This is a genomic window from Amycolatopsis camponoti, assembly GCF_902497555.1.
Taxonomy (GTDB): domain Bacteria; phylum Actinomycetota; class Actinomycetes; order Mycobacteriales; family Pseudonocardiaceae; genus Amycolatopsis; species Amycolatopsis camponoti.
In genome coordinates, this window is the sequence record NZ_CABVGP010000002.1 from 2325684 (window position 1) to 2782350 (window position 456667).

424 protein-coding genes, 1 tRNA gene and 4 pseudogenes (2 of these 429 only partly in view) are annotated in these 456667 nt (G+C 70.2%); 233 read left to right on the forward strand and 196 right to left on the reverse strand.

All coding sequences use genetic code 11. From position 1 onward, the window contains the following. Nucleotides 1-301, reverse strand: partial view of a hypothetical protein gene (locus AA23TX_RS31275; protein ID WP_155546353.1) — the 5' portion only. It extends 164 nt beyond the left edge of the window; the window shows 301 of its 465 coding nt (coding positions 1-301); its start codon is at nt 299-301; its stop codon lies beyond the left edge, outside the window. Nucleotides 302-402: 101 nt separating this feature from the next. Between AA23TX_RS31275 and AA23TX_RS31280 the strand changes: the two genes are divergently transcribed. The 3 genes from AA23TX_RS31280 (at nt 403) to AA23TX_RS31290 (ending at nt 2880) form a co-directional block, all read left to right on the forward strand. Next, nucleotides 403-1092, forward strand: coding sequence for a response regulator transcription factor (locus tag AA23TX_RS31280; protein ID WP_155546354.1), 690 nt, complete (start codon nt 403-405; stop codon nt 1090-1092). Then, on the forward strand, nt 1089-2423 hold the full coding sequence (locus AA23TX_RS31285; RefSeq protein ID WP_155546355.1) for a sensor histidine kinase: 1335 nt from the start codon (nt 1089-1091) through the stop codon (nt 2421-2423). The genes AA23TX_RS31280 and AA23TX_RS31285 overlap by 4 nt, the downstream gene beginning before the upstream one ends. A gap of 73 nt (nt 2424-2496) precedes the next feature. After that, nucleotides 2497-2880 carry a hypothetical protein gene (locus tag AA23TX_RS31290; RefSeq protein WP_155546356.1) on the forward strand — a complete coding sequence of 128 codons (384 nt, stop codon included), beginning with the start codon at nt 2497-2499 and terminating at the stop codon, nt 2878-2880. A gap of 182 nt (nt 2881-3062) precedes the next feature. On the opposite strand, the gene AA23TX_RS31295 is transcribed toward AA23TX_RS31290, so the two are convergent. Together AA23TX_RS31295 and AA23TX_RS31300 are read right to left on the reverse strand one after the other, a co-directional pair. After that, nucleotides 3063-3620: a DinB family protein gene (locus AA23TX_RS31295; RefSeq protein ID WP_155546357.1), complete on the reverse strand. Its 558-nt coding sequence runs from the start codon at nt 3618-3620 to the stop codon at nt 3063-3065. Between the two features lie 18 nt (nt 3621-3638). Continuing rightward, nucleotides 3639-6908 carry a glucodextranase DOMON-like domain-containing protein gene (locus AA23TX_RS31300; protein ID WP_155546358.1) on the reverse strand — a complete coding sequence of 1090 codons (3270 nt, stop codon included), beginning with the start codon at nt 6906-6908 and terminating at the stop codon, nt 3639-3641. A 122-nt stretch (nt 6909-7030) separates the two neighbouring features. Between AA23TX_RS31300 and AA23TX_RS31305 the strand changes: the two genes are divergently transcribed. After that, entirely contained in the window at nt 7031-7441 is a 411-nt protein-coding gene (locus AA23TX_RS31305; RefSeq protein ID WP_155546359.1) for an ATP-binding protein, read from the forward strand. Between the two features lie 3 nt (nt 7442-7444). Here AA23TX_RS31305 and AA23TX_RS31310 read toward each other — a convergent pair whose 3' ends face one another. The 6 genes from AA23TX_RS31310 to AA23TX_RS31335 all read right to left on the reverse strand — a co-directional run bounded on the left by AA23TX_RS31310 (nt 7445) and on the right by AA23TX_RS31335 (nt 15197). Continuing rightward, nucleotides 7445-8167 carry a GAF and ANTAR domain-containing protein gene (locus tag AA23TX_RS31310; RefSeq protein WP_155546360.1) on the reverse strand — a complete coding sequence of 241 codons (723 nt, stop codon included), beginning with the start codon at nt 8165-8167 and terminating at the stop codon, nt 7445-7447. 206 nt (nt 8168-8373) lie between these two features. Next, nucleotides 8374-8676 carry an STAS domain-containing protein gene (locus AA23TX_RS31315; RefSeq protein ID WP_155546361.1) on the reverse strand — a complete coding sequence of 101 codons (303 nt, stop codon included), beginning with the start codon at nt 8674-8676 and terminating at the stop codon, nt 8374-8376. After that, entirely contained in the window at nt 8673-12749 is a 4077-nt protein-coding gene (locus AA23TX_RS31320) for a SpoIIE family protein phosphatase (RefSeq protein ID WP_155546362.1), read from the reverse strand. Before AA23TX_RS31320 ends, AA23TX_RS31315 begins: the two co-directional genes overlap by 4 nt. A gap of 77 nt (nt 12750-12826) precedes the next feature. Next, nucleotides 12827-13246, reverse strand: a complete 420-nt coding sequence (locus AA23TX_RS31325) for an ATP-binding protein (protein WP_155546363.1) — start codon at nt 13244-13246, stop codon at nt 12827-12829. Continuing rightward, entirely contained in the window at nt 13243-14817 is a 1575-nt protein-coding gene (locus tag AA23TX_RS31330; protein WP_155546364.1) for a PP2C family protein-serine/threonine phosphatase, read from the reverse strand. Before AA23TX_RS31330 ends, AA23TX_RS31325 begins: the two co-directional genes overlap by 4 nt. After that, nucleotides 14814-15197, reverse strand: a complete 384-nt coding sequence (locus AA23TX_RS31335) for an STAS domain-containing protein (RefSeq protein WP_155546365.1) — start codon at nt 15195-15197, stop codon at nt 14814-14816. Before AA23TX_RS31335 ends, AA23TX_RS31330 begins: the two co-directional genes overlap by 4 nt. 167 nt (nt 15198-15364) lie before the next feature. On the opposite strand from AA23TX_RS31335, the gene AA23TX_RS31340 reads away from it, so the two are divergent. Beyond that, a complete protein-coding gene (locus AA23TX_RS31340; protein WP_155546366.1) occupies nt 15365-15748 on the forward strand; it encodes an STAS domain-containing protein in 384 nt (127 codons plus the stop codon). Nucleotides 15749-15769: 21 nt separating this feature from the next. Here AA23TX_RS31340 and AA23TX_RS31345 read toward each other — a convergent pair whose 3' ends face one another. Then, on the reverse strand, nt 15770-16993 hold the full coding sequence (locus tag AA23TX_RS31345; protein ID WP_155546367.1) for a PP2C family protein-serine/threonine phosphatase: 1224 nt from the start codon (nt 16991-16993) through the stop codon (nt 15770-15772). A gap of 82 nt (nt 16994-17075) precedes the next feature. Here AA23TX_RS31345 and AA23TX_RS31350 point away from each other — a divergent pair, with 82 nt between their 5' ends. Together AA23TX_RS31350 and AA23TX_RS31355 are read left to right on the forward strand one after the other, a co-directional pair. Beyond that, a complete protein-coding gene (locus AA23TX_RS31350; RefSeq protein WP_155546368.1) occupies nt 17076-17795 on the forward strand; it encodes a histidine phosphatase family protein in 720 nt (239 codons plus the stop codon). 25 nt (nt 17796-17820) lie between these two features. Continuing rightward, entirely contained in the window at nt 17821-18642 is an 822-nt protein-coding gene (locus AA23TX_RS31355) for an NAD(P)H-hydrate dehydratase (RefSeq protein WP_230862777.1), read from the forward strand. 4 nt (nt 18643-18646) lie between these two features. On the opposite strand, the gene AA23TX_RS31360 is transcribed toward AA23TX_RS31355, so the two are convergent. From AA23TX_RS31360 to AA23TX_RS31375, 4 genes are read right to left on the reverse strand one after another with little or no spacing between them, the layout of a single operon-like run. Continuing rightward, nucleotides 18647-19366: an SDR family oxidoreductase gene (locus AA23TX_RS31360; RefSeq protein ID WP_155546370.1), complete on the reverse strand. Its 720-nt coding sequence runs from the start codon at nt 19364-19366 to the stop codon at nt 18647-18649. Beyond that, nucleotides 19363-20208 (reverse strand): oxidoreductase, encoded by an 846-nt coding sequence (locus tag AA23TX_RS31365; protein ID WP_155546371.1) that lies wholly within the window; start codon nt 20206-20208, stop codon nt 19363-19365. The genes AA23TX_RS31360 and AA23TX_RS31365 overlap by 4 nt, the downstream gene beginning before the upstream one ends. 46 nt (nt 20209-20254) lie before the next feature. Continuing rightward, a complete protein-coding gene (locus AA23TX_RS31370; RefSeq protein WP_155546372.1) occupies nt 20255-21127 on the reverse strand; it encodes a helix-turn-helix transcriptional regulator in 873 nt (290 codons plus the stop codon). 60 nt (nt 21128-21187) lie between these two features. After that, entirely contained in the window at nt 21188-22750 is a 1563-nt protein-coding gene (locus AA23TX_RS31375; protein WP_155546373.1) for an alkaline phosphatase D family protein, read from the reverse strand. 136 nt (nt 22751-22886) lie between these two features. Here AA23TX_RS31375 and AA23TX_RS50815 point away from each other — a divergent pair, with 136 nt between their 5' ends. Then, the gene (locus AA23TX_RS50815) at nt 22887-25139 is read left to right on the forward strand and encodes an extracellular catalytic domain type 1 short-chain-length polyhydroxyalkanoate depolymerase (RefSeq protein ID WP_155546374.1); all 2253 of its coding nucleotides are present in this window, start codon (nt 22887-22889) and stop codon (nt 25137-25139) included. Here the strand turns inward: AA23TX_RS50815 and AA23TX_RS31385 are convergent. Together AA23TX_RS31385 and AA23TX_RS31390 are read right to left on the reverse strand one after the other, a co-directional pair. Then, a complete protein-coding gene (locus tag AA23TX_RS31385; RefSeq protein ID WP_155546375.1) occupies nt 25136-25630 on the reverse strand; it encodes a methylated-DNA--[protein]-cysteine S-methyltransferase in 495 nt (164 codons plus the stop codon). The two genes, AA23TX_RS50815 and AA23TX_RS31385, sit on opposite strands and share 4 nt — an antisense overlap. Before the next feature lie 17 nt (nt 25631-25647). Beyond that, a complete protein-coding gene (locus tag AA23TX_RS31390) occupies nt 25648-26544 on the reverse strand; it encodes a glycoside hydrolase family 16 protein (RefSeq protein ID WP_155546376.1) in 897 nt (298 codons plus the stop codon). A 324-nt stretch (nt 26545-26868) separates the two neighbouring features. Between AA23TX_RS31390 and AA23TX_RS31395 the strand changes: the two genes are divergently transcribed. Together AA23TX_RS31395 and AA23TX_RS31400 are read left to right on the forward strand one after the other, a co-directional pair. Next, nucleotides 26869-28038 carry a beta-1,3-glucanase family protein gene (locus AA23TX_RS31395; RefSeq protein WP_155546377.1) on the forward strand — a complete coding sequence of 390 codons (1170 nt, stop codon included), beginning with the start codon at nt 26869-26871 and terminating at the stop codon, nt 28036-28038. A gap of 59 nt (nt 28039-28097) precedes the next feature. Then, entirely contained in the window at nt 28098-28310 is a 213-nt protein-coding gene (locus AA23TX_RS31400; RefSeq protein WP_155546378.1) for a hypothetical protein, read from the forward strand. A gap of 597 nt (nt 28311-28907) precedes the next feature. Here AA23TX_RS31400 and AA23TX_RS31405 read toward each other — a convergent pair. Further along, the gene (locus AA23TX_RS31405) at nt 28908-29429 is read right to left on the reverse strand and encodes an ATP-binding protein (protein ID WP_230862778.1); all 522 of its coding nucleotides are present in this window, start codon (nt 29427-29429) and stop codon (nt 28908-28910) included. A 253-nt stretch (nt 29430-29682) separates the two neighbouring features. Between AA23TX_RS31405 and rho the strand changes: the two genes are divergently transcribed. Further along, a complete protein-coding gene (gene rho / locus AA23TX_RS31410; protein ID WP_155546379.1) occupies nt 29683-30744 on the forward strand; it encodes a transcription termination factor Rho in 1062 nt (353 codons plus the stop codon). A 1-nt stretch (nt 30745) separates the two neighbouring features. On the opposite strand, the gene AA23TX_RS31415 is transcribed toward rho, so the two are convergent. From AA23TX_RS31415 to AA23TX_RS31430, 4 genes are all read right to left on the reverse strand, one after another. Continuing rightward, the gene (locus AA23TX_RS31415) at nt 30746-30940 is read right to left on the reverse strand and encodes a hypothetical protein (RefSeq protein ID WP_230862960.1); all 195 of its coding nucleotides are present in this window, start codon (nt 30938-30940) and stop codon (nt 30746-30748) included. Nucleotides 30941-30971: 31 nt separating this feature from the next. Continuing rightward, nucleotides 30972-31172 (reverse strand): DUF3072 domain-containing protein, encoded by a 201-nt coding sequence (locus AA23TX_RS31420; RefSeq protein ID WP_155546381.1) that lies wholly within the window; start codon nt 31170-31172, stop codon nt 30972-30974. 67 nt (nt 31173-31239) lie between these two features. After that, nucleotides 31240-31662: a hypothetical protein gene (locus tag AA23TX_RS31425; protein ID WP_155546382.1), complete on the reverse strand. Its 423-nt coding sequence runs from the start codon at nt 31660-31662 to the stop codon at nt 31240-31242. Nucleotides 31663-31731: 69 nt separating this feature from the next. After that, nucleotides 31732-32784 (reverse strand): C40 family peptidase, encoded by a 1053-nt coding sequence (locus AA23TX_RS31430; RefSeq protein WP_155546383.1) that lies wholly within the window; start codon nt 32782-32784, stop codon nt 31732-31734. A 614-nt stretch (nt 32785-33398) separates the two neighbouring features. Here AA23TX_RS31430 and AA23TX_RS31435 point away from each other — a divergent pair. Together AA23TX_RS31435 and AA23TX_RS31440 are read left to right on the forward strand one after the other, a co-directional pair. Next, nucleotides 33399-34229, forward strand: a complete 831-nt coding sequence (locus AA23TX_RS31435; protein ID WP_155546384.1) for a peptidoglycan-binding protein — start codon at nt 33399-33401, stop codon at nt 34227-34229. Between the two features lie 111 nt (nt 34230-34340). Then, nucleotides 34341-35159 (forward strand): LLM class flavin-dependent oxidoreductase, encoded by an 819-nt coding sequence (locus AA23TX_RS31440; protein WP_155546385.1) that lies wholly within the window; start codon nt 34341-34343, stop codon nt 35157-35159. Here the strand turns inward: AA23TX_RS31440 and AA23TX_RS31445 are convergent. Beyond that, nucleotides 35113-36057 carry a threonine/serine dehydratase gene (locus AA23TX_RS31445; protein ID WP_155546386.1) on the reverse strand — a complete coding sequence of 315 codons (945 nt, stop codon included), beginning with the start codon at nt 36055-36057 and terminating at the stop codon, nt 35113-35115. The genes AA23TX_RS31440 and AA23TX_RS31445 overlap by 47 nt on opposite strands. Nucleotides 36058-36141: 84 nt before the next feature. On the opposite strand from AA23TX_RS31445, the gene AA23TX_RS31450 reads away from it, so the two are divergent. Next, nucleotides 36142-37032: a LysR family transcriptional regulator gene (locus AA23TX_RS31450; protein WP_155546387.1), complete on the forward strand. Its 891-nt coding sequence runs from the start codon at nt 36142-36144 to the stop codon at nt 37030-37032. Here the strand turns inward: AA23TX_RS31450 and AA23TX_RS31455 are convergent. Continuing rightward, a complete protein-coding gene (locus AA23TX_RS31455) occupies nt 37016-37942 on the reverse strand; it encodes a LysR family transcriptional regulator (protein WP_155546388.1) in 927 nt (308 codons plus the stop codon). The two genes, AA23TX_RS31450 and AA23TX_RS31455, sit on opposite strands and share 17 nt — an antisense overlap. Nucleotides 37943-38015: 73 nt before the next feature. Here AA23TX_RS31455 and AA23TX_RS31460 point away from each other — a divergent pair, with 73 nt between their 5' ends. The 3 genes from AA23TX_RS31460 to AA23TX_RS31470 are packed head-to-tail and all read left to right on the forward strand — an operon-like array spanning nt 38016 to nt 40448. Further along, nucleotides 38016-38930: a DMT family transporter gene (locus AA23TX_RS31460; protein WP_155546389.1), complete on the forward strand. Its 915-nt coding sequence runs from the start codon at nt 38016-38018 to the stop codon at nt 38928-38930. A gap of 37 nt (nt 38931-38967) precedes the next feature. Next, nucleotides 38968-39864 carry an NAD(P)H-binding protein gene (locus tag AA23TX_RS31465; protein WP_155546390.1) on the forward strand — a complete coding sequence of 299 codons (897 nt, stop codon included), beginning with the start codon at nt 38968-38970 and terminating at the stop codon, nt 39862-39864. Next, nucleotides 39861-40448: a CPBP family intramembrane glutamic endopeptidase gene (locus AA23TX_RS31470; protein ID WP_155546391.1), complete on the forward strand. Its 588-nt coding sequence runs from the start codon at nt 39861-39863 to the stop codon at nt 40446-40448. Before AA23TX_RS31465 ends, AA23TX_RS31470 begins: the two co-directional genes overlap by 4 nt. Here the strand turns inward: AA23TX_RS31470 and AA23TX_RS31475 are convergent. Beyond that, a complete protein-coding gene (locus AA23TX_RS31475) occupies nt 40433-41476 on the reverse strand; it encodes a serine hydrolase domain-containing protein (RefSeq protein WP_155546392.1) in 1044 nt (347 codons plus the stop codon). The two genes, AA23TX_RS31470 and AA23TX_RS31475, sit on opposite strands and share 16 nt — an antisense overlap. Nucleotides 41477-41629: 153 nt before the next feature. On the opposite strand from AA23TX_RS31475, the gene AA23TX_RS31480 reads away from it, so the two are divergent. Beyond that, nucleotides 41630-43417, forward strand: a complete 1788-nt coding sequence (locus AA23TX_RS31480; RefSeq protein WP_155546393.1) for a glycoside hydrolase family 76 protein — start codon at nt 41630-41632, stop codon at nt 43415-43417. Between the two features lie 172 nt (nt 43418-43589). Here the strand turns inward: AA23TX_RS31480 and AA23TX_RS31485 are convergent, their stop codons facing one another. Next, nucleotides 43590-44072: a MarR family winged helix-turn-helix transcriptional regulator gene (locus AA23TX_RS31485; RefSeq protein ID WP_155546394.1), complete on the reverse strand. Its 483-nt coding sequence runs from the start codon at nt 44070-44072 to the stop codon at nt 43590-43592. A gap of 82 nt (nt 44073-44154) precedes the next feature. On the opposite strand from AA23TX_RS31485, the gene AA23TX_RS31490 reads away from it, so the two are divergent. The 4 genes from AA23TX_RS31490 (at nt 44155) to AA23TX_RS31505 (ending at nt 47118) form a co-directional block, all read left to right on the forward strand. Continuing rightward, a complete protein-coding gene (locus AA23TX_RS31490) occupies nt 44155-44796 on the forward strand; it encodes an FMN-dependent NADH-azoreductase (protein ID WP_155546395.1) in 642 nt (213 codons plus the stop codon). Between the two features lie 151 nt (nt 44797-44947). Then, nucleotides 44948-45457, forward strand: coding sequence for an ATP-binding protein (locus tag AA23TX_RS31495; RefSeq protein WP_155546396.1), 510 nt, complete (start codon nt 44948-44950; stop codon nt 45455-45457). 1 nt (nt 45458) lies between these two features. After that, a complete protein-coding gene (locus tag AA23TX_RS31500) occupies nt 45459-46424 on the forward strand; it encodes a GlxA family transcriptional regulator (protein WP_230862779.1) in 966 nt (321 codons plus the stop codon). Nucleotides 46425-46491: 67 nt separating this feature from the next. Next, a complete protein-coding gene (locus tag AA23TX_RS31505) occupies nt 46492-47118 on the forward strand; it encodes a response regulator (protein ID WP_155546397.1) in 627 nt (208 codons plus the stop codon). Here the strand turns inward: AA23TX_RS31505 and AA23TX_RS31510 are convergent. Continuing rightward, a complete protein-coding gene (locus tag AA23TX_RS31510) occupies nt 47099-50491 on the reverse strand; it encodes an indolepyruvate ferredoxin oxidoreductase family protein (RefSeq protein WP_230862961.1) in 3393 nt (1130 codons plus the stop codon). The genes AA23TX_RS31505 and AA23TX_RS31510 overlap by 20 nt on opposite strands. 177 nt (nt 50492-50668) lie before the next feature. Here AA23TX_RS31510 and AA23TX_RS31515 point away from each other — a divergent pair, with 177 nt between their 5' ends. From AA23TX_RS31515 to AA23TX_RS31525, 3 genes are read left to right on the forward strand one after another with little or no spacing between them, the layout of a single operon-like run. Further along, nucleotides 50669-51115, forward strand: a complete 447-nt coding sequence (locus AA23TX_RS31515; protein WP_155546399.1) for an Lrp/AsnC family transcriptional regulator — start codon at nt 50669-50671, stop codon at nt 51113-51115. Nucleotides 51116-51122: 7 nt separating this feature from the next. Then, nucleotides 51123-51866, forward strand: a complete 744-nt coding sequence (locus tag AA23TX_RS31520) for a GNAT family N-acetyltransferase (RefSeq protein WP_230862780.1) — start codon at nt 51123-51125, stop codon at nt 51864-51866. 34 nt (nt 51867-51900) lie between these two features. Further along, nucleotides 51901-53130: an HNH endonuclease signature motif containing protein gene (locus AA23TX_RS31525; RefSeq protein WP_196425731.1), complete on the forward strand. Its 1230-nt coding sequence runs from the start codon at nt 51901-51903 to the stop codon at nt 53128-53130. Nucleotides 53131-53242: 112 nt separating this feature from the next. Here the strand turns inward: AA23TX_RS31525 and AA23TX_RS31530 are convergent, their stop codons facing one another. The 3 genes from AA23TX_RS31530 to AA23TX_RS31540 form a co-directional block, all read right to left on the reverse strand. Further along, nucleotides 53243-54241, reverse strand: coding sequence for a hypothetical protein (locus AA23TX_RS31530; protein ID WP_155546402.1), 999 nt, complete (start codon nt 54239-54241; stop codon nt 53243-53245). A gap of 114 nt (nt 54242-54355) precedes the next feature. Beyond that, the gene (locus AA23TX_RS31535; protein WP_155546403.1) at nt 54356-55975 is read right to left on the reverse strand and encodes a thiamine pyrophosphate-binding protein; all 1620 of its coding nucleotides are present in this window, start codon (nt 55973-55975) and stop codon (nt 54356-54358) included. Continuing rightward, nucleotides 55972-56745 (reverse strand): cyclase family protein, encoded by a 774-nt coding sequence (locus AA23TX_RS31540; RefSeq protein ID WP_155546404.1) that lies wholly within the window; start codon nt 56743-56745, stop codon nt 55972-55974. The genes AA23TX_RS31535 and AA23TX_RS31540 overlap by 4 nt, the downstream gene beginning before the upstream one ends. A 119-nt stretch (nt 56746-56864) precedes the next feature. On the opposite strand from AA23TX_RS31540, the gene AA23TX_RS31545 reads away from it, so the two are divergent. The 11 genes from AA23TX_RS31545 to AA23TX_RS50820 all read left to right on the forward strand — a co-directional run bounded on the left by AA23TX_RS31545 (nt 56865) and on the right by AA23TX_RS50820 (nt 70359). Continuing rightward, nucleotides 56865-57260, forward strand: coding sequence for a GntR family transcriptional regulator (locus AA23TX_RS31545; RefSeq protein ID WP_155546405.1), 396 nt, complete (start codon nt 56865-56867; stop codon nt 57258-57260). An 11-nt stretch (nt 57261-57271) separates the two neighbouring features. Next, nucleotides 57272-58156: an ABC transporter ATP-binding protein gene (locus AA23TX_RS31550; protein ID WP_155546406.1), complete on the forward strand. Its 885-nt coding sequence runs from the start codon at nt 57272-57274 to the stop codon at nt 58154-58156. Then, the gene (locus tag AA23TX_RS31555; RefSeq protein WP_155546407.1) at nt 58153-59124 is read left to right on the forward strand and encodes an ABC-2 membrane transporter-related protein; all 972 of its coding nucleotides are present in this window, start codon (nt 58153-58155) and stop codon (nt 59122-59124) included. Before AA23TX_RS31550 ends, AA23TX_RS31555 begins: the two co-directional genes overlap by 4 nt. 204 nt (nt 59125-59328) lie before the next feature. Further along, nucleotides 59329-60825, forward strand: coding sequence for a trypsin-like peptidase domain-containing protein (locus AA23TX_RS31560; RefSeq protein ID WP_155546408.1), 1497 nt, complete (start codon nt 59329-59331; stop codon nt 60823-60825). Between the two features lie 124 nt (nt 60826-60949). After that, nucleotides 60950-63145: a serine/threonine-protein kinase gene (locus AA23TX_RS31565; protein WP_155546409.1), complete on the forward strand. Its 2196-nt coding sequence runs from the start codon at nt 60950-60952 to the stop codon at nt 63143-63145. 4 nt (nt 63146-63149) lie between these two features. Next, nucleotides 63150-64559 (forward strand): vWA domain-containing protein, encoded by a 1410-nt coding sequence (locus AA23TX_RS31570; RefSeq protein ID WP_155546410.1) that lies wholly within the window; start codon nt 63150-63152, stop codon nt 64557-64559. Next, nucleotides 64556-65671 carry a GlnX family signal transduction membrane protein gene (locus tag AA23TX_RS31575; RefSeq protein ID WP_155546411.1) on the forward strand — a complete coding sequence of 372 codons (1116 nt, stop codon included), beginning with the start codon at nt 64556-64558 and terminating at the stop codon, nt 65669-65671. The genes AA23TX_RS31570 and AA23TX_RS31575 overlap by 4 nt, the downstream gene beginning before the upstream one ends. Next, a complete protein-coding gene (locus AA23TX_RS31580) occupies nt 65668-66957 on the forward strand; it encodes an ABC transporter substrate-binding protein (protein WP_155546412.1) in 1290 nt (429 codons plus the stop codon). Before AA23TX_RS31575 ends, AA23TX_RS31580 begins: the two co-directional genes overlap by 4 nt. A gap of 24 nt (nt 66958-66981) precedes the next feature. Then, complete coding sequence (locus tag AA23TX_RS31585) at nt 66982-67371, forward strand: CU044_2847 family protein (RefSeq protein ID WP_155546413.1); 390 nt, start codon at nt 66982-66984, stop codon at nt 67369-67371. A gap of 139 nt (nt 67372-67510) precedes the next feature. Next, nucleotides 67511-68851 (forward strand): beta-L-arabinofuranosidase domain-containing protein, encoded by a 1341-nt coding sequence (locus tag AA23TX_RS50335; protein WP_230862781.1) that lies wholly within the window; start codon nt 67511-67513, stop codon nt 68849-68851. Further along, nucleotides 68800-70359 carry an RICIN domain-containing protein gene (locus tag AA23TX_RS50820; RefSeq protein ID WP_338422540.1) on the forward strand — a complete coding sequence of 520 codons (1560 nt, stop codon included), beginning with the start codon at nt 68800-68802 and terminating at the stop codon, nt 70357-70359. The genes AA23TX_RS50335 and AA23TX_RS50820 overlap by 52 nt, the downstream gene beginning before the upstream one ends. Nucleotides 70360-70368: 9 nt before the next feature. Here the strand turns inward: AA23TX_RS50820 and AA23TX_RS31595 are convergent, their stop codons facing one another. Beyond that, nucleotides 70369-71214, reverse strand: coding sequence for an SAM-dependent methyltransferase (locus AA23TX_RS31595; RefSeq protein ID WP_155547428.1), 846 nt, complete (start codon nt 71212-71214; stop codon nt 70369-70371). Nucleotides 71215-71291: 77 nt separating this feature from the next. Next, nucleotides 71292-71486: a hypothetical protein gene (locus AA23TX_RS31600; RefSeq protein WP_155546414.1), complete on the reverse strand. Its 195-nt coding sequence runs from the start codon at nt 71484-71486 to the stop codon at nt 71292-71294. A 200-nt stretch (nt 71487-71686) separates the two neighbouring features. Here AA23TX_RS31600 and AA23TX_RS31605 point away from each other — a divergent pair, with 200 nt between their 5' ends. Beyond that, a complete protein-coding gene (locus tag AA23TX_RS31605) occupies nt 71687-72415 on the forward strand; it encodes a sugar phosphate isomerase/epimerase family protein (protein ID WP_155546415.1) in 729 nt (242 codons plus the stop codon). After that, nucleotides 72412-73512, forward strand: coding sequence for a Gfo/Idh/MocA family protein (locus AA23TX_RS31610; protein WP_155546416.1), 1101 nt, complete (start codon nt 72412-72414; stop codon nt 73510-73512). The genes AA23TX_RS31605 and AA23TX_RS31610 overlap by 4 nt, the downstream gene beginning before the upstream one ends. On the opposite strand, the gene AA23TX_RS31615 is transcribed toward AA23TX_RS31610, so the two are convergent. Continuing rightward, entirely contained in the window at nt 73509-74096 is a 588-nt protein-coding gene (locus tag AA23TX_RS31615) for a TetR/AcrR family transcriptional regulator (RefSeq protein ID WP_155546417.1), read from the reverse strand. The two genes, AA23TX_RS31610 and AA23TX_RS31615, sit on opposite strands and share 4 nt — an antisense overlap. A 123-nt stretch (nt 74097-74219) precedes the next feature. Here AA23TX_RS31615 and AA23TX_RS31620 point away from each other — a divergent pair, with 123 nt between their 5' ends. Beyond that, nucleotides 74220-74996, forward strand: coding sequence for a DeoR/GlpR family DNA-binding transcription regulator (locus AA23TX_RS31620; RefSeq protein WP_196425605.1), 777 nt, complete (start codon nt 74220-74222; stop codon nt 74994-74996). Continuing rightward, on the forward strand, nt 74993-76189 hold the full coding sequence (locus tag AA23TX_RS31625; protein WP_155546418.1) for an MFS transporter: 1197 nt from the start codon (nt 74993-74995) through the stop codon (nt 76187-76189). Before AA23TX_RS31620 ends, AA23TX_RS31625 begins: the two co-directional genes overlap by 4 nt. Nucleotides 76190-76201: 12 nt before the next feature. On the opposite strand, the gene AA23TX_RS31630 is transcribed toward AA23TX_RS31625, so the two are convergent. Next, the gene (locus tag AA23TX_RS31630; protein ID WP_155546419.1) at nt 76202-77128 is read right to left on the reverse strand and encodes a cation diffusion facilitator family transporter; all 927 of its coding nucleotides are present in this window, start codon (nt 77126-77128) and stop codon (nt 76202-76204) included. Between the two features lie 54 nt (nt 77129-77182). On the opposite strand from AA23TX_RS31630, the gene AA23TX_RS31635 reads away from it, so the two are divergent. After that, on the forward strand, nt 77183-77533 hold the full coding sequence (locus tag AA23TX_RS31635; RefSeq protein ID WP_155546420.1) for an ArsR/SmtB family transcription factor: 351 nt from the start codon (nt 77183-77185) through the stop codon (nt 77531-77533). Here the strand turns inward: AA23TX_RS31635 and AA23TX_RS31640 are convergent. Further along, on the reverse strand, nt 77530-78333 hold the full coding sequence (locus AA23TX_RS31640) for a MerR family transcriptional regulator (protein WP_155546421.1): 804 nt from the start codon (nt 78331-78333) through the stop codon (nt 77530-77532). The genes AA23TX_RS31635 and AA23TX_RS31640 overlap by 4 nt on opposite strands. Before the next feature lie 8 nt (nt 78334-78341). Next, nucleotides 78342-79601, reverse strand: a complete 1260-nt coding sequence (locus tag AA23TX_RS31645; protein WP_155546422.1) for an amidase family protein — start codon at nt 79599-79601, stop codon at nt 78342-78344. A 100-nt stretch (nt 79602-79701) separates the two neighbouring features. Here AA23TX_RS31645 and AA23TX_RS31650 point away from each other — a divergent pair, with 100 nt between their 5' ends. Genes AA23TX_RS31650 through AA23TX_RS31660 form a run of 3 tightly spaced genes read left to right on the forward strand, consistent with a single transcriptional unit; the run spans nt 79702 to nt 81037 of the window. Then, the gene (locus AA23TX_RS31650; RefSeq protein ID WP_155546423.1) at nt 79702-80316 is read left to right on the forward strand and encodes a TIGR03086 family metal-binding protein; all 615 of its coding nucleotides are present in this window, start codon (nt 79702-79704) and stop codon (nt 80314-80316) included. Nucleotides 80317-80358: 42 nt separating this feature from the next. After that, complete coding sequence (locus AA23TX_RS31655) at nt 80359-80538, forward strand: hypothetical protein (protein ID WP_155546424.1); 180 nt, start codon at nt 80359-80361, stop codon at nt 80536-80538. Nucleotides 80539-80590: 52 nt separating this feature from the next. Beyond that, nucleotides 80591-81037 carry a nitroreductase/quinone reductase family protein gene (locus tag AA23TX_RS31660; protein ID WP_230862782.1) on the forward strand — a complete coding sequence of 149 codons (447 nt, stop codon included), beginning with the start codon at nt 80591-80593 and terminating at the stop codon, nt 81035-81037. A 37-nt stretch (nt 81038-81074) separates the two neighbouring features. On the opposite strand, the gene AA23TX_RS31665 is transcribed toward AA23TX_RS31660, so the two are convergent. Together AA23TX_RS31665 and AA23TX_RS31670 are read right to left on the reverse strand one after the other, a co-directional pair. Continuing rightward, entirely contained in the window at nt 81075-81704 is a 630-nt protein-coding gene (locus tag AA23TX_RS31665; RefSeq protein ID WP_155546425.1) for a maleylpyruvate isomerase family mycothiol-dependent enzyme, read from the reverse strand. A gap of 68 nt (nt 81705-81772) precedes the next feature. Continuing rightward, on the reverse strand, nt 81773-82570 hold the full coding sequence (locus tag AA23TX_RS31670; RefSeq protein WP_230862783.1) for an ANTAR domain-containing protein: 798 nt from the start codon (nt 82568-82570) through the stop codon (nt 81773-81775). 181 nt (nt 82571-82751) lie between these two features. Here AA23TX_RS31670 and AA23TX_RS31675 point away from each other — a divergent pair, with 181 nt between their 5' ends. Together AA23TX_RS31675 and AA23TX_RS49710 are read left to right on the forward strand one after the other, a co-directional pair. After that, nucleotides 82752-83360, forward strand: a complete 609-nt coding sequence (locus tag AA23TX_RS31675) for an HSP18 transcriptional regulator (protein WP_155546426.1) — start codon at nt 82752-82754, stop codon at nt 83358-83360. 110 nt (nt 83361-83470) lie between these two features. Then, nucleotides 83471-83644, forward strand: a complete 174-nt coding sequence (locus AA23TX_RS49710; protein ID WP_196425606.1) for a hypothetical protein — start codon at nt 83471-83473, stop codon at nt 83642-83644. Here AA23TX_RS49710 and AA23TX_RS31680 read toward each other — a convergent pair whose 3' ends face one another. The 3 genes from AA23TX_RS31680 to mdlC are packed head-to-tail and all read right to left on the reverse strand — an operon-like array spanning nt 83645 to nt 87867. Beyond that, on the reverse strand, nt 83645-84850 hold the full coding sequence (locus AA23TX_RS31680; RefSeq protein WP_155546427.1) for an MFS transporter: 1206 nt from the start codon (nt 84848-84850) through the stop codon (nt 83645-83647). 12 nt (nt 84851-84862) lie between these two features. Next, nucleotides 84863-86290 carry a benzaldehyde dehydrogenase gene (locus AA23TX_RS31685; RefSeq protein WP_230862784.1) on the reverse strand — a complete coding sequence of 476 codons (1428 nt, stop codon included), beginning with the start codon at nt 86288-86290 and terminating at the stop codon, nt 84863-84865. A gap of 2 nt (nt 86291-86292) precedes the next feature. Beyond that, nucleotides 86293-87867, reverse strand: coding sequence for a benzoylformate decarboxylase (gene mdlC, locus AA23TX_RS31690; RefSeq protein WP_155546429.1), 1575 nt, complete (start codon nt 87865-87867; stop codon nt 86293-86295). Nucleotides 87868-87966: 99 nt separating this feature from the next. Here mdlC and AA23TX_RS31695 point away from each other — a divergent pair, with 99 nt between their 5' ends. The 3 genes from AA23TX_RS31695 to AA23TX_RS31700 all read left to right on the forward strand — a co-directional run bounded on the left by AA23TX_RS31695 (nt 87967) and on the right by AA23TX_RS31700 (nt 90183). Further along, nucleotides 87967-88857: a LysR family transcriptional regulator gene (locus AA23TX_RS31695; protein ID WP_155547432.1), complete on the forward strand. Its 891-nt coding sequence runs from the start codon at nt 87967-87969 to the stop codon at nt 88855-88857. Nucleotides 88858-88991: 134 nt separating this feature from the next. Continuing rightward, a complete protein-coding gene (locus AA23TX_RS51030) occupies nt 88992-89069 on the forward strand; it encodes a tryptorubin family RiPP precursor (RefSeq protein WP_225440239.1) in 78 nt (25 codons plus the stop codon). Between the two features lie 61 nt (nt 89070-89130). Next, on the forward strand, nt 89131-90183 hold the full coding sequence (locus AA23TX_RS31700; protein WP_155546430.1) for a cytochrome P450: 1053 nt from the start codon (nt 89131-89133) through the stop codon (nt 90181-90183). Here AA23TX_RS31700 and AA23TX_RS31705 read toward each other — a convergent pair. Further along, nucleotides 90155-90544 carry a cellulose-binding domain-containing protein gene (locus AA23TX_RS31705; protein WP_230862785.1) on the reverse strand — a complete coding sequence of 130 codons (390 nt, stop codon included), beginning with the start codon at nt 90542-90544 and terminating at the stop codon, nt 90155-90157. The two genes, AA23TX_RS31700 and AA23TX_RS31705, sit on opposite strands and share 29 nt — an antisense overlap. A gap of 636 nt (nt 90545-91180) precedes the next feature. On the opposite strand from AA23TX_RS31705, the gene AA23TX_RS31710 reads away from it, so the two are divergent. Continuing rightward, nucleotides 91181-91264, forward strand: a tRNA-Leu gene (locus AA23TX_RS31710). On the opposite strand, the gene AA23TX_RS31715 is transcribed toward AA23TX_RS31710, so the two are convergent. Then, nucleotides 91229-93232, reverse strand: coding sequence for a recombinase family protein (locus AA23TX_RS31715; RefSeq protein WP_230862786.1), 2004 nt, complete (start codon nt 93230-93232; stop codon nt 91229-91231). The two genes, AA23TX_RS31710 and AA23TX_RS31715, sit on opposite strands and share 36 nt — an antisense overlap. A 573-nt stretch (nt 93233-93805) precedes the next feature. Here AA23TX_RS31715 and AA23TX_RS50345 point away from each other — a divergent pair. Then, nucleotides 93806-97822, forward strand: coding sequence for an adenine nucleotide alpha hydrolase family protein (locus AA23TX_RS50345; RefSeq protein WP_230862787.1), 4017 nt, complete (start codon nt 93806-93808; stop codon nt 97820-97822). Here AA23TX_RS50345 and AA23TX_RS31725 read toward each other — a convergent pair. Together AA23TX_RS31725 and AA23TX_RS31730 are read right to left on the reverse strand one after the other, a co-directional pair. Then, a complete protein-coding gene (locus AA23TX_RS31725) occupies nt 97803-97952 on the reverse strand; it encodes a hypothetical protein (protein ID WP_155546431.1) in 150 nt (49 codons plus the stop codon). The genes AA23TX_RS50345 and AA23TX_RS31725 overlap by 20 nt on opposite strands. A gap of 162 nt (nt 97953-98114) precedes the next feature. Next, the gene (locus tag AA23TX_RS31730) at nt 98115-99467 is read right to left on the reverse strand and encodes a hypothetical protein (RefSeq protein ID WP_155546432.1); all 1353 of its coding nucleotides are present in this window, start codon (nt 99465-99467) and stop codon (nt 98115-98117) included. 945 nt (nt 99468-100412) lie between these two features. Between AA23TX_RS31730 and AA23TX_RS31735 the strand changes: the two genes are divergently transcribed. Continuing rightward, the gene (locus tag AA23TX_RS31735) at nt 100413-100916 is read left to right on the forward strand and encodes a hypothetical protein (protein ID WP_155546433.1); all 504 of its coding nucleotides are present in this window, start codon (nt 100413-100415) and stop codon (nt 100914-100916) included. Then, entirely contained in the window at nt 100916-103171 is a 2256-nt protein-coding gene (locus AA23TX_RS31740; RefSeq protein ID WP_155546434.1) for a tetratricopeptide repeat protein, read from the forward strand. The genes AA23TX_RS31735 and AA23TX_RS31740 overlap by 1 nt, the downstream gene beginning before the upstream one ends. 214 nt (nt 103172-103385) lie before the next feature. Here the strand turns inward: AA23TX_RS31740 and AA23TX_RS31745 are convergent, their stop codons facing one another. The 5 genes and pseudogenes from AA23TX_RS31745 to AA23TX_RS31760 all read right to left on the reverse strand — a co-directional run bounded on the left by AA23TX_RS31745 (nt 103386) and on the right by AA23TX_RS31760 (nt 109145). After that, nucleotides 103386-103607 carry a DUF4209 domain-containing protein gene (locus AA23TX_RS31745; protein ID WP_196425607.1) on the reverse strand — a complete coding sequence of 74 codons (222 nt, stop codon included), beginning with the start codon at nt 103605-103607 and terminating at the stop codon, nt 103386-103388. Between the two features lie 44 nt (nt 103608-103651). Further along, nucleotides 103652-104629 carry a hypothetical protein gene (locus tag AA23TX_RS31750; protein WP_155546436.1) on the reverse strand — a complete coding sequence of 326 codons (978 nt, stop codon included), beginning with the start codon at nt 104627-104629 and terminating at the stop codon, nt 103652-103654. 45 nt (nt 104630-104674) lie between these two features. Beyond that, nucleotides 104675-104815: pseudogene (locus AA23TX_RS51245) on the reverse strand (hypothetical protein); the annotation flags it as partial. After that, a complete protein-coding gene (locus AA23TX_RS31755; protein ID WP_155546437.1) occupies nt 104772-105107 on the reverse strand; it encodes a hypothetical protein in 336 nt (111 codons plus the stop codon). The gene AA23TX_RS31755 and the pseudogene AA23TX_RS51245, both read right to left, overlap by 44 nt. 303 nt (nt 105108-105410) lie before the next feature. Next, entirely contained in the window at nt 105411-109145 is a 3735-nt protein-coding gene (locus AA23TX_RS31760; protein ID WP_155546438.1) for a DUF4365 domain-containing protein, read from the reverse strand. 335 nt (nt 109146-109480) lie between these two features. Here AA23TX_RS31760 and AA23TX_RS31765 point away from each other — a divergent pair, with 335 nt between their 5' ends. Beyond that, nucleotides 109481-110626 (forward strand): IS630 family transposase, encoded by a 1146-nt coding sequence (locus AA23TX_RS31765; protein ID WP_155546439.1) that lies wholly within the window; start codon nt 109481-109483, stop codon nt 110624-110626. A 112-nt stretch (nt 110627-110738) separates the two neighbouring features. Here AA23TX_RS31765 and AA23TX_RS31770 read toward each other — a convergent pair whose 3' ends face one another. Then, entirely contained in the window at nt 110739-111002 is a 264-nt protein-coding gene (locus AA23TX_RS31770; RefSeq protein WP_155546440.1) for a DUF1883 domain-containing protein, read from the reverse strand. 160 nt (nt 111003-111162) lie between these two features. Between AA23TX_RS31770 and imuA' the strand changes: the two genes are divergently transcribed. Beyond that, complete coding sequence (gene imuA', locus AA23TX_RS31775) at nt 111163-111873, forward strand: DnaE2-dependent mutagenesis accessory factor ImuA' (RefSeq protein ID WP_196425608.1); 711 nt, start codon at nt 111163-111165, stop codon at nt 111871-111873. A gap of 671 nt (nt 111874-112544) precedes the next feature. Here the strand turns inward: imuA' and AA23TX_RS31780 are convergent. The 5 genes from AA23TX_RS31780 to AA23TX_RS31800 are packed head-to-tail and all read right to left on the reverse strand — an operon-like array spanning nt 112545 to nt 115536. Then, entirely contained in the window at nt 112545-113036 is a 492-nt protein-coding gene (locus AA23TX_RS31780) for an NUDIX hydrolase (RefSeq protein ID WP_230862788.1), read from the reverse strand. Continuing rightward, a complete protein-coding gene (locus tag AA23TX_RS31785) occupies nt 113033-113926 on the reverse strand; it encodes a phosphotransferase family protein (protein ID WP_155546442.1) in 894 nt (297 codons plus the stop codon). The genes AA23TX_RS31780 and AA23TX_RS31785 overlap by 4 nt, the downstream gene beginning before the upstream one ends. A gap of 13 nt (nt 113927-113939) precedes the next feature. After that, the gene (locus AA23TX_RS31790) at nt 113940-114398 is read right to left on the reverse strand and encodes a glycine-rich domain-containing protein (RefSeq protein ID WP_155546443.1); all 459 of its coding nucleotides are present in this window, start codon (nt 114396-114398) and stop codon (nt 113940-113942) included. A 14-nt stretch (nt 114399-114412) separates the two neighbouring features. Next, nucleotides 114413-114739 (reverse strand): hypothetical protein, encoded by a 327-nt coding sequence (locus AA23TX_RS31795; RefSeq protein ID WP_155546444.1) that lies wholly within the window; start codon nt 114737-114739, stop codon nt 114413-114415. Beyond that, nucleotides 114736-115536, reverse strand: a complete 801-nt coding sequence (locus AA23TX_RS31800; protein WP_155546445.1) for a TauD/TfdA family dioxygenase — start codon at nt 115534-115536, stop codon at nt 114736-114738. Before AA23TX_RS31800 ends, AA23TX_RS31795 begins: the two co-directional genes overlap by 4 nt. A 120-nt stretch (nt 115537-115656) precedes the next feature. On the opposite strand from AA23TX_RS31800, the gene AA23TX_RS31805 reads away from it, so the two are divergent. Next, the gene (locus tag AA23TX_RS31805; RefSeq protein WP_196425609.1) at nt 115657-116073 is read left to right on the forward strand and encodes an NUDIX hydrolase; all 417 of its coding nucleotides are present in this window, start codon (nt 115657-115659) and stop codon (nt 116071-116073) included. Nucleotides 116074-116153: 80 nt separating this feature from the next. Further along, a complete protein-coding gene (locus AA23TX_RS31810; protein ID WP_230862789.1) occupies nt 116154-117326 on the forward strand; it encodes a helix-turn-helix transcriptional regulator in 1173 nt (390 codons plus the stop codon). Here the strand turns inward: AA23TX_RS31810 and AA23TX_RS31815 are convergent, their stop codons facing one another. Genes AA23TX_RS31815 through AA23TX_RS31825 form a run of 3 tightly spaced genes read right to left on the reverse strand, consistent with a single transcriptional unit; the run spans nt 117327 to nt 118836 of the window. After that, nucleotides 117327-117587 (reverse strand): hypothetical protein, encoded by a 261-nt coding sequence (locus tag AA23TX_RS31815; RefSeq protein ID WP_230862790.1) that lies wholly within the window; start codon nt 117585-117587, stop codon nt 117327-117329. It abuts the gene before it with no gap. Continuing rightward, nucleotides 117584-118384 carry a Scr1 family TA system antitoxin-like transcriptional regulator gene (locus AA23TX_RS31820; protein ID WP_155546447.1) on the reverse strand — a complete coding sequence of 267 codons (801 nt, stop codon included), beginning with the start codon at nt 118382-118384 and terminating at the stop codon, nt 117584-117586. Before AA23TX_RS31820 ends, AA23TX_RS31815 begins: the two co-directional genes overlap by 4 nt. Continuing rightward, nucleotides 118381-118836 carry a hypothetical protein gene (locus tag AA23TX_RS31825; protein WP_155546448.1) on the reverse strand — a complete coding sequence of 152 codons (456 nt, stop codon included), beginning with the start codon at nt 118834-118836 and terminating at the stop codon, nt 118381-118383. The genes AA23TX_RS31820 and AA23TX_RS31825 overlap by 4 nt, the downstream gene beginning before the upstream one ends. Before the next feature lie 403 nt (nt 118837-119239). Here AA23TX_RS31825 and AA23TX_RS49715 point away from each other — a divergent pair, with 403 nt between their 5' ends. Beyond that, nucleotides 119240-120265, forward strand: coding sequence for an XRE family transcriptional regulator (locus AA23TX_RS49715; protein WP_196425610.1), 1026 nt, complete (start codon nt 119240-119242; stop codon nt 120263-120265). Beyond that, complete coding sequence (locus AA23TX_RS31830; RefSeq protein WP_196425611.1) at nt 120258-121139, forward strand: phosphotransferase enzyme family protein; 882 nt, start codon at nt 120258-120260, stop codon at nt 121137-121139. The genes AA23TX_RS49715 and AA23TX_RS31830 overlap by 8 nt, the downstream gene beginning before the upstream one ends. Nucleotides 121140-121176: 37 nt before the next feature. Here AA23TX_RS31830 and AA23TX_RS31835 read toward each other — a convergent pair whose 3' ends face one another. The 5 genes from AA23TX_RS31835 to AA23TX_RS31855 form a co-directional block, all read right to left on the reverse strand. Then, entirely contained in the window at nt 121177-122355 is a 1179-nt protein-coding gene (locus AA23TX_RS31835; RefSeq protein ID WP_155546450.1) for an amidohydrolase family protein, read from the reverse strand. 9 nt (nt 122356-122364) lie between these two features. Beyond that, nucleotides 122365-122811: a PNPOx family protein gene (locus tag AA23TX_RS31840; RefSeq protein WP_155546451.1), complete on the reverse strand. Its 447-nt coding sequence runs from the start codon at nt 122809-122811 to the stop codon at nt 122365-122367. Next, entirely contained in the window at nt 122808-123932 is a 1125-nt protein-coding gene (locus AA23TX_RS31845) for an MAB_1171c family putative transporter (protein WP_155546452.1), read from the reverse strand. The genes AA23TX_RS31840 and AA23TX_RS31845 overlap by 4 nt, the downstream gene beginning before the upstream one ends. Then, nucleotides 123929-124480: a hypothetical protein gene (locus tag AA23TX_RS31850; RefSeq protein ID WP_230862791.1), complete on the reverse strand. Its 552-nt coding sequence runs from the start codon at nt 124478-124480 to the stop codon at nt 123929-123931. Before AA23TX_RS31850 ends, AA23TX_RS31845 begins: the two co-directional genes overlap by 4 nt. 81 nt (nt 124481-124561) lie before the next feature. Then, the gene (locus AA23TX_RS31855; RefSeq protein WP_196425612.1) at nt 124562-124981 is read right to left on the reverse strand and encodes a helix-turn-helix domain-containing protein; all 420 of its coding nucleotides are present in this window, start codon (nt 124979-124981) and stop codon (nt 124562-124564) included. Between the two features lie 98 nt (nt 124982-125079). Here AA23TX_RS31855 and AA23TX_RS31860 point away from each other — a divergent pair, with 98 nt between their 5' ends. Continuing rightward, nucleotides 125080-127500, forward strand: a complete 2421-nt coding sequence (locus AA23TX_RS31860; RefSeq protein ID WP_230862792.1) for a tetratricopeptide repeat protein — start codon at nt 125080-125082, stop codon at nt 127498-127500. Between the two features lie 8 nt (nt 127501-127508). On the opposite strand, the gene AA23TX_RS51035 is transcribed toward AA23TX_RS31860, so the two are convergent. Both AA23TX_RS51035 and AA23TX_RS31870 read right to left on the reverse strand, forming a co-directional pair. After that, entirely contained in the window at nt 127509-127994 is a 486-nt protein-coding gene (locus AA23TX_RS51035; RefSeq protein ID WP_155546454.1) for a DUF4231 domain-containing protein, read from the reverse strand. Nucleotides 127995-128370: 376 nt separating this feature from the next. Further along, a complete protein-coding gene (locus AA23TX_RS31870) occupies nt 128371-128544 on the reverse strand; it encodes a hypothetical protein (protein WP_155546455.1) in 174 nt (57 codons plus the stop codon). A 374-nt stretch (nt 128545-128918) separates the two neighbouring features. Between AA23TX_RS31870 and AA23TX_RS31875 the strand changes: the two genes are divergently transcribed. Beyond that, nucleotides 128919-129185 carry a DUF6355 family natural product biosynthesis protein gene (locus AA23TX_RS31875; protein ID WP_155546456.1) on the forward strand — a complete coding sequence of 89 codons (267 nt, stop codon included), beginning with the start codon at nt 128919-128921 and terminating at the stop codon, nt 129183-129185. Between the two features lie 94 nt (nt 129186-129279). On the opposite strand, the gene AA23TX_RS31880 is transcribed toward AA23TX_RS31875, so the two are convergent. Continuing rightward, complete coding sequence (locus AA23TX_RS31880) at nt 129280-129903, reverse strand: prepilin peptidase (RefSeq protein WP_155546457.1); 624 nt, start codon at nt 129901-129903, stop codon at nt 129280-129282. 162 nt (nt 129904-130065) lie between these two features. On the opposite strand from AA23TX_RS31880, the gene AA23TX_RS31885 reads away from it, so the two are divergent. The 18 genes from AA23TX_RS31885 to AA23TX_RS31970 all read left to right on the forward strand — a co-directional run bounded on the left by AA23TX_RS31885 (nt 130066) and on the right by AA23TX_RS31970 (nt 146966). Continuing rightward, entirely contained in the window at nt 130066-130614 is a 549-nt protein-coding gene (locus AA23TX_RS31885; RefSeq protein ID WP_230862793.1) for a hypothetical protein, read from the forward strand. Between the two features lie 332 nt (nt 130615-130946). Beyond that, nucleotides 130947-131573, forward strand: a complete 627-nt coding sequence (locus AA23TX_RS50350; protein WP_230862794.1) for a hypothetical protein — start codon at nt 130947-130949, stop codon at nt 131571-131573. A gap of 93 nt (nt 131574-131666) precedes the next feature. Then, complete coding sequence (locus tag AA23TX_RS31895; protein WP_230862795.1) at nt 131667-132365, forward strand: SAF domain-containing protein; 699 nt, start codon at nt 131667-131669, stop codon at nt 132363-132365. Continuing rightward, the gene (locus AA23TX_RS31900; RefSeq protein ID WP_155546459.1) at nt 132365-133219 is read left to right on the forward strand and encodes a CpaE-like family protein; all 855 of its coding nucleotides are present in this window, start codon (nt 132365-132367) and stop codon (nt 133217-133219) included. The genes AA23TX_RS31895 and AA23TX_RS31900 overlap by 1 nt, the downstream gene beginning before the upstream one ends. Continuing rightward, nucleotides 133216-134571 (forward strand): TadA family conjugal transfer-associated ATPase, encoded by a 1356-nt coding sequence (locus AA23TX_RS31905; RefSeq protein WP_155546460.1) that lies wholly within the window; start codon nt 133216-133218, stop codon nt 134569-134571. Before AA23TX_RS31900 ends, AA23TX_RS31905 begins: the two co-directional genes overlap by 4 nt. Continuing rightward, a complete protein-coding gene (locus AA23TX_RS31910; RefSeq protein ID WP_155546461.1) occupies nt 134568-135464 on the forward strand; it encodes a type II secretion system F family protein in 897 nt (298 codons plus the stop codon). The genes AA23TX_RS31905 and AA23TX_RS31910 overlap by 4 nt, the downstream gene beginning before the upstream one ends. 2 nt (nt 135465-135466) lie before the next feature. Continuing rightward, nucleotides 135467-136342 (forward strand): type II secretion system F family protein, encoded by an 876-nt coding sequence (locus AA23TX_RS31915; protein ID WP_155546462.1) that lies wholly within the window; start codon nt 135467-135469, stop codon nt 136340-136342. An 18-nt stretch (nt 136343-136360) separates the two neighbouring features. Continuing rightward, nucleotides 136361-136561 carry a hypothetical protein gene (locus tag AA23TX_RS31920; protein ID WP_155546463.1) on the forward strand — a complete coding sequence of 67 codons (201 nt, stop codon included), beginning with the start codon at nt 136361-136363 and terminating at the stop codon, nt 136559-136561. A 1-nt stretch (nt 136562) separates the two neighbouring features. Then, nucleotides 136563-136961 (forward strand): TadE/TadG family type IV pilus assembly protein, encoded by a 399-nt coding sequence (locus AA23TX_RS31925; protein WP_230862963.1) that lies wholly within the window; start codon nt 136563-136565, stop codon nt 136959-136961. Nucleotides 136962-136978: 17 nt separating this feature from the next. Then, nucleotides 136979-137854, forward strand: a complete 876-nt coding sequence (locus tag AA23TX_RS31930) for a hypothetical protein (protein ID WP_155546465.1) — start codon at nt 136979-136981, stop codon at nt 137852-137854. Continuing rightward, nucleotides 137851-138309 (forward strand): TadE/TadG family type IV pilus assembly protein, encoded by a 459-nt coding sequence (locus AA23TX_RS31935; protein ID WP_155546466.1) that lies wholly within the window; start codon nt 137851-137853, stop codon nt 138307-138309. Before AA23TX_RS31930 ends, AA23TX_RS31935 begins: the two co-directional genes overlap by 4 nt. Further along, on the forward strand, nt 138309-138743 hold the full coding sequence (locus tag AA23TX_RS31940) for a pilus assembly protein TadG-related protein (protein ID WP_155546467.1): 435 nt from the start codon (nt 138309-138311) through the stop codon (nt 138741-138743). Before AA23TX_RS31935 ends, AA23TX_RS31940 begins: the two co-directional genes overlap by 1 nt. 12 nt (nt 138744-138755) lie before the next feature. Beyond that, entirely contained in the window at nt 138756-139163 is a 408-nt protein-coding gene (locus tag AA23TX_RS31945) for a hypothetical protein (protein WP_155546468.1), read from the forward strand. Nucleotides 139164-139264: 101 nt separating this feature from the next. Beyond that, nucleotides 139265-141712 carry an AfsR/SARP family transcriptional regulator gene (locus AA23TX_RS31950; protein ID WP_230862796.1) on the forward strand — a complete coding sequence of 816 codons (2448 nt, stop codon included), beginning with the start codon at nt 139265-139267 and terminating at the stop codon, nt 141710-141712. Nucleotides 141713-142497: 785 nt separating this feature from the next. Next, on the forward strand, nt 142498-143733 hold the full coding sequence (locus tag AA23TX_RS31955; protein WP_155547442.1) for an AAA family ATPase: 1236 nt from the start codon (nt 142498-142500) through the stop codon (nt 143731-143733). 40 nt (nt 143734-143773) lie between these two features. Next, nucleotides 143774-145552: a vWA domain-containing protein gene (locus AA23TX_RS31960; protein ID WP_155546469.1), complete on the forward strand. Its 1779-nt coding sequence runs from the start codon at nt 143774-143776 to the stop codon at nt 145550-145552. A 78-nt stretch (nt 145553-145630) separates the two neighbouring features. Continuing rightward, complete coding sequence (locus AA23TX_RS31965; protein WP_155546470.1) at nt 145631-146311, forward strand: hypothetical protein; 681 nt, start codon at nt 145631-145633, stop codon at nt 146309-146311. A gap of 58 nt (nt 146312-146369) precedes the next feature. After that, nucleotides 146370-146966 (forward strand): hypothetical protein, encoded by a 597-nt coding sequence (locus AA23TX_RS31970; RefSeq protein WP_155546471.1) that lies wholly within the window; start codon nt 146370-146372, stop codon nt 146964-146966. Between the two features lie 77 nt (nt 146967-147043). On the opposite strand, the gene AA23TX_RS31975 is transcribed toward AA23TX_RS31970, so the two are convergent. The 9 genes from AA23TX_RS31975 to AA23TX_RS32015 all read right to left on the reverse strand — a co-directional run bounded on the left by AA23TX_RS31975 (nt 147044) and on the right by AA23TX_RS32015 (nt 158676). Further along, on the reverse strand, nt 147044-147673 hold the full coding sequence (locus tag AA23TX_RS31975; RefSeq protein ID WP_155546472.1) for a winged helix DNA-binding protein: 630 nt from the start codon (nt 147671-147673) through the stop codon (nt 147044-147046). A 176-nt stretch (nt 147674-147849) separates the two neighbouring features. Continuing rightward, nucleotides 147850-148812: a C40 family peptidase gene (locus tag AA23TX_RS31980; protein WP_155546473.1), complete on the reverse strand. Its 963-nt coding sequence runs from the start codon at nt 148810-148812 to the stop codon at nt 147850-147852. 19 nt (nt 148813-148831) lie between these two features. Beyond that, the gene (locus tag AA23TX_RS31985; RefSeq protein WP_155546474.1) at nt 148832-149905 is read right to left on the reverse strand and encodes a replication-relaxation family protein; all 1074 of its coding nucleotides are present in this window, start codon (nt 149903-149905) and stop codon (nt 148832-148834) included. Further along, nucleotides 149902-152412, reverse strand: coding sequence for a type IV secretory system conjugative DNA transfer family protein (locus tag AA23TX_RS31990; RefSeq protein WP_155546475.1), 2511 nt, complete (start codon nt 152410-152412; stop codon nt 149902-149904). The genes AA23TX_RS31985 and AA23TX_RS31990 overlap by 4 nt, the downstream gene beginning before the upstream one ends. Continuing rightward, the gene (locus tag AA23TX_RS31995) at nt 152409-154223 is read right to left on the reverse strand and encodes a VirB4 family type IV secretion system protein (RefSeq protein ID WP_230862797.1); all 1815 of its coding nucleotides are present in this window, start codon (nt 154221-154223) and stop codon (nt 152409-152411) included. The genes AA23TX_RS31990 and AA23TX_RS31995 overlap by 4 nt, the downstream gene beginning before the upstream one ends. Before the next feature lie 5 nt (nt 154224-154228). Next, nucleotides 154229-155275: a PrgI family protein gene (locus tag AA23TX_RS32000; protein WP_155546476.1), complete on the reverse strand. Its 1047-nt coding sequence runs from the start codon at nt 155273-155275 to the stop codon at nt 154229-154231. 12 nt (nt 155276-155287) lie between these two features. Further along, nucleotides 155288-157471 (reverse strand): TrbL/VirB6 family protein, encoded by a 2184-nt coding sequence (locus AA23TX_RS32005; protein WP_230862798.1) that lies wholly within the window; start codon nt 157469-157471, stop codon nt 155288-155290. A 3-nt stretch (nt 157472-157474) separates the two neighbouring features. Beyond that, nucleotides 157475-157846: a pilin gene (locus AA23TX_RS32010; RefSeq protein ID WP_230862799.1), complete on the reverse strand. Its 372-nt coding sequence runs from the start codon at nt 157844-157846 to the stop codon at nt 157475-157477. 113 nt (nt 157847-157959) lie between these two features. Then, nucleotides 157960-158676 (reverse strand): sigma-70 family RNA polymerase sigma factor, encoded by a 717-nt coding sequence (locus AA23TX_RS32015; RefSeq protein WP_230862800.1) that lies wholly within the window; start codon nt 158674-158676, stop codon nt 157960-157962. 717 nt (nt 158677-159393) lie between these two features. Here AA23TX_RS32015 and AA23TX_RS32020 point away from each other — a divergent pair. The 6 genes from AA23TX_RS32020 to AA23TX_RS32045 all read left to right on the forward strand — a co-directional run bounded on the left by AA23TX_RS32020 (nt 159394) and on the right by AA23TX_RS32045 (nt 165210). Continuing rightward, complete coding sequence (locus AA23TX_RS32020; protein WP_155546477.1) at nt 159394-160158, forward strand: hypothetical protein; 765 nt, start codon at nt 159394-159396, stop codon at nt 160156-160158. A 29-nt stretch (nt 160159-160187) separates the two neighbouring features. Then, entirely contained in the window at nt 160188-161240 is a 1053-nt protein-coding gene (locus AA23TX_RS32025) for a TRM11 family SAM-dependent methyltransferase (protein ID WP_230862801.1), read from the forward strand. A 22-nt stretch (nt 161241-161262) separates the two neighbouring features. Further along, on the forward strand, nt 161263-161676 hold the full coding sequence (locus AA23TX_RS32030; protein WP_155546479.1) for a hypothetical protein: 414 nt from the start codon (nt 161263-161265) through the stop codon (nt 161674-161676). Nucleotides 161677-161758: 82 nt separating this feature from the next. Beyond that, complete coding sequence (locus AA23TX_RS32035; protein WP_155546480.1) at nt 161759-162484, forward strand: DUF1889 family protein; 726 nt, start codon at nt 161759-161761, stop codon at nt 162482-162484. Between the two features lie 58 nt (nt 162485-162542). Then, nucleotides 162543-163691 (forward strand): immunoglobulin domain-containing protein, encoded by a 1149-nt coding sequence (locus AA23TX_RS32040; RefSeq protein WP_230862802.1) that lies wholly within the window; start codon nt 162543-162545, stop codon nt 163689-163691. A 202-nt stretch (nt 163692-163893) separates the two neighbouring features. Next, nucleotides 163894-165210 carry a tetratricopeptide repeat protein gene (locus AA23TX_RS32045; RefSeq protein ID WP_155546481.1) on the forward strand — a complete coding sequence of 439 codons (1317 nt, stop codon included), beginning with the start codon at nt 163894-163896 and terminating at the stop codon, nt 165208-165210. 76 nt (nt 165211-165286) lie between these two features. On the opposite strand, the gene AA23TX_RS32050 is transcribed toward AA23TX_RS32045, so the two are convergent. The 4 genes from AA23TX_RS32050 to AA23TX_RS32065 form a co-directional block, all read right to left on the reverse strand. Beyond that, entirely contained in the window at nt 165287-165637 is a 351-nt protein-coding gene (locus tag AA23TX_RS32050; RefSeq protein ID WP_230862803.1) for an aldehyde dehydrogenase family protein, read from the reverse strand. A gap of 568 nt (nt 165638-166205) precedes the next feature. Then, nucleotides 166206-166613 carry a (R)-mandelonitrile lyase gene (locus AA23TX_RS32055; protein ID WP_155546482.1) on the reverse strand — a complete coding sequence of 136 codons (408 nt, stop codon included), beginning with the start codon at nt 166611-166613 and terminating at the stop codon, nt 166206-166208. An 18-nt stretch (nt 166614-166631) separates the two neighbouring features. After that, nucleotides 166632-166961, reverse strand: coding sequence for a carboxymuconolactone decarboxylase family protein (locus AA23TX_RS32060; RefSeq protein WP_155546483.1), 330 nt, complete (start codon nt 166959-166961; stop codon nt 166632-166634). Nucleotides 166962-166976: 15 nt separating this feature from the next. Continuing rightward, complete coding sequence (locus AA23TX_RS32065) at nt 166977-168344, reverse strand: MFS transporter (RefSeq protein WP_155546484.1); 1368 nt, start codon at nt 168342-168344, stop codon at nt 166977-166979. A 101-nt stretch (nt 168345-168445) separates the two neighbouring features. Here AA23TX_RS32065 and AA23TX_RS32070 point away from each other — a divergent pair, with 101 nt between their 5' ends. Beyond that, nucleotides 168446-169345 carry an MmyB family transcriptional regulator gene (locus tag AA23TX_RS32070; protein WP_155546485.1) on the forward strand — a complete coding sequence of 300 codons (900 nt, stop codon included), beginning with the start codon at nt 168446-168448 and terminating at the stop codon, nt 169343-169345. Here the strand turns inward: AA23TX_RS32070 and AA23TX_RS32075 are convergent. The 5 genes from AA23TX_RS32075 to AA23TX_RS32095 form a co-directional block, all read right to left on the reverse strand. Further along, nucleotides 169323-171518, reverse strand: coding sequence for a xanthine dehydrogenase family protein molybdopterin-binding subunit (locus tag AA23TX_RS32075; RefSeq protein WP_155546486.1), 2196 nt, complete (start codon nt 171516-171518; stop codon nt 169323-169325). The genes AA23TX_RS32070 and AA23TX_RS32075 overlap by 23 nt on opposite strands. Beyond that, complete coding sequence (locus AA23TX_RS32080) at nt 171515-172495, reverse strand: FAD binding domain-containing protein (RefSeq protein WP_155546487.1); 981 nt, start codon at nt 172493-172495, stop codon at nt 171515-171517. Before AA23TX_RS32080 ends, AA23TX_RS32075 begins: the two co-directional genes overlap by 4 nt. Nucleotides 172496-172500: 5 nt before the next feature. Beyond that, the gene (locus AA23TX_RS32085) at nt 172501-173130 is read right to left on the reverse strand and encodes a (2Fe-2S)-binding protein (RefSeq protein ID WP_155546488.1); all 630 of its coding nucleotides are present in this window, start codon (nt 173128-173130) and stop codon (nt 172501-172503) included. Between the two features lie 110 nt (nt 173131-173240). Continuing rightward, nucleotides 173241-174476 (reverse strand): MFS transporter, encoded by a 1236-nt coding sequence (locus AA23TX_RS32090; protein ID WP_196425614.1) that lies wholly within the window; start codon nt 174474-174476, stop codon nt 173241-173243. 91 nt (nt 174477-174567) lie between these two features. Then, nucleotides 174568-175584 (reverse strand): zinc-dependent alcohol dehydrogenase family protein, encoded by a 1017-nt coding sequence (locus AA23TX_RS32095; protein ID WP_155546489.1) that lies wholly within the window; start codon nt 175582-175584, stop codon nt 174568-174570. Nucleotides 175585-175726: 142 nt separating this feature from the next. Here AA23TX_RS32095 and AA23TX_RS32100 point away from each other — a divergent pair, with 142 nt between their 5' ends. Further along, complete coding sequence (locus tag AA23TX_RS32100; protein ID WP_155546490.1) at nt 175727-176593, forward strand: helix-turn-helix transcriptional regulator; 867 nt, start codon at nt 175727-175729, stop codon at nt 176591-176593. Here AA23TX_RS32100 and AA23TX_RS32105 read toward each other — a convergent pair. Continuing rightward, nucleotides 176506-177459 carry a helix-turn-helix domain-containing protein gene (locus tag AA23TX_RS32105; RefSeq protein WP_155546491.1) on the reverse strand — a complete coding sequence of 318 codons (954 nt, stop codon included), beginning with the start codon at nt 177457-177459 and terminating at the stop codon, nt 176506-176508. The two genes, AA23TX_RS32100 and AA23TX_RS32105, sit on opposite strands and share 88 nt — an antisense overlap. Nucleotides 177460-177613: 154 nt before the next feature. Between AA23TX_RS32105 and AA23TX_RS32110 the strand changes: the two genes are divergently transcribed. The 4 genes from AA23TX_RS32110 to AA23TX_RS32125 all read left to right on the forward strand — a co-directional run bounded on the left by AA23TX_RS32110 (nt 177614) and on the right by AA23TX_RS32125 (nt 179955). Continuing rightward, complete coding sequence (locus AA23TX_RS32110; RefSeq protein WP_155546492.1) at nt 177614-178381, forward strand: SDR family NAD(P)-dependent oxidoreductase; 768 nt, start codon at nt 177614-177616, stop codon at nt 178379-178381. Between the two features lie 115 nt (nt 178382-178496). Continuing rightward, nucleotides 178497-179417, forward strand: coding sequence for a nuclear transport factor 2 family protein (locus AA23TX_RS32115; RefSeq protein ID WP_155546493.1), 921 nt, complete (start codon nt 178497-178499; stop codon nt 179415-179417). Nucleotides 179418-179460: 43 nt separating this feature from the next. Continuing rightward, nucleotides 179461-179646 carry a hypothetical protein gene (locus AA23TX_RS32120; protein WP_155546494.1) on the forward strand — a complete coding sequence of 62 codons (186 nt, stop codon included), beginning with the start codon at nt 179461-179463 and terminating at the stop codon, nt 179644-179646. Between the two features lie 63 nt (nt 179647-179709). Next, the gene (locus AA23TX_RS32125; protein WP_155546495.1) at nt 179710-179955 is read left to right on the forward strand and encodes a hypothetical protein; all 246 of its coding nucleotides are present in this window, start codon (nt 179710-179712) and stop codon (nt 179953-179955) included. A gap of 66 nt (nt 179956-180021) precedes the next feature. On the opposite strand, the gene AA23TX_RS32130 is transcribed toward AA23TX_RS32125, so the two are convergent. Both AA23TX_RS32130 and AA23TX_RS32135 read right to left on the reverse strand, forming a co-directional pair. Beyond that, nucleotides 180022-180795 carry a glucose 1-dehydrogenase gene (locus AA23TX_RS32130; RefSeq protein ID WP_155546496.1) on the reverse strand — a complete coding sequence of 258 codons (774 nt, stop codon included), beginning with the start codon at nt 180793-180795 and terminating at the stop codon, nt 180022-180024. 33 nt (nt 180796-180828) lie between these two features. Continuing rightward, nucleotides 180829-182268 (reverse strand): sugar porter family MFS transporter, encoded by a 1440-nt coding sequence (locus AA23TX_RS32135; RefSeq protein ID WP_155546497.1) that lies wholly within the window; start codon nt 182266-182268, stop codon nt 180829-180831. A gap of 427 nt (nt 182269-182695) precedes the next feature. Between AA23TX_RS32135 and AA23TX_RS32140 the strand changes: the two genes are divergently transcribed. Both AA23TX_RS32140 and AA23TX_RS32145 read left to right on the forward strand, forming a co-directional pair. Continuing rightward, on the forward strand, nt 182696-183361 hold the full coding sequence (locus AA23TX_RS32140) for an SDR family NAD(P)-dependent oxidoreductase (protein WP_155546498.1): 666 nt from the start codon (nt 182696-182698) through the stop codon (nt 183359-183361). Next, nucleotides 183358-183894: a cyclophilin-like fold protein gene (locus AA23TX_RS32145; RefSeq protein WP_155546499.1), complete on the forward strand. Its 537-nt coding sequence runs from the start codon at nt 183358-183360 to the stop codon at nt 183892-183894. Before AA23TX_RS32140 ends, AA23TX_RS32145 begins: the two co-directional genes overlap by 4 nt. Before the next feature lie 52 nt (nt 183895-183946). On the opposite strand, the gene AA23TX_RS32150 is transcribed toward AA23TX_RS32145, so the two are convergent. From AA23TX_RS32150 to AA23TX_RS50360, 3 genes are read right to left on the reverse strand one after another with little or no spacing between them, the layout of a single operon-like run. Next, nucleotides 183947-185035, reverse strand: coding sequence for a tartrate dehydrogenase (locus AA23TX_RS32150; protein WP_155546500.1), 1089 nt, complete (start codon nt 185033-185035; stop codon nt 183947-183949). Continuing rightward, a complete protein-coding gene (locus AA23TX_RS50355; RefSeq protein WP_230862804.1) occupies nt 185032-185691 on the reverse strand; it encodes an MFS transporter in 660 nt (219 codons plus the stop codon). Before AA23TX_RS50355 ends, AA23TX_RS32150 begins: the two co-directional genes overlap by 4 nt. Next, nucleotides 185643-186416, reverse strand: a complete 774-nt coding sequence (locus tag AA23TX_RS50360; protein WP_230862805.1) for an MFS transporter — start codon at nt 186414-186416, stop codon at nt 185643-185645. The genes AA23TX_RS50355 and AA23TX_RS50360 overlap by 49 nt, the downstream gene beginning before the upstream one ends. Before the next feature lie 304 nt (nt 186417-186720). On the opposite strand from AA23TX_RS50360, the gene AA23TX_RS32160 reads away from it, so the two are divergent. The 8 genes from AA23TX_RS32160 (at nt 186721) to AA23TX_RS32195 (ending at nt 195392) form a co-directional block, all read left to right on the forward strand. After that, nucleotides 186721-187749: a zinc-dependent alcohol dehydrogenase family protein gene (locus AA23TX_RS32160; protein WP_196425615.1), complete on the forward strand. Its 1029-nt coding sequence runs from the start codon at nt 186721-186723 to the stop codon at nt 187747-187749. A gap of 25 nt (nt 187750-187774) precedes the next feature. Further along, nucleotides 187775-189274: an aldehyde dehydrogenase family protein gene (locus AA23TX_RS32165; RefSeq protein ID WP_155546501.1), complete on the forward strand. Its 1500-nt coding sequence runs from the start codon at nt 187775-187777 to the stop codon at nt 189272-189274. Between the two features lie 64 nt (nt 189275-189338). After that, the gene (locus AA23TX_RS32170; protein WP_230862806.1) at nt 189339-190223 is read left to right on the forward strand and encodes an ABC transporter permease; all 885 of its coding nucleotides are present in this window, start codon (nt 189339-189341) and stop codon (nt 190221-190223) included. A gap of 59 nt (nt 190224-190282) precedes the next feature. Continuing rightward, nucleotides 190283-191299 (forward strand): ABC transporter substrate-binding protein, encoded by a 1017-nt coding sequence (locus tag AA23TX_RS32175; protein ID WP_155546502.1) that lies wholly within the window; start codon nt 190283-190285, stop codon nt 191297-191299. Between the two features lie 32 nt (nt 191300-191331). After that, nucleotides 191332-192165, forward strand: a complete 834-nt coding sequence (locus AA23TX_RS32180) for an ABC transporter ATP-binding protein (protein ID WP_230862807.1) — start codon at nt 191332-191334, stop codon at nt 192163-192165. Between the two features lie 47 nt (nt 192166-192212). Beyond that, nucleotides 192213-193694 (forward strand): aldehyde dehydrogenase, encoded by a 1482-nt coding sequence (locus tag AA23TX_RS32185; protein ID WP_155547450.1) that lies wholly within the window; start codon nt 192213-192215, stop codon nt 193692-193694. A gap of 69 nt (nt 193695-193763) precedes the next feature. Then, the gene (locus AA23TX_RS32190) at nt 193764-194522 is read left to right on the forward strand and encodes an SDR family NAD(P)-dependent oxidoreductase (protein ID WP_155546503.1); all 759 of its coding nucleotides are present in this window, start codon (nt 193764-193766) and stop codon (nt 194520-194522) included. Between the two features lie 84 nt (nt 194523-194606). Beyond that, nucleotides 194607-195392 carry an IclR family transcriptional regulator gene (locus AA23TX_RS32195; protein WP_155546504.1) on the forward strand — a complete coding sequence of 262 codons (786 nt, stop codon included), beginning with the start codon at nt 194607-194609 and terminating at the stop codon, nt 195390-195392. Nucleotides 195393-195425: 33 nt separating this feature from the next. Here the strand turns inward: AA23TX_RS32195 and AA23TX_RS32200 are convergent, their stop codons facing one another. The 7 genes from AA23TX_RS32200 to AA23TX_RS32230 form a co-directional block, all read right to left on the reverse strand. Continuing rightward, on the reverse strand, nt 195426-196280 hold the full coding sequence (locus AA23TX_RS32200) for a class II fructose-bisphosphate aldolase (RefSeq protein ID WP_155546505.1): 855 nt from the start codon (nt 196278-196280) through the stop codon (nt 195426-195428). Further along, on the reverse strand, nt 196277-197533 hold the full coding sequence (locus AA23TX_RS32205) for a four-carbon acid sugar kinase family protein (protein ID WP_155546506.1): 1257 nt from the start codon (nt 197531-197533) through the stop codon (nt 196277-196279). The genes AA23TX_RS32200 and AA23TX_RS32205 overlap by 4 nt, the downstream gene beginning before the upstream one ends. A 40-nt stretch (nt 197534-197573) precedes the next feature. Continuing rightward, nucleotides 197574-198251 carry an aspartate/glutamate racemase family protein gene (locus AA23TX_RS32210; RefSeq protein WP_155546507.1) on the reverse strand — a complete coding sequence of 226 codons (678 nt, stop codon included), beginning with the start codon at nt 198249-198251 and terminating at the stop codon, nt 197574-197576. 78 nt (nt 198252-198329) lie between these two features. Beyond that, nucleotides 198330-199316 (reverse strand): ketopantoate reductase family protein, encoded by a 987-nt coding sequence (locus AA23TX_RS32215; RefSeq protein ID WP_155546508.1) that lies wholly within the window; start codon nt 199314-199316, stop codon nt 198330-198332. A gap of 27 nt (nt 199317-199343) precedes the next feature. Continuing rightward, entirely contained in the window at nt 199344-200135 is a 792-nt protein-coding gene (locus AA23TX_RS32220) for an HpcH/HpaI aldolase family protein (protein ID WP_155546509.1), read from the reverse strand. 33 nt (nt 200136-200168) lie between these two features. Continuing rightward, nucleotides 200169-201620, reverse strand: coding sequence for an aldehyde dehydrogenase family protein (locus AA23TX_RS32225; RefSeq protein WP_155546510.1), 1452 nt, complete (start codon nt 201618-201620; stop codon nt 200169-200171). 33 nt (nt 201621-201653) lie between these two features. Further along, complete coding sequence (locus AA23TX_RS32230; RefSeq protein WP_155546511.1) at nt 201654-202475, reverse strand: SDR family NAD(P)-dependent oxidoreductase; 822 nt, start codon at nt 202473-202475, stop codon at nt 201654-201656. A gap of 240 nt (nt 202476-202715) precedes the next feature. Between AA23TX_RS32230 and AA23TX_RS32235 the strand changes: the two genes are divergently transcribed. The 6 genes from AA23TX_RS32235 to AA23TX_RS32260 all read left to right on the forward strand — a co-directional run bounded on the left by AA23TX_RS32235 (nt 202716) and on the right by AA23TX_RS32260 (nt 208727). Then, nucleotides 202716-203570 (forward strand): hypothetical protein, encoded by an 855-nt coding sequence (locus AA23TX_RS32235; protein WP_230862808.1) that lies wholly within the window; start codon nt 202716-202718, stop codon nt 203568-203570. A gap of 86 nt (nt 203571-203656) precedes the next feature. Beyond that, nucleotides 203657-205060 carry an MmgE/PrpD family protein gene (locus tag AA23TX_RS32240; RefSeq protein ID WP_155546512.1) on the forward strand — a complete coding sequence of 468 codons (1404 nt, stop codon included), beginning with the start codon at nt 203657-203659 and terminating at the stop codon, nt 205058-205060. A gap of 411 nt (nt 205061-205471) precedes the next feature. After that, complete coding sequence (locus AA23TX_RS32245; protein ID WP_155546513.1) at nt 205472-205924, forward strand: tyrosine-type recombinase/integrase; 453 nt, start codon at nt 205472-205474, stop codon at nt 205922-205924. A 511-nt stretch (nt 205925-206435) separates the two neighbouring features. Further along, entirely contained in the window at nt 206436-206876 is a 441-nt protein-coding gene (locus AA23TX_RS32250; RefSeq protein WP_155546514.1) for an ImmA/IrrE family metallo-endopeptidase, read from the forward strand. Between the two features lie 233 nt (nt 206877-207109). After that, nucleotides 207110-207703, forward strand: coding sequence for a hypothetical protein (locus AA23TX_RS32255; RefSeq protein ID WP_155546515.1), 594 nt, complete (start codon nt 207110-207112; stop codon nt 207701-207703). 160 nt (nt 207704-207863) lie between these two features. Continuing rightward, nucleotides 207864-208727, forward strand: a complete 864-nt coding sequence (locus AA23TX_RS32260) for a hypothetical protein (RefSeq protein WP_155546516.1) — start codon at nt 207864-207866, stop codon at nt 208725-208727. A gap of 112 nt (nt 208728-208839) precedes the next feature. Here AA23TX_RS32260 and AA23TX_RS32265 read toward each other — a convergent pair whose 3' ends face one another. Genes AA23TX_RS32265 through AA23TX_RS32280 form a run of 4 tightly spaced genes read right to left on the reverse strand, consistent with a single transcriptional unit; the run spans nt 208840 to nt 216956 of the window. After that, nucleotides 208840-210123, reverse strand: coding sequence for a Wadjet anti-phage system protein JetD domain-containing protein (locus AA23TX_RS32265; protein ID WP_155546517.1), 1284 nt, complete (start codon nt 210121-210123; stop codon nt 208840-208842). Nucleotides 210124-210142: 19 nt separating this feature from the next. Continuing rightward, nucleotides 210143-214249 (reverse strand): TIGR02680 family protein, encoded by a 4107-nt coding sequence (locus AA23TX_RS32270; RefSeq protein ID WP_155546518.1) that lies wholly within the window; start codon nt 214247-214249, stop codon nt 210143-210145. Next, nucleotides 214246-215442 (reverse strand): TIGR02678 family protein, encoded by a 1197-nt coding sequence (locus tag AA23TX_RS32275; protein ID WP_155546519.1) that lies wholly within the window; start codon nt 215440-215442, stop codon nt 214246-214248. Before AA23TX_RS32275 ends, AA23TX_RS32270 begins: the two co-directional genes overlap by 4 nt. After that, complete coding sequence (locus AA23TX_RS32280) at nt 215439-216956, reverse strand: TIGR02677 family protein (protein WP_196425617.1); 1518 nt, start codon at nt 216954-216956, stop codon at nt 215439-215441. Before AA23TX_RS32280 ends, AA23TX_RS32275 begins: the two co-directional genes overlap by 4 nt. Before the next feature lie 251 nt (nt 216957-217207). Between AA23TX_RS32280 and AA23TX_RS32285 the strand changes: the two genes are divergently transcribed. Further along, nucleotides 217208-218173, forward strand: a complete 966-nt coding sequence (locus tag AA23TX_RS32285; RefSeq protein ID WP_155546521.1) for a PIN-like domain-containing protein — start codon at nt 217208-217210, stop codon at nt 218171-218173. Between the two features lie 364 nt (nt 218174-218537). Here the strand turns inward: AA23TX_RS32285 and AA23TX_RS32290 are convergent, their stop codons facing one another. From AA23TX_RS32290 to AA23TX_RS32310, 5 genes are all read right to left on the reverse strand, one after another. Beyond that, nucleotides 218538-219491, reverse strand: coding sequence for a nucleotidyltransferase domain-containing protein (locus AA23TX_RS32290; protein ID WP_155546522.1), 954 nt, complete (start codon nt 219489-219491; stop codon nt 218538-218540). Next, nucleotides 219488-220030 carry a Cap15 family cyclic dinucleotide receptor domain-containing protein gene (locus AA23TX_RS32295; protein ID WP_155546523.1) on the reverse strand — a complete coding sequence of 181 codons (543 nt, stop codon included), beginning with the start codon at nt 220028-220030 and terminating at the stop codon, nt 219488-219490. The genes AA23TX_RS32290 and AA23TX_RS32295 overlap by 4 nt, the downstream gene beginning before the upstream one ends. 60 nt (nt 220031-220090) lie before the next feature. Then, a complete protein-coding gene (locus tag AA23TX_RS32300; protein ID WP_155546524.1) occupies nt 220091-222376 on the reverse strand; it encodes a ThiF family adenylyltransferase in 2286 nt (761 codons plus the stop codon). After that, a complete protein-coding gene (locus AA23TX_RS32305; protein WP_155546525.1) occupies nt 222373-223884 on the reverse strand; it encodes a hypothetical protein in 1512 nt (503 codons plus the stop codon). Before AA23TX_RS32305 ends, AA23TX_RS32300 begins: the two co-directional genes overlap by 4 nt. 577 nt (nt 223885-224461) lie before the next feature. Next, entirely contained in the window at nt 224462-226177 is a 1716-nt protein-coding gene (locus AA23TX_RS32310) for a caspase, EACC1-associated type (RefSeq protein ID WP_338422524.1), read from the reverse strand. A gap of 150 nt (nt 226178-226327) precedes the next feature. Between AA23TX_RS32310 and AA23TX_RS32315 the strand changes: the two genes are divergently transcribed. Beyond that, the gene (locus AA23TX_RS32315; RefSeq protein WP_155546527.1) at nt 226328-226702 is read left to right on the forward strand and encodes an effector-associated constant component EACC1; all 375 of its coding nucleotides are present in this window, start codon (nt 226328-226330) and stop codon (nt 226700-226702) included. A gap of 384 nt (nt 226703-227086) precedes the next feature. Here the strand turns inward: AA23TX_RS32315 and AA23TX_RS51290 are convergent. Beyond that, a pseudogene (locus AA23TX_RS51290) lies at nt 227087-227812 on the reverse strand (DNA-processing protein DprA). A gap of 143 nt (nt 227813-227955) precedes the next feature. Between AA23TX_RS51290 and AA23TX_RS32325 the strand changes: the two are divergent. Beyond that, complete coding sequence (locus tag AA23TX_RS32325) at nt 227956-228855, forward strand: abortive infection family protein (protein ID WP_155546528.1); 900 nt, start codon at nt 227956-227958, stop codon at nt 228853-228855. 407 nt (nt 228856-229262) lie between these two features. Here the strand turns inward: AA23TX_RS32325 and AA23TX_RS32330 are convergent, their stop codons facing one another. Beyond that, on the reverse strand, nt 229263-230159 hold the full coding sequence (locus AA23TX_RS32330) for a recombinase family protein (RefSeq protein WP_230862810.1): 897 nt from the start codon (nt 230157-230159) through the stop codon (nt 229263-229265). Between the two features lie 23 nt (nt 230160-230182). Further along, on the reverse strand, nt 230183-230710 hold the full coding sequence (locus AA23TX_RS50370) for a hypothetical protein (RefSeq protein ID WP_230862811.1): 528 nt from the start codon (nt 230708-230710) through the stop codon (nt 230183-230185). Between the two features lie 414 nt (nt 230711-231124). Here AA23TX_RS50370 and AA23TX_RS50375 point away from each other — a divergent pair, with 414 nt between their 5' ends. The 6 genes from AA23TX_RS50375 (at nt 231125) to AA23TX_RS32365 (ending at nt 240095) form a co-directional block, all read left to right on the forward strand. Beyond that, the gene (locus AA23TX_RS50375) at nt 231125-231886 is read left to right on the forward strand and encodes an Ltp family lipoprotein (protein WP_230862812.1); all 762 of its coding nucleotides are present in this window, start codon (nt 231125-231127) and stop codon (nt 231884-231886) included. Nucleotides 231887-232049: 163 nt separating this feature from the next. Beyond that, nucleotides 232050-232211 carry a P-loop NTPase family protein gene (locus tag AA23TX_RS50380; RefSeq protein ID WP_230862813.1) on the forward strand — a complete coding sequence of 54 codons (162 nt, stop codon included), beginning with the start codon at nt 232050-232052 and terminating at the stop codon, nt 232209-232211. Between the two features lie 313 nt (nt 232212-232524). Next, on the forward strand, nt 232525-233967 hold the full coding sequence (locus AA23TX_RS32350; protein ID WP_155546529.1) for a hypothetical protein: 1443 nt from the start codon (nt 232525-232527) through the stop codon (nt 233965-233967). Beyond that, nucleotides 233954-234694, forward strand: coding sequence for a hypothetical protein (locus tag AA23TX_RS32355; RefSeq protein ID WP_155546530.1), 741 nt, complete (start codon nt 233954-233956; stop codon nt 234692-234694). Before AA23TX_RS32350 ends, AA23TX_RS32355 begins: the two co-directional genes overlap by 14 nt. Next, complete coding sequence (locus AA23TX_RS32360; RefSeq protein ID WP_155546531.1) at nt 234691-239070, forward strand: hypothetical protein; 4380 nt, start codon at nt 234691-234693, stop codon at nt 239068-239070. The genes AA23TX_RS32355 and AA23TX_RS32360 overlap by 4 nt, the downstream gene beginning before the upstream one ends. Then, nucleotides 239067-240095 (forward strand): hypothetical protein, encoded by a 1029-nt coding sequence (locus AA23TX_RS32365; protein ID WP_155546532.1) that lies wholly within the window; start codon nt 239067-239069, stop codon nt 240093-240095. The genes AA23TX_RS32360 and AA23TX_RS32365 overlap by 4 nt, the downstream gene beginning before the upstream one ends. A 647-nt stretch (nt 240096-240742) precedes the next feature. Here AA23TX_RS32365 and AA23TX_RS32375 read toward each other — a convergent pair. Further along, entirely contained in the window at nt 240743-242566 is a 1824-nt protein-coding gene (locus tag AA23TX_RS32375; protein WP_155546534.1) for a DUF2075 domain-containing protein, read from the reverse strand. A 594-nt stretch (nt 242567-243160) separates the two neighbouring features. After that, the gene (locus tag AA23TX_RS32380; protein WP_155546535.1) at nt 243161-244486 is read right to left on the reverse strand and encodes a recombinase family protein; all 1326 of its coding nucleotides are present in this window, start codon (nt 244484-244486) and stop codon (nt 243161-243163) included. Between the two features lie 293 nt (nt 244487-244779). Here AA23TX_RS32380 and AA23TX_RS32385 point away from each other — a divergent pair, with 293 nt between their 5' ends. Together AA23TX_RS32385 and AA23TX_RS32390 are read left to right on the forward strand one after the other, a co-directional pair. Next, entirely contained in the window at nt 244780-244956 is a 177-nt protein-coding gene (locus AA23TX_RS32385; protein WP_155546536.1) for a hypothetical protein, read from the forward strand. Between the two features lie 585 nt (nt 244957-245541). Then, entirely contained in the window at nt 245542-245811 is a 270-nt protein-coding gene (locus tag AA23TX_RS32390) for a DUF4242 domain-containing protein (protein WP_155546537.1), read from the forward strand. A gap of 6 nt (nt 245812-245817) precedes the next feature. On the opposite strand, the gene AA23TX_RS32395 is transcribed toward AA23TX_RS32390, so the two are convergent. After that, the gene (locus AA23TX_RS32395) at nt 245818-248721 is read right to left on the reverse strand and encodes an ATP-binding protein (RefSeq protein ID WP_155546538.1); all 2904 of its coding nucleotides are present in this window, start codon (nt 248719-248721) and stop codon (nt 245818-245820) included. Nucleotides 248722-249183: 462 nt separating this feature from the next. Between AA23TX_RS32395 and AA23TX_RS32400 the strand changes: the two genes are divergently transcribed. The 4 genes from AA23TX_RS32400 to AA23TX_RS32415 all read left to right on the forward strand — a co-directional run bounded on the left by AA23TX_RS32400 (nt 249184) and on the right by AA23TX_RS32415 (nt 252868). Next, nucleotides 249184-249627: a hypothetical protein gene (locus AA23TX_RS32400; RefSeq protein WP_155546539.1), complete on the forward strand. Its 444-nt coding sequence runs from the start codon at nt 249184-249186 to the stop codon at nt 249625-249627. 180 nt (nt 249628-249807) lie between these two features. Next, on the forward strand, nt 249808-250863 hold the full coding sequence (locus AA23TX_RS32405; RefSeq protein WP_155546540.1) for a hypothetical protein: 1056 nt from the start codon (nt 249808-249810) through the stop codon (nt 250861-250863). A 214-nt stretch (nt 250864-251077) separates the two neighbouring features. Continuing rightward, nucleotides 251078-252697, forward strand: a complete 1620-nt coding sequence (locus tag AA23TX_RS32410) for a glycosyl hydrolase family 28-related protein (RefSeq protein WP_155546541.1) — start codon at nt 251078-251080, stop codon at nt 252695-252697. Nucleotides 252698-252727: 30 nt separating this feature from the next. Next, nucleotides 252728-252868: a hypothetical protein gene (locus tag AA23TX_RS32415; protein WP_155546542.1), complete on the forward strand. Its 141-nt coding sequence runs from the start codon at nt 252728-252730 to the stop codon at nt 252866-252868. 541 nt (nt 252869-253409) lie between these two features. Here AA23TX_RS32415 and AA23TX_RS32420 read toward each other — a convergent pair. After that, nucleotides 253410-254108 carry an FAD-dependent monooxygenase gene (locus AA23TX_RS32420; protein ID WP_230862814.1) on the reverse strand — a complete coding sequence of 233 codons (699 nt, stop codon included), beginning with the start codon at nt 254106-254108 and terminating at the stop codon, nt 253410-253412. Nucleotides 254109-254469: 361 nt separating this feature from the next. Continuing rightward, nucleotides 254470-255393 carry a LysR family transcriptional regulator gene (locus AA23TX_RS32425; RefSeq protein WP_155546543.1) on the reverse strand — a complete coding sequence of 308 codons (924 nt, stop codon included), beginning with the start codon at nt 255391-255393 and terminating at the stop codon, nt 254470-254472. A gap of 89 nt (nt 255394-255482) precedes the next feature. On the opposite strand from AA23TX_RS32425, the gene AA23TX_RS32430 reads away from it, so the two are divergent. The 5 genes from AA23TX_RS32430 to AA23TX_RS32450 are packed head-to-tail and all read left to right on the forward strand — an operon-like array spanning nt 255483 to nt 260439. Next, nucleotides 255483-256637 (forward strand): acyl-CoA dehydrogenase family protein, encoded by a 1155-nt coding sequence (locus tag AA23TX_RS32430; protein ID WP_155546544.1) that lies wholly within the window; start codon nt 255483-255485, stop codon nt 256635-256637. After that, nucleotides 256634-257431, forward strand: a complete 798-nt coding sequence (locus AA23TX_RS32435; protein ID WP_155546545.1) for an HpcH/HpaI aldolase/citrate lyase family protein — start codon at nt 256634-256636, stop codon at nt 257429-257431. The genes AA23TX_RS32430 and AA23TX_RS32435 overlap by 4 nt, the downstream gene beginning before the upstream one ends. 25 nt (nt 257432-257456) lie before the next feature. Continuing rightward, nucleotides 257457-258614 (forward strand): CaiB/BaiF CoA transferase family protein, encoded by a 1158-nt coding sequence (locus AA23TX_RS32440; protein WP_155546546.1) that lies wholly within the window; start codon nt 257457-257459, stop codon nt 258612-258614. Continuing rightward, nucleotides 258611-259417: an HTD2 family dehydratase gene (locus tag AA23TX_RS32445; RefSeq protein WP_155546547.1), complete on the forward strand. Its 807-nt coding sequence runs from the start codon at nt 258611-258613 to the stop codon at nt 259415-259417. The genes AA23TX_RS32440 and AA23TX_RS32445 overlap by 4 nt, the downstream gene beginning before the upstream one ends. Then, nucleotides 259414-260439: an alcohol dehydrogenase catalytic domain-containing protein gene (locus AA23TX_RS32450; RefSeq protein WP_155546548.1), complete on the forward strand. Its 1026-nt coding sequence runs from the start codon at nt 259414-259416 to the stop codon at nt 260437-260439. Before AA23TX_RS32445 ends, AA23TX_RS32450 begins: the two co-directional genes overlap by 4 nt. Before the next feature lie 3 nt (nt 260440-260442). On the opposite strand, the gene AA23TX_RS32455 is transcribed toward AA23TX_RS32450, so the two are convergent. From AA23TX_RS32455 to AA23TX_RS32470, 4 genes are read right to left on the reverse strand one after another with little or no spacing between them, the layout of a single operon-like run. Next, the gene (locus AA23TX_RS32455; RefSeq protein ID WP_155546549.1) at nt 260443-261732 is read right to left on the reverse strand and encodes an MFS transporter; all 1290 of its coding nucleotides are present in this window, start codon (nt 261730-261732) and stop codon (nt 260443-260445) included. 12 nt (nt 261733-261744) lie between these two features. Next, nucleotides 261745-262887 (reverse strand): M20 family metallopeptidase, encoded by a 1143-nt coding sequence (locus tag AA23TX_RS32460; RefSeq protein ID WP_155546550.1) that lies wholly within the window; start codon nt 262885-262887, stop codon nt 261745-261747. Beyond that, entirely contained in the window at nt 262884-264083 is a 1200-nt protein-coding gene (locus tag AA23TX_RS32465; protein WP_155546551.1) for a dipeptidase, read from the reverse strand. Before AA23TX_RS32465 ends, AA23TX_RS32460 begins: the two co-directional genes overlap by 4 nt. Nucleotides 264084-264112: 29 nt before the next feature. Then, nucleotides 264113-265231 (reverse strand): CapA family protein, encoded by a 1119-nt coding sequence (locus AA23TX_RS32470; protein ID WP_196425621.1) that lies wholly within the window; start codon nt 265229-265231, stop codon nt 264113-264115. Nucleotides 265232-265355: 124 nt separating this feature from the next. Between AA23TX_RS32470 and AA23TX_RS32475 the strand changes: the two genes are divergently transcribed. Next, complete coding sequence (locus tag AA23TX_RS32475) at nt 265356-266159, forward strand: IclR family transcriptional regulator (RefSeq protein WP_155546553.1); 804 nt, start codon at nt 265356-265358, stop codon at nt 266157-266159. Here the strand turns inward: AA23TX_RS32475 and AA23TX_RS32480 are convergent. Continuing rightward, entirely contained in the window at nt 266134-266961 is an 828-nt protein-coding gene (locus AA23TX_RS32480; protein ID WP_155546554.1) for an alpha/beta fold hydrolase, read from the reverse strand. The genes AA23TX_RS32475 and AA23TX_RS32480 overlap by 26 nt on opposite strands. Before the next feature lie 101 nt (nt 266962-267062). Between AA23TX_RS32480 and AA23TX_RS32485 the strand changes: the two genes are divergently transcribed. Beyond that, entirely contained in the window at nt 267063-268178 is a 1116-nt protein-coding gene (locus AA23TX_RS32485; protein ID WP_155546555.1) for an NADH:flavin oxidoreductase/NADH oxidase, read from the forward strand. Between the two features lie 212 nt (nt 268179-268390). On the opposite strand, the gene AA23TX_RS32490 is transcribed toward AA23TX_RS32485, so the two are convergent. The 3 genes from AA23TX_RS32490 to AA23TX_RS32495 all read right to left on the reverse strand — a co-directional run bounded on the left by AA23TX_RS32490 (nt 268391) and on the right by AA23TX_RS32495 (nt 270566). Then, nucleotides 268391-269287 carry a recombinase family protein gene (locus tag AA23TX_RS32490; protein WP_230862815.1) on the reverse strand — a complete coding sequence of 299 codons (897 nt, stop codon included), beginning with the start codon at nt 269285-269287 and terminating at the stop codon, nt 268391-268393. Continuing rightward, nucleotides 269287-269712: a recombinase family protein gene (locus AA23TX_RS50385; protein WP_230862816.1), complete on the reverse strand. Its 426-nt coding sequence runs from the start codon at nt 269710-269712 to the stop codon at nt 269287-269289. Before AA23TX_RS50385 ends, AA23TX_RS32490 begins: the two co-directional genes overlap by 1 nt. Nucleotides 269713-269900: 188 nt before the next feature. After that, nucleotides 269901-270566 carry a hypothetical protein gene (locus AA23TX_RS32495; RefSeq protein ID WP_155546556.1) on the reverse strand — a complete coding sequence of 222 codons (666 nt, stop codon included), beginning with the start codon at nt 270564-270566 and terminating at the stop codon, nt 269901-269903. Nucleotides 270567-270591: 25 nt separating this feature from the next. Here AA23TX_RS32495 and AA23TX_RS32500 point away from each other — a divergent pair, with 25 nt between their 5' ends. Continuing rightward, nucleotides 270592-270711 carry a helix-turn-helix domain-containing protein gene (locus AA23TX_RS32500; RefSeq protein ID WP_241867108.1) on the forward strand — a complete coding sequence of 40 codons (120 nt, stop codon included), beginning with the start codon at nt 270592-270594 and terminating at the stop codon, nt 270709-270711. Nucleotides 270712-271343: 632 nt separating this feature from the next. Here AA23TX_RS32500 and AA23TX_RS50825 read toward each other — a convergent pair. The 5 genes from AA23TX_RS50825 to AA23TX_RS32525 form a co-directional block, all read right to left on the reverse strand. Further along, nucleotides 271344-271907, reverse strand: a complete 564-nt coding sequence (locus AA23TX_RS50825) for a tetratricopeptide repeat protein (protein ID WP_277875434.1) — start codon at nt 271905-271907, stop codon at nt 271344-271346. Continuing rightward, nucleotides 271819-272367: a hypothetical protein gene (locus AA23TX_RS32510; protein WP_155546558.1), complete on the reverse strand. Its 549-nt coding sequence runs from the start codon at nt 272365-272367 to the stop codon at nt 271819-271821. The genes AA23TX_RS50825 and AA23TX_RS32510 overlap by 89 nt, the downstream gene beginning before the upstream one ends. Nucleotides 272368-272468: 101 nt before the next feature. Further along, nucleotides 272469-275156 (reverse strand): ATP-binding protein, encoded by a 2688-nt coding sequence (locus AA23TX_RS32515; protein WP_230862817.1) that lies wholly within the window; start codon nt 275154-275156, stop codon nt 272469-272471. A gap of 237 nt (nt 275157-275393) precedes the next feature. Further along, nucleotides 275394-276791, reverse strand: coding sequence for a recombinase family protein (locus AA23TX_RS32520; RefSeq protein ID WP_230862818.1), 1398 nt, complete (start codon nt 276789-276791; stop codon nt 275394-275396). 911 nt (nt 276792-277702) lie between these two features. Beyond that, nucleotides 277703-278158, reverse strand: a complete 456-nt coding sequence (locus AA23TX_RS32525) for a DUF4145 domain-containing protein (protein ID WP_196425732.1) — start codon at nt 278156-278158, stop codon at nt 277703-277705. Between AA23TX_RS32525 and AA23TX_RS32530 the strand changes: the two genes are divergently transcribed. The 8 genes from AA23TX_RS32530 to AA23TX_RS32565 all read left to right on the forward strand — a co-directional run bounded on the left by AA23TX_RS32530 (nt 278063) and on the right by AA23TX_RS32565 (nt 289769). Further along, entirely contained in the window at nt 278063-279400 is a 1338-nt protein-coding gene (locus tag AA23TX_RS32530; RefSeq protein ID WP_155546562.1) for a DUF2397 family protein, read from the forward strand. The two genes, AA23TX_RS32525 and AA23TX_RS32530, sit on opposite strands and share 96 nt — an antisense overlap. A gap of 41 nt (nt 279401-279441) precedes the next feature. Beyond that, entirely contained in the window at nt 279442-280986 is a 1545-nt protein-coding gene (locus tag AA23TX_RS32535; RefSeq protein WP_155546563.1) for a hypothetical protein, read from the forward strand. Next, nucleotides 280983-281723, forward strand: a complete 741-nt coding sequence (locus tag AA23TX_RS32540; RefSeq protein WP_155546564.1) for a hypothetical protein — start codon at nt 280983-280985, stop codon at nt 281721-281723. The genes AA23TX_RS32535 and AA23TX_RS32540 overlap by 4 nt, the downstream gene beginning before the upstream one ends. Further along, nucleotides 281720-286117 carry a coiled-coil domain-containing protein gene (locus AA23TX_RS32545; RefSeq protein WP_155546565.1) on the forward strand — a complete coding sequence of 1466 codons (4398 nt, stop codon included), beginning with the start codon at nt 281720-281722 and terminating at the stop codon, nt 286115-286117. Before AA23TX_RS32540 ends, AA23TX_RS32545 begins: the two co-directional genes overlap by 4 nt. Beyond that, nucleotides 286114-287163 (forward strand): Wadjet anti-phage system protein JetD domain-containing protein, encoded by a 1050-nt coding sequence (locus AA23TX_RS32550; protein ID WP_155546566.1) that lies wholly within the window; start codon nt 286114-286116, stop codon nt 287161-287163. The genes AA23TX_RS32545 and AA23TX_RS32550 overlap by 4 nt, the downstream gene beginning before the upstream one ends. A 174-nt stretch (nt 287164-287337) precedes the next feature. Further along, nucleotides 287338-287682: a hypothetical protein gene (locus AA23TX_RS49725; protein ID WP_196425623.1), complete on the forward strand. Its 345-nt coding sequence runs from the start codon at nt 287338-287340 to the stop codon at nt 287680-287682. Nucleotides 287683-287761: 79 nt separating this feature from the next. Then, a complete protein-coding gene (locus AA23TX_RS32560) occupies nt 287762-289315 on the forward strand; it encodes a hypothetical protein (protein WP_155546567.1) in 1554 nt (517 codons plus the stop codon). Nucleotides 289316-289457: 142 nt separating this feature from the next. After that, nucleotides 289458-289769 carry a response regulator transcription factor gene (locus AA23TX_RS32565; RefSeq protein WP_230862820.1) on the forward strand — a complete coding sequence of 104 codons (312 nt, stop codon included), beginning with the start codon at nt 289458-289460 and terminating at the stop codon, nt 289767-289769. A 410-nt stretch (nt 289770-290179) separates the two neighbouring features. Here the strand turns inward: AA23TX_RS32565 and AA23TX_RS32570 are convergent, their stop codons facing one another. The 5 genes from AA23TX_RS32570 to AA23TX_RS32590 form a co-directional block, all read right to left on the reverse strand. Beyond that, nucleotides 290180-291235: an alpha/beta fold hydrolase gene (locus AA23TX_RS32570; RefSeq protein ID WP_155546568.1), complete on the reverse strand. Its 1056-nt coding sequence runs from the start codon at nt 291233-291235 to the stop codon at nt 290180-290182. Between the two features lie 11 nt (nt 291236-291246). Beyond that, nucleotides 291247-292506, reverse strand: coding sequence for an esterase/lipase family protein (locus AA23TX_RS32575; RefSeq protein WP_155546569.1), 1260 nt, complete (start codon nt 292504-292506; stop codon nt 291247-291249). A 478-nt stretch (nt 292507-292984) separates the two neighbouring features. Then, complete coding sequence (locus AA23TX_RS50830) at nt 292985-295549, reverse strand: RNaseH domain-containing protein (protein WP_155546570.1); 2565 nt, start codon at nt 295547-295549, stop codon at nt 292985-292987. Further along, nucleotides 295546-298758, reverse strand: coding sequence for an ATP-dependent DNA helicase (locus AA23TX_RS32585; protein WP_155546571.1), 3213 nt, complete (start codon nt 298756-298758; stop codon nt 295546-295548). The genes AA23TX_RS50830 and AA23TX_RS32585 overlap by 4 nt, the downstream gene beginning before the upstream one ends. Beyond that, complete coding sequence (locus tag AA23TX_RS32590; protein WP_230862821.1) at nt 298755-300050, reverse strand: restriction endonuclease-related protein; 1296 nt, start codon at nt 300048-300050, stop codon at nt 298755-298757. The genes AA23TX_RS32585 and AA23TX_RS32590 overlap by 4 nt, the downstream gene beginning before the upstream one ends. A 125-nt stretch (nt 300051-300175) precedes the next feature. Between AA23TX_RS32590 and AA23TX_RS32595 the strand changes: the two genes are divergently transcribed. The 5 genes from AA23TX_RS32595 to AA23TX_RS50980 all read left to right on the forward strand — a co-directional run bounded on the left by AA23TX_RS32595 (nt 300176) and on the right by AA23TX_RS50980 (nt 306321). Next, complete coding sequence (locus AA23TX_RS32595) at nt 300176-301345, forward strand: toll/interleukin-1 receptor domain-containing protein (RefSeq protein WP_155546572.1); 1170 nt, start codon at nt 300176-300178, stop codon at nt 301343-301345. After that, on the forward strand, nt 301342-304470 hold the full coding sequence (locus AA23TX_RS32600; RefSeq protein WP_196425624.1) for a DEAD/DEAH box helicase: 3129 nt from the start codon (nt 301342-301344) through the stop codon (nt 304468-304470). Before AA23TX_RS32595 ends, AA23TX_RS32600 begins: the two co-directional genes overlap by 4 nt. 273 nt (nt 304471-304743) lie before the next feature. Next, nucleotides 304744-305211 (forward strand): AbrB/MazE/SpoVT family DNA-binding domain-containing protein, encoded by a 468-nt coding sequence (locus tag AA23TX_RS32605; protein WP_155546574.1) that lies wholly within the window; start codon nt 304744-304746, stop codon nt 305209-305211. Beyond that, nucleotides 305201-305842, forward strand: coding sequence for a site-specific integrase (locus AA23TX_RS50975; RefSeq protein ID WP_338422525.1), 642 nt, complete (start codon nt 305201-305203; stop codon nt 305840-305842). The genes AA23TX_RS32605 and AA23TX_RS50975 overlap by 11 nt, the downstream gene beginning before the upstream one ends. Continuing rightward, nucleotides 305842-306321, forward strand: a complete 480-nt coding sequence (locus AA23TX_RS50980; protein WP_338422526.1) for a site-specific integrase — start codon at nt 305842-305844, stop codon at nt 306319-306321. The genes AA23TX_RS50975 and AA23TX_RS50980 overlap by 1 nt, the downstream gene beginning before the upstream one ends. Before the next feature lie 77 nt (nt 306322-306398). Here AA23TX_RS50980 and AA23TX_RS50405 read toward each other — a convergent pair whose 3' ends face one another. The 3 genes from AA23TX_RS50405 to AA23TX_RS51250 form a co-directional block, all read right to left on the reverse strand. Then, a complete protein-coding gene (locus AA23TX_RS50405) occupies nt 306399-306755 on the reverse strand; it encodes a hypothetical protein (RefSeq protein ID WP_230862822.1) in 357 nt (118 codons plus the stop codon). Between the two features lie 279 nt (nt 306756-307034). Next, nucleotides 307035-308450 (reverse strand): DEAD/DEAH box helicase, encoded by a 1416-nt coding sequence (locus AA23TX_RS50410; RefSeq protein ID WP_230862823.1) that lies wholly within the window; start codon nt 308448-308450, stop codon nt 307035-307037. Between the two features lie 417 nt (nt 308451-308867). Then, the gene (locus AA23TX_RS51250) at nt 308868-309179 is read right to left on the reverse strand and encodes a hypothetical protein (RefSeq protein WP_155546575.1); all 312 of its coding nucleotides are present in this window, start codon (nt 309177-309179) and stop codon (nt 308868-308870) included. A 446-nt stretch (nt 309180-309625) separates the two neighbouring features. Between AA23TX_RS51250 and AA23TX_RS32625 the strand changes: the two genes are divergently transcribed. The 5 genes from AA23TX_RS32625 (at nt 309626) to nagA (ending at nt 315766) form a co-directional block, all read left to right on the forward strand. Further along, nucleotides 309626-311350, forward strand: coding sequence for a GAF domain-containing protein (locus AA23TX_RS32625; protein WP_196425625.1), 1725 nt, complete (start codon nt 309626-309628; stop codon nt 311348-311350). Between the two features lie 723 nt (nt 311351-312073). Then, nucleotides 312074-312988: a hypothetical protein gene (locus AA23TX_RS32630; RefSeq protein ID WP_155546577.1), complete on the forward strand. Its 915-nt coding sequence runs from the start codon at nt 312074-312076 to the stop codon at nt 312986-312988. A 4-nt stretch (nt 312989-312992) separates the two neighbouring features. Next, entirely contained in the window at nt 312993-313685 is a 693-nt protein-coding gene (locus AA23TX_RS32635) for an SRPBCC family protein (RefSeq protein WP_196425626.1), read from the forward strand. Continuing rightward, complete coding sequence (locus AA23TX_RS32640; RefSeq protein ID WP_155546578.1) at nt 313672-314052, forward strand: hypothetical protein; 381 nt, start codon at nt 313672-313674, stop codon at nt 314050-314052. The genes AA23TX_RS32635 and AA23TX_RS32640 overlap by 14 nt, the downstream gene beginning before the upstream one ends. A gap of 622 nt (nt 314053-314674) precedes the next feature. After that, nucleotides 314675-315766 carry an N-acetylglucosamine-6-phosphate deacetylase gene (gene nagA / locus AA23TX_RS49735; protein WP_196425627.1) on the forward strand — a complete coding sequence of 364 codons (1092 nt, stop codon included), beginning with the start codon at nt 314675-314677 and terminating at the stop codon, nt 315764-315766. A gap of 378 nt (nt 315767-316144) precedes the next feature. On the opposite strand, the gene AA23TX_RS32650 is transcribed toward nagA, so the two are convergent. The 9 genes from AA23TX_RS32650 to AA23TX_RS32690 form a co-directional block, all read right to left on the reverse strand. Beyond that, on the reverse strand, nt 316145-317155 hold the full coding sequence (locus AA23TX_RS32650) for a zinc-dependent alcohol dehydrogenase (RefSeq protein WP_155546580.1): 1011 nt from the start codon (nt 317153-317155) through the stop codon (nt 316145-316147). 464 nt (nt 317156-317619) lie between these two features. Next, nucleotides 317620-317850 carry a hypothetical protein gene (locus AA23TX_RS32655; RefSeq protein WP_155546581.1) on the reverse strand — a complete coding sequence of 77 codons (231 nt, stop codon included), beginning with the start codon at nt 317848-317850 and terminating at the stop codon, nt 317620-317622. A gap of 12 nt (nt 317851-317862) precedes the next feature. Beyond that, nucleotides 317863-318087, reverse strand: coding sequence for a hypothetical protein (locus tag AA23TX_RS32660; protein ID WP_155546582.1), 225 nt, complete (start codon nt 318085-318087; stop codon nt 317863-317865). A 218-nt stretch (nt 318088-318305) separates the two neighbouring features. Then, nucleotides 318306-318830, reverse strand: coding sequence for a DUF2231 domain-containing protein (locus tag AA23TX_RS32665; RefSeq protein ID WP_155546583.1), 525 nt, complete (start codon nt 318828-318830; stop codon nt 318306-318308). A gap of 121 nt (nt 318831-318951) precedes the next feature. Beyond that, nucleotides 318952-319383, reverse strand: coding sequence for an FMN-binding protein (locus tag AA23TX_RS32670; protein ID WP_155546584.1), 432 nt, complete (start codon nt 319381-319383; stop codon nt 318952-318954). A 13-nt stretch (nt 319384-319396) separates the two neighbouring features. Next, complete coding sequence (locus tag AA23TX_RS32675) at nt 319397-319864, reverse strand: hypothetical protein (RefSeq protein ID WP_230862824.1); 468 nt, start codon at nt 319862-319864, stop codon at nt 319397-319399. Further along, a complete protein-coding gene (locus AA23TX_RS32680; RefSeq protein ID WP_155542768.1) occupies nt 319861-320553 on the reverse strand; it encodes a response regulator transcription factor in 693 nt (230 codons plus the stop codon). Before AA23TX_RS32680 ends, AA23TX_RS32675 begins: the two co-directional genes overlap by 4 nt. Before the next feature lie 87 nt (nt 320554-320640). Beyond that, complete coding sequence (locus tag AA23TX_RS32685; RefSeq protein WP_155546585.1) at nt 320641-321078, reverse strand: pyridoxamine 5'-phosphate oxidase family protein; 438 nt, start codon at nt 321076-321078, stop codon at nt 320641-320643. Beyond that, complete coding sequence (locus tag AA23TX_RS32690) at nt 321065-321421, reverse strand: spore germination protein GerW family protein (protein WP_155546586.1); 357 nt, start codon at nt 321419-321421, stop codon at nt 321065-321067. The genes AA23TX_RS32685 and AA23TX_RS32690 overlap by 14 nt, the downstream gene beginning before the upstream one ends. 243 nt (nt 321422-321664) lie before the next feature. Between AA23TX_RS32690 and AA23TX_RS32695 the strand changes: the two genes are divergently transcribed. Both AA23TX_RS32695 and AA23TX_RS32700 read left to right on the forward strand, forming a co-directional pair. Beyond that, nucleotides 321665-322174: a flavodoxin family protein gene (locus AA23TX_RS32695; protein ID WP_155546587.1), complete on the forward strand. Its 510-nt coding sequence runs from the start codon at nt 321665-321667 to the stop codon at nt 322172-322174. Between the two features lie 35 nt (nt 322175-322209). Then, nucleotides 322210-324828, forward strand: coding sequence for a cation-translocating P-type ATPase (locus AA23TX_RS32700; protein ID WP_230862825.1), 2619 nt, complete (start codon nt 322210-322212; stop codon nt 324826-324828). 216 nt (nt 324829-325044) lie between these two features. On the opposite strand, the gene AA23TX_RS32705 is transcribed toward AA23TX_RS32700, so the two are convergent. The 4 genes from AA23TX_RS32705 to AA23TX_RS32720 all read right to left on the reverse strand — a co-directional run bounded on the left by AA23TX_RS32705 (nt 325045) and on the right by AA23TX_RS32720 (nt 328399). After that, nucleotides 325045-325896: a class I SAM-dependent methyltransferase gene (locus tag AA23TX_RS32705; RefSeq protein ID WP_155546588.1), complete on the reverse strand. Its 852-nt coding sequence runs from the start codon at nt 325894-325896 to the stop codon at nt 325045-325047. Nucleotides 325897-326016: 120 nt separating this feature from the next. After that, nucleotides 326017-326997 carry a magnesium transporter CorA family protein gene (locus AA23TX_RS32710; protein WP_196425628.1) on the reverse strand — a complete coding sequence of 327 codons (981 nt, stop codon included), beginning with the start codon at nt 326995-326997 and terminating at the stop codon, nt 326017-326019. Further along, a complete protein-coding gene (locus AA23TX_RS32715; RefSeq protein ID WP_230862826.1) occupies nt 326997-327452 on the reverse strand; it encodes a hypothetical protein in 456 nt (151 codons plus the stop codon). Before AA23TX_RS32715 ends, AA23TX_RS32710 begins: the two co-directional genes overlap by 1 nt. Nucleotides 327453-327592: 140 nt before the next feature. Further along, nucleotides 327593-328399, reverse strand: a complete 807-nt coding sequence (locus AA23TX_RS32720) for a universal stress protein (RefSeq protein ID WP_155546590.1) — start codon at nt 328397-328399, stop codon at nt 327593-327595. Between the two features lie 527 nt (nt 328400-328926). On the opposite strand from AA23TX_RS32720, the gene AA23TX_RS32725 reads away from it, so the two are divergent. Then, nucleotides 328927-329928 carry a zinc-binding alcohol dehydrogenase family protein gene (locus tag AA23TX_RS32725; protein WP_155547456.1) on the forward strand — a complete coding sequence of 334 codons (1002 nt, stop codon included), beginning with the start codon at nt 328927-328929 and terminating at the stop codon, nt 329926-329928. A 14-nt stretch (nt 329929-329942) separates the two neighbouring features. Here the strand turns inward: AA23TX_RS32725 and AA23TX_RS32730 are convergent, their stop codons facing one another. Beyond that, nucleotides 329943-330293: a hypothetical protein gene (locus tag AA23TX_RS32730; RefSeq protein ID WP_230862827.1), complete on the reverse strand. Its 351-nt coding sequence runs from the start codon at nt 330291-330293 to the stop codon at nt 329943-329945. Nucleotides 330294-330442: 149 nt separating this feature from the next. Here AA23TX_RS32730 and AA23TX_RS32735 point away from each other — a divergent pair, with 149 nt between their 5' ends. Together AA23TX_RS32735 and AA23TX_RS32740 are read left to right on the forward strand one after the other, a co-directional pair. Beyond that, on the forward strand, nt 330443-331327 hold the full coding sequence (locus AA23TX_RS32735; protein WP_155546591.1) for a universal stress protein: 885 nt from the start codon (nt 330443-330445) through the stop codon (nt 331325-331327). 2 nt (nt 331328-331329) lie between these two features. Further along, nucleotides 331330-331965, forward strand: a complete 636-nt coding sequence (locus AA23TX_RS32740) for a CBS domain-containing protein (protein ID WP_155546592.1) — start codon at nt 331330-331332, stop codon at nt 331963-331965. A 293-nt stretch (nt 331966-332258) separates the two neighbouring features. On the opposite strand, the gene AA23TX_RS32745 is transcribed toward AA23TX_RS32740, so the two are convergent. Further along, nucleotides 332259-333269, reverse strand: a complete 1011-nt coding sequence (locus AA23TX_RS32745; protein ID WP_155546593.1) for an Acg family FMN-binding oxidoreductase — start codon at nt 333267-333269, stop codon at nt 332259-332261. A 165-nt stretch (nt 333270-333434) separates the two neighbouring features. Here AA23TX_RS32745 and AA23TX_RS32750 point away from each other — a divergent pair, with 165 nt between their 5' ends. The 3 genes from AA23TX_RS32750 (at nt 333435) to AA23TX_RS32760 (ending at nt 336929) form a co-directional block, all read left to right on the forward strand. Beyond that, entirely contained in the window at nt 333435-335741 is a 2307-nt protein-coding gene (locus tag AA23TX_RS32750; RefSeq protein ID WP_230862828.1) for a heavy metal translocating P-type ATPase, read from the forward strand. 168 nt (nt 335742-335909) lie between these two features. After that, nucleotides 335910-336722 carry a polyphosphate kinase 2 gene (gene ppk2, locus AA23TX_RS32755; RefSeq protein WP_155546594.1) on the forward strand — a complete coding sequence of 271 codons (813 nt, stop codon included), beginning with the start codon at nt 335910-335912 and terminating at the stop codon, nt 336720-336722. A gap of 15 nt (nt 336723-336737) precedes the next feature. Next, entirely contained in the window at nt 336738-336929 is a 192-nt protein-coding gene (locus AA23TX_RS32760) for a hypothetical protein (RefSeq protein ID WP_155546595.1), read from the forward strand. Here AA23TX_RS32760 and AA23TX_RS32765 read toward each other — a convergent pair. Next, nucleotides 336920-337537 carry a hypothetical protein gene (locus tag AA23TX_RS32765; protein ID WP_230862829.1) on the reverse strand — a complete coding sequence of 206 codons (618 nt, stop codon included), beginning with the start codon at nt 337535-337537 and terminating at the stop codon, nt 336920-336922. The genes AA23TX_RS32760 and AA23TX_RS32765 overlap by 10 nt on opposite strands. A gap of 137 nt (nt 337538-337674) precedes the next feature. Between AA23TX_RS32765 and AA23TX_RS32770 the strand changes: the two genes are divergently transcribed. From AA23TX_RS32770 to ppdK, 12 genes are all read left to right on the forward strand, one after another. Next, nucleotides 337675-338481, forward strand: coding sequence for a universal stress protein (locus AA23TX_RS32770; RefSeq protein WP_155546596.1), 807 nt, complete (start codon nt 337675-337677; stop codon nt 338479-338481). Nucleotides 338482-338500: 19 nt separating this feature from the next. Further along, nucleotides 338501-339112, forward strand: a complete 612-nt coding sequence (locus tag AA23TX_RS32775) for a CBS domain-containing protein (RefSeq protein ID WP_155546597.1) — start codon at nt 338501-338503, stop codon at nt 339110-339112. A 50-nt stretch (nt 339113-339162) separates the two neighbouring features. Then, entirely contained in the window at nt 339163-339675 is a 513-nt protein-coding gene (locus tag AA23TX_RS32780) for a flavodoxin domain-containing protein (protein ID WP_230862830.1), read from the forward strand. Continuing rightward, the gene (locus AA23TX_RS32785; RefSeq protein ID WP_155546599.1) at nt 339672-341081 is read left to right on the forward strand and encodes a DUF4389 domain-containing protein; all 1410 of its coding nucleotides are present in this window, start codon (nt 339672-339674) and stop codon (nt 341079-341081) included. Before AA23TX_RS32780 ends, AA23TX_RS32785 begins: the two co-directional genes overlap by 4 nt. Nucleotides 341082-341094: 13 nt before the next feature. Further along, nucleotides 341095-341244 (forward strand): hypothetical protein, encoded by a 150-nt coding sequence (locus AA23TX_RS32790; RefSeq protein WP_196425629.1) that lies wholly within the window; start codon nt 341095-341097, stop codon nt 341242-341244. Beyond that, complete coding sequence (locus AA23TX_RS32795) at nt 341228-342139, forward strand: universal stress protein (RefSeq protein ID WP_155546600.1); 912 nt, start codon at nt 341228-341230, stop codon at nt 342137-342139. The genes AA23TX_RS32790 and AA23TX_RS32795 overlap by 17 nt, the downstream gene beginning before the upstream one ends. Further along, nucleotides 342136-342585 (forward strand): hypothetical protein, encoded by a 450-nt coding sequence (locus AA23TX_RS32800; RefSeq protein ID WP_155546601.1) that lies wholly within the window; start codon nt 342136-342138, stop codon nt 342583-342585. The genes AA23TX_RS32795 and AA23TX_RS32800 overlap by 4 nt, the downstream gene beginning before the upstream one ends. 82 nt (nt 342586-342667) lie before the next feature. Continuing rightward, nucleotides 342668-343279 carry a CBS domain-containing protein gene (locus AA23TX_RS32805; protein WP_155546602.1) on the forward strand — a complete coding sequence of 204 codons (612 nt, stop codon included), beginning with the start codon at nt 342668-342670 and terminating at the stop codon, nt 343277-343279. Beyond that, nucleotides 343276-344178 (forward strand): universal stress protein, encoded by a 903-nt coding sequence (locus AA23TX_RS32810; RefSeq protein ID WP_155546603.1) that lies wholly within the window; start codon nt 343276-343278, stop codon nt 344176-344178. The genes AA23TX_RS32805 and AA23TX_RS32810 overlap by 4 nt, the downstream gene beginning before the upstream one ends. A 355-nt stretch (nt 344179-344533) precedes the next feature. Then, nucleotides 344534-345523 carry an Acg family FMN-binding oxidoreductase gene (locus tag AA23TX_RS32815; protein ID WP_196425630.1) on the forward strand — a complete coding sequence of 330 codons (990 nt, stop codon included), beginning with the start codon at nt 344534-344536 and terminating at the stop codon, nt 345521-345523. Between the two features lie 388 nt (nt 345524-345911). After that, nucleotides 345912-346511: an Rv1733c family protein gene (locus AA23TX_RS32820; protein WP_155546605.1), complete on the forward strand. Its 600-nt coding sequence runs from the start codon at nt 345912-345914 to the stop codon at nt 346509-346511. 118 nt (nt 346512-346629) lie between these two features. Continuing rightward, on the forward strand, nt 346630-349389 hold the full coding sequence (gene ppdK / locus AA23TX_RS32825) for a pyruvate, phosphate dikinase (RefSeq protein ID WP_230862831.1): 2760 nt from the start codon (nt 346630-346632) through the stop codon (nt 349387-349389). A gap of 15 nt (nt 349390-349404) precedes the next feature. Here ppdK and AA23TX_RS49740 read toward each other — a convergent pair whose 3' ends face one another. Further along, on the reverse strand, nt 349405-349617 hold the full coding sequence (locus AA23TX_RS49740) for a hypothetical protein (protein WP_196425631.1): 213 nt from the start codon (nt 349615-349617) through the stop codon (nt 349405-349407). Nucleotides 349618-349977: 360 nt separating this feature from the next. Here AA23TX_RS49740 and AA23TX_RS32835 point away from each other — a divergent pair, with 360 nt between their 5' ends. After that, the gene (locus AA23TX_RS32835) at nt 349978-350886 is read left to right on the forward strand and encodes a GAF domain-containing sensor histidine kinase (RefSeq protein WP_196425632.1); all 909 of its coding nucleotides are present in this window, start codon (nt 349978-349980) and stop codon (nt 350884-350886) included. A 108-nt stretch (nt 350887-350994) separates the two neighbouring features. Here the strand turns inward: AA23TX_RS32835 and AA23TX_RS32840 are convergent, their stop codons facing one another. Continuing rightward, complete coding sequence (locus AA23TX_RS32840) at nt 350995-351993, reverse strand: Acg family FMN-binding oxidoreductase (RefSeq protein ID WP_196425633.1); 999 nt, start codon at nt 351991-351993, stop codon at nt 350995-350997. A gap of 121 nt (nt 351994-352114) precedes the next feature. Here AA23TX_RS32840 and AA23TX_RS32845 point away from each other — a divergent pair, with 121 nt between their 5' ends. The 3 genes and pseudogenes from AA23TX_RS32845 (at nt 352115) to AA23TX_RS32855 (ending at nt 354857) form a co-directional block, all read left to right on the forward strand. Next, nucleotides 352115-353863 (forward strand): sensor histidine kinase, encoded by a 1749-nt coding sequence (locus AA23TX_RS32845; RefSeq protein ID WP_155546607.1) that lies wholly within the window; start codon nt 352115-352117, stop codon nt 353861-353863. A gap of 171 nt (nt 353864-354034) precedes the next feature. Beyond that, a pseudogene (locus AA23TX_RS50425) lies at nt 354035-354136 on the forward strand (universal stress protein); the annotation flags it as partial. A gap of 295 nt (nt 354137-354431) precedes the next feature. Further along, nucleotides 354432-354857 carry an STAS domain-containing protein gene (locus AA23TX_RS32855; protein ID WP_277875436.1) on the forward strand — a complete coding sequence of 142 codons (426 nt, stop codon included), beginning with the start codon at nt 354432-354434 and terminating at the stop codon, nt 354855-354857. A 220-nt stretch (nt 354858-355077) separates the two neighbouring features. On the opposite strand, the gene AA23TX_RS32860 is transcribed toward AA23TX_RS32855, so the two are convergent. Together AA23TX_RS32860 and AA23TX_RS32865 are read right to left on the reverse strand one after the other, a co-directional pair. Beyond that, complete coding sequence (locus tag AA23TX_RS32860; protein WP_155546609.1) at nt 355078-356730, reverse strand: SulP family inorganic anion transporter; 1653 nt, start codon at nt 356728-356730, stop codon at nt 355078-355080. Continuing rightward, nucleotides 356727-357137 carry an ArsR/SmtB family transcription factor gene (locus AA23TX_RS32865; RefSeq protein ID WP_155546610.1) on the reverse strand — a complete coding sequence of 137 codons (411 nt, stop codon included), beginning with the start codon at nt 357135-357137 and terminating at the stop codon, nt 356727-356729. The genes AA23TX_RS32860 and AA23TX_RS32865 overlap by 4 nt, the downstream gene beginning before the upstream one ends. A 217-nt stretch (nt 357138-357354) precedes the next feature. Here AA23TX_RS32865 and AA23TX_RS32870 point away from each other — a divergent pair, with 217 nt between their 5' ends. The 3 genes from AA23TX_RS32870 to AA23TX_RS32880 are packed head-to-tail and all read left to right on the forward strand — an operon-like array spanning nt 357355 to nt 361207. Beyond that, entirely contained in the window at nt 357355-357963 is a 609-nt protein-coding gene (locus AA23TX_RS32870; protein WP_155546611.1) for a CBS domain-containing protein, read from the forward strand. Beyond that, the gene (locus AA23TX_RS32875) at nt 357960-358865 is read left to right on the forward strand and encodes a universal stress protein (RefSeq protein WP_155546612.1); all 906 of its coding nucleotides are present in this window, start codon (nt 357960-357962) and stop codon (nt 358863-358865) included. The genes AA23TX_RS32870 and AA23TX_RS32875 overlap by 4 nt, the downstream gene beginning before the upstream one ends. Then, nucleotides 358862-361207 carry a phosphoketolase family protein gene (locus tag AA23TX_RS32880; protein WP_155546613.1) on the forward strand — a complete coding sequence of 782 codons (2346 nt, stop codon included), beginning with the start codon at nt 358862-358864 and terminating at the stop codon, nt 361205-361207. The genes AA23TX_RS32875 and AA23TX_RS32880 overlap by 4 nt, the downstream gene beginning before the upstream one ends. Nucleotides 361208-361702: 495 nt before the next feature. Here the strand turns inward: AA23TX_RS32880 and cydD are convergent, their stop codons facing one another. From cydD to AA23TX_RS32895, 3 genes are read right to left on the reverse strand one after another with little or no spacing between them, the layout of a single operon-like run. Beyond that, a complete protein-coding gene (cydD, locus tag AA23TX_RS32885; RefSeq protein WP_155546614.1) occupies nt 361703-365128 on the reverse strand; it encodes a thiol reductant ABC exporter subunit CydD in 3426 nt (1141 codons plus the stop codon). After that, nucleotides 365125-366144: a cytochrome d ubiquinol oxidase subunit II gene (gene cydB / locus AA23TX_RS32890; protein ID WP_155546615.1), complete on the reverse strand. Its 1020-nt coding sequence runs from the start codon at nt 366142-366144 to the stop codon at nt 365125-365127. The genes cydD and cydB overlap by 4 nt, the downstream gene beginning before the upstream one ends. 15 nt (nt 366145-366159) lie before the next feature. Next, nucleotides 366160-367560, reverse strand: coding sequence for a cytochrome ubiquinol oxidase subunit I (locus tag AA23TX_RS32895; protein ID WP_155546616.1), 1401 nt, complete (start codon nt 367558-367560; stop codon nt 366160-366162). A gap of 164 nt (nt 367561-367724) precedes the next feature. Between AA23TX_RS32895 and AA23TX_RS32900 the strand changes: the two genes are divergently transcribed. Continuing rightward, nucleotides 367725-368363 carry a response regulator transcription factor gene (locus AA23TX_RS32900; protein WP_155546617.1) on the forward strand — a complete coding sequence of 213 codons (639 nt, stop codon included), beginning with the start codon at nt 367725-367727 and terminating at the stop codon, nt 368361-368363. A gap of 31 nt (nt 368364-368394) precedes the next feature. Here AA23TX_RS32900 and AA23TX_RS32905 read toward each other — a convergent pair whose 3' ends face one another. After that, on the reverse strand, nt 368395-369384 hold the full coding sequence (locus AA23TX_RS32905; protein WP_230862832.1) for an Acg family FMN-binding oxidoreductase: 990 nt from the start codon (nt 369382-369384) through the stop codon (nt 368395-368397). A 103-nt stretch (nt 369385-369487) separates the two neighbouring features. Here AA23TX_RS32905 and AA23TX_RS32910 point away from each other — a divergent pair, with 103 nt between their 5' ends. After that, on the forward strand, nt 369488-369691 hold the full coding sequence (locus AA23TX_RS32910) for a hypothetical protein (RefSeq protein WP_230862833.1): 204 nt from the start codon (nt 369488-369490) through the stop codon (nt 369689-369691). A 221-nt stretch (nt 369692-369912) separates the two neighbouring features. On the opposite strand, the gene AA23TX_RS32915 is transcribed toward AA23TX_RS32910, so the two are convergent. Then, the gene (locus AA23TX_RS32915; protein ID WP_230862834.1) at nt 369913-370167 is read right to left on the reverse strand and encodes a dsRBD fold-containing protein; all 255 of its coding nucleotides are present in this window, start codon (nt 370165-370167) and stop codon (nt 369913-369915) included. A gap of 192 nt (nt 370168-370359) precedes the next feature. Between AA23TX_RS32915 and AA23TX_RS32920 the strand changes: the two genes are divergently transcribed. The 7 genes from AA23TX_RS32920 (at nt 370360) to AA23TX_RS32950 (ending at nt 379262) form a co-directional block, all read left to right on the forward strand. Beyond that, the gene (locus AA23TX_RS32920) at nt 370360-370770 is read left to right on the forward strand and encodes an Hsp20/alpha crystallin family protein (RefSeq protein WP_155546618.1); all 411 of its coding nucleotides are present in this window, start codon (nt 370360-370362) and stop codon (nt 370768-370770) included. A 66-nt stretch (nt 370771-370836) separates the two neighbouring features. Next, nucleotides 370837-373464, forward strand: a complete 2628-nt coding sequence (locus AA23TX_RS32925; RefSeq protein WP_155546619.1) for a bifunctional acetate--CoA ligase family protein/GNAT family N-acetyltransferase — start codon at nt 370837-370839, stop codon at nt 373462-373464. A 14-nt stretch (nt 373465-373478) separates the two neighbouring features. Further along, nucleotides 373479-374564, forward strand: a complete 1086-nt coding sequence (locus AA23TX_RS32930; RefSeq protein ID WP_155546620.1) for an acetate/propionate family kinase — start codon at nt 373479-373481, stop codon at nt 374562-374564. Between the two features lie 4 nt (nt 374565-374568). Then, nucleotides 374569-374952, forward strand: a complete 384-nt coding sequence (locus tag AA23TX_RS32935; RefSeq protein ID WP_155546621.1) for a hypothetical protein — start codon at nt 374569-374571, stop codon at nt 374950-374952. Further along, nucleotides 374949-375662, forward strand: a complete 714-nt coding sequence (locus AA23TX_RS32940) for a hypothetical protein (RefSeq protein WP_155546622.1) — start codon at nt 374949-374951, stop codon at nt 375660-375662. The genes AA23TX_RS32935 and AA23TX_RS32940 overlap by 4 nt, the downstream gene beginning before the upstream one ends. 2 nt (nt 375663-375664) lie before the next feature. Further along, nucleotides 375665-378343 (forward strand): cation-translocating P-type ATPase, encoded by a 2679-nt coding sequence (locus tag AA23TX_RS32945; protein WP_155546623.1) that lies wholly within the window; start codon nt 375665-375667, stop codon nt 378341-378343. Between the two features lie 331 nt (nt 378344-378674). After that, nucleotides 378675-379262, forward strand: a complete 588-nt coding sequence (locus AA23TX_RS32950) for a DUF3800 domain-containing protein (RefSeq protein WP_155546624.1) — start codon at nt 378675-378677, stop codon at nt 379260-379262. 28 nt (nt 379263-379290) lie between these two features. Here the strand turns inward: AA23TX_RS32950 and AA23TX_RS32955 are convergent, their stop codons facing one another. Next, on the reverse strand, nt 379291-379755 hold the full coding sequence (locus tag AA23TX_RS32955; protein WP_155546625.1) for a universal stress protein: 465 nt from the start codon (nt 379753-379755) through the stop codon (nt 379291-379293). 172 nt (nt 379756-379927) lie between these two features. Here AA23TX_RS32955 and AA23TX_RS32960 point away from each other — a divergent pair, with 172 nt between their 5' ends. Genes AA23TX_RS32960 through AA23TX_RS32975 form a run of 4 tightly spaced genes read left to right on the forward strand, consistent with a single transcriptional unit; the run spans nt 379928 to nt 384100 of the window. Next, complete coding sequence (locus AA23TX_RS32960) at nt 379928-380161, forward strand: hypothetical protein (RefSeq protein WP_439328783.1); 234 nt, start codon at nt 379928-379930, stop codon at nt 380159-380161. Further along, nucleotides 380158-381060, forward strand: a complete 903-nt coding sequence (locus AA23TX_RS32965; RefSeq protein ID WP_155546626.1) for an ABC transporter ATP-binding protein — start codon at nt 380158-380160, stop codon at nt 381058-381060. The genes AA23TX_RS32960 and AA23TX_RS32965 overlap by 4 nt, the downstream gene beginning before the upstream one ends. After that, nucleotides 381057-382649 carry an ABC transporter permease gene (locus tag AA23TX_RS32970; RefSeq protein WP_155546627.1) on the forward strand — a complete coding sequence of 531 codons (1593 nt, stop codon included), beginning with the start codon at nt 381057-381059 and terminating at the stop codon, nt 382647-382649. Before AA23TX_RS32965 ends, AA23TX_RS32970 begins: the two co-directional genes overlap by 4 nt. Nucleotides 382650-382666: 17 nt before the next feature. Continuing rightward, a complete protein-coding gene (locus tag AA23TX_RS32975) occupies nt 382667-384100 on the forward strand; it encodes an MBL fold metallo-hydrolase RNA specificity domain-containing protein (RefSeq protein WP_155546628.1) in 1434 nt (477 codons plus the stop codon). Between the two features lie 4 nt (nt 384101-384104). Here the strand turns inward: AA23TX_RS32975 and AA23TX_RS32980 are convergent, their stop codons facing one another. Beyond that, a complete protein-coding gene (locus tag AA23TX_RS32980) occupies nt 384105-384617 on the reverse strand; it encodes a DinB family protein (protein ID WP_155546629.1) in 513 nt (170 codons plus the stop codon). 173 nt (nt 384618-384790) lie between these two features. Here AA23TX_RS32980 and AA23TX_RS32985 point away from each other — a divergent pair, with 173 nt between their 5' ends. Next, a complete protein-coding gene (locus AA23TX_RS32985; protein WP_155546630.1) occupies nt 384791-385777 on the forward strand; it encodes an Acg family FMN-binding oxidoreductase in 987 nt (328 codons plus the stop codon). A gap of 3 nt (nt 385778-385780) precedes the next feature. Here AA23TX_RS32985 and AA23TX_RS32990 read toward each other — a convergent pair whose 3' ends face one another. After that, on the reverse strand, nt 385781-386188 hold the full coding sequence (locus AA23TX_RS32990; RefSeq protein ID WP_155546631.1) for a CBS domain-containing protein: 408 nt from the start codon (nt 386186-386188) through the stop codon (nt 385781-385783). Between the two features lie 207 nt (nt 386189-386395). Between AA23TX_RS32990 and AA23TX_RS49745 the strand changes: the two genes are divergently transcribed. The 3 genes from AA23TX_RS49745 to AA23TX_RS33005 are packed head-to-tail and all read left to right on the forward strand — an operon-like array spanning nt 386396 to nt 388234. Next, nucleotides 386396-386995 (forward strand): Rv1733c family protein, encoded by a 600-nt coding sequence (locus tag AA23TX_RS49745; RefSeq protein WP_196425635.1) that lies wholly within the window; start codon nt 386396-386398, stop codon nt 386993-386995. Between the two features lie 22 nt (nt 386996-387017). Further along, nucleotides 387018-387524, forward strand: coding sequence for a universal stress protein (locus AA23TX_RS33000; RefSeq protein ID WP_155546632.1), 507 nt, complete (start codon nt 387018-387020; stop codon nt 387522-387524). Between the two features lie 11 nt (nt 387525-387535). Then, the gene (locus tag AA23TX_RS33005) at nt 387536-388234 is read left to right on the forward strand and encodes a CBS domain-containing protein (protein ID WP_230862835.1); all 699 of its coding nucleotides are present in this window, start codon (nt 387536-387538) and stop codon (nt 388232-388234) included. Between the two features lie 54 nt (nt 388235-388288). Here AA23TX_RS33005 and AA23TX_RS33010 read toward each other — a convergent pair whose 3' ends face one another. Together AA23TX_RS33010 and AA23TX_RS33015 are read right to left on the reverse strand one after the other, a co-directional pair. After that, nucleotides 388289-389326: a zinc-dependent alcohol dehydrogenase family protein gene (locus AA23TX_RS33010; protein WP_155546634.1), complete on the reverse strand. Its 1038-nt coding sequence runs from the start codon at nt 389324-389326 to the stop codon at nt 388289-388291. Nucleotides 389327-389394: 68 nt separating this feature from the next. Continuing rightward, nucleotides 389395-389991 (reverse strand): DoxX family membrane protein, encoded by a 597-nt coding sequence (locus AA23TX_RS33015; protein ID WP_155546635.1) that lies wholly within the window; start codon nt 389989-389991, stop codon nt 389395-389397. Between the two features lie 208 nt (nt 389992-390199). Between AA23TX_RS33015 and AA23TX_RS33020 the strand changes: the two genes are divergently transcribed. Continuing rightward, entirely contained in the window at nt 390200-391036 is an 837-nt protein-coding gene (locus AA23TX_RS33020) for a universal stress protein (RefSeq protein WP_155546636.1), read from the forward strand. Here the strand turns inward: AA23TX_RS33020 and AA23TX_RS33025 are convergent. Then, entirely contained in the window at nt 390991-391227 is a 237-nt protein-coding gene (locus AA23TX_RS33025) for a PLD nuclease N-terminal domain-containing protein (protein ID WP_155546637.1), read from the reverse strand. The two genes, AA23TX_RS33020 and AA23TX_RS33025, sit on opposite strands and share 46 nt — an antisense overlap. A 148-nt stretch (nt 391228-391375) precedes the next feature. Here AA23TX_RS33025 and AA23TX_RS33030 point away from each other — a divergent pair, with 148 nt between their 5' ends. Continuing rightward, nucleotides 391376-391759 (forward strand): CBS domain-containing protein, encoded by a 384-nt coding sequence (locus AA23TX_RS33030; protein ID WP_196425636.1) that lies wholly within the window; start codon nt 391376-391378, stop codon nt 391757-391759. Next, complete coding sequence (locus AA23TX_RS33035; RefSeq protein ID WP_155546639.1) at nt 391732-391896, forward strand: BON domain-containing protein; 165 nt, start codon at nt 391732-391734, stop codon at nt 391894-391896. The genes AA23TX_RS33030 and AA23TX_RS33035 overlap by 28 nt, the downstream gene beginning before the upstream one ends. Before the next feature lie 130 nt (nt 391897-392026). Here the strand turns inward: AA23TX_RS33035 and gap are convergent, their stop codons facing one another. Continuing rightward, the gene (gene gap, locus AA23TX_RS33040; RefSeq protein ID WP_155546640.1) at nt 392027-393037 is read right to left on the reverse strand and encodes a type I glyceraldehyde-3-phosphate dehydrogenase; all 1011 of its coding nucleotides are present in this window, start codon (nt 393035-393037) and stop codon (nt 392027-392029) included. Between the two features lie 284 nt (nt 393038-393321). On the opposite strand from gap, the gene AA23TX_RS33045 reads away from it, so the two are divergent. After that, nucleotides 393322-394794, forward strand: a complete 1473-nt coding sequence (locus tag AA23TX_RS33045; protein WP_196425637.1) for a WS/DGAT domain-containing protein — start codon at nt 393322-393324, stop codon at nt 394792-394794. Here AA23TX_RS33045 and AA23TX_RS33050 read toward each other — a convergent pair whose 3' ends face one another. From AA23TX_RS33050 to AA23TX_RS33065, 4 genes are all read right to left on the reverse strand, one after another. Then, complete coding sequence (locus AA23TX_RS33050) at nt 394795-396159, reverse strand: wax ester/triacylglycerol synthase family O-acyltransferase (protein ID WP_155546642.1); 1365 nt, start codon at nt 396157-396159, stop codon at nt 394795-394797. 170 nt (nt 396160-396329) lie between these two features. Beyond that, nucleotides 396330-396569, reverse strand: coding sequence for an SHOCT domain-containing protein (locus AA23TX_RS33055; protein WP_196425638.1), 240 nt, complete (start codon nt 396567-396569; stop codon nt 396330-396332). A 13-nt stretch (nt 396570-396582) separates the two neighbouring features. After that, the gene (locus AA23TX_RS33060; RefSeq protein ID WP_155546643.1) at nt 396583-397593 is read right to left on the reverse strand and encodes an Acg family FMN-binding oxidoreductase; all 1011 of its coding nucleotides are present in this window, start codon (nt 397591-397593) and stop codon (nt 396583-396585) included. After that, on the reverse strand, nt 397593-399143 hold the full coding sequence (locus tag AA23TX_RS33065) for a bifunctional aminoglycoside phosphotransferase/ATP-binding protein (RefSeq protein WP_155546644.1): 1551 nt from the start codon (nt 399141-399143) through the stop codon (nt 397593-397595). The genes AA23TX_RS33060 and AA23TX_RS33065 overlap by 1 nt, the downstream gene beginning before the upstream one ends. Before the next feature lie 165 nt (nt 399144-399308). Between AA23TX_RS33065 and AA23TX_RS33070 the strand changes: the two genes are divergently transcribed. The 4 genes from AA23TX_RS33070 to AA23TX_RS33085 all read left to right on the forward strand — a co-directional run bounded on the left by AA23TX_RS33070 (nt 399309) and on the right by AA23TX_RS33085 (nt 402685). Beyond that, the gene (locus tag AA23TX_RS33070) at nt 399309-400034 is read left to right on the forward strand and encodes an ABC transporter ATP-binding protein (protein WP_155546645.1); all 726 of its coding nucleotides are present in this window, start codon (nt 399309-399311) and stop codon (nt 400032-400034) included. Then, on the forward strand, nt 400031-400765 hold the full coding sequence (locus AA23TX_RS33075) for an ABC transporter permease (RefSeq protein WP_155546646.1): 735 nt from the start codon (nt 400031-400033) through the stop codon (nt 400763-400765). Before AA23TX_RS33070 ends, AA23TX_RS33075 begins: the two co-directional genes overlap by 4 nt. A 172-nt stretch (nt 400766-400937) precedes the next feature. Next, a complete protein-coding gene (locus tag AA23TX_RS33080) occupies nt 400938-402227 on the forward strand; it encodes an MFS transporter (RefSeq protein WP_196425639.1) in 1290 nt (429 codons plus the stop codon). Continuing rightward, nucleotides 402224-402685: a DUF6292 family protein gene (locus AA23TX_RS33085; protein WP_155546648.1), complete on the forward strand. Its 462-nt coding sequence runs from the start codon at nt 402224-402226 to the stop codon at nt 402683-402685. Before AA23TX_RS33080 ends, AA23TX_RS33085 begins: the two co-directional genes overlap by 4 nt. Before the next feature lie 614 nt (nt 402686-403299). On the opposite strand, the pseudogene AA23TX_RS50435 reads toward AA23TX_RS33085, so the two are convergent. Beyond that, nucleotides 403300-403697: pseudogene (locus tag AA23TX_RS50435) on the reverse strand (DUF4389 domain-containing protein); the annotation flags it as partial. On the opposite strand from AA23TX_RS50435, the gene AA23TX_RS33095 reads away from it, so the two are divergent. Further along, nucleotides 403624-404394, forward strand: coding sequence for a TetR/AcrR family transcriptional regulator (locus AA23TX_RS33095; protein WP_277875437.1), 771 nt, complete (start codon nt 403624-403626; stop codon nt 404392-404394). The pseudogene AA23TX_RS50435 and the gene AA23TX_RS33095 sit on opposite strands and share 74 nt — an antisense overlap. Nucleotides 404395-404406: 12 nt before the next feature. Here AA23TX_RS33095 and AA23TX_RS33100 read toward each other — a convergent pair whose 3' ends face one another. Continuing rightward, nucleotides 404407-405951, reverse strand: a complete 1545-nt coding sequence (locus tag AA23TX_RS33100; protein ID WP_155546650.1) for a B12-binding domain-containing radical SAM protein — start codon at nt 405949-405951, stop codon at nt 404407-404409. Between the two features lie 281 nt (nt 405952-406232). Here AA23TX_RS33100 and AA23TX_RS33105 point away from each other — a divergent pair, with 281 nt between their 5' ends. From AA23TX_RS33105 to AA23TX_RS33130, 6 genes are all read left to right on the forward strand, one after another. Next, nucleotides 406233-406514, forward strand: coding sequence for a hypothetical protein (locus AA23TX_RS33105; RefSeq protein ID WP_155546651.1), 282 nt, complete (start codon nt 406233-406235; stop codon nt 406512-406514). Next, on the forward strand, nt 406511-409204 hold the full coding sequence (locus tag AA23TX_RS33110) for a cation-translocating P-type ATPase (protein WP_155546652.1): 2694 nt from the start codon (nt 406511-406513) through the stop codon (nt 409202-409204). The genes AA23TX_RS33105 and AA23TX_RS33110 overlap by 4 nt, the downstream gene beginning before the upstream one ends. Continuing rightward, nucleotides 409201-410355, forward strand: a complete 1155-nt coding sequence (locus AA23TX_RS33115; RefSeq protein WP_155546653.1) for an acetate/propionate family kinase — start codon at nt 409201-409203, stop codon at nt 410353-410355. Before AA23TX_RS33110 ends, AA23TX_RS33115 begins: the two co-directional genes overlap by 4 nt. A 27-nt stretch (nt 410356-410382) precedes the next feature. Further along, a complete protein-coding gene (locus AA23TX_RS33120; protein ID WP_155546654.1) occupies nt 410383-411003 on the forward strand; it encodes a CBS domain-containing protein in 621 nt (206 codons plus the stop codon). Nucleotides 411004-411040: 37 nt separating this feature from the next. After that, the gene (locus AA23TX_RS33125) at nt 411041-413464 is read left to right on the forward strand and encodes a phosphoketolase family protein (protein WP_155546655.1); all 2424 of its coding nucleotides are present in this window, start codon (nt 411041-411043) and stop codon (nt 413462-413464) included. Nucleotides 413465-413701: 237 nt separating this feature from the next. Further along, the gene (locus tag AA23TX_RS33130) at nt 413702-414166 is read left to right on the forward strand and encodes an STAS domain-containing protein (protein WP_230862837.1); all 465 of its coding nucleotides are present in this window, start codon (nt 413702-413704) and stop codon (nt 414164-414166) included. A gap of 85 nt (nt 414167-414251) precedes the next feature. Here the strand turns inward: AA23TX_RS33130 and AA23TX_RS33135 are convergent, their stop codons facing one another. Together AA23TX_RS33135 and AA23TX_RS33140 are read right to left on the reverse strand one after the other, a co-directional pair. After that, a complete protein-coding gene (locus AA23TX_RS33135) occupies nt 414252-414740 on the reverse strand; it encodes a sigma-70 RNA polymerase sigma factor region 4 domain-containing protein (RefSeq protein WP_155546657.1) in 489 nt (162 codons plus the stop codon). Further along, nucleotides 414737-414907 carry a hypothetical protein gene (locus tag AA23TX_RS33140; RefSeq protein ID WP_155546658.1) on the reverse strand — a complete coding sequence of 57 codons (171 nt, stop codon included), beginning with the start codon at nt 414905-414907 and terminating at the stop codon, nt 414737-414739. Before AA23TX_RS33140 ends, AA23TX_RS33135 begins: the two co-directional genes overlap by 4 nt. Nucleotides 414908-415354: 447 nt before the next feature. Here AA23TX_RS33140 and AA23TX_RS33145 point away from each other — a divergent pair, with 447 nt between their 5' ends. From AA23TX_RS33145 to AA23TX_RS33155, 3 genes are read left to right on the forward strand one after another with little or no spacing between them, the layout of a single operon-like run. Continuing rightward, nucleotides 415355-416074, forward strand: a complete 720-nt coding sequence (locus AA23TX_RS33145; protein ID WP_155546659.1) for a hypothetical protein — start codon at nt 415355-415357, stop codon at nt 416072-416074. Nucleotides 416075-416115: 41 nt separating this feature from the next. After that, the gene (locus AA23TX_RS33150; RefSeq protein WP_230862838.1) at nt 416116-419385 is read left to right on the forward strand and encodes a glycosyltransferase; all 3270 of its coding nucleotides are present in this window, start codon (nt 416116-416118) and stop codon (nt 419383-419385) included. A gap of 49 nt (nt 419386-419434) precedes the next feature. Continuing rightward, a complete protein-coding gene (locus AA23TX_RS33155) occupies nt 419435-420478 on the forward strand; it encodes a fatty acid desaturase family protein (protein ID WP_155546660.1) in 1044 nt (347 codons plus the stop codon). A gap of 55 nt (nt 420479-420533) precedes the next feature. Here AA23TX_RS33155 and AA23TX_RS33160 read toward each other — a convergent pair whose 3' ends face one another. The 6 genes from AA23TX_RS33160 to AA23TX_RS33185 all read right to left on the reverse strand — a co-directional run bounded on the left by AA23TX_RS33160 (nt 420534) and on the right by AA23TX_RS33185 (nt 429318). Beyond that, nucleotides 420534-422243 (reverse strand): hydrogenase maturation protein, encoded by a 1710-nt coding sequence (locus AA23TX_RS33160; protein WP_230862839.1) that lies wholly within the window; start codon nt 422241-422243, stop codon nt 420534-420536. Between the two features lie 380 nt (nt 422244-422623). Further along, nucleotides 422624-423493 carry a hypothetical protein gene (locus AA23TX_RS33165; protein WP_155546661.1) on the reverse strand — a complete coding sequence of 290 codons (870 nt, stop codon included), beginning with the start codon at nt 423491-423493 and terminating at the stop codon, nt 422624-422626. A gap of 605 nt (nt 423494-424098) precedes the next feature. Next, entirely contained in the window at nt 424099-425466 is a 1368-nt protein-coding gene (locus tag AA23TX_RS33170) for an ice-binding family protein (RefSeq protein ID WP_230862840.1), read from the reverse strand. Between the two features lie 227 nt (nt 425467-425693). Then, nucleotides 425694-427178, reverse strand: a complete 1485-nt coding sequence (locus tag AA23TX_RS33175; RefSeq protein ID WP_155546662.1) for a glycoside hydrolase family 130 protein — start codon at nt 427176-427178, stop codon at nt 425694-425696. Beyond that, nucleotides 427175-428194, reverse strand: a complete 1020-nt coding sequence (locus tag AA23TX_RS33180) for a glycosyltransferase (protein ID WP_155546663.1) — start codon at nt 428192-428194, stop codon at nt 427175-427177. Before AA23TX_RS33180 ends, AA23TX_RS33175 begins: the two co-directional genes overlap by 4 nt. After that, nucleotides 428194-429318, reverse strand: coding sequence for a glycosyltransferase (locus AA23TX_RS33185; RefSeq protein WP_155546664.1), 1125 nt, complete (start codon nt 429316-429318; stop codon nt 428194-428196). Before AA23TX_RS33185 ends, AA23TX_RS33180 begins: the two co-directional genes overlap by 1 nt. 337 nt (nt 429319-429655) lie before the next feature. On the opposite strand from AA23TX_RS33185, the gene AA23TX_RS33190 reads away from it, so the two are divergent. From AA23TX_RS33190 to AA23TX_RS33205, 4 genes are all read left to right on the forward strand, one after another. After that, the gene (locus AA23TX_RS33190; protein WP_196425640.1) at nt 429656-429868 is read left to right on the forward strand and encodes an RGCVC family protein; all 213 of its coding nucleotides are present in this window, start codon (nt 429656-429658) and stop codon (nt 429866-429868) included. Further along, nucleotides 429865-430338 carry a DUF5994 family protein gene (locus tag AA23TX_RS33195; RefSeq protein WP_155546665.1) on the forward strand — a complete coding sequence of 158 codons (474 nt, stop codon included), beginning with the start codon at nt 429865-429867 and terminating at the stop codon, nt 430336-430338. Before AA23TX_RS33190 ends, AA23TX_RS33195 begins: the two co-directional genes overlap by 4 nt. 115 nt (nt 430339-430453) lie before the next feature. Beyond that, the gene (locus tag AA23TX_RS33200; RefSeq protein WP_230862841.1) at nt 430454-431440 is read left to right on the forward strand and encodes an Acg family FMN-binding oxidoreductase; all 987 of its coding nucleotides are present in this window, start codon (nt 430454-430456) and stop codon (nt 431438-431440) included. 234 nt (nt 431441-431674) lie between these two features. Continuing rightward, a complete protein-coding gene (locus AA23TX_RS33205; protein ID WP_155546666.1) occupies nt 431675-431842 on the forward strand; it encodes a hypothetical protein in 168 nt (55 codons plus the stop codon). A gap of 51 nt (nt 431843-431893) precedes the next feature. Here AA23TX_RS33205 and AA23TX_RS33210 read toward each other — a convergent pair whose 3' ends face one another. Then, a complete protein-coding gene (locus AA23TX_RS33210; protein ID WP_439328784.1) occupies nt 431894-432076 on the reverse strand; it encodes a hypothetical protein in 183 nt (60 codons plus the stop codon). Nucleotides 432077-432454: 378 nt separating this feature from the next. Here AA23TX_RS33210 and AA23TX_RS33215 point away from each other — a divergent pair, with 378 nt between their 5' ends. Beyond that, nucleotides 432455-432904, forward strand: a complete 450-nt coding sequence (locus tag AA23TX_RS33215) for an STAS domain-containing protein (RefSeq protein ID WP_155546668.1) — start codon at nt 432455-432457, stop codon at nt 432902-432904. A 19-nt stretch (nt 432905-432923) separates the two neighbouring features. Here AA23TX_RS33215 and AA23TX_RS33220 read toward each other — a convergent pair whose 3' ends face one another. The 4 genes from AA23TX_RS33220 to AA23TX_RS33235 form a co-directional block, all read right to left on the reverse strand. Further along, nucleotides 432924-433457: a DUF1003 domain-containing protein gene (locus AA23TX_RS33220; protein WP_230862842.1), complete on the reverse strand. Its 534-nt coding sequence runs from the start codon at nt 433455-433457 to the stop codon at nt 432924-432926. Between the two features lie 32 nt (nt 433458-433489). Continuing rightward, nucleotides 433490-434191: a DUF5994 family protein gene (locus AA23TX_RS33225; protein WP_338422528.1), complete on the reverse strand. Its 702-nt coding sequence runs from the start codon at nt 434189-434191 to the stop codon at nt 433490-433492. Continuing rightward, nucleotides 434130-434477, reverse strand: a complete 348-nt coding sequence (locus AA23TX_RS33230; RefSeq protein ID WP_230862844.1) for a hypothetical protein — start codon at nt 434475-434477, stop codon at nt 434130-434132. The genes AA23TX_RS33225 and AA23TX_RS33230 overlap by 62 nt, the downstream gene beginning before the upstream one ends. Nucleotides 434478-434689: 212 nt before the next feature. Next, nucleotides 434690-435865, reverse strand: coding sequence for a carboxylate-amine ligase (locus tag AA23TX_RS33235; RefSeq protein WP_155546670.1), 1176 nt, complete (start codon nt 435863-435865; stop codon nt 434690-434692). Nucleotides 435866-436001: 136 nt separating this feature from the next. On the opposite strand from AA23TX_RS33235, the gene AA23TX_RS33245 reads away from it, so the two are divergent. The 3 genes from AA23TX_RS33245 to AA23TX_RS33255 all read left to right on the forward strand — a co-directional run bounded on the left by AA23TX_RS33245 (nt 436002) and on the right by AA23TX_RS33255 (nt 438180). Continuing rightward, nucleotides 436002-437210 (forward strand): NsdA family TPR-like regulatory protein, encoded by a 1209-nt coding sequence (locus AA23TX_RS33245; protein WP_500676496.1) that lies wholly within the window; start codon nt 436002-436004, stop codon nt 437208-437210. Nucleotides 437211-437383: 173 nt separating this feature from the next. After that, a complete protein-coding gene (locus AA23TX_RS33250) occupies nt 437384-437737 on the forward strand; it encodes an HPF/RaiA family ribosome-associated protein (protein WP_155546671.1) in 354 nt (117 codons plus the stop codon). Further along, entirely contained in the window at nt 437734-438180 is a 447-nt protein-coding gene (locus tag AA23TX_RS33255; protein ID WP_155546672.1) for an STAS domain-containing protein, read from the forward strand. The genes AA23TX_RS33250 and AA23TX_RS33255 overlap by 4 nt, the downstream gene beginning before the upstream one ends. 37 nt (nt 438181-438217) lie before the next feature. Here AA23TX_RS33255 and AA23TX_RS33260 read toward each other — a convergent pair whose 3' ends face one another. The 3 genes from AA23TX_RS33260 to AA23TX_RS33270 form a co-directional block, all read right to left on the reverse strand. Continuing rightward, entirely contained in the window at nt 438218-438586 is a 369-nt protein-coding gene (locus AA23TX_RS33260; protein WP_155546673.1) for a hypothetical protein, read from the reverse strand. Then, nucleotides 438583-439716, reverse strand: a complete 1134-nt coding sequence (locus AA23TX_RS33265; protein WP_155546674.1) for an AI-2E family transporter — start codon at nt 439714-439716, stop codon at nt 438583-438585. The genes AA23TX_RS33260 and AA23TX_RS33265 overlap by 4 nt, the downstream gene beginning before the upstream one ends. Before the next feature lie 187 nt (nt 439717-439903). After that, complete coding sequence (locus AA23TX_RS33270; protein ID WP_155546675.1) at nt 439904-440356, reverse strand: DUF6292 family protein; 453 nt, start codon at nt 440354-440356, stop codon at nt 439904-439906. Between the two features lie 193 nt (nt 440357-440549). Here AA23TX_RS33270 and AA23TX_RS33275 point away from each other — a divergent pair, with 193 nt between their 5' ends. The 7 genes from AA23TX_RS33275 (at nt 440550) to AA23TX_RS33305 (ending at nt 445784) form a co-directional block, all read left to right on the forward strand. Then, a complete protein-coding gene (locus tag AA23TX_RS33275; RefSeq protein WP_230862845.1) occupies nt 440550-441593 on the forward strand; it encodes an acyl-CoA desaturase in 1044 nt (347 codons plus the stop codon). Further along, nucleotides 441590-442054, forward strand: a complete 465-nt coding sequence (locus AA23TX_RS33280) for a DUF5994 family protein (RefSeq protein ID WP_155546677.1) — start codon at nt 441590-441592, stop codon at nt 442052-442054. The genes AA23TX_RS33275 and AA23TX_RS33280 overlap by 4 nt, the downstream gene beginning before the upstream one ends. Before the next feature lie 103 nt (nt 442055-442157). Then, nucleotides 442158-442760, forward strand: coding sequence for a hypothetical protein (locus tag AA23TX_RS33285; protein ID WP_230862846.1), 603 nt, complete (start codon nt 442158-442160; stop codon nt 442758-442760). Between the two features lie 18 nt (nt 442761-442778). After that, entirely contained in the window at nt 442779-443342 is a 564-nt protein-coding gene (locus AA23TX_RS33290) for a sigma-70 family RNA polymerase sigma factor (protein ID WP_155546679.1), read from the forward strand. Nucleotides 443343-443480: 138 nt separating this feature from the next. Next, nucleotides 443481-444227 carry a GAF domain-containing protein gene (locus AA23TX_RS33295; RefSeq protein WP_155546680.1) on the forward strand — a complete coding sequence of 249 codons (747 nt, stop codon included), beginning with the start codon at nt 443481-443483 and terminating at the stop codon, nt 444225-444227. A 20-nt stretch (nt 444228-444247) separates the two neighbouring features. Further along, on the forward strand, nt 444248-444994 hold the full coding sequence (locus AA23TX_RS33300) for a GAF and ANTAR domain-containing protein (protein WP_155546681.1): 747 nt from the start codon (nt 444248-444250) through the stop codon (nt 444992-444994). A gap of 133 nt (nt 444995-445127) precedes the next feature. Continuing rightward, entirely contained in the window at nt 445128-445784 is a 657-nt protein-coding gene (locus AA23TX_RS33305; RefSeq protein ID WP_155546682.1) for a phosphoribosyltransferase, read from the forward strand. A gap of 21 nt (nt 445785-445805) precedes the next feature. Here AA23TX_RS33305 and AA23TX_RS33310 read toward each other — a convergent pair whose 3' ends face one another. Further along, complete coding sequence (locus AA23TX_RS33310; RefSeq protein ID WP_155546683.1) at nt 445806-446441, reverse strand: hypothetical protein; 636 nt, start codon at nt 446439-446441, stop codon at nt 445806-445808. 17 nt (nt 446442-446458) lie between these two features. Here AA23TX_RS33310 and AA23TX_RS49750 point away from each other — a divergent pair, with 17 nt between their 5' ends. Continuing rightward, nucleotides 446459-446635, forward strand: a complete 177-nt coding sequence (locus tag AA23TX_RS49750) for a hypothetical protein (protein WP_196425641.1) — start codon at nt 446459-446461, stop codon at nt 446633-446635. 7 nt (nt 446636-446642) lie between these two features. Here AA23TX_RS49750 and AA23TX_RS33315 read toward each other — a convergent pair whose 3' ends face one another. From AA23TX_RS33315 to AA23TX_RS33325, 3 genes are all read right to left on the reverse strand, one after another. After that, nucleotides 446643-447140, reverse strand: a complete 498-nt coding sequence (locus AA23TX_RS33315; RefSeq protein WP_155546684.1) for a GNAT family N-acetyltransferase — start codon at nt 447138-447140, stop codon at nt 446643-446645. An 88-nt stretch (nt 447141-447228) separates the two neighbouring features. Further along, complete coding sequence (locus AA23TX_RS33320) at nt 447229-448077, reverse strand: slipin family protein (protein ID WP_155546685.1); 849 nt, start codon at nt 448075-448077, stop codon at nt 447229-447231. Nucleotides 448078-448113: 36 nt separating this feature from the next. Beyond that, on the reverse strand, nt 448114-448788 hold the full coding sequence (locus tag AA23TX_RS33325) for a BON domain-containing protein (RefSeq protein WP_155546686.1): 675 nt from the start codon (nt 448786-448788) through the stop codon (nt 448114-448116). 92 nt (nt 448789-448880) lie between these two features. Between AA23TX_RS33325 and AA23TX_RS33330 the strand changes: the two genes are divergently transcribed. Beyond that, nucleotides 448881-449561: a response regulator gene (locus AA23TX_RS33330; protein WP_155546687.1), complete on the forward strand. Its 681-nt coding sequence runs from the start codon at nt 448881-448883 to the stop codon at nt 449559-449561. On the opposite strand, the gene AA23TX_RS33335 is transcribed toward AA23TX_RS33330, so the two are convergent. Next, nucleotides 449521-450423, reverse strand: a complete 903-nt coding sequence (locus AA23TX_RS33335) for a hypothetical protein (RefSeq protein ID WP_155546688.1) — start codon at nt 450421-450423, stop codon at nt 449521-449523. The genes AA23TX_RS33330 and AA23TX_RS33335 overlap by 41 nt on opposite strands. Before the next feature lie 145 nt (nt 450424-450568). Between AA23TX_RS33335 and AA23TX_RS33340 the strand changes: the two genes are divergently transcribed. The 5 genes from AA23TX_RS33340 to AA23TX_RS51040 all read left to right on the forward strand — a co-directional run bounded on the left by AA23TX_RS33340 (nt 450569) and on the right by AA23TX_RS51040 (nt 455429). Continuing rightward, complete coding sequence (locus AA23TX_RS33340; RefSeq protein WP_155546689.1) at nt 450569-452161, forward strand: GAF domain-containing sensor histidine kinase; 1593 nt, start codon at nt 450569-450571, stop codon at nt 452159-452161. Between the two features lie 399 nt (nt 452162-452560). Further along, nucleotides 452561-452902 carry an RHS repeat-associated core domain-containing protein gene (locus tag AA23TX_RS49755; protein WP_196425642.1) on the forward strand — a complete coding sequence of 114 codons (342 nt, stop codon included), beginning with the start codon at nt 452561-452563 and terminating at the stop codon, nt 452900-452902. 34 nt (nt 452903-452936) lie between these two features. Continuing rightward, complete coding sequence (locus AA23TX_RS33350) at nt 452937-453932, forward strand: polymorphic toxin-type HINT domain-containing protein (RefSeq protein ID WP_155546691.1); 996 nt, start codon at nt 452937-452939, stop codon at nt 453930-453932. 73 nt (nt 453933-454005) lie between these two features. Next, nucleotides 454006-454752, forward strand: coding sequence for a barstar family protein (locus AA23TX_RS49760; RefSeq protein WP_196425643.1), 747 nt, complete (start codon nt 454006-454008; stop codon nt 454750-454752). Between the two features lie 380 nt (nt 454753-455132). Continuing rightward, complete coding sequence (locus tag AA23TX_RS51040; RefSeq protein WP_369334189.1) at nt 455133-455429, forward strand: Imm53 family immunity protein; 297 nt, start codon at nt 455133-455135, stop codon at nt 455427-455429. Between the two features lie 88 nt (nt 455430-455517). Here AA23TX_RS51040 and AA23TX_RS33365 read toward each other — a convergent pair whose 3' ends face one another. Next, entirely contained in the window at nt 455518-455976 is a 459-nt protein-coding gene (locus AA23TX_RS33365) for a hypothetical protein (RefSeq protein WP_155546692.1), read from the reverse strand. 68 nt (nt 455977-456044) lie between these two features. Continuing rightward, nucleotides 456045-456323: an epoxide hydrolase N-terminal domain-containing protein gene (locus AA23TX_RS33370; protein WP_230862847.1), complete on the reverse strand. Its 279-nt coding sequence runs from the start codon at nt 456321-456323 to the stop codon at nt 456045-456047. Between the two features lie 258 nt (nt 456324-456581). On the opposite strand from AA23TX_RS33370, the gene AA23TX_RS33375 reads away from it, so the two are divergent. Further along, nucleotides 456582-456667 carry the 5' end (the start) of a hypothetical protein gene (locus AA23TX_RS33375; RefSeq protein ID WP_230862967.1) on the forward strand. 424 nt of this gene lie beyond the right edge of the window, so only the first 86 of its 510 coding nucleotides appear in the window; the start codon lies at nt 456582-456584; its stop codon lies off the right edge, out of view.

Below are 456667 nucleotides of genomic sequence, written 5' to 3' on the forward strand. Positions count from 1 at the left end.
GATCCGGGCTCCACGACATCAGCGTGACCTGGTCACCCGCGCACTGGGCGACGATCCGGCCGCCGGGGACGGTCAGGCCGCGCGGCGCCGGGGCGCTCGACGTCGTCGGCGCGGGCCGGGCCGGGGTCGTGCTCGGTGGCACGGTTTCGAGCGCGCGGGCCACGTCGTCCTGCGACAGCGGCTGGTTCTGCGGGCCGAGGATGCCGGCGCCGACGACGTCGAGGGCCACCGTGCCGACCCCCGCGGTGACGGCGGCGGCCAGCAGCCAGCCCGCCGCCATCAGCACCCTGCGCCTGTCCATCGGTCCACTGTGCCACCGGGAAGGGTTAAGGCGCGGCTAAGACGCCCTTAGCGTTCGCCAGGAGCCGGGCGAAGCGGCTTCGCGTGTGTAGCCTCCCGAGAATGGCGACCGTGCTGCTCGTCGAGGACGACCCGACCATCCGCGCGGCCGTGCTGCGCGCGCTGGGCGAGCGCGGGCACGCGGTGACCTCCGCGCCGACCGCGATGGCCGGGCTGCAGGCGGCCGTCACCGACCGGCCCGACGTCGTCCTGCTCGACCTGGGGCTGCCCGACCTCGACGGCCGCGAGGTGCTGCGGATGGTGCGGGCGGTGAGCGCGGTGCCGATCATCGTGGTCACCGCCCGCGGCGCGGAGGAGGAGATCGTCCGGCTGCTCGACGCCGGCGCCGACGACTACGTGGTCAAGCCGTTCGGCGGCGCGCAGCTCGACGCGCGGATCCGCGCGGTGCTGCGGCGGGCCGAGCCGGAGGAGACGACGGCCCCGGTGGTCGTCGGCGGCCTGTCGGTCGACGCGCGGACGCGGCAGGCCTCGCTCGACGGCGCGGCGCTGGACCTCACCCCGCGCGAGTTCGACCTCCTGCACTACCTCGCGAGCCGGGCCGGGACCGTGGTGAGCAAGCGCGAACTGCTCGCCGACGTCTGGAAGCTGCCCTACGCCGGCGCGGACAAGACGGTGGACGTGCACCTGTCGTGGCTGCGGCGCAAGCTCGGCGAGACCGCGCAGGAGCCGCGGTACCTGCACACCGTGCGGCGCGTCGGCGTCCGGCTGGCCGAACCGGAGGGCCGGGCGTGAGGAAGCGGCTCGCGGTGCTGGTCGCGGCCGCGATGTGCCTGGTGCTCGTCGCGTTCCTCGTGCCGCTGGCGATCCTGCTGCGGTCGGTCACCGCGGACCGCGCGGTCACCGCCGCGACGGCGAAGGCGCAGTCCCTGACGTCCCTGGTGGCGACGGCCGACGCGGTGACCCTGCGGCCGGCGGTCGACCAGCTCAACACGAGCTGCGACAACCAGGGCTCCGCCCCGGGCCGGGGGCTCCGCCACCCGGAACCCCCGAAAGAATGCGGGGGCCCCCCGGTGACGGTGTTCCTGCCCGACGGCACCGTGCTCGGCGCGGCCACGCCGCGCACGCCGGGGGTCGCGCTGGCCGCGGCGCAGGGAAGCAGCCTGACCGTCGAGGACGCCGGCGGCCGCGAAATCCTCGTCGCGGTCCAGGGCCTGCCGCGCGGGACCGCCGTGGTGCGGGCGTTCGTCGACCACGCCGAGCTGACCCGCGGGCTGGGCGCGGCGTGGCTGGTGCTGGCCGGGCTGGGCGTGGTGCTGCTGGGGCTCGGGGCGTTCGTCGCCGACCGGCTGGCCCGGTCGATCGTGCGGCCGGTCCACGAGCTGGCGGCGGTCTCGCGCCGGCTCGCCGAGGGGGACCTCGACGCACGCGCGCGTCCCGGTGGGCCGGGGGAGGTGCGGTCGGTCGCCGCCGCGCTCAACCTGCTGGCCGCGCGGATCCGGGACCTGGTGCGGCAGGAACGCGAGGCCGTGGCCGACATCTCGCACCGGCTGCGGACGCCGTTGACGGTGCTGCGGCTGGACGCCGAGTCGTTGCGCGACCCGGCCGAGGCGGAGCGGATCACCGCCCACGCCGAGAGCCTGGAACGGCAGGTCACCGCGTTGATCGACCAGGCACGGGCCCGCGACTCGGCGCCCGGCTCGTGCGACGCGGTCGTGGTCGCCCGCGCGCGGGCCGAGTTCTGGTCGGTGCTCGCGCAGGACCAGGACCGCGCGGTGACGGTCTCGCTCGACGACGGCCCGCTGCCGGTCGCGGTCGGCGAGCCGGAGCTGGCCGCGTGCCTGGACGCGTTGCTGGGCAACGTCTTCGCGCACACCCCGGAGGGCACGGCCTACGCGATCCGGCTGACGGCGACGGCGGGCGGGGCACGGCTGGAGGTCGCGGACGAGGGCCCGGGCTTCGACTTCGACGACGTCTCACGCGGCGCGAGCGGAGCCGGGTCGACCGGGCTCGGGCTGGACATCGCCCGCCAGACGGCCCGCGCGTCCGGCGGGGAGTTCAGCGTGACGCGGGGGCCGGGCGCGCGGATCGTGCTCGATCTCGGAAAGCCTTTAGGGATGCCTTAATCCTCGCGCAGCGCGCCGCTATCGCCGGGCGCGTGATGCTTCTTTCGTTGGCGGAGAACGAGAAGGAGCAGACATGCGCAAGATTCTGGTAGTCGCGGCGGCCGGCGCGGTGCTCGCGGTCGGCGGGACCACGGCCGCGCTCGCACAGTCCGGAGCCGACGACGGCTCTCGTGCGCCGGCCACCACGACGAGTGGACCCTCGGCCACCACGGAGACTTCGGATACTTCGCGCAGCAGCGAAGCCACGGTGTCGTCGAGCGCGAGCCGCCCGGCGCCGAGCACGTACCCGACCCGGCCCGCGCCGAGCACGTACCCGACCCGCACCCACGACCTCGGCGACGACCACGGCGGCCGCGGGAACGAGCCGGGCGACGACCACGGCGGCCACGGCGGCGAGCCAGGAGACGACCACGGCGGGCACCACGAGGCCGGGGACGACCGCGGCGGCCGCGGCTGACCGTTCCACAGTGGACGGCACGCGTGCCCGGATGGACGACACGCGTGCCTGGGCGGACGACACGGCGGATGTCGGCGTGTCGTCCGCCCGCGTGTGCGTCACGGCTGGGCCGGGACCGCGCCGACGGTCAGCAGGTGCGCCTCGGCGGAGGCGTCAGCGACCCCGGGTGATCTTGACCGTCGTCACCGGTGAACCGCCGCGGCTCGCTCGATCTCCGCGCACCGCTCCGTCCAGAACTCGCGGTCCCGGGGCGGTGCGCTGGTCGCCCCGTCGAGCTGTTCCCGCAGGATGTCGGCGTGTCCCGCGTGCCGGCTCGCCTCGGTGAGCACGTGCACCAGGACGGTGAACAGCAGCACGTCCGGACGCGGCCACCACGGCACGTACCCGGGCGCGTCGATGGCGAGAACGTCGATCGTCGCGTCGGAGTGCTCCGCGGCGCGGCGGTAGCCGTCCACGATCTCCGTCCGGGTCTCGTCCGCGGTCGCCCAGAAGTCCCGGCCGCGCGCCTCGAGGTCGTCCCAGCGGGGCAGCGGCTCGGGGAACGGCCGGTCGAACACCTCGCCCAGGTACCGGGTTTCCCACAGCGCCAGGTGCTTCACCAGGCCGAGCAGGTTGGTGCCGGTCGCGGTCAGCGGGCGCCGCACGGAGTACTCGTCCAGTCCGTCGAGCTTCGCGAGCACCGCCTCGCGGGCCTCGCGCAGATCGTCGTGCAGGTACCGCTTCGCGAAGTCGTCGATCACGACGGCCAGTCTGCCGGATCAGCCCACGGGCACTCCGCGCACCGCGACCGGCCCCCGCGTCGGGTCCAGTTCGACGGCCTGGTCCACACCGGACGGCGTCAGCACGTCCAGGGCCTTCGGGGCCGTCGCCGGGTCCGCCGCGCAGAGCGGCGCCGTGCCGCCCGCCGCGCACAGGCCGAACGTGTACTGCCCCGCCGTCGGCGTGAACGGCCGCGCCTGGTCGGGGGAGTTGCCGTCCTGACCGGTCAGGACCACCGCGAACGTCCAACCGGCACTCGGTGTCCCGAAGGCCGACTTCGCCACGCTGACCGTGATGTACCGCGTCGCCTGCGAGGCCTGCACGGACGGCGTTGCCAGCGAAGCGCCCGAAGCGTCGACGAGCGCCGGATCGGCGAAGCCCTGGACCTCGAGGCGCCGGCTCCAGGCGTCCGGAGCCGCGATCGAGTACGCCCGGCTCGGGAACGGCGCCGCGGTCGACGTCGCCGTCGCGGCCGGGTCGTGCGCGTAGATCGTCAGCAGCTGCGCGCCCAGCGGCGAGCCGAAGGTCGGGGACAGGTCCCGGATCTGGGCGCGGAACACGAGGTTCGTGCCCGAGTCGATGACCTGGAACCGCTGCAGGTCGAACGCACCCGCGTGGAAGTCGCCCGCCGTCGGGTAGGTGTACGTGCCCGGGCCGTTGTCGTCGCCGTCCGGGTCGGCCGCGTCGAGCAGGACCGTGCCGGTGACGAAGTCCGAGCTGATCGTCTTCTGCGCGTAGCCGGTCCCGGTGCCGGAAGTGGCGGTCGCGGTGACGACGTTCGCGCCCAGCGGCGTCGGCACGGTCGCGCCGAACTTCCCGTCCGCGGCGGCCCGCACCGACAGCACCGAAGTCGTGCCTGTGTCGGTGTTCGAGACGGCCAGGTCGACCTGGCTGCCGGCGGGTGCGGTCCCGGACACGGAAGCGGTCGCGGTCGACACCGACGTCGGAGCGTCGAGGGTGACGGCCAGCGCCGCGGGCGGGACGTGCGTGACGTACCGGGCGCGGACGTCGGCGGGCTGCTCGGGCAGGCGGCCGTCGTCCAGGGCCCGGGCCAGGCGCACCGACTGCGACTGCGCCCAGCTCAGCGGCGCGACCGAGCCGGCGGGCTGCCCGGGCGCGAAGCCGATCGACGCCGTGCGCGGGTCCGAGCCATAGGGCGACGCCGGCACGGCCGGGTTTTCCCACGCCTGCTCGGGAATCAGCCCGGTGCCGCCGGTCTGGGCCCGCATGGCGCGCAGCAGCGCCGCCGCGCCGGCCCGGTCGCCGGTCTGCACCGCCTGCTCGCCGCGTTCACCGGCGAGCACCGGCCAGAGGTGCCCGGACCCGGTGTTCGGCCCCGGCCACGGTGCCCCGGTCGGCGCGCAGTTCGTCGGGTCGGGCTCGTAGCAGTCGCCGTAGCCGTCTTCGCTGCCCGGCGTGGAAGTCCCGTAGCGGTACCAGCCCGGGCCCGTCGGCGTGTCCCGCTTGATCACGCGGTCCACGACGCCGAGCGACGCGGTGACGTCCGGGTCGTTCGCGGGCAGCACGCCGAGGCGCGTCAGCTCGAGGAACCCGGCGTCGACGACCGCGCGCTGGTCGGCGTCGACCGAGCCGTTGCCGAGGTTGTAGATCCACTCGGAGTCCGGGTCGCCGTTCTTGGTCAGCCGCAGGAAGTACCGGCCGCCGTACGGCCCGGTCGACGTGACCGTCCACCCCTTGATGCCGCGCTGGAAGTGGTCCGCGGTGGCCCGGTAGACGCGGGCGCGCGCCGGGTCGCCGTTGCGGTCGGCGATCACGCCGGCCGCGACGAGCCCGGCGATCTCCGCGGCGATCGTCGAGGGCGAGTAGCCACCCTGCTCTTCCCAGCGCTCGGAGCCGAACGACGGCCCGTGCGCGACGACGAAGTCCGCGGCCGCGCGGATGTGGTCGGTGTAGAGCGTGCGGTCCCGGTCGAGCCCGGCCTGCAGCGCCATCAGGATCGGGTACGCGCTCTCGTCGAGCTGGTCGCCGCCGGAGTCGGGCGCCTTCTTGCCGTTGAGCATGGAGTTGCGCGGGAACCGGCCGTCCGGTTGCTGCTGACGGCCGAACAGCCACCGCACGCTCGCCCGGGCCGTCTCGCGGTCACCCGCGGCGAGCAGGCCCGAGAAGCTTTCGTAGAGGTCGCGGGCGAAGATCTCGCGGTAGGACCCGAAGTAGACGGGCTTGCCGCCCGGCGCGTCACCCGCGGAAACCGCCTGGCCCCACGGGCTGCCGAGCGAGGCGACCACCGCACCGGGGAAGGTCTTGTCCTCACTGGCCTTCAGCACGTTGACCGACTGGTAGTAAGCGTCGGAGTCCTTGCCGCGCAAGGGGATCAACCCGTTGTCGTAGTCACGCCAGCCGCGTGCGTAGTCCCGGTAGCTCTGGTCGAACGGCGTGCGCAGGCTGGCGCCGGCGGTCTGGACGGCCGCACGAGCGTCCGGGCCGAAGCCCAGTGCCAGCGTGGCCGGGCGGCGCGGCTGCAGGTCCAGCTGCGCGGTCTGCACGACGTTGCCGTTCACCGCCGACGGTGTCCGGTCGGTGAGCCGGTGGTCGCGGTCGAGCTGGGCCAGCCCGTCGCCGGCGGTGCCGGCGAAGCCGCTGGACGTGCCGAGGAACCGGCGGTCGGCGCGCAGGGCGGCGGCCAGCGGGGTGGCGTAGTCCCGGGCCGGCGCGCTCGACACCGTGTTCGCGTCGGCGCTGACCAGCGCGCTCGTCGCCGCGTCGACGGTCGCGGTGTCCCCGCCGCCGTTCGCCGGGCCGCCACCGCCGTTGCCGTTGATGCTCGCGTCGAACCGCACGTACACCTTGAGGTCCTGGCCGGACCCCCGCAGCGGGTCCAGCCGGGTCCGGATGAGCACGCCGGTCCGCGCCGGGTCGGCCAGGTACTCGGTGACCAGCCGGTACCGGCCGCTGCGCGGGGTCGACGTGATCTCGCACGCCATCCCGCCCGCGCTGGTGCGGACGGTGTAGGTCATGTCCCGCGCCTGCAGGTCGGTGAACGTGCGGCCGTCGGTGACGGCGAACTGCAGCGTCTCGACGTTCGTGTTGTCGATCACCGGCGCGTACACGTCGGACAGCACGCCGCCGGCCACCGTGAACCACGCCTTGCTCGTCGTGTTCCGCGCGGTACCCAGGCAGTCCTTGCGGGCCAGGCCGAAGTGCGAGAGGGCACCCGGCCCCGGATCCGCGGCGGCGACCGCCGCCGGTGCGGGGAGGAGAGCCGCGGCGAGCACCGCGCAGAGCACCACGGACCACGTCGACCGAGTCATCCGCCCATCCGATCACGCCGGTCCGCGGCGCACCAGAGCCGAACGCAGCAGGAAAGTCGTCACCCGTGATTGAGAAATCCGACCGGTGGGTAGCAAACGAACAGTCCCCCGAGGAGGTGAACGTGGAAGAGCACGGAGCGGACGGCTGGCGGTACCGCGGCACGATTTCGCCACGGACGCTGCCGAGTTTGCGGCGGCACCTCGTGTCGTGGCTGCGCAGACGCGCCGGTGACGAGGTCGGCAGGCAGGCCGACGACGTCGTCCTGGCCTGTTGGGAAGCGATGGCGAACGTGCTGGACCACGCCTACCGCGGCCGGCCCGGGCTGATCGACGTCCGGGCGAAGATCGACGAGGACGTCCTGATCGTCACCGTCGCCGACCAGGGGCGCTGGACCACGATCGCGGACCGGTCGGACGGCGGGCGCGGCCTGCGGCTGATCCAGGCCCTGGTCGACGGGCTCGATCTCCGGTCGACCGACGACGGCACGGTGATCACGCTGACCTGGCCGTTCCCGGTTCGCCGGACCGCTTGAGCGTCAGCCGGTCGAGAGGCTTTCGACGAACCGGGTCGCGACGTCCCGGAGCTTCACGTTGGTGTGCTGCGACTCCGCGATCAGGCGCTTCATGGCCTCGTCGGCGGGGATCCCGTGCACGGCCATGAGGATGCCCTTGGCCTGCTCGATCACCGCCCGCGAGCTCATCGCCGTCTCCAGCTCGGCGGCCCGCTGCCGGGCCCGGTGGTAGCGGCGCGTGGTGCGCAGCCCGAACGAGACGATCGTCGTGTAGAGCCGCAGCAGCCGGGAGTCGGTTTCGGCGAAGCCGTGGCCGCCGTAGCCGAAGAGGTTGAGCGCGCCGGCGAGGGAGCCGTCCACGCGTAGCGGCGCGGCGAGGTAGCTGCCGACGCCGAGGCTCAAGGCGTGGCTGGTGAATTCGGGCCACAGCGCGCCGGCCGTGGCGAGCGGCAGCCGGACGATCTCCCCGGTCTCGGCCGCCCGCAGGCACGGGCCCTCGCCCGCCGCGTACTGGACGCGGTCGATCTCGACGGCGCGTTCGTCGGTGGAGGCGGCGGTTTCCGGCTCGCCGTCGCGGATCGCGGTGATGCTGGCCAGGTCGGCCCCGGGGATGGCCCGGACGGCTTCGGCGCAGACGGCGTCGAGGATCTCCTGCTCGGAGGGCTCGGACTCCAGGGCACCCGTGAGGTCCGCCATCGCCGCGGTCAGCTCGTCGAGGTGCTCGGACGGGATCGGGTCCCCGGTCACTGCGCTCACCTCCGTCCTCGGTTCCTGCGCGCACAGTACCCGCGGGCGGCACGGCTCCGGCGATCGAGGAGGGCGGTGACTCCGGACCGGCGCTCGCTGCTGAACGTCATGGGTTGGGCGCCGGGGTCACCTCGCGACGACCGGCGCAACCCACCCGGCGACCGTCACTGAGCTGTGCGTACCCGGGTGCCGCGACAACCAACCCCTCAGCGGATCATCACTTTCGTCACCTGGGCGAGGCCGGAGACGCGCAGGACGCGCTCGAGCAGACGGGGCGCGGCCAGGCGCAGGTCGTGGGTGGCGGTCCGGTCGAACAGGGCCGCGATGCCCGCGCTGTCGATGTAGGTCACCCCGGTCAGGTCGACCGTCAGCGAGACACCGGCAGCGAGCTCGCGGTCCAGGGCCGCGCCGAACTCGGCCACGTTGCTCAGGTCGACCTCACCGGTCACGGTCAGGGTCCGGTTCCCGTCGTCGCCCGCGGAGGCGACCAGCGTGAGTGCCGTCGTCACGAACCGAGTCTCCATTCCAGCATGACGGTGGTGCCGTGTTCGTCGTGGCGGACCGCGACCGCGTCGGCGAGGGCTTCCATCATCGGCATCCCGCGGCCGCGCAGTACCCGGTTGTCCGGCGGCGGCCGCTTCCAGTGGCCGCGGTCGGACACCGTGACGACCAGGCGCGGACCGGCGAAGCGGGCCGAAAGGTGCGCGTTGCCCGCCGCTTCGGGGTAGGCGTGCTCGACGGCGTTCGCGCAGGCTTCGCCGGTGGCGACGAGCACGTCCTGCGCGAGGTCCTCCCCGAGCGAGGCCGTGCCCAGCCACGCGCGCAGCCAGTGGCGCGTCGAGGCGAGGCTGTCCGGGTGCGCCGGGAAGTCCAGCTCCAGCGGCGGCACCGAGCGGCGGTAGAGCAGCAGCGCGACGTCGTCCTCGTAGCCGTCCGCCGGCCGGAGCCGGCCCATCAGCGTGGCCGCCAGGTCGGTGAGGTCGGCGTCCCGCGCGTCGTGGGCGACCGAGGTGGCCCGGTCGATGCCGTCGTCCAGCGACTCGCGGCGGCGCTCGACGAGACCGTCGGTGTAGAGCATCAGCAGCGAGCCGACCGGGACGACCGCCGTGGCCTCCGGGCGCACGGCGGGGATGCGGACCGCGAGCGGCACGCTGCCGCCCGCGTCGAGGAACTCCGCCGTGCCGTCGCGGTGCACCAGCGTGGCCGGTGGGTGCCCGGCGCTGCTGTAGGTCAGCGTGCCGGTGGCGGGGTCGAGGACCCCGCAGAAAACGGTGGTGCACAAGGCACCCGGCAGCCGGTCGGCGAATCGGTCGAGCGTGGTCAGGGTGTGCGCCGGGCCGTTGGCCTCCAGCAGCAGCGCGCGGCACGCACTGCGCAGCTGGCCCATCACCGCGGCCGCGGCGAGCCCCCGGCCGACGCAGTCGCCGACGACGATGCCGATCCGGTCGCCGGCCAGCGGGACGACGTCGTACCAGTCGCCGCCGACTTCCAGCGGCGGGTTCGCCGGTTCGTAGCGCACCGCGAAGCCGTCGGGCAGCAGGGCCGGACCGAGGATCGAGCGCTGCAGCGCGATGGCGACCTCGCGCTGCCGGTCGTCGCGGTGGGCGCGGCGCAGGGCGTGCGCGACCGTCCCGGCCAGCAGCGCCAGCAGCGTCCGGTCCTCGGTGCCGAGCGGGCGGCGGGGGTCCGGTTCGACCCAGAGCGTCAGCCGGCCGCCGGGGTGGTCGAGGCTCGCGCCGACCCCGCTCCCCGCCGCGGTCGCGTGCAACGCCGGGAGCGAGCGCACTTCGTCGAGCTTCGCGCGCAGCGGCGCGGCGAGGCCGGTCCACAGCCGGTCGCCGGGGTCGGTGGACGTCAGCTCCGGCTCGCCGTCGTGCGGCCAGGTCACCGCGAGCACCCGCTCGGCCTGCCACAGCTCGCGCATCAGGTCCAACGCGGTGTGCAGCGCGTCCGGCACCCCGCTGACCCCGGCGAGGCGCTGGTTCATGGCGGCGAGCGCGTTCTCCCGCTGCACGGCGTAGCGCTCCGCGGTGACGTCGCGGATCGTGCCGACGAACCGGCGGCTGCCCTCGTCGTCGTGCAGCTCGTTGTAGGCGACCGCGGCCCACACCCGGTGGCCGTCGCGGTGCCGCAGCGGCAGCACGAAGCTCCCGGCGGGCTCGTCCCGCGCCCGGGCGAAGGCGTCGGCGACCTGCCGGTACGCGTCGGGGTCGGCCTCCCGGCCCGGCCACCACGGGTGCGGCGGCGCGTAGGGGGCTCCGTCGGGCTCGAAGCCGAGCAGCTCGGTGCACGCGGCGTTCAGCTCGACGACCCGCCCGTCGCCATCGCAGACGAAGAAGCCCTCCTGCAGGGAGTCGATCATCGCCGCGCGCCACCGGGCGTGCTGCGTCCGCAGCCGGGCCAGCCGGATGATCGTGCGGACGCGGGCGAGCAGCTCCAGCGCGGAGAACGGCTTCACGAGGTAGTCGTCGGCCCCGGCGGACAGCCCGTCGACGGAAGCCTCCTGGCCGGCGCGGGCGGACAGCAGCACCACGGGTACGGCGGCGGTGCGCGGGTCGCGGCGCAACGCGGCGAGCAGGCCCAGGCCGTCGAGGCGCGGCATCATCACGTCGCTGATGATCAGGTCGGGCGGCTCGGCCGACGCTGCGGCGAGCGCCTCGACGCCGTCGCGCACGGTGGTCACCGTGTAGTCCTCGCGCAGCAGCCGCAGGAGGTAGTCGCGCATGTCGGCGTTGTCGTCGGCGACCAGCACCCGGGCGCCCGTCGCCGACCCGGGGGCGACGTCGGGAGCCGGCTCTCCCTCCGGCAGCCAGCGCAGGGCCTCCTGCACGTACGGCTCGGCGGTCTCCGCGGCGATCCCGGCCGCCGACGGCGCCGGCGCGACGTGTTCGGGCGGCAGGTGGGCGGTGCCGAGCGGCAGCCGGATCCGGAACGTCGTGCCGGCTTCGGGGATGCTCTCGGCGGTGACGGTGCCGCCGTGCATGCCGACGAGCTCGCGCACCAGGGCCAGGCCGATCCCGCTGCCCTCGTTCGAGCGCGCCCGCGCCGACGGGATCCGGTGGAACCGCTCGAACAGCCGGGGCAGCTCGGCGGGCTCGATCCCGATCCCGGTGTCGGACACGGTGACCACGGCGTGCTCGCCGTCCAGGGCGGTGCGGACCCCGATCTCGCCCTCGAAGGTGTACTTGACCGCGTTGGACAGCAGGTTGAGGACGACCTTCTCCCACATCCCGCGGTCGACGTGCACCGGGCGGCCCAGCGGGTGGCAGCCGACCTCGAACCGCAGCCCGGCCCGTTCGACGGCGGCGCGGAACACGCTCGCCAGCTCCGCGGTGAACGCGGCGAGGTCCACCGGTTCGAAGCGGGCCTGCATCCGGCCGGCTTCGATCCGCGAGAAGTCGAGCAGGTTGTTCACCAGCCGGCCCAGCCGCAGCGCGTTGCGGTGGATGACGGCGATCTCCTCGCGGACGCGCTCGTCGGCGTCGCCGAGCGTCTTGTCCAGCTCGGCGACCGGGCCGAGGATCAGCGTCAGCGGCGTCCGGAACTCGTGGCTGATGTTGGCGAAGAAGGTGGTCTTCGCCGCGTCCAGCGCGCTCAGCTCTTCGGCGCGCCGCTGCTGGGCCTGGTACGCGAGCGCGCCGTTGACCAGCGCCGCGGTCTGCTGGGCGACCAGCCCGAGGAACGTCCGGTAGGACTCGTCGAGCGCACGCCCGGCGCTCGCCGCGAGCACGACCACGCCGCTCGCGGCGGTGCCGGGGGCGCCGGGCAGCGGCAGAACCATCGCCTCGGTGGGCGGGGTCGACCACTCGCCCGAGGGCAGCTCGCCGAAGGCCGCCGTCAGGTCGGCCACGGTGCGCGCGGTGCCGTCGGCGAGCACTTCCCGGAGCGGCCAGCCGCCGGCGTGCCCGGCCTCGCCGGGGGTGACGGCCGCGAGGGCGAGCTCACCGTCGTCGCCGCGGACGTGGATCGCGGCGTAGGGGACGTCGGCGCCGGCCCGCCCGAGCACGTCGGCGACCAGCTCGCAGGCTTCGCCGACCGTGCGGGCGATGCCGGCCTGAGCGCCGAGCTCGCGCAGGGTCGCCATCCGGCGTTCGCCGATCACGCGCTCGGTGGTGTCGGTGACCGCGGTGAACACGGCACGCACGGCGCCGTCGTCGTCGTACACCGGGCTGTAGGAGTAGGTCCAGTAGGTCTCTTCCCAGTAGCCGTGCCGGTTCATCGGCAGCAGCAGGTCCTCCGACCAGGTCGCCTCGCCGGTGGTCATCACGCTGTCGAGCATCGGGCCGATGATGTGCCAGATCTCGCCCCAGACCCGCGCGCCCGGCTTGTCCAGCGCCGGGTGCTTGGTGCCGAGCAGCGGCAGGTAGGCGTCGTTGTAGAGGAACCGGAGCTCGGGACCCCACCAGACGATCATCGGGAAGCGCGAGCTGAGGCAGATCCGCACGGCCGTGGTCAGGCTGGCCGGCCAGTCCGCCGGGTTCCCGAGCGGTGACGACGTCCAGTCGAACTCCCGCATCCGGGCGGCCATCTGGCTGGTTCCCGGAAAGGCGGCGCGCTGGCCCGATTCCTCGCCGACGCTCATCACCACTCCCGGTTGACGCGGTCCCGGCGAGCCTACCCGCCCGGAGCCGGAGCCGCCGTGTCGTGAACGGGGGGTGCTCAACCGCCGGAAAGCCAGGTCATCGTGACCGTCGTGCCGTCTTCGCGGTGCACCTGCACGCTGTGGTCGGCGAGGCTGTCGATGAGCAGCAGGCCGCGTCCCCGCAACCCGTTCGTCGCGGTCGGGGCGCGCCAGGCGCCGTAGTCGGTGACCGTCACCGTCAAGCGGCCGTTCAGCGCCTCGGCGTGCACGTCGATCGTGCCCGCGTCCCGGTCGCGGTACGCGTGCTCGGCGGAGTTGGCCATCGCTTCGTAGCCCGCGAGGACGACGTCCTCCTGGCGTTCTTCGCTCAGCCCGAGCGTGCCCAGCCAGTCCGCGAGTGCCCCGCGCAGCTCCGGCAGCCGGTTCGCCACGGCGGCGGTGCGCCGGTGGAACGTCGCCGGGGGCGCGGGCGCTCCCGGGGGGAGAGGGTCCGTCATACTTCGTCCTCTCCGCGGTGGTGCACGTGGATCAGCGCGATGTCGTCGTCGTGCCGGCCGCGGGTCAGCTCCGCGACCAGCTTGTCCCAGGCCGGGCCGAGGTCGGCCGCGCCCAGCACCTCCGGGATGCCCGCCAGGAGCCATTCCACACCCAGGGTGAGGTCGCGCGTGCGGCTTTCGACGAGTCCGTCGGTGTAGAGGACGAGATCGGCCCCCGGCGGGAACCCGGTGCTGCGCTGGGGGAACTCGGTGCCGATGCCCAGCGGTTGCGCCAGCGCCTCGCCGATCTCTTCGGGCGCGGCGCCCGGGCGCACCAGGATCGCCGGCAGGTGACCGGCGTTGGCGAAGGTCAGCGTGGCGTCGTCCGGCCGGTGGACCGCGTAGAAGCAGGTGACGAAGCTTTCGCCGAACAGCCCGCCGGTGAGCGCGGAGACGGCGCGCAGCACCTCCGAAGGCGGCAGCTCGAGCAGCGCGTAACAGCGGATGGCCGTGCGGACCTGGGCCATCACGGTCGCGGCCGTGACGCCGTGGCCGACGACGTCGCCGATCACGAACGCCGTCGCGCCGGACGGGAGCCGGATGACGTCGAACCAGTCGCCGCCCACCTTGCTGCCGGTCGCCGCGGGCAGGTAGCGGGTGAGCACGTCGAGGCCCGGCGCCGAGGGCGCGACCGGCAGCATGCTGCGCGACAGTTCCGAAGCGAGGGTGCGCTCGCGCTCGTACAGGCGGGCGTTGTCGAGCGCGATGGCGGAGTAGGCGGCGATGCCTTCGGCGAGGTACTCGTGGCGCGCGGTGAACCGGTCCGGCCGCGAATGCCCGAAGAAGAACCCGCCCAGTACCTCTTCGCTGGTCGGGCTGATCACCGGCACCGCGAGGTAGCTGCACACGGGCAGGTGCCCGGCCGGCATCCCGTGGTGCGGCGCGTTCTTCCCGAACCGCGGGTCCCGCGTGATGTCGGGGCTGCGGACGGTGCCGTCGCCGTCGAACGTCGGCGCGAACACCGCGGTGTTGCGCGGCATGGGGAACCGGTCGAACGTCTCCCGCGGCACCCCCGAAATCGTGTACAGCGTGTAGGACTCGCCGAGCTCGTCGATCAGGTTGTAGAAGAACGCGCCGAACTCGGCGCCGGTCGCCCGGGTGGCCGCGTCGGTCGCGTCCTGCACCATCCGGTCGATGTCGAGCTGCGCGGTGAGCTCGCGGCCGGTGGAGTGCACCGCGTCGAGCACCGCCGCTTCGTCCCGCAGCTGCCGCACGGTGGCCGCCAGGTGGGCGGTCGCGGCTTCGACGGCTTCGGCCACGGCCGACGGTGTCCCGCCGACCTCGCCGGTGGTGTGGACCAGCACGCCGTGCCCGTCGCCGGTGACGGCGATCGCGGCGGTGACCTCGCGGCCGGGCAGCAGATCCGCCAGGACCACGCGGTCGGTCACGGCGACCGCGACGTGGTCGCCGAGCACCCGGCGCGCTTCGGCCGGGTCGAGGGGCCGGACTTCGGTGGCCGCAGCGGTTCCGGTGCCGTCGACGAACGCCCGGCGCACGGCGTCGAGCAGCTCGGCGAAGTCCGGTGCCGTCATCCGGTGGCCAGCGCCTCGGAGAGCGACGGGTAGATGGCGAGCTCGTCGGTCAGCCGGGTCAGCTCCAGCGGCCGCAAGGTGATCCGGCCGGTGGCCACCACCCGCAGCGAGGTGGACACGGTCCGCCCGCGGTGCGCCCGCACGAGCTCGGCCATACCGGCGGAGGCGAGGAACGTCACCCCGGTCAGGTCGATGACGAGGACCGCGGGCCCGAGGCGGGCGGCGCGTTCGGCGAGCTGCCGGAGCTTGGGGGCCAGCGCGAGGTCGAGGTCCCCGTCGACCCGGAGCACGGCGGTGCCGTCCCGGTCCTCCAGTGCCACCGCGCCCGCCGAGCTCGCGGCGTCGCCGAGGGTGTTCCCGGTCTCGTCGGTGTCGGCCATGACGCTCATCCTGCCTGCTCGTGGGCGGCGTGCAAAACGGAAGTGGTGCTGACACGGCGGTCTCCGGCGAGGACGGGCATGATTGATCCCGGTTGAGCAGACAGCCTTGGCGATCACGCGCGCCCACCGGAGGGTCGCGGGCGCTGCCGAGGGCAAGGAGAAGCACGATGACGGAGCACGTTCACACTGAGGGCTCGGCCACCCCTGTGCCATTCGGCGAGTTCCGGATCGCCCGAATGGAGCAGGGCGACGCACTCGTCCTCGAGGTGGCCGGGGACGTGGACACGACCACCGCGCCGGCCCTCGTCCGGGCGGCCGGAGAGGCACTGGCCGAAAAACCGCCCCTGCTGGTGGTCGACCTGACCGGGGTGGAGTTCCTCGCCTCGCCCGGGTTGACGGCGCTGCTGACCATCCACCGCGACGCCGGCCCCGGCACCGCGGTGCGGATCGTCGCGTCCGGCCGGGCGACGTTGCGCCCGATCCAGCTGACCGGGCTCGAGGAGAGCCTTTCGCTGTTCCCGACCCGGGAAGCGGCGCTGGCCTCGTCCTGACCGGTGTCGTCCCGGCCCGCCTCATTCGCCGGCCGGGACGACCTGGCGCTCGATGACCAGCAGGGCGACGTCGTCCTGCGCGGCCTGATGGCCGATCAGCGAGGCCATGATCTGCGCGCAGGCCCGTTCGGGGTCCCCGGCGCGCAGGGCCTCCGCCAGCTGCAGCATCCCCACGTCCACCGGCCGGTCCCGGCGCTCGACCAGGCCGTCGGTGTAGAACGCCAGCACACTGCCCGGTGTCAGCTCGACCACCGTCGTGCGCCGCCGGGGCTGCCCGATGGTCAAGCCGATCGGGGGGTCCGCGGGCACGTCCAGCAGCCGGCCCGGTCCGCCGGCCGCGGTCTGCACGGGCGGCAGGTGCCCGGCGAGGGACAGGGCCATGGTGTCGCGGCCCGGCTCGACGATCCCGTAGGCGACGGTGGCCATCGCGCCGTGTTCGAAGTGGTTGGCCTTGCGGTCGAGCTTGGCGAGCACCTCGTCCGGGCTTTCGCAGTCGAGGGCGTAGGCACGCAGGGCACTGCGCAGCCGTCCCATGATCACGGCGGCCTCGAGTCCGTGGCCGGAGACGTCGCCCATCACGACGCCGAGCCGGTCGCCCGGCAGCATGAACAGGTCGTACCAATCGCCGCCGAGGCCGGTTTCCGCGCCGGGCACGTACCGGGCGCCGAAAGCGAGGCCGGGCACGTCGGGCAGGCTGCTGGGCAGCAGGCTGCGCTGCAGCGCCATGGTGGCGGAGCGGTTCTCCTCGAGCGACTCGACCTGGATCGCCATCGCCAGGCGATCGGCGAGCAGCTGCATCGTGGCGATCTCGGGCTCGGTGAACTGCCGGGGCGAGACGACGCCGACGTGCAGCACCCCGACGAGCTCGGACCCGGCGAGCATCGGCACGCCGAGCAGGGAACGCAGTCCCCGTTCCCAGAGCAGGGAGTTCACGACGGTGGTTTCGTCGACGCAGTCGAGGACGACGGGCGCGCGCTCGAGCGCCACCCGGCCGGCGAAGCCGCTGCCGACCGGCACCCGCACGCCCTGGTGGACCTCCTCCTCGATGCCGGCCGCCGCGAAGGCCACCAGCTGACGGCCACTGGCCTGGTACCGCAGCACGGTCGCGGTGTCGACGCCCATGACCTCACGCAGGCGCTGCAGCGTCTCGGCGAGCAGCTCGGCCAGCCCGAGGTGCTCGGCGGGCACGCCGATGATCTCTTCCAGCTGCCGGAGCCGGTCCTGGGTGTCGAGACTTCGCGACATGCAAAGACCCTAGCCGGAAGTCCTTGGGGCGCCCAGCCGTGCCGGGTTTCACCGGCGGGTCCCGGCGGGTAACCAGCCCGGCGTGAGCGTCGACTTGGAGTGGGTGGCCGTGCTGCGGCACGGGCAGAGCACCGGGAACGTGGCCAGGGAAGAGGCGGAGTCGGCCGGGGCGGATGTGATCGACGTCGCCGAACGCGACGCCGACGTCCCGCTGACCGACCTGGGCCGGGAACAGGCGAAGGCGGCGGGGGAGCTGTTCGCCGCCCGCCCGCCGGACCTCGTGGTCACCTCGACCTACCGCCGGGCCTGGGACACCGCCCGCCTGGCCGCGCCCGCGGGGGTGCCGATCGTCCCGGACGAGCGGCTGCGCGACCGCGAGCTCGGCGTGCTGGACCTGCTGACGTCGCACGGGGTCCGCGAGCGGTGGCCCGACGAGCTGCGGCGCAAGCGGCGGCTGGGCAAGTTCTACTACCGGCCGCCGGGCGGGGAGTCCTGGGCGGACGTCGTGCTGCGGCTGCGGTCCCTGCTGCGCGAGCTGAGCGCGGACCACCCCGGCCGGCGCGTTCTGCTGGCCGCGCACGAGATGACCGTCTACGCGCTGCGCTACCTCCTCGAAGGGCTGCCGGAACCCGACCTGCTGCGCGTCGCCGGCAGCACCGAAATCCCGAACGGCTCGGTCACCTCCTGGGAGCGCGACCGCGACGGCGGGTTCACCATGGTGCTGGCCCAGGAGGTCGGCCACCTGCGCGCCACCGACACCCCGCCGACGGCGGACGACGATGCCGCCGAGCAGCTCTCCTGACCCGGTCCCGATCAGCCCGGCCCTGTTGCGGGACAGGCTGATCGGCACCGGGGACCGCGGAACGGTGCTCGTGCTCGGCGGCGCCCGGACGGTGCCGGGCGCGCCGGCGCTGTCCGGCACCGCCGCCCTGCGCGCCGGCGCCGGCACGCTGCAGCTCGCGGTCAGCGAACGGCACGCGGTCGCGATCGGCGTCTCGGTCCCCGAGTCCTCGGTGTACGGGCTGCCCGAGACCGAGTCCGGCGCGATCGGTGCCGGCGCCGTCGACCGGCTCGCCGAGGTGCTTCCCGGCGTCGGCACCCTCGTCGTCGGTCCCGGCCTCACCGGCGCCGGGGAAACCGAAGACCTGCTGCGCCGCTTGGTGCCCGCCCTCGCCCCGGACGCCCGGGTGGTGCTCGACGCGTTCGCGCTCGGGGCGCTCAGCCGGGCCCCCGAACTGGCGAAACCCCTGGCGGGCCGGCTCGTGCTGACGCCGAACCGGACCGAAGCCGCGTTCCTCGACGACCGCGCCGAAGAGGACGTCGACGACCTCGAGACCGCGGTCCGGATCGCGGATCGCTACGACGCGGTCGTGCTGCTGATGGGCGTGATCGCCGAGCCGGGCGGGCGCACCTGGCGCGACGGCAGCGGCCACGTCGGGCTGGCGACATCCGGCAGCGGTGACGTCCTGGCCGGGCTGACCGGCGGTTTCCTCGCCCGCGGGGCGGACCTCGGCCAGGCCGCCTGCTGGGCGACGCACGTCCACGCCGTGGCGGGCCAGCGGCTGATCCCGGACACCGGGAGCACCGGCCTGCTCGCGCGCGAGCTGGTCGCCGAGATCCCCCGGGTGATCGCGGAGCTGGAACGCTGAGCCGTCACCGCTGCGCGGTCGGGCGCACGATGACCTCGTTCACGTCGACGCCGTCGGGCTGCCCGATCGCGTACGAGATCGCCCCGGCGATGGTGTCCGGCGGCAGCGTCACCGCGCGGTAGGTGCGCATGGCTTCGCGCGCACCGGGCTCGGTGATGGTGTCGGCCAGCTCCGACTCGACGACGCCCGGCGACACGGTCGTGACGCGGATGCCGGGGTCGGCCTCCAGGCGCAGGCCTTCGGTGATCGCGCGGGCCGCGTACTTCGTGGCGCAGTAGACCGCGGCCGTCGGCACGACCTCGTGCGCGCCGGTGGAGGCGATCGTCACGAAGTGCCCGCCGCCTTGGCGCCGGAAGTGCGGCAGTACCGCGGCGATCCCGTGGAGCAGGCCGCGGACGTTGACGTCGAGCATCCGGTCCCACTCGTCGACGTGCAGGGAGTCCAGGCGGGACAACGGCATCACGCCGGCGTTGGCGACGAACACGTCGAGCCGGCCGTGCGCCGCCACGGCGGCATCGGCGAAGGCGGCGACCTCCGCGCGGTCGGTGACGTCGAGGCGGTGCACGTCGGCGGTGCCCCCGGCGTCGTGGATCTCCTTCGCCAGCGCGGTCAGCCGGTCTTCCCGCCGGGCGCCGAGCACGACGTGGTGGCCTTCGCGGGCCAGCCGCAGCGCCGTGGCGTGCCCGATGCCGCTGCTGGCACCGGTGATGAGAACGATCTTCACGATTTCTCCTTGGCTGGGAAGTCGGCGCCGAGGGTGGTCTCGCGCCAGGTGTCGAAGCCGGCCCGGAGGGTTTCGAGCCGGGCGGTGGCGATGTCGTAGGCGGCCTTGCCGAGGAGCAGCCGCAGGGGCGGTTCCTCGGCGTCGACGGCGGCGAGGACGGCTTCGGCCGCGCGGACCGGGTCGCCCGGCTGGTGGCCGTAGGTCGCGGTGGTCGCGGCCCGCCGGGCACCGGCCGTCTCGGCGTAGTCGTCGATGTGCGTCGCGGACTGGCGCATCGACGGGCCGGACCAGTTCGTGCGGAACGCGGCGGGCTCGACGATGGTCACCTTGATGCCCAGGGGGGCCACTTCGGCGGCCAGCGACTCGGAAAGCCCTTCCACAGCGAACTTCGTGGCGTGGTAGTAGCCGGTGGCCCCGAAGGCGGCGAGCCCGCCGAGCGAGGACACGTTCACGACGTGCCCGCTCCGCCGGGCGCGCATGCCGGGCAGCACCGCCTTCGTGACGTCGGCGAGGCCGAAGACGTTGGCGTCGAAGAGCTTCCGGACTTCGTCGTCCTCGCCTTCCTCGATCGCGGCGAGGTAGCCGTAGCCGGCGTTGTTGACCAGGACGTCGATCCGGCCGAACGCGGTTTCGGCCCGTTTCACCGCGTCGGCGACCTGGGCGTGGTCGGTGACGTCGAGCGGCAGGGCCAGCGCGCGGTCGCCGTGCTTGGCGACGAGGTCGGCGACCCGCGCGGGGTCGCGGGCCGTGACGACGGCCCGCAGGCCGCGGTCGAGCACGGCTTCGGCCAGCGCGCGGCCGAGGCCGGTGGAGCAGCCGGTGATGAACCAGTTTTCGGGCATGACGAAGTACTCCGTCCATGGTGGAAATGACAGAAAGGGGTTGTTCTCAGCCGGCGGCGAGGCTGCCGAGCAGGGCGAGCCCGGCTTCCGACGGGCTGCCGGGCTCGGCCTGGTAGACCACCAGCTGCTGGCCGGGCGCGCTGTTCACGGTCAGCGCCTCGTAGCTCAGGACCAGCTCGCCGACCAGCCGGTGGTGGAACCGCTTGGTCTCGTGGGTCTTCTGGCGGATGTCGTGCCGGGCCCACAGCCGGCGGAAGTCCGCGCTCTTGACCGACAGCTCGCCGACCGTCTCGATGAGCCGGGGATCGTCCGGATCGAGGCCGGCGGCCACGCGCAGGCCGCCGACGGTGTTCACCGCGACGCGCTCCCACTCCGGGTAGAACTCGCGCGCGTCCGGGTCGAGGAACACCAGCCGGACCAGGTCACCGCTGTGGGTGTGACCACCGAACAGCGACTCGCCCAGCGCGTTGTGCGCGAGCACCTCGAGGCAGCGGCCGAGCACGAGCGCGGGCGTGTCCGGCCAGCCGTCCATCAGCCGCAGGAGGTTCGGGCTGACCTGCTCCCGCCGCCGCGCGCGCCGGCGTCTCGGAGCGGGCTGGGCCAGCCGGTGCAGGTGCGCGGTGGCGTCCTCGTCGAGGGCCAGCCCGTGGGCCAGCGCGTCGAGGACCTGCGCTGACGGGTTCCGCTCCCGGCCCTGCTCGAGCCGGACGTAGTAGTCGGTGCTGACGCCGGCCAGCACCGCGACTTCTTCGCGGCGCAGCCCCGCGACCCGCCGCGACCCTCCCGCGGACAGGCCGAGCTCCGTCGGGCCCACCTGTTCGCGGCGGGCCCGGAGGAACTCCCCGAGCGCGTTCTCCGCCGATGCCCCCGCCGCCACCCTCAACGGAGGAGCTCCGCTCCGCGGGTCTTTCTCAGCCATGATCCGAGGCTAACGCCGATCCGGCAGGGAAGGGTGGCCGCGCCGCACCCACCCTCGGGCTCAGGCGAGCTTGATCGGCTCGCCGTCCCGCTCCGGCTGCAGCAGCGTCGCGGTGGCTTCGCGGCCGTCGACGTCGAAGGTCATCACGGCGTTCCCGAAGTGCGGTCCCGAAACGCAGCCCCAGGTCAGCGGCGCGGGCGGGACGCCGACCCGGCGGGCCAGCCCTTCGCTGAGCCGGGTCAGGCTCCGCGCCCAGCCGGCGCGGAACAGGCGGTTCATGTACCAGGGGACGGTGTTGTGCACCGGCGAGCAGGTGAGCTGGTGCACCGGCGCCCCCGGCAGGTCGGCCCGGGCGACGTACGCGTGGTGGACGTCGCCCGAGAGCACGCTCACCGACGCCGGGCCGTCGTCCGCGACGCGGGCGATCAGCCGCGTCAGCCGGTCGAACGAGTCGCGGAACGCCGGCCAGTGCTCGAGGTCGGCCAGCTGCCGGAACCACTCCGACACCCGCCCGACGAGCCCCGGCCGCGCGCAGAGGCGCTCGCTGACCGACTGCGCGGCCGAGAGCGCGGTGGGCATCAGCCACGGCAGCGACGTCCCGATCAGCAGGTGGTCGAACTCGCCTTCGGACTGCTCCTCGATCCAGCGGAACTCGGCGTCGCCGACCATCGAGCGCTCGCCGCCGCCCAGGATGCGGCCCGCCCGCGAGTCGATGACCAGCAGCCGGACCGGGCCGAAGTCGCGCCGGTAGGACCACCGGGTGCCCTTGGCGCCGTCGGCTTCGCGGTCGGCCTGGTCGGCGAACTCGCGCAGCAGCGGCGCGTTGTCCGCCCCCGACGTGCTCACCCGCTGGTAGAGGTCGTCTTCGGCCAGCTCGCGCGGCCCGAGGTTGCCGAGGTGCTGGTAGACCCAGTACGACACGAGCGCGCCGCGGATCCGCTCCGGCCACCACGACGTGCGGGTCATCTCCTCGCGCCAGGCCTGCGAGGTGTTCCAGTCGTCGCGCACGTCGTGGTCGTCGAAGATCATCGACGTCGGCACGGTGGACAGCAGCCACCGCACCGCCGGTTCGCACCAGGCCTCGGAGTAGAGGTGGCAGTACTCCTCGAAGTCCGCGACCTCGGTGCCGGGCGGCACCTTCGTGTCGCGCCGCCCGGCCAGCCACTCCTGCGTCGCGTCGGTGGTCTCGTCGGCGTAGACCTGGTCGCCGAGCAGCAGCAGCGACTCGGGCCACTCGCTTTCGTCGAGCCGGGCCATCCGGTGGGCGTACGCGGCGAGCGCGTCCGGGCCGAGCGCGTCCTCCTCCCGCGGCTTGCGGCACGACCCGAACACCAGCCGGAACCGCGGGTCACCGGGGGTGAGCGTCCGGATCCGGCTGGGCGGCAGGTCGCTGTCGGGCCCGGGCCAGACGAGCTCGCCGTCGAGCCGCACCTCGTACCGCGTGCTGCGGCCGGGTTCCAGCCCGGTGAGCACGACCAGCGCGTAGTGGTGCCCGGCAACTTCGAACGTCCGGGCTTTCGCTTCCGCGACAACGACTTCGCACGGACCGCCGGTCTCGACCCAGATCGTCGCCGAGGTGGCGTCGACGTGCCGGAGCAGCGGTCCCAGGAGGAGCTCGGTCATCCCCGGATCCTTTCAGCAGTACGGCCGATCGGCAGTTCGAACGATCGCGAAACATTCCGAAAATCGTTGACCGGTCCCGGGTCGCGAACCAACGATCGTCACAGCTGCGCCCTGCTCCCGGAAAGGATTGACTCGAGTGCGAAGACTCGTCACCGCCCTCCTCGCCGCCGTGTTGTCGATCGCCGCCGCCATCGTGCTGGTGATCACGGCGCAGCCCGCGTCGGCGGCCACGCTCACCCGCGTGACCGGTTTCGGCACCAACCCCAGCAACCTGAACATGTACGCCTACGTCCCGGACCACGTCGCCGCCAAGCCGGCGCTGCTGGTCGCGCTCCACTACTGCACCGGTTCGGCTTCGGCGGTCTTCAACGGCTACGCCCGCGACTACGTCACCGCGGCCGACCAGTCCGGCTACGTCATCGTCTTTCCGGAAGCGACGCGTAGCGGGCAGTGCTTCGACGTCTCCTCGCCGCAGGCCCTCACCCGCGGCGGCGGCAGCGACCCGGTCGGCATCCTGTCGATGGTCGACTACGCCAAGCAGCACTACAACGTGGATCCCGCCCGGGTCTTCGTCACCGGCTTCTCCTCCGGCGCGATGATGACGAACGTCCTCGCGGCGGAGTACCCGGACGTCTTCGCCGCCGGCTCGGCGTTCATGGGCGTCCCCGCCGGCTGCTTCGCCACCACCGACGGGTCGAGCTGGAACAGCCAGTGCTCGGGCGGCCAGCTCATCAAGACCGCGCAGCAGTGGGGCGACCAGGCCCGCCAGATGAGCGGCGGGCGGACCGGCCCGTACCCGCGCATGCAGCTGTGGCACGGCACCGCCGACGACACCCTGCGCTACCCGAACTTCGGGGAGGAGATCAAGCAGTGGACCAACCTGCGTGGGGTGAGCCAGACGCCGTCGTCGAGTGACGCGCCGCAGTCCGGCTGGACGCGCACGCGCTACGGCAGCACCGGCACGCAGGCGCCGGTCGAAGGGATCAGCGTCCAGGGCGCCGGGCACGCGCTGCCGCAGAACGGGATGGTGGCGTACGCGATCGCGTTCCTCGGCCTGGACAGCGGCGGCTCGTCGACCACCACGACCACGCCGGGATCCTCCGGCGGCACCACGCTGGGCAGTGCGGCGAGCGGGACCGGGCGCTACTTCGGCACGGCGGTCTCGGCGAGCAGGCTCTCGGACAGCGTCTACACCGGCATCCTGAGCCGCGAGTTCTCCATGATCACGCCGGAGAACGAGATGAAGATGGACGCCACCGAGCCTTCGCAGGGCCAGTTCTCCTACGGCAACGCCGACCGGATCGTCGCCCAGGCGGCGAGCCAGGGCGCCCGGATGCGCGGGCACACCCTGGCCTGGTACGCGCAGCAGCCCGGCTGGATGCAGGGCATGGAGGGCTCCGCGCTGCGGTCGGCGATGCTGAACCACGTCACCCAGGTCGCGACCCACTACCAGGGCAAGATCTACGCCTGGGACGTCGTCAACGAGGCCTTCGCCGACGGCGGCTCGGGCGCCCGGCGCGACTCGAACCTGCAGCGCACCGGCGACGACTGGATCGAGGCGGCCTTCCGCGCCGCGCGGGCGGCCGACCCGGGCGCGAAGCTCTGCTACAACGACTACAACACCGACGACTGGAACCAGGCGAAGACCCAGGCCGTGTACCGCATGGTGCAGGACTTCAAGTCCCGCGGCGTGCCGATCGACTGCGTCGGCTTCCAGTCGCACTTCAACAGCAACAGCCCGGTGCCGTCGAACTACCAGACCACGCTGCAGAACTTCACGAACCTCGGCGTGGACGTGCAGATCACCGAGCTGGACATCGAGGGGTCGGGCACCACGCAGGCGAACAACTACCGGACCGTCACCCAGGCCTGCCTGGCGGTGGCGCGCTGCACCGGGATGACGGTGTGGGGCATCCGCGACACGGACTCGTGGCGGGCGTCCGCGACTCCGCTGCTGTTCGACGGCAACGGCCAGAAGAAGGCCGCCTACACCGCGGTGCTCGACGCGCTGAACGGCGGCACGACCCCGACGCCGACCACCACGCCGACGACACCCACGACGCCGACCACACCCACCACACCGACGACCACCACACCGACGACCACCACCCCGACGCCGGGCGGGTGCACCGGGACCTACGCCAAGACGGCGGAGTGGAACGTCGGCTTCAACGGGCAGGTGACCGTCACCGGCTCGAACAGCTGGGTGCTCACGATCACCTTCCACGAACCCCAGAAGGTCATCGGCAGCTGGAACTACACCGGGACCTACGACAGCACCGGGTACGTGCTGACCGCGCGGCCCAACGGGAGCGGCAACGTCATCGGGTTCACCGTGCAGCACGGCGGCAACCTGACGGCGCCGACCGTGACCTGTTCGGTGGGCTAGAACAGCCGGCCGACCTCGTCCGCGGGCGGTTCCTCCAGGCTGAGGAGGAACCGCTTGCGGGTGAGGCCACCGGCGTACCCGGTCAGGCCGCCGCTCGTGCCGACCACGCGGTGGCACGGCACGATGACGCTGATCGGGTTCCAGCCGTTGGCGTTCCCGACCGCCTGCGCGGCCCCGGGGTCGCCCAGCTCGGCGGCCAGCTGCCCGTACGTGCGGGTTGCGCCGTACGGGATCTTGGTCAGCATCGCCCAGACCTGCTTCTCGAACGCCGAGCCGCGCGGCGCGAGCTCGAGGTCGAACTCGCGCCGCGTGCCCGCGAAGTACTCGCCGAGCTGCTGCCGCGCCGCCTCGAAGGCGTCGTCGTCCCGGGGGCCGAGGTCGGTGAGGTGGGGTGTCCGGAGATGGCCGTCGAAGTAGAGCCCGGCCAGCGCCGCGCCGTCGCCGACCAGGGTCAGCGGTCCGATCGGTGACGCGATGACGGCGTGCTTCATGGCGCCCAGCCTACAAGTCAGCCCTGGCTGGTCTTCACCGAGAGCGAGTCGACGCTCATCTCCGCGCCGGGCGTGATGTCCGCACTCGGGGAGGTGCACCCGCAGACCTTGTTGGGGTAGGAGCCCCCGATGGCGACGTCGAAGATGACGAAGAACCCGTGGTCGACGGCGGCCTTCCAGGTCGCGTCGGACACCTGGTTCTGCTTCACCGCGAAGGTCTGGTTCCCGTCCAGGTAGAAGCGCAGCTCTTCGGCCGCGGCGTCACGGCGGTCCACGATCACCGAGTAGGTGTGGTAGCCCTCCTGGCAGCCGGCGCACTCCTGCAGGTCGCTGGTGATGCCGTCGGGGTCGTGGCACTCGCCCTGCCACTGTCCACAGTGGAAGGTGGTGGAGTGCTTGCTCAGCGCGTTGACGTCTTCCATGATGTCGAGCTCGCCGATGCTCGGCCAGTTCGTCGCGCCGACCGGGCGGGCGTCGGCACCCATCGCCCAGAAGGCCGGCCAGTAGCCGAGGCCGCTCGCGGGGGAGGGCTGCTTGAGCGTCGCGCTGATCTCCAGCTGGCCGCCTTCGGGTGCCGCGAAGTCGGTGCGCTGCGTTTCGATCCGGCCGGACGTCCAGTTTCCGGCCGCATCGCGCAGCGGCTTGATCGCCAGGTGGCCGGCGCCGTCGTGGTAGACGTTGTCCGTCGAGTTCGTCGCTGTCTCGAGTTCGCCGGTGCCCCAGTTCGCGGCGCCGCCCTGGTAGCCGGTTCCCGTGTCGTAGAGCCAGTCCTGGGCGTCGAGGCCGGAGCCGGCGGCGCCGTCGAAGTCGTCCTGGAACACGGTGGTCCACCCGGCTTCGGCGTGCGCCGGGGCGGCGGTCAGGACGAAGGACAGCGTGGCGAGCACGGCGGTGAGCCGCTTGGCGGTGCGCATGAGGTCTCGCTTCCGGAGGGGAATGGGGTCGTCCACGACCTGCGAGGCCATCCACTGTCACCGCTGGTCCGCGCCCGAGTCAAGGGATGTGCCCGGAAGTACCCGGCGCCCGGTACCCGTGGGCAGTACCGGGGGAGTCCCGTTTGGAATTCGCCGCGGCGGGGCAGCGCGCGGGCCGGGTGAGTCGGTGGTCTGGACCTTCTTTCGAAGGGTTGCCAGGTAACGAAACCGGAGTCATAGTTTGTTGACGTCCACAACGAATCCTGCGAACCGCCCTCGGAAGTCCTCTTTGGACTCCGCCGTATCCTCAGAGTGGAGGACGCCTTGATCTCCCGTCGCTCGTTCCTCGGCCTCACGGCGGCGACGCTCGCCACCGCCACCGCGCTGCCCCTCGCGCGGTCCGCCTCCGCGGCGACGCCGGACACGTTCGGTCTCGAGCTGGTGAACAATTCCGGCTCCGGCACCGTGTACGCCTACGTCACCGGCACGACGCCGGACGGGCGCCTGGTGCTGCTGCGCGCCGACGGTACGCCGTACTACCCGGACTCGCCGTCGGCGCCGACGACGCCGCTGCCGGAGGACTGCGCCATCCCGATCTCCTCGGGTGCGCAGGTGTCGGTGCCCAAGATGGGCGGCGCGCGCATCTACGTCGTCACCGACGCGAAGCTGGACTTCTTCCTCGACCCGGGGCCGAACCTGGTGCACCCCAGCTTCCTCGACTCCGGTGATGCGAACTTCGGCAAGAACTGGTCGTTCAGCGAGTTCACGTTCAACGACACGCAGCTGTTCGCCAACATCAGCTACGTCGACTTCGTGGGCATCCCGATGGGACTCTCGCTGACGTCCGGGTCCGGCACGTCGTCGGTCAGCGGACTGCCGGCCGGTGCGCTGGACCAGATCGCCTCGTCGCTTTCCGCGCTGGGCGGCGAGTGGGGCGGCCTGGTGCAGACCGGGGGAAGCGGCACCCTGCGCGTGCTGTCGCCGCACCACCACGCGGCGCAGTTCGGCGGGTACCTCGACGCCTACATCGACCAGGTGTGGCAGAAGTACGCGGGCACGGACCTGGTCGTCGACTCGCAGAACCCGGGCGTGGGAACGTTCACGGGCCGCGTCTCGGGCGACCAGCTGGTCTTCGGGGCCGAGTCGTTCGCCAAGCCGGCGACAGCGGACGTGTGGAGCTGCGACAGCGGCCCGTTCGCCCTGGCCGCGGGAGCGAGCGACGCGCGCAAGGCGATCGTCCCCCGCCTGGCGGCAGCGCTGAACCGCACGACGTTGCTGGACAACCCGAACCAGCCCACGGCGGAGGACCCGGCCCGCTTCTACGGCGGCGAAGCGACCAACCACTACGCGCGCATCGTCCACTCGAAACTCCCGGACAACCGCGGATACGCGTTCCCGTACGACGACGTGAGCCCGGGCCCCGACTTCAGCGGCGCGGTCTTCGCGGGCGACCCCCAGGTGCTGACGATCACGATCAACGCGGCGCACGGCTAGAGGCAGTGCGGCCAGAGGCAGTGGAAAAACTGTCGGTGGTGACGGCTAGCCTCATGGGCATGAACACGGACGACGCGACGGTCCCGGCGGACCAGCTGACCAAGGGCCAGTGGTTCTGGCACGAGCCGGCGCCGGGCCTGCCCGCGTGGCAGCTGCAGGTGACCTCGGCGGAGTTGCTGGAGGACTCCGTCGAGATCTTCACCACGGATGAGGAGCGGGAGTTGGTTTCGTATCCGCGGAACCGGTTGGTTCGGTTGGCCGGGGCCGCTTGAGGGTGGGTTTGTGAGGTAGGGCACTTTCTGGCCGGGGGGCCGGGGCCGGAGGGGAGTGCGGGGGCTGGGCCGGGGGCAGAAGGGGAAGTGCGGCGGCCGGGTCGGATCCGGTAGCGCCGGCGGCCGGGTGTGGTCGCTCTGCTGCCGGATGTACGGCGGCTGGGGCAGGATCCTGGAGCGCTAGCGGTGGGGTAGCGACCGCTCTGCCGCCGGGAGTGCGGTAGCTGGGGCAGGTTCCTGGTATGCCAGCGGCCAGTCGCGATCGCGCTGCTACCGGTGTGTGGCGGTTGGGGCAGGACCCGGAGCGCTAGCGGCTGGGTAGCGACTGCTTTACCGCCGGAACTGCGCGCTGCTTGCCGCTCGGCCGGTTCGGGCCGACCCCCACTCCCATGCACGGTTTTCGGCCGGTTCGGGTCGACCGCCACTTCCCTGCGCGGTTTCGCGTGAATTTGCCGCCCTGCGCGACTTCTCTCGGCCCATCCGTCTCGGCCGTACTTCATTCCGTGCCGCCGTGCCGCCGTGCCGCCGTGCCGCCGTGCCGCCGTGCCGCCGTGCCGCCGTGCCGCCGGACCACTGTCCGGATCCGGCGCCAGGTGATCAGCCCGGGTTCTGGTCCCGCAGGGCCGCCGGGCGCCAGGTCATGCGGACCGTCGTCCCGGCTTCACCTGTGTCGATGTCCGTCTGGTCCGTCACCTTCTCGATCAGCACCAGCCCCCGGCCGCCCGAGGTGTGCGCGCTTGCGCGGCGTGGGCGGGTCTGGGGGATGCCGCACCCCGTGTCCGTCACCGTGACCGTCACCGCGTCGCCGGCTCGGGATGCCTGGAGGCGGGCCCAGCCGTGGCCGTCCGGGTAGGCGTGGGCCGCTACGTTCGCCAGCGCCTCGTACGTGGCCAGCGTGATGTCGTGCGTGCTCGCCGGGTCTAGGGGGAGCTCGCCCAGCCAGCGGGTCAGCTTGCGGCGCAGGTCCGCCATCTCGTTCGGGAGCGCGGGCGCCAGCTCTTCGAACGTCGAGGTGGCTACGGCACCGGCGACGGCGCGGGCCGGGGGCGTGGCCCCGGTTTGGCCCGCCTCGGTGTTCTGACCCACATCGACGTCGGGTTCCGAGGTGTGTCGATACACGATCCGCTCCCATCATCAGCCACGGTTTCCCCCGTGCTTCGGGCTTCTCTGGAGAGCTACCCATCGCGATGGGGTCTTACCCGTTGTGCTTTCCGTGACATCGCGCTACCTTGGAGTTGCTCCTCGCGGATGTCGGCCTCTCGGCCGCCCGGAGGAAGCTCCCGGATCAGGCCACTCGGCCCTCTTCCACTCGTTCGAACCACTTCACCGGCTTCGCGGTCCACGCGAGCCGAACCTCATCAGGAGAACACCCATGTCTTTTCACGGAATCCTTGACCTGTCAGGGAAAACCCCGTTCGTCCGCTCCGCCTACCGGCCGGAGCCGGAGGACGTCGCGCTCCCGCTTTCCGTCGTCCGCAAGCACAAGCTGCGTCCCGGCGACGAAATCACCGGCGCGGGCGAAGAAATCGCCAGCGTCAACGGCGCCGATCCGGCCGAACCACGCCCGGACTTCGCCGACCTGGTCCCGCTGCACCCGGATCAGCGCCTGTTGCTCGAAACCACCCCGACGCGCCTGCTGACGCGCGTCATCGACCTCGTCACCCCGCTCGGCAAGGGCCAGCGCGCGCTGGTCGTTTCGCCGCCGAAAGCCGGGAAAACCACGGTGCTGCGGGAGATCGGCCACGGCATCTCGGTCAACCACCCGGAATGCCGGCTGATGGTGCTGCTCGCCGACGAGCGCCCGGAGGAGGTCACCGATCTGCGCCGGACCGTGCGCGGCGAGGTGATCGCGTCCACTTTCGACCGTCCGCCCGCCGAACACGTCGCGGTCGCGGAACTCGCCGTCGAGCGCGCGAAACGCATGGTGGAGCGCGGCCAAGACGTCGTCCTGCTCCTCGACTCGCTCACCCGCCTCGGCCGCGCGTACAACCTCTCGGCCCGCGCCTCCGGCCGCACGCTCTCCGGCGGCGTCGACGCGGCCGCGTTGCAGCCGATGAAGCGCATCCTCGGCGCGGCCCGCAACCTCGAAGGCGGCGGCTCGCTCACGATCGTCGCGTCGGCGCTGGTGGAAACCGGTTCGCTGGCCGACACGGTGTTCTTCGAAGAACTGAAGAGCACCGGCAACGCCGAGCTGAAGCTCGACCGCAAGATGGCGGAACGCCGGGTGTTCCCGGCCGTCGACCTCGCCGCCTCCGGCACCCGCCGCGAAGAACTCCTGGTGACACCGGGCGAATTGGCCGCGATGCGCGAGGTACGCCGCGCGCTGCCGGGCCCGCAGGCGGCCGAGCAGCTGCTCGACCAGCTCCGCAAGACCGGCTCCAACGCGGAGTTCCTTCTCCGCGTCACCGGTGCCGCGCTTCCCGCCGCCGCCTGAGTCAGCGCCGCTCCCGGAGTTCGCCGATCACCTTCTGCCCGACGCCGTGCGCTTCGTCGACGCTCTCGGGCGGATCGCCTTCCCCCGGCTCGTAAAGGTCGTCGTCCGGCCGGCCGGGGTCCGGGGTGCCGGGCCGCGCGATCTCGGGTTGCTCGTTCGGGTGGGACATTTCCGGGTGGTACCCGGCCCTTCCCACGGTCAACCCGCCACCCCGTGCCCGGCCGCCGTCAGTTGCCCCGCCCCGTGGTCTGCTGGAGCTCATCGATCCGCGCCGACGCCTCAGCCTTCGTCAGACCGTCCGGAACCTCTTCACCGGCCTCCTGGGCCAGTGTCGACAGATACGACTTCTGCGGCCCGGTCATCGGCTCGTCCCCGGTCGTCCACTCGCTCGGGTCCTTCTCCGGGTTGGGCTCCACCTGATCAGTCATCACAGCCTCCAATCGAACACGTGTTCGCTCGAATCCGACTCTAGCGCAGGGGTCCGACAATCGCCGGTCACGAGCCGGCGGGCGGGGTGCTCGGCGGCCCCGCCTCGTGGCCCGCCCGGCCGCGGGTCCGGCGCTCGTCCTTCATCCGCTGTTCCGGCACGTGGCGGCGCCCGTCGTTCAAGGACTCCAGCAGCTCGCGGTGGAAGTCGCGGAAAGTCGCGTAGAACCCGTCGTCGTACTCCTCGACGAGCTGGAAAGTCCACCGATCGGGGACGACGTTGAGCCCGATCAGCTCCTCGCCGATCCGCCGCGCCCAGTCCGCGTGACCGGCCTTCTCCAGCGCCTCCACGGCCTCGTCCAGCACGAGGTCCGCGCTGCCCGTCAGCTGGTGGAACGAGTAGAGGTGGCCCCGCGCGCGTTCGATCGTCTCGAACGCTTCGATGACCTTGCCGACCGCCGTGACCGTGGCGGCGTCGTAGTTGTCGACCATGACGGAAAAGTGCCCCGTCCCGGGATTTCTACACCTCCCGGAACGGGGCACCTGCCCGAAGCGCGAAACTCAGGCCGTCGGCCGCGTCGCTCCCGCGTACTCCTTCAGCAGCGGCGAGATCTTGACGACGTCGCCGCTGGTCGGCGCGTGCACCATCTTGCCGTCGCCGATGTACATCCCGATGTGGGACACGGGGGAGTAGTAGGCGACCAGGTCGCCCGGCTGCAGCTGGTCGCGCGGCACCGGCGTGCCGAAGCCCGCCTGTGCCGAGGACGTCCGCGGCAGCGTGATGCCCGCCTGCTTGTAGGCCCACTGCATCAGGCCCGAGCAGTCGAACGTGCTCGGCCCGGTGGCGCCGTAGACGTAGGCGCTGCCGAGCTTGCTCAGCGCCGCGTCGACCGCCTTCTGCGCGGCCGAGGAGGCCGCCTTGACGGTCGGGGCCTTGCCGCCGGTGTCCTTCTGGGCGGTCTTGTCGGCGGTGCTGAGGGTCTTGCCCTGGGCCTCGATCTGGTCGATCTGGGCCTGGAGGTTCTTCTTCTTGCCCTCGATGTCCGACGCCAGCTTCGCCGCGGCGTCCCGGGCGTCGGTCGCCCGCTTCGCCGCGTCGGTCGCCGCCTTCTCGGCTTCGGTGGCCTTCGCGGCCGCGCCGCTGAGGTTGCCCATCGCGGCGTTCTTGTCGGTCGCGATGACCTCGAGGGCCGCCGAGCGGTCCAGGAAGTCCTGCGTCGACGTGCCGGCCAGCAGCGCCGACAGCTTGTTGAGCTGGACGCCGCTGGTGAACGACGCGCCGGCGAACTTGTCGACCTGGCCCTGGTACTTCTGCTTGGCCTCGATGGCCTGCGCACCGGCGTCCTTGGCGGCGGTGACGTCGGCGTTGGCCTTGTCGAGCTCTCCCTGCTTCGCGGTCAGGTCGTCCTTCGCCTTGAGCAGGTCTTCGTTGAGCTTCTCGGCCTGGGCCGAGAGGTCGCGGTACTTGGCCAGGGCGTCGGACCCGGTGGGCGGGGCCTGGAGGACGGGGATGGGGGCGGCGGTGGCCGTCGGTTGGGCCATGGTGACGAGGGTGATCACCGAAGCCGCGGCGAGGGCACCTGACACCACGCGCTTGACGGGATGCGAACGCATTCTCGCGCGGGTCTCCTTTGCTGATCGGCCGCCGTCGGGCACCGGGGCGAGTCGGGGGCCTCGCCGTGTCCGGCGCGTGCTCGACCGCAACAGGAAGAGCACGCGGTGGGGTCCGGTACCCGGCAGGGGGTATCGGCGGCGATCTCGCGTCGCCGTCTCATCGACGACCGGGGGCCGCGAGATCTCGAACAGGTTACGAAAAGAACACGGCACCGTCCAGGGGTCCTCTCTGAGAACTCTCCGTGACGACAAGAAACACGCTTGGACCAGTGGTAACCGGATCGACTGTGGCCTGGATTACATTCCGCGAGGCAGTTAACTACCCTACCTCCCTAGGGTATCCGTGGCCGATGGGAGACACGGCCTGCGCCGTCACCGGCGTGACGTGCGGCCACTGCGCCGCTCGGTCGAAGAGGAAATCTCGGCGGCCTCGGCGGCGTTATCAGAGTCACCGTCGAGCCGGCCCCCGGCGCGGCGAGGGCGCTCAGTTCGGTTTTCGTGGTCACGAACAGCCTGCGCTCGCGCGGCTTCTCGGCCGGGTGACTTTTGTACGGTCCTTGTATCGGCTCGGGTGATGCTGGCCGGGTAGCGAATCCGACCAGTGGAGGACAGGGATGTTCACGAAGGCCGCCGTACTCACGGCACTCACCGCAGCGGCGTTCGCCGTGGCCGCACCGGCGCAGGCCGCGCCCGCGGCCACGACGGCGCTGCCCACGGCGAACATGGAGGCCGTGCTGAAGGCGGCCCAGATCGACCCGCGCCGAGCCGACGACACCCAGACCCCGGGTGCGCACGACAGCGTGCTGCTCGTCGAACAGGCGTTGCAGGCGAAGGGCTTGCTGGCCGCGACCTACGTCGACGGGTACTTCGGGACGACGACGATCACGGCGTACTCGCAGTACCAGAAGTCGTTGGGGTACACCGGGATCGACGCGTCCGGCCTGCCGGGCAAGACGTCGCTGGAGAAGCTGTGCGAGGGCCGGTACACGGTGACCGCCCCGGTGTCCGCGGGCAGCCGGATCGCTTATCGCGGGGTCACGACGAACACCCGCACCAAGGCGATGCTCCTGGCCGCCGAAGGGATCGCGGGCCTCACGGTCAGCCTCACCCAGGGCGGCTACAACCCGGGCGGCGTCGACGCGTCGGCCGGCACCCACGACGGCGGCGGAGCGCTGGACATCTCGGTGTCCGGCATGTCGTCGACGACCCGCACGAAGCTGCTCACGGCACTGCGCAAGGTCGGGTTCGCGGCCTGGTACCGCACTCCGGCGCAGGGCTTCGACTACCACATCCACGCGATGGCGATCTCCGACCCGGATCTCTCTTCGGGCGCCCAGCACCAGACCGGGGACTACTACCTGGGGATGAACGGGCTCGCCGGGCGCGGGGCCGACGACGGTCCCGCGGTCACCAAGGTCACGTGGGAGGAGTACCAGCGCGGCTGATCCCGCGGGGGTGGCTGTGCCGGGGCGCGGGATCGGACGCGCCCCGGCACTGGCACGCCCGGCCCGAGCGGTGGTTTGATCGGAAGCACCAAACGACCAGGGGGTGCTCCGATGGCCGGCAAGGCTTTCCGCTTCGGTGTGGTGGCGGGCGCGACCGAAGGCGGCGCGAAATGGCTGCGGACCGCTCGCCGTGCCGAGGAACTGGGCTACGCCACCCTGCTCTGCCCCGACAACCTCAACCTGCCCACCCCGACCGCGGCTCTCGCGGCGGCCGCGGCCGTGACCACCGACCTCAAGGTCGGTTCCTTCGTCCTCGCCAGCCCGCTGCGGACCGCGCGGGCCGCCGCCTGGGAGTCGCACAGTCTCTCCGTCGTCACCGGCAACCGGTTCGAACTCGGGCTCGGGACCGGCCTGCCCACCATGCGGCAGCAGGCCGAAGAGCTCGGCCTGCCCTACGGCTCGGGCCAGGAACGGCTCGACTCCATCTCCGAGACCATCGACCACGTCCGCCGGCTCGACGGCGACGCCCACACGCCCGTCATGATCGCCGCCGGCGGGCCGAAGGCACGGCGGCTCGCCGGAGCGAAAGCCGACATCGTCACGCTGGCGGGTGGCGTCCTGACCACCCGCGAAGAGATGGCGGGCTACGTCGAAGAAATCCGGGCCGCCGCCGGTGATCGCGACATCGAGCTCGCGCTGAACATCTTCGTCGTCGGCGAGCAGGTGCCGCCGTGGATCCGGGGGTTCATCGGGGTCGACGCCGAGACGCTCATCGAGCACGACTCGCTCACCATGCTCCGCGGCAGCTTCGACGACATGGCCGCCGAGCTGGAACGGCGCCGGGAGGAGCTCGGCGTCTCCTACGTCAGCGTCAACAGCGCCTTCATCGAGGAGTTCGCGCCGCTGGTGGAGCGGTTGTCGGGGAAGTGAGCGTCGCCGGGTCGGTGTTCGCGCCGCACAGCAGGACCGCGACGCGTTCCCCCGGCTCCGGCCGGTAGGCGCCGGCCAGCAGCGCCGCGTAGGCCGTCGCTCCGCCGGGCTCGACCGCCAAGCGGTAGCGGTCCCACAACGCCAGCCGAGCCGACACGATCGCCGCGTCGTCCACCAGCACGGAGCCCACCTCCGCACGGACGGCCACCGCGAACGCGATGTCGCCGAGCCGGGAGGCGCCCAGGGAATCCGCGGCGACGCCGGACACCTCGACGGGGACCGGCTCGCCGGCGGCCAGCGCGGCGTGCAACGTCGGGGCCGTGCGCGGTTCCACGCCGACCACGCGCGCCCGGCCTTCGACCGCCGCCGCGATGCCGGCCATCAGCCCGCCGCCGCCCACCGCGACCAGGATCGTGTCCAGCCCGTCGAGGTCGGCCAGCAGCTCGAGGCCCACCGTGCCCTGGCCCGCGCAGATCTCCGGCTGGTCGTACGCGTGGCAGAACAGCGCGCCGCGGTCCGCCGCGTCCTTCACCGCCGCGTCGTAGGCGTCCGCGTACTTGTCGCCGACCAGCTCGACGGCGGCGCCCAGCTGCCGCAGCTTCGCCACCTTGACCGCCGGCGCGTTCACCGGGACGTACACCCGCGCGGCCACGCCGAACTCCCGGGCGGCGTGGGCGACGGCGAGCCCGGCGTTGCCACCCGACGCGGCCACCACCCCGGCCGCCGAAAGCTCGCCCGCCGCGATGATCCGGTTGAAGGCGCCGCGGGCCTTGAACGACCCGGTGTGCTGCAGGTGCTCGAGCTTGAACCACACGCCGTCGTCGCCGAACACCGGCGTCCGGCGGACGTGGCCCTCGATCCGGGCGGCGGCCCGCTCGACATCCGAAGTGCTGATCATGCGCTCCAGCATGCGCGCGGACCGCCGTAAGCACCAGCGACGTCTCCTATGCTGGCATCAGCGATGCTTACGGCTGGAGGCCCCGTGTTCGACGCCCACCGCCTGGCCCTGCTCGCCGAGGTCGCGCACGCCGGGTCGATCGCCGGGGCGGCCCGGAGACTCGCCTTCACGCCGTCCGCCGTCTCGCAGCAGCTGGGCAAGCTCGAACGCGACGTCGGCGCGCCCCTGCTGCACCGCAACCCCCGCGGGGTCACCCTCACCCCGGTCGGGGAGGCGCTGCTGAGTCACGCGGAGACCATCGTCGGGGAGCTGCGCACCGCCGAGCGGACCGTCCGCGCCCTGCTCGACGAGGAACCGGCGCAGCTGACCGTCGGCACGTTCGCCAGTGCCGGCATGACGCTGGTGCCCGCCGCGCTCGCCGGGTTCCGCCGCGACCACCCCGCGGTCGCACTGCGGCTGCTGGACCTCGAACCGCCGGACGGGTACGGCCTGGTCAGCTCGCGCGACCTCGACCTGCTGATCACCCACCGCTATCCCGGCGCGCCGCTGCCCGACCCGCGCGGGCTGACCCGGTCGCTCCTGCGCTCCGAGCGGTTCCGGCTGATCCTCCCCGAAGGACACCCGAAGGCCCGCGTCCGCCGGCTCACGCTGGGCGCCCTGGCCGGCGAGGCCTGGATCTCCGGCAACCCCGGTGTCCCCAACCGCGTCTGCCTGGATCAGCTCGCCGACGCCGCCGGGATCACGCTCGGCGTGGCCTACGAAACCCGGGACTACCAGGTGACCCTGGCGCTGGTCGAGGCCGGGCTGGGGGTCGCGTTCGTGCCGGAGAGCGTGCTCGCCCGGATGGCGCCCGCCCGGATCGCGGTCCGTGACGCCGCGGACGCCCGGCCGGCGCGGGACATCTTCCTGGTGCACCACCGGCGGCCGGGAAAGCTGGTGACCGAGATGGCCGAGCGGCTCAGCCGTCCACAGTAGACGCCCGGGCGGGGAACCGCGCGGAGGCGGCCTTCAGCGCGTCCAGGCACGCGCGGACCGCGCCGCGATCCTCTTCGCCCGCCCGGCAGATCGCGTAGATCGTCCGCGTCAACGGCGGGCGCGTCGCCAGGATCCGGACGCCCCCGGGCTGCGGCTCCCGGGCCAGCCGCGGCACCAGCGCCGCGCCGAAGCCGGCCGCCACCAGGGCCAGCTGCGTCGGGTAGCCACCGACCGTGCAGCTGATCCGCGGCTCCAGCCGTTGCTTGCGCAGCACCTGCACCAGCCACTCGTAGCAGCCGGACCCCAGGCTCCAGCCGATCCACGGCAGATCGTCCACTTCGGACAGATCGACCGCCTTGCGGTGCGCGAGGCGGTGCCCGGCGGGCAGGGCGAGGTCCGCGACGTCGGAGAACAACGCGATCCGCGTCGTCGACGGCGGGAGCACCGTCGGCCGGTCTTCCCAGCTCTCCAAGACCGCGACGTCGAGGTCGCCGGCCAGCACGCGGGGCATCGTCTGCTCCGCCTCGCCCTCGTGCAGCGTCACCGCCAGCCGCGGGTGCTGCGCGGCGAGCGTGGCCAGCGCGGGCGGCAGCAGCGCGTGCACGGTCGTGGGGATCGCGCCGACCCGCAGCGGCCCGATGACGTCCTCGCGCAGCAGCTCCAGGTCCGCCTTGGCCTCGGCGACCTGCGCCAGGATCAGCTCGGCGTGCCCGGCCAGCACCTGGCCCGCCTTCGTCAGCCGGACGCCCCGGCCGCGCGGCTCCAGCAGCCGTTGCCCGGCCTCGCGTTCCAGCTTCGCCAGCTGCTGCGACACCCCCGACGGCGTGACGTGCAGGGACGCGGCCGCGGCGGCGACCGAGCCCTGGGTGGCGACCGCGTGCAGCGCGCGCATCCGCTCGATTCCGAACACGGTAGAGATCCTACCGAATTCTCCGCAGAAACATTCGCTTGTCCTTGACAGTTGCCGCCCGCACGCTGGACCGGTGACCACGACCGCGCCCCGCCCCACGATCGCCCCCACGCCGCTCACCGAGCGCTTCGACCCGCGTCTGCTCGCGGCGCTCGGCAGCTTCTGCATCTCCCTGTCGTCGGTCTTCATCAAGGTCTCGCACGCCAGCGGCAGCACCAGCGCGTTCTGGCGCTGCCTGCTGGCCCTGCCGGTGCTGGTCGCGCTCGCCCTGCTGGAACGGCGGAAGGCCGGCCCGGCGCCGCGCCGCCGCGTGCTCCTCCCGCTGCTCGCCGGCACCGGGCTCGGCCTCGACTTCGTGCTGTGGGGTGAGGCGATCCCGCGGATCGGCGCCGGCATCGCGACCGTGCTGCTCGCCGTCCAGGTGGTCATCGTGCCGCTGCTGGCGTTCGCCTTCCTGCGGGAACGGCCGGCGAAGCGGTTCCTCCTCGCCGTGCCCGTGCTGCTCGCCGGCGTCGTGCTGGCCGGCGGGTTCGCCGGGAGCGGCTCGTTCGGCCCGGACCCGGTCACCGGCGCCGTGTTCGCGATGCTGGCCGGCGCGGGGTACGCGGTGTACCTCTTCCTGATCCGGCTCAGCGGCGGCGCGGGCGCGCGGGCGCAGTCCCTGGTGCTGGCGACGCTCTCCGCCGGTGTCGTCGCCGTCGTGCTCGGCGTCCCGACCGGCACGCTCGACCTGAGCCCGAGCCCGGCGACGTTCGGCTGGCTGGCCGCGCTCGCCGTCGTGGGTCAGCTGATCGGCTGGATTCTCATCTCCGCCGCGCTGCCCCGGATGTCGGCCACCACCGGCGCGACGCTGATGCTGCTGCAGCCGGTCGGCGCGGTGCTCCTGGGCATCGGCCTGCTCGGGGAGACGCCGAGCGCGCTGCAGCTCGTCGGCTGCGCGGGGGTGGTCGCGGCCGTCTGCTTCGCCGGGCGGACCCGCCGCGGGTGATCTGCGGGCCGGGGCCGTCACGGCTAACGTCCCCGGTATGCGTGTGCTGGTGGCCGGGGCTTCGGGGTTCGTCGGCGGCCGGTTGTGCCCGGCGCTGGAAGAGGCGGGGCACGACGTCCTCGCGATGACGCGCCGTCCCGAGAAGTACGACGGCGCCGGGACACCCGTCCGCGGCGACGTCGCCGACGTCGGTTCCCTGCGGGACGCGCTCAAGGGCGTCGACGCCGCCTACTACCTGGTGCACTCGCTCGACAGCGCGGACTTCAAGCGCCGCGACGCCGACGCCGCGCGCGCGTTCGCCCGGGCGGCCGCGGACGCGGGGGTGGGCCGGATCGTCTACCTCGGCGGCCTCGGGGACGACGACGACACGCTTTCGGAGCACCTGGCCAGCCGGCGCGAGGTCGAGCGGCTGCTGGGGGAGACCGGCGTGCCGGTCACCGTGCTGCGCGCCGGCATCGTCATCGGCCACGGCGGGACGTCTTGGGAGCTGACCCGCCAGCTGGTGGAGCACCTGCCGGCGATGATCACGCCGCGCTGGGTCGGCACGCGCACCCAGCCGATCGCGATCGCCGACGTCGTCCGGTACCTGGCCGGCGTGCTCGACCACCCGGAGGCCGAGGGCCGGACGTTCGACATCGGCGGGCCCGAGGTGCTGGCCTACCGGGACATGCTGCAGCGGGTCGCGGCGATCGAGGGGCGGCCGCTGGTGATCGTGCCGGTGCCGCTGCTCTCGCCGAAGCTCTCGTCGTACTGGCTTTCGCTGGTCACCGACATCGACGTCACCACCGGGCGCGCGCTGATCGACTCGATGACGAACGAGGTCGTTGTCCGCGACGACGCGATCCGCCGGATCGTCGAGTTCGAGCCGATGGGCTACGACGAAGCCGTGCTGCAGGCCCTGGGCGAGCGGGCGAAGAGCCGGCGGCCCGCGTGAGGAAGCGGCTCCTCGCCGGGGTGACGGCCGCCGGGTCCGGCCTGCTCGGCGCGTCCCTGGCCAGCCGGCCGGGTTCGCGCCGGTTCCACGTGCTGACGGCGGCGGTCGCGGCGACCTGGTTCGCCGGCGCGGGGCCGGTGGACCGCGGCCGCCGGGACGTCGTGCAGCCGGTCCTCGCGGGGGCCGGCGCGTTCGGCGTGTTCTACGTCGGCGCGCTGGTGTCCCGCCGCATCCCGTTGCTGCGCCGCGCGATCGCGGGCGTGCTCGACCACGCCCGCCGCGGTTCGACGCCCTCGGTGGTGGCGACGACGCTCGTGACGGGCGCGGCGGAGGAGTTCTTCTTCCGCGGCGCGTTGTACGACGCGTTCGGCCCCCGCGGATCGACGGCGCTGTACATCCTTTCGACGACGGCGACCCGAAACCCCGCGCTGGTATTGGCCTCGACGGTGATGGGCGCGCTCTTCGCCGTGCAGCGCGGCCGGTCCGGCGGGCTGCAAGCACCGGTGCTGACGCACGTGGTGTGGTCGGCGCTGATGCTGGCCTTCATGCCGCGCCTCTTCCCGCCGGATCAGAACGCTTCGTAGGCGGCCATCACCACGCCGAGACCCCGGTCGTACCCGCCGTCCCAGAGGACCTGGTTCATCACGTACGCCACCACCATGCGGTTCTCCGCGTCGACGAGGACCACCGAGCCGCCCCATCCGCCCCACGAGCACGTGCGGCCCTCCAGCCGGTAGCCCAGGCCGTAGCGCATCTGCGCGCCGAGCACGCGGTCTTCGCCGTGGAACTGCTCTTCGAAGACGCGCTCGGCACCGGCCGCCGACAGCAACCCGCCGCCGCCGACGAGTGCCGACTGCGCCGCGGCGACCGAGCGGGCGTTGCCGTACCCGTTGATGGCGGGTACTTCCGCGCGCCGCCAGGCTTCGGAGTACGAGTCCGAGACGCCGACCAGGAAACCCGGCGGCTTGTCGCCCTGGGGGTCGGGGATCAGCGGCGCCACGCGGTGGTCGTGTTCGGCGGCGAGCCCGATGTGGAAGTCGGCGCCCAGCGGGCCGGCCACCTCCTCGGCGAAGAACGTGCCGAGGGTGCGCCCGGTGACGCGGCGGACGACTTCGCCCACCAGGAACCCGAACGTGACCGAGTGGTACCCGCCCGCCGTCCCGGGCTCCCACGCCGGGGTTTGCGCGGCCAGCCGCGCCGTCACGGCCGGCCAGTCGAAGAGGTCCTCGACCGCGATCGGGCCGGTGAAGTCCGGCAGGCCCGCGGTGTGCCCGAGCAGGTGCCGGACGAGCGTGTTTTCCTTGCCCGCGGCGGCGAATTCGGGCCAGTACGCGGCGACCGGCGCGTCGAGGTCCAGCTCGCCGCGGTCGGCGAGGACCAGCGCGCACAACGCGGTCATGGTCTTGGTGGTGGACCAGACGGTGGTGATCGTGTCGCGGTCCCAGGCCTTCGTGCGGCCGGTGTCGACGTATCCACCCCACAGATCGACCACGGGCTCGCCGTCCACGAACACGGCGACCGAAGCGCCCACGTCGTCGGCGTCCAGCGACGCCGCGAGGACGTCCCCCACCTTGCCGAACCGGTCTTCGCACGTTCCCCAGATGTCAGCCACGGCGGCCAGCAAACTCCGTCCGGACGGGTCACACCACTCATTTTCGAGTGGAGAACCTTTGTCCGGAACGAGCCAGAACCGGGCGGAAACCTTCAGAACCGCGCCGGGATTTCCTATCCTGGACCAAACCCCGGTGCGTGGAGAGGGATGTCGATGCGGACATTGCTCGTGCTGCTGCTCGTCCTCGGTTCCTTCACCCCGATGTCCCTGCGACCCGCCGAGGCGGCCACGGCGGTGTGCGTGACGTCGTGCGACACCCTCGACCCGTCGCGGGCCGCGCGGGAGAGCTTTCCCTTGCCCGACAAGGTGATCAACAACCGTGTCGTGCGGCTGCACGCCTCCGACCCGGACGGGATGGCGTGGGCGAGCATCGACGGCGGCGTCGCCGGCGACGCCGTCTGGCTCGACCGCTCCTGGGACGGTGGCGCCACCTGGGAAGGGTTGCTGGGCAAGGCGACCATCCCCGGTGCGTGGACCGGCACCCGCACGCTCATGTACAACCTCACCGACCCGCAGCACCACCGCCGCGGACTGGTCCGGGCCTGCGGGGACGCGCAGGGCGTCGCGTGCACCGCGTGGATCTACCCGGACGTCTGCGACGCCGCGTGCGACCGCACCGCGCCGGGTACGGGGGACAGCCAGCCGGTGGCGCCGACGACGCTCTTCGGCCGCACGATCCGGCTCCACTTCGACGGCCGGGGCCTGGCGTGGGCCGGGATCGAAGCCGGCGGCGCCGGGGACGAGATCTGGCTCGACCGCTCGTGGGACGCCGGCGCGAGCTGGCCGGACGGCTCGTCGCTGGGCCGCACGAGCGTCGCCGCGGGCGCGACCGGTACTCACACCACGGCGTTCGCGACGCGCGATCCCCGCGGCCGGCTCTACGGCGGCGCGGTGCGGGCGTGCGGCCGCGAAGCCACGCACGCGCAGGGGAGCTGCACGGCGTGGGCACGGCCCGCGACGACCCGCGTGGCCGGCGCGCTCGACGCGCTGATGTGGTCCTACGACCCGTACACCGCGTGGTGGCCGTCGAGCTGGTGGAACTCGGCGGTCGCGGTGACGGCGGTGGCCGACGCGGGCGGGTTCGACGCCGCGCTGGCCCGCACCTTCGACGTCAACCGGGCCGCTTTCCCCGCCGGGGCAAGGAGTTCCGATGCGATCGAGGGCGACTTCGTGAGCCGCGCGATCGACGACAGCGGGTGGTGGGGCCTGGCCTGGGTCGCCGCTTACGACCGCACCCACGACGCGCGCTACCTCACCGAGGCGACGACAATCGCGAACTACGTCCACGGGTTCTGGGACACCGGCAGCTGCGGCGGCGGGGTCTGGTGGAACCGCGAGCGGACGTACAAGAACGCCGTCACGGCCGGGTTGTACCTGCGGCTGACCGCGTCGCTGCACAACCGGCTCGCCGGCGACACGGTGTGGGGCCAGCGGGCCCGGACTGCGGGCGACTGGTTCCTCGACAGCGGGCTGATCAACTCCTCGGGCCTGGTGAACGACGGCTTGACGTCGTCGTGCGCGAACAACGGCCAGACCGTCTGGACGTACAACCAGGGCCTCGGCATCGGCGGGCTGCTGGAGCTGTGGCGCGCGACCGGCGTCCAGTCCTATCTGGACGCGGCGAAGCGGCTCGCGGACGCGGCGATGGCGCGGCTCACTTCGGGTGGCGTGCTCGTCGAGTCCTGCGACACCGGCACGGCGTCCTGCGACGACAACCAGAAGCAGTTCAAGGGAATCTTCCTGCGCTACTTCGGCGACCTGGCGGCGGCGACGGGCTCGGCGACCTACCGCGCGTTCGCGCAGAAGCAGGCGGACGCGCTGTGGGCGGGTGATCGCGACCCGCTGAACCGGATCGGCCAGCGCTGGACCGGGACGACGCCGAACGTGACGGACTGGCGGACCCAGGCGTCGGGCCTGGAAGCGATCCTGGCGGCGGGGTAGGTCCGCGCGCCGGAACGGGCGCCGAGCTGCCGCCCGGCTCGGCGACCGAGCGGCAGAGCACCGATCCGGCCACGCAGCAGGCCGCCATCACCGGCGGGGAACGCAGATCACCGGCAGGTTCACGCTGCCCGAAGCGCGGCAGCCGGCCCGCGACATCGCCGGCGGCTGACGCTCAGCAGGGCGGCGGCGGCAGGTCGGCGCCCGTGCAGGCTTCGGTGTCCGTCTTGCTCGTCGCCTGGTGCAGGAGCTCGTAGAGCTGCTCGCGCTGCTCATGGCTGAGCCCGCACAACACCTCGTCCTCGATCGCGGCGAGCGCGAACTCGGCCCGCGCGAGCAGCTTCGCGCCCACGTCGGTGAGCTCCACCACGTGGCGCCGCCGATCGACGGCCGAGCGGCGCCGCTCGATCAGGTTCTCCGTCTCGAGCTCGTTGAGCAGCCCGACCACGTTCGTGCCGTCCATCTGCAGGGTCTTCGCGAGGTCCTGCTGCGAGCTTCCGCCCAGGTCACGCAGCACGGTGAGGGCGATCAGGTGGCGCGGCCGCAGCCCGAGCGGGGTCAGCACCGACTCGCTGCGCAGCCGCATCCGGCGGGAGAGGTGGTCGAGCAGCGCTCCGCACCGGTGGGGCGGCTGGTTGACGACCGGCAGCGAGGTCATGCGCCCAGTATATGGGCAGCTCAATGGTCGGTGTGCTATTAATGGTTTGTCTAACACCAACGATCTATGGGCGGCTAACGACATGGCGCATCTCCTCCACATCGACTCGAGCATCCAGGGCGAGCGCTCGGTGAGCCGCCGGCTCAGCGCGCGGGCCGCGGCCGCGTGGCGGGCCGCGCACCCGGGCGGCACGACCACCTACCGCGACCTCGGCGCGCACCCGCTCCCGCACCTCGACGCCGAGAGCGGGTCGGCCCGCGCGATCCCGCCGGAGCAGCACACGCCGGCCCAGGCCGCGTCGTGGGCGCTGACGCGGGAGCTCGTCGGCGAGATCCAGGCGGCCGACACGGTGCTCCTGGGCCTGCCGGTCTACAACTACGGCGCGCCGAGCAGCGTCAAGGCGTGGGTGGACCACCTCATCGCGCCCGGGCTCTCGGTCGACCACGAGACCATGACCGGCCTGCTCGGCGGCCGCGAGTTCATCGTGCTGGCCTCGCGCGGCGGCGGGTACGGCGAAGGCACGCCCCGCGAAGGCTGGGACCACGCCGAGCAGTGGCTCCCGCACGGCGTCTCGCTGACCGGCCTCGAGCCGCGGTTCGTCACGGCGGAGCTGACCCTCGCGCACGTCAACCCGGCGATGGCGGAGCTGATCCCGCTGGCGGACGCGAGCCTGGCGACGGCGGAGAAGACCATCGACGACCTGTGGGTCCCGGCGCGGGTCTGACGACCGTTCGGCGCGCAGAACCCGGTCTTCGACGACTGCGCCCCGGGCCCCGGCGGTAGCGGTGCGGGCACAGCCGGTACCGTGCCGCCGGAGGCCGGGTGGCAAGATGCGGAAACCCGGACGGTCCGCACCTGGGCGAGGAAGGTCAGGTTTGAGCGCGCACACCTCCCAGATGGACGATATCCGGCTGGTCGCGCAACCGAGCGCGTTGCCGGTCACGGAACTGTTCGTCCGCCTGATTCTCACCGACTGGTCCCTGATGCCCATGCTGGAGCAGGTGACCGCCACCGCGAGACGGCTGGTCGAGACCGTCATCGACGCCGGTGACCCCCGATCGCCCTCCTTCGTCACGCTGCGGCTGCGGCTGCGCGCCGACGTGCTGGTCGTCGAGGTCGACGACGACGTCCCCGGGCTGCCGGAGCCGAAGGTCGCCGGGCCCGGCGAGCGCGTGGGCGTCACGCCCGGCGCCGGCGAGGCCCGCACCACGTGGTGCGAGCTGGAGCTGCCCGGCGGGATGAACGCGAAGCAGGTGCGTCTGCCTCGCCGGCAGGACCGCCGGACCCTGGTCGACGAGCCGGTCTCCGGCGCCCCGGTCGCCGCCGACCCGGAGGTGCTGGAACGCCTGCTCACGCGGCTGAGCGGCTGGTCCGGCCCGAGCTGACGTGCGCAGCCGTCCCATCTTGGTCGTGCTCTACGACGGCGTCCGCTTGCTGGACGTCTCCGGGCCCCTCGAAGTCTTCGCCGAGGCCAACGAGCACGGCGGCCGGTACGAGCTGAAGACGGCCTCGCCCGGCGGTGCCGACGTCCGCGCCAACACCGGGACCCGCCTGGGCGCCGATCTCGACCTCGCGGCGGCCGACCCGCGCGGCGCGACCGTGCTGGTGCCCGGCGGCCCCGAATGGGCCCGCACGATCGCCGACACCGGGCTCGTCGCGCAGATCCGGCGGCTGGCCGGCGGCGCGACCCGCACGGCGTCGGTGTGCGCGGGCGCGTTCGCGCTGGCCGCGGCGGGCGTCCTCGACGGCCGTCGCGCCACCACCCACTGGGACCTGACCGACCAGCTCGCCCGCCGTTTCCCGCGGGTGCGGGTCGACGCGGACGCGATCTTCGTCAAGGACGGCCCGGTGATCACCTCCGCGGGCGTCACGTCCGGCATCGACCTCGCCCTCGCGCTGGTCGAGGAGGACCTCGGCGCCGAGGTGGCCCGGCTGGTGGCCAAGCACCTGGTCGTCTTCCTGCAGCGGCCCGGCGGGCAGTCGCAGTTCAGCGTGCGGCTGGAAACCGGCCGCCCGCGCACCGAGGTGCTGCGGGCCGTGCTCGACGCGGTCGCGGCCGACCCCGCGGCGCCGCACACCCTCGCCGACCTGGCCGCCCGCGCCGGGGTCAGCGCGCGGCACCTGACCCGCTTGTTCCGGGAAGAGCTCGGCCGCACACCCGCCCGGTTCGTCGAGCAGGTGCGGCTGGAATCCGCCCAGCAGCGGCTGGAACGCACGACCGAACCGCTGGACGTCGTCGCGCGGCGGTCGGGCTTCGGATCCGTCGAAACGCTGCGACGCGCCTTCGCGCGCGGCCTCGGCGTGACCCCGAGCGACTACCGGGCCCGGTTCCGGACCACGGGCATCGGCTGAACCGGTTCCGGGCTCCGATCCGTGCATCCAGGCAGGGAGAGGACGTGGAGGCGAGGAGGCAGCCGAGGTGCGCATTGTCATCGCGGAAGAAGACGCCCTGTTGCGGGAGGGGCTGGTCCTGCTCCTGCACAGCGAGGGGTTCGACGTCGCCGCCGCCGTCGACCACCCCGGAGACCTGCTGGCCGCGGTCGTCGCGGAGGAGCCGGACCTGGCCGTCGTCGACGTCCGGATGCCGCCGACGTTCACCGACGAAGGCCTGCGGGCCGCCCTCGAAGCGCGCCGGGTCGCACCCGGGCTGGCGATCCTGGCGCTGTCGGCGTTCGTCGAAGACGGTTACGCCGGCGACCTCCTGGCCGCCGGCGGGGGCGGCGCCGGGTACCTGCTCAAGGAGCGCGTCGGGAAGCCGGACGAGTTCCTCGACGCACTGAAGCGCGTCGCCGCCGGCGGCACGGTGCTGGACCGCGACGTCGTCGCCCTCCAGCTGGCCCGGCCACGCCCCGGCGACCCGGTCGCGACGCTCACCGCGCGCGAACGCGAGGTCGTCGCGCTGCTGGCCGAAGGCCACTCGGTGCCGACGATCGGGCGGCTGCTCGGCATCGGCACCGCCGCGGCCCGGCAGCACGCCGGGGACGTCAGCGCGAAGCTGCGCGTCCCCGACGAAGCCCAGGCGATGCTCAGCTACCTACGAGCGTGAGGACCTCGGCCTGCTTCTCCCGGTACCGGGCGACGTTGGCCAGCTTGACGTCCTCGTAGCCGCGCACCAGGTCCGGCAGCTCGGCCAGCGCCAGGACGCGGGCCCGGTCGGCGTCTTCGGCGCGGAAGGCCCGCAGCACCGTGGCGCGGTAGTCCTCGATCAGCTCGCGCTCGACGCGGCGCACCTCGGCGCGGCCGAACGGGTCGAAGCGGGTGCCGCGCAGCTTGCGCGACGCGTGCAGCAGCCGGAACGCCGGCCGGAACCACGGGCCCAGGCTGATCTTGCGCTTCATGCCGAGCGCCCGCAGGACCGGCGGGTGCAGGCGGTAGGCGTACTTCGTGCCCTCGCCGAACTGCCCGGCGAGATCCGCGGTGAAGGCCGGGTCCAGCGACAGTCGCGCGACCTCGTACTCGTCCTTGTAGGCCATCAGCTTGTACAGGTGCTTCGCGACCGCTTCGGTGATCTCCGTCGGCCCGTCCTCCAGCACCCGCACCTGCTCGACGTACTCCGCGTACGCCCGCGCGTACCGCTCGTCCTGGTAGGCGACCAGATCGGGGATCCGGACGTCGAGCAGCCGCGCCAGCTCCGAGCCCGGCTCCGCGTGCACCAGCTTCCGCGCGGCGGGCTGGGTGACCGCCCGCGTCTCCTTGGGGGCGGCCGTGAGCGCGGCCGGGTCGGCGACCAGCTGACGCCCGCGGCGGAAGGCCTGCAGGTTCGCGGCCACCGCGGTGCCGTTCAGCTCGATCGCGCGCTCGATCACCGCGGCCGGCAGGCCGATCGCGCCGGTCTGGAAGGCCGCGCCGAGCTGCAGCACGTTGGCGAACTGGTCGTCGTCGAACAGCTCCTCGGCCAGCCCGCGCGCGTCCAGGGACACCGTGCGTTGTGCCGCCGCTTCCAGCGGTGCGAGGACACTGTCCGGGGACGGGAAGGACACCGTCGTGTCGACGACCATCCGGCCGGTCGGCACCTCGGTGGTCGAGACGACCGCCGTGGTGCGGGCGGCGTCGGCCACGCCGAGGTTCGCCGCGTCCGCCCCGACCAGCGCGTCGCACGCCAGGTAGAGGTCGCACTCGCCGGCGGCGAGCTTCGGGGCCTGCTCGACCGGCTCCGCCGTCACCTTCAGGTCGGACACCACCGCGCCGCCCTTCTGTGCGAGCCCGGTCTGGTCGAGCGTGCGGACGTGCCGCCCGTCGAGCACCGCGGCGGTGGCGAGGATCTGGGTCACGGTGACCACGCCGGTGCCGCCGATCCCGGTGATCCGGACGGTGAAGTCCGGCGCGCCCGCCGGGGGAGCGGGGACGGCGTCCGCGGCCAGCTCGCCGAGCTTCCGCCGCTGCTTCTTCCCGGTCGGCACCACGGTGACGAACGACGGGCAGTCCCCGGCCAGGCACGAGTAGTCGACGTTGCACGACGACTGGTGGATCGCGGTCTTGCGGCCGAACTCGGTGGCCACCGGCTGCACCGAAAGGCAGTTCGACTTGGTGCCGCAGTCGCCGCAGCCCTCGCAGACGCGCTCGTTGATCACGACCCGGGTCGCGGGCGCGGTCTGCTTGCCGCGACGGCGTTTCCGCCGCTTCTCGGCCGCGCACTCCTGCTCGTGGATCAGCACGGTGACGCCCTTGATGGCGGCCAGTTCCTCTTGCGTGCCAAGAAGTTCCGTGCGGTCGCGGACCTCGACGCCGGCGGGGAGCTTGCGGCGCCGCAGCTTCGCGGGCGCGTCGCTGGTGATCACGACCCGCTTCGCGCCTTCGACGAGCAGCAGCTCGGCGACCTTCTCCACCGGCAGCCCGCCGACGGCGTCCTGGCCGCCGGTCATCGCGACGGCCGAGTTGTAGAGCAGCTTGTAGGTGATGTTCACGCCGGCGGCGACCGCCGCGCGCACGGCGAGGCTGCCGGAGTGGGTGAACGTGCCGTCGCCGATGTTCTGGACGAAGTGCTCGGCCTCCACGAACGGCGCCATGCCGATCCACTGGGTGCCCTCGCCGCCCATCTGCGTCACGCCGAGGACGGTGCCGACCTGGTCGGGCTCCATGAACAGCGCCATGGTGTGGCAGCCGATGCCGCCGCCGACCAGCGTGCCCTCGGGCACCTTCGTCGACGAGTTGTGCGGGCAGCCCGAGCAGAAGTACGGCGTCCGCGCGAGCAGGGGCACGGAGATGCGCTCGCGACGGCGGCGCCCGCGGTACTCGTCCACCGACGCGATGCCCTCCGGCAGCCGCCGGGTCAGTCCGGTCGCGACGGCGTCCGGGTCCAGCTCGCCGAGCTCGGTGAACAGCGTGCGGCCGTCGCAGTCCTTCTTGCCGGTGATGGCGGGCGCGCCGGGCACGCCGTAGAGGACCTCTTTCAGCGCGCTTTCGATGAACGCCCGCTTCTCCTCGATGACGACGATCTCGTCGAGGCCGTCGGCGAACTCGCGCACGACCCCGGGTTCCAGGGGGTGGATCGCGCCGAGCTTGAGCACGCGGATGCCGTGCTCGCGCAGGGCTTTCGCGTCGAGACCCAGTGTGCGCAGCGCCTGCTGGAGGTCCAGGTAGGACTTCCCGGCGGAGACGATGCCGATCCGGTCGGCCGGGCCGCGCGCGGTGATCTTGTTGACGCCGGCCGCGCGCAGGTAGTCGAGCACCAGCGGCAACCGGACGGTGAACAGGCTGCGTTCCAGCTCCGCGAGGCTCGTGCCGAGCAGGCGCGAGGTCGGCGTGTGGCGGTAGGCCTTCTCGATCTCCGGCGCGGTCCACCGCGGACTGACGGTCGCCGTGCCCGAAGCGTCGGCGACGTTGGCGACGACCTTCAGCGACGTCCACACCCCGGCGGCGCGGGACAGCTCGACCGCGTGCATGCCGAGGTCGAGGACGTCCTGGGAGTCGGCCGGGTAGAGGATCGGGATGGCCAGGTCGGCGAGCGCGAGCTCGGACGCGCACGGGACGGTCGAGGACTTGGCGTTCGGGTCGTCGCCGACCAGCGCGACGGCGCCGCCGCGCGGGTCGGTGCCGGCCAGGTTGGCGTGGCGGAGGGCGTCGGAGGCGCGGTCCAGGCCGGGCGCCTTGCCGTACCAGAACCCGGTGACGCCCCGCTGCCCGCCGGCGCCCGCGACGAGCTGGCTGCCCATCACCGAGGTCGCGGCCAGCTCCTCGTTGAGGCCCGGGCGGTGGACGACGTCGTGCTTCTCCAGCAGCTTCGCGCGGCGGCCGAGTTCGAGGTCGTAGCCGGCCAGCGGCGAGCCCTCGTAGCCCGAGACGAACACGGCGGGGTCGCCGCCGCGGGCGCGGTCGTGGCGGACGCGGTCGAACAGCAGCCGGACCAGGGCCTGCACCCCGCTCAGGTGCACGGTTCCGGCCTCTCGCAGGTACCGGTCGTCCAGCGTGAACGTCTCCACGGCGCGGGCCTCCTTCGCGTCGGTTGTGCTCTCGGGCACAGTGCGATCTTCGGGGCACAGTGCGGCGCGGACCACAGCCACGCAACAGCCAAGGCGCGGCCGGGCCTCCACACGCAAAGTTCAGCGTATCCAGTGACGGAGTGGTCCCGATTTTTGCGTCCGTTTACGCTCGGACGCATGACCGACGACCTGCTCGACGCGACCGACCACGAGATCCTCGGCCTGCTGCGCGAAGACGCCCGCCGGACGCTGTCCGACATCGCCGGCCGCGTCACGCTGTCGACGGCCGCGGTCAAGCGCCGCATCGACCGGCTGCGGGAGACCGGCGTGATCACCGGGTTCACCGTGCAGGTCGACCACGCGAAGCTGGGCTGGGGGATCGAGGCGTTCACCGAGCTGCGGTTCGTCGGGAACACGAAGGTCGCGGAGATCCTGCGCACCACGACGCGGATGCCCGAGGCGCAGGCGGTGTTCACGATCGCCGGCGACCCGGACGCGCTGGTGTGGCTGCGGGTGCGCGACATGGCCCACCTGCAGAAGACGATCGACGAGATCCGCCGTCACCACCAGGTCACCGGCACGAAGACGCTGATCGCCCTCGAGTCGTGGTCGAGAGGGAACTGACGTGCTCGTGACGCTGGCCGAGCGCCCGGACCTCGCTTCGGCCACCTACTCGATCCCGTACTCGCCGGACTCGCCGAAGTTCATGACCGGCAGCCTCACGAGCCTGCTGGTCCGCGGCCGCCGGGTCGTGCGGCGCTGGCCGCACCTGGTGGTCGCCCTGCTCGAAGCCGACATCCCGGTGGCGCGCGGGATCATGGTGCCGTTCCGCTCGCGTGCGTCGTTGCCGGCGCGGGGCTGGGACGAGGTCGCCGTGTGGGCCGCCGAGGACGCGCTCGACGACGTCGCTCCCGACACGGCGTGCGCGTTGGAGATCGCCGTGCACCCGGATCACCAGGGGCGCGGCCATTCCCGCGTGGTGCTGGAGGGGATGCGCGCGGCGGCTGCCGGGTTGACGTCGCTGGTGATCCCGGTCCGGCCACCCGACAAGGCCGCGGTCCCGGCGACGCCGATGCGCGAGTACGCCGCCCAGACGCGGGCGGACGGTCTGCCCGCGGATCGCTGGCTGCGGACCCATGTGCGTGCCGGTGGGCGGATCGAGGGCGTCGCGCCTTGTTCGGCGACCGTTCAGGCGTCGCTTGCCGATTGGCGGCGGTGGACCGGGTTGCCGTTCGATCGGGATGGTGCTGTCGTGGTGCCGGGGGCGCTCGCTCCGGTTTTTGTTTCTACTGTGGAGGACTTTGCTGTCTACGTTGAACCCAACGTTTGGGTTTCGCATCGTGTGGGCGGGTTCCAGGGATACCCTTTCGTGTGATGAACGTGCGTTCGACTGCCGGTATTCTTGGTGTGTGGACAGCGAAGCGGTGACTCGAGCGGATGCGGTGGCCTTGGCCGACCGCATCTCCGCCCTGCTCACCATTGTGCGGTCTGCCGAGGCCGAAATCGGTTCCCTGCTGGTGGAAATCGAGTCACGTGGGGTGCTGGAACTCTTCGGCTACCGCTCCGCCGCGCGACTCTTCGAGCACCTCGCCGACGTCCCCAAATCTGCCGCCGAGACCGTGGTCAAACGCGCCCGGGCTCTCGCTGGTGGCCGCAACCTCGACGGCACCCCGATCCCCGCTGTTGCTCCCGCCACCGGCACTGCCGCGTTGGACGGTGGGTTGAGCACGCCGATGATCGACACGATCGTCGGTGCCCTCACCCGGATCCCGCCCGAGCATCGCGAGGAAGCCGAGCAGCACCTGCTCACCTTCGCCGCCGACACCGGCCACAAGCAGGTCACCGCCCTGGGTGCCCGGATCATCGCCCACCTCGACCCTGACGGCACCGAGCCGGAATCCACCGAACCGGCCCAGCCCAGCCGTGAACTGTCGTTGCGCCGCAGGAGAACCGGGGTCTGGGAGCTGCAGGGCCGTTTCGATGACGAGACCGGCGCCCGCGCGGGCGCCCTGCTCGACTCTCTCGCCCAGCGCCGCAGCACCGACGAAGGCCCCGACCTCCGCTCGCAGCAGGAACGCTACGGCGACGCCTTCTCCGACGCGATCGACCTGGCCCTCAACTCCCCGGACCTGCCGATGCAGGCCGGGGAACGAGCACACGTGATGGTCGCTGTCGCCCTGGACGATCTGAAGTCCGGTGTCGGCGCGGCCACCTTGGGCGACACCGGCCGCATCTCCGCGGCCGAGGCGCGGATCCACGCGTGTGACTGCATGCTCATCCCCACGGTCCTGGGCTCCAGGAGCGAGCCTCTCGACCTGGGCCGCCAATACCGCCTGGTCACCGCTGGGCTCCGCCGTGCGTTGTACTTGCGTGATCGGGGGTGTGCGTTCCCGGGCTGTCATCGGCCGCCTCGGCATTGTCAGGGTCACCACGTCCGGCACTGGGCCGACGGGGGTCCGACGGAGCTGAGCAACCTGGTGTTGATGTGCGCCCATCACCACCGGCTCCTGCACCGCTCCGGCTGGCAGGTCCGCATCGCCACCGACGGCCTACCCGAATTCCTACCTCCGGTCTTCCTGGACAAACGCCGAAAACCGAGGCGCAACAACCTGCACCGACCGTTGCCGTTCGCGGCGTGAGCAACCGAATGCCTGGGATGGGCCCGCAGTCACCGGCTGCGGGCCTACACCCACGTCCGGGCGCGATCAATCACTGGGGAAGTTGTTCGACGCCTTGTGTGGACGCGCGACACTAGCCGCGCAGCAGGACTCCGGACGCGCGCTCGCGGTCGAAGAAGAACTCCGGCCACTCGAGGCCGTCCGACGGCGCGTCGATCGCCGTCGCGCGGCGGCGCAGCTCGTTCAGGAAGTCCGTGTCCAGGATCGCCCTCGCCGACAACGGCTCGCGCAGCAGGAGGTCGGCCGGGCCCTGGTACAGGTACGCGTCCACGCCCGGATACCCCTTCGTTCCCGGGGGGTAGTCGCGGTTCGTCGGGAAGTACGTCGTGTCGAGCGTGCCCAGCCAGGAACCCGCGATCGGGGTCAGTGACGGCCACGAGCCCAGCCGCTGTTCGAGGCGCTTGTTGTCCGTCGTGAACCCGTAGTGGTCCGCGACCACGTACGCCGCGCCGGGGTACTCGCGCTCCAGCTGGGCGACCGCGCCGCTGCCGCCGTCGTGGGTCAGGTGGCCGAGGCCGAACAGCATCAGCGCCTTGCGGTGCTTCTGCAGCACCTGCGTCTTCACCACCGACACGATCGACCCGTCCCGGTCGTGGAACGGGTCCAGGTCCGCCGGGCTCGTGATCCGGCTCCAGTCGATCGGCGGGTCGCCCGCCAGCACGCGGATCTTCTTCGCGGCCGGCAGCGTCGTGTTCACCTGCCGCACCAGCGCGAAGAGCTGTTCGTAGAACAACGAAAACCCGCAGCTCGGCTGGGTCGTGTCCCGCCAGACGTGGCTGATGTCCGGGACGTCGCCGCCCGCGATGTAGGCGTCGAGCATCGGCTGGAGGCGGGAGTTCCCGCATTCCACGACGACGTCGTTCACACGGCCCGGGAAGCGCGGGTCGCGGATCAGGTCGAACACGAAGGTCCCGGGATCGGGGCTGGACTTCGCCAGGATCGAATGGGTGCCGAGCGCGGCGAGCAGGGCGCCGGCCGGATCGGACGGTGGCCGGGGCTGGCCCGCGTCGGCGGGCGCGGCCACCAACGCCGCGGCCGCGAGCACGGCCAGGACGGTCTTGAACAAGCGCATGAGGGCTCCCCAGAACGAATACCTGCTGTCTTACGACAGTAGGACAACTCGGCCAGCATCCAGGTCCGCCCAGGGCGCTGTCAAGGCCGGATCAAGGCCGGGTGGGTGCCGAGGTCAGTGCCGGAACGCCTCCGCCAGCCACCACGACCCGCCGTCGTCGGCGATCTTCGCGTCGATGACCAGCGGCGCGTCACGTGGACCCGCCAGCCACTCGCGCACCGCGAAAAGGTCGTCGGGCGACCGGACCGTCACCCCCGCGCAGCCGAAGCCGCGGCCGATGGCGGCGAGGTCGGAGTCGGGGAACCGGACCGTGGTCATGTCGGCGTCGCCGAAGTGGTGGACCTCCGCGCCGTACGCGGCGTCGTTGTAGACGATCACCACCAGCGGCAGGCCGAGCCGGACCGCGGTGTCCAGTTCGGACAGTGCCATGTGGAACCCGCCGTCGCCGGTGCCCAGCACCGGCAGCCGGTCCGGGCGGGCCAGCGCCGCGCCGATGGCGGTGCCCAGGCCCAGCCCGATGCTCTGGAACGCCTGGGTGAAGCAGAATCCCTGCTCGTCGGGCACCGAGAGGTAGGCGCTCGGGTAGCCCATGAAGTTGCCGGAGTCGATCGAGACGATCCGCTCCGCGGGCAGCAGCTCGTCCAGGAGCTTGCTCAGCGTTCGGGGGTCGATCCGGCCGCCCCGGGAGAGGTCTTCGTGCTCGACGTCGTTCCAGCGGCCGGCCGCGATCCGGGCGGCGACCTCCTCGGTGCGGTAGCCCTGCTGCTCCTTCGCCACGGCGAGGACGTCGACGGCGGTGGCCGCGACGTCGCCGACGACCCCGAGGTCGATCGGCCGGTGCGCGCCGAGCGCACTCTGCTCGACGTCGACCTGCGCGAGCTTCGCGTGCGGGCTGAGCAGCTTCCCGTGGCGCGTGGTCCACATGTTCAGCGCGCAGCCCCAGCCGACGACGAGGTCGGCACCCACGATCAGCTCGGCGGTCGAGGGGGACGCGAACCCGCCCGAAATGCCGAGCGCGAACTCGTCGCCGTGGAAGAGCCCGTGCGCGACGGCCGACGTCGCCAGCAGCGCACCACACCGGGAAGCCAGCTCCCGCACCGGTTCCCGGCTGCCGCGGGCACCGCGCCCGGCGACGAACACCGGGCGCTCGGCGGCCGCGAGCAGGTCCGCCAGCTCGGCCACCGCGGCGGCGTCCGGCCGCAGCACCGCCGGTCCCGGGATGTCCGGCAGCGAGGGCGGCGCCGGTGCCGGCTCGGCCTGCACGTCCAGGGGCAGGTTCAGCACGACCGTCCGGCGCTGCTGCCACGCGGTCCGGAAGGCCCGTACGGTGTCGGCGACCGCGCTCGCGGCCGAGTGCACGCGCTCCGGCACCGCGCCGACCGCCGCGGCCAGGCCGTCCTGGTCGACGCGGAAGTTCGACAGCACCGACGCGCTCGCGGAGTCGGCCGTGAGCACGAGCATCGGCGTCCGGCTCTTGGCCGCCTCGGTGATGCCGGTCATCGCGTTGGTCAGCCCGCAGCCCTGGTGCAGCGACAGCACCGAGACCCGGCCGCTCATCCGCGCGTAGGCGTCGGCCATGCTCGCCGCGCCGCCCTCGTGGCGGGCGGCGACGAACCGGACGCCGCCCGCGCGCAGCGCGTTCGTCACCTCGAAGTTGCCGCTGCCCACCACGCCGAACGCCGTGCCGACGCCCAGGCCGGCCAAGGTGCGGCCGACGAGTTCGGCGACGTTCACCGCTCCACCAGGGCCAGCACGCGGGCCGGGCTGCCGGACCCGCCGACGATCGGCAGCGGCGAGACCACCAGCAGCGTCCCGGTCGGCGGCAGCGAAGCGAGGTTCTGCAGCTGCGTCAGGCCGTGCTTCCCGGCGCCCAGCAGGAGTTCGTGGCACGGGAACATCGGCTCGAAGGCGGGCGCCTGGCCCGCGTCGGTGCCGACGGTCTCGACGCCGAGCCCGGTGATCGGCGTTTCTTCGGCGAGCCACCGCGCGCACTCCGGCGAGACGCCGGGGGCGTGCGACCCGGCCTCGTCGGCGTTGAGGAACCGCTCCTGGTCGTCGCTGCGCTCGTCCCAGCCGGTCCGGTAGAGCAGCCAGCCGCCGTCGGGCAGCGGCCCGTGCTCGGCCGTCCAGGCGCGGACGTCGTCGATCGACAGGAGGAAGTCCGGGTCCTCCGCGGCACGCGCCGAGAAGTCCAGCACGACCGCGGGGGCGACCAAGGTCTTCAACGGCACCTGCGAGACGTCGTGGCCGTCCTTTCCGGACACCCAGTGCACGGGCGCGTCGAGGTGGGTGCCGGTGTGCTCGCCGGTGTGGATGTCGTTCCAGTACCACCGCGGGCCGCGGTCGTCGTAGCGGCTGATCTCCTCCAGCCGGAACGGGATGGTGTTGGCGAACGGCTCCGGCAGCCGCAGGATCGGCGTGCTCGCGCTCAGCGGAGCGGTGAGGTCGACGATCTCGATCGTCCCCCCGGCGATCGCCTTGCTCAGCCCGTCCAACAACGACATGCCTGCCTCCCGGTGCCGGTGTGCGTCCCGATCGAGACCCTATGCCCGGCGGACGCTCCTTGACAGCGACGCGTTCTCCGGTGTTGTCTTAATGTCGTAAGACAATAGGAAGGTGTCGGGTGATCGAGTTCGTCCTCGACGGCCGCTCGCGGGTCGCCACGTACATGCAGCTCGTCGTCCAGGTGAAGCAGGCGCTGCGGGTCGGTCTGTTGCGCCCGGGTGACCAGCTGCCGAAGGTGCGGGAAGTGGCCCAGGCGCTGGCGATCAACCCGAACACCGTGCTCAAGGCCTACCGCGAGCTGGTCCTGGAGGGACTCGCGGAAGGCCGGCCGGGGGTGGGCACGTTCGTCACCGGCAGCCTGGCCGGGCCGTCGCTGGGCAGCCAGGGGCAGCTGCGCGACGAGCTGGTGGCCTGGCTGGAGCGCGCCGACGCCGCGGGGATGTCCGCTGACGACATCGCCGCCCTGATCGAGACCACGTTGCGCGGCACCCCGGTGCCCCGCAACCTTGCGTAGGGAGTTCCGAGATGGAGCTGGCCGTGCGGGCCCGGGCGCTGGGCAAGCGCTACGGGCGCACCTGGGCGTTGCAGGACTGTGCGCTGGAGGTGCCCGCCGGGCGCATCGCCGCGCTGGTGGGGCCGAACGGTGCGGGCAAGACGACGTTGCTGCACCTGGCCGTCGGGCTGCTGCGGCCCGACGCGGGGGAGGTGCGCGTGTTCGGCCGCGAGCCGCGGTCCGTGCTGCCCGACATCGGGTTCGTCGCGCAGGACACCCCGCTGTACCGGGACTTCACCGCGGCGGAGCTGGTCACCATGGGCGGCAAGCTGAACCGCCGCCGCTGGGACGCGACGCTGGCCCGCGAACGGCTCGCCATGCTCGGCATCCCGCCGGACAAGCCGGTGGGCAAGCTGTCGGGCGGGCAGCGGGCGCAGGTCGCGCTGGCGCTGGCCCTGGCCAAGCGGCCGCGGCTGCTGCTGCTCGACGAGCCGATCGCGAGCCTGGACCCGTTGGCGCGCCGCGAGTTCATGCAGACGCTGATGGGTGCGGTCGCCGAGAGCGAGACGACCGTCCTGCTGTCTTCGCACCTGCTCGCCGACCTCGAACGCAGCTGCGACTACCTGGTCGTCCTGCAGCAGTCCCGCGTCCGGCTGACCGGGGCGGTCGACGAGCTGCTCGAGACGCACCGCACGCTCGTCGGCCCGCGGGCCGGCAGCGAATCCATCGCCGGCGTGGCCGAGGTCGTCCGCGCGAGCCACACCGAACGGCAGTCGACGCTGCTCGTCCGCCGCGGCGACGGACCGATCGATCCTTTGTGGACGGAGCATGAGGTGACCCTGGAGGACTTGGTGCTGGCCCACCTCGCCGAAGCGGAGAACCGCGTCACCGCGACCGCGTGGGGGGTGCCGGCATGATCTGGCTGACCTGGCGCCAGCACCGCAAGCAGGCGCTGTTCACCCTCGGCGCCCTGATCGCGCTCGCCGCGATCATGGTGCCGACGGGCCTGGCGATGCACGCGAAGTACGACAGCCTCGGCCTGCCCGCCTGCCGGGCCGCGCTCGGCACGGCGTCGATGATCACGCAGACCGAGGCGACGTCGAACTGCGAGGGCCTGGGCCACCAGTTCCAGCAGCAGTTCAGCGGCATGGTGTTCGTGGCCGTCCTGTTCGTGGTGCTCCCGGTGCTGGTCGGCGTGTTCTTCGGCGCGCCGCTGGTCGCCCGCGAGGTCGAGCAGGGCACCCACCGTCTCGTGTGGACGCAGGGCGTCAGCCGCCTGCACTGGGCGCTGGTGAAGTTCGGCCTGGTCGGCGCGATCACGGTGGTGCTGGCGGTCGGGTACGCGCTGGGCGTGTCGTGGTGGTTCCAGCCGCTGGTCTCCGCTTCGACGGGCCGGCTGACGTACTTGTCGTTCGACGTCCAGGGGATCGTCCCGGTCGCGTACACGCTGTTCGCGCTCGCGCTGGGCGTCTTCGCGGGGACGTACGGGCGGAAGGTGTTGCCGGCCATGGGGATCGCGCTGGTGGGGTTCGCGGTCGTCCGCGTGGCGGTCGAGGTCCTGGCCCGGCCGCGGTACCTCCCGGCGCGGACGTTGTCGTTCGCGACGTCGGGCGGCCGGACGCCGAACCCGGGCTCGGGAGACTGGGTGATGTCGGAGGGTGTCCGCAACGCGGCGGGGGAGATGGTGCTGCCGGACGCCCGGATCGGTCCGTGTCCGCCCGCCGGTTGCGGCGGCGGCGCCGCGGGGCCGGGGGCGTACAACTGGATGGAGTACCAGCCGGGCGACCGCTTCTGGACGTTCCAGGGCATCGAGACGGGCATCTTCGCGCTCCTGACGGCGGCACTGGTGTACTTCGCACTCCGCCGGCTGCGCACGATCGCCTGACCGTGGCCGTTTCCCACCGGACACCGCGGCCGGCGGTGAGTTGCTCACGGTGACTCCCCGCCCTGCGGCCGATCGGGTGGTCTGGCGGGGGAAGCGGCCCAACCCGGCCCGGGCGGCCGGTGCGCCGCCGTAAGGTCGCTCACGGTGAGGGAGCACGTCGGAGCTAGTTCCGCTGGGCGCGCGGGGGATTCGGAACCGTGGCGGGTGTGCTTGCTGGACTCGTCGGGCCGGGCACTGGGTGCCGGCATGCTGCTGGGCGAGTCCACGGTCCTGACCTGCGCGCACGTCGTGCAGGCCGCCGGGGAGGAAGCACTTTCGCCCGACGGCCCGGCCGCCCAGCTCGTGGTCCGCTTCGTCGGCCTCCCCGGGACACCGGAGGCGTACGCCGGCGTCCGGCCGGGGTGCTGGGTGCCGCCGCTGCCCGACGGCCGCGGGGACGTCGCGCTGCTGGAGCTGAGCGAGGCTTTCCCCGGCGTGCCAGGTGCGCCGTTGGTGCGCCTGGGTGTCGTCCGCGACCGGGTGGTCCACACCTACGGTTTCCCGGCGCCGCACCAGCACGGCGTGTGGGTGAACGACGCCGAGCTGGCCGGCCCGGCCGGGGCGGGCAGCGAGTGGATCCAGCTGAACTCGAAGCCGCCGGGGGAACGCGTCCGCCGCGGGTTCAGCGGCGCCGGGGTGATCGACAAGGCCACCGACGCGGTGCTCGGCATGGTGGTCACCGAATACACCGACGAACGGCTCGGGCTCGCCTACTTGATCCCCGTCGAGACGATCGTCCGGCACGTCCCGGAGGTCGCCCGGTGGGTGGGCGAGCCGCCGCGGCCCGCGTGCGGCCCGCTGGTCGTGGTCATCGGCGACCGCGACTCGGCGGTGGTCCGGGACTTCCTGACCCAGGTCCGGCGCGAGCGCCGCGGGTCTCCGCCCGGCCGCGGCGAGCGGCTCGCCGCGATCGTCGACGCCACCGGCAAGACCGCCGACGAGGTGGCCGAGAAGGTCAGCGCCGGCATCAGCACCGAGGAGGTCACGACGGTGCTCGCGACCAACCCGGAGGACGTCGCGGTGGCGGTGGCCGGCGTCGACGCCGCCCGCGCGCCGGAAGAGGTCCTGACCGGTGCGGTGAAACCGCTGATGGACAAGGGTGCCACCGTGCTCGTCCAGTTCAGCGGGCCGGACTCGCCCGGCGTGCACCTGGCCCGCCGCTGGGAGAGCGAACGGAACGCGCGGAGGCTGGACCGGCTGGCGCTGCTGGTCGAAATGGTGGAGCACGAAGAGGAGCGCACGCGGGAGCGGGCCGCCCAGGTCGGCACGCGCACGCACCCGGCGGCGGAGGTGCCCGGCCCCGCCGCGGACCTGCGCCTGCGACTGGCCGCCCTCAGCTCGGCGGGCGAGCACATCGACCCGGGCCGCGTCCGGCGCGCCCTGACGGTGACCGAACGCGACGCCGAGACGGCCCGCCGGGAGCTAGTCCGGTTGCACGCCGACCTCGACGCGCACGCGGCCCGCCACGACGAGCTGCTCGGACGGCTGCGCGCGTACAACGCGAAGGCCACCGACGCGGGCCTGATGGAGGACGAGGAGCTGGCGGAGCGGTACCGCCCGGCGATGACGGCGCTCAACGCGCTCCCCGCCGATCTCGTGGCCGCGGCGGAGCTGGTCGAGGGTTACATCCGCGCGGTGCGGCACCGATTGGAGGGCGTGTGAAGGCCGGGGACGGTTCGGGGATGTGGTTTCGCGGGTTGGGTGGCGGGCGCACGGTTGCCGGGGGCGGCTCGCGGGTGTGGCACCGCCGATACCCGGCCAAGCAGTGGCACCGGTTGGCTGCCGCATGACCGCCGGGCCGGTGTGGTGCCACGGGAAGCCCGTCGGGCCGACGGGTTTCTGCGAAGTGTGCGGCCACCGCCGGGTGCCCGTCGAGGCTCCGGCCGCCGCGCTGAGCACGCCCGCGCCGGAAAGCACCCGGCGCAGCGTCGAGCTGTGGGGCGGCGAGGCCGACTTCCAGTCGCTGCCCGCGGTCGAGGTGCCCGATCCCGCGAAGCTCGTCCTCGCCGATCCGGACTACCCCGAGCAGCACCGGTTCTGTGGCCGCTGCGGGGAACCCGTCGGTCGCGCGTACGCCGGCGAACCCGGGTTCGCCGAAGGGTTCTGCGAGGGTGAGAACTGCGGCGAGCCGTTCTCCTTCCTGCCCAAGCTCTCCCGCCAAGAGCGCGTCGGCGACCGCTACGAGGTTCTCGGCTGCTTCGCCCGTGGCGGCCTCGGCTGGGTGTACCTCGCCGCCGACACCGCGCTCGGCGGCCAGCACGTCGTGCTCAAGGGGGTGATCAACAGCGAAAGCGCGATGCTGCGCGCGCTGGCGCGGGTCGAACGGGACGTCCTGATCCGCCTCGACCACCCGAACATCGTGCGGATCAACGACTTCGTCGAGCACACCCCGCCCGCCGGCGGCGAGCCCGACACCTACCTGGTGATGGAGTACGTCGGCGGCCGGTCGCTGCGCGACCTCCTCGTGAAGGGGCCGCCGCCGCGCGTCGAGCACGTCATCGTCTACGGCCGGGCCATCCTCGCCGCGCTGGACTACCTCCACGGCGAGGGCCTGCTGTACTGCGACATGAAGCCGGAGAACGTGATCCACGGCGACAAGCGCGTCAAGGTCATCGACCTCGGCGCCGCCCGCGCGATCGACGACTCGGCGAACCCGAGCGTCGGGACCGAGGGGTTCCAGGTTCCGGCGCACGAGCTCACCCGGCACGGCCTGACCGTCCGGTCCGACCTGCACACCGTCGGCCGGACGCTGCAGGTGCTGCTCGACGCCGCGAGCGAGGACGCCGACCCGGACCGCGTCGCCGGCGGCCTCGACTCCCTGCGCTCGGTCCTCGAGCGCGCGGTCGCGCCGTTCGAGCGCCGGTTCGCCACCGCGTCCGAGATGGCCGAGCAGCTGGACGGCGTGCGCCGGGAAATCCTTTCGCTGCGCGACGAACGGCCGCGCCCGGTGCCGTCGGCGCTGTTCGAGGACACCGCCGAGCTGCTCGACGAGGGCCTCGGCGCGGTCCCCGGCCTCGACCGCTGGGTCACCGCCGCATCCCGCGGCGGAGCACTGGACCCGGGGCTGCCGAGCGCCGCCGACGGGGCAGGCCGGCTGCCGATCCCGCGGGTCGCGCCGGACGACCCGGCGGTGGAGTTCATCGCCGCCGCGGGTGCGCCCGGGCCGCACCGCTGGCTGGACAAGCTCGCCATGTTCGGCGAACGCTCGGTCGAGATCGAGCTCGCCCGGACGCGGGCGCTCATCGCGCTGGGCGACTCCGGCCGCGCGGCCGCCGCCTTGTCCGCGGCCGAAGAGCTGCTCGGCGCCGAGGCCGCGCGCGACTGGCGGGCGGCCTGGCACCACGGGCTGCTGGCGCTCGTCCGCGGCGACGCCGAGCCGGCCGCGGCCGCGTTCGACCGGGTGCACCGCGCCTGGCCGGGCGAAATCGCGCCGAAGCTCGCGCTCGGGTTCTGCGCCGAACTGCGCGGGGACACCGGGCAGGCCGAGCGCTGCTACCGCTCGGTGTGGCACCGCGACCACAGCCAGGTCAGCGCGGCCTTCGGCCTGGCCCGCGGCCACCTGCGGGATCGGGGCCGCGACGCCGCGGTCACCCTGCTCGACGCCGTCCCGCCGATCTCCCGCCACTACGACGCCGCGCGGATCGCCGCGGTGCGGATCCGGGCGGGCCGCCTGCCGTCCGGGCCGCCGGGCCGGACCGACCTCGCCGACGCGGCGCGGCGGCTGCCCGAGCTGTACCTCGACGGCGAGTCCCAGGACCGGCTGGAGACGCTCGTCCGCGAAGCCGCGCTGGCCGCCCTCGACGACGGCGCCGAGCCGGGCTGGGACGGCGGTGCCCTGCTCGGCGAGCGCGTCACCGACCGCGGCTTGCGCACGCTCCTGGAGCGGTCCCTGCGCCGGCTCGCCGAGCGGGCGCGCGACCGCGACGAACACGGCGTGCTCGTCGACCTCGCCAACTCCGTCCGCCCGAAGACGAGAAGGTGATCGGATGCCCGAGACCCCGTCGTTCACCCTCCGGCTGAGCCAGAACAAGTACCTGGCGCCGTCGGACGACCGGATGGACGCCGTCCTCACCGTGCGGGTGGGCGACGCCGGGGCGCCGGTCGCGGACGGCGCGCCGCAGAGCGCCGAACTGCTGCTGGTGGACTGTTCCAGCTCGATGGACTGGCCGCCCACGAAGATCGAGGCGGCGCGGCACGCCTGCCGCGTCGCCGTCGACTCCCTCCGCGACGGCGTGCTCTTCGGGGTCGTGCAATGCACCGCCCACGCGGAGCTGGTCTACCCCGCCACGCCGCAGCTGGCCATCGCCGGCGCGCGGACCCGGCAGGAGGCGAAGGCGGCGGTCTCCGGGCTCATCGCCGGCGGCGGCACCGCGATGAGCCAGTGGCTGGAGCTGGCCCGGGAGCTCTTCGACCGTTGTCCGGTCGAGATCCGGCACGCCGTGCTGCTCACCGACGGAAAGAACGAGTCCGACCGCAGCGGCGCGCTGGAGGCCGCACTCGACCGCTGCCAGGGCGCGTTCGCCTGCGACGCCAGGGGAATCGGCGACGACTGGGATCCGCGGGACCTTCGGCGCATCGCCTCCGTCCTGCGCGGCAGCGCCGACGCGGTGCTGGAGGACGCCGAGCTGGCCGGGGACTTCCGGCGGCTGGTCGAGCAGGCGATGGGCCGGACGGTGCCCGACCTGCGGCTGCGCCTGACCACGATGCCCTACACCAGGCTGTGGTTCGTCAAGCAGGTCTTCCCGACCGAGGTGGACCTCACCGCGCAGTGCCGCGCGCTCGAGCTGCCCACCGGCGCGTGGGGCGACGAGCAGCGCGAGTACCACCTCTGCCTCGAAGTCGACGCCGCGGAGCTGACCCGCTACGAAGACCGGCTGCTGGGCACGGTCACCCTGCTCGAGGGCGCGGACACCGCGGTGAGCGACCGGCTCCCGGTGGTCGGCTACCTGACCGACGACCTGGCGCTCTCGAGCGTGCCGGACGAGAACGTCGCCCGCATCACCGGGCAGTCCGAGCTGGGCCGGGCGCTGCGCGCGGGCTGGGACGCCTTCGAGCGCGGAGACCGGGCGGAGGCGGCGCGCGAGTGGAGCACCGCGCACCGGCTGGCCACCGGCCTCGGCAACGCGGAGATCCTCAAGCGCCTGGGCCGCCTGGTCGACGTCCACGACGGGACGGTGGCCATCAAGGACGGTATCCGTCCCCGTGACGGGTTCTCGATCGTGATCGGGTCGGCCATCTCCGCCCTGCCTCCCGCCGAACCCGTCGTCACGCGGGCCCCGCTCGCGGAGGGTGGTCCGCCGCGCGAGTGCGTCCTCTGTGGACACAAAGCCCGGCCGACGGCGACGCGCTGCGGGCGGTGCGGCGAGCCGTTCGGCCCGGCGGGAGCGCCGTCGTGACGGCGACGAGCACCACGCGAAAGACCCTCTGGTGGCTGCGGCTCGGGCTGGTGGCCGGCAGCGCCCTGGTCCTGATGAGCGCGCTGGCGACGTTCATCGGGGTGCGGGCCAGCATCGCGGAGGTGCGCGAGCGGACCGCGCCCGCGGTGCTCGAGGTGTCACTGGCCAAGGAGGCGCTCGTGGCCGCCCACGACGCCGCGGTGACCGCCTTCGACCGCCGCCAGGTGCGCCTCACCGGACCCAGCGAGCAGTACGAGGACGAGATCGCGCTGGCCAGCCAGCAGCTCGCCCAGGTCGCCGAGCACAACGCGGCCGGCGAAGAGGGCAGCCAGACGCTCCGGCTCATCGAAGGGCTGCTGCCCGCGTACAACGGCTTCATCGGGCAAGCCGACGCGCACTTCCGGCAGGACAACGGCGGCCCGCTCGCCGCGAGCAACCTGCAGTCCGCGTCCGACCTGCTGACCGCGAAGGAGAACGGCATCCTCGCGCGGCTCGACACCCTGGCCGCCGCCCAGCGCGCCGCGCTGGAGAAGCAGCTCGGCACCGACTGGCTGGACCCCGCGATCACCCTGCTGTGGGCACTGCCGCTGCTGCTCACGCTCGCGTTGCTGGTGTGGGCCCAGCGTTTCCTCGCCCGCCGCTTCCGGCGGACGGTGAACTCCGCCCTGTTCGCCGCGACGGCGGCCCTGGTGCTGCTGGGCATCGGGACGGCGCTGCTGCTCGGGATCCAGTCCGGCGCGCGGGACAGCGGTGCCGCGCTGGGACACACGGTGGACGCGCGGTCCGCCGCGACGACGGCGACCGCCGGGCACGCCCAGTGGACGCTCGCGCAGGTGCTGGTCGCGTCCTGCGGTCCCGGGGGAGTGGCCGCGTGCGGGTACACGGTGGCCGCGGCCGCCGCGGCGACCCCCGCGCCGCCCGCCGTCCCGCCCGCGGCCCCGGCCGACGTCGACGAGTCGGCCCTGCTCGGCCCGGGACTCACCGAGCCGGGCTGGAACGGCTTGCTCGGCTACGGGATTCCCGTGCTGGCCGCGGGAATCGGGATGCTGGTCGTCGGCGGCCTGCAACCCCGGCTGGACGAATACCGGTTCCGGGGGGCGAGAAGCCGATGAGGAGACGCCTCGCCGTCGTCGTGCTGGCCGCCGCGGTGGCGGCCGGGGTGCCCGGCTGCTCGGGCGGGTCCGGCGCGGAGGTCGTGACCGTGCTCGGCTCGTGGACCGGTGACGAGCAGGCCGCGTTCCAGCGCGTGCTCGACGGCTTCACCCGCGAGACCGGGATCCCGACGCGGTACCAGGGCACCCGCGCGCAGAACCAGGTGCTGCGCGGTGACCTGCAGCAAGGCACCCCGCCCGATGTCGCGGTGCTGTCCAACCCGGCCGAGCTCGCCGGGTACGCGAAGTCGGGCGACCTGAAGCCGCTCGACGACGTCCTCGGTGCGGAAGCGGCCCAGGCGTACAGCTCGCAGTGGCTGAAGCTGCAGCAGCTCGGGCGCGGCGCGCTGTACGCGGTCGTGGTCAAGGCCGACCTCAAGAGCATCGTCTGGTACTCGCCGTCGACGTTCACCGGGCCGGAACCGGCGACGTGGGAAGCGCTCCTGACGACGTCGCGACAGCTCGCCGCGAGCGGGCAGCCGCCCTGGTGCCTCGGCATGGGTGCCCCGCCGAACTCCGGGTTCCCCGGCACCGACTGGATCGAGGACATCCTGCTGCACCGGGCCGGCCCGCGGGTCTACAACGCTTGGGCGGCGGGCACCCTGCCGTGGACCGACCAGGCGGTGCGGGAGGCGTGGCAGAGCTGGGGCGAGCTGGTCCTGGCGCCGGGCGCGGTCCGCGGCGGCAGCACAGCGGCGTTGCTGACGTCCTTCGCCGACGCCGGCCGGGCGATGTTCACCCCGCCCCCGGGGTGTGTCTGGGAGCACCTGGGCTCGTTCGCGATCGGCGGGTACGGCGCGTTCCCGGGACCGCCCGTGCCCGACCGCGACTTCCGGTTCTTCCCGTTCCCGGGCGCGGGTGCGGGCGGCCCGTCGGAGGTCTCGGCCGACCTCGCGGCGATGTTCCACGACACCCCGGCCGCGCGCCGGCTCATGGTGTACCTGGCCGGGGAGGCGGGCCAGCGGATCTGGCCGTCGGGCGGGACGACGTTCTCGGTGCACCGGCGGCTCGTCGGCCCCGACGTCTACCGCAGCGACGTCGCCCGGCGGATCGCGACGACCCTCGCGCAGGGCACCGACCCGTGCTTCGACGCGTCGGACCTGATGCCGTCGGCGATGAGCAGCGCGTTCTACCAGGCGGTGCTGGAGTACCTGGCCCATCCGGACCGGCTCGGGACGCTGCTCGACGAGCTGGAGCGCGTGCGCCGTGGCATCGACCCGGAGCAGTGGCTGGACTTGCCTTGTTGATCGTCTTTTCCCGAGGAGGATTCCTTGCCGGACTTCGTGCGTTTCCCGCTGGCCGACGGCGGCTCGGTGGTCGTCGAGGTGGAGGTGGAGCCCGGCTTGGAGCGAGCGTCGGTGCCATCGGGCGTCCTCCGCAAGGCGACGACGACGTTCGAGCACGCGCTGAGCGAGGTCCGCGCCGCCGCGGGTGCGGCGTTGGCCCAGTTCCGCGACCTGGGCCCGGACGAGGTGGAGCTGAAGTTCGGCGTCAAGCTGGACGCCCAGGCGGGGGCGGTGATCGCGCGAACGGGGTTGCAGGGGCAGTTCGAGGTGAAGCTGAAGTGGGTCCGCGGGGAGGCGACGGAGTCCACTGAGGACAGCGCGGAGGAGGCGCCGGCGGCGAGTGGGGCCGCCCCGGTCCCGCCGGACGTGCCGTAGCCCGGATCGGACCCGCCGGCTTCGTCGACCCCGTGACCGCCTTTCCGCCCGTCTCTCCGGCGAACGGCGGATTTACAACGTTGTATCCACCGGGTAAAACTGACATTTACAACGTTGTAAAACGAGCGGAGGCCGTCCCGTGCCGTTGAGCCGCAGGCAGTTCGTCGCCGGAGCCGGAGGTGCCGCCGTCGCTGTGCTGGCCGGCGCGAACCCGGCCCGGGCCGGAATCCGCGAGGTCGCTCCCGCCGCGGGCGGCCTCTACACGCCGAACGCCGCCCCGCTGAAGCCCGCCGCCTTCCTCAAGCTCCCGCCCGGGGCCGTCACCGCGCGGGGCTGGCTCGCCGGCCAGCTGAAACTGCAGCTCGACGGCCTCTGCGGCCACTACCCCGAGACCTCGCACTTCCTCGACTTCGCCACCAGCGGCTGGGTCCACCCCGAACGCGCCGGCTGGGAAGAAGTGCCCTACTGGCTGCGCGGCTACGTCGACCTCGCCGCCGTCACCGGGGACACCACCGCGAAATCCACCGCCGGGAAGTGGATCGACGCCGTCCTCGCCACCCAGCAGTCCGACGGCTTCTTCGGCCCGGCCGCGCTGCGCACCGCGCTGAACAACGGCCCCGACTTCTGGCCGTACCTCCCGCTGCTGCAGGCCCTGCGCTCCTGGCAGGAGTACACCGGCGACACCCGTGTCATCCCGTTCCTGACCCGGTTCCTCCGCTACATGAACGCCCAGGGCAAGAGCGCCTTCGACTCCAGCTGGGTGTCCGTCCGCTGGGGCGACGGCCTCGACAGCGTCTTCTGGCTCTTCAACCGCACCGGCGACGCCTTCCTGCTCGACCTCGCCGACAAGATCCACGCCTTCGGTGCCAACTGGGTCCGGAACCTGCCGAGCCTGCACAACGTCAACATCGCCCAGGGCTTCCGCGAACCCGCGCAGTACGCGCTGCGCTCCGGCGACGCGAGCCTGACCCGGGCCACCTACTCCGACTACGACACGGTCATGGCCGCCTACGGCCAGTTCGCCGGCGGCGGCTTCGCCGGAGACGAGAACGCGCGGCCCGGCTTTGGCGACCCGCGCCAGGGTTTCGAGACCTGCGGGATCGTCGAGTTCATGGCGAGCCACCAGTTGCTCACCCGGCTGACCGGTGACCCGGTGTGGGCCGACCGCTGCGAGGACCTCGCCTTCAACTCCCTGCCCGCCGCGCTCGACCCCGCCGGCGGGCCGTGCACTACGTCACCAGCGCGAACAGCGTCGACCTCGACAACGTGCCGAAGAGCGAAGGCCAGTTCCAGAACGGCTTCGCGATGCAGGCCTACCTGCCGGGCGTCGACCAGTACCGCTGCTGCCCGCACAACTACGGCATGGGCTGGCCGTACTTCACCGAAGAGCTGTGGCTGGCCACGCCGGACAACGGTCTCGCGGCCGCGATGTACTCGGCCAGCAGCGTCACGGCGAAGGTCGGCGACGGCACGTCGGTGACGATCACCGAGGACACCACCTACCCGTTCGCCGAGCAGGTCACCTTCACCGTCCGGACGCCGAAACCGCTGGCCTTCCCGCTGTACCTGCGGATCCCGGCCTGGTGCGCGGCGCCGCGGCTCACCGTGGCCGGTGCCGCGGTCGCGGCGACGGCCGGGCCGTCGTTCGTCAAGGTCGCCCGGACGTGGACGAACGGCGACGTCGTGACGCTCACCCTGCCGCAGCGCACGACGACGCGGACGTGGGCGGCGAACCACGACTCCGTGTCGGTCGACCACGGCCCGCTGACGTACTCGCTGAAGATCGGGGAGAACTACCAGCAGATCGGCGGGACCGCGCAGTTCCCCGAGTACGCGGTGCACGCGACGACGCCGTGGAACTACGGCCTCGCCACCGATGCCGCGCTGACCTTCTCCGCCGCCGGTGGCGCGCTGCCCGCCAACCCGTTCACGCCGGACACCGCGCCGGTCAAGATCACCGCTTCCGCACGGAAAATCGCCGAGTGGACCGCGGACGACCAGAACGTCGTCACGCCGCTGCAGGCGTCACCGGCGCGCAGCGACGCGGCGGTCGAGACGGTCACGCTGATCCCCATGGGTGCGGCCCGCCTGCGCGTCACGTCCTTCCCGACGGCGGACCCGAACGGCCACCCGTGGTCGCCGGGCGGCGGGGGCGCGGGCTTCCGGGTCGTGAACCGCAACTCCGGCAAGGTTCTCGGTGTGGATCAGATGTCCACTGCGGACAGTGCGCGGGTGGTGCAGTTCGCCGACAACGGCACCGATGACCACGTCTGGCACCTCGTGGCGAACGGCGACGGCTGGTACCGGATCCGCAACCACCACTCCGGCAAGGTCCTCGGCGTGGATCAGATGTCCACGGCGGACAGTGCGCGCATGGTCCAGTTCACCGACAACGGCACCGCGGACCACCTCTGGCAGCCGGTGGACAACGGCGACGGCTGGTGGCGGCTGAAGAACCGCAACTCCGGCAAGGTGCTCGGCGTCGCCGGGATGTCCACGGCGGACAGCGCGCAGGTGGTGCAGTTCGCCGACAACGGCTCGGCGGACCACGTGTGGCGGTTCGTCCCGGACGGCCGCGTGCGGGTCGAAAACCGCAACTCCGGCAAGGTGCTCGGCGTCGACCAGATGTCCACCGCGGACAATGCGCGGGTGGTGCAGTTCGCCGACAACGGCACCGACGACCACCTGTGGACGTTCGAGGCTGCGGCCGACGGCTGGTTCCTGATCCGCAACGTCCACTCGGGCAAGGTGCTCGGCGTGGCCGGAATGTCCACAGCGGACAGTGCGACCATCGTGCAGTTCACCGACAACGGGTCCGCGGACCACCTGTGGCGCCTGCGCGACGACGGCAGCGGCTGGTTCCGGATCGTGAACCGCAACTCCGGCAAGGTGCTCGGTGTCGACGGAATGTCCACGGCGGACAGTGCGCAGGTGGTGCAGTTCGGCGACACCGGAACCGCGGACCACCTGTGGCGGCTGCGCCCGTAGTGGAATGACTCAGCGCTTGACGCCGACGATCCCGGCCACGCACTTCGCCGAACCCGACAGGGGCGTGAGCCGGGGACCGTCGGGCCACCACTCGTCGCACACCGCGAGACCCGGCGCGGAGGTCGCGTTCGGCTGGAGGAACTCGAGGCCCGGCAGCATGGCTTCGATCTCCGCGCGTGTGCGGAACCGGCCGGCGCCGAGCGGGCCCTGGGTCAGGATGTTCTCGATGCGCTTGGCGATCTCGGTCAGCTCCGGCACCTCGGGGTCGAAGAAGTGCGAGAGCACCACGTACGAGCCCGGGGCGAGCGCGTCGATGTACTCCCGCATGACCTCGGTCGCGCCGTCGCCCTCGAAGTGGTGCATCGTGCCGACGTGCAGCAGGGCGACCGGCTCGGAGAAGTCGATGTGCCGGAGCACCTCGTCGTGGCCGAGCACCGCCCGTGGCTGGAAGATGTCCGCTTCGACCATGTGCGTGAAGTCGTTCTCGACGAGCAGCGCCCGGCCGTGGGCGAGGACCACGGGGTCGTTGTCGACGTAGACGACCGTGTGGTCCTTGTCGATGCGCTGGACGATCTGGTGCGTGTTCTCCGCCGTCGGCAGCCCGGACCCGCAGTCGACGAACTGCCGGATCTTGGTCTGGTTCGCCAGCATCCGCAGCGCGCGGTTGTGAAAACCGCGGTTGCCGCGGGCGATGTCGACCGCCTCGGGGACCGCCGCGCGGATCTTCTCCATCACCATGCGGTCGACTTCGTAGAAGTTGTTGCCGCCGAGGAAGCCGTCGTAGATCCGGGCGATGCTCGGCCGGTCGGGATCGACTCCGACCGGCTTCTGGCTCGGGGACAGCGTCTCGGGCATGGCGACCTCGCAGGACTTCGGCGCGTGGCGTGGGGCCACCCAGCGTAGTAGCTCGGGTCCACGCGGTAAACGCGAGGTCAGCCGCTCGGGCGAAGCCGCTGGTCAGGAATGTCGTCCCAGGCGCGCTCGGCCCGTTCGCGGCGCAGCCGGGCGAGGTGCTGCTCGATCCGGCGGTCGAGATCGCGTGCGGCCTCGGACAGTTCCGTCAGGTCGCGACGGGACGCCGGGTGGCCGACGGCCCCCGTGTCCACTTCGTCCCCTGCCCTGTCCACTCCCGGCACCTCCCGGATCGGATCGGCTCTGGCCTCGTCCCAGCGTTACTGCCCCAACCGGCGCTCGCCAAAACAACCACGGCAGTGAGACCGCGCACGCGGGGGTGCGGCCGTCCGGTGGACCGGCCGCGAAATCCCTGGTGTCAATTTTGACCAAGTGGTAGAAATTCATCGAACCCCGTGACCTCCAGGAGCCGGTGATGAGCGAGCTTTCCGTGCAGCTGTACTCGGTCCGCGACGCCTTCGCGGCCGACCCCGACGGCACCCTGCGGCGGCTCGCCGCGATCGGCTTCACGCGCGTCGAGCCGTACGGGGTCGTCGAAAACGCCGAAGCACTGCGGAACGGGCTGCCGGCGCACGGCCTGACCGCCCCGACCGCGCACGCCCGCCTGATCGGCGCCGACCAGGCGGCCGTGTTCGCCGCGGCGGCCGAGCTGGGCATCGGCCTGGTGATCGACCCGCTCGTCAAGCCGGAGCAGTGGCAGGACACCGACGGCATCGCCGCCACGGCGGACGCGCTGAACGCCGCCGCCAAGGTCGCGGCCGAGCACGGCGTGCAGGTCGGCTACCACAACCACTGGTGGGAGCTGGAATCCCGGATCGACGGCCGCAGCGCGTTCGAGGTCTTCGCCGGACAGCTCGACCCCGCCGTCGCGCTGGAGGTCGACACCTACTGGGCCACCGCGGGCGGCGAGGACGCGCCCGCGCTGCTGCGCCGGCTCGGCGACCGCGTCAAGGCGATCCACGTCAAGGACGGCGCCCTGGCCACCGACGCCACCGGTCAGGTCCCGGCCGGACAGGGCAGCGTGCCGGTCGCCGAGGTGCTCGCCGCCGCGCCGGACGCGCTGCGCGTCGTCGAGTTCGACGCCTACGACGGTGACCTCTTCGAGGCCATCGCCGCCAGCCACGCGTTCCTGGTCAACCGGTGACCGGCGGGCCGGTCGGCGTCGGGATCGTCGGCGCCGGCGTCATCAGCGGCACCTACCTCGAGAACCTGACGAGCTTCCCGGACGTCCGCGTGGTGCGGATCGCCGACCTCGACACCGAGCGCGCCGCGGCCCGCGCGGCCGAGTACGGCGTGCCGCGTTCGGGCACGGTGGCCGAGCTGCTCGACGACACCGAGGTCGAGCTCGTCGTCAACCTGACCATCCCCGCCGCGCACGTCGACGTCGGGCTCGCCGCCCTCGACGCGGGCAAGCACGTGTGGGCGGAGAAGCCCCTCGCGCTGGACCGCCAGACCGGCCGCAAGCTGCTGGATCGCGCACGGGAGAAGAACCTGCGCGTGGCGAGCGCGCCCGACACCGTCCTCGGCGCCGCGCTGCAGACCGCGCGCCGGGCCGTCGACGAGGGCCGGATCGGCCGTCCGCTGACCGCGTTGGCGTTGTTCCAGGTGGCGGGCCCGGAAGTGTGGCACCCCACGCCGGAGTTCTACTACCAGCCGGGCGGCGGGCCGCTGCTCGACATGGGCCCGTACTACCTGACGGCCTTGGTGCACCTCCTGGGGCCGATCCGGCGCGTCACGGGCGCCGGCGGCCGGGCGCGCGACACCCGGGTCATCGGCTCCGGTCCGCGCGCGGGGACGGAGTTCCCGGTGCTGGTGCCGACGACGATCACCGCGCTCGTCGAGTTCGAAGGGGCCTCGGCGCAGGTCGTGCTGAGCTTCGATTCGGCGCTCAAGCGGACCGGGGTGGTCGAGCTGACCGGCACCGGCGGCACCGCCGTCCTGCCGGACCCCAACCGGTTCGACGAGCCGACCCGGCTGCACCTGCTCGGCGGTGACGATCCGGAAGAGCTGGCGCCCGCCGGGCACGCGGCCTCCCGCGGCACCGGGGCGCTGGAGCTGGCCCGGGCGATCCGCGCCGGCGTGCCGGAACGCGCGTCCGGCGAGCTGGCCTACCACGTGCTCGACGCGATGCTGGCCATCGAGGAGTCCCTGACCCGGGGGCAGACCGTGGACGTCGGCAGCAGTGTCGAGGTCCCGCCCCTGCTGCCGGTGGGCTGGGACCCGTACGAGAAGACCCTCTAGACCGGGACGGTGAGCACGTTCTGCAGGTAGAAGCGCAGCGAACCGACCAGGTCGACGTCGCCCGGGACGGTCAGCCACTGCACCTGCAGGCCGTCCATCAGCGCGATGAACGTCAGCGTGGCCAGCCCGGGGTCGACGCCGTCCCGCAGTTCGCCCCGAGCGGCCAGGACCGCGAACGACTCGTGCACGCCTTCGCGCGCGGCCCGGTAGTGGCGCACGAAGTACTCGTGTGCCGGGTGGTCCGGGGCGACGGCCTCGGCGGCGAGCCGGGAGTAGAGGTCGACGATCCCGGGGTGGCGGACGTTGTGCTCGGCGAGCGCGACGAAGTGGCGCAGCACCTCGAGGCCGGGCGGCACCGTCAGCTGTTCGCGCTCGGAGTCCTCGGCGTCACGCCGTTCGAGCACGGCGGCGAGCAGGGCCTCCTTGGTCGGGAAGTAGTACAGGAGGCCGGCGTGGGAAATCCCGACGCGCTTGGCGATCTCCCGCAGCGACGAGCCCTGGTAGCCGAGTTCGCCGTACGCCGCGGCCGCCGCCGTGATGATGTCCTCACGGCGGATCCGGCCCTTCAGGTAGCCCCCGGTCACGGGGTCGCGGTGGTCTCGGCGGCGTGCACGGCACCATCATGCCGCAGCGGTGTTTCGCACAAGCGACGTGAGCGGACGAACAAATCAGTTGTGCGAACGCTCGCGGCTTGCGAACATCGCGGCGTGAAGAGCGCGGAACGGCAGCGGATCATCGTGGAGCGGCTGCGTGACGCCGACCAGGTGGCCGTCGCGGACCTGGCGTCGGCGACCGGCGCGTCGGAGATGACTGTGCGCCGCGACCTCGACCACCTGGCTGCGCGCGGGGTGCTGCGGCGGGTGCACGGGGGAGCCGTCCCGGCGGCGCCGTCCGGGATCGAACCGCCGTTCGCCGCCCGCGCGACGGAAGCGGTCGCGGCGAAGCGGGCCATCGCGGCCGCGGCCGCCGAGCTGATCCGCGACGGTGAAACGATCGTCCTCGACAGCGGCACGACCGCGCTGGAGCTCGCGCGGCTGCTGCGCGGGCGCGCGGTCACCGTGATGCCGCTTTCCCTGCACGCGGCCCGGGAGCTGGCCGACGACGGGGGAGTCCGGCTGCTCCTGCCCGGCGGCGAGCCGCGGCCGGGGGAGCAGGCCCTGGTGGGCCCGCTGACCGTCGCGTCGTTGCGCGCCCTGCGCTTCGACGTCGCGGTGCTGAGCCCGTGCGCGTTCGGCGTCGACGCCGGGCTCACCGCCTTCGACCTGGGCGACGCCGAGGTCAAGCGGGCGGCCCTCGACGTCGCGGCCCGCGCGATCGTGCTCGCCGACGGCGCCAAGTGGGGCCGCGCCGCACTCGCCCACGTCTGTCCCGCCGACCGCCCGGATGTAGTGATCACCGACCCGGGCGCGCCCGAGGACCAGCGTGCGGCGCTGGCCGGCCTCGGCGTGCTCGTGCACGTCGCCGTCCCTTGGGAGAACCGATGACGACCGCTCCGCCCCGCCCGCGCGCCGCCCGGTTCGCGACCTTCATGTTCTTCGGCCTCAACGGGTTCGCGATGGGCATGTGGGTGGTGCACATCCCGAACATCGAACGCGCGACCGGCATTTCGCACAGCACGCTGGGCGCGTTGCTGCTGGTGCTCGGCGGCGCGGCGTTCGCGGGCATGCAGATCTCCGGCCCGCTCGTCGACCGGCTCGGCCACCGCCGGCTGGTCCCGGCGGCCGGCGTGCTGCTCGGCCTCGCCCTGTGCGGACCGGGGTTCGCGAACTCGTGGTGGGCGCTCGGGCTTTCGCTGATCCTGTTCGGCTTCGGCAACGGCGCGATCGACGTCGGGATGAACTCCCACGCGGTGGTCGTGGAGCGCGCTTACCCGCGTCCGATCATGGCGGCGTTCCACGCGTTCTGGTCGATCGGCGGCGCGTTCGCGGCGGTCATCGGCGCGGCGACGCTCGGTGGCGGCGTGCCGACCGGCGTGACGCTCACCGCCACCGGCCTGTTCTGCGTGCTGCTTTCCCTGGTGTCCGCGCGTTTCCTGATGGAGCCGGCCGACGTGCCTTCGCCGGCCTCGGAGTCGCCCGCCGAATCCGCGCCGGTCCGCCGTCGCCCGCCGGGTCGCGTGGTGTGGCTGCTCGGGTTGCTGGCGCTGGCGCTGATGCTGTCGGAGGGCGTGGCCAACGACTGGGCGGCGCTGCACATGGAGAAGGTCCTCGGCACGTCGTCCTCGACGGCGGCGCTGGCGTACGGCGCGTTCGCGGTGGCGATGACGACCGGCCGGTTCCTGACCGACCGCGTCGCGGCCTGGGCCGGCCCGGCGGCGATCGTCCGCTACGGCGCGGCGCTGGCCGCGGTCGGCCTGTCGATCGCCGCGGCGGCGCCGTGGGTGCCGCTGTCGCTCGTCGGCTGGGCGCTGTTCGGGCTGGGCTTGTCGGGCGGGGTCCCGCAGCTGTTCACCGCGGCGGGGAACCTCGACACGCGGGCTTCGGGTGCGTTGATGGCCCGGGTGGTCGGCCTCGGGTACGTGGGCCTGCTGGCCGGGCCGGCGCTGATCGGCGGGCTGACGCGGTGGATGCCGCTGAACGTCACCTTCGCGGTGCCGGTGGTGCTGTGCGTGCTGGCGGCGGTGTTCGCGGGGGTGCTGAGCCCGAAGCCGGAGCCGGCGGAGCAGCCCGTGGGCTGATCTCCGCCGGGGCTAGTGCTGGTGCGCCCGTTCCGGTTCGGTGTGGACGACGACCGCGGTCAGGTGCGGGACCGCGTGCACCAGCCGGTGCTCCACCTCGTGCGCGAGCGAGTGGGCCTCGCGGACCGTCAGCTCCGACGCGACCGTGACGGCCAGCTCGGCCCGCAGGTGGTGCCCGATCCACCGCATCCGCAGGTCACGCGCGCCGAGTACGCCCTCGACGTCGAGCGCCGTCCGTTCGGCCAGCTCCACCGAGGCCGGGTCGACGGCGTCCAGCAATCGTCGGAACACTTCCTTCGCGGCGTCGCGCAGCACGAACACGATCGCGACCGTGATGCCGAGCCCGACGATCGGATCCGCCGCGGGGAAGCCGAACGCGACCCCGGCGGCGCCCGCGACGACGGCCAGCGACGTGAAGCCGTCCGTGCGGGCGTGGACCCCGTCGGCGACCAGCGCGGCCGAGCCGATCTCGCGGCCGACCTTGATGCGGTACCGCGCGACGAGCTCGTTGCCGGCGAAGCCGATCACGCCCGCCGCCGCGACCACCCAGGGGTACCCGACCGGCTCGGGATCGAGCAACCGCCGGACGGACTCGTACGCGACGAGCACCGCCGAAGCGGCGACGACCAGCACGACGACCACCCCGGCCAGGTCTTCCGCGCGCCCGAGGCCGTAGGTGTAGCGGCGCGTCGCCGCGCGCCGGCCCAGCAGGAACGCGATGCCGAGCGGGACGGCGGTCAGCGCGTCGGCGAAGTTGTGGATCGTGTCGCCGAGCAGCGCGACCGACCCGGTGACGAGCACGAGCACCAGCTGCGCGACGGCGGTCACGAACAGCGCGGCGAACGACCACGTCAGCGTGCGCAGGCCGCGCCGGCTCGTTTCGAGGGCGTGGTCGACGCGGTCGGCGGAGTCGTGACTGTGTCCGTGTCCGTGTCCCATGCTGTGAGTCTATCTGCGCACACATGCAGATACGCAAGTAGTAGGGTTCACGCCATGCACGCGTCGCTGCCGGACTTCGACATGCCCACCGACGAGCAGGTCCACCTGGCCGCGGAGTCGTTCCGCCTCCTCGCCGACCCGACCCGCATCAAGGTCCTGTGGGCGCTGCTCCAGGGCGAGTCCTCGGTGGCGTGCTTGGCGGAGCTGGCGGGCGCGGCCCCGACGGCGGTCAGCCAGCACCTGGCGAAGCTCAGGCTGGCGGGCCTGGTGAAGGGCCGTCGCGAGGGAACCTTCGTGTACTACTCGGCGGCGGACAACCACGTGCGCGGCCTGCTGGCCCAGGCTCTGCACCACGCGGACCACCTGGACCGCGACCTGCCCTCCGAGCACGCCCACCGGCCCTAGCCGATCGGCTCCTGCAGCTCCGTCACCCAGCCCGCCGGATCCTCCGGGCAGTCCAGGTACAGCTCCCGCTGCGGCCCGGCCGAGGCGAACCCGTGGCCGTCGACCCACCGGACCACCGCCTGCCAGCTCGGCAGCACGCCGTCGATCGCGCCGCGGTGGACCAGGGTCGCCGCTCGGACCGGGGCGACGTCCACCACCGCCAAGCCGTTCAGGTCGCCCGGACCGACGGACGCCGGGACCGCCGCGTGCACGACGACCTCGTCCTCGAGACGCTGCTCGTAGTAGCACGTCAGCCGGCCCGCCGGGGTGACGTCCGCGAGAGGGAGACGGCGGCCGAGCTCCGCGCACAGCGGGCGCACCACCGGCCCGATCGCCTCCGGCGCGAACCCAGCCGCCACGCCGGTCAGCTCCACCACCCGCATCGCGGGCAGGTCCTTGACGACGACGTCGGGGGCGCGACCTTCCTCCTCGATCGTCCGCAGCCGCGCCTCGACCTGCGCGAGCCGCGCCGCGCCTTCCGCCAGCGCCGCTTCCAGCTCCGAGCGCCGCAGGGCGAGCATGCCGCGCACCCGCTCCACCGGGAGGTCGTCGGCCAGCAGCGTCGCCACCTGGTCGAGGGTGAACCCGAGGTCCTTCAGCGCGACGATCCGGTTGAGCCGCGCCAGCTGGCCCGCCGTGTAGCTGCGGTAGCCGGTCGCGGGGTCGACGCGCGCCGGCCGCAGCAGCCCGAGCGCGTCGTAGTGGCGCAGCATGCGGACCGACACCCGGCCGTGGCGGGCGAAGTCGCCGATCGAGAACACTCCTCCGATCATTCCGCAGGCGGGACGAACCCGCCGAGGACGTCCGCGGCGAGCTCCGCGAACGTGATCGCGGTGTCGTCCTCGTGCGCCGGCGCGGCCACCTGCAGCCCGACCGGCAGCGTGCCCGCCAGCGGCGCGCTCACCGCGGGCAGCCCGGGCAGCGACGCCTGCGCGACCCAGAACACCTGGTCGTCGTAGCGGTGCCGGTCGTCGTGCCGCGGCGCCGTCGTGAACACGGTCGGGCAGAGGAAGACGTCGACGTCCGCGAAGTACCGGGCCCACGCCGCGCCCAGCGTCGCCCGCCGGCGCTCCTGCTCGTCCGCGCCGGCCGGCTCGCCGCCTTCCATCGCGGCGAAGAACCACTCGACCTGGAAACCGAACGCCTCCGCCTGGACGACCGGATCGACGCCGTCCGGCCAGCCTTCGGCTACCCGCACCCCGGCCCGGACGAGCGCGTCGACGGCGTCCGACAGCGCTTCGCCCACCTCGCCGGCCACCGGGCAGGCCGGGTCGTCGAGCACGACGCCGACGCGGAAGTCCGCGAGCCGCGACCGGCGTGACGGCGTCCCCGGTCCGCCGGTGACGGTCAGCGCGAGCCGCAGGTCGGCGGCCGAGCGGGCCAGGGGACCGACGGTGGACGGGAACTCCCGGGCGGGCTCGGCGGGCGGTCCGGGCGGCTGGAAACCCCGCAGCGGCACGGTTCCCGGGGTCGGCTTGAGGCCGTAGACGCCGCAGTACGCCGCCGGGATGCGGATCGAGCCGGCCAGGTCGGAGCCGTACTCCAAAAAGGACAGTCCGGCCGCGAGTGCGGCCGCCGCGCCGCCGCTCGACCCGCCTGGCGTCCGGGCGTGGTCCCGCGGGTTCAGCGTGCGGCCGTAGACCGGGTTCGAAGTCCGGCCGAAGTCGGCGAGCAGGTGGTGCACGTTCGACTTCCCGACGACGATCGCGCCCGCCGCCTGAAGTCGTTCGACGACCGCGGCGTCCCGGTCCGCCACGGCCTCGGCGAACGCCGGCTCGCCCCAGGTCGTGGCCATCCCGGCGACGGCGAACGCGTCCTTGATCGTCATCGGGACGCCGTGCAGGGGCCCGCCGGTCGTCGCATCGGCCTTCGAAGCCGCTTGGAGCGCGAAGTCGCGCCGGGTCGCGACGACGGCGTTGACCTCGGAGGCGTCGATGCGGGCGAAGAGCCGTTCGGTCAGGTCGCGGGACGAGAGCGTGCCCCGGCGGAGGCCGGCGGCCACCTCGGTGGCGGTGCGGAAGAACGTCATGGGTCCGGGATAGCGGCTGACACGGTGTCAGGGTCAACTGTCGAGTCCGGCCGCGCCCGTTCGTCCTCGGGGAGAACGACACCTCTGACGAAGGAGCGAAATGGACACGATGGACTTGTACCGGCGCGCCCAGGGCGGGTTCGACGCGGTGCTGGCCGCGGTGCGCGACGACCAGTGGGACACACCGTCGGCGTGCACGGAGTGGTCGGTGCGGGACGTCGCCGGCCACGTCGTCTGGGGTCAACGCCAGTTGCGGGCCTGGGCGAGCGGGGAGGACTACGCGGAGACCGCGGGCGCACCGGGAGCGCCGCACCCCGCCGTGCTCGCCGGGACGAACCCCGTCGAGACGTGGCGGGCCGCGGCGGTGGCCGAGCTGACCGAGGAGGAGCTGCGCCGCCCGGTTTCGCTGCCCGGGCTCGGCGAGATCCCGGTCGCCGGCATCGTCACGCTGCTGATCACCGACCTCGTCGCGCACAGCTGGGACATCGGCTCGGCGGCCGGTCAGGACGTGCGCCTCCCGCCGGAGCTCGTGGACGTGGCGTTCACCTGGGCGCGGGCGAACGCGGTGCGCCGGCCGGGGTTCTTCGGGCCGGAGCTGGCGCCGCCCGGCGGAGCCGACGAGCAGACGCGGATGCTGGCCTTCCTCGGCCGCCGGGCGTGGGCGCCGGTACCGGCCGGTGTTTCCGGTTCGCGCCGCGGTGGTAGTCACCGGTGATCGCCGTCCGAGTCACGGATGGCAGTGGCGGAGGGAAATCCGATGCCGGACGCAGTTCGCCTGACCGCACCCCCGGCGCCGCCCGAGGCGACCCCGCCGGACCCTCTGGTGCCGGACCCGTCGTTGCCCGGCCCGGATCCGGACCGGCCGGCCCCCGAGCCGGGCACGCCGGTGCCGGACCCGTTGCCGCCGGAAACCGAGCCGGGCCCGGAACGCCGCTGAATACGAGATAGAGATGATATGAGTTTCATATGATCTCGTGTACGGTCGTGGCATGACAACAGCGCAGAACTACCGGCGGATGGTCAACGCCGGGAACAAGATCGTCGTGGGACTCCAGCGGCTGGGCGTCGCGTTCGGCCCGATGCAGCTGCTCACCGTCCCCGGCCGCCGCACGGGGGTGCCGCGCACGTTCCCGATCGCGGTCATCCCGATCGACGGCGACCGCTACATCTTCCAGGCCTACCCGAAGGCGGCGTGGGTGGCGAACGCCCGGGCGGCGGCCGAGGTGACGCTCACCCGCGGCCGCCGCACCACGGCGGCCCGCCTGACGGAGGTCCCGGTGGAGCAGCGACGGCCGCTCCTGCGCGAGCTGGTGGCGAAAAGCCCGGCCAGCGTGGGAAAGCGGCTGGTGACCACGGGCCTCGCGGACGCGGCGACTCCGGACGCGGCCGCCGCGGCGGCGGAACGCATCGCGGTGTTCCGCGTCGAGCCGGCCTGAGCCGGCGCGAGGACCTCCCGGCGGTGAAGCGCCGTGCTCAGACCGTCCGGCACCGGGCCGAAAGCTCCTCCAGCCCGGCGCCGGACAGCTGGTCCAGCGCGGCCTCCCGGCCGGTCATCGCCATCACCAAGGCGAGCAGTGGACCCGCCACCTCGGGTCCGCTCCCGGCCGACCACTCGGTGTCGCTCGCCCGCAGCGTGAGCCCGCCGACCCGGTTCTTGGCGCCGATCAGCAGGTTCGACCGGCGGTAGAACTCCGCGACGCGGATCAGCGTCGCGGCCGGGAACGCGCGGTCGAGCCCGAGCGCCCACCGGATGTCCGTGCCGTGCACCACGATCTCGCCGAGCCACGAATCCGCCGGACCCGGCGGCCCGGTCGTGTCGTCCGCGTGTTCGCGCAGCCGGGCGAGCGTCGCCGCGGGGCCGTCCGCGGTCTCGCGGGCGATGTTCTTCGCCGTCATCGCGGCGAACCGGAACCCCGAGCCGGCCAGTCCGGCGAAGAACCTGACCGGCGTCAGCGTCGCGGTCGACACGATGTGGCCGAGTACGTCGTGGACGGTCCACTCGCGACACAGGGAAGGAGCCGACCAGGCCTGCACGTCCGCGAGATCGTCGGCCAGCGCGGCGCGCTCCCGGTGGATCTCGGGCCAGGGACCGGAACCCGGCATCGGGCCTCCTCGGGCCGTCCGGGATCGGCGATCCCGGTGCACGCAGGTCGTCCGCGACGCCCGGGTCGTTACACGCCGGTCAGCTCGGCCTCGCCCTCGAACGCCCGCAGCACCTGCTCGGCGGCGGCGCGGGCGGCGAGGCCCGGCCGGATCGTGCGGTCACCGCCGGGCTGCGGCGCCGGGGCGCCGGCCAGCAGCTCCACCAGCGCCACGGCGAGCTCGCGCACCTTGACGTTGAACTGCTGGCTCGCTCGCCTCAGCGTCTCCCACGCTTCCTCGGGATCGCAGCGGCGCAGGGCGATGACGATGCCCTTCGCCTCCTCGAGCGCGGCCCGCGACTGCAGGAGGTCGAGCACCTGCTCGGTCCGGTCGGGCCGGGCCGCTTCGGCGAGGACCAATGCCAGGGCCGTGAGCCTTTCGTAGCGCCGCAACACTTGCACCGTCTCTTCGGTGGCGGGCCGGTCGAGCGCCACCGAGAGCACGAAGCCGTCCTCGGCGTCCCAGGCCGGCAGTGCCGCGACGCCGCGGACGCGCGCCCACCCCGCCGCCAGCTCGGGGTGGCGCTCGATCAGGCCGCTCAGGGTGAGCGACGGCCAGCGTTCGTCGGCGAAGACGTCGGCGGTGACGACCGGCTGGCCGGTGCGGTCGGCGGTCGGGACCGGGCCGCCGAGCCCGTCCAGCTGGGCCGGGACGAAGGCGGCCGCGAGGCCGTGGGTGGCCGCCACTCGCAGCGGCGTTCCTTGCTGATGCTGGGATACCGCCGCGCCGACGGCGCCCGGAACGTCCGCGGCGATCCGGGCCAGGAGCTCCTCGAGCAGAGCGGTCACCGGCGCGCGCTCGTCCGTCATGGGTCTTACGGTGGTCACGCGATTCTCCTCGACCGAGGTCAGGCCGCCACCCGGGTGGCGGACACGGGGTGGGACGGGTCGCTGCACTTCAACATCGGCATCCACCTCCGGAGCGCGGTGGCTCTGGCGTCACCACGCGGTTTTGTTCTAGCATGTCGTCGTAATGATGACAAGAACAGGGTCGTCGAAAGGATGACAGATGGAGGCGCATGATCCCGCTGACGCGTTGCGGCGCGTCCACGACGTGGTCACGGCCGCCCGCGCGGGCACGGCGGAGCAGGATCGGCTGCTGTCCGCGCTGGCCGGCCTGCGCGTGCTGCGCGAGGAGCTCGCGGGCTGGGAGCCGGAGCTGATCACGGCGGCCCGTGCGGCGGGCGCCAGCTGGGTGGCGCTGGCGCCGGCGATGGGGGTGGCGAGCCGCCAGGCTGCGGAACGGCGGTACCTGCGGCTGCAGCCGTCGAACACGGGGGAGAAGACGGGCGAAGCCCGGGTCGACGCGGAGCGCGACCGCCGCGCGGGCGACCGGGCGGTCGCCGGCTGGGCGCGCCGCAACTCGGGGATCCTCCGCCAGCTGGCCGGCCGGGTGAGCGCGTTGGACGGCCTGGGCCCGGCGGCCCAGGAGAGCGCGGACCGGCTGGGGGCGGCCTTGGGCGACGACGACCCGGCGACGCTGCTGCCCCCGTTGGCCGCCGCCCGCCCCTACCTGGCCGACCACCACGCGGGTCTCGCGGAGCAGCTGGGCGAGATCTCGGAGAAGGCGGACCGCCTCCGCCGAGACGCGGCGGGGCAGCGGCGGGCGAAGTACTGAGCCACCGGTTTGCGCGAGGTGAGCCGCTCGGCGCGGGCTCGGGCGATGGCGTCCGCCCTCGGCCGGCTGAACGGTGTCTGAGCGCGCGCGACAGCGGGTACCACCCGGGCATGGACGACAAGATCCCCGACCGCACGGAGACCCGCGCCGAGCTGCTGCCCGAAGAGCAAGCCGCCGACAGCGCCGACCCCGAAGCCCAGGCCCGCGAGGTGCTGAAGGACTCCGACCGCCGCACCGAAAACCCCGAACCTGCCATGCGCCGCCGTCCCGAGGAAACCGCCTGACTACACGGACACGGACGTCGAAACCCGTTCCTCCCGCAACATCAGCACCGCGACCAGCCCGAACGCGGCCACGACGGCGAAGAAGTAGAAGCCCCACGGGTACGCGACCCCGGCCGTGACCAGCGCGCCGGTCACGAACGGCCCGAGGATCGACCCGAGCCGTCCGACCGCCGACGTCAGGCCGAGCGCCGTGCCGCGCAACCGGGCCGGGAACACCTGCGCCACGTACCCGTAGATCAGCACCTGCGCCGAGAACACGAACACGCCGGTCAGCAGCACGACCGTGTTCAGCACGACCGCGTTGCCGATGCGCAGGCTCAGCGCCGCGAGCAGCACCGCGCCCGCGCCGAACCAGATCCGGGCGATCGGGCGGATGCCGAACCGGTCGGCGATCGTGCCCGCCAGCACCAGTCCGAGCACCGCGCCGATGTTGAGCACCAGCAGCAGCGTGATCGACGTCGAAATCGGATAACCCGCCGTGCGCATCAGCTGCGGCAGCCACGTGTTGAGCCCGTAGACCAGCAGCAGCCCCATGAACGACCCGGTCCACACGGCGATGCTGACCCGCCGGAACCGCGGGCCCAGCAGGTCGCGAAGCCCGACGCGTTCGGTGGACGCGTCTTCGCGAGAAGCCAGGTACGCGGCGGATTCCGGCAGCTTCCACCACATCAGCGGCACGGCCAGCAGCCCGACGATCCCGCCGCCGTAGAACAGCAGGTGCCAGTCTTCCTTCGCGGACAGCGCGAGGATCGACGTCAGCACCGCGCCGACGTGATAACCGGTCATGGTGAACGTGCTCGCGCTCGCCCGCCGCCGCGCCGGGAGGTTCTCCGACATCACCGTCAGCGCCACCGGCATGCACGCGCCGAGGCCGAGCCCGGCGACGAACCGGAAGACCCCGAACGTCGCGACGTTCGGCGCCAGCGGCGTCAGCAGGGTGAACAGCGAGAACAGCAGCACCGAGCCGATGAGCATGCCGCGCCGGCCGAAGCGGTCGGTGAGCGGGCCGAGGCCGGCCGCGCCGACCGCCACGCCGATCAGCGACACCGTGGCGACCAAGGTCGCGCCGGCCGCGGTGAAGCCGAGGTAGCCGCTTTTCAGCAGGGTCGGGATGGTGGCGCCGAGCGCGACCAGGTCATAGCCCTCGAGCAGGACGGTCAGCCAGCAGAGGACCGCCGTCCACACGGGACGGGGAGACGTCGTCATTGCCGTGCTCCTTCAGAAGGGGTAGCCCGCGATGTCCGCGCGGACGGTCAGCCACTGGGTTTCGGTGAAGGCCTCGATGTTGGCCTGGGCGCCGCCGAAGCGGGAGCCGTTGCCGGAGTCGCCGACGCCGCCGAACGGAGCGGTGGGCTCGTCGCCGACGGTCTGCTCGTTGATGTGCACCTTGCCCGAGCGGACCTCGTCGGCCAGCGTCATCGCGGTGCCGACGTCGCCGAGGATGCCGACCGACAGGCCGTACTCGGAGTCGTTCACCAGGCGTGCGGCCTCGCCGAGATCGCGGTAGGCGCGCACCGGCGCGACCGGCCCGAAGATCTCCTCCCGCCACGCCGGGGTGTCGTCGTCGAGTCCGAAGAGGACGGTCGGCGGGTAGAACGGCGCGTCGGGCTTGCCGCCGGCCAGCACGCGAGCGCCGGCCGCGACGCTGCGATCGACGACGTCGGTGACGTGCGCGAGCTGCCGGTCGTCGATGATCGGGCCGAGCGCGACGTCGCCGGCGGCGGGGTTCCCGACCGGCAGCCGCCGCGCCTTTTCCGCCAGTGCCTCGACGTAGTCGTCCACTTGGGACTCGTGGACGAGGTGGCGGCCGGTCGTCATGCAGATCTGGCCCTGGTGCAGGAACGAGCCGAACGCGCCGGCGGACGCGGCCTTGGCGACGTCGGCACCCGGCAGCACGACGAGCGCGTTGTTCCCGCCCAGCTCCAGGTGCACGCGCTTGAGCGCCCGTGCGGCGGCCTCGCCGACCTTCCGCCCGGCGGCCGTCGAGCCGGTGAACGACACGACCGACACCTCGGGCGCGTCGACCACCGCGGCGCCGACGGTGGCGTCACCGGGCAAGAGGTGGAGCAGGCCTTCGGGCAGCCCGGCCTCCTCGAAGACGCGCACGATGCTCACCCCACCGGACACGGCGGTGCGCAGATCCGGCTTGAGCAGCACGGCGTTGCCGAGCGCGAGCGCGGGCGCGACCGAGCGGATCGCCAGGATCAGCGGGAAGTTGAACGGCGCGATCACCGAAACCACCCCGGCCGGGACGCGCCGGGCCAGCGACCAGCGCGGTTCGCCGGTGCTCAGCACCTCACCGCGGGGGTGCGTGGGCAACGCCGCCGCCTCGAAGCAGATCCCGGCTGCCATCTCCGTCTCGATCCCGGCCTTGGGCCGCGTCGAACCGGCTTCGCGGACGATCCAGTCCTGCACCTCGGCGGCGTGCGCCTCCCACAGCTCGCCGGCGCGGCGCAGCACCGCGGCGCGTTCGGCGGGCTTGCGCCGCGCCCAGTCGCGCTGGGCCTTCGCCGCGTCGACCGCGGCTTTCGCGACGTCGTCCGGGGTCGCGATGCCGACCCTGCCCAGGGTTTCCCCGGTGGCCGGTTCGACGACCGCGTGAGTCCCGCCGGTGCCGGTGAGGAACTCGTTGTCCAGCAAGGTCATGATCACTCCGGTGTGGTCGGTTCGGTGTCGACCTGGATCAGCCGGGGGCCGTCCGGGGTCGACTTGAGCTGGGCGTGCAGGTCGTCTAGGCCGGTGACGGTGGTGGCGGGGACGCCGTAGCCGGCGGCGATCGCGGTGAAGTCGAGGCCGGGGATCTCGGTGCCGGGTACATCCGGCGTTCCGAGCAGCTCACCGAACCACCGCAACGCGCCGTAGACGCCGTTGCGCAGGATCACGAACGTGACCGGGACGCGGTAGTGCGCCGCGGTCCACAACGCCGTGATGCCGTAGTTCGCCGAGCCGTCGCCGATGACGCCGACGACCGGGCGGTCCGGGCTGCCCATGGCGACGCCGACCGCGGCCGGCAGGCCGAACCCGAGGCCGCCGGCGGCCGGGAAGAAGTACGAGCCTTCGCGGCGCAGGTCCATCTGCCGCCACCACGCCGAGTTCGTCGATGTCGATTCGACGACATACCGGGTGCTCTCGGCCTGCGTTTCGCGCAGCGCCGCGAAGACCTGCTCCGGGTGCAGCGCTTTCCCGCCCGTTTCGGGTTCGGGGTTCCCGACGTGGTCCCCGCTCGATCCGCGGCCCGGCACCTTGGCCAGCAGCGCTTCGATCACCGGCGCGGGGTCGGCGACCAGCGCCTCGCCCATCGGCGCCCGGGCCGCCGCGCCGAAGTCGTCGGTCACCTGGATCAGCCGCGTGCCTTCCGGCAGGTACGCGCCGGGCACGTACTGGTGGTAGCGGAACACCGGCGCGCCGAGGACGAGCACGAGGTCGTGCCCGGTCAGCGCGGCCGACACCGGCGCGATACCGGCCGGCAGCACGCCGCGGAAGAGCGGGTGCCGGTTGGGAAAGGGCAGCCGGTGCGGCGACGGCGCCACCCAGACCGGCAGGCCGAGGTGCTCGGCGAGCGCGACGGTCCGGTCGAACAGGCCGGTGGCGTCGAGGTCCCCACCGAGGACGAGCGCGGGGTTCTTCGCGGTGGCGACGGCCTCGGCGAGGTCGTCGAGCTGGCTTTCGCTCGGCGTCAGCCCCCTTCGGACGCTTCGGTCCAGCGTCACGGCGGCGTTGGCGTCCAGCTCGGCGGCCCAGTCGTCGTAGGGCACCGAGAGGTAGCTCGGCCGCCGGTGCAGCTCGGCCTCGAACACCGCCTGCGCGAGCGAACGCGGGACGTCCTCGGCGCAGCTCGGCTCGCCGGCCCACCCCACGAGGGGGCGCATCAGCTGCGTCGCGTCGACGTTCGCGAGCATCGCCTCCATGCCGATGGCCGCCCGCACCTGCTGGCCCGCGGTGAGCACCAGGGGAGAGCGCGAGTAGACGGCGTTGGTCAGCGCGCCCATCGCGTTGCCCGAGCCGGCGGCGGCGTGCAGGTTGACCAGCACCGGCCGGCCGGTCGCCTGGGCGTAGCCGTCGGCCATCCCGACCACGGCGCCTTCGTGCAGGCCGAGGACGTAGGTGAAGTCGTCCGGCAGCTCGGCGAGGAACGGCAGCTCGTTGGAGCCGGGGTTGCCGAAGATCGTCGTCAGGCCTCGGCGGTGCAGGAACTCGTGGGCGAGCCGGCGGGCGGTGGGCATGCGCGGGGTCCTCCTCGGGCGGGTTGGCCCAGACCCTAAGGACGCCACGCGCTGTGTTCCAATAAATGTTGCCTCGGTCGTTCATAGATGGGATCGATGATGCGGGACTTCGACCTCAACCTGGTGCGCACGTTCGTGCTGCTCTACGAGACCCGCAGTGTGACCGCGACGGCGGAGTCCCTGCACGTCACGCAGCCGACGATCAGCTACAGCCTGCAGAAGCTCCGGCGCCGGTTCTCCGACGAGCTGTTCCGCCGCACCGGCGGCGGCCTGGTGCCGACGACAACCGCCCGCGCGCTCTACGAACCGCTGCACAGCGCGCTGTCCGGCATCGAGACGGCGGTCAGCGGCGCGTGGTCGTTCGACCCGTCGACCGCCCGGGCGGCGTTCACGCTCTGCCTGTCCGACCTGGGGGAGATCTCGCTGCTGCCCCGCCTGATGGCGGCGCTGCCCGAGCGCGCGCCCGGAGTGAGGCTCACGGTCCGCCCCCTCGACGTCGCGGGGGCCGCCGACCAGCTCGGCCGGGGTGAGATCGACGCGTTCATCGCGTCGCCGCTGATCAGCTCCCAGCGCGTGGCGCGGGTCCCGCTGTTTTCCGAGGGTTATCTGGGGATGGTGTCCCGCGACCATCCCCGCCTGGGCCCGTCGGTGTCGTTCGACGAGCTGGCGGCGGAACGCCACGTGACGGTGTTCGGCCCGACCGGCCACGACGGCCCCCGTCGCGCGCTGGAGGCGTGCGGGCTGCTCGACCGGGTGGTGCTGGAGGTGACGCGCTTCGCGGCCCTGCCGTACCTGGTCCAGGACGGCGAGCTGGTGGCGATGGTGCCGCGGCTGGTGGCGGAGGTGTTCGCGGCCGAGCACCGCGTCCGGCTGTTCGAGCTGCCCCTGGAGGTCGAGCCGGCCCAGGTGTCGGTGTACACGCGCCACACGCACGCGCGCAGTCCGGCGCAGCACTGGCTTGTGACATTCATGCGCGAAGTGCTCAGCTGATTTAACACGCATTTTTCTTGGCGCCCCATTCGCGCCTAAAGATCTGGGCCGAACGTGTAGTTGTTCGTGCTGAACCGATCCCGCACTGCCTAGGGTCGATCACGGTCCTGACAACCGAGCTAGGGAGGAATCCGGTGAAGCTCGTCCGCCTGGTCAAGAAAGCGCTTCCCAAGAAGAGCCTGAAGGCTTACGCCTGGTACGGCTGGATCTGATCACCGCGGCCGGTCCCGGCCACCGGGACCGGCCCCGTTCCCCCTTCGAGGAGTGCCGAACGTGGTCATCGCCCCCGCCCACCGCGCGGTCGTCTTCGCGCCCCGCCTGGAAGACCTGCTGCGTGACCACCGTGACGACGGGCTCTTCCGGCTCGAACCGGACACCGTCGGGATCGCCGACCCGGAGCTGATGGACGCGGTGCTGCGCGCCCGCCCGGCCAACGCGGAGGAACGGCCGACGTTCAAGCCGGTGCTGGGCCGCCCGGTCACCCGAGCCGAGTCCGCGAGCCTCATGCAGGCACTGGGCGCGGACGTCCGAGCGGCGCTGAAGCGGCCCGCCGACCGGCCCGACCTCACCGGCGCGTGGCCGGCCGTACCCCACGACTACCTGCGCCGATTCGTCTTCGGACCCGAGACGCGCCGGTTCCGCGTGCTCGTCGACCGCCGCCTCGAGCTGACGCCGAAGCTGACGTGGTCGGCCGTCACCGCCGGCGCCGCGCTGGTCCGCCCCCCGGCTCCGGGCGTGGAGCTGTCCACCCTCGCGCGGCAGGTCCTGGAAGCCGGCACCCTGGCCGAGCGGCGGTTCCGGATGTACCTCTACCGCCGGGTCGCCGCGCCGATCTGCTTCACCGTGGCCGCCCTGGTCACCAACGCGGTGTGGCTGGGCGCGCCGTTCGACGACGACGTCCCCAACGAGCACGTGATCAACGAGGCGCTGCGGCTGCTGCCGCCGTCGTGGAACATCCTGCGCGTCCGCTCGCCGGAGTTCACCGAGGTCGACGCCCGCATCACCCCCGGCGACGACGTCCTGCTGCTGCCCCTGCTGAGCCACCGCGCACCGAAGCTCTGGGAGGCGCCCGACGAGTTCCGGCCGCGGCGCTGGGCCGAGCTCGACGCCGACCGGCACCCGGGCTACCTGCCGTTCGGGCACGCCACCGAGCGCTGCTGGGGCCGGCACCTGGTGCTGCCGCTGGCGAGCCGCCTGCTCGACGTGGTCCGCGCGGAGGGGCTGGTGCCCGACCCGCACCGCACCCGCGCGCGCGTCGAGCTGGACGGCCTGCTGGAGCTGGCCGACGTGAAGATCGTCAGCCCACGTCGCAGCGGGCGCCGTTGAGGGTGAAGGCCGTGGGGGCGGGGTTGCCGTGGTCGAAGGCGCCGTTCAAGCCGGTGCTGACGGTCGCGCCCGGCGCGAGGGTGGCGTTGTAGGACTCGGCGTTCACGGTGACGCGGGTGCCGCTCTGGCGGTACTGGCCGTCCCAGCCGTGGGTGACCCGCTGGCCGGCGGTGAAGGTCCAGGAGAGCGTCCACGGCGAGAGCGTCCCGCTGCCCTTGTTGGTGATGGCGACGCCGGCGGTGAAGCCGTCGTTCCACTGGTCGGTGACGGAGAAGCGAACGACGCAGGTGGCAGCCTCAACGGACGGCGCGGCTTTCACGGGCGCCTGGGTCGGGGAGGACGACGCGGTTTGCCGCAGCACGGTCGGAATCGGGGTAGGACTCGGTTCGGCGGAGGTGGGCGTCGTCGAATGCGGAGTCGTCGCGGGCGCGAGTGAGCCCGGCGCGAGTGCGGCCTGCCGCCCGGGTGAGCTTTCGGAGGTGACGGCGATGAGAACAAGGCTGCCGAGCACGACAAGGGCACCACAGACGGCGGAGAACCACCGAACCCGCCGCCCAGCCCGCTGCTGACCCGCGGCGGCGTCACGAGCCCGCTGCTCGAGACGTTCCCGATAGCCATCACCGGTGTCCTCATCCCGAGCACCGGCGGCCTCGACGGGCCCACCGAGCGACCGCGGAGTGGCCCCGGTTTCCCGCAGCAGCTCATCAACGGAGACCTCAAGATCCCGCCGCCGACCGGCACGCACCATCCGGATCCTCCAGTTCCGCGACCCGACCGGCGAATCCTAGGAATCCCGAGGCGCTCTTGTAAACCACTCAGGTGGACGCCGGTGGCCGGAACGCCCGCCGATCCCGGGAGCGAGCCGAACAGCCCGTTGCACTGCGCTGAATCGATGCAGCAGGCTCGAACCGAAGGATGATGCCAGAGTCCCCAGGCGGCCTGATCCAGACCCCCCTGAAGGAGGGGGCGGAGGAGCCGTATACTCTTTCTTCAGCAGGTCCGAGTGGCGGAATGGCAGACGCGCTAGCTTGAGGTGCTAGTGCCCTTAACGGGCGTGGGGGTTCAAGTCCCCCCTCGGACACTTCCCATAACCCCAACTGTGCGCATCGAGACTAGTCTCGATGCGCACTAGTCGTTTTCCGGGGTGGTAGGTCGCGTGCAGCTGGAGCTGCCGGTAGACCTCCGCCTTCCGATCGGGGTCTGCGGCGGCCAGCACCGACCTGATGTCACCCAGGCGCTCGACGAGGTTGCGGATCTGGTCCTTGGTCATCCGGTGCTGCGGGGGCCGAACCTTGATCCGCGCTGCGGCTTCGGCGCGCCGGGCCTGTGTTTCGGCCATCCACGCGGCCACGAGTTTCGGGTCGGCGCCGGCTTCGAGAGCGGAGCGGTGACGTTCGAGGACGCGGTCGCATTCTTCGATCGCTTTGGCGGCCGCCATGGCGCCGAGATCCACGTCGAGTTCCGGCTGGCCATGGTGCAGGGCGTCGACGGTCTCGTTGATGCGATGGGGTGCGAAGCAGGTGCTGAGCCATCCGTCGAGCGGTCCGAGCAGGTCGCGTTCGGCGAGGTAGACGTTGCGCGGGTGCTCGGTCTTGTTCGCCAGCCCGTACTCGTTCGGGTAGCGGCAGCGATAGAACAGCTGGTCGCGGGTCTTCTGGCCCTGCATGCGTCGCTCGCAGATTCCGCAGTGAAGGAGCCCGCGCAGGACGTAGCGGTGCTGTGTGCGTGTCCGTTCCCTGGTCTTGCGCCCGGCGCCTTTGGCGGCGGTGATCTCCTGGGCCTGCTGGAAGGTTTCGATGTCGATGATCGATTCGTGGACGATTTGCTCGGAGAAGATCCACTTGTCGCGGGTGTTCCAGCGCATCTTGGTTTCGTGGCCGAGGCCGACGTCTTCGACGTCGATGAGGACTTCGTCTTTGCGTTGCTTGTTCCAGACCTGGCGGCCGGTGTAGCGGGGGTTGGTCAGGATGACGCCGACCGCGCCCTTGGCCCAGGCCATGCCGGTGCGGTGCCGGTTGCGGGCGGGGTCATTCGCGGAGGGGCAGGGGATGCCGTCGCGGGTGAGTGCCTCGGCGATGGCGAACTTCCCGCGGCCGGCGATGTACTCGGCGTAGATGCGTTGTACGACCGGCGCGGTGGCGGGGTTGGGTTCGAGGCGATGCAACCGTTTGCCTTCAGCGGCTTTAGCTGGATTAGGGTGCGGCCCGGCGTCGGCGAGCCGGTAGCCGTAGGGCGGTCGGCCGCCGAGGAATCGTCCTTCGACGGAGGCTTGGGCGGCCATGGCGGCGCGGACGCGGATCTTGATCCGGTTGCGTTCGCCCTTGCTCATCCCGCCGAAGACGGACATGACCAGGTCGTGGGCTTCGGACTCCGGCTCGATCGCACCGCCGACTTCGGGCACCCACAGCCCGACGCCGTAGTGAACGAGGACGGGGAAGGTGAGGCCGTACTGGTTGCCGTAGAAGGCGCGCTGGGGTTCGCCGATCACGATGGCGTCGAAGCCCCGGTCAGCGTCGCGCATCGCCACCAGCAGCCGAATCGCCTCGGGCCGCCGCTTCCAGGGAATCGAGCGGGACTGGCCGATGTCGAAGAACTCGGCGACGATGTCGCCGTGCTTGTCGACCAGTGCCTTGGCCCGGGCGAGCTGCCAGTTCCGTGACGCCTCCGGGTCCTGCTGGTCCTCGGTGGAGACCCGACCGTAGAACGCGAACCGCATGATCAAGCCGCCTTGTCCGCATCGAGCAGCAGCCGCAGCAGAGCGCCGGCGGCGCCCTGCGTCAGCTGCGGCGGGGACGCCGGCAGCAACACCGCGGGTGCGACGTCGTCGCGCCGACGCCCAGGGCGAGGCCGACTGCCGGCAGCGTCCTGGCGGGCCGGCGGTCGTGAACGGCGCGGTGCTGCGCTTGACCGCGAAGAGGTACTCGGGGAAGTCGTCATGTTCGCCCCAGGGCTTGGTCGGTGTGCACGGATCGTCCACGACACCGTCGTAGCTGCCAGAGGGGAAGTACCCGCTCAGGTCGACTTCGACGATGCGTGTCTCGCAGACCAACTCCGCTCGAGAAGTAGCGAGGAGACATCACGACACCAAGTTGTAAAGATCATCCGGCTCGATGTCGCCGCCGTCCAACGCCGGGATTGCCCCGGGCCGGAACCCATCGCCGTTTCGTCGCCATCCGACAACGGAGCCCTTGCTCCGCGACGATGACCTGTGCCTCTGACCTGCGTGTTCAGGCGGTGCGCGGAGGCATCGTTACCCGGTGACCTCTTCCGTATCAGGGATGTGCAATACCTGACTTGACCAGGCTAAACGCGCGCCATTGCAGGTTGTAGGCTTCTGTTCCTTCCGTAGGGGCACATTCGGCATCGTTGTTTCAGTTTGCTGTCGCCGAGCGATCGCCAGATGAATCGGACTGGCAGTACAACGCGTTCTCGTGACCGGCCGGCCGATGAAGGCCCAGGTCATTGGTCCAGGGCCCTGATCGAGGTGGGCATGATCCAAGTCGGCGACCGCAGGGTCGAGCCACCGATAGACCATGCTCGAGGTGCCGCCATCGAGGAGGTCAAGCGCGGGGCCTCCTGACGCCTACCTATAGTGATGGTCGGTCTCTGAGAGTGAGGTGTTGTGGTTCTCGATGGAGTGAGCCGGTTTGTGGTACCGGCAGAGAAGCCGGTTTTGCTCGATGGCGACGGCTTTCTCCTCGCGCCATCGGATCCGAAGTGGGGACTGGGAGATGCGGTTCCACCGGTCCCTGTGGCCGAACTACCCGCCGGAGGGACGAGTTTCGCTCTGTTGGCCGCGGGTGGGGCAGGCAAGACCGTCGCATTCACCGAGTTCGCCAAGACCGAGCAGGACGCGCGGTTGATCGATACCGCTGCTCTGACGATCGAAGGGCTCGAGCGGGAGCTGGACGACGCGTGCTTCCACGAATCCGCTGTTTACCTGGACGGCCTCGACCAGGCGGCGTCTGTGGAGCCGCGCCTGTTCCCGTGGCTGGAGCGCTACCTGACCGCGGCCGCACGCCGGACGATGCACTGGCGGCTTGCCTGCCGCGCTGCCGCATGGGATGCAGTGCTCGGCCGAGCGCTGTTCCAGGAGTTACCCACATTCACGGTGTGGAAGCTGGCTCCGCTCGACCGCGGCGCGGCGGTCTCGGCGATCGAACGGACGGTCAATTCACCCGAGTTCGACTCCGCGGCGTTCATGTCGGCGCTGATCGAGGCCAAGCTGGGCCGACTCTCCGGCTGCGTGGGCCAGCTCATCGCCGTGGCACGATACTGGAACACGCAGGGCGAGCTCCCGCGGAGCGCGTCGGACGCCATCAACTTCGAGATCGAGCATTTACTCCGCGAAACCAACGAGCGCATGCGACCACTGCTTCCGTTGGACCGGTCGATGCGGCTGGCCCAACGGCTCGGTGCCTTCACGACGTTCGCTGGGAATCAAGCACTCACCGTCGCGGCGGTCGGGGATCGGGCGACGCTCCCGGTCAGTGAACTGCCGTCGGACGCGGAACCGGACCAGCCTGCACGCACGGTCGAGCCCGCTGACTACCGGGCCGTGCTCGACACGGCGTTGTTCGACTCCGGGCCGCCGGGATCGGTGGTGTTCCGCCATCAGCGTTATCTCGAGTACCTAGCGGCTGCCTACCTCGTCGAGCGGGGAATCCGCGCCGGTCAGATCCCGGTTCTGCTCGGCGTGCACGCCAACGGTTTGCTGCCGACAGCGCGGATCGGCATTGCATCCTGGCTGGCCGCGTTGGCACCTGACCTGGTTGCAGGGTTGATTGCCGGCAACGCGGCGATGTTCGCCTCGACGGCCGCGGTGGTGGAGCTGCCCTCCGACGAAGTACGAGCGGCGGTCGTGAAGGGCTTGCTCGAAGCAGCGGCCCGAGATGACGTGGAGCCGGACTGGCGGCTGGACCGAGCTGGCCTTCTCCACGCGGGGCTGGCTGAGCAACTGGCGGAGTATCTCCAACTAGGCCCAGCGAACGATGCGCAGCTGTGGTGGATCGCCCGGCTGGCCGCTGCAGGCGGCTGTCGTGCGGCCGCGCCTGCGCTGGCACGCGCTGCACTGGAGTCGGAGTGGTTCGGCTACGCGCGCCGAGCGGCTGTCGCTGCCGTTGCCGAAATGGGAGAGGAAGACACGCTGCTCGTGCTGCGCGAACTACTCCTCGTGCCGGCCGACGCCGATCCGGATGCGGACAACGAAGTTCGCGCCGCGGTGATCGATGCCCTGTATCCCCGGTTGCTGAACACTGCGGAACTCACCCAAGCGTTGAGGCCGCACCGATCGATTCTGTACGGCGGTTACCGTCAGACTCTGCGAGATCTGCCAGGCCGAGTTCCGGCCCACGACCTCGCTGAGTTCGTTGCTTGGTTGGCTGATCACGCGTGGCACAGCGACGTCCGTGATGACGACCACTTCGAGGACCTCTATGCAGGCGTGATCGAGAGAGCGTGGCAGCAGGTAGACGACGATGCCGTTCGCGGTGGCTTGGCCCGGCTGATCGTCGCGTTGGTCCGCTCAGGCCTGTGGCACCGGCCGTCGGCCCGAATCAAGCGGTTTCCCTGGGCAGACGGTGCACCTGAATACCGCCATGCATTGGCCGTCGATGCCGCAGCCGTAGGGGAGGAAACCTGGTATGCGGTTCTAACTCTGGGGCTGCTCGTCAATGGCGACGCTGGCTGGCTTCTCGACACACTTCCTTCCGCCCCGCCTCAGGCAGCAGGTGTATTGACGGACTGCCTGCCTCAGCTGCTGCACGATCCGTCAGCGGCGCTCGTGGAGCGAATTCTCGAGCTGGCCCCGGATCACCCGGCTTACGACGCCACGGCGTTCCTTCGTGCTGAAGTCCGGATCGACGACGAGTCGGTGCAGCCTCAGCGCCACATGGCCGCTGAAGATCACGAGTACCAGCGAGAGCAGCTTGCTCGGCAGGAGCAGGCTCGAGAAGAACTCCGCGCCGTCCTGACATGCTTCGACACCGAGCCAGAATCGTGGTCGCGTGTGCCGTGGTTACTGGCCGCCGGCGGGGGAAACCACACCGACATCGACGAGGCCACCGCGCCCGACCTCACCCGGCGAACCCGCTGGACTGAACTCGGTGCAGGCGAACGTCAGCTGATCCTCGCCGCAGGCCTCGTCTACCTGCACACCCACCGACCCGCAGCACAGACCTGGTGGACTGCGAAATCGTGGACTTCCGGGACAGTGTCGCCGGACTGGTCAGGCGTCTACCTCCTGGCGACGCTGGTCGAGCACTTCCCGGAGCTGCTTAACGAACTCCCCGATGGGGTATGGGCGCGGTGGGCATCATCGATCATCGCCACCCCGGCGTTCGGTGGTGATGACGCAATCGAGCCGCGTCGTCGTCTGCTCGACGCAGTCCCGGCCGCGGTCAGGCCACGACTGATCGACGCCGGCGTCGAGCACCTGGCCGCTCTCGACGCCGCAGGCGACTCCCTGACTCCCCATGCCATCTACGTCCATCTCATATGCGAGATTGCTCCGGCCGTCGCCGAGCGACTCCTCGCCACATCCACCGAGACCGTACTCGCCGGTGAACTTCTTACTCTGCTGGTCAAGCACGGTCCTTCGGAGACCGCCCTGGACGTCTGTCGTCGGCTCATCGAAGCGAGGTCGCCACTCGCTCGGCTCGCTCAGGCTCATCTGGCTGAACTCGACCCCGACACGGTGATCGACGCCCTTGCCGCGGCGACTCCGCCGCCGGACGAACTGGCAGAAGCGGTCCGAAACCTCAACGTCGCTTTGCTCGACCCCGCACACCTCGCCGTAGCCGCCCGCCTCCTGCTAGACACCCACCCCTACGCCGAGGACCCGCCTCTCAAGTCCGGCTTCGCCTATTCCCCGCACCATCACGCCAGCGATGTGCGCCGGCACGTCTTGGAGCGGATGGCGCTGAACGGCCAGAGCGAGGAACTTGCGAACCTGAGCGTCGGCCGTCCGGAAACCGACCAGCAGGCCGTGGCCTATCACCACCGCATTGCCCGGGCCCGCCAAGCCGACCTGGCGCTCGGCACAACTTCACCTCGTTCGCTGCTGAACCTGCTCCGCCGCGGCGACGCCCGCCTGGTGCGTGACGATGCCGACCTCCAGCACGTCCTGCTGCAGCAACTCGACGAACTGCAGCACTACCTCGCTGCGGCGTGGCGGGAGATCTGGAGAGGCGACCGGCCCCGAACCGAGGACGACATCTCCGACTGGCTCGAGCGCAGACTAGGCGAACGCCTCGACGGCGTGATCGTCGACCGCGAAATTCAGGTGAAACGTGACCGCCCCGGAATCGGCACCCGCATCGATCTCACCGCGACCACCAAGACGATGGGCGGCGACACGGCGAGGGTCCTCGTCGAAGCCAAGCTCGTCGACAACGGCGAACTCGACACGGCCATGCAAGCCCAGCTGATCGACAGGTACCTCGTCCCGCTAAAGCGCCGTTACGGCATCTACCTCGTCTACTGGATCACGCCGACCCAACGCCCCGATGGATGGTCGAAGACCAAAGCGGCGGACAAAGTGGCCTTGGAACGCGACCTTGCCGGACAGGCGCGGCGTGCTGCCGAAGCTGGCTTCCGCATCGCGCCGTACGTTCTCGACATCAGCCGACCTCTTGGCTAAGCCTGCCTTGAAGACAAAGGCAGGTTGGCCGCGGACGCATGGTGGCGAGTTCGCGGGCGTTGACGGCGACTTCGATGACGATCACCCGCAGGTCGTCGTTGATCGGCGTGGCCCGCTGTTCGGTCGGCATTCTCGTTAGGGGTTTAGTGCGCTCACCGGCGAGTAGATGCGCAGCAAATCGATGCCGGCTGCTCGACATGCGCCAAGCCCAACCGCTTCGGTGCAACGAGACGCGGTGTCCGCCGAAGCTCAGCGAGGTCAGCCGGCCTCGGCAGATGAAGCGGACGAGCGACTATGCCCACACCTGCCATTCGTCGGTGAACAACGGCCAGGGATGACGTCCGGTATTGTCGGCGTCGAGCAGTTGCTTGACGCTTCTCGCCCAAGTCGGCAGATCAGCCATCTCGAACAGCAGTCGGTGCTGCATCTCAACCCACCGCAACTCGATGGTGCGCGTGCGGGTATGTACGCGGAGGACCACCTGTTCCGAATCGATGACCTCCTGATCGAGTGGAAGTACACATTCGGCAGCCAGACCGGCATCGTCAAGCGCGGCCAGTACCGAGTCACTGGACATCGTCACGATGAACATCGCGTAGTCGGCGATCAGCCTGGTGCACAGCTCGGGCGACAACGGGTAGATCGCCCACGGCGGCATGGTCGGCGAGCGCGCTACCATGTCATCGGTTCGCGCGTACACCAGTTGCCCCTTGCCCAGGATGCGCGCACGCTTGGTGGCCTGCAGATGTTCCGCTGCTGTCCGGTCGATGAGTTCCTGTTCGGACCACAGCTCGTAGCCGCGGACGATGTCAGTAGTGACGAGCGATCTGCCTCCGGGGACTTTCATCCCCTGAACTCCGCGCCGGCGGGCGAGCTCGAATGACCGGCCGAGCAGGTCGAGGTGGGTCTTGTAAGGGATATCGAGCTGCACCAGCCGCCCGGGAAGCTTGCCCGGCAGGGGACCACCGGAACGAATGGCTTCCTCCGCCATGCGCTGGCGGCGAAGCTGCTTCACTGTTCTGCGGTCGGGCTTGCGGCTGGTGTCGGACTTAATCTCGTGCAGGTACGCCTCGTACTCGCTGCCGACTTCCTTGAAAGACGTGGCGTCACCGATGCTCAGGCATGTGGTCAAGTCGTGGAGCAGGACGAACCGGCGCTCTTCCCGCCACCACTCGGCCAGGAAGGCGAGCTCTGCGGCAAGGCCTTCCTTGCCGGCCATCTGGCCGGGGGGTTGGTTACGTGAAAGCGCGATAATGACCCGCCGGTCGTAATTGAACATGCGCCAGGCCAGCGCATCGGCAACCGAGCGAAGCTGGCGATCGACACGCTCACACACGTCGATCTCAAGCTCCCAAGTCTCAGGACTGCCCGCAGGCTCGGTAGACCGCAACTCGGGGGCATCGGCAGGTACGGTCTTGCCTTGCCGAAGCAGCTTCGCGACCCGCCGGCACGCCGTTCGGTACTCCTGAACCGCGAGCACCTTCGCGAGCAGACCTTGTTGGAAGGTGAAGTAGTCTTCGGCGCTTCGGCACTGCCTCAGATCCTTGATCAGCTGGGCAACCGTGCCGACCCCCTCCTGGTGTACGGGGTGGAGGAAGATCCGATTGGTGCGTTCGAGCGGCATGGCATTGAGCAAGGAGGGCACGCGGTAGCTTCTCACATCAGGCGACCGGCTTCGCGAGGTTATCGACCCCGGCGTCGGGTGAGCCCGTTCACCTGATCAGTCAGTTGAAGAACTTTGTCGCGCCAGCCGTTGTAGGTCCGCCTATAATATACGATTCGTAGGGTTGATTGCCGAGTCGGAACAACAAAGACACGCTGGCAGCGGCACGGGCCATAAACGCGGAGGCGAGGATCAGGGTGCTGTGAGTCGACAGTAGCGCTGTCGGTTTGCCGTTGTCGACCCGTCCGGGCAACTTCTTCGGTTTTGATGTCGGGAATACCTCAGCTCCAACCGGCAGACGTGAACAATACGCGGCACGGGTGATCAGCCGTTATCGCCGCAGGTCAGCCTGTCAGGCAGCGCGCCGGTCCATCGACTGCAACGCGTTACAAATTGCGGCCGGCACATGACGGCCGGGCGCCGTCCTTATAGGAGTTGTCAGGGGTCGCACCTCTCCGGCCGGTCCGCGTCACTCAGTCCGGACCTGCCCGATAATCGCCGCGTTCTCGCGAGGTGCTGTGCATTAGTTTCTCCGTTGGACGCTCCCGTTACCGGAGGCTGGAGGCCGTCACGGGCGAGGAGCACATGTAGCTGCTGACCGGGTTCAGCAACGATGAGGTCGGCCGGTTCTCCGACATTCGCCGCAACGTCGGCGGCTGAGGTACGCGCGCAATACGGCGGGGCGATCTGCGGTCCGGCTGCCTCTGATGGCAAGGGTCAGCCCGATCAGCCAGACGATCGTGCGGGCCAGCGCCAGGATTCCGCCGCCGAGGACGCTCCAGGCGACTTCGGGGCCGACGGCGGTGATAGTCACAGTGGTCTCCCCAGAGGATGGTCGCGGTCCGGTCGAAACCAGCATCGACCCGGTGCTGGAGATCGTCGACCCTCTGTGACAGCTGATGAACAGTCCGCGCCGGATGGTTTACGATGGCGTACGGAAAGCTGACATCGCCGCGAGCACGGGAGAACGAAGCTGTGGGGGACCAGGCGTTGAGCCGGCTGTCCACCGCGTTACGCGAACTGCAGCTTCTGGCTGGTGAGCCGAGCACTCGGGATATCGCCGGCGCCATCAGTTACAGCCACACGACCGTCGCGCAGGTGCTAGGCGGCACGAAGTGCCCTAAGTGGCTGCCTCTGCTCGCGGTCGTCACCCATCTCGAAGGTGACCCGCAGCTGTTCAAACAGCTGTGGGTCGCCGCGCGGGTCTCGAAGGACCCGAGCGCGGAGTTTGTCGACGTCAGCGAGACCGAGCTGGACGACGATCCGCCGGACGAATCGCGACGCATCCGGCCGACTGTACTGCGACTGACACGGACGACCGCGCGCGACGGAACGCATTCGGAAGCCTTGGAGATCTTCGACCGGCAGCTCGCCAAGGAGATCATCAAGTCCTATCTGCACGACGATGGCGATTCTCCGGAGGAGGTGTGATGACCGAACACCTGGAGCGGTACAACGCGGCGCGGGACGCGGCCCGGCTGCGCGAATTGTATGAAGAGGATCCCGCCCTCTACTGGCGAGGGCTGCTCCTCGCACTGGTGCAACTCGGCCTCGCCATGGCCGCTTCGGGGCAACATGCCGACGCGCTTGCGGCTGTGGACGAATCGATCGCCGTCGGCCGGGACGCGGCGTCTGGCGAGATCGGGAACCGAGCGACGGCCCTAGCCGAGGTGGCCGTCGCCCTGCAGGTGCGGTTCGAGCTGACCGACGTGCTGGATTCGCTCAACGAAGCGGTGACGGTTCTGCGGCTGGCCCTGTCCGAGACCTCCTCGGACGCCCAGCGCAGCGTGGCGCTGTCGAACCTCGGCAACATCCTGCGCTCGCGGTTCGAACGCACCGGTGTGACGGCCGACCTTGCCGAAGCCGTCAAGCTCCAACGACAGGCGCTCGACGCGGCCCCGGTCGACGAGCAGGACCGCACCGCGTTGCTGTCGAATCTCGGATCCGCCTTGCGGCTCTGGTTCGAGGCGACCGGGGACGTCGACAGCTTGGACGAGGCCATCGCGCTCTTCCGGCAGGCGGCGTCGGCCACCCGCCCGGGCGGTCCGAGCCGCACGCCGCGGATGTCGAATCTGGGCGCCGCGCTACGGGCTCGATTTGGGCGCACCGGCGATTCGGCCGACCTCACCGAGGCCGAGACCCTGCTCCGGCAGGCGATCATCGAGGCCACACCGGATGTCGACCAGCCCGTCCTGCGCTCGAACCTCGGCGATGTGTTGCGCGATCTCGGCGACGTGCTCCGTAATCCGGCGAAGCTGGCCGAGGCACAGGAGGAGTTCGAACGGGCTCTCGCCGTTCGCGAGAGGGTGCTGGGTCCGGAGCATCCGGATGTGCTGGCGACGCGCAACAGCCTGGCGAGTGTGCTGGCGCAGCGGGGGATGCTGGCGGAGGCGGAGGGGGAGTTCCGTGGGTTGGTGGAGCTTCAGGGGCGGGTGCTGGGTCCGGAGCATCCGGATGTGCTGGCGACGCGCAACAATCTCGCGAGTGTGCTGGCGCAGCGGGGGATGCTGGCGGAGGCGGAGGGGGAGTTCCGTGGGTTGGTGGAGCTTCAGGGGCGGGTGCTGGGTCCGGAGCATCCGGATGTGCTGGCGACGCGCAACAATCTCGCGAGTGTGCTCGCCCAGCAGCACAATCTGGTCGAGGCCGAGACTGAGTTCCGGGCGGTTCTGCGTGTCAGACAGCTCGTGCTGGGGTCGGAGCACCCGGACACCCTCGCGACACGCACCCTGCTGACCGGAGCGAGCGACGCCGTGGCGAAGGCACGGGCTGTGCCAGAGCGGGGTTGGCCCGCGGTGCATCGCGGGATCCTCGCTGTCGACCTCGCGGCTTTTTCGTCCCGCGAAACAGCGGACCAGATCACGATCCGCCAGGTCCTCTTCACTGCGATGCGGGAGAGCATGGATCTGGCCAGCCTGCCCTGGCACGACTGCTCCGTCGAGGACACAGGTGACGGCCTCTTCGTTCTGATTCCGCCGGAGCTGCCGAAGATCCAGCTGGTGAGGGTCGCAGACGAGCTCGAACAGGCCTTGACGAAGCACAACGCCGTAACAGCGCCCTCCCAGCGCATGCGCCTCCGGATGGCGCTACACGCAGGCGAGGTCCGGGTCGGCCCGAACGGAGTACTAGGCACCGCGGTGATCCACGCCGCCCGGCTACTGGACGCTCCGCCGCTGAAAGCCGCGCTGGCGAACTCCGGCCGGAATCTGGCACTCATTGTGTCGGACTGGTTCTACGAGGAGGTCGTGTCGCACAACTCGCCGGCGAATGCCGCCCCTTACCGACGAGTCGAGGTGCGGGTGAAGGAGACGTCGGCGAACGCGTGGATCCGCGACCTGTCGGCACTGTCCCCGACGGTGGTGCCGGAACGGGCTGTCCCCGCTTCCTCGGACGCGCGCATGCTCGTGGAACTGACCGACGCGCTCCTCGCTGTGCCGTCGCTGAACGAGGACTCTCAGCGGCGCCTGCTGATCGACTTACTTCCTCCAGAGATCGGGCAAATCGTGCCGTACCACTCCCGAGCCCGACTGCACTTCATCGCGATGGTCCGCACCTGTTTGCGCTACGAAGGCGGGCTCGACGCGCTCTTGCGCGCGGTAGAGATGATCACGCCCACGTCGCTGCCGGCCCGGAACATGCGCGAGGTCGTCGAGCGGATCCGATCGTCCCCAGAGGCCATGGAGCGATGAGTCGGAAGCGGTTACGTGACTAACTGAGCTTGTTGCAAAATATGTGTAGAATTCACTCAATCGAGTGGTCGTGGGGCGACGCCGGCGACGCGAACCGCGGCGATCGGCTGCCCGCGGTCAGCGATGACCACCACCCTCGACGCTGCTCGTGGAAGGCGGCGGCCAGTTGCTCTGAGCGCCGGGCGTCGGTGCGACGACAGCGACCGGAAGGTGGCTACTCGGTCTCCGGTGTCGGCTGGTCGGTCGCGCTCGGGACGAGCGTGGCGACGTACGGCGCAGCCTGGATCAGCAGCGCAGTAATGGGCGCGGAAACCTCGTCGACGAACCCGTGCGCGAGCTCATTCCGCAGGTTCCATCCCGTCGGGCCCGCCAGCAGCGTGGAAAGGTACCTGCCCCAGGACTCGTCGAAGCCCTGCTTGGCAAGCGCCGGGAGCAACGTCCCGAGACCGATGTATTTTCCGGGAGAGTTTCTCTGCTGGGTTAGGTAGACCGGTTCGCTGATGGCCCTGGCGAGGGCGCGGAGCATCGTCTCGATCTTCGGCGTGATGAGGTAGGCACAGGCTTCGTAGTCTCGGCGCCAGTACCTGGCCAAGGCGTTTGCCAATACCCGAGGTATGTCCGGCGAAGGGACGTTTGCTCCGCGAAGAACTCTTCGACTTCCTCGCGGATTGGACGGTGGACGACTCCGATCTCGTGCAAGGCTTTGGCGAACAGTGGTGCGTACACCTGCATCCGGAGAACTTCCAGATCGGACAGACGTTGCATATCGTGGTCAACGTCGTCCTGTGGTTCCCAGCGTGGAAGCCCGTCGCCGCCTATCTTCGAATTCCGGACTATTGAGTATATGGATGTGTCCTTCGCCATTTCAGCGCGGTTCTCCTCGACTAGTCCAGTTGGAGGAGTTCCCTGTTCGCCGAACGAAAAGCGCATGATGCAGGCGCGCCAGTCATCCTCTTGGGTGAAGTGGTTGATCCACCGAATGAACTCCTCGTCGGGAATCTCAATGGGGACGCGGAAGCTTTGCATGTCTAGGTCGTCGATGCCGATCGCCTGCAGAGCAGTCGTGGCTGCGGCCAACAAGTCGGTCTGCCCGCGGTCCCTGGCGTAGTCGACCGCCTTGGTGAGATTGTCCAGCTTCTCGAGGCCGGACGTTCGCTCTGCTGCATGGGACCAGATCCCGACGATCTCTCGGTCGATCCGCTGAAGGGCGTCCTTGTCGCCCTTCGCGCGGCGACGCTGCAACATTGCGGTGTCGACTTCGATGCTCGGGTCACCCACGCAGCGTTCTCGTGCCGCCGTCAGCAAGTCGTCGACCCTCGTCGGCGGGTTCTTCTCCTCAACGAGGCGGCGGATCAGACGCAGCGAGACGCCGGGTTTCCGCTCGGTCCCGTCGAGGCACTCGCGGACGTTGGCGATGATTTGCTTCACCACGTCGTCAGCGAGGTCGTCGCGCTTCATCTGCCGGGCGATGTCGAGTGCCCGAACCAGAGCGCGTACACGGTAGTGCGACCGCCAATTCGCGCCGCCTAGCTCCAGGTATGCGCGGCATGCTTGCTCTGCGTGCTGATGCTTCGGACGCCGGCCGAGCGCGAAGAGAAGATCATGCAGGCGCGCACGAACCAACGCCGACGTGGCTGCGTTCACAAGGCTCGCCCACAGGTCCCCGACTGACGGTGGCAGCTCGGCGGACGGGCGTCAGATGCGCGGCGTGGAACACGGGGTTGTTGTTTCCCTTGTCGCGGTCCTGTAGACGGTAGTCGAAGGCGACCGCGAGGGCAGAGACGTCCGCGGTTCCAGGCATGGCTGTGAGTGCAGACGAGATTTCGTACCAGCCGCGCTTTGCGTCCGCGGCAGCGGCGTCCACGAGCGCGGCGAGTTCCGCGATCCTCTCGGAGGAGAGATCGAAATACAGCTCTTCCGGCGTCGTTGTCGACATCGGAGGGATGTTACTCCCCGTGGTCTCAGGTCTTCGCGACATTTTCCGGCTACGACTGGCTTTCGGTGCTAAGCCACTGGAGCCGGGTAGCCCAGTTTCGAGGAGAGGGTGAGTCCGGCCCGACGCACAAAGGTCCTCGTCCGCGCGTGGTGATGCGGTGGGCGCTGGCCCTCCTGCGCCCCACCACGTCACAAATCGACGGCGATAGACGCTTGGTCTTGTTCGCCAACCCGTGCTTGGTGGGGTAGCAGCAGCGGTAGAACGGCCGTTCGTGGTTGCACTTGCCTTGCATCCGTTGAACCGCTAAACGGTTGCTTCGCCAGCCTCAGCTTGTAGCCTCGCAATTAGCTGCTGAACCACTTGATCTGAACGAGTGATCCCGTTCTCCGCCAGGACAGTGTGCGCCGCGGGCAACACTTCAAGGGGGTCCCCGACGTCGCCGAGAGCGGTGGCGAGTTGTCGTGCCGTCCGGAATCCCTCGACCAGGTCATCAAGTGTCGGCTCAAGTTCCCAACCGAGCAAGGCCAAGTTCGCGAGAGCCTGACGCTGCTCAGCCGGTGTTTGCTGGGCACGGACGGCGCCGAGCATGGCCGCACGTTGCCAGTTCGGCAGCTGAACCGGTGCGGCTTCGCGTACGGCCGGGTAGAGCCGATTCATGAGCAGGCCGACTGGATCCTGCTGCCATCCCCACCATGACGGACGTTCTAAGGCGAGGCCGGCCGCAGCAGGGATCCAGCCGTCCGCCTCGGCCTGGTCGAGGAGCTGCTCCTCGGTCAGCGGCAGGTCGACCACGAATTCGGAGTGGAGCTCACGCACTGTCTTAGCGGTGGCGTCGACCACCGCGTCGATCTCGTCCGGGGTGTGCGCGGACTCGAGCCGGGTGTCGCGCAGCACTTCGGCCATGGCCATCGTCGAAAAGGACGGGACGCCGGCGCCCCGGGCCAGCCTGCGTACGGCCAGATCATCGCACCACAAGGGCAGTCCCTCCTGGGCGGCGACATCGATTGCGGCCAGCCATGGCACGGCTCGCGCGCGTTCGGAGTTGTCGCCGAACACAGAAGTAGGACCGACAGGCCGGATGGAGCAACGGCGCGCGAGCGCCTCGACGGCGGCCGTACGGTCTCGAACGAACTGGTAGTGCTCCTCGTTGCGCTCGTAGAACGTCAGGCTTCCTGCTGCTGCACTTGAACCTAGACTGCCGAAGCTGCCGGCGAGGGTGCGTGCTTGGAGCGCGGCTCGGAGCACGTCGTGGTGGGCTGGTAGAGCGAGGATCAGCTCGGCGACTTGCCCGGACACGGCATCGGCGTCCGTGAGCTGTGACAGCACCAGCAGGGTGGAGATGTCGACGACAGCGGGCCTGCCTGCCGATAGCCTCGCCGCGTCCACCTCGGCCTGATGCTCGTCGTCGGCGACAGCGACGGCGACCAGCAGTCGAGCGGATCGCTGTACTAGCGCCGACGTGTAGCTGCGGCCGATGCTGAGGGCTAGCATGCCCGCGGGCAACTGGGCGCGGGCTATCTGGTCGGCCAGAGCGGTCAGGTCTGTTTCGTCGGGTCGCCGAACGATCGCCTCAACCTGGGAGAAGAGATCTTCGGGGGAGGCCGTGGACAGGATTCGCATCCCCGTGGCATCGCCGTGGGCTTCGTAGAGCGTACCGAGGAGTTCGAACGCCCGCCGGTGCAGGTCGCCCCGGACAACCGGCCGATCATCCGGAGGGTCCGGAAGCGGATCAGGGTCGTCGTCCGAGTACTCGCCGTCGTTCTCATGGATGGTGCCACGTGTGGCAGTCACCAGGTGGGAGAGCAAAAAGGTCACCAGCTGGGCTTTGTCGGCGAAGTCCGAAGCGAGCTCGATAGCTCTTTCGGCAAGTTCGTCGTCCCATGCGACGGAAGCCATCGCTTGCGCCCAGAGCGTTGCTTCCTCCTCGGATCTGACTTTCGGCTGGTGACGGGTCACGGTTGCCGCAGCGCGGGCTTCTCCGCCGCTGTTCAACTGAGCACGAACCAGGTTCCACACCACCCCGTCGGGCGGCGGCGTCTGGTCGGCGACTACCTGCGCCAGGGTCGACTCCGCCCGTGCCCAGTCCTGGGCACGGGCCGCGATATCGGCCAGCCGGGTAGCCAGTTCAACTCGTTCCGCAGGGCGGTCCTCGGCCTGCAACGCGGCCTGCAACGCGCGGTCAGCCCGTTCGGGCTTTGCGTGCTGAAAGACGAGCAGCGCATGAAGGGTGAGGAACCTAGGAGAGCGAAAGCGCTGGGCGGCCGACGCGCTGGCCGCTATCGCTTCGTCCGGGCGACCCGCCTCAACCAGAGCGTGGACAAGTTGCTCGGCCGCAGCGGGATCTTCGGTCGAAAGCGAGCGCAGAAGAGAAAGGCCTTCCGCCGTGTTGCGGCGGAACGTAGCGATGGCCCGGGGCAGACGGTCCGTTCCTGGCGGGAGGGCTCCGGCCCGGATGAGCTCGTCCAATTGCGCTGTTGCGTCGACACCCGAAGCGGCGAGGCGGTGGGTTGCCATGACGGCCGCTTCGCCGTCGTGATCAGCTCGGGCACGTGAGAGGTGCGCACTCCACAGCGCTTCGGCCTCGGCAGACGGCAGCTCGAGGAGGCCGAGTCGGAGCCGGGCGATTCGGTCCTCGACGCTGGCGGTCATCGCGGCCTCGATCGACGCGACGAGTTCACTGTCACCGGACCCGTGCGCAGCGGTGAGGGCGAGGCGCCGCAGGACCGGATCGTCGGCCTCGTCGGCGTTCGCAGTTCCCAGCGGCGCCGGAAGCAGCATGTTCAGGACGGCACCGAATTGGCCTCTGATCATCAGCACCCGGGCCAGCAGCGCCAGAAGGCCTCGGGTTTCACCGCTCCATTGTCGGCGCTGGTCGACCGCCGCCTGCAGCAGTTCGGCGGCTCGCGCCAGGTCACCGGCTTGGGCTTCGGCAGTTTCGGCACGCCGCGCACAGATCAACGCGACTTTGGACATGGCTGCGGCATCATCCGGTTCAAGGGCCAGCGCACGCTCGGCATGGCGCGCAGCCCTGGGCAGGTCGTCACTCTGGAGCGCCTGATCGGTGAGAAAGTGCTGGACCGTCGAGTTCGTGTTTGCCTCCGCACCTGCCGCGGCCAGGACGGCGTCGATACGCCATGGCGAGGGATCGCCTTCGGGTACCTCCAGAATCGCCTCGACGACTGCCGCGACGACCTCAGCGCCGCCGCGTGGACGGGCCTCCTCCAGCAGTTCGGCTGCTCGCGCCCGATCAACCGCGGCTATGTTGGCGGCTGCGGCGGCAAGGCGACTCCCGGCCTGGTCGCCGCCATCTTCGGCGGCGATCTCCCACGCCGCGGAGCTCTCGGCCATGGCGTCATGGTGAGAGCAGAATGACGCCAAGGCTCGCCATGGCCATGCGTTCGAGGCCTGCATCCAAAGCGGTCTCGTGGAGATCAACGCCTGCGCGGTTCCGGAGGGGTTCGTCCGGCCTTCGGCCAGATGCTGCGCAACGAGGGCACGTTGGAGGCGATCGGCTGACTTGTCCTCGAGCAGGCGGCGGACAGGGGGCGGCAGGAGTTCGAGGTTGGACTCATACCGCTCGACGGCTCGCTGCTCGACGCCGCTCGCGGCCAAGAGCCAAGGCTCGGCGGCGGTGCTCAGTGTCTGGTGCTCGGGTACGGTGACGGAGTAGCGCTTCCCGGTGCGCCGTTCAACCGAGGGATGGATCCGCTGCCAGTAGATTCCGTCGGTTTCCAGGTCGACAAAAACCACCATTACCGGAAGCGCGTGTCCCATCCACAAACGGCGTTTCGTTTCATTGTAGTAGAACGCCCAACCACCTTTGACGCGCCTGAAGTACGAGCGTCCGGTTTTGATCTGCACGGCGATCAGGCGTCCGGTGCCTCGTCCGTCCTCGTCGGCGATCTCGACGTGGCCATCGATTCCCTGGTCGACGACGGTCTGTTCGCGGAAGATCCATCCGAGATCCCGCGTAACCGCGCGTTGGAAGAGCCCGAGGCCCTCGCGGTCGATCAGGGCGGTCTTGGTGTTGCCTGGCACGGAGGACTCCTCGGCGGCTCACTAGTCGCTCAATAATACGAGCTGGCCGGAAGGGCATCACCACTGCGCTGGTAAACACGGTTCCCCGGCCTGCTCACCTCGGGCGACCGAGCCCTCGGAGGACTCAAGTTTGCCGCTGTCGTCGTGGCGACGATTTCGGTGTCTGGTTGATTGTGACGTCGGTAATCAAGATGCGTCGACGGCGCAGATTAGCTAGTGCGGTGACCAGAAACGATCGCCGGGTTGGTGGGCGACACGCCGGGTGGGGTGCGTGACTCCGGAGGCGGTACGGCGAAGGCTTGATCGTGCCGGGTCGGGGTGAAAGCGGGTGTGTCATGTCCCGACCTGTCAGAGCCCGTCGGCTCAGCGAAGATGAGGGCCGGTATCTGTTGCGTCTGGTCAGGCGCGGTAAGCAGGAGTCGGTCCGGGTGCGTCGCGCGTTGATCGTGATGGCCTCGGCGTCCGGCACGACGGTGCCGGCGATCGCCCGGCTGGTGGCCGCGGACGAAGACACCGTGCGGGATGTGATCCACGCGTTCAACGACGTGGGGCTGGCCTGCCTGGACCCTCACTGGGCGGGCGGCCGTCCCCGCCGCATCACCGACGCTGACCTCACCGTCATCGTCACGACGGCCACCACCCGCCCGCGCAAGCACGGGCTGCCGTTCACACACTGGAGCATCCGCAAGCTGGCCGGCTATCTCACTGGCCGTTACGGCCGCACCGACCCGAGGTGGGTGCCGGACCGGGTGGTGCGCATCGGGCGGGAACGGCTGCGGCAGATCCTGCACGCTCGGGGCATCACGTTTCAGCGCACCCGCACCTGGAAGGAGTCCCACGACCCCGACCTCGAATCGAAGCTGGACCGGATCGAGGAAGTCACCGACCGGTTCCCGGACCGGTGTTTCGCCTTCGACCAGTTCGGGCCGTTGTCGATCCGCCCGTGTCACGGCACCTGCTGGGCCGCGCAGAAGCACCCGGACCGGCTGCGCGCGACCTACAAACGCACCCACGGCATCCGGTACTTCCACGGCTGCTACAGCCTCTCCGAGGACCGCTTGTGGGGTGTCCTGCACGAACACAAAGGCGGCAAATACTCCCTGGCCGCGTTCAAGTCGATCCGTCGGGCCCGCCCGGACGGCGCCCCGATCTACATCATCTGCGACAACCTGTCGGCCAACACCACCCCAGCCATCCTGACCTGGTGTTCACGCCACAAGGTCGAGTTGTGTCTGACGCCCACGAACGCCTCCTGGGCCAACCCGATCGAGCCGCAGTTCGGACCGTTGCGCCAGTTCACCATCGCCAACTCCGACCACCCCAACCACCCCGCCCTGGCACGGGAGCTGCACGCCTATCTGCGCTGGCGCAACGCAAACAACCGACACCCCGACGTCCTCGCCGCGCAACGCCGGGAACGCGCCCGCATCCGCAGCGAACACCACCACCGGTGGGGCCGCCCTCAACCCCGAGCAGCCTGACCAACCCGGTGATCAATAGCGGTCACCGCACTAGGAAGTCGGGTGGATGAGCTTGGCCAGCTCGCCTTGACAGCGACCGCGTGTTCTCGCGGTCGTGGTTGCAGATGCCGACCTAGTCGAAAGGGCCCTTGACCTCGTAGTTGAGCCATCCGGGATTGCTGTCGATCACGAGATGCCAGTAGCTGTCGTAGGGTACTTGCAGGACCATGGGGCTCGATTCCCAGAAGCCGCCATGAGGGTCGTAGTCGTTTCCGTCGAGATATGCCTGGTAGTTGTCATGGTCCATCAGACAGACGCGGGCTCGCGAGCCGTCCAGCTCCACCTCGAAGCCAGCGCCTCCGGCACACCATCCAATTTCCCATTCGTCGTGGTCCATGCATCACTTGTAGCGGAGATCGGGTCGTTGGTGAACCTCCCGCGGAGGGGCACGTGGAGCGGCTCCCCGCCTGCCATTGCGGGGACTCACTGTTCGGCCTCGCTCGTGGTTTCCCCGTGCGGGTGTCTCCGGTGCGTGTTCGTGGTGCTGGAGGTGCGTGGTGGCGGTGCCGGAGGCGGTGGCCGGGCTCGCGGCGATCCCTGGCGTCCGCGCGGCCGCCCAGCTGGGCGAGCCGAACCCGGACGCTGCGTCGGCCCCGGCTGGGTCCCTGCCGGTGACGCCCGCGCTCACCGGGCTTCTCCCGGGCGGTGACCTGCGCCGCGGCACCACCACGTCGGTGTCCGGCTCGATCGCCCTGGTGCTGGCTTTGCTCGCCGAGGCGACTCGAGAGGGTTCGTGGGCGGCCGTCGCCGGCATGCCGGACCTCGGCGTGGTTGCGGCCGCCGAACTGGGTGTCGACCTCGATCGGCTCGCCCTCGTCCCGGAACCAGGCGCTGAGGTCGTCGCAGTGGTGTCGGCGTTGATCGACGGCTTCGACCTGGTTGTGCTCGGCGGTGCGGCCGCCCGCGGCATTCAGCCGCAGGTCGCCCGCCGGCTGGCCGGGCGCGTCCGCAACCGAGGTGCAGTACTGCTGACCACCGGGATGTGGCCCGGAGCGGATCTGGAACTCCGAGTCTTGAAGCGTCGGTGGCGCGGCGCCACAGACGACGGGTTCGGCCACCTGGAGTTTCGCGACGTCGTGGTGACCAGCCGTGGCCGCGGTGCCGCGGCACGGCCACAGGCCGTCGCGCTGCAGCTGCCCGGCCTCGGCGGCGCTGTCGCTGCCGGGCAGACGTCGGTCGGGCGAAGGTTTACCGAGGTTGCGGGATGAACGCCTCGCAGTCGAGGGTGAGCCGGAGTTCCGCCGGACCGCTGCGGCCTCTCCGATGATCGGCGACCAACCCGGCAGCATCGTTCGTTCGGAAACACGCAGCGAGTTCGGCGCTCTCGTCCCGGTCCGGCCGGGTGCTGGCAAGCGGGTCGTCTGTTTGCGTGGTCACCGGCTCGACCTCGATTTGTACGACCAACTCGCGCCGTACAGCCACCGCTACAAGCTGCACGCCACCCTGTGCGAAGTCTGTCGCGCGCAAGAAGGCCTCGATCCCTCTGAACGCCGCCTCGCCGAATGGGCCCAGCTGGACGTCGCGACCCAGTACACCCCGGGGTCAGCCCCAGGCGACGGTCTGGTCGTGGTCGTCCATCAGCCGGCCGCCGGGACACTCGGCGGCCGGATCGAACTTCGGCTCGACGGGCGCGGGTCGCCACCGCCTCTGCCTCGATTTGCGGTTCCTGCAGGACGGCGACCCTCGACTACGTCCACGTCACCGCCGAGCACCGCCGCCTCGGCTACGGGCGCACACTCGTTGCGGCCGCGGTTGCTCGTGCCTCGACATACAGGTGGACCGCGCCACTACCAAGCGGTCCGGTCGCCCAGTCGTTCCGCGCTCGCATCGCGATGCGCCGCACGGGGGCGCCATGCATCCACCCCCGTCGCTGGGGACTTCAAGCGGTGAGAGCCAGCGGAGTCGCTGGGAAGCGGCCCTCGAGCAGAGCCAGTAGGAGGTCCGGCAGCTCGGCCGGAAGGAGTTTGTCGTGACACGCCGAGACGGCGGCGGCCGGCCACCAACGGTGCTCGATGAGACCTGCCCGCTCGTTGGCCGAGTGCTGGGTGGCGATTCGTGGTGACGTGTCGTCGGTGCGGGCGAGGTAGACGTGGTCGAGGCGTTGATGCTCGCGGCCGCGGTAGGTGAAGCGGCTTTCGCGGGTCCACAGCTTGCGGCCGAGCTCATCGATGACGAGGCCGGTTTCCTCAGCGATCTCCCGCCGTGCGGTGTCCTCGAGCTCCTCACCGGGCTCCTGCCCGCCGCCTGGTAGCTCCCACCAGTGATGGCTGGGATCGTCGGGATCGCGTGCGTGAATGAGCAGAACTTCGTCGACGACGTTGAGGAGCAGGATGCGAGCGCCGATCCGGATGGCCCGTTCGCGGCCGATCAAGGGACATCCGCGAGCCGGAAGCGGGCCCATTCCCGCGCGGCCGCGGTGAGCGCTGCGCGGTGGGCCAAGGGCAGGTGGCGTTCGAGGTATTCCCAGATGCCCCAGATCGCGACAGCGAGAGCCGTTCTCGTTTCCGAAGGAGCTTGCTGCCAGGGCGGTAGCTCCTGTGCCCATGCCTCGGCATCGGCGGGGGTGTGTCCGGCTTCGATTAGGCGGGTGATGAGGAACGCCGGGTCGACGGCGGCGTTGGCGTGCCGGGACCAGGCCCAGTCGACGATCCGGACCTTTCTGTCGTGGACGAGCATGTTCAGCGCGTGCAGGTCGGTGTGCGCCAGCGTGTTCCCGGCGACGAGGTCGATCGCCGCGGCTTCCCAGGTCGTCAGCTGGTCGAGATGATCTCGAGCCCATGGGTCGAGGTCGGAGGGGACGTCCTTGGCGAGTCGTCGCCAGGCCGCCAGCCGGGCCCACTGATCGGCCAGGGCCGGTGCGTCGACGGACACCGTCGCGAGCCCGTCGGCCATCGCCGTGACGGCGTCTCGCGTAGCGGCGAGGTCAGGGGAGGTCGGTGACAGGTCGAGGTGGCGGCCGGGGGAGTGCTCGAAGCCGAGGAGAAGCCAGCCGTTCGCTTCGATGTGCCACAGCAGTCGAGGCGCGACCGATACAGGAAGAGCCGCGTTGACAGCCGCCTCGTGCCGGTGCATGCGTCCGCGTTTGCCGTCCGCGTCGGCGATGCCTTTGCAGAAGACGGCGCCGGAGGCGGTGTGCAGCGTCGCGGAGAAGTCGGAGTTGCGGCCTGCGCTGGGAAGCACTGCCTCGCGGACGTCGCCGGTTTCGCGTTCGATGGCCGCTCGAACCGGGGCGGGCAGTGCTTCCCAGGTGCTGCGAGGCATGGTGCGCGCCCTTCTAAATCGCCGGCGGCGGGTCGTTGTGGCAGCCATTGTGGCAACCCGTGCAGCTACCCAGAGCGGTAGGCGGCCACAGCGGGTCGTCCAATCGGAAACCGAGTGAGCGCATGGCCGTGACCGTACGGATGAAGACGTCACCGGGCGACTCGCTCGCGGGCTCATTGTCGGTGGGCACGTGATGGATGAACCGGCCGGCGACGCGGTCGCAGAAGGCGGCGTACTCGGACGTGTCGAGGAGGAAGGTGTGCCAGCCGATGTCGACGAGTTCGCTCGGGGTGAGTGGGGCGCCGACGTTGGTGGCGCAGGCGAGGAGGAACGCCAGCGCCTGGTCCATGATGCGCTCGGCGAGGTCGCGCTCGAAGCGCTCGGCCTGGACAATGCGGTCGGTCAGCCGATGGAAGAGGTCGTCGGAGACGAGGGACCGTCCGGTTCGGTGGGTGCTGGTCGTGATCGACATCGCGGGTTCTCCTTCTAGATCGCGGGACGGCGGTGCTTCGGGCGGATGGGGCGTCCGGTGAAGCGGCTGTGCTCGACGGCGGCGATGGAGAGGTGGATGTCCTCGTCGTCCGGAGCGGGGAGGGCCGCGTTGAGCACCAGGGTGAGGCTGCGGCGGGGAACGTCGATGAACACCGGGTCGATGTCGGCGGTGCACGCCCGGCGTACTGCTGCCTGCCAGTGGGCGAGGTCCTCGTCCGGGCCGAGGTTTTCCCAGCGCGCGATCATCCACTTGCCACGCTGGAGCTCGCCGACGATCTCTGGGAGCTCGGACACCCAGTAGGGCGCGGCGACGCTCGTCATGGCGCGACCACGGGAGTGAAGCCGGCCGGGATACGCCATGCCGGTCGGGGCTCGATGAGGGCTCGGTACATCCTTCGCGGGCCGGTGAAGGCGGTGCGGCCGTGCAGCCAGCGCCGGTTGTTGACGACGTATCCGCTGCCGGCTCTCGTAGGGATCGTGACCGTGTGCCGGTCGATGACCTGGGCGAGTACGGCGAGCCAGCGCTGGGTCTGCGGGGAGAACCGGGCCAGCCTGTCGCGTCGGAGCCGGATGCCGACCAACCCGCACGGGTTGGGTTCGAAGACGTTCCCGACGATCCCCGCCGCGCCGCCGAAGTACGCGCCTCGCCGAGCCGACAGATCGGCCAGCGCCTCCGGCGCGCGGTCAGCCAGCTCCTCGTGCACTGCACGGCCGTCGACCAAGACGCAGTCACCGCCATGATCGGCGGTCTGGTTGCACGTCATGGCAACCAGCAGTGGCGGCCGTGGGACGTTAGAGCAGTCGGTGTGTGCGGACAGGGCGTGCCGGCTGAATCCGCCCTGTCCCGTCGGCGGGCGGTCGTTGCCGCGGTCGGAGATCACGGTGAGGCCCGTGCGGGAGTTGTCGCGGTGGTGAACGAGCTGGCCGAGGCGGGTCGCCAGCTGCAGTAGTTGTGGTTCGGTACGCACGCCGTCGAACAGCGCGACGCCATCGCGGGCCAGCACCGCGGCCAGCTCGCCGACACCACCCACCGCGCCGATGTCGACGCTGCATTCCGACAGCACGGTTAAGGACACGGCATCTCCCTTCGGTCGTGGTCCATCCGGTCCGACCAGCACACCGGTCCTGACCGGACGGCGTCCACTGACAGATCGTCAACTCCGCGTTCACCGCGAACGGCCGGGTGCGCTGCTACGGTCGGTGATACCGGACACGAGGAGCGCAGGAGGCTGGTTTCGGTGGTGGAGACCGGATACCCGGTGTCGATCAAGGGTGTGCTGATCCGGGACGACCGGGTGCTGCTGGTGCACAACGAGCGCGACGAATGGGAGCTGCCGGGCGGCCGCATCGAACCCGGCGAGACTCCCGAACAGACCGTGGCGCGGGAGATCTCCGAGGAGTCCGGGCTGCCGGTCGAGGTCGGGGGGATTCTCGACGCCTGGGTGTACCACATCGACGTGGCCGACAAAGACGTGTTCATCGTGACGTACGGGTGCACCACTGCATCCGACGCGGCGCCGGTGCTCAGCCACGAGCACAGCCGCATCGGCGAGTTCGCCGAGCACGAGGTTTCCGGGCTGCGCATGCCCGAGGGGTACAAGCGCTCGATCGTCGCCTGGTTCGACAGGCTTCGCACCCCGCACCCGGTCCGGTAGCGATCATGGCTGGGTGTGAACGCTGCGGGACGGCCTTGGGTCGTTACTCCCACGCCCCGGTTTGCCCGGCCTGCCGCGCGATGAGCAACGGCCTGGCCCCGCGTCCGCCCCGGCTGACTCCCGCCGTCTGGATGTGGTCCGACCCCGCCGCCGCGGCGGCACTGTCTTCGCGGGATCTCGCCACGATCCTGCGCGCCTACCGTGCCGCGAACCGGCTCAGCCAGGAAGCGCTGGCCGCTCTGCTCGGCTATGACAAGTCCTATGTTGCGATGATCGAGACTCGCAGGCGCACGCCGGGTGACGTGGCCGGGCGCCGGCACATCGCCCGCGCCCTGGGGCTGCCGTTCCATCTGTTCGGCGTCACCGATCCGGACGACGCCGACTTTGCCGCGCTGGTGCAGTTCGGCGACAGCGTGATCCGGCTGGCCGAGATCGCCCGCCAGTCCGGCCGGGTGGTCGAGGCCGTCAACGAGCTGTGGCCGCTGGCGGCCCGCCTTGAAGCCCGCGCCGCCGAAGGCCGTCTCGAACGCGACACCCTGTATCTGCTCGCGTCCGCCCGCCTGGCCCTGGGCGTGTCGCTGGGCACCGTGCTGCCTGAGGAACGCCTGACCGGAGCCGCGGCCTGGACTGGCAAAGCTCTTCTCCTGGCCAGCCACCTCGACGACGCCGACTTCCTGGCGAACACCCTGAGGATGCACGGCAACGAGCTGCGCAAAGCAGGCCGTCTCCACGCTGCCGTCGCCCGGCTGGAGCACGCCGCGGCCGTGTCCACGACCGCGGCCGGACACGGCGCCGCGCTCGCGCTGCTGGCCCGAGCCGCCGGCGAGGCGGGCTCGGCGGTCCTGTTCGCCGACGCCATCGAGGGATGCCGCCGCCGACTCGACACGGCGACTGGGACGGATCTGCTGCTCAATCCCTTCACACTGCGCGAAATCCAGGCCCGGGGGCTGCTTGCCCTCAACTGCCCACATGACGCCCTCCAAGTCCTGAACACGGCTGCGGGGGAACCCGCCGCACCGCAATGGCAAGTCATCGAACGAGTTACCGCCGGCGAAGTCCTAGCCGGGACTGGTGAACGCGCCGGTGCCGAGGAGGCCCTCACTGCGGCGATCGCGACCGCCGAGCAACGTCGGCTGCCGCACCAGCTGCAGCGGGCCGTCCGCGCCGCCGAAAACGGCCACCTGTCAGGTGTCGTCGTAGCCGGACGCCGCGCTCTGCAACGTCTTCGTGGCTTGCTCTCGCCTGCTGCCTGATCACGCGCGCCTGCCCAGGCGGTCATGCAACAGGGGGATACCGTTGTCTCGTCGGTAGATGACGTCGCAGCCTTCGCATTGCTTGGGGCTGCCTCGCGTTCGCCGTTCGCTGAACGGCAGGAACGTTGCAGTGTCGGAGATGCCGCAGAGCGTGGTGAACTCCTGCCCTGGCTCCAGCACTCCGGCGAGGCGATGCCATTCTCCGTTGATCACGGGGTGGATGGCCTGCGGGTCCATGTAGATCACCGCGCCCGCGTTCACCGTGATCCCACCGGCAGATACGCGACAGCTTCTCGTTGGAGCGCATTGAACGTCGACCAGTAGTGCTTCACCATGGCTGGATCGGACAGGTAGATCGTCGCGTGCTCGTGCTTCACGACTATGGTGAAGGCCTTTTCTGCCGTCTCGTAGATCGCGAAGGGCTCGATCGTCGAAGCGGCGCGTGCCTCGGCCGGGACGACCCGGGTGTCGACCCGCCATCGGGGGTCCGGATTGGTGATCTCGTCCAGCTGTGTCCGCAATACGTCCGGGGGAACGTTCTCTAGGGTCAACGCTGAAGCGCCCAGCAGGAGGATGTGCCGGTGCTGCGGATCTCGGTCGAGCTGCCGCGCCTGCCGGGTCAAGACCTCTTGGTCGACGTCATCCGGCGTGGCGGTGTGCGGTCCCAGAACCGCGTGAGCGTAATCGAATGTCTGCAGTGACTCCGGCACGATCCTCGGTGCCCATTCGAACGTGCGGAGGGTGTAGCGGTCGTAGGCACGCTGGAGGCTGGTCACCTCGGAGTCGAGGCTTTCGACGTGGCTCATTCGATCGGATTCAGTGTGAAGTCGAATCAGGAGGCGACTTTCGGCGGGCGCCACTTTGAGGACTCCGAGAATCCAGCCAAGCGGTACTTCCGGGATGCGCCGTTCTCCTTGCTCCCAGCTCGAAAGGGTGCTCGGGCCGATACCCGTCGTGCGGGCCAGTTCCCGGAGGCTCATGCCTTGATCGCTTCGATTCTGCCGTAGTGCGCTACCGAGCACGTAGAGGCCGGGGTGGCTCAGGGATCCGTCGGTCATGCCGAGTGCCGTTCTGTGAGAAGAAGCTGACGAGAGGCAGGCACGATGTCCGCGTTGACGTCGGCGGTGTTCGACTTCAGGACGTCCGCAAGCTCCTCGAGCCTGTTGGCGACCTGTAGCTGTTCGTCCGTTTTCGCCGTTCCGTCTTGTAATGTGCAGACAAGCAAACCGATTCGGGCCTGCATCGCACGCAACGTGTCGGCGAGTTTGGAGGTTTCATGGGACATCAAGACTCCGGTCGATCGTGGCGGTACGTCCGAGGAGGACAGACGGCGAAGTCCGACAAGTACGCGGCATAGAAGCAAGAACCCAGCCTCTTCCGCGTTTTCCAGATCGACCTTGGAAGGCCATCCTTCTTCCTTTGCTGACATGATGTTCGCCCAACGTTGATGCTCTTCGTGTCGGATCGTTCGCCGGTTCGGTCTACTTTCCTTGATGTACAGCGTGATCAACGGGATTGGTGAAGGGAAGTGGAAAAGGGGCCTACTGGGGCCGGGGTGGGCACAGTGGGGCCTCTTCGAGGCCTCCCCGTTGCTAAGGACGGGAATATGGTTCACGCTTGGTGGTAGACGTCGACAGATGGGAATTCCGATGGAGACTTGGACGGCCGGGCGCGCTGCCGCGTTGTGCGCTGCCATGGGGTGCACTCTCGCCGAATTCGCGGGATATCTGGGACTGTCTCGTTCGACAGTGGCTAAATGGAATCGCACGACCAACCCGCGAAACCCGGGTCGTGAGGCGCAAGACTTGCTCACGGTAGCGTTGGCGAAGGCTTCGCCATCAGTTCGGGCACGCTTTCACAGCTACGCGGGTGAAGTGTCACAAGGGCGCACGGATCTACCCGGGACGGCGGAAGTGAACTCGCGGGCCCAGGTTGCCGACGCAGCCGCGCAGGCTGAGCAGTTGGCCAACGATGTGGCCGCACTGGGTTCGGACGCCGACTTGATCGATTACCAGCGTTCCGAACTTGGGCGGATCGCCGTCGCATATGTTCATGCGCCCCTACCCGCTGTTTTCGCGGACCTGCGTCGAGTTCAGAACACCTTGACGCAAGCGCTGCGTACGCCCCAGCGGCCCGGCCAGACCCATGACTTGATGTTCCTGGCCGGGGTGACGTCGATTCTTCTCGCCCACGCGAGCCAGAACCTTGGTGATCACGGTGCAGCTCTAAAGCATCTTCGGGCTGCTTCGACCTTGGCCACGGCGGTCGACAGCACCGCACTGCGGGCGTGGACCTGTGGTTCGTCAGCGCTCTTTCACGAGTGGTCCCGCCAGCCGGCTGCCGCGGTAACAGCCGCGTTGAAGGGCCTGCAGTACAACTCCGGTCCTCAGACGCGTCGACGTCTGCTGGCGATTGCGGCACGTTCCGCAGCGCGGGCGCAGCGGCCTGAGATGTCGCAAGATCTGCTCGCTCGTCTCGACGAACCGCCGAACCGGGGCTTCGCCTCCGTGGATTCAGTCGAAGACTTCGGTGGCCTTCTGTCCTTTCCGGTCACGAAGAAGATCTACTACGTAGGCGGAACGTACGCGCTGCTTGGCGAATACGATGAGGCGGAACGCTCTTCGGCACAAGCAATCCGCGCTTACGAGCAAGGCTTGCCGCAAGAGCGATCCTACGGCGATCTGGCTCTGGCCCGCCTGGACCACGCACGGGCGTGTCTCGGGCAAGACAATGTCGAGGGTGCGGTCGCGTCCGTTGCGCGAGTTCTCGACCTGCCCCAGGAGGAGCAGATCAGCCAGCTCCACGGGGCAATGGCCTCGCTGCGTGACCAGGCCCGGGAACTCGGCGATCGTCGCCATCGTGCCGCAGGCGAGTTGGCGGACCGGCTTACCGGGCATCTTTCAATGCGACCCCGCGCTCTACCATCGAGTTGTGCCTGACCTCGTACTCCCAAATGTGCTCGACCTTGCGTGTCGCCGCGCCGGCCTTGACCCGACCGGTGCGGCGCCTCTGCGCAACCACGCCAACGACGTCTACTTGCTTCCGTCGGCAGGCGACTCCGGCATCGTGGCGAAGGTCGGCGCACAGGCACTGCGGGACCGTGCAAGCCGCGCTGTTCAGCTCACGCTCTGGCTGACTGAACAGGGCTTCCCCTGCACGCGGCCGGCTCAGGTCGAACAACCCGTGGAGCTTGCCGGTCACGTGGTCACGTTCTGGCGGTTCTATGCTCAGCAGGACCGCGGAGTACCTGACGCAGGTCACCTCGGCGCCTTGCTTCGTCAGCTGCACAGGCTGCCTGACCCGTCGGTCGAGCTGCCACCCGCGGCGCCGCTCTCTGCTTTCGCAGACGTCCTCTCCGCCGACACGACGCTCCCCGAACATGATCGTCGATGGCTGATCGATGAACGCGACCGCCTGCTCAAGGACTTCCAGCAGCTGGTCTTCCCACTCGGGACCGGGCTGATCCACGGGGACGCCTACCCGGGGAACACTCTGTGGGACGGCGCCGATGCCATTCTCGGCGACTGGGACGAACCGGCGTGGGGTCCCCGCGAACTCGATCTCGCGAACACCATCCAGGGTGGCATTCGCTTTGGCCGCACCCCCGCTGAACTGGACGCCTTCGCGGAGGCCTACGGCTACGACGTACGTGACTGGGCAGGTATCGACACTCTCGTGCGAATCCGTGATCTGCACACCCTGGGCAGCTTCTTGCGCCGAGCCGCGCGCGGAGACACCGGCGTCGCCGCCGAGCTGGAACGCCGGCTGCGATCTCTGCAGCGGGGAGACCGCGCTAGCTGGGTCGCCGCGTAGCCCACGGTCGCCAGTGCCTCAGCGGTGCTCAGCTGGGTTATGCCGTGGTCATCGAGGTGGTCTGGCCCTTGGCCACCACCCGTCGGAGCCGTCCAAGGTTGGCCAGGTCCCTGAGCGGATCGCCTTCGACGACCAGTATGTCTGCCGCGAGGCCCGGAGCCAGCTGTCCGGTTATGTTGCCGAGACCCAGAGCCTCCGCGCTCAACGTCGTGGCCATCTCGATGATGTCCGCGCGGTCGAATCCGAGGTACTCGTAGAGCTGGAGGGCGCCGGCGTAGTCGTCGAAGCCCGAGCTGCCTGCTCCGGCGTCGGTGCCGGGGATCATCCGGATGCCGTGCTCGGCCATCCACTCGAACCGGCTGCCTACCAGGTCGGCGCGGGCGGTGCCCAGGCGGTTCATGAAGCCTCGCCAGTCCGAGGGCCAGGCGACGCAGGCGAAGATCCTGCGCTCGGCGATCTTCGCGGCGACGTCGTCGCGCAGGTCGTAGCCGCCTCCACCGTCGCGCAGCCAGGTGCAGTGCTCGATGGTGGCGACGCCGGCGTCGGCAGCCGCGGCGATCGCGTCCGTGCCGTGGGCGTGCGCCGCGACGGGCAGCCCGGCCTTCGAGGCTTCGTCGACGATGGCGGTCAGCTCGGCGGTCGTGAACTGGTTGTCCCACATCTTCGGGGAGTTCGGGGTGATCTGGCCGCCGGACGCCATGACCTTGATGACGTCCGCGCCCAGCTCGGCGTTGTGCCGCACTCGCGCGCGGAGTTCGGCTTCGCCGTCCGCGGTCCCGCCGAGGAACCAGCAATGCCCGTCCGGGATGGTGATCGGCGGCCCGGATGCGACGATCCGCGGCCCTCGCGGGCGCTGGTTCCGGAACTGGATGGCGAGGCCGTCGCGGTCGCCGAGGTCGCGGACGGTGGTCACGCCTGAGCACAGAAGCCGGTCCGCGCGGTCGACCAAGTCCGCGTGGGTCGCGTCGGCCGCGGCTCGTGCTGGGTCGCCGCAGGCGTCGAACACGAGGTGGACGTGGCAGTTGATCAGGCCGGGCAGGATGGTCCCACCAGGGAAGTCATGGCGTTCGGCGGTGGGGGAGACAAGGTGTTCGACGTCCGCGCGAGGCCCGACGAGGAGGAGCGTGCCGTCCTGGAAGAGCACAGCGCCGTCGCGGATCCGCTCGCCAGCCGGACCGGGGAGGACCTGGTCGGCGGTGAAAAGCTGCTGGGGCACGGTGACCTTTCAGGCAGGAATGCACAGCTGGAACACGGCGATTTGCCCCATGAAGGGCAACACCTGCTCCGGTGGCGTATCGCCGGGGAACGGCCACTCATCGGATACCCGGGGAAGACGGCTGAGGTAGCGGGCGACCGCTTCCGCTCCGGCGGCGTCCTCGACGAGGAGAGCGTTGCGAGTCTCGTGCTCGTCCGGCTCGACGGTGCACCGGCCGGCCGCGAGGAGGTTGCGGACCCAGTCGCGGCGGCGGTCGGGCGAGCAGGCGTACTGGACGCCGTCGAACTGCATGAGCGCGATCGGGATGGCCCGCGGCTCGCCGCTGGTGCGGCCGGCGACCGTCATGATGCGCAGCGCGTAGTAGCCCTCCCGGTGCGGCTGTGGATCCTGCGAGCGGATGCGCTCGAGCATCTGCAGGTTCCGATCACGGATCTCGGCCTTCGAAACCGTGGTCACAAGACTCCTTCCCGGGCGAGGGCCCGCGAGAGGTGGATGAGCTGCCGGACATCGGAGTTGATGTCCGCGTCTTCGGGAGCCGCTACGAGCACGCCCGTCCGGCTGGTCGGTGTGTGGCCGCTGGCCTGCAGCTGAAGTGCGTGGCGGAAGGTGCCCAACTGGTGCGCGGCGGGTCGGCCGGAGTCGAAGCCCGCGTCAACGAGCTGTGGGCTGAGTTGTAGGAGGCCGTCGCGGATCTCGATGACCCGCCGCCAGTACCGGTGGCCGACCCGATGGGGGAGCAGCGTGTCCAGCCAGGGCTGGGTGGGGGCGTGGTCGAGGGTGTCGGCGGGGAACACCGCGTGCAGTGCCCGCCACAGGGGCCACAGCTCGGCGTAGGCGCGTCGCCGGCGCAGCCACGTCCTCAGCGCGGCGAACCGGGCCGTAAGCCCGACCGAGAACACGCCGACGAGGAACACGAAGGTGCAGATCGGGACCAGCCGCGTGGCCGCCTGCATGATCGGGGCACCGCATCCCGGGTGGCCGGCCCAGCGAATGATCGTGACGACCGTCCGGGCGCCGGTCGTCATAGCCGTGGCGACCAGCGCGACGGCGACCAGGCGAAGGCCGAACCGCGCCCGGCGGCTGGACTCGTTCGCGTATCGGAGGGCCCAGCGTGCCGTCTGCACAGCGGCGTACAGCATGTAGCTGCCGCCGACGATGTAGAACGGCGCCACACCGGGATGGCTCATGTCGTTCGGCAGGTTTCCGGTCAGCGGGTAGGCGCTGTCACGAGCGCCTGGCGGGAGCACGAAAACCGCGGCGGCCATCGCCGAGCAGACGCTGACGAGAATCGCGGTCTCGATGCGGACCCGCCGCCACGACCCACCCGCCGAGATCAGGAAGAAGAGCAGAAGCGAGTAGCGCGAGGTGTTCAGCGCGATGTTCGTCAACAGCTTCACCGTGCTGGACGACGGCAAGCCGCCGAACACCGTCCGGGCGAACGCGACGAATGTGGAAGCGCCGAGCAGCTGGCAAGCGACGCACACGACGACGGCCCAGAGCGCCGGGTCCCGTGGCGAGCGGGCCAGCCGGTAGATGAACCAGGCCAGCACGAGCAGCAGGAAGTTCGTGAGGTTCATAGGACATCGATCGGGTCGCCGAGGGACGCCTGCGCGCGGCGGGCACGGGGCGACCGACTTGGCAGGGAGATCTCCTGTGCCTTGGTCGTCGCCTCCAGCAGGACAGTCGCGAGCGCTTCGGCTTCCCGCTCGTACTCGTTCGCGTAGGACGTGCGCCGACGCAATGCTTTCCGGATGACGTCGGGCGGTATGTCCGGGAGCAATTGGCGCCACATCTCGTCGTCGCCCTCGTCCGAGGGGTGATCGGCCAGCAGGTGGCCGAGCTCATGGGCGATGATGTGCTCTTGGTGGAACCGCGTGGTGCCCGTGCCCTGGTACATGATGACGTCGGCGGCCGTCGTCTTGATCCACAGGCCGAACGGACCTGGAACTTCCATTGGCACGGCCAGCAACCGGATCGGCTTGCCGCGACGCTCGCCGAACCGGGCGCAGATCTCGGCCATCGGCGTCGGGCCTTCGACGCCCGCGGCGCGCAGCTCGGACCGCAGCCGACGGCGCAGGCCGGCGATTCGCCGATCACGGCGCACGCGTTGAACCAGGCTGCTCACGACGGTCCTCCCAGCCCGTTGTAGTCACCTCTGGTCGATCGTCGCAGATCGGCAGCGGTGTTCGGCGGGTTGGACAGCAAGTCACCCGGACGTGTGGTTCTCGCCGCCGCGGCTGGCTTGGAACTCGATGAAGTCCAGCACACTCGACAGAACCTCCGGCGACAGGGCGCTCGCCCGGTAGGCGATGTCGCGGACTCCTTGCTGGGACAGCCGCTCTAGGAGCGCGTACTGCTCCTGGATCTCGCGGGCTCGCTCGCTGGTTCCGAAGTACTCCAGCTCGACGCCGAAGTAGGTCGCGAGCTCTTGGGCGAGGCGCAACTTCGGTTCGTTCGCCCCCTTGAGCAGGTTGTACAGCTGGCTCTTCGAGATGCCGATTTCGTCAGCGACCTCGGACACGGTGTACGGCCGGCCGTCGTCGTGCTTCTTGAGGTAGATCAGCCGCTCGAGAAGCCGGCCGAAGGATTCAGGTGGCTGGAGCTGCTGATCTTCGGGCTCGGACACCGTCACCCCCTCCGGATCAGAATTCCAACTTCCTGGAATTCCGATCGCAATGCGTCCGATTTGTTTGACTCTGCGTTCAGGTTTTCGTACCGTCGAAGTTGATCATTCCAAATTACTGGATGCGGAGCAGTGCAGGAACCGCCCGATCGAGTGCCTGCCTACTGGTCCCATCGATATCCGGGTCCCCGCCCACGCTGACGCGTCAACCGGCGCGTCTCGACGCGCGGGGAGGCGCGATGCGAACCATCGACAGCTTCGCGGCGGCGGTGCACCGCAAGCGGAGAGAACGTGGCCTGACGCTCGGCGAGGTGGCCGCGAAGGCGGGCTACAGCGCGAGCTACCTCTCGAAGCTGCTGCACGGCCACCGCGCCCTGTTGCCGGCCGTCGTGCACGACCTCGACACCGCGCTTGCGGCCGAGGGGGAGCTGGACAAGATCGCGGCGGAGCAGCGGGGCGACTCCCACGCGGTGACTCGCCCCGTCCAGCTTCCGCCGGCCGCCACCGAATTCGTCGGTCGCGAGGAACAGCTGCAGGCGATGGACCACGCGCTGATCACCCAAGGCCGTCCCGGCGCGACGGTGACCATTGTCATCGAAGGTGGATTCTGGGTCGGCAAGACCGCCCTGGCCGTGCACTGGGCGTCCAGCGTGCAAGCTCGCTTTCCCGGCGGCTGCCTGTTCGCCGACCTGCGCGGCCTCGCACCCGGCGCGCCGGCCGAACCGGAAGAGGTCCTAAACGGCTTCCTCGCGGCACTCGGCGTGAGCGCCGCCGAGCTCGGCACGTCCAGCTTGCAGACCCGGATCGCGCGCTACCGATCACTGCTCGCCGAGCGCCCCGCGGTCGTGATCCTCGACAACGTCGTCGATTACCGGCAAGCGGAGTGGCTGCTCCCGGGCGGCGGCAGTGTGGTGGTGGCGACGAGCCGGGAACGGCAGTCCGGCTTGCTCGCACGTACGGGCGGAACGGCGATCGAGCTGCCGCCACTTCCTGCCGGGCAAGCGATCGAGCTACTTGGGTGCCGAGCGGGAGAGGCTCGTGTGCGAGCCAGCGCGGCCGCTGTGGAGCTGGTCGTCGAGCAGTGTGGCTGTCTCCCGATGACGATCCTGATCGCCGCGGAGCACCTGCAGCGCCACCGGGAGACCACGCTGGACGAGCTGGCTGGCCGCCTCGGCTCGGACAAGACCCGTCTCGACCTCTTCACGTCGAGCGACCCGGCGGTGAACATCCACGGCGTGGTCGACGTCTCGTACCTGGCCCTGCCTGCGATGGCGAGGAGGGTGTTCCGGTACCTCGGGGTGGGGCCGGCCAACGTCGTCGGGGTCGAGTCGGTCGCCGTGCTCACCGAACTAGACCTCGACCGTGCCCGCGAAGCTCTGCGGCTGCTGGCGGAGGCACATCTCGTCGAGCCGCTCGCGGACGGCCGGTACCGGATCAGCCACCTGCTCCGGGCCTACGCGCACCAGCGCGCGCTGGTCGAGGAACGGCTGTGCGAGGTCGAGCGCGCCCACGACCGTGCCCTGCGTTGGTACGCCGCGACGGCGTGGAACGCGAACAACACCTTGATCCCCAGCTGGGCGGACAGTGGAATCACACCGGAGAACCTGGCGGGCGTCGAGCCGATGTCGTTCAAGGAGGGCGGCTTCGAGGCGGCGATGGCCTGGTGTGAGCGGGAGGTGGCCACCGCTCTCCAGGTGGCACGCAGCGCGCGGACGTACGGGGCGAAGGACGTCCTGTGGCTGCTGCCCACGGCCTTCTTGCCGTACTTCGTGCTTACGCGCAGCTGGAACACGTGGTTGGTCGCGGCGCACGACGGTCTCGCCGCCGCACGCGCGGCCGGCAGCGACGCCGGAGTCGCGCGGAGCCTGGAGGCTCTCGGCTGGGTGGAGCACGAGCTCGGCCGGACGGATGACGGCATCGCGCACCTTGAGGAAGCACTCCGTCGGCATGACGAGCTCGGAGATGATCGGTCCCGGGCGTGGACCGCGTACGGACTCGGCCTCGCGTACGCCAGCCGCGACCGGCTCGCCGAGGCGCTCGAGCTTCACGAGCTCGCCGACCGCTTGTTCGCGGGCTCCGCGGTCAAGGTCGGCGCTGCGGTCAACCGGGCCGCGCTTGCCGACGTATGCGATCACCTCGGCTTCGCGGACAAGGCGATGGAGTACGCGCTAGACGCGCTGAACCGGGCGCAGATGTTCACCGCGAAAGCGGTCCTCGGCATGGCCCATCAACGCATCGGTGTCTTGCTCAGCCGACACGGTCACCACCGGACCGCGCTGAAGCACTTCGACGAGGCGTTGGTTGTCCGTGGCGGGAATTGGCAGCGATGGGGAGTCGCGGAGACCATGGTGTGCCGGGCTGAAGCACTTCAGCAGCTTGGACTGGCCGAACAGGCTCTCGAAGCTTATTCCGGAGGCCTCCGTCTCCTGGAGAAGATTGGGCACCCGCGGGCACTCGCGGTCCAGGCTCGGCTTGCTGCGTTGGAGTCTCAGCTTCATGCAGATGCAGAGTTCGGAGCCTAGGCGCTGTGTCAGCCAGTGGTCTTGGGCGAGCTGGACTCGCGGACTGCAGATGCCCGACGCGAAGCCCAGCGTCGACGGCTATGGGTCATGAGCTCCTCAGCTCGTTCCGTGAGAATTTGGAGGTGGTTATCGTCGTGGTAAGGAGGAACTTTGGCCAGGTAGAGGGCGACCTCCTTCTCGATCTCGTATGCGACCCCGCTGAATTCGATCCAGTTCTCGTGTGATTGAAAGGTGGTTCGTGCGGCTGTCGCCACCAGTACGACCGCTCCGAGTATCGCGGCCATAGATGGGTCCAGTCTGAGGGAACTTGCCACGGGTATCGTCGCGGCCGCGACGATGGCAAGGCTCTCGGCAAGTTTGTATCTGCGCCTGTGTTTGGTGCCGGCGGATCGAAACCAGCGCCACTTCGCCAGGAGGGGAGGGGGCAACGGCTCACCGTCGCGGGTTGCAGTGTCCATCCAGTCGGCCTGCCCGGGCCCACGCCTGATCGTCATGCGTGTTGAGTCGCAGCCAGGCGGGTTATGTGACAGCCGATCTTCAGGATCGCTGCTCCTATACTCCGTTCGGTGGTGTCGGCGGTGCGTTCAGGTACGAGGCCACGATCGGGATCGCCAGGCCGAGGAATGTGGTTGCGAGAACGCGTACTAGTTCCGGCGTGGCGCCGGCGCGGACCACCCAACCAACAACGGCCACTAGGCCGACCATGAGATACACGACCACGTAGATCCCTCCAGCCCAACGGCGAAGGGTGGGAGAAGCCGAATCTACAGTGGTAAGCGTGCCGAGCGACAGCAAGGAGCGATCTTTCTTACGTGGTTTCGGAGGGTCGTTCTGGCCGGGAAGAGGGATGCCGAAGCCCGCGGCCACGATTCAGCCGACCAACGCGCCGAGACCGTTCCAGATGTACGTCACGACATCGCTGGGGATCGACGGTTGCGATGATGTCAACGTGCTGAGCACGTAGAAACCTGCGATCGTCGCAAAGGCAACGATGGCGACCAACGATAAGACGCCCGATACGATGCTTCTAAGGAACGGTGTCATCTTGGTGACCTGCCCGCCGAATATGGTCGCGACCTGCAGTCGCGACTGTTTGTCAATGTCGCCGCGATGACATCGACCGTTACGAGGCATGGCGAGACGCGTCGTATCGAATCCGGATCGTTACGCCGCCTTGAGAATTCTTGGAAACTGTTTTCATCTTGACTATACTGTCACTGAATCATCACCGCGGCGGCACATCGGTGTGTGCGTTGCGGGGTTCCCTGGCGTATCGGACAGGTCCAAAGTGGAGTCAACAGAGCCAATCCAATCTCGGTGGCTCGAAGCGAATCCGTGGAGGAACAATGAGTTCGTGCTCCTTACGAGCCAGGGTTATCCGGGCGTTGTGCATCTCTGCCGCGGCGCTCGCCGCATGCGTGACAGCAGCGAGCCCGGCTGGCGCGACCGCCGAAGTCCAGTTCCGCGAGCAGTGCGGCTACCTCGGCTGGGGCGAGTACCGGCACTGCGACGGCGGTACCGGCTCGCGGGTTGACCTGGACGTCGAAGACATCTGGGGGAACCTCTACCGCTACTGCGTCGGGCCCGGGACCACCGACCTCCAACCGGTGATCAGGTGGAGAGTGACCGGCGCCTGGTGGAACGGTGGCGTCGGCTGTATACCGGGCTTCGAAGGCCCGGCGTAACCCACGATCTCGAGGACCACTCCCAGTCCTCGGCCAGTCGGCGCGGCGGGCGCCCTGCCCCTCTGCGGCACCCGCCGCGTCGGCGTCAACTCGGTCAGCCGGCAACCGCGAGCATCGTCGTCATCCCGGCGAGGAGGCACGGGCCAAACGGTACGGCTGTACGCCTGACGCCCTCGCGTGATACGAGCAGCAAAACCAGCGCGAGGAACGAGGCGAGGGCCAGAGCGCCGGCCAGCTCGGCCCATCCGGACCACCCGGTCATCAGGCCGACGACGGCTGCCAGGACTACGTCACCGGAGCCAACACCGCCCTCTACCAGGACGGCGAGCAAAAGATAGAAGCCCGCCGCGGCGAGCATCGCCCAGACGGCACGAAGTCCTGGAGCCGAGTCGGAGCGCGCGACGCACAAGCAGAACAGCCCCGAGGCCCCGCCGAGCAGCTGGGGCACCACGACGATCCGAGGTAACCGATGTTCGACCCAGTCGATGATCGCGAGTGGGACGCCCAACGTCAGCACGAAGGCGTAGACGGCCAGCTCGCCGCGCTGGCCGACGCTCCAACCAAGGACGGCGAGCACGAGCGCCGTGATGATCGCGCCAAGCCACAAGGACGACACGATACGGGTCGGCTCGCGCAGAAGCCGTTTGGTGAGCAGGCTGCCCGCCGCGCCCAGTACGAAGCCCGCACCGCCGCTGATGGCGGCAAGCCAGGCGTTCACCGCAGCTCCGAGGCTTCGCCTGAGCTGATTCCCTTCCCCATGACGCCATGCTGGCCACCTCGGAAGGCCAGCGCACCGCTCGTCCTTCCAACGGGTGAACCTCCGCCGAGGTGGTGTTTCGGGCCGGACGGCCAGCTGATCATTCCAACGGGAGGGGATTCCATGAACGTGCGTCACGCCGCCATTGCCTGCTCGGTGGTCCTGCTGATCACCGGCTGCAGCACAGTCGAACCGAACCAGTCCGCGACGCCGTCCGCGCCGGCGACCACGAGCGCGACGGCGCAACCAGGCGACGTCGCAAAGCAGCGGGCCACGGCGGCGTACCTCGGCATGTGGAACGACATGGCCGATGCCGCGACGACCTCGGACTGGCAGTCGCCGAAGCTCGCGCAGAACGCCACTTCGGACGCGCTGCAGACCATCTCGCGGAGCCTCTACGCCGACCACTACAACGGCTTGGTCACCAAGGGCCGGCCGCTGAATCACCCGCGCGTCCAGACCGCGGAGCCGCCGACCGACCCGACGAGCGTCACGATCGCGGACTGCGGCGACTCCACGAGCTGGCTGAAGTACCGCGCCGACAACGGGCAGCCCGCCGACGACGGCCCCGGAGGCCGCCGGCAGATCGAGGCCTTGGTGAAGAGGGCGGTCGACGGCTCCTGGAAGGTCACCACCTTCGCGGTACACGAGGTCGGGTCATGCTCAGGGTGACCAGGACCGCGGCGTCCACCGCAGTCGCGTGCGGCTTGGTCCTGGCGCTGGCGCCCATTGCCGTCGCGGACGGCTGGGGGAATGTGCACTGTGGACAAGGCGGAAACCCGTCGTGCGAACTGGGCGCCGGACGCGGTGGTGCTTCGAAACCACAGCCACCCGCGGCGCAGGGAAAACCTGGAGCGCCACGCCCGGCGCCCGGGCAGGAGCCGCCCTCGGGCGACAGCATCATCGGCGGGAAGGACACCTCGGCGCACTGCTCATACGTCCGCAGCAACTACCAACCACCCGCCAACGGTGTGCAGACCGTCGCCCATCGCACTAACCCAGGGATGGGCTTGCTGGCCGCCTTCGTGCCCGCGCAGGCCGGTGGAGCTTGGTACGTCTACCGATGTTCCGGCCCGGGCGTCCATGACGGCCTGTACCGAGCCCCGATCTGGCTCCCGGACGGACAGGTTCCGGCAGAAGCTGTGTTGCCCTCGCCGCAAGAGCTGGCGGAGCAGGCCCGGGCGCAGCTGCGTTTGCCGTCTCCGCGCATCCAGGCGAACCCCATCGGCGAGAAGCTCGTGAGCCTGCCGACCTGGCTGTGGCTGGACCGCGGTAGCTGGGATGCGCAGCAAGCAACGGCAGCCGTCCCCGGTGTCTCGGTGACAGCGGTGGCCACGCCGACCTCCGTCTCGTGGTCGATGGGGGATGGCGCGAACGTGAGCTGTTCGGGACCAGGGACTCCATTCTCAGCCGGCCGGAATCCCGCAGCTGCCTCGCCGGATTGCGGCCATACCTATCACCGGTCCTCAGCTTCAGCACCGGCCCACCAATTCGCTGTCCGCGCGACCGCGCACTGGACCGTCGTGTGGTCGGGTGCCGGAGCCAGCGGCACCTTCCCGGACATGACGACTTCCGATTCGGCCGCCTTCCGCGTCGCCGAGGTGCAGGCGCTCGGCACCGGGAAGCGCTGACCGGCCCAGCCGGACTCGCACATTCGAATCTCCGCTTCAGCCGTGCATGCGCTTGGGTGCACGGCGCGGTCGACCCATGCCTGGAGGCAACTCGTGACCAGCATCCGCACCGACGACCACAGCACCGAATCCGAGGTGGGTTCCGTGTCGTGGGTCGGAAAGAAGGGAAGGCTGACGGCCGTGCCGACCGGTCGCCGTCCGCATCGGCGGTTGCCGCACCTGCTCGTCGGCGTCCTGCTCGTCGTGGTCTGCGTCGGCGGCGCGCTCTGGTGGTCGAGCACCGCACAGGACCGAGTTCCGGTCCTGGCCGTCGCTCGCCCGCTGAGCGTCGGACACGCCCTCGAGCCTGGGGATGTCCGCGAGGTGGAGGTCTCGGCTGCCGACATGGTCGCCATCGTCCCGGCCGGGCAGGCAGCGACAGTGCTCGGCCGGCGCATGGCGACAAGCCTCGGCGTCGGCTCGCTGCTTACCCCGGGCAGCTTCGGCCCGTCGATGATTCCGGCCGCCGGGTACGCCGTCGTGGCGGTCGCTCTGAAGCCCGGCCAGTTCCCGCTGGAGCTCGCGCCCGGTTCTCCCGTCCTCGTGGTTACGTCATCGGTGGCTTCGCCTCCGGCAGAGCAGCCTGCAGGCGGCGACTCAACCTGGCCGGCGACGGTGACTGGTGTCGCCAAAGCGGAGATCGACCAGAACACCGTCGTCTCGCTGCAGCTGCCCGGCACCAGCGCACCGGCGCTCGCCCGAGTGCCTTCTGGCCAGGTCTCGTTGGTCATGCTCGCTGTCGGTGATCGCTGATGTTGATCGCGTTGACCAGCGTCAAGGGATCGCCGGGCGTCACCACGTTCACCGTCGCGCTGGCCGCTAACTGGCCGGCCGCTGCCCGCCGCGTGGTGGTCGAATGCGATCCGGCGGGCGGGGATCTTGCTCAGCGATTCGTGTTGCCGCCGTCACCCGGCCTGCTCAGCCTGGCCGCCGCAGCGCGTGGCCAGCTCGAGCCCGAGGCAGTTTGGAATCACACACAGCCACTGGTCGGCGAGGTGCGCGTGATGCCCGGCCCGTCCGGCAGTCACCAGGCACGCGCCGCGCTGAGCGGCGTGACGGCCTCTGGCTCGCCCCTGTACGGCGCGGGGCAGCTGCCAGGTGTGGCGCTGTTCGTCGACTGCGGCCGGATGGACCCTGGCTCACCCGCAGAACCGGTGATCCGGAAGGCAGACGTTCTCCTGTTGGTCTCCGGCACCCACAGCGATGAGCTCGCGCACCTGGCTGTCCGGCTGCACGAGCTGGGACGAGCTGCCGCACGTCCCTGCCTGGTGCTCGCCGGCCAAGGGCACTCGACCGCCGAGGTCGAGCGCGAGCTGGGGATCCCGGTCATGGCGAGGATTCCCCACAATCCCGGTGCGGCCGCGGCGCTCACCGGTCATGCCGTGGCCGGACGACGGGAGAAAGGCGGGCTCGTGCGAGCGGCTGGGGCGGTTGCTCGGAGCCTGCTCGGCGGGACCGTCCCGACGCAAGCCACGGGCGTTCCGGCCGCCCTCGGAACGCAGGTTTCGGGGGTGCCACCTCAGCAGATCCGGACGTCCGGTGTCCGCGTCGTCCCGCCGGAACTGCCACACAACGGCGCCGTGCTCAGGAAGGACGTCTCGTCATGACCGTGCTCGATGAACATCGCCAACGCGCCGCCGACGGAAATCCGGAGGGGCGGCTTCGCACTCACCTTCGTCATGCACTCGCCAGTGAGCTGCCAAGCCGCGTCGGTGGAGACGCGCTGACGGTCACCGGCGAACGCCGACGCGAACTCGCCCGGGAAGTTCTCCTCGCCGCGAGCGCCGACCACAGCGAAGCCGAGCTGCAGGCCGGCCGTGTCCTGCTTCCGACCGACGTCGAAGCCAGTGTCACCGACGCCGTGCTGGACGAGGTCTTCGGGATGGGCGGCCTGCAGCCACTGCTCGACGACCCGGCGGTCGAGACGATCAACGTCAACAGCTTCAACCGCGTCTTCGTGCAGTACTCCGATGGCACCCGCGCTCAGGTAGCTCCGATCGCGGCTTCGAACGGCGAGCTGACCGACCTGATCCGCACCCTCGCGGCGCGCGCGTCCTCGGAGGAGCGCCGGTTCGACCGTGGCTCTCCTTCGCTGAACCTCCAGCTCCCGGGAGGCGAGCGGCTGTTCGCCGTGCTCGGGCTCACCGCCGGCGGGATCACGGCGTGCTCGATCCGCCGCCACGGCTACCTCACGACCTCCCTCGCCCAGCTGCGCCGTCGCGGCACCCTCGACGTAGGCCTGGAGCGATTCCTCCGCGCGCTCGTCCGGGCTCGCAAGAACGTCCTGATCACCGGCGGCACCGGAATCGGCAAGACGACCCTGCTCCGCGCCATGGCGGCCGAGATGGACCCCCTCGAACGCATCGTCACCATCGAAGACGCCTTCGAGCTTGGCCTCGGTATCGATCCGAGGCAGCACGCCGACGTCACGGCGTTGCAGGCACGCGAGGCCAATGTCGAGGGAGCCGGTGCGATCAGCCAGGCCGAGCTCGTCCGCTGGGGCCTGCGGATGTCCCCGGACCGCGTGATCGTCGGCGAGATCCGCGGGCCCGAGGTCATCCCGATGTGCAACGCGATGTCCCAGGGCAACGACGGCTCGATGGCGACCCTGCACGCGAGCAGCTCGAAGATCGCGTTCACGCGCCTCGCGTCCTACGCCGCACAAGGCGCTGAACGGCTGCCGCTGGAGGCGACCGCCTTGCTCGTGGCGTCCAGCGTGCACTTCGTCGTCCATCTGACCAAAGCCGGAGATCGCACGACCAGGGTGGTCTCCTCGATCCGCGAGGTAGTCGATGCTGACGGCGGCACCGTCGTGTCCAACGAGATCTACCGCCCAGGCTCCGACCTCCGAGCACGTCCGGTCGCCGGCGCGCTCCGGTCCGACACGCTCGACGACCTCATCGACGCAGGGTTCGACCGCGAACTGCTCGCCCAGCCGGACGGGTGGTGGGCAGCATGAGCAGCACCGTGATCGGCTGCGTGATCGGGCTCGGGACTTCCGTCGGGCTGCTGTTCATCCTTGTCGGGCTTCGGCGGCCGCAGCTGGCGACCGGACGACGTCCGGCTGGCCGAGAGCTGCCCTGGCGTACCGATCGGCGTTGGGGTTTTCGTTTGGCGCTCGCGGCGGGCATCGGCCTGCTTGCCGGCACGGCGACCGGCTGGGTTGTGGGAGGAGTTCTTGCATCCGCCGCGGCCTGGTTCCTGCCTGCGCTGGTCGGACCGGATCGTGCTCACGTCCGCCGGGTCGCGCGCATTGAGGCCGTGGCGTCGTGGACCGAGATGTTGCGCGACACGCTCTCAGCCGCAGCTGGCCTGGAGCAGGCGATCCTCGCCACGGCCCCGCTGGCGCCGGCAGCGATTCGCGGCGACGTGGCCAACCTCGCCGTGCGGCTGCAGAGTGGCCAGCGGCTTGCGCCGGCCTTGCGGCTGCTGGCGGACGAGGTCGCCGACTCGACCGCGGACCTGGTCATCGCGTCGTTGATCCTCGCGGCCGAGAACCAGGCTCGCCAGCTCGGCGAGCTGCTCGGCTCCCTGGCCGAAACCGCTCGGGCACAAGCAGCGATGCGCACGCGCGTCGAAACCGGGCGTGCCCGCACGCGCACCTCGGTCCGGGTCATCGTGGGCACCACCATCGTCTTTGCCATCGGAGTCGTCGTGCTCAACCGCGCCTACCTCACGGCGTATGACAGCCCGCTCGGACAGGCAGTCCTGCTCGGAATCGGCGCGCTGTTCGGCACCGGATTCGGCTGGCTCGCCCGGATCGTGGCTGGTCGGGCTGCGCCGCGGCTGCTCTCGCTCCGTGAGCAACCGGAGCCGGAACCGGCTACGGCGGCCTTGTGGGGAGGTGAGTGAGCATGATCGCCGTCGTCTTGATCGGTATCGGAACCGGACTCGGCCTGTGGCTGATCCTGGCCTGGGCGATCCCTCCACGGCAGACACTTCAAGGACGGCTTTCAGGAGCGGGTTCGTTCGTCGAGGTTGCCGACGCGACGTGGGCTACGGCCTTGGCTCGGCCCCTCCTGCCTGGTCTGCGGGCGCTCGGCTTGCCGGGGAGTGGCCTCGAACGCGATCTACGCGTGCTCGGCCGTGGCGTCGATGCGCACTTGGCGGTGAAGCTCGTGCTCTGCTGTACCGGATTGCTGGCGCCGTTCCTGCTTCAAGGCCTACTTGCCCTCGGCGACCTCCGGCTCGGTTTCGAGCTCCCGTTCGTCACCGCGGTTGTGTTGGCCGCGGCGGGCTTTCTGCTACCCGACCTTGATGCCCGGGCGAAAGCCGCGCGTGCACGTGCAGAGTTCCGCGCCGCGTTGTCGGCGTTTCTGGACCTCGTCTGGGTCACCCTCGCGGGCGGCGCGGGGATCGAGTCGGCCTTGCTCGCGGCGGCGGGCGTCGGATGCGGACCGGCTTTCACCCGACTCCGTCGCGCGCTCGCCGCCGCCCAGCTGACGCGCACCACGCCTTGGACGACGCTGCGCCGGCTCGGTGACGAGCTGGACATCAACGAGCTCGCCGAACTCGCCGCGTCGATCTCCCTAGCCGGCACCGAGGGCGCCAAGATCCGCGCTTCGCTGTCCGCCAAGGCCGGCGCGCTGCGAACTCATCTCGTAGCCGACGCCGAGGCCGAGGCGCAGGCCGCGACCGAACGGATGGCACTGCCGGTGACCCTGCTGTTCCTCGGCTTCCTCGGGTTCATCGCGTATCCAGCCATCACGCAGGTCCTCAACGGGATCTGAACGTCCACAGGAGACACCATGCTGCTCTACATTCGAGTTCTCTGGAACCTCATCACCGCACGCATCCTGCGAACCCTCGCGGACGACGACCGCGGCGAGATCACGACCACCGTCATCGTCACGGCCCTCATGGCCGTGTTGGCGATCGCCTTGATCGCGATCATCGCGGCGAAGCTTACGGCCAAGGCGAACAGCATCGACCTCGGCCTTGGCGGCTGACGTGATTGCGCGTTTTCGTCGTGCGTTGGCGGGGGATAGGGGAGAGGTAAGCGCCGAGCTGGTGATCGCGACGCCGCTGTTGCTGCTGGCGCTGCTGGCGATCGTCCAATTCGCACTTTGGTCGCACGCCGTCCACGTCGCTCAGGCAGCCGCTTCCCAAGCCCTGTCGGTGACCCGCGTCCAGGAGGGCGCCACCTCGGCCGGCCATGACGCCGGCCAGCGGCTGCTCGACGACTTGGTCCGTGGACCCCTGCGCTCGCCGCGTATCGAGGTCGTCCGTACTTCGACCTCGGCGTCGGTGAGTGTGGAGGGCGAGGTCGTCGCGGTCCTGCCCGGCGTGCACCTGCACGTGCACGCCGAAGCTGCCGGCGAGGTCGAAAGGTTCGTTCCGGACGTCTGATCGAAGGGAGAGAAGCCATGCCACTGCTCGAAAAGCCGGAGTCAGTGACCGTCGGCGACTTTGTCGACGGACCGGACACCGTGTTGTGGAATCCCGCGCTAACAGAGAAACGTTGGCGGCGGCTGGTTCTTCGCACCTTCCTCGAACGACTCTTCTCGGCTCGTTGTGCGGCGGGGTTGCTGGCTCTGGCGCTGGGTGTCGCTGCCGGAGGAACCCTCGTCGGGGCGTTGACGATCGGCGGCGCCATTGCGCTAGTGCTGAGCGGCTTCTGCGATGCGATCGTCACCGCAGCTTGCCTGTCGACCGATCACGAGCATCGGCATGGACGCCGTTGCCGTCTGGAGCGTTCTCCCGGCGAGTTCTTCCTCCGAAGCGTTGATTTCGCGGACCTCGGCAAAGCAGCGCAGCACACGGCCGGGCTGCTGGTCGAGCTCACCAGCGAACTCCACGGCTCGAAGGCACGCGATTGGCTCGACCCCGGGCTGCCTGACCGTGTCCACCAAGTCGTCTGGGATGCGTTGGTTCGCTTGGCCCGGACGGCGTCTGCTCGCCGGCACGCCGCGCGGCTCGCGGCGATGCCAGACGAGGCCGATCTCGCGGCTACGACCGCGGCGGTGATCGCCGAGTTCGACACCCTGTTCGACGAGCTGGTCCTCCACCTCCAGGGATGCGTCACGCTCGCCCGTGAGTGGGAAGCCAAGCTACGCCACACTGAGCTCGTCCAGCACACCCGTGCCCTCCGCGCCGAGCTGGACGCCGCGTCGATCCGCCGGGTGGTCGAGGTCGCCGAGGAACTGCCGAAGTCCGTCTTCGCATATGTCACCGCGGCTCGAGACCTGACAGGCGCTGGACGGTTCCCGTGGGAACTGCCGTCCGCGGAGCCGGCTCCGTGAACGCCGTGCAGCTCCGGCGGGTGGTCGGCTGGTGGCGTGCCCAAGGCGGGGCGGTGACCGCCGAGGCCGTCCTGATCGCACCGGTCCTGGTCATGCTGCTGGTATTCGTCGCCGTAGTCGTCCACCGAGGCGTCGACGCGCGCCTGCGGCTCGATGACGCCGCGCACCAGGCCGCGCGCGCCGCGAGTCTGCAGCGATCGCCGGTCGCTGCCAGCACGGCGGCACAAGCGACCGCCACCTTGGCGCTCGTGCACGCTGGGCTGGTCTGTCGCGACGCCGCGGTCGCTACGACGACCTCGGCGAGCCCGGGGAGCACCGTCCTCGTCAGCGTCCGCTGCACCGTCGACTTCGGCCAGGCGCTCGTCCTGGGGGTGCCCGGCAGCCGGACGCTGAGCGCCACGGCCAGCGAGGTCATCGACACCTATCGCTCCCAACCAGCCACCGGAGGAACGTAATGGACGCCCGTCGTGCGGCGTGGTGGCGAGCAGAGGAAGGCCAGGTCTCGGCGTTCGTCGTCGTGCTCGTGCTCGGGCTGCTGGCCTTGGCCGGCCTGGGGCTCGACGGCGGACTCGCGCTCGCCGCAAAGGTCCGAGCGACCGGGCAGGCCGAATCTGCGGCACGGGCCGGCGCGCAAGCGATCGATCTCGCCGCGTACCGGGCGACCGGCGCGTTGCGGCTGGTCTCCGCGGACGCCGACGAGCTCGCCCGCTGGTATCTCGCCGGAGTCGGCGCCTCCGGCGAGGTGACCGCGACGGTCGACACCGTGACGGTCACGGTCACGACCAGCCAGCGCACCCAGCTACTGTCGCTCATCGGCATCCCGGCGATCGGCGTCCACGGCAGCGGCGCTGCACACCCCCAGCGCGGCATCACCACGCTCGAGCCCTGAAGGAGAGGAAGCATGATCACGACCGACGAGATCGAACGACGCGTCGAGAAAGCCGACGCGGAGAAGAGTGCGAGGAGGACGGCTGCAGCCCGCGAGGTCGGCGAGCTGGCGCGCCGCCGGGCCGCGTTGGCCGAGGAGCTGATCGAGGTCGACCGCAAGCTCGGCACCGTGCTCGCCGCGGCGGCGGATGTCGTCAGCGTCGACGAGCTGGCCGAATTCACCGATGTCCCGACCGCCGACCTCACCAAATGGCTCACCGCCGGCAAGCCCCGCGCCCGGCGCGGCCGTCCGCCCGGCAGCCGTCGGCCGAAACCGGACCCGCATCCCGGGGCAACGCCGGTACCCGCGCCGCCGGAACTTCGACCGAAGCCGCTGGCACCCGGTCTGCAGAACGCGGTCGTCCAAGGCCAGCGAAGCTGAGCTGGGACGCCGTTGTGCCTGCAGACCACCAGGCCAGAGCTGGACTGCGGCGAGCGCGTCGTGCGGTTCTGCGCGGAGCGCGACGGCTGCTGCAAGGAGGCGTGGCGCTCGCGCTGCTGTCCGGCTTGTGCGCCGGGTTGCCGTGGGCGCTGGTGCGGTTCATCGGCTGGCCCCTGCCGGATCACCTGCCCACGATGGCGGAACTCGGCGAGGTGCTGACGGCCTCGCCGTCGACAAGTCTGCTGCTGGACGTGCTCGCGTGCGGCGCGTGGCTGCTGTGGGCCGCGTTCATCCTCGAGCTGGCCGGGTGCGTACGCGACCTCGTCCTCGCTGCCGGACGACCGGACTTCGCCCGTCGCGGCAGCCCGTTCCGCCGAACCGCCGCCGTGCTCATCACCGCCGTCGTCGTGTCGTTCATCAGCCGCAGCGCCGTCGCCGCGCCCGGAGGAAGCAGCTCGGCCCTGTCCAGCGTGAGCTCGTCGGTGACCGCGCCCTCGGCTTCCGACGGCTTGGCGGAGGACGTCGAGATGGTGCGTCGGCCATGCGACGGTGTCCATGATTCGCTGTACCGGATCGCGCAACGCCGCCTCGGAGACGGCGACCGGTGGCCGGAGATCTGGCGGCTGAACACCATGAGCACCCAGCCGGGCGGTCGCAGGCTCACCTCGCCCAGCCTGATCCATCCCGGCGACCAGATCCAGCTACCGCCGACGACCAGGCCCGTCCAGCCGAAACCGCCGCAGCTGCAGCCTCCACCGGCGAAGCCCGCGACCGTCGCCCCGCCGAGCCCGATCGCGCTTCCCGCCGCTGCTCCGAGGTCCAGCTCGTCCTGGGAGCCCGAGGTTTACGTCGGTCTCGGGCTGGCGGGCGCGATCAGCGCGGCGCTGCTGGTCGCCCGGGGACGTCAGCGCGCCGGCTACCGGCCCGGCAGCGGCCAGCGCGACGACCTGTCCGTTTCCCCGGTCGTCTACCAGCTACACCTGGCGCACCAGCACGCTCAAGCCGACTTCGACGAGGCCGATGTTGCCGGCGTGGATTCGGAAGGCGACGCCGCCGAGCCCGGTGCGGCGCCCGAACTGGGCGGACCCGCCGATGAGACCGCCGCGGAACTGGCGCTGGACCTCGCGGAGACGCACGGTCTCGGTCTCATCGGACCCGGCAGCCATGCCGCGGCCCGCGCGCTGCTGCTCACGGCCATGACCTCCGCGCGCGACCCGGAGGTCATGGCGCCGGCCGCGGATCTGCGTGGCTTACTCGGCGTCCCGGACCACGTCGCAGACCTGCCGAGCTGCGTCCACCTCGTCGATGACCTCGCCGCCGCGCTCACACTCATCGCTAGCCAGAGCCCCGTCATCGGCGCGCGCCGAATCCTCCTGGCGAGCGCGCCGGCCGGCGAACCCGACCGCAACCGACTGCAGCACGCCCTCGCCGACAGCCGCGCGAGCACGAGCGTGCTGCTACTCGGCCAGTGGCATCCCGGGGTCACGGCCTACGTGGACTCGACGGGTGCCATCACCGCCACGTCACCCGGGCCAGGGGAGCCGTTACGCGGCCGGCGAGCCTTCACCCTCCCCGAGTCCGCGACTCACGAGCTGTTCGCCCTCTTCGATGCCGCACACGGGCTTCCCGACGACGACCACCTCAAGCCTGCGGCCGAGTCCGCGCACGGGTTGGAGATCGCAGGCCTTCCGGCACCCGACCGGGCCGAAGCAATACCTGAGCCGGCTCCGGTGCCGACCGTCGAATCCCAGCACGATGCGGTCACGCCGCTGGTGCTGTCGGTGTTCGGGCAGCCGACGTTGTCATGGCGACCGGATGTCGCCAGCCCGGATCACACGGTCGAAGTCACCGGCAGCCTGTCGCGACGGCTGTGGGAGTTGCTGATCTACCTCGCGCTCCATCCGGAGGGAGTTCCGCGGGCCGCGATCATCGACAGCCTCTGGGCCAACCGCCCAGCGCGGGACCCGGCTGCCGTGCTGCGCACTGTCCTGTCCCGTCTCCGAAGCACCGTCGACAACGCCACCTCGCCCGACCTCGGCGATCTCGTGGTCGCCGAGCACGGCCGGTATCGCCTCGAACCCGCTGTCGTCGAGGTCGACTACTGGGTATTCGCCGGCGCGCTCGCTCGACGCCGCACCACGACCGATGACCAGCAACGAGCCGCGGCTTACGCCGCGATCGTCGCGAGCTACGGCGGCGAGCTGGCGGCCGGCGTCGAAGCCGAATGGATCACTGCGCTGCGGGAAGGCGTTCGCCGCGATGCCCTCGACGCCGTCGCTGCCCTGGCACGCGCGCGGGTTCAGAGTGATCCCGAGTCCACGTTGGAGTTGCTGGAGTCCGCGCGGGACTTCGACCCGCACAACGAGCTGCTCTACCGCGACATCATGCGTCTCGAACACAACCTCGGCCGGCACGACGCGATAGCCAGGACGCTGCGCCTGCTCGAAGCACGCCTCGCCGAGATCGACGAAACACCGACCAGCGCCACAATCGAGTTCGCCGAGCGCCTACGAGAGCTCCACGCCGGTATGGCGGTCCCGAAGGCCTGAATCGTCCTGTAGGCGACTTTATAAATACCTCTACGGTGAAATAGCTGAGCAGCAACGGCTGATGTTAGTGTCGACCTACTGATAGTCATCGCGTAGAAAAGTCCCTCGGTGTTTCCGTTCGAAGTTGTTGTCGTTCGGCGTGTCGTCGCCGGGCTCTTGCGGTGCTTCTCGTCGACGGGCAAGGCGCTACGCATGCCTTGTGAGCGGCTCATTCGCTGGAGTCATTGGGGCTGGGGTTTCATCCGTCGAGTGCTCGACGGCCGCCGGGGGTGCCCCCGTGGGTGCCGATCGCCCTGGTGTTCCGTGGACCGCCTAAGGCGGATCCTCCGGGTACACGCATTCGCGCAGGTCAGCGCCTGCATGCAGGGATCCGCTGGTATCCCAGACTCGCTTGGCGACAAGCAGGTAAGCACATCAGGCCCGCCTCGTCGGTCCAACCGCTGTGATCATCCATCCACGGTCCTGCTCCGATGGTCATCTCGCCTTGAGTTGGTGGTCCCCATTCGTTTCTTGTTTCTTTTAAATAGAATGCCCATTTCCTTGTGTTGTGGGGTATTGGCCGGCTGCTCTGCGCCTGCGACCTGTGCAAACGATTCGATGAAATGGTCGATAGCCTTTGGCGGAGGCGGGAATTCGTCACCCGAATGGGGTGTGGAAAGGCGTTGTGCGCGACTGCTTTGTCGAGTTACTTTTGTTGGGCCACCGGAAACCCGGAAATCAAATCAAGAACCGTTCCGGTTTGTCGTATCGCCCGCACGCCACTCGCTTGGAAAGGAATACCCGCGATGACCACGCCCACCACGCCAGCCACGGCACCCGCCACCGGGCCGACCACCCCGGCGGGTGGGACGGCGACCCGGCTCCGCAACGGCGAACTCCGCGCGATGGTCGCCAAGATCCTGGCCGACCACCCCGCGAACACTCACACCCCGGGCGCCATCGCGCACACCCTGAACCGCTCATCCGGCGCCGTCGGCAACGCCTGCAAAGCGTTGACCGACAGGGGAGAAGCCGAACTCGCCACCGCCACGCCACTGGCCTACCGGGCGACCGCGACGACAGCGGCCGCCGCTGCATCCGCCATCACCCCCGCACCGCCACGCACACCCCGCGCGCCGCGCCCGAAAGCGCCCGCCACGGCACCCGCCGCGCCCCGGACCACGCCCGCCCCGTCCGGCACGGGCGGTAGCCCGACCCGTCCGGCGCGGAAGGTCACCGGCCCAGTGAAACGCCCGAACGGGATGGACTACCACCCCCGGCTGCTCTCCGGCATGCCGGACGTGACCGCGCTGGCGCGGCTACGTGACGCCGGGGTCGCCGCACTCCTGTACGGGCCACCCGGCACCGGAAAGACCTCGGTGGTGGAGGCAGCATTCAACGACTGCCTCACGGTCCAGGGTGACGGCGACACTGTGGTCGCCGATCTGGTGGGCGACTACACCAAAACCCCGGACGGCGACTTCGTGTTCGTCCACGGGCCGCTGGTCCGTGCGATGCGCGAGGGGGTCCCGCTGTTCATCGACGACGCCACCCTGATCCCGCCGACCGTGCTCGCCGTGGTCTACCCCGCGATGGACGGACGCCGCGAAATCGTGGTCAAGGCCAACGGCGGCGAAGTCGTCAAGGCTGAACCCGGGTTCTACGTCGTCGCCGGACACAACCCCGGTGTCCATGGGGCCATCCTCACCGACGCACTGTCTTCCCGGTTCTCCGTACACATCCAGGTCTCCAGCGACTACGCCCTCGCCGAACAACTCGGAGTCGACAAGAAAGCCGTACGGGTGGCACGCAACCTCGCCACCCGACAGGAAAAGGGCGAGATCGGCTGGGCGCCCCAGCTGCGCGAATTGCTGGCATTCAAGAAACTCGCCGACGCGTGGGACCTCGACGCCGCCGCCGGAAACCTCGTAGGTATCGCGCCGGAAGAAGACCGCGTGACCGTCGCCGCCGTGGTGCGCGACGTCTTCGGCAAAACCGTCACCCCGCTGGCCCTCGGTGCCCGCGTTGCCACCAAACCCTGACTCTCCTCACGCCGCAAACCGTCGCGAAAGGACCCGCGCCATGAGCACCCACTTCACCGCCGACCCGACCGCTACCGGTGCCGCTGTGTTTCCCGCGCGACCGGAGTGGCTGACCCTGTCCGCCGCGTTCGCCGACGAGGTCCCCGTGATCGCCGACCGTGATGACCTCGTGGTCAGCGTCGCGCCCGGTGCGGGTGGCGGTGCCCCGGCCTGCTTCTACCCGCACCGAGCGCTGATCGAAGTCGACGGCGACCACCTCGGGGTGGACCCCGCGACCGTGGACCCCGCCAACCTGTCCGACCGGCCCCGCTACGCCCCAGCGTGGGGTGCCCTCACCCACGAGTGCGGCCACGCCAAACACACCGCATGGGAACCCCCGGACGACGCCCCGCCCGCCGTGGTCGCCGCCGCCATGCTGCTGGAAGAGCCACGGATGGAAGCGGCGCACATCCGCCGCCGCCCGGACGACCGGCACTGGCTGCGCGCCTGCGTGAACGGCATCGTCGCCACCGACCTGCACCTCTACGCCGACCCCGCCACCGCCCCGAAGATGACCCCCGCCGACGCCGCGCGCTCCGCCGCGCTCCTGCTGGGACGGGCGGACGGCGGGGTGCTCACCAATGCCGAGGTCTACCCGCTCGCCCGGGTCGTCGAGGACGTGCTCGGCGCGGACGTCCTCGGCAAACTGCGGGCGGTGTGGCGACAGGCGCTGCGGACCGCCGACGACGCGGGCGAGGAGATGCTCGACCTCGGGCGGCAGTGGTGCGAGATCCTCGGCACCGACCCCGACGACCCAGACCCGGCCGCGCACCCTGCCTCTCCCGGCACCCCGGACCCGTCCGGCGGCTCACCCGGACCCGGAGCCCCCACCAGCCCGTCACCGCTGGCGGACGCCATTGCCGCCGTGCTGGACGGTGTGGCGGCAAAGGTCGCGGGCGAGAAGGCACCTGAGGACCCGGCCGCCGTCGCCGCCGCCGCGAAGGAACACGAAGAAGCCGCCGAGAAGAAAGCGGGGCAGGTGGCGCGGCGAGTGTTCGGCACCGGCGGCCCCCGTGGTGGCGACACCCGGACGGCAGGCACTCGGCCACCGACACCGGAGGAGTGCACGGCTGCGCGGGTGCTCGCGCGGGCGTTGGACACCGCCGGATCCCGCGAACGCGTCGCCGTGCGCTCCGCCTCGGAGGTGCCTCCGGGACGGCTGCGGATGCGCGGTGTGCGTGCCGCCGAAGCCCAGCGTGCCGCCGGGGCCGTGGTGACCGCCGAGCCGTTCACCCGCACCATCCGCACACCAGTCACCGTGCCGCCGCTGCGGGTCGGGATCGCGTGCGACGTGTCCGGCTCGATGGGCTGGGCGCGCGCTCACGTGGCTTCGGCGGCCTGGATCCTGTCCAACGCCGCCCGCCACACCCGGGTGCCTGCCGACACCGCGAGTGTGATCTTCGGGCACCACGTCCGCCCGCTGACCCGGCCGGGCAACCCGCCGGCCGAGGTCACCGAGTTCCACTCCGACGACAACTACGAGGACATTCCCCGAGCGCTTGACGCCCTCGACGGTTCTCTTGGCCTGTCCCGCCCGGGCGCGGCCCGGCTGGTGGTCGTCGTGTCCGACGGGAACTACCGCGCCGACCCGCGCCGCAACGGCCAGAAGAAGCTCGACCGGCTCCGCACGTCCGGGTGCGCGGTGCTGTGGCTGACCACCAGCGAATTCGACACCCCGCTCGACGGGGCCACCGTCCACGTCCTGACCGACCCCACGACGGCCGCCCGCGCCATCGGGCACGCCGCCACCACTGCCCTGCGTGCCGCCGCCCGCCGGTAACCCGTGCCAGGCCCGGCGCGCGCGAAACCCTAGCCACCACCGTAACTACCTGGAATATCTACGGAAAGGCGAGCCACCATGCCGACCCGCGAAGAACGAATCATCAGTGCAGCAGTCGGTCTGACATCCGAACTCGAAGGGGCGTGGGGCCTGGTGACCTACCTGCGCCACTCCGGCTACATGAAGAGTCTCTACGGCGGCACGGTCCTCCTCGGCCCAGCGGGCGAAGCCCTTCGCGTTGATCCGGTCAAGAACCTCCGACCATGGGCCTACACCCTCCAGCCCGTCCTGCCGTATGACGAGGACGAATCGTCGACCGGCTGGTCCGAACCCGACGGCTACGTCCACCACCGCACGAAATACCCACCAGGCTGGTTCTTCCCGAAAGAACATCAACCGCGTCCGGTGCTGGTGGAGACCCGCACTCCGATCAAGGAGGTCGCCGACCGCCTCGAAGAAGATGTCCTTCCCTCTTACCGATATTGGGCTGGCCGCATCCGAGAGCGCAACGCTCAACGCCACAAGCGACTGGCGCAAGAACGCGCGGCCGCGCTCGACCTCGCGCAAGCGTTCGGCGGCCCGGTACGTGTCGTGCCCGGGCCGTCGAGCCTCACCGTCTGTCGACTCGACGACGGGGAATCACGCATCCAGTTGAACACTCGCTCGCCATACGTGGAGATGTCATTTCTTGTTTCTCGTGATCGCGCTGCCGTGATCGCGCCAGAGCTGGCTCGCCTGTTGGGGTTTGCCTCGACCTGACGACCTGAATGGACCCCGCACGACCAACAAATCACACGCAAAGACGGAGGAGACCACGATGAACGCCTCGATGACCGAACGCGACGAAGCGACCGGCGCTACCCCAACCAGCTACCACCACACCCGCGTCGTCGAGTTTGCCGGACGCACGCTCCGAGCACGCATCGAGCGCGGCGACTACATCAACCAAAGCTTCGCTGTCGCCGAGGTGCTCAGCGACCAGATGACGTGGACAAGCATCGCCGCTGACGCTCCCAGCAACTGGTGGCACGACACGCCGCGGCCGAGCGCCGACGTCCATGCTGCCACCGCTCTCGAGACGCTGACCGAGCGTCTCCTCGGCAGGGCCGCCGAAATTCTTGCTGCCCCACCTGCCACTCAGACCATCTCACCCCATGTCCACGGTGCGATCAGCGCGTTGCTGGCCACGACTTACGGCTTCGATGGCGAGAAGTGCATCGACCCGGACGACATCGCTTGGGCGTATCGCCACGGCGGCGCACTGCACATACTCGAGCACCCCGACGGTAGCGTCACCTTCACCAAGGCCCACCGAGGCGACTGTCCGTTCATCGCCACAGCTGGCGCGCAGGACTGCGACGACGAGTGCGTGTTTCCTCATCCGGCCGAGGTGAGCCAGCGGGCGACGGAGTGACCTTTCTGCTGGGGCCAGTACAAATGGGGGCGGATCGCCATCGTGGCGATCCGCCCCTATTTGGTTGAGCTGGGCAGTCAGCTGGATGTGAAGCGCTTCGGTGCCTCGCACGTTTTCGTTGCCAGCCCGTTGGTGACGAGCCTCTCCAGGGCGTTGTTCACCGCGCCGCTGGATCGGACCAGTTCCGTGCCGATCTTGGCGGGGCCGAACTCTTCGCCAGGATGCGCCTGCAGGAATTCCCTCACCAGCTCGTAAAGCCCGCCCTTCGGCAGGCGTTCCTGCTTCGGCGTGTCGGCCGTCGGATCCGCAGAGGTCACCGTGTCCGAGGCAGTGCTGGCGCCGGGGTCGGACAAGGACGAGGGATCCGCTTCTCGTTCGGCAGGGTCTCCGGCGGGAGCGTCCTTCTCCTGATCTGCTGTGGCGGGCACGTCTTCGCCGGTTGCCGCGACTTCGGCAGTGTCGTCGTTCTGTTCGTTGCATATGGTCCACGTGACGGGCACCGACTGGTCCTTGCCGGTGGTTCGGGTCACCAGTCCCTCGGCGGCCCAGCGGGAGAGGATCTTCGTGGCTGTGGAGCGCCCGACTCCGGCAGCGCTGGCCAGCTTTGCGGCAGTCGTGCCGGGGTCAGCCTCCAGGGCGTGGCGAACCTTCGTTTCCGCGGTGTCGGGTTTGGTGTGGTTCGGCTGGGTGTTCTGGGTTTCGGGCATGACAGCTCCGTTTCGGCAGAAGCGGTGGATGGTCATGCCCCGGCCGGGGCGTTCGCCCGCCGGTGCGCATCCGGTGGTTCGGGCTACACGTCTATGGACGCTCCGTCAGCCGCTTCATGTCAAGCCATTGTCCAAACAAGACACACGTGTCGCCCAGAAGTGCTTATGTGGGAGCGTCAACGGGGCGCGGTTGGCCTGGTCGCGCCGATGTAGTCGTCACCGGGGTGGCGATAGGGCTCCACCTTCACGGCCTGTCCGAAGTCGGGCGCGTCGATCATGTTGCCGCCGCCGATGTACAGGCCGACGTGATGCACGCGCCCGGCGGTAGCGTAGAAGACGAGGTCGCCCGGAAGCAGCGGGGCGCCGGCGGGCACATGCGGTCCGGCCGCGTACTGCTCGCGCGAGGTCCGCGGCAACGGGACGCCGGCTGCGCCGTAGGAGGCTCGGGTCAAGCCGCTGCAGTCGAAGCCGGCGTCGCCGTCCTCGGGGCCGTTGCCGCCCCACACGTACGGCAGCCCGCGTTGTCCGCAGGCGTAGTTGATGGCGGTGAGCGCGGCGGGCGTCGGCGCGGCGATGTTCGCGCAGCCCCCGGCGCCGGTGTGCTCGCAGGCCACGCCGGCGACCGCGGCCACGATGGCCTCGGCGTCCGTCTCGTGGCGGCCGTAGGCGTCGGGTGTGCCGGACCGCTGGATGGTCTGGGCGGCGTCGTTGAGGCTCATCTGCTGCCAGCCGGACAAGGCCTGCAGGTGCCGGTAGAACTGCGTCGCCGCGTAGGTCGGGTCCACGATCTGCTCGGGCGTGCCCCAGCCCTGAGAGGGACGCTGCTGGAAGAGGCCGAGGCTGTCCCGGTCGCCGTGATCGAGGTTGCGCAAGGTGGATTCCTGGATGGCGACCGCAACCGCGATGACCCAGCCAGGCTCGGGAACCTGCAGCTCCTTCCCAACCGAGGTGATGATCGCCGCGTTGGCGAGCTGGTCGGCCCCATAGCCGGGCACAGAGCCGGTAGTCGTCCCTCCGGGCGTGCAGGTCGTGCTCCCGTTGCCGGTGAACGCCATTACGACGGCCTGCGGCACGGCTCCCAACAGCACCGGAAACATCGCGAGCACAACGGCGACGCCGACCGCGATCTTCGATCCCATGAAGAGACTCCTCGCGTGATCAGGGCCCGGGACGGCGGGTTCGGCTGGGCGTGGCGTTCGGAGGCGTGGGAGCGGGCGGCGGCAGCCGGTAGGCGACGGCCTGCCCGGACGTCGGGGCGATCGCGTCGTCGAAGTCAGGGGCCGCCGGAGCGAGGGCCGGCCAGGCGCGCGTCAGTTCGCCGAGTTTGTACCGCGGGGAAGTCCGTTTCGAGGACGTCGTGTTGAGCGGGAGCCAGACCTCGTCGGCCGGGCTCGGGCAGTTCGCATCCGAGTTGAGGAGGTCGGCGGCTGCGGTGGCGACGGGGACGTCGGCGGTCTGGTCGAGGTCGGCGTGGATGCGGGCGAGGGCGGAACGGGCGCCGGCCTCGCGGCGGCTGGTCGGTAGCCAGAAGAGCACCGGGGTGGCGATGCCGGTGGAGTCGGCGAGCCGTGCGTAGGCGAGCAGCTTGCGGGAGACCTTGGTCAGCGACTCGCTGCCAGTGTCGAATTCAAGGAAGAACTCGAGCTCACCGGTCGCGCTGTGCCAGCGGCCGTAGGCGTCGGGGATGACGAGGTCGCCGAAGTGGCGGGCGCAGCGGGTCTCCGACCACCACGCCGTGACCCCCTCACCACATCGAACAGGGTCATGGCGTCGGCTGCGCGCGATGAGGGAGGTGAAGAAGTCGGCGACGCCGACAGTGTGGGCGAGGCGCTGGTTGTGGGCGATGGCCATCGAGCGGTCGTGCCGGTAGCCGAGGTCCTTGACCTCCAAGCCGTGCTCGGCGGCCAGGACGGCGGCGCCGGCTGGCCCGAGAACGTAGTGCATCGGTGCCGAGCCGAGCTGGCGGAAGGGCTGAAACCGGCTGACGGCGCGCCAGAGGTACAGCTCGCGCAGCCGCTGACGAGTCGAGCGGCTCGACGGGAACGCAGCGCCCTGGATCTGCGTGGAAGTCAGGACGCGGTGTTCGTAGAGCAGGGCCAGCAGCCACTTGTCGCGGGCGGTGAGGCGGGCGGCGAGTGCGGCCTGGTGCTCGACTGAGCTGGCAGCGCGGGCTGCTGTCCGGCCGGGAAGGTGTTGGCGCAGCTGGTGCTGCCGGGTGGTCGTGGTGATCACGGCGAACCTCCGGTCGAAGCGTCACGGCGTGCGCGGCGGGGATCGGTCTTGCGTCCGTGTGCTGCAGGTCGCGAGGACGGCGAGTGACTCGGGGGCGTGGCCTCGGCGCTGCGGATGGCCGCGCGGATCTCTTTGGCTCGCCCGGGAACGGCGGGGCGCATCGGCGAGGTGGTCATCGTGAACGGCTCGGTCTCGGCGCCGTGGACGACCAGGCGGGCGCCGACGTGGTAGACGCCGAGGTGCGCGAGGTCGTGCTCGGACAACCGCGGCCCGGTGTGGCGGGCGAGTTCGCGGGCGTCCTCGGGGGAAGCGTTGAAGAAGATCTTCGACCTCGCGTTGGTCGAGATGCCTTCCTTGAGCTCGCGGGGGAGCTGCCCGAGGTGCTGGTGCGCGAGCGTCATCGCCAGCCGGAAGCCGCGGGCTTCGGCGAGCATGTCCTCGATCGGATACGGCAGGTTGAGGAAGTTGTGGCACTCATCGATGACCAGCGACGCGTCCGGCCGCTCTCGCTGCGGGACGCAGGCGCGGCCGGTGGTGGCCTGCCAGGTCCGGGCAACGATTACGGACCCGATGAGCCGAGTGGTCTCGTCCCCGAGGGAGCCCTTGGGGATCCGGACCAGGCAGATGCCGCCCTCGTTGAGGACGTCGTGCATGTCGACGGTGGAGCGGCCGCCGGCGATGGCGTCCTTGACGAACGGGCGCAGCAGGAAGGCGCGGAGTTTGTTCATCAGTGGGGAGATGACCTGGCTGCGGCTGGAGTCGGTGAGCTCGTCGTACCACTCCCAGAACCCGGCGAGCACCGGGTCGCTCAGCCCGCCGGTGATCCGGGTACGGAAGGCCTCGCTGGTTAGGAGTTTGGGCAGGTCGGCGAGGGTGGGCACGCCGTCTTGGGCTCGGAGGGTGAGGCAGGCGGCGCGCATGAGGTCGTCGGTGCGGGGACCCCAGAACGCGGAGTAGACGCGGCGGAAGACAGAAACGAGGTTGTCGACCTCGCGGTCGGTCTCGCCGCCTTCGAGCGGGTTGAGGCAGGGCGGGCGCTGCCGGGAGTCGGCGTCGAACAGCACGACCCGGCCCGCGGCTTCGCGCGGGAGCCGGGAGAGGACGTCGGTGACGAGGTCGCCCTTGGGGTCGATGAGCACGATGCCGCGGCCGGCGTCCGCATCGTCGAGGATCAGGTTCCCGAGCAGCGTCGACTTCCCGGACCCGGTGGCGCCGAGCACGTGCAGGTGGTGGCGGGCGTCTGGCACGCGTAGCCCGATCGGGCGGGCGTGGCCGGAGTCGGCGACCCCGAGCGGCTTGACCTCCGGGCCAGGCACCGCGACGCCTGGCGGTGGCGCGACGGCCTTCGCGCCGGCGCGCTCTATACCCGGGATCTCGGCGTCGATCGGCAGGTGTGCGAGCGCGGCCAGCTCCGGCACGGACAGCAGGTCGCCGCGGTCGAGCCGCCGGGTCGCAACGGCTTGGGCAGGGTGGTGAAGGCGGAGTCGGTGGAAGTGGTTGTGCTCGGTGTAGGCGGCGAAGCTCGCTGCCAGGGCATGCGCCTGGCCGCGGGCGGTGTCCCGGGTCCGACGGACGTCGGCTTCGTCGGCGTCGACTGGGAGATGGGTGGTGACGGCATAGCGGACGACGATCTCGTACTGCGAGCCGCGCTGCTTGCCGACGATCGCCCGGTTCTGCGCGGAGTACTCCAGCGACAGCTGCGGATCCTGACTGATCCGTCGAGCATCGCGCGGACGTCCAGACCGAGCTGCCGACGCGCCTGGCGTGAGGAGGTCGAGCAGCCGGCCGCCGAGCCGGCCGGACGCGCCGGAATGCACGTGCCGCGCGGCGCGGCGTGCTCGACTGACCCGTCGGCCGGTGACCGGGCGGGCGAGGATCTGCACGCTGGCGTACTCGTCGCGGCCGAGGCCGACCGGCGCGCCGAGCAGGCCGCGGATCGGGTCGGCGTCAAACCCGATCCGGATCGGCAGCGCCTCCGGCCGCGCGAGCCGCAGCTGCCCGCCCACGGTGATGGCGTGCAGGCCGGTCTTGGGTGCGGGCAGCGGCGGGTCGGCGGGGACGGTGCGGGTGTGGGCGCCGGGCCAGGCGGCTTCGATCGCGCGCTCGACCAGGCCAGGCGGGATCACGCCGGGGACCCATAGGCGCAGGGTGACGCCGTGTTCGGAGAACCGGTACTCCCACGCGAGGTGCGGCTGTCCGCTGAACCAGCGTCGCCAGCTCGGCCGCAGCAGCCCGACGAGGTTGGACCACAGCAGGACGCCGCCGGCGGGATCGACGGTGGGTGGCGTGAGCACGGTGACGCACCGCGCGTCGGCAACCAGCGTGGCGTGGCAGCGGCCTCGCCACCAGCGTCGGCCGACGGCCTGGCCCGCGGCGACGAGCGCGAGCACCGGAAGGGCGATCGGGCCCCAGCTCCACGCCACGTCGAGGACTTCCGCGAGCAGCTGGTGTACCGCGCCCCACGGATCGGTCAGGTAGCCGCCGACCCATCCCTCGGGCCGGATCACGAGGCGACCTCGGGGCCGAGGTCGACGACGTCGTCCATCGCGGGGTCGCCGAAGTCCTGGGTGATCTCGGCGAGTTCAGCGGGGTCGGTGGTGACGAGGACGTTCTCCGTCGGCGACGCGAGGGCTTGGAAGGCGACCCATTCGGTGCCGGAGCCGAGCAGTCCTTGGCCGCGGTCGGCGGTGAGCAGGAACTGACGCTGACCCTCGGACAGGTTGAAGGTCACCGCGATCTGATCGATCGCCTGCGGAGATTGGCGCAATAGCACGGTGGTGGCGGCGTTGGCCACGATCGCGCGGCCGAGCTCGCTGCCGAGAACGTCGTCGATGTCCTGGGTGGCGACGGTGAGACCCGCCCAGTGCTTGCGGAAGGTCTTCGCCATCCGATGCAGGAACTTCGCGCCCTCGGGTGACTGCATCAGCAGCCACGCCTCGTCAACGACCACCAGCCGCCGGCGACGATCCGCCGGGTTGGACACCCGCCGCCAGACCGCGTCGAGGGTCAGCAGCGTGCCGATCGCCTTGAGCTCGTCGGGCAAGTCCCGCAGCGAGAACACAACGAGATGCCCGTCCGGCGTCGTGGTCGTGGGGCCAGAGAACAGATCGGCGAAGGCGCCGTCGACGAACGGATGCAGCCGAGCGGCGAGGTCCGCGCCGTCGTCGGTGACCGCCAGGGTGTCACGCAGGTCCAGCATCAGCGGCGCGGGCCGGGTCCAGGTCCGTGAGTCGGTCGTGATGCCGGCGTTCGCGTAGGTCGCGATGAGCGCGGTGTCGAGGACAGCGCGTTCGCCGGCGGTCAGCTCGGCGCCCAGGCACACCGCGAGCACGGTGTGCAGGAACAGGGCGCGCCGGTTCAGTGCGTCCTGCGGTGCGGTTCGGCGGCCGGATGCGGTGGTGTGGATGGGCAGGTCGAAGGGGTTGAGCCGGACGCCTCCGGCGCCGAGGTGGACGTAGGCGCCGCCGACCTGGTCGGCGAGGCGGGCGTATTCGTCTTCGGGGTCGATGACGAACGCCTGGATGTCCCGGTACAGGCTGCGCAGCGTTTCGAGCTTGACCAGGTAGGACTTGCCGGAGCCGGATCGTCCGAGGACGACGGAGTTGTGGTTGTCGCAGGTGAACCGGTCCCAGTGCACCAGGCCCTGGGAGCCGACGTTGTAGCCGTAGAGCACGCCACTGGGCGAGGTCGACGTCGGATCCGTGACGGGTAGGTCGGGGGATGTGAAAGGAAACGCTGCGGACGCGGCGGCAGTGTCGAACGTCCTTTTCAGACCGAGGGAGTCCAGCCCGAGCGGCAGCGTGGTCACCCAGCCCTGCAGCGACCGGTACGTCGCGGGTTTGGCGTCCAGCAGCAGCGACGCGCACAACGACCGCAACGCCGACACCTCCTCCGCGAGCGCTTGCTCGTCGGGGGCGTGGATGGTCAGGTAGAGCCCGAACTTGAACAGTCGGCCTTCGCCGCGGGCGATCCTCCGGGACAGGTCGGCGGCGTCCTCGGCTGCGGCGTCGAGGTCTGGGTCGTCGAGCTGGTCGTGGCGGGTGTGGTGGCGGCGGGAGGACTCCAGCCGGGCCCGCTGCTTCTTCAGGCCGCTGGCCGCGGTGACCGGGTCGACCGGCTGGATGTGGACGGAGACGTCGAGGCGGGCGGGGTAGGTCAGCAGCGGGGCGAGCCAGCCGGGGTAGACCTCTTGCGGGTAGCCGGTGACGCCGAAGGAGGCGACCCATTCGTTGCCGACCTCGAGGTGCCGCGTGCCGATCGAGAGCGAGTCCGGCGTGAACGTCGCGGCCGCTGAACCGGGATGCCGGGTGCGGGACATCTCGCTCACCTGCCTTCGAAGTCGTCGTAGAGGTCGCCTACCGGGGCGGCGGTCACGACGTCGCCGGCGCCAGTCAGCGCGGCCGAGGGCGGGAGGAAGGTGTCGGGGTTGCACGCCGCCGCGAGCACTCCGGTCGCCGTCGCGGCGTCCAGCGCGGTGACGACGATCCCGGCTGCGGTGAGCAGCTCGACCGCTTCGTTGAGGCGCCGGGCGAGCCGCTGCTCGGCGGCTTGCCGCGCTGCTCGATCGACCGCGGGCGCTGCGGGACGGCGTCGCAGGCGTCCCAGGGTCGAGCTGACGCTGTCGACGACCGCGGGACGCGTCGGTTCGCGCAGAACGAGCAGCACCTGGCGGCGCAGCAAGTCCGCGTGCTGGCCGAGCTGAGCGAGGTAGTCCGCGTGATCGAGCGCGGCGGCTTCGAGCGCGGGGTGGGGGAGCCCGCCGGCGCGGTCGCGCAGCTCGGCGATCTGCGGGGAGAGGTCGAGCCGCTCGGCACGCACCAGGAACTGCACGGGCGCGGTCAGCGAATGCAGGTACCGCGCGAACGAGCTGACGAGCGCCTCCTGCTCGGCGGGCGTGCGCAGCGAGAAGTTGACCGTCGAGCACGCGGCGATCACCGCGAGCCCGTCGTCGCCGAGATCGACGACACCGGCGGTCGTCCCGTTGTCGACGCCGCGCGCGGGCAGCTCCAGCGGCGTCGGTGCCACGTCATCACGCTCGTGGTCACCGGCGAGCCATTCCGGGACCGGCCCGACACCTTCCGGCGCCGAGACCTGGTGGCGCGGCGTGCGGCGCTGGCGGATCGCGGCCAGCAGCAGCCGGTCGAGCGCGACGCCGTCGCGGCGGCCGAGTGCGATGACCGTGACCGCGAGTCCGATCGGGACCGCGACGAGCAGGAACAGTGGGACTGGGAGAAATCCGCGGGTCGCGCCGTAGAGGGCGTAGAGCAGCAGGCCGGTGACGCCGAGGATCGTCAGCTGCCGCGCGGTGAGCGGGCCGAGCACGTGGTCGGGGCGGTCGACGTCGGCGGGAATGCGCACGGGACGGGACATGACCTCGCTACCTCACTTCGATTTGGGGCGGCGCCGCCGAGGCGGCAGATCCAGCGGCAGGGGCAACTGCTTGCCGACCGGCTTCCGCGCCGGTATTGGCGCGGCCGGGGGCTCGGGTTTCGGCTGGCGGCGGAGGCCGAGCGGGAGCGGGTACTGCCCGGACGCGAGCGGCCGGTTCCCGCTGAACGCGTCGCGCGCAGGACGGCGGTGAGCACGGGCCGCCCGGTTGATCTGCCCCGAAGGCGTGATCAGGCCTGGCCCGGTCTGCGGCGCGCGGGTGGTCCGGCCGAGCTCGTCGGCGAGGCCGCGTCGCGCGGGCCGCGGAGTCTGCGGCGGCAGGTGGATCGGCAGCATGCCCGCGCTCGGCGCGATCAGCGCGTTCGGCAGCTTCGCCGGCGGACGCGCGTTGCGGCTGATCCGCCCGTCCGGCGTCAGCAGGCCCGGTTGCCGCGGCGGCCGAGTGGTCGGCGTCGGCGCGGCGAGGTCGTCGGCCAGCGAGCGTCGTGGGGTGCGGTCGGGATCGCGTCGCACGGTCATCGGCAACCCGAGCTGGTCCGCGGGCAGCGCGTTCGACAGATCCTTCAGCGGCAGCGCGCGCGGGTTCGCCTTTACCGTTGAGTCGCCGGTACGCGTCGTGAACAACGACAGCTGGCCCGGCCCCGGTGTTCCATCAAGGGCGCCGGCGCGGGGGAGCTCGTCCCATCCTCGGCGCACGGTCCTCGCCTGGCCGGTGGTACGCCGCAGTTTCATCGGCAGCATGAACTGCCCGGACCGCGTTGCATGCGGATCCGACAGTGCGCTCGGCCCACCGGTACGAGGTCGCGAGGCACCGCGGCTGGCTGAAGCGCCGGCGAGCAAGCCCATCGTCTTATAGGCGATCACGCCGCGCGCGATCCGCCCGAGCATGGAGGGGCGGCCGGAGCGCAGCGGGGCGAGGAACCAGAACGGGATCTTGATCAGCACATACATCAGCGCGATGCACAGCAGCAGGTTCATCAACGCGGAGATCGTCGGGCCGAAGAGCGTGAACCCGCCCGGGGCGAAGAAGACCTTCACCGTGACCACGAGCGTGAGCGACTGTCCGATCTGGATGGCCAGCACGCCGCCGCAGCCTTTCCACCACAGGTAGGCGATGCCTTCGGTGTGGGGGAGCGCGTGGAACATCAGCGCGATCGGCGCGGCGGCGATCAGCAGGATCGTCACCATGACCCGGACGACGAACACGACGAGCAGGACCAGGAGCATCGCGACCAGGCCGAGCCCGAGGATGCCGAGGAACAGGCCGCCGCCGTGCAGCGAGCTCTGCACCATCGTGATCAAGCTGCGGGTCATCGCGGCCGGGTCGGTGCCCTCGCCGAGCACCGCAGCGGAGAGCGCGTTGGCGACCTGGATGCCCTTGGTCACCAGGAACAGCGAGAGCGTGCCGGCGAGGAACCCGGTGACGAGTCGGGGTGCGAGTTCTTTGACGGTGTAGCGGGCCTGCAGGGTCTGGTAGCTCATGATGATCAGCCCGGCCAGCAGCACGAGGATCACGTAGGCGGTGAGCAGGATGTGCCACGACCCGGTCCACACCGCGCCGAGACCCGGCAGCCGATCAGGCTCCGGAGTGGTCAGCAGCGTCTTGCCGAGCAGCTCGAGCAACGGGTTCAGCCCGGCGGCGACGACCGCGGCGAACATCGCGCTCGCGGCGACGACCATGCACCCGGTGAAGTCGGTCAGCCCGCACTCCGCCGCGTCGCCCACACCGTTCGGTACCGGAACCGGCGGCGGCGCGCTCGGGACGAGCGTGGAGGGCTGCGGAATGCAGTTCGGCCCCTGACACGGCGCATCGGTGTCGCCCGGCGGTGCACAGCCGCCGGCCAAGGAGCCGGGAAAGCATGAGGGCGGTGCCGGCAGCGTGGTGATCGGCGGCAACGGCGTCGCCGGAATCGGCGGTACCGAACTCGCGCTCGGAAGGTGACAGGCCGGCTCGGCGGAACCCGGCGCGCAATCCGGGTTGGGCGGGAACGGCAATGGCGGTTGCGCCGGATCGAGCTGGGCTGCGGCGGCGGACTGCTGGCCGGCCGTGGCGGACCCGACGGCGACTGCGCTGAGCACGGCCACCAGGAGCGCCGCCAGGACGACGAGCCAGAAGACGCGCCGGTCTCGTCGTGTTCGCCGGGACGTCCTGCTCGGGGTGATTGTGTGGGCGGGCATCGTCTACACCCCGCCGACGATGGTCTTGAGGATTTCGACGATGAGGGGCGCGAGTGCGGCGAGACCGAACCCGATGCCGGACGCCTTGAACGCGCCTTTCGCCTTCTCGATCTCACCCGGGTCGTTGGACGCCATCAGGTAGCGGAGGCCGCCGATGGTCAGGAACACGAGGGCGACGCCGGCGAGGATGCCCATGATCCACGTCCGGATATTCGAGAGGACCTGGTCGACCGACTGCGCGAGCGCGACGTACTGCACCGTCTCGGCGTGCGCGGCAGACGCGCCGAGCAGCAGCGCCGCAGCGGCCAGTGTGCAACCGAGTAGAACGACCGAGCGACGGCGCAGCGGTGTCGGAGACGTCGGAGCTTCCGGCACAAAACCAGGGCGCCGGTAGCTCGTCGCGCGAGCCGAAAACGTGGCGTTCGTGTGAGCTTTGCGCCGGTTCGGTGGGCGGCGAGTAAGGGTGCGGTGGCTGGGGCGGTGCGAGATCAGTCGCATGAGGACGCCTCCTGAACGGCGCCCGGTTCCGAAGTGGACCGGGATGGGCGAGGGCGCGCGGGCAGTCGCGTCCCGCGGTCACCAACTCCGGATTTCGGCGAGCGGGGAGACACCGGCCGCCGCGTCGTCTCTGGCTCACCGGCGACATTCCGCCGCGGCGCGCGACGCACTCCCGGTCGTGACACGGCGCTGTTCTCGTCGAGGGCGTTGAGGTGGGCGGCGAGCTTGCGCTCGGCGCGGTGCCGGGCCTGCTGGGCCGCCTTGTACGTCTGGCCGCGGGCGTGTGCGGCGTCGGCCAGCGACAGCTCGCCGAACCTCGTGTCGCCGATCAACGCCGCGTCCGCGACGGTGAGCACGCCGGCCTTGACAGCAGCGAGCAGGACGAAGTCCGGGTGTCCGCCGAGGTGTTCCGGTCCGGGTGCGCGAGCGCCGAGGTCGGCGACCGGGGACGCGGCGTCGAGTGCCTCGCGCAACGTGCGGTGGCCGGCGCGGTAGGCGGCCCAGCGCAGCCGGACGAGGATGGCGGGCCGGGTGAGTTCGACGTCGGTGAGGGCTTCGAGGAAGCCGGTCAGCACTGCGGCGTGGATGTCGTGGACCTCGCCGCGGAAACGGTTGGTCAGCTTCGCCGCGACCGGCAGCAGCACCGGCAGGGCCAGTCCGACGCACGCGACCGTCCACGTCCCGCCCTCGGCGCGGGATCGCGTCACCAGCGCGGTCCATGCCGCGTCCCGCGTCTGCTGTGGACATCCCTTTGCGACGGTCAGGGCGCCGACCTCATCCAGCGGCACTGGCCGCGGCGGAAGGCCGCGCACTTGGCGGCCGTCTAGGGCGACCGGGTGCGGTCCGGTGACCAACCAGGCGAACGCAGTGCGAGCGCTGTCGAAGACGCCAGGCTCGCCATGCAGGCTGCGGGGGCGCGTCTGCGACGGTCGGGATACGGGCTTGTCCGGTGACGAGCGCTGGTTCATGACGGCCTCCTGAGTGAGCGGAAGGTGACGTCGTCAGGAAGCCGGGCTAGGCGCCTCAAAATCGGCTCAAGACCAGGTCAGAGCCGTGTCAAAGCCGTTTCAAGATCGTTTCGGGGAATCGAAGGCGGTGCCCGATCGGGCTCCGGAGCTGCGGTGAAGCGCCGGCTACGAGCGGCTTACGACGCTGGGCGAAGTCGGATCCGGCGCGGCGGTGTCTCTTGCCGACCTCGTTTCCGGAGTTAGCCGGCGACAGCGCAGAAGCCGCCGACGTTCACAGTCGGTGGCCCGCCTCCGGAGGTTCCACCCGTGACCCGACGCACCAGCCGACCGTCCAACCGTGACGACTCGCCCCGTCCACGTCGCTCTCGTTCCGCCAACGGCATCCCGTACCCGGGTGCACCCGACCCCGCAGACTCGCGCGAGCGGTCACGCCCCGACGCGAAAACGACCAAGCACGTGAACCGCACTCGCACCCTGGCGCCGATTCCACCGACCGTGTGGACGGCAGGCCCCAACCCGATCGACCCAGCGGTCACCTGGCCCGCGCCGATCATCGAGGCGATAACGACCAGCTTCTCCCGACCCGGAGATTGCGTCGTGCTCGCGCCATGGCCGGCGCACGCAGCCGAAACCCGGGGCCTCGCCGGCGACGGTGCGCTGACAGGTGCACGCGACGCCGTCCGTGCGCTGGGTCGCAATGCAATAGTCGAGGAGCTCGCGCCGACGAGCTCGTCGGTGGCAGGCACTGCGGAGGTAGCGGAGGATCGGGCCGAGTCCGGCGACGGTGCTCGGTTGGGAGCCATGGCTGCGGATCGGGCCAACTTGGTCATCGCGTCGATGCCGCCGGAGCGCGGTACCGATGGCTCGGCCGAGGTACTGGCACTCGCCGCCGCTCGCGCGCTCGCCTTCGGCGGTGTCCTCGCCGTCTACACCCACAGCGACTGGTCAACCGGCCGGTTGATCCACCCCTCCGGCCCGATGATCGTCGCCGCGCAAAACGCCGACCTGCTCTACCTCCAGCACATCGTCACCGTGCTCACCCCGATCCACGGCGGCCGCCTGCAGCCGATGCCCGAGCCTCTACGGCAGGTCTCCAACGAAGCGGCCCTCAGCGCACAGCTGGTCGGCTCGGCGACAACGGGACACGCACGCGTGCACGGCGACGTGCTCGTCTTCGCACAAGCCCACACCGCAATTGCGCACCCCGAAGACCTCCGATGACCAGCCGACCAAAGGACAGGTGCACCGCCATGACCACCACCACGCCGTCGCCGGCCGACGAGCCGACGATGCCGCTGTCCCGCGTCTTGATCGACGCCCTCGACAACACCCCGGTCACCAGCGCGTCGACGGGAGGAGACGAGCTGCCGGTGTCGGTGTGGGCGACCGCGCAGACGTCGCCGGCCGCGCAGCGCAAGGGCCGGTACGTGCCGGAGTCGACCGCGCACCCGGCCAAGATGTTGCCCGCCGTCGCCGCGCACGCGATCGAGCGGTACACGAAGCCTGGGGAGGTGGTGCTGGACCCGATGTGCGGGATCGGCACCACGTTGGTCGAGGCGATCGACCTCGGCCGCCGTGCGGTCGGCGTTGAGTACGAGCCCCACTGGGCCGACATCGCCGGTGCGAACCTGCGCTTCGCCCGCGAGCGCGGCCACGACCACGACCACGACGGCCAGGTCGTCCGCGGCGACGCCCGACAACTCAATGCGCTGTTGCCGGAGCAGTACGTCGGCCAGGTCGCTCTGGTCGTCACCTCGCCGCCGTACGGCCCGTCGGTGCACGGCTTGGTCAACACGGACCGGGAGGCCGGAGTCGACAAGGTCAGCAAGCGGCATTACCGCTACGGCAGCGCGCTCGACCGCGGCAATCTTGCCAACGTCGGCCACCATCGGCTCCTGGCCGGCTTCACCCGCATCCTCACCGCCTGCGCGCGTGTCCTGCGCCCGGGCGGCCACGTGGCGATCACGGTGCGCCCGTGGCGCGAGCACGCCGAGCTGATCGATCTACCGTCTCAAGTCGCGGCCTGCGGAGCCGCGGCCGGGCTGATTCCGGTCGAGCGATGCGTGGCCCTACTCGCTCGAGTCGCCGACGAAGGGCTGGTTGTGCGCGGGAGCTTCTTCCAACGCGACTTCATCCGCAAGCAGCGTGAGAGCGGGCTCCCATTGCACCTGATCGCTCACGAGGACGTCGTCGTCTTCAAGGCAGCCGGTGGCCGTGCTCGAGAGGATGCGATCCGCCGGGCCGGGCACATCAGCGTCCACCACGAGTACGGCGCGATCGGGCCCGGCCACTGGGCGGCCTGAAACCGCTGGAAACAGGCAGCACGTGCCGCGCGACTTCACCTGTATGAGCGACACCCCGCTGTGGTTGCAGATCTCGGTTCCGGCTTTCACCCTCGTGGGCGGGTTCGTGCTCGGACGCGTCACGAAGGTCCTTGATCGGAGGCAGGAGCGACGTGATGTGCAGGCAAGTCGGCGGCCGAAGTTCGAACTCACCCACTTGACCGGTTCCGGATATCGCCTGCAGAACGTCGGCGATGCCGCGGCGACCGACATCCGGGTGGATTCCGGCAAGTACCCCCGAGAGCGCCTCATGCGCTTGCCTGACGACCCGTTCGACCTGGCCCAGGATCAACCGGTCGATTTCATCATGTCGACGGGTATCAATTTGCCCAAGCCTGCGGCCCTGCTGGTCCGATGCGCGGAATTACCCGAAGGAGTGCACGTGGCGGTGCCCTAGATGGCGAGGACGGCGCGTGGCCGCCCGAGTTTGTCGGGGCCTGTCCGTACCATCGTGGGGAAAGCGAGAGCAAGGACTGAACATGTCCGATCGCATTGTGGACTATCCGATAGCGGTTGCCAGCTACGACGACGAAGGACTGGACGCGGCCATCGACTGGTGCTGCGAGCACATGGAGGATGACGACACTATCTCCGTGTGGACCCACTTGAAATCCAACCTGGGGAACTGCCGCCGACTCGAGCAGTTCGTCGCTCGCTACCGGAATGTCGAGCACGTGACCGGACGCGGTGGCGGTTATCTTCGCAGTGGCGGTCCGGTCCTGATGGCCTGGCCGGATATGCCCGACATCGGACAGTTGATCCAGGAGGGCGGCTCCCGTGTCCGAGCCCTGTGCGTCCTCACCTGGAACGAGGACGCGATCAGACCTTGGGTGTCGGCAGTTCGGCCGACCCTGCTCGGCGACGACTCGCCGTGGGCCGAGCTGACGCCTGGGCTTGATGGCGTCGTGGTTGAGGCACTGACGAGTCTCACCCGTTCGGTGAACCACAACAACACCATCTCGGCGGGTTTCGAAAAAGATCACGTCGTGAGCACGCTTCTCGCCCTGCGTGACGCCGGGATCGACATGGACGCCGAAGCCGTCGAGGGGTGGGCCCTGGCGAACGGCTGGTCCGGCAAGAACCCGCAACGGCTCGGCCAGTACGTGCGCGACATCAACGCCGGGAAACGTCCCCGTTGTCGCCCAGTTCTTCGAGCTGACTACGTCGACTACCTTCGGCGGCGCGCCGCCGGGCAGGAAGACTGACGGAGTCATGACTGTCTACGGCGGCTGGCGCAGGACGGACGCATCGCGGCAAGGAGCCATGGAGACGCAGGCCGGATTCCTGGATCGGATCGCGGGATCTTACTGGGACCAAGTGCGCGAGGTCATCAACGTCTGGTGCTCCCACCTGCCCCTGGAACATCAAAAGGGTATCCGCAGCCGCCTCATGGATCGCAATGTCGATGCGAATGTCCATTCGGCGCTGTGGGAGCTGTACGTGCACGAGTCGTTGCTGGGCTCCGGGTGTTCGGTGGAGATCGAGCCGACCATGGGCACCCGGGCGAGGAAGCCGGACTTCCTGGTTTCCCGTGATGGCGAGCAGTTCGTCGTTGAAGCCATCTGGACGGCCGAACGGATCGATGACGCTCGGCACGGTCGGCTGGCGGCTCAGCTGCGGGACGCGGTCGAGAAGAATGTCGAAAGTGCGGATTTCGTTCTGTCCATGATGATCAACACGGTGGGTCGCACTCTGCCGCCGCAGAAGGGGTTGAAGGCGGAACTGTCGCAGTGGCTGTCTGGTCTGGCCCCGGGGCAAGTTGCTGCGCGAGAGGCGCGTCAACGCTCTCCGAGGTACACCTGGCGTGAGGCTGGCTGGTCGATAACGTTCAGTGCCATACCGCGCCGTCGTGGCTCGCGGAGCGGACGGATCATCGCTATCTACCCGGGCGTAAGCATGTTCCGAATCGATGGTTCGCCAGTGCTCGGCGCGGTGGAGAAAAAGGGCGCGAGGTATGGGGAACTCGGGCTTCCTTACATCGTCGCTGTAGGTGTCGCGGGCGCATTTGTCGAAGATCAAGACATTCAAGCGTCCCTGTACGGCAGCACGATCGATCGCGCCGACGCCGGAGCCGGACCGACGCTGACATTGGCGGCGGACGGCTACTGGAAGCCGGGTCGGGATGACGAGCACTCGTTGGTGAGCGGAGTGCTCACCGTCGACAATCCGGCGCCCGGGACCTGGACGAAGAAGAGTCCTACCTTGTGGTTGAGCCCTCGCGCAGGCTCGTTCCCCGCACCGGTCCTGCCGACGTGGTCGACGGCGCGACTCGTGGGAAACCAGGTCGACCATCGACCGGCGGCAGCGGCGCCGCACACAGCGTTGGGACTCGCCCAGGATTGGCCAGTCGGAGATCCGTTCCCTCGTGCACCTGCGGCTGTCGACGACACAGCAGATGGAACCGGCCACTGATCGCTGCCTGCAGGTGGACGCGGAGCTCCCGTAGCTGCGAGAGGGCAACAGGTTATTCGGTGGTTGTATAACGCCCTATTCGGTCCGCTACAGACATCCGGCGCAGCGCACGCCACGTCAGCATGGAATCGACTGGCCGGTGTGGCACTTGTCCAGGATGCTTGCTCGGTGTCGCGCCTGCGGCGCTGCAGGGTGGGCTCAGGTGACTGCCCAGATCGAAAGGTCCACAGTGAACGAACCCTCTGCCGATGCCGCACTTCGCGCGGAGTCCGGCCAGACGCCCGATGAGGTCGAGTTGTTCCTGCAACTCGGGTCCGTCCGCGATTTTGCCGTTGGGTGCCGTGAGCTGATCCAGGTTGCCGATGAGATCGCCGCGCGCTCCGATACCCGTTCACCGAGGGAAGTGGCCGACGACGCAGCACGGCAGGCCGGCACCCCCTCGGACGTCCGAAGCCGGGTGGAGGAAATCTTCGCCGAGGCCGACCTAGAGGCGAGCGCGCACGTCGCGGCCGCGTTCGATGGTGAAGGCGTTGCTGTTGATGAAATGACGGCTGATCCGTTCGCAATGATCGCCCGGCGCCTCCAGCCCGACGCGATTGTCGAGCAAATCGCTACTCGGCTGCGTACGGAGTTCGCTGGGCAGCCTGGAGCTGAGTTGTACGTCGCGGCGTACGTCGCCGCAACCCTTCGCCGTCCGCGCAAACCGCTCCTGCTGCGAGCGCTGCTTGCGGCGATCTGCGGTCAAGTCGAGGTCTGCGTCCTCCGGATAATGCGGCGCGAACTGATGAGCCAGGGTAGCTATTCCGGCATCAGCGATCCACAACTGGAGACCGATGTTCGGAAGCTGATGGGGGGCGGCCTCCAGACGTGGCGTTCCAATCTCAACAGCCTTCTGGGCGTCGACGTCACGGCCGGAAGTGCGGACTGGCCGGGTGTGGTCGAGCTGTTCGAGCGTCGTCATCTGCTGGTTCACCGGGAAGGACTGGTCGATCACCGCTACCGGACGCGGGTGTCCGATGCGCCGCCGGCTGGGAGCTCGCTGGAGCCCACGTCGGTGTACATGCATCAGGTCATTGACCTGTGCGAGACCGTTACCGTCGGGCTGATCGGGCAGCTTCTTGCTCGTCGGCGTCCGGAGTTGACTGACCAGCTGGTCGGGATCGCAGCGGCTTGGGCCGAAGAGGCTGTTGCCGAGGGTGCGTGGCTTCGGGCGGAGGGCTACCACCTGCTTGCGGGAGTGCTGACGGCCGATCAGGTCGAGGGTGAGCGCCGTCGGGTGGATAGTTGGCTCGATCGACAGGAGCGGTTGGGTGTGGACGCGATCCGCGACGAGGTCGCCGCCTGGGACACCGAGCCGCTGCCTCCTGAATTCGAGCTGGCTCGCTTGGTCCTGCTTGGTGAGAACGAAGCGGGTCTGCGCCTGCTGGCACAGCTTCGTGCCGAGGGGCTCGTCGGCGATCAGGACGTCGACGCGTGGCGGCTCTTCAGCCGGTGGCGTAAGCAAGGTGTAGTTCCATGACCGCGTCCAGGAACGCATCGGGTGGCCGGAGCCGACTCGGGGGTACGCCTGCTCCGGCCACTCTGAGGTCTCCAGGTCAGAACGGGAACGGGTGCGCTGCCTCCCGGTAGGTGACCCGCTGCCACTGGGTGAACTCGTCCCAGCTGCTCTGCGAGCCGAACCGAGCGCCATTGCCGGACGCCCCCGTGCCGCCGAAGGGGGCGTACGCGTCGTTGTTGAGCGTCTGGTCGTTGACGTGCACGATGCCCGTCCGCAGACGCTGGGCGAGGTCGCGGCCCCGCTCCAGCGAGCCCGTCTGCACCGCTGCGACCAGGCCGTACTCGGTGGCGTTCGCGACCTCGACCGCTTCGTCGGCGTCGCGGACTACCACGACGGGTGCGACCGGGCCGAAGATCTCCTCGCGGAATGCGGGCATCTCGGTGGTCACCCCGGCCAGCGCAGAGCGATCGCGAACGCTCGTGAAGTTGATACGCGCGAATGGAGCGTCTTCGCATAGCGGGTCGAGGTATCTAGAGTAGTCGCCGGCACCGGGCGCTTTGTGTCCCGCCACGGGGAGCTGGCCTGGTCCTGACCCCGCTGGCCGGACCGGCGGCGGGCAATACCGCGGAAGCCCCGAGCCTGGCCGTTCGCGGGAAACGTTGTCAGCCTTCGCTGCCGGGAAGCATGTTTCGGGGAGCGGTGGCCGGGCCGCCGGGTCCACTGTGCACGCCGGCGGCGGGCTTGGATGGTGGTCATGAGTCGGGTGTTTGTGCTGGGCGGCGGCTGGCCCGGATCACGGAAAAGGAGGCGTTTCCGCCTTCGGCGACGAGTTGCGGTTGCCGGTGTTGGCGAAGGACGAGATCAGAGAAGCGCTCGCCACTGCCGTCCGGTAGTCGTCCGCTGTGGAGGAGTCTCGTCGGCTGGGCCGGGCAGCGGGTCTCGTTCTTGGCGTTCGCGGGCGCTGGCGCGACCACGCACTAACCCGGCTGACTCGCGCCGGAGAAGGCTATCGCTCGTCAGGCGTCGTGCGCGGTGCGGTATTGGTCGTCGGTGACGGGTTCGAGCCACGTGGTGCCGTCGCCGCCTTCTTCCGGGCCTTCGAGCATGGCGAGGTGGCTCATGCAGTTCGTGTTCGTGCCGCCGTGCCAGTGCTCCTCGCCGGGCGGGGTCCAGACGGTGTCGCCGGCGCGCATACGGATCACCTGACCGTCGCGGTTGACGACCAGGCCGGCGCCTTCGGTGACGTGGAGGGTCTGCCCGACGGCGTGGGAGTGCCAGTTCGTGCGGGCGCCGGGGGTGAATCGGACGAGGGACGCGACCAAGCGCGACGGCGGCTCGGGTGTCTTGATCATGGTGAGGTAGACGTCGCCGGTGAACCGTTCGGCCGGGGTCTTGACGGTCTCGTTGACGGGGATGAAGTCCACGGTGTTCTCCTTGGGGGGTCAGCTGCGGAAGACCTTCTTGGCGACCGCCATGGCCGCCATGGCCTGCGGCCAGCCAGCGTAGAAGGCCAGGTGGGTGATCGCTTCGATCAGCTCGGTCTCGGTGTTGCCGTTCTCCTTGGCCAGGCCGAGGTGGAAGACGAGTTGCTCGGTGTTGCCGTTGGTGGCCAGCGCGGCGACCGTGACGAGGCTGCGTTCCTTCGGTGTCAGTTCGGTGCGCTTCCACACTTCGCCGAAGAGCACGTCGTCGGTGAAGTGCACCAGCGCCGGGGCGAAGTCGCCGAAGAGTTTCTGCGCGCCGGACGGCTCGGGCTGGGAATTATCGGTCATAACGATCCTTTCTTTCTAGTGGGAAGTGCGGAGTCCCGCGAACGCGGCGAAGGCCGCTGCCGCCGCGACGGCCGCGGCGAGCAGGAGGCTGACCCGCATCCCGGCGGCCAGACCCGACGGGGCGTTCAAGAGGGCGCCGAACACGGCGACGGCCAGCGCGCCGCCGAGCTGGCGGCTGGTGTTGAGCACGCCGCTGGCCGTGCCGGCGCGCGCCGCATCGACGGCGCCGAGGAGCACCGCGATGACCGGCGGGATCACGGTCGGGCCGGCGAGCCCGACGAGCACCATGACCGCGGCAATCACCCAGGTGGGTGTCGTCGCGAGCAGGAGGGCGACGACGGCGAGACCGGCCGTCATCAGCGCCAGCCCGGTCACGACCACCGGCCGGGTCCCGGTCCGTTCGGTCACGCGCGGTACGAGCGGGGTCAGCACGAGCCCGGCGAGCATCATCGGGAGGAACACCACGCCGGTCCGCACGGCCGACAGCCCCTGGTTCTGCAGGAGCAGGCTCAGCACGAACGGCATCCCGTAGTAGCCGACCATGAACGCGAACCCGATCACGACCACCGTGACCACGATCCGAGATCGAAACAGCTCCAGCGGCAGCATCGGAGCCGCGACTCGCCGTTCGACCAGCACGAACACGACCATGCTCGCGACGGCGACGACGAAGGCGGCCACGACGTGGGGAGCGGTCAAGCCGGCCCGACCGGCCTCGATGGCGCCGTAGACCGACGCGGCCATGGCGAGGACCCCGGTGATCTGGCCGGGCCGGTCGAAGGGCACCCGGTGGTGTGCCGAAGGCGCCACTCGAGCGAGCAGAGCCAGCGCCACGGCTCCGGCGGGCAGGTTGATCAGGAAGATCCACCGCCAGCTCGCGAGCGTCAGCACGCCGCCCAGCACCGGCCCGGCCGACGAGGCGACCGCGCCGCCCATCGCCCACACGGCGACCGCCCGCGCCCGGCGCACCCGATCCGGGAACGCCTGGCCGATCAGAGCCATCGACGACGGCATCACCACGGCCGCCGCGGCACCTTGCAGGAGCCGGCAGACCACGAGCGTGGGCAGGGTCGGAGCGACGCCGCAGGCCAACGAGGAGAGCACGAACACGGCCACGCCGAGGCCGAACGCCCGCTTCGCGCCGATCCGGTCGGCCAGCGATCCGGCCGAGAGCAGGAACGCGGCGAACATCAGCGTGTAGCCGTCGATCACCCACTGCAGTCCAGTGATGCCCCCGCCCAGGTCGGCCCGTACGGCCGGCAGGGCGACGTTCACGACGACGCCGTCCAAGGTGACGACGAAGAAGCCCAGCAGGGCTGCCGCCACCGTGGCGGTGGCACCGCCGGTCACCGGCTGGACCGTGGTCGTCTCGGAAGGGGTCACCCCACGAGCAAACGCCGGCGCGCACGCGGGCGGGAGGTCGTGTCTTTCCGGGTTCCAGCAGAACCCCCCTCAATGATTTGCGCCGTCGTACCGTGGAAGGCGTGAACGCCAAGAGCACCGAGGTCCGCGACTTCCTGGTCACCCGGCGGGCCAAGATCACTCCGGACCGGGCCGGCCTGCAGCACTACGGCGGCAACCGCCGGGTGCCGGGCCTGCGCCGCGAAGAGGTCGCCATGCTCGCGGGTGTCTCCGCCGACTACTACACCCGCGTCGAAAAGGGCAATCTCGCCGGCGTCTCCGACAGCGTCCTCGACGCCATCGCCGGAGCTCTCCAGCTCGACGAGGCCGAACGCGTGTACCTGTTCGACCTCGCCCGCGCCGCCAACGCCGCCGGTCGCCCGCGCACCGCCGCAGCCCAGCGCCGCCGGTCGCCGCAGCGGGTGCGGCCGGTGGTGCAGCAGATCCTCGACAGCATGACGACGACGGCCGCCTTCGTCCGCAACGGCCGCCTGGACATCTTGGCGACCAACATGCTGGGCCGCGCGCTGTATTCGCCGGTGTTCGACAGTTCCACCCGTACCAGTTCGGTGTCGCTGCCCAACCTCGCCCGGTTCGGCTTCCTGGACCCGGCTGCCCGCGACTACTTCCCCGACTACGACAAGTCTTGCCACACGTCAGTCGCGATCCTGCGCACCGAGGCCGGTCGTGATCCGCACAACCGGGATCTGTCGGACCTCATCGGGGAGCTCAGTACCCGCAGTGAAGACTTCCGCACCCGCTGGGCCGCCCACGACGTCCGGCTGCACCGGACGGGCACAAAGTGCTTCTGCCACCCGGTGGTCGGCGAGCTGACCCTCGCCTTCGAAGCCATGGACCTGACCGCGGACAGCGGGCTCACCCTCACGGCGTACACAGTACCTCCCGACACGCCCTCCACCGAACGGCTCCAGCTGCTGGCCAGCTGGGTCGCCACCACCCTCACAGCAGGGCGTCCGCGGTGATGGGGAAGTCGCGGATCCGCCGTCCGGTGGCGTGGAAGACCGCGTTGGCGATGGCCGGGGCCACGCCCACCAGCACCAGCTCGGCCAACCCCTTGACGCCGAGCGGGTCGGCTTCGCGGTCTTCGCCGTCGAGGTAGATGGCGCGGAGATCGTGGACGTCGGCGTTGACCGGGACGAGGTAGTCGGCGAGGTTGGCGTTGACGATGCGGCCGTCGCGCGGGTCGGTGACGGTGTGCTCGAGCAGGGCGGCGCCGATGCCGCCGACCATGCCGCCGAGGGCCTGGCTGTCGGCGAGCTTGGGGTTGACGATCCGGCCCGCGTCGTAGACGCCGAGCATGCGCCGGATGCGAACCAGGCCGAGGCGGGCGTCGACGGCGACTTCGGCGAACACCGCGCCGTAGCCGTACATCGAGAACCGGTTCTGCTCCGAGGGCGCCCAGGACCCGATCACCTCGAGGTGATCGCGGCCGTTGCGGGCCAGCACCTGGCGGTAGGTCTCGCCGCGCGTCGGGTCGTTCTTCGCCTGCATCCGTCCTTTCCGGACGATGACGTCGTCGGGATTGACGCCGTGCAGGGGAGAGCGCGGGTCGTTGACGGCCAGGGTGATCGCCTGGCGGCGGACCTTGTCGCAGCCGTCCTGGACGGCGGAACCGACGCTGGCCATGGTCATGGAGCCGCCGTGGGGCGGGGTCGGCGGCATGAGCGAGTCGCCGAGCCGGAACTCGACGGTGTCCATGGTCAGGCCGAGTGCGTCGGCGGCGACCTGGGGCATGGAGGTGTAGGTGCCGGGGCCCATGTCGCTGGTCGCGGCCTGGACCAGCGCGGTGCCGTCGGCGTTGAGCCGGACGTGGGCCTGCGCGGGGGCGCGGGCGGTGTCGTAGACCGCGGCGGCCATGCCGGTGCCGATCAGCCAGTCACCGTCCTTGGTGGACGCCGGCTTCGGGTTGCGCCGTTGCCAGCCGAATTCCCGGGCGCCGACGTCGTAGCATTCGCGTAGCCGGCGGGTGGAGAACGGCTGCCCGGTGGATTCGTCGGCCGCGGGTTCGTTGCGCTTGCGCAACTCGATGGGGTCGATGCCGAGCTGGTGCGCGAGTTCGTCCATCGCGGATTCGATGACGAGGGCGGCGGAGGCGTAGCCCGGTCCGCGCATCCAGATCGGGGTGTTCACGTCCAGCGGCACGGTGGCGTACGCCTGGCGGACGTTCGGCATGCTGTAGAGCATCTGGCCCGGCGCCAGCATCGCCTCGGTGAACGTCTCGTAGCTGGACGTCTCGCCGCGGATGTCGTGCGTCATCGCGGTGAGCCGCCCGGTGCGGTCGCTGCCGGCCCGGAGCCGGTAGGAGTAGGCGGGCCGGAACCCGGTGCCGAAGTACAGCTGCCGGCGGGCGAGGACGAGCTTGACCGGACGGCCGGTCTCGCGGGCGGCGAGCGCGGCGATGGTGCTGTGCGGCCAGGCCCGCAGGCCGCTGCCGAACGCGCCGCCGACGAAGGGGGAGATCACCCGGACCGAGGTCTGCGGGATGCCGAACACGGCCGCGAGTTCTTGTTGCGTGCCACCGACCACCCACTGGGTCTTGTCCCACACCGTCAGCTGGTTGCCGTCCCAGCGGGCGATGGTGGCGTGCGGTTCCATCGGATTGTGGTGGTTGCGGGCGGTTCGGTAGGTCAGGTCCAGCCGGACCGGTGCGGTGTTCAGCGCGCTGTCGGCGTCGCCGCGCGCGTAGGTCGCCGGCTCGTCGGCCGGGGCGGTGGCCAGGTCGGTGACGGGCTGCTCGGCGGCGTAGGACACCTTCACCAGGCGCGCGCCCTGCTGGGCGGATTCGTGGGTGGTGGCGACCACGGCGGCGACCGGCTGGCCGAAGAACCGCACGCGGTCGTCCTGGAAGACGCGCAACCGCGAGTTCGGCGCCGGGTTGTTCGACCCCGGATTGTCCACATAGGGCAGTCGAGGAGCGTTGAGGTAGCTGATCACCCGCAGGACACCAGGGTGGGCACGGGTAGCGCGGTCGTCGATGCCCGTGACGCGGCCGCGCCCGACGCTGCTGTCGACCACGGCCGCGTACAGGACGCCGTCGGTCGGGTGGTCGGCGGCGTAGAGCGCGCGCCCGGTCACCTTGAGCCGTCCGTCCACTCGGGACTGCGGAGTGCCGACGGCGATGCGGGGTTGGGTCATCGGGTGCCTCCCACGACGCGCAGCTGGCGTTCGACCGTGCGCTTGAGCAACTCGACCTTGAATCCGTTGTGTGCCAGTGGCCGGGCGCCGTCCGCGGCTCGCTGTGCGGCCTCGGCCCACAGCGCGTCCGACGGTCGTTTGCCGAGCAGGTGCCGCTCGACGGCGGGCAGTTTCCACGGGACGGTGCCGACACCGCCGGCGGCGACCTTCGCCGCGCGGATCACGCCGCCCTGGATCTGGAGGGCGACCGCGGCCGAGGTCAGGGCGAACTCGTAGCTCTGCCGGTCGCGCACCTTGAGGTAGCCGGACCGGGACAGGCGTGGGAGGGCCGGGAGCTCCACGGCGGTGATCAGTTCGCCCGGCCGCAGGGCCTGTTCCCGGTCCGGGGTGCTGCCCGGCGGCAGGTGGAAGTCGGCAAAGGGGATGGTGCGTTCGCCGACCGGGCCTTGCAGGTGCACGATCGCCTCGAGGGCGGCGAACGCGACCGCGGCGTCCGACGGGTGCGTGGCGACGCATGCCGGGGAGCCGCCGAGGATGGCGTGACCGCGGTTGTAGCCGTCGAGGGCGGCGCAGCCCGAACCCGGTTCGCGTTTGTTGCAGTTCGCGGTCACGTCACGGAAGTAGGCGCAGCGGGTGCGCTGCATGATGTTCCCGCCGATGGTGGCCATGTTGCGCAGCTGGGCGGACGCGCTCAGCTCCAGGGCCTCCGAGACGACCGGAAAAGCGGATCGCACGCGCGGGTCGGCGGCGGCGTCGGCCATCCGCACCAGCGCGCCGATCCGCAGGCCGCCGCCCGGCGTGGGGGAGATGCCGGTGAGCGGCAGCCTGGTGATGTCGACGAGCGCACCCGGGCGCTCCACGGTCTCGCGCATCAGGTCGACCAGCGTCGTGCCGCCGGCGATGTACCGTCCGCCCCGCTGCCCGGCGGCGATGGCGGCCCGGACGTCGGGCACTTTGGTGTAGGAGAAGGACTCCATCGGTGTCAGCCCTTCGCTTGCTGGATGGCTTTGACGATCTTCACGTAACAGCCGCAGCGGCAGATGTTCCCGCTCATCCACTCCCGGATCTCTTCCGGCGATCCGGTGTGTCCCTCCTTGAGGCAGCCAACGCCGGACATGATCTGCCCGGGCGTGCAGTACCCGCACTGGAACGCGTCCTGGTCGACGAACGCCTGCTGCAACGGGTGCAGTGGCCTGTTGTCGCCGGGTGACAGACCTTCGATGGTGGTGACCCGCGCGCCGTCCAGCCGCACCGCCAGCGTCAGGCAGCCGTTGACCCGCCGGTCGTCGACGAGGACCGTGCAGGCGCCACACGCGCCCGCGTCGCAGCCCTTCTTCGTGCCGGTCAAGCCGAAGTGCTCGCGCAGCAGGTCCAGCAGCGAGGTCCGGTTGTCCACGGTGACGGTGTACCGGGTTCCGTTGACGGTCAAGGAAACTTGGCTGCTCGACGCGCCCGCGCCCGCGGCGGCCGCGGGCGCGGCGCCCAGTAACGCCGGTCCGGCCACGGCGACGGCGCCACCGACCGCCGACGCCGCGATGAACGTCCGCCGGGAGTGGGCCGTGGGCGACTCCGCCTCGGTGCCACCGGCCGGCAAGGGAGATTCGGGGGACATGGCGTCGACCCAACCAGGTGCCCGCGAGGTGGAGGAGTCTCTGACAAGAGGTGTACGGGCAGTGCCTGGTAAAGCGGGCGAATTGCCGGTATCTTGCCCGGCCGGCTCGGTCAACACGGTACGGCGACCTCCTCCTTCTTGTGCTTCTCGTGCTTCTCGTGGTCGAGGGCCGCCGGTTTCGTGGCGCGCGATCGGGCCGCGAGGACGGTGAGGGGCAACAGGGTGAGGGCGGCGATGACCGCTCCGACCAGGGACGGTCCGGTCACCCCGAGCGAGTCCAGCGCCGAGCCCGCGATGGCTGTCCCGGCCGCGATGCCGGTGTTGAAGGCCGACGTGCTCAACGCGGACGTCAGGGTCGGCGCGTCGCCGGCGTAGCGGACGGCGAGCGCGGTGACGACCGGGTTGACGCTGAATCCGGTCAGGGCCATCAGGAAGACGAGGACGACGGCCGCGACAGGGCTCGTGGACAGCGGGATCATCAGGAACAGCACGACGGCGGTGGCCGCGGCCGCGGTGATGGTGGTCGTCAGCGGCCGCCGGTCGCCCAGCCGGCCGGCGGCCGCCGTGCCGCCGAGGGCACCGGCGCCGAAGGCGATGAGGGCGAGCGGGACGACGCCGGCCGGGATGCCGGCGCGGCCGGTCAGCAGCGGGGTGAGGTAGGTGTAGGCGGCCAGGACACCGCCCATGATCAGCATCGCGGCGGCCAGCGCCAGCCACAGCCGGCCCTGGCGCAGAGCCCGGATCTCGGCTCGGACGGACACCTGGGCGTGCTGCTCGCGAGCGGGGATGAACCGCCCGATGACGGCCGCGGCGAGCGCGGAAAGCACGGCCAGGGCCCAGAACGGGCCGCGCCAGCCGGTGAGCTGGCCGGCCAGGGAGCCGAGCGGCACGCCGATGACGTTGGCCAGGGTCAGGCCGCCCATCATGACGCCGATGGCCCGCGTCGAGTCCCGCGGACCGGCCGCGGCGGTGGCGACGACGAAGCCGACGGACCAGAACGCGCCGGTGGCCAGGGCGGTGACGACGCGGGCGGCGAGGACGATCACGAGGGAGCCGCTGAGCGCGGCGACGACGTGCCCGAGGCTGAACACGGCCAGCGCCAGGACGAGGGTCCGGCGCTGCGGCAGCCGCAGGGTGGCCAGGGCCATGGTGGGCGAGCCGACGATCATGCCCAGTGCGAAGGCGGTGATCAGCAGGCCGGCCTGCGAGACGCTGACGTCGAGGTCCGCGGCCAGCTCGGGCAGCAGACCGGCGACGACGAACTCGGTGGTTCCCATCAGGAACGTCCCGGCGGCGAGCACCCAGACGACGGCAGGAAGGCGGCCGGGAGTGGTCCCGGTGTGCATGGAAGATCTCTCCTCACGGGGGAATGGAGGCCGGACCGGGCCGGCCGCACCGCCGTCGCTGCGGCCGGGACCGGTCGTCCTCCGTCTTCGGTCAGGGGGTCAGCAGGGCCTTGATGGCGCGCCGCTCGTCCATGGCCCGGTAGCCTTCGGCGACCTGGTCCAGGGGCAGGGTGAGGTCGAAGACCGGGCCGGGGTCGATGTGCCCAGCGAGGACCCGGTCGATCAGGTCGGGCAGGAAGCGGCGCACGGGCGCCGGGCCGCCGCGCAGGCCGACGTGGGAGAAGAACAGCTCTTCGCCGGCGATCTGCACGTCGTGCGGGACGCCGACGAACCCCACGTTGCCGCCGGGCCGGGCCGCGTGCAGCGCCTGCCGCATGGACTCGGCCGTGCCGACGCATTCCAGGACGGCGTCGGCGCCGATGCCGTCGGTGAGGTCCTTGATCCGGGCGACGCCGTCGTCGCCGCGTTCGGTGACGATGTCGGTGGCACCGAACTGCGTGGCGAGCTTCTGGCGGGATTCGTGGCGGCTCATGGCGATGATCCGCTCGGCGCCGAGCTCCTTGGCCGCGATGACGCCGCACAGCCCGACCGCGCCGTCGCCGACCACGACGGCGGTGGCGCCGGGCTTCACCTCGGCGGCGACGGCGGCGTACCAGCCGGTGCCCATGACGTCGGACACGGCCAGCAGGCTCGGCAGGAACGCGTCGTCCGGGTGCTCGGGGGTGGCCACGAGGGTGCCCTGGGCGTTCGGGATGCGGACGAGGTCGGCCTGGCACGTGCTCATGAACTCGCGGTGCAGGCAGGAGGACTGCCAGCCGTTGCGGCAGTTCGCGCAGGTGTTGTCCGAGGTGGCGAACGAGCCGACCACGAACTGGCCGGGCTTGACCGCGGTCACCTGGCTGCCGACCTCTTCGACGACGCCGACGTACTCGTGGCCCATCGGGTGCGGGTCACCGATCGGCTCGACGCCGCGGTAGGGCCACAGGTCCGAGCCGCACACGCAGGTGACGGCGGTGCGGATGATCGCGTCGGTCGGCTGCTCGATCTTCGGGTCGTCGAGCTGTTCGAACCGGACGTCGCCGGGAGCGTGGATGACAGCTCCGCGCATGGATGACTCCTCGAGTGGCGGTGATGGGCCGAAGGCCCCTGCCCTCTCAGACAAGCGCCTTTTCGCGCGGGCAGCGAGTCACTGACGTGGGGTGTACCGGCAGTACATCCCATCGTGTCGTGGTGGCGCGTACGTTCGCTCCGTGGACAATCGTGACGAAGTCCGGGAATTCCTCGTCTCCCGGCGGGCCAAGATCACCCCGGAACAGGCCGGGCTGCCGGGTGGCACCCGGCGCCGCGTGCCCGGGTTGCGCCGCAGCGAGGTCGCCGCGCTGGCCGATGTCAGCGTGGAGTACTACGCCAAGCTCGAACGCGGAAACCTCGGCGGTGCCTCGCCCGCGGTCCTCGAAGCCGTCGCCCGTGCGCTTCTCCTCGACGAGGCCGAACGCGCTCACTTGCTGCACCTGGCCCAGGCCGCCGAGGGCGCCGACGTGCTCGCCCGGCCCCGGCGGCGACCCGGCAGGCAGTGGATGCCGCACCGGAGTCTGCAGTGGACACTCGACGCGATCACCGCCGGGGCCGCTTTCGTCAACAACGGCCGGCTGGACGTGCTGGCCGAGAACCAGCTCGCCCGTGCGTTCTACCGCGACATGTACGCCGGGGGCTCAACGCCGAATGTGGCCCGCTTCCAGTTCCTCGCCGCCGCCGCCCGCCGGTTCTACGCAGACTGGGACCTGGCCGCGGACATGACCGTGGACGTCCTGCGCACCGAGGCCGGCCGCAACCCGCACGACAAGGGCCTGCACGACCTGGTCGGGGAACTGTCCACGCGCAGTGACGAGTTCCGCGGCCGGTGGGGCGCGCACAACGTCCGGCGCCACGGCGCCGGCGAAAAACACTTTCGTCACCCGATCGTGGGAGATCTCACGCTGACGTGGGAGACGATGGCGATGGCGGCTGAACCTGGGCTCACACTGGTGGTCTACACCGCGGAACCCGGTTCACCGTCCGCGGAAGCGCTGGCGCTCCTCGCGTCCTGGGAAGCTTCCCCACGCGGCGCCGAGGGCTGAGCCGATCGCTCGGCTTCTCGCGTAGCCGTCCACGAGCTGAGCAGGCGCAACGCTTCGTCCGACGGCGAGCCCGGCTCGGCGGTGTAGATCGTGAGAGTGAGGCCGGGTTCCGCGGCCAGTTCGAGACCTTCGTAGGCCAGGGTGAGGTTGCCGACGACCGGGTGGTGGAAGGTCTTCGAGCCGGTGCCGTGGTGACGGACGTTGTGCGCGCCCCAGCGCGTGCGGAACTCGTCGCTGCGGGTCGACAGCTCGCCCACCAGGTCGTGCAGGCCCTTGTCGTGTGGATTGCGGCCGGCCTCGGTGTGCAGGATCGCGACGCAGACGTCGGCGAAGAACCCCCAGTCCGGGTAGAACCGGTGCGAGGCCGGGTCGAGGAACTGGAACCGGGCGAAGTTCGGTGGCTGCTGCGGGCTCGCGTAGATCTCGGAGTAGAAGGCTCGCGCCAGGCCGTTCGCGGCCAGCAGATCCATCCGTCCATTGCGGACGAACGCGGGTCCTCCGGTGACCGCGTCGAGGACCCACTGCAGACTGCGGTGCGGAGTCCGTTGCGCGCTCTTCGGCCGCCGCCGCAGGATCGCGGTCGTGCCGTCCGCCGCGTGGGCAAGGGCCAGCAGGTGGGCCCGTTCCGCGTCGTCGAGCCGGAGCGCCCGGGCCACCGCGTCCAGCACGGAAGCCGAGACGCCGGCGAGGTTTCCGCGCTCCAGCTTGGCGTAGTACTCGACGCTCACATCGGCCAGCGCGGCGACCTCGCTGCGGCGCAGTCCCGGCACCCGGCGTTTGCTCCCGGTGGGGAGCCCGGCCTGCGCCGGGGTGATCTTGGCCCGCCGCGAGACGAGGAACTCGCGTATTTCCTGACGATTGTCCACCCCGCCACCCTAAGTCCGGCAGCCCGCGCGAAGGGTCCTCTGTCGGTACACCTTTCGAGAGAACCTTTCGGCTCGTCTCCGTCACTGATTGCGTCGTAGGCACTGCCGAAGCGAGGCACCATCGAACCGCCCCTTGAACTCGAGGAAGACGAACATGAACCCTGTTTACGATTTCACCGGCCAGGTCGCCTTCGTCACCGGCGCCGCCTCAGGCATGGGCTTGGCCACCGCCCGTGCCTTCGCCGAGTCCGGCGCGGCGGTCACGGTCACCGACGTCGATGCGGCCGCGCTCGACACGGTGGCGAAGGAGCTGACCGCCGCGGGGCACCGGGTCTTGGCGCTCAGGTGCGACGTCGCTGACGAACAGCAGGTCGCCGCCGCGGTCGATCGGACCGTCGAGACTTTCGGACGGCTCGACCTGGCCTACAACAACGCCGGTATCCAGATCCCGCCGAGCGACGCCGCCGACGAGCCCGCCGAGCGGTTCGACCGCGTCAACGCGGTCAATCTGCGTGGCATCTGGGCCTGTATGAAGCACGAGCTGCGGCACATGCGGGCGCAGGGCAGCGGAGCCATCGTCAACTGCTCCTCGCTGGGTGGCCTCGTCGGCATCCCGGGCCGGGCGTCCTACCACGCGTCCAAGCACGGGGTGATCGGCCTGACCGGGAGTGCCGCCCTGGAGTACGCCCCGCGCGGTATCCGGATCAACGCGATCTGCCCCGGCACCATCGACACCCTCATGGTCAGCGACATGATCGCCAAGGGTGAACTCGACCGCGCCGAGGCCGAGGCCAATCAGCCCATCGGCCGGCTCGGCACCGCGGAGGAGATCGCGCAAGCCGTCCTTTGGCTGTGCAGCCCCGGCGCTGGTTTCGTCGTCGGCGTGGCTCTGCCGGTCGACGGCGGCTACGTGGCCCGCTGACGTCAGAGCACGAACCGCGGCAACGACATTGACAAAGTCTCATAATACAGGATATTTTGAACATGCTTGTCAGTGAAATATACGGATTTCCCTCTACGTCGAAGGGCTGGTCGCCATGCGTGCTGCTGCTGACAAGGTCGGACTGCTGACCCGGTATTACGCGGCCATGGCGACCAACGATTCCCAGGATTTCGGGTCATACTACGCGGAAAACATGACCCTGAAATTCGGGAACAGCCCGGAGATCGACGGGCGAGACAACATCGTCGCGGCTTTCAAGGGCATGCTCGACCGAGTCGTATCGCTGGAACACGACCTCGTGAACGCCTGGGAAGAAGAGGGCGGGGTCGTCTTCTTCGAGTCCGTTGGACGGTGGACGCTCCGCGGCGGCGCGGTGATCGAGATCAACGCGGCTTCCAAGATCACCATCGTCGACGAGCAGTTCGTCGACCAGCGCATCTATGTGGACAACGCGCCGGTATTCGAAGCGCTTGAGCGTGAATCAAGCATGGCCGGAGAACATCGCGAATTTCAATCGCGCCTGATCGTCACCGGACTGGATGCCGACGGCAAGTCCGCTTTCGTGAGCGATGGGCCGACGACCGATCGTCTCGTCGCTGACGGTTATACCCGCAACCACCTGTGGCAGGCGACGGAAGTGCCGACCCCGGTCATGGCGGCGAACGGCCCCGGTGGCGCCTCGGTCATCCCGCCGCCGCCGGCCGGCTACAACTACGTGATCACGGCCTTCGCTCCGGACAGCGAATGGGACTACGAGGGCGGCTACGCGCGAATCCTGGCCGAGTCGGGTGCCGGTGACGCCGTTGATCCGACGGATGCCCCGGGTATGCACACGACGGACACGATCGACATCGTCACCGTGATATCCGGCGAAGCGTGCGTTCTGCTCGACACCGGCGAGACGACGATGAGGCAGGGCGACACGATCGTTCAGCGCGGCACCAAGCACGCCTGGCGGAATCGTGCGCACGAACCCTGCGTGGTCTCGGCTGTTCACGTCAGCGTGCTTCGCTGACGCGCCACTTGTCGACTTCAGTTCGGCGGATCAAGGAAGGCGTATGGAGCACGAGACCCGCGATCTGCCGCCCACGGCGCGCCGCGTAATCGTCGGGGACGACGAGGCTGCGTCGTCCACGGTCGTCGCCGACGAACGGAACCTTCCCCGCACCCGGCTTCCCAACGGGATCCTGCTACAGGAACTGTGGCAGCAACGAGATATCCCGGCCAAGCGCGAAGACCTGTAGGAGTCCGAGTGGACACTGGGGCCGGCCGCGCCGACCGAGGGCGCGGTCGTCCGCATTCTCACGGTGCCGGCGGCAACCGGCTCCGCAGTCCTGGAGCCGGACCTGCACACGGACCCGTCCCTGCATGTCATCGCGATGCTCACCGATGAACTGGACGTCATTCTGGAGCGTGGCGAGGTCACCCTGAGCGTCGGGGACTCGATCGTGCTGCGAGACAGCAAGCATGATCTTCGGAACACGCAATCGAGGCCGGCGTCGTTCGTCTACACCTCTTTTCCGCTCACACGTAGCGAACGTGGCGGCCGCTGACAATGAGAGCCGGGCCGCGGGCCTGGTGCCGGCCGAAAGGGCGGCGCCAGGCCCACGGCGCCGTCGTCAGTTCCAGATTCCGACGGTCTGGCCGCCGTCGACGACCATCGCGTGCCCGGTCGCGAACCCGCCGAGGTCGGAACACAGCCACAGCACCGCAGACGCGATCTCCTCGGGCCTGCCCATCCTCCCGACGGGCTCCTGACTGATCACCCGGGCCCGTCCTTCCGGGGTGCCGCCGGAAAACCTGCCCATCATCGGCGTTTCGATGATGCCCGGACAGATCGCATTGACCCTGATCCCCTGCGCGGCATAATCCAAGGCCGCGGACTTCGTGAGGCCGATGAGGCCGTGCTTGGCGGCGACGTACGCGGCCTGCCCCCGGATCCCGGTCACGCCGGCACCGGACGAAGTGTTGACGATGGACCCGCCGCCGTGCTCGAGCATGGCCGGGATCTCGTACTTCATCGACAAGAACGCGCTACGCAGGTCGATGTCGATCAGGCGTGACCAGTCCTCCTCGGTGATGTCGACGAGAGGTGCCGGCGGTTGTTCGATACCGGCATTGTTGAACGCGACATCGAGGCGACCGAAATGGTTGACCGTTTCTACGACAGCGGCCTGGATGTCACTGGCCGAGGTCACGTCGCACTTGACGGTGAGTACCTGGCCGCCGAACTCGGCGACGAGCCGAGAGGTCTCTTCGTTGGCGGCGGTGTCGATGTCGGCCAAGGTCACGCTGGCGCCTTCGGTGGCGAATGCGGTCGCGGTGGCCCGCCCGATGCCGCTGCCGGCGCCGGTCACGATCGCGACCTTTCCGGCAAACCTGCGTTCAGTCATGGTCAAGTTTCACTTTCGTTGGTGGGTGGTGTCTCAGGAGTGGTGAAGAAGCTTGCCGCCCTGGCTGTCGCGCATCTCGATCTCGAGCTCTTCCAGGGTGCGCCCCTTCGTTTCCGGAATGTACCGAAACGCGAACAGAGCGGCCAGCACGTTGAGCGCCATGAAGCCGGCGAACACCGGAACCGAGCCGAAACGCTGAGCGAGAATCGGGAAGAGGAAGGAGATGAGAGAATTCGCGCACCACAGGCCGCAGAGCGAGGCGCCCATGGCGAATCCGCGGATCGGCAACGGGAACAGTTCCGAGAGCACCAGGAACCCGGTGGTTCCCAGGAAGGTCACCATGAATGTCGTCACCAGCAGCATGAACAGCAGGATCAGGTACGAACGCAGGTTCGAGTCGGGGAGCAGATAGGTGATGAGGAGTCCGAGGTGTGAAGCGGCGACACCAGTGAAACCGAGCAACATCATCTTGCGGCGTCCTGTGACGCCGAGAACCCACATGCCCACCACGGTGAAGACGATCATGACGATTCCGACGGTGACCGAGGCGAGCAATGACGCCGATCGGGTGAGGCCGGAGTTCTCCAGGACGGTCGGCGCGTAGTACATGACCACGTTGATGCCGGTGGTCTGCTGCGCGATGGCCAGGACGATCCCGATCAGGATCAAGCGCTTCATCCAGGGTGCATTGCGCAGGGTGGCGAAGACGGAGATCTTGCCCTCGATCGCGTCGGCTTCGACGATGGCGGTGATCTGCTGGTATTCGCCCTCGACCCGGTCGGCGAGGTGCGCCCGCTCCAGCGTGCGCCGCACGTCCGGCCACATCTGCTTGCTTGCGTACCAACGGGGGGTGTCCGGCAGGGAGAGCATGCCGAAGAGAAGCACTACAGCGGGAATGACTGCGACCCCGATCATGTAGCGCCATACGTCGTGACCGCTGACCATGTTGGCGAGTATCGCGTTGAAGACGAAAGCCAGGAACAGTCCGGTGGTCAGCATGAGCTGGTTCATCGTGACGATACGACCGCGCTGCGAAGCCGGCGCCATCTCGGCGAGGTACAGCGGAACGACAACGGAGGCGACGCCGACGGCGTAACCGAGCGCGATCCGAGCCACAACCAGGATCAAGACGTTGGGTGCCAGGGCGCACGCGATCGTGCTGATGACGAAGATGACGCCGGCTATCACCAGCGACTTCTTCCTTCCCGCCCGGTCTGCGATGGGCCCGCCCAGAAGTGCGCCGGACGTCGCGCCCGGGAACAGCAGTGAGGTGACGACCAGGCCCTCGGTGACGGCCGTCAAATGGAAGTCTTCGCGCAGGTATACCAGCGCTCCTGCGATCACCCCGGTGTCCAGGCCGAAGAGGAGACCGCCGAGGCTGGCGATCACGGTCAGCCGGAGGATGAACGTTCTGGGGTCTTCGCGACCGGCTGTCGTGGTCGAGACTCGTGTGGGCTGGGAGTGGTCGGACACGAGATCTCCTCAGAGGTCAGCCGGGCCGAAGATGGAAACTTCGCACCGGTGGGATCGACGTTGATCGGTCATGCGTGCTGCTGCCTTCGAGTAGGTGTCCGGGACCTGGGGACACGACGATGTGTTACGAGGTAGCCGTTCCGTCTCGACGCGGGTGGAGCGTCGCGATCAAGATCAGCCGCCGGCCTGGCCGGGGCAGAGGTGGCTCGACAGGGCTGATGCGCCGACTGTGACGGCGGGCACAGCTCCCGACTGCCGATCGACAATATCCTATGATATGAGACTTCGTCAACTTCCGAACTGACCGGAGGGGCGAGGACGACATCCCGCTGAGGGGTGTACTCAGAGAGCCTCCTTGTCTTTCGCCCGGCTGCCTACACTCGGTTGTCTGTCAGGAGATTCGTTGATCCGAACAGGAAGGACCACCATGACCACCATCGCCGTTGTCGGAGCCGGCGCCGGACTCGGCCAGGCCACGGCGCGCCGGTTCGGACACGAGGGGTTCTCAGTGGCGCTCGTCTCCCGCGCTCAGGAGAACGTCGACCGGCTCGCCGGCGAGCTGACCCGGGAAGGGATCACCGCCCGCGGCTACGCGGCGGATGTCCGGGACCGGGCCACGCTCGCGGACGTGCTCGGCCGGGCGGCAGCGGATCTCGGCCCCGTCGAGGTTCTGCAGTACAGTCCGGTGCCACGGCAGGAGTTCCTGCGTTCGGTGCTCGACACCACAGTGGACGAACTTGCCGCGGCAACGGAGTTCTCGATCCTCGGCGTGGCGACCGCGGTGGCACAGGTTCTGCCCGGCATGCGCGAACGGGGACGGGGCACGGTTCTGCTCGTGAACGGTTCCAGTGCTGTGACACCGAACGGCAAGGTCGCGGGCACCTCCACCGCGTTCGCCGGGGAATCGGCTTACGGCGCGATGTTGCACGACGCGCTGGCACCGGAGGGCGTTCACGTTGCCCAGCTCGTCATTCCCGGCGCGATCGGCGGCGGCGATCCGCTGTATGCGCCGGATGCCCTGGCTGACCGGCTCTGGACGATCCACCGCGGGCGCGGCGTCTACCGCACCACCGTCGGCGAGGTGATCGTGTGACCGCATCCGCCGCCCCATCGACCATGATTGTGCCGCGACGTCTCGGCGCCTTCGCCTTCGCAGTGCTGGCCGGTCTCCTCCTGGCCGCATGCGGTGCGAGCGAACCACAACCTGGGGCGCGTGAGCAGCCGGGAACACCCGCGAAGACGAGCGGTTCGGGAGCTGCGGCGCGGGAGGGAACCGCGGTCCGGATCAGAATCGGCGAGCAGACCGTCCCCGTCACAGTGTTCGACACCCCGACCGGCCGGGCGTTGCTCGACCGGCTCCCGCTCACCCTCTCGTTTTCCGACCACAACGGGGCAGAGAAGACCAGTCCCTTGCCCCAGCCGCTGCCGATGGACGGGATGCCGGAAGGCGACGATCCCCAGCCGGCCGACCTCGGCTACTACGCGCCCTGGAACAATCTCGTTCTCTACTACGCGGACGTGCCCTACTGGAACGGCATCGCCCGCATCGGTCACATCGACGGAGACATGTCGGCCATCGCTTCCCACGCCGGCGATTTCACCGCCACAGTGGAAAAGGCCGCGTGACCGCCATCGCTGCGTGGATCACCCACCGGGTGCCCTGAGACCCCGCAGCACTTCAGGACGAGAGCTGGTCGATGATCGAGGCCACCACGTCACCCGTTTTCGCCTTGCCGCCGACGTCGGGAGTGAGCACGCCGGCCGCCGTGGTGGCCTCGATCGCGGCCCGCACCCGGCCGGCTTCTGCCGAAAGCCCGAAATGATCGAGCATCAGCGCGGCACTGCCGATGGCGCCGATCGGATTGGCCAGTCCCCGTCCGGCAATGTCCGGCGCCGAGCCGTGAACCGGTTCGAACATCGACGGGAAACGCCGTTCGGGGTTGAGGTTCGCACTCGCGGCGAGGCCGAGGCTGCCGGCGAGCGCGGAACCGAGGTCGGAGAGGATGTCGGCGTGGAGGTTGGACGCGACGACCACCGAGAGGTCCTCGGGCCGGAGGACGAACTTCGCCGACATCGCGTCCACGAGCACACTCTCGGTCTCGACATCGGGATAGTCCCGCGCGACGCGGGATAACGTCTCGTCCCACAGAACCATGCCGTACTGCTGAGCGTTGCTCTTCGTCACCGAGGACACCTTCTTTCGTTCGCGTCCACGAGCGAGCTCAAAGGCGAAGCGGGCGATGCGTTCACACCCCTTCTCGGTGAACAGTGCAGTCTGCAACGCGACTTCGTTGCCCGGACCGCGGCCGGACAGGTTACGGCCGCCGAGGCCCGCGTACTCGCCTTCGCTGTTCTCCCGGACGACCACCCAGTCCAACGGCGTGTCATCGGCCTTGCGCAGCGGTGAGGTGATGCCGGGGTGAAAGTGGACGGGCCGGACGTTGGCCCACTGGTCGAAGTTCTGGCAAATCCGCAACCGCAGCCCCCACAAGCTGATGTGGTCGGGCACCGACGGCCAGCCGACAGCGCCGAAGTAGATGGCGTCGAAGCCCTTGAGCGCGTCCAGGCCGTCGTCGTCCATCATGCGGCCGGTCCGCTCGTAGTACCCGCAGCCCCACGGGAATTCGGTCCAGTCGAAGGCGAACGCACCTCCGGAGGCCGCGGCGAGCGCGTCCAGGACAGCGCGTCCCGCAGTGACGACTTCGGTGCCGACGCCGTCCGCCGGGACCGCGGCGATGGTGAAGGTATGAGCGGCGGGTCCGGTCACTTGGTGCTCCCTGATCGTGCCGACTTTGCCGTATGGGTGGCGCCGTCATCGTCGGGGGCGATCTGCTCCAACGCCTCGCGAGAGGTATCCACGCCGGCGAAGCTGTTGAGCAGCGTCACGGCGACGTACATGCCCGAGACGGCCAGGATCACGGCGACGACACCAGCGCTGTTGAACAGCCACAGGACGACGAAGGGAGAGAAGATCAAGCCGATGCGGCCGACGGTCTGGGCGAAGCCACCGCCGCGGAAGCGGAAGGCGGTCGGGAAGTACTCCGGGGTCGTGCCCAGGCCCAGGGTGAGGAACGACGCGACGGTGGCGACCAGGACGAAACCGACGGCGATGACCAGCGCAGGCGCTTTCATGAACGGGTAGATACCGGCGAAGATCGCGGTAAGCGTTCCGAACATCACGATGCTGGTGCGCCGGCCGATGCGGTCGACGATCACCATGCACAGCAGGGGACCCGCGACGTAACCGGACATGATGGCGGCGTTGAACCCCAGGGACTTCGATACGGTCAGCCCCTGCTTGACGAAGAACGTGGGCATCCAGCCGGTGACGACGTACGAGCCGAACAGGCACGTGACAGTCAGGATGAGTGCCATCAACGTCCGGCGGATGACCGGCCGCGAGAACAGCACCGTGATGGGCACCCACTCGGCCTTCTCGTCCGTGGCCGGGCCAGGTCGGCCCGCCGGGACGAGACGCCGGACTCTTCCTCGATCTTCCGGATGACGGCCGCGGCTTCGTCGTACCGTCCGCGCGATTCCAGCCAACGCGGGGACTCGGGCATGGTGCGGCGCAGCCACCAGGCGACCAGCGAGCCGACGCCGCCGATGACGAACATCCCGCGCCAGGAGAACGCGGGGATGACCATCCAGCCGAGGATCGAGGACAGCGAGACTCCGAGACCGCCGAAGATCCCGAGCAGGCCCAGATAGCGGCCGCGGCGTCGGCGCGGGATGAACTCGGCGATCATGCCGTAGCAGATGACGTACTCGGCCCCCAGCCCGATGCTCATCACGCCGCGCAGGGCGATGAGTACCGGCATCGACGGCGCCAATGCCGCGCACAGGGCGAGGATCCCGAAGAGTGCCAAGCTGAATTGGAAAGCGAAGCCGCGTCCCATCCGGTCACTGAGCCAGCCGGCGAAGGCCGCGCCGATCGCGAGGCCCGCGAACGTGACCGACAGGAAGAGCGAGTTCAGCTCGAGCGTCGAGAATCCGGTGGGCAGCATCGACGCCAGCACCGCGGCGGAGAGCGTGTTGTCAAACGAGTCGAAGAACATGCCGAGGCCGACCAGCAGCGCCAAGCGCCGGTGGAACCGGCCGATCGGGACGTTGTCGAGCCGCTGGCCCGCGTTCACGTGCGTGTTCATCGGCCGCCCCCTCCCGGGACCGCACTCTTGATCCGAGTACGGCCGACCAGGCCGGGATTGCGCCTCGCGCACGGGATCGATCGACGTTGTCCGGTCATGCGGCTTACTACCTTCGGCTTGGTGTTCGGTGTGCAACGGCGCGAACACGACGGTGTGCCGGGGAACAGCTCTTCCGGCGGTCCACCAGCGACGATGCCAACTCGTCCTCACGTGAGTCTTGACAATATCCTGTATTATGAGACATCGGCAACAGCCGAGACGTGCCGGCGCCGCCGCTGTCGGCCTCGATCGAGGAGCGTTGACGTTGAAAGCTGTTCTCTTCCTGGGCGAAGGCAAGCTCGAGCTCCGCGAGCTTCCCGACCCGGTGCCCGGCCCGGATGAAGTGGTCATCCGGATGCGGGCCTCCGGGATGTGCGGGAGCGATCTCAACCATCTGCACGGCCCCGTGCGCTCCGGTGCCGAGCTGGTGGTCGAGGGGCACGAGCCGTGCGGAGTCGTGGAGCTCGTCGGGACGGCGGTGCGACCCGGCGAAGCCAAGGCCGGCGACCGGGTCATGGTCCACCACTACGACGGGTGCCGCACCTGTCGATATTGCCGTTCCGGCTGGACCCAGTACTGCCCGAACGCGCGCACGGTCTACGGCGGGCTGGACGGCGACGGCGGGCACGCGGACTTCATGAAGGTTCCCGCGCACACGCTCATCCGCTTGCCCGACTCGCTTTCGTTCAAGACCGGCGCGGCCATTTCGTGTGGCACCGGTACAGCGTTCGGCGCGATCAAGCGAGTCGAACTGTCGGCCGGCGAGACCGTGGCGATCTTCGGGCAAGGCCCCGTGGGCCTGAGCTGCACCATGCTGGCCAAGGCGTTCGGTGCCCGGGTCATCGCCGTCGACATCGAGCCCTCGCGGCTGAAGATGGCTGAAAAGTTCGGCGCCGACCACGTCGTCGACTCGCGAGAGCAGGACCCGGTGACCGCGATTCGCGAGCTGACTCGCGACGGCGAGGGCGCGGACAAGTCCATCGAATGCAGCGCCAACGCCACCGTGCGCAGGCAGGCGGTCCACGCGCTGCGGCGCTGGGGAACCGCGTGCATGGTCGGTGTCCTCGGCAAGATCGAGCTGGACAGCGAGGAGCTCATCCAGCTGCGGAAGACGGTCGTGGGGTCGCTGACTTTCAGCAAGAACCTGCAGGAAGAGTGCGCACTGTTCGTGGCCGAGCGAGGCCTGGACGTGGAGTCGCTGTTCACCGACGAGTTCCGGTTGGACGAGGCGGAACGAGCCTACCAACTGTTCGACCGACGCCAGATCGGCAAAGGCGTCTTCGTCTTCGACTGACCGACCGCCACGTGAAAGGCAGGCAATGACCACATTCGAACAGAACTCCGCCCTTTCCGAGCGGGCTCAGAGCTTCCTGTCCCGCGACGTGCACCATCACGTCATCGACGGTCAGCGGGTGCCGGCCGCTTCCGGGCGGACCCTGACCACCGTCAATCCGTCGACCGGCGAGGCACTGGCCCAGCTCGCCGCCGGCGACGAGGCTGACGTCCATCGCGCGGTCGAGGCTGCTCGCCGGGCGTTCAAGGGCCACTGGAGCACCTGGACCCCATACCAGCGCCAGGCGTTGCTCGTGCGCATCGCCCACCTCCTCGACGAGCGATTCGAGGAGTTGATCCAGATCGAGGCCATGGACATGGGTGCTCCGGTCTCGAGGCTGCGCACCACCAAGCCCGCTCTGCTGAAGATGTTGTCGTTCTTCGGTTCTCAAGCCGCCAACATCGCCGGCGAGACGCTGATGAACGGTATCCCCGGCACCGTCGCCACGATGACGTTGAAGGCCCCGGTCGGGGTCATCGGCGGCATCATTCCCTGGAACGGGCCGCTCAACGGTCAGTTCTGGATCATCGGCGCCGTCCTCGCCAGCGGGTGTACTGCCGTGCTGAAGCCGTCCGAAGAGGCCTCTCTGTCGGTGCTGCGGGTGGCTGAGATCCTCCAGGAAGCCGGGGTGCCGGACGGCGTCCTCAATGTCGTCACCGGCTTGGGCAAGGAGGCCGGCCATGCGCTGGCCGCCCACCCCGACGTCGACCGCATCGCGTTCACCGGGTCGACGCAGACCGGCCGCAGCATCATCCAGGCGTCCGCGGTGAACATCAAGAAGCTGCAGCTGGAGCTGGGCGGCAAGTCGGCGGACATCGTGTGCGCGGACGCGGATCTGGACAAGGCGGTACCCGGAGCCGCGATGGGGGTGTTCGCCAACTCCGGCCAGATCTGTTTCGCCGGCACCCGGGTACTGGTTCAGCGGTCCGTTGTCGACGAGTTCACCGAACGGCTGCTGGCCTTCACGGACACATTGCGGGTCGGGCGCAGCCTGGACGACGCCAGCACGCTGGGACCGGTGATCTCCCGGCCCCAGTTGGACAAGGTCCTGTCCTACATCGATATCGGCCGAGCCGACGGGGCCGAACTGCTCTGCGGCGGCCAACGGGTTGAGGGGGAACTCGGCAAGGGTTACTTCGTGCAGCCGAGTGTCTTCGGTGGCGTGACGAACGAGATGCGAATCGGACGGGAAGAGATCTTCGGGCCGGTGCTGTCGATCCTCCCGTTCGACGACGTGGACGAGGCCATCGCCATTGCCAATGACAGCGAGTACGGGCTCGGCGGAGCGGTGTGGTCGCAGAATCTGTCCACCGCTCTTCGGGTGGTCCACGGCGTGCACACCGGAACGATGTGGGTGAACTGCTACGGCTACATCGATCCGATGGTCGGGTTCGGCGGAACGAAGCTGAGCGGGTACGGCGCCAAGGGGAGTTCGGCGCACATGGACACCTACCTGTACACGAAGAGTGTCTACCTGCAGCTGTGACCCGAGCGTCGCCGGCATCCGCCGACGAGGTACCGGCAACTCACCTATCAATGGAGATCGTTCAATGGCGAACACCAGCCCACCGGTCGATACGACCAGGCCCGGCGCGACGACCACATCGATGACGAACGACAGTCCACCGGCGAAGTCGCGGCGCGGCCGGGGTGGGAGGCAGAAGCTCGCGTCCGTCGGTTGGGCCGCGGCGCCTCCTGCGACTTTTGTGGTCATCATCCTGCTATGGGCCGCCGCCGTGGAAATATTCACGATCCCTTCTTATCTGCTGCCCAGCCCCATGGCGGTTCTCAGCCGGATGTTCGACGAGCGGAGCAACCTGCTCGCGCAAGCCGTGCCGACCCTGGAGGCGCTCGGAATCGGCCTGCTTCTCTGCCTCGTGATCAGCATTCCGGCCGGCCTGCTGATCGCCCTTTCGAAGGTGGCCAAGCAGACGATCTATCCCATCGTGATGCTGATGCAGCTCGTGCCGAAGATCGCTATCGCGCCCCTTCTGCTCGTCTGGTTGGGTTTCAGCATCCAGACCAAGGTCGGCTTGGTCGTCCTCATCGCGTTCTTCCCGCTGCTCATGTCGAGTATCGCCGGGTTTGTCAGCTTGGACGACCGGCTCCTGTACCTGACGCGCTCAATGGGGGCGTCGAAGATGCAGACGTTCTGGCGCCTCAGGTTGCCTGCCGCTCTGCCGATCATCTTCTCCGGTATCAAGACGTGCGCGACGATCGCGATCACGGGCGCGCTTGTCGCGGAATTTCTCGCCTCCAACGAGGGGCTCGGTTACGCGCTCCTCCGGGCCGGATCGCAACTGGACACCACGTACATCTTTGCCATTCTTGTCGTTCTCACCTTGATCGGTATCGTCATCAATTATCTGATCGAGGCCGTTGAATGGTGGCTGACTCCGTGGCAGCGTCACCAGGGGCAGCAGGGTAAGAAATAACCGGTCTTCACTCGGTCTTACGTATTCTCCAGTGGCACTCAAATGATGAGAGATGAACGATGAAGATCAAGACTACGCTGACTTCGGTGGCCGGTATCGCTTCTCTGGTGCTCCTCGGTGCCTGTGGGACCGGTTCGTCTCAGGCGGGAAGTGGTGGACCGGGAGAGTCGTTCCAGCTGCATTGGTCGTGGTCGCCTTCCACGGCCGGCTTTGCGGTCGCACAGGACAAGCACCTCTATCAGAATGCCGGGCTGGAGCTGTCCATTACGCCCGGAAAGGGTTCCGGCACCGCGGTGCAACTGGTCGCCACCGGCAAGGCGGACATGGGCATCGCGGATTCCGTGGCGATCATCCAAGCGGTTCAGAAGGGTGCGCCGTTGCTCGTGGTCGCGACCATCAACCAGGAAACCAACACGGCCATGCAGGTCCTCGATTCTTCCGGGATCAGGTCCGTTGCCGACCTCAGGGGCAAGTCGGTCGCTGTCCCGCCGGGTGGTGCCTACTCCTTCCTGTTCCCCATTTTCCTGCAGTCGCAGGGGCTCACCGAGAAGGACGTGAAGATCGTCAACATGCCGTTCGAGTCGATGGTGCCGTCGCTCATCGGGGGCCGGGTGGACGCTATTGTCGGTGGTCAGGATTCGCATGTTGCCCTCGCGGCTCAAGGCGCGAAATTCACCGACTTCCTGTTCGGTGAGCACGGTGTTTCCGGTGCGGCGCACTCGATCTTCACGACGAAAGACTACGCTGCCAAGAACGGACCCGCTGTGAAGAAAGCCGTCGCGGCCAGCCTGCAGGGGTGGAGTGAGGCGCGAGCAAATCCGCAGGAGGCGCTCGCCGACATCAAGAAGCTGGCGCCGGACACGGTCGAAAACAATGCGCGGGAGGAGCTGAAGGTCCTTCTGCCGCTCCTGTGTGCGGGCGGGGCGAAGTACATCGGGCTGGCGGACCCGGCGCGGTGGCAGCAGACCATGTCCCTTCTCGAGCGCGCGAAGCTCGTGACGGGTGCGCCCGACCCGGCGACGTTCGTCTCGTACGACTATCTCCCGCCGCAGAGCGCGCTGACCCCTTGTAGCTAGATTGTTACGGTCGCCGTCGGAAGGGCAAAATCATGCGAGATTCAGTGGCCGGCACGACAACCGGAATGTCCATTTCGATTCAGGGTGTCACGAAGATCTACGGACGTGACTCCGCTCATGAGTTCGAGGCGCTCAAGCCCATCTCGATGGATATCAAGGCAGGCGAGTTCGTCTCGATCGTCGGTCCCTCGGGATGTGGCAAGAGTACGTTGATGCTGATGGTGGCGGGCCTGCTTCCGATGTCTTCGGGCGTGATCGAAATCGGCGGGCGAGTGGTGACGAAGGCCTTCACCGACGTCGGTATCGCGTTTCAAGACCATTTGCTGCTGGACTTCCGCACCGCATTGGACAACGTCCTGCTCCAAGCGGAGATCCGGCACATCGACAAAGATGCGCTGCGGTCCAGGGCGGTCGACTTGTTCCGGCAGCTCCGCCTGGAGCAGGCGATGGGTAAGTACCCGCGACAGATGTCGGGGGGAATGCGGCAACGCGTTTCGCTCATCCGGACGATCGTCCACGAGCCACCGGTCTTGATGTTGGACGAGCCGTTCGGGGCGCTCGACGCCCTCACACGCCTCCAGGTGCGATCCGACCTGGAGTCGCTTTGGCTGCGGAACAAGTCCACCGTTCTGTTCATCACCCACAGCGTCGAGGAAGCGGTCGGGCTGTCCGATCGGATCTTCGTCATGAGCCCGAGTCCGGGCGAGATCATCGAGGAGATCACGGTGGACCTGCCGAGGCCCCGGCCCATCTCCCTCACCGGTTCGGCCGAGTTCGGCAAGTACGCCGGTCACATCTATGCACTCTTCGAGAAGATGGGCGTTCTCCACGGTATGGCGCCCGCAGCTGCTGGCAGTGGTGCTTGAACCGCGACCGGCCGGGCGTCGTCGACCATGAACACCAGGGAGAGTCAGTGCAGCAGTACCCGATGTACGTCGACGGACAATGGGCCGACTCCGCTACCGGAGAGTGGTTGGACAGCACGGATCCGTACAGCGGCGAGGTGTGGGCCCGGATTCCCGCCGGCACCGCTCAGGACGCGGGCCGGGCCGTGGACGCGGCTCAGGCCGCCATGACCACGGGCCCGTGGGCGACTTTCACCGCTTCTCAGCGAGGCGGCTGTCTCCGCGCTGTCGCGGACCTCATCATCGCCAATGCCGACCGCCTCGCCGACAGTGAGGTCCGTGACAACGGCAAGCTCCTGACCGAGGTCCAAGGGCAGATCGCGGCGGTGGCCCAGTGCTGGCACTACTACGCGGGGCTCGCGGACAAAGTCCAGGGTGCCACCATCCCGACCGAAAAGGCCAACGCGTTCGCTTTCACCACTCGCGAACCGGTCGGAGTCGTCGCCGCCCTGACCGCATGGAACTCCCCGCTGTGGTTCGCCACCGTGAAGGCCGCCCCCGCCCTGGCCGCCGGGTGCTCCGTCGTGGTCAAACCGTCCGAGTTCGCCTCCGCGAGCACCCTCGAACTTGCTCGCCTCGTGGACGAGGCGGGTCTGCCTGCCGGTGTGTTCAACGTCGTCACCGGACTGGGTGCAACAGCCGGTACGGCACTGGTCGAGCACTCCGACGTCGCCAAGATCGCGTTCACCGGGTCCGACGTCACCGGCGCCGCCATCTACCGCAGCGCCGCCACCACCATGAAGCGGGTGTCTCTCGAACTCGGCGGGAAGTCGCCCACCATCGTCTTCGACGACGCCGACCTCGACCTCGCCGCGGTGGGGGTGATGTCGGGCATCTTCGGCGCGGCCGGCCAGATGTGCGCCGCCGGTTCACGACTGCTCGTCCACACCGCGGTCAAGGACGAACTGCTGGCGAAGCTGCTTGAGCTGGCCGCCGATCTCCGCATGGGCGATCCGCGCGACCCGGCCACGAACGTCGGCCCGATTTCGACGCCGCCGCAGTTCGAAAAGGTGCTCGCCTACCTCGATGTCGCCCGTGCGGACGGTGCCCGGTGTGTCTTGGGCGGTGCCCGCGCCACCGGCCCGGGCCTGGGTGCCGGTCAGTTCGTCGAACCCACCATCTTCACCGACGTCCGCAACGACATGCGTATCGCGCGTGAAGAGGTGTTCGGCCCCATCCTGTCCGTCATCGAATTCAAGGACGAGCAAGAGGCGGTAACCCTGGCGAACGACAACCCCTACGGCCTCGTCGCCGGCGTGTGGACAACCGACATCGGTCGCTCGCTGCGCATGTCGAAGGCGCTGCGCGTCGGCACGGTCTGGGTCAACACCTACCGCACGTACAGCTACATGGTCCCGTTCGGCGGCACGAAGCAGTCCGGGCTCGGGCGCGAACACGGCATCGAAGCCATCGACGAGTACCTCGAGACCCGCAGTGTTGTCATCTCCACCGACGACGCGCCCCCCGCCAACCCGTTCGTGATGCGGTGACCGGGTGAGCCGCCCCGGCCGGGACAGCTCGTCAACCCGCCTGCTCGTTTCTCCGCAAAGGAAATCTTCGTGACAACGGCACCCACAACCGCGTCTTCGACCAGCACGACGCCGGGCCGGCTCGCCGGCCGGCGGATCGTCATCACCGGCGCCGCCGCCGGCATCGGCAAAGCGGTCGCCCACCTCTTCGCCGAGCACGGTGCCGCACTCACCTTGCTGGACCGCGACGAGAACGGGCTTTCCGGCACGGCCGCGGACGTCCGGGCGAGCGCACACGCCGTCGACATCACTTCCGAAGCGGAAGTCAGCGGTGCGATCCGGACGGCAGCCGCCACGATGGGCGGCATAGACGGATTGGTGAACTGCGCGGGCATCATGTTCCGCGGCCGGGCCGGCGACGTGTCCGCCGACGAGTGGCGGCACGTGCTCGACGTCAACCTCACCGGCACGTACATCGTGATTCGCGCCGCCCTTCCTTGGCTGGAGCAGCAGGACGGTTCCAGTGTCGTCAACATGGCTTCCGGCCAAGGCCTGCTGCCGAACGCTCCGGGGTACTCGGCCTACGCCGCGTCGAAGGGCGGCATTATCACCCTCACTCGCGCCCTGGCCGCCGAGCTGGCCCCCCGCGTCCGTGTCAACAGTGTGTCGCCGGGGATGGTCGACACGGCCATGGCGGACGGGTACCGGGACAACGTCGACTCCTACGCGTTGCGGCGGCTGGGGAAACCGGAGGAGATCGCGCGGGCCGTGTTGTTCCTGACCAGCACAGAGTCCTCCTACGTGACCGGGGCCGCACTGGCCGCCGACGGCGGCCGCACCTTCCACTGACGCAGGAGTAGCCTGCTGGTCAGTACCGGATGCTGCCGGGTCCGAAATTGACAATATCCCATATTGCGAGATATTCTTAATTACGTGACCGTGACTCCGACGACTTCGACGGACAGTGCCAGCAGCTTGGCCAAGATGCTCCACGTCCTGCAGTTGTTCAGCGAAACAGAGCCGGTGTGGTCGACCGCCGCCATCATCGAGGCTCTGGACACCTCGCGGTCGACGGGGTACCGGTACCTCAAGACCCTGCACGAGGCGGGGCTGCTCAGCGCGGTGCGCAACGGCTATTACAGCCTCGGCCCGCGCATCATCGAGATGGACCTGCAGATGCGCTTGACCGACCCGCTGCTCCTGGCCAGTGAAGGCGTGCTCGAAGAACTGGTGGACAAGATCGGCCACTCGGCGCTGCTGTGCACCGCCTTCCGCGACTCGGTCCTGTGCGTCGGCGAGTGCCGCGCGCCGCAGAGCCCCGCCAACCGATTCAGGCGCGGGCAGCGGCGCCCTTTGTTCCAAGGGGCGATCTCGAAAATCATCCTCGCCTACTTGCCCCATCACCGCCTGAAAGCCATCTATCCGCGGCAGCGCAAAGAAATCGAAGACGCCGGGCTGGGCAGCACGTGGAGCGAATTCCGGGCCACCCTGGGCAAGATGAAGAAGGACGGCTACTCCTTGACCGTGGGCGAGTTCAACCCGGGGGTCTACGGCGTCGCGGCGCCCATCCTCACCGATCAGAAGACGTCGGTGGGCAGTGTGGGCGTCGCCTGGGACGAGAAGGAGCGCCGCGACGTCGACGTCGAGCATGCGGTGCTGGCCGTCAAGCAGGCGGCGACCACCATCTCGGAGCGGCTGCTGGACCGGCAGCGCGACTGAAGACCGACACGCCCACATCGGGCCCTGTAGTCACTACGCGGTCCTAGCGCCGGCGAGCCGGCGGAGGATCGAGGTGGTGAGGTCACGGGTGGCGGTCCCGCGCACCTGGGCGAGCGTGGCGACGTCGTCGCCGTCTTTCCTGACCTGGGGGAGCCGCGTCTCGATCGCGTCGAGGACAACGCCCCGCAGTTCGGTGTTGACGTTGACCTTGCCGACGCCGGACGCTCCGGCCGCCGCAAGATCTTCCCTCGGCAACCCGGAGGCGCCGTGCAGGACCAGCGGTACGGCTGAGGCAACCCGAATGCGCGCGAGTCTGTCCCGGTCGATGAGGGGACGGCCCCGGTAGCGCCCGTGTACGTTGCCCACGGCGACGGCGAGCAAGTCGCAGCCCGACTGATCGACGAATCCCGCGACATCCGCGGGGTCCGTCATGCCCGCGGTATCGGGATCGAGGTCGAGCGCCCGGTCCTCGTGCCCGAGGATGCTGCCGAGCTCCGCTTCGAGCGTGAGGTCGGGGCCCGCGAGCCGGCGGATGCTGCGGACGAAGGCAGCATTGTCCTCGTGCGAAAGCTTCGAGCCGTCAGCGAGGACGGCGTCGACGCCCGCTTCGAGAGCCACCGCGATGATCGCTGCATCCGAAGCGTGGTCAAGCTGGACCGAAACGGGGACGGCGGCGGAGTCCGCGATCGCCCGCATGGCGCGGATGGTGCGGAGGCCCTCCACGGCCGCCGGAAGTGAGGGTGGGACCAGCAGGACGACGGGGGACCCTTCGGCCTCGGCGGCTTCGACGACCGAGACCGCCGTCGACGCGCCGTAGCAGGTGATCGCCGCGACGGCGGCGTTGTCGGTCAGCCGCTCGCGCGCTGTTTCGCGAAGCGATGCCCTCATGCGGCCGTCACCCGGATGCCGAGCGCGTCGAGGACCCGGGTGAGTGTGTCGGGCCCGCCGACGTTCCCGGGGACGACGACGTAGAGCACCTCGCGCCCGTCGTGCGCCGTCATGCGCCACGCCGAGACGCCCAGGAGGACCTGCCCGAGCACGAGGGCCGACGTCGCGCCGATTCCGGTCCGGGCGACCTCGGCGGAGGTGATGCCACCCTTGGCGACGACGACCCTGACTTCCGGTAGGAGAGAGCGCACGGCGGTCGTGAGCGCTCCCATGACTCGCTCGCCGTGGGAGAGCGTGTTGTGCTCGGTCGACCGTGCGCGCTCGGTGGTCAGGATCGTGACCGGTTTCCCCGCGAAGGACCGCCTGGCCTCTTCGGCCGCTTCGAGGCCGGCCGCCGACGGGGCGTCGAGCGCCGTCGCCGTGTTGATGACGGCGGGAGCGCCCCATGCGTTGGTGATCGGCTCGAGCTGGTCGCTCGCCCCGGAAGTGTGCGAGCCGCAGACGAGCAGTACGTGCCCGGGCCGGTCCACGAGCGGGGTCGGCAGGAGCCCGGTGCTCGTGACCGCGGCCAGCTCGGCGGCGAGCGGCGCTGCCGAGCGGACGACGATGCGCCGTCCCTTCGCAGTGACCGCGTCCACCGCGGCGGCGATCGCCGAGATGTCGGTCGCATCGACGGCGTCGGGGAGGACCACGGAGCCGCCGGGCGCTTCGGCTAGCACGCGGACCAGCTCGCCCGAGTGGACGTCTTCGAGTGGCACCGGAACGGCGGTGAGCCCGGACTTCTCGGCGACGTAGTCGACGAGGACGCCGGTGGAGAACCCGAACACCGGGTCGTCGGCGTATTCGCTCTCGTGCGCGGGAACGTCGTTCTGGCCGATCCGCACGTAGTGGACCCCGCCACGCGTCGTACGCCCGCCGTCGGGGAAGGCCGGGACGAAGAGCAGCACGGCGTCGTCGTCCAGGAAGACCTCGGACTCGGCGAAGACGTGACCCCGGAGCGTGGAGTCGCCGCGGAGGACGAAGCGCACGTCGTCGCCGAGCTGCTCGGCTGCGGCCTCGCCGTCGGCTTTGATCCGGCGCACCAGGGCGACGGCCTCATCCGAAGGAAGCGCGCGGCTGTTCGTCTGCACGTAGACCGAATCGGCGTCCGTGAGCGCCTCGGCGAGCAGCTCGGCGGTGCTGTCGAACAGGACGGTGACGCCGGTCGCGGACTGGGTTCCGGTGGGGTCATCGTCGAGGACGATGGTCTTCATGAGGCTTCCCTTGTCGAGCTGAGGTCGGGCGGGTTCAGGGTCAGGCAGGAAGCTCGGCGACACGACGAGCGAGGTAGTCCACGCCGATGCGGGGGCTCGCCAGAACCGGCAGGTGGATCTTTTCCTGAAGCACCTCGGCAAGGCGGGACATGGACGCCTGCGCCAGAACGATCATGTCGACCGTCTCGGCGAGGTCCATGGCCTGCTCGATGACCATCGAATCGTGTTTCTCGCGGTCTCCCGACATGAGGACCGAGAATGCCCCTTCGCACAGCCGCTGCTCGAGAGTCAGGCTGCGGCCGATTTCTTTTGCTTTTGCTTGGATCAGGTCCGAAGTGGGGCCGAGCGTGGTGGGCACAGTGGCCAAGACGCCGACGCGGGTGCCTTCCCGGGCGGCTCGCATCGCCATCGCCTCGTCGATTTTCACCACCGGGGTACGGACGCTTCGGGAAGCGACGTCCACGGCCGGCCCCAATGACGAGCATGCCGAGAAGATGATGTCCGCACCTGCTGATTCAGCCGCTTGCGCAAGATGCGTCATCCGCGCTTCGCTGTTCGGCGAGATCCCTTGCTCGCGGACAACCGTGGCCAGAACGTCGGAGTCGACGAAGTGCAGGACTTCGGCATCGGGAACAAGTTCGGCGATGAGATCATTGATCATCGGCTCGACAGAAACGAACACGAAGCTGGTGTGCAGGATCGCGATCTTCTTCGGCATCTTGGTTCCGCCCTTCGGTGGATTTCGTGGTGGGTGGCGTGCCTCGTCAACGGTTCGGTGTGACCGCGCCGGGCGAACTCATCCGTCGGTGTCGTCGTACAGGCCCGCGGCACGGGCGCGCTGGGTGGCCAGCTCGATCACCAGATCGAGGGTGGGGGTCGGGACGTGCACCAGTTCGGCGAGGTCGAGGGGGGCCCGGAGGATGGCGTCGACCTCCATGGGGCGGCCCGCCCGCAGGTCCTGCGCGATGCTCTGCAGATGGCTGGACTTCGCCAGCTTGCCGAGGCCCTCGGCGGGATCGCCGGGGTCGCAGCCCAGGGCGCGGGCGATGGCGGTGCCTTCGGCGGCCATCGCCTTCGCGGTGGCGGCGACGGCGGATTTGTCGAGGACATCCTTCATGGGCGAGGCGGTGAGGACAGCCAGCGAACCGCCGACCAGGTTCATCGCGAGCTTGGTCCAGACCGCGTCCCGGATCTTCGGGGTAACGGTGACCTCGAGGCCGCTGGGGTTCATCAGCGACGCCAGCTCGTCGAGCCTCGCGTCGGGCCGGCCGTCGAGGTGTCCGATGATCAGGCGGTTGCGCGCGTTCTCGGCACGAACGACTCCCGGTTCGAGCACGCTGCAGGCGGTGTAGGCGACGGCGCCCACCGCGCGTTCGGGGCCGATGTGCTTCCACAGTGCGCGCTCGGGGTCCAGCCGTCGAAGGTGAGTGCCGTCCCTGGCTCCGCCGTGGTGGTGGAAGTACCACCAGGGAACGCCGTTCACGACGAACAGTGCCAAGCCGTCCTGGCGGAGCAGGGAACCGATCTGCTCGGCGATGCCCGGCAGAGCCGGCGACTTGACGGCGGCGATGACGACGTCTTGCGGCTCCAGTTCGCCGGGCCGGTCGGTGGTGACCGGGTGCGAGAGCAGCGTTCCGGTACGGGTCTCCACCCGCAGCCCGTCCCGCCGGATCGCGGCCAGTTGCCCGCCGCGAGCGATCAACGAAACCTCGGCCTCTCCCGCGGCGAGGCGTCCGGCCAGATGCCCGCCCACCGCTCCTGCGCCGTACACGCAGATTTTCACGTGCGCTCCCGTTCCGTGCCGTGTCGATCAGTCGAATTGCTTGCGCTTCTGTGTCGCGGCGGCGGTGAGGAACGAGATGTCGTTGCCGGTGGAGACATAGCCGCCACCGAGTTCCAGGTACCGCCGGATGAGATCCGGCCGCCCGCCCAGTCCGCCGATGCCGACGGTCTTTCCGTGTTTCCGGCAGGCATCGATGACGTGCAGGTACGCCTCGTGCACCAAGGGGTGGTCCATTTTCCCGGCGACACCGAGTTCGACGCTCAGGTCGTTCGCTCCGACGAGGAGGATGTCCACGCCGTCGACGGCGGCGATGGCCTCGGCCGCGTCCAGGCCGGCCTGGGATTCGATCTGCGCCACGACCATCGAGGCGTCGTCGAGTTCGCGGACGGTCTGATCGGCGGGCAGTGACCGGTAGTGCAGCTGGGGTGCGGCACCCGCGAGGGACCGTTCGCCCCGGGGAGCGTGCTTGACGGCGAGAACCGCCGTGCGCGCCTCGTCGGCCGACTGCACGCCGGGTACGACGATCCCCATGGCGCCGGAGTCCATGACCCTGGCGATGAAGGCCGGATCCAGCCCGGGCACGCGGACGAGCGGGGTGATGCCCAGATGGTTGCAGGCCATACAGATCTGGCCCGCGGCTTCAAGGGAAAAGCTGCTGTGCTCCAGATCGATGTAGACCGAGTCGAACCCTGCCGTGTGCGCGATGGCGGCGATGTCGATGGTCCGTACCAGCCGGACGGTCATCGAGTACACCGGTTCGCCCCGGGCCAGCTTTTCCTTGACCGGATTGCGCAGCAGGCGGGTGGTCTCGTCGTGCATGTCGTTCACAGCTCCTGTCCGACTCGGAAGTTCTCAGCCGAACAGCGTCGGCAACGCTTGCGCCTCGTCCTCGAACCCGTAGACGGATTTGACTTCGAGGTACTCTTCGAGCCCGAAGCGGCCCATCGAGCGGCCGATGCCCGACTCCTTGTAGCCACCCATGGGGGTGTAGGAGTCCGTGGCCGCGCCGTTGTAGCTGATCCGTCCGGCGCGCAGCCCGTTCGCCACGCGGCGGGCATTCTCCCGGTCGCCGCCAAAGACGAAGCCGCCGAGCCCGTAGGGCGAATCGTTGGCGATGCGCAGGGCGTCGTCCTCGTCACGGTAAGGAAGGACGGCCAGCACCGGCCCGAAGATCTCCTCCCGGCCGATCCGCATGTCCGGGGTGACTCCGGTGAACACCGTGGGCTGCACAAAATAGCCGCGGTCGAGACCGTCCGGGCGCTCGAGGCCGCCGGTGACGAGACGGGCACCCTCGTCGAGACCGCTTTGGATGTGCTCTTTGATCGACTTGAACTGGGCGGCGCTGACGACCGGACCCATCGTCGTCGAGCTGTCCAGCGGGTCGCCGAGGCGGAAGCGGCGTGCCTCGTCGACCAGAAACGGCACGACCTGCTCGACCTGGCTTTCGTGCACCAGCATTCGGCTGGGCGCGTGACAGGACTGGCCGGCGTTGAAGAAGCAGCGCTGGACGTTCCAGCGCGCGGCTCGTTCCAGATCGGCGTCGGGCAGCACGACGGTGGCCGATTTTCCGCCCAGCTCGAGGCAGACCCGTTTCACGGTGCCCGCGGCGGCGGCGCCCACCTGCTTGCCGGCCGCGGTGGACCCGGTGAAGGAGATCAGGTCGACCCCGGGGTGGTGGGACAGCGTGTCGCCGACCTCGCGGCCGCGGCCGTTCACGAGGTTGAACACGCCTGGCGGCACCTCGGCCTCGTGCAGCACCTTGGCCAGCAGCACCCCGCTCGCGGCGGAGTTGAGGCTGGGTTTGGCGACCATCGTGCACCCGGCGACCAGCGCGTAGACGAGCTTGATCACTCCGGTCTGGATGGGCCAGTTCCACGGGGAGATCAGTGCGCAGACGCCGATCGGCTCGCGGCGGACGATGGCGTTGCCGATCCGCGATTCGAAGGGGTACTCGCGCACGATGTCGCGGGCCACCCGCATGTGCTGGGCCGGGCCGGTGACTTGGGCGCGATTGCCGACGGGGATGCCGACCTCGCGCGCGATCAACTCGGAGAACTCGTCGGCGTAGGACTCGTAGACGTCGATGACGCGGTCGATCACCGCGATCCGCTCGGCCGGCGAGGTGGTGGAAAAGGTCTTGAACGCGTCCCGGGCGGCGGCGACCGCGCGGTCCGCGTCCGCCGCGCCGCCGAGGGCTACTCGGGCGAAGGGCTCTTCGCGGGTGGGGTCGACGAGTTCCACTTCGTGGGGTTCGACTGGTTCCGTCCACCGGCCGTCGATGTAGAGGTGCGGGTGCTGCCTCATGGGCGAGGCCTCCTCAGGCTGTGTGCGGGTCGGTCAGCTGCTGTGGGTGTAGCCGCCGTCGCAGGCGATCGTCTGGCCGGTGATGAACGCGGACGCCGGCGTGGCCAGGAAGAACATGATGCCGACCAGGTCGGTGGGAACCATCCCCCGCGGGATGCACTGCAGCGCCGCGGCGCGCTCACGGACCTCGACGGTGGGGTTGACGGTGCGCTCGACTTCCGTGGCGACACTGCCTGGCCGCACGCAGTTGACGGTGATCCCGTAGCCGCCCAGCTCGCGCGCCAAGGAGTTGGTCATGCCGATCACCGCCGCCTTCGAGGTGACGTAGTGCAGGTAGTTGACGGTCCCGCGGGTCACCGCGTCGGAGGAGACGTTGATGATGCGGCCGAATCCCGCTTCGCGCATGTGCGCCGCGACCGCCCGAACACACAGGTAGGTGCCGGTGACGTTGACCTTCAGCACCTTTTCCCACTGCGACAAGGGGATCTGGTCGAACGGCCCCTTCTCGATGCTCGCGAAGACCGACGCGTTGTTGATCAAGACGTCGACCCGGCCCCATCGTTCGACGATGGTGTCGACCATCGCCTCGGTCGACGATTCGTCGGCCACGTCCACCTGGACGGCCAAGCCGGTCCCGCCGGCTTCGTGGATCTCCTTGACCACTGCCTCCGCCTTGGCGAAGTCGAGGTCGGCCACGACGGCAACGGCCCCCGCCGCGGCGAACTGGCGAGCCAGTTCTCGACCGATGCCCTGCGCTGCACCGGTCACGACCACCACCCGCCCCTCGACACTGAAATCCCGCGCCGAGGCCGGTACTCCGGAGTCCTCTGGGGTGTGGGTCAGGGTCGTCGTCATGCTCGTTCCTCGTCGCGTCGCGCTTCATGGTGGACAGGCAGCAATGGTGGGCGGGAGGTGCTGTCTCGGCCGTCTGCGCCCGCGCTCCGCGGTGCTCCGGCTAGCGCCTCTGTCGCTATTGAACATATCCTGTAATATGGGATATTGTCAATCACGGCGACCAGACCGGCGCCGCTGCAGGACGGCGGCAGACCGGAAGTCACCGCCCATCGGCTCTCGCCGCGGGGAGACATCGATTGTGTGAAGGAGCAGGAGATGCGCGTAGGCAAGGCATCCGACACCGGCAGTGAGCGAGTCGGAACCATGCGCGAGGGAACCCTCGATCAGAAGCACCTGCTGTTCGGCGAAGACGGCTCGCCCAACAACTACGACCTGAACATGGGGCTCACGGGCGGTGGTGGCTGGCGAACCCCGCGCCACCGGCACAACTTCGACCAGATCCGCTACGTCATCCAGGGCACGCTGCCATACACCGAGAACGACGTGCTGGAGGAGGGGTGGGTCGGGTACTTCCCCGAAAGCATCCACTATGGACCCCAAGAGCGTCCGGAGGGCTTGCGGACCATGGTTCTGCAGTGTGGCGGCGCGAGCGGTGGCGGCTACCTGAGCGTCGCGCAGCGGGAGGCGACGAACGCCGAGCTGGCCAAGACCGGTGAGTTCAAGAAGGGCAAGTACCACTACACGGACGCCGATGGCGTGGCCCAGGTCCAGGACGGTTCGCAGGCGATCTTCGAGCACGCCACCGGAGGCAAGCTCGAGTTCGCTGCCCCGCGCTACACCGACGTCATCGCGATGAACCCGGAGGCCTACGACTGGCTGCCCCAAGGCGGCGTCGGTGTCTGGGAGAAGTGGCTGGGAAGCTTCACCGAACGCGATCTGCGGATCGGTCTCCTGCGCTTGGACGCCGGTGCGGTGTACCAGGCGGGTCAGCACCCGTCCATCGAAATCCTGTTTCAGATCAACGGTCAGGTGAACGCGGGCGGCGAGAAGTACGGTCCCGAGACCGGGTATGAATTTCTGGCCAACGAGGGACCGGTGCCGGTCGAGGCAGTCGAGCCGACCGAGTTCTTGCGCGCGGTGCTGCACAAGTTCTGAGCCGAGGTGGGGCAACACGGGAATCACGTGTCCCGTGTTGCTTCCCGCCGCTGGACACCGAAGACAAGCCGAAGGTAGCAAACCGCATGACCGAACAAGGTGGAACGAGCCCGCGCGACATACTCCATGATCTGGCGGAGTTCGCGAGCCGGACGGAGTACCGCCGCCTGCCCGAATCCGCGGTCGAAGGCGCGAAGAAGAGCATCCTGGACACCCTTGGCGTGATCTTGGCCGCCAGCGGACTCGAACCGGCGATCTCCCCGGTCATCGAGCTGGTGAGAGAGACCGGCGGTCGTGCCGAGGCCTCCGTGCTGGGCTTCCGGGAGCGGGCCCCGGCGATCATGGCGGCGTTCGCGAACGGTGCGATGGCGCACTGTCTCGATTTCGACGACCAGACGCCATGGGGCCAGCACGCGGCGAGCTCCATCATTCCGGCCGTCTTCGCGGTCGCGGAGCGGCGCGGCGGGGTCTCCGGCGAAGACCTCATCGCCGGTGTGGCGGTGGGGCAGGACATTTTCGCGCGCTTCCGGCGGGGCATCGACTGGCGCAAGGACTGGAACTTCTCGACGGCGATGGGTGTGTTCGCCGCAACGGCCGCGGCCTCACGCGTGATCGGCTTGCCCCCCGAACGCATCGCAGCTGCTCTGAGTATCGCCAGCACGCAGTCCGCCGGCGTGATGGAGACTGTTTTCGGAACGGGCAGCGACCTGCACGGCCTTTACGCCGGATTCTCCGCGAAGGGTGCAGTGCTCGCGACGCTTCTGGCGCACAAGGGAACCACGGGCGTGTCGACGCTGTTCGAAGGGGAGCACGGTGTCCTCAACACCTACTTCGGTGGGCGCTACGACCGCGAGTCGATCCTGAAAGACCTGGGGGAGGTGTACCTCGGCGGCACGACCCTCTACAAGTTCTGGCCCTCTGTCGGCACCTCTCACGGTCACATCCACGCGACGATCCAGGTCCTGAAGGAGCAGGCACTGAGCGTGGATGACATCAGAGAGATCCGCGTATATGTGGGGGATCACCACAACCTGATGTGCCGGCCACTCGATCTTCGACGCGCACCGGTCACTGCCGTCGACGCGAAGTTCAGCCTTCCGTTCCTGGTCGCCGTGGCCGCGGTCCGCGGGACTGTCGTCGTGTCGGACTTCGCCGACCGGGCGCGGCGTGATCCCGAGGTGCTCGCCGCCGCGCAGAAGGTCTTACCGATAACTGATTCCAGCCTCGACTGGAAGTTCGACATGCTGCCGGGCCGGGTCGAGATCGTCACCCAGGATGGGCGGAGCTTCACCAAGACGGGAGACGGACTGCCAGGAAGTCCGGAAGCGCCGATGACGTGGAGTCAGGTAGCCGAGAAGTTCGGCAGCTGCGCGGCCGCTGCTGCTGTCCCGCCCGCCGCCGAACAGATCCGCGAGGCACAGGAGATGGCACGCGCGTTGGAGTCGCAGGTCGACGCCACGACGCTGGTGAGAGGTCTTGCACTTTCCTGAGGACGGGCGGTGACACGCCATCCCGGCCGAACGGCAACACTGGGCAGTCCCTGCCTGCCCTTGACGACGAGACCGGCATGAGCCGCGGTACGCGTCCTCGGGACCGTGGCCGAGATCTCGTCAATCGGTGCTGCTCTCGCCTCAGCGCTGTGGCCGTAGTGCTGACGCGGCCTCGGGCGGTGCTGTCGTCAGGTGGTTCTTGCATGTGCTGTACCTGCTGGTCGCGCTGCTTGGCTTGCGCCGGGGTGAAGCGGCGGGGTTGCGGTGGTGCGACATCGATCTGGACGCACGGGTGCTCCAAGTGTCTCACCAGGTACAAGACCATAATGGCCGGACCGTGATCTGCCCGCCGAAAACTGAGAGCAGCGTCCGCGTCCTCGCACTGGACGGTATTTCAGTATCTGCGCTGCGATGCCTGAGGGCCGAGCGGAGACGTCGGCTACCGGCCGGTGCGGCGTTGACGGGTTCTTGTTCGTTAACCGGTACGGGAATCCGATGAGTCCCGGCTATGTCACTCATGCCTTCCGCAAGCTCATCGCTGGCGCGGACTTGCCGCCGATCCGGCTGCATGACCTTCGCCATGGTGCGGCGAGCCTGTCGCTGGCTGCCGGGAACGACTTGAAGGTGGTGCAGGCGATGTTGGGGCACTCGAGCATCGTGCTGACCGCCGATACCTACACCAGCGTGTTGCCCTGCCTGGCGCACCAGGCGGCCGAAGCCACCGCCAATCTGGTCATGAAAGCGGCGCGGCGGACGGCGAAGAAGGTCCGCCGCGACTCCCGGAAAGCCACACGCCACTACGGAACGAAGAAGCACCGCAGGCCGGGGTCGACGCGGAAGTCGGCACACAAGGTCGCACCGTAGAAGGACCCCGTGCGCCAGCTGCTCTGAGAACCTGAAGAAGATCGTCGACGCAGCCGAGCCGCCCATGACCGAGCTGGAGATCGTAGAACGAAGCGAGTCGCAATGGACCGTCGGCGGCAGTCCTAACCCAGCTCGTTGACTACCCGCGCTCCAGATTTGCAATAGTGAACAAGCGGCCGCCTCGCGCCTGATTCGGCGACGTGGGAGATGTCAGAGGTGTTGAGGCGGAGGAAGTCGGACGTCACTGCCGCGACTGCGCCCTACAGGCGTCCTAAGAGGACCAAGTGCCCCGCGGGGTCGGCCCCATTCGGTCCCTCGCCGGTCTCACCCATGATCAAAGCCCACCGGCAAGATCCTCGTGATCAAGGATACCCGCGGGTGGGCTTCGATTCAGTGGGGTGCGCCATCGGGGACTCGAACCCCGAACCCGCTGGTTAAGAGGGTGAGCTCGATGGCCACGTAGTGTGCCCACCTGTCGCCCTGGCTCTCGAAGTCGACGGGGAAGATCCCGATGTCACGTTCCGACAAATTCGGTCTCCTCGAAGAGCGGATCCGGCACTACACGTCCGTGCGCTCGAAGATCTGGTCGGCCGCCATCATTCCCGTCGGATGCAGCCGGATCATCATCGAGAACACGGCGCACTCCGAGGCGCGTCGACGTGCCAGTTTGGCTCACGAGCTGGCGCACCATCTGCTCGAGCACGAGTTCGCCGAGTTGCTGTTGGGCGAAGACGGTTGCCGGCACTTCGATCCCGCGAAGGAGAAGGAGGCCAAGTACCTCTCGGGACAGCTGCTGATCCCCGACGAGGCCGCGAAGCGTGCGGCGTTCGACAACAAGACCAACGCCCAGGTCGGCGAAGCCTACGGCGTAAGCGAGCAGTTCGCTCAGATGCGGATGTCTGGTGCGCGCGTGATGGCGCAGCACGCCCTCGCGAAACAGGCTCGTTCGTGATACCAAGCATCGCTGCTTGGTCTACTCCCTTCTGCAGGAATTCCCGGTAGCCCGGCTGCGCGGCATTACAAGTCAGGCCATCATTTCGGCCACCCAGGCCCGGTCGACAGGGTTCGCAATACCTTCAGCTGCTCGTCGAAGGCTGTCGGCGTCGGGCGCGCGAAGATCGGTGAAACGCCAGAGGCTGCCTGAGCGACTGATGGTCATCAGGTCGATCGGGTAGGAGAGTGCAGATGGACGCAGCGACCGCAGCGCTCCTGGGCGCGGCCATCGGTTTGACCGGGACGGTGGTCGCGCCGATGGTCACCGCGTACCAGGCCAAGCGTGCGAAGAGCCAGGATCTCATGCGTGAGGCGTACGCCCGCGGATTTGCCTGCCTGGCGAAGATCCCCCGCTGTGACACGGTTGAGGACCACAAGAAGCTCCGTGACAAGATGCTCGACGCGCTGGCGCACATCGAGATCGTCGGAACCAAGGCGACGAGTGACCTCTACGGCGACGTCGTCGATGCCTACGAGACTTGGAAGATCAAGGCGACGGCGCCGAATACGGATTTCGCCGCGAAAGCAAAGAAGTTCGAGGCCTCGGCGCGGTCGGACATCGACTCGACCGATGTGGTCGGCGCCTCGACCCCAACGGTGGTGACGCGCCTGGCCTTGGCCGTCCTGGCTTTGACGCTCTACTGGTGGGCGCGCTTTCCGGTCGCGATCCAGATGTCCAACCGGTGGTTGACGGCGCTCGAACTGGGCATCGTCGCCCTGGCATCGATGTTCGGCGTTTATCTCGTCGTCGACGCCGTGATCAAGCTGGTGAAGCGAACCGCTTGACCAGCTGCGCGGGCCAGGGACTGTAGTGACGTGCGCGGTCGAACTTGAGCCGAGTTGGAGCCGATCGCCAATCCTTGTGGGTGACAGCGGATCGAGTCAAGTGGGCCGGCGCGTCCGCCGGGGTACTCTGCTCGAGCCGCAGTTCGGAAGGGAGATTCGGATGAAGGAGAGGGCTTCCGCCGTCGGGCAGGAGAGGTTCAAGCGGCCGACGATGGAAGAACTCGTTGAGTGGGCGCTGGAGGAACCGCCCCCGGTGCGCAACCTGGCCGAGCTCCTGGACTCCGCGGCCGTGGGCATCGTCAAGCATTCATGGCGTAACAGCCCGTGGGAGGACGTCCACGCGGACCCGGCATCACCCTTGACCGACGGCGAGATGATGCGCTCGAACGCCGCCACCACCCGGCTGGCCCGCGAGTTTCTTCAAGACTTCTTCCGGGATTTCTTCGAGGTTGACGTTCCCCCGGCGGGAACGGGTTCTGGGTCCCTGATCGACGGCCTGTTGCAGCTGGACGAGTGCGACTTCTTGGACGACTTCGACGATGGCGACTTGTTGGCGGACTCGATGCTGAGCCCGTTGTTCGTGGCGCTCACCAGCCGAGTGCTCCCGTGCGGATACACCGTGCGGGAGGTGGCGGCCGAGCTGTATCCGGAGCTCGAAGACCATGCCGCCGCGAACCTCGATCACTTCGCCGACGTCACCGACCGGCACAGCCTCCGGGCCTCCCTCTATTTGAAGGCCAAGGCGGCGGAATTCGAGAGGTGGTGGCTCGGACCTGACTGGAGCGAAGTCGTCGACGCCCTGGCTACGGTGATGGCTGAACCCGAGCACCACCATTGGGACATCCGCGGTTATCCGGAGCCCGCTGGCCGGCCCGGCCGCTGCCGCGACATCGAGCAGCTCGCAGCCGTGCTCAAGCAGGGGCCCGACAGGCTGACCGCGGCTGAAGCCGAGTGGTGTGTCGAAGATGCTGGGATCGGCTTCGCGCTTCACCACGTCAGATCCGACGCAGCCATGAAGCGGTAGGACCCGAAGGCCAGCGTGTTCATGGGAGCTGCAGGTCAGTAGCAAACTTCAGCGTGGGGTTATAGATCAACTCGGTCCTCGGACGCACATGCTACGCCGAATCTAGACTCGTTTAGCTCACTGATGCGAGCGCGATCTCGGTGAGCCGTTCGGTGAGCTGACAGAGGACGGGATCACAGACTTCGATGCCCTCCTGCTCGACCCGTTCGCCGGTCGTGGCGATGTGGCGGGCGAGCTCGCGCAAAGCCGGTGGCCCGTCGAAGGCCAGCTCGGCCGCACGCGCTTGCCAGCGCTTCCGCTCCTCGGGCTCATCGTCGCGTTTGGCGCCGGCCAGCCATAAGTCGGCGGTCATGCCCACGGGGTGGACTTCCCTCCCAGCCCGGCGCTGCACGTCCTCGACGATCTCTATGCCACTGGGATCGAGATCGCACCATGCGGCGACGGGTACCCCGGGAAACCTGCGGACGAAGCTGATCAACCCATCCGCGGCAAACCCTTCGATCCATACACACAACCAGGTGTCGGCGGCGGTCGTCTCGGTGCACACGCGTTCGAAGCTGTCACCGTTTTCGATCAGCAGTACGCCGCGCGGCCAGCCGTCTAGGGTGCCGAGCCTCAGTACACCCCGCGCGGGCAGGCTAACCCAAGGTCGGCTGCGGCGCGCGTCCACCAGCACGTCGTCGAGGCGCCACACGAGCGGGCCACGCAACCGGATCTCCGTGTCGGCGACCTTGACGGCTTGGTCGAACGGCACGTCGACGAGATTGTGGAACGCGACCCGGCCGGCGTCCGTCCAGTTCTTGGCACCGCCGAGAGCCGAGGCAGCCAGCCCCTTCTCCGTGACGACTACGCCAGCTTCCCAGCGCGGCCACCATGCCGCGGCGGCCCGGATGGCCGTGCTGTAGCTGCTCCAGGCACCGGCCCCGGTTCTCGTGCCCTCCGGAACACGGTAGGTCGGTCCTGGCGGCAACGCTGCGAGAAGTTGCCTCTCGTCTGCCAGCTGCCGGACAGGACTCATGATCTCAAACAATTCATGTCGGTCGCAGGCAACCTGCGCGGTTTTCTTCGCTACCTCGCGCTGTCGCCGTTCTGTCCTGGTCACCACGGGACCCTGCACGAGTTCGACCAGCTCACGAAGCGGTATCTGTACCCGGCTGTCGTCCAGGGCCTGCTGCGCCAGTCGCAGGTTGACCCGTGCCGGGCGCACCGCGCCGGTGCTGCCGAACAGCTCGGACAGCTCACCACATTCGTCGTCGGTCAGCGGGGCTGATGCGAAGTTGAGTGGACGATCGGTTCCCCCGCCGTTCACGAGCCGTGAGTGCAGGGCGGCGATGAACTTCGCGGGGCCTGGCCTGCGGGCCCAGGAACGGACCTCGGCGACGAGCTCAGGGTTCAACGACAGTGCTCGCTCCCTCCTATGTTCCCGGGGTGGCCAATGCCGGGTCTTCCAGCCGGTGCCGGGTTCGGCCGTCCCAGATGAACGGCGTCGTGAGCACCCCGGGCGTCGCCGGATCCCGGAACAAGCTGTAGGTGACCAGACCCGGTACCTCGGCGTGGAAGCCCCACTCGTCGTGGCTGGCCAGAACGAAGTCGAGGTCTAGGTCGGTCAGCAGGCGCAGGCAGCTGCCCCGCATCTCGGCGTCGATCCCGGCGAACGCTTCGTCCAGGTACACCGGGCGCGGCGCAGTCGCCGCAGCCCCGGCGTAGTGCGCCGCGGCGGCGACGAACAGAGGTAGCTGCAGCATGACCGCTTTCTCGCCGCCGGACCCCTGCTGGTGCTTGGCGTCGTTGAGCGGCGCCCATTTCTCACCTTCGTCGTGTCGCACCTCCAGGCGGAAGCGGGACCAAAGTCGGTAGTCGAGAGCTTCCCGCAGGTGCACCCGCCAATCACCGACGGCGTCGTCTTCGCGCACCCGTCTGACCCGGTCGGCCAAGAAGCCGACCAGCCGGTCCCGAGCCTCGTCGTTGAGAAACCTCGTGGCCTGCCTGTCGAGCAGCTCGACGGCCTCAGCCACGTCGGCGCCCGCTTCTTCATCCGGTTCCCACTGCAGCCGCATCCGCAAGCCTGATGCGGTGGGCCGCTCGGCCAGCAGCAGGTTCATCCGGTCGCGCAAGCTCTTCGCCTCGACCCGGCATTGCCGTAGGTGTTCACCGATCCGGCCCAGTAGCACCTCGGCGAACAGTTTGCGCTCTTGGTCGTCGAGGTAGCCGCGGCGGGTTTCCACCTCGTCCGTGATGATCTCGCGCAGCTTCGGAACAGTCTCGTCCACGCCGTTGTGAGTCACGCGCACGACGAACAGCTCGCCTTCGTTGTCCCCCCAAGGACGCCAGTCCGGGCCGGTAATGGCCCGCTGCAGATCGCGGAAGTGCTCGTCGACCAGGTTGCGAGCCGAATTACGGGCTTTGTCGGAGATGTCTTCCTGCCGGAGAGCCTGCTCGGCGCGCCGCGCGTCTTCCAGGCTGTGGGTGAGACTTGGGTTCACCGCGACGCTCTCCATCCCGAAGATCCCCGCCAAGTCGAGGAACCCGAGGTGGCGCATCCGCTCGAACCCGGCGACTGCCTCGGCACGCTCATGTTCTCGCGCTTCCCGGTCGTGCTCGATCGCGCCCAGCAGGCCCTTGGCCTCACCGTGGCGTTCCGCGGCTTCCTGGGCCTGCTGCCTGAGTGCGGTCATCTCCCGCTCCAGATCCCGTAGCGCCGATCGGCTCTGCTCCACTTCGGCCAGAACCCGCCGGACGTCGGCGCCGATCAACATGTTGCGGGCCTCGAACTCGGCGGTGAGCTCCGCAGTTTCCGTGGCGGCGGCCCGGTATTCGGCGTCGGCAGCTTCACAACGCGTTCGCGACCGGTCGGCTCTGCTGGTGGCCGCCGCGTGGGACGAGCGGAACGTGGCGACGCGCCCGGCCGCGGCGACCATGTCGGTAACGGCCTCCCGGTAGTCCCCGAGGGCTTGTTCCAGCTGATCCAGCGCTGCTGCTGAGACGTCGAACGACTGCTCCCTGCCGTAGGACGCCAGCCTGTCGGTCGCCGCAGTCAGCTCGGCGCGCCGAACTTCCAGGCGTTCGGTTGCACGGTGCACGTCGGAGGTGAGAACGGCCGTCGCGGAGAGCGCGAAGTCGAGTTCGAGGCGTGCGGTCCGGACAGGCTCGTCGCTCGGACAGCTGGTTCGCTCCGCCCGGACCTGCGCCACGCGGCCGTCTAGGACGGCGATCCCGGCTTCCAGCCGCTCGGCCAGCTCCGTCAGCTCGGTGAGCCGGGCGTCGAGCCGGGCGAGCTCCCGTTCGCGGGCTGCAGCGCGGGTGCCTGCCCCGATGTACCTCGCCGGGCCGCTCTCCGTGCGACCGGTGAGCGGCCCGATCGACCAGCCGCCGTCAGCGCTCATCCAGGTCTCGCCGAGCTCCGGCGCGGCGCTGGGCCGGAACGCGATACCACGTAGGACGGCATCCACGACTCCGGTCGGCACATCGGTACCTGCCACCGGGCGCAGCACCTCGGCGAGGGTCGCACCCACCACGGGCGTGGCCGTCGGTCGCAGGAAGGTGTCCAAGGTGCCTGGGTGCTGCAGCGCCCCGTCGGGCGTCACCCAGGCGTCCAGGACACCTGCGCCAAACAGCGCCCCCTCTGTCGCATCGCGGACGTCGTCCCCGGTCCCTTCCGCGAAGTCCACGAGCCGCCAGAACGCCGCGCCAGCCGAGGTCGGGGTCCGGTCCCGACGGGTGACCGGAGGGGCCGAGGGCGCCAGCTCGGCCTGTGCGGCAACATGGTCGCGCTCGGCGGCGACCTCCGCATAGGACGCCGCACAGGACTGTCGGTCCACAACCACCGCTGCGCGCTCGGCCAGTAAGGTGTTCTCGATCGTCCGCGAGCTGACCAAGACCTCTTCGTACAGCCGCCCGGCACCGGGCTCGCCAGCGGCCGCGGCCAGATCGAGCAGGCTCGCGGTGACGGCCTCGTCCCACACATGTTCGCGGCAGTCGCCCATCCAGGAGAGCAACGCGGTGCTCACGCCTTCGACAGCGATGTGCATGGCCCCCTGCTTGCGCGCGACCATGTCCGCTGACTCGTCCCGGCGGGCCACCAGATCGTCCCGCAACATCTGAGCGCGGCCGAACCCGGCCTGAGCCTGATCGACCTCGCGAAGCATCCTGCGAGCGTTGCCCACGGCGGATCGACGTGCCGAAACGACGGTTTGGAGCACGGTCCGCACCGCTGCCGCGTCGGTGTTCAGGCGCTCGGCCTGCATGTCGTGTTCGAGGCTGAGACCGCATCGTCGAGCTCGGTCACCCGCTTGGCCGGCGGACTCGGCAAGCTCCGTCGTGGCGTCCTGCAACGCGCCCGCGGCGACATCGACCTCGGACACAGCCCCGTCGAACTCTCGGCGGCATTCGAGCAGCCGAACCTCCGCCTGCGTCGACTGCCTGGCTGCGGCCGCCGCCTGCCTTTCCATAGCGACCAGGGTGGCGTGCTGTTCCATTTCCGGCCGCTGTTCCAGCGCTCGGATGCTCGCCTGCATCCGGGACCGGTCCAGTTCCAGCGTCGACGAGCGATCGGCCAGTTCCACCACTGCCGCGCCAGCGGTGGCGAGGCTCTGCCGCGCCTGGGTTTCCTGGCGAGTCACGTCGTCGTACCGGGTGACCGCCGAGCGAACCTTGCCGGCCACGTGCCGGACCACGCGCCGCGCGTAGGCGCGGTACGCCGTGAGGAAGCGGTCGACGTTGTTGCCCGCGTCGACGAGGTCCTGCAGGTCCTCCTGGTCCCGGGCGAGCTCGTCGAAGCCGTTGGCCAGGTCGTCGACGAGTGACTGGTCGACCGGGGGCAGTCCGTCCCGCAGCAGTTCGGCCAGCCGTTCGACGCCGAAATTCTCGCTGAGCTTGGGGCGGCGCAGGGTGATCAGCAGCTCGACCAGGGATCGGTAGCGCTCGATGCTCAACCCGAAGAGCTGTTTCGCGACGGCTGCACGATACGCCTCGGCGGTGGCGAACACCGCCTGCGGTTCCAGCAGTTCGGCGAGCTTCTTCTCGCTCGCCGGCGTCCTGGACTCGTCGTACAGTGCGAAACCCTCGCCGACACGAAGGCGGGTCATGAAGTACCACGAGTCCGGTGATCCGCTCCGGCTCGCCTGAGCGCGCATTCCGGCGCCGACCGTCAAGTACTCCGCGGTGCCGTCCTCGCGCAGCCGTCCGTATTCGCACCAGACGTACCCGATCTGGTGCTTGCGGTCGTCGTAGAGGAGGTTATCCCGCATCGAGCGGGCCGCGTTGCCGAACGGATCGAGCCGGCGCGCCGTGAGGTTCGCGTCGAACAGGAACGGGCTGGTGACCTCGAGCACCTTGGTCTTTCCGCTGCCATTGCGGCCCCGCAGCACCAGCCTGCCTTGGTGGAAGAAGAACTCCTGGTCGTCGTACTGCCAGATGCCCAGCAGTCCCATCCGCAGGGGCTGGAACCGGGCGAGCGCCGGTCGCGGCGGCTCGCCCGCGAGCAGCGTCGACAGGGCATGGTCCGCGGCTTCGCGCCCGGTCATGCCGGCACGTCGTTCGCTCGGCTCGGCCGTCCAGCAACGTCCCCGAACGACGAAGGGTCGCTCGCCGACGACCGGAACCTGCCGAGCGCTGGGAGCAGCTGTACCCCGTCGGCCTCGCGTCGCACCAACCGAAGTGCGGAGAGTACTTTCAGTGCTTCTTCGAGGACGTTCGCCGATGTCACCGGCTTGTTCCCGATCGACTTGACCCGGGTGGCCACCTGCTCGGTCACCCACTCCGCCAGTTCCCGTAACCGGCTGCCCCCGACGACCACGCCGCCGTCCGCGCCGGGCTCCGCGGTCAGGGCCCCCGCCAGCAGAAGCGCGGCGAACTCTCGCGTGCGCTCCGCCGGGAACCGCAGATCGGTGAGTTCGTCGTCGACGATCGCGGCACCCTCCGCGCGCACTTCCACTTGGACGCCGAGGAGCTCCTTGACCTCGTGGAGCAGGGCATGGCGTTGGGAACGGAGGTATTCGCGCTCCCCTTCGGTGAGTTCGTCGAGGTACACCAGCGGTTCGTCGACGAGCCGGCGCATGATCACGTGCCGGCGTCGCCGGTTATGTCCCGCCGGAGTGTCGGGGTGGGGTTCGGCGGTGAGTCCCGCCGGCGTCCCGGCCCGCGTCGGCGCGACCGGGCAGGCCAGCAGTAGCGCCGCGACGTGGTGGTCGACGTCGTAGATCGCGTTGCCGGAACCGGAAACGTACTCGGCTTCATCCTGTTCAGTGGACGCCCGGTCCCGGGTCGGCACGAGCACACCGTGGTCGACCAGCAACCGAAGCGACTGCACGAGCCTGCGGCGCTCCGCGAAGTCGGCGGGATCGAAGGTCGGGATTTCGGTCCGCGTCCCCGACAGCACGCCGACGACGTCCGCGATCTCGGTGATCACCACCTGGTCGCCGCCGTCTTCCAGCGCCGCCAGCACTAGGCAGTACAGCACGCAGACGCGCTGCTCCGGGGCATCGTGGGGCAGGCACGGTGTCCCTGCAGGGATCTTTTGTAAGCGGATCACGTCGCGGTCGACCACCAGGTTCCAGCCGAGGTTGTGCTCGAACCACTGCTGCAGCCGGTCGCGATAGAGCGGCCGCCGCACGATGGCTGCGACAGCCGCGTCCGGTCCGCCGGAGCTCAGCAACGGCCTCACCAGCAACGCGCGAGCGGCCTCCTGCAGGGTCTCGATCGCGACTTCCTTGCTCATTCGCCACCTCGGTGAAGATCGAGGACAGTCAGTTCGAAGTCCTCCAGTACGAGGACACCGCGCGCCGTGCGGACGACCGCTCGGTGTGGTGCGTATGCGTTCTCCGGAGCCGGCCGCAGCACGACGCGGAGCCGCCCGTCCCCGGTCCGGCCCGTCCGCCTTCCCGTAGTGTCCGGGCTGGCCGAGAGCACGACGTTCAAGCAGCTCAGGAACACATCCAGTTCGGTCTCGGACAATACGGGCAGCGCGGACACCCGTGCGGGTGTCCGAGCCGTTAGCAGACGGATCGCGGCGTCGGTGGCTGCCTGCTCTTGCGCCTGCAGCCGGGCGAGTTCGAGCTTGGCCGCCCGCGGGTCGCGTACGCCGTTGGGCCGCCCGGTCGTGGACCGGGGGCCCTGCTTGCGCAACCGCGGCTCGATCGGCGCGGCGGGTCCTTCCCACCAGCTGGTCTTGCTCCTGAGGTCGAGATCGCTCGCCGGCGGGTGGGCGGCGCCGAAGTGTCGAGCCGAGTACATGCCGAAGGCGGAACGCCAGATCGCCGCGCGGGCGCCGGCGTCCCTGGTGCCGGCGAACCACGTCGCGAGAGTCATCATGTCGGCTGCTCGGTTCACCTTGCGGAACCGCTGGTTGTTCCGCCGACGCACAGTGGCGACGATCAGGTTGACGGCTTCGGCCGAGCGGTCCTGCAGGGTCTGAGTCACCGGTGGCCGGTCGTGATCGCCGAAGAACCAGCCGCGCAGTCCCCGCCACTGGCTTTCGAGTTGCACAGCGTCGCGATCGGCGACTTCGCTCAGCGACATGCCGAGTGTCGGCGTCGCCTCGAACAGCGCGAGCCCAGGGAACAAGGCAACCACGCCCGCGGACTCGGCGGCGTCGATCGCCTGCGTGATCGGCGACGCATAACGCAGCAAAGCCATGACGAACGTACGCAGATAGAGGATTACGTCGTCCTTGTAGACCAGGAACACCTCGTCCTCGATGTCGCTGCCGGGTTCGAGCGCATGGTTGAGTCCCTGCACGAACCGCTTCGCGTTCTCCGACAGCTGGACGAAGCCGTTGAAGATGCGCTGCACCGTGCTGTAGACGTCACGTTTCGACGCCCGGTTTTGCAAGAGCTTGTGCAGCTCGTCCAGTGCCCGAAGCACCTCCGGAAGCATCGACGACTGCAGAGCGCCCGCCGCACCCAGCTCCTGGTCGATCGCGGTGAGTGCGCGGTGCACCTGCGCGCCGGCCGGCGTCAGCTGGTAGAGGTAGTCCTTCTTCAGATACTCCTGGTAGGTGCCCTTGCGGTGGCGGTTCTGGATCCGGTCGACGTTGCCCCACTCGTAAAGGCTCGCGAGCAGGCGGTCGACTGGAGGCTCCTCGGCGCGGCGGGGCGATTCCTCGAGCCGTCTCGCCACGCGCTGCCCGATCTCGGCGGTGGTCAGGTGCAGGCCGAGACGTCCCTCCTCCTCGAGGAGGACATCCAGTACCAGCCGGTAGTGCGCCGCGTCGGGCCTGGTCAAGTAGGTCACGACCGGCATCTGCCCCGGCAGGCCCGAGTCAGGGGACTTCCCTTCCGCAGAGGAGCCAGAAAGATCATCGACTTCCGGAAGTGCTGAAAAACTGCGTACTCCGGTTCCGGTCCTCTCCAGTCGAAACCCCTCCCCACGACACCGGCGCGCCGGTGACGGGGGTTCCGTCGCGCGCGCTAGATCGTTGGCTAGAGTACCTGTCTTCGCGATACCTCGAACACGCGACACAGGTTTCACTCGAAAGTGTTTATTTGATCTTGGGAGCAGGTGATATGGCGGCCCTTCGCGACCACCGGGACGAAAACTCCCTGCTGCAAGATTGGCAAGAGCGGCTGGAGCACCTCGACAACGCGACCTTCGTTCTCGACACCTGCTCCTACCTTCACCTTTTCCGGTCGCGAGGCGAGGAAGGCCGCCGGTTGTCGGCTGCGATCGATTCCGTCAAGGACCGCTTGTGGGTACCACATCAGGTTCTCGTCGAGTTCGTCGGCAATTCTCCGACCATTGTCGGGAGCATTCTCCAGGAGGCGGAGATCGCAGCGGCCGAGGTCGGCATGCTCATGCAGCGGCTGGACGTGGTGGCCCGCCGGCAAATGCGGCGGATCGCGGCCGAGGATCCACGGGGGAAGAACGCCCTGCGGAACGTGGAACTGGCGGTGAGGACGCTTCAGCAGGTTCTGGTATCCGCGGGCCATCACGGCTCCGATCCCGAGCCGGCGTTGACGGCTCATGCGATCGCCGTCGCCGACCAGGTGAAGGACATCATGACCGGCCGCGTAGGACCGGAGCCTACCGCGTCGAAGTGGGCGAGGTGGATCGAAGACTCGCGTAAGAGGGTTCGCTACGGTCATGCGCCGAGCTGGGGTGACCGGAAGAAAAAGGAGCCTTTGCGGCACAGCGACTGCCTGATCTGGCACGAGCTCCTGGAGTTCGCCCTAGGGCAGCCCTCTGGGCGGGCCATCGCATTCGTCACCGAAGACTTGAAAGAGGGTAGCTGGGTCGAGCACCGCAACGGGCGGGCAGTGGGCGCCCACCCGGACTTGGTGCACGAGATGCAAGACAAGGCAGCGACGCCGTTGATCGTCCTGACGCCGGCAAATTTGACGGCCTACGCGGCGCATTCGGAGAGCAAGCGGACCTGGGAAGCCGATCTCGGCTGGGGCGAGGAAGCACCCGGCGGATCGCTCCGTCCGATCCGGTCGTTCTTTGCCAGCTGAACCAAAGCCCAGTGCAGGTATGGTCGTCGTAGTCCCCGACTGGCCGAGCGGCCACGGTCAGTGGCACTTCGATCACGGTGCGGTGCGGATTTCCCGGGTCGGGACGCACTCGCCACAGCGGGGCCGCCCGCGGCGGCGGAAGCCCGCCCTGCCCGGCAATCCGCAGCCGGTGGGGTCGCCCGGCGGGCTTCCGCCCCCGCAAGGCGCCGCTAGAGTGCGTCGGCCCGGCCGGAACACTCGCACCGCTGTTCGCGGCGCCACATCAGTCGCACAGTCGCCGACAGCGAACTCCCGGCGCATGCCGTTGTGCGGCATCGTTACGGAGACCGTCGCTGGAGGAGCCGGTGGCTCGTGTAGCGCGACCTCAGAGGCCAAGCAGCGCGTTGAGGAACTTCTCCGCCCGACATACGCACCACTGGTCTGGTCCCTTGCCGAACAGGTTCACCAGTTTGTTCTGGCAGAGCAGCGTGTTGAACTCGTCGGGGCTGTCAGTGCACTTTCGGTGCAGCCAGCGTGTCGCTGCGTAGAACGCCGAATGGAGGCTGGTGCGGAACGTAGTGTCAGGCACGTTGTAGTACAGGCACTCGATGAAGTACGACGGCGCCACTTCCTTCTTGTCAAGAAGTTCTACTTCTATTGCCTTGTGGCGAGCATTCTTTGCGACCCGAATTACTTCTTTGAACCTGCCGCCGGTCCAGCGATCCTTCGAGTTGCCGTTAAGTAGATGCTGTTTCGGGTAGTTGATGATCGATGTGCCGTGTTTGTCGCGGAAGAATATCCCTTCGTCATACTTTTCTTTTCCGGATGCTGGAAACTCGTCGTACCTCCGATATTCCATTGCGGGAAGAATGTCAGCAGGCACTCGGGCGATTGAATCCCAGTCTGCGATGTTGACGCACTTGCTGCGTGGGCGGACGTAGTATCTTTCTTTGAGTCCGGACTGTACGTCCTGGCTGAAAAAGTCGGACGTCATCGGCGATGGTGCATATCGGCGGTGGAAGTTCTCGATGTCACCCGGGTGGAGCTTCTCCTTGAGAGCCTTCACCTCTTCCTCGAACGGCATCTTCAGCAGGATAACCAGATCCACGTCGCTGGAGTCGCTGATGTTCGTGCCGTTAGCGTAAGATCCCTGCAGGAAAACCTCGTACTCGTTCTCGTCCGGCGCACGGTCGCGAGACGCGGTTCCGAACTTATATCCGCGTTCTCGTAACAGCCGTGATTTGCGCAACGCGTCGTGCAATACGTCCTTGGTCCAGGAGAGCATGAACTCACCCGGTGGCCGTGCCCATTCGCGCATCTGTTCCGGGTCGATGGTCATGCTGAGTCCTTCACTTTGGTGAATATCAGTGCCCCGGCGGTGCCGCGGTCGATGTCGGTGAAGTAGTTTCCGGCGAGGGTCTTGCCGTCCTGCGACAGTTGGAGGGTGGCGGAGCCTTCGTGGTGCCTGATCTCTTGGTTTTTTTGTGTAGGCTCGTTGACGTATACGTAATGCAGGCCATGTCCTGGTCCAGGCGCGGCGCCGATCATCGCCAGCCTCGAGTATGACTGTGATTGGCCGGTGGCCAGTTCGATCAGAATCCGTGACGACGTCTGGTGGATCCTCAATGTCGCCGGGTATGGTTCGTCGGGCCGGAAGCTGCTATGGATGCCGCCTGACCATGTCCCGCTGTAGTCCGGAATGTCGCTCACCGGCTTCCCGAACGGCCGAGACTTCCAGAGCAGTCTGTCGTAGACCTTCCACAACAGAGAGTAGAATCCGACCACAGCAGGGGTGTCCAGCCACCATGGAGGCGAGGTGTCCGACAGCTGGAACCCGCGCCCCAGCAGCCAGGCGAGCAGGATCGCGACGACCGCCATCAGCAGCATTATGGTCCGCTGCCGGGCCGAATCCGTCGAGTACGGGTGCACTGCGGATCCCTAGCGCGGTAAGCCTGCGGAGTCGGGGCCGCCGGGATAGAAGAGCCCGGCGTACCACTGTGGCCTCTTCTGCCCGCCGATCCATGTGCGCCACCTGTCGTGGTCCTGTCCTCCGAGGATCACGAGTAGAGCCGCTGTGCCGGTTTCATCTGTCATCTTTTGCATCGCGATTCGATCGTCCGGGCTCGGTTCGGCTGCATTTCGTGGATGGGTATGCCATCCACCGACAAACTGGACCTGCTGCCGGGTCAGGAAGCGGCGTTGCTCTACCGCTTCCCTCGCCGCGACCGGATCGACATACAGCTTCTCGGCGAACGCTTCACTGCCGTCCGGCAGGCCGTGCGCCTCGGTGACCCACACGACCCGGCTGGCATGATCGATCTGCCCCAGCAAGAGACCTCCCGTTTCGATGTCCGGACCGCGCGTGCCTGCCATCCGGATGACGTCGTTGCGCATCTCGGCGAACGCAGATGGGCTCAGCCGTACGTGGTATCCCTGCTCGGCGTCTACTGCCGCGATGTCCTCAGGCCAGTGCCGGCGATCCGAAGTCGGGTACTGCCCGCGCGTCCCCGGAGCGCGTAGGACCGAGGCCCACCTCAACGGCTGGGCCGGGTGCAGTGGGGCGCCGAGGATGGTCAGCGCGTCGTTGAGCAGCCAAGCCGAGAAGGACGCGAGATCTGCCGCCGAACCCACGTAGGTGAGGTCCGAGCAGCCCGGCTCGGGCAGGAACAAGTCGGTCCGCGGCAGGGCCGGGTAGAAGTCGTCGAGCACGTCGAGAAGACTGTCGTCGTCGGCCGCGGTCACCGCCAGCTTGCGCAGAATGTCGGCGCCGGCACCGCCGGCGCCCGGCAGCGCCAGAGTGGCGACCCCGCGTGCTGAGTCGTGGCCGACCGTCATCGACAGCAGAGGCGGCTGCGACCGGCCACCCTCCCAGCGGGATCGCTCGAGTGCGGCGGCGACGGTGCGAGCCGCAGTGGCGTCGATGATTAGATCCACGTCGATGTCGTGGTCCTGCAGCACGTGTACCACCGCGTCACCGTGCGTCGCTGTGATCTTCGTACCGGAGCGGATTGCTGCGAGCCGGTGGGCGAGGACCTTGGCCTTCGGCTGGCGGAAGTCTGCTTCGGTGTAAGGCTGGCGCACCAGAATCCCGGGCAGAACGCCCCCATTGTCGATGATGCGTAGCTCGGCCGCTCCCGCACGGACGCAGAACTCGGCGATGGGTGCGCCTAGGCCGCCGCAGCCCAGCAGGAGAATCCGTTTGTTGCGCAACCATGACGCGGGTCTGCTCACATCGCGGCGGATGGTGAACCGGGGGCGCTGATCGAGAACCTGAACCCACAGCACCCGATCCTGCGCAGTCAGTGGACGGGAGACCAGGCGGGATCCGTTCAACAGCCACGCCGCTAGATAGGCGACGCGCGATGGCGCGGCTGATCCGGTTGGTGCGGGGCTCACCACCAGCACGACTACTGGCGGACCAGCACCGGTTTCAGGGTTCGGCGGCAGATGGCGGTCGTTGGCTTCCCATGCGCGCTGCAGTCTCTCTTTCAATCGGTCGGTGTCGATACGCTGCTCCCGCAGCCCCGCCAGCAGGTCGCCTATTCGAGTGGGAAAGCTGAAACCGACCGGGTCAGGCAACCCGATAACCACTGCCAGGAACGCTGGGCCGTTCTCGGGAGGTCCTGCATCGTCTGTGGTGATCCAGCGTCGTACTTCCCAGCGGTTGCGGCCGACCAGACCGACCCACGCCCAGCACAGCCACGGCTCCGGATCGGCTTCGAGTGCATCAGGGAGTTCCTGCTGAACCGTGATGACGTCCGAGATGGAGGTGCCGGTCACCGGCGGCTCCGGGACGATGTCGCCGAAGGTGAGAGTTCCCTCTTCGACACAGCGGAACCACTCGATCAGACGATCGGCGAGTCCGTGCATGCCTCGTGCGGGATCCCAGTCGTTGTCTGAGAGGTACAGGCAGATGCGGTGTCCCCAGAGTACGTGGGGCAGCCCGGCGAACCGGTTGTGGTCTGTGTGGACGCTCGGCTCGTGAAACGGATACGTCGGCGGCACCATCACGTACACCGCCTCGGCCGACTGCAAGGAAACCAGCGGTGTCCGGTCCCGTTGCGCCTGGCAGTCGATCAGCAAATCGATGCGGACCTTTGCGGCCACGTCCGTGCGCTCGTGCGTCCGGACGACCGCGATGCCTCCGGCAGTCAGGCGCTCCAGCTCGGAGAGCTCCCGTTGCGCTTGTCGCTGGCCCGGGGTGAGGGGAATGAGGCCGGTCACGAGCGGCCGAACGTGATGGCCGTTTGTGGTGCCGAGCCGATTCCCTGCATCACCGCCTGGGTCGCCTTCAGACCGTAAGGTGCCCTGACTTGGCTACCGGAGGCACCTCGACCACCGGAGACCGTTCCTGGCGTCCGCGAGCGGTGCGCAGGCGAGTCGGCGCCCGGCGCTGCGCCGCGGGTGGTGTTGTGGTCACCGGCGCTCGACGAGCGGGTTGTCTCGTGTGCCCTGTCCGAGGCGAAGGCCGGGCGGGTGGTGCCGTTTGTGCCGTGCGTGCTCCTGGAAGCTTCTGCAGACGCTCCCGGCTCAACCATGCCGGCGAAGTCCTGCGCCGGTTCCCGGTCCCCGCCGGGTGCCCCCTCGGTAGTGGGGGAGGATTTTCGCGGGATCTCGACATGGGTGGCCACGGCGCCCGGTTCCGCAGTTGCAGGCCTGGTGAAGCTGTGGGGATCTCCGGCGCTCGGCGGCTGCGCTGCCTCCGTGGAGCTTCCTGCCGCTTGCGGGGGGCTGAGCAAGAGATGTCCTGGTGGAGGCTGCTCGGCCTGACCTGGTGCGTGCTCTCGAACCGGGTACGCAGCCAGCAGATCTGCGATCGCCGGCCGGCCGCTCCGACCGGCCAAGGCGAGCCGCAGCGCTGTGGGCCTGGGCGTACGAGGGGCCTCCGGCAACTTCGAAGCATCACCGAGCAGTCGCTCCAGGTCCGTGCACTCGGGACGATGCCCGGTGCTGGCACACAGCAACGGACCCAGCGTCGCATACACCGCGACCATGCCGGACACCGGGAGCGCCATGGGCTGGTCCGAGTTCGCCCACCGCAGCGCGGCCTCGGGCACGAGCACCGCGACCAGCGGAGGCAATCCGGTGAGACGCACGATCATGCGGGCCGAGCCGTCGCTGCCGACGACGGTCTCCAGCCAGAACGACTCCAGCAGGACGGCGAACGCGCCCAGCATCCGGCAGTCGACGGCTCCCCACACCAAGGCGATAGCCAGCCAATCGCGCTTCCCGAAGATCTCGGAGGCATCCTGCCTGAGCGGATCCTGCCAGCCCTCGCTGAGGACGAGCTCGCTCGAGACCTGCGGATGCTCGCCGGCGATGTCGAGGCGGTCTGAGGTCGGCTCCTGTGCCTCCGTCGCGTCAGGCCGGGGGACAGCGGGCTGCTGTACCTCCTCATCGATGAATCGCTGACGCAAGACATGCCACTGCCCGGACCCGTCCGGATGAGGTGCCCACCAAACGTGAAGCGTGGTCGCCGTCCGTGGCACGGTGTCGGTGCGTGCCACTCGCTTTTTCGAGCGGGGAACGCAGGTTTCGCACGTGTTTCCGTGGGCAGTGATGATCATGATGTCGGTGTTGACCGCGATCTCGACCCGGGTTTCACAGTCGGTGCATGCCCGGCTGGCTGTGACTTCGTGCCTCGCCGCCGGTTCCTGCGCATAGTCGTCGCGCGTCGCCGCGAATGTCGGCGTGGCGCCCGAGCTGTCCGCGTGAGGATCTTCGGCAACCACGGCATCCCGCTCGGCAGCTTCGGCTGGGGCGACGGGCGGCCCACCGGGCCTCGTGTCCGGGTGAGGACCGGATGTGACTACTGATTCTCCCTGCGGCCCGCGCGGACTGGCCTGCGTCGATCCGCTCTGTCCCGGTCCCTGCGGACCCGTCGGGTCGGAGTACGTGCCTGATCCCGGCCCGCCGGAGCCACCGTCCGGCGCGGACCTCCGGCGCCGAGTCGGGGTTCCACCCGAGATGTCTCGCTCAGGAGTGCCTCTGGAGGAATCGCCACGCGGGTTGGCACGTGGGCGGATATCACTGCCAGCACCGCCCGGGCCGCTCGTGCCTGGGCTGGCTCCTGTGGAGACCGGACGCCGATAGGTCACTGCCATGCTGACTATTATGCATTGATCAACAGATAATTGGGATCGTCAGGAACTGTTGATCTTAAGGGGTGCTAGTTCTTCGAAAACGTCTCGTTGGATCTGCTTTTTGTTGCAGTTCGTGAAAATTTCGTAGTGTTGCAGGGGAGTGGATTCCGCAGAAATGGACTGCTCTGGTGCTGCGCAGGTCGGCGATGCACGGTACGGGACAGTGTCACGAGCATCCGTAGTATTGCTTGGCAACACCAGTTTTGACGAACTGCCAGTTTTGTCCGTCTGTCGACGTCGGAGCGTAGACCGGCACGTCTCCGTCGGAGGCGTTGGACCTGAATGGCCCGAACGACTGCACGTGCACGACTGTGTCGTCGCCGATCGCGTAGCTGACGTTGAGACTGAAGGTGTAGTTCGCCTTGCATCCATGGGCGTCGATCCGGATCAATCCTTGCTTGTCTTTGCTGACAGCAAAGCCAGGACCGAGAGGTTCGTTTCGTGCAAGCTTGGCGTCGGGGTTGACGCTTGGGTCCATGGAACCGTCGACTCCGTCTTCGATTCCCTTGTCGACGAGTTTCTTTGCATCCAGATCGAGGTCGAAGACCCGGTTGCCGAGACCTCCGCAACCACCCTGGGGTGAATAGATCCAGGCGGCCTGCTCGTGTGTTGACGGCTTGAAAGACGGGGTGATATCCAAGATGTCGACTGTCTTGCCTGCCGTGGCTGACAAGAAGAGGTAGATGTAACCGCTCAGGTAGAAGGCCCCTCCTCGTGCAACGGCCTGCTCGCGGATGTCGGCACCAGCGGCCGGGAAGGTTTCTATTGCCGGGCCCTTGGCCGGCATCGAGACGGCGGTGCCGCCGTCACAGCCTCGCATTGTCGGCCAGGTGCTCCGCGCAACGAGCGTCGAATCGGGTGCTTCCTTGTTGGTAGTGGACGCCGCCGTCGTGCTCGGCGTCGCGCTGGTTTCGGGCGACGGCGACGCTGAGGTCATGGCGGGCGGTGATGACGGTGCTGTTGAGGAGTGCGGTGGGCTAGCTTGTGACTCGGAGTCTGTTTGCGTAGCGATGGCGTAAGTCAGCCCGGAGCCCAACGCTATGACGACCGCTGTGGCAACGATGATCGTCTTTTGTCGGGAGGGCCTTCGAGATTTTTCCGGCCTGGTGTCTTGAGCTGTGCCGCTTGGAAGTACCGGTTCGGAGCTCGTGGGACTGCCGGAAGCCACGTTGCGGAACATCGGAATGATGTGGGTCTGGCCAGTTGTCCGCTGCTGCGGTTTCGGTAGTGCCCGCTCATCCAGTGTCTGCCACAGGCGACCGTAGATATCGTTGAGTGAGAGGCTGGCGGGACCGTGCGGAACTCCATTGCGGAGCAGGTGCAGCAGCGCACCGGTAAACGCGGTGTTTCTCTCGCCTGCCGGAGCCAGTGCCATCTCGGTCGACGGGGTTGCGGCCAGGATGTACGTCCCCGTAATACCGAGGCTCGGGGTGTTGCTCATCCCGTCTGTTGCCAGGCCGCTGAAACAGCAGTCCAGTATGAGGATTCGGTTCCGCGCAGGGCAGTCGACAAGTATCTCCCGCAACAGTTGGTATCGAAGTGCGCTGGCCTGCAACTCCTCGGGGTCGGTTCCGCTGAGGCTCAGATAGAGCTCGTTGTTGTTGGCCGCCAGGCCATGGCCGGCGAAGTAGACGATGAGAGTGTCTGCGGTCGTCATGGCGTATCGCCGCAATGTGCGCGTAACGGAAAGCGCGTCGGGTGCGTTGCGGATGGTTGCGCAATGCTGCGGCAGCAGTCCGAAGACTGCGGGATCGGTCAGCGCCGCGGCGAGGTCGGTGAGGTTGTTGTCGACCGACGGCAGGTTGGGTAAATCAGTATTGCTGGCGTACACGCTCGTTCCCACGAGCACCGCTGCTGACCGCCGAAGGTCTGGTTCGAGCACTGCTATGAACTCCCGCCCCTGCGCCCTGATGACTCATGCGGGCAGGATGTCGCTCCATGCCGGGCGCGGTGTTACAGCTGCTAACGGTCTCGCTGTTTGTAACGATGCTTCCCGGCGGGATCTCCGGTATCCCTGAAGCGGCGGTGGTAGATGCGAGTCCTGTTGAGCTGTGATGGTTCGGCGCGCGATGCGCGAGGCCTGGCCGACTGGCTGAGGCGGGTTGACGAGCTGCGCGGAGGTGTCGAGCTCGTCGGCGGGCCGGTGCAGCCAGACAGGATGGGCGGTGTGCTCGATGTCGTCGGTATCGCAGTGGGCGGCGGGGGCGCTGCCACGGTGCTGATCCGTTCCGTCTTTACCTGGCTGGGGCAGCGACCGCGCGGTACCCGTCTGGTTTTGGACTTAGAGCAGGGCGTGGGCCGTAAGGTGCACCTCGAACTGAGCAGCGCCGACAACTGCGCCGCGGTGATCGGCCAAGTGCTGGCTGCGCTTGGCGATTCCTCGAACCCCGACCAGGAGCCCCGATAATCCTCGGCAGCTTCTGATTCTGTGCCGGTAAAGATTCGCATCGGCGTACCGGTGCCGGTCAGGCTCTTGCGTGCGGGTCGCCGATACCCAGCGAGACCCGGCCTTCGTCGGAACGCAACTCACCAGCTCATGCGCCCTTGAACGGGGTCGCTCAGCCATTGACGCCGCTAAGTGATCCGGTGGTCGGTAGCGCCGAGCGGCCGCAACAGCCTGAGCCTCGCCGGCCGGACGGCGGGCGAGGCCGGATCGACTGAGCAAGGGGAAGCCGAGGTCGAAGAGTGGTTGGTGCGGGACGTCGATGGGGTCGCCGGATACCAGGCAGGTGTCTTTCGTGAGCGCAAGCTGGCCTTACTCCAGCGTGCGGTGCGGGAGGCGGTGGCGGGCTCACGGGTGTGGGCCGCCACCTTCCCCGTGTGCGCGCGGCGGTCGGCCCGCGGTCCCTGAGATGGCCGGTGATGGCGAGGCAGGGCCACCGCCGGGGTGTGCGTCAGCGGTGGCGTGCTTCACCCCCGGGGACCACCGGCTCCGGCTCGGCGCCGGTCTCGGTGTCGTGTTCGAACACGGTGAGGTGTCGGTTGCCAGCGTCGCCAAACGGGCGGTGCCATACTGGATGAGCTGGTGACAGCCTGCGGATATGGCGGAGCTGATCGGTCCGGGGATGGCCAGGACCGGCCTGCCGAGTGTGGCGGCGATGTGCGCGGCGTGGCGGGCGCCACTGCTCTGTCCGGCTTCGATGACCACGGTCGCGTCGGTGAGGGAGCAGGCGCCGGCGGGTCACGAAGCGGTGCCGGGCCGATGGGACGCCGGGCGGATATCCCGATATGAGTGCGCCGGAGTGTGCGATCCGCTGGAGCAGGCTCACGTGCCCGGCTGGGTAGCCAGCGTCGAGGCCGCCAGGACCGCGACCGTGGCTGCGGGACGGTGGGCGGCGAGTGCGCCTCGGCGTCCGGCGCCGTCGATGCTGTAGGCGGCGCCGCTCCAGACCGCGATGTCGCGCGACGGTTCGGAGGCGTGGTGTTCGCCGTATTCGGTCGCGGCCTGCGCACCGCAAATCGTGACGGAGCGGGCGGCGGCGAGTTCGTCGGGCCGGCGAAGGCGTCGGCGGGCCATTCGTCTTCCGCGTCATGTCCGAGCGTGTTGTGTCGGGCGGTGTGTTCGGCAAGCGCCCGAATTCATCCATAGGTTGGTCGAGATCTATCATCGGTCAAGTGCTGGAGTAGGCGATCTTGTTGGACCGCCGGAAGGTAGGTCCGATGCCCGGAGCACCCGCGCCGTATCTCAGCCGCGCGACGCGTGCGGCGCTTAGGGACGTCGCAGCTTCGTTGACATTCTCCCAAGTCAGCCGCGTCTTTCGTGACGAGGGCTTCGCTGATCACATGTTGATGGCGGTGCGCGCCCAACCGGCGGCCGAGTCCAAGTGGATGGGGTTCCTTCAAGGCCTCGCGAGTGCCTCGAAGTTCACCGATCCGAGAAGCGTGGTCGATTTCTATATCGAAGCGGTGGATTGGGCCTCACCGACGCAGACCCTCGCAGCTCTCCGTGCTGTCGAGGAGATGCTGTGGCTTTTCGATCGGTCGGACGATAGCGGAGATGACTGGGATTCTCTTCCTGGAGAACGCTTGCGCCGTCAACTAGCAAAGGACGGTTGCCGCGTCGATGAACAGGGGCGGATTCATCCAGCGGCGAACCTGTTCGTCACCGGTGCAATCGCCGCGCTCGACGACCCGTCCTTGATCAGGCAGATTCTGCTGCGAATCACTCGCGCAGTACCGGACGACCCGATGCTGGCGATTGGTTCGGCAAAAGAACTGGTTGAAGCGACTTGCAAGGCCGTCCTCGTGCAGCTTGGACAGCCAGTTTCTGAAGCGGATCTGCCCGGGCTCGTCCGCAAAGCTGAGGAGGCCTTGGCTGTGCATCCTCGCAACGTTGACCAGCAGTTGGATGGCGGACCGGCTGTTCGTCGGTTGCTGGGCAGAGTGACTGCGATAGCTGATGATCTCGCGGCTTTGCGGAACACATGTGGAACTGGACATGCTCCGGCAGCCCTGCCGCAGGGGCTCCAACCTCGGCATGGCCGCCTCGCTGTCGCAGCAGCGGATGCCTGGTGCACTTTCATCCTTGATGAACTTGCGGCAGTGACGACGACTGGCTGACGAATGGGCGAAATCGCTTGTCGATGAAGGTTCCTGGTCGCCAGCCTTTAACTGGGGACGCCATGGCCAGCTCGATCAAAGGGGTGGTCGCTGGTCCTCCAGCCGCCGTGCGACGAGCCGCCAGCAATGAAGGGAGACAGAGTACTGAGTTTGCCCGGGCATCAGAGCACGCGTGCTGTATTCTGGGGTGTGAGTTCGACCGAGTGAGCGCGCAGCGGCTGGGCTACTTAGAGTGACCTGGTTGCAGTCTGCGACCAGCCAGAGGCATCGTCGCGTCGGCCGCCGGCCGCACTGAATTATCATTGCCCGGCCAGCGATAGTGTTGTGGTTAGCGTGCAAGAACGTCTCGGACACAGTATTACCCCACGGATCGCGAAACGCGATCTTGAAACCGGGGTGACCGTAGCCTAACTCGAATCGATCTCCTTCAGGCGCCATCCGGCGTGGTTATAGACGATGATCTTTCTTGATTCGCGCAGCGGCGCGGCCACGCGTCTGTGTCGTGGTCGGTCAAGCTCCGGCGTGTCGTGGCCGTCGTTGCCTTCTTCTGCGAGTCGGATGCTGATTTCCTCGACGAGGTAGTCCTCGCGGATGTAAAGCGTCTTCGGCCGCGACTGGCCTGCGCACTGAGTGCTGTTGTAGCCGTGACGGCAGCGGTAGGTCGCACGTCCGTGGTTCCAGTGCGAGTCCAGCCGCCGGTCGCAGACACCGCAGTGAATCAGGCCGGCCAAGGCGAACCGGCGAGCCCGGCCGTCACTGGCCGGTCGCGCCGCTCGGATCTGCTGCGCGGTGATGAAGTCCTGTTCGGTGACGAGCGCCGGATGGGCGGCCTTCGCTGACAGGGCCGGCGTTGCGGCTGGGCCTCTGGTGTCGGTGGTGCGGCGGTTCCAGGTCTGTCGGCCGGTGTAGCGGGGGTTCGTCAGGATCACGGCGACTGTGCGCAGTGTCCAGGCTCCGCGGGTGCGGTGCCGGTTGCGGTCCGGGTCGGCGCTCGATGGGCAGGGCACACCACGTTCGTTCAGGTCCCGGGCGATACTGGCGACGCTGTGCCCGGCCAGGCGTTGCCGGAAGATCCAGGCTACGTGTGGCGCGGTTCGTGGGTCGGGTGCGAGGCGTTGGAGGCGTCGGCCCCAGCGGGCGTCGGTGGGGTTGGGGTGGGGGCCGGCGTCGACGAGTTGGTATCCGTAGGGTGGTCGGCCGCCGAGGTAGCGGCCTTGCTGGGTGGCCTGGTTGTGCATCGCCGCCAGTACCCGGTGGCGGGCGCGGAGGACTTCGCGCTGTGACTGGGTGGCCAGCAGCGACATCAGTGCCCGGTGATCGCGGTTGCTTAATCGACCGGACCGGCTGTCTCGGGGAGCCAGAGCTGAATATCGTGGCGGTTGCACCAGCTGTAGAGGGTGGCGAACTGGGTGCCGGTGAAGGCGCGTTCGTATTCACCGACCATGATCGCATCGATTGCGGACTCCGGGCTGGAGGTCTCGGTCATGAGCTGGTCAGCCTGCGGTCGCTGGTGCCACGGGACGCGGCGTGAGGTGCCGACGTCGAAGTAGGTGGCGACGACATGGCCGTGGCCCCCGACCGGCTCATCGGCCATGTCGCGTTGCCAGCCCTGTGATGAGACGCGGTCTTGATGGCGGGTGGTCGAGGTTCGGCCGTAGAAGGCGAACCGCAAGCCACTGCCGTGGTCGGGGCGGGCAGTAGTGGTTGTCGGCTTCTTGCTTTTCATCCACTGCGCCAGCAGGTCGGCCGTGCCGGCGGGTGGTGCGGTCACGTAATGCGGGGGCGGGTGCGGTGGGATCACGCTGGACGGATGTCGCGGCCGTTGGGTCATGACGGCGCGCTCTGAGCGGTTCATCTGATCAGCGGAGTCAACGCGTCATCTAGCCCGCGGCGCTCCCGACGCACGCGTTTTTCGCAGCTCCGGAGGTGAGGGTGGGTCGTCGTCTCGCAGGCTCGCCGCCAGCCAGTGACAGTGAGCGCTCATGTCGTAACTCAGCTCGGGGCGACGTCCCACGTCTCCTCTTGCTCCGAACGAGTGAACTTGAAGTTTCAATTTATTACCCTAGGTAACGGTGGTGAGTCAGTCGCTCACTGCGGTCACCAGAGGAAATGATCGTGAACATCGTCGGCTGAGTCCTTTTCGTGACCGGAGGCGGCTTTCGGGCACTGTTACGCGCGGGATGCGGATGTCGACGAATGCCACAGAGCGTGACGCGTTCCGTTGCGTCGCCGCTGGACTGAAAGAGGCAGCCCCGTGTCTTACGTCCCCATGCCGCCGTCGGTGCCGATGCCGGTGGCGAACCAGCCCAAGAACGGCCCCGGCACGGCCGGGTTCGTGCTCGGCCTGATCGGGTTGATCTTTGCGTTCATCCCGATCATCGGGATCGTCGCGTGGCCGCTGACGATCCTTGGGCTGATCTTCGGCATCGTCGGGACGCTGCGCGCCAACCGGGGCCAGGCGAGCAACAAGGGGCTGGCCATCACCGCCGTCGTGCTGTCGGCGATTGGGCTGGTCATCTGCGTGCTCTGGACCGCGGCCTTCGGCAAGGCGGTCAACGACGCCGCCAACGGGATGCCCGCCGCTGCCCTGACCAGCTCGGTCGCCGCGCCCGACCATGTTCAGACCACCAGCCCCAACCTGAACGACGCCGCCGCTTCGGCCGCGGCCACTGCTCCGGTCGAGCCGCCGGCACCCACCACGAGCGAAGCACCCAAGTTCCCGCCGCAGGTCGAGCAGGCCCGCGCCTCCGCCCAGAACTACCTGAGCTTCACCGCGTTCTCGCGCAACGGCCTGATCCGGCAGCTGTCCTCGTCGGCCGGCGACGGGTTCCCGAAGGATGTGGCGACCCAGGCCGTCGACAGCCTGTCGGTGGACTGGAACGCGCAGGCGGTCAAGTCGGCGGAGAACTACTTGAGCTTCACGTCGTTCTCTTGCTCGGGGTTGAAGCAGCAGCTGTCATCGTCGGCGGGTGACGGCTTCACGAAGGCCCAGGCCGCCTATGGGGCTGGCCAGACTGCAGCCTGCAAGTAGATCCGCCGCAACCAGCGGGAGTAACGGATGTCCTCACCCATACGACCTGTCGCGGAATTGGTCGCCGATCGTCGCCGAGTACGGGAAGTCGAGTGTCTCGCGCCGGGAAGCGGGTAAGGCGTTCCAGCAACGCGGCCGGCGTCTTCTATGGGGGCGCGTCGCGTTGACCATCGCCTGGTTCCTCGACGAAGGCTTCGCAGCCCTCGACGCGGGGGCCCTGCAGTCGGCTCTGGAAGTGCTGCGCGCCCAGGCCGGTGGCGACCGCCTCGTCATGGTGATCAGCCACCTGCACGCCGTCGCCGAAGCCGTCGACGACGTTTTGTGAGTCGAACGCGGTGTCGCCGGGTCCACGGCCCGTTGGCTGACACCGGCCGAACGCGACGAACTCGTGCAGGCCGACCTGGCCAGCGGTCTGCAGCGGTTGGCGTAGTGCTCGTGGGTAGGCAGATCGCGTCCCATCACCCGATCGGTCGTCGTCTGGCCAACCACCTGCGGTTACGGTCAGTGTCCGGGAGGTGGGGAATGACCTCGTGGTTCGGCGTCGGGGACCTGAGCGGAGAACGCAGGTGACGGCCGGTTTCTCCACCGGATCGTCGCTGTCCGGCAGTGCGGCTCGCCGTCGGCGCACGCTCGCGCACTTGTCACCGATTTTTGAGGTGCACCTCAACCGGGCCAGGAACCCATCGGACGTCGATTGGGCCGCCTACGACTTTGTCGCGCTGGTCCAGCTCAGTGTGGACACGATCGCGCTTTCCTCGGGGCTGGACGGCAATCTCGGCGCGCCGCGCGAGACGGTCCTCGACGAGATGACCCTGGGCGCGGCCATGATGGCCCCGCACCGGCCCGTCGCCGAGCACGAGCGGGTCGCCCGGTTCGTGTTGGATCACCTGCTGCGGCACGACGAGCCGTCGCCGTACTTCACCGTCGAGCACGCCGACGCCGACGCCGGCTGGGCGCGCGTGACCCACCAGGTCCGAGTGCTGTACGAAACGCTGGCCGGCGACGGGACGTCGCTGCAGGTCAACGCCGACCACACCGCGGTGGCCTTGCTGCTGCTCGCGACCAACCGCTCCCTCGAAGACGAACACGAAGCGGTCATCGCGGTCATGCAGGCGCAGGCCGACAGCGGACGGCTCGGCGCGGCGATCGAATCGGCCGAGGACGCCTTGACGTTGTCACGGACGTATTCGGCGAACGTCCGCCGCATGATCATCGAAGCCGAACGCGATGTCAGCCGGGTGAATTACGTCAGCACGTTGCGCCCGGAGCTGACGGCCGCGTCGCGGCACCTCGAACGGCGGATCCAGGTCGACGGGACGTTCCTGCGGCACTTGGAGAGCCTGCGCTCCGATGCCTCCGAAGAGCAGGACCCCGAAGCCGTCCAGCAGCTCACCGTGGCAATCTCCCGGCTCGGCGAGGCCGTCGAGACGCTCGCCGAACTCCACACCGACGTCATCGGCGCGACGCCACGCTGGCGCGACGCGCAGGCTGCGCAGGCGTTCACGGCGGTCCCGGCGACCGAGGTCGACCCCACCGCGGATGTCCTGACCGCCTTGCTGACCGGCCGGCCGCTGCCGGCTGGCGCCGACGCTTCGCCTCCAGCGCCGGCACGGCTGCTGAACTTCTCGGCGTTGGCGGATAGGCTGGTCGCGCCGCCACGCCAGGTTCTCGACGTTCCCGGACGGGAGGTGGCGACCGGCGCGCTGGAGGAGAACGACGGCGTCTACCAGCAATTCCCCGAGCAGTTCCACAACGTCGCCGAAGCCCTGCGCAGCCGCCGGATCGCGCCCGGGATGAAGGCGCGGCTGTCCGATCTGCTGGCCGACGCCGACGCGCTCTTCTCCCAGCCCGATCTCCGGACCGTCGCCGAGTTGGCCGCCCTCGCCGGCGGGTGGCACACCGCTCGGCTGCGGCTGCGGCTCCTGCTCGCCTTGGACGCGCTGATGCTGTGGCGCCCGGACGGCCTTCCCACCGGAAGCGATGACTGGTGGGCGGTCGACGACGCCTGCCGGGAAAACGCTCCCGATCTCGATTTCCCGGATCTGCTGCTGCACCGGAGGGGACCGGATGACCGACCGTGACCTCGCCCGGGACGTCGGCATGCTGCTGCGGTTCGCTCTCGACCACACGGTGACGCCGGCCCGGCACGACACGTACAACCGGCTCCTCGACCGCTACACCACGGATCCCGAGCTGAGGACAGCGTTCGAAGAGACCGCGGCCGGCCTCGGCGTTCGCGCCTTGGCCGTGGACCGCACCACCGGCCTGGTGCTCACCGCGGAGGTGGATTCGCCGCTCGCCGTTGCGGACACGACCCCGTGGCTGCGGATCAGCAGCGCCAGCGACCGGATGGTCTACGGGGTGGCGCTCGGGGGTGTCGCCGCCTGGTGTTACCCGACCGCGCGTTCGGTGCGGGAGCCCGGCACCCGGCGGGTCTCCGCGATCGACGTCGACCGGCTGATCAGGGAACACGCCGCCGCTGTCGAGGCCGGAGAGGCCGAGTTGCCCGTCGGTCTCGGGCCGGCTTGGGAACAGTACAGCGTCCACCGCAAGCAGATCGCCGTCACGAAGAACACCGGTCAGCTCAAGCGCGGATGCACGGTGAAGATGTGCGAAGAAGTGCTCGGCATGCTGGCTGCCTTCGGTCTCCTGGTGCCGGATCGGACGATCTCGCCGCCGCGCCCGGACCTGCGGGTGTGGCGGTCAACCGACCGGTTTCGTGCCCACGTCGCCGCCGGTGGCGGTCCGCTGGCGTGGCAGACCATCGTGAACTCGGGAATTTCCGCACTCGATGAGGAGGACGCGTGAAGCACCTCGGCTGGCGGCTGGAACGAACCTTCCTGGCTGGCGCCGGCCTGGCCGAGTCCCGGTTGGAGGGGCTGGACCTCAGGTGGTCGGAGCCGCTCGACCCGACCGCGCACGCGGCTCTGTGGGCGGACAACGGCACTGGCAAGACGATGGTCACGGCCTTGAGGTACGCCCTCTACCTGCCGTCTTCCCGGGATTTCATCCGCGGCGATTCGGACCGGTCGCTGGCCCAGCTGGTCCGGTCCCGCGATGTCTGCCACGTCGTCGAGCAGGCCAGCCGGGTCGTCGACGGGGAGCTGCAACGGGTCGTGGTCGGCATGGTCGCCGACTGGCCCGGTGGCGGCACCCAGGACCTCGAGAACCCGTCGCGGCTGCACCGCGCCTTCTACGGCTGGTTCTCGGGTGAGCACGGGCCCACCATCGACGACCTCCCGTTCCGGACCGAGGCCGGGAGATGGGCCACCCGCAACCAGTTCACGGACGGCGTGCGTGCCATTCTGCCGTCGGGCGGCGCGGCGCCCCCACACTCGCCGTCCGACCACCAGGGGAGCTGGCGAAGGTGGCTCGACGCCGTCGGCGTCGATCTCGACCAGGTCCGCTTCCAAGCCGTCATGAACGCCGCCGAAGGCGGCGTCGACCGGGTCATGCGGTTCACCGACTCCGACCAGTTCGTCCAGTGGCTCGTCGGAGCCACCATGCCGACTTCGACGGTGGAGCAGATCACGAACAGCGTCGACGTCCTGCGGGCCAACGCCGCCGCCCGGCCGCGCTGGGAGGAGGAGCTGAACCTGTGGCAGAAACTCATCGAGCCGCTGTTCGACCTCGCCGTCGCACAGGACGAGGCCGGCAAGCAGCGCCGCGCGGCCACGGCGGCCAGGACACGCGCCGTCTCGGCCGTGGCCGACGCCGAGGCCACGACTGCGGCGTTGCGGCTTAAGGAGGAAACGTCGAAGCAGCTCTATGACCACCACGACGGCGCTCGCCGGGAAGCCGGCTCGGCGGCGCGGCGGGCCCAAGCCCACCGCCTTCGGATGGAACTGCGTGCCGCCGAGCTGCGAGTCCGGGAAGCGGAAGGCATCGCCGACCGGAAGCTCGACGAACGAAAGGATGCCGAGAGACAGCTCGCTGCCTGGCGGATCGTCGAAGACGTCCTGCAGAGCGGCAAGCTCACCGGTCGTCTCGCCGGTCTCGAGGAGCGACGGCGAGTGGTCGAAATGAAGACGGAACAACTGCAGCGCGAGGAAAGCAGGCTCAGACACAGTGTCGCCCGGTTGCTGACCGCACGCCGGGACGAAGCGGAGAACGCCCGCCAAGCCGCCGAGAAGAGGCTGAAGAAGGCACGTACCGACCTCGAGGCAGCAACCGACGAAGAGAAGAAGGCGCTCGGCGAACGAGGTGCCGTCACTCAGCAGGCGGCGCAGCACGAAAAGGACCGGACCGCAGCGGAGAGCAGGCTGGCCGAGGTCGTCGAGGCGGGCTTGCTGTCGGAAGGTGACGAACCGGCACAGCGGGATCGGGCTCTCGCCGAGACGATCACCACCGCACAGGGCCGGAGACGCGTCGCCGGACTCGAGCTGGAGCGGATCGAAGCGGATCTCGGTACTGCGCAGGACCGGCTCGCGGCGGCGCAACGGCGGGTCAACGAAGCACGCGACGACGTCGAGCGGTTCCGCGGGCAGCTGAACACCGTCAACCGGCGAGTGACCGCACTCGAAGAAAACGAGCTCGTCCTGGACGCGTTCGGCGGTGCGGTCGCCGATCTCTGGGAGGGCCGGCCGATCCTCACCGACGTGCTGACTGGACGCGCCACCCGGGCGGACGGTGACGCCGAAGAAGCTCGCCGGGCGACCGAGGCGGCGCAGCGCACGATCGGCTCGATCGGCACCGACGGGCTCCTGCCCCCGGCCGAGATCGTCGAGGACGCGGTGCGGCGCTGTGAACAGGAAGAACTCACGGTCTGGTCCGGGTGGCGGTGGATCGCGGACACGATGAGCGCCGAGCCCGCGGAGTCGTTCGCCCGGTCGCGGCCGGACATCGCTTCGGGACTCGTCGTCGCGGAGCCGCGCCTCGTGCCGACGGTGGCTGCCGTGCTCGACGAACTCGACCTCGATGTCGCCCTCTGGGTCGGTGCGGTCATCGATCCCGAGGCCGCGGCGGTGGGGGCCGGGGGCAGCGGAACCGAAGCGCGGATTCTGCTGCCGCCCGCGGGGGTCTTCGACCGGGACGCGGCGGCCGGGCTCGTTGCCGCGGCCATCGACGACCGCGCTCGGGCGGAGGGTGCTCGCGCCAAGGCCATCGCACGAGCCCAGCTCCTTCGTGGTGTCCTCGCGACCTGCGAGCAGCTGTGGCAGGAATTCCAGGTGAACCCTCGACCTGGGCTCGACGGCAGCATCAAGGCCGCCGAGGAACGAGGAGCGGAGGCAAGCGGGCACGAGCAGGCCGCGCAGGAGGAAATCGCCGCGCTGAAAGAAGAACGATCCATGCAGCAGGGCGTGGTGGAACAGGCACAGCTGACGATCGACACGGCAGCCGAGCAGCGCCGCTTGCTCGTCCCCGCGATCGCCGCTGCCGAGACGATCGCCGCGGCGCGTCGGGCGTTGCCGGGACTCCGTGATGCAATCGCCTCGCTCGGCGCGCGCATCAGGGAGCTGTCGGACGTCAAGGCCGATCTGGCGGAACATATTGAAGAGGCCAAGCGTCTGCAAGACGACCATGAGCATGCGCGCGATGACGCCGCCGACGCTTTGCGCGGGGCCGGGCTGGCTCCGACCACGGACGGGCCGATCCCGGACGAAGAAGTGACCGTTCTCCGGGCGCGCCTGGACGGTGTGCAGGAGACATTGGCGAACGCCACGATCGATCCCGCGCTGTCCGACGAGATCGAGCAGCTCCGCGGCGAACTCGCCGATGCCGAGGCAAGGATCGGCACGGACCGGGAGCGGCGCGAGCTTGCCCGGGAGTACGCAGCGAGCCGAGGAGCCCGCCACCCGGTCGCGTTGGCCGAGTCGACCCGGGCCGCCGAAGCACGCAGTTCCGAGGCCGGGATCGCCTACGCGCAGGCCGAGGCCACGGCAGAGGCTGCTCGACGCGTCCACCAGCAGCGTGTCGACGACCGGGAGGACCGCAGCTCTCCGGACGCCGACGGGTACCCAAGCGCGGTACGGGTCACCGCGCCGCTGGAAGCCGATCAGTACGCACGTCAGCTCAACGAGGTGGCGGTGGAACACCTCGAGAAGCGTGGTCTCGAAGACCGCCTGATGAAGGAGGCCGAAGAGGACGGCAAGAAGGCTGCGGAAGCGCGTCGGCTGATCGAGGTTTCGGTGCGGCCGCTCCGCCACCTCACGGTCGAGGTTCCGAACGGACGCGTTTTCGACGACGTGGGCGTGCTCACCGAGACCCTCGCCAACGGCACCGAAGAGCTGCGGGCTGCGAACGAGAACGTCTCGCGAGCCCAGGACGCGCTGAACGAGCTGACGGCCGGCGTGCAGGCTCACACCAACGGCAAGGACGCGAGAGCTGTCGAAGACCGGGCCGATCCTCACCTGGCCGACTTGATCGCGCGGCTCAGAACGGATCAGAGCCTCGCCCTGGACTCCGAACGCATCGCGGGACAGCTCGAGCAGCGGGCGGCCACCCTCCGGGACGACCTCGGGCAGCACGACGAACGCGTGCGGACGTGCGCCAGGATGCTGCATATTCAGGCGTCCACGGCGATCGAGAAGCTGCGGCACTACCAGAACCAGTCACGTCTGCCCGAAGGGCTGGGGGAGTGGTCGGGACAGCGCTTCGCCGTGATCGACCACGAACCCGTGCCGGTCGACGAATCCGTTTCGGTCGACCGCGTGGCGCGAGTCGTCCACGCTCTCCTGGCGCCCGGCTCGGGCAGCTCGGATGCCCAGGCGATGTTGTTCGCCGCCGCACGGGCCCTCGTCGACGCACCGTTCCGCGTCCGGCTTCTGAAGCCCCACACCGATCTCGCCCTCGACCGGGTCGACGTCGCCGAGCTGAAGAACTTCTCCGGCGGGCAGCGGGTGACGGCGGGCGTGCTGCTGTACGCCACGATGGCCCGGGTGAAGGCGGCCGGCAACGACACCTCGATCGGCTGGTTGTGGCTGGACAACCCGTTTGGCCAGGCGTCCGCCGACCAGTTCGTCCGGACCATGCGCCTCGCGGCCGACAAGCTCGGGCTGCAGCTCGTCTTCACCGCCGCTCCCAAGGACAAGGGGGCGCTGTCGATGTTCGACCGGATCATCACCCTGGCTCGCCGTTCGCGGCCGTCGTCGGGCGAAAAGGTCGTGCTCGTCGATGACGGGAGACGCGAACTGGCAGATCTCGAGCTGATCCAGCACGACGTCTTGCAGGTCCTCGGCGAATGACCACGGTCGACCTCGACGCACTGGTCCTCGCGCTCGATCCGGAGGGCCGGGGCGGTCGCCACGACATCGACACGTTCGCCACCGAGCTGGGGAAGCTCGCTCCCGGAGCCGAGCCCGCCGACGTCCCCGACCTGGTCCGGGTCACCCTTGAACGCGGGCGAGAGGCTGGTCTCTGGTCCGTCGCCAAGGCGACGGTCCGGCGCGGGCGCAGCGCGCTGCCCAAGTCCATCCAGCTCATCAGGACGGTTCCGCCCGGTGATCAGCGGCGTCCGGTCGGCGTACCTCTGCGACCCGAGCTCGCGGGCTGGGCGACTTCGCTCGACCTGCTGCACACCCAGCGAACGGTGCTGCTCGCCGTCAACGACTGGCTGCGGCGCACGAACGGCGGGCGGGTGGCGGTCATTCCGGCTGCCGAACGTGCGTATGAGGTCCTCGGCAACGAGAAGGCCTTCGACTCCACACCGCCAGCGGGCGGGGAAACGCTGTGGCGGCCGGGGCGGCTGACGTTCGACCTGCTGCGGTGTGTCCGCGTTCCGACGCCGCTGACCTGGGAACCGGCCGTACCGGTCGTCGGCCCGCCCGGTGCGCTGGTCTGCGTGGAGAACCACGCCACGTTCCGGAGCCTGCTCAGGGTGCTTCGGGCGCGAACGACGCCGAGGTGGGCGGCGGTGGCCTGGATCCAGGGACGGAACACGGCACCGTTGGCGTCGGTCCCGGAACTGCCGCTCCGGGTGACGCGGTTCGATTACCTGGGTGACCTCGACGCCCCGGGCCTCGAGATCGCGGCGGCAGCCTGCGCGGTCGTCAGCCGGTTCGGGATCCCGGCGGGACCGGCAGAGACGCTTTGGCGCTTGTTGGCGGACCGGCCATCGCGAACCGGCACCGCAGTCGAGCCGGGCCGAGCCCGTGACCTGGCGGAGTGGCTTCCGGAAGCCGTGCGGGATCGGAGTGTCGAGTTGTTGACCGACGGCCGAGCTATACCACAGGAAGCATTGCGTTTCGATCTTATCGACCGGGCGCTCTGACTCTACGCCGGTCGGGTCGCTGACGATGGGCTCCTGCGCCGAGGTGCTCAAGGAAACTGACGTGGCGTACGGCGACAGATTGCTGATGAGCTAACGCTGCCTTTGACTGGGGGGTGTTGCTGTCGGGTACCCGACGAGGGTGGTCCGAACACGTCGAGAACCACCCTCGCCCGGTCTAGTTGTCGTCGCTCTTGGTGCGACTAGTCCACCACTTCCTGGCGATCGGCCAGGACGCTCCACCGGTTCCCACGACGCCGGCAAGAGTGGCCAGTGTGCCCCAGAATCCGGGGTTGAGCAGTCCGATGAGCAAAAGGGTGCCCGAAACCAGGAAGGTCAGGATGATGGCGGTGAAGCACAGCGGGATGAGGAGCTTGCGTGCGCGTCGGGTCCGATTGTCGTCGTCGAGGATCCAGCACACCTTGCTTTGAGGTGGCGCTATCCGTTCAGGCGGTAGGGTTTCTCCGCTGGGGCAGATCGGTGTAGACGAGGGGGTCCCGGTGTCGGGGACGTCGCTGGACAGGGAATCCACGGGTGTTCTCCAGAACGTGTGAGGGCATGTCCGCGAGGCGGAAGCCCGAAGCCGTTTCTGCGTGATCGGTGCTGCGGTGACGGTTCGTCCGGCGGTTCCTTTCCGCTGAGAGTGCTGCTCAGCGTGCGTTCGACGGAACGATCTGGTGCAGCATCTGCCGCGTTTCGGGGTCCGTCGAGTAGATGATCGTGCCCTTACGGCTCCGGCTCAGGAGTACGCCGTACGCCCGCCGGATGTGCTTCTCCACGGCGCGGTCGTCGAGACGGCGGAGGCTGGTGTCGTAACTCTCCTCCGGACGTGCGACCCAGCGATCGGTGCGCCACACCAGGTCGGGCCCGATGATGACGCCGGTCCAGGCGAATTCGAAGCCTTGGACGTTGTGGACCGAGCCGATCTGTCCGAACCCCGCTGGATCACTTGCCCAGAGGGTGCCCGACGGCGCACCGTGCACCCCACGGTCGCCCTTGACACTCCAGGGCCGCGCCCAGTCGCCGATCCGGATGTCGAGCGGTAGGTCCTCGCCAGGCTTGGCCTCGTGCCACGGCCAGCACAGTCCCGCCACGATTCGAGCGGTGCCGTCGCTTGCCCGTTCCCTGATCCGGGCTTCGAGGTCGTGTGGTGTGTCGGCGACCTCGACGGTGAACTCCCGGCCGCCGGTCCAGATCGGAGGTGTGCGCCGTTCTCCGTCCAGCAACCGGCTTGTCCACTCGAGATACTCGCTGCTTCCGTCCACCCCGAACTGCGTGTCGAGTGTGATGCGGCGGACGGTGCGGCCGTTGTCCGCCGCGGCGGACGCGATCAGCTCTTCCGTGCCGATCTCCCCGGGGCGCAGCGCCTGTTCCGGGTCGAGGAAGAACACCGACACCTTGGCCGCTTGGATTAGTTCGACGACTTGCGGAACTCCGGTTCGCCGGTCCCGTGGTGTGTAGCGGTTCGCCGAGCTGCCTCGGATGCGTTGTGCTTCGTCGCAGATCAGGACGTCGAGGCCACAGGGCACTGCCCCCGTGTAGTTGTTGAAGTACGTGAAGAGGCTGCGCACCTTGGTGCCGGGGTTCCCGGTGCCGACCACTTTGCGCCAGGTCGATGTCGCCGGGCGCGACCCGGTGGCATGGTTGACCGAGTACCCGCGTCGGTCGAGTTCCGCGACCAGGGAGGTGGCGATCGCGCTCTTGCCGGTGGCCGGTGGCCCGGTGACGATCAGGGTCTCGTTCGTGCCGCGTTCAGCCGCCTTGAGGACAGTGGAGCGCGCCAGTTCCTGGTTGCCGAGGAACACGAACTCGTCGGGATTCTTGAATTCGTTCGCTGCCGCGACCAGAAGGGGGCGCGGCTCGCTCACTGCCGTCGAGGTGAGCGCTCCGACGGCGCGCCGGTCCGGATCCGGCGCGAGCTGGGAGCGGAGGAAAACGGCCATCGCTTCCCGGCTCTCGGGGGTAAAGACCCGGGTGCCTTCAGGGCTCACGAAGTCGAATAGGGAAGCCACGTCCGCGTCGCTGGCTTGCGGAAACCAGACCAGCCCGCTAATCGGGTGATCCCGAGTGACCGCGCGCTCGCGGAGGTAGGCGATCATCTTGTCGAGCTGGACCACGGGGTGGAGCGTGCGGTGCCGGCTCGTGGAGCCCGTCGCAACAGCGAGGCCGGAGGGTTCCAGTCGTGCCGCATCCCAGCCCTTGAGCTCGACCGCGACGTAGGATGGTTCCCTGCTCTCAGGGTGGATGCCCGCCAGGATCAGGTCGAACTCGGCGCTCGAATAAGGAAGACGGAAGCCGATCAGTGCATCGATCTCACCAAGCCCGACTTCGGTGAGCTCCGCAGCGAACGATCGGACGTAAGGGCCTGATCGGGTGCTTGCTGTGGGGTCGACGGCCAGCTCCGCCAGGAGCTGCGCCGAAACGCCGGGGTCCGCCTTGACGACGGGCTCGGCGCCGGGACGTTCGTGCGTCACGGTGTCTCCATACAGGTTGGCGTGTCCGCTCGCGGAAGCCAGATGGTTGTATGCCTGGCCGGACTGTACCACTGGATGCAGGAAAGTTTGCGCTTCAAGACCTTGCCCACGTCTCCGACGTCCACTGGCAAGCTGCTATGTCCACGCTTACGGCGGCCGGATCTTGCTGGTCGGCGGCGCTGACGGCCGATTCGCCGATCTTTCTGCCAGGGGCGAGTCGAAGTGCCGGTTTGGGATGGGTGGCCGGTGGCGACCAACTTCACCGACGTCGCCATTGACCAGGGGTTCGACCTTGGACTTCGCGGACGAGCGGTTGCCGCTAGCCGACCTGTCGGGCTGGGACGCTGGACTCGCTACCTGCCCGGCCTCAACCCTGCGGCGGGCCCGTGTCGCGCGTCATGGCTCGCTGGGCACGTTCCTAATGCAGCCGACCTGCTGCACGACTTGAAGAGGCGAGGGCGATCGCCTGTTGAGGTGATCTGGTGAAGCGGCCTGCCAGCGTACCGGCTCACTCGATCGACGGTTACGGCAACTGCAGGTCGGCGGCGAACTTTAGTGTGGGGTTGTAGATCAACTCGGTCCTCGGACACTCAATTACCCCATGGAGCCGCGCATCGCGGCTGGGTCAGAGTAGCAGCAGCTGGTCGCCGGCGGTCTCGTCTGTGGTGGTAAGTGCGCGTGGTGGACTGCATGCCTGACTTCTCGAGTCGGGCCGCCGCACATGATCGTCAGGTTGTTCGATCTTAGGTAGTCAGCGATCGCCGCCCCATTGGTACCGTCAATCTCGACGAATCGCGCGCGGAGATCGTTGAGTAGGTGGTCTTCGCGGGCGTAGACGTTTTTGGCGAGCTCTGGTGGGCGGTTGCGGGCGCTGGTGTGGCCGTGGCGGCAGCGGTAGCCGGGGCGGCCGTTCACCCAGTGTGAGTCCATCCTGCGGCCGCACAGTTGACATTGCACGAGGCCGGCCAGCACGTACGTCCTGGTGCCGCCGTACTTGGTGGGTCGGGCCGCGCGCATGCCCTGGATCTCCAGGAACGTCGTCTCGTCCACGAGAGCAGGATGCGTCACCTTCTCTGACCTCGCCCAACCTCGTGCCGCCGACGGTCGCGTGGGAACACCGTGGTGGGCCGGCCCGGTTGTTCTGGCGCCGTGCCGGTTCCACACCTGCCGTCCGGTGTAGCGAGGATTCTCGAGGATCCCGACCACCGTCCGGACGATCCACTCGTGCCCCGTTCGGTGGCGGTTGCGGTCGCGGTCTGCGCTTGAGGGGCACGGGATGCCACGGTCGTTCAACTCCCGCGCGATCCCGGCCACGCTGCGTCCGGTTGCTCGCTGCCGGAAGATCCACCTTACCCATGGTGCGGTGGCCGGGTCGGGTTCGAGGCGGTGCAGGCGGCGGCCCCAGCTCGCGTGGGTCCGGTTGGGGTGGGGGCCGGCGTCGGCGAGGCGGTAGCCGTAGGGTGGCCGGCCGCCGAGGAACCTGCCCTGTACACGGGCCTGGGTGTGCATCGCGGCCAGCACCCGGCGCCGGGCTCGCAGTATCTCGCGACGTGACTGGGAACCGAGCAGCAGCATCAGCGCCTGGTGCACCGGGTCGTCAAGGTTCACCGGACCGCCCGCCTCGGGCAGCCACAGCTGAACACCCTGCTCCCGGAGCGCGGTCAGCACGGCGTCGAACTGGTCCCCGTAGAACGCTCGCTCGTATTCTCCGACCACGACAGCATCGAACGGATGGTTCGGGTTCTCCGCTGCTGCGATCAGCCGTGCCGCGGCCGGCCGTTCACGCCAGGGCAGCCGACGCGAACACCCTTCGTCGAAGTACTCCGCCACGATCACGCCGTGCCGACGGATCGTCTCCTCGGCGACCTCCCGCTGCCACCCCAACGAGGTCGTCCGGTCCTGGAACTCGACCGTGGACATCCGTCCGTAGAACGCGAACTTCAGCCCGTGACCTTCGACGGTTCGCTGGCGAAGTCGGGCGCCAGCCCGACGTGGAGACATCGCGTCTGTAGGAGTAGCTGGCCGGGTAGGACTGGGCATGGTGAACCTCGGGGCTGAGGCGAATTCGGGTCGAGGACGGAACGCAGTCGCCTGGCACTGATGACGAGGCTGGGTCTGATCTGCACTCGAATGGCCGCATTCCCGCCCGTATCACCCGTGTTGCAGTGCAGGTGGTCGACCTTTGTCCTGGGTAGCCGTCGGGGAGGCGTCGGATGTCGACCTTGGTGCTCTACACGTCGCGGAATCGGCCGCTCGACCTGGCCAAGCTCACCGAACGTCACTTCGCGCTGATCAGCTTGCTGCAATACAAGATCAAGCACGGCGACCGGATCTTGCTCTGTCAGCGGCTTCGCCCGAAGATGACGGAGCCGAGATATTCGTCCGGCTGAAGAAGAGACGCTACGCTGCGGTGCACATCCGAGGACGCGAGTACACGCAAACCCACGAGATCTCCATGGAGTCGTCGGAGCATCGACGACAGAAGGACTACTGGCAGCGGGCTGCAGAGGATGCCGGTTACCGAACGTCGCAGGAGGTGCGAACCGGGGCGGGCATGATCCTTGACGTGGCGATCGACGCCCACGCCGAACGGGGCATCGAGGTCCAGCATTCGGATCTGCAATCCCGGCTGGTCAAGTCGTGGACTACAAGGTCTTTCCGTGCCGGTTGGCTGTCGGTCTGGTTCCTGGACTCCGACCGGACACCGCCATGGTTCCACGCCGAATGCTCAGCAGTCGTCGCCTATCCTGCAGCGTGGCAGATGGCTGCGGAGCACGTGGTGCGGCTGATAATGCCCGGGTGGCCGAACGGCCGTAAGAACGTAAACGTCGTGATCGGTAGAGGCATCGCGGGATCCGGGCGAGCTTGTCGGCGTCTGCCCCGGGCCGGGCCGCACGGCCTCGGCTGGAACCGGCGGTCGCACCGGAGTAAACGAGAGTATGTTGGATAGGCATTCCTTCGAGAAAGGTATGATCATGCCCGTCTTCTTGATCGAACGCCGGTACGTTGACCAATTTGAGGCCACAGCCGAAATCGCCGACGAGGTCAACCGGATCAATGGTGAGGAGGGAGTGCAGTGGCTGTATTCGTTCCTGTCCAAGGACAAACGCAAGAGTTACTGCTTGTACGACGCTCCCACCGAGGAAGCCATCCTGCAGGCTGCGCGGCGGGCCGGGCTGCCCGCGGACGTGATCATCGAGGTGTCTGACAAGGTTTCCCCCGACGGCTCGTTGAGCCCGCTTTGATGCCTGCTATGTGACGAGGCCACGGGCCGCCGCGTAGATCGCCGCCTGGGTGCGGTTGGCCGAGCCGGTCTTCAGCAGGATGCTCCGCACGTGGTTGGCCGCGGTGTTTTCGCTGATCACCAGCCGATCCGCGATCTGCCGGTTGCTCAGTCCGTCGGCCACCAGGGCGAGTACGGTCATCTCCCGGGCGGTCAGCCCGTCGGGGAGCGGTGGGCGCGGGGAACCGGCCGGGGATTCGAGCAGCCGCCGGACGCGGGTCAGGCCGAATCGCTCGGCCAGTGCCTGTGCTCGCTCGATCTCCTCCTGTGCCGGTGTCCGGGCTCCGCGTCGTCGCTCGTGGGTGATGCTCGCCGCGAGGGTTTGTGCCTGGTGTATTGGCGCTCCGGTCCGGATGTCCAATTGCAGTGCGGAGGTGAAGCACTCCTCCGGCGTGCCGACGCCGAGTAGTGAGTCGATCGAACCCAGGTACCGGTCGGCACTTCCGAACAGGGCGTTGAACTCGCCGGTGATCAGGTTGATTCCCGCGAACTCGGCCATCAGCGGGCGCAGCCGGCGCGCCGTGGCCTCGTCCTTCAGGAACAGTGCCGCCTCGACCATGAACGTCAGGACGCCGGGCCACTGCGAAGTGTCGTGGTAGGAGGGCAAGTCGTCGTCCAGGAGCCAGTGCAGCAACCGGGCCGTCGGCTTGGTGAGTTCCAATTCGGTGTAGAGGGCGAGGAGGCCGGGCGGCCAGCGCTCGGCGGGGTCTTCGTCGCCCGTGATCAACGACCGGATCTTCTCGAGCGCCCCGGTTTCCCGGCGGATCATGTACATCTGCAGGCCGTTGGACCCCTCGGTATCCTTTCCGAGTGAAACACCGAATTCGCGCAGGGATGCGCAGGTCCGTTCCGCAGAGCCGAAGTTGCCGGCGATGAAATGCTGGCCGTAATCCACGCACTCGGCGAGATAATCGAAATGTTCCTGCCCCGTCAAGCTCGCTGCACGACGGAGGTCGGCCTTGGCGGCGCTCAAGGCGCCCGGTTCGCCCAACGTGTAGGCGTCGAGCCCGCGGAACAGCGCCGCGGGTCCGAGGTCGTACACGCTGTGGCTTCGCTTGGCGATGTCGCACAGTTCAGTGGCGCGGTCGAACGTGACACGGCGCTGGAGCGACGGTACGCGGATCGCCGTGACATTCGCCTGGAGCACGGCCGCAAGGAGGCCGTCGTCGTCGAGGGCACGGGCGAGCGCAACCGCCTCGTCGAGCACCGAGTCGGCTTCGTCGAGGCGACCGGAATACGACAGCGCCCGGCCGAAGCTGGCGAGAGCGCGGACGTAGGCTGCGTCGGTCGGGTCGTGTTTCATCGAACGCAGTCCGGCGGTGAGCAACTCGACCGCCCGGTGCCCGGGGCGGCCGTCCCGGAAAGCGGCACTCTCGTAGCCAATCGCGGCGCGCACCCTCGCGCCAGGCTCGCCGGTGGTACTCACGTGCTCGTCGAGCTCGCGGGCCCGCGCGAAGTCCGCCCCGAGGAAGTAACTGCGCGCGGCCGCCAGCCGGAGGTCGTCTCTTTCGGTGGCGTCAGCGGACAGAGTCGCGGCGCGGTCGAACAAGCCGGCCGCATCCGCGTGCGCGAGCATCCGGTCGGCCTGCCGAGCTGCCGCGCTCAGGTAGTGGACGGCTTTCTCCGCGAGTCCCAGTGCCTGAGCGGCGGCGTAGTGGTGGGCGAGCCGCTGCACCCGACGGTCGGCCGCGGGGAACCGGCGTTCGATGACATCGGCCATCCGGGCATGAGCAAGCATCCGGCGTGACGGCGAGGTCAGGTCGAGTACAGCCTGCCGGGCGAGCGAATGCGGGAACCGGAAAGCTTCGGCGGCACCCCCCTCGTGTTCGATCACACCGAGCGCGACCGCGTCGTCGAGCGCGGTCAGCACGACGTCCGCACCCGATTCGTTCGCGGCCAGCAGAATCGCTGTCTCGAACGTGTCACCGAGCACCGCGGCCACCTCGAGTACCCGGCGGGCGTCCACCGCCAGCCGGTCCAGCCGGATCCGGAACGTGTCCCGAACCGACTCCGGCGCCACCAGGTTCGCCGGATCGACCGCCGCTGAGCCGCTCCTCGTGGTCAAATCACGCCACAGTTCGCGCAGGAAGAACGGATTTCCGCCCGTTTGTTCGCGCAGCACCACGGCGAGCTGCCGTGCCTGGCGCGTCGGCACGTCGGCTTCGCGGACCAGGTAGTTTGCGATGTCGTCGACGGTCAGCGGCGCGAGGTCGAGCCGACGGACGCCGCTGAGACGGTAGAGCGGCGTGATGGTCTTGGCGAACGACGGGGCCCGGTCGGTGTCCGTCGTGCGATGCGTGGCGAGCAGCAGGATCGGGCAGTCAGCCGTGCGTTCCACCAAGTAGGCGACCAGTTGCAGGGCGGGCTCCCCGGCCCAGTGCAGGTCATCGAGGGTCAGCACGAGCGGTCCTGCCGCGGCCACCGCGCGAAATGCGTCCAGTGCGGCGTCGTAGAGCTCACGGTGGTGCTCCGGCTGCTTGGTGACGCTTCGATCACCTCTTCCCGTCAGCGCCATCAGGCGTTCGGCCAGCTGGAGTTCCCCGGCGCCACCGGGCACCTCCTGACTCGCCAAGGCGGACAGGATGGCTTCGATCGGCTCCGTGAACGGCTGGTACGGCAGCCCCAGGTCGGCGATGCAAGTGCCGGCCAGCACGGTGGCTCCGTGCTGGTAGAGCGTCGTGGCGACCTCGACGAGCAGACGGGACTTGCCGGCCCCGGGCTCGCCGCCCACGAACACCACCTGGCGAGAACCGGCGGTGGCCGCCGCCCAGACGTCTTCGAACACGGACAGTTCCCGGGCACGACCGACGAAAGCCGGGCGAGCCGCTCCCCTCCAGCCCGGCGGCAGCGGTGGGCGAGCCCAGCTGACCATCCACTGAATGTTACGCGCTGCGAAGAAGCGCGGAAAACAAATCACCCGGTCGCCGCGTGGTAGTTTTCGGCGAGCTATCGGGGGTTTGCCCAGCTAATCGCTGTGGGTAGCCGATCTGGTGCACACGGTGTCATGGTCAGATCTGACCATGCGATGCACCATCGAATTCCACCATTTCCGGTCATGTGTCGACGGGCCCCGGGGACATACGGTTCTCGCATCGAAGAGCGACAGCGATCCCGCCATTCCGGCGGTCCGTGATCGGCAGTCGTCACCGAACCGGGAGGGCCTGCCATCGTCGCCCGAATGCACCACCCAATCCGGCCAGGCTCCACGCCGCGAACTCCTCACCTGGATCAGGGCCAAGCACGGGAAGGTCGAGAACTTCCTCCGCGCCGCGGGCGCTCGCTGCATCGTTGAAGACAAGCCGCTTACCGAGCGAATCACAGACGGAGGCAAAGAATGAGCAAACCGATCACGAAGATCGAACTGAAGCTGTGGACCGCACAGACTCCGGGGGCCGGCACCGACGGCCGGGTATACCTGGGCCTTGCCGGCCGGGAGTACGCGGTGAAGTCATCCGGGAACGGCCACGATTTCCAACCAGCCCCCGAGCCGCACGTGTTCGTCTTCGGCCAGGGCGCGAACGTCGCCTTGGCAGAGCACAACAACCCGGCCGCGCCGTGGCAGACGGATTTCGAAGATGTCGCGCTATGCCCAAAATTTCTCCGGCTCGCGCCGAAGGGTGACGACGATAACTGGAACCTCCAGCGCGCAGACCTGACCGTGTGGTATCGGGAGTCGTTGGTGGCCGGTGCGCCGATGCACGCGCGAAACTTCTCCAGGCTGAGCAATTCCCCGCACCTTTGGCTAGGGGTCCAGCGCGGACTATATCTCTTCTTCTGAAAGCAGAATAAGGCGACAAGCCGTGACGGAAAGCAACGTCAGGGATCCGTAGCCGGCGCTGACCGGCGCTGCGCTGCTCGTCCTCACCTTGAGCCAGGACGAGAGCGCCGTAGTCTGCTCCGATTTCCGTCGCGATCGACGAGAACGGCGTGATCACCGATTCGGAGAGAGGAGAGTGCGATGGCAACAAAAGAAGCGGTGAACTCGTCGGTCGGTCTCGGGCTGGCGATCATCGGGGCGGTGTGCGGGACGGTGGCGGGCAGCCTGTCCACCGGACCGGGTGCGGTCAGGCTGGTGGGGCTCTGTCTCGGCGCGGCGATCCCGCCGTTCGTCAGCACGGTCGGCCGGTGGCGTCCGGTCCGGGCCGGTTTCGCCGTGCTGATCACGGTGGTCGCGGCGATGGTCACCTACTCGGGTTCGGTCGGTGTGGGAGCCGCGACCAACAGCAAGATCGTGCCTCCGCCGATCGAGCTGGTCGAGGAGATCGCGGGCAGGTCGACCGAGACGACGCAGACAAGCACGCCACCTGCCAAGGTTGGCCTGCTTGAGGCCATGCCTGCGAAGCTGAACTGCCGGCCGGTCTGTGACAGCAAAGTCACGATCAAGAGCACCGGCACGGCACCGGCTCACGTCGACACCGTGGATATCGACGGCCCGGGGAAGGCGAAGTTCACCCGCACCGATGAATGCGTCGGGAAGACGCTCGAACCCGGTGAGGACTGCAGTTTCAAGGTGACGTTCAAGCCCGCCGGCGCAACCAGCACGCAGACCGCGCAGGTGGTGATCCGCGGCGACCAGGACCACGAGACGAAGGTCGAGCTGAGCGGTACGCAGCCCCCGCCCCTTCTCGACCTCGGCGTGTCGTCGCAGGGACTGAGCTGCATCCTGCAGCCGGGCGGGACGGCCGACGGCCGCGATGAGCTCCAGGTCTTCTTCCACGTTTCGCTGACCGGCGCCACTCCCGAGCAGCTGCCGGGCCTCGTTCCTGTCCAGGTGACCAGCGTCCCCGGCGCGACGGTCACGGTGAACACCGCGGTGAGCCGGAGTTCGACCGGCTCGACGGTCGCCGCGCTGCCGTTGAGCGCACTCGACTACGGCCGCGGGCACTCGGTCACGGTCACCATCGACCCCGGCCACAAGATCGCGGAACGCAGTGAGACGAACAACGTGCTCCGATTCCGCGTGACGATCCCGGCCAAGGCGCGGGCACCCCGAACCGCCGAACTGTCCTGCTGATCGCCGGCCACGAAAACCCGAACCGGGATCCCGCAAGCCAGCCCTCAAGCCTCGGTCTCCTCGTAGCGGTATTCCGTCCGATCCCCTGCGCTTCAGGGGCGACGTCTCACCCAGTGTGACGTGGGCATACGTACCCGCCCTCGGGTGACGTCGCACGCACTCGGCAACTCGGAAGTTCAATACCAGTTAGGCATTCGCTGTTCAGGAGGACAAGATGACAGGAAAGTGCGCAAGCGTGGCCGACTTCGGTGCGAAAGGGGACGGGGTCACGGACGACCGCCCGTATCTCCAAGCCGCGATCGATGCCTGCAAAGCGCAGGGAATCAACCGGTTGTTCGTTCCATGCGGGAGTTACCTGATCTCGCGGACCGTCTCGGAGGGCATCGGCGTCGGACTGGACCTGTCCGACGTTCACGGACTCACGATCATCGGAGAGGGCCCGGACGCCTCGGTCCTCAAGATGACGAAGACGTTCGAAAAGGGCTGGCGCCTGATCCGCCCCCGCGACGCGTCGGAGGTCGTCTTCCGCGACCTGACGCTGGACGGCAACTGGTCCGGCGAGACCGGGTTCGCCGAGCACATCCACCTGACCGAGGTCACCTCGCAGAAGACCGACACTTCCGACGTCTACTTCGAGAACGTCTGGTTCCGGAACTGCTGCGGCGACGGGTTCCGCACCATCGGCAACACACCCGGCCTGTTCGTTCGCCGCAGCCACGCCAGGAACTGCCGATTCCTCAACGTCAAGCGGGCACCGGTCAGCGGGCAACGGGGGACCATCGACTGCAGTGTGACCCACTGCTACATCGAAAGCGTCACCGACAGCGCCGTGGACTTCGAACCGAGCGCCCTCGGGCCGCCGTCCGACACTCCTGACCCTTCGCCGACGAGGTGGGACATCTCGCACAACACGATCGTCCACAACCCGTCCGCCGGGGCCGGCTTCGCCGTCTCTCTCGTGGGCCTGCGTTCACCCGGCATGGAAGACACCAGCTTCTGCTTCAACAAGGTGATCGGCGGGTCGGTGCAGATCAGGAACTGCCGTGGCATCAAGGTCATCGGCAACTTCGTCGTCAGCCGGACAACCGGGCCGAAGAGCCGCACCCCCACTCTGCAGATCATGCTGAGCACTGACGTCCACATCGCGGGGAACACCTTCACCCGACCCCGCGGGGCGGCGGCCGGCAACGTCCTGCTCGCCGGCACCGACGCGGGCGCGGGCAACGACGGAGTTCTCATCACCGGGAACTGCCTCCACCAGTACACCGAGGCGGACATCGTCCAGATCGCCTCGGCCAGGAACGTCGTCGCCACCGCGAATACCCTTCGCTACTACGGCGCGGCCGCGGGCGAACACCGCGGGTTCTTCGGCACCACGACGGTCCCCGGAGTTCCGCTGAGCAACGTCAGGATCACTGACAACGACGTCGTCGGCGACGCGGGCGGAGGCACCCTGGCCCAGGGTGTGTTCATCAACTCGAGGGAGTCGCAGGTCGGCCCGGTGGATGTCCGGGGCAACGGAGGGACCGGAATGGTGATCGGCGCCGAGTTCAGGGGCGGTGCGGCGCCCCGGGTTTCACGGCCCAGCCCATCTGTCACGGCAACACGTGGCTGCCTTCGGACGTTGCGTACGCGGGCGCCTTCGGTCATTGCCCTGGGCTCGAAGCGATCGTCGTCGCGACGAGCGGCAAACGCGTCACCTATGAGGGCGCGGGCACGCCTGAGAACAAGGTCACGGGAACCGTCGGAGACGAGTTCCACCAGACGGACGGCGTCGCCGGGACCCTGCGGCACGTCAAGGAGACCGGTGCCGGCACCACTACGGGCTGGGTAGCCGTCAGGTGACGCTGTTCGCGCTAAGTAATTGGCCTCAGAGTTTCTGGAGCAACTCCCCGGGTGTGTCCGTTCCCGCGAGCCGCGCAAGCGGCGCCGGTTGCAGCCGACGCTGATCGAGCCGTTCCTCGAGTACTGCCGGTTGCAGCTGGCCGACGACCCGCTCTTGTAGGCCTCGACCTTGTTCGACAGCTGCTCGAGCTTGGACTCACCGACTCGTATCCGACGTTGACCGCGGCGATCCGAGTGCACCAAATAATGCTCGAACATCCAGCACTGCAACCAAAGCCGACTCTCCAGCTCCATCTGAATCGATCGCTTAGTCGCTTAGCCGCGCAATCTCTTAGAGCGTAAGCGTTGTTGCTATCGAGCAAGATCGTCCTCGGACACTCAATTACCCCATGGAGTCGCGCGTCGCGACCAGGTCAGAGTAGTAGCAGGAGCTGGTCGCCGACGGCCTCGTCTATCGAGGCAGGTGCGCATTGTGGGCTGCATGCTTTGACTTCTCTTGTCGGGCCGCTATACATGATCGCCACGTCCTTCGATCTCAGGTAGGCCGCGATCGCGGCCCATCGTCACTTGCGATCTCGGCGAATTGCACGCGGAGATCGTCGAGTCGGTGGTCTTTGCGGACGTAGACGGTCTTGGCGAGCTCTGATGGGCGGTTGCGGGCGCTGGTGTGGCCGTGGCGGCAGCGGTAGCGGGGCGGCCGTTCACCCAGTGCGAGTCCGGCTGGCGTCCGCGCAGCCGTCCGCGGCGATGACCCACGAGGCGCGCACGCGCAGGCATTCGTGGGCCCGGAGCAGCTCAGCGTTCGGGAACCGTGCGACGCCCTGACGAGGGTCTCTTCCATGGCGGCCTCGTAGAGGAATAGCTGGGGTGGGTAGCCGTGGCTGGCGGGTCGAAGGAGGGGACAGGAAGGACGGGCCGCGGTGGTCGACGAAGTCGATCGGCAAGCCGGCCGGTATGTCGCACTGCAATTCTTCGGCCAAGCCGACCTGTTGCCGGATGTGCAGAACCTCCTCGTCGGTGTAGGTGGCGCGGGCGTGGACCGCGGCGTCGCGTTCGACGACGATCACCTTCAGGCCCTGCGCGCCGAGGAGGTTGGTGGCGGTGACGCCGGTGGGCCCGTACCCGATGATGGGCGACGTCGTAGTGGGGGTTTTCGCACACAGCGCGTGCCTTCTCAGCGGCGAACGCCTGCGGGGTGCAGGACAGGGCGGGCACGGTCTATTCGCTCTTGCAAGGAGCGGACGGCGGCCTGGAAGCGCGCGGTGACGTCGTGGCCCGCCGGAGTCGTCGGCATCGTCCGACCACGCCACGGTCTCCAGTATCCGCATCGCGGCCGCATGGTCGTGGAGGCCGTGCCGCGGATCGGTCAGCTCCCGCATGACCTCCACCGAGTCGGTCACCCGGAAACGGAGGGTGGCCCCAGCACCTGATGACCCAAGCGACCTCGGATGTCAGCACAGCACGAACGGTCAGGGACAGGTCTGGCGCCACTGCAGAGCAGCACGCGGAGTTTGACCAAGGTCTCATCGTCGGTGACGCAGTTCGCGGCGCCAAGCGGCACCCAGGTCTACTCCACCGGCCGCCCTCCGCACGCACGACGCAGATCCCGGTGTAGCGCGGCATTTCACGTCCGGCTCCGCGGACGCGGCTGAGCCTTTCCTGTGTCCGGCGGGCTGAAGGGTGGTCGCGGCCGACGGCATCGAGCGTGCGTCGGCCGCGACCAGGTCGTCGCGACCGTTGACGGCAGTGGCCGGTGTGTGGTTACCCGGCCTGAGCCACGCTGGCGGTCGGCCAGGTGCCGTCCTCGACCAGGCGGTGGGTCACCCGGACGATCTCGGTGGCGGCGACCTCGGCAGCGGGCGGGACGCGGCCGGCTCGCGGCAATGCCAGGACGATCGTGCGGGAGATCGCGGGATCGACGATCGGGCCGCCCCGCAGCCGCCCGGCTGCCACGTCTTCGGCGACGCCCGCCGCGGGAAGGACACTCCAGCCGGTGCCGGCGGCCACCAGTCTCTTCTGCACCGGCATCGAGTTGGTCTGGCACACGATCGTGGGCGCCGTGCTGAGCGCTTCGTCCACGAGGGTGCGCAGGCCGTGGCCCGCGACCGGCAGGATGAGCCGGTTCTCGCACACCTGCGCCCAGGTGATCGCCTGACGGCGGAGTTCGGCGTCGGGCGGAGCGATCGCCCACAACGCCTCGCGCAGCAACGGGGTGACGGCGATCGACGGCGTCGAGTTCACGTTGTACAGCAGGCTCATGTCCACCTCACCGTCGTCGAGCCACTGCCGCAGGTGACCGGAAAACGCGCTCAGGATCCGCACTTCGATGCCCGGGTGACGACGCCCCAGCACCTCCACCAACGGCGCGGCCACGAGTTCGACGGTGCTTTCCAGCAGCCCGATCGTCACGATCCCTCGTACGTGCTCGCGGTCCGGGCGGATCTCGGCGCGAGCCCGGTCCAGTTCGAGCAGCGCGCGTCTCGCGCGCTCGGCGAGGACTTCGCCCGCCGGGGTGAGGGTCATCCCCTGACGGCTGCGCTCGAAGAGCGGGACACCGACCTCGTCCTCCAGAGCGCGGATGTACCGGCTGACGGCGGGTTGCACGACGTGGAGCACGCGTGCGGCCTTGGTGACGCTCCCGGTGTCGCCGACGGTCACCAAGGCCAAGAGCTGCTTGAGTTCCACCCGTCCTCCTGCCGGTATGCCGGACACGTCTAGGGATATCACGAATCAGCATTTCTCTCGACTCGTCATAACGAGTCAGGATGACAGCCATGTACGAACTCAGCGCAGACGAGACCGCGATCGTCGACGTCGTCCGCGAGTGGGTCGACCGCGAGGTCGAGCCCGTGGTGCGAGAACTGGAGCACGCCGACACCTATCCCGAAGCCCTGATCGAGCAGATGAAGCGCGTGGGCATCTTCGGGCTGGCCGTTCCGGAACCGTGGAACGACGCCGGAGTGTCCACGCCGTGCTACGCCGCGGTGACCGAGGAGCTCGCCCGCGGGTGGATGAGCCTCGCCGGCGCCATGGGTGGGCACAGCGTCGTCGCCAAGCTCCTTCTCCACTACGGAACCCCGGAGCAGAAGGACCATTACCTGCCGAGGCTGGCCACCGGCGAGATCCGGGCGACCATGGCGCTCACCGAACCCGGCGGCGGATCCGACCTGCAGGCCATCCGGACCGTGGCGCGAAAGGACGGAGACAGCTACGTCATCAACGGGTCCAAGACCTGGATCACCAACGCACGCCGCGCCCAGCTGGTCGCGTTGCTGTGCCGCACCGACCGGACCGCCGAGCCGAAGCACCGCGGCATCAGCATCCTGCTGGTCGAAAAGGGACCCGGCTTCGAGGTGTCCCGCGACCTGCCGAAACTGGGCTACAAGGGCGTCGAGAGCTGCGAGCTGTCCTTCACCGACTTCCGCGTGCCGCGCGATTCGCTGCTGGGCACGGTCGAAGGCGAGGGGTTCGCGCAGATGATGCGGGGGCTGGAGATCGGCCGCATCCAGGTGGCGGCGCGGGCCCTCGGGGTCGGCGCCGCCGCGCTCGCCCGCTCGGTTCGGTACAGCCAGGAGCGCGAAAGCTTCGGGCAGCCGATCTGGCAGCACCAATCGATCGGCAACCACCTGGCCGACATGGCGACCGGGCTGACCGCGGCCCGGCAGCTCGTCCAGTACGCCGCCCGGCGCTACGACTCCGGGGAACGCGCGGACATGGAAGCGGGGATGGCGAAGCTGTTCGCTTCCGAGACGGCCATGAAGATCGCGCTCGACGCGGTGCGGATCCACGGTGGCTACGGCTACTCGACGGAGTTCGACGTCGAGCGGTACTTCCGGGACGCGCCGCTGATGATCGTCGGCGAGGGCACCAACGAGATCCAGCGGACCGTCATCGCGCGTCAGCTCGTCAAGCGGAACCCGGTCCGATGAGGCCCGAGGCCACCTGGCTCTTCGTGCCCGGCAACGTCCCCGGGCGCTTCGCCAAGGCGGCGGCCGCGGGCGCCGACGCCGTCGTCATCGACCTCGAAGACGCGGTGCGCCCCGAGGACAAGGACACCGCCCGAGCCGAAACGCTCCGCCGGCTGTCCGAAGGCGGCCAGGCCTGGGTCCGCGTCAACGCCTCCGGCACCCCTTGGTTCGACGCGGACGTCGACGCCGTCGCCGGCGCGAGCGGGCTGCTCGGCGTGCTCGTGCCCAAGGCCGAGGACCCGGCGACCTTGGCCGCGTTGGCGGCGCGGCTGGGACCGGACGCCGTGGTGGTCGCGCTGATCGAGACCGCGGCCGGGCTGCACCGCGTGCACGACGTCGCCACCGCGCCCGGGGTGACCCGGCTGGCGTTCGGTGCGCTCGACCTGGCCGCCGACCTCGGGGCCGACGACACCGCCGAAGCGATGCTGTTCGCGCGAAGCACGATCGTGCTCGCCTCCCGGGTGGCCGGCTTGCCGGCGCCGATCGACAGCGTCACGACGGTCATCGACGACGCCGACGCCGTGACCGCGGCGGCTCGCTACGCCCGGAGCCTCGGCTTCCGCGGCAAGCTCTGCATCCACCCGGCCCAGATCGAGCCCGCGGCCCGAGGTCTGGCCCCCGGCGCGGACGAAATCGCGTGGGCCCGTGCCGTGCTTCGGGCGGCCGAGGGATCGGCAGGCGCGGTCACCGGTCCCGACGGGCGAATGATCGACAAACCGGTGCTCGACCGGGCCCACGCGATCCTCCGGCCCTGAAGCACCCGGCTACGAAAGGCTTTCCATGCTCCCTCTCGAAGGCACGACTGTCGTCGCGCTGGAACAAGCGGTCGCCGCGCCCTTCGCGACCCGGCAGCTCGCCGACCTCGGCGCCCGCGTCATCAAGGTCGAACGCCCTGGCGCCGGGGACTTCGCCCGCGGCTACGACCGGACGGTCCACGGCGACTCCAGCTACTTCGTCTGGCTCAACCGCGGCAAGGAGTCGATCGAGCTGGACATCAAGGACCCGGCCGACCGCCGGGTGCTCGACGCGATGGTCGCGGCCGCCGACGTGGTGGTCCAGAACCTCGCCCCGGGCGCGGTGGGCCGCCTCGGCCTCGACGCCGCGACCCTGCGGGCCGCCACCCCCGGCCTCGTCCACTGCTCGATCTCGGGTTACGGCCCCGGCGGCCCGTACCAGGCGAAAAAGGCCTACGACCTGCTGATCCAGTGCGAGGCCGGGCTCGTCGCCGCCACCGGCACGCCGGAACAACCGAGCAAGGCCGGGATTTCCATCGCGGACATCGCGACGGGCATGTACGCCTACTCGGGCATCCTCACCGCGCTGCTGCGGCGAGCCGCCACGGGTGCCGGCGCGACCGTCGAGGTCGCCATGCTCGACGCGCTGGGGGAGTGGATGATCCAACCGGCGTACCACGCGGTCTACGGAGGTTCGGAGACTCGGAGGACCGGGGCGAAGCACGCGTCGATCGCCCCCTACGGGCCTTACCGGGCCGGCGACGGCAACCAGGTTTTCCTGGCCGTCCAAAGCGACCGCGAATGGGTTCGGCTGTGCCGGGAGGTGCTCCGGCGCCAGGACCTGGCCGACGACCCGCGGTTCGTCCACAATCCGGAACGCGTCGCCCACGACCACCTGATCGGGCCGCTGATCGAGTCGGCGTTCGCCGCGTTCGACGCCGACCAGGTCGTCGAACTGCTCGGCGCGGCCGGGATCGCGTGCGCCCGCCTGCGGCGGCCGGGTGAGCTCCTCGACCATCCGCAGCTCGCCGGGCGTGATCGCTGGCAGCAGATCCAGGCCCCTGGTGGTGTCGTCCGGGCGTTGCTGCCGCCGGTCGACATCGACGGAGTGGAGCCGGTGCTGGGCCCGGTGCCCAGGCTCGGCGAGCACAACGACGCCCTCCGAGCCGAATTCGGGTTTCGGCGCGAGGAGGTCATCCCGTGACCGAGCGCACCGAAGTGCTGCAACCGGAGCCGGCTGTGGCGCTGGCCCGCCTGCTCAGCGTCGATCCGCCGGACCTGGAGGACGCCGGGCTGCCCCTGCTGTGGCATTGGGTCTACCTGCTCGATCGGCCGCACCAGGCCGACCTCGGGCCGGACGGTCATCCCGTGCGCGGCGTGGTCCCGGCTCCTCCCGCGCCCGGACGCCGGCGCATGGCGGCCGGCGGCCGGGTCACCCGGACCGGGCCACTGGTCGTCGGCCGGGCCGCGACCCGGCGCACCGAAGTCATGTCGACGACGGACAAGGCGGGCCGTTCGGGCCCGCTGACCTTCGTCGTCGTCCGGCACACCATCAGCCAGGACGGCGAGGTGAAGGTCGTCGAGGAGCAGGACATCGTCTACCGCGACGCCGCGGCCGCGCCCGCCCCGGCGACGGCCGCCACTCCAGTGCCAGTGGAAGCGGACGAGCGAGTGTTCCCGGTCGACCCGACCGTCCTGTTCCGCTTCTCGGCGTTGACCTACAACGCCCACCGCATCCACTACGACCGCGACTACGCCCGAGAGGTCGAGGGCTATCCGGGGCTGGTCGTCCACGGCCCGCTGCAGGCGCTGGCCATGGCGGAAGCCGTCCGCGGAACCGGGGCGACGGCCACCGCGATCGACTATCGCGTCGTCGCGCCGCTGTTCGACCACCAAGGCTTGGTGGTGCGCGCCACCAGCGGCGGGGTTTCCGTTCGTGACCACAGTGGCCGGATCACCGCGACCGGCCAGGTCGAAACGCTTACTGGAGAAAGGAAATCACGATGAAGGCCGCGATCGTCCGGCAAGCCGGCGTCGTCGAGATCGACGACGTGCCCCGTCCTCCGATCGGTGAGGGGGAGGTCCTGGTCCACATCCGGGCCGCCGGGCTCAACCGCGCCGACGTGCTCGTCCGGGACGGGCGGTTCGCCGAACAACCGCCGTTCCCGATCATCCTCGGTGTCGAAGGTGCCGGAGACGTCGCGGCGGTCGGCAGCGCGGTCACGAACGTCGAGGTGGGGCAACGCGTGGTCCTGCTGCCCATGCTGGGCTGCGGCGCGTGCGACGCCTGCCGATCCGATGTAGACAGTCGCTGCCGCGAGCTGAAGTTCCTCGGTGAGCACACCGACGGCACGTACGCCGAATACCTCGCTGTCCCGGCCCGCAACGCCGTCCCGGCGCCGGAGTCCCTGACCTACGTCGAGCTGGCGGCGAGCCTGCTCGCGTACCTGACGGCCTGGCACATGCTGGTGACGCGCGGCGGCCTGCAGTCCGGCGAGACCGCGCTGGTCGTCGGCGCCGGCAGCGGCGTGGGCACAGCCGCAGTCCAACTGGCCGGCGCTCTCGGCGCGCGGGTCATCGCCACCACCGGCACCGACGACAAGCAGGACCTGCTCCGGGGAATCGGCGCCGACGAAGTCGTGAACTACCGAAAGGAGCCTGGATTCGGCGCGGCGGTCCGCTCGCTGACGGACGGGCGGGGCGTCGACCTCGTCCACAATTCGGCGGGCGGCGCGACGATCCAGGAGTCCATCCGGGCGCTGCGCCCCGGTGGCCGGCTGATCGGCATGGGCTCGCACTCCGGACCGCACGCCGGCATCGACCTGTACAGCCTCTACCGCCACGAAATCGACTTCCGCGGGGCCCACGCCGGGGACCTCCGCGAAGTCCCCGACGTCCTCGCCTGGCTCGCCGCGGGGAAGGTGCGCCCCGTGGTCGACTCGGTGTTCCCCTTGGCCGACCTGGTCCGGGCTCAAAAACGGCTGGTGAGCCCGGACCGCTTCGGCAAGGTCGTGCTGACGATCGACTGACCGTCAGTCGATGGCCTTGTCCTTCGTCTCGGGCATCGTCAGGTAGACGACCAGGCCGATCGCGGCGGCGATCGCGCAGTACAGCCACACCCACGTCCCGAGCCCGTGGGTGGTCAGCCACGTCGTGAGGTACGGGACGGTGCCGCCGAACACCGCGACCGACAACGCGTAGGGGAGGCCGATGCCGGTCGCCCGGACCTCCGGCGGGAACTGCTCCGCCATGACGGCCGCGACGTTGGCCGAATAGCCCAGCAGCAGAACCAGCCCGGCGACCTGGACCAGGAGCAGCAGCCGGAAGTCCCCGTTCAGCAGCCGGAACGCGGGCCACGCGAGCAGCAGGAACCCGCCGGCGAACGCCACCATGGTGGGCTTGCGGCCGATCCGGTCGGACAGCATCCCGGCGAACGGCAGCAGGACCACGAACGTGACGAGCCCGATGACGTTGGCCAGCAGCGCCTGGTTGAGCGGGATGTGCGTGGACACGGCCGCGTAGGTGGGCAGGTAGGTCAGCCACATGTTGTAGAGCACGACGCCGGCGATGTTCAGGCCGAAGACGCGCAAGGCCGCCTTCGGGTGCTCGCGGAGCATCGTCACGAGGACGTTGCTCCGGCCGCCGCGGGCGCGGTGGAACGACGCCGTCTCCTCCACCGAGCGGCGCAGCCAGAGCCCGATGAGCCCGAACAGCGAGGCGACCACGAACGCCAGGCGCCAGCCCCAGCTCTCCACCGCCTGCCGGGGCAGCGCCGACGTCACGATCGCGCCCATGCCCGAGGCGATGAGGATGCCGACACCGACCGACACCTGCTGCCACGAGCCCGCGAACGCGCGGCGGCCGGGGCCGGCGGATTCCACGAGGAAGGCCGACGCAGAGCCGAATTCACCCCCGGCGGCGAAGCCCTGCGCCATGCGTGCGATCACCAGGATGATCGGCGCCGCGAGGCCGACCTGGGTGTAGGACGGCGAGACCCCGATGACGAACGTCGCCGCGGCCATCAGGCCGATCGTGAGCACCAGGCCCTTCTTGCGGCCGTGCCGGTCCGCGTAGGCGCCCATGATCGCGGCGCCGATCGGCCGCACGACGAAACCGACGGCGAAGACGGCCAAAGTGGACAGCAGGGCCGCGCTGTCGTTGCCCGGCGGGAAAAAGTGGTGCGCGAAGACGGACGAGAACGTCGTGTACACCGCCCAGTCGATGAACTCGACGGCGTTGCCGATGCTGCCGGCGACGAGCGCCCGGCGGTTGCCCCGTCCGGTCTGTTCCGCCGGGGCCGTGCCGATCCGAGTGGGTTCCATGGTCGTTCTCCTTCAGTTCCCGGAGACAATCAGCCGGGCCCGGATCGGTGCGGACCGAGCGACGTCCGCGATCGTCAGCGCCATCGCCAGGCCGCCGTCGCGCACGAACCGGTCGCCTTCCGCGCCACCGGCAGCGGCCGCGAAGGCGGCGGTGTGGTTCCCGTCCTCCTCCGGGAGGTCGAACGACAGCATGGGGTGCAGCGCGGGGATCACCTGCGAGACGTTGCCCATGTCGGTCGAGCCGAAGAGCTTGTCCGGGTAGTCCGGGAACGTGCGGCCCAGGGACTTCGCGTGGGTCTCGAACAGCGCGGCCAGGTCCGGATCGTGCCGGAACTCGCGGTACAGCGACGGCTGGGTGGTGAAGTCCACGGTGGTCCCGGCCGCGAGCCCGCCGGCTTCGAAGCACCGGCGGACCCGCGCCCACACCTCGTCGACTTCGGCGATGGTGTCGCAGCGGATCATGCACTCGGCCACGACCCGGTCGGGGATGACGTTCACCGCCGACCCGGCCTCCGGCACGACGCAGTGGACCCGGACCCCGTCGCGCAGTTGCTGCCGCAGGAGTCCGATGGCGGTCTGCGCGACCACGACTGCGTCGGCGGCGTTCAGCGCGTTCCACGGGCGCGACGCGTGGCCGCCCCGGCCGGTGTACTCGATCCGCCACGACCGCGAAGCCCGGAACTGAGGACTGACGACGTCCTTCAGCGACGGGTGCACCATCATGGCCGCGTGCGTCCCGGTGAAGACACCGCGGTTGACCATGATCTCCTTGCCGGTTCCGCGTTCCTCCGCCGGCGTGCCGAAGACCTTGAGCGTCAGTCCCAGCTCGTCGGCGAACGGCGCCAAGGCCAGGGCCGCGCCCACGGCCGCCGCGGCGATGGTGTTGTGCCCGCAGCCGTGGCCGATGCCGGGGAGCGCGTCCATCTCGGCGCAGATGCCGAACACCAGCTCACCGGACCCCACCGAGGCCACGAACGCCGTGGGCAGGTCGGCCACCGGCTTCTCGACGGCGAATCCGTGCCGAACCAGGACGTCGGTGATGGCGGCCGAGGTCCGGTGCTCCTCGAAGGCGAGCTCCGGGTCGGCGTTGATGGCGTGCGACAGGGCCAAAACGTCGTCGAGGTGCCTTGCGAAAGCGCTTTCGATGCCGGTCATCGCCACACCTCTCCCAGCAGCCGCAGGATGTTGCCGCCGAGCACGGCGGTGATCTCCTCGTCGCGGTACCCGTGCTCGACGAGCCAGCCGGCGATGTTGCGGAAGTTCTCGGTCGGGTTTTCGAGCCCGTCGACGTGGCTGACCCGCTCCCACTCGAGGTCTCCCGCGTCGAACACGGTGGACGAGCCGATCACGTCGGAGATGGCCTTCTGGAAGGCGGCGTGGTCGCCGTAGAGCGTGTCCGGGCCGAACGCGACGTGCTCGATGCCCATCACCTCGACGGCGTGGGTGAAGTGGTCCATCACCGACTCGATGGACTGCGCCCGGTGGTCGTAGGACACGGTCGTGTGCGGCGCCGCCTCGATGCCCAGGACACCACCGCGTTCCGCGCACGCCTTGAGGACTTCGTCCGGTTTCATCCGGGCGATGGGCCAGACCGCCCGCGCGCCGGCGTGCGTGATCGCGACGGGCTTGGCCGACGCCTCGATCGCGTCCAGGCTCGTCCGGTCGCTCGCGTGGGAGACGTCGATGAGCATGCCCACGGCGTTCATGCGCTCGACGGCGCGCCTGCCGAAGACGGTCAGGCCGCCGTCGCGCTGCTCCTTCTGACCGCTGCCGAGCGTGTTGGCCTCCGCGTAGACCAGGCCCATCTGCCGGATGCCCAGTCCGTAGAGGACGTCGATGCGGTCCAGCTCGTTTTCGATCATGCCGGCGGACTCGGTGCCCATGACGAAGGCGACGTTCCCGTCGCGCTGGGCGCCGAGGATGTCTCCGACGGTGCGGGCGACGACGACGCCGTCCTGGTGGGCGAGATCCGCGAGCCGCAGGCCGAGCGTCGTGATCAGGTCGTCCCACTTCCAGCCCGTCCGGCGGGTGCTGCCGATGACGCCGAACCAGTTGTCGAAGACCGCGGTCAGGCCGGCCCGGCGCAGCTCGGCGAACGCGGTGAATTCGTGCTTGGCGCGCAGGAAGGCGGGCGTGTCCGCGAAGTCGGCCGGGAGCAGCTGGGGATGGTCGTGGAAGCTGATGGTGACGTTGTCGGCGAGCAGGTGGTCGATCCGGTCGTCGTCCGAACCGGCGGTGAAGCGGCTCCGGCGGGCGGCCGGATCTGACAGTTCGACGGCGGGGAAGTCGACCCCGCGTCGGAGGTAGGGAAATGATTCGTAGTCGTCGGGTTTGGCGGCGGGGCTGTACATCGAGACGCTCCTCGGTTGGTCGGTGGCGGCTAGGCGGTGGCAGTGCGCCGGACGGTGCCGTCGTCGTCCACGACGATCGCCGGGTCCAGGTCCCTGGACGTCTCGGCGACCTGCGCGAGGATCGATGCGGCGACGTCCGGCCGGGGGAGGATCGGCTGGCTGTCCGGGTCGAGTTCGACCGGGTCGAGGCGGAGGGTGGGCCCGCCGGGGCCGCCCAACCCGACGCGGAACACGGCGCTCTCGAACCAGGGGCCGCGCACCAGGGCGGGCTGATAGGGGGCCGACGGGTGGGCGGCTTCCTTCGGCACCATCGCTTCGGCGTTCCAGCCGTCGCACCAGTCGAAGACGAAGTTGCCGGTCGAGTACAGGATCAGCCCGTCCCGGTAGAACTCCACGGGGTGCAGGCAGTGCGGGTGGTGCCCGATGACCAGGTCGACGCCGGCGTCGATCAACCGCCGGGCGAGGGGCTGCTGGTACTGGGCCAGCGGTCCCTGCGCGGCGGGCAGATAGCAGTGCGGAACGCCCCAGTGCAGTGCCACGACGACGAAGTCGTTGTGCCGCTTCGCCTCCCGGACCAGGGCTTCGGCCGTGCACACGTCCGGCTCGTGGGCGCTGGAATGGACGAACGGCGGCGTGCCCGGCGTCTCGTCCAGGAAGCCGCTGTCGTATTCGAAGGACTGACGCACCCGGATGGCGCCGATGCCCGCGCGGTCCGCGGTCGCGTCGAAGCCCCGCGGTAGCGCGCAGCAGAAGCTGAAGAACGCCAGGCTTTCGTCGCCGGCCGAGACGACGCGGGCGCGCGTCGCTTCGGCGTGCGTCTCGCCGAAGCCGGCGTGGCCGACTCCCGCGGTGTCCAGCGCGCGGACGGTGTCGCGCATCCCGTCGGCGCCGTAGTCCAGCGCGTGGTTCATCGCCAGGGACACCAGGTCGAACCCCAGGTCGGCCAACTCGGCGGCGCCCGACGTCGGGGCCCGCATGGCGACCAGCTTCTCCGCGCGCTGCCCCCGTCCGGTGAAGGCGACTTCGAGGTTGCCGATCGTCAGGTCGCCGCCGCGCAGCAGCCCGAACGCCGATGCGCCGGGGTCCGTGCCGCCGGGGTGGCGTGGCCACCCCGAGATCACGACATCGCCCACGACAGTCAGATCCATGTGAACTCCGTTCCATATGGCGGCACGCTGTGCCGCAGAGTAGACCGATGCTGTCGACGTTGTAAAGAAGTCGCTGTGCCGGGATGAGGTACGGCAGTGCGTCCAGTGGTACGGTCGTGGCCTCATGAGCACCCCAGGTGACGGCGGCGAACCGGACAAGCCGAACAGCAGCATCCGTTCGATGAACAGCGTGCTGAGCACGCTTCGCGTCTTCGAAGAAGTCGCAGTGCGCCAACCGATCGGCGTCTCGGAACTGGCCCGGGTGACGGGTATCCCCAAGAGTTCGGTCCAGCGCTGCCTGGTCACCCTCGAACAGGCCCGCTGGCTCCGGATCGTGGATCGGGAGCACGCGCGGTGGGGCGTCACGATGAAGGCGCTCGTGCTGGGTCTGCGCAGCGCGGGTGAGCAGGACCTGCGTGAAGTGGCGACGCCCGTCATCAAGGGGCTGGCCGCCGAGACCGGCGAGACGGTCCTCCTCGGCCTGCGCGACGGCGACGAGTACCTGATCGTCGCGCGCGAGGACAGCTCGCAGCTCGTCCGCGTGTTCATGGAGATCGGCACCCGGGTGCCGCTCGGGGCGAGCTCGGGCGGCGTCGCGATCCTCGCCCGCCTCGACCCCGGCGAGGTCGGCGAACTCCTGCGGACCGAGCCCCGGGAGTTCGAGGGCGCGCCGCTGCTCGGTCCCGACGAGCTGCGCGAGGAGATCGCGCGGACCGCCGCGCGCGGCTACGCCGCCAACATGTCGTCGTGGTACCGCCCGCACGTCGCTTCCCTCGGCGCGGCGGTCACCAACGCGGCCGGACGACCCATTGCGGCGGTCACGCTGAGCATCCCGGAAATGCGGTACGAGCCCGCGCGAGAGAAGCAGCTGGCGAAGAAGGTCGTCGCGGCCGCGGACGAGATCAGCCGCCTGCTGGCGTCCCCGTGACGGCCCGCGCGTGCACGACGTCGGCGATGAGCGCGGCCGTCCCCTCCGGTGACTCCACCGGGAAGTGGTGACTGCCGAGGTCGACGAGCACCACGTCGGCCCGGCCCGCCAGCCGGTCGAGGGCTTCCGGGGTGACCAGGTCGCGCACGCCGAACACGGTGATTGGCTGCCGCGCGGCGGCGAGCGCCGCGTCCATGTCCCAGGCGACCAGGCCTTCGAACGCCCGGGTTCCCGCCGGCTGCCGCACCGCGGCCATCTTGGCGAAGTGCGCGTCCTTGAGCGCGGGGTCGGTGCCCGGGGGTGAACCGGCCTCGACCATCGAGCGGACCAGCCCGGCGAAGTCGTCCCGCAGCGGTTGCAGCAAGCCCGCCGCTTCCTCTTCGTCCATGGCGCCGAAGAGGAAGAGGTAGTGCAGGGCGTCGAGCGCGACGATGTGCCGGACCCGCTCGGGACGCAGCCGGCCGGTCTCGACCGCCACCGCGCCCCCGAGTGAGTGCCCGGCGACGACGCCGTCGGTCACCGCTTCGGCGTCGAGGACCGCGGCGACGTCGCGCGCGAACTCCTCGATCGTCCAAGTGCCGCGCGCCGAGCGGGATTCGCCGTGCTCGGCGAGGTCGACCGCGAGCACGCGGAACTCGTCCGGCAAGAACCGGGTCAGCGCGTCGAAGTCCGTCCGGTCGCACGCCCAGCCGTGGACGAAGACGACCGTGGGGCCCTCGTCCGGTCCGCTGAGCGAGTACCGGATGGACGTCTCGTCCGGTCGGTGGACTTCTCGGCTGTCCGTCACCCGGTACGTCGCCATGCCTGCTCCTCGTGCCACTATGCGATACGGCGTTTCGTCAAGTAGCATGACGGTAAGTGTGCCGTGGACGCATGTCAATCGCCGAGTGAAGGAGCAGCGGGATGCCGCCGACCCTGTTCAGCCCGATCGAGATCCGCGGGGTGCGCCTGCCGAACCGGGTGGTCGTGTCGCCGATGTGGCAGTACTCCGGAGTGGACGGTCGCCCGACGCCGACGCACACCGTCCACTATGGACGACTCGCCGAAGGCGGCGCGGGGCTGGTCATCCAGGAAGGCACGACGGTGGACCGGCGCGGCCGCGGCACCGTGGGCGACCTCGGTCTGTGGGAGGACGACGTGGTTCCGCGCTACGCGCAGCTCGTGGAGGTCGTCAAAGCCGGCGGTGCCGTACCGGGCATCCAGCTCATCCACGCCGGCCGCAAAGGGCGCCGGAATGCGCCGTGGATCCCCGGTACGCCACCACCGTCCGCGGATTGGCCACTGCTCGCACCCAGCGCGGTTCCCATGGGACTCGAGGGCGCCGAGACCCCGGTCGAAATGACGCTGCGCGACATCGAAGACACCGTGGCGGCTTTCGCGGACGCCGCTCGACGGGCGGACGAAGCCGGGTACGAGGTGCTCGAACTGCAGGCGGCCCACGGCTACCTGATCCACAGCTTCCTCTCGCCGCTGGCGAACCGGCGCACCGACCACTACGGCGGGTCGACGGAGAACCGGTTCCGGTTCCTCGTGGAGATCGTCGACCGCATCCGGACGGTCTGGCCGGACGCCAAGGCGCTTTTCGTCCGCCTTTCGTGCGTCGACGTCGAGTGGACGATCGACCAGACCGTCGAGCTGGTCGGGGAGTTGCGGACCCACGGTGTCGACGTCATCGACTGCAGCTCCGGCGGAATCACCGGGCTGCCGTACCCGGGCTCGAAAACCGGCTACGGCTACCAGGTGCCCTACGCACACCAGATCCGCGAGAGGACCGGGAGCAGGACGATGGCCGTGGGGCATATCGTCCGTGCCGCCCAAGCCCAGTCCATCATCGAGCACGGCCGGGCGGACCTGGTCGCGCTCGGCCGAGAGTTGCTCTACAACCCGAACTGGCCGCTGGACGCCGCGCGCAAACTGGGCGTGCCCGATCCGTACGTCCGCGCTCCGGCGCGCATTTCGCACTGGCTGGGCAAACGGGAGCAGAGCTTCCCGGGGTTCGTGCCGTCCACCGCTGGGTGAGCTGCCCTCGGTCGTCGAACAGCCGGCCGGCGCTGAGCCTGCGCGACCGCGAAACAGCGCACAGACATGGGAAATCTCCCGCGCGGTGGCGAGTCACCCAAGTTGCAGGTCGGTGGCGAACTTCAGGGTGGGGTTATAGATCAACTCGGTCTCGGACACAGTATTACCCCACGGATCGCGAAACGCGATCTTGGAACTGGGGTGCTTGGGGCCTAGCTCGAATCGATCTCTTTCAGGCGCCATCCGGTGCCGTTGTAGACGATGATCTTTCCTGAGTCGCGCAGTGTTGCTGCCACGTGTCTGTGTCGTGTTCGGTCAGGCTCGAGCCTGGTGCAGCCGTCGCTGATCTGGCCTCCAAGTCTGATGTTGATCTGATCGATGAGACGGTCTTCGCGGATGTAGAGCGTCTTCGGTCGCTCTTGGCTCGCGCGTTGGGTGCTGGTGTGGCCGTGGCGGCAGCGGTAGGTCGGGCGTCCATGGTTCCAGTGCGAGTCCAGCCGCCGGTCGCAGACACCGCAGTGAATCAGGCCGGCCAAGGCGAACCGGCGAGCCCGGCCGTCACTGGCCGGTCGCGCCGCTCGGATCTGCTGCGCGGCGATGAAGTCCTGTTCGGTGACGAGCGCCGGATGGGCGGCCTTCGCTGACAGGGCCGGCGTTGCGGCTGGGCCTCTGGTGTCAGTGGTGCGGCGGTTCCAGGTCTGTCGGCCGGTGTAGCGGGGGTTCGCCAGGATCACGGCGACTGTGCGCAGCGTCCAGGCTCCGCGGGTGCGGTGCCGGTTGCGGTCCGGGTCAGCAATGGACGGGCAGGGGACACCGCGTTCGTTGAGATGCCGGGCGATGCTGGCGACGCTGTGCCCAGCGAGACGTTGCCGGAACATCCAGCTCACGTGCGGCGCGGTTTGGGGATCGGGAGCGAGGCGTTGCAGCCGTCGGCCCCAGCGGGCGTCGGCGGGGTTGGGGTGCGGGCCGGCGTCGACGAGACGGTAGCCGTAGGGTGGGCGGCCGCCGAGGTAGCGGCCCTGCTGGGTGGCTTGGTTGTGCATCGCCGCCAGCACCCGGTGGCGGGCGCGGAGCACTTCGCGCTGCGACTGGGTGGCCAGCAGCGACATCAGCGCCCGATGATCGGAGTTGCCGAGATCGACCGGGCCCCGGTTTCGGGCAGCCAGAGCTGGATGCCGTGCCGGGTGCACCAGGTGTAGAGGGTGGCGAACTGGGTGCCGGTGAAGGCGCGTTCGTATTCGCCGATCACGATCGCATCGATCGCGGACTCCGGACTCGAGGTCTCGGTCATGAGCCGCGCCGCCTGCGGTCGTTGGTGCCATGGGACGCGGCGTGAGGTGCCGGCGTCGAAGTAAGCGGCGACGACCTGGCCGTGGCCCGCGACCAACTCATCGGCCATGTCGCGTTGCCACCCTTGTGACGACGCGCGGTCTTGGTGGCGGGTGGTCGAGGTGCGGCCGTAGAAGGCGAACCGCAAGCCACTGCCATGGTCGGGGCGGGTGGAGGTGGTGGTTGCCAGCTTCTTGCCGTTCATCCACTGCGCCAGCAGGTCGCCCCCGCCTCAGGTGGCGCGGCCACCTGAGGCGGGGGCGGGTGCGGTGGGATCACGCTGGACGGATGTCGCGGCCGTTGGGTCATGACGGCGCGCTCCGAGCGGTTCATCCGATCAGCGCAGTCAACGCGTCATCTAGAGGTCGGAGCAGCGTCTTTTCGACCGCGTGGTCAGTGTCGTTCGGGGATGATCACCGCGTTGTCGGTCTGGGTGTCGATCTCGCCGACCAGCGTCCACTCCGTGCCGTCCTTGCCGCACAGGAAGCTCAACCGCAAAACTGTGCCGCGTTCGCGTCGCCAGTCCTGGCTGGACTGGCCCTCCGACCAGACCGGCGGCGTGGTCGGCTCGAGGAAGAACGGCAGCGCCTCACCGACGGGGAACCCACTGGTCGGCGTGGTGCGACCGGTGGGATCGGCGCCTGGCACGCCGTTCACGGGATCGGCGCCGGGACCGGTGCCAGACTTGAACCGCAGCGGGCTCCACAGGTGCGCGGCGACGGCCTCCGGCGAAGGGCCGCCCGCGAGGGGAGTGCCCTGGCCGCGCCACGGGTTGTCATTGCGGATGGTCACCTCCAGGCTATCCAGCCCGCCGAGCTCGGGCGGACCGAGTAGTTCCACGGTGAGCTTGAAGTCTTCGGAGCCGGCGTTGGCCGGGGCGCACCGAACCCTGAGCCGGGGGGTGAGTTCGGCGTGCCGACGGTCGCCCTCCAACGCGGCGGTGATCTCGTCGGCGTCGGCCGAGCGCCTGTTGGCGCGCGCAGCCATCCGCGTGTAGCCAGCGCTGCCGAGCGCGATGATTCCAGATGCGATCGCCACTATGAGCGCGGCCAAGTCCATGACCGGACACAGTAGACCCCGCGCGGTGGCGTACCGGTGGGGATTCTCCAACCCGGGCCGGTTCGCCGCCGACTACCGGCACGCCTACGGCCTGCCGCCCAGCCACACCCTGCGGTACCCGGTCCGAGGACGCGAGGACACCTGACCGACGACGTCGACGTCGTACCGCTGACCGCCGAGCAGGCCCTCGCGCCGGCGTGTCCGAGGCGCGCACGGCGGCGAACGCGCCGACTTGCGGCGGGCGATCGGGGAGGCCAAGGGCATCCTGATGGCGCGGCAGGGCCTCTACGTCAAGCTGGCCGACTTCGCAGTGACCTTGGTCGGCGATCTCGAACGCGGGCACCGCCTGAACCGAGGCGGTCGCCGAGAGCGAGCGGGCCGCACCGACGACGAGCGGGTGCCCGCCGAGCGGGTTGCGGATCGTGGAGTCGAGCATGACGATCCCGCGGACGAGGTCCGGCCGGCGTGTAACGGCGGGCTGGGGGTACCCGGCGAGCCGGCGCACAACGATGCGGAACGGGGCGGGCGTGGGGGCGCAGCACCGGGATGGCATCTGCGACGCGCCCCTGCTCGATCACCAGGCTAGCCCACAGGTAGGCGGCTAACCGGTCGCCCTTGTTGGTTATGGCTTGCCCTGCGGACCTTGACCGGTGAGGTCGTCAAGGTCGGCGAGCAGGTCTCAGGCCTCGCCCGCACCGATCTGTTGGAATACCCTGAGTGCCTGTCGCAGCAATGCCTCCGCTCGGGCGGCGTAGCCGGCGACCAGAGCGCATTGGCCTAAGCCAGCGAGCGCATTAGCCTCGTCCAACAAGCTGGCGACAGCACGAGCCAATTCCAGGGCCTGCTGATTGCCCCCTCAGCCCGCGCCAGGTCACCGCTGACCCGGTGCAGCGCTGCCTTGCTATTAAGACTGTTGGCCTGGCCGCGCCGGTCGCCCAGGTCGCGATGGATGCTTAGGCCGCGCTCCAGCGCCTTGGCCGCGCCCAGGTAGTCACCCGTCAGCCGTCGCACATTCCCGAGCTCGTGGAGGGCGTTGGCCTCGCCGAGCCGGTCGCCGACCTGCTGTGCGGCCTGCGCTGCGCCGGTGTGACGGGTGATGGCGTCGGCCCAGGGGCCGTCGCGTCGCAAGAGCTCTGCCAGGGCACGGGACAACGCTACGACCCGGGCAGACTGAGCAGTGGTGGTGGCGTGGTCGACGCAGGCGAGCAGGCTGGCACGGTCGGCGCGTGCCCACGCCAGCGCCTGATTGACGTCATCCAGATCCCGGTGCGGCGGCCAGCCCCTCCGGGGCCGCGGGCACGGGGCCGGGTTGCGTCTGGCGGGCCAGGCGGGCCCCGGCACGGGCAGCGGCGTACTGGTAGTAATCCATCAGCCGCTTCAGCGCCCGCCGGGATTCCTTGGCAGGACCGGCGGCGGAGCAGTCGCGGGCGTAGCGGCGCAGCAGGTCATGCATGCCATATCGGCGGTGGCCGGTGTCAATCAGCAGCCCCTCTCCGTGGAGTCCATCGAGCTGTCCTGCGGCCTCGGTCAGGCTGGTTCCGGCCAGGGCCGAAGCCGCGTAGCCGTCGGTGGTGGTTCCGGGGTGCAGGCCCAGCAGGCGGAACATCCGCTGACCGTTGGGGTCCAGGTGCCGGTAGGAGACTTCGAACGCGGCGGCGACGCTTACGTGCTCTGCAGCCAGGGACAGCAGGCTCGCGCTGCTCCCGGCGGCCAGGTCGGCCAGCGTCCAGGACTGGTTCCGGGCGAAAAGGCGGGCCAGCAGCGAGATCGCCAGCTGCAGGAACCCGGCCAGCCGCAACACTTCCGCGACCTCGCCCGGGCTGCTTGAGTCACGCGGGCCGCCGACGAGCCATCGCGTCAGCCGGAGCAAGCGTTCGCCTGCCCCGGGGTCGGCCAACAGGTCTACGCCTCGCTTGGTGGTTCAGGGTGTGGTTGCGCATCATGGAGGTGCTGACGGACTTCGGCAGCATAGTGAGCAAAGCCAGTGTTTTCGTAGATAGTCGCGGCTTCTTGCCAGCGGACGACAGCGTCGTCTGTACGGCCAAGTTGATGCAGGCAACTGGCGAGGACGACCAGCGGCTCGGCAATGGTCTCGTGATGGTAGAGAGGTGTGCTGTGACCACGAGCGAGCGCGTCCCGGCACAGCTGGATCGCTTTCTCGGGGTCGCCCAGGCCTTGCCACGCGCGCGCCAGCTGCGTGAACGCCGATGCTTCACCAGCCTGGTCCTCTGCCTGTCGTCGCAGGCGGAGGCTTCTCTCGCCGTGCTCGAGGGCGAGCTGGTAGTGGCCAAGACTGGTGTGGGCGGCGCTGAGGTTGCCTTCAACGACTGCTTCCCAGCGTACGGTGTCGAAGCCCCGGCTCAGCGGTAGCGCCACGGTGAACCACTGCACCGCCTCGTCGAACTGGCCCCGCCGCAAGGCCAGCCACCCACGATCGTTGAGAATCAATGCTCGAAGCGTGTCGTCGTCGAGTTGCTCGGCCAACGCTACCGCGACATCGAGGTCGTCCTGAGCCTGGACCCAGTCGCTTAGTGAAGACGCCGAGGCTCCCCGCCAAATAAGAAGCATCGCTTCTTGGACGCGCTTTCCGGCTCGGCGCGCAGCCGTAATTCCGAGGCTGAAGGCGTCGATTGCTTCCTGCGGGCTGCCGGCGGAGTTGAGGAAGCGGCAGGCGCCAGCGAGGGAGATGGCGTGGTGGTCGAGTTGGTGGTCAGCGGCGAGTTGGAGGACGGCCAGGATGTTGGCTCGTTCGCCCGTGAGCCAGGCCCACGCCTCGTCGGTACCGGGGATGGGGTGCGCGTGGCCAGGTTCGGTCACAACCGTCCTGAGCTGCAAGTAGGGGTAGAGGCGCTGGTCGGCACTGCGAGCGGTCCTTGTGTACCAGCTTAGCCCGGACTCGAGGGCCTGGTGGCGCTGTTCGGGAGTGTCGTAGTGGTGGGCTTGGTCGGAGGCGTAGGCGCGGAGCAGGTCGTGGAACCGGTACCGCCCGCCCGCGGTGGGTTCGATCAGGTGTGCGCTCGTGAGCGTGGTGAGCAGTGGGCGAGTCTCGACTGGGGACTGTTCGGCAAGTGCGGCGGCAGCGGGCAGCGTCAGGTCGGGCCCGGGGTGCAAGCCAAGACGGCGGAATAGTTGCGCGTGATCTGGCGGGAGCTGCTGGTAGGACCAGTCGAAAACGGCGCGGATAGCCGTGCGTTCGTCGCCCGTCTCACTTAGGACATCGAGGCGGGTGCCCTCATCTGCTAAGTCGGTGACCACGTCGGCCACGCTTCGATGGCGGTGTGTAGCGGCGCGGGTGGCCGCGATCCGTAACGCCAGCGGCAGTCGCGCGCACAGCCGGACTAGTTCGGCGACGGCGTCGGGTTCGGCGGCCGCGCATTCGGTGCCCACGATGCTGATGACTAGGTTGAGTGCTTCGGGCTCGTCGAGCAGGTCAAGGGTGAGGCGGTGGGCGGCGTCGGTGACGACCAACCCGGTGAGGCTGTCGCGGCTGGTCACCAAGACCATGCAGCCGGGAGTGCCGGGCAGCAGAGGCCTGATCTGTTCCGCGCTGTGCGCGTTGTCTAGCACCATCAGCACTCTTTTGCCTGCTAGCAGTGATCGCAGCATTGCTGACCGGTCGTCCGCTGCGATGGGTATGGCACGAGGTGCGATGCCGAAAGCACGCAGGAATCCACTGAGCGCCTCACCTGCAGTGGTCTGGGTGGAGGGGTCGTAGCCGCGCAGGTTCACGTGCAGCGTGCCGTCACGGAACCGGTGCTGGTTGAGGTGGGCCCAGTGCAGCGCGAGGCTCGTCTTGCCGATCCCACCAGCACCGTCAACGGCAGTGATCACCACCGACCTAGCTCTCGGCTTGTCGAGGTCGTGCTGATCAGATTCGGGTGGGACCAGGGCGTCCAGGGCGGCCAAGTGCGCGTCGCGGCCGGTAAAGTCTCGCACCGCCGCAGGTAGTTGGCGCGGAACCACTCCGTCCTGGCCCGATTTCGAGTCAGGGCGCGGATGTCCGACGCCTCTCCCTCCGCTGCCTGCCAGTGCGGGGACGGGAGAATAGGGCTGGTCGGGCAAGGTGATCCAGCCGGTGGTGTCGGCTTCTTTTACCGCGACTGGGACCGGCCGCCACGTCGCGGGAGCGGCGGCAGGGGTATGGCGGATGACGTCGTCAAACAGCCCGTCCGAGGCGATCACGGCCAGTAAACCCGGCGACCCGGCCAGCGCAGCCTTCAGCGGCGGGGCGTCGCATAGCCGGAAAGTTCGGATCAGCGCGGCGGAAGAGATGCCGTGGGAGTCGTAGCTGACCTCGCCGGCGTGCAGTGCGACCCGCAGTCGGAGTAGCTGCGGGCCGGGATGGGTGTCGTTGTGCACCCGTAGTCGCGTCACGAGGGCCGGCAATGCAGTTTCCACGAATGTTGTCTTGTCCATGTTGGTTGGAGTGAGCGCGACAACGGCATCCCCACGCATCTCCCGGTAGCAGTCCTCCCACTCGACTCCGGCGGCGGCGAACGCCGCGCGCATAACCGCGTCGAGCCCGGCCCGCACCGCCTGCAGATGTGGGCCTGTCCTGACCGGGTCCCCGAATCCCTCGACGTCGGCCACCACGATCAAGTGATGCCGCGAACCGGACCCCCACCTCGACGACATGGCTTGTCCCTCTTCCCGAATAGCCGCAACCTGACCCGGATCTGAGGAGTGAAGCATTTTGAGGCAGCACTCCATGATACGGCGATGGGCGAAGTTCGCCGCGCGCCGGCACCGGGCGAAACGGGTGACACCGCGCGCACCCCGATCAGAGGGTCGCGTACGAGTGAGGCATGTCGCCCCGTCTCGCGACGTTCACAGCGCCAGGCGGTTGCGCAGTTGTGCGTCGACACCGACCAGTTTGAGCGACATTGCCAACGTCGCGGTCCGGTGATCATATGCAACCACAAGCTGGAGATCGCGATAAATCTCTGCAAGATCGGTTCTCTGTGCGGAGGCCGGATCGATATGGTCAATTTCTCGACCACTTGGTGCACTCTCGGCGTCCAGCTCGGCTAGCCACGCGCTGACAACTTTGTGGACGCGATCTTCTCTGACCGAGACCGAGTGCGGGTGGGTCGCGCGCCTGGATGTGCCACGTTGCACGCAGCGGTAGTAGTGGTGCCGGCCAGTTGTTGAGCTTTCCATCTTCCGATCGCAGGTGGCGCATCGGATAAGGCCCTGGAATAGGTACTCGTGACGGGTGCGGCGGCCGTGACGTTCGGCTCTGCTGCGTCCGGCGAGGGTCTTTGCGCGACGGCGCAGTTGAACTTGGGTGAATTGCTGAACGGTGACGATCGCAGGGTGTGCTGGCAGTCGGGACCGGACGACTCGGTCGGGTGACGCTCGTCGGAATCGGACGGTGTGTCCGGCGGAGACGTCGTCGGGGTCGAGGAGGACTTCGGTTTTGGTCCAGCGGCCGAAGACCGCGTAGCCGGTGTAGCGCGGGTTCTCGAGGATCGATCTGATGGTCCTTCCGAGCCAGCGGTCGCCGCGGCGGTGTGTGTTCTGTTCGGGGTGGCGTGCGGAGGGGCAGGGGATGCGGTCGCGGTTGAGTCCGGTGGCGATGGCGTGGTCGCCGAGGCTGCGGAGATACTCGGTGAAGATGCGGCGGACGACGGTGGCTGCTTCGTCGTCGATGTGGAGAACCCGCAGCTGGAGGCCGTCGGCGGCTTTGCGCGGGTGGGGGTGTGGTCCGCCATCGATGACGATGTAGCCGTAGGGTGGGCGTCCGCCTTCGTGGCGGCCTTCGTTGATGACTTGGGCGTCCATGGAGGCGCGTACGCGGGCTTGGACGTGTTGGCGTTCGGATTCGCTGATGCCGCCGAGGAGGCTCATCAGCATGGTGTGGGGGGGGGTACGGGGTTGGTAGGGGCCGCCGAGTTCGGTGACCCAGAGTTCGACGTTGTAGGCGGCCATGCGGGGTGCAGTGAGGGAGAATTGGTTGCCGAACCAGCACCTGGTGCCTTCGCCGCCGACGACCGCCGTCCACCGGCGCGTCGTGGGCTTGAGCCCGTCCAGGAGGCGACCGGCCTCCGGTCGGCGGTGCCAGGGAACGGAGCGGGACTGGCCGACGTCGAAGTACTCTTCGACGACCTGGCCGCCAAGCGGCGCTATGAATCGGCACGCGTTGCGCAACTGCCAGCTACGGGATGTGGCTGGGTCTTGTTGGTCCTCGGTCGAGCATCTGCCGTAGAAGGCGAACGATTGCACGTTCGTCTCGGTAGCTGAGGCGGGCGTACTTCCCCATAAGGCGTCGAGCTCAGCCCAGGGATCAGTCGGGGCGTCCACGACGCCACATCGTGAGTTGTGCAGCTATGACGTTGTTTGCCATGGTCATCAGAGTCCGCGACGCGAGATTCTCTGACCAGAGATCTACCCCTTTCGAGGCGGCCAGCGGTCGGAGAATCAGGTTGTCGGCAATGTCAGCGCTGATCTCAGCGGGTCAACGAGGGTCGCCTCCCCATTGGGCGGATTGGGTCAAGTTTGGGATCAACCCGTGATAGCGGGATGGGTGACGCCGTGCTTGACGTGATGAGCAAGTCGGTCGATCTGCTCGAGTACCTCGTGAGGGCTCGAAGCGAGGCTGAGGTGCTATACATGGATTCGCGTGCCGTGCGCGGGGCAGGTTGTGGATGCTGCCGCTCGGAGGACCGTCGGCGTGGATGGGTCGCTTGAGATAATTCGGTGGCAGTCGCGTAGGCCAGGGCTTGGTGGAGGTACCGCACGACGATGACCGCCGGTCCGCCGGGTCGGCGTACTCGGTTGCCCAGCTCGAAGAACAGCACGGCACTGCGTGACTACCTGTCGGCTGCTGAGACTCCGCATTCGGATCCGTTCGTGTTGTTGTGCGCGGGAAAACGTCCGTCCTGTTTCAGGCGGAGTTTCTTGCCGCAGCTGGGGCACGGGTTTCCCGAACGCGTCCGGCGGCACTTGTGCCCGGGAGCTGTGGTTGTGTATTCGGTGGTACCCGATCCCGGGCACGCTTTCTGCGTCCACTCAAGGAATTTGGTCTTACCCGAGTAGTGCTTGGGGACCGTGCCGTTTTTGTTTTTGCGGAGTTCGAAGCAGCAGTAGCCGCAGTGCATGTCGGGCCTCCCGGCGCGCGTTGAGGCGGTGCAGGCCTACTGGTCTTGAGTGCTGTCGGGGTTGTCGGTTGCTCCAGCTGCCGGGTTCTTGAGTGCGGCAAGGTCGTTGATGGTGGCGACGACGACGTTCCAGGCGATCCGGACGGTGCTGTCTTTCGGCGAGTAGCCCTCGGTGAACTGCTTCTTGGGGTGGACGAGGTTGCGGTGGTTGCGCAGCACGTGGGCATAGTCGACGACATCCTTGGGCAGCCAGCCCTTTTCCTGGGCGAGGTTGATCAGGCTCTCCAGGTGGTCGGTGGGGGCAGGACCGTTGCGGTGCTGGCTCAGCGCGACGTCGTAGAGCACTCCCTCCAGGAGGCTGCCGAGCATGATGATCGCAGCAGTCGGTGCCCCGCCATGCCAGCATGCCTGGGCTTCGTTGAGCCGGGATTTGAGCTGCTCGCCGAACACGGCATCGCTGACCATGTCGGCGAGGCTGACGGTGAGCTGCACGGGAGCCTTCATCGCGGGCCGGTTCATCGTCGGGGTCTGGGTAATGAGCGCGGGCCGTCCGGATCGGTAGATGACCTGGTAGCCCTCGACCGCGAGCAGCTCGTTGAGTTCCTGGTGACCAGGACACGGGTCTCGTCATCGTCGAGATACTTGCAGAAAGCTGGCTTCGCGACTTGCCATGATGCAAGCAACTCCACGGCACAACACTGCCGAGGAGGATGGCAGGCGACTGGCTCAGCTCCGGGATTCTATTCGACAGTACTGGCCGGCACGCCGACGATGCGCGAGATCCCCCTCTCCAGCTTGGCGCGGGTGGTCGCTGCGTTGGACTTCATTGCTCAGGCCTTCTCGACCGGTGCTCCGGCCGGTGCAGACGTCGCTGAGCACATCGGGAGGCTGTTCACCAGCCACGACGACCTCGATGCCGCGCTCGTCGGCGCCGAAGACACTCTCGCCACGCTCGCCGACCGGTTCGATCTCGCCGATGACACGACCGGCGAGCTCAAGCAGCTCCTCGTCGAGTACGCGACGCACGTGGCCGCCGAACTCGAGACCGGTTCGGCACGAGCGCACCGTGCGTTGGTCTCACTGCAGCCAAGGTTCGAATCGCTCGAGGAGACCGCCGTTACGGAGTCCGAGGCCCAGACATTGATTGAGCGAGGAGCACTGACGGCATCCCGAGGTGGTCGCCGAGGCGACTGGGACGGCCTTCTAGTTTGGTGTGATCCCGACACCGGGCGCGCGGTGAGGTTCGCCCTGCGGCTAGTGCGCGCGCTGCCCGGCATGCACGCCAACCTGCGTCGCTTGCACGCGTCCTCGTCGACCGCGACCGGGCGCGCTCGAGCCCTGGTGTTGGCTCGTGCCTGTCTCGACCCCCGGTTGGGCCCGGCAGTCTTTTCGGCCGCGGTGGGCGACCACTCGTGGCGCAAGCTTTACGACGAGGCAGACGATGACGACCTTCCCCGCGTTCCGGCGTGGCGGGACGGGCCCACCGTAGTCGTGCCGGACCTGCTACGGGCGACCGGTCGGGCCGGGGGACGTGGGCGGCCTCCGGCAGCTCGCGATGACACCGCTGCGCGAGAGGAGATCAGCAGACAACGTCGAGAACGAACCCTTGAGCACGACGAGGCGTTGCGGGAGGCGTTCTCGACCGGTAGGGAACGCCGCGGGCATCGAGCTTGCGGCTTCGCGACTCGACGTCGGCTGATAGGTGCCGGCGGCGTAACGGTGACGCGCTCGTAGCCGATCTTCCGGGCATCCACGCACCGAGGGGGTGGCACAAGATGAGTGCTCCGCGGACCGTGGGCCGCGCCGTGTTCGACGAGGCCTTTGGCGGGCGGGTGCGGGCACTCCTGCGAGCCCGGCCGGTCGCGGACGCGGCTGACAATGCGAGCCGGCAGTCCTGGGGCACCCACGACTACGACGTCGTCACCCTTGCGCTCGCCGCCATCGACACGGTGATCTCCCGGCAGGGTTTCGATGAGGAAGTGACCTACGACGAGGCTGTCAGCGGCCTGGCGAGGCTGGCGGCGAGCGCATGTCCCGAGCAGCCCTCCGAGGTACACGAAGCGGTCGCACGGTACGTCATCGATGCGCTGCTGAACCGCCGGGAACGCGAGGCCCCGTTCGCCTACCAGGTCTCGGACTTCTCGCTCGAACCTGACGGATCCGTGCACCACCGGGCGATTGCTGTGGAGTTCCGGCTGTTGAGCGAGCACGAAGACCAGCAGCGGGGCGTGAACGTGCTCCGGGCGTCCGCGGACGCGATCAACGCGCTGGTCGGGGGTTTGGAATTTGACGTCGAAGACGAGCAGGCCGCAGTCGAGCTCATGCTCGATCGGCAGCTCAAGCGAGGCGCGTTCGGCCAGGCGGAGAAGGCCGCGGAGCGGTCGCGGCTGCTGTCGGTGCGCTACAGCGACGAACTGCGCGCGCTCCTGACCGACACCGTGCGCGACATCCGTACGGTCCTCGACCGCTGGGCCCAGGACGTCCCGGCGCAGTTCGAGCGCAACCGGGTGCACCTCGAGGAGCGGCTCGGCGCCGAGAGCAGGCTGCTCGACCACGTACGGAGCGCCCTCGACACGGCAGAGGCAGATCCCGCCGTCACCGCGGCGGCCGCCCGGATCGCGGGTCTGCTCGAAGAATGCCGTCGCCGGCACACCGAACTGCATGGCAGGCTGGTCGGCGCGCGGACGATCTTCCTCGACGAACAGCTTCGCCAGTCCTTCCGGCCGATCGGAGGGCTGCGGAACCCGGACATCGCCGACGGTGTGTTCCTGCCGCTGTTGACCATGGCCGCCGAAGACGCGGCGGAACCGGCCGAGGCGTTCGCCGTGTTCGTCGCGGGGCCACAGGTGCCCCGTATCGTGCGGTTCGCCGACCTGGTCGACGACCTGCTCGCGCCGCGGCGAGAACCCCGGATCGACGAACCACCGCTCGACGAAGAACTTGGCGACCCGGACCCGCCCGCGGTCTCGCCCGAGATCCTGGCGGCCGCTACGGCCGTAGTCGACTCCGTCCCGCTGCCCGCCCGACTGTCGGCGTTGCTGCTTGCCGTCCAAGCCGCCGACCTGCCCGGCGAACTCGATCGAGGTGCTGTCGAGCGGCTCGTCGTGCTCGCGGCGCTCTGGACCTACGCCCCGGAGACCGCGGAAGACTTCTCCACCGCAGTGGACACCGCCGCCCACATTCTCGGCCCGGCCGCAGTGGTCGACGCCGACGGCAGCCTGATCGACCTACCCGGCTGGTCGGGAGACGACCTGATCGTGGCCGAAGACGAAGAAACACTCGCCCGCTGGGCAGCGACTTCCGTTCAGGAGGTGTCATGACGCTCGGCCAGCAGGATTTTTCGGACGTCGGCATACTCATCGGCTGCGCGCTCCGCCCGAAGCAGCGGCCTGGCGCCGATTCCGACTACCGGACGCTGCTCGGCCGCTACCGCGAGGACGCGGAATTCCACAACGCGGTGACCAGCGTCCTCGACGGACTGGACCTGCAGGTGCTGTCCGCCGGCAAGCTAGGACTGGTGCTGGGCGCGCGCCGTGAATCGGTGTTCGCGTACCGGCTCACGGATCTGCCCAACGTGGGCACGGTGCCCCACCGACTGCTGGTCGGGCTGATCAGCGCGGCCATCGCGGCTTACGTGTTCCCGGCCCCGGCCGACTTCGACGACGACCGCGTCCGGTGGGTGTCGGTCGACGAGATCGAACGGTTCGTCCGCGACGCGTGCGATCGGCTTAAGCGCGCACCGGAACCCCAAATGCTGGAAGATGTGTCGTTCGAAGAAGCATGGCGGACGTATGACCGACTGTCTCCCGGCTACAAGGCTGATAGGGGGAAGGGACAGGGACGTCGCTCGGCCGCGTCCTCCACTTATTGGGTCGCGAACGTCCTGAACTGGATGGTCGACCAAGGCCTTGCGCGGCTGGCGCCGAACCGCGGCCCCGAGACTTTCCAGCTCCTCGAACGCTTCCGCATCCAGGTCGGTGAGCTGGCGGGCAACGCGACCTACGAGCTGTTGGCCGCGAGGCGCCGAGGCGACCACACTCCGGTGGTGGGGACGTGACCTACCAGCTTTCGTCCTTCCGCCTCGCAAACGTCGGGGACCGTGCCGCCCGCTTCACGGATCTGACGCTGGACGTCTCGACGGCGGGCGAGCGAGCACCAGTCGACTCGATTCTCTGGCTGCGCAACGGCGGCGGGAAGTCGAGCCTGCTGTCGCTTTTCTTCGCGCTGTTGCTCCCGCTGCGCAAAGACTTCATGGGCAAGACGGTCAAGCGTCACCTCGAGGACTACGTGTCTTCCGGCGACACGAGCCATACAGTGGCGGAATGGGTGGCCCAGCCCGGCGGCGACGCCAGCCGGCCGGCCCGACTGGTCACCGGCGCCGTCTACGAATGGGACGAACGGCGAAAGCCCGCCGACCCGGATCGCGACCGCGAGAAGCTCAAGGGCTGGTACTACAGCTTCTTCGCCGTCCCGGGTGTACTGGACCTGCCCGGCCTGCCGGTGCGCGACGAATCCGGCCGGACGCGGACGATGGCCGAGTTCGTGAACGTGCTCAAGGAGATCGCGGCGGCCAATCCCCAGCAGTTCAGGTTCGTAATCACACGCCAGCGTGGTGAGTGGACGGACGCGCTGACCGCGCGGAACCTCGACCCGGCGGTGTTCGCCTACCAGAAGCAGATGAACCATTCCGAGGGCGGCGTCGCCGGGCTGTTCGAATTCGCGACCACAGACAAGTTCATCGACTTCCTGATCGATCTGACAGTTGACAGCACGCAGCCCGACCTCGTCGCGAACAACCTGCGGAAGGTCGTCGACGTGCTCGCGCGCAAGCCCGGCCTGCTCGTCGACCGGGAATTCTGCGGGGAGCTGGAAGGCAGGCTGGAGCGGCTCGCCGAACGGCACATGCTGGCGAAGGCGGCGGCCGAGGCGGCCACGGGAGCACGCTCGTCCGCGGCCCGGCTCGCCGGAGCGTTTCGCACCGCGGCTTCGGCGCGGGAGGACGACCGGAAGTGGATGGAAGAAGAAGCGAAGCGACTGGGTGACAGCGCTCGCGCGCTGGATCGGGAGCGCAGCCGGGTCAACGACATCGCGAGCGAGCTGTACCGGGTCGCGGCGAACCACCGGAAGAAGACCGCGAAGGCTGAGTGGGCAAGGGCGACCACCACCGCGGACGAAGCCAACGACGAGGACCTCGCTTGGCAAGCGGTGGGGCACCTCGCCGATCGGGTCGAAGCTCACCTTCACGCGGAAGACGTGCGGCAGCAGATCGCCCAGGAGGATCGGGAGACGGCTCCGCTGCGGGAAGCCCGCGACGACGCCGCGGCGACGCTCAAGGCCCGTTACGCGCAGCTCTCTGAGGAGGAGCACGAAGCCGAAACGATGGCGGACACGGCGGCGCGGGAGGCGCAAGCGGAAGCGGGGACGGAAGGTTTTCGCGAGCGGCAGAACCGGAAATTGGCGACCGAAGCGAGTGTGCGCGCCGAGAACGCTCGTGGTCGGCTGATCGAAATCCACGACGAGGTGGTCGCCGCTGTCCGGCTCGGCGACCTTCCGGATGACGAGGCCGATCCCGCGATCGTCCTAGCCGAGACGAAGCAGAACCGTCGGGAGAAGGAGGATCTGCTCGGCCAGGTGCGGCAGCGCCGTGAGGCCCGGCCCGCGGTTCGCGCCGCACTGGAAGCGCAGAGCCGGAAGCTGGCGACCGATCGCGCAGCCAAGACCGCCGAACGTGATCGCCTCAATGGCGACCGGCGCAAGCTCGCGGCCAGGGTCGACGCACTCGCGACGGACGTCCGTCTCGCCGAGCTGACCCAGCTGGCCGACGGGACCCGGCTCGACCTGTGGGCCGAGGCCGCGGACCTGCGGGCGGCGCTGACCCGGGAGGCGTCGGCCGCCGAGTCGGCCGTCGTGGCCACCCGCGTGGACGCCGCCGAGGACAACCGGGCACTGGACGGGCTCCAGGCCAACGACTTCCTGCCCACCACGCGCGACGCCGAACGGGCTGCGGAGGTGCTCGTGGCGGCCGAGGTACCGGCGACACCGGGCTGGCAGACCCTCCGTGACCTGGTCACCGAAGCCGAGCGCGCATCGGTGCTAGAGAATCCTCGCGTCGCGGAACTCGCCGCTGGTGTGGTCGTCGCCGACGGCGACGCGGAGAACGCCCGCCGTGCTCTTGCCTCCAAGCCGTGGTATACGGTCGCGCACGTCGCGGTATCCACAGCTACGCAGTTCGAACGGGCGGTGGCCGCGGCGCCGCCGGCACACCTGGTGTTCCCCAGCGAACCCGCGCTCTATGACCGCGATGCGGCGGAACACGCGCGAGCGGACCGTGAAGAGCGTAGGCGCGACCAGGACCGGCGGATCTCGGAGCTGCAGGAACAGGCGAAGGCGGACAGGGCGCTGCTGGCGACGCTGGAGTCGCTGCTCGAAGACTGCCCGGCGGGGCACCTCGATGCGCTGGAGAAGGCCGTCGAAGAGTGTGACGAGGCGATCTCGGGCCTGACCGACGACGATCAAGTCGTCCGGGCGCAGATCGATGAGCTGGACGAGCAGGAAACCGAGGACGCGGTAACCGAAGCCGGCTTGAGCGACGAGCTGAACGCGCTGGCACAGCGGATCGAGCGGCTGAACGCGCTGGCGAAGCGGACCGCCGAACGGCCGGGGATCCAGCTGGCGATCGCGCAGCTCGACAAGGAGGTCGAGGTCTGCACCGGCATCGCCGATGAGGCCGCAAGCCGGGTGTCGGAATTGCAGGAGACGGAGCGAGCCGCTCGTTCGCTGGCCTCGCAGCACCAGGCGAACTGGAAGCGGTACGAACGGGATTCCACCCAGGTCACCCTGCTCGACGGCGATCGGGTGGCCGTCGTGACCGGCGACGGCGATCTGTTGTCGTGGCTGAGCAGCCGGTTCGCCGAGCTGGACTTGCAATGGCAGACCGTGGCTTCCCAATCCGTGCTGGCCGAGCGTCTCACCGCACACCTCGAGCGAAGCAAACGGGCGGACCGGGCGCTGGCCGAGTACCCGGAATCCGCGCGCGAGCTCGCTCAGCAGCTGCTCGCGACCGGCGACGGTCAGGACGTGGACCGGCGAGCAGCAGCGCGGAAACGCTCACGCGAAGTGGCCAACGAGGCACAACAGAAGCTCAGCGAGGCGAAGACCGAACTCAACCAGGCATCGGAAGAGGTCAAGCAGCGCACTCCGCGTGATCGGCTGCGGCACGCCCCGCTCGACGACGAGCCCGCGACCGAGGCGGAGGCCCGGGAACGAGCGGCGGCGGAAGCCGAGCGGGCGACCGAAATGAGCAGCGAGGTGACCCGGCTCAACCGCGAGGCCGAGGACGCGGGCAAACTCGCGTCCGAAGCCGACACGGCGGCCCAGGTGTTCGCTCAGCAAGCCAAAAGGCTCGCTGGCGCCGCCACTCCGGTCGAGGTGCCCGGAGACGTCCCGGCCTATGCCGGGGACGAGCCGGAAGCCGAACTCGAGTCGCTGCTCAGTCGGCTCCAGTCGGCGAATAAGGAGGCCGAGGAGACCGCCGACCGTGTCACCAGGTCGATCGCCGAGGTCCGCAGGATCGCCGCTGAGGCCCGGTTCGCCGAGGTGCCCGGCGCGATCCGCGACCGTCTCACGGGGGACGACGCGGACGTGCTTGCGGACCGCGCCGAAGCCCGCGCGCAAGAAATGCGGGTGCGGTACCGGACGATCGACGGCCAGCTCGCCGAAATCGGGCGTGATCAGCGGCTCGTGGTCGGGGAGATCGCGGGCCTGGTGAAGGACGTGCTCGCGACCCTCGAGTCCGCGCATCGGCACTCGAAACTACCCGGCACGCTGGGGCGGTGGGCGAACGAGCATTTTCTGCGGATCAGCTTCCTGCGTCCGGCCGGGGACGAGGACCTGCATGCCCGGATCGACGCGGTTGTCGACCGGATCGTCGCGGACAAGAAGACGAAACCGGAGGGGCTCGCGGTTCTCAAGAAGTGCGTGCACGAAGCGGTCGCGCCGCGTGGGTTCACGGTCAAGGTGCTCAAGCCCAACAGCGATCTCGCGGTCGAACCGGTCGACGTCACCCACCTCGGCAAGTTCTCCGGCGGTGAGAAGCTGACCGTGTGCGTGGCGCTCTACTGCACGCTCGCGCGGCTGCGGGCCGTGAACCGCGGACGTGGACGGGCGGCCATCGGCGGGACTCTCGTGCTCGACAACCCGCTCGGCACGGCTAGCCACGTTGCCCTGCTGCGCCTGCAGCGGGACGTCGCGGCGGCGCACGGTGTCCAGCTCGTGTACACGACCGGCGTGGAGGATCTCGGTGCGGTGGGCCAGTTCCCCAACGTGCTGCGCATGCGCAACGCGCCCGGCTCGCTTCGCAACCGGCGCTACGTGGTGTTAGATCAGCAAGACACCGCGGATGACGACGGCATCACCAGCGTCCGAGTCCTGCGCGAGGACGACGACTCGTGAACGCGTTGGCCGAGCGGCTCGCCGAGCACGTCGCGGCGTCGCCGGTGCAGCGAGTGGAGTTGGTTGACCTCTACGCGGCCGCGGTCGCCTTCGACCGAAGCCTGGCCACGACGCCGACCGCCCGAAGCGAGATTCGCGCGGCGCTGGACGAGCTGGTAGCGGCCGGTCAGGTGGCGTTCCCCGTGGCACGTCGGCATTTCGACACGCGGGAGGAGCCTGCGCTGCCGAAATGGGTACGTCTCCCGCCTCGCCCGCGTCCCGGTCGTGCGCCGCGGGACGTTCGAGTCTGGCCGGCGGCGCTCGAGGCCGCGGGACGCATCGCCGCCCGCGACGACGAGATCGGGGTCCTTGAGATCGCCGCAGTTTTCCTGCGCGACAAAGGTGCGTCGCGCCCGAGTGTGCCGGTCCGCGAACGTTCGTTGGAACTGTTCGGCGACGAGAAGCGGCTGGACCGCCTGAAGTCGACGCGCTTGTTCGCCTCGGGCGCGTTGACGTTGGACCTCCTGCGCTGTCACGAGGTGCCTATTCCCTTCGTCTCGCAGTGGGTGGCGGGGGCCCCGGACCCGCGCGGTACCGCGCTGCTGATCGCGGAGAACCACCACACCTACACGTCGCTGCTCGAAGCCACGCGGCTCAGCGCTGCCGCCGGCGGCCCGGCTCGGCACGTCGGCTACGGGACCGGCAGCCAGTTCCCCTCGGCGGTCTTGTCCGTCCCGCTCCTGTCTCCGCAGCCGGACCGGATCGTGTATTTCGGCGACGTCGATCTCAAAGGTCTGCAGATCCCGGCCACCGCGAGTCTCAACTCCCAGCGTGCGGGGCTTCCGGCGGTCGAGCCCGCGTACCCGCTCTACGACCTCCTGTTCGCGACGTCTTACCGACGTCCTGCTGAGCCGGTGGCCGAGCGCGTCGCCGTACAGGTCGCGGGCTGGCTGGGGCCCTTGGCCGGGCAAGCCCAGGACGTGCTGACGGCCGGTACGCGGATCCCGCAGGAGGCCGTGGGGTACGAGCTGCTGATGGCTCGTCTTCCCGCGCTGGATGCCGCCTGAACGGGATTGGGCCTTGGCCAGGACTGTCGCTGTCGTGAGCGATCGGGACCGGTGACTCTGCGCTACACTGAGCGCATGATCTCCCCAAAATCGGGAGATATCCCACGTGTGGGGGTTCAAGTCCCCCTTTGAGCACGCAGACGCGGGAAATTTCACGCGTTGCGGTCGGGCTTCGTGAAGTCACTCAAGCTGCAGGTCCGCGGCAAGCTTCAGGTGGTAGATCAACACAGAATTATCCCACGGATCGCGAGACGCAATCTTGAAGCTCAGGCGGTCGTCGCTCAGCTCGAACCGATCTTTTCAGTCAGCGTCTTCGTCGTGGCTTCCAACGACGAGATGTACAGAGTCCTCTCGGCGCCGCCGCTGTACTCGTTCATGAAGATCAAGGTTATCCCGCCGGCGACAGTATCCCTCGGATCGGGCCGCAGCGGACGATCAGGAACGATAGCTGTCGCTGAGCACCGTGAAACGTGGCGAGAAGCCGTACTGGATGGTTGCTCAGGTGGAACTGGTTCGTAACAGCACGAGGAGGCGTCGCGACTCCCTGCGTGGCAGGCGACCGACCGTCGTGCCATCTCCCCAGCACTTCGGAGCGCCGATGACAGTCAGTATAAGCACCGGACAGCGACGACGCCCGTTGTCAGTTTTGACTGTTGTCGGACTGCTGCTCGGAAGCATCGCCGCGACGACGGCCCCTGCCACGGCGATCGGAGGCTACAGTAACGCCGCCATTGCCGACACGGCTTTGAACTACGTCAACCAGTGGGGTGGCAACGCCTGCAACGACGCGCAGAAACCCGGCGACTCGGGCGGGCAGTGCCGGGCGTTCGTCAACTGCATCGTCTGGATGGCCAGCGGGCACAGCCAGAACTTGGGCGGTAGCGACTACTACCAGCCGTTCCTGAACGCTGGCGGAGTCCGCATCGACGATCAATCGAAGCTCGTCAAAGGCGATATCGTCCAGGTCGGGCAGGGTTCGCACACCTTCATCATCGTCGGACCGGTCGGAGGCAACACCTGGGACGTCGTCGACTCCAACCACGATCCGGCGGCGAATTTCGAACGAGTCATGCACTACCACCGCACATTCACCCTCGACAACACCACCCGCGCCTACCGGATGGGAACCGTGAGCACCGGCGGTGGCCCGAGCGGCCCGGTCTGGCAGAACATCCAGCACGCATACACCGGTACGGGGTCCGGGAACCTGACCGAGACTTACGTCGGCGGCGGGAACACGTTGACGACCTACTCGCTCGCCAACGCCGGCGCCAGCATTGTCGGTGTCAAGCAGATGGTGACGTCGGACGGCGTCCGCCACCTCTTCAGCGCGGCTGCCGACGGCACACTCCGCGAAACCTACTGGGGCGGTGGGAACGCACTGACCACCGCGGCCGAAGGAAATATCGGCGTCACGCCCACAGCCATGTCCGCAGCGTACACAGGCAACGGCGTCCTCCACATCTTCACCGGCGATGCGAACGGCAACGTCCGCGAGACGTACTACGGTGGCGGCAACACCTTGACGACCTACGTGATGGGAAATGTCGGCTCGGCCATCAACGCGCTCACCGCTTCCGTGACACCGGATGGCACGATGCACGTCTTCATGGGCACTGCGGCAGGGGACATCTGGGAGACTTACGTCGGTGGCGGCAACACCCTGACGAACTACCGGATGACGAGCATCGGCAGCCCCATCACGACGATTTCCTTCGAGGTATCGGGAAATGGCGTGTATCACGTCTTCACTGGCGACACCTACGGCAACGTACGTGAAATGTACTGGGGAGGCGGAAATACGCTGACCAACTACGTCATGGGAAACATCGGTGCGGCGGTCAAGGCGCTGGTGTCTCGGATCACCCCGGACGCGACGATGCACGTCTTTACCGGCACCTCGGCCGGCGGTGTTTGGGAGACGTACGTCGGTGGCGGCAACTCCCTGACGACAGCGCAAGTCGTCAACGTCAGCGGCGCCGTCTCCGCGATCGCGTTCGAGCGGTCTCCGGATGGCGTCTTCCACGTCTACACCGGTAGCCCGTCCGGGGACCTCCGCGAGACGTACTGGGGCGGCGGGAACACGTTGACCAGCTACACCATGTCCAACTTGGGGTCGCCGATCACTAGCATGGACAGCCTCTTCAGCTGATCTGCGCTTTCCCGGAGTGGGTAAGCCACTTTGTGGCTTCTGGCAGCGGCTTTCTCGCGTGTGGTGCACTACCTCGGCGTTTGGGCCGCCTAGGCGGAGCCGGACATCGTGCTCGGTGCAATCGCGGCTGGCGCGGGGGTTCTTGCCGAAAGCCGTGGACGCCGAGGACCTGCTGATCGCGATCAAAACGGCCGCCGGCGGCGGCGCGTACGTCTCGGTGATGGTCGCCGAGATGATCGTCGAGGACCATGCTGACTGGCCGATGACCGCGGGCGAGGTCGAGCCGTCGCCGCGCGACGAGCAGGTGATGCAGCTGTTGGCGACGGGGGAGCGGGACGTCGACATCGCGCTGATCTTCGACATCGGCGTTCGGACGGTGCTGGGCTACCTCGACCGGATCCGCGACAAGACAGGTGTGCGGCGGCGACCAGACCTGGTCAAGACGGCCGTCTGACGCGGGCTTCTCGGAGCTGCCCGAGCCACGGGCGGCAATCGGGCCTGAAAGATATGCCCCGACGCTCCCCGCTCGCGCCGCTTCACGCACGTAGAGCGCGCCGCGGCGATGCTGGGGCGATGCGCTTCGGCCTCGACGATTACGGTCAGGTAGAACGACCGAGCGGCTGTCCGGAGCGCGTTCAACCCGTCGATCCAGCTGTTGACATCAGTTGCCGAGACGCACCTGCGGCCCCGGTGCACGCGGCGGATCGGGGGCGCGCTGGCCGTATAACGACCTATGCGACGAGGCTGATGTGGGCAGCACATGGGTGAGGAAGTTGGAAGGTCGGTAGTGGCGTCGCGGCCTGCAACAGCCCGTGGACCGATCATGATCCCGCCAAGGCGGCGGACGACGGTGTCGGATGCCTTTCAGGCCTTGGCCAGCCCCTCGAGCAGCGCCGCCGAGAACTCTCTCGGTTTCTCGATGTGTGGGCTGTGCCCGGTGTCTGCGATGACCACCTCGCGGTAGTGCCCGCCCGCCGCGGCGTAGCGGTCGAGGACGGCTCTGGTCTGGGTGACCATCGGCTGGGCGGGGTGGGTGGCCTCGCCCGGCCAGCCGGGCACCGCGCCGAGCCGACCGAGGTGGGCGAGGTCGAACATGGACGTGTCGGACACGATCTGGTCGTCCGCTCCGCGCACCCAGAGGATCGGGGGCTTGGGCTCGATCGCGTCGAGGTCGTCGAGGCGGAAATGGCCGGGCGCCATGGTGTTGAGCACGCCACGGGTGCCCGGCGCGACGCCCGGCCACGCGTCGGTCGTGGTGAAGTCGCCGGGGTAGTGGTCGTCGCCGACCCGGGTGGTGAGCATCGACTCGACGAGGTCGTCGATGCGGGCGGGGTGGCACGGCGGTTTGACGTAGAAGGCCAGCAGCACCTGTTTGGGGGAGAACGGCGACTCGTCCGAGGTGTCGCCGTCCTTGAGCCGGGTGACGAAGTCCGGGTTGGCGCCGCCGCCGCCCGAGCCGGCGCCCGCCGCGTCGACCAGCTCGCCGTCCGCGCCCTTGGTGCCGCCGTAGCCGTAGGGCGAGACCGGGTCGACCAGCGTCACGGTGCGCGCGAGCGCGGGGTGCTCGCGCAGCAGCTGCAGCACCACGCCGCCGCCCATGCTCCAGCCGACCAGGTGCGCGGCGCCGACGCCCAGCGCGACCAGCGTGGCGACCACGTCGTCGGCGTAGTCGCGCACCCCCCGCGTCGCGTCCACCGGCAGCGGGTCGGTGCCGCCGAAGCCGCGCAGGTCCACCGCGATCGGGCGGTACCGCCGCGGGAGGTCGAGCATCGACTCCTGCCAGAAGGCCGAGGACGAGATGTTGCCGTGCACGAACACGACCGGCTCGCCGTGCTCGCGGCCGGCCACCTCCAGCACGTGCGCGGTCAGCCGGTCGGTCGGCACCTTCGCCGAAGTGATTCCGTCGAGGAGTGTGGTCACTGTCGTCCCTTTCACGCCAGCCAGCTCGTCACCTGGGACATCGACGCCGACGCCCAGCCCAGCTGCAAGTGGTTCACCGAACCGACCAGCGCCGTCGCGGCGAGGTGCCCGATGCCCGTGCTGTTCAACGCGCTGGCCACGAACACGATGCCGTCGCTCGGGCCCCGGTTCTCGTTGAACACGCCGACGATGTTGGGCGAGCCGCCGGCCAGCAGGTACACCGAGACGCTTGCCGGGGTGCCGGCGGACTGGATGGCGGAGATCATCGACCCGGCGTCGATCGCGGCCTGGATGCCCGTCCCGTCGGTGTAGAAACCCTGGCCGCCGTAGTAGGTCGTGTACCAGTCCTGCTGCGAGCCGTCCACGCCGAACGTGCCGTCGAAGCGGGCCAGCATCTGCCGCTGCCCGGGGTAGGTGTCCCAGCCGGCGGTGGGGGTGATCGACAGTTCCGGGTGGTAGGTGTACGCGCCGTAGCAGGTCATCCTGGTGTGCGGGCTCGGCGCGTTGATGTTGACGCCGCACTCCGGCCAGATCGACAGGTCGTGCGCGTAGCCGTGCGCGAACGGGTAGTCGTAGCCACCGTTCGGGCCGCCGAGGGTGATCAGCTTGCGCACGTCGCCGGCGTCGGTCCGGCCCCACGGGGGCTTCACCGAGGAGACGTACATCCGGGTGGACAGCTCTCCCTTGCTCCAGCCGACGAGGTCGACCTGGCTCACGCCCAGCCGGGCCTTGATCAGCGCGATCGCGTCGCCGACCTGCTGTGCCTGCTGGCGGTTCTCGCCCTGCTTGTGCGCGAAGCCGATGGCGAACACCCGGTACCCGCGCGAGCTGAGGTACTGCATCAGCCCGGTCGACGGGCAGGTCGCCGAACCGCATCCGAAGCCGCCGGATTCGTTCGGGTTGGCCCAGGCCCGGTCGGGGTTGTCGTTGGCCCCGTGGACCAGCAGCACCGGCGTGGTCTTCGCGCCGGTCGACCAGCCGGGTGCGGAGTAGAGCAGGAACCGCGACGAGGACGGCTGCGCCACGCCGCCGAAGAAGGTCAGCCGCTGCCCGTCCTGGTTGCCCCGTCCGTCCGGCGGATACTGCTCGTCGGCGAATCCCGGTGTGGTGTCGCGGTAGCGCTCCACCTTGGCCCACCCGTTGGCGACGGTGCCGAACGTCGCCTCGTTGGTCAGGTAGGCGGGGGCGGCCGAGGCGACCGGCGGTGCCGGCGCGGCGACCTCCACACCGACGACGACGGCGGCAGCGGCCACCAGGCTGAGCAGGCGCACGACGGGCTCCTCACGACGCCGGGGGAACTCCGCAACTATCAGCCACCGGGCGAGCCAGGGCAATGTGCGCCGGCGACGTCCCGCGCGCCTCGGACATGGTCGTGGGCACCACATCGAGGGGTGCGGTCACGGGGCGCCGAAGGTGCTCGGTCCAGGGTGCCTCGGGGTGAGGGCGGCCGCCGCGTCGACGCACACGCGGTGCCCGCTTTGACACGCGAACGTGGGAGATTCCCGCAGGAGGCAGCTCACTCAAGCTGCAGGTCAATGGCGAACTTCAGTGTGGGGTTATAGATCAACTCAGTCCTCGGACACCTTGTGGGCTCAAGTCCCCGGTGAAACATCGCGGTCGGCTTGGCCCTGCGTTGGTCGCTACGCGCGTTTAATCGATCCTCGTCGGAGGAGAGTACAACTCACGCTGCTTGCGCGATAGTTATTCGCCGACAATGCTTAATTGCTAGGGCATCGCATCGGTAACTTCTTAGTCCTGCGTTTCTTCGGTCCAGTCGACGGTCCGCCGGTACTCGGGGTGGTTGCGATCCATCAACGCCGCCAGGTGAATCGGCGCCGGATAGCTCGTTCGCCCGTCCCAGGACACCGCGTGGTCGCACAGCCGCGCCGCTGCGACGGCGTAGCGTTGCGGGTCCGAGTCCGATCCGACGACCACGATCTCGGTGCTGGTGTGGGCATACCACGTGTGCTTGCCCGTTTCCGCGTCCGTGGACCAGCGCCCGCTGTCGAGGCCCGCTCGGCTGTGCCGTCCGCCGCCGGCGAACTGACGAGGGATGTTGGCCAAGATCCACGTGTTGGCGGAGACCGAACCGTCGAGCCGGTACAGCGACCGTGTCGTCTTCACGGTGCGCGGGTCTTTTCCAGCCTCGGCAGCGGGTTTGCGCACCTCGACCGGACGCGGCAGGTCGCGCGTTCCCGACGTGACGCGGACGACGGCTCGCGGCCGATGCCCGAGCGCAGGATCCCAGCCGGGCAACGCCGGCCGCCCGCCGACCCGGCCCGCGGCGTCCGGTTCGACGTCGAGGTTCTTGTTCGCCAGCAGCGGCCACAACGAGCGCGAGCTGTCGCCGGAGATCATCACCACGTAGCCCGCACCGGTGGCCACGTGCGGGCGCAGCTGACCAAGTGCGGTGTCGATCGCCGCGACGAGGCCTTCGTCCTGCCGCTTGCCACCAGGCAGCGGCTGGGCGCGGAACGCCGTGTTCGCGATGAAGTAGTCCTGCCACCCGGTTCCCCTGCCGGTCTTCGGGTGCGGTGAGAATTGATAAGCGAGAGTCCGCCAGTGCTCCCCGTCGGGAATCATGGCGACGAGCGACCAGCTGAGCTTCGGTGCGCCCTTGGTCCAGGCCGCCCCCCGCTGTGCTCGCACGTGCAGGCCGACGTAAGTGACTGGATCAGTCGTCCCGAGGCTGCCCGAGGCCAGCGCAGCGGTCAACCTTGGGTGAACCAGACCAGCGGCCCGCAGCAGGTCGGCCACGGCGTTGTTGCCCGCATGGTCTTTCGCCGGATCCTCCGCGCCCTCGGCCGTCGCGAGGAACTGGGCCAAGACACCGCGCTCGGCGAGCATCCGGCTGACCACCGGCTTCGCGTCCTCGTCGAGCGGCCGGCCGTCGAACTCGGTTTCACACAGCGCCAGGACTCGGGTCCCATCCGGAGCGACGAGGTGCGGAACCTGATTGAGCGCCGCGTCGCGCTCGCGGTGTCCGCTGCCGTGGGCCAGCAGCGAGGCCGCATGGTGGAACACGACTTCGACGTGTGCTCCGGCTTGGACCACCGTGTCCTCCGGGACACCCTCCGAGAGGTATGGCCGGGCGAAGTGGTGGGCCAGCAGCCGCTGCAGCCGGGCGCGGGTGCGCTGGGTGTGGTACAGCGCCAGGACGCGCAGCCGCTCGCCGCCGGAGGCCTTGATGATCGCGGGCAGTCCGCTCTCGTCGAGCAGATCGGCGTCCCGACCTGCGGTGACGACCCGCTTGGCTTGCCCGGAGAACCGGTGGCCCCGCACTTCGCAGGCGGTCACGTTCGGCACCTCGAACGCTTCCGCGGCGTAGCGGCTCAGTTCGCGCACGGTGTACATGCCCACGCCGCGGCCGATCGGGAACCGGACCGATTTCGGCACCAGGGCCCGCAGCCGTCCCGGGACGCCGGCGAGGTCGAGGTCGCCGGGCTCGAGCAGGTTCTCGCCGCGGAGACGATGCGACACCGACAAAGCGATGCCGCTCGTCACCTCGATCCTGGCGCCGCGGCCCTCCATGGTGAGGCAAAGCAGTGGGTCGTCGCCGCGGCGCGGTGCCAACCAGGCACTGCGGGCGCCTCTGAGCCACCGGCTCAAGCGCGACACCGACGGGTCGACCACCACGACCGGGGTCCGGACACCGGGCAACGTCTTCATGAGCAGCCGGACTCGCAGTGCCGCGTAGCAGAGTTCGCCACCCTCCTTCCAGGCGCTGGACCACAACGCCTGATCGGCCCAGACCACCAGGTTCCCGTCGGTGTCCGCTCGCAGCGGCACCTCGCGGCCATCGACTCGCCACGGCATGCCGGCCAGCCTGCGAGCGCACTCCCACGTGGCGGCGTCGTAAACCCAGTTCGGGGCGTCGGGCTGGTCACCGATGTGGTGCACCTGCTCGGCGAGTGACACCTGCTCGACCGCGCTGTCGGCGACCAGGTCCGCCAGCTCGCTCGGGTAGCTGAAGACGATCTCGTCATCAGGTACGCCGAGCACCGCCTGCTCCCACAGCACGAAGGCGTCGTGGACGTCACGCCGGTCCAGCGGGGCGCTGGAGACAAGTCGCTGTGGTGCCTGGTGTTTGCTGGCGGGAAACAGATTCACGCAGGCGCTGCTGTAGGCGCGCAGTGCCGTAGCCAGCCCCGAGTAGGGGAGATTGACCTCTCTGCGCACCCTCACCCGGTAGCGAGCCCGCAGTCGGCTCCACGCGTCGTCGACGCTGGTCGGCAGCCGGTGGACGTGCGCTGTCCCGTGCAGCACCTCGGTGAGTGGATAGGCCAGCAGGGAAAGCCTTTTGTCACCGGTCATGGCCGGACCTCCTCGGCGCCGATCCCGGCGAAGTCCAGCCAGGAAACGAGTGTCGAGCCGTAGATGCGGCGGAGCTCGCGCTGTTCGACCGGCTTGAGGTTTTCGTGATAGTAGCCGAGAAGGCCCGGGATGTCCGTGCCGTACTTGGGGTCGTGGAATGCTCCGTCCGTGAGGTACAGCTCCACCGGAGTGCCGCCACGCCGCGCCCGGCCCGCCAGCTGGATCATGTCGACGAGCATCCCGGCGACCACCTCTGCCTTGAGCGTTCGGTGCAGCCTGCTGAACCGCGGATCGCTGGTGAGAATGCGGAACAGTCGTGAGAACGCGCGTTTGCGCTGCTCGGCCCACGTCGCCACCGGGTCGGCTCCGGGGTGGCTCCCGCCCAGAGCGTGCGCGTTGACGCTGGCGAACATCTCCGCGGAGTCGGTCAGCTGGGTCGGTGGGCGCACGCACACCCACACCGAGGCCAGGGCGGAGCGCTGGTCGTCGGGCACCAGGATGTTGAGACCGCGGGCTACGAGGCTCAGCGGTGCGATGCACACCTTGACCTCCGGGTGTAGCTCCGGCAGGGACTCCAGTTCGTCGATGGTCAGAGTCACGACTTCGGTGGGGAGCACCACCGATGACGGGGAACCACTTCGGGGTACGACGACCGCCAGCCAGCCACAATCGGGTATCCGGCTCGCTATCCCGGCGGCGAGCAATGCGGCGTGCCGGTAGGAGTTGCCGACCAGCATGCACAGCTCGCGGTCCGGATCGGTGGCGGCCAGCAATTGCAGGTGCGGGTCGAGGTGCTGGTCCCAGAGGAACTCGCCGAGTTCGCGGATCGCCGCCGGTTTCCCCGACTCACCGCGGCCGCCGATCCGAATGGTGGTCTCGGCTTGCTTGTCGAGGGCTTGCCCGGCCCTGGTCGTGAAGGCGCCCGGCGTGGCGTCGGTCATCGCGTAGGTGATATTCGTGCGGACGTGCTCGCGAGCTGCGCCGGGGAAGTACGCCGTGGCGGACAAGCCGAGCACCTGCCGTTCCACACCCGCCGCGGCGAGCGCGACCGTACCGCCCAGCTGGACGACCGTCGTGTGCGGGTCGCCTCCCACCGCCTGCACGGACAGGGTCCCGCCGGGCCGGGGATCCTCGACCCGTTCGATCCGGAACCCGAACAGCAGGTAACCCAACGGCCCGTACGGGATCGCCTGGTGCTGGGCCACGGTCCCCAGCTGCTCGGCGAGTGCCCGTGCGGCAGGCATCTCCGTCCCCGGGGTGGCGACGGCGAAGGTGAGCCGGGTCAACGCCTGGTGCAGCGCGCCTAGCCAAGTGCGCACGAGCAGCGCATTGACCACCTCGCGGCGGTTGTCCGGCTCGGCGACGTGCTTGGTGAGCACCTCGTGGAGCCGGTGCCGGATCTCCCGGATGCGATCTTGGCCGCTGTCGTTGCTGACGGCCGAGGTCAGCAGATCGGCGACCTCCGCCAGCCACGCCGGCAACTCCGTGCCACCGGCTCCACCGGTATCCGGGAACAACATGTTGAACTGCTGGTAGACCTCGGCTGGTACGTCGTCCGATGTGTCATCGCTGCTGTCGGCTATTCCGAACAGGTGGGTGAGAAGCATCCGGTCGCGCGAACCGGGCAGATGCCAGCCTGAGTCCACGCTGTCGGGCGCGGGCTTGCGCGAACGAGGAGTGGCGGGGCGCTCGTCGCCCAGCCACAGCTCGCCTTCCAAGACGTAATTGAGGAACTGGTCGGCCAAGAACCGGGTGCGTGTGAGCGGTGGCACGACCTCGCGGTCTTCGGCCGGCAACAGCATGCTCCGTTCGGTGTCCAGCCGGACGAGCGGAAGCTCGGTCGCCATGCCACTGGCCGCGAGCTTCAGCTGCCGCGCACCCGCGTCGAACATGTTGCTCTGCAGCAGGTCCACCTCGTCGACCAAGAGCACCGCGCAACGGCGCAGCAGGAACTCTCGCACCGGCAGGCGATTCAGCTCTACCCCGTCGACCCGCACCGGGACGGGCACACTGCCGTCGACGAAGTTGTGGTGGTTGGTGACGACGATGTCGGCGGACGCCGCCTCATGCAGGCCGCGGTGCCGGCCGCACACGCCGAGGTAAGGACAAGCGTGCCGGGGCGAGGGTTGTCGTTTGCGCTTGGGATCAGGCTGCTCCACCGCGGGACGCAACCCGGTGCACGGCTCGTCAGGGGCAATGGGTGGCGGCCCGTCGACCACCAGCGCTGTGAGCGCGCAACCGTAGCCCAAGGCGTCGAACCGGTCCCACTGTCCGCGCTTGGCCGCGTGCTCGGCCTTCTCCGCGAGGCGCCGGGGCGACACCAGCGCTCTACAGCTCCGGGGTAGCCGCAGGACCTGGAGGTCCCCGGTGATCTTGTCGGCGGTTTCCATGGCTTCGTGGACAGTGCCGACCACTATCGCGACGGGAATGCCGGAACGGGCCAAGTGCTTGGCTAGAAGCCTGATAAGGACGGATTTGCCGACTCCGGTCGGTGCGTTCAGAAGCCGGGTCCTGCCGGACCGCAGCAGAAGCTCGGTCACCAGGACGTCCTCGTCGTCACGCAGTCCGGCGAACAGCTCCCGGAGGACCTTTTCCTGCCAGTTCTTCTTGCCACGGCATTGTGCGATCTCCGCGGCCAGTTGCAGCAGTTGCTCGGGCTTGACCGCCAAGTCAGCCAAAAAAGGCGTGGTGTCGAGGGTGACCGGGTCGACGGTAGCGTTCGCCGCCGCAGCCGGAAGATCTACGACGGACTCTCCTCGCCATCCGAACGTCCACCTGCCCGGTCCCGCCACGGGCAGCGGGCTCCTGTTCTGCGCGTACTTCTCCTCGGCTTCCTGCACCAGGTGTGCGACAAGATCGAGGGGGCGTTGTCCGTGCCGCGCCACCACCGCCACGACCTCGTTGCCGGGTACGTCGTCCGGGCTGGCGTAGGGGCTGTCCGGATCCGTGCACAGGGCACGCGCTGCCTCGAGGAACCGGCGAGGTGCCCCGATTTCGTTGGGCCTGATCCGCAAGAACCGTCCCACCAGGCGCTTCGTGGCCTCCGGCTGAGTGGCCCAGGCGCGCCACAGATCGAGCCGGCCCCCGGCGATGAGCGCGGCCGCGTCCAGAGGCACGTTCATTCGTTCGTCGGGACCCGGAAACCCGAAGAACTCCTCGGCGAGCGCACAGGCGATCTGGGTGGCGATGCCGCTCGGTGTGGTGGTCATGCCGACACCGTCGCGGCGTCATCGAGTTCTGCCAGGAAGCCTTTCATCGTGGCGGCCCGGTACCCGGAGCCACCGATCAGGTGCTGCAGCAGGTCCAGGCTCGAGCGCTGGTGATCGGGAACGACGATGACCAGGCCTGGTGCCGCGGGGCGGTTACCGCGCAACGCCTCGCCCAGAGCGACGGGAGATGCCCACGCCTTCGCGTCCACGCGCCACGACTGGCCGCCGAGCTCGATCGCGAGGTCGTAGCGATCGCGATGCGGCCACATTTCCACATCCGCTTTCAGGTCGAGCGCGTGATCTCGGATTCCGCATTCCAGCAAGCCGGGCAAGGTCACGTACCGCCAGACGACGCGGGATACTGCCAGCGACTCCTTCGTAGCGGGCTGCGCGGGCACCGGCCGGGCGCGTTCGCCCACGGGTTGCAGCTCGGGTGCCTTGTCCGCGCGGTTTTCGGCCCGGCAGGTGTACATCACTCCGCGGCGAGCGTGCGCCTCACAGCGGACGTCCACGATCGGCCCCTTTCCGAGCACCCGCATCGGCCACCGACACTTCGGGCAGGCGAAGAACCAGCCGCGTACCTGCCGCCACGACCAGTCCGCGACGGGTTCGTAGAATTGGGGCAGCAGGCTGTCCCAAGTGCGGCGCAGCGTCCGGAGATCGCCGACCGGTTGCTCGACGAGCTGGGTACGCAACCGCACGTAGTCCGCCTCTGTCATCCTGCGCAGTACTTCGTAAACCCGCCGTTCTTCCTGCTCGGAGGCCATCCGGTCCCACGGCCAGAACTGATCGAGTGCGGCGGACGGCACCAGGAACTCCGCGCACAGGTCCTCGGCCTCGTCGGTGAACCGGCCCTCCGCGTCGAGCAGCACGACGTCGGCGATGCCGCTGGTGTCCACGTCGCGGGGGAGCAGGGCCCCCACCGGTTCTCTCAGCCCGGCGCGGAATCGAGCCATGGAGGGAGCTCGGCCGAGGGGATGCGTGGCACCGAGCACGCCAAGGCAGGTCATCAGCGCGCGCGCCTTCCGTTCCGCGGGAAGATTGGGGTCGCCGAGTACGGCCGCCGCGAGGCAACAGGCCGTGATCGCACGGCCGCGACGAGGATCCGCCGGGATGGTGGCCGGCGGATCGGAATCGGCCAGGTACTCCTCCACGAACACGACCTTCCTCGGGATCGTCGGTGTGCGATGTGATTTCGGCGAAGAGCTCATCGCGCGGCCGAAACGGAAATTCGTCCGCTGCAGCACCAGCACGGTGATCGGCAGCAAAGCACAGGACCACGCCGTGGTCAAACCCGCTGACCTGCATCGACCGGTCAATTTCATGACATTTCCAGGACACCGAGGGTCCGGTCGCGGGTGTGGTGATCCGGCTGTTTAGCTTGTCGCTCGTGTCGCGCCGATCGGAAGGAGGGGGCATGCAGCCCGAAGAGGGAACCGATGTCGAGCTGGTCCTCGTGGACGTCGGCGGCCGGCGGATCGACACGGGACCGGCGGAAGTGGTCTTCGGGTCGGTGCGTCTCGGCCGCTGGCACGTGCACCCGGTGGCGGGGGCGAACCGAGCGTTTCCCGGTACCTCGGCGCACCTGGTGAAGATCAACTACGACTTGCGTGTCGATCCCGGTGCGCCCGCCGTGCGCTGGTTCGAGATCGGCTTCGTGCTGGCGGACTCCGATGCCGCCGTCGTCGCGGCCCTGCCGCACGGGGCCACCGGGCCCCGCCCGGCGACGTCGTACCGGCTCAGCCGCAACCTGGAGTTCGTTCCCGTCGAGAACGGCGCCGCCGAAGTCCACGTCCCGCCGGTCGAGGGGCCGGTGCACGTCTACGGCGCGTCCGGTGATGCGATTCGGTGGCTGCACGTCGCTCCGGGGAGGGCGGGTGTGCTGCCGGGTTCCTATTCGGCGTGGATCGTGCTGCTGACGCCGGCTGGGCAGACCGAGCAGAAATTCCGGCTGGCCGCGCGGTTCGAAACAGAATTCGTCGACGGAGAAGACTTTCGGCCGGTGCCCAAGTCGACTGAGTTCGGTATTTCACTGATCGGTTCCGGTCGCTCGGCCGCAGTCGAGGCCGAAGAATGCGATGAGCCCGGTGTCGGACTTCCCGGCAGTTCGCCTCGCGTCTTCATCTGCTATGCGCACGAGGACGAAACGCACAAGAAAAAGGTGCGTGATTTCGCCGATCTTCTTCGCGAAAACGGCTTGGACCCGCGGATCGACGAAGGCCAGGAGGGACCTCGCACCGAGTGGGACCACTGGGCATTGCGCGAGATCAGGGAAGCGGACTTCATCGCAGTCATCGCGTCACCGACCTGCCGAGCGGTTGGTGACGGGACCTATCGGGGCGACGATCGCGCAGGCATCCGCAGCGAACTCGGCGTGATCAGGAACCTGCTCCAGAAACACCCTCGGTGGGCGAGCTACCTCCTGCCCGTCGTCCTGCCCGGCTGCTCGGTCGAAGACATCCCGATGTTCCTGCACCCGGAGACCATGGACCATTACGTCGTCGAGGCGCTGACCAAGACCGAGATCGAGTACTTGCTGAAGACGATTCGCATGACGCCGCCGTGGCAGGGTTGGGACCGGCCGTGACCGGTACCTTCCATGGGCTTTTCACCGGGATCGACCGCTATCGCGACCCCGGCTTCCGCCGCCTGAACTTCGCGGCGCGGGATGCTGGCGTCCTCCATGCGCTGTTTTCCGACAACGTGAGCGGGGACTGCGTCCTCCTCGAGAACGAGGATGCCACCCGTGACCGGTTGACCGCCGAACTCAGCCGCCTCGCCGAGGTCGCCGGCGGCGATGACGTGGTTGTGATCACCTTCTCCGGCCACGGCACCCGGTCACGGGAGCTGGCGACCCATGACGCGGTCCCGGGAAACTTCGCCGAGACGGCCCTCCCGCTGACCCGGTTCGTCGACCTCGTCCGGGCGATCCGCGCGCGGCTGCTGGTGGTCGTGCTCGATTGCTGTTTCTCCGGTGGAATGCTGGCGCGGGCCTTCGCCGAGCCCGACGGTGACAACGCGCGGTCCGACGGAGCGGGTGCATGGGAGATCCTGCAGTCGATCAGCGGTGACGGCCGAATCTTCCTCGGAGCGGCGTCGGCGGACGAAGAGGCGTTCGAGTCTGCTCGCTACCGGCACGGGATCTTGACCCATCACCTCGTTCAGGCGTTGATGGGCGACGGCGGTGTCCTCGACCGTGGCGCGGTGTGCCTGTCATCGCTGGTGAAGCAGGTACTGGACCGGGTCACCGCAGAGGAGACCGGGGTCGGGCGTCGCAAGCAGCACCCCACGTTCGAGGGAACCATGCGCCGGACTCGGTTCCCGCCGTTGGCACCGGGGCCCCGCTACCGCCAGATCGGCGGCCACACCCAGCCGCCTCCGGTAACCAAAGACCTGATGTCGCTCCTGCCCCACGGCATCCCGGAGCAGGTGGCCGAGCAGTGGCGTGCTCAAGTGGACAAACTCAACGACGTGCAGTTATCCGCCATCCACCGCGGGCTCCTGCGTGGCTGCAACGTCCTGGTCAGCGCCCCCACCGCAAGCGGTAAGACCATGGTTGGCGAGCTCGCCGCGCTGCACGCGACGACGCAGAACCTCAAGGCGGTGTTCCTCCTCCCGAGCCGCGCTCTGGTGAACGAGCAGTATCAGCGATTCCGGAAGACGTATACTCCGCTCGGGCTCCGGGTCGTCCGAGCGACTGGCGCCCTGCGTGACCAGGTGAGCGACCTGATGACCGGCTCATACCACCTGGCAGTGGTGACGTACGAGACCTACATTGGCCTTCTCGCGAGCCATCCACGCTTGTTGGCGGGGGTCGGAGTCCTAGTCGTCGACGAGCTCCAGTCCCTGCTGCTGAGCGACCGCGGTCCGCGACTGGAACTGTTGTTCACCCGCCTGCGCCGGGCCGCGCACCGTAATCTGCCCACCCCGCAGCTGGTGGGGCTTTCAGCCGTGCTGAGAGAGGTGGACCGGCTGGCGGCCTGGCTCGACGCGAGCCTTGTGCGAATCACCGACCGAGTTATCCCGCTGCGCGAAGGCGTTCTCGGCCCGGACGGCACTTACCTACACCGGCTCCACGGCGGCAAGCAGGCGCAGGTCGCGCAGGCCGAAGAACAGCTGCTCACGACATCCGGGGTGGTGACTGGTGACGACCTCGCGGAACGGCTGGTCGGAGAGCTGGTAGCACAGGGCGACCGCGTCCTGGTTTTCCGCTCCAGCCCCCTCCGCGCCCGCGCTTTCGCCCGCCGACTCTCTGGTCGCTTGGACCTGCCTGCCGCCAAATCCGTGCTGAGCGCGCTTCCGCAGGGTGACGTGTCCCGAGTGGGAGAAGTGCTGCGCGACTGCCTTGCCAACGGTGTGGCTTTTCACAGCACCGATCTTGGTGAGGCGGAGCAGCAAGCGGTGGTGGAGGGGTTCGGCGGGAAAGAGGGGCCGATTCGCGTCGTGGTCGCGACCACGACGCTGGCCCAAGGTGTGAACCTGTCGGCCGATTCGGTCGTGGTGTGCGAGCTGGAGCACCCCAGTCGCTCCGGCCGGCCATACACCGCGTCGGAGTACAAGAACATGGCGGGTCGAGCGGGCCGCGACGCCGCCAAGGATGTGCCCGGGCGGGCGATCGTCTTGTCGGACGGCGGCGTCGACACCCAGCGGATCTGGCGGCGCTACGTGAACGCCCGGCCAGACCCCGCACGCTCGGCGCTGTTCGGCGCCGACCTCGCTTTGCCCAGCTTGGTACTCACCGTGCTCAAGGGCCTCGCCGAGGAGTCCGACGGTGCCGACGCGGCCGGGGTGGCGGATTTTCTGGCCTGGACTTACGGCGCCTTTCAGAGCCAGCACGATCGCACCAGCGGACCGTTTTCGTTCGCGGAGGTTCAGTCGGTGGTCGCCTCGCTGATGGAGGACGGGTTCCTGATCGCCGCCGACAATGGCTACCGGCTGACTCCCCTCGGTGAGACGGTGGTTCGCAGCGGCCTGGACATCGAGTCAGCTCGCGTCCTGGCCGGCGCCCTGGGAGCGGTGGCGGATACGGAGCTGACCAGGATGACCTTGCTCGGTGTAGCGCAGCTGATCACCGAAGTCGATGACGTGCGTTTTACCAAGCCATCCGTCAACTGGCAGCGCGAATACGACGAGTTCGCGCGGCAGCTGCCGCGGCAGCGATGTGCGCCCGCCGTGGCGGCCGCCTTGCTCGGCCCCCGCAGCAAGGGCGGCGCCGAGATCGGCCGGGTTCGGCGCGCGCTCGCGTGCCTGATGTGGTCCAACGGCCGGCCGATCTCGAAGATCGAGACGGCACTGACGCTTCACCTGCGCCCCCAGGCCGGTATTCGCGACCCCGGTCCGATCGCCCATGCGGCACAACGGACTGCCGACGTGATCCGTGCGGTCGTCGACATCGCCCGCCACTTGCACCCTGAGGCAGAGCTCGCCGAGCTCGCTGAAGTTCTTCCTTGGCAACTCTCGCTGGGGATAGTCAAGGGCCTGGTTCCTGTCGCTCGGCACTTGGACCGTCGTGTTGAGCGCGAGGTCTACCTGCGGCTGGATCAATTGGGCCTAACCGATCCGGAGGGCGTCGCCGCCGCCGACACCGCGCAGCTGCTGCAGTGCGCAGGTAGTGAGGATCTGGCGGACGCCGTCCGGGCAGCGGCTGAGGCCGCTGTGGCTGAAGCGAACCAGCCTGCTCTCGACGACCTGATCGATCCGCCGAAGGACTGAGCCGTGTCGGCAGCGGGCCAGTGGTGCACAGCGCCGCCCGTTGACCTCTCTTGCTGTACGTGAGTAGCGAAGCCATGACGAAACCGCAACGCTTGACGAAATGCTCAGGCCGAACTGTCAGTTCAGCGAGATCGTTGTGGTTAGCGAGCAAGATCGTCCTCGGACACCAAAAGTGGTGAACTTTCACCGATCCTCTCACAGTGCGCCGATCACCGATTTTGGTGGTCGGCATCTTGCGTTCCAGCCCCGTGTCACCCGGTCGGGGTGGTCAGCGTGAGCGCTTTCGTAGCTCCGGTGATCCCCGGTGCCGGCCTCGACGGCCTGCTCGCGCCGCTGGCTCCGATCGCGGTTCCTCTCCCGCTACCGACTCCACCGCCTGATCGGTCCCGGTGCGTTCTGGCCTACGCGATCGCCCGCATCGACGCCTCCGGCCGTGTCTGCGTGCGGCCTTTGCTCAGGTTGTTGGGCTGGCCGGCGTCGGTCCGGCTGGCTGCGACCGGCGTGGCGACCTCGGTGGTGATGAAACCCGATCCTGGCGGGGCGTTCCGGTTGGGCACGCGCCGGACAGTGGTGCTGCCGGTCGCACTCCGCCGCCTGTGCGGCGTGACCCCCGGCGATGACGTCCTGCTGGTTGCTGACCCGGAGCACGGCGTTCTGGTCGTGCACCCGTTGACGGCCCTAGACCGGATGATCCTCGGCTATCACGCCTCCCTGACCGGAGGTGGTTCCGGTGACCAGTAGCCAGATGGAACTGGACGCGGCCCGGCTGCTGCTGTCGAAGATGGGCGTCGCTCCCGCCGACTTGCTCACCGAACCGGTGGAGCGCCCCCAGGTACCGACGTTCACCGACTACATCCCGGTGGTTGCTCGCGCGGTGTCGGCGGCGACGGCACGCTCGTATTCGTCGTACTGGCGTCGCCTGGAGGCGGCGTGGGGGAGTCGGCGGTTGAATGAGCCGTCGCCCTCGGAGATCAAGCACCTGGCTGAAGAGTCTCGGGCGCAGGCGGTGGTGCGGCGGAACGCGGCGGAGAACTTCATCGCCGCAGTCCGCTGCCTCTACCGGCATGCGGTCGCCGACCGGATCCTGACTGAAGCCGAGAATCCGGCACTGAAGGTCGCCAAACCCCGCCGGCTTCCCTCACCACGACGAGCGCTCGCTGACCACGAACTCATCGAGATCAACGCCGCGGCGGCCGAGACGGGAGACGACCCGTATCTCGACACGCTGCTGTTGCGGCTGCATACCGAGACTGCGTGCTGGCGTGGGGGAGTGCTGGGGTTGCGGCGGCGAGACCTGGAGGAGACCCAGTGTCTCGTCTACCTGCGGGAGAAGGACGGCACGAGCCGGTTCCAGCGGTGTCGCCGACGTTGATGAGACTGCCGGTCTCGCACGCCGACGAGCGCGGGGCAATCCACCCCGACGGGCCGCTGCTGCGGTACCGGACCGGTGAGCCGATCACCAAACGCCGCTACGACTACCTGTGGGAACGGATTGGCCGGCACGTCACATCAGTGCACACGCAGAACATTTCCACCCACTGGCTCCGGCACACCACGCTCACGTGGGTGGAGCGCCGGTTCGGCTACGGCGTCGCCCACGCCTACGCCGGCCATTCCGACTCCGCCGACAGCGCCACGGTAACCTATGTCAAAGCCTCGCTCCATGACGTGGCCACCGCCTTGGCCGCGCTGACCGGCGAACCTCACCCCCTGGCCCACAAGTTGCGCCGCAACTCGTTCAGCAACGTCTCCATGATCGACAGTCGGGTGGCGGGATCGGTGCCGGCGAGCGGTTGTCCCTTCGTCTCCCACTTCGCTTCGTCCCCGGCCAGTTCGTCCAGACCCGCGTAGGTCAGCAGGAGCTGGCCGGTCTGTTCGAGGTTGGGCATGGTGATGCGCCAGCCGCGACGCAGATCGGCCCACACCCGCTAGGTGACCGACTCCCGCAGCGCCCGGATGACCTTCGTCTTGGCCACGTACTCGACGTCGGGATTCAGGGCGTAGTCGGCGATCTGCACCTTCAGGCACTCGATCACCCGGCGGCCGAGGTCCTCGTCGGTGAGCGGCTCGTCGGGGAATCGTCGTTGCTGGTGCAGCGCTGCCTGGTACAGCGCGGAGCGGACCATGCCGACGAGGACGAAGTCGTTGAAATGTCCCGCCTGCAGACTGGCATCCTGCCGGTTGTCGGAGAAGACCAGGAACTTGCGGGCCTCCGCATCGAGATCCACAGCCTCGCGCAAGGTGCGCACGACCGCCTGAGACAGGACGGATACCGCGCTGGGCACGGCCTTCCGTGCCCAGGCTCGCGACCCGGGAGAACTCCGACTGCATTGCACTTTCGTAGCTCGTCTTGCACGTTGGGCAGAAATGCAACGTCTCGAAGAACGCGGCCGTGACGCCGTCGTCGCAGGCGTCACCGAAGACCTCGACGCGGACACCCTTCGGCAGCCGCGGCCAGCGGGCCTTGTCCAGCACGCGGTCGCCTCCGGACTCCACGATCCAGTCGTCGGGGACGAGTTCGAGCAGGTCCGGAGATGACCGATCCGGCCACGCTTTCTCAGTGATCAGGAGCAGTCCCGCAGCGTTGTCCTGCTCGACAAGGCCGCCGCCGAGCAGACGAGGTTCAAACCGCTCGCCACCCTTTTTTCTGGTGACAAAAAGGAAATCCTGACCGCATTCGCGGCAGAAGGCGAGTGGGAACAACGGCTGCCTCGCCGGTCCCTGAGGAGCACTGCGCTGATAGTGCGTCGTGAGATATCGCTGTTCGGGACGGTCGAGGGTGACGTAGGCGGTGTCGCCCTTGCCGATGAACTGGTGAAGTTTGAAGGCGAACAGAGAGCGTCCGTCTTCGTCGCGGGACTGCGAGCCGGCCAGCAGAGTTCCCTCAGTGCTCGAGCGCATGTCGCGAGATCTGTGCCGGTCAGCTCGGCGAGTCGCCCAGCCGCATCCTGCAGCCGAACGGGCGGTAGGCGGGAGAGGCTGCCTTCGTCGTCCGTACCCAGTCCGAAGGTCTGCTCGATCCAGATCGCCAGGTCGTCGCGGCGCAAGGCGTCCTGGTCCGCCGGTGGGCTCGCGAGCACGCGCGCGGTCAGCCGGTGTGAGCTGCTCTCGCCGACGGTCGCCCGCCGCAGGGACTCCCCGACGATATTGGCGGCCGGGATCGACGTACCGAACAACCGGCTCGCCAACGTCGCCACTTCCGCCCGCTGAGCCGCCCTGGTCCCAGGGCCGGCAAGGGTCGCGCTGGTGCCGACGCACTGCAGGTGCTGCGCGCCCACGGCTCCGCGCAGGCGGCGGATCAGCATGGCGACGTCGGCGCCCTGGCGGCCTCGGTAGGTGTGCAGCTCGTCGAGCACCAGGAACGAGAGGTTCCGGGCGCTGGTGATGAGACTCGTGCGCTCCCGGGGGCGGGTCAGCATCAGCTCTAGCATCACGTAGTTGGTGAGCAGGATGTCGGGAGGCCGGGCGAGGATGACGTCGCGTTCGGCCCGGCTCTCCTGACCGGTGTACCGCTTGAACGTCACCTTCGGTGCGACCTTGCCGAGGAATTTCTCGAGCTCGCCACGTTGGCTGTTGGCCAGGGCGTTCATCGGGTAGACGATGATCGCGCGGACACCTCGCCCGGACCCTTCCCGCAGGACGCGATCGACGATCGGCACGATGTAGGCCATCGACTTTCCTGAGCCGGTTCCGGTGGTCAGGACGTAGGACTCGCGGCGCGCTGCGATCTCGATGGCGTCGACCTGGTGCTGGTGGAAGGCGATTTCCTGCCCATCGGCGCTCGAGGTCGCGCGAGCACGGAAGATGCCTCGATTGTCCGGATGCAGGAGTCCCCGGTCGACGAGCTCACCGACTGAACCGCCGGGCTCGAAGGCGGGATTCAGCGCGAGCCACGGCTCGGGCCACATCAGCCCGTTATCAACTTCACGCTGCACTTTAGCCAGGATTTCCGGGTCGCGAATATTGAGAAATCCCCGCACGAAAGCCTTGTAGTCCTCGAGTGCCTCGCCGAGTGCGGCGAAGCGTCCATTTCCCCTGATCTCCGCACGCCACCTCGCCGTGACAGCGGAAGCAGTCAGTGCTGTTCGCCGCCTGGGCTATCAGGATCACGGACGCGACCAAATCCCACGAACCTCGAAACCGGCGCGGATTCGTCGTTTGACGACGTTACAAAACCGGTCGACTCCCTAGTCTAAGTCCTCTCCATGTCACGCTTCCAGACACAGTTGTCGCACTCGCGGTGCGAACCGTTTCATATTGGGCTATTCGTGGTGCAGAACCGAGTTGACGATGCAACGAATATGGCGAGATTTCGTCGCTCAGCGCGGGCTGCCGGCGGCGATTGGTAGATGTCAGTGACTAGCTGCGGTCGTCGCCGAGCGACTCGGCGATATCGGTCAAGGGGCCCAGTCGGCGCCGGCCCACTCCCGCAGCGTCGGCTGCATCGGGCCGACCTGGACGTGGCCGAGGAATCCCTTGGTCGGTGAGCCGCCGCTGACCCAGGCCTGCGCCGAGCTCGTCGAGTAGCCCAACCCGAACGTCTTGTCGATGAAGGCCCACAAGAACGTCAGCCCCATCACGACGCGCAAGACAGCCAGTGCCGAATCGCGGGTGGGGGAGGCGTGCCGGGGCTGCTGAGCTGTCCGCGGGCCCGGTTGGTCGGGGAGGAAGGGCATGGTCAGGGTCGGGCCGCGGTCCTGGACGGACATCGTGGGCTCCTCTTCGGTTGTACCCGAAGCATGAGCCGTCGCACAGACCGGGCGCTGGTGCCGAAGTCCTCGAATTGTGGCGACTTCGGGCCACAGTCCGGTCCGGCCCGAGCAGGACGGGGGAGGGAGACGGGCCCGGCGAAGAGGCCGTGTTACTCGGATTGCCAGCCATGGTCGTACTCGACGACCGGATCCGGCCCGGCGGGTGGTGGCCGACTGGTATCGGCTTGGTTGGCGCCGTGCTCAGCGGGGCCGCGTTCGTCGTCCGGGAGTCCGCGGCTCACTCACGCCCCGCCGGCCGCCGCGTTTCCCTTACCTGGTGGAACGGCGTAGGTTGAAGTCATGGCCGGTCCCCGGCCTCATCAGTGCTGGTGACGTCGGTCCAGAGCCCGCTGACGCGAGATCAGTCAACGGGATGCGAGCAGGACATGAGCAGGATCCCCGCCATGGGTGCACGAGATCCTCAGCGGCTGGACGATTTCGGGCCGCTGACGTTGCCGTTCCCGGAGTTGCCGCGGATGGAGCTGGAGAAGCTCCTGGGCGACGTCGCGGCCCGCGCGCAGGATGTGCTGGCGACCCAGGGGCGGTTGCGGGCGTTGCTGCGCGCCCACGCCATGGTCGCCAGTGAGCTGAGCTTGCAGGTCGTGCTGCAGCACATCGTGACCGCGGCCAGGGAGCTGGTGGAGTCCCGTTATGCGGCGTTGGGTGTGATCGGTGAGCACGGGCTGCTGGACGAGTTCGTCCACACCGGGATGGACGCCGAGCTGATCGAGCGCATCGGTGAACTGCCGCGGGGCCGGGGGATCCTGGGGCTGCTGACCCGCCGGGCGGAGCCGATCCGGTTGGCCGATCTCAACAGCCATCCCGACGCGGCCGGGTTCCCGCCGGGCCATCCGCCGATGGACAGTTTCCTGGGGGTGCCGGTCCGGATCCGGGACCGGATCTTCGGCAACCTCTACCTCACCGGCAGCGTGAACGGTGAGTTCAGCGCCGAGGACGAGCAACTGGCGGTGGCGCTGGCGGCGACGGCCGGGGTGGCGATCGACAACGCGCGCCGGTTCGCCGAATCCGAACAACGCCGCACCTGGCTGACGGCCTCCACGGAAATCACCCAGCGCCTGTTCGCCGGCGACGACGCCCGGCCGCTCGACCTGGTGCTGCGGCATGCCCAGGAGGGCGCGTCCGCCGATTTCGCGACGCTCGCCCTGCTCTCGGAGGCCGGGCGGGTGGAGGTCACCGCGGCGATCGGGGTGCTGGCCGAGCACGTGCTCGGCACCGTGGTGGACCTGGACGGCAGTCTCGCCGGGCAGGTCGTGCGGTCCGGGATCCCCAGCCTGACCGACGACTACGCCGCCGCCGGCTTCGCCGACCTTCCGGTGCCGATCGGGTCGGTCGTCGTGGTTCCGCTGTCCGCCGGGCAGCGGGTCATGGGCGTGCTGAGCGTGGGGCGGCTGGCCGGGCGGCGCGGGTTCACCCGGGCAGATATGGGGCATCTCGCCGGGTTCGCCAGCCATGCCGGGGTCGCGATCGAGCTCCAGCGCGTCCGGGTCGAGAAGCAGGCGGTGCGCATCGTCGATGAGCACGATCGGATCGGGTCGTCGCTCAACGAGCACGTGAGCGGGAAACTTCACGCTGTCGCGACCGGGCTGCAGGGCTTGGCCAGTGCGAGTACCCGCCCGGCGGTGCGTGACCGGCTCACCGCCTACATCGCTGTCCTCGACGACACGATCGGGCGCATCCAGGCCACCGTCTACGATCTTGATCCCCGTTCGCACGAGACGGAGAACCTGCGCGAGCGGCTCCTGACGGTGATCGACACCGCGGGGTCGGTGCTGGGGTTCGACGTGGAGACCAGCTTTGTCGGCAGCCTTGCGGCGGTCCCACCGACCGTCGTCGACGACGCGGTGGCGATCGTCGAGGACGCGCTGTCGGAGATCACCCGGCAGGCCGACGCCACCGCTGTCGAGATCCAGATCAGCATCGTGTCGGAGCTGCTCACCCTCGATGTCGTCGACAACGGCGTCACGATGGCTGCTGTGGGCCGCGTGGTCACGCCGGGGCCGAGCGGGTGCCGGAGCGGTGCGGGCACGCTCGGGCAAAGCACGTCCGCGAACGGAAGCACCCACCTGACCTGGACCGTTCCCCTGCCGCGGCGCGAGGGCGAAAACTGACCCCTCACGGTCGGTGTGGCGGAGGCGCTGGGCCACGGTGCGTTCCGGCCATAGCGGGAGCGGTGGCGTCGCGGCTGGCTCAGTCGCGATCACCTACGGTCTCAGTTCGGGCCGGTGCCGCGCTGCACCGCGCGGACACTCAGCAGCCGCTGGTCCAGCACGTGTTTGGCACAGGCGATGAGCGCCGGGTTCGGGCAGCAGCACGGGGAAGATGTTGCCCGGCTGGTACACCCGCAGGCCATGCGCCGGTGACCGCCGTGCGACACAAACACGAGCGGTGGTCACCGGCGGGAAACAGCACTTTCGACGAGCAGCTACCCGGTACAGTCCCCAGGCGCAGTAAGGCGGTACCCGGGGACGAAGTGGACCCGGCAGTGGCCAGGTCGACCAGATGGAGCCGGGGACACAGGTCGGGTGCCAGGTTCACCACGCTGTCGCGATCGCCGGCATCGGAACCGCCGGTCGCTTGCTGCCGGGCAGGTCTGGAGATCGAGGCTGTTGCATGTTCTGTGGCGGCCGGTTGGGTCGCTGTGCCGACGATGATCCAGCTGTCGCGTGCCAGCTCCTCGACCAGGCCGAGTTTGCAATAGTGCCGCACGGTTCGACCGTGATGCTGGCGAACGCCTCGACGAGTCGCCGGACGCGCGAAAAGGACCGGGAGACCTGCTCCCGAGGGACCAAGGACTCTTCAGGAAGCAGGGCATGCGGTCGCAGAGTTCTCTTATGACACTCGCCGAACGCCGGGGTACCCGGACCGGCACGCCGCACGGGCTGGTCCTGCTTCGCCCCGCCCGGGTGGCGTATTTCTGCTCTGGTGCTCTCGCCGTCGTGGCCACGGCGGTCGCGATGCTGAGCTTGACGTTGCCTTCGCTGCTGTCCGGCGTCGAGGCCGCCAAGGGGAGCTTGCGGGGCACGGCGTTGGTCATGGTCTGCGTCGCCGTCCCGGTACTCGTTGTCGCGATGTCGCTGACCGCTCGGGGGTCCGCGCGTGGGCTCGTGGTCTGGCTCGGAACTGCGGGCTACCTGCTCTACCAAGCGGTGCTCTTCTGCTTCGCGACCCCGCTGAACAACCTGTTCCTCCTTTACGTCGCCTACCTCGGGCTGGCTTTGTGGAGCCCGGTCACGGTGCTTCAGGCAGCGGATCTGCACGCGTTCGGCGAGCGGCTGGCGTCGGCGATGCCGGTGCGGTGGATCACGGGGTTCGCGCTCGTCCTGGTCCTGCTCAACGCCGGCGCGTGGCTCGTCCAGATCGTTCCCGCGGTCTTCAGCCGGAACCCGGCGTCCCTGCTCGACGGCACGGGGCTGCTGACGAACCCCGTCTTCGTCCAGGACCTGGCGGTCTGGCTGCCGCTCCTGGCCGCGGCCGCGTTCGCCGGCCGGCGTCGTGCCACCTGGGGATTGCTGGTCACCGGTGCGATGCTGGTGATGTTCGTGCTGGAGGGGATCGGTGTCGCCACGGACCAGTGGTTCGGTTCGCGCGCCGATCCCGCTTCCGGGATCGCGTCGAGTGCGATGGTGCCTGTTTTCGCCGTGGTCGCGCTGGTCGTCGCGGTGCCGCTGGCCTGCTACCTCCGCGACGTCGACCGGACCCCGCACAATGCCGAAGGAGACGACCGTGACGCGCCATCCTCACGATGACTCAGTGGCAGCGACCAAAAGCCGGCTGCGGCTGGCCGGCGCGCTCGGTGCGTTCGTGCTCGCGGCGTTGGCCGCCAGGAAGTGGCAGTTGCGCTGGGGTGCCAACCCTCGCGAAGTCACCGCCACGCTGACGGGGGACGATCTCATCGCCGAGCCCGATCTCGTGGCGACCCGGGCCATCACGATCTCCGCACCCGCGTCGGAAGTGTGGCCGTGGCTCGCCCAGCTGGGCCAGGCGCGTGGCGGGTTCTACAGCTACGACGCCTGGGAAAATCTGGTGGGCTGCGATATCCACAGCGCCGACCGCGTCGTTCCGGAATGGCAGCACGTCGAGGTGGGCGACGAGGTGAAGCTCCACCCGGACGTCTCGATGGCCGTGGCCGGCGTCGACGAGGGCCGGGCCTTGGTGCTGCGCGGCGCTGTGCCGATGGGAAAGGCGGCCGCACCCTACGACTGCACCTGGGCTTTCGTCCTGCGTGATCGACCGGACGGGTCGACACGGCTGGTGATGCGCGAACGGTACGGCTACACGCGTCGCTGGGCGGGTTTGCTGATCGAGCCGGTCGAGGCGGTCAGCTTCGTGATGAGCCGGAAGATGCTCATGGGTGTCCGGGACCGCGCCGAAGCCGGAGGCGCTCCGGACGTGGCGGCGCAGCGAGACGAAACCACGACGGGAGGCCGGCATGCGGGCGCATGACGACGAGAGCTGGCGACGGAGCACCCTCATCACCCATCACGTGGATCACCCGCCCCAGGTCAAGGCTCTCGTCGACGAGCTGTACGAGACGCTGACCGCGCCTGGGCGTGGCGGATACGAGGCCATGATCACGGGGGAGTACGTCGAGCCCGGCGAACAGGTCATCTACGGCCCGTGCGGTGGCGGCGTCCTCGCCACGATCGCCATGCCCGAGCGCGGAGGAAGGACGTTGCGTTTGACTCGTCTGGTCTACGGCGGCTGCACCACCCACGAGATCCGGCAGGACCTGGTGGCTCGTGGCTTGGGTTCGCTGGCCATCACCTGGGTGTATCCACCGGACACGATGCTCGAAGAGGACCCCTCGTAACCGACGGAGCAGGTCACGCGTCCGCCGCCGTGGTCCCCGCCCGCGCGGACGCCACTGGCCAACCAGTGGGCGAAGCCGTCACGATTGCGGTCCTCGAGCTCGTCGAGGTATCCCTGCGCCGCGGCCCGACACCGTGCCGGGTGGCGTCGCAGCTGGCTTTGGAGGTCGAATCGGGTTCCAGTCGGTGCATGCGGCGGCCCCAGCTCGCGTGGGCGCGGTTCGGGTGGGGGCTGGCATTGGCGAGGCGGTAGCAGCGGCGGCGGACGTGGCTGGGTACCGCCGTGACCGCCGGTCTGGTCGGCGTGCTCCTGCTGGCATACGGCGCGATCGCCGTCTACGTCGACGCGGCAGGTGCTCTGGAAGTCGTCGCGTGGTCCTCGCGATCGGGGGCAGCCGTGGTGCGGCTCAGGTGCTCCAGGACTCTTCCGGAGAAGGCGATGGCCGGGATCCCCGGGGAGCCTGGTGCCGATTCTCGTCGCCGTACCGCACTCGTCGTCAGTCGCTGGCTCGATGCCTTAGGTCCCGCCGCACGAGGTCCCCTGGCACTGGCCGCCTCAGATGCGGACGGCGAGGGTGGACTGAACGAGCGGGGCGGCAAGCGCTGCCCGGACGGAGGCAGGTCGTGCGCTTGGGTGTGGCGGGTGCTCTGGTCGGTGGCGCGTACCGGCGCGGTGATGTCGAGGTGGACCGGGAAAGCGGTTTGGTGACCGCGGTCGGGGTGGCTGGTCCTGGCTCGGGGATCGCGGTGCCGGGCCTGGTCGATCTGCAGGTCAACGGGTTCGCCGGGGTCGACTTCCTGAGCGCCGACGTCGACGGCTACGCCCACGCGAGTGCGGCGCTGGCCCGCACGGGCGTGCTGGCCTACCAGCCCACGCTGATCACCAGCCGGCCCGAGCAGACGGTGACCGCCATCGAGACCGCCGCCAAAGCCCAGGCGGCGGAGGGAGCGCGGATCCTCGGCGTGCATCTGGAAGGACCGTTCCTCTCACCCGCACGGCCGGGGACCCATCCGGTCGAGTTGCTGCGGGCGCCGGACACCGGACTGATGGAGCGGTTGCTCGCGTCCGGGCCGGTCACCCAGGTGACCTTGGCGCCGGAACTGCCCGGCGCGCTGGACGTGGTCGGCGCGTGCGTCCGGGCCGGTGTGCTGGTGGCGTGCGGGCACAGCGACGCGACGGCGGCCGAGGCACACGTGGCGTTCGACCGCGGCGCGCGGTCGGTGACGCACCTGTTCGACGCGATGCGCCCGTTCACCCACCGCGACCCGGGGATCGCCGGTGCCGCGTTGACCCGGGACGATGTCTTCGTCGGGGTGATCGCCGATCCCAGCCATCTCTCGCCCGAGGCAGTCCGGTTGGCGTTCCAGGCCGCGCGTGGCCGGGTCGTGCTGGTCACCGACGCGCTGGCGGCCGGTGGCTGCCTGGACGGTCACTACCGGCTGGGCGATGTGGAGTTCGAGGTGTCGGGTGGTACGGCTCGGCGGGCCGACGGCACGTTGGTCGGCACCACGATCACGTTGCTGGACGCGGTCCGGGATGCCTGTGCGGCGGGGATCTCGCTGGAGGTCGCGGTCAACGCGGCGACCTGTACCCCGGCGGAGCTGTTCCCACGCGGTGGCATCGGCTTGCTGCGTCCGGGAAACCGCGCGGACGTCGTCGTGCTCGACGACTCGCTGACCCTACGCACAGTCTTGCGAAGCGCGAAAGAGCTGTGAATCGCCAGGCGTTCAGCGGGAGGGTGGTGGTGAACGTGCTGCCGCCACTGGGTCCGGAGGTCGCGGTGACCGTGCCGCCGTTGGCGGTGGCGAGCTCCCGGACCACTGGGCAGCTGCGCGGCCGGGCCAAGGTGTCGGCGGCGGGCGTCCGCGCAAGGTGGACAGCGACTGCACGGTGGCCGCGTTGCCCGCCCACGCCGACACCCACTTGCGCCAGCCGACCGACTCGACGCAACGGCGACCGCGGTCTGCCCGACGACCATGGCCTTGCACGGCGAACACCGGTAGAAGCCGCAACGTCCAGACCGTAGACCGGCGCCGCGGCCCCGAGTTCGGCCGCGACGCCGGTCTCCGCACATCGCCGCACCGGCGGCGACGTCACATCTGGAAGACGATGCGGGCCGGGACGCGCCCGGCGAGGACGTCGGCGATCGAGTCGTTGACTTCGTCGAGTTTGCGGTCCACGGCCACGACGCGGGTGCGACCGGCCGCGTGCAGGGCGAAGACGTCGGCGAGGTCGTTGCGCGTTCCGACGATCGAGCCGACGACGGACTTGCCGCCGAGGACGGTGTCGAAGATCGGCAAGGTCATGGTGCCGTCGGCGGGCAGGGCGACGCAGACGAGCCGCCCGCCCCGGCGAAGGGAGCGGAACGCTTGGTCGAACGACGCCGGTGAGGCGGCGAGGGCGACGGCGACGTCGGCGCCGCCCAGTGCCTGGATCGCGTCGGCCGGGTCACCGTCGGTGGCGTTCACTACGTGGTCGGCGCCGAGCTCGGTGGCCAGGGCGAGCTTGTCGGCTGTGACGTCGACGCCGATGGTGAAGCCGCCGGCGATCCGGGCGTACTGCAGGGCCAGGTGCCCGAGCCCGCCGATGCCGAACACGGCGACCGTCTCGGCGGGGGCGACGCCGGCGACCTTGATGGCCTTGTACGTGGTCACGCCCGCGCAGGTCAGCGGGGCCGCGTCCCGGGAGCTGACGCCCTCGGGCACGGGGGTGGCGAAGGCGGCGGAGATGGCGGCGAATTCGGCGAAGGCGCCGTTGACTGAGTAGCCGGAGTTCTGCTGGTGTTCGCAGAGGGTTTCGCGGCCGGAGTTGCAGTAGCGACATTCACCGCAGGCGTAGCCGAGCCAGGCGATCGCGACGCGCTGGCCGATGCTGCGGTTGCGCACCGCGGACCCGACCTCCTGGATCACGCCGATGCCTTCGTGCCCGGGAACGAACGGCGGGGTCGGCTTCACCGGCCAGTCACCGTGCGCCGCGTGGATGTCGGTGTGGCACAGGCCGCTGTGCTCGACCCGCACGAGAACCTCATCGGGGCCGATTTCGGGGATCGGCAGGTCTTGGATCTGCAGTGGCGACCCGAAGGCGGTGACGACAGCGGCTTTCATGGAATGCTCCGTTCTGAGGGGCGGATGATCAGCGGGGAGCTGGTGGCCTGGACGGTCCCGGACTCGTGCGCCGGCACCCGCGGTCATGCTGTCGATCACAGCAGTTGCTACGCGCGAGTCCTTAGATCCGAAAGTCCCTGACCCCGCTGACGAAGGCCCCACCTCTCGACATGCGGTTGGCAACGCCGAGCGGTCGTCTGTTTGCCAGACGTCGGCTGGCGATCCGGCGGTTCGTGCAAGGAGCGGAAGCAGATGATCGCCATCGCGCCGCGCGACGGCTCAGTGCACCCGCGGGTGGCCGTGGTCCGGCAGTTCCTCCTGGACGACATGGAAAGAACGTGCCCGGCCGGATTCCGCAGCTGGCTGCGGTGCGATGGCCGGCAGCGATCCTTACCGTTCCTCAACGGGGAACACGGCTTCGTCGAGCCGGCGGTGACTCCGGCCCACCACGCATCGGGCCCGAGTCACCGCGCGCCGTCCGGTCGACGACTACGCTCGGCGGCGAACGGCGCGAGCATGTCGTGCAGTTCGTCGGCCGACAGCGGGCCGTGCGGCCGTCGTCTCGGCGGCGCCGGTTCAGCCCGGTCCAGGCCGAGCATCGCCTTCAGTTCGGCCTCGTCGTGGCTGTCGTGGGCGTACCGCTGCACGACCCTGACGGCGCGGCTGCGCTCTTCCGACGTCGGTTCGGCGAGCATGGCGGGGCCCGCTCAGTCTTCCGGTTCGACGACGTCGAGCCGGTAGCCGGGCACGAGCCGCGCGTGGCCGGGGCTGAACTCGACCCAGACCGAGCCGGGACGCAGGTCGGGCGCGCGGTCGACCACGACGCCGGTCCCGCCGGTGAACCGGCCACTGTGGGCGCGCACCCGCAACCCGTTGGGGAATCCTCCGGCTCGGGCGGGTCCGGGGTTCCGATCGTGGTGGACGGTGCTCATGTCGGCCCCCTCTCCGGTGGGAGATGCCGGACGCTCTGTCGGCACTCACCAGGATTCCGCTCGGCGGGGGACGGAGGCAGAGGCGGAAGCCCGGTCCGCGGGTGCCGTTCCTCCCCTCCGGCCGGGCATTTGTGCCCACGAGCCGTTCCGGTTGGCATGGGGAGCGCGGGCCAGGTGATGCCCCTTGACCTGCAGCATTGTTTTCGGGTTCGTGAAGGCTAGTGCCCGGCGCCGCGCGGTGCCGGGGTGGTGCTGAACTGGCCCTGCCAGCTGGCCTGCGCGCCGGAGTCGCCGATGCGGTAGATGTCGTAGCCGGCAGCACCCGCGGCCGCGATCGCCAGCACCGAGAGCACGATGGTGACTGCGGTTGATGCCGGGGCCAGTAAGGTCCGGCGGCCGGTTCCGTTCGCTTGGATGCGCAAACCCTCCCGTCGGCGCCACCAGACGAGGAGCGCGAGCAGGGCCACCGGGATCGCGACCCACAGCGCGGTGTCGCCGAGTTCGGTGTGGGTCCGCACGAGCGGGGTCGAGGCGACGCGGCGTTCGAGCCATTCGCCGGCCTCCGTCGTGATCGGGACCAGAACCACGACGAGCACGGACAGGATCGCGTTCGGCCCGGCCAGCTTGTCCCGTGCGGCGGGCCACACCGCGCTGAGCACGAGCAGCAGCGCGGCGAGGGGGAGGAGGACAACGATCGCGTGCACGAGCAGCACGTGGGCGGGGAGGCCGTTGAGGGTGGTCATTTTGTCCTTTGCGGAGGGTTGAATCGCTGGGAAAGCGGCCGGTCGGTGAGACCGGAGCCGAGGCGCGGACCGCGCAGGCGGAGGCCGGCCCGCCGTGCCCGGGACCGGCGGGGCCTGGTGGTCACCGGTGGGCCTGGTCGATCGCCGACTGCAGGGACTGCTGGTAGCCCTCGGAGGTGTAGGTGGCGCCGCTGACGGTGTCGATCTGCGCGCTCTGGGCCTGCAGTGTCTCGTGGTTCAACGCCGGCACCGCCTCGGAGTTGATCCGGACGTCGCGGCCGCTTTCCTGCGGGTATTCGATCGCGTCCGCCTCGGTGATCTTGCCGCCCGAGACGGTGATCCGGACCTGGACCGGGCCGTAGCGGGTGTCGGCGGCGGCTCCGGTGAACGTTCCGTTCGCCGAGGCGGTGCCCGGGCTTGCCGTGGACGACGGCTGGGTGTCGGTGAGCGGCCGGCCGGTGGCGACCGGTGTCTGGTCGGTGCTGGTGCGGTAGCTGAACAGCAGCACGACGACGGACACGGTCGCGGCGATGGTGATGGCGATCCTGCGCATCGGAAGTCCTTTCCTACCAGGCGAACCGCTCGGCGTGGACGTGGTCGGCGGGGACACCGGCGCGGCGGGCGCTGTCGAGGACGGCGGCGGTCCAGGCGTAGTCGTCAGGCCCGGCGGTGAAGTCCGTGTAGCGGTGGTCGCCGAGGGAGCCGGTGGCGGCGAGTGCCCGGTCGGCGTCGGCGACGGGGAGGCGCACCGGCCGCCCGCCGAGCGGCCGGGTGGTGCCGTCCGGGGCGATCGCCTGCGCCACCATGGGCTGGGCCTCGTCGTGGTCGTCGTCATCGGGGCCGCGGGTGACCGGGCTCGGCGCGAGCACCTGCGTCGCGCCGGCCGCGACTTCCGCCGAGGTGGTGAGCAGCGACCGGTCCAGCTCCGCGTCGATCCGCTCCGAGGCGGCCTGGTAGCTCAGGACGCCGACGAGGATGGCCGCGGCCGCGCCGACGCCGGCGAAGCCGATCGCGAGCTTGCTGCGCAGGTTCATGCCGGCCGCACCGAGTAGCCGACGCCGCGCACGGTGTGGATCAGTTCGGTGGCGCCGGCCTGGTCGAGCTTGCGGCGCAGGTAGCCGATGTAGACGGCGAGGTTCTTGGAGTCGGAGCCGAACTCGTAGCCCCAGATGCGTTGGTAGATCGTGGTGCGGTCGAGGACGATCCCGGCGTTGCGGACGAGCAGCTCCAGCAGGTCGAATTCGGTTTTCGACAGGGTGATCTCGGTGCTCTGCCACCACGCCCGCCGGGCGGCCGGGTCGACGGCGAGCTCGCCGAGCCGCAGGGTGCGCCGTGCGTCCGGTTCGGGCGAGGTGCGGCGCAGCAGGGCGCGCAGCCGGGCGAGGAGCTCGTCGAGTTCGAACGGCTTGGGCAGGTAGTCGTCGGCCCCGGCGTCGAGGCCGGCCACGCGATCGGGCGTTTCGACGCGGGCGGTGAGCATGAGGATCGGGGTCCGGTCGCCTTCGGCGCGCAGGACCCGGCAGACGCCGAGGCCGTCGACGCCGGGCATCATCACGTCGAGGATCAGCACGTCGAAGGGGTCGCGCCGGGCGGTGGCGAGGGCGTCGACGCCGTCGGTCACCTCGGTGACGTGGTAGCCCTCGAGGTCGAGGGCGCGGACGAGCGACTCGCGGATGGCGCGGTCGTCGTCGGCGAGCAGGACGCGGTGTGGCATGGCCGCCATGATGCCCGCGCGCGTGTTTCGCGTCCTGCCGGGTTTTCGGGAAGCCAGCGGCCAGTTAGCGGGCGGTAAACCGCGGCCTCCGCGTCGTCATGGTGATCCCGATTCGGTCGCGTCGTCCGCATCCGGGCGCAGGGCGAGCCTGCGGCCTTCGATCCGGTCGATGCTGATCCGCAGCAGCCGGTCGCGCGGTGGGGGCGCCCACGAGCGCAGGCCGCCGCCCAGCTGGGCGGCCACGGTTTCGACGTCGGTGATGAGGGTGGCGACCCCGCTGGCGATCACACTCCACCCGGTGTGGCCGACCGGGTCGTAGGCGTCGGTTTCGAAGGCGACCGGCTGTCCGTCGAGCCGGTCGGCCCAGGAGTTCCGGCCCGCGCGCAGCCAGACCGCTTCGCCCGTCACGGTGAAGTTGACCGGCCGGATCGCCGGCCGCCCGTCGCGGACGAAGCCCAGCCGGCCGAGCGGGACGGAGGCGAGCAGCGCGCGGCAGCGGGCCGGGCCCAGCGGGGTCAGCTCAGGGACGCTCATCGGTCTCGGCGCGGTACTTGAGCTTGGCCAGCCGTGTCGCGGCGAAGATCGCCGCGACGGCGATCGCGCCCAGCGTTGCCACGAGGCGGTTGACGTCGACGGCCGGTTCCCAGCGGAGCTTGCCGTCCTTGATGACGTACGCCCCGACCGGTTTGGCCGACAGCCCGAAGCCGCCGCCTTCGCCGGAACGGCCTTTCTCGTCGCGGCTGTCGCCGCCACCTCCGCCTGTGCCGACGGCCGAGGCCACGATCACCGTGACGTCGTCGACCTGGTACGGCTCGCCGTAGACCATCTTGGTCTCCAGCCCATCTTTTGCCTTGGTGAGCAGTTCGTCGACCTTCATGGGGCCAAGTCTTACCGCCGCGGGTGCGCGAACAGCAGAGCCGATGGTCCCACCCGCTGGTGACCGAGGGCCCCAGCGCCGGTGGCGTTCGCCAGCGGTGGTGGCCACCGTGGCGCGATTTGCTGGGTGCACGAATTCAGCGACCCCGGAGGCTCCCATGTGTCGCCCGAACAACTTGCTCGAGTGCGCCGCCGGCGACATCGAAGAGCTCACGCACAAGCCGGTCGAGCTGAGGAGCTGACAATGCGGATTCTCGTCGTGTTCGAATCGATGTTCGGCGCCACCGAGCAGATCGCCCGTGCCGTCGGCAAGGGACTGGCCGCCGAGGTGATCAACGTCGACGACGCGCCGGCCGACCTCACCGGGGTCGACCTGCTCGTCGCCGGCGGGCCCACCCACGCGCACGGCATGAGCCGCGCGACGACGCGGAAATCGGCCGCGGATCAGGGCGACCAGCCGACCCGGTCGAAAACCGGGGTGCGTGAGTGGCTCGGCTCCCTCGGACCGGTCCCGCAGGGGCTCCCGGTCGCGGCCTTCGACACCCGGATCGACAAGTCACGTCTGCTCACCGGGGCCGCTTCGCTCGGAATCGCCAAGCTGCTGCGTCGTCGTGGGTGCCGAATGGCGGCCCCTGCCGAGAGCTTCTTCGTCGGCACGGACCCGGCCGACGTCGGCCTCGCTCCCAGGGAGCTGGAGCGCGCCGAGGCCTGGGGTACGGCGCTCGGCGCGGCAGCGCGGCGGCCCGTCTCCTGAGGCCGGGCCGTCTCGACGCGTGGTGAAGACAGGAAATGGAAGGCAGCGCAGTGAAGACCACCGCCCATCCCGAGGCGTTCCACGCCCGCCCGGCGACCGAGGTCGCCGAGGAACTCGGCGTCGACCCTCAGCGGGGGCTGAGCGCCGAAGAAGCCGAAGCTCGCCTTGAGCGCTCCGGCCCCAACGAGGTGCCCGCGCAAGCCGGGCCGGGGCCGGTGCTCCGGCTGCTGCGCCAGTTCCACGACCCCCTCATCTACGTCCTGCTGATGGCCGGTGCGGTGACCGGGTTGTTCGGCGGCTACGTCGACGCCGGGGTCATCGGCGCGGTCGTGGCGCTCAACGCGCTCGTCGGGTTCGTCCAGGAGTCGCGGGCGCAACGCGCTCTCGACGCACTGTCCAAGATGCTTCCGGCCGACGCGACCGTCCTCCGTGACGGCGTCACCCAGCGGATCCCCGCGGTGCGGCTCGTCCCGGGCGACGTAGTCGAGCTCGCGGCGGGGGACCGCGTCCCCGCTGACCTCCGCCTCGTCGAGGTTCGCCTGGCGGAGGTCGACGAATCGGCGTTGACCGGGGAGTCGGTGCCGGTCCGCAAGTCCGCCGACGCCGTCGGCGAAGAAGCCGTGGTCGCCGACCGGGCGGGATGCGCCTACTCCGGGACGCTCGTGACGCGCGGCTGGGCCCGGGCCGTGGTCACGGCCACCGGCGGCGGGACCGAGCTGGGCGGCATCCAGCACCTGGTGGCCACCGCGGAGGTCGTCGCCACCCCGCTCACACGCAAGCTCGCCCGGTTCTCCCGGCAGCTGAGCGTCGCGATCGTCGTGGTCGCAGCCGGGGCGTTCACGCTCGGAGTCTTCCGCGGTACGCCGGTGCCCGAGATGTTCACGGCGGTGGTCGCGCTGGCCGTCGGGGCGATTCCCGAGGGACTGCCGGCGGCGGTGGCGATCGTGCTGGCGATCGGGGTGGTCCGGATGTCGCGGCGCGGCGCGATCGTGCGGAACCTGCCCGCCGTCGAGACCCTCGGTGGCACGACGGTGATCTGCACCGACAAGACCGGCACGCTCACCCAGAACCGGATGAACGTGACGACGCTGGCCGTGGCCGGGCGGGTGGTTTCCCCGGCGGAGGCCCGTGAGTGCCTGGTCGCGGGCGTCCTGTGCAACGACGCGCAACCTGGGGAGGGCGACCCGACGGAAATCGCGCTGCTCGAATCGGCGCTTGCCGCCGGGCTGGATCCCGAGGCGATCCGGGCCGCGGCGCCGCGCACGGGGACGGTTCCCTTCGAGTCGGAAACCCGCATGATGACCACGGTGCACGGCGACGTCGGCTACCTCAAGGGCGCGGTCGAAGAGGTGGTGGCCCGGTGCGCGGACGAGCTCTTCCCCGGCGGCGTCCGTCCTCTCGACGCGGTCGCCTTGGACCGGCTGCAGCGGGAGCTGACCGGGCAAGGGCTGCGGGTGCTGGCTTTCGCCCGGTTCACGCCGGGCTCCGCGCCGACTTTGCTGGGCTTGCAGGCGATGCACGACCCGCCGCGGCCGGAGGCGGTCACCGCCGTCGCGGCGTGCCGGAGCGCGGGCATCGACGTCAAGATGATCACCGGCGACCACGCCGGGACCGCCCGCGCGATCGCCGCCGAAGTGGGACTGGTCGACGATGCGGCGTCCGCGCGGGTCCTCACCGGCGCCGAACTGACCGAGCTGCCCGAGGCGGGCTTCGACGAGACCGTGGTGGCCACGCAGGTGTTCGCCCGGGTGTCGCCGGGGCAGAAACTGCAGCTGGTGCAGGCGTTGCAACGCCGTGGGCACGTGGTCGCGATGACCGGCGACGGCGTCAACGACGCACCCGCGCTACGTCGCGCGGACATCGGTGTCGCGATGGGCCGCAACGGCACCGACGCCGCCCGGCAGGCCGCGGACATGGTCCTGACCGACGACGACTTCGCCTCGATCGAGTCGGCGGTGCGGGAGGGCCGGAGCGTCTTCGACAACCTGCGGAAGTTCATCGCCTGGACGCTGCCGGCCAACATCGGCGAGGGGATGGTCGTGCTGGTGGCGATCCTGCTCGGGGCGACGCTGCCGATCGTGCCGGTGCAGATCCTGTGGATCAACATGACGACGGCGGTGTTCTTGGGCCTGACGATGGCGTTCGAGCCCACCGAGGCCGGCATCATGGGGCGGCCGCCGCGCCCGCCTAAGCGTCCGCTCTTCACGGCGGCGTTGCTGCGCCGGGTCGTGCTCGTGTCGCTCCTGCTCGTGGTGGCGGCTTTCGCTGCCTACCAAGCGGAACTGGCCGCGGGGGTGTCACTCGCGGAGGCTCGTACGAGCGCGATCAACGTGTTCGTCGGGGTGCAGGCCGCGTACCTGCTCAGCTGCCGGTCGCTGGACCGGCCGGTGCTGCTGGCGTGGCCCGGCCGTAGCCGGATGTTCGCGCTCGGCCTCGGGCTCACGGCCGGGCTCCAGCTGCTGCTGACCTACGTCCCGGTAATGAACACGTGGTTCCACACCGCGCCGGTCGGCGCCGGCTCCTGGCTGTGGGTTCTCGGTGCCGCCGCCGTGGCCTTCCTAGTGGTGGAGGCGGACAAGCTGCTCTGGCACCGGCTGGCGGCGCGGCGGGAGGTCAGCGCAAGCCGGGAAGGCGGCGAACGGCGAGCGCGGTGACCGCTGACGTGGTGGCGATCCACCGTGCCGAACGGGGTAGATGGCGCCGCAGGACCAGCCACCGGGCGAAGCCGAACGAGCACACCAGGGCCAGGCCGAGGGTCGTCGCGGCCGGCCAGCTGGTTCGCGCCGATGGCCGTCATCCGTCAAGTAGACGTTCGCGCGGTCCCGGCCCGCGAAGCCGAACGCCCGCCGCGATGGGGACCTTCGACCGCGTCATCCCGCGACCGGCTCCCGGCGGAGGAAGAAGTAGGCGTAACGCTCGTCGAGTTCGTTGCGCGGCACGAGCTGGACGGCCTGGGGCGCGAACCCGCACCGCTGGGCGATCCGCCAGAACTCGTCGATCGGGTAGGTGGTCATTTCGGCCAGCCCGCGGCGGTAGGCGCGGCGGCGGGACCGCGTCCGCCACCGGCCGTCCGAATACTTGACCTGGATCAGGGCCAGCCCGCCCGGGGCCAGGACGTCGTGGGCGATGCGCAGCAAGCGTTCCCCGTATTCCGGGGTGGGGACGAGCTCGAAGACGTAGAAGGACAGGAAGACGTCGCACGGGCCGCCGATGCGCGGAACCGCGGATTCGGGGTCCGCCACGTCGATCGCGATCGATCGGACCGGGGTGTCGCACACCGCGCCGACCTGCTTCTCGCATTCGACGAGGGTCTCGGGGGAGATGTCGACGCCGACGAACTCGGTGGCACGCGGGGCGAAGTGGACGGCGTTGGCGCCGCCGCCGCATCCCCATTCGAGCACGCGCTGCCACGGCCGGTCGAAGCCGCACATGCGCGCACCGGCGTCGAACATCGCCAGGTGCTCGGTCCCCAACCGGTTCCACAGGTCGCTGTCGCCGAACACCGGAGCATCCCGCCAGTGGGAGTTGCCGCGCCACGTCGCGTCCGCGGGACGCTGCCAGTAATCCTGCGCGTCGGCGGCGATCCGCGCCTCGGACTGCCGGGCGCCGGCGGACACGAGCGCGCGCTGGAGCAGATTCTCGGCTCCGGAGGCGGCATGTCTCGCCCGGCGCACCGCATTCGGGAGGTGGGTGCGCGCGAGGGTCACGGGTGTGCTGGGCATGCTGACCTCTTGGTGGTGGCGATGTCAGCGAGCGCGCTGGCGGGCGTCGAACGTGGACGCAGCCTAGGCACGATCGGTGGCGGGAGAGCAGGGCCGTTCGGCCCGGATTCCTGTGAACGTTCAGAGCCAATCGCGCCGTTTGAACAGGACGTACAGGGTCGCCGAGATGACCAGGATGGCCGCCGTCGACACCCACACCCCGGATGCCTGGGCGAAACCGGGGTAGGGGATGTTCTGGCCGTAGAAGCCGGTGATCGCGGTGGGCACGGCGATGATCGCGGCCCAGCTGGTCACCTTCTTCATGATCGTGTTCAGCCGGTTGCCCTGGATGCTCAGCTGTGTTTCGCGGATCGTCGCGAGCAGGTCGCGCAGCGACTCTGTCCACTCCGTCACGCGCAGGACGTGGTCGTAGACGTCCTGGAAGTAGGGCAGCAGGGTGTCGTCGACGGTGTGGATTTCGCGGCGCATCAGCGAGCTGACGATCTCCCGCATCGGCAGCGCCAGGTGCCGCAGCCGGCTGAGGCTCTTGCGCAGCCGCAAAGAGCGGCGCTGCAGGTCCGTCGCGTCGGCTTGGTCGGCGAAAACCAGGTCCTCGAGTTCCTCGACCTGTTCGTCGAGGATCTGGAGGGCGTCGAAGTGCCCGTCGACGAGCAGGTCGAGCAGGCCGTGCAGCAGGAACCCGGTGCCGGTCTTGGCCAAGTCGGGGGTGCTGTCCCAGCGTTCGGTGAGGGCGTCGATGTCCGCGGTGTTGTTGCGGTGCAGGGTGACCAGCACGCGATCGGTGACGAACGCGTCGAGCTCTGACGCCGCGAGCACACCGTCGCCCGGCTCGAACCGGACGGCGTAGGCCGCGAGGAACGAGTGGTGGTCGTAGTGGACCAGCTTCGGCCGCTGGTGGTCCTCGTCGAGGACCGAAGCGACGGCGAGAGGATGCAGCCCGAGTTCCGCGGTGAGCGCGGCCAGGTCCGCCGCGGTGGGCGCGTCGAGGTCCAGCCAGAGCGTCACGGCCGGGTCGGCGAGGTGCCGGGTCGCTTCCGCCACGGAAAGGTTCTCCCGCTCCAGGACACCACTGCGGTACAGGCGGCTCCGGCTCCCGGACATCAGCGGTCGGCCGCGGTGGCCAGGCTGGCGCGGCACGCGCGGACCAGCTGGCGGGTCGCGCGGGTGGCCGGGGCCTCGCCGCAGGACGGGCAGTGCACCGCGACGTCGCCGGCCAGCTGGTCGATCGCGACGTTCAGCGCGCATTCGCACTTCCGGCACCAGCGCGTGCCGGTGACGATGACGATGTGCAGCGGCGAGGCGACGCAGTCGTGCAGCCAGCGCCGATGCGTCCGGCAGGTGACGCGCTCCAGCGGGTCCAGACCGTCCTCTTCGGACCGGTCCTCGGTCGTCAGCGTCAGCGCCAGGCGGTGGTCGGAGACGTCGGCGTAGCGGGGAGCCACGAAGTCGGCCGGCTGCAGCGCCAGTCGGTCCCGGCGGTTGCGGCGGGTGGTCTCGGACGTCGGCTCGGCAGTCGTCGGCGGGGCGAATCCGCGGGGAGAGCGTTGGCTTTCCATGATGTGCCTCACTTTCGTCTGCACTCAGACTCCGCCGTGCAGAGCCGGGCGACGAGGGCCGGACCGCCCCGGTTCGCGGGGCCCGGAGGCCCCGGATCCGGAGAGGACAAGGCCCGTCGCAGCGAGGACTTTCGGCCGCCTCAGGCGCCGCGGACCAGGTGGACCGGGCAGGCCGCGTTGTGCAGCAGGGCCTGACCGGTGGACCCCAAAAGCAGCCCGGGGAACCCACCGCGGCCCCGGGTACCGAGTACGACCAGCTGAGCGGTCGTGCTGCGCTCGATCAGCTCGCGGCGCGCGTGCGACTGGACCACGACCTCTTCGACCGTCACGCCTTCGGTGTCAAGGTCGCGGAGCCGGTCGGCCGGCAGCCGGTGCCCGGCATCGGCGAGCGCCGCGCGGTCCGGTTCGCGGGCTTGCGGTTCGTCCGCCGCCGCGTGGATCACGACCAGCGGAGCGTGGCGCGCGCGGGCCTCGGCGAGCGCGGTCGCGAGGATCCGTGCGCTGGCTTCGCCACCGTCGACCCCGGCGACCACCGGCCGCTCCGCCGCGCCCGGCTCGTCCCAGGTGTCGCCCCGGACGACAACGGTGTCGCAGGCGGCGTGCGCGCCTGCGGCCGAGGCGACCGAGCCGGCCAGGAGGCCGGTCAGCTTGCCGTGCCCGCTCGACCCGACCACGAGCAGCGACGCCGTCCGGGACGCCTTGTGCCGCGGCGGGTTCCGCCGCGGCACAAGGTATCGGCGGCCGCGGACACGCAACACTTCCTTCATCTCCCCGGGTGGCGGTATGACACCGCCGGCGAGCAACGCGGGAAAGTCGAGGGCGTACACGATTTCCAGCGGCGCGCCGTGCAGGTGGGCGGTGCGCGCGGCCCAGCGGACGGCGTCGAGCGACTCGACGGATCCGTCCACTCCGGTGACGATCGGCGGAGTGGCTGCTGCGGCGCTCATGGGCGGCTCCTGACCCGGTTGTGTATCCCGACCGTAGGCTCGCCGCACGGCCGGGCGCCGCAGCCGGAAGTCACCGGCCGGAAGGACTTCCGGCCGCAGCCGGGCGGCTCAGCCCGCCTGTTCGCCGACCGGGGTCAGCTCGTCGCGCAGCACGGTCTGCACCACGTCACCGTCGATCGTCTCCCGTTCCTGCAGCCGTGCAGCCAGGGAGTCGAGGGCCCGGCGGTGCCGGTCAGCAGCGTGGTCGCGCGGCCCTCAGCGGCGGAGCCAGCCGCCGCGGGACCGCCGGGGCGGCTCCGGTTTCGGCGTGGGCGGCGGTCCGGACCGGGCGGTTCGGGACAGGACGCGGGGCTCCCAGCGGGTCGGGGTGATCGATTCACGACCTTCTTCCCGGCCGGCCGGGAAGAAGGGGCGAACGTCCCCGGTCACGAGGACCACGGCAACTCGCGGCACACCCGCGGGACGGCCATCCTGGCGGGGACGCCGTGACCGCGAGGAGGCCTGCCGTGACGAACCTGCCGACGACGATGACCGCGTGGCGGGTCACCCGGCCCGGACCGATGGCCTCGGGTCCCCTGGACCGGTCGACGGTGCCGGTGCCCCACCCTGCAGCCGGCGAACTGCTGGTGCGGGTCGTCGTGTGCGGGGTGTGCCGGACGGACTTGCACGTCGCGGAAGGTGATCTGCCGGTTCACCGGCCTGGCGTCACCCCGGGGCACGAGGTCGTCGGCGAGGTGGTCGCCCTCGGCGACGGGGTCACCGACTTCGGAGCCGGGGACCGCGTCGGCGTCGCCTGGCTGCGGGGGACTTGCGGGCGCTGCCGGTATTGCCTGCGCGGCCGGGAGAACCTCTGTCCGGAGTCCCGCTACACGGGCTGGGACGCCGATGGTGGGTACGCGGAGTTCGCGGTGGTCCCGGCGGCGTACGCGCTGCCGTTGCCCGGCGGCTACTCCGACGACGAGCTCGCGCCGCTGTTGTGCGCCGGGCTGATCGGGTACCACGCCCTGGCGCGGGCGGACGTGCCAGAGGGAGGGCGGCTGGGGATCTACGGCTTCGGCGGCAGCGCCCACCTGACCGCGCAGGTGGCCATCGCCCGCGGCGCCACCGTCCACGTGATGACCCGGAGTGCCGAGGCCCGCAAGCTCGCGCTGGAGCTGGGCGCCGTCTCAGCCGGGGACGCCGCCGCGCCACCGCCGGAGCCCCTGGATTCGGCGATCCTTTTCGCGCCGGCCGGTGAGCTGGTCCTGCCTGCGCTTGAAGCACTGGACCGCGGCGGCACGCTGGCGATCGCGGGCATCCACCTGTCCGACGTCCCGCCGCTGAACTACCAGCAGCACCTGTTCCAGGAACGTCAGGTGCGCAGTGTCACGGCGAACACCCGGGCCGACGCGCGGGAGTTCCTGACCTTCGCCGGAACCCACCACCTGAGCGTCAGCACGGTGCCGTACGCCCTGGCCGAGGCGGACCAGGCGCTCGAGGACCTGGCGGCGGACCGGGTGAACGGCGCGGCCGTGCTGCGGGTGAGCTGAAACCAGCCGGACGGTCATGGCCGCCCGGCCGGGGTCCGCAGGTGCCGGACGGTCGAGACCAGCCACAGTGCCGCGATCAGCCCGACCAGCAGGGCGAGCGTGACGCCGTCGCCGGTCACGAGCGTGAAGACGGCGAACAGCAGCGCGGCCGTGCCGAGCGGGGCGCTGAGCCACTTCGCCGCGCCGGTCCACACCCACGAGCCGAGCACGCAGGCGGCCAGGCCCAGGACCAGTGCGGTGACGGCCATCGCACGAGCCCCGTGCACCCACAGGGCGTTCGCATCGGCCAGGTAATCGACGTAGAGGGCGATGGTGAACAGGACCGGTACGGTCGCCACCGCGTCTCGCCATTCGCGTTGCACCACGGGAACCTCCTTCCGTTCACGATGCGACCGTGGCCTGGTCGCCGGGAGCTGTCGAAAGTCCCCGGACGCGGGGACGAACGACCGCATCCGCCGGGCACAGGCGCGTCCTACCGTCGGTTCGGAAGCCCCGGAACCGGAGGAAACACGTCATGAGCGCAACCGGAAACCCGCCGATCGTCGTCGCCGTGGACGGTTCGGAGACCGCCGCGGCGGCCGCATTGTGGGCGGCTGGGGAAGCAGCCTGCCGGCACGCGTCCCTGCTCATCTACACCGCCTACGGCTACGAAGACGCCGCGTTCGGCGGCAAGATGTACCCGCCGTCCGACTGGCTCGCCATCAAGGAAGCCGAAGCGGACCGGCTGCTGCGGCAGACCCGGGCCACGCTCGAGGCCGCCGTGCCGGGGTTGGCGATCGCGACCGAGGCGAGTGACCGCGGCCCGGTTCCGGGCCTGCTCGAAGTCTCGGAGCGAGCCCGGATCCTCGTCACCGGCGAGCCGGTCGGGGCGATCGCGGGCCTGTTCAGCGGCTCGCCCGACGTCGACCTCGCCGCCAGGGCGCATTGCCCGGTAGTCACGGTGCGAGGCTCGGAGAAGGCCGACGGCCCGGTGGTCGTGGGCGCCGACGGCAGCCCGCTGAGCGAAGCGGCGATCGCCTGGGCTTTCGAGGAGGCTTCGATCCGCAATGCCCCGCTCGTTGCGCTGTACACCTGGCACGACGGCGACACCGCCGGCCTGTTCAGCGACGGCAACGTCGCCTTCCAGGGCGAATCCCTTCAGGACTCCGGCCGGCGACTGCTCGCGCAGCGGCTGGCGGGCTGGCAAGAGAAGTACCCGGACGTCCAGGTCGAGCGCCGCGTCGAGCACGACAAGTCCCGCGCTCGTCTCCTCGACTGGAGCCGGGACGCACAGCTGGTCGTCGTCGGCAGCCGGGGCCGCGGTGGCTTCACCGGGCTGGTGCTCGGCTCGACGAGCCAGGCCCTGCTCCACCACGCGGCTTGCCCCGTGATGGTCGTCCGTACCGAAAAGGAGATGTGAAGATGAACGTCGGCAGGGTTTCCGCGGTGATGACCGCCGATCCGATCACTGTTTCCGCGCAGACGCCCTTCAAGGACATCGCCCAGCTGCTCACCGGCAATGGGATCAGCGCCGTCGGGGTGGTCGACAAGACCGGCGCCTTGGTCGGTGTCGTTTCGGAGGCGGACCTCCTGCCGCACTTGTGGGAGGACCGCAAACCCCGGTGGCGCGACCGCCGGCTGGCCCGCAAGGCCACGGCGTGCGTCGCGAAGGACCTGATGACCAGCCCCGCCGTCACGATCGACGCCGAGGCGACGCTCGCCGCGGCCGCCGCGCAGTTCGCGCGCACCGGCGTGCGCCGGTTGTTCGTGCTGCGCAACGGAAAGGTGGCGGGCGTGCTGGCACGCCGTGACCTGGTGGCGGTCTTCACCCGCGGCGACGGCGACCTCGAGCGCGAGGTCAGCGAACGGGTGCTGCGGGATCAGCTCGGTCTCGGGCCGGACCGGGTCCGCATCGAGGTGCGGGCCGGGATCGTCACGGTCGTCGGCCGGGTGGAGCGCCGCAGCGACATCGACCCGGTGACCCGGCTGATCGAGGAGCTGTCCGGGGTGGTCGAGGTGCGCAACCGCCTGGACTACGTCTGGAACGACGTGGCTTGAACCGCCTAGGAGGAGGGCCGCCGTCCTACGAGGACGGCGGCCCTCCTCGTAGGCAACGTGTTCAGTGCTCGTCGCGCGGCGGGTTCGGATCATGTCCCTTCGGGGAAGTGTCCTTTCGCGCGTGGGCACTTGCTCGGCTCACACCGGTTTCTTTACTTCCCAACCACGTTCGGGGTTCGGCACCACGTGGCGGTCCTTCTCACTCATGCCGACATGTATTCCGGTGGCAGGTGCCTCCGATGCGGTCGGCGGTCAGCGCGTCGTTCCTTGAGGTTCGTGGGAATCCCTCCGTACTACCGGCCGCGCAGCTCGGCCGGAACCGGAAGCCCCACGCCGTACGGGTGGGCGAGCGGCCGCAGCACCTCGCCGATCGGGCGCCGCGGGGTCGCCGGCAGCGGTGCCGCACCTTCGGGGAGGTATCCGATCCGCACGACGAGCTGGGGTTCCAATGCACCGCCGAGGACGCAGTCGCGGACCAGGCCGCGCGTGCTCGTCAGCTCCAAGGGCTCGGTGATCAGGCAGGACGCGAGGTTCAGCCGGGTCGCGGTCAGCAGCACCGCGCCGGCCGCTTCGCCCGCGCGGATCCGGTCGGCCGGTTCGTCGTTCCTGGTGGCGAGCACGGTCAGGACCGCACCGTCCGATTCTGCGGTGTCGGCGAGCTGTGCGTCGGCGAAGTCGCGGACGCGCGGTGCGGAGGCGACCGCCTGGACCGCGTTCTGCGCCGGCACACCGTCGGGGCTGTAGCGCCGGCCGCTCCAGGTCGCGAGTTCGGTGCCGTAGTCCGCGTCGGCCCGGTGCAGTTCCTGGGCCGCCACGGCCGCGCCGGTCAACGCCGACAGCTGCGAAGGGGCGTCGAGGAAACGCAACAGCGCGCCGTGGTCGGTGGCGCTCTTCGCGAGGAACACCTCGTCGCGCACCAGCAGCGGGCGCCCGGCGAACCGGCGGCGGTCCGACCGGCGGCGAGGGATCGCCGCGGCCAGGGCGATGTCGCCGTCGCGGGTGTCGTGCGGGACCAGCACGATCCGGGCCAGCACACCGGGCTCGGGCAGCCGCTCGATCCGGGCCGCCCAGCCGAGCGCGGCAGCCGCGACGGCGAAGTGGTGCAGCACGCATCCACAGCTGACGAGCAGGTCGCGCCCGTCGGGATCGGTGTTCCGCAGGTGACGGCCGGCGTCGGCGCGCAGCTCGGCCGTGCGGCCGCTGAACCGCCAGTCCCAGGGCTGGGTGTTGTGCACCGACGGTGCGCGGACAGCCAGTGCGATGGCCGCCCTCACCGTGTACGCGTCGGGTAGGTACTGGTCCATCGCTTCCTCCTCGGATCGAGTTGTCTCCATGCTCGCCGGGGCGACGGCGGCCTCCCAGAGCCGAAGTGCTTCGCCCCCCAGGCCGGGGTTGAGGCCCTTGGACTCTTTTCCGCTCGCGGCGGGCGGCCGACCCTGGACGTCCGATCCGTCCGCCGGGAGGAAGCCGTGCCGCACCCGACCGATCCGCTCGCCCACGCGGAGAAGGCCAGCCCGTCGAGGCTGCGCGAGGTCGCGCTGCTCGCGGCGGTCCTGGTCCTCGTGGCCGCCGGCGGAGCCGCGTGGTGGGCGGGCGCGGACACCGCCGCCAACGTCGTGTGGGCGACCGCGGACGCCGTCACGCTGGTGCCGGCGGTGGTGTGGGTCGCGGCCGACTTACGCGCCCGCCGCTGGGGTGCCGACCTGCTCGCCGTCCTCGCTCTGGCGGCCACCGTGGCGGTCGGGGAGTACCTGGCCGGCGCGATCGTCGCGGCGATGGTCGCCACCGGCCGGGTGCTGGAGGCCGGTGCGAGGCGGCGGGCGAGCCGGAACCTCACGGCGCTGCTGGACCGCGCGCCGCGCGTGACCCACCTGCGCACTGAAACCGGGCACGAGACGGTGCCGGTCGACGTCGTGCGGCCCGGGCAGCTGATCGTCGTGCTGCCGGGCGAGGTGGTGCCGGTCGACGGCGTGCTTCCCAACGGCGGCACCTTCGACGAGTCGGCGCTGACCGGCGAGCCCCTGCCGGTGTCCCGGCCCGCGGGTGACACCGTCCACAGCGGAGTGGTGAACGCCGGGGCAGCGGTCGAGGTGCGGGCGAGCGCGGCGGCCACCGACAGCGCTTACGCCGGTGTCGTGCGCCTCGCCGAGCAGGCCGCGGCCCGCACCGCGCGAGTGGCCCGGGTCGCCGACCGCGTCGCGATTTGGTTCCTGCCTGCGTCCCTGCTGATCGCCGCGCTGGCCTGGGCACTGACCGGGGAAGCCGGGCGCGCGGTCGCCGTGCTGGTGACCGCGACGCCGTGCCCGCTGCTGCTGGCCGTCCCGATCGCGGTCACCGGCGGTATGTCCCGGGCGTCGAAGGCGGGCGTGGTCGTCAAGGACGGCGCGGCGCTCGAAGCCCTGGGCCGGGCCGCGGTGCTGCTGATGGACAAGACCGGCACCGTCACGCGGGGCCGGCCCGAGATCACCGACGTCGTCTGCGCGCCGGGCCACGACGTGACCGAGGTCCTCGAGCACGCCGCCGGGGTGGAGCAGTACTCGCCGCACGTGCTGGCCGCGGCTGTGGTGCGAGCCGCGGCCGCGGCCGGCGTCGGTCCGGCCCCGGCCGAGGACGTTTCGGAACAGCCGGGCTCCGGCGTCGGGGGCCGGGTCCGCGGCCGCCGGGTCAGCGTGGGCCGCCCGCCCTCGGGGACGGACCTGCCGGCCTGGGCGCTCGGCGCGGCCCGTCGTGGCCGGCTCGACCTCGCCTCCGTGCTGTGGGTCGAGTTCGACGGCGAGCCCGTCGCGGCGCTGCTGGCGAAGGACCCGATCCGGGCCGATGCCGCCCGGACGATGCGCCGGCTGCGTGCGGCCGGGATCGGCGAGATCCGGCTGCTCACCGGCGACCGGGTGGACAACGCGCGCGAGGTGGCCGCGATGCTCGGCCTCGATGCCGTCCACGCCGAGGTCACCCCGGCGGAGAAGGTTCGAGCGGTCGAAGCCGCGAGCACGTTCGGGGTGACCGTGATGACCGGGGACGGCGTCAACGACGCGCCCGCGCTGGCCGCCGCGGACGTCGGTGTCGCGCTTGGCTCCCGGGGTGCCACCGCGGCGGCGCAGGCCGCGGATGCGGTGATCCTCGACGACCGGCTGGACCGGCTCGCCGACGCCGCGGAGATCGCCCGCCGCTCGCGACGGCTCGCGGTGCAGAGCGCCGTGGCCGGGACACTGCTGTCGATCGTGGCCATGCTCGCCGCTGCCGGGGGCTTCCTGGTGCCGGTCGCCGGGGCGCTGGTGCAGGAGGCCATCGACGTCGCGGTGATCTTGAACGCGTTGCGCGCGCTGCGGGGCGCGAAGCCCGGCGGCCCGGCACCGGCCGGGCTGGTCCGGCGGTTCGAATCCGAGCACGAGCGCCTGCTGCCCGCACGGATCGCGGTCCGGCAGGCGGCCGACGCGCTGGCCGGCGGCGCGACGCCGGCCGCGGACCAGGCCGCCCGCACGGCGGCACGGCTGCTGACCGAGCAGTTGCTGCCGCACGAAGAGGCCGAGGAGTCCGAGCTGTACCCGGCGCTGGCCCGAGCGCTGGGCGGCCTCGAGGGCACGGTCACGATGAGCCGCGAGCACGCCGAGATCGGCCGGCTCGCCCGCCGGCTGGGGCGGCACCTCGCGGAGGCGCCGGACGGGATCCAGCCCGACCAGGTCGACGACCTCCGGGCCACGCTCTACGGGCTGGACGCCGTGTTGACGTTGCACTTCGCGCAGGAGGAGGAAGCGTATTTCACGCTTCCGTCGGCCTGAGCGCACCGGCGGACCCTGCCGGCTGGGCGCCCGGACAGAAGGTGGCTCGCGTGCTCCCGCGTGCGGGCGCGGGAGGGCCGCAGCGCCTCCGACGAAAGGACCAAAGGCCCCAGCGGCGCCGACGTCCGGCCGCAGCCCGCTGCGAGTCCGGTTTCGTAGCGTCGAGGTATGGCCCACAAGAACAAGGCGCGGATCCCGCGGCCGGTCTACGAGCAGGAACTCCTGCGGCTGCAGGCAGAGCTGGTGAAGCTCCAGGAGTGGGTGCGCCACGAAAAAGCTCGCCTGGTCGTGGTGTTCGAGGGCCGGGACGCCGCCGGAAAGGGCAGCACGATCAAGCGGGTCACCGAGCACCTGAACCCGCGGGTGGTGCGGATCGCCGCGTTGCCGAGCCCGACCGAGCGAGAGCGCACGCAGTGGTACTTCCAGCGCTACATCGAGCACCTGCCCGCGGCCGGGGAGATCGTGTTGTTCGACCGAAGCTGGTACAACCGCGCCGGCGTCGAGCGTGTCATGGGGTTCTGCACCCCCGAGGAGCACCGGCGGTTCCTGCAGCAAACCCCGATCTTCGAGCGCCTGCTCGTCGACGACGGCATCCTGCTGCGCAAGTACTGGTTCTCCGTCAGCCTCGACGAACAGGAACGACGGTTCCGGGCCCGGATCGACGACCCGATGCGCCGCTGGAAACTCTCGACCATCGACTTGCAGTCGGTGACGCACTGGGAGGACTACTCGCGGGCGAAGGACGACATGTTCGTGCACACCGACACCGCCGAATCGCCCTGGCACGTAGTCGAAAGCGAGGAGAAGCGGCGCGGGCGGCTGAACATGATCGCGCACCTTCTCGCCAGCGTGCCCTACTCCGAGGTGCCCCGCCAGGCGGTCTCGCTACCGCCGCGCCCAGAACCGACCGGTTACTTCCGGCCGGACCGGCGATTGCAGACCTACGTTCCCGACCACGCGGCGACCCTGGTGCCGCGCTGAACCGAGGAGAAAACCATGGACGACAAGGAAAAGGCCGCCATCGAAGCCGAAGCGCGGCGTGAGATCGCGGAGCGCGGACGCCACGGTCCCAAGCTGGGGGCGTACCTGTACGCGGTCGAACACCACGCGATCAAGGAGAACGAGGAGGACGTTGTCCCGGCCGCCGAGGACGAGCCCCGGCGGCCGGTGGGGGAGCCTCAGTCCTGATCGGTGCGCGCGTAGGCCGCGAGCGCCCGCTGCCGGGCGTTCGCGGCCACTGTGCGGACCAGGGCGGTGTGCACGGACCCGATCGCGGGCCGTGCGACGCGCCAGTAGCGGCGGAACTTCAGCCAGCTCTCCGGGTCGGTCATCGCGACCCTCGTGTGCACGGTCAGCAGCGTGCGGTGCGGGCCGTACGGGAGAACCGCCACGGCCATGACGATCTTGCCGTAGCCGGGTTCCCCGAACCCGGCGAAGTCGTCGGCTTCGACGCGCCGCCACGGGATCACCGGCTTCCAGAACTTGCCCGCGACGCCGAGGGCGAACTCGCTGCCCGGCCGGTCGCCGAGGAGGACCCACTCCGAGTCGGCGTCGAGGTCGTCGGGGGTCAGCCGCGTCGGCCGCCGTGGCGGGCCGTGCCGCCGGTTGTGCCGGCGCTCGGGCAACGTGCGCACCCAGCCGGCGACGGAGACGATCCCGCCGCGGACATCGGTGAAGTCGAGTTCGCGTGCGGCGGCGTAGGTCTCCTTCACCGGCGCGTCGACGATCGCGGTGCGCACCAGCTCGAAGTGCGGGTGCGGGAGGAAGTGGTCGATCAAGAGGTCAGGTCCGGTCATCGTCCCAGCGTCGGCGAACGTCGCCGGAGAAGGCAGGCGGATTTGGTCCCCGGTGAAAGGGACTTCGTGCTCTGACCGGTGAGTACGCCCGCACGTCATGCTGGCCGCAAGAACACCGCGATGGCAGGAGGAGTCCGATGAGTGCAACCGCGACCCGGCCGGTGGTCGCCGGGGTGGACGCCTCGGCGGCCTCGCTCGCCGCGATTCCTTGGGCTGCAAGGGAAGCGGCGTACCGCGACACGACGTTGCGATTGGTGCACGCCTGCGTCTTCGAAGGGGCGCCACCCAGGGCGCACGAGTCGGAACTGCTGCTCGAGCACGTCCACCGCGCGCTCCGCCGCGGTGCCGAGATAGCCCGCGAGGCGGCTCCGGGAGTTCGGCTCGAGACGCACGTCCGGCTCGGTCTAGCGGTCGACCTGCTGCTGGCCGAGTCGGCCGGTGCGGGCCTCGTCGTCCTGGGCTCCCACGGGCTGGGTGGTCTGCGGGGTGCCCTGATCGGCTCGGTGGCCCTGCGGGTCGCCGCAGAAGCCGCGTGCCCCGTGGCGGTCGTGCGGGGGCACGCCCGTCCGGGTGGTCCCGTGGTCGTCGGGCTGGACCCGACCGAGTCGAGCGAACACGCACTGCAGTTCGCACTCGACGAGGCCTCGGCGCGCCACGCGCCGGTGCTCGTCGTGCACGCCTTCCCCGACGGCACCGAGGCCACCGAACAGCGGGGCCTGGAAGCGCGCGTCGCGACCTGGGCGCGGAAGTACCCGGCGCTGACGATCTCTTCCCACGCGGTGCGGAACCGGAACCCTTCGCACGCCCTCCTGGAGGCGGCGCCCGCGGCCCAGCTGATCGTCGTCGGCACCCGTGGCCGCGGTCCGGTCGCCGGCGGGGTGCTGGGTTCGACCGGGAACGCCCTGCTCGCGCACGCGGCCTGCCCGGTCGCGGTCGTGCACTGAACCGAAGTGAGGAACCGCCATGAAGGCACGCGACATCATGACGAGGCCGGTCGTGCGGGTCGGCCCGGGAACCCCGGTCCGCGAAGCCATCGTAATGCTCACCGAACACTGCGTCGCCGCCCTGCCGGTGGTGGGTGAGGACGACGCGGTGCTCGGTGTGTTCACCGAGGCAGACGCCCTTCGCAGCGGTGTCGCCGGGAAGGGCCCGGCGCCCGACGTCCTGGTGTGCTCCACGATGACGTCGCCCGCCGAGACGGTGGGCCTCGACACCGACGTCACCGAGATCGCCCGCCGCATGCTGGGGGACCGGCTGCGCAGCATCCCGGTGGTCGACGACGGCGTGCTCGTCGGCATCGTCAGCCGCCGCGACATGCTCAGCCCGCTGGTGCGCCAGGACGACTCGATCACCTCGCACCTCAACGCCCTGCTGTCCGACTACGCCGGTCATCGTGACCGGTGGACGATCTCCGTCACCGGCGGCATGGTGACGATCCGGGGTGCGTTCACTGACGAGGCCGAGCGCCGCGTCGTGACCGCGTTGGCGAAGACGGTCCACGGTGTGGTCGGCGTCGAGCTCTGGGAAGAGACCTCGGTGACTTTCGGCGAGTCCCGCGGGGCCGTTGGCCCCTAAGCCGGACGGCCCGGCCGCGCGAGGCTTGGAGCATGAGAATACTTGTCGCGGTGGCCAGCCGGCATGGCGCCACCAGGGAAATCGCCGAGAACATCGCCACCGCGGCCCGCACCGCGCTGACCGACGCCGGGGTGTGGTCGGAGGTCGAAGTCCGGGACGCGAGCCTGGTGACTTCGGTCGACGGCTTCGACGCCGTGGTCCTCGGGTCCGCCGTCTACATGGGACACTGGCTCGACCCGGCCGCGAAGTTCGCGGAGACTTTCGCGGACGAACTCCGCCGCGTTCCGGTCTGGGTGTTCTCCAGCGGACCCGTCGGCGAGCGGGGCGACCCGGCCGACGAACCGGGCAACGCCGCCGACGTGGTCATGCGGCTCGGCGCCCGGGGGCACCGGCTCTTCGGTGGCAAGCTCGACCGTCACTCGCTGCACCTGCCGGAACGCGCCATGGTCGCTGCCCTGCGGGTCAAGGACGGCGACTACCGCGACTGGCCGTCGATTCGGGCCTGGGGCCGGGAGATCGGCGTGAGCCTGGCGACGGCCGAAGTGGCGGGGACCGCGTCATGACCACTCCGAGCAGTTACCCGGTCCGGGTCGAAGCGACCCTGGACGAACCCCTTTCCCGCGGGCTGTGGCTGGTCAAGTGGCTGCTGGCCGTCCCGCACTACGTCGTGCTGGCGTTCCTGTGGTTCGCCTACCCGTTCGTCACGATCGCCGCGTTCTTCGCCATCCTCGTGACCGGCCGCTACCCGCGTCCGCTCTTCGAATTCACGTCCGGGGTGCTGCGCTGGAGCTGGCGGGTGCAGTACTACTCCTACGCCGCGCTCGGCACCGACCGGTACCCGCCGTTCACCTTCGCCGACGTTCCGGATTATCCGGCCCGGCTCGAAATCACCTACCCCGAAAAGCTTTCGCGCGGCCTGGTGCTGGTGAAGTGGTGGCTGCTGGCCATCCCGCACCTCGTGATCGTGGGCCTGTTCGCCGGCGGCGGCAGCTGGCTGCTGTTCGGCAACGGCAGCGACGACGGCTTCAACTGGGCGGCCGGTGGTCTCGTCGGCGTGCTGGTGCTGGTCGCCGGGGTGGTGCTGCTGTTCACGGGCCGCTACCCGCGGCCGATCTTCGACTTCGTGCTCGGCATGGACCGCTGGGTCCTGCGGGTCGCGGCCTACGTGTCGCTGATGACCGATGAATACCCGCCGTTCCGGCTCGACATGGGTGGCACCGAAGCCGGCCACGAGCCACCCCACCCGCAGCCGCACCCGGTCCGGCCGGGAAGCTGGACCGGCGGGCGGATCGCCGCCGTGGTGTCCGGGGCTTTGCTGGTACTCGGCGCGATGGGCCTGCTGACCGGCGGCGGAGCCGCGCTGTGGGCCGACCGCACCCAGCGCGACGCCGACGGCTACCTCACCGGTGCCACGACGCTGGTGGCGAGCGGCTACGCGGTCACGACCGATCCGGTGCAGCTGCCCGGCGCGCCGGACGCCGTGGCGGCCATCGGCGACGTCCGGATCCGCGCCACCGCCATCGACGGCCGCCCGGTCTTCGTGGGCATCGGCCGATCCGCCGAGGTCGCCGGCTACCTGGCCTCGACCGAATACACGACGGTGGGCGGGGTGGCCGACAACCGCGCGAGCGACCGGGTGCACCCCGGCGGCGCGCCGGCCACCCCGCCCGGCGACGCCGGGGTGTGGACCGCGGCCGCGGCCGGGCCGGGCGCGCAGAGCCTGTCCTGGCCGGCGGGTGACGGGCAGTGGACCGCCGTCGTGATGAACGCCGACGGCTCCCGCGGGATCTCCGTGCGCGCCGAAGCCGGGGCGACCGCACCCGGGCTCGGCTGGATCGCCCTCGGCCTGCTGATCGCCGGCGCCGTGGTGCTGGCCGCCGGTGCCCTCCTGATCGGGATCGCCGTCCACCGCGCCTCGCGGCGACCGGGTACCCCCACCATCCCCGAGCCGTCCACTGTGGACATGTGAGGAAGGAACCACCATGCACGCACAGCCGGGCGACTTCCCCGGACCCGATGCGGAGGTGCTGACCGCCGCCGAGGAGCAGGCCGCAGAAGAGCGGGCCCGCGCCCGCCTCGACCGGGTTCAGCAGCTCATCCACGAGGAGGACAGCCATGTCCGGGTTCACTGACGGCGCGATCGTCGCCGGGATCGACGGCTCGTCCTCGGCGGTGCAAGCTGCCGTCTGGGCGGGCGCCGAGGCCCGCCACCGCGGCCGCCCGCTTCGCCTCGTCCAGATCTACGCGCTGCCGCCGGTGAAGGCTCCGGTCGCGTTCGGCACACACGAGCAGGTCCGCGCCGGGCTGGCCGAGCGAGCCGAAGGCTGGCTGGCCGAAGCGCGGGACGCGGTCTTGGCCGAGCACGCCGGTCTCGACGTCACCACCGCCGCCCGGGAGTGGAGCCCGGTCACCGCTCTCGTCCAGGAGTCGCAGCACGCCGAACTGATCGTGCTCGGCTCACGCGGGCTGGGCGGCTTCACCGGCCTGCTCGTCGGCTCGACCGCCGTCGCCGTGGCGGCACACGCGCACTGCCCGATCGTGGTGGCCCGCGGCCGGACCCTGCACGACGCGCCGCCGGACGCCGGACCCGTGCTCGTCGGCGCCGACGGCTCGCCCGACAGCGAGGCCGCGATCGCGTTCGCCTGCGAAGAGGCGCGGCTGCGTGGCACCGGCCTCATCGCGGTGCACACCTGGAGTGACGTCCTCGCGGACGGCATGCTCCGGGCGCACCCGCTGCAGGAGGATCCGGCGAAGATCGCGGCGGAGGAGCGCGTCAAGCTGGCCGAGCAGGTGGTGGGCTGGCAGCGGAAGTACCCGGACCTGGTGATCGAGCTCGAGGTCACCCGCGGGCGCCCGGTACAGACGCTGCTGGAACGCGGCGAGCACGCGCAGCTGATCGTGGTCGGCTGCCGCGGCCGCGGCGGGTTCACCGGCATGCTGCTCGGCTCGACGAGCCAAGCGCTGATCGCGCACTCGCCGTGCCCGGTGGCGGTCGTCCGACCTCAGCAAACCGGCAGCGGGACGTGACCACCCTGCGGACCCGCGCCACGATGCGCTTGCTGGCCACGTTCGAAACTCTGTTCGCCGCGAGCGCGGTGTACGGCGGCATCTCGCTCGTCGCCGGCGCGCCGGGCTTCACGATGCCGGTGGCGTGGCTGGCGCCGCTCGGGCTGACCAGCTGGGTGCTGCCCGGGATCGCACTGGCACTCGTCATCGGCGGGACGCTCGCCTGGGCGTCGGTGTTCGCGTGGCGGGCCGACTTCCGCGCGCCGAGTGCCGCGCTGGCCGCCTGCGCGGTGCTCACCGGCTGGCTGGCGATCCAGTTCGCCGTGATCGGCGTGCGCGCTCCGGTGCAGTGGGTGACCGCCGGGCTGGTGGTCGTCCTGCTCGGGCTCGCGCTGCTTGCCCGGCGCCGGTTGGCAGCGTCACGACCACAACGGTCCCAGGGGGACGTGATCGCGCGAAGGACGTAAGTCCTCCCGACCGGTGACCGACGCCAGCGGTGAACCGGGTCCCCCCTTCCTAGGTTGGGAAGTGACACGAAAGGAACCCCCGATGCGCGCACGCGACCTGATGACCGCGCCGGTGATCACCGTGCACCCGTGGACGTCCGCCAAGGAGGCGGCCGAGCTGCTGTCGATGCACGGCTTCACCGCCCTCCCCGTGGTCGACGATGACGACCGGCTGATCGGCATCGTCACCGAGGCCGACCTGATCCGCGGCCGGATCCCGGTGGATCCCCGGCACGTCCACGAGCACCACGAAGCCACGTCCGCGGGCAAGACGGTGGGGGACCTGATGACCAGTCCCGCCACCGCGATGAGCACCGGGACCGACATCGCCGACCTCTGCCAGGCGCTCGTGGACGCCCGGATCCGCGCGATGCCCATCGTCGACGGCTCGGCGGTCGTCGGCATCGTCACCCGCGGTGACATCGTGCGCGTGCTCGCGCGGGAGGACGTCGACATCGCCCGGGACGTCAAGCACCGCTTGGAGATCTACGGCGGCAGCGGCCGCTGGCACGTCGACGTCCGCGATGGCTGCGTGCACATCACCGACCAGTTCGACGACGACACCGACCGGCACGTCGCCGAGCTGCTGGCGCTGGCCGTGCCCGGTGTCGTCGCCGCCGACACCGCGTATGCGGGTGAGGAGCAGACACGATGAGCACCACCGAACCGAGGATCACCGTGGGCGTGGACGGCTCGGCGGGGTCGACCGCCGCCGTCGTCTGGGCGGCGAACCTCGCTTCCCGGCGCCACCTGGAGCTGAAGATCGTGCACGGGCTGCAGGTCGCCGGTCTGTACTACGGCGGCGGGATGACCGGAATCGGCGCGGCGACGCTGTTCGAGGCGGTCCAGGCGGACGGCGAACGCGCCATCGCCGACGCCCGCGCCCTCGCCGCGTCGATCGACAAGGACCTGGTCATCGTCACCGAGCTGCCCAACGATCCGCCGGTGCCGATGCTGATCGACGAGTCGCGACACGCGCGGCTGCTCGTCGTCGGCCGGACCGGGACCGGGGGGTTCGCGGACATGCTCGTCGGCGGCACCGCGGCTTCGGTCGTCGCCCATGCGCACTGCCCGGTCGCGGTGGTCCGCGGTCGGCAGAAGTCCACGGTGGTCCCGGAGACGGGACCGGTCGTGGCCGGCGTCGACGGCAGCCCGAACAGCGAACAGGCCATCGCCATCGCGTTCGAAGAGGCGTCGCTGCGGGGTGTGCCGCTGGTCGCGGTGCACGCCTGGAACGACGTCACCTACGACGACACCCGTGGCACCGCCCGCATCCTCACCCAGCCGGAAAGCCTCGAAGAGGACGAGCAGCGGCTGCTGACCGAGCGGCTGGCAGGCTGGCAGGAGAAGTACCCCGACGTCGAGATCAGCCGGAAGCTGGTCCGCGACCGGCCGCGGCACGTCTTGCTCGAGGCGAGCGAAACCGCGCAGCTGGTGGTCGTCGGCTGCCACGGGCGTGGAGGTTTCACCGGGATGGTGTTGGGTTCGACCAGCCAGGCGCTGGTCCAGCACGCTCAGTGCCCGGTGCTCGTCGTCCGCCCGGATCGGAAGTAACCGCGCCCGGCGCCCGGCTCGCGATGCTCGGCCGCACTCGCCCGGCATCCTCGCCCACCACTTGAACGCCATGCTCGTCACCGGACCGTCGCCGGCGTGGAGGCCGACGTCGAGGTCCCACCGCAGCGCGGTGTCACCGCGGGGTGAACCGTCCATGCCGACGACGAGCAAGCGGCCAGTGGGAGTACTCATGATTTGCCTTCCTTCCTCGGGTGTTGCCGCGATCGTGCGTCCGGCGTCCGGTTAGGGGACGAATTCCGCTGGAGCGGGGGACTTTGTGCTCCGGTGCCGGTCCCGCGGCCGCGGCGACCATGGGGAGGGCGGAGCGTCCGACTCCGCGACGGGAGTGATCGCGATGACCGCCGCCGCACCGGCCGCACTGACCACCGAGCAGATCGGTTTCCTCGCGCGGGCGGTCAGCCGCGCGCCATCCGTGCACAACAGCCAGCCGTGGCAGCTGGGCGTCCGCGGCACCGAGGTGGACCTCCTGGAACGGCCCGGGATCGAGCTGTGCCGGCAAGATCCCTTCGGCCGGGACCGGATGCTGTCCTGCGGTACTGCGCTGACCGACCTCGAGCTCGCGGTACGCGCACTCGGCCGGGACTGCCACGTCGAGTACCGCGGTCGGGCAGACGTCGTGGCGACCGTGACGATCGGCCGCCCCCGCCCGGCCTCGCCCCGGGACTTCGCGCTCTACCACGCCATCGCCCGGCGCCGCAGCCACCGGCGCGCGTTCTTCGGCAGCCGGGTGCCCGAAGGCGTTCGCACGGCGGTGGCCGCGTCCGGAGAGACCACGGGCGTGCACGTCGTCGAACCCGGCCGGCTGGACAAGCTGGCCGAGTTGCTGGGCTTCGCCACGCGTGTGCTCCGTGAAGACCGCGGTTACCAGCGCGAGCTGGAGCTGTGGACGGCGCACACGCACGGCTGGGGAGCGATCGGCGACGGCGTTCCCGAGGACGCCATGAGCCCGGAAGCCCTGCCGGTGGCGGGACTCGTCCGCCGGGACACCCCGGTCCCGGACGACGTCGTGCTCGCCGAGCGGCTGGCCGCGGAGAACCTCCTGGTCGTCTGCACCGACGGCGACGCGCCCGCCGACCACCTCGCAGCCGGTGCGGCCCTGCAGCGCATCTGGCTCACCGCCACGGCGAAGGCACTCGTGGGCTCGGTACTCACCCAGCCGCTGCACCTGACCGGCTTCCGGGCACGCCTCGTTTCGGAACTGGCGCTCCCGGGTGTCCCGCAGGCCATCTTCCGCTTCGGCTACCCCGCCGTCCCGGCGGCACCGTCACCCCGGCTTCCGCTCGGCGAGGTGGTGCCCGGCGGCCCCACGGGAGGACTCCGATGAACCCGCACACGCGACCTCGTCTCGGCTGAGCACCGCACGGTCCCGGAGGTCACCCGATGAGCGCGATCGAGATTCGCGGCTTGCAAGGTCCTTCGGGCCCACCCCTCGGTTGGCCGTTGACCACGCGGACCGTGCTGGTGTTCGGGATCGCGGGCAGTGTGATCGCGCTGGTGACCCCTGATCCGGGCGGCCGTGCGGAAACCGCGCTGACCTGTCCGCAGACATCCGGCGGTCGCCGCCAGAGCCTGAAGTCACCCGGCTCGCGGCGGCGCAAACGGTCAAATGGCCCGCATCCCGGGGACTGTGTCCTCTGCGCCGCAGGCGCCGTGGCCACCGATGCTGGCCCCATGTTCGAGCGATCCGGAGGGCACGAGAGATGGACACCTCGATGCGGTTGACCCGGCTGTGGCACAGCGTCCTGCCCGGGCGTGACTCGGTGGCCCGTCCGTCGGACCGGGTGCAGGCGGGTCTGCTCCTTTCGGTGATCCTGTTGTCGCTCGTCGCGGCGGCGGCCGCGGTCCTGCTCGGGATCGGCATCCACGGAGGCGAAGCAGCCAGATCCCGCGAACAGCTCGCCACTCGCCACGCCGCGACGGTGATCCTGCTGAGCGACGGTCCCGCGTCCGGCCGCACCGGCGCACCGGGCGAACCCGGTCCGGCGCGAGGGACCTGGATGACGCGAGACGGTCAGTGGAGAACCGGCGAGGTGGACGTCCCCGCCGGGACGGTCGCGGGGAACGAGGTCCCGATCTGGCTCGACGCGACGGGTGCCCCGGCCGATCGCCCCCTCATCCCGGCCGCGGCGGTCATCGACGCGACGGTCGTCGCGTCGGGGCTGTGGGCCGGCGTGGTGTTCCTGCTGGTGCTGTCCTACCTCGCCGTGGTCGCGCTGCTGGACCGGTTCCGCCTCGCCCGGTGGCAGCGGGAATGGTTCGTCCAGCAGCCGGGACGCACGCGCCGGGACGACCAAAGCCCCGCCGGCTCGTGAAGGGAAGGACCTGCGCCGGCTTGCCGCCGGCGAGGACCAACAGCCTTCCAAGAGATGACCAACGGCCACCCGACGGTGGACCGATGTGCGGTGTGCGAGGCGCCGGTGAATTGGTGCGATGGACCTGGAACCGAGGACGGACCGGTCGACCGGCTGGTCGCGTCCCTTGGCCGCCGACCCCGACTGGGAGATGACGATGCGCAAGTACGTGTACGACTTCGCCGAGGGCAACCGCGCCATGGCGGACCTGCTCGGCGGCAAGGGCGCGAACCTCGCCGAGATGACCGTGATGGGGCTGCCGGTGCCGCCGGGATTCACGATCACCACCGAGGCGTGCCGCGCGTACCTGGCCACCGGCACGTCACCCGAAGGGCTGACCGAGGAGGTGGGGGAGCACCTGCACGCGCTGGAACGGGCGATGGGCCGCAAGCTCGGGCAGGTCGACGAGCCGCTGCTGGTGTCCGTCCGGTCCGGGGCGCGGTTCTCGATGCCGGGGATGATGGACACCGTCCTCGACATCGGGCTGACCGACGACTCGGTGACCGGGCTCGCCGCGTGGTCGGGGGACGAGCGGCTGGCGTGGGACTCCTACCGGCGGCTGGTGCAGATGTTCGGCACCACCGTGTTGGGCGTCGACGCCGCTCACTTCGCCGGCGCGTTGCGGGCGGCCAAGCAGGCCAAGGGCGTCACCGGCGATCTCGGGCTGGACGCGGCCGACCTGCGGGCGCTGACCACCACGTTCAAGGACATCGTCCGCGAACAGGCGGGCCGGGACTTCCCGCAGGACCCGCGCGAGCAGCTGAACCTCGCGATCAACTCGGTGTTCGAGTCGTGGAACACCGACCGCGCCCACGTGTACCGCCGCGCCGAGCACATTCCCGAGGACCTGGGCACCGCGGTGAACGTGTGCGCGATGGTGTTCGGCAACCTGGGCGAGGACTCCGGGACGGGCGTCGCGTTCACCCGCGACCCGGCGACGGGGGCGCCTGGTGTCTACGGCGATTACCTCGCCGACGCCCAAGGCGAGGACGTCGTGGCCGGCATCCGCAACACCCTGCCCCTGCACCGGCTCGCCGACCTGCACCCCGGACCGTACGAACAGCTCCTCGGGATCATGCGGACGTTGGAGGAGCACTACCGCGACCTGTGCGACATCGAGTTCACCATCGAGCGGGGCAAGCTGTGGATGCTGCAGACCCGAGTCGGCAAGCGCACCGCGGCCGCCGCGTTCCGCATCGCCGAGGCCCTGCGCGAAGAGGGCGTGATCGACGCGGACGAGGCGCTGCGGCGGGTCACCGGCGCGCAGCTGGCCCAGCTGATGTTCCCCCGCTTCGCCGATACCACCACCACGCCGGTCGCGACCGGCGTCGCGGCATCGCCGGGGGCGGCGGTCGGTGAGGTGGTGTTCGACTCGGCGACCGCGGTGCGCCGGGCCGAGGAGGGTGCCGCGGTCATCCTGGTGCGGAGAGAGACCAACCCCGACGACCTCGACGGGCTGATCCATGCTCGCGGCGTGCTCACCAGCCGCGGCGGCAAGACGTCGCACGCCGCCGTGGTGGCGCGCGGGCTGGGGCGGACGTGCGTGTGCGGGGCCGAGTCCCTGGACGTCGATGTGGCGAACCGGCGGTTCACGACCGCGGACGGCACGGTCGTAGCCGAAGGCGACCTGATTTCCATCGACGGCACCGCCGGCGAGGTCTACCTCGGTGAGCTGGCCGTGGTGCCGTCGCCGGTCGTCGACTACTTCGAAGGCCGTCGCGAGCCCGGAACCGATGCGCTGTTGCAGGCGGTCGACCGGATCATCACGCACGCCGACGCCCGGCGGCGGCTGGAGGTGCGGGCGAACGCCGACACGCCGCAGGACACGCAACGGGCCCGTCGCCTCGGGGCGACCGGTGTCGGGCTGTGCCGCACGGAGCACATGTTCCTCGGCGACCGGCGGGTGCTGGTCGAACGGCTGATCCTCGCCGAGACCGAAGCCGAGCGCGAATCCGCGCTCGCGGCGCTGCTTCCGCTCCAGCGCGCGGACTTCGTGGGGATTCTCGAGGAGATGGACGGGCTGCCGGTGACCATCCGGCTGCTGGACCCGCCGCTGCACGAGTTCCTGCCCGACCGCACCGCGCTGACCGCCGAGGTGGCAGTGGCCCGGGCGCTCGGCCGACCGGGGGCGCCGGAGGCCCTGCTGCGCGCGGTCGAGCGGCTGCACGAGGAGAACCCGATGCTGGGCACCCGCGGGGTACGGCTGGGCCTGGTGGTGCCGGGGCTCTACGAGATGCAGGTGCGCGCCATCGCCGAAGCCGCCGCGATCCGCGTCCGCGCGGACGGGAACCCCCGCGTGGAGATCATGATCCCTCTGGTCGGCGACGTGCGGGAGCTGGACATCATGGCCGGGCGCGCCCGGCGGATCCTCGACGAGGTCACCGCCGGGACGAGCTTCCCGTACGAGATCGGCACCATGATCGAGCTGCCCCGCGCGGCGCTGACCGCGGGCCGCATCGCCGGGTCGGCCGAATTCTTCTCCTTCGGCACCAACGACCTGACCCAGACCGTCTGGGGATTCTCCCGCGACGACGTCGAAGCGTCGTTCTTCCCTGCATACCTCGCCGAAGGCATCTTCGCGGTGTCGCCGTTCGAGACGATCGACCGGGACGGCGTCGGCAGGCTCATTGCGGACGCCGTGGCCGCGGGCCGTGCCCGGCGCCCGGATCTCGGCTTGGGCGTGTGCGGCGAGCACGGTGGTGACCCCGAGTCGATCGGGTTCTTCCACGAGGTGGGGTTGGACTACGTGTCCTGCTCGCCGTTCCGGGTCCCGGTCGCCCGGCTCGAGTCCGGCCGCGCCGCCGTGGGGCAAACGGACAGCGCCGTCGACAACCGCTAGAAGCCGAGGCCTCGCCTACATCCCGTTGCCGGACGCCATCCACTCGTCCGGGTCGGGCGCAACCTTTGGGTTGTCGGGGTCGCCGTCGGCGGCCTCGGCACCATCCTCACCGCCGCCGGATTCGGCCTGCTCGTCGACCGGCTGGTCGGGGCGCACGTGTTCGACCCGGCCAACGGCGGCGCCACCGGCGTGTCGGCTGGTCGAACGCGCCCAGGAGGTGATGGTCACCCAGGGGCGTCTGCGGGGCCTGTTGCAGGCGAGCCGGATGGTGACTTCCGATCTGGCGTTGCCGACGCTGCTGAGGCGCATCGTCGAAGCGGCTCGTGACCTGCTCGGCGCCCGCTACGCCGCGTTGGGCGTGATCGCGCCCGGCGGACGGCAGCTGGCCGAGTTCGTGCACACCGGCATGGACTCACAGACGGTCGCGCTCGTCGGACGGCTCCCGGAAGGCAAGGGCTTGCTCGGCGCCCTGATCGACGACCCCCGGCCGATCCGGACCGAGTGCGACCACGGGGAGTTCACCGCGGAAGACGAGGAACTCGCGCTGGCCTTGGCTGCGACGGCGGGGCAGGCGAGGTCGCCGTCGGCGTGCAGGCCGACGACCTCAGCGGGCTCGAGGTTTCCGTCGACCGGACGTTGTCGGGCCGGGTGTTCCGCAGCGGGCAACCGCACCTGGGTTCGTGGGAGGACCACCCGGACCAGGAACCGGCGGTGGCGAGCCTGGTCGACGTCGACGCTGTGCTGGTTGTCCCGATGACCGGTACCCAAAGGGTCGATGGGGTGCTGACCGCCGCGCGGGTGCGCGGCCGTCCTGGGTTCACCCCGGAGGACCTGGAGATGGCTGCCGGGTTCGCCACCCAGGCGTCGGTGTCCATCGAGATCGCCGACACCCGCGCGGAGCAGCACCGCAACGAGATCTACGACGAGCGTGATCAGATCGCCGCTGAGCTGCACGAGCAGGTGATTCAGCGCGTGTACGCGGTGAACCTGTCCTTGCACGCCGCGATCGGGTTGGCGAAGAGTTCGGTGGTGGCGCAGCGGGTCCGGGCGGCCGTGCGGGATCTCGACGGCGTGATCGCCCACATCCAGGACGCCGTCCGCCGGCTCGACGACGCCGATCCGGGCCACGGGCCCGGTGTGCGGGAACGGATCGAAGAGGTTCTCGCCGACACGACCGCCGAGCCGGGGCTGTCGGTGTCGACCCGGTTCGCCGGCAAGCTGGACACCATCGGCACCGGCGAACTCGCCGACGACCTTGTCGCCGCTTTGCGCGACACCCTCGCCCTCGTCGTCCGGCACGCCGCGGCCACGACCGTGGACCTCGCGCTGACCTGCACCGGCCACCAGGTCAGCGTGGTCGTCGAGCACGACGGCCGTCATGGCTCCGGCCGCGGTGACCTCGCCGAGTGGACGGCGGTGGCCGAACGGGCCGAACACCACGGTGGCACGGCGGAGCTGGACGATCGCGGGGTTCGCTGGTCCGTGCCACTGCCGTGACCAGGACGGTCAGCACCTCGCCCGAGGCGATGACCGTCGCGCGGTGGCGCTCCGGCTCGCCGTCGTCTTCGCCGGCCAGCTTCGTGCCGACCGCGACGGGGATCACCCTCACGTGCTTGTCGAGCCGGGTTCGAGCAGGATGTCTTCGAGAGACCGGCGGGGCGTCCACGGCACCGGCGCGCCCCGGCCCAGCCGCAGCACGATCTGCGGCCACAACCCGCCGCCGAGCAGCTGGCGCAGCTCGGAACGGACGGCGGGGACCTCGATCGGCTGGGAGATGAACGAGGCGTCGAGGCCGGCGGCGGTAGCGGTGAGCAGGACCCGCTGCATCGCCTGACCGGCCCGGAGCTGGTCGAGCCGGGTGTCGTCGAAGGAGCCGATGACCACGACCAGCGGGTCGTCTTCGTCGATCCGGCCGCGCCGGGGCGCGTGCCGGGTACCGAAGTCGCGGAGGATCCAGCCGCCGTCGTCGGCGGGCACAGCGCCGCCGGCGTAGGCGGGGACGCCGTCGCGGCTGTGCCGGGCGCGTCCGGTCCAGTGTCGCCATTCGGCGAGGAACTCCGGATTGCTCAGCTGGACCTGGTGACTCTTGTTCACCAGTTCGCGGAGCTGTTCGAGCTGGTTGGCGTCGAGCCGGGGCAGCCAGGCCTGCTCGACTTCGGCGGCGTGCCGGAGCTCGGCGAGCACGGACGCGGGGATGGCGGCCGTCTCGAACGGAGTGCGGTTGGTGTGGCGGCGTGGGATCGTGTCGGCCAGCTGGACGAGCCGCCGGTCGGGTTTGCGGGCGGCGAAGGGCCGGACGAGGGCCAGCAGCGTCGGGTCGTCGCGGCGGGGGAGCAGTGTCGTGGCCGGGTGGGCGCCGAGGGCGTGGATGGCGGTGCGCAGGTTGAACAGCGCGGCCCCGCAGGAGAGCAGTAGCTCCCGGCCGTCCGCGTCCACCACCGGGAGCCCGCGCCCCGGGTCCGCGTGCAGTTCGAGGCCCGCGGGAGTGCAGCGGAAGCGCCAGGGCTGCGTGTTGTGCGTCGACGGGGCGAGCGTCGCAGCGCTGATCACGGACTTCACCTGATCGGAATCCAGCAGACCGATCGGCGTGATGGCTGATGTCATGTTTTCCCTCGCGCCGCGACACGGCACACTGTGGTTCGGAAGGCTCCTCGCGACGATCTCTCAGGTCGCTGGGTCCCGGAAAGGGGAAAAGGTCACCAGCGATGCGAGCAACGCGGAGGTTGTGGGCAGCGTGTCAGTGAAGGAACTCGCCGGAAACGAACCGAACCCCCGGCGGATGGCCGGGACTCTGTCCGGTCTGCGGTTGCGTGAGCTGCTGGGTGACCTGCAGGACCGGATCGAGCTGCTGATCGGCACCCGGGACAAGATGGACGGTCTGCTCGACGCCGTCCTGGCCGTCGCGTCCGGCCTGGAGCTGGACACCACGCTGCGGCGGATCGTGCAGGCGGCGATGGAACTCGGCGAGGCGGAGTACGGCGCGCTCGGGGTGCTGGCCGAGGACGGTTCCCTGTCGGAGTTCGTCTACGTCGGCATCGATGACGAGGCCCGCCGGCTGATCGGCGACCTGCCGACCGGTCACGGGGTGCTGGGTGTGGTCATCGACGAGGCGAAGCCACTGCGGATGGAGGAGATCTCCTCGCACCCGGCGTCGGTGGGGTTCCCGGCGCACCACCCGCCGATGCACTCGTTCCTCGGAGTTCCGGTGCGCGTGCGCGATGAGGTGTTCGGGCGGCTGTACCTGACCGAGAAGAAGAACGGCGAGCAGTTCACCGACGACGACGAGGTCGTCGTGCAGGCCCTGGCCGCCGCGGCCGGCATCGCGATCGAGAACGCGCACCTCTACGAGCAGGCGCAGGTGCGGCAGCAGTGGCTGGCCGCGACCAGTGAGGTGACCACCGAGCTGCTGGGCGGCGGTGACCCGGTCGAGGCGCTGAACTTGATCGCGAGCCGGGCGCTCGAGCTGACCGGCTCGGAGGTCACCATGCTCGCGCTGCCGAACTCCGGGCGCCTGGACGTCGACGAGGACTGGGGCGAGGACGTCGACGACCTCACGGTCACCGTCTGCGCGGGGACGCGGGCGGCGGAGCTGGCGGGGACGCACATCGACCTCGAGGAGAGCGTGCCCGGCGCGGTGTACCGGGACCGGACGCCGCGCAGCGTGCCGGAGCTGGCCCTGCGCGAGCACCGCTACGGGCCGGCGCTGGTCGTCCCGCTGCGCGCGGGGGACCGGACGACCGGCGTGCTCATCGCGGCCCGGGAGGCCGGGGCGGCGGGGTTCGAGTCGGCGCAGCTGTCGGTGGTGGCCTCGTTCGCCGACCAGGCGGCACTGGCGCTGCAGCTGGCGGCGCAGCAGCGGGCCGCGCGCGAGCTGGACGTGCTGGGTGACCGGGACCGGATCGCCCGTGACCTGCACGACCACGTGATCCAGCGGTTGTTCGCGGTGGGGCTGTCGATGCAGAGCACCCAGCGGCGGACGAAATCGCCGGAGCTGCAGAAGCGGCTCGGGGACAGCATCGAGCAGATGCACGAGATCGTGCAGGAGATCCGTACGGCGATCTTCGATCTGCACGGCGGGGTGGCGGGGGAGACGGGGCTGCGGTTACGGCACCGGCTGCACGACGCGGTCGCGGAGCTGACCGATGATGCCCCGATCCAGCCGACGGTGAGCATGTCGGGCTCGATCGACACGGTGCCCACGCAGCTGGCCGAGCACGTCGAGGCGGTGGTGCGGGAGGCGGTCAGCAACGCCGTGCGGCACGCCGAGGCGTCGACGGTGTCGATTTCGATCACGGTGAGGGACGATCTCTTGCGGATCCTGGTGGTCGACGACGGCAAGGGGCTGGCCGAGGACATCTCGCCGAGCGGGCTGGGAAACCTCGGCGAACGGGCTGCGGCGGTCGGCGGTTCGTTCACGCTGGGCAGCGGCCCCGAGGGCGGCCTGAAGGTGGAGTGGACGGCGCCGCTCCGCTGAGCCCGGTCCATGCGGTGGCGCACTTGTCCCGATTTGCTGGGTACACCACGAGATCAGCGACTCCGGAGGCCGCCATGGCGACCAGGGGGTGAACCACGGCCCCGCGACTTCTCCGCCGATCCGGCTCGCGCGAACGCCTGGGGTGCGGCCTCGGGTATCGGGGGAGGATAAGGCTTCACGGGCCTGATCGTCGGCTCGACCGCCGTCGCCTTGGCGCCGTACGCACGTTGCCCAATCGTGGTGGTCCGCGGCCGGACCCCGCACGACGCGCCGTCGCCATCATGGTCATCACGACCTGGGCGCGCGTCGGCCGGCTATCGAAGTGACTGTCGGCCACATCGGACACAGCGGACGGGTTTCGTTCGGGCGCTTGGACAACATGTGCGCTTCTGCTCATTCGCTGTCGAACCACACGATCGAGTGCTCCTTCCCGGGGAATTGCTGCCCTGGAAGGAAAGTCGCGTACGGCTGCGCGAAGATCGGGACCGGATCGGCAGCTGATCGGTGATGGGACAAGTGGCGACGAGGTCTCGCAGTTGCTCGCTGGGAGGCCGTACGCATGCCGTCGATGTCCGTGCCCCGGCCGCGGGATTCGCGACGCCGGGCGTCGGCGGCGTTCGCGGTGACCCGGACAGGCGCAGCAAGCGTGGTCACCACGGCAGGCGAGCTCGATGCGACCGTCACCGATCAGTTCGCGGCGCTGCTCGCCGATGAGCTGCACCGGCAACCGCGGGCGCTGGTCTGCGACACCTCGGCGGTCGAGTTCTGCGCCGCCCGGGCGCTGACGATCCTGATCGACATGGTTGCCGACGCCGCTGCGGCGCGGGTGCCCTTCGCGGTCGTCGGACGTCGGCGAGCAGTGCTGCGGCCGATCACCGCGCTCGGCCTGGAGCAGGTCCTGCCGGTCCACCGCAGCGTGGAGGAGGCCCTGGACCGGCTGACGCTGTCGGCTGATCCGAGCGGCCTGGACGCCCACGGCAGCTCCCGGCGCTGACAAGCGCCGGCGGAGACCGACCCGGCCTCAGCCGGTACGTGCTGACGCAACTCGCCGTCGCGCTCGCAGAATGCGATGCAGAAGTCCGCGCCGGTGCGTGTCCGGCTCGATGCGTGCGTGCTCAGGCGCGCGCCACAGGACACCGGTTCTGATGACCAAAGTCCTCGTGCGGCATGACATTCGATCAGTGATCGCTCGCGGGTGAATGCCGGTAGATCGATCAGCTGCGTGCGTCCTCGGTCGCCCGAGATACGTGTGACCGGGCGTGGGCGGCTGCTTCGTCGAGGTCGGTGAACAGGTGGTTCTCGTGTCGGAGCTTGCCGAGGGCGCCGGTGGCAGTCAGCACGTGCTGGTGGTGTGGCCGGATTCCCTTGATCAGCACGGTGATTCCGCGGGCTTCGAGTTCTTCGATGGCTTCGCCGAGTGCTTTCGCGCCGCTCGCGTCGAGGAGGTGCAGGCGGGACAGCCGCAGGATGACCACGAGGACGTCGTCGGTCGTGCCGGCGATTTCGGTGACGATGCGTTCGGAAGCGCCCCAGAACATGGCGCCCTCGAAGCCGAACACCGCGATGTGCTCGTCGCCGGGGGTGGCGGGACCGGGAAGCGCGTCGCGGCGGGCGTGCGCGGCGCCGGCGAGGTGGCGCAGGGCGAAGAAGGCGGCGACGAGCAGGCCGATTTCGACGGCGAGGATGAGGTCCGCGGCGACGGTCACCAGCGCGGTCACGGCGAAGGTGGCCGCGCTGGAGCGGCTCGCGTGGACGACTTCGCGGATCGTGGGCAGTGGGACCATCTTCAGGCTGGTGACCATGAGGACGCCGGCCAGCGCGGCGAGCGGGATCCGGGACACGAGCCCGGTGGCGGCGTAGATCACCGCGAGTATCACCAGGGCGTGCGTGATGGCCGCCAGCCGGGTCCGGGCGCCCGAGCGGACGTTGACCGCGGTGCGGGCGATCGCACCGGTGGCGGGCATGCCGCCGAAGAGGCCGCTGGCGATCGAGGCCAGTCCCTGACCGACGAGCTCGCGGTCCGGGCGGGTCGGCCCGACCGGGGGCCCCGTGCGGGTCATCGTCACGGCGACGCGCGCGGAAAGCAGGGATTCGATGGCTGCCAGCGCGGCGACCGCGACGACGGCGCCGGTGAGGTCGCCGACCGCTCCGAGGGTGAAGGACGGCAGCGCGGGGGTCAGTGTGCTGGGCAGCCCGCCGATCCGCGGAAGGGGTGCGTGGACGACCTCGGCGACGACGGTCGCTACGGCGACCGCGAAGAGGGAGGCCGGTATCCCGCGGTGCAGCTTGGGCAGAACCAGCATGATCACCGCGACCAGCGCCACGGTCGCGATCGTCCAGACGCCCACGCCGCCGCCGGTCACGGCGTGCGCGACCGCGTCGGCCGCGGCCAGGAGCGGGTTCTTCCCCGGCGGCGCGGCCGTGCCGACGGCCGCGGGGACCTGCTGCAGGAAGATGATGCAGGCGATCCCGAGGGTGAAGCCCTCGACGACCGGCCAGGGGAGGTAGCCGACCAGTCGGCCCAGCCGCGCGGCTCCGGCGACGAGCACGACCAGACCGCCGAGGATGGCGACCAGGGCGATCGAGGACGGGCCGTGTGCGGCGACGATCGGGGCCAGGACCACGGCCATCGCTCCGGTCGGTCCGGACACCTGGACGGGTGAGCCGCCGAACACCGCGGCCACGATCCCCGCCACGACGGCCGTGACGAGACCGGCTGCCGGTCCCGCGCCGGAGCTGACCCCGAAGGCCAGGGCCAGCGGGAGGGCCACGACGCCGACGGTGATCCCGGCGAGCAAGTCCGTGCGCAGCACGGGCCCGTGGAGGTCGTAGTCACCCCGGCCCGGCAGCAGGTCGCGGGCGTTCACACCCGGGCCGCGATCGCGTCGAGCACGGCCTGGGGGCTCGCACCGGGCAGCGGCGGCAGCTCCCGGGCGGCGCGCAGCTGCTCCGAGCCGGGACGGAGCCCGGCCATCAGGAAGGCGCGGGCGACCACGAGCAGTTCGGCCACGAGTGGTTCGGCGAGCCAGTACTCGACGGCGTTGCCGGTCCGCGACGAGGTGACGACCCGGGTGCGGCGCAGGACGGCGAGGTGCTGGGACAGCTGGGAGGCTTCGCAGCCGGTCACCTCCAGCAGCCGCGTCACCGGCGCGCCGTCGTCCCCGGCGGCGGCCAGCACCTCCAGGACCTGGATCCGGGTCGGGTGCGCGAGGCACTTGAACAGGTCGGCCTTGATCCGGTACAGCGGCTCCGTCGTGCGGGACCTTGCGGGCATGGGCACCTCCTGGATTGATGACTCTATCAATCCATCAATCCATGGCGGGACGCGGCCGGGCGATCTCGGTGCTGCGCGCCGGGCGAGGGAATCATCGTCTCCGTGGACGTGATGGCGCGAAGGGACGTAAGTCCTCTCGACCGGTGACCGACGCCAGCGGTGACCAGGGTCCCCGCTTCCTAGGTTGGGAGGTAACCCCGAAAGGCAGGAACCCCCGATGCGAGCACGCGATCTGATGACCGCGCCGGTGATCACCGTGCACCCGTGGACGTCCGCCAAGGAGGCGGCCGGGCTGCTGTCGATGCACGGCTTCACGGCTCTTCCCGTGGTGGACGACGAGGACGGGTTGGTCGGCATCGTCACCGAGGCCGATCTGATCCGCGGCCGGGTCCCGGCCGACCCGCGCCACGTCCACGAGCCCCGCGCCACCGTCGCCGGCAAGACCGTCGGTGATCTGATGACCAGCCCGGCTACCGCCATGGACACCGGCGCCGATGTCGCCGACCTGTGCCAGGCCTTGGTGGACGCCCGGATCCGGGCGATGCCGATCGTCGACGGCTCGGCGGTCGCCGGCATCGTCACCCGCGGCGACGTCGTCCGGATGCTCGCGCGGGAGGACACCGAGATCGCCCGGGACGTCAAGCACCGCTTGGAGATCTACGGCGGCAGCGGCCGCTGGGGAATCGATGTCCGTGACGGGTGCGTGCACATCACCGACCAGTTCGACGACGACACCGATCGGCACGTTGCCCGGCTGCTGGCGCTGGCCGTGCCCGGCGTCGTCGCCGCCGACACCGCGTATGCGGGTGAGGAGCAAGCACGATGAGCACCATCGAACCGAGGATCACCGTGGGCGTGGACGGCTCGGTGGGTTCCGCCGCCGCCGTCGCCTGGGCGGCGAACCTCGCCTCCCGGCGCCATCTCGAGCTGAAGGTCGTGCATGGTCTCCAGCTCGCCGGCGTGTACTACGGAGGCGGGATGCTCGGCGCCGGAGCGGAGGCGCTGTTCGACGCGATCCGAGCCGACGGCGAGCGGGCCATCGCCGACGCGTGCAGCCTCGTGGCGTCGATCGACAAGGACCTCGTCGTCACGACGGAACAGCCGAACGAGCCACCCGTGCCGCTGCTGATCGAGGAGTCCCGGCACGCCCGGATGCTCATCGTCGGCCGGACCGGCGCCGGCGGATTCGCCGACATGCTGCTCGGGGGCACGGCGGCCACGGTCGTCGCCCACGCGCACTGCCCGATCGCGGTGGTCCGCGGCCGCGACGGGGCCACGGCCGTCCCCGGCTCGGGACCGGTCGTCGTGGGCGTCGACGGCAGCCCGAACAGCGAACAAGCGCTGGCCATCGCGTTCGAGGAGGCCTCGCTGCGTGGCACGCCGCTGATTGCGCTGCACGCTTGGAACGACGTCACCTACGAGGACGCTTTCGGCACCGCGCGGATCTTGACCCCGCCGGACACCCTCGAAGACGACGAGGAGCGGCTGCTCGGTCAGCGGCTCGCGGGCTGGCAGGAGAAATATCCCGACGTCGAGGTCCGGCGTGTGCTCGTGCGCGACCGGCCGCGGCACGCGCTGCTCGAGGCGTCCGCGGAAGCTCAGCTGGTGGTCGTGGGCAGCCGCGGCCGCGGTGGATTCACGGGCATGCTGCTGGGCTCGACCAGCCAGGCTCTCGTGCAGCACGCCCAGTGCCCGGTGCTCGTCGTCCGCCCGGAGCCGAAGGCATGACCGCCGTCGAAGCACGTCCGGCGGCGCTGAGCGGCACCGAACTCGCCCAGGTGGACGCCCTCTGGCGGGCCGCGAACTACCTTTCGGCCGGCCAGATCTACCTGATGGCCAACCCGCTGCTGCGCGAGGAGCTGCGCGCCGAGCACGTCAAGCCGAGACTGCTCGGGCACTGGGGGACCTCGCCCGGCCTCAACTTCGTCTACGCCCACCTCAACCGGGCCATCCTGACCCACGACCTGAACGCCATGCTGGTCACCGGCCCGGGGCACGGTGGGCCGGCGTTGCTGGCGAACACGTGGCTGGAGGGCAGTTACACCGAAGCCTGGCCCGAGGTCACGCGCGATGCCCCGGGCATGCGGGAGCTGTTCAAGCAGTTCTCCTTCCCCGGTGGCGTGCCCAGCCATGTGGCGCCGCAAGTGCCCGGTTCGATCCACGAAGGCGGCGAGCTGGGTTACTCGCTGGCGCACGCCTTCGGGGCCGCGTTCGACAACCCGGGCCTGCTCGTCGCCTGCGTGGTCGGCGACGGCGAGGCCGAGACCGGCCCGCTGGCCACGTCGTGGCACGCGAACAAGTTCCTCGACCCGGTCCGGGACGGCGCGGTGCTGCCGATCCTGCACCTCAACGGCTACAAGATCGCCAACCCGACGGTGCTTTCGCGGATCGCCCCGGCGGAGCTGGACGCCTTGCTGCGCGGCTACGGGTATGCGCCGATCTACGTCGAGGGCAGCGACCCGGAGCCGATGCACCAGGCAATGGCCGCGGCGCTCGACTCGGCCGTCGCCACCCTCGCCGAACGGCGCGGCGTGTGGCCGATGATCGTGCTGCGCAGCCCCAAGGGCTGGACGGGACCGTCCGTTGTGGACGGCAAGCCGGTCGAGGGGACCTGGCGTTCCCACCAGGTGCCCCTGGCCGAGGTCCGCCACAACCCGGAGCACCTCAAGCAGCTGGAGGAGTGGCTGCTGTCCTACCGGCCTTCGGAACTGTTCGACGGGTCCGGCCGTCCGGTCGCCGACGTCACGGCGATGATCCCGGCGGGGGAGCGCCGGATGGGCTCGAACCCCCACGCCAACGGGGGTGTGTTGCTGCGGCCGCTGTCGTTGCCCGGCACCGCGGCCCACGCGGTGTCCGTGCCGGCGCCGGGGGTGACGGTGGCCGAGCCGACCCGGGTGCTGGGCCGGTTCCTGCGGGACGTCTTCGCGCTGAATGCCGACCGGGCGAACTTCCGCCTGTTCGGCCCGGACGAGACGGCGTCCAACCGGCTCGATGCGGTCTACGACGTCACCGGCAAGCAGTGGCAGGCCGCGATCGAACCGGTCGACGAGAACTTGTCCCCCGACGGCAGGGTGCTGGAGGTGCTCTCGGAGCACCTGTGCCAGGGCTGGCTCGAGGGCTACCTGCTCTCGGGGCGCCACGGGCTGTTCTCCTGCTACGAGGCGTTCGTACACATCGTGGACTCGATGGTGAACCAGCACATCAAGTGGCTGCGGGTGCACCGGCAGATCCCGTGGCGGCGTCCGGTGGCGTCGCTGAACTACCTGCTGACCTCGCACGTGTGGCGGCAGGACCACAACGGTTTCTCCCACCAGGACCCGGGTTTCGTCGACCACGTCGCCAACAAGAGCTCCGAGGTGGTGCGGATCTACTTCCCGCCGGACACGAATACGCTCCTGGAGGTGGCGGCGCATTGCCTGCGCAGCCGGGACTACGTGAACGTCGTCGTGGCGGGCAAGAACGACACGCCGAACTGGCTCGACGCCGAGCAGGCGGCCCTGCACTGCGCCCGCGGCGTGAGCATCTGGGAGTGGGCGAGCAGCCACACCGACCGGGAGCCCGACGTCGTCCTCGGCTGCGCGGGCGACGCCCCGACCCTCGAGGTCCTGGCCGCCGCGAAGATCCTTCGGGAAGAGCTGCCGGACCTCGCCGTGCGCGTGGTCAACGTGGTCGACCTGATGCGGCTGCAGCCGGAGGTCGAACACCCCCACGGGCTGGGTGATCGGGAGTTCGACGCGTTGTTCACCCCGGACCGGCCGGTGATCTTCGCCTACCACGGTTATCCGTGGCTGATCCACCGCCTGGCTTACCGCCGGACGAACCACGCGGGGATGCACGTGCGCGGCTACACCGAGCACGGCACCACGACCACGCCGTTCGACATGCTGGTGCTCAACCACATGGACCGCTTCCAGCTGGTCATCGACGTGATCGACCGCGTACCGGGGCTCGCCGCCACGGCCGGGGTGCTGCGGCAGCGGATGACCGAGAAACAGGGTCGGCACACCCGGTACATCCGCGCCCACGGTGAAGACCTGCCGGAGATCCGCGACTGGGCCTGGGAAGGCTGATTCGAGACGCCGTGAAGGCCCCCTTGAGGAACTCGTAGTTCCTCAAGGGGGCCTTCACGGCGTCTCGAATGCCGGTTGAAGCGGGCGAAACCGGTGCGGAGGCAGTCTTCGTAGAAGAGGGTCACCCGCGCCGCGGAGTCCGGGCATCCGTGCCGGGGGCAGGTGCTCCAGCAGGTAGTCGAAGTAGGCGGCGAGGCGTTCGGCGTGGAGCACACCGCGACCCAGTGGCGGCGGCCCGATGGCGGGCGGCGTTCGCACGCTCTTGTGCGGTGAGGCGGGAGTGACCACGCCGGTCACCCGAGACGAGCTGGAGGCCGCGATGGACGCGGACCACGGACCGTGGTCGGCGCGCTGGGTGGCCGGCACTGCGCGCGGCAGCACCTGCCCGGCGCCGTCACCCTGGTTCTGGCCGATGTCGACGCGCAGTGCCCGCTTTGCTGCCCGACCGCGAAGCCGCGGTCGGGCAGGAGGTGGCCGTCCGGCCGACCACACTGGCTAGGTCGACGTCCGCACGTACCGGGAGGGTGTCGAGGGGCGGCTGCCGGCGGGCCGGCCCGCCGAAACGGCTCGCGCCTTCCCGGCCGGTGTCACGGCCACCGCCGGGAGCGAGGCGAACTCCGCGGGCCGGTGGGTGACCACCAGGGCCGACCGGCCCGCGGTCGCCGCGAGTACGTCGGCCGCCAGCGCCGTCGCCGTGGGGGTGTCGAGATGGGCCGTCGGTTCGTCCAGCAGGAGGATCGGGCGGTCCGACAGCAGCGCGCGGGCCACGCCGACGCGCTGCCGCTCGCCGCCCGAGATCGGGGTTCCGTGGGTGCCCAGCGCCGTGTCGAGGCCGTCGGGCAGGTGCGAGAGCCACGAACCGAGCTGGGCCAGGCCCAGAGCGGTGCGGAGCTCGTCGTCGGAGGCACCAGGGCGGGCCAGGCGGAGGTTCTCTCGCAGCGTGCTGTCGAACAGGTGGGTGTCCGGCCCGCACCAGGCGATTTGCGCCCGGACGGAGTCGCCGTCGAACCTCAGGGTGTCGGTCCCGTCGAGCAGCACCCGGCCCGCCGACGGGTCGAGATAGCGCATGAGGGCCGCGATCACCGTGCTCTTGCCCGCGCCCGACCTGCCGGTCAGCGCGATCCGGCGGGCGTGGCCGATCCGCAGGCCGACGTCTCGCACGGCGTCGGCCGCCGCCCCCGGCCAGCGGACCGCCAAGTGCTCGGCTGCCAGTTCCGCGGCGGCCGGGGCGGGGGTGGCGGGCACGGGTTCGGTGTGCGGTGCGGGCAGGGTGTCCAGCTCCGCGAGCCGGCGGGCCGAGCCGCCGGCGCCGAGCAGCCGCTGTGCCGCCTCGGGCAGGCCGGCCACCAGTTCGGCGGTGGCCAGTGGTGTCAAGGCCAGGACGGCCAGCGCCGGACCGGGGAGCTGGCCCGCACGTACGGCCAGGATGCCCAGCACGAGACCGGCGACCGACGTCAGCCCGACGCCCAGCGTGGCGATGCCGCCGCCGAGCCCGCGCCAGGCCGCCGAACGGAGGTGGCGGACGGTCAGCGCGGTGTCGATGTCCCGCAGCCGGGCGTGCCGCCGGGCCGTGGCGTCGTGGGTGATCAGGTCGGCCGAGGCCTGCAGCAACTCGACCGTTCCGGCGGTGAGGTCCGCCCGCAGCCGCGCCGTTTCGCGCTGCGCCCGGCGCTCCGTCAGACCGGCGACGACCGGGGCGACGACGCCGGCGGTGAAGAGGCCCACGGCGGCGGCGAGGCCGGCGCCGGGCAGGATGAGGCCGAGGGTGACGGCGGTCGTCGTGAGGACCACGAACGTCGACACACCCGGCACGAGGCCGCGCACGAGAACGTCCTGCTGGTTGTCCACGTCGGACACCAGCCGGTGCAGGAGGTCGCCCCGGCGCAACCGCGTCGTGCCCGCCGGCCCGATCCGGACCAGCTGTGCCCACACCCGTACCCGCAGCTCGGCCAGAGCGCGGAGCGCGACGTCATGGGACAGCAGCCGCTCGATGTAGCGGAAAATTCCCTTCGCCAGGCCGAACGTCCGCACCGCGACGATCGCCACCATGAGGCTCAGCACCGGTGGGTGCAGGGCCGCGCTCGCGATCAGCCACGACGACGTCGCCGTGAGCGCGACGCCGCAGCCCAGCGCGGCGGTCGCGGCGAGGCACGCCAGGGCCAGCCGCGACCTGTGGGGCCGGATCGCGTCGAGCAGCGGGCGCCACTTCGGGCCCGCCAAGTCCACAACGGACGGTGCGTCGGAAGCCGGCGCAGCGGCACGCACGGTCGGCGTGGAGGCCGCGGACGGAGGATCCGCTGAGGCCGGCACCGAGCTGCCGCCCATTGAGACGACACGGTCACACCGCGCCAGCACCGCGGGGTGGTGGCTGACGATCACGGCGGTCCGCCCGGCGAGCACCTTGGGCAGCCGGTCGAGGATGGCGGCCTCGGTCTCCGCGTCGACGCCCTCGGTGGGCTCGTCGAGCAGGATCAGCGGCCGGTCGAGCAGCACCGCGCGGGCCAGCGCGACACGGCGGCGCTGGCCGGTCGACAGCCCGGCGCCGAGCTCACCGACCACAGTGGACAGCGGGACGTCGAGCGCCGCGGTGTCAGCGGCCGCGACCACGGCGTCGTCGGTGGCGTCGGGGCAGCCCAGGCGGATGTTCTCCGCCACCGTCCCGGCGACCAGGTGCGGCTGCTGCGGGACCCAGGCGAGGTGCCGGTGCCAGGTCGCGCGGCCGATATCGGCCAAGTCGGTGTCGCCGAGCAGGATCCGGCCGCTGTCGGGCCGCCGCCAGCCGAGCAGGAGGTCGAGCAGGGTCGACTTGCCCGCTCCGCTCGGTCCGGTGATCCCGACGACTTCGCCGGGCGGCACGCGCAGACTGAAGGCGTCGAGGATCGGTCCGGACCGGCCTGCCACGGTGACGTCTTCGCAGAGCAGCGCCACGCGGGTGAGGTCGGGAACCGTGCGGGTGCCGGTGTCGCCGGTGGGCGTGTCGGCGAGCGCGATGATCTCCTCGGCCGCGGCCAGTCCTTCGGCGCTGTCGTGGAACCGTGCGCCGACCGCCCGCAGCGGCAAGTAGACCTCGGGCGCGAGGATGAGCACGACGAGAGCAGTCTGCAGGTCGAGCTCCCCGGCCAGCAGGCGCAGGCCGATCGACACGGCGACGACCGCGACCGACAGGGTGGCCAGCAGTTCGAGGGCGAGGGCGGACAGGAACGCGACGCGCAGGGTGCGCAGGGTCTGGGTGCGGTATTTCTCGGTGATCTCGCGCAGCGAGCGGATCTGGGCGCGGGCCCGGCCGAAGGAGGTCAGCTCGGCGAGGCCGGCGACGAGGTCGAGGAAGTGGTTGCCCAGCACGGAAAGGGTCTTCCATTGCCGCTGGACGTCGCGCTGGGTGTAGAGGCCGATGAGGATCATGAAGATCGGGATGAGCGGCACCGTGAAGCCCACGATGACCGCGGCGACCCAGTCGGCGAGCAGGATCCGCACCCCGACCACCAGCGGCACGACCGAGGCGATCAGCAGCTGCGGCAGGTAGCGCGCGAAGTAGCCTTCCAGGCGATCGACGCCGTGCATGGCCAGCGCCGCGACCTCGGCGGGGGAGCGGTCGGCCCGGCGCGGACCGATCCGCAGCGCGGCCGCGATCACGGTCTCCCGCAGCTGGGACAGCGCCCGGGCAGCGGCGCGGTGCGCGGTCGTCTCCGACACCCACGCGATTCCGGCTCGAGCAAGCACCACCAGCACGAGCATCCCGACCGGGACCAGCAGATTCCTCAGCGCGAAGCCGTCGAGGAAGGCCCACGTGATCGTCTTCGCCAGCAGCTCCGCCTGGGCGAGCACCAGCATCGCGGTGAACACGCCCAGAGCGGCGCAGGCGAGGATGAACGGTCGGACGGCGCTGGCGTGGCGGAGCAGCCGCGGATCGAGGGGCTTCACCGGCGGACCGCGGGCAGGCCGCCGCCGGCGGGGATGGAGGTGCGGCTGATGCGCTTGCGGAACACCCAGTAGGTCCACGTCTGGTAGGCCAGCACGATCGGGGTGAACGCGACGGCGACCCAGGTCATGATCTGCAGCGTGTAGTGCGTCGAGGACGCGTTGGTCGTGGTGAGGCTGAACGCCGGGTCGGTCGTCGAGGGCAGCACGTTCGGGTACAGCGACCAGAACAGCGTGACGGTGACGGCGATGATCGCGCCCGCGGTGCTCGCGAAGGCGTACCGGTCCCGGTCACCCGCGGCGAACAGCACGCCCGCGACCAGCAGCGCCGCGGCGATCAGCGATGTCAGCCACGCCCAGCCGCCGTGCTCGACCGCGGTGTAGGCGAGGAACACGCCGCCGAAGACGATCGCCGCGCCGCCGAGAGCGCGGCTCAGGCTGCGAGCCCGGTCGCGCAGCGCGTCCGTCGTCTTGAGCGTCAGGAAGACGGCGCCGTGGAAGGCGAACAGCGTGAGCGTGGCCAGGCCGCCGAGCAGCGCGTACGGGTTGAGCAGGGTGAAGAACGTGCCGGTGAAGTGGTGCTTCGCGTCGAGCGGGACGCCGTGGACGATGTTGCCGAACGCGACGCCCCACAGCAGCGCGGGCCCGGCCGAGGCGAAGACGATGATCCAGTCCCACGTGTTCCGCCAGCGCGGGCTGTCGATCTTCCCTCGGAACTCGAACGCCACGCCACGCAGGATCAGCGCGACCAGCACCAGCAGCAGGGCGAGGTAGAAGCCGGAGAACAGGCTCGAATACCAGAGCGGGAAGGCGGCGAAGGTAGCGCCGCCGGCGACGAGCAGCCAGACTTCGTTGCCGTCCCAGACCGGGCCGATGGTGTTGATCAGCACGCGGCGGTCGGTGTCGTCGCGGCCGAGGACGCGCAGCAGCATGCCGACGCCGAAGTCGAAGCCTTCGAGGACGAAGTAGCCGGTCCAGAGGACCGCGATGAGCAGGAACCAGATGTCGGTGAGGGCCATGGCGGTCTCCGGCGCTTAGTAGGCGAAGGCCGCGGGCCGCGGCTCGTCGGAATCGGTGTCGTCGCGCGGTGCTTCGGGTGGCGGGGGCCCGGCCTTGGCGTAGCGGACCATCAGGACGCCGTCGACGACCGCGAGGATGCCGTAGAGGACGGTGAAGACGATCAGCGAGGTCAGCACGCTGCCCGCGGGGACGGTGGGGGACACGGAGTCGGCGGTTTTGAGGACCCCGAAGACCGACCAGGGCTGGCGGCCCATCTCGGTGAAGATCCAGCCGACGCTGTTGGCCAGGAACGGCAGCGCGATCGCGGCGGTGGCGATGGGGAAGAACCAGCGGGCGCGCGGGGTGCGGCCGCGGCGGAACAGCCAGAGCCCGGCCAGGGAGATCAGCAGGCAGAGGAAACCGAAGCCGATCATCAGGCGGAACGTCCAGTAGCTGACCGGGATGTTCGGGCGGTACTCGCCGGGGCCGTAGGCCTGCTGTTCGGCGGCCTGGAGGTCGTTGATGCCCTCGACGCGGCCGTCGAACTTGCCGGTCGCCATGAACGACAGGACGCCCGGGACGCGGATGCTGAACTTCTCCTGCGAGCCGTCCAGCGAACCGATGGTGAACAGCGAGAACGACGCGGGCGCGACGGTGTCGTAGAGCGCTTCGGCGGCGGCCATCTTCATCGGCTGCTGCTCGGTCATCAGCCGCGCTTGCAGGTCACCGGTGACGATGACGCCGAGGCTCGCGATCAGCACGGTGACCAGCGCGAGCTTCATCGACGGCCGGAACACGTCCGCCGAGCGGTTCTTCCGCAGCTGCCAGGCGCTGATGCCGACGACGAACATGCCGGCGGTCAGGAAGCACGCGGTGATGGTGTGGGCGAACGCGCCGACGGCGGTCGAGTTGGTGAGCACGGCGCCGAAGTCCTTGAGCTCCGCACGGCCGGTCGCCGGGTTCACGATCGAGCCGACCGGGTGCTGCATCCAGGAGTTCGCGGCGAGGATGAAGTACGCCGAGAGCACGGTGCCGATGGAAGCGATCCAGATCGTCGCGAGGTGGAGCTTCTTCGGCAGCTTGTCCCAGCCGAAGATCCACAGGCCGAGGAACGTCGACTCGAGGAAGAACGCCAGCAGTCCTTCGATGGCCAGCGGCGCGCCGAAGATGTCGCCGACGAAGGTGCTGTAGTCCGACCAGTTCATCCCGAACTGGAACTCCTGCACGATGCCGGTCGCCACGCCCATGGCGAAGTTGATGAGGAACAGCTTCCCCCAGAACTTCGTCATCCGGCGGTACTTGTCGTTGCCGGTGCGCACCCAGGCCGTCTGCATCCCGGCGACCAGGAAGGACAGTCCGATGGTCAGGGGGACGAAGATGAAGTGGTAGACGGTGGTGATCCCGAACTGCCAGCGGGCGATGTCCAGGGCGTTCATCCGGTTCTCCTGCTCGCGCGGACGATGTTGTCTCCGGCAGCATCCGGCGCGAGGGCCCTCCGGCGAGAGGGTCCTTGGTCACTTCCGCGACGGTCCCCGGTCCCTGCCATCGGAGGCCCGGTGGCCGTAGGCTGATCTCCAGTCACTGTTGCCGGGAGGTCGGAATGCTCCGCGTGTTTCTTGTCGATGACCATGAGGTGGTCCGTCGTGGTGTCGCTGATCTGCTGGACGAGGACGAGGACTTGACGGTGGTGGGGCAGGCGGGGAGTGTGTCGCAGGCGCTGGCGCGGATTCCGGCGTTGAACCCGGATGTGGCCGTGTTGGATGTGCGGTTGCCGGATGGGAACGGTATTGAGCTGGCGCGGGAGCTGCGGTCGAAGTTGCCGGAGCTGAAGTGTTTGATGTTGACGTCGTTCACCGATGAGCAGGCGATGCTGGATGCGGTGATGGCGGGGGCGAGCGGGTTCGTGATCAAGGACATCAAAGGGATGGATTTGATCACGGCGGTGCGGGAGGTGGGGGCGGGCAGGTCGTTGCTGGACGCGCACGCGGCGGCGGCGTTGATGGGCAAGCTGCGAGACAGTCAGGCGAAGAAGGGTCCGTTGGCGGATTTGTCGGATCAGGAGAAGAAGCTACTGGAGTTGATCGGTGAGGGGTTGACGAACCGGCAGATTTCGGAGCGGATGTTCCTGGCGGAGAAGACGGTGAAGAACTACGTCTCCCGGTTGCTGACCAAGCTGGGGATGGAACGTCGCACCCAGGCCGCTGTCCTCGCCACCGAACTCCGCAACCAAGACCGGTAGGCACGGTCCGCCCAGCGGGGCGGTCACGGCCCTAGGCTTTGAGCCGGTCCGGCTCCAGCAGGACATCGGCCACGGAGCGCCGCGGCGTCCACGGTACGGGCGCACCACGGCCGAGGCGCAGCACGATCTGCGGCCACAGGCCACCGCCGAGCAGGCTGCGCAGCTCCGTCCGGATCGCGGGCACCTCGACCGGCTGCGAGATGAACGACGCGTCGAGCCCGGCCACGGTCGCCGTCAGGAGCACCCGCTGCATCGCCTGACCGGCCCGGATCCGGTCCATCCGGGTGTCGTCGAACGAGCCGATGACCACGACCAGCGGCTCGGAGTCGTCGGCCCGGCCGCGCGGGCGCGAGCCGAAGTCCCGCAGGACCCAGCCGCCGTTCTCCGAGGGCATCGCGCCGGCCGCGTACTCCGGCACGCCGTCGCGGCTGTCCCGGTCGCGGGCGGTCCAGTACCGCCACTCGGCGAGGAATGCGGGATCGGCCACCTGGACGTGATGCCCCTTGTGCACGAGTTCGCGCAGCTGGTCCAGCTGGTGCGGGTTCAGCCGGGGCAGCCAGGCCTGTTCGACCTCCGCGGCGTGGCGCAGTCCGGCCACGGCGGTGGCCGGGATGGTGACCGCTTCGAACGGGGTGCGGTTGGTGTGCCGGCGGGGGATCGCGTCCGCCAGCTCCACGAAGCGCCGGTCCGGCTTGCGGGCCGCGAATGGCCGGACCACCGCGAGCAGGGTGGGGTCGTCGCGCCTGGGGAGGAGGGTCGTCGCCGGGTGGGCGCCGAGCGCGTGGATGGCGGTGCGCAGGTTGAACAGTGCGGCACCACAGGAGAGGAGCAGTTCTCGCTGGTCGGCGTCGGCCGCGGGTAGGGCGCGCTCCGGATCGGCGTGCAGCTCGAGGCCCGCGGGAGTGCAGCGGAAGCGCCAAGGTTGCGTGTTGTGGGTCGACGGAGCGAGCACCGCCGCGCCGAGCACGGACTTCACCTGATCGGAGTCCAGCAGGCCGATCGAGGTGATCGGTAGTGTCATGGTTTCCCCTCGGGCCCCGCCACGCGGCACTCTGTGGTTCCTTGAGCTTCTCCCGAGGGTCTCTCGCAGCGAAGCCCGGCGGTAAGGGGAAAAGGTCACCAGCGTGGTGGACGAGTCCGGCCCGCAGCCGGAGGACGACCTGTCCGTGTCGGTCGCGCTCAAGGACGACGTGCTGCGCGGTCTCGTGGTCGACGCCAGCAAGAGCCTGCGCGAGGATGTCTCGCCGAGCAGGCGGGCAACCTGGGGGACCGCGCCGAAGCAGTCGGTGGCGCGTTCACCCTCGGCCGCGGTCCTGATGGGGGCGTGAGGTGGAGTGGCCGGCGCCGGTCCGCTGACCGTGACCACTGTGGCCGACGTGCGACAGCGCCGCGGTTGTGGAGCCGGGTGGCGAAGACCTATCAGGTCACCGCGAAGGGCGACACCCGGTGCGGTCCGCTAGCGTCACGCTCGCGGGTCGGTGCGCTCCCTCCCCCTCGGCTCGCCGGCCCGCGCCTCCGCCAGTCCCGAGGGCATCAGCCGGCTGAGCCGTCACGTGTGCGGAGTGCGCCCGGCCTCGACGTCCAGCTCCGCGGTCGCGGCCTCCACCAGTTCCTCCGTCAGGTCCGACAGCGCGCGCCCCAGAGCCAGGTAGCTCGCGACTTGCTCCGGGCCTGTCCGGAGCGCCAAGCCCACGCCGGAGAACTCGTGCCCATCCGGGGTGTGCAGCACGATCTGGGCTCGCGTCCGGTGGGCTCCGCGCTCGATCGCGGCGTCGAAACTCCACATCTTTGCCGGCTGGCTCATCTTCCGCTCCGTTTCTCCCCGTGCCGCCGACGGGTGACAGCGGAGCCGGCCGGAGTACAGGGCCGTTGGTCCCCGGGTGGACTTCGGTGACCAAGGTCCTCGCGGTTCGGGTAGTCCGGCCGCGTCGCGGGCGCCGCTCCCCGAGGTCTCCTTGTGGTGCGGCGCCCGTCGCCGCGAGGAAGGAGAAACACGATGACTGCCTTGGTGCCGGGTTCACGCCTGGCGTTGCCGAGCATCGCGGCGTGGCTGGAGAACCCCTGGCCGTTCGCCGAGCACAACCCGGTGCGGATCGAGGAGTCCACGGAGGACGGCAAGTACGTCGTCCGCGCGGAGCTGCCCGGCTTCGACCCGGAGAAGCACATCTCCGTGACCACGCACAACGGGCTGCTGACCATCTCCGCCGAGCGTGAGGCGAAGGAGACCGCGGACGGCGGCCGTAGTGAGTTCTTCTACGGCACGTTCAGCCGCACGGTCAGCCTGCCGGCCGGAGCCGACCCGGCGAAGGTCAAGGCGGCGTACACCGACGGCATCCTCGAGATCTCGATGCCGGTTTCGGAGCACCCGCGCGACAGGCACGTCAAGATCCAGGTCACCAAGAACTAGGTGACCACCCCGCGGTGGGCGCGGCCCATTCCGGCCGCGCCCACCCTCAGGTGTCAAGGAGACACGATGAGCGTGGAGGCAGGCTCCCGAGCCTTGCTCGCCGACGGCGACGTGGTGCTCGTGCGCCCGTTGCACCCGGCCGACACCGCCGAGGTGCTGAGCCTGCACACCCGGCTCACCCAGCAGGACACCTACTTCCGGTTCTTCGGTGCGCCGTCCGGTTTGGACAAACTGGCCGCCGGGATCGCCGCCGACCCGGGCCCCGGCCACTACGCCGTGGGTTGCTACCGGCGCGGTGAGCTCGTCGGCGTCGCGAACTACGAAGTACTGAAGGATTCCACCGACGCCGAGGTCGCGCTCGTGGTGGACGCCGCCGTGCGCACCCTGGGCGTCGCGACCCTGCTGATGGAGCACCTCGTCTCCCACGCCCGGAAGACCGGCCTGAAACGGTTCCTCGCCGAGGTGCTCGCCGAGAACGCCAAGGTGCTCCACGTCTTCAGGGACCTCGGGCTCAGCTTCGAAGCGAGCATCGGCGGCCCCGAACGCGACGTCGTGATGATCCTCGACGAGGACCCCGCATACCTGGACGCCGTGCTGAAGCGCGACTCCGTCGCCGACGCGGCCAGCCTGGCGCACCTGCTCAAGCCGTCCTCGATCGCCGTGATCGGCGCCGGCCGGCGCCCCGGCTCGGTGGGGCACGCGGTGCTGGCCAACCTGGCCGCCTCCGGCTACCGGGGCCCGGTCGAGGTGGTGAACCCGCACGCCCGCGTCATCCTCGGAGTGCCGTGTGTCCCGTCGGTCGCGGAGCTGACCCGGACCCCCGAGCTCGCGGTGGTCTGCCTGCCCGCGCCGGCCGCCGCCGAGGCGGTCGAAGAATGCGGTAAACGGGGTGTCCGTGCGGTCGTCGTCATCTCCTCGGGACTGACCGGCACCGAGCACGGCGACCGGGTCCGCGCGGCGGTGCGCGAGTACGGCATGCGGCTGGTGGGCCCGAACTGCCTGGGCGTCCTTTCGACCGACCCGGCGTGCCCCTTCGACCTGACTTTCCTGGGCAGCAGCGTGAAGCCCGGCAACATCGGCGTCGTCACCCAGTCCGGGGGAGTCGGCATCGCCCTCGCCGAATCCCTCGACGGCCTCGGCCTCGGCATGTCGACGCTGGTGTCCACCGGGGACAAGTACGACGTCAGCGGCAACGACCTGCTGATGTGGTGGACCGCCGACCTCCGCACCGAGGTCGCGGTGCTTTACCTCGAGTCTTTCGGCAACCCCCGCAAGTTCGGTCGCCTGGCCCGTGGGCTCGCCCGGACGCGCCCGGTGCTCGCCGTTCGCTCCGGCAGCGGCGACACCGCCCAGCGCGCGGCGGCTTCGCACACCGCCGCGGCCGCGACTCCCGCCGTCACCCGGGACGCGCTGTTCGAGCAGGCCGGCGTGATCGCCGTGGACACCGTCGCCGAGCTGGTCGACGTCATCGCCGGGCTGTCCTGGCAGCTGTTGCCGGGCGGTCCGCGCGTGGCCGTGGTCAGCAACGCCGGCGGCGCCGGCGTACTGGCCGCCGACGCCTGCGAACGCGAAGGCCTGGTCATGGCGGACCTGTCCGAAGACACGCAGAACCGGCTCACGAAGGTGCTCCCAGCCGAAGCCGCGGTCCGCAACCCGGTCGACACGACCGCGGCAGTCTCCGCGGAGGTGTTCGCCGAGGCGCTGCGTGCTGTGCTTGCCGACGACGGTGTCGATGCAGTCATCGCCGCGACCGTGCGTACCGCGGTCGGCGACCCCGGTACATCGCTGGCGGCGGTGCTGCCGCCGGAGTACAAGACCGTCTTCGCGGTCCGTCCCGGTCAGCGGGCCCGGGTGGCGCCGCTGGTGCCCGGCACCGGTGTGACGGCCTGCTACGACGACCCGGCCGCGGCGGCCGCGGTACTGGCCCGGCTCGTCCGGTACGAGCAGTGGCTGAACCGCCCCGAGACCGAGGACGCCCTGGCCCCGCTGGAAGATCCCGACGCACTGCGGGCGTTCGCCGCCGGGCGCGAGGGGTGGCTCTCGCCCGCCGACGCCGTCGAACTGCTGCGCCTGGCCGACATCCCGATGGTGGAGACCCACTACGTCGAGGCCGGCGACTCGATGGACGCGGCGGCCGCCGACCTGGGCTCGCCGGTCGTGCTGAAGGCCGACGCCGACGGCCTCCTGCACAAGACCGCCGGCGGCGGTGTCCTGCTGAACGTGCACGGCGCCGACCGGATCATGGAGGCGTTCCGCACGCTGAGGTCCCGCTTCGGGTCGGCCCTGCGCGGGGTGACGGTGCAGCCGATGGCCGAGCCCGGCCGCGAGCTGCTGGTCGGGGTGCGCTCGGACCCCGTCTTCGGGCCCTTGGTCGTGCTCGGCCTCGGCGGCGTCGACACCGACCTGATCGCCGACCACGCCGCCCGGCTCGCGCCGCTCACCGGCGCCGATGCGGACCTGCTGCTCAACGGCCTGCGCGCGTCGAAAGCGCTGTGGGCCGGGCAGCTCGACCGGGCCGCGGTGCGGGATCTGCTGCTGAAGGTCAGCCGGCTCGCCGAGCTGGTGCCCGAGCTGGCCGAGCTGGACCTCAACCCCGTGCGCGTGCGGGCGGACGGCTGCGTGGCGCTCGACGTTCGCGCCCGGTTCGAGCCGGACGCGTCCGCCGATCCGTTCCTGCGCCGCCTGCGCGACTGAAACCGGAGGAAACCGTGCGTGTCCTGACCCTGAACCCGGGCTCCTCGAGCATGAAGGTCTCGCTCGTCGCCGACGGCACCGCCGTCGGCTGGACGGCGTGGGACCTGGCCGACCCCGGTGCGGTCGCCCAGGCGATCCGCCGCTGGTCCGAGGTGGACGCCGTCGCCGTCCGGTTCGTGCACGGCGGCTTGCAGAAGGCACCCGCGAGAGTGGACGACGCATTGCTGGCGAACCTCGAACGGCTCACCTCGCTCGCGCCGAACCACCAGCCGCTGTCGCTGACCGTCACTCGTGAAGTCCGGCGGCTGCTGCCGGATGTTCCGGTGGTGGCCTGCTTCGACACCGCGTTCCACGCCCGGATGCCCGAAGCCGCGGCACGCTATCCGCTGCCGCGGTCGTGGACGGCGCAGAACCGCCTGCGCCGCTACGGGTTCCACGGCCTCTCGTGCCAATACGCCCTGCGCCGCACCGGCGAGCTGCTCGGCCGCGCGCCGCACGACCTGCAGATCGTCTGCGCCCACGTCGGAGCCGGGGTGTCGGTGACGGCGATCCGCGACGGCCACGGCGTCGACACGAGCATGGGCTTCACCCCGCTCGAAGGCGCGATGATGGCCACCCGGTCCGGCTCGATCGACCCCGGTCTGCTGCTGCACGTGATGCAGACGGTGCCGATGAGCCCGGCGGAGATGGCCGACGCGTTGTTCCACCGCTCCGGGCTGGCCGGGATGAGCGGCACCAACGGCGACCTGCGCCGGGTGCTGGCCGCGGCGAAGCGCGGGGAGCGGGACGCGGAGGTCGCGCTCGACGTCTACCGGCACCGGCTCCGCCGTGAGATCGGCGCGGCCGCGATGAGCCTCTCCCGGTTGGACGCCGTCGTGTTCACCGGCGGCGTCGCCGAGCACCAGCCGGCGGTGATCACGTCGGTCCTCAGTGGACTCGACGTGCTCGGCCTGCGCGCCGGAGACGTCCCGCGCACCGAACTCGACCGCGTGATCACCGCGCCGGACTCACCGGTGCCCGCCCTGATCGTCCTGCCCAGGGAAGACCTGGAGCTGGCCCGCGGCGCCGAAGAGGCGCTCGCCCGAGTGAGCGTGAGGTGAAGTCATGCACGTCCTGCTGACCGAATCATCCTTCGGGGACGCCGACTTCCTGGTGCAGCCCCTGCGTGACGCCGGCTGCCTGGTCAGCCGGTGCCACAACCGTGCCGGGCTGTGCCGCGCGCTCGCGGTGGGCGGCCGCTGCCCGCTCGACGAGCCCTTCGCCCAGCCCGACCTGCTCGTCGACGTCCGCGGCCAGGGCACGGAGCTGACCGCCCGCGAATACGGTGTCGTGTGCGCTATCCGCGACCACGTGCCGGTCGCGCTGGTCTCTCCGGACCCGGACGTGGGGGCGGAAGTCCCGGACGGGCTCGAAACCCGCGTCACCGTGATCGACGTCGACGGGCTGCCGGCCACCTGCCGGGCCGCCTCGAGACACCTCGGCGGATGACCACGCCGGGGTTCCGCTGGGACCGCTCGTCCCGGGCCGTGCTCGCCGACGCGCTGGTGCGGCTCGGCCCGAACCGGTGCGTCGCGGAAGTCCGGCCGGACGAGATCGTCCTGACCGAGTCACCCGCCCGGCACGACCGGGCGGGCAACGCCGCCCTCCTCGAATGCGGAGCCGCGCTGTCGACCATCTGGACCGTCGTCCGGGTGCTGGGCCGCGAACCCGAGCTCGCCTTCCCGGACGATCCGGACCGCCCCGACGTCGCGGCCGTCGTCCGGGTCGGTGCTCACCGTGATGCTTCCAGCAGCGAATGGGCGCGGTACGCGGCGCTGCGCAAAGTCGGCACCGACGGGCAGCTGCGGCCGGTCAGCCTGGCCGTCCTGGGCGCGCTGGCCGCGGACGACTTCTGGCCGGACACGGCCGTCCGGATCGTCCGTCCGGAGTGGGCACCGGTCCTTTCGCACTTCGGCACCGATGTCGCCGGGCATTCGTCGGTGCTGATCACCACCTCCGGTGACAGCCGTGGCCACCACGTCCTGGCCGGTGCCGCACTGCACTCGACCCGGCTCGCCGCGGCAGTCCGCGGGTTCTCCTCGCAGGCCCTGCCGGTCCGGCCGCCCCGGGAGCGCGAGCTCGAGGAATCGCTGCTGCCCGGTGTCCCGCAAGCCGTCCTCCTGGTCGGCCTCGCCACCCCGAAGCGAAGGAACTCCTGACGATGACCATGCACCTGAGGGCGAAACCCGTCGCTGACGCCGCTCCCGAGGTCGACGCGCGCGAGCCCGTCGCCCGCCTGCTGCGGGATCTGCGCACCGATGTCACCGGCCTGACCGCCCGCGAAGCCGCACGCCGTCTCCAAGTGAACGGTCCGAACGCGCTGCCGTCCCACGGCGGGGCGAAGTGGCCGCTGGCTCTCCTGCGGCAGCTGATCCACCCACTCGCCCTGCTGCTGTGGGTCGCGGCGGGACTCGCCTGGTTCGCCGGGACGACGAACCTCGCGATCGCGATCGTCGGGGTCATCGTGCTCAACGGCCTGCTGGCATTCGTCCAGGAGCAGCAGGCGGAGAAGGCCGTGGAAGCGCTCGGCCGGTACCTGCCCGACCGCGCGGCGGTGCTGCGCGACGGCAGCGTCTGGCACGTGCCCGCGACCGAGATCGTGCCCGGGGACGTGCTGGTGCTCGCCGAGGGCGACCGCGTCCCGGCGGATGCCCGGCTGGTCGAGGGCACCCTCGACGTCGACGCGTCGATGCTGACCGGGGAGTCGGCGCCAGTGACGCGGATGGCCGACGTCCACGACGACGCGACCCGGCCGCTGGAGTCGCCGGTGCTCGTGTTCAGCGGCACGGTGTGCGTCGCCGGCGCCGCACACGCGGTCGTGCACGCCACCGGACGGCACACCGAGATCGGCCGGATCGCCTCGCTCTCGGCCCGGGTGGGGCGCGCGGAAAGCCCCCTCGAACGGCAGGTGCGCCGGGTCGCGTGGCTGATCGCCGGCGTCGCCATCGTGGTCGGCATCGGGTTCCTGCCGCTGGGCTGGCTGGCCGGGCTGTCGTGGTCGGCCGCGTTCGTGTTCGCGATCGGCCTGCTCGTCGCCAACGTCCCCGAAGGACTCCTGCCGACGATCACCCTCGCCCTGGCCGCCGGGGTCCGGTCGATGGCCAAGGAGGGCGCGCTGGTCAAACGGCTTTCCGCGGTGGAGACCCTGGGTTCCACGACGGTCATCTGCACCGACAAGACCGGAACCCTGACCCGCAACGCGATGCACGTCGAAGAGGTCCGGGACGGGCTGGGCGAGCCGCTGGGCGAACCTGAGGAGCTGGCTTCGTCGCTCGCTCGCTGCAGCACCGCCGACCTCACCTCGGAAAACGGCGATCCGACGGAGCTGGCCCTCCTGGGCTACGCGGCCGACCACGGGACCGCACTCGACCCGGCGGCCCGGGAAACCGCGCGGAAGATCCTGTACTCGTTCGACCCCCGGCTCAAACGGATGTCGACGGTGGACTTCGTGGCTGGTTCGCTGTTCGTGGCCACCAAAGGCGCGCCCGAACAGGTGGTGCCGCGGTGTGCTTCGGCCTTCGATGCCTCCGGCGCGGAGGTGCCCCTGACGGACGCACTGCGGGACCGGATCATCGAGCGCGTCGACGAGATGGCGGGCCGGGCGCTGCGCGTGCTGGCCGTGGCCCGGCGCGAGGTGCCGTCGGTCCCGGGGAGCCGCGACGAAGCGGAATCGGGCCTGTGCCTGCTCGGTCTCGTCGGCCTGGTCGACCCACCGCGTCCGGAGGTGGCCGCCGCGGTCGCGGACTGCCATTCGGCGGGCATCACCGTCCACGTCGTGACCGGGGACAACGGCTTGACGGCGGCGGAGATCGCCCGCCGCGTCGGGATCGGCGCAGACCGCGTCATCAGCGGCGACGAGCTCGCCCGGATGCCGGAACCGGCCCTCGACGAGGCGCTCACCGCGGGCGGCGAGATCGTGTTCTCCCGCGCGGCACCGGAGGACAAGCTGCGCATCGCCGACGCGCTGCGCGACTGCGGCGAGGTCGTGGCGATGACCGGCGACGGCGTCAACGACGCACCGGCCCTGCGTCGCGCGGACATCGGCGTGGCGATGGGCATCGGCGGCACGGACGTGGCGAAGGAAGCGGCGACGGTGGTGCTGACCGACGACAACTTCGCGACCATCGTCGCCGGCGTGCGGGAGGGGCGGCGGGTCTTCGACAACGTCCGGAAGTTCGTGCTCTACATCTTCGCCCACGCGGTGCCGGAGGTCCTGCCGTTCCTGCTGTTCGCGGTGTCGGGCGGGATGATCCCGCTGCCGCTGACGGTCCTGCAGATCCTCGCCATCGACCTGGGCACGGAGACCCTGCCGGCACTGGCGCTGGGCCGTGAGCCCGCCGAGCCGGGCCTGATGTCCCGACGTCCGCGGCGTCGTTCCGAAGGCGTGGTCACCGGCCGGATGTTGTTGCGGGCCTGGGGCATCATGGGCCTGCTGTCGGGAGTCCTGGTGCTGGGAGCGTTCTTCGCGGTGCTGTACGCGGCGGGCTGGCACCCGGGCGCGGACGTCTCGGCCGGAGCCCCGCTGCACCACGCGTACCTCCAGGCGACGACGGCGAGCTTCGCGGCGATCGTGTTCTGCCAGATCGGTACGGCGTTCGCGTCCCGCACGGAGCGGGTTTCGCTGCGGGCCGTCGGCTTGACGACGAACCGGCTGCTGCTGGGCGGGATCGTCTTCGAGCTGGTGTTCGCGGCGGCGTTGATCTACCTGCCGCCACTGCAGTCGCTGTTCGGGACGGCGGCGTTGCCGGCGTGGGTGATCGCGCTGATGCTGCCGATGCCGGTCCTGGTGTGGGGCGCGGACGAGCTGTTCCGCTGGGCCACCCGCCGCGGCGGAGCATGAGTCTTCGGGACGTCCGGTTGTTACGAACTGCCGGCTTCGAGCGATTCAAGGTGACGACTGTTTCGTCCGAGGCCGGTGGTGTCCCATGTGGTTGGTCCTAACCGACGACTCCGAACAACTGAATCCAAGCAGACCGGGCCTGGGGCACCTGGTCGGTTTGGGCGCGGTGCTCTTTCCTGACGAGACCGTGGCACTTTACGGCGACCGGATAAAGTCGGTCAGGGTGGAACTCGGGGTTCCCGATACGGCCGAAATCAAGTGGAGCCCCAAAGGTGGCAGCTGGTTCAAGACCGCAGAAGGCAGGTCGGTGCGCGCCTAGCTGCAGCGCAGGATGATCGAAGCGGCGGTCGAGGCCGGGGCGAAGTCGATCTCGGTAGTGTGGGCACGGGGCCGCGTCGAATGGGAGGTGGCCCGGGTACGTGCCACAGTTCTGGGATTCCTCTACGACAAGGTGTCCAACTTCCTGAAAAACCAGGATCCGCTGGGGCGAGGAGTCCTCATCGCGGACGAGCCGGGCGGTAACTCGGCTGAACAACACGCTTGGCTCGCGGAGACACTTCCGCTCACGACTCAGGGAACCAAATTCAACGCGCCGACGCAGATCGTGCTGCCGATTCTGATGGCGCCGTCCCACCACGTCCCTCAACTTCAGCTCGCTGACCTTGTCGCGGGCGTGACGGTCGGTGCGATCGCGGGCAGTCCGTACGCGACCGGACTGATGCCCGATCTGCTACGTATCGCGTCGCGGGACAAGTACGGGCGGGTCGGCGGGACGGGTCTCACGCTCTGGCCGCCCGACCTCGCGAACCTCTATTGGCGTGTCTGCGGCGATACGACTCGATGGCACCAGGGCGGAGAGTACGATCTGCCGCACCACGGCTGGGACTACTACGAAGACGCCGGGATCCCTGCGGCTTGAGGAACCCGGCGACTGAATGTCGTGGTGTTCAGGCCGGGGTGAGGTGGCGGGCCGCCTCGGGGGTGATGACCACCACCGGGCAGCGGGAGAACCGGACGCACTCGCGCCCGACGCTGCCCAGCACCAGGTCCGTCACCGCGCCGCCGCGGTGGGTGCCCAGCACCAGCAGGTCCGCGTCGGCCGACGCCGTCACCAGCTCGGTCGCCGGGTCGCCGTGGACCGTGCGGGCCTCGATCGCGGCCTCGGTTTCGATGCCCATGCCGGCGATGTGGTCGTCCAGCGAGTAGCCCGCTTCCGGCACGCGGCCGTGTGGCTGGATCGCGAAGGACGTTCCGGGCAGTAGCGTGTCGCGGGGCCGGACGAGGATCGCGCGGACGACGTCCCCGGCGTGCGCGCCGACGTCGAGCGCCCACCTCAAGGCCGCGTCGCCGCGGGGGGTGCCGTCCGTCCCGACGACGATGACGCGGCCCGTACGCGGTTTCGGCGAAGTCATGGCAGGTCTCACTTTCTCTTCGGTGTCACCGCGATCGTGCGCCTCCCGGACGAACGCCGGTAGAGGCCGAAATCCGCCGGAGCCGGGGACTTTGTGCTCCGGTGGCCGGGCACCGCGAAGACCCACCATGAAATGAGCGGAGCGCCCGGCTCCGCGCCCGGGAGTGACCGCGATGACCACCGCAGCACCGGCAGCCTTGACCCACGAGCAGCTCGCCGTGCTCGCCCGGGACCGAGGCATCACCTCGTCGCTGCGCGGCCAGGCGCCCTCGAGCAAGCCCGGCTTCGCCGAGCACCTGGTCCGCTTCGGCAGCACGTCGATCTCGGTCAACCCCGACGTCCTCGGTCCGGCGCGTGCGGCCATCACCTCGGCCGAGCGCAGAATCTTCTTGGAGAGCACACGATGACCACCGCGATCGAGATCCGGGACCTCCGGAAGTCCTTCGGGCACACCCGAGCGCTCGACGGGCTCGATCTGACCGTCGAAACCGGTGAAGTGCACGGCTTCCTCGGGCCGAACGGCGCCGGGAAGACGACCACGCTGCGGGTGCTGCTGGGCCTGCTGCGCGCCGACGCCGGTGAGCTGCGCCTCCTGGGCGGCGACCCCTGGCGTGACGCCGTCGCGCTGCACCGGCGGCTCGCGTACGTGCCGGGGGAGGTGTCGCTGTGGCCGAACCTCACCGGCGGGGAGGTGATCGACCTGCTCGGCCGCCTGCGCGGCGGGCTGGACCCGAAGCGCCGCCAGCGGTACCTGGACCGGTTCGAGCTCGACCCGCGGGTCAAGGGCCGGGCCTATTCGAAGGGCAACCGGCAGAAGGTCGCGGTCGTCGCCGCTCTCGCGTCCGACGTCGAACTGTTGCTGCTCGACGAGCCCACCAGCGGGCTCGACCCGTTGATGGAGCAGATCTTCCGCGAGTGCATCAGCGAGGAGCGCGAGCGGGGCCGCACGATCCTGCTGTCCAGCCACATCCTGTCCGAGGCGGAGGCCCTCTGCGACCGGGTCAGCATCATCCGGGCCGGCCGCCTGGTCGATTCAGGCAGCCTCGACGAGCTCCGCCACCTCACCCGCACCTCGATCGCCGCCCGGTTGACCGGCTCACCGGCCGAACTGGTCCGGCTGCTCGGAGGGCACGGGGTCACCGTGGCCGGTGACGAGGTCCGGCTGAGCGTCGACGCCGCCGCACTCCCCACTGTGCTCGGGGCGCTGAGCAAAGCAGGCGCGCACAGCCTCATCAGCCGACCCCCGACGCTCGAAGAGCTGTTCCTCCGGCACTACCGGAGCGAACCGGAAGTGATGCCGGTATGAGCGGCACGCTCACCGGCACCGGCGCGCTGGTCCGGCTGGCCTTGCGCCGGGACCGGGTCCGGCTGCCGGTGTGGACCGCGGTGTTCGCCGCCGTGGCGGCGTCTTCGGCGGCGGCGACCGCGGCGATCTACCCGGCCGCTGAGGACCAGCAGGGTGCGACCGACAGCATCAACTCGGTCCCGGCCCTGGTGGCGCTCTACGGCCCGGTGTACGAACCGACGCTCGGCGCGACGTCCGTGTTCAAGCTGACCGCGTTCGGCGCGGCCCTGATCGCGCTGCTGATGATCTTCACCGCGGTCCGGCACACCCGGGCCGAGGAGGAGGCCGGACGGCGGGAGCTGCTCGGCTCCGCCGTGGTCGGCCGCTTCGCCGGGCTGGCGGCGGCAGTCGTCGTGACGGCGGTGTCGAGCCTGGTCATAGGTGTCTTCAGTGGTGCCGGGCTCGCGGTGGCGGGGTTGCCGCCGGCGGGTTCGCTGGCGTTCGGCTTCGGCTGGGCGGGCGCCGGGCTCGTCTTCGGCGGGCTCGCCGCGCTGACCGCCCAGCTGACCAAGAGCGCGCGAGCGGCGTCGGGACTCGCCGTCGTCGCCCTGCTCGCCGCGTACTTTCTGCGGGCGGTGGGCGACTCCGCCGGTCCGCGCTGGTTGTCCTGGGGCTCGCCGATCGGGTGGACCCAGCAGGTCCGGCCCTTCGCGGGCGACGTCTGGTGGGTCCTGGTCCTCCCGCTGCTGGTCGCGGCCGCGCTCGTCGTGGTGGCCGTCGCGGCGGCCCGGGCCCGCGACCTCGACGCCGGGCTGCTGCCGGACCGGGCGGGCCCGGCGCACGCTGGTCGCTCCTTGGCCGGCGCGTGGGGACTGGTGTGGCGCCTCAACCGCGCGAACCTGGGCGCCTGGCTGGCCGGGTACGTCCTGCTGGGACTGGTCCTGGGCGGGCTCGCGGGCAACGTCGGGAAGATGCTCGACAGCGCGGGCGCCCGGGCGCTGATCGCCGCTCTCGGCGGCGAACAGGCGATGGAGGACGCCTTCCTCGCGGCCGAGCTCTCGATGGCGGCCGTCATCACGTCGGCGTACGCGATCACCGTCCTGGTCCGCTTCCGGAGCGAGGAGCGGGCGCTGCGCGTCGATCCGCTGCTGGCCACCGCGCTCGACCGCCGGCGGCTGATGGCGGGGTACCTGCTGCTCGCCGCGGGCGCGCCCGTCGTGCTGCTGACGTCCTTGGGCGTCACCGCCGGGCTGGCATACGGGGTCCGCCTTGGCACGCCCGGCACCGAGGTCGCCCGGTTGGCCGGCGCCGGCCTGGCCCAGCTGCCCGCGGTCTGGGTGCTCGCCGGGATCGCGGCGGTGCTGTTCGGCTTCCTGGCGCGGGCGGTCGCCTTCGCCTGGGTCGCGCTGACGACGTTCCTTCTGCTCGGCGAGTTCGGCACGTTGCTGAAGCTGGACCAGTGGGTGCTGGACCTGTCGCCGTTCACCCACTTGCCGAAGCTGCCAGGCGCGACTGTCCAGGTCGCCCCGCTGCTCTGGCTCACCGCGCTGGGCGCGGTGCTGGTCGCGGCGGGCGTGGCGGCGTTCCGGCGGCGTGACGTCGCCGGCTGAGGTGAAGGGAAGAAACGATGTCCGATGCCCAAGGATCCCGCGCCGCCGCGCTCAGCGCCGCTCGCCGTGCGTCCGTGCGGTACCGCACCAGCCCGTGGCCGGGGCCGCTGCACGTGACCGGTCACCGGCCGGCGTCGCACCTCGACCCCGCGCTGACCTTCCTCGGCGGGGCCACCGGCGCCCGCCACCTCCTCGAGCTGCCCGGCACCCGCGTCCTGGTCGGCTGCGGCCTGTTCGCCGGCCCGGACGCGTTGTGGCGCCGTAACTTCTCGCCCGCACCGGGCGAGCTGCACGCGCTCGACGCGATCATCCTGCCGAGCGCCGACCTCGGGCACTCGGGGTTCCTGCCGCAGCTGGTCGCCGAAGGCTGGCACGGCCCGGTGTTCGCCGCACCGGGAACCGCCGCGTTGCTCCCGGTCGCGTTGTCCGACGCCGCGACGCAGTTCACCGAAGACGCGCTCGCCGCCGAGGCGGGCGGCTGGGCCGGACCCGGCCCGGCCGTGCCGCCGTTCCGCGCGGAAGACGTCGCCCGGGCGGTCGCCCTGGTGCGGCCGGTCGAGTACGGCACCCTGCAGAAGATCGACGGCGCGGAGTTCGAGTTCGGGCGCGCCGGCGGGCAGCTCGGGGCGGCCTGGGTACGGATCCGGGCCGACGGCCGGTCGGTCGTGTTCGCCGGCCCGCTCGGCGCGGCGGAGCACGCGTTGCTGTGTCCGCCGGATCCGCGGCCGCGGTCGGATGCCTTGGTGCTGGCCGCGCCGTCACCGCCCGGCGACGGCCATCTGGCCGGCCGGTTCGCCGCGGCCGTGCACCGCGCGGTGAAACGAGGCGGCAACGTCCTCGTCCCGGCGTCCGCGGTCGGTGGCGAAGAGCTGCTGACGATGCTGGAAGAGCTGATGGCCGCGGGGGAGATCCCGAAGCTGCCGGTGGTGCTGGACAGCCCCGCCGGTCTCTCGGCCGTCGAAGTCCACCGGCGGGCCGAGCGGGAACGCCGGCACGAGCTGCACCGTGGCGGGCGCGCCGGCGTTCCCGCCGGGCTGGTCGAGCAGGTGCCCGACCGGCCGTCGATCGTCGTGGCGGGCTTGGCGACGGCGGACTCCGGCCGCGTGCTGCGGCACCTCGCCGAGCTGCTGCCGGACCCGCGCAACGGGGTGTTACTGCTGGGCACGCCGGTGCCGGGAACCCGCGCGGCACAGCTCGCGAGCGGGACCCGCCAGCTCAAGATCCACGGCCGGTACGTGCCGGTCCGGGCCGAGGTGACCGCGCTGGGGAGTACCGGCGAATTCGCGGGACCGGCGGAGGTGCTCGCCTGGGCGACGGCGACACCGCCACCCGAGACGGCTTTCGTCGTCGAAGGGGAGAAGGCAGCTTCGCACGCGTTCGCGAAGGCCTTGCACGCGGAAGCCGGCTGGTGCGTGGTGGTCCCGGAGGACGGGGAGCGTGTGCTGTGCTGAGCCGCTACCCGTCGAGGGTGAGCTGTTGCCGGTGGAAGGCGAAGTGGAGGCTCGGGTAGCGGTAGACGTCGGCCATCGTCATGGTGGCCTGGAAGAAGGGATCCCACCGGGTCGGGTAGTGCATCCCGCGGGCGAGGTCGGCCTCGGTGGCCCGGTCCAAGCTGCGGTGCAGTGAGGCGATGATGTGGTCGAGCCAGGCGGCCGCGCGCCGGGGTCCGATCTGGCCGCCACCGCAGGACCCGAGGTAGTTGATCGCGTGGAAGGGGGGAGTGGCCGCGTTCAGCGCGGCGGCGAAGCGACGGCTGACGGGGTCGGGTAGCCGGCCGAAGAGGCGAACCAGCACCAGCAGGGCACGCACGATCTGGTAGCCGAACACGAGGTGGAAGAGCAGCTGCCGGTTGGTCCACCGGGTTCCCGCCGACCGGCGGCGAAGGTCGGCGGCCGTCGCGGTGGCCACGAGTTCGTGGAGGGTGGCGCGGTCGCGCTCCCACTGCTCGTGCACCGCTTGCCGGTCCATGGTTCGGCCCTCCGCTCGCGCCGGTCGAGCATCCCATTGGCCGGCTGAAACCGGTCTCAGCAACCGGGCCGGGGGTCTTTGGTCCCTCCGGATCGTGACGCGCGACCATCGTCGCGGTGTGAGGCCACCGGTGATGCTGGGTGTGTTCGTCCCCCAGCCACCCGGAGCTCGCGATGACCCGATCACTGCCCACCGTGTTCGACCAGGCCCTCGCTTCGGCCGTGCGCGCGCCGTCGCCGCACAACACCCAGCCCTGGCGGTTCGTCGTCGAGCACGAGGTGATCGAGGTCTGGCTGGACCGCGACCGCGTCCTGGGCGTCGCCGACCCGCACGGGCGCGAAGCGCGGCTCGCCTGCGGTGCGGCGGCGTTCAACCTCGTCATCTGCCTGCGGGCCAACGGGCTCGCCGTGATCGTGCGGATGCTGCCGGACCCGGCCGAGCCCGACCTGGTCGCGGTGATCCGGCTCGACGGCAACCAGAAGGCCACCGCGTTCGAGCGCAAGCTCGCCGAAGCCGTGTTCCGCCGCCACACCAACCGCCGGCCGATGCTGGACAAGGAGGTGCCGTCCGCGGCGCGGACCGCGCTGAAGTCCGCGGCACTGCAGGAAGGTGGGCAGGTCGAGTACCTCAACGTGTCCGGCCGGTACAGCACGGTGGCGGCGCTGGTCCGGCAGGCCGAGGCGCTGCAGGAGGACGACGTGGCCTTCCGGGCGGAAGCGGCGTTCTGGACCCATCGAGAGCCCGACGGCCCCGACGGTGTGCCGCGGGTCGCGTCCGGGCCGCCCCCGTACGGGCCGGGGGTCGTGACGTTGCGCGTGTCGCACGAGAACGAGAACCTGCCGCCGCGCGAGTACGAGCAGGACCCGTTGCTCGGCGTGGTTCTGACCCGGGATCGGGGTCCGCACGCGGAGGTCCGGGCCGGGATGGCGATGCAGCGCGTGCTGCTGACCGCGACCGCCGAAGGCCTGGCGACATCCTTCCTGTCGCAGCCTTTCGAAACCCCGCGGACGCGGGAGTCGCTCGACCGGATCTTCGGCGGAATGGGTCAGCCGCACACCCTCCTGCGCATCGGCTACGGCTCGCCGACCCGGCTCACGGCCCGGCGGCCGATCGAGGACGTGCTGACCCACCGCACCGGACCGGACGTGCCGGCGAGCTGAGCGTCAGCTCCGCCGGATGCCGGCGAGTGCGCGCAGCACGTCCTGGAAGGTCACCATGCCGACGACGTGCCCACCGTCGACGACCGGCGTGGAGCGCACGTCGGCGTCGGTCATCAGCCTGGCGACCTCACGCACCTCGAGGTCGGCAGGCACGGCCAAGCCGTGCTCGCGCATCACCGAGCCGGCCGTGCGCGGCTCACCGCCGAGCATGACGCCCGTGTCGGGATCTCCGGGCGGGTCCGGCGCCCGCAGGATGTCCGCTTCGGACAGCAGGCCGAGGAGTTGCCCGCCGGCGTCGACGATCGGCATCGTGGTGAACCCGTGCGAGGTCATCATCTCGGCCGCTTCTTCGAGCGTCGCGGAGGGTGTCAACGCGAACGTCGGGGTGGTCATGATGTCGCGGGCACGCATGATCGGTGCTCCCTTCCGTGGGGTCTCCGACCATCCCTCGGCGCCCGCTTGCGGTACAGGGTCCTAAGTCCCCGGTGCGCCTTCAGAGGGCCTCGAGAGGAAGGTGGGCAGGTCCCCGCACGCCGGGGTCCAAGGCCTCTTCGTGCGGCGCCGGAAATCGATGATCCTGGTGGTACCAAGGGCTTCCGACCGGAGAGGGCAGGACCCATGAGCACGTCGTCGAATTCGATCGCGCGGATGTGGCGCACCGTCCTGCCCCGACGCGGTTCGGTGGCGCGGGCCTCGGACCGGTTCCAGGCCGGGCTGCTGGTCTCCGTGGTGCTGCTCGCGCTCGCCGCGCTGCCGGTCGCCGCCTCCATCGGCTCGGAAACCTATGCGCGGCAGCAAGACGAGTCGGCCCAGCAGGTCAGCGAGCGCACGCGGGTGACCGCCACCCTGCTCGCCGACGGGCCGGACATCACGGTGAACTCGCGTGCCGGCGTCGTCGGCAACGGCCGCCCCACCGACGCGGCCTGGCTGCTTCCGGACGGAACCCGCCGCGTCGGCAAGGTCGTCGCCGACGAGGGCACACTCAAGGGACACACCCTCGACATCTGGGTGGATCGCGCCGGCAGCCCGGTGGATCCCCCGCTCAGCAGCGCGGGTGTCGTCATCGACGCGGTAGTCCTCGGGCTGGGCCTCTGGCTCGGCGCGCTGGCACTGCTCGCGCTCTGCTACCGGCTGGCCGTGTTTTCACTCGACCGCCTCCGGTTCGCCCAATGGCAGCACGAGTGGTTCCACCAGCTCGACCCGAACACCCATTCTTGAGAACAGGAGAAGGTGAATTCCCATGACAACGGCAAACCAAGGCGACATCGTCGTCGGCGTGGACCATTCGGCGGTCAGCGTGGCCGCCCTGCGCTGGGCGGTGTCCGAGGCCGCGCAGAGCGGCCGCCAGGTGGTCGCACTGCGCGCGTGGTCGTTCGAGCCGGTCGCCGACCTCGGTGCGGCGGTCGCCGGATCGCCGGAGACCGTCGCCGACCGCGAGCGGCGTCAGCTCGACGAGGTCGTCGGCGAAGTGCGGGCCGAGCATCCGGACGTGACCATCCGGGCCGAACTGGCCGAACATTCGGCCACGGTGGCGCTGGAGGAGGCGTCGAAGACCGCGGCGATGCTCGTGCTCGGCAGCCACGGCCGCGGCCGGCTGCTGAAGCTGCTCGTCGGCTCGGTGGCCGAACACTGCCTGCGCGAGGCGAGCTGCCCCGTGGTGGTCATCCCGGCACGGACCGTCCCGGAACCGGAAACGGCCGCGACGCCGGAGCCCGTGGGCAACTACTACCCGGGCCCGCTGCTGTGAAGGAGGTCAAGATGCCCAGTCGCCGCAAAGTGGGTTCGGTCATGACGACCGACGTCACCACCGTCGGGCCGGACACCCCGTTCAAGGCCGTCGCCGTCCTGCTGGCCACCTGGAACATCAGCGGCGCCCCCGTGGTCGACGACGACGGGCTCGTCCTCGGCGTCGTCTCCCAAGGCGATCTGCTCGAGCGCGAGGCCCCGCACGGCTTGCTCAAGCCCGGCTCCCGGCAAGCGAAGCGGAAGGCGGGAGCGGCGTTCGTCGCCGACCTGATGACGAAGCCGCCTATCGTCGTCCGTGCCGACGACGACGTCACAGTGGCCGCGAAACTGCTGGAGGAGCACCACTTCCACCGCCTGCCGGTGGTCGATGACGAGGGCAAGCTCGTCGGCGTGGTGTCTCGCTCGGACCTGCTCCGGGTCTTCCTGCGGACCGACCGGGAGATCCGGGACGAGGTCCGGGAAGAGGTGCTGCTGCGGGAGATGGCCATGGACCCGGCTTCTCTGTACGTCTCGGTGCACAACGGCATCGTGACGCTCAACGGCACCGTCGAGCGGGAGAGCATGATCCCGGTGATCGTGGCGCTGATCCGCCGGGTCGACGGGGTCGTGGAGGTGCGGCACACCCTGAAGGGCCGCTTCGACGACCGGGGCGTGTCCCCGGGGCCGCCGGGGCCGGTCGGGATCCTGAGCGCGCACAAACCGCACAACTGAGGTCCACCGAAGCGGCCACCGCCCTGAATGGACGGTGGCCGCTTCGGTGTGTGATCAGCCGTGGAACAGGGCGACCTTCAGCGCGTTGCTGTCCTGCGGGTGGGCGAAGACGTCGTAGGCCTCGTCCATTTCGTCGAGCCCGAACCGGTGGGTGATGAACCGGCTGGTGTCCAGCCGGCCCGCGGCCAGCATGCGCAGCAGCATCGGCGTGCTGGACGTGTCGACCAGGCCCGTCGTGATCGTGATGTTCTTGATCCACAGCTCCTCGAGGTGCAGCGTCGCCGGGGCGCCGTGCACGCCGACGTTCGCCACGTGTCCGCCGGGGCGGACGAGACGAGTGCACAGTTCGAACGTCTCCGGAACGCCCACGGCCTCGATGGCGACGTCCGCGCCGAGCCCGCCACTGGCCTCGGCCACCGCGGCCGCCGCGTCGCCCGGCTGCACCAGCACGTCGGCGCCGAACGACTTCGCCGCGTCGAGGCGGGCCGGTTCCTTGTCCACCACGATGATCGTGCTGGGCGAGAACAGCTGGGCGTTGGTGATGGCGGCGAGCCCGATCGGGCCGGCGCCGACGATCACCACGGTGTCGCCGGGCTTCACGCCGCCGTTGCGCACGCCGACCTCGTAAGACGTCGGAACGATGTCGGCCAGCATCAGCGCGGATTCGTCGCTCACCCCGGGCGGCAGCACGTACGTCGAGGTGTCGGCGAACGGGACGCGTGCGTATTCGGCCTGGACGCCGTCGGTCGTGTGGCCGAGGATCCAGCCCCCGCCGCCGAGGCACTGGCCGTAGGCCGCGGACCGGCAGTACTCGCACCGGCCGCACGCGGAGATGCAGGAGACCAGGACCTTGTCGCCGGGCTTCACCGTAGTCACCGCGGAGCCGATCTCGGTGATCGTGCCGACCGCTTCGTGGCCGAGGACCCGGCCGCGCTCGACCTCGGGGACGTCGCCTTTGAGGATGTGCAGGTCGGTGCCGCAGATGGTGACCGCGTCGACGCGGACGATGGCGTCGGTGGGCGCGGTGAGTTCGGGGTCGGCGTGGTCGGTCCAGCTGCGCCGGCCGGGGCCGTCGTACACGAGTGCCTTCATTTCTCCTCGTTCTCCGGGCAGGGGAAAGGGCGCCCGCCGGTCGGCGGGCGCCCGTGGAACGGATCGCGTCAGCGCAGCCACGTGCGGTCGCCGACGAGGGCGGCCCAGCGGCGGCCGAGTCCCCAGGTGTTCCCACCCGCGGCGGCGGCCATCACGATGAGGATCAGCGCGTAGATGATGTGATAGTCGATGATCGGGTTCGTCGAGTGCGTCGCTTCACCGGTGCTCATGCTCTGCGCGAACGGCCATTCGGCGGCCCACATCATGAGCATCATCAGCGAGCCCGCGATCGCGCTCAGGCGCAGCCCGACACCGGCGATGACAGCGATGCCGATCGCGCCCAGGCCGAGCATGAACAGCCAGTCGGCCCACCAGGTGCCGGCCCAGGCGTGGAACATCGACTCGAACGGGCCGACGTGGACGCTGCTGAGGAAGCCCTTGGTGGGGGAGCCGCCGTTGAGCCACGCGCCCTTGGCCGGGGTGGCGTAGCCGAGGCCGAACAGCTTGTCCACGAACGCCCACAGGAACACGAATCCGGTGGCGACTCGGAGGACGGCCAGGGACTTCCCGGCGGTGGTGGGTACGGCGACGAAGTCGCGGACCGGCGCCGGCTCGGTGGCGCGGCGGCCCGAGGTGGTCATCTTCTCATCCGGTCGGATGGACATGGGAACCCTCCAATCTTTCGGTGTTGCAGCCAGTTTCGGCCGCTGCCATGGGAAGTTCTGGAGTCGAAGGTCCCCCGTCGAGAGGCCCTTGGGTGCCGGATCGCGGGGACCGCGCGGAATGGACCAAAGTCCCTTTGAAACGGGGCGGAAGCCTCGCGCCGGGAGTGGCTTCGGCCGCTTGACTTCCCGATGGTGAAAGGGGATTCGGATGAGCAGCTCGGAACTGGTGGTCGGCGTGGACGGCACGGCCGGAGCACTCGCGGCGGTCCGGTGGGCTGCGCGCGTGGCGCGGGAGCGCAGGCGTGGACTGCGCTTGGTCCACGCGCTCCCGGAACTGCCCGCGCCCTACCCGAGGGCCGACCCGACGTACGAGCAGCTGCTGGAAGCGGCCGCGGGGGAGGGCCGGAACATGCTCGCCGAGGCCCGCGCCGCGGCTTCGGACGTCGAGGCGAAGACGGTGTTGCGGCCCGAACGGCCCGCGGACGCCTTGACCGCCGAGTCCACCGACGCGGCAATGCTCGTGCTCGGCACGCCGGGACTGCGGCCGCTGAGCCGGATCCTGCTCGGGTCGGTCACGGTCGCCCTGACCGCGCACGCGCACTGCCCGGTGGCCTTGATCCGTCCGCACGCGGGTGCGGACGAACCACCCACCGAAGGACCGGTGGTGGTCGGTGTCGACGGCAGCCCGGCGAGCGAGGAGGCCATCGCGACAGCCTTCGAGGAGGCGTCCTGGCGGGAGGCCCGGCTGATCGCGGTGCACAGCCGCCACGACGGCTGGTCGGCCGCAGGGGAATACGGGCGGGAACTACTCGCCCAGCGCCTGGCCGGCTGGACCGAGAAGTACCCGGACGTCGTCGTCGACCGCGAGGTCGTCACGGGGCGGCCGGCCGAACGACTGCTCGACTTCGCCGACCGGGCGCAGCTGCTGGTCGTCGGCAGCCGCGGCCGGGGCGGGTTCAGCGGCCTGGCCCTCGGGTCGACGAGCCAGGCGCTGATGTCCTACGCACTCTGCCCGGTGGTCGTGGCCCGTCCGCAGGCGAAGTAGAGCACCGGGCCGACGAAGTTCACGGCGATCACGACGGCCCACAGCCACTTCGGCCCGCGGAGTTCGGCGGCGGGCCGATGGGCCAGGTCCCACCACGCCGACCCGGCCAGCAGGACCTGCGCGCCCGCCGCGGTGCCGATCGCCTTTCGCTGTGCGGCCGACAGGTCACGCCACCGCTTGTGATCTCCCATGTCGTTCTCCTTCCAGCCGTTCCAGGCAACGGCACCGGAGGCCCCGGACAAAGGGGCGAAAGACCTCTTGCCCGAGGACCGTCGCCCGCCGCGCGCGACCGGCCGAGGCACTTGGCTTGAGCGGAAGGGATTCGACGGAGGTGGAGACATGCGTGGTCCGCTGGTGTCCGACCTGATGAGCCGACCGGTCGTGTCGGCAGACCCTGAGGCGTCGTTCAAGGAGCTGGTCGCCCTGCTGGCCGAGCACGCCATCGCGGCGATCCCGGTGGTCGACGAGCATCGCCGCCCGATCGGCGTCGTCGGCGAGGCCGATCTGCTGGCCCGCCACGGCCGCGACGCCCGGCAGGGGCGCGGGTTCTGGCGGCTTCGCGTGTGGACCAAGGCGCAGGGCTTGACCGCCCGTGAGCTGATGACCCGTCGCGTGCCCACCGTGGCGAAGGACGAACCCCTGGCGGTCGCGGCCAGGCGGCTGGTGGAGACGAACCTCCGCTTTCCTCGACGGTCGTGGTCCGCGTCGACGACGGCGTCGTGACGCTGAGCGGGGTGATCGACCGTCGCAGCGAGGTGGAGCGCGCGGGCCGGCTGACCGAGTCCCTGCCCGGAGTGGTCGCGGTCCGCAACCGCCTGAAGTACACCCAGGACGACGGTGCGGCCGCCGAGCTGCGGTGAGGGGCCGTCATCAAGCCGCATCGTGATCCTCGATGGGACAGGGTAGATCGTGGCGGTCCGGGAAGGTGCTTCGATCGGGACGAGTGCCCGCCAGGCGACCTCACCGGCGGGCACTCGCAGCGCGGGGCCGCTACAGCGATCGCCCGATCAGTTCCACCAACTCGACGGTGCGGGTCGCGTAGCCCCATTCGTTGTCGTACCAGCCGAACACCTTCGCCAGGTGGGAGTCGGCCTTGGTCAGCTGGGCGTCGAACACGCAGGACGCCGGGTCGCCGACGATGTCGCGAGAGACGATGGGTGCTTCGGTGTAGCGCAGGATGCCTTTGAGGTCGCCGTCGGCGGCTTCGGCGAACGCGTGGTTGACCTGTTCGGCGGTCACTGGCTGCTCGAGTTCGACGGTCAGGTCGGTCAGCGAACCGTCTTCGACCGGGACGCGGATCGCGACGCCGTCGAGCTTGCCGGCCAGTTCCGGCAGCACCAGGCCGATCGCCTTGGCGGCGCCGGTGCTGGTGGGCACGATGTTGACGGCGGCCGAGCGGGCGCGGCGGGGGTCTTTGTGCGGACGGTCGAGCAGCGCCTGGTCGCCGGTGTAGCTGTGGATCGTAGTCAGCAGGCCACGGCGGATGCCGAACGCCGAGTGCAGCACCTTGACCATCGGGGCGACGCAGTTGGTGGTGCAGGAGGCGTTCGAGACGATGTGGTGGTTCGCGGGGTCGTAGTCGTCCTCGTTGACGCCCAGGACGATCGTCGCGTCGACGTCCTTGCCGGGCGCGGAGATCACGACCTTCTTGGCGCCGGCGGCCAGGTGCGCGCCGGCGGCTTCGCGGGTACGGAACTTGCCGGTCGACTCGACGACGATGTCGACGCCGTACTCACCCCATGGCAGCTTGGTGGGGTCGCCGTGTGCGGTCACCTGGATGAGGTGGTCGCCGACGCGCAGTGCTTCACCGTCGACGACCTCGACCGGGGTGCGGAGCCGTCCGTAGGTGGAGTCGTGGGCGAGCAGGTGCGCCAGCATCTCCGGGGACGTGATGTCGTTGACCGCGACCACTTCGATCGGGCTGTCCGGGGTTTCCAGGACACAGCGGAGGATGTCGCGTCCGATCCTGCCGAAGCCGTTGATCCCGAGCCGTACCGTCATCTGCTTCTCCCTGTCTTCGTGTTTCCTCGATGGTCTTCGGTGCGCGGTGGCACTCGTAGAGCCCTTGGTCCTCGCAGGTCGGGCAGAACGGCAGCTTCGCCCGGCGGACGGGAACAGTTGCCTGGAAACAGAGGGGCGTGGGCGGCGATCGCCCTTGCACACCGGTGACTTCCGGCCCTTCCCCGGATCCGGAGCGACCCGCAGAGTGGAAGGTGAGCTGGTGTGACGGGAGAGTGGCGACGATGGTGGCGTACACGCGGAACCCGGCCGGGCCGCATCGGCGGATGCCTGCGCAGGACAGCTTGTGGCTGCACCTGGACCGGCCGGAGAACCTGATGGTCGTCACGTCCGTGTTGTGGACGAAAACCCCGGTCGATCCGGCACGGCTGCGATCGGTGGTGTCGGATCGCCTGCTCGCGCGCTATCCGGTGTACTCGCAGCGAGCCGTGCGGCACGGCCGGAACGTCAGCTGGGAAAGCGACCTCGGTTTCGACCTGGGCGACCACGTCGTGGTGCGGGACCTGCCGGAGCTCGCGGACCAGGCGGCGCTGGAGGAGTTCGTCGCCGCGCGGCGGAGCACCCCACTCGACCCGAAGCATCCACTGTGGACGATCGACCTGCTGCAGGGGTACCGCGGCGGCAGCGCGCTCGTCGTTCGTACGCACCACGCGATGGCCGACGGGATCCGGCTGACGCAGGTGCTGTTCAGCCTCATGGACCCGGCCGACGGGGAAACCGCGCCGCACGCCAAGGTCGGCGGCGCCGCCCCGCACCGGGAAGCCGTCGCCCAGCCGGTGGTCCGCTTCGGCGCGGCCGTGCTGCGCGCCCTCGGCGACACCGGCGCGAAGGCGCAGCGGCAGGCGGCTCGCGTGCACCCGATGCTGGAGACCGCGGTGGCACTGCCGGTACTCGGCGCGACGGCGGCCGTGGGCGCGTCGGGCGCCGTCGCCGGCTTCCTGGCTTCGGCGCTGGACGGCGGGCCGCGCAGCGTGGTCGACGCGGTCGCCGGCGCGGCGACGACCGTCTGGCACAGCGCCACCGGGGCCGGTGAGCTGCTCGGGCCCTCCACGGCCACCGGGTTGTGGGACGGCGAACCGGCCGTGGAGAAGACCGCGGCCTGGGGCGAGCCGATCCCGCTGGCCGAGCTGGCCCGGATCGGGCATGAGACGGGCACGACGGTCAACGACGTCTGCACGGCGCTCGTCGCCGGAACGCTCGACCGGTACTTCACCGAACACGGTGTCGCCCGCCAGGGGACGTCCGACCTCGGCTGGCTGATCCCGGTGAGCCTGTCCTCGTTCGACGCCGAGCTGCCGGCCACGCTCGGGAACCACTTCTCACTGGTGCTGGCCCAGTTACCCCTCGGCCGCCGGACGTTCGCCGAGCGCCTCGCGGAGGTGCACCGCCGGATCGCCCGGATCCGCGACTCCTACGAACCCGTGCTGACCTTCGGGATGCAGTACGCGATCGCGCAGAGCCCGGCACCGCTCGGCATGGCGATGAGCCGGTTCTTCGCGGGCAAGGCCGTCGGGGTTCTGACCAACGTACCCGGCCCGCGAGCCCCGATGACGCTGGCCGGCGCACCGGTCGAGGGCATCATCGGCTGGGCGCCGTGCAGCGGGCGGCAGGCGATCACGATCTGCATCTTCAGCTACGCCGGCCAGGTGCGGTTCGGCTTCGGCACGGACCGGAAGCTGATCCCGGACCCGGCGGCACTGGTCGACGGCCTGGCCGCGGAGTTCGCCGCGGCCCGGTGATCAGCCGGTCGCGGCGCGCAGGGCCTGGACTTCCCGTTCGATCGCTTTGGCGAGCACCTCGATCTCCGGCACGGTGTCGGCGTCGGACGTGATGCCGAACGTGACGCGACCGGCGTAGCTGAGCATCGCCACCCCGATCCGCACGCGCAGCGCGATCGGGACGTACGGGTAGATCTCGACGATCCGGCGCCCGAGTGCGGACAAGGGTTCGGCCGGGCCGCGGACGTTGGTCGTCACCGTGACGATGTTGCGTTGCGGCAGGTGCGCGGCGGCCCGGATCGCCCAGGCGACCGGGGCGAACGGCTCGTGCCCGGCGGTCGCGGTGAGCAGCGCGCCGGCGTCGGCTTCCTTGCTCGCCTTGAGCCTGCCCAGGCGGTGGTGCACGCGGATGAGCCGCTGCACCGGGTCGGGGAGGTCGACCGGCAGCAGCGGCAGCAGGAGAGAGACCTCGTTGTCCAGCGCGGTCCCGGTGCGCACCGACACCGGCACCAGGGACCGCACGCTGTCCGCGGCCGGGGTTTCCCCGCGGTGCAGCAGCAGTTCGCGGAATCCGCCGGTGACGGCGGCCAGGAGGACGTCGTTCACCGTGATGTCGCGGGCCTTGGCCACGGCTTTGACGTCGGCCAGGGCCACCGAGGCGGTGGCGTACCGGCGGCCGCGGCCGAGCGGGCCGGTCAACGGCGTCCGGGACGCGGGCAGCAGCGCCGAAGTCATCGCGGCGAGCCCGCGGGCGGCGTCGCTCACCCGGCGGGCCAGCCGGTTCGGGTGCCGCAGCTCTCCGGCGAGCGCGCGCGCCTGGTCCCACGGGTTGCGCAGCAACGTGCCGGCCGCGTCCAGCAGCAGCCGCGCCGAGCCGGGATCGGGCGCCTCCTCCGGCCGCGCCGGTGCCTCGGCCGGGGTGTCGCCGAAGAGGATCGTCTGGAGGCGGGTCGCGGCGAGGCCGTCGGCCAGCGCGTGGTGCACCTTGGACACGATCGCCCAGCGGCCGTCCGGCAGGCTTTCGATGACCCAGAACTCCCACAGCGGCCGGTCGCGCTCGAGGCGTTCGCCCATCAGCAGGGCGACCAGTTCGCAGAGCGCGGCCTCGTCGTGCGGCGCCGGGAGCGCGACCCGCCCGAAGTGGGCGGCCGGGTCGAACGCCGGGTCGTCGACCCAGGCCGGCGGCCCGAGGTCGAATGGCACCGAGCGGACCTTCTGGTGGTAGCGGGGAATCCCGTCCAGCCGCGCGAGCACGGCCGCCACGAACTCGTCCTGCGGAGGGGCGGGCCCTTCGGCGATCGCCACCGACGCTATGGCCAGCGACGAGCTGGGATCCTCGTCCTCGATCTCCAGGAAGGCGGCGTCGAGCGGGCTGAGCCGGTCCATGACGTCCTCTCAATGAGCGATATCGACGACCACACGGAAAGCCGCTCGTGTCCAGGTTGTAAGCGCCGTCGGCGGCGCGGCGGTCGCCGGGGCCGCGCCTTGGCCGCTCCCGCACCCGGCGAATCTCAGCCCGCAGACCAGGGCCGCGAGAATCGCCTTGGCACGCATCGTCAATGTGCTCGCGTCAGCGCGCCGCGGCGGCGTTCGTACTCTTCCTGGTCGATCTCACCGCGGGCGAACCGCTCGTCGAGGATCCGCCGGGCGGTGTCGCCCGGCCCCGGCGGCTGCGGTCCCCGGCGCGCGAGGACGACGACGAGGGCGACCAGCGCGGCGAGCACCAGCGCCATCAGCACGAGCATGCCGACGCCGCCGAACCAGCCCATGGTTCCGGAGTGGTACCAGTACGGCATGACCGGCTCCTTTCTAGTGAGCCTGGAAGTGCTTCGGGGGAGCTTCGAGCGGCTGCAGCACGTCGGCGAGGTCCCGGCGTGGGGTGGCGGGCAGCGGGTCGGCGTTGGCGGGGGCCCAGCCGACGCGCAGCACCATCTGCGGGAACGATCCGCCGGTGACGCGCTCGGCCACCGACTCGCGGACGTCGGGCAGTTCCAGCGGCTCGGTCAGCAGACATGAGGAAAGGCCGAACGCGGTGGCGGTCAGCAGGGCGGCGCTGGTCGCTTCGCCGGCGCGCAGCCGGGACATCCGGTCGTCGGAGGCGGTGCTCAGCACCAGCAAGACCGTCTCGTCGTCTTCAGCCTTGGCGTCGGGCGGCTGGGTGAGAAGCGGGTCGGCGAACGGGCGGGCCCGCAGGGCGCCCGGGGTGTCGTCCGGGGCCGGGGTGTTGCGGGCGGGGACGCCGTCGGGGGAGAAGTGGCGGCCGCTCCAGGCGGCCAGTTCGGTCCGGTAAGCGGGATCGGCTTCGTGTCGCCGCGACGCTTCTTCGATCGCGATCGCGAGGTCGTAGCGCGCCGAGTTTTCGGTGACCTGCAGCACGGTGCCTTCCAGCGCCGCGGCCTTGGCCATGGCTTCGACGTGCCCGCCGGGCACGGTCCACGAGCTGTGCCGGCGCCGGTCGGTGCGGCGCCGGGGGATCGCGGCGGCCATCGCGACCTCGTCCTGCGTCGCCTCGTGCCGCTGCAGGGTGATCGCCGCGAGGTGGTCGGGCTCGTCCGGGTTGGGCAGGCGGTGCACCTCGGCGGTCCAGCCGAGTGCGGCGAAGGCGATCCGGAGATGGTGCAGGGCCGCGCCGCAGCTCAGGATCAGGTCGCGGCCGTCGGGGTCGGTTTCACGCAGCTGCCGGTCGGGGTCGGCGTAGAGGTGCAGCGAGCTGTGCCCGACCCGCCAGTCCCACGGCTGGGAGTTGTGCACCGACGGCGCGCGGATCGCCATGGCCACCGCGGTCTTGACGGTGAAGTCGTCCGGGAATGCTCGGTCCATCATCGGCCTGCCTCGTGGTCGGGGTGGTGTTCCGGTTCGACCCTCGCACTGTCCGCCGGGTCGCCGGGAGGGCCGGAATGCCTCTGGGCCGAGGACTTTCGGTGCTCGGGCAGCAGGGACACCACCGCCCGCCGGATCGACTCCCGCGGTATCCCGGTGGTGGTGAGCGGGTGGGCCTCCGGCCACGGGTCGGCGTCGGCGGCCATCCGGTGTGCGATCTGCGGGGTGGCATCGGAAAGGTCGGGGTTCCGGGCGGTGATCCGTTGCGCCGCGACCGTCTCCGGCACTTCGCACCGTACGGCGAGCACGGGGCTGCTCGCCCGTTCGGCGGCGTCGGCGGCGAGCCGGCGGTGCCGGGCGGCCGACCAGGACGCGTCGAGCACGACAGTCTCCCCGAGCGACAGCAGTGCTTCCGCCCGGCAAGCGAGCTCGGTGTACGTCGTGTCGGTGTGGCGGCTGTCGTACAGGCCCTGCCGGTAGCCTTCGGCGGCTCGGTGGGCGGGCGTCAGCCCGGCGAGCTCCTTGCGCAGCCGGTCCGACTGCAAGAGGGTGGCACCGAGCCAGTCGGCGAGCCCGCCGGCGACCGTGGACTTGCCGGTACCGGGGGCGCCGCCGACGAGGATCAGCCGGATCCGGCCGAGCCGCAGGTGCAGCAGCGCGATGTCGGCGTAGGCACGGGCCAGTCCGGCGGCCTCGGTGTCGCCCTGTGCCGAGCGCAGGCAGGCGACTTTGACCCGCACGAACGCGCGGTAGGCGAGGTAGTGGTGCAGCAGCGCCGGGGGAGCGGGGTCGCCGGAGAACTCGCGGTAGTCGGCGACCAGCTGCTCGGCCAGTTCGGGGGCGCCGAGCCGCTCGAGGTCCATCGCGAGAAAGGCGACGTCGTCCAGCACGTCGACGTGCCGGAGGTGGTCGTCGAATTCCAGGCAATCGAGCACGCGCGGGCCGTCGTCGAGGCAGAAGATGTCGTCGGCGAGCAGGTCGCCGTGGCCATCGACGATGTGCCCTTCGGCGATCCGGTGAGCGAACAGGGCCTCGCGGCCGGCGAGGAATTCCTCGGCGAGTGCTTCGATCTCGATAGCCGTGGCCGGGTCGAGCACGGTGCCTTGGAAGGGCTGGACCTGCGCGAAGCTGTCCCGCCACCGGCCCCGGACGGCGTCGCGGGTCTCATCGGCGTCGATCGCGGGGCCGCGTTCGGCACGCGCGTGGAAGGCGGCGAGCTGCCGGGCGAGCCGCCGGACCGTCGTGTGCAGGGGCGCGCCTCGGCGGACCAGGGTGGAGAGGCGGAGGTCTTCGGGCATCCGGCGCATGACGACGAGGTGGTCGCACACCGAGCCGTCCGGCCCGGTGACGTCGGAGACGCCGAGGTAGACGTCCGGCGCCAGCCGCCGGTTCAGCTCGACCTCCCGGTGGCACACCCGTTCGCGGGTCTCGCGCGCGGAGAAGTCGAGGAAGCCGAGGTCGACCGGCTTCTTGAGCTTGTAGGCGAGGTCTCCGAGCAGGAAGACGACGCCGATGTGGGTCTCGTGCACAGTGGCCCAGGGTGCGTCCATGCTCCCAGGATCTGCGTACGGCGGAGCACGGTGAAGGGCGTTAGGACCCCGGTCGAGCGCCGGAAGTCCCCGGTCGGGGACGAAAGTCACCGCGAGACGGGACCGCGGGCACCTGTCCCGGCTACCCGGAGCACTCACCATGGACCGGGACGGAAGGAGCACGTCGTGGACGAACCGGCGATCGTGGTCGAGGACCTGCGGGTCCGCCGTGGCGGGCACGAGGTCCTGCGCGGGATCGGGTGCACGATCCCGCGGGGAACGGTGACCGGTCTGCTCGGGCCCAACGGCTGTGGCAAGAGCACGCTGATGCGCTCGATCGTCGGTGTGCAGATCGTCGAGTCGGGTTCCGTGACCGTGCTGCGCCGCCCCGCCGGAAGCCCGGAGCTGCGCCGACGGATCGGCTACGCAACGCAGGAACCGGCGATCTACGGCGATCTCACGGTGACCGAGACCTTGCGCTACTTCGCTTCCGTGCTCGGGACCCGTCCGTCCGATGTGGACCGCGTGATCGCGGAGACCGGCCTGGAGGCCTCGGCCGGTACGCTCGTCGGCCGGTTGTCCGGCGGCCAGCGCGGCCGGGCCAACCTGGCCGTCGCGCTGCTCGGCACCCCCGAACTGCTGGTGCTCGACGAGCCGACCGTCGGGTCCGACCCGGAGCTGCGCGACGAGCTCTGGCAGCTGTTCCACGGCCTGGCCGCGGCCGGAGTCACCCTGCTGATCTCGAGCCACGTCATGGACGAGGCCGCCCGGTGCGACGAGCTTCTCCTGCTGCACCAAGGCAAACTGCTCGCTCAGGACACTCCGGACGGGCTGCGGGCGCGGACCGGCGCGGATGACCTCGAGCAGGCATTCCTGCGGCTGATCAAGGGCCGGGAAGGAGCGACGCGATGAGTGCCGCGATCACGTTCGCCACCACCCGCCGGATCCTCACCCAGCTGCGGCACGACCCGCGCACGGTCGCGCTCATGATCGGCGTGCCGAGCCTGCTGATGATCCTGCTGCGGTACGTCCTGAACTCCGAGCAGCGGTTCAGCGGGATCGCCCCGGCGCTGCTGGGGATCTTCCCGTTCACGATCATGTTCCTGCTCACCTCCGTCACCACCCTGCGCGAACGCACCACCGGGACACTCGAGCGCCTGATGACGATGCCGATCGGCAAATTCGACCTGCTCCTCGGCTACGCGCTGGCGTTCGGCCTGCTCGCCACCCTGCAGGTGGTCGTCGCCGCGGGGATCTCCCTGACCTGGCTCGGCCTGGAGATCGCCGGCTCGGTCTGGGTGCTGCTGCTCATCGTGGTGCTGGACGCGCTGCTCGGGACCGCGCTCGGGCTGTTCGTCAGCGCGTTCGCCCGCACCGAGTTCCAGGCGATCCAGTTCCTGCCGGTATTCGTGCTGCCGCAGTTCCTGCTGTGCGGCCTGTTCGTCCCGCGCGATGAGATGGGCTGGCTGCTCAACGCGGTGTCGGACGCGCTGCCGCTGTCCTACGCGGTGGACGCCCTCACCCACGTGACCCGCTCGGACACGATCGACGGCACGCTGGTCCGCAACGTGGCGATCATCGCCGGCTGCGCGGTCCTCGCCCTGCTGCTGGGCGCGGCCACCCTCCGGCGGCGAACCCCTTGAGACCGTCTGCCGTACCGGGTGTCCTGCGGATCCGACCGTTCCGCCGGTTGTGGCTCGTCCTCGCGGTCTCCTCCGTCGGGGACTGGCTCGGCCTGCTCGCCACGTCGGCCTTCGCCGCGGGGCGTTTCGACGATCCGGTCGCCCAGGGCGCGGCCTTCGCGGTGTCATCGCGGTGCGCCTGCTGCCCGCCCTGGTGCTCGGTCCGCTGGCGGGAGTGCTGGCCGACCGGTTCGACCGCCGCCACACCATGATCGGCTGCGATCTCCTGCGGTTCGCGCTGTTCGCGTCCATCCCGGCGGTCGGGTTGGTCGTGGCCGACCGCGGTGCCGTCGTCGGCTGGGCCGCGGTCACGACCTTCCTGATCGAGGCCCTCGCCATGGTGTGGTCGCCGGCCCGCGACGCCGCGATCCCCACGCTGGTCCCGCGCGAGCAGCTGGAGGCGGCCAACCGGCTGTCCCTGGCGACCACATACGGCGTGACGCCGGTCGTGGCGGCCCTGGCCATGGCGGGGCTGCACGGGCTGGCGCACCTCGTCTTCGCCGGTCCGGCACCGGCGTGGGGCGATCCGGTCACGGCCGCGCTCTTCCTGAGCGCCGTGACGTTCCTGGTCAACGCGGCTGTGCTCGCGATGGGCATCCGCGAGCTGAGCGGCCGGGGCCGGGTCCGGGCCCACCCGGGTATCCGGCGTGAACTGGGCGAGGCGTGGGGATACATCCGCCGGACGCCGTCGGTGCGCGGCGTGGTCGCCGGGATCCTGGTCGCGTTCGCCGGAGCCGGAGCCGGCGTCGTGATCGGTGCGGTGCAGCGGTACTCGCAGGTCGTCGGGGGTGGGGACGTCGTCTTCGCGCTCCTGTTCGCGGCGTTGTTCGCCGGGATGGCGCTCGGCGTGGTAGGTGGTCCGGCGCTCGTGCACGCATTCTCGCGCCGTCGCTGGTTCGCGTTGTCCATCGCCCTCGCCGGGATCTCCGTGGCAGTGCCGGCCTTGGCGCCCGGCCTCGGCACGGCCGCGGCGGCTTGCGTGGGCACCGGTGCCGGCGCGGGCATGGCGTTCCTCGTCGGCTGGACGCTGCTGGGCGGCGAGGTCGGCGACGAGCTGCGCGGCCGGGTGTTCGGCTTCGTGGAGGCGGGCGGGCGGGTCGCCCTGCTGACGACGATCGCCGTCGCGAGCGTGCTCGTCGGTCTCGGTGAAGTCCCGCCGGGAATCCCGGCGGCCCGCGTGGTGCTGTTCGCCGCCGGGGTGGCGGTCCTCGCGGCCGGCCTGGTCGGGTTGCGGCGGATCGACGACCTCCCGGGCGTCCCGGTGCTGCCGGACCTGTTCCGGGCCGTGCGACGCCCCGGTGACGAAAGTCCCTCCGATCGGGGTCGAACGACGCCATCCCGCCGCGGCCGCGGATCGTACGGTCGGGATGTGGGGGAGGCGGTCCGACCGGGCCGGTGCACGTTCCGAGGCGATGGAGGGTGATTCCCCTGCTGACCGGTATCGACCGTGAATACGGGCTGCTGTGCGGGCTGACCGGCTACCTGGCCGCGGTGGGCGCCGCGGTCGGCGTCGGCGACGAGTCCTGCACCGTGGACCTCGGCACCCCCGTGTCGGGTTACGTCGCCCTGGACGTGCGGCTGGCCCGCCACCCGGGCCGGGACATGGCCCTGCTGTGGGACGAGCACCACGGGTGGGCGTTCGCCATGGAGACCCATTCCGGCGAGGACCTGCTGGTGCTCGCCTACCTCGGCGGCGACCTCGTGCCGGTGCCGTCCCGCGTCTCCCGGTTCGTGGCCGGCCTCCGCTCCACGGGCGGCCCGGTCGCGGCGCCCGTTCCGCCGGACCTGCGCGGCGACCCCGGCGAACTGGTGGCCCGGTTGCTGCGCTATCGCCGCGACGAGTGGGCGGCGGGCGGCCCGTTCCTGCGCCGGGCGGGTTGATCCGGATGTCCACTGTGGAGGGAAGGTCCTGGACGGCCGCCGAGAGCGACGTGCTGGTCCGGTCGATGACGCGCGCGCCGTCGGTGCACAACATCCAGCCGTGGCTACTGGAGATCGAGCCGGACGAACTGCGGGTGCGCGCCCCTCGTCGAGGAAGGTCCGGCGGTAACCGTCGGGTGCGGCGATCTCCACCGCCCGGGCGGTGGAGATCCCGAGCCGCCGAGCCGTGTGGTGCGGCGGGCTGGGGGCCCGGTGAGTGCAGGCCGCCCTGCCGACGACGCACATCGTCTGCCACCTGACCGCGCTGCGCCGGGCCCAGCCGCTCGTGCACGTCGGCCGGCGTTCGACCTCAGTGAGGTGGCCGACGAGACGCCGCCCGACGTGAGCTCGACTCCTGATCCGGCCGTGCGGCCCCTGTTGATCAGCGGGGAAGCCGGCGCCTTCCCTGCGCAAAGTCGTGGTGATCCTCGAGCGCGCCCTCACGGGTCGCGGATGCCTCGGGGGCGCCCTGGTGATCTCCGTGTCAAAGGCCGACGGGGCTCGCGGGTGCCGGTGTTCCGGTGGGCTCCGTCGGGGCAGGGGCGCCGGGCTCGTCGCCGCCGGTGTCGAGGCGTGTCGTCGAGTCCCCACGCGGCGCCGGTTCCGCCGCCGATCAGGATCGCGAGGACGAGGTGGTGCGGGATGGCGAGCAGCCACCACTTGACCAGCACCAGCCCGCGGGAGAGCCGTTCGGGGTGGCCGGGTAGCCGGGTTCTTCGCGGAGGCTGAACGGCGGGTAGCGGTCGGTGCCGAGGACGCCGTAGCCGTAGTAGGCCACCCGCCAGCTCCACCGCAGAACCCCGACGTTGAAGTCGAAGATCTTCCGCGGGTACCGAGCGGAGACCAGGATCGCGAAGAACGCTCCGACGCCGAGCACCCAGAACGCGGCCCAGAGCGCGATGAGCACCAGCACGTGCGGGACGAGCAGCAGCCACTTCACCAGCCAGAGCCCGCGAGACAGCGGGTCGTCCAGCGCTGCCCGGACGCGTACGGGTAGGTCCGGTCCGGCGTACCGGGATGTCGGGGATCCGGACGGATCGGTTCGGTCATGGCCTGCCCCAATTCTGTACGTGGACAAAAGGGGTCGCCCAGGCCCCCGGCGGACTCTGGGTGAGCGGGCCATCCTCGACGCGGCAGTGGCCGTGCTCGCCGGACGCGGTGCGGACGCGGTCACGATCCGGGGGATCGCGGCCCGGGTCGGTGTCGCGCCCAACGCGGTGTACACCTATTTCCCGGACAAGGCGGCGGTGGTGCGGGGTCTGGCGGAGCACCTGCTCGGCCGCGTCGACCACGATCGGTTCACCGATCCCTCGCAGCCGCGGCGGGAGCTCGTCCGGGCTCTCGCGCTCGAACTGCGGACGAAGTTGCCGGCCCACCCCGGTTCGGTGCACCTCATGCTCGGCCACCCGCCCGACGGCCCCCACACGTGGGCCGTGCGCGAAACCCTGCTGGCCGTCCTGGCCGACGCCGGCCTGGGGCCGGGGGACGCCGCCGATGCGTCCCACCTGATCGACGTGCACATCCTCGGCTCGGTCGCGGTCGAAGCGGCCGCGGGACCGGAGGGGTCGGCCGTCGCGGCGGCCCGGTTTCGCTGGGGCCTCGAGCAGTTGCTCGACGGACTCGCCGCATACGCCGTGCCCGCCGGCGTCGAACGGCCCGCCCCGCGCTGAGCGACGGTGTGGTCATCGCTGCCCGGTTTTCCCGAGCCGGTGGGGCGGGGGTTCGGCCGGTGAGAGGTCGGGCGTCCGATCGGTGGGGGTGAGCAGTTCGGCGTAGCGGCCCAGCATGCGTTCGTTGACGCGGCGGTAGAACTCCGGGAGGGTGGCGGTCCGGCCTTCGTGGAAGGCCAGGAACTGCGGATCGGATCGCAGCATTCCCAGGATGCGCCGGAAACTCGCGATGTCGGAGCGGAAGCCCGCGGTGCGCGCCCGGTGGACGTAGCCGATGACGCGGTTGGACGTGGTCCGCAGGCGCCGTCGCAGCATCGCGGGGGACGCGGCGTGCGTGTAGAGCTCGATGAGCTTTCCGTAGTAGGTGATCGGGTCGTAGTGCTTGATCGTCGTCACCAGGTAGGGCGCGTAGTAGAAGTTGAACGGCATGGTGGCCAGGATCCGGCCGGTGGCGGTGAGTTCGTCGTGCAGCGGGGTGCCGCCGAAGGGCACCGGGATGTTGATCGTCGGATAGGCGAACGGGGCCAGGTCCATGAACCGCTTGGTCAGCTCGACGGGTTCGTCGCCCTGGTCGGTGTCGAGCCCGAACATGAAATTTGCTTGCAGGTACGGCACGTTCTCGGCCAATTGCGCGAAGTGCGCGGCGACGCGTTCGACCTTCGCGGTCCCGCCGGTCCGGCCGACACCGGCTTTGTTCGAGTAGTCGGTCCAGGATTCGACGCCCGGCGCCACCATGGCGCAGTTCGTTTCCTTCAGCCGCCGGGGCCGGTCGCCGCGCAGCACCGTGAGCGAGCTTTCGATGATGTAGGGCGGCCGTTCGCCGGGAGGCTGGGCTTCCAGAGTTTCGAAGACCTGGTCGAACTTCACGGCGAAGTTGGGGTCGTGGAACACGATCAGCCGGTTCGGCAGGTGCCGGGCCAGGTACCGCAGGTCGGCCTCGAGCCGGTCGGCCGGGAGCGGGCGGTAGGTGCTGTTCCAGTCGATGCAGAAGTCGCACCGGTACGGGCACCCCATGCTGGCGAGCATGGGCACCGCCGACAGCAGCAGCGGTTTGCGTCCCCAGAAGAAGGCCGACGCGCGTATTTCGGGCATCCGTTCTTCGACGGTCGGCACGTCGTCGAACGGGCGGCCGGCCGAGATGACGGTGCCCGGGTCGAACTGCCCGGACAGGATGTCGGCGACCAGCTCCGGGTCGCATTCGCGGACGACCAGGTCGAAGAACCGCAGGCAGTCCACCGGGAACGCCTTGGCGTGCGGGCCGCCGATCACCGTGCGGACACCGGCCCGGCGGTAGAGCTTCGCCAGCGCGTAGGCGAGGTGGCTGACCTGCGTGTAGCAGGAGATGAACACCACGTCCAGGTCGGTGGGCAGCAGGCGGTGCGGCCGGCCGCGGCCGTAGTAGGTGGCGTAGAAGGTTTCGTGCCCTTGCTTGCGGCACCAGACCGAGATGGCCTGCGGGGTGATGCTCGCGTACTGCTTGGTGATGAACAGCTGGTAGGCGAAGTCCACCGGGCGCCGCGCAGGTGGACCGAGAAGATCGAGGATTCCGACTCGCACCGCGTGGTCCTCTCGGAAAGCCGGCCGGGCCGGCCGGAACACGATCAGCGAGGAGCTGAGGGCGGCGTTACCGGGGACTGGGGCGAACGCGGCGATCAGTGCTGACTATACGCCCGAACCGGCTTCGAACCAGCCGCCGCTGAGGAGATCGGCGCAGCCTTGGGTCGCGCGGAAGAAAGCCCTGCCGGGCGTTGCTTGTCCGTCGCGTCTTCTCGGCGCGTAGGCTGACCGCAAGTGCCCCGGACCCCGGTGCGACGACCAGTCGACCCGAGGGGCCTGTCATGGCACGCGTCGATCTTGCCCGTCAAGGCCTGCCCACCCGGCTGCCCGCCCGGTGCCACCGGCTCTTCGGGCTCGGCCTGGCGGGGCTGACGAAGCTCGCAGCGCGCCTGTCCGACGACTCCGGGGCCGGGCACGTCGCGCGCGGCCGCGTCCTGCACGACCGGCTGGTCGGTGTCGCCGGGCACGAGGGCGTCCGCCGGTTCGTCGCCGGTGTCCTGGCGGGGAACGCGGTCGCCGGACGGGCCTTCGCCGTGCGCTCCCGGAACGGTGAGCCGCGATGACCACCCGGGTGGGCGTCGAGCCGGCCGCCTCCGCGGAACCGCAACCGGATGCCCGGGAACCCGTCGCGCGGTTGCTGCGCGACCTCCGTACCACCACCGAAGGGCTGACTTCGCGGGAAGCCGCCCGCCGGCTGCTGGCCCGGGGCCCGAACGAGCTGCCCTCGCACCGGTCCCGGCAGTGGCCGCTCGCCCTGCTGCGCCAGGTGATCCACCCGCTCGCGCTGCTGCTCTGGGTGGCGGCGGCCCTGTCCTGGTTCGCGGGCACCACCAGCCTGGCGTACGCGATCGTCGGCGTGATCGTGCTGAACGGCGTCCTCGCCTTCGTCCAGGAACAGCAGGCCGAGCGGGCCGTCGACGCGCTCGGTGCGTACCTGCCCGCGCAGGCGTCCGCGCTGCGCGACGGCCGGCCGCGGCCCGTGCCGGTGCGCGAACTGGTCCCGGGCGACGTCCTGCTGATCGCCGAGGGCGACCGGGTCCCCGCGGACGTGCGGCTCGTCGACGGCGTCCTCGAGGTGGACGCCTCGATGCTGACCGGCGAGCCGGGGCCGGTGACCCGCACGGCCGACGCGGTCGACGACGCCGATCGTGCCCTCGACTCGCCGGTGCTGGTGTTCAGCGGCACCGCCTGCGTCGGCGGTGCCGCCCGGGGCGTGGTCCACGCCACCGGACGGCACACCGAGATCGGGCGGATCGCCGCGCTGACCGCGGGGGTCGGCCACGAGGAGAGCCCGCTGGAACGGCAGGTCCGGCGGGTGGCCTGGCTCATCGCCGGCGTCGCGCTCGCCGTCGGGATCGGCTTCCTGCCGCTGGGCGTCGCGGCGGGCCTGTCGTGGCCGGCCGCGTTCGTGTTCGCGATCGGCCTGCTGGTGGCGAACGTGCCGGAAGGGCTCCTGCCGACGATCACGCTGGCGCTGGCCGGCGGGGTGCGTTCGATGGCGAAGTCCGGCGCGCTCGTCAAACGGCTGTCGGCGGTGGAGACCCTCGGGTCGACGACGGTGATCTGCACCGACAAGACCGGGACGCTCACCCGCAACGCCATGCACGTCGTGGAGGCGCGTGACCCGGCGGGGGAGCCGCTGACCGCATCCGCGCCGCTGGCCGAAACCCTCGCCCGGTGCAGCACCGCCGACCTCGAATCGCGCACCGGAGACCCGACCGAGCTGGCCCTGCTCGAGTTCGCGGCCGCGAGCGGTGTGCGGCTCGACGCGTCCACAAGGGACGCCAACCGGGTGGTGCTGTACCCGTTCGACCCCCGGCTCAAGATGATGTCCACAGTAGACGGCGCGCACGCCGGGCCTCGGATGCGCGACACGAAAGGCGCACCCGAGCAGGTGGTTCCCCGCTGCGTGACCGCCCTCGACGCGGCCGGTCACGAGGTCGGCCTGACCGAGCCGCGCCGGGCCCGGATCACCGCGCTGGTGGACGAGATGGCCGGCCGCGGGCTCCGGGTGCTGGCCGTCGCCGACGGACCGGTGCCCGGCGAGGTCCCGCTCACCCGCGACGCGGCCGAATCCGGGTTGCGCCTGCTCGGCCTCGTCGGGCTGGCCGACCCGCCGCGTCCGGAAGTCGCCGGCGCCGTCGCGGCGTGCCACTCGGCCGGGATCACCGTGCACGTGGTGACCGGGGACAACGGGCTGACCGCGGCGGAGATCGCGCGCCAGGTGGGGATCCGCGTGAGCCGCGTCATCGACGGCGGCGAACTGCTCGCGATGCCGGAGGCGGAGCTGGACGCGGCGCTGGCGACCGGGGAGGAGCTGGTGTTCGCCCGGGTGGCGCCCGAGGACAAGCTGCGGATCGCCGACGCGCTGCGCCACGGCGGCGCGGTCGTCGCGATGACCGGCGACGGCGTGAACGACGCGCCCGCGCTCCGGCGGGCGGACATCGGCGTCGCGATGGGGGCCGGCGGAACGGACGTCGCCAAGGAGGCGGCGACCGTCGTGCTCACCGACGACAACTTCGCCACGATCGTCGCGGGCGTCCGCGAAGGCCGCCGGGTCTACGACAACGTCCGCAAGTTCGTGCTGTACATCTTCGCGCACGCCGTCCCCGAAGTACTGCCGTTCCTGTTGTTCGCGATCTCGGGCGGAGCGATCCCGCTGCCGCTGACCGTGCTGCAGATCCTGGCGATCGACCTCGGCACCGAAACCCTGCCCGCACTCGCCCTCGGGCGTGAGCCGGCCGAACCCGGCTTGATGGACCGGCGTCCCCGCAGCCGGTCCGAGGGGGTCGTCTCCGGGCGGATGCTGCTGCGCGCCTGGGGAATCATGGGCCTGCTCTCGGGAATCCTGGTGCTGGCCGCCTTCTTCGCGGTCCTGTACGAAGCCGGCTGGCACTACGGTGCCGACGTCTCGGCCGGCGCTGCGCTGCACCACGCCTACCTGCAGGCCACCACGGCGAGTTTCGCCGCGATCGTGTTCTGCCAGCTCGGTACCGCCTTCGCCGCGCGCACCCAGCGGGCGTCGCTGCGGTCGGTCGGGCTCACCACGAACCGGCTGCTGCTGGCCGGCCTGGCCTTCGAGCTGGCGTTCGCCGCGGCCCTGATCTACGTCCCGGCGCTGCAGCCGGTGTTCGGCACCGCCGCGCTGCCCGCCTGGGTGATCGCGCTGCTGCTGCCGATGCCGCTGCTCGTGTGGGGTGCCGACGAGGTGTTCCGCTGGGCGGGGCGCCGGCACGCCAGGGGCGTCCGATGAGAGTGCTCACGGTGAACCCGGGCTCGTCGAGCGTCAAGCTGTCGGTCGTCGAGGACGGCCGGGAGGTGGACCGGGCCACGGTCGCCGCCGCATCCGCCGCGCGGGCCCGGCAGCCGCTGGCCGACCTGGTGGTCCGGCGGCATCCGATCGACGCGGCCGGGGTCCGGTTCGTGCACGGCGGCTTGAGCACCGACCCGGTGCCGCTGGACCACGCGGAAACCGCGCGGCTGACCGCGTTGACCCCGCTGGCGCCGCTGCACCAGCCGCTGTCGCTGGAACTGGCCGAGCTGGTCGCCGAAGTCGTGCCGGGCCCGGTGTACGCGTGTTTCGACACCGCTTTCCACGCCCGGATGCCGGAATCCGCGGCGCACTACGCGCTGCCGAGGAGCTGGGTTCGCGAGCACGAGCTGCGGCGTTACGGCTTCCACGGTCTCTCCTGCGCGTCCGCCCTGCGCCGCACGGCCGAGCTGCTCGACCGGGAACCCGCCGGGCTTCGGCTGGTCTGCTGCCACATCGGGGCCGGCGTTTCGGTGACCGCCGTCCGCGACGGCCACGGCGTGGACACGTCGATGGGCTTCACCCCGCTGGAAGGGGCGGTGATGGCCACCCGCTCCGGCAGCGTCGACCCGGGCCTGCTGCTGTACCTGCTGCGCTCCGGCGTCACCGACGCGGCCGGGCTCGACGACGCGCTCGACCGGGGGAGCGGCCTGGCCGGGATGACCGGCACCGGCGGTGACGTGCGGGACGTGCTGGCCGCGCGGGACCGCGGCGACCCGGACGCCCGCACCGCGATCGAGGTCTACCTGCACCGGCTGCGCCGGGAGATCGGCGCGATGGTGGCGTCTTTGGACCGGCTGGACGCGCTGGTGTTCACCGGCGGCGTCGCCGAACACCAGCCGGCCTTGCTGGCCGAGCTCTGCGAGCGGCTGGGGTCTTCGGGGTGCGGGCCGATTCCGGGCGCCTGGCCGCTGACGGCGACCGGGAGGTCGGCCGGGCGCACGGGGCCGTGCGGGTGCTGGTCGTGTCCGCGCGGGAGGGCCTGGAGATCGCCCGGCAGACGACCCTGGCGATGGCCGCCCGGGCCGCGGGTGCCGGTGGACCCCGCGATCGGTGACGAACGGCCGCAGCGCGCCCGGCGGGCACGCCCCTAGCGTGAAGGCCGACGGAAGAGGAGTTCGATGCAAGCACGCGACATCATGAGCAGCCCCGTCGTCACCGTGACCCCGGGCATGACGGTGAAGTACGCCGCGAACCTGTTGTCCGCCCACGGCTTCACCGCGCTCCCGGTCCTCGACGACGACGGCCGGCTCGTCGGCGTGGTGACCGAGGCTGACCTCGTGCGGGACCGGTTCCCGCGCGACGCCCGGTACCACCCGGCCGACGGCACCGGCCCGGACGAGCCGCCCGAGCCACCGGCCGGGACCGTCGGCGGCGTGATGACCACCCCGGCGGTCGGGATGGGCGCGGGCACCGACGTGGTCGACCTGGTGCGCGTCCTGCTCGAAGACCGGATCCGCAGCATGCCGATCGTCGACGGCGCCCACGTCGTCGGCATCGTCACCCGGCGCGACCTCGTCCGGGCGCTCGCCCGCGACGACGAGGTCATTTCGGCCGACGTGCGCCACCAGCTGTCGATCTACGGCGGGCCGGCGCGCTGGACCGTCGCGGTGCACGGCGGCGAGGTCGACGTCGTGGACGCGTTCGACGACGAGACCGACCGGCACGTCGCGACCGTGCTGGCCCAGGCCGTGCCCGGGGTGACCGCGGTCCGCGTGAGCGGTACCAGCCCGGCCGGCTGACCGGCCGGCCCGACCCACCTGGCGGAAGGCCACGGCGATGCAGCAGACCACGACCTCGACCGGCACCACGACCACGACCACAGCTTCGGCGTACGAGGAGCACGAGCGGGACCTGGACCTGAGGTGGTGGGCCGCGGCGAACTACCTGACCGCCGCCCAGATCTACTTGCAGGACAACCCGTTGCTGCGCGAGCCCCTCTCGGTGGAGGACATCAAGCCGCGCCTGCTCGGGCACTGGGGCACCAGCCCCGGGCTGTCGATGATCTACACCCTGCTCAACCGGCTCATCCGCGACACCGGCGCCGACTGCGTCTACGTCGCCGGTCCCGGCCACGGCGGGCCGGCCCTGCTCGCGAACGCCTACCTCGAAGGCACCTACGGCGAGGCGTACCCCGCCGTCTCCGCCGACGTCGCCGGGCTGACCCGGCTGGTGCGGCAGTTCTCCACGCCCGGGGGCGTGCCGAGCCACGTCGGCGTCCAGACGCCCGGCAGCATCCACGAGGGCGGCGAACTCGGCTACTCCCTGGCCCACGCCGCGGGCGCCGCGTTCGACCACCCGGACCTGATCGTGGCCTGCGTGGTCGGGGACGGTGAGGCGGAGACCGGGCCGCTGGCGGGGTCCTGGAAGATCCCCGCCTTCCTCAACGCCCGCCGCGACGGTGCCGTGCTGCCGATCCTGCACCTCAACGGGTACAAGATCGCCGGGCCCACCGTGCTCGGCCGGGCCGACGACACCGACGTTCTCGGGTTGCTGACGGCGCAGGGCTGGGACCCGGTCGTCGTGGCCGGGGACGACCCCGCCGCGGTGTTCACGGACCTGCACCACGCCCTGACCGCGGCGCACGACCGGATCCGGGACAACCAGCGGCGGGCGCGCACGGGCTCGGCCGAGCCGTTCCGGCCGGTCCGCTGGCCGGCGATCGTCCTGCGCACGCCGAAGGGCTGGACCGGCCCGAAGGTCGTCGACGGCGTCGTCGTCGAAGGCACGTTCCGGGCGCACCAGGTACCGCTGACCCTGGTCCGGGAGGACGTCGGACACTTCCGGTTGCTGGAGCGGTGGCTGCGGTCCTACGCGCCGGAAACCCTGTTCGACGCCACTGGACGGCTCGTCCCGGAACTGAGGGCGCTCGCCCCCGCAGGTGACAAGCGGATGTCCGCCAGCCCGTACGCCAACGGCGGCCGGCTGCTGCACCGGCTCGACATCCCCGCCCTGGCGCCGTACGCCGTCAGCGTGCCGACGCCTGGTGTCGTGCACCACGGCAACACCCGTCCGTTCGGTGAGCTGCTGCGCGACGTCTACCGCGCCAATACGCGGGAATCCGACGGCGGCGGCACGTTCCGCCTGTTCTGCCCGGACGAAACGGCCAGCAACCGGCTCGGCGCCGTCTTCGAGGCCACCGACCGGTGCCTGCAGGCACCGATCCTCACCACCGACGACCACGTATCACCCGAGGGCCGGGTCATGGAGGTGCTCTCGGAACACCTGTGCCAAGGCTGGCTGGAGGGTTACCTGCTGTCGGGCCGGCACGGCGTGTTCGCGACCTACGAAGCGTTCGCGATGGTCTCGGCCTCCATGCTGATCCAGCACGCCAAGTGGCTGCAGCACGCCGCGGACCTGCCGTGGCGGCGTTCGATCGCCTCGCTCAACGTGTTGTTGACCTCGACCTGCTGGCGCAACGACAACAACGGTTTCTCGCACCAGGGACCGGGCCTGATCGACATCGCCATCCCGCTGGCGCCCGCTGTCGTGCGCGTCTGGTTCCCGCCGGACGCCAACACCACGCTGTCGGTGGCGGAGCACTGCCTGCGCAGCCGCGACCACGTCAACCTGATCGTCGCCGACAAGCAGGAGCACCTGCAGTACCTCGACCTCGAGGAAGCGGCCGCGCACTGCGCCGCGGGAGCGTCCACATGGGACTGGGCCGGTACCGAGACGGCCGACGGCGAACCCGACATCGTGCTCGCCGCCGCCGGTGACGTGCCGACGCTGGAGGTCCTGGCCGCGGCCCGGCTGCTCCGCGACCACGTCCCGTACCTGCGGGTGCGGGTGGTCAACGTGGTCGACCTGATGGGCCTGCTCCCGCCCGCCGACCACCCGCACGGGTTCGGCGAGCGGAAGTTCGAGCGGCTGTTCACCGCTGCCACCGACGTGGTGTTCGCCTTCCACGGCTATCCCCGGGCTGTGCACCAGTTGCTGCACGGCCGCCCCGAGCCGGGCCGGTTCCACGTCCGCGGTTACACCGAGCAGGGCACCACCACGACGCCGTTCGACATGGTCGTGCTCAACCGGATGAGCCGCTACCACCTCGCCCTCGAAGCACTGCGCAGGTCCGCCCGGGTCCCCGAAGGCGGCGCGACACTGGCCGAGCACTGCCACGCCATGCTGACCCGCCACCACGGCTACATCCGCGAGCACTTCGAGGACATGCCGGAAATCCGCGGCTGGACCTGGGCCGGCTGACCGGACGCCGGTTCGGCTCGGGAGCCGTGGAACGCCCGCATTCGCCTGCCCCGAAAGGAAGTTGGGCTGAACGATCAGGCTCACCGGTACCGGGGCGCGGTATGCTGAGCAGGACAGCGCCGAAGTGCCGAGTCCCCGCTCTTGCGACGACCGACAGCCGATGACCGAACGTCCGCACCGGACCCGTGCAGTGTCCGACGTGGCGAGAGCCGGACGGCGATGCATTGGAGCGAACCCATGAAACTCAGCGCGCTGGCCACCCGCCGTCGGCACGACCTCGCAGCGGAACCGTTGGTGCTGATCATGTTCGGCCCGCACGGGACACCGTCGCTCCCGGCCGGGCTGAAGCTGTCGGAGAAGCTGATCGGCCGGACCGCGATCCTGGCTCTGGACGGTGAATTCGACCTGTACACCGCACCCGAGGTCGACCGGGCCCTCGACCTGATCCTGCGCCGGGCCCCGCGGCGGCTCGTGGTGGACCTTTCGCAGGTCAGTTTCCTGAATTCGGCGGGCCTCGAGGTGCTGCTCGCCTGCCACCGGCGCGCCGCCCCGCGGACCGATCTGCGCATCGTCGCGACGACGCGATCGACCTGGCGGCCGCTGCAAATCGCGCGGCTGCACCAAACCCTGGTGATCCACTCCTCGCGCGCGGCCGCCGTCGCCGCCCCGGTGTCCAGGGAGCCGCGCGCCAGGACGCCGTGACCGTCGTCTCCGGTATGTCGTTCCGCGGAGGGACAGGGACCGCGGCCGAGCCTGTGCCGGCGAACAAGCATCCTCGCGGCGAGCGTCACGCGGGCAAGGTCGCTTTCGAAGTCACGGTTCGCAGCGCGCCCCGCAGCAGGCGGGCGATCTGGGGGGACGTCCAGCCGGTGCGGGTGGCGAGTTCGGCCGTCGTGAGGTGCTCCACCGCCGTCGACCACAAGGCGAATCGCTGGCGGGGCGGCAGCAGCGCCACTTCGTCGAGCAGTACCGCGTCCCGCAGTGCCGCGTCCAGCCGTGGCCGATCGATCCGCCGGCCCAGGACGTCACGCAGCTCCACCAGGACGCGGGTGCGGACCTGCCGTCCGGCGTCCACGCTCGCCGGTGACCGGTCGGCATCCGGTTGCGCGCCAAGGATCCTGCTGCACAGTGCGGCGCTCGTCCGCCGGGAATGGCCTGTCTGGCACGCGACCCGGTAGACCAGCGTCAGCATCCGGCCGGGCAGATCGACCTCCGCGGATTCCCGCTCCCGCACCGGGACGGCCGCCGAGGACCGGGAGCGGCTCCCGGTCGTCATCCGTTCGCCTCCGGCCGCGCCGACTCCGCCGCCAGGTGGTTCAGCAGCCAGACGAGTTCCGCGGCGTCGATGACCCCGGCGTCCGCGGCGCGGACCCAGGCGTCGGCCGCTCGCCGGGTGAATTCGCGCGTGAGGAGGGGGTGGGTCGCGGGCTGGACGCTGGTCATCGGCTGCTCCCGGTGGACGGGTGACGCGTGTTCGGCCACCGGGGTCCGGGGTTGCCGTGACGTGCTGCTCTTCCGAATCCTAGGCCGACTTCCGCCGGCGAGCGATTCGGTGACCGACAGTCCGCCTCCGGCGGCAGTCGCGGCTGGTGCGCCCGGCGTTTCGCCTCGCGGCCGGGTTCAGCCGAATGGAGCAGCGGTACCGCCGGGTGGGGGCGGGGAACCCGCAGGATTGGTCTCTTCGGCGCAGTTGATGTGACACAAGGCCCTAGCTGTCACCCCTGCCTCGACCGGATGCTGGGGACACGGAGAGCAACACGCGGACGGCGGGTGGAGTCGTCACACCGCCTCCGCGTCACTGGGGGCTCAGTCGCACGTCGTGCTCGCCGCCTCCGAGAATCTCCGGCCCCTGAACGATTCCCTGGTTCACGAGTGCACGAAGGAGTCATCATGGTCACCCACCACTATCCGCGCGGCCCGGATCTGTTCGCCGGGCTCGGTTCCGGCGAACGCCGGCAGGCCCGCGCCGTCGAGGCGAACCGTCGCGCCGATCCGGTGTTCGTCGATCCGAGCGGGCGCCGGCGGCTGCTGGTTCGCGGTTCGGCCGGGGTACTGGCCGTCGCGGGGGTCGCGTTCATCGCGGGTACCGGGCTGTTACTGGCCAACGAGCCGGCGACGTCCGCCGCCGGCGACGCCGAGTCCAATTCCGCGCCGGGCGCCCTTCCGGCCGTCCCGGGTGCGGGGCGGCAGCCGGCCGCCGTCGCGGGAAAGCAGCAGCCGCCGGGGACGGGCTGGAATCCCGGGCCGCGGGTCGCCATCCCCGCGAACGTCCTTCCCTTGTCCGCGGTAACGGGCGGCGCCGTGCCAGGGGGACAGCAGCCCGCAGGCGGAGCGCAGAGCGGCACGAGCGGCCCCGCGGTGGCGCCGCCGCCGGGGAACCAGGCGGCCGCCGGCCCGGCGCCGGCGAAGCGGGCCGATCCCGTTCCGCCCGCGCAGCCCGCAGCCGTGGTTCCGCCGGTCGCGGTGGTTCCGCCCGTGGTCGTGCCGCCACCCGCTCCGGCGGTGGTGGCGCCGGTCGTGACCGTCGTCCCTCCCGTGATCGAGGTCGTCGGCGGTGTGGTCGCACCCGTGACCGGGGCGGTCGGCTCGCTTCTCGGTAACCTGCTGTGACCGGGCGCCGGAGGTGGCGAGGCCGCCTCCGGCTGCCTTGGGTGTTCGCGGGCATCGCGGTGGCCTTGCTGTCGGTGATGCTCGTCATCGCGGGGCTGGCGAGCTCTCAGGTCAGCAACGACGCCAAGGCGCACGACCCGGTGGGCACCTCGTCGGTACCCGCCGCGGTGGTCGGCGGTGGCGCGGTGGTCGACGCGACCCGGTCTCCGGTCGTCTCGCGGGCGCCGGCCGCCAAGACCGTCGCACTGACTTTCGACGACGGGCCCGATCCGACCTGGACGCCCCAGATCCTCTCCATCCTGCGCAAGCACCAAGTGCCCGCGACGTTTTTCGTCGTCGGCTCGATGGCTTCGCGCCATCCGGAACTCCTCCGCAGGATCCACGACTCCGGTTCGGAGATCGGGCTGCACACCTTCACCCACCCCGACCTGGTGGACGTCTCCCCGTGGCGGCTGGACCGGGAGCTGGACGAGACGGAAACGGTGCTCGCCGGCAGCACCGGGCTGACCACCAACCTGTTCCGCCCGCCGTACTCTTCCACCGTCTCCGCGATCGACGACCTCGGCTACCGCACCGTGCAGTCGGCCGCGGCGCGCGGCTACCTCAGCGTTTTCACCGACACCGACAGCGACGACTGGGCGCGGCCGGGGGTCGCCGCGATCGTGCACAACGCCACGCCGCCCTCGGACGCGGGTTCGATCGTGCTGATGCACGACGCCGGCGGCGATCGGTCCGAGACGGTCGCGGCGCTGGACCTGCTGATCCCGCGGCTGCAACAGCAGGGCTACCACTTCGCCACCGTCACCGCCGCGGCCGGGATGGCCCCGGCCAACCAGCCCGCCACCGCCCGGGACCGGGTGACCGGGGAGATCCTGCTGGGCGCCATCGGCGTTTCCCTCACCGTGGTCGCCTGGCTGCAGTGGATCCTGCTGGGTGTCGGCGTGCTGGTGATCGTCCGCCTGGTGCTGATGCTCGGCTACGCGGGCAGGCACGCCCGGCAGCGCCGCCATCCGCGCTGGAGCTGGGGACCCCCGGTGACCGACCCGGTCTCAGTCGTCGTGCCCGCCTACAACGAGTCGGCCAACATCGAGGTGGCGCTGCGGTCCATCCTGGCCAGTGACCACCCGGTGGAGGTCGTGGTCGTCGACGACGGGTCCACCGACGGCACCGCCGACCTCGTCGAAGCTCTCGAGCTGCCCGGGGTACGGGTCTTCCGCCAGCCGAACCAGGGCAAGGCGGCCGCGCTGAACGCCGGGATCGCGCAGGCCCGGTACGACCTCGTCGTCATGGTCGACGGCGACACCGTGATCGAACCCACCACCGTCCGCCGCCTCGTACAGCCCTTCGCCCGGCCCGGGATCGGTGCGGTGTCCGGCAACGTGAAGATCGTCAACCGCGACACCTTCCTGACCAGGCTGCAGCACATCGAGTACGTCATCGGGTTCAGCGTGGACCGCCGCGTGCACGACCTGACCGGGTCGATCTGCACGATCCCGGGCGCCGCGGGCGCGTTCCGGCGTGCGGCGATCGCCGATGCCGGCGGCTTGAGCTCACTGACCCTGGCCGAGGACACCGACCTGACCATCGGGATCGGCCGCGCGGGCTGGCGCACGGCCTATGTGGACGACGCGGTCGCCTGGACCGAGGCCCCGGCGACCCTGCGGCAGCTGTGGCAGCAGCGGTTCCGCTGGACCTACGGCACGATGCAGTCGGTGTGGCGGCACCGCCGGGCGGTCGTCCAGCGGGGCACGGCGGGCCGCCTGGGCCGGTTCGGGCTCCTGCACGTCGTCGCGTTCCAGATCGTGCTGCCGGTGACCGCGCCGCTGATCGACGTGTTCTTCGTCTACGGCTTGTTCTTCCTCGATCCCGGGACGACGCTCGTGCTCTGGCTGTCGGTGATGCTGCTGCAGAGCGCGGGTGCGGCGTACGCTTTCCACCTCGACGGCGAGCGGAAGAGCGCGCTGTGGCTGATCCCGATGCAGCAGCTGGTATACCGCCAGCTGATGTACGTGGTCCTCATCCAGTCGCTGGGCGCGGCGGTGTCCGGGATTCTCGTGCGCTGGCAACGGATGCACCGCATCGGTGCGCTGCGGGCGACCGTGCGGGCCGGGGTGGCGCCCGCCGCGCCGGCCGAGCCTCGGGTCGCTCCGGCCGCCGTACCCTCGCCGCCGGGACGCCGTGACCGCTGGCTCGACAGCCTGCGCGCGGTCGCGCTGGTGCGGGTCGTGCTCTACCACGCCACGGGCTGGGGGTGGCTGAGCCTCGTCTTCCCGTCCATGGGCGTGATGTTCGCACTCGGCGGTTCTCTCATGGTGAGCTCACTGCGCCGCACCCCCGCGGTGGACGTCGTCGGCCACCGCATCCGCCGGCTGTTGCCCCCGCTGTGGCTCTTCGGCCTGGTCGCGGTCGGGCTGATGCTCGCGCACGGCTGGGCCCGCGACACCGGTGACCTGGCCCTGAGCTGGCCGCGGATGGTGTTCTGGGTGTTCCCGATCCTGGACCCGCCGGGCAGTCTCTGGGGTGCGGACTTCACGGTGGCGCTGTGGTACCTGCGCGCCTACCTGTGGTTCGTGCTGCTCAGCCCGCTGCTGCTGCTCGCGTTCCGCCGCCGGCCGGTCGTCACCGTGCTCGCCCCGCTGGTCTTCGTCGCGGTGGACGCTGTACTGGGCTCCCCGCTCGCCGATTCGGGGCCGGTCGGCGAGGGTGTGCTGGACTTCGTCACCTTCGGGGCGTGCTGGATGCTGGGCTTCGCCCACCGGGAAGGCATGCTGCGCCGGATCCACCCGGCCGTGCTGGCGGGACTGTTCACCGCCGCGGTCGGACTGGGCGCCTGGTGGACGGCGGGGCACCCGCTGCCGGACGGGACGTTCGACCTCAACGAGATCCCGCTCGGGCAAGCGCTGATCTCCGCCGCCGCGATCCTCGTGTTCCTGCGGGTGTCGCCCAAGCTCGCCTGGCTGGACCGGACGCCGGTGCTCGGCCGGCTGGTGACCGTGCTCAACGCGCGTGCGGTGACGATCTACCTGTGGCACAACGTCGCCATCGACCTGTCCTACCCCGTCGACGACCGGCTGGGCTGGTCGTCCCAGCCGGTTCGGCTGGCGACATCGGCCGTCCTCACGGCCGTGGCCGTGCTCGCCTTCGGCTGGGTCGAGGACGTGGCGGCCCGCCGTCCCCCGCGGCTCCTTCCCGGTGCGCGCCGGAAGCCGGTCGCTCCGCGGTCGTCCCGGCGGGCGTCTGACGGTTCCCGTGGTGTCGGTCTCGTCTCGTTTAGCGGGGATTCCGGAGGGAATCCCGGTCGGAGTAAGTGAACGAGTGGTCGCCCCGGTCCCCGGCGCCATGACTTGGGGAAGGGCTTCCATGGTTGTACCTCCGGAGAGCGCCGGTGTTCGCGCGAAGCCGCGTGATGACTTCAGTGAACTTGTTCGCCTCGTGCGGGGTGAAGGCCTGCTCGAGCGTCGCCGCGGCTACTACGCGGTGAAAACCGGTCTCACGCTGCTCGCGTTGGTCGGCGGGTGCGTGGCATTCGCGGTGCTGGGCGATTCGTGGTGGCAGCTGGTCACCGCGGTGTTCTTCGCGGTGGTGTTCGCCCAGATCGCGTTCCTCGGCCACGACGCCGGGCACAACCAGATCTTCCGCACCGGGCGCGCCAACGATCGCGCCGGCTACGCCTTCGGCGGCCTCGTCGGGATGAGCTACGGCTGGTGGATGGGCAAGCATCGCCGCCACCACGCCAATCCCAACCACGAAGGCGACGATCCCGACATCGACATCCCGCTGCTCGCCTTCACCCGGGGGCAGTCGGCCGAGAAGAGCGGGTTCGTGCGCTGGACTTCGAAGCACCAGGCGGCCCTGTTCTTCCCGTTGCTGTTGCTGGAAGGGCTGAGCCTGCACTGGGCCGGCGTCCAAGCGGTGTGGCGCGGCGAGGTCAAAGCGCGTCGGCTCGAGGCGGTGCTGCTCATCGCCCACGTCGGTGTCTACCTCGGTGCGGTGTTCGTGGTGCTGTCGCCGCCGGTGGCGGTCGCGTTCATCGCGGTGCACCAGGGGCTGTGGGGCGTCTACCTGGGCTGCTCGTTCGCGCCGGGCCACAAGGGCATGCCCACCTTCACCGACAGGACGCAGCTGGACTTCCTGCGCAAGCAGGTGCTCACCAGCCGCAACGTCCGCGGCGGCCCGTGGGTCGACTTCACGCTCGGCGGGCTGAACTACCAGATCGAGCACCACCTGTTCCCGAGCATGCCGCGCGCCAACCTGCGCCGCGCGCAGCCCCTCGTGCGCGCGTTCTGCGCCGACCACGGGATCGACTACGCCCAATGCGGGCTGCTGAAGACCTACCACTACGTCCTGCGGCACCTGCACGACGTGAGCGCGCCACTCCGTGCGAAGAGCGCACCCGCCCGGTAGCCGCGGCCTGACCCCACCGCCGCAACTCCGCGGTCGGCCGCGAGAAGCGGCACTTTCACGTGAAAGTGCCGCTCAGCCGGGGGAGACGTGGGCCGGGCAGCCGGGATGATTCCGATCCGGTCGGGCCGGCGGGCCTGCCGGTGAGGAAAGTGCGCCTGGCGTGGGCGAAACCGTGGCGGTCGTCGAAGATGTCGCGGCTCATCTCGGCGAGTTCCCGTACCCGGTAGGTTTCCAGCGGCCGGCGTTGCTCGTCGGCTGTCCGGGTGGCTCTTTTGTGGTCGAGCAGCGCCCTCGCGCGTCCGCCGGCGACCAGTTCGGTGGCGTAGTCCAGCGCGGTCGCGAGGAATTCCGCGCGGTCGCTCGCGGCGAGTTCGTCGACCAGCCCGATCCGGGCCGCCTCGGCGGCGGTGACCGGGTCGCAGTGCGTGGTCAGCCGGTCCGCCTGTGCTTCGCCGACCCGGTGTGGCAGCACGTAGGTCCAGTACTCCGAGCCGTACAGGCCCATCTTCCGGTAGTGCGGGTTGAAGAGGGTGCCGTCCCGGGCGATCACCTTGTCCGCGCCGAGGGCCAGCATCACCCCGCCCGCGCCCGCGTCGCCGGCGAGCGCGGACACCACGAGCTGGCCGGTGCAGGCGATGATCTCCCGGCAGAGGTCGTCGATCGCGGTGATGTTCCGCCAGGCTTCCGCCGCGGGATTCGGATGGGCGTCGATGACACCCAGGTGCAAGCCGTTGGAGAACACCTCACCGCCGGCCAGGACCACGGCAGCGGTGTCTTGCGTGGCCGCGTGGCGCACGGCCGTGGCCAGCCGCCGGCACTGCGCGGTGGACATCGCGCCGTTGTAGAACTCGAAGCGCACCAACCCCACCTCGCCGAAACGCCGGTAGCTGATCTCCCGGAGGCTCGGCGGGCCCGCGATCCGCGGCGCCTCGAGAGCGTCACCGAGAGCCAGTGCGGCGGGGAGCTTGACCGTCGTGCCCGGGGCCTCGGGAGCCAGCCGCCGCGCGTGCCCGATCCACAGCGCGCCGTCGCCGGTGCGGACCAGCACCGCACCTTCACAGCGTGCCGCGATGGTGCCGGGCGCACCGGGCGAGGACTCGCCGGGATGGGCGTCGAACACCGCGACCGGCACGCCGGCCAGCTCCGTGTGCACTCCGGGACGGCCGTCCGCGGCGCGGATGCGACGCAGGATGCGGTCGGCCGGGTCGTCCCAGGAGAAGGACCGATCGGCCTGCCGGACCAGGGGGCGGAGCCTGCTTATCACGCCGGGCTGCCGGCGGTCCTGGCCTCGCGGCGTGAACCCGGTGTCTTCGGCTTTGGTCACCACCTCGTCGATCAGGCTCATCGCGGCGTCGGACACCTCGGTGTTGTAGAGGGTGCTCTTGCGCGGCGGATCAGCCGGCATCCGGAACACCCGCGTGCCCCAGACCGGCCCGCCGTCGAGGTCGCCGGTCGCCTGCAGGGCGGTCACGCCCCAGGTGTGCTCGGCGTCCATGATCGCCCGGTCGAGCGCGGACGGGCCGCGGTCCCCCGGCGGGCCGGGATGGATGATGATCGTGCGGTAACTCCGCCAGACCGGTTCCGGAACCCGCCGGCGCAGGAACGGGCAGATGATCAACTCGGGGTCGACGGCCACCGCCGCGGTGGCCATCTCCTGCGGGTCGTGCACCGTCCGGACCGTCACGCGGTGACCGCGAGCGCGCAGACCGGCCCAAGCGCGCTGGCTGAGGCCGTTGAACGCGGAGCACAGCAGCAGGATCTTCACCGGGCCTCCGATCATGCGGTCCTCGAGCCGGCCTGAGCCACCGAACATCCGGCACGAGGCAACGAGCAACCGGTCGACGGTACTTGGCGCCGCGACCCGAGTGACGCGGCCAAAGGGGTAAACACGTTCGGCCGACCAGGGCTATCCACCACGACCCCCGCCGGCCGGGTGGCCTGCGGGGGTCGTGGTGGCCGAGCTGTGGCGCTACAGCGGCAGGAGGGGGAGGAGGACGGCGGCGGCGGCGCTGGTGATGGCGACTACGGCGCCGTTGACGATGCCGACGACGGAGTCGACCAAGCCGCCGATGATGACGATGCCCATGGTGGGTTCTCCTTTGTGGTGGGGTGGATCTGTTTGCGGGCTGCGGTCGGTGCGGGTGGTCACCCGGTGCAGTTGGGGACGGCGGGGACGCTGCCGACGCAGTTGTTCGGGGTGTTGGCGGTGATGGGTGCGTTGGTGGTGGTCATGGTGCCGCCCTGGCGGTAGACGCCGCCGGAGTTGCCCAGGAGCAGCAGGGCGTGGTTGTTGGTGACGGCGGTCTGGGTGAGGGTCGTCGCGGTGGCGGCGACGGCGGAGATCCCGCCGCCGCGGCCGGCGTTGTTGCCGGTGATGAACAGGGGGCTGCCGGTGACGCCGGTGACGGTCAGGGTGCCGCGGAGCCCGTTGTAGATGGCGCCGCCGTCGCCGAGGAGGGTGGTGTTGCCCGACAGCGGGCTGTTGGTGAACGTCGCGGCGGGTGCGGTGCCGGTGGGGGTGTCGGCGTTGGCGAGGCCGCCGCCGTTGCCGGAGGCGGTGTTGCCGGTCAGGGTGCTCCCGGTCAGGGTGACCGCGCCGCGGTTGAGGATGCCGCCGCCGTCGCCGACGACGTTGCCGCGGGTGAAGGAGACGCCGGTGGTGAGCGTGAGGCTGCCGGTCGGACCGACTTCGGCGATGCGGAAAAGCCCCAGGCCCAGCAGCGAGGCGTTGGTGACGGTGGCGGGGCCGATCATCTCGATCGGGGTGGTGATCACGGGGAGTGCGTTCGCGGCGCCGCCGTGGGCGGTGGTCATGCCGTAGGTGCAGCCACCCGCCAGGACGAGGGTGTCCGGGGTGGGGGTGGAATTGGCCAGGTTGACCGCCGCGACGAGGGCGTTCTGGCTGCAGGCCACCGGAATGGTGATGGCTTGCGCCGCCGGGGCCAGCGCGATCAGGCCTCCGGTCGCGACGGTGGCGCCGAACATGAGCCTGGCTATGCCGTGGATGCGTCGCATGACGATTTCTTTCCTGGAACACAATAGTGTCGGGCTGCGGCGCGGCGCGCCGGCAGGAGAATTTCGCAGTGGCCGGCCCGATTCATAGAACCGGCCGGATGAGATTGGTCCATGAAAAAGGACCTCGGCTCGTGATCTGCGCCGTAATCGTGGGGCGCGGATCAGGTACCGAGGTCCGGGGCAACAGAAGTCAGCCTATCGCGGCCCGCCGGATGATCGATACCGGGGTCCCCCGAATGGCGGCACATGAAGGGATTCACCTGCCACAACTGTACCGATTCGATTAATGTCCAGGCTTGCGTGATTAATCGGATTCATGGGAAATCGCTCGTTTGTCTACGGATTCGACTCTCTCGTCGGCGAATATCCTCGCGGAAGGGTGAACTACCCTCTTCTGGTTGACGAAGTGTCCGCGACGGGACGGGTGTGGGTCTTGAGAGTGCCGGCCGACCTTCGGCGGTACGGCCGGCCTCATCGTCGTGTGCTTCGCCTGAACGCAACTCGCCGAACCAGCCCGGGAGCCTGTCGGGGGCCCGGCGAGTTCCGTTCATTCAAGCGGGAAGTGCGGGTGAACGACACCCGACGGCCGCGGCCGGGGCCGATGGCTACGGCCTCGCCCTGCGGCGACGGGCGATCGTGAGCAGCAATCCGCCGAGGACGACGAGCAGCACTCCGAGCGCGATCAGCGGCCGGAGCAAGGGGCTGGCTCCGGTGCCGGCGAGGTTGGACGTACCACCGGGCACGGTGTCTTGAGTCCCGCTACCACCGTTGCGGTCGGTGGTGGTCCAGGTCGCGCCGAGGCCTGCCGCGGGTGAAGTGGTCCTCGTCTCGCTGCCGATGGTCTCACTGCCGGTGGAGGACGTGGTGCTCGTGGTCGATCCCGTGGTGGTGCCGGTGGTGGAAGACGGCGTGGTCGTGCCGGTGTCCGAAGTGGAGGGTGTGGTGGTTTCGGTGGTGGGGGGTGGTGTGGTGGTGTCGGTTGTCGGCGGTGGCGTGGTGGTGTCGGTGGTGGGAGCTGGTGTGGTGGTGTCGGTTGTCGGGGCTGGTGTGGTCGTGTCGGTGGTAGGAGACGGCGTGGTCGTGCCGGTGTCCGAAGTGGAGGGTGTGGTGGTTTCGGTGGTGGGGGGTGGCGTGGTGGTGTCGGTAGTCGGGGGTGGTGTGGTGGTGTCGGTGGTGGGGGATGGTGTGGTGGTGCCGGTGGTGCCCGGCGTCGTGGTGGGGTTCGGGGCGCAGCCGGGGGTGGTGAAAGTGTTGTCGTCGAGGGAGACCTGGCCGTTGCGGGCCAGCGCGCGCCCGGCGACGGTGGTGCCGGTCGTCACGGTGATCGAGGTCAGCGCCATGATCGTGCCGACGAAGTCCGAGTTCGTGCCCAGTGTCGCCGAGCTGCCGACCTGCCAGAACACGTTGCACGCCTGAGCACCGTTGATCAGCGCCACCCTGCTCGACGAAGCCGTGATCAAGGTCGAGGCGACCTGGAAGATCCAGACGGTGCCGGAGGTGCCCTGGCCGTCCAGGGTCAGGGTTCCGCTGAGCGCGAGCGGGCCGGTGGACTTGTAGACACCACCGACCAGGGTCTGGCCGACGAGGTCGCCGGCTACGTTCGCGGTCGGCGCGCGGCCGGCCGCGTCGTCGTAGGCGACGACGAGGTCGGACTGGGCCTGACCGGACACCGCATCCCCCGCGTGCGTGGCCCCGGCCGCCGTGCCGGGCGGGAAGCCGGTGATGGCTGTCCCGGGGGAAACGCCGAGGTCCCCGGCCAGCGTGCTGGGGCCGGTGTTGGTCACCGCCTGCCCACCCAGCACGGAATAGGACCCCGCGGTACCGAGCCCGACGGGTGCTTCGGCGGCGACGGCCTGAGGCACCCCGATCGCCAACCCCAGCACCAGCGTGCTCGCGGTTGCGCACAGTCCCATGACCGCACTGCCCCGGCGCCACGTCCGCGCCGGCCGGGTGGTGCGGAAAACGCGTTTCATTGATGTTGCCTCCACCGACTCGATGATCGAAGCCGGCGAGGTCTGGGCCGGGAAGTTCCTCCCACATCGGAGCGGTGCTCGTGCGCCACCTGCCCTCGATCCGGTGAACGGTAGACCGAGTCGGATCGCCCCACCAGAGAATGCCCCATGGTGAACACGAAAGTGTAGGCACGCATTCACTCACACGAGTGGCGACAGCTTTTCGTCGCAATGGCAACTCGTAAGGGTCACGGGCCCGCTTCTTCGAGCCGGGCGAGGAGGGCGTCCACCGGTACGGTGGCCAGGGCGACCCGGGTGTCGCTGCTGCCGTAGGGCAGCCAAAGCGTGCCGTCGTGGATCAGCCCGCCGCAGGAGTAGACGACGTTGGGAACGTAGCCGTCACGCTCGTCCTCGCCCGGCACCAGCAGCGGTTCGGGCAGCGCGCCCACGATCCGGGCCGGGTCGGCGAGGTCGAGCAGGAGAGCGCCGATGGCGTAGGTCCGCATCGGGCCGACGCCGTGGGTGAGCACCAGCCAGCCCGCCGGCGTTTCCAGGGGCGAGCCGCAGTTGCCGACCTGCAGCAGTTCCCAGGCCGCCGTCGGGCCGTGCAGCGGCACCTCGCCGGACCAGGAACGGCCGTCGGACGAGGTCGCCAGGCTCATCGTTTCCCCGTCCCCGCGGCACAACGCGAGGTGCCGGCCGCCGACGGGCCGGGGGAACAGCGCCATTCCCTTGTTGCGGGCCGCCGGTCCGGTGAGGGCGAACGCGCTGAACGACGTCAGGTCGGCGCTTTCCAGCAGCCGGGGGGACACGGTGGCGCCGTTGTACGCGGTGTAGGTGGCCCGGTAACCGGCCACGCCGTTGTCGTCGGTGAAGCGGACGAAGCGAGCGTCCTCCATGCCGTGGCTTTCGGACGCGCCGACCGGCCACAGCAGCCGTTGCGCGAGATCGGTGTCGCCGGGAAAGCTCACCGTGTAGCCGGAGGTGGCGAGTTCGCGGATGCGCTGGGTCGTGCCGGCCGCCCCGGCGCGTTCGAGCAGGCGCGGATCGAGTGCGGCGAGCGCGTGGTCGAGGTCGTACTGGCCGAAGGGATCGGGGAGGGTCGCGGTCACGGTGGCGGTGATCTCGTTGTCGCAGTCGTCGTGGTCCACGGCGGCGCGTAGCCACGAGCGGCTCCAGGAATCCGGTTGGCGCTCGCCCGTGCTTACCGGCCCGGTCCGGGAACGCCACTCCGCGCGGGTCCCGGGCCCCAGAACGCCGGTGGCGAACCCGATCGAGGAGATGTGCCCTTCGCCGATCCCGCGCAGGCTGAGCACCACTCGCACCTGACCGGGCGACAGCCCGTCCTGCCGGGGGTGCGCCACCAGGGACGGGTTGCACAGCGCGGCCGCCTCGACCGCGTACTCGTGCGTGAAGTACGCGCCGAGGAGCAGCCGGCGCCGAGCGTCGAGAGAGCGGGGATCGACGAGCCGGTGGCTCATGATCGACGCGTTGTGCTCGAGGACCGCGAGCAGATCCCGGTGGCGGCCGGCGAAACCGGCCAGGACCCGGTCCACTGTGGAATCGATCGACCCTTCCGGCAGGGCGAGGACGCGCGCGATCAGCGCACCCGCCCGCGACCGGGTCTCCGGTGCCTCCTCGCCGGGCACGAACAGCTTCGTCACGACCCGCGTGGGGTCGGGCCGGAACCCGGCCGGGTGCCGGGTCACCAGTCCCGCGCTTTCGCCGGTCACGCCGCACCGGCGCCGGTCAGCGCGCCGGTGCCGATGCGGCGGGAAACCTGGAACGTCGCGAGCATCGCCAGCGTCGATTCCGCACCCTGGTTGCGGTTGACGCCGTCGGCGCGGAGCCCGTCGCCGCAGCCACCGGTGTCCTGGTCCAGCAACGGCACACCGGCGTCGTTGGTGCCCAGGAACCAGGCGCGGGCCAGCTCCACAGTGGACGTCCAGCGGGCGTCGCCGGTGACCGCGTGGGCCCGGGCGCAGGCCGCCGCGAGCGCGGCCACCTCGATCGGCTGCTGGTCGAACCCGGGCGGCGACTGGCTCGGTGCCCAGCCACCGGTGGGCACCACCGACAACCGGTCCTCCCGGGTCTGCCGGTCCGCCAGCCAGTCCAGGGCGCGCAGGCCGTCGGCGAGTGCGTCCGGGTCGGGCAGCAGTGCGCCGGCGGCGACCAGGACTTCGGCGACCGCGGCGTTGGCGTATGCCAGCCGGGGCTCGGGCCACGGCCAGTCCCGGCCGGGCGGAACCGGTCCGATCGTCGTGACGGCGGCACCGAGCAGCGCCCGCGCCGGCTCGTCGGCCGGGAACCGGGTGAGCACCTCGGCGGCGCCCAGCGCGGCGAACACCATCGCGCGCAGGTCCGGAGACCGGCGGCGGGCTCCCGCGTCGAACAGCAGGCGGGCTTCGGCGCGCAGCCACGCGCGTCCGGCGTGTGCCGCCGTGCTGCCGAGGCCCCAGAGCGCGCGGCCCCACCAGTCACCGAGACCGGGGGCGTCCTGCCAGCGGCGGTCGTAGCCGAGCCGGTTGCGGAAGCGGCCGTGTTCGTGCGCGTGCGCGGTGAAGGCGAAGAGCGTTTCCTGCACCCGCGACAGCTGGGGGGTCAGGTCCTGCTCGCGGCTCAGCACCACCAGGCCGCGAGCGGCGTCGTCGAGGCAGTACCCGTGCTCGCGTCGCGGGATCGCCCCGCACGCGTGCTCGAAGAGGCCGACGTCGTCGGACATGCGCAGCAGGTGACGGTCGTCCAGCATCACGCCACGACCCGGGGCCGGGCGGCGACGAGCTCGGCGCCGAGCCGGCCGTACTGCGCGGCCACCGACGCCCAGCCGAGGCTGCCGGCGGCGATCCCGGCGGCCGCGGCCATCCGGCCCGCCGCGGCCCGGTCGGTGAGAATCTCCTGGAGCGCGTGCGCGATGGCCGCCGGATCCCGGTGGTCCACGAGCAGGCCCGCACCCCCGGAGAGCAGCTCGACGGCGTGCGGGAAGCGGGTCGCCACGACCGGTGTCCGCGAGGTGACGGCTTCGATGAGCACCCCGGAGGTGACCTGGTCGCGGGAGTCGTAGGGCAGGAGGACCACCTCCGCGTGGGCCACCAGGCGCCGCAGCGACGCGGCGGCGAGGTAGCGGGCGTCGAACCGGACCCGGTCCCGCACGCCGAGCCGCTCGGTCCGCAGCTGCAGCGACCGGCGGTAGCTTTCCCCTTGCTGCGCCTGCACCTTCGGATGCGTGCGGCCGGCCACCAGGTAGCGCGGCTCCGGCCACTGGGCGGGGAGCAGGGCCATCGCCTCGATGCCCCATTCGATGCCCTTGCCGGGCCCGAGCAGGCCCCACGTCAGGATCTGGCGGTGCTGGCTGTGGTGCGGCATCGCCGCCGGACCGCCGTTGTCGGGGGCACCGTGCGGGATCACGACGAGCCGGCCGGCGGGGACGTCGTAGCCGGCGACGAGCCGGGCCCGCGCGGTCTCGCTCATCACCACGACCGCGGCCGCGGTGGCGAGCACGCGGTCGAGGACCACGCGCTGGTGCGGTGTCGGGGCGCTGAGGACGGTGTGCAGCACGACGATCGCGGGCACGCGCAGCAATTCCAGGACGCGCAGGACGTCTTCGCCGTCCGGGCCGCCGTAAATGCCGTATTCGTGCTGGACGATCGCGACGTCGTCCCGGTCGAGCAGGGTCGCCGCCGCGCGGCAGCTCGCCGGCGAGCCGGCGACCAGGTCGCCGACCACCTCCGGGCCGCCCGTGGGAGCCGCGGACTCGACCGCGCGGACCACCCCGCCCGCGGAGCCCGGCGGCAACGCGGCGCGCAGCGAGGCCGTGAACGACGCGAGGCCGCAGAGCGTGGGCGGGTAAGTACTCAGGAGACCGAACGTGATCACACGGGCCCTTCGGGTCGGCGGCCGCACCCGGCAGCCGGGAGCGGCCGCGGTACGTCCTCGCTCGCGTCCGGGGCGACGCCGAGGTCATGCAGCGACTCTGTTTCCTCACGCGGTCCGGGCCTAGAGTCGTGTGACCTTTTTTCGAGGGGCGTTCGGCGGCCCGGACCGGAGTGCGGGGATGGCCGGCACGGCGCGTAAGATGGAGGTATCGTCCCGGACCTCGGCGTATTCGGTGAAACTGGGATCCGAAGCCGGAATATCCAGCGAATCCTGACTTTTCTCGTCTGATCAGCGGACCGCGCCCGTGTGGTCGGCCATCTGAAAAGGAGAATCCGGTATGTCGAGCATCGATGTCGAATCGGGCGTGGCCGTCGCGGAAATCGGCGATCCGGTGGTGACCGCCTGTGCGGTGTGTCCCCATCCCGCCGGATCGCACGACGTGATCGCGCGCCGATTCTGCACGGCGACGCAGGCGGGCGCGTTCACCCGCGGCTGCGTCTGTTCCGGTGGACCGGAAAAAGCCACCGCCGCGATGCGCGTCCGGAAATGACGTTCTTGTCGGAGAGCGCCGCGAGGCCCGTGGTCGGCTCGCCGGCCGTCGAGCAGCGGCTGCGGGTGAAACCGCCGGGCGCGGTCAAGGGCTGCTTCGACGGCGCCTGGTGGCCACGCTCGCGGGAGCCGGTCGCGGAGTTCAGCGCCCTGGTCACCGCGCTCGCCGCGGACTCCGGCCCGGTGGACCGGATCGGCTTCAACCCGGGTGTGTGGGATCTGGCTCCCCGGACGCTCGCGGCCGAGAGCGGTTTCGTCCGGCTGGCGGGGTTCTTCGGCCTGGATCGGCACACGATCGTCGTGATCGGACCGCACATCCGCCGGTTGACCCTGCTGGTGGTACCGGCCCGCGCCGACCCGGCCGCGGCGGAACGAGCGCTGGAAGCGGCCGCCGCGCCGGACGCGGTGGGGTCCGCCGAGCTGATCCTGACCACCAGCGGAGCCCTCGAGCCGTCCACCGGGACGGCTTGAGCGCCATCGCCCATGGGCCATAGGTCCCGGTCGCCGGTGACCAACGGCCGGCGCGCGGGGCGGCCGCCGTCCGCGATGCTGGAGTGATACAGAGTCCCGACGTCCGGAGCGCGCGATGAGCCGACCGCACCCGACGATGTTCGAGCAGGCCCTCGCCTCGGCCGTCCGCGCACCGTCTCCGCACAACACCCAGCCCTGGCGGTTCGTGCTCGAGGGCGAAGCGATCGAGGTGTGGCTGGATCGCGAGCGCGTGCTCGCGGTGGCGGATCCGCTCGCGCGCGAAGCACGGCTGTCTTGTGGCGCGGCCGCGTTCAACGCGGCTGTCCACCTGGGAGCGGACGGGATCGCGACGACCGTCCGGACGATCCCGGATCCGGACGCGCCCGACCTCCTGGCCGTGATCCGGCTCGACGGCAACCGGAAGGTGACGCAGACCGACCGCGATCTCGCCGCGGCCGTGTTCCGGCGGCACACCAACCGCAGGCCCTTCCTGGAGAGGCTGGTGCCGCCCGTCGCGCGCGTCGCGCTGAAGTCGGCCGCGCTGCAAGAAGGCGGGCAGGTGGAGTACCTCGACGAGGCCGGACACTTTTCCACCGTGACGACGTTGGTGCGTCGTGCCGAAGCGCTGCAGGAGAACGATCTCGCGTTCCGGGCCGAGACCGCGTCCTGGATGCGCCGCGATACCGCGGCCCCGGACGGCGTGCCGGCGAGCGCCTCCGGGCCTCCGCCGTACGGGTCCAGAGCGGTGTCGCTGCGCGCCTCGCACGCCAACCAGGAGCTGCCGCCGCGCGAGTTCGAGCAGGACCCGCTGCTGGCCGCCGTCCTCACGCGGGACCGCGGTCCGCACGCCGAGGTCCGGGCCGGGATGGCCATGCAGCACGTGCTCCTCACCGCCACCGCGGCGGGCTTGGCGACCTCGTTCCTCTCCCAGCCCTTCGAGACACCGCAGACCCGGGAAGCGCTCGACCGGATCTTCGACGGCCACGGGCAGGTCCACACGCTGCTGCGCATCGGCTACGGCCAGACGACGGCGACGACGGCACGACGAGCCGTGGCCGACGTGCTGACCGGCCGCGTCACCCCGGATGCTCCCGTGAGGTGAGAGGGGAGGTGGCGGCCGGGATCTCCACCGCCATCCGCTGCGGCGTGAATCCGGCTGGTGTCGGAGAAGTCTTCCTCGGTGACGTCGCTCCAGGCGTGCACCGTGACGAGCGGGCGTACCGCGTGACGAGGCCTCCTCGAACGCCGCGCCTTCGAGATGGGGACCCGGCGCGTAGAGTGCGTGGTGAGTGCCCCGGACCCGGCGCGACGACCAGCCGACCGAGGAGAGCACACCATGGCATCCGTTGATCTCGCGGGAATCGCCGAGCCGCACCGCAGCGCGGTGACCGCCATCATCGATCTCGCCCGGCAGGGCCTGTTCACGGATGCGCAGGCGCTCCTGATGATCGGACGGATCCGCGCCGTGGCCGGTGACCTCGTCGTCCGGGAGGGGACACCGTGACGGCCGCGCGGGTCCGGCTCGCCGACCCCGGGCGGGCTGACCGATGTCGGTTCAGTCCGGGACGGGCGGCTCGTCGTCCGGCGCCGTGAGGCCGTCGGCGGGATCCAGCCCGAGGATGGCGAGCAGCGTGGCGCAGTCGCCGGCGTCGTCGGCCGACGACGCGACCACGCGGGCACCACGCCGGCGTTGCTCGGGGCTGAGCGCGAAGGGGTCCGGCTCCCTGCGCGGGGCCACCTTCGGCTGCCTCATCGGCGTGGGGACACGAAGGGAGCGCTCGGCTCCGCTCGCCGGTGACCCGGTGTGCCCGGTGTCGCGTTGATCATCACAGCCCTCCGCCCGGTCCGGCCACTTCGGGGTGGCACCGCCGAGGTCCGGGGCGGACACCACCGAGGATAGCCCGCCCGGCCCGCTCGGGACCTCGGCGAACGGGTGGGTACCGCTGCCCGGGCGCCCGCGATGCCGAAGCGGGCTTGCGGTGAACCGGCGGGCCCGGCCGGGCGCGGTACGCTCGGCACAGCGCCGAAGTGCCCGGTCCCCGCGCTTGCGACGACCGGACGCCCGCGCTCGCGCCCGAGGTGGCGGGAGCCGGACGGTGATGCCTGGAGCGAACCCATGAAGCTCAGCGCGCTGACCATCCGCCGTGGCCCCGACTTCGCACCGGAACCGGTGGTACCGCTCGTGTTCGGCACACGCCGGGCGCCGTCGCCGGGGCTGAGGCTGGGGGAAGAGCTGATCGGCCGCACCGCGATCCTGGCCCTGGACGGCGAATTCGACTCCTACACCGCACCCGAGGTCGACCGGGTCCTCGACCTGGTCCTGCGCCGGTGCCCGCAGCGGCTCGTGGTGGACCTCGCGCGGGTCCGCGTCCTGAGTTCGGCTGGCCTCGAAGTGCTCGTCGCCTGCCACCGGCGGGCCGGCCCGCGGACCGATCTGCGCGTCGTGGCGGCGACGCGGTCGACGTGGCGGCCGTTGCGGATCGCCCGGCTGCACGAGACCCTGGTCATCCACAGCTCGCGGGCGGCCGCCGTCGCCGCTCCCGGGTTCGGGGAGCCACGCGCGTGACCCCCGGTTTCCGGCCGCCCTAGGGGTTCGCCGTCGCTTCGCGTGCGATCACGTCGTCGGCCAGCCGGGCGAGGACGGTGTCGACGGCGGGGCCGAGCTTCTGGACGCAGTCGCAGTCGGGGCCGTGGGCGTCCCGGTGCCAGGCGAACAGGTACTGCAGGGCGAGCTGGTCGACGCGGAAGTCGTGCTCGGCTTCGATCCGGTCGCGTTCGGCCTGCCGGTTCTGCGACAGCAGCAGCAACGGGGCCGCGTAGGCGGCTTGGGTGGAGAACACGAGGTTCAGCAGGATGAACGGGTACGGGTCCCAGCCGCCCGCCCAGGCCACGAGGTTGAGCCCGATCCACAGCAGCACGATCACGCTCTGCCCGACGATGAACGGCCACGAGCCGAACGAAGCGGTGACCCGGTCGGCGATCCGTGCACCCGCGGTCCGGTGCTCGTACCGATGCCGATTGGCGGGGGAGCGGAACTCGCGCTTGTGTCCTTTTCGGACGTTCATCGGCCCGTTCCGGTTGTGCCTCGGGGTGCCCGGGCCGGTATCGGCTTCGGTCATCGGTCTCGTGTTCCGTGGTTCGGCGGGGGAGGTCAGGAGACTTGCCCGCCTTCGGTTTCCCAGCCGTCTTCGCTGGTGTCGGGGTGGAGCCGGGGTGCCGCCGGAGCGACGAGGGCCCCGCTCGCGGCCAGGATGTCCGCGGGCCGGTCGGTGTTGCCGCGACGGGACGCGGTCGTCAGCGCTCGGTGGCCCGCCGGGTCCGCCGCCTCCGGGGGAACGACGAGGAGCGTGAGCTGATCCGGTTCCGAGCCGGTGATCGACAGAACGTGGCCGTCCCGGTCGAGGAGACCGTCGAGCCGGACGACGTGGCCGCCGATCTCCATCCGCCGCGGCGCACCGTCCCATTCGGACACGGTGTACGCCACCCTGGTGAGGTAGCCCATCCGGGCCGTGAGCACCGCGGCCAGCCCCGGCAGTTCCGCCGCGAGATCACGCGACCGCGGCCACCAGCCGCCGTCGACGTGACCAGCCGGCCCGCCCTGCGGTTTCCACCCCAGCCTGGGGGCGGGAGGGGTACCTCGACGCGGTCGCGCGGAGGGCGTTCCGGTTCTGGTGGGCGATTCCGGCGTCATGCCGCTGTCCCGTCCCGATCGCGGTGATCGATGTGGAGGGCAACCGAGGACGGCGCGGGCTCTGCCGCCGACGCGCGAAATGCTCTCGGTACCTCGGATTCTACACCTGTCGCGGCGCATTTCGCGGCTCGCCCAGCTGCGAGACGTGATCTTCGGGGGCATCGGGGACCGGTGGTTCGCCGGCCGGTTGCGCGGTCACGGCGATGATGTCCCGGTCGTCGACCCAGCGCACCGAGGTCGCGGGGCCGTCGTCGGCGACGATGGGGACGCGGGCCCCTCCGGGGCCGAACTCGGGCCGGCCGGCGAGGCTGCCGGTCCGCGGCGAGCGGGGATCCGGGCCGGCGTAGGTGACGCGCCAGCTCCCGACGCTGAACGCGATCTGGCGCCGAGGCGGGAAGGGAGTGACGTCGTCAGCCGGCACGTCGCGGTCCGGGTTCCCGGCAGTCATCCGTCTCCTCCTCGGCCGTGGGTGCGTTCCGCGCGGTGCGGGGAACGGCGGGCACGCCGAGGTCTGGGGCGGTCCGGACAGCCTAGGCGTCCTACGCCATCCACCAGGGTTGAATCCCCCGGACGGGGGACCTCGAATGGAGGCGACGGTTGCGGGTCCGGTCGGCGCGCGAGATCGGTCTGCCGCGGACCGAGGTCGTCCCCGGAGCCGGCTCAGCCGTCGTGGACGGGCACCGGTCGTCGCCCCGGCACCGGGCGGGAGCCGCCGCTCCCGGCAAGAGTCGTCGAGGCCAGCTCCGCCACGAGCGCGGCCGGTGAGCAGGTCTCCGCGAACAGCGCGCGTTGGCGTGCCGCGCCGGTTTCCCCGGCCCGCACCGCGGCGAGCTGCCGCTCGATCGTCGCGAAGTCCCCGGTGGCCTCCAAGGCCGGCCGGACGTAGTCCAGGAGCCGGCCGACGAGCACGTGGTTCGGGAGGACCCGGCCGGTGCAGGGATCGATGCCTGGGCCGGGGTAGCCGCCGCGGGCCGCGGCGGTGAGCGATGCGACGACCGGCGCGGTCCGCACCGGCCGCGGCGCGACGCCGGCCCGGGCCTCCGCGAGGATCGTGACCACCAGGGCGCGGATCAGCCCGGCGAGCAGCACGGCGTCTTCGGCCGTCAAGCCGACGTCCGCGATGCGGATCTCGACCGTCGGGTACTTCGGTGAGAGCCGGGCGTAGTAGTAGACCCCGTTCGCGTCCAACGCCTCATCACGGCGTACCGCGCCGTCGACGCTCGCGGCGTAGGCGGTCGCGTCCGGCCAGTCCAGGGGCGGGTTCGCGGTCGGCCAGCGCGACCACAGCGGGTACCGCCCGCTGGCCCACCCGGAGTCCGCGTCGTGGGCGAGCGGCGAATTGGCGCTGATGGCGAGGAGCGGGGCGAGCCAGGGCCGCAGGCCGGCCAGGACCCGGACGCCGAGTGCCGGGGACGGGATGCCGACGTGCACGTGGCAGGCGCACGTGCCGGCTTCCGGGAGGAGCGCGGGATATCGGGCGGCCAGCGCGCGGTAGCGGGGTTCGGCGGTGACGCCGGGCAGGCCCGGCAGGTCGCCGCAAGGGGGTGTCCCGGACGCCAGCACCAGGCAGCCGGCGCGACCGGCCGCGTCGGCCACGAGCCGGCGCAACCCGAGCAGCTCCGCCCGGATTTCGTCGAGGCCGGTGTGGATCCCGGTGGCGGTTTCGATCTGGAACCGCAGGAACTCCGGCATCACGGCGGGTTCGCCGTCGAGCAGCTCCAGCACCCGGGGCGCGGCGAGCGCCACCCCACCGGTCGCCGGGTCCGCGAGGATGAACTCCTCCTCCACGCCGAGGGTCAGATCGTTCCTTTCCGGCAGGGAAAGTCGCACGTGCACGGCCGGGCTCCGTCCCTCGGTGGATCGCCAGTCTCACCGGCTCACCCGGTCCCGCGTAGGGCCTCAGGTCACCCATCGGGGAACTTTCGGCCCTTCCGCGGGACCGGCGGCGGACGGACCCGGAGTGCGCAAGACGATGGGGCGGCCCTCCGCATTTCCCATTTGTGTTCCAGCGGATGCACGTGAATGTTCCCGCCCTTTCAAAAAGAATCTTTCGGCATTACCCGTCCGGTGGGTTCGTGGCGCTCACGATCGGCTAAAATCGGTTGACGCTCCGGACCCTGGTGGTGCATCCAGTCACACCTGGAAACGGAGGCGCTGCGATGGTCGGTATTTCCGTGCTTTTCGCGCCCGTGTCCTTACCGAGGAATCGTCGATGACCACCGCCGCGCGCGGCGAACCACTGCCGTTCCGGGTCGAGGTGAGCGATCTCGAAGCGCTCGAGGCGACGACCCGCGCGTTCCGCGCCCTGGACTACCGGTACGGCGGCGGGTACTGCCACGCCCCGCTCGCCGCACTCGCCTCGTGGACGGTTCTGCTGCGCGAGGGATCCGTTCCGCCGCGGCTGCGGCGACGGCTTTGCCGTGGTCTGGCCGACCTGCACAACCTGCTGGCGTGGACGGAGTTCGACTCCGGTCGCGACGGGGCGGCCCTCCGATCGTTCGACGTGGCGGCGGAGCTGGCCGGGGAAGCCGGGGACCACGATCTGCTCGCCAACGTCAGCTACCGGCGCGGTCGGCTGCACCTGCACCGCGGCTCGGTCGACGACGCGCTGGCGGAGTTCGCTCGTGGGCAGGACGCGGCGGTGCGGGGGGCGTCGGCCCGGGCGCGGGCCATCCTGTCGATCAACCAGGCGTGGGCCTGGGCGATGCGGGCGGACGAGTCCGCCGCCTTGCGGCACCTGGGCCAGGCGATCGACGCGTTCCCCGGCGACGCGTCCGCGGCGCCCTGGACGCGGTTCTTCGACGCGAACGATCTCGCCGCCATGACCGGAACGGTCCGGGTCGAGCTCGGCCGTACCGTGGGGCGCTACCACGCGGTCCTCGCGATCCCGTTCCTCGACGACGCGGTGGCCGCCTACGGGCCGGAGATGAGCAGAAGCCGTTCGCTGACCCAGATCATGCTCGCCCTCGCCCACACCCTCGGGCGCGACACCGAGGCGGCCGCGCGCGTGGGGACGGAGGCCATCAGCCTCGCACGCGCGATCCGGTCGGTGCGCGCAAAGGGGCGCTTGCGGCCGCTGGAGGCCGCGCTCCGGGACCGCTCGAGCAGCCGGGCCGGCGGGGAACTGCTGACCCGGATCGCCGAGTTCCAGGCGGAACCCGGGGACGTCCCGGCCGGCTGAGCCCGACCGGCCGGGCGTCACGGCAGTGCGGTGGACGCGAGAAAGGTTCCTTCGGCCCTCGGGCCGGGGGCGGGCGACTCTGGGCAGACCGTCGCCGGAGTGGACACGGTGGTCGGAGGCCGGACGCCCGCGTCGCGCAGACCCGGGCCGGCCGGTCGGCGAGAGGACAACACATGCAGATCCAGATCAGCACGGACCGAGCCGTGGCCGGTGGCGAAGAGCTGCTCCGGCACTTCGAGGGAGAGCTGGCCGCCACGTTGTCGCGGTTCAGCGACCACATCACGCGGCTGGAGGTCCACTTCAGCGAGGAATCCGCCACCGACGGACCGGACCGCCGCTGCGTGCTCGAGGCCCGGCCGGTCGGACGGCGGACGGTGGCCGTCAGCCACCACGCGGGTTCGGTCGCCGAGGCGTGCCGGGGTGCCGTGCACAAACTCGAGAGCGTGCTCGAAGGTGTGTACGGGCGGACCGACCACCACAAGGGCGGGGACTCCATCCGGCACCAGGGCGGGCGTGCCGGGTCATGACCGTGCACCGTGGACAGTGTGCGCCGATCGTGCCCTCCGTCGTCATCGACTTCCCGCGCGCGCCGGTCGCCGGTCACCGGTACCAGGATTTGACGATCACCGTGGAGCGGCTCGGCGAGACGCTGGTCGTCGCCGTGGACGGGGACGTCGACCTCGGCACGGCGCCGATGCTGCACGACGTCCTGGACGCGAACCTGGGCCGGGCGCCGCGGCGGATCGTCGTGGACCTGTCGCTCGTGCGGTTCCTGAACGCCGCTGGGCTGGAGGTGCTGCTCGACGCCCACCGCCGGGCCTCCCCGGGCACCGATGTGCGGCTGGTCGCCACGACGCGCGCGACCTGGCGGCCGCTGCGGCTCACTCGCACCGATGAACGCCTGGTCGTCCACACCTCGCGGGCAGCGGCCATCGCGGCGCCGCTGTGGGCGGCGGCGGACACCGGCTGACGCCGGAACCCGGTTTCACCTGCCGGAAAGGGACGGCTCAGTTCCCGGTCCGCTCGTCGGAACCGGGTGGCCGGGCGTCGAGGATGTCGGTGGCCCGCACCAGGCTGATCTGCTCGTCCGAGGCGGACCCCTGCCGGCGGATGGGCACCCAGGTGGTGCTGGTGTGCTCGTCGCGCAGGCTGTGCCCCGCGACGGTCCCGACGTTTTCGCGCCACGCCGGGGCCGCGCGCGAGGCGCGGTGGCGGTAGCGGTAGCGGACGACCCACCCGGGTGGGTACCCACCGCCGTGGCGCGTGGGCCAGGTCCGGTTCGCGCTCCCCGTGGTCCGTCCCGCCGGGTACGCATCGGTCTGCTCGTCGTCCACCGGTGCCAGCCTTCGCTCGCGGCGCACGGAGTACGCCGTCATGCTTCGCCGGGGTCCGGGGCGCGGTCTTCCACACTAGAACGGGTAGTCCCGGGCGCGGTTCGCCCGGGCGAGTGGTTCTCCGGCCGGGTGGCCAGGCTGCGCACGCCCGAGCTGAAGACGGCGAGCAGGGGCACGGCGAGCAGGGCACCCACGATGCCGGCGGTGACCAGCCCGATGGTGAGGGCGAGGACCACAGCGAGGGGATGAAGCCGGACGGCGCGCCCGAGCAGGAGTGGCTGCAGGACGTGGCTTTCGAGCTGCATGACACCGACGACGACGGCGAGCACGATGACGGCGGCCCACACGCCGTTGGTCACCAGGGCCACGAGGACGGCGATCGCGCCCGCGATCACCGAGCCGATGACCGGGACGAACGCGCCGAGGAAGACCAGCGCGCTCAACGGAGCCGCCAGCGGGACCCCGATGATCACCAGGCCGAGGCCGATGCCGACGGCGTCGACGAGCGCGACGGCCGCCGTGCCGCGGATGTAGTGCGCCAGGGTGGTGAACCCGCTGCGCCCGGCGGCGTCGACGCGGTCGCGCACGCGGGCCGGGACGGCCCGCAGCACGAACACCCAGATCACGCGGCCCTGGGCGAGGAAGAAGATCAAGCAGAACACGACGAGCAGGGCTTCGGCGAGCAGTTCGCCCACGGTCACCGCCGTGGTGAGGGCGCCCGAGGCGATCGCCGACTTGTTCCGGCCGAGCATGGCGGTCAGGTTGCCGAGCATCTCGTCGAGCTGGCCCTGGCTCAGGTGCAGCGGCCCGGTCTTCAGCCAGGTGTTCAGGTCGGTCAGGCTCGCGGTGACCTGGTCGATCAGCGCGGGCATGCCGACGGTGACGCTGATGACCACGAACGTCACCACGCCGCCGGCCAGGGCGATTCCCCCGACCAGCACGATCGCGGCCGCCAGCCCGCGGGGGACCTTCTTGCCCACCAGCCAGGAAACGGCCGGGGAGAACAGGCCCGCCAGCAGGAGCGCGACGGCGACCGGGACCAGCACCGAGGCCAGCTTGACGGCCAGGAAACCCACGACCGTCAGGGCGGCCGCGACGACCAGGGCGCGCCAGGCGACGGCGGCCGCGACGCGGAGCCCGTACGGTACCGGGGAAGAGTCGGGAGCCGGCATCGGATCAGCGCGCGGCGGGTTGTGTTGCGAACATGAAGATCCTGCTCCTGGTGGGGGATGGCCGGGGCCGGCGATACTGCCGGCCGTCGCGAGAGCAGGGTCCGGACGCTCGGGAAGCCGCGCTCCGATCCTACTGCCGGCGGGCTCCCAGCGCGCTTTCGTTTCCCCGGCCGGGTGTGCCCCGCGGTCAGCCGCCCGCGGGGCGAGGCGAATCCGGTTCGGGGACGTCGCGGAGGTAGGGCCTCAGCTGCTCGGCCAGCGACCTTCGGGTCCCGGCAGCCACCGGCGCGGGACGCTCTTGGCCGGTGTGGCGCCCGGCGGCGGTGTCGGCGACGAACCGCGCGACCGCGTCCGGGTCCGGCACGAGGTCGCCGCCGCCTTGGTACGCGAGGACCACCGCGGCTTCGGCGGGGTCGGTTTCCACCGCGAGCGACCAGCCGCGCCGTTCGCTCCACACCAGCATGACGTCGTGGTCGGGCCGGTCGAGCCAGCGCCGGGGCAGCCCGAGGTAGGCGGTGGCCGTGTCGCTGATCTCCACCGTCGTGCTCTCGTCCGGGACGCCGACCGCGGCCGCGACGGCGCGCACGTACTCGCCGAGGCTGCGTTCCAGGGTTCGGGTGTCGGGTTCGGCATGCTCCATGCCCGCCACGCTAGGCGGCCGCCGCCCGGCGTGCCGGGCGGGCGACGTACCGGTCGTGCCGGGGGAACCTTTCCCTCGGTTCGTTCGTTATGGGTGGTGGCTGCTCTTGCCGCCCATCACTTCCACGGGCCTCTTGCAGCTTCGATCGCTCCGGACCCTGGCGACTGGCCGTGCCACGGAAAGAGCGATGGAAATGACCCACACACTGGAACGCCCGCCGACCCGGTCGCCCAAGGCCGCCGAGCCGATGCTCGCGGGCGAAAAGTCCCGCACCGAAACCCTTCTGGTCAAGCTGTTCGCGGTGGTGCCGTTGCTCGCGCTGGCCGCGGCGGTGCCGTTCGCGTGGGGCTGGGGCCTCGGCTGGACCGACGTCGCCCTGACGGTCGGGTTCTACTTCCTGACCGGGCTCGGGGTGACGATCGGGTTCCACCGCTACTTCACCCACGGCGCGTTCAAGGCCGGCCGCGGCCTGCGGATCGCGCTCGCGGTCACGGGCAGCATGGCCATGCAGGGCCCGGTGATCGGCTGGGTCGCCGACCACCGCCGTCACCACGCCTTCGCCGACCGCGACGGCGACCCGCACTCGCCCTGGCGCTACGGCACCTCCGCCGCCGCGCTCGCGAAGGGGTTCTGGCACGCCCACATGGGCTGGTTGTTCGACCGCGAGAAGACCAACGCCCAGCGGTTCGCGCCCGATCTGCTCGCCGACCGCGACATCGTCCGGATCGACGGCTGGTTCCCCGCGCTCACCGTCGTCACCCTGCTCTCCCCGGCACTGATCGGCGGCCTGGTGACGCTGTCCTGGTGGGGTGCGCTGACCGCGTTCTTCTGGGCCGGCCTGGTGCGGGTGGCGGTGCTGCACCACGTGACCTGGTCGGTGAACTCCCTGTGCCACCTGATCGGCGAACGGCCCTACGCCGCCCGCGACAAGTCCGCGAACTTCTGGCCGCTGGCCATCGCCTCGATGGGCGAGTCCTGGCACAACTCCCACCACGCCGACCCCACCGGCGCCCGCCACGGCGTCCGCCGTGGCCAGCTGGACATGTCCGCGCGGCTGATCTGGCTGTTCGAGAAGCTCGGCTGGGCCACCGACGTCCGCTGGCCGAGGGCCGAACACCTGGCCCGCAAGCTCAATCCCGGTTACAGCGCGGCCCCCCGCGGGTTCGGCAGGCTGAAGCGCGGACTGCTCACCGAGACGCCGGCACGGCAGCACCCCGGCCGTGGGAGCCGGTCATGACCGCCGTTCGCGACGAGGTCCGGCTGCAGCGGAAACCGGCGGCCGGCGGCGGGTACGTCGACGGAGCGTGGTGGCCGCGCTCCCGCGAAGCCGGCGTCGAGTTCGCCGACCTGATCACGGCGGCGCGCGACCAGGTCGGCCAGGTCGAGCGGATCGGTTACCCGCTGGGCGACGGCTGGGAGCTCACCCACCGCAAACTCGTGGTGGACGGCCACCTCGTGCGGCTGGAAGGGTTCCACGCCATGCCGGCGCACACCCTGACCCTCATCGGCACCCAGCAGCGGCGCCTGACCCTGCTCGTCATCGCACCCGGCACCCCGCAGGACACCGCCACCACCGTCCTGAGGACCGCCGCGGACCCGGACGACACGGCAAGTCCCGATGACCTCCTCGCCGCGCGGAGCGGGCGCCGGCGCGGGCAAACGGGTAGCGAACCCGCGTTGCCGGGCGCCGAGGTCTAGACTGGGCACGACGCCCCAGACCTCGGCGATCCTGTTTCGCGGCACGGCTCGCAGCCGACGCCCGGCCCGGACGGTGAGGCGCACGATGGTGGGACGTAGGGCGGTGGCCGTTCTCATCGGTCCCGTCAGTGCCCTGGCCGCGATCGGTGCCCTGACCTTGCCGGGGGACGTCCTGTTCGGCTGGATCCTGCTGGGAGCCGGCGCGGGAATCCTCGTCGCTTTCGGCGCTTCGCGGCTCCGGCGCGGGCGAGATGCGGCGAATGGGCCCGACCTCCCGGTGGGCGCTGCGGCGGCGGCGGCGTTCGTCACGGCGTGCCTGGTCCTCGCCGGCTTGCTCGCCACGGTGGGCGGCGCCCTGACCGCGACCGTCCTGGTCCTGCTCGTCGCCGGCGGGCTGGGGGCCGGCTATCGCCACCGTGCTGCGCCGTCCACCGCACCCGAGCCCCACGACCGCTCGGTCCGGCGCCCCGTGCCACCCGTCCCGGTGGCCGACATGGCCACCGACGACCTGTGCGTGGCGTGGCGGCGCAGCTACTTCCTCCTGCTCCTCGCCACCGACGAGCCGGCCCGACGGCGTGTCGTCCAGCGCCGGCAGGACTTCCTCGACGAGATCGAACGTCGCGACCGCCGCGGGTTCCTGCGCTGGCTCGACAGCGGCGCCCGGGCCGGCAGCGATCCCGGTCCGTACCTGACCACGGGAAGCTGACCGGCCGGGGAGGACACCATGCGGGTCGACGGCACGCTCCTGGCGTCGGCGGTGTCGGGCGACCGCACCGCGACGAGCGCGTTGCTGGGTCTGCTGCACCCGGGTGTGCTGCAGTACTGCCGGGCCCGGCTGGGGGACCGGTGGCACCGCGACAGCGACGCGGACGACTGCGCGCAGGAGGTCCTGATCGGCGTGCTGGGCGCGCTGCCGGGCTACCGGCACGGTGCCGGCGAGTTCATGGGCTTCGTCTACGGCGTCGCCGCGCACAAGGTGGTCGATGCGCACCGGCGCCGCGGTGCCGACGTCAGCGTCCCCGTTCCGGAGTTCGCTCCGGAACCCTCCCGGCAGCGTGGCCCGCTTCGCCACGTCGAAGACCTCGAGCGGCGGCAACGGCTGCGCGACCTGCTCGACCTCCTGGCGCCGCAGCAGCGGGACGTCGTGGTCCTGCGGGTCCTGTTCGGCTTGTCCGCCCACGAAACGGCCGCGGTGCTCGGGGTCGCCAGCCCGGGCGCGGTGCGGGTGAGCCAGCACCGCGCACTGATCGCGCTGCGCCGGCACATCACCGCCGCGCCGGTGCCGTGATGGCCCGGCCCGGCCGGCGGTTGCGGGTAGGGTGGGTGCCCGCGGCCGCGACAGCGGTGCTGATCCGGACCTGGCTGTGTCCGAGTTGGTGTGGCGATCACGTGCACCGACATGGGCGGAACTGGATGTGGAAACGCGGTGGCTGAGGTCGAAGTCTTGCGCGCGAGCGTGCTGGCCGCGCTGGGTGAGGGTGGAGCCGGCAGCGGGGTCGACGTCGTCGGCCGGGTGTGCCGGGCGTGTGTGCGCCTGTTGCCGGTGGACGGTGCGGCGGTGTCGGTGATGGCCGATGCCGGGCACCGCGAGATCGTCTACGCCAGTGACGCGGTGAGCACAGCGCTGGCGGAACTGCAGTTCTCCCTTGGTGAAGGGCCGTGTTTCGAGGCTTTCACCGTCGGTGGGCCGGTCCTGGTGCCCGATCTGGCCGCCGGGCCGCCGCCGGCGTGGCCGGTGTTCGCGGCCGAGGCCGCGGCGCAGCCGGTGGCCGCGCTGTTCACGTTCCCCGTGCAGATCGGGGCGGTCCGGGTGGCGACCCTCGACACCTACCGTTCGACGCCGGGCTCGCTGAGCCCGGACGAGCTGTCGACGGCGCTGCAGGTGGCCGACATCGCCGCGCTCGCCCTCTCGGGACTGCGCGCCGGAGGTGGTCTGTGGCTCGACGGGGACGGGCGGTGGATGGAGGGCGCGGGGATGCGGTACCGGGAGGTGCACCAGGCCACCGGGATGCTGATCGCGCACCTGGACCTGCCCGCGTCTGCCGCGTTGGCCCGGTTGCGGGCGTACGCGTTCGGGCACGGACGTTCCCTGCTCGAGATCGCGGCCGACATCGTGGCCGGGCGGCTGCGGTTGGACGAGGAGTTCGGTGAGGTACACCATGAAGGCAGCTGACGAACCAGGAGATGGTGGGCATGGCCGACCGTGAACGACAGGTGACCCGGGCGTTCGTCGCGTTGGCGGACACGCTGGTCGACGACTACGACGTCGCCGACCTGCTGCACACGCTGGTGCAGCAGTGCGTGGAGCTGCTCGACGTCGCCGCGGCCGGACTGACACTGGTCGACGAACGGGGCGGCTTGCAGCTGCTCGCGTCCTCCACCGAGCAGGCGCGGCTGCTCGAGCTGTTCCAGCTCGACATCGACGAAGGCCCGTGCATCGAGTGCTTCACCACCAGCACCCCGGTGCTGGTGGCCGACATCGCGGCGCAGGCGGTGCGGTGGCCGCGGTTCGCCGCCGAGGCGGCCAAGGACGGGTTCGCGTCGGTGCACGCGCTGCCGCTGCGCCTGCGCAAGCAGACGATCGGGGCGCTGAACCTCTTCGGGCACGACTCGGGGGACCTGTCGGCGGACGACGTGGCACTGGCGCAGGGGCTGGCCGACACCGCGACCATCGGCATCCTCCACGAACGAGCCTTGCGCCAGGGGGAGATCCTCTCCGAGCAGCTGCAGACCGCGTTGAACAGCCGGGTGATCATCGAGCAGGCCAAGGGTGTGCTCGCCGTCAGCGGGCAGCTGAGCATGGACGCGGCCTTCCGGGCCCTGCGCGGCTTCGCCCGGCGGAACAACCTCCGGCTCAGCGACGTCGCCCGCGCGCTGGCCGACCGCGATCTCGCTCCCGCGGTCGTCCTGGCCCCCGCGGAGACGAGTCACTCCCACTGACCGGGGGTCCGTTGCGCCACCGGTGAAAGGGTGCCGAACGGTCCACCTGGCGGTGACCAACGGCCCTCGCGCCCCGGACGCGGTGCCGTGATGCTGGAAGCGGCCGACCGGCCCTCGACTCCCGGGAGTTCCCATGCGGTTCCGCGATCGCCGGGAAGCCGGCGAGCGGCTGGCCCTGCGGTTGCGACCACTGCGCGGCGACCGTTCCGTGGTGCTCGGCCTGTCGGAGGGCGGCTTGGTGGTGGCCGGCGAGATCGCCGACGTCCTCGGCGCGCCGCTGGACATCCTGCTCACCGGCCGGATCGAGGCCGCGGGGCCGCCGCCGACGACGCTCGGCGCCGTCGGGGAGGGCGGCTTGGTCGTCTGGGACCACGACGCCATCCGCCGGTTCGACATCGACCCGGCGGAGCTCGCCCGGCTCCTCGACGAGGCGCGGGCCGGACTGTCCCGGCAGGTCGCCGTCTACCGGCGCACCGTGGCGCCGGCGGCGATCGCCGGCCGCACGGTCGTCCTCGCCGACGACGGCGCCGCCACCGGCACGACCGCGCACACGGCGATCCGCGTCCTGCGGGCCCGCCAGGTCCGCCGGATCGTGCTGGCGGTCCCGGTCGCCCAGGCCGACGTGGTCGACCGGCTCGCCCGGGAGGTGGACCAGTTCGCCTGCCTGCGCCCGCTGCCCTGGCTGCACGCGGTCGGCAACAGCTACCGGAAGTTCCCCGCGGTCGCCGACACCGAGGCGCTCGCACTGCTGCACCGCGAACCCCGCCTGCCGACCGAGGTCCGCCACTGATGTCCACAGTGGACTGAAGAGTCAGCTCGGGAGGCGCACGCCGATTTCGTCGCCCAGCGCCGCGCCGCCGGCCAGCTCGAGGTCGTCACCGCTCCAGAACCGGCCCGCGTCGTACCAGTTCGGCCGGCGGTCGCGGGGCAGCAGGCCCATGGCTTCGTAGGTCAGGGCGACGATCTCGGCGCAGTAAGCGCTTTCGAGACCGGCCTCCCGGGCCTCCCGCCTGCGACGAGGCAGCCGGCCGCCGAGCCAGCGCGACGCGAGGCGAGCGGTCGACGGGAACGGCGTGCCGTCCAGCCGCGCGATCGTCCGCAGGACGGCGTCCTCCGCTTCCCCGGTGACCGGGTGGTCGAGCTGGCGCAGCCAGACCTGCTGGTGGTACTTCTCCGCCCACACGAGCACCGCCCGGCGCAGGTCGTGCAGCTGGGCGCCCCGCTGGTGGGTCCCGGACCAGACGTCCGGCAGGGCCCGACCCAGCTCCGCGTGCCACATCAGCGGCGGCAGGTCCTCGATCACCACGGCCATGCCGACGTGGTTGACCGGGCTGTTCGTCACGACGCGGATCGTGCGGTCGGCCGCGGACCGGCCCCGGAACAACCACAGGTCGCCGGTGCGCGTCACGGCCACGGCTTCGTCGAGATCCAGCTGGTTCCCCGGCACGGCAGTAGCCTAGGCCGATGCGCTGGTGGAAGACAGTGGGACTGGCCGGGCTCGTCGGGGTCGCCGCGACCGGGGTGGTGATCGCGCGCGAGGAACGCCGGCGGCGGGCCTACACCCCGGACGAGATCCGCGAACGGCTGCACGCCCGCCTGGATGCCTCGCCACCGGCGTCCCCCGGCGAAGCCGGCGGCTGACCGGACGTCACTCCGGGGAGCGGTTCCGCGTTGGCAGGCCGGGCCGGAACGGGATGCCCAGTGCAGCGAAGACGCCGAGCATCTTCGCGTTTCCCGCGTCCACGTCGGCGACGAACATCCGCACCCCTTCGTGTTCCGCCGAGACGGCGAGCTGTTCGAGCAGCAGGGCCGCCACGCCGAGCACCGGGCCGTGGCCGTCGACCACCAGCGCGACCTGCGCTTCGGCCGGGTCGGCGAGAACGTCGTAGCGGGCGACGCCGGCGAGCCGGGAGTGCACGAAGCACCCCACCGCCGTGTGCCCGACGCCGGAGCCGCGGGACAGCTGCGTCGAAAGCTCGGCGAGCCCCGCCACGCCGAGACCGAAGAACATCAGGTGCCGGTCGCGTCCGGAGAGCCGGGCCCGCAGCGCGAGGACCGCGGCGCCGTCGCATGCTTCCAGCTCGCGGACCCAGGCGACTTCGCCGTCCGGGAGCAGGGCTCGTACCGGTGGGGTGGCGGTGGACATGGACTCTCCTCGCAGGGCCGGTGACCCGCCCGGGTCCACAGTGCTCTGTCCTTTTCGCACAGAACACTGCGGAGTCCGTCGGCGCGGGTCAGTGCTCTTCGGCCCGGGTTCCGTTCACGGCCGCTTTCGGCGGCACGATCGGGGCCGTGGCGGCCGGTTCCGGCCGGGTCGCGGCGGCGCTCTCGCGGGCCAGGAAGGAGCCCAGCTCGCCGATGGTGCTCATCAGCGGGGCGGGGAACACGACGGTGGTGTTCTTGTCCACGCCGATCTCCACCAGGCTCTGCAGGTTGCGCAGCTGCAGCGCGAGCGGGTGCGCCATCATCGTGTCCGACGCCTCGCCGAGTGCGGCGGCAGCGAGGGATTCGCCTTCGGCGCTGATGATCTTGGCGCGCTTTTCGCGTTCCGCTTCGGCCTGCCGGGCCATCGCCCGTTTCATCGTGTCGGGCAGCTGGATGTCCTTCAGTTCCACCAAAGTCACTTCCACGCCCCAGTCGAGCGTGGTGACGTCCAGGATCCGGCGGATGTCGACGTTGATGCTGTCGGTCTCGGACAGCGTCTCGTCGAGCGTGTGCTGCCCGACGACCTTCCGCAGCGTCGTCTGGGCGATCTGGTCGATCGCGGCGTAGACGTTCTCGATCGCGACGACCGACTTCACCGCGTCCCGTACCCGGAAGTACGCCACCGCGGACACGTCGACGCTCACGTTGTCCCGGGTGATGATGCCCTGGGACTGGATCGGCATCGTGATGATCCGCAACGGCACCCGGCGCAGGACGTCGACGACGGGGACGATCAGCCGCAACCCCGGCTCGCGCACGCCGATCACCCGGCCGAGCCGGAACAGGACACCCTGTTCGTACTGCTTGACGATCCGCACCGCGGTAGCGAGGAGAAGCAGCAACGCGGCGGCGATGGCGATGATCACGAGAACGTTCATGGTGCTCCAGACTTCGCGGCTAGCGCGGGAGGAGGTTCAGCCGGAGAGCTTCACCTGGTTGTCGACCGAGGTCACACCGGGGGCGAACCACGCGGTCTGCTCGGCCGAACGGCGTTCGGCCGGGGTGAGGACCTGGCCGGTCAGGGTGACCTGGCCGTCGTCGATGCCGACCTCGACGTGCTGCGCGAACCCCGGCGCGTGCCGGGCGAGCGCCGCGACGATCTGCGCCTTGGTCTCGGACGCCGAGACACCCGGCGAAGGCCGCAGCGTGATCAGGTTCCGCACCCCGCTGATGCCGGGGAGCACGGCCACCGCCCGGCGGGCGGCTTCGCGCTGGTAGTGCCAGTCCACCGAGCCGCGTAGGGTGACCACCCGGTCGCGCACGTCGACCTGCACCGAGTCCTTCGGCACGACGATCGTGTGGCGGTCGAACACGGCCATGGCCTCCCGGGCGAGATCCGCGTCCACCGGAACGTCGTGACCGTGCCGGACGAGGATCTTGTCCGCGGTCGTGGTCACGCCCTGGACCCGCGTCGCGGCGCGCAGCGCCTCTTCCTTCTCGGGGTAGGTGCCCACGTGTCCGGACAGCGTCGCGACACCGTCCGAGACGGTCACGCCGATCCCTTCGGCGTTGACGCTGGGGGTCCAGGCGAGTTCATCGGTGACAGCGGTCTTGAGGTGATGATCGGGCCTGTGCTGGATCTCGGTCATCCCTCCACCGTGGTCCGTCCGCACCGCGCTGCCTAGTGCCGCGGGACCCTTCTTCCGGGGTCGTTCGGCGCGGGCGGGCGTAGCCTGGGGAAGTGGATGACCGCACGCAGCACGACCTCCCCGTCATCACGGTCTTCCTGGTCGACGACCACGAACTCGTGCGGCGCGGAGTCGCCGAACTCGTCGACGACGAACCCGACCTGACCGTCGTCGGGCAGGCGTCCTCGGTCGCCGAGGCCATGGCCAGGATCCCCGCGCTGCGCCCGGACGTGGCGGTGCTCGACGTGCGGCTGCCCGACGGGAACGGCGTGGAGCTGTGCCGAGACCTGCGCGCGGCGCTGCCCGGCCTGCGGTGCCTGATGCTGACCTCCTTCACCGACGAGGATTCGATGGTCGAAGCGGTCTTGGCCGGCGCCGAGGGGTACGTCATCAAGGACGTGAAGGGATTGCAGCTGGTCGACGCCATCCGCCGCGTGGGGTCCGGCGAGACCCTGCTGGACGCCCGGGCGGTCGCCGCGCTCGTGGGCGAACTGCGGGCGAAGACCGGGAAACCGGGGCCCCTCGCGGGGCTGAGCGAGCAGGAACTCGTCCTGCTGGACCTGCTCGGGGAAAGCCTGACGAACCGGCAGATCGCCGAGCGGATGTTCCTCGCGGAGAAGACCGTCAAGAACTACGTGTCCCGCTTGCTGGCGAAGCTCGGCTTGGAGCGGCGGTCGCAGGCGGCGGTGCTGGTCACCGGGATCCACGACGCGGAGCGCCGTCCGGGCGGCTAGTGGCGAACGGGTGCTCGTCGCTGATCACGACGTCCTCGAGCGGGGTCCGCGCCGACGACGGCACCGCGGTGCCGTGACCGAGCCGCAGCATGATCTGGGGCCAGAGCCCGCCGCCGAGCAGCTGCCGCAGTTCACGCCGGGTCGTCGGCTCGGCCATCGCCTGGGAGGAGAGGGCTGCCGAGATCCCGGCGGCGGCGGCCGTCAGCAGTACCCGCTGCATGGCCTGGCCGGCCTGGAGCCGGCCGAGGGGGGTGTCGTGCAGCGTGCCGACTACCACGACCAGCCGGCCGGGGTCAACGTCGAGGTCGTTCCCGCCACCCGGTCCCGGTGTTCCGGGCGAGACTTCCGTGCGGCGCATGATGTCGCGCAGCTGCGGCACCTGGTCGGCGGTGATGGTGGCCAGCCAGGCGCGTTCCACTTCGGCCGCCCGCCGGAGCTGCCGCTGCACCGCGTCGGGGACGACGGCGGCGGTGAACGGGCGCCGGTTGCTCTGCCGGCCGGCGATGGCCGCCACGAGCTCCCCGTCGTGCGGGGTGATCGTCTCGTAGCCGTTCGGCTGTACGACGGCGAGCAGCTCGGGCCGCCCCGCCGTGGGCAACAGCCGGACGTCGGCGTGGCTGCCCTGCGCCTTGATCGCCAGCCGGAGGTTGAGCAGCGCCGCGCCGCAGTCCAGCATTCGTTCCCGTTGTTCGCTGTCGGTGCCTGTGGTGAGCGGATCCGCGTACAGCTCGACGGAATCCGGGGTGCACTGGAACCGCCACGGCCGGGCGGACCGCAGCGGCGGGGGAGCCGTGGCCGCGAGGAGGACGGCGTGCACCTGGCTCGCGCTGAGGTGGCCGACGGGCATGACACCGGTCTTCATGGACGGCTCCGAACTCCTGGATTACTGGATGCGCTTTCACCGTCTGCCCGGACAGCGGGCTCCGCCCAGTGCCGAACGGCCCCCGCCTCCGGGCGAAGGTCGTCGGTTGCGACCCGGATCGGGACCGCTGTGTCACAGTGGTGGCATGCCCGAGGAAACGACGTCGGGCCGGGACCGGATGGACGCGCTGCCGGCGGCCGTCCTCGCCTTTTCCGCCGGTCTGGAGCTCGAGACGACGCTGCACCGGATCGTCACGGCCGCGGCCGGCCTGGTCGGCGCCCGGTACGGCGCGCTGGCCCTGCTCGACGAGGACGGCCGGACGACCGCGTTCGCCGTGACCGGCGTCGACGACGCCACCCGGGAGCGGCTGGGCCCGCCACCGGACGGCCACGGGCTGCTCGGCGCGCTGGTGACCGGCCGGGCTCCGGTGCGCCTGGCCCACCTGGGGACCGGTGAGTTCCCGCCGGGCCATCCGCCGATGGGGGCGTTCCTCGGCGTCCCGCTGCCGGTGCGGGGCGAGGTCCTCGGACGGTTGTACCTCAGCCGCGAGCAGCCGTTCACCGCCGACGACGAACGGGTGACCGTGGCGCTGGCCGCGGCGGCCGGGATCGCGGTCGACAACGCGCGGCTTTACGAGGAGAGCCGGAGCAGGCAGCGGTGGCTGGAAGCCACCGGGGAAATCTCCGCCGAGCTCCTGGGCGGCACGGACGTCCGTGAGGTGCTGCACCTGATCGCGACCCGGGCCGCCGAGCTCACCGGCGCCGACGACGCGCTCATCGCGTTGCCCGAGCAGCCGGGTGGGGCACTGGTCGTCACGGTGTGCGCCGGCCCGGACGCCGATGTGCTGGCCGGTCGCCGCATCCCGCTCGACGGGTCGACCTCGGGCGCGGTCCTGCGGGACCACGTGCCGCGCAGTGTGCCGAAGCTGACGTACGACCTGGCCGGCGGCCTCGGCGTGGACCTCGGGCCGGCGCTGGTGGTGCGGTTGCGGTCCGGCTCGCGGTCCGGCGCGGCGGTGCTCCTGGCGATCCGCGGCCGCGGGGCGGCGCGGTTCGCCGAGCACGAGCTGCAGCTCGTGTCCGCCTTCGCCGACCAGGCCGCGCTGGCGCTGCGGGACGCCGAAAGCCAGGCCGCCCGCCGGGAGCTGGACGTCGTGGTGGACCGCGACCGGATCGCCCGCGACCTGCACGACCAGGTCATCCAGCGGCTCTTCGCGGTGGGCCTGGGGATCGAGGGCACCCGCCGCCGGTCCGATTCGCCCGCGGTCACCAGCCGGCTCACCCAGCACATCGACCAGCTCCAGGACGTCATCGAGGAGATCCGCAGCGCGATCTTCGCCCTGCAAGCGCAGCCGGGAGCCGGGCGGGGCCTGCGGGCCCGCCTGCAGAACGCGATCGCCGACACGACCGCCGACTCCGCGATCCGCACGACGGTGCGGCTGTCGGGGGCGTTCGACCGGGTGCCCGCCGGTCTGGCCGAACACGCCGACGCGGTCGTCCGCGAGGCGGTCACCAACGTCCTGCGGCACGCGAGGGCGGCCGAACTGGCGGTCACCGTGTCCCTGGAAGGCGACCTGGTCGTCGAGGTGTCGGACACGGGGGTCGGGATGCCGGAAGCCGTGGCCCGCAGCGGACTCCGCAACCTCGAGCAGCGCGCCGCGGAGGCGGGCGGATCGTTGCGGCTCGACCGCCCGGCCGGAGGTGGCACCCGTCTGGTGTGGACGGTCCCCGTTCCCTGACGCCGGGGGATCCCGTGGACGTCACCGACCGGGTGGTCCGCCCACGGGCTGGTCACACGAGCTGCAGGTCGGTCGTGAACTTCAGGGTGGGGTTGTGGAGTGACTTCTCGTGTGGGACCGCCGCAGCTGATCGTCAGGCAGTTCGTTCTCAGGTAAGTGGTCTTCACGAACGTAGACGTTCCTGGCGAGTCCGGATGCCGTCGCGCTGTGTGCGTCGGGCCGTGCGTATGCCCTGGATCGCCGGGAAAGTCGCCTCGTCCACGAGCGCCGGATGTGACTGTCGGGTGGGAAGACCGTGGTGGGCCGGGCCGGTTGTGCCGGCGCTGTGCCGGTTCACACCTGCCGCCCTGTGTACCGCGGATTCTCGAGGATGCCGACCACCGTGCGGACGATCGACTCGTGCCTCGTCCGGTGCCGGTTGCGGTCCCGGTCGGCGCTCGAGGGGCATGGGACGCCGCGGTTGCCCGCCTGGGCGCCCGCGAGTACGACCCGGTGACCGGCCGGTTCGCCTCGGCCGACCCGGTGCTGGATTTCGACGATCCGCAGCAGCTCAACGGGTACGCCTACGGCAACAACTCGCCGGTGACGAACTCGGACCCGAACGGCCTGTACTGGAAGACCGTCTCGGTGGCCAAGCGGACCGCGGTGACGACGTTCGTCTGGGCGCTCTACATCGTCGGGCTGTTCATGCCGGTCGTGATGCTGGTGGCGGTGACTTATTGGGTTGTGCAGGTCTTCTAATACCGGATCTGGATCGACCCGCCGTGGGCGGGCGGTGGTGGGGCGGGCGGCGGGTGACGCCGAACAGCAGGCACTGAAAGAGGCGGGCCTGAGCCAAGCCGAGTACGAGGAAGCCAAGAAGGCGGCGGCGGACAAGCGCAGCTGGATCGACGTGGCGATCCAGGTCGGTGGCGACATCCTGCAGGAGATCATCGGTGTCAAGGGCGTTGTCGACAACTGCATCAAGGACTTCAACCTGGCCGGCTGCGCCTGGGAGATCCTGACCTCGCTGCCATGGGGGAAGGTGCTCAAGGGCGGCAAGATCGTCGACAAGATCGTGTCGGCGTTCAAGGACACGCTGACGTGGATGCGCCGCCGCGACAAGGCGGCAGCGGATCTGCGGCGGGTCGAGCAGGCCGAGGAGCGCCTGTCGAAGGTTTCGTGCAACAGCTTCGCGCCGGGCACGCTGGTCCTGATGGCGGACGGGAGCCGTCGTCCGATCGAAGAGATCCGGCTTGGGGACCGGGTGCTGGCCACGGACGTTTCGACGGGCCGAACCACCTCACGCGAGGTGGTCGCGACGATCATCGGCCAGGGCTGGAAGCACATGGTGCAGATCTCGGTCGCGGGTCAAGCCCCGATCGTGGCCACCGACGGTCACCCGTTCTGGGTGCCTTCGCAGCGTGGCTGGGTGGATGCGGAGGCCCTCCGGGCGGGCGATGACCTGCTGGTGGCAGGTGGGGCCGTGGTGACGGTTTCAGCGGTCCGCGAGCTGACTCGGCCGGCGCGGGTCCACAACCTGACGGTGGACGCGGACCACACCTTCTGCGTCGAGGCCGGGGAGCGTCCGGTGCTCGTCCACAACGACAATTGCCCGAAGGGCAAGTTGTCCGACCCCCTGCCCAAGGGCATGAACAACAAGATCGCCTCTGCCTACGACGATGTGAAAGCCGGAAAGCTGACGTCGCATGACACCTACTCGGGACGCGAGTACCCGTGGTGGGGCGGAGCCAAGGAAGATCCAACGGTTCAGCGCGCCGCACTTCCCTGATTCGGGCTGGAACTGAGGAGTCGGCAGCGGTCGTGCGCGTCCAGCGGTGACGGGAAGGGAAAGGGGGAGTCAGGTGGAGTCCGTTGAGAGTGGTGCGCTGTACCGCCTGGTCGACGGGAGCGGGGGCAACCTGCTCGTCGGGGCCGAAGAGCTGGACGGTTTCTTCGTCTCTCCGGGCGACGACTCGTCGGAAGTCGCGTTCTTACGGGCGCGCCTCGGTGAGAGACCTCCGCGGCGCGTCGAGGACGCGGTCCTCGAGGTAGTGAACACACAGCGCGAAAGGATAGGTGAGTACCTCGTCGGAGGGGTGATTTTCGGTGACTCCGGTACGGCGGACGCGCGGGGCGAAGTTCCCCGCGTTTCGTTCCGGTACTTCGGCGACCGGTGTGAGTATCCGGAAGCAGCCGGGATTTGGCCGCGGTGGGCGTCGGGACGGCCGCTGCTGACGGGCGAGTGGCTTCAACGCCCGGGCGGCCACCACCAGGCTTGGCTGCACGTCGTGCGGAACTCGTGGTTCGCCACCGGTCACGGTGCTGTCAGGTACGGGAACGCGGAGGTGATGACCCTCGACGGTGCATCGACTGTGACGAAGGCCGGCTTTTACTGTGCGTTGGGCGAAGCCGCCAACGGTCCGGGGGGCTACTTCGGTTCGAATCTCGACGCCCTCGCCGATTGCCTCCGCTCGAGTCCGGTGGGGACGCGACCGGTCAGGCTCCTGTGGAAAGACTTCTCCTCCTCTGAAGAGGCACTGGGGAAGCAGTTCGTGAGCGCGATCACGGCTGTCTTGGGTGAGTTCGGCGTGGTCGTCGAGGTTCGATGACTCCGGACGACATGGGTGAGGACAGCAGGGGCGGTTTGCCCGCCGCACTGTCCCGGTCGAGTTCTTCGAGTCCCGAACCGCCGCCCACGTCGCCGGTGAGATGGTCGACGTGATGCCGGGCGACTTGCTCGCCTCGGAGGAGATCGCGCTGCTGGACCGGGCGCTGGTGGAGTGGGGTGGTCCTGCCCGGTGTAGTGACGAGCTGGTCGCGGCGGAGATCGTCTTCGTCGGTGATCCGGCGGGTACGGGGTGCGAGTGGCCGACGACGACCGGGCTTGACGGTGTGGTGACGCTCCCGACTTTGCGTGGAATCCAGTGGAATCCAGTGGAAGCTGGGGGAAGGTTGTTCGCGCGTACTACGGGAAGCGGCCGAGCGAGGCGTGACAGAAGAGATCCGGTGGTTGAGTGAGTGGTTCTCGAGTCAATGCGACGGCGACTGGGAGCACGAGTTCGGCGTCCGGCTCGAGACGTTGGACAATCCGGGTTGGAGGCTGCGCGTCGACATCGTGGGCACCAGTGTGGAGGGCCGAGTGCTGCCGAGGTCGAAAGTGGACCTTGGAGCGGGTCGTTGGCTCTGGACGTCAGCTGACGGGACAAGTTACGAAGGGTCCTGTGACGTGCGGTCGCTGCGTGAGTTGGTCGCTGCGTTCCGGGGGTTCGTGTCGTCTCTGGGGTGAGGAACGGTCATGACCGAGCAAGCGAGTGGTATGCGACGCGCCGCGTTCCGGTGAACCGAAGTCAACGATCCGGCGTACGAGGCGCTGGTCACGCTAGAGCGGGCGACTGAGCTCGACGCGGCCATCGGGCGCCTCGCCGCGCTCCGACGATTGAGCTCATGGCGCGCAGCAGGCTCCGGCCGAGCCGCTCGATGGCGTCCCGGTACAAGCCGTCAGCCCGCTCGCCGGTCGTCATCAACGCCCGGGACCGGGCGACGATGCCCTGAGCCGCGTCGTTGGGCAGGTGGACCGTGGCCTCGAGCACGTGGTGGAGGGCGTCCTCCGCGACTGCCGTCCGGCCGGCTCGGATTGCGGCTTTGAGCAGCTCCACCGCGGCCCAGGCGGACAGATACATCCGGGGGTGGTAGTCGACGGCCGCGCGCGCGGCGACCAGCGCTTCTTCGTACTGGCCGAGCCCGTTGCACAGAACGGCGCGGGAGAAGTCGCAGCGCTCGGTCACCGTTCCCTGCCCGGCCGCCGTGGCCTCGGTCAGGACGGCCTCGATCACCGCCCGAGCCTTTGGCGCCGTCTCCGGCCGCATCGGTTTCCGCGATCGCTTGCGCGACGTCGGCGAAGTCACCGCACCGCACCCCGGCTTGCGCGAAGACACTGCACCCGGCCGAGGTCGTACCCGTTCGCCCAGTACTGGACCAGCGCCCGGATCGTCGCCAGCTGCACCCCCTGGGAGCGATCGCCCACGAGCTCCCGGCTCGGCCAGCGCGTCGCCGCCAGCCGGTGGCGTAGGTCGTCGAGCGCCCCTTTGCGGAAGGACACGGTGAACGGTCGGATCGCGTGGCTCGTTTGCTGCTCGAGCGTGGTCATCTCATGCGCGGCCTTTCCCTCGAATTCCGGCACGAACGGATCCGGGTACGGGAGGCGGTATGCCCCTCGCCGGCTCTTCGGATGTGCACCAGCGTGGCAACCCGCTCGGGCGATTCGCGCCCGTGGAAGATCCCGGTCGACACACTGGGGCAGGGCCCCAGGGGGCGCCCGGGTTTTGGTGAGTCGGACCATCGACCCGGTTCGGAACGGGCAGTTCGTTCGGCTGGGGCAACCTGGACGGCCCTTCTGGGCGTCAGTCCGGCACGGGAACGCCGGGAGGTCGCTTTGGATGTGCCGTCGAATGTTCTGCTGCCGGGTGAGCGGTTGCTGTGGTCGGGACGGCCACAGCGTTTCACCCTTGCTCGGTTCGACTGGCT

Coding starts and splice junctions, on each gene's coding strand:
- AA23TX_RS31280 (WP_155546354.1), top strand. CDS start 403: ATGGCGACCGTGCTGCTCGTCGAGGACGACCCGACCATCCGCGCGGCC.
- AA23TX_RS31290 (WP_155546356.1), top strand. CDS start 2,497: ATGCGCAAGATTCTGGTAGTCGCGGCGGCCGGCGCGGTGCTCGCGGTC.
- AA23TX_RS31300 (WP_155546358.1), bottom strand. CDS start 6,908: ATGACTCGGTCGACGTGGTCCGTGGTGCTCTGCGCGGTGCTCGCCGCG.
- AA23TX_RS31320 (WP_155546362.1), bottom strand. CDS start 12,749: ATGAGCGTCGGCGAGGAATCGGGCCAGCGCGCCGCCTTTCCGGGAACC.
- AA23TX_RS31325 (WP_155546363.1), bottom strand. CDS start 13,246: ATGACGGACCCTCTCCCCCCGGGAGCGCCCGCGCCCCCGGCGACGTTC.
- AA23TX_RS31330 (WP_155546364.1), bottom strand. CDS start 14,817: ATGACGGCACCGGACTTCGCCGAGCTGCTCGACGCCGTGCGCCGGGCG.
- AA23TX_RS31335 (WP_155546365.1), bottom strand. CDS start 15,197: ATGGCCGACACCGACGAGACCGGGAACACCCTCGGCGACGCCGCGAGC.
- AA23TX_RS31340 (WP_155546366.1), top strand. CDS start 15,365: ATGACGGAGCACGTTCACACTGAGGGCTCGGCCACCCCTGTGCCATTC.
- AA23TX_RS31345 (WP_155546367.1), bottom strand. CDS start 16,993: ATGTCGCGAAGTCTCGACACCCAGGACCGGCTCCGGCAGCTGGAAGAG.
- AA23TX_RS31365 (WP_155546371.1), bottom strand. CDS start 20,208: ATGCCCGAAAACTGGTTCATCACCGGCTGCTCCACCGGCCTCGGCCGC.
- AA23TX_RS31370 (WP_155546372.1), bottom strand. CDS start 21,127: ATGGCTGAGAAAGACCCGCGGAGCGGAGCTCCTCCGTTGAGGGTGGCG.
- AA23TX_RS31375 (WP_155546373.1), bottom strand. CDS start 22,750: ATGACCGAGCTCCTCCTGGGACCGCTGCTCCGGCACGTCGACGCCACC.
- AA23TX_RS31385 (WP_155546375.1), bottom strand. CDS start 25,630: ATGAAGCACGCCGTCATCGCGTCACCGATCGGACCGCTGACCCTGGTC.
- AA23TX_RS31390 (WP_155546376.1), bottom strand. CDS start 26,544: ATGCGCACCGCCAAGCGGCTCACCGCCGTGCTCGCCACGCTGTCCTTC.
- AA23TX_RS31400 (WP_155546378.1), top strand. CDS start 28,098: ATGAACACGGACGACGCGACGGTCCCGGCGGACCAGCTGACCAAGGGC.
- rho (WP_155546379.1), top strand. CDS start 29,683: ATGTCTTTTCACGGAATCCTTGACCTGTCAGGGAAAACCCCGTTCGTC.
- AA23TX_RS31420 (WP_155546381.1), bottom strand. CDS start 31,172: ATGACTGATCAGGTGGAGCCCAACCCGGAGAAGGACCCGAGCGAGTGG.
- AA23TX_RS31425 (WP_155546382.1), bottom strand. CDS start 31,662: ATGGTCGACAACTACGACGCCGCCACGGTCACGGCGGTCGGCAAGGTC.
- AA23TX_RS31430 (WP_155546383.1), bottom strand. CDS start 32,784: ATGCGTTCGCATCCCGTCAAGCGCGTGGTGTCAGGTGCCCTCGCCGCG.
- AA23TX_RS31435 (WP_155546384.1), top strand. CDS start 33,399: ATGTTCACGAAGGCCGCCGTACTCACGGCACTCACCGCAGCGGCGTTC.
- AA23TX_RS31440 (WP_155546385.1), top strand. CDS start 34,341: ATGGCCGGCAAGGCTTTCCGCTTCGGTGTGGTGGCGGGCGCGACCGAA.
- AA23TX_RS31445 (WP_155546386.1), bottom strand. CDS start 36,057: ATGATCAGCACTTCGGATGTCGAGCGGGCCGCCGCCCGGATCGAGGGC.
- AA23TX_RS31465 (WP_155546390.1), top strand. CDS start 38,968: ATGCGTGTGCTGGTGGCCGGGGCTTCGGGGTTCGTCGGCGGCCGGTTG.
- AA23TX_RS31480 (WP_155546393.1), top strand. CDS start 41,630: ATGCGGACATTGCTCGTGCTGCTGCTCGTCCTCGGTTCCTTCACCCCG.
- AA23TX_RS31485 (WP_155546394.1), bottom strand. CDS start 44,072: ATGACCTCGCTGCCGGTCGTCAACCAGCCGCCCCACCGGTGCGGAGCG.
- AA23TX_RS31490 (WP_155546395.1), top strand. CDS start 44,155: ATGGCGCATCTCCTCCACATCGACTCGAGCATCCAGGGCGAGCGCTCG.
- AA23TX_RS31515 (WP_155546399.1), top strand. CDS start 50,669: ATGACCGACGACCTGCTCGACGCGACCGACCACGAGATCCTCGGCCTG.
- AA23TX_RS31530 (WP_155546402.1), bottom strand. CDS start 54,241: ATGCGCTTGTTCAAGACCGTCCTGGCCGTGCTCGCGGCCGCGGCGTTG.
- AA23TX_RS31540 (WP_155546404.1), bottom strand. CDS start 56,745: ATGTCGTTGTTGGACGGGCTGAGCAAGGCGATCGCCGGGGGGACGATC.
- AA23TX_RS31550 (WP_155546406.1), top strand. CDS start 57,272: ATGGAGCTGGCCGTGCGGGCCCGGGCGCTGGGCAAGCGCTACGGGCGC.
- AA23TX_RS31555 (WP_155546407.1), top strand. CDS start 58,153: ATGATCTGGCTGACCTGGCGCCAGCACCGCAAGCAGGCGCTGTTCACC.
- AA23TX_RS31565 (WP_155546409.1), top strand. CDS start 60,950: ATGACCGCCGGGCCGGTGTGGTGCCACGGGAAGCCCGTCGGGCCGACG.
- AA23TX_RS31570 (WP_155546410.1), top strand. CDS start 63,150: ATGCCCGAGACCCCGTCGTTCACCCTCCGGCTGAGCCAGAACAAGTAC.
- AA23TX_RS31580 (WP_155546412.1), top strand. CDS start 65,668: ATGAGGAGACGCCTCGCCGTCGTCGTGCTGGCCGCCGCGGTGGCGGCC.
- AA23TX_RS50820 (WP_338422540.1), top strand. CDS start 68,800: ATGTACTCGGCCAGCAGCGTCACGGCGAAGGTCGGCGACGGCACGTCG.
- AA23TX_RS31595 (WP_155547428.1), bottom strand. CDS start 71,214: ATGCCCGAGACGCTGTCCCCGAGCCAGAAGCCGGTCGGAGTCGATCCC.
- AA23TX_RS31605 (WP_155546415.1), top strand. CDS start 71,687: ATGAGCGAGCTTTCCGTGCAGCTGTACTCGGTCCGCGACGCCTTCGCG.
- AA23TX_RS31625 (WP_155546418.1), top strand. CDS start 74,993: ATGACGACCGCTCCGCCCCGCCCGCGCGCCGCCCGGTTCGCGACCTTC.
- AA23TX_RS31630 (WP_155546419.1), bottom strand. CDS start 77,128: ATGGGACACGGACACGGACACAGTCACGACTCCGCCGACCGCGTCGAC.
- AA23TX_RS31635 (WP_155546420.1), top strand. CDS start 77,183: ATGCACGCGTCGCTGCCGGACTTCGACATGCCCACCGACGAGCAGGTC.
- AA23TX_RS31645 (WP_155546422.1), bottom strand. CDS start 79,601: ATGACGTTCTTCCGCACCGCCACCGAGGTGGCCGCCGGCCTCCGCCGG.
- AA23TX_RS31650 (WP_155546423.1), top strand. CDS start 79,702: ATGGACACGATGGACTTGTACCGGCGCGCCCAGGGCGGGTTCGACGCG.
- AA23TX_RS31655 (WP_155546424.1), top strand. CDS start 80,359: ATGCCGGACGCAGTTCGCCTGACCGCACCCCCGGCGCCGCCCGAGGCG.
- AA23TX_RS31660 (WP_230862782.1), top strand. CDS start 80,591: ATGACAACAGCGCAGAACTACCGGCGGATGGTCAACGCCGGGAACAAG.
- AA23TX_RS31665 (WP_155546425.1), bottom strand. CDS start 81,704: ATGCCGGGTTCCGGTCCCTGGCCCGAGATCCACCGGGAGCGCGCCGCG.
- AA23TX_RS31675 (WP_155546426.1), top strand. CDS start 82,752: ATGGAGGCGCATGATCCCGCTGACGCGTTGCGGCGCGTCCACGACGTG.
- AA23TX_RS49710 (WP_196425606.1), top strand. CDS start 83,471: ATGGACGACAAGATCCCCGACCGCACGGAGACCCGCGCCGAGCTGCTG.
- AA23TX_RS31680 (WP_155546427.1), bottom strand. CDS start 84,850: ATGACGACGTCTCCCCGTCCCGTGTGGACGGCGGTCCTCTGCTGGCTG.
- AA23TX_RS31685 (WP_230862784.1), bottom strand. CDS start 86,290: ATGACCTTGCTGGACAACGAGTTCCTCACCGGCACCGGCGGGACTCAC.
- mdlC (WP_155546429.1), bottom strand. CDS start 87,867: ATGCCCACCGCCCGCCGGCTCGCCCACGAGTTCCTGCACCGCCGAGGC.
- AA23TX_RS31695 (WP_155547432.1), top strand. CDS start 87,967: ATGCGGGACTTCGACCTCAACCTGGTGCGCACGTTCGTGCTGCTCTAC.
- AA23TX_RS31725 (WP_155546431.1), bottom strand. CDS start 97,952: ATGCCGACCGAACAGCGGGCCACGCCGATCAACGACGACCTGCGGGTG.
- AA23TX_RS31735 (WP_155546433.1), top strand. CDS start 100,413: ATGGCGTACGGAAAGCTGACATCGCCGCGAGCACGGGAGAACGAAGCT.
- AA23TX_RS31740 (WP_155546434.1), top strand. CDS start 100,916: ATGACCGAACACCTGGAGCGGTACAACGCGGCGCGGGACGCGGCCCGG.
- AA23TX_RS31750 (WP_155546436.1), bottom strand. CDS start 104,629: ATGAAGCGCGACGACCTCGCTGACGACGTGGTGAAGCAAATCATCGCC.
- AA23TX_RS31755 (WP_155546437.1), bottom strand. CDS start 105,107: ATGTCGACAACGACGCCGGAAGAGCTGTATTTCGATCTCTCCTCCGAG.
- AA23TX_RS31765 (WP_155546439.1), top strand. CDS start 109,481: ATGTCCCGACCTGTCAGAGCCCGTCGGCTCAGCGAAGATGAGGGCCGG.
- AA23TX_RS31770 (WP_155546440.1), bottom strand. CDS start 111,002: ATGGACCACGACGAATGGGAAATTGGATGGTGTGCCGGAGGCGCTGGC.
- AA23TX_RS31785 (WP_155546442.1), bottom strand. CDS start 113,926: ATGCCTCGCAGCACCTGGGAAGCACTGCCCGCCCCGGTTCGAGCGGCC.
- AA23TX_RS31790 (WP_155546443.1), bottom strand. CDS start 114,398: ATGTCGATCACGACCAGCACCCACCGAACCGGACGGTCCCTCGTCTCC.
- AA23TX_RS31795 (WP_155546444.1), bottom strand. CDS start 114,739: ATGACGAGCGTCGCCGCGCCCTACTGGGTGTCCGAGCTCCCAGAGATC.
- AA23TX_RS31810 (WP_230862789.1), top strand. CDS start 116,154: ATGAGCAACGGCCTGGCCCCGCGTCCGCCCCGGCTGACTCCCGCCGTC.
- AA23TX_RS31820 (WP_155546447.1), bottom strand. CDS start 118,384: ATGACCGACGGATCCCTGAGCCACCCCGGCCTCTACGTGCTCGGTAGC.
- AA23TX_RS31845 (WP_155546452.1), bottom strand. CDS start 123,932: ATGAACCTCACGAACTTCCTGCTGCTCGTGCTGGCCTGGTTCATCTAC.
- AA23TX_RS51035 (WP_155546454.1), bottom strand. CDS start 127,994: ATGACGATCAGGCGTGGGCCCGGGCAGGCCGACTGGATGGACACTGCA.
- AA23TX_RS31870 (WP_155546455.1), bottom strand. CDS start 128,544: ATGACACCGTTCCTTAGAAGCATCGTATCGGGCGTCTTATCGTTGGTC.
- AA23TX_RS31885 (WP_230862793.1), top strand. CDS start 130,066: ATGAACGTGCGTCACGCCGCCATTGCCTGCTCGGTGGTCCTGCTGATC.
- AA23TX_RS50350 (WP_230862794.1), top strand. CDS start 130,947: ATGGGCTTGCTGGCCGCCTTCGTGCCCGCGCAGGCCGGTGGAGCTTGG.
- AA23TX_RS31900 (WP_155546459.1), top strand. CDS start 132,365: ATGTTGATCGCGTTGACCAGCGTCAAGGGATCGCCGGGCGTCACCACG.
- AA23TX_RS31905 (WP_155546460.1), top strand. CDS start 133,216: ATGACCGTGCTCGATGAACATCGCCAACGCGCCGCCGACGGAAATCCG.
- AA23TX_RS31910 (WP_155546461.1), top strand. CDS start 134,568: ATGAGCAGCACCGTGATCGGCTGCGTGATCGGGCTCGGGACTTCCGTC.
- AA23TX_RS31915 (WP_155546462.1), top strand. CDS start 135,467: ATGATCGCCGTCGTCTTGATCGGTATCGGAACCGGACTCGGCCTGTGG.
- AA23TX_RS31920 (WP_155546463.1), top strand. CDS start 136,361: ATGCTGCTCTACATTCGAGTTCTCTGGAACCTCATCACCGCACGCATC.
- AA23TX_RS31930 (WP_155546465.1), top strand. CDS start 136,979: ATGCCACTGCTCGAAAAGCCGGAGTCAGTGACCGTCGGCGACTTTGTC.
- AA23TX_RS31940 (WP_155546467.1), top strand. CDS start 138,309: ATGGACGCCCGTCGTGCGGCGTGGTGGCGAGCAGAGGAAGGCCAGGTC.
- AA23TX_RS31945 (WP_155546468.1), top strand. CDS start 138,756: ATGATCACGACCGACGAGATCGAACGACGCGTCGAGAAAGCCGACGCG.
- AA23TX_RS31955 (WP_155547442.1), top strand. CDS start 142,498: ATGACCACGCCCACCACGCCAGCCACGGCACCCGCCACCGGGCCGACC.
- AA23TX_RS31960 (WP_155546469.1), top strand. CDS start 143,774: ATGAGCACCCACTTCACCGCCGACCCGACCGCTACCGGTGCCGCTGTG.
- AA23TX_RS31965 (WP_155546470.1), top strand. CDS start 145,631: ATGCCGACCCGCGAAGAACGAATCATCAGTGCAGCAGTCGGTCTGACA.
- AA23TX_RS31970 (WP_155546471.1), top strand. CDS start 146,370: ATGAACGCCTCGATGACCGAACGCGACGAAGCGACCGGCGCTACCCCA.
- AA23TX_RS31975 (WP_155546472.1), bottom strand. CDS start 147,673: ATGCCCGAAACCCAGAACACCCAGCCGAACCACACCAAACCCGACACC.
- AA23TX_RS31980 (WP_155546473.1), bottom strand. CDS start 148,812: ATGGGATCGAAGATCGCGGTCGGCGTCGCCGTTGTGCTCGCGATGTTT.
- AA23TX_RS31995 (WP_230862797.1), bottom strand. CDS start 154,223: ATGTCCCGCACCCGGCATCCCGGTTCAGCGGCCGCGACGTTCACGCCG.
- AA23TX_RS32000 (WP_155546476.1), bottom strand. CDS start 155,275: ATGTCCCGTCCCGTGCGCATTCCCGCCGACGTCGACCGCCCCGACCAC.
- AA23TX_RS32005 (WP_230862798.1), bottom strand. CDS start 157,471: ATGCCCGCCCACACAATCACCCCGAGCAGGACGTCCCGGCGAACACGA.
- AA23TX_RS32025 (WP_230862801.1), top strand. CDS start 160,188: ATGACCACCACCACGCCGTCGCCGGCCGACGAGCCGACGATGCCGCTG.
- AA23TX_RS32035 (WP_155546480.1), top strand. CDS start 161,759: ATGTCCGATCGCATTGTGGACTATCCGATAGCGGTTGCCAGCTACGAC.
- AA23TX_RS32040 (WP_230862802.1), top strand. CDS start 162,543: ATGGAGACGCAGGCCGGATTCCTGGATCGGATCGCGGGATCTTACTGG.
- AA23TX_RS32060 (WP_155546483.1), bottom strand. CDS start 166,961: ATGACCGATAATTCCCAGCCCGAGCCGTCCGGCGCGCAGAAACTCTTC.
- AA23TX_RS32075 (WP_155546486.1), bottom strand. CDS start 171,518: ATGACCCAACCCCGCATCGCCGTCGGCACTCCGCAGTCCCGAGTGGAC.
- AA23TX_RS32080 (WP_155546487.1), bottom strand. CDS start 172,495: ATGGAGTCCTTCTCCTACACCAAAGTGCCCGACGTCCGGGCCGCCATC.
- AA23TX_RS32085 (WP_155546488.1), bottom strand. CDS start 173,130: ATGTCCCCCGAATCTCCCTTGCCGGCCGGTGGCACCGAGGCGGAGTCG.
- AA23TX_RS32090 (WP_196425614.1), bottom strand. CDS start 174,476: ATGCACACCGGGACCACTCCCGGCCGCCTTCCTGCCGTCGTCTGGGTG.
- AA23TX_RS32095 (WP_155546489.1), bottom strand. CDS start 175,584: ATGCGCGGAGCTGTCATCCACGCTCCCGGCGACGTCCGGTTCGAACAG.
- AA23TX_RS32110 (WP_155546492.1), top strand. CDS start 177,614: ATGAACCCTGTTTACGATTTCACCGGCCAGGTCGCCTTCGTCACCGGC.
- AA23TX_RS32115 (WP_155546493.1), top strand. CDS start 178,497: ATGCGTGCTGCTGCTGACAAGGTCGGACTGCTGACCCGGTATTACGCG.
- AA23TX_RS32120 (WP_155546494.1), top strand. CDS start 179,461: ATGGAGCACGAGACCCGCGATCTGCCGCCCACGGCGCGCCGCGTAATC.
- AA23TX_RS32130 (WP_155546496.1), bottom strand. CDS start 180,795: ATGACTGAACGCAGGTTTGCCGGAAAGGTCGCGATCGTGACCGGCGCC.
- AA23TX_RS32140 (WP_155546498.1), top strand. CDS start 182,696: ATGACCACCATCGCCGTTGTCGGAGCCGGCGCCGGACTCGGCCAGGCC.
- AA23TX_RS50360 (WP_230862805.1), bottom strand. CDS start 186,416: ATGAACACGCACGTGAACGCGGGCCAGCGGCTCGACAACGTCCCGATC.
- AA23TX_RS32165 (WP_155546501.1), top strand. CDS start 187,775: ATGACCACATTCGAACAGAACTCCGCCCTTTCCGAGCGGGCTCAGAGC.
- AA23TX_RS32170 (WP_230862806.1), top strand. CDS start 189,339: ATGGCGAACACCAGCCCACCGGTCGATACGACCAGGCCCGGCGCGACG.
- AA23TX_RS32175 (WP_155546502.1), top strand. CDS start 190,283: ATGAAGATCAAGACTACGCTGACTTCGGTGGCCGGTATCGCTTCTCTG.
- AA23TX_RS32180 (WP_230862807.1), top strand. CDS start 191,332: ATGCGAGATTCAGTGGCCGGCACGACAACCGGAATGTCCATTTCGATT.
- AA23TX_RS32200 (WP_155546505.1), bottom strand. CDS start 196,280: ATGAGGGCATCGCTTCGCGAAACAGCGCGCGAGCGGCTGACCGACAAC.
- AA23TX_RS32205 (WP_155546506.1), bottom strand. CDS start 197,533: ATGAAGACCATCGTCCTCGACGATGACCCCACCGGAACCCAGTCCGCG.
- AA23TX_RS32210 (WP_155546507.1), bottom strand. CDS start 198,251: ATGCCGAAGAAGATCGCGATCCTGCACACCAGCTTCGTGTTCGTTTCT.
- AA23TX_RS32220 (WP_155546509.1), bottom strand. CDS start 200,135: ATGCACGACGAGACCACCCGCCTGCTGCGCAATCCGGTCAAGGAAAAG.
- AA23TX_RS32225 (WP_155546510.1), bottom strand. CDS start 201,620: ATGAGGCAGCACCCGCACCTCTACATCGACGGCCGGTGGACGGAACCA.
- AA23TX_RS32230 (WP_155546511.1), bottom strand. CDS start 202,475: ATGACGACGACCCTGACCCACACCCCAGAGGACTCCGGAGTACCGGCC.
- AA23TX_RS32240 (WP_155546512.1), top strand. CDS start 203,657: ATGACCGAACAAGGTGGAACGAGCCCGCGCGACATACTCCATGATCTG.
- AA23TX_RS32245 (WP_155546513.1), top strand. CDS start 205,472: ATGCCTGAGGGCCGAGCGGAGACGTCGGCTACCGGCCGGTGCGGCGTT.
- AA23TX_RS32250 (WP_155546514.1), top strand. CDS start 206,436: ATGTCACGTTCCGACAAATTCGGTCTCCTCGAAGAGCGGATCCGGCAC.
- AA23TX_RS32255 (WP_155546515.1), top strand. CDS start 207,110: ATGGACGCAGCGACCGCAGCGCTCCTGGGCGCGGCCATCGGTTTGACC.
- AA23TX_RS32260 (WP_155546516.1), top strand. CDS start 207,864: ATGAAGGAGAGGGCTTCCGCCGTCGGGCAGGAGAGGTTCAAGCGGCCG.
- AA23TX_RS32270 (WP_155546518.1), bottom strand. CDS start 214,249: ATGACCGGGCGCGAAGCCGCGGACCATGCCCTGTCGACGCTGCTCGCG.
- AA23TX_RS32275 (WP_155546519.1), bottom strand. CDS start 215,442: ATGAGCAAGGAAGTCGCGATCGAGACCCTGCAGGAGGCCGCTCGCGCG.
- AA23TX_RS32290 (WP_155546522.1), bottom strand. CDS start 219,491: ATGACCATCGACCCGGAACAGATGCGCGAATGGGCACGGCCACCGGGT.
- AA23TX_RS32295 (WP_155546523.1), bottom strand. CDS start 220,030: ATGGCGGTCGTCGCGATCCTGCTCGCCTGGCTGCTGGGGCGCGGGTTC.
- AA23TX_RS32315 (WP_155546527.1), top strand. CDS start 226,328: ATGCGAGTCCTGTTGAGCTGTGATGGTTCGGCGCGCGATGCGCGAGGC.
- AA23TX_RS32325 (WP_155546528.1), top strand. CDS start 227,956: ATGCCCGGAGCACCCGCGCCGTATCTCAGCCGCGCGACGCGTGCGGCG.
- AA23TX_RS32330 (WP_230862810.1), bottom strand. CDS start 230,159: ATGTCGCTGCTGGCCACCCAGTCACAGCGCGAAGTCCTCCGCGCCCGC.
- AA23TX_RS50370 (WP_230862811.1), bottom strand. CDS start 230,710: ATGAACCGCTCAGAGCGCGCCGTCATGACCCAACGGCCGCGACATCCG.
- AA23TX_RS50375 (WP_230862812.1), top strand. CDS start 231,125: ATGCCGCCGTCGGTGCCGATGCCGGTGGCGAACCAGCCCAAGAACGGC.
- AA23TX_RS32355 (WP_155546530.1), top strand. CDS start 233,954: ATGACCGACCGTGACCTCGCCCGGGACGTCGGCATGCTGCTGCGGTTC.
- AA23TX_RS32365 (WP_155546532.1), top strand. CDS start 239,067: ATGACCACGGTCGACCTCGACGCACTGGTCCTCGCGCTCGATCCGGAG.
- AA23TX_RS32380 (WP_155546535.1), bottom strand. CDS start 244,486: ATGTCCACGGTCGAGTTCCAGGACCGGACGACCTCGTTGGGGTGGCAG.
- AA23TX_RS32385 (WP_155546536.1), top strand. CDS start 244,780: ATGTCGACCTTGGTGCTCTACACGTCGCGGAATCGGCCGCTCGACCTG.
- AA23TX_RS32390 (WP_155546537.1), top strand. CDS start 245,542: ATGCCCGTCTTCTTGATCGAACGCCGGTACGTTGACCAATTTGAGGCC.
- AA23TX_RS32395 (WP_155546538.1), bottom strand. CDS start 248,721: ATGGTCAGCTGGGCTCGCCCACCGCTGCCGCCGGGCTGGAGGGGAGCG.
- AA23TX_RS32400 (WP_155546539.1), top strand. CDS start 249,184: ATGAGCAAACCGATCACGAAGATCGAACTGAAGCTGTGGACCGCACAG.
- AA23TX_RS32405 (WP_155546540.1), top strand. CDS start 249,808: ATGGCAACAAAAGAAGCGGTGAACTCGTCGGTCGGTCTCGGGCTGGCG.
- AA23TX_RS32410 (WP_155546541.1), top strand. CDS start 251,078: ATGACAGGAAAGTGCGCAAGCGTGGCCGACTTCGGTGCGAAAGGGGAC.
- AA23TX_RS32430 (WP_155546544.1), top strand. CDS start 255,483: ATGTACGAACTCAGCGCAGACGAGACCGCGATCGTCGACGTCGTCCGC.
- AA23TX_RS32435 (WP_155546545.1), top strand. CDS start 256,634: ATGAGGCCCGAGGCCACCTGGCTCTTCGTGCCCGGCAACGTCCCCGGG.
- AA23TX_RS32440 (WP_155546546.1), top strand. CDS start 257,457: ATGCTCCCTCTCGAAGGCACGACTGTCGTCGCGCTGGAACAAGCGGTC.
- AA23TX_RS32450 (WP_155546548.1), top strand. CDS start 259,414: ATGAAGGCCGCGATCGTCCGGCAAGCCGGCGTCGTCGAGATCGACGAC.
- AA23TX_RS32455 (WP_155546549.1), bottom strand. CDS start 261,732: ATGGAACCCACTCGGATCGGCACGGCCCCGGCGGAACAGACCGGACGG.
- AA23TX_RS32460 (WP_155546550.1), bottom strand. CDS start 262,887: ATGACCGGCATCGAAAGCGCTTTCGCAAGGCACCTCGACGACGTTTTG.
- AA23TX_RS32465 (WP_155546551.1), bottom strand. CDS start 264,083: ATGTACAGCCCCGCCGCCAAACCCGACGACTACGAATCATTTCCCTAC.
- AA23TX_RS32470 (WP_196425621.1), bottom strand. CDS start 265,231: ATGGATCTGACTGTCGTGGGCGATGTCGTGATCTCGGGGTGGCCACGC.
- AA23TX_RS32475 (WP_155546553.1), top strand. CDS start 265,356: ATGAGCACCCCAGGTGACGGCGGCGAACCGGACAAGCCGAACAGCAGC.
- AA23TX_RS32480 (WP_155546554.1), bottom strand. CDS start 266,961: ATGGCGACGTACCGGGTGACGGACAGCCGAGAAGTCCACCGACCGGAC.
- AA23TX_RS32485 (WP_155546555.1), top strand. CDS start 267,063: ATGCCGCCGACCCTGTTCAGCCCGATCGAGATCCGCGGGGTGCGCCTG.
- AA23TX_RS32490 (WP_230862815.1), bottom strand. CDS start 269,287: ATGTCGCTGCTGGCCACCCAGTCGCAGCGCGAAGTGCTCCGCGCCCGC.
- AA23TX_RS50385 (WP_230862816.1), bottom strand. CDS start 269,712: ATGAACGGCAAGAAGCTGGCAACCACCACCTCCACCCGCCCCGACCAT.
- AA23TX_RS32495 (WP_155546556.1), bottom strand. CDS start 270,566: ATGGACTTGGCCGCGCTCATAGTGGCGATCGCATCTGGAATCATCGCG.
- AA23TX_RS32530 (WP_155546562.1), top strand. CDS start 278,063: ATGCCAGCATGCCTGGGCTTCGTTGAGCCGGGATTTGAGCTGCTCGCC.
- AA23TX_RS32535 (WP_155546563.1), top strand. CDS start 279,442: ATGAGTGCTCCGCGGACCGTGGGCCGCGCCGTGTTCGACGAGGCCTTT.
- AA23TX_RS32540 (WP_155546564.1), top strand. CDS start 280,983: ATGACGCTCGGCCAGCAGGATTTTTCGGACGTCGGCATACTCATCGGC.
- AA23TX_RS32560 (WP_155546567.1), top strand. CDS start 287,762: ATGACAGTCAGTATAAGCACCGGACAGCGACGACGCCCGTTGTCAGTT.
- AA23TX_RS50830 (WP_155546570.1), bottom strand. CDS start 295,549: ATGACCGGTGACAAAAGGCTTTCCCTGCTGGCCTATCCACTCACCGAG.
- AA23TX_RS32585 (WP_155546571.1), bottom strand. CDS start 298,758: ATGACCACCACACCGAGCGGCATCGCCACCCAGATCGCCTGTGCGCTC.
- AA23TX_RS32595 (WP_155546572.1), top strand. CDS start 300,176: ATGCAGCCCGAAGAGGGAACCGATGTCGAGCTGGTCCTCGTGGACGTC.
- AA23TX_RS50980 (WP_338422526.1), top strand. CDS start 305,842: ATGAGACTGCCGGTCTCGCACGCCGACGAGCGCGGGGCAATCCACCCC.
- AA23TX_RS51250 (WP_155546575.1), bottom strand. CDS start 309,179: ATGTCCGTCCAGGACCGCGGCCCGACCCTGACCATGCCCTTCCTCCCC.
- AA23TX_RS32625 (WP_196425625.1), top strand. CDS start 309,626: ATGGGTGCACGAGATCCTCAGCGGCTGGACGATTTCGGGCCGCTGACG.
- AA23TX_RS32630 (WP_155546577.1), top strand. CDS start 312,074: ATGACACTCGCCGAACGCCGGGGTACCCGGACCGGCACGCCGCACGGG.
- AA23TX_RS32640 (WP_155546578.1), top strand. CDS start 313,672: ATGCGGGCGCATGACGACGAGAGCTGGCGACGGAGCACCCTCATCACC.
- AA23TX_RS32650 (WP_155546580.1), bottom strand. CDS start 317,155: ATGAAAGCCGCTGTCGTCACCGCCTTCGGGTCGCCACTGCAGATCCAA.
- AA23TX_RS32655 (WP_155546581.1), bottom strand. CDS start 317,850: ATGCTCGCCGAACCGACGTCGGAAGAGCGCAGCCGCGCCGTCAGGGTC.
- AA23TX_RS32660 (WP_155546582.1), bottom strand. CDS start 318,087: ATGAGCACCGTCCACCACGATCGGAACCCCGGACCCGCCCGAGCCGGA.
- AA23TX_RS32665 (WP_155546583.1), bottom strand. CDS start 318,830: ATGACCACCCTCAACGGCCTCCCCGCCCACGTGCTGCTCGTGCACGCG.
- AA23TX_RS32670 (WP_155546584.1), bottom strand. CDS start 319,383: ATGCGCAGGATCGCCATCACCATCGCCGCGACCGTGTCCGTCGTCGTG.
- AA23TX_RS32675 (WP_230862824.1), bottom strand. CDS start 319,864: ATGAACCTGCGCAGCAAGCTCGCGATCGGCTTCGCCGGCGTCGGCGCG.
- AA23TX_RS32680 (WP_155542768.1), bottom strand. CDS start 320,553: ATGGCGGCCATGCCACACCGCGTCCTGCTCGCCGACGACGACCGCGCC.
- AA23TX_RS32685 (WP_155546585.1), bottom strand. CDS start 321,078: ATGAGCGTCCCTGAGCTGACCCCGCTGGGCCCGGCCCGCTGCCGCGCG.
- AA23TX_RS32690 (WP_155546586.1), bottom strand. CDS start 321,421: ATGAAGGTCGACGAACTGCTCACCAAGGCAAAAGATGGGCTGGAGACC.
- AA23TX_RS32695 (WP_155546587.1), top strand. CDS start 321,665: ATGCGGATTCTCGTCGTGTTCGAATCGATGTTCGGCGCCACCGAGCAG.
- AA23TX_RS32700 (WP_230862825.1), top strand. CDS start 322,210: ATGGAAGGCAGCGCAGTGAAGACCACCGCCCATCCCGAGGCGTTCCAC.
- AA23TX_RS32705 (WP_155546588.1), bottom strand. CDS start 325,896: ATGCCCAGCACACCCGTGACCCTCGCGCGCACCCACCTCCCGAATGCG.
- AA23TX_RS32710 (WP_196425628.1), bottom strand. CDS start 326,997: ATGTCCGGGAGCCGGAGCCGCCTGTACCGCAGTGGTGTCCTGGAGCGG.
- AA23TX_RS32715 (WP_230862826.1), bottom strand. CDS start 327,452: ATGGAAAGCCAACGCTCTCCCCGCGGATTCGCCCCGCCGACGACTGCC.
- AA23TX_RS32720 (WP_155546590.1), bottom strand. CDS start 328,399: ATGAGCGCCGCAGCAGCCACTCCGCCGATCGTCACCGGAGTGGACGGA.
- AA23TX_RS32725 (WP_155547456.1), top strand. CDS start 328,927: ATGACCGCGTGGCGGGTCACCCGGCCCGGACCGATGGCCTCGGGTCCC.
- AA23TX_RS32735 (WP_155546591.1), top strand. CDS start 330,443: ATGAGCGCAACCGGAAACCCGCCGATCGTCGTCGCCGTGGACGGTTCG.
- AA23TX_RS32740 (WP_155546592.1), top strand. CDS start 331,330: ATGAACGTCGGCAGGGTTTCCGCGGTGATGACCGCCGATCCGATCACT.
- AA23TX_RS32745 (WP_155546593.1), bottom strand. CDS start 333,269: ATGGACCAGTACCTACCCGACGCGTACACGGTGAGGGCGGCCATCGCA.
- ppk2 (WP_155546594.1), top strand. CDS start 335,910: ATGGCCCACAAGAACAAGGCGCGGATCCCGCGGCCGGTCTACGAGCAG.
- AA23TX_RS32760 (WP_155546595.1), top strand. CDS start 336,738: ATGGACGACAAGGAAAAGGCCGCCATCGAAGCCGAAGCGCGGCGTGAG.
- AA23TX_RS32765 (WP_230862829.1), bottom strand. CDS start 337,537: ATGACCGGACCTGACCTCTTGATCGACCACTTCCTCCCGCACCCGCAC.
- AA23TX_RS32770 (WP_155546596.1), top strand. CDS start 337,675: ATGAGTGCAACCGCGACCCGGCCGGTGGTCGCCGGGGTGGACGCCTCG.
- AA23TX_RS32775 (WP_155546597.1), top strand. CDS start 338,501: ATGAAGGCACGCGACATCATGACGAGGCCGGTCGTGCGGGTCGGCCCG.
- AA23TX_RS32785 (WP_155546599.1), top strand. CDS start 339,672: ATGACCACTCCGAGCAGTTACCCGGTCCGGGTCGAAGCGACCCTGGAC.
- AA23TX_RS32790 (WP_196425629.1), top strand. CDS start 341,095: ATGCACGCACAGCCGGGCGACTTCCCCGGACCCGATGCGGAGGTGCTG.
- AA23TX_RS32795 (WP_155546600.1), top strand. CDS start 341,228: ATGTCCGGGTTCACTGACGGCGCGATCGTCGCCGGGATCGACGGCTCG.
- AA23TX_RS32805 (WP_155546602.1), top strand. CDS start 342,668: ATGCGCGCACGCGACCTGATGACCGCGCCGGTGATCACCGTGCACCCG.
- AA23TX_RS32810 (WP_155546603.1), top strand. CDS start 343,276: ATGAGCACCACCGAACCGAGGATCACCGTGGGCGTGGACGGCTCGGCG.
- AA23TX_RS32815 (WP_196425630.1), top strand. CDS start 344,534: ATGACCGCCGCCGCACCGGCCGCACTGACCACCGAGCAGATCGGTTTC.
- AA23TX_RS32820 (WP_155546605.1), top strand. CDS start 345,912: ATGCGGTTGACCCGGCTGTGGCACAGCGTCCTGCCCGGGCGTGACTCG.
- ppdK (WP_230862831.1), top strand. CDS start 346,630: ATGGACCTGGAACCGAGGACGGACCGGTCGACCGGCTGGTCGCGTCCC.
- AA23TX_RS32840 (WP_196425633.1), bottom strand. CDS start 351,993: ATGACATCAGCCATCACGCCGATCGGTCTGCTGGATTCCGATCAGGTG.
- AA23TX_RS32855 (WP_277875436.1), top strand. CDS start 354,432: ATGTCCGTGCCCCGGCCGCGGGATTCGCGACGCCGGGCGTCGGCGGCG.
- AA23TX_RS32865 (WP_155546610.1), bottom strand. CDS start 357,137: ATGCCCGCAAGGTCCCGCACGACGGAGCCGCTGTACCGGATCAAGGCC.
- AA23TX_RS32870 (WP_155546611.1), top strand. CDS start 357,355: ATGCGAGCACGCGATCTGATGACCGCGCCGGTGATCACCGTGCACCCG.
- AA23TX_RS32875 (WP_155546612.1), top strand. CDS start 357,960: ATGAGCACCATCGAACCGAGGATCACCGTGGGCGTGGACGGCTCGGTG.
- AA23TX_RS32880 (WP_155546613.1), top strand. CDS start 358,862: ATGACCGCCGTCGAAGCACGTCCGGCGGCGCTGAGCGGCACCGAACTC.
- cydB (WP_155546615.1), bottom strand. CDS start 366,144: ATGGCCCTCACCGACATCTGGTTCCTGCTCATCGCGGTCCTCTGGACC.
- AA23TX_RS32895 (WP_155546616.1), bottom strand. CDS start 367,560: ATGAACGCCCTGGACATCGCCCGCTGGCAGTTCGGGATCACCACCGTC.
- AA23TX_RS32900 (WP_155546617.1), top strand. CDS start 367,725: ATGCTCCGCGTGTTTCTTGTCGATGACCATGAGGTGGTCCGTCGTGGT.
- AA23TX_RS32905 (WP_230862832.1), bottom strand. CDS start 369,384: ATGACACTACCGATCACCTCGATCGGCCTGCTGGACTCCGATCAGGTG.
- AA23TX_RS32915 (WP_230862834.1), bottom strand. CDS start 370,167: ATGAGCCAGCCGGCAAAGATGTGGAGTTTCGACGCCGCGATCGAGCGC.
- AA23TX_RS32920 (WP_155546618.1), top strand. CDS start 370,360: ATGACTGCCTTGGTGCCGGGTTCACGCCTGGCGTTGCCGAGCATCGCG.
- AA23TX_RS32925 (WP_155546619.1), top strand. CDS start 370,837: ATGAGCGTGGAGGCAGGCTCCCGAGCCTTGCTCGCCGACGGCGACGTG.
- AA23TX_RS32935 (WP_155546621.1), top strand. CDS start 374,569: ATGCACGTCCTGCTGACCGAATCATCCTTCGGGGACGCCGACTTCCTG.
- AA23TX_RS32940 (WP_155546622.1), top strand. CDS start 374,949: ATGACCACGCCGGGGTTCCGCTGGGACCGCTCGTCCCGGGCCGTGCTC.
- AA23TX_RS32945 (WP_155546623.1), top strand. CDS start 375,665: ATGACCATGCACCTGAGGGCGAAACCCGTCGCTGACGCCGCTCCCGAG.
- AA23TX_RS32950 (WP_155546624.1), top strand. CDS start 378,675: ATGATCGAAGCGGCGGTCGAGGCCGGGGCGAAGTCGATCTCGGTAGTG.
- AA23TX_RS32955 (WP_155546625.1), bottom strand. CDS start 379,755: ATGACTTCGCCGAAACCGCGTACGGGCCGCGTCATCGTCGTCGGGACG.
- AA23TX_RS32960 (WP_439328783.1), top strand. CDS start 379,928: ATGACCACCGCAGCACCGGCAGCCTTGACCCACGAGCAGCTCGCCGTG.
- AA23TX_RS32965 (WP_155546626.1), top strand. CDS start 380,158: ATGACCACCGCGATCGAGATCCGGGACCTCCGGAAGTCCTTCGGGCAC.
- AA23TX_RS32970 (WP_155546627.1), top strand. CDS start 381,057: ATGAGCGGCACGCTCACCGGCACCGGCGCGCTGGTCCGGCTGGCCTTG.
- AA23TX_RS32975 (WP_155546628.1), top strand. CDS start 382,667: ATGTCCGATGCCCAAGGATCCCGCGCCGCCGCGCTCAGCGCCGCTCGC.
- AA23TX_RS32980 (WP_155546629.1), bottom strand. CDS start 384,617: ATGGACCGGCAAGCGGTGCACGAGCAGTGGGAGCGCGACCGCGCCACC.
- AA23TX_RS32985 (WP_155546630.1), top strand. CDS start 384,791: ATGACCCGATCACTGCCCACCGTGTTCGACCAGGCCCTCGCTTCGGCC.
- AA23TX_RS32990 (WP_155546631.1), bottom strand. CDS start 386,188: ATGCGTGCCCGCGACATCATGACCACCCCGACGTTCGCGTTGACACCC.
- AA23TX_RS49745 (WP_196425635.1), top strand. CDS start 386,396: ATGAGCACGTCGTCGAATTCGATCGCGCGGATGTGGCGCACCGTCCTG.
- AA23TX_RS33000 (WP_155546632.1), top strand. CDS start 387,018: ATGACAACGGCAAACCAAGGCGACATCGTCGTCGGCGTGGACCATTCG.
- AA23TX_RS33005 (WP_230862835.1), top strand. CDS start 387,536: ATGCCCAGTCGCCGCAAAGTGGGTTCGGTCATGACGACCGACGTCACC.
- AA23TX_RS33010 (WP_155546634.1), bottom strand. CDS start 389,326: ATGAAGGCACTCGTGTACGACGGCCCCGGCCGGCGCAGCTGGACCGAC.
- AA23TX_RS33015 (WP_155546635.1), bottom strand. CDS start 389,991: ATGTCCATCCGACCGGATGAGAAGATGACCACCTCGGGCCGCCGCGCC.
- AA23TX_RS33020 (WP_155546636.1), top strand. CDS start 390,200: ATGAGCAGCTCGGAACTGGTGGTCGGCGTGGACGGCACGGCCGGAGCA.
- AA23TX_RS33025 (WP_155546637.1), bottom strand. CDS start 391,227: ATGGGAGATCACAAGCGGTGGCGTGACCTGTCGGCCGCACAGCGAAAG.
- AA23TX_RS33030 (WP_196425636.1), top strand. CDS start 391,376: ATGCGTGGTCCGCTGGTGTCCGACCTGATGAGCCGACCGGTCGTGTCG.
- gap (WP_155546640.1), bottom strand. CDS start 393,037: ATGACGGTACGGCTCGGGATCAACGGCTTCGGCAGGATCGGACGCGAC.
- AA23TX_RS33045 (WP_196425637.1), top strand. CDS start 393,322: ATGCCTGCGCAGGACAGCTTGTGGCTGCACCTGGACCGGCCGGAGAAC.
- AA23TX_RS33050 (WP_155546642.1), bottom strand. CDS start 396,159: ATGGACCGGCTCAGCCCGCTCGACGCCGCCTTCCTGGAGATCGAGGAC.
- AA23TX_RS33055 (WP_196425638.1), bottom strand. CDS start 396,569: ATGCCGTACTGGTACCACTCCGGAACCATGGGCTGGTTCGGCGGCGTC.
- AA23TX_RS33060 (WP_155546643.1), bottom strand. CDS start 397,593: ATGGACCGAGCATTCCCGGACGACTTCACCGTCAAGACCGCGGTGGCC.
- AA23TX_RS33065 (WP_155546644.1), bottom strand. CDS start 399,143: ATGGACGCACCCTGGGCCACTGTGCACGAGACCCACATCGGCGTCGTC.
- AA23TX_RS33075 (WP_155546646.1), top strand. CDS start 400,031: ATGAGTGCCGCGATCACGTTCGCCACCACCCGCCGGATCCTCACCCAG.
- AA23TX_RS33095 (WP_277875437.1), top strand. CDS start 403,624: ATGAGCACCAGCACGTGCGGGACGAGCAGCAGCCACTTCACCAGCCAG.
- AA23TX_RS33105 (WP_155546651.1), top strand. CDS start 406,233: ATGGCACGCGTCGATCTTGCCCGTCAAGGCCTGCCCACCCGGCTGCCC.
- AA23TX_RS33110 (WP_155546652.1), top strand. CDS start 406,511: ATGACCACCCGGGTGGGCGTCGAGCCGGCCGCCTCCGCGGAACCGCAA.
- AA23TX_RS33115 (WP_155546653.1), top strand. CDS start 409,201: ATGAGAGTGCTCACGGTGAACCCGGGCTCGTCGAGCGTCAAGCTGTCG.
- AA23TX_RS33120 (WP_155546654.1), top strand. CDS start 410,383: ATGCAAGCACGCGACATCATGAGCAGCCCCGTCGTCACCGTGACCCCG.
- AA23TX_RS33125 (WP_155546655.1), top strand. CDS start 411,041: ATGCAGCAGACCACGACCTCGACCGGCACCACGACCACGACCACAGCT.
- AA23TX_RS33130 (WP_230862837.1), top strand. CDS start 413,702: ATGAAACTCAGCGCGCTGGCCACCCGCCGTCGGCACGACCTCGCAGCG.
- AA23TX_RS33135 (WP_155546657.1), bottom strand. CDS start 414,740: ATGACGACCGGGAGCCGCTCCCGGTCCTCGGCGGCCGTCCCGGTGCGG.
- AA23TX_RS33140 (WP_155546658.1), bottom strand. CDS start 414,907: ATGACCAGCGTCCAGCCCGCGACCCACCCCCTCCTCACGCGCGAATTC.
- AA23TX_RS33145 (WP_155546659.1), top strand. CDS start 415,355: ATGGTCACCCACCACTATCCGCGCGGCCCGGATCTGTTCGCCGGGCTC.
- AA23TX_RS33155 (WP_155546660.1), top strand. CDS start 419,435: ATGGTTGTACCTCCGGAGAGCGCCGGTGTTCGCGCGAAGCCGCGTGAT.
- AA23TX_RS33165 (WP_155546661.1), bottom strand. CDS start 423,493: ATGCGACGCATCCACGGCATAGCCAGGCTCATGTTCGGCGCCACCGTC.
- AA23TX_RS33170 (WP_230862840.1), bottom strand. CDS start 425,466: ATGAAACGCGTTTTCCGCACCACCCGGCCGGCGCGGACGTGGCGCCGG.
- AA23TX_RS33180 (WP_155546663.1), bottom strand. CDS start 428,194: ATGCTGGACGACCGTCACCTGCTGCGCATGTCCGACGACGTCGGCCTC.
- AA23TX_RS33190 (WP_196425640.1), top strand. CDS start 429,656: ATGTCGAGCATCGATGTCGAATCGGGCGTGGCCGTCGCGGAAATCGGC.
- AA23TX_RS33195 (WP_155546665.1), top strand. CDS start 429,865: ATGACGTTCTTGTCGGAGAGCGCCGCGAGGCCCGTGGTCGGCTCGCCG.
- AA23TX_RS33200 (WP_230862841.1), top strand. CDS start 430,454: ATGAGCCGACCGCACCCGACGATGTTCGAGCAGGCCCTCGCCTCGGCC.
- AA23TX_RS33205 (WP_155546666.1), top strand. CDS start 431,675: ATGGCATCCGTTGATCTCGCGGGAATCGCCGAGCCGCACCGCAGCGCG.
- AA23TX_RS33215 (WP_155546668.1), top strand. CDS start 432,455: ATGAAGCTCAGCGCGCTGACCATCCGCCGTGGCCCCGACTTCGCACCG.
- AA23TX_RS33220 (WP_230862842.1), bottom strand. CDS start 433,457: ATGACCGAAGCCGATACCGGCCCGGGCACCCCGAGGCACAACCGGAAC.
- AA23TX_RS33225 (WP_338422528.1), bottom strand. CDS start 434,191: ATGCCCCCGAAGATCACGTCTCGCAGCTGGGCGAGCCGCGAAATGCGC.
- AA23TX_RS33230 (WP_230862844.1), bottom strand. CDS start 434,477: ATGACTGCCGGGAACCCGGACCGCGACGTGCCGGCTGACGACGTCACT.
- AA23TX_RS33245 (WP_500676496.1), top strand. CDS start 436,002: ATGGGGCGGCCCTCCGCATTTCCCATTTGTGTTCCAGCGGATGCACGT.
- AA23TX_RS33250 (WP_155546671.1), top strand. CDS start 437,384: ATGCAGATCCAGATCAGCACGGACCGAGCCGTGGCCGGTGGCGAAGAG.
- AA23TX_RS33255 (WP_155546672.1), top strand. CDS start 437,734: ATGACCGTGCACCGTGGACAGTGTGCGCCGATCGTGCCCTCCGTCGTC.
- AA23TX_RS33260 (WP_155546673.1), bottom strand. CDS start 438,586: ATGACGGCGTACTCCGTGCGCCGCGAGCGAAGGCTGGCACCGGTGGAC.
- AA23TX_RS33265 (WP_155546674.1), bottom strand. CDS start 439,716: ATGCCGGCTCCCGACTCTTCCCCGGTACCGTACGGGCTCCGCGTCGCG.
- AA23TX_RS33270 (WP_155546675.1), bottom strand. CDS start 440,356: ATGGAGCATGCCGAACCCGACACCCGAACCCTGGAACGCAGCCTCGGC.
- AA23TX_RS33275 (WP_230862845.1), top strand. CDS start 440,550: ATGACCCACACACTGGAACGCCCGCCGACCCGGTCGCCCAAGGCCGCC.
- AA23TX_RS33280 (WP_155546677.1), top strand. CDS start 441,590: ATGACCGCCGTTCGCGACGAGGTCCGGCTGCAGCGGAAACCGGCGGCC.
- AA23TX_RS33290 (WP_155546679.1), top strand. CDS start 442,779: ATGCGGGTCGACGGCACGCTCCTGGCGTCGGCGGTGTCGGGCGACCGC.
- AA23TX_RS33300 (WP_155546681.1), top strand. CDS start 444,248: ATGGCCGACCGTGAACGACAGGTGACCCGGGCGTTCGTCGCGTTGGCG.
- AA23TX_RS33305 (WP_155546682.1), top strand. CDS start 445,128: ATGCGGTTCCGCGATCGCCGGGAAGCCGGCGAGCGGCTGGCCCTGCGG.
- AA23TX_RS49750 (WP_196425641.1), top strand. CDS start 446,459: ATGCGCTGGTGGAAGACAGTGGGACTGGCCGGGCTCGTCGGGGTCGCC.
- AA23TX_RS33315 (WP_155546684.1), bottom strand. CDS start 447,140: ATGTCCACCGCCACCCCACCGGTACGAGCCCTGCTCCCGGACGGCGAA.
- AA23TX_RS33320 (WP_155546685.1), bottom strand. CDS start 448,077: ATGAACGTTCTCGTGATCATCGCCATCGCCGCCGCGTTGCTGCTTCTC.
- AA23TX_RS33325 (WP_155546686.1), bottom strand. CDS start 448,788: ATGACCGAGATCCAGCACAGGCCCGATCATCACCTCAAGACCGCTGTC.
- AA23TX_RS33335 (WP_155546688.1), bottom strand. CDS start 450,423: ATGAAGACCGGTGTCATGCCCGTCGGCCACCTCAGCGCGAGCCAGGTG.
- AA23TX_RS33340 (WP_155546689.1), top strand. CDS start 450,569: ATGCCCGAGGAAACGACGTCGGGCCGGGACCGGATGGACGCGCTGCCG.